Annotated in this window: 363 protein-coding genes, 4 tRNA genes, 2 rRNA genes and 7 pseudogenes (2 of these 376 running past the window's edge); 196 read left to right on the top strand and 180 right to left on the bottom strand. The window is 43.6% G+C overall.

What is annotated here, in order from left to right; genetic code table 11:
• The 7 genes from KUA50_RS13450 to KUA50_RS13420 all read left to right on the top strand — a co-directional run.
• On the top strand, window positions 1–252 hold the final stretch of the coding sequence (locus KUA50_RS13450; RefSeq protein WP_218455902.1) for a type II toxin-antitoxin system HipA family toxin. 864 nt of this gene lie to the left of the window's left edge; 252 of the gene's 1,116 nt are visible here — the last part of the coding sequence; its start codon lies beyond the left edge, outside the window; its stop codon occupies window positions 250–252.
• Window positions 253–439: 187 nt separating this feature from the next.
• Entirely contained in the window at window positions 440–1,264 is an 825-nt protein-coding gene (locus KUA50_RS13445; protein ID WP_218455901.1) for a GLPGLI family protein, read from the top strand.
• 156 nt (window positions 1,265–1,420) lie between these two features.
• Window positions 1,421–3,049, top strand: a complete 1,629-nt coding sequence (locus tag KUA50_RS13440) for a hypothetical protein (protein WP_218455900.1) — start codon at window positions 1,421–1,423, stop codon at window positions 3,047–3,049.
• A 191-nt stretch (window positions 3,050–3,240) separates the two neighbouring features.
• On the top strand, window positions 3,241–4,077 hold the full coding sequence (locus KUA50_RS13435) for a GLPGLI family protein (RefSeq protein ID WP_089544102.1): 837 nt from the start codon (window positions 3,241–3,243) through the stop codon (window positions 4,075–4,077).
• Window positions 4,078–4,135: 58 nt separating this feature from the next.
• Window positions 4,136–5,245, top strand: coding sequence for a tetratricopeptide repeat protein (locus KUA50_RS13430; protein WP_218455899.1), 1,110 nt, complete (start codon window positions 4,136–4,138; stop codon window positions 5,243–5,245).
• 137 nt (window positions 5,246–5,382) lie between these two features.
• Window positions 5,383–6,258, top strand: coding sequence for a GLPGLI family protein (locus KUA50_RS13425; protein WP_218455898.1), 876 nt, complete (start codon window positions 5,383–5,385; stop codon window positions 6,256–6,258).
• Window positions 6,259–6,261: 3 nt separating this feature from the next.
• The gene (locus KUA50_RS13420) at window positions 6,262–8,865 is read left to right on the top strand and encodes a hypothetical protein (RefSeq protein WP_318346044.1); all 2,604 of its coding nucleotides are present in this window, start codon (window positions 6,262–6,264) and stop codon (window positions 8,863–8,865) included.
• A 203-nt stretch (window positions 8,866–9,068) separates the two neighbouring features.
• Here KUA50_RS13420 and KUA50_RS13415 read toward each other — a convergent pair whose 3' ends face one another.
• From KUA50_RS13415 to KUA50_RS13385, 7 genes are all read right to left on the bottom strand, one after another.
• Window positions 9,069–11,420 carry a beta-glucosidase gene (locus KUA50_RS13415; RefSeq protein WP_218456022.1) on the bottom strand — a complete coding sequence of 784 codons (2,352 nt, stop codon included), beginning with the start codon at window positions 11,418–11,420 and terminating at the stop codon, window positions 9,069–9,071.
• A gap of 287 nt (window positions 11,421–11,707) precedes the next feature.
• A complete protein-coding gene (gene trmB / locus KUA50_RS13410; RefSeq protein ID WP_022121261.1) occupies window positions 11,708–12,478 on the bottom strand; it encodes a tRNA (guanosine(46)-N7)-methyltransferase TrmB in 771 nt (256 codons plus the stop codon).
• A gap of 139 nt (window positions 12,479–12,617) precedes the next feature.
• Entirely contained in the window at window positions 12,618–15,254 is a 2,637-nt protein-coding gene (locus KUA50_RS13405) for a carboxypeptidase-like regulatory domain-containing protein (protein ID WP_218455896.1), read from the bottom strand.
• 47 nt (window positions 15,255–15,301) lie between these two features.
• Entirely contained in the window at window positions 15,302–16,144 is an 843-nt protein-coding gene (locus KUA50_RS13400; protein WP_218455895.1) for a GLPGLI family protein, read from the bottom strand.
• 31 nt (window positions 16,145–16,175) lie between these two features.
• On the bottom strand, window positions 16,176–17,009 hold the full coding sequence (locus KUA50_RS13395) for a GLPGLI family protein (RefSeq protein WP_218455894.1): 834 nt from the start codon (window positions 17,007–17,009) through the stop codon (window positions 16,176–16,178).
• 37 nt (window positions 17,010–17,046) lie between these two features.
• The gene (locus tag KUA50_RS13390; RefSeq protein WP_218455893.1) at window positions 17,047–17,877 is read right to left on the bottom strand and encodes a GLPGLI family protein; all 831 of its coding nucleotides are present in this window, start codon (window positions 17,875–17,877) and stop codon (window positions 17,047–17,049) included.
• Window positions 17,878–18,412: 535 nt separating this feature from the next.
• Window positions 18,413–18,658 carry a hypothetical protein gene (locus tag KUA50_RS13385; RefSeq protein ID WP_218455892.1) on the bottom strand — a complete coding sequence of 82 codons (246 nt, stop codon included), beginning with the start codon at window positions 18,656–18,658 and terminating at the stop codon, window positions 18,413–18,415.
• Window positions 18,659–18,949: 291 nt separating this feature from the next.
• On the opposite strand from KUA50_RS13385, the gene KUA50_RS13380 reads away from it, so the two are divergent.
• The gene (locus KUA50_RS13380) at window positions 18,950–19,576 is read left to right on the top strand and encodes a Type 1 glutamine amidotransferase-like domain-containing protein (RefSeq protein WP_117830045.1); all 627 of its coding nucleotides are present in this window, start codon (window positions 18,950–18,952) and stop codon (window positions 19,574–19,576) included.
• A 293-nt stretch (window positions 19,577–19,869) separates the two neighbouring features.
• Here the strand turns inward: KUA50_RS13380 and KUA50_RS13375 are convergent, their stop codons facing one another.
• The 5 genes from KUA50_RS13375 to KUA50_RS13355 form a co-directional block, all read right to left on the bottom strand.
• Window positions 19,870–20,625, bottom strand: coding sequence for a hypothetical protein (locus KUA50_RS13375; protein WP_218455891.1), 756 nt, complete (start codon window positions 20,623–20,625; stop codon window positions 19,870–19,872).
• 32 nt (window positions 20,626–20,657) lie between these two features.
• On the bottom strand, window positions 20,658–21,608 hold the full coding sequence (locus KUA50_RS13370; RefSeq protein WP_218455890.1) for a relaxase/mobilization nuclease domain-containing protein: 951 nt from the start codon (window positions 21,606–21,608) through the stop codon (window positions 20,658–20,660).
• Window positions 21,605–22,018, bottom strand: coding sequence for a plasmid mobilization protein (locus tag KUA50_RS13365; protein ID WP_218455889.1), 414 nt, complete (start codon window positions 22,016–22,018; stop codon window positions 21,605–21,607). The genes KUA50_RS13370 and KUA50_RS13365 overlap by 4 nt, the downstream gene beginning before the upstream one ends.
• A gap of 184 nt (window positions 22,019–22,202) precedes the next feature.
• Entirely contained in the window at window positions 22,203–22,682 is a 480-nt protein-coding gene (locus KUA50_RS13360; protein WP_218455888.1) for a DUF3408 domain-containing protein, read from the bottom strand.
• 13 nt (window positions 22,683–22,695) lie between these two features.
• The gene (locus KUA50_RS13355) at window positions 22,696–23,007 is read right to left on the bottom strand and encodes a hypothetical protein (protein ID WP_318346043.1); all 312 of its coding nucleotides are present in this window, start codon (window positions 23,005–23,007) and stop codon (window positions 22,696–22,698) included.
• Window positions 23,008–23,079: 72 nt separating this feature from the next.
• Between KUA50_RS13355 and KUA50_RS13350 the strand changes: the two genes are divergently transcribed.
• Both KUA50_RS13350 and KUA50_RS13345 read left to right on the top strand, forming a co-directional pair.
• Entirely contained in the window at window positions 23,080–23,391 is a 312-nt protein-coding gene (locus KUA50_RS13350; RefSeq protein ID WP_008656559.1) for a helix-turn-helix domain-containing protein, read from the top strand.
• An 82-nt stretch (window positions 23,392–23,473) separates the two neighbouring features.
• Window positions 23,474–23,782: a helix-turn-helix domain-containing protein gene (locus tag KUA50_RS13345; protein ID WP_008145366.1), complete on the top strand. Its 309-nt coding sequence runs from the start codon at window positions 23,474–23,476 to the stop codon at window positions 23,780–23,782.
• 239 nt (window positions 23,783–24,021) lie between these two features.
• On the opposite strand, the gene KUA50_RS13340 is transcribed toward KUA50_RS13345, so the two are convergent.
• From KUA50_RS13340 to KUA50_RS13300, 9 genes are all read right to left on the bottom strand, one after another.
• Window positions 24,022–24,384 (bottom strand): hypothetical protein, encoded by a 363-nt coding sequence (locus KUA50_RS13340; protein WP_218455886.1) that lies wholly within the window; start codon window positions 24,382–24,384, stop codon window positions 24,022–24,024.
• On the bottom strand, window positions 24,381–25,592 hold the full coding sequence (locus KUA50_RS13335) for a site-specific integrase (protein WP_218455885.1): 1,212 nt from the start codon (window positions 25,590–25,592) through the stop codon (window positions 24,381–24,383). Before KUA50_RS13335 ends, KUA50_RS13340 begins: the two co-directional genes overlap by 4 nt.
• A gap of 64 nt (window positions 25,593–25,656) precedes the next feature.
• Window positions 25,657–26,889, bottom strand: a complete 1,233-nt coding sequence (locus tag KUA50_RS13330; protein WP_218455884.1) for a site-specific integrase — start codon at window positions 26,887–26,889, stop codon at window positions 25,657–25,659.
• A gap of 905 nt (window positions 26,890–27,794) precedes the next feature.
• Entirely contained in the window at window positions 27,795–28,505 is a 711-nt protein-coding gene (locus KUA50_RS13325) for an ABC transporter ATP-binding protein (RefSeq protein ID WP_218455883.1), read from the bottom strand.
• A 36-nt stretch (window positions 28,506–28,541) separates the two neighbouring features.
• Entirely contained in the window at window positions 28,542–29,942 is a 1,401-nt protein-coding gene (locus KUA50_RS13320) for a DUF5687 family protein (protein WP_218455882.1), read from the bottom strand.
• Window positions 29,943–30,186: 244 nt separating this feature from the next.
• Window positions 30,187–31,143, bottom strand: coding sequence for a glycoside hydrolase family 43 protein (locus tag KUA50_RS13315; protein ID WP_218455881.1), 957 nt, complete (start codon window positions 31,141–31,143; stop codon window positions 30,187–30,189).
• Window positions 31,144–31,203: 60 nt separating this feature from the next.
• Window positions 31,204–32,328, bottom strand: a complete 1,125-nt coding sequence (locus KUA50_RS13310) for an endo-1,4-beta-xylanase (protein ID WP_134844011.1) — start codon at window positions 32,326–32,328, stop codon at window positions 31,204–31,206.
• A 29-nt stretch (window positions 32,329–32,357) separates the two neighbouring features.
• Window positions 32,358–33,761: an MFS transporter gene (locus tag KUA50_RS13305; protein ID WP_218455880.1), complete on the bottom strand. Its 1,404-nt coding sequence runs from the start codon at window positions 33,759–33,761 to the stop codon at window positions 32,358–32,360.
• Between the two features lie 13 nt (window positions 33,762–33,774).
• On the bottom strand, window positions 33,775–34,977 hold the full coding sequence (locus KUA50_RS13300; protein ID WP_218455879.1) for an SGNH/GDSL hydrolase family protein: 1,203 nt from the start codon (window positions 34,975–34,977) through the stop codon (window positions 33,775–33,777).
• A 251-nt stretch (window positions 34,978–35,228) separates the two neighbouring features.
• Between KUA50_RS13300 and KUA50_RS13295 the strand changes: the two genes are divergently transcribed.
• From KUA50_RS13295 to KUA50_RS13280, 4 genes are all read left to right on the top strand, one after another.
• A complete protein-coding gene (locus KUA50_RS13295; RefSeq protein WP_218455878.1) occupies window positions 35,229–39,149 on the top strand; it encodes a hybrid sensor histidine kinase/response regulator transcription factor in 3,921 nt (1,306 codons plus the stop codon).
• Between the two features lie 84 nt (window positions 39,150–39,233).
• A complete protein-coding gene (locus tag KUA50_RS13290; protein WP_218455877.1) occupies window positions 39,234–41,189 on the top strand; it encodes an alpha-glucuronidase in 1,956 nt (651 codons plus the stop codon).
• A complete protein-coding gene (locus KUA50_RS13285; RefSeq protein ID WP_218455876.1) occupies window positions 41,182–42,828 on the top strand; it encodes a DUF5597 domain-containing protein in 1,647 nt (548 codons plus the stop codon). The genes KUA50_RS13290 and KUA50_RS13285 overlap by 8 nt, the downstream gene beginning before the upstream one ends.
• Window positions 42,829–43,185: 357 nt before the next feature.
• Window positions 43,186–44,505, top strand: coding sequence for an ATP-binding protein (locus tag KUA50_RS13280; protein WP_218455875.1), 1,320 nt, complete (start codon window positions 43,186–43,188; stop codon window positions 44,503–44,505).
• A gap of 242 nt (window positions 44,506–44,747) precedes the next feature.
• Here KUA50_RS13280 and KUA50_RS13275 read toward each other — a convergent pair whose 3' ends face one another.
• Together KUA50_RS13275 and KUA50_RS13270 are read right to left on the bottom strand one after the other, a co-directional pair.
• Window positions 44,748–46,262 (bottom strand): SusD/RagB family nutrient-binding outer membrane lipoprotein, encoded by a 1,515-nt coding sequence (locus tag KUA50_RS13275; protein ID WP_218455874.1) that lies wholly within the window; start codon window positions 46,260–46,262, stop codon window positions 44,748–44,750.
• A 19-nt stretch (window positions 46,263–46,281) separates the two neighbouring features.
• The gene (locus KUA50_RS13270) at window positions 46,282–49,542 is read right to left on the bottom strand and encodes a SusC/RagA family TonB-linked outer membrane protein (protein WP_256624087.1); all 3,261 of its coding nucleotides are present in this window, start codon (window positions 49,540–49,542) and stop codon (window positions 46,282–46,284) included.
• A gap of 229 nt (window positions 49,543–49,771) precedes the next feature.
• Here KUA50_RS13270 and KUA50_RS13265 point away from each other — a divergent pair, with 229 nt between their 5' ends.
• The 7 genes from KUA50_RS13265 to KUA50_RS13235 all read left to right on the top strand — a co-directional run bounded on the left by KUA50_RS13265 (window position 49,772) and on the right by KUA50_RS13235 (window position 59,662).
• A complete protein-coding gene (locus tag KUA50_RS13265) occupies window positions 49,772–50,740 on the top strand; it encodes a tyrosine-type recombinase/integrase (protein WP_022109915.1) in 969 nt (322 codons plus the stop codon).
• Window positions 50,741–51,398: 658 nt separating this feature from the next.
• A complete protein-coding gene (locus tag KUA50_RS13260; RefSeq protein ID WP_218455873.1) occupies window positions 51,399–54,593 on the top strand; it encodes a SusC/RagA family TonB-linked outer membrane protein in 3,195 nt (1,064 codons plus the stop codon).
• A gap of 20 nt (window positions 54,594–54,613) precedes the next feature.
• Complete coding sequence (locus KUA50_RS13255) at window positions 54,614–56,311, top strand: RagB/SusD family nutrient uptake outer membrane protein (RefSeq protein WP_218455872.1); 1,698 nt, start codon at window positions 54,614–54,616, stop codon at window positions 56,309–56,311.
• Window positions 56,312–56,342: 31 nt separating this feature from the next.
• Entirely contained in the window at window positions 56,343–57,176 is an 834-nt protein-coding gene (locus KUA50_RS13250) for a hypothetical protein (RefSeq protein WP_218455871.1), read from the top strand.
• Between the two features lie 98 nt (window positions 57,177–57,274).
• A complete protein-coding gene (locus tag KUA50_RS13245) occupies window positions 57,275–59,026 on the top strand; it encodes a C10 family peptidase (RefSeq protein ID WP_218455870.1) in 1,752 nt (583 codons plus the stop codon).
• 67 nt (window positions 59,027–59,093) lie between these two features.
• Window positions 59,094–59,453, top strand: coding sequence for a hypothetical protein (locus KUA50_RS13240; protein ID WP_318346042.1), 360 nt, complete (start codon window positions 59,094–59,096; stop codon window positions 59,451–59,453).
• Window positions 59,454–59,497: 44 nt separating this feature from the next.
• Complete coding sequence (locus KUA50_RS13235) at window positions 59,498–59,662, top strand: hypothetical protein (RefSeq protein ID WP_218455869.1); 165 nt, start codon at window positions 59,498–59,500, stop codon at window positions 59,660–59,662.
• Between the two features lie 141 nt (window positions 59,663–59,803).
• On the opposite strand, the gene KUA50_RS13230 is transcribed toward KUA50_RS13235, so the two are convergent.
• Window positions 59,804–61,057, bottom strand: coding sequence for an ATP-binding protein (locus KUA50_RS13230; RefSeq protein ID WP_218455868.1), 1,254 nt, complete (start codon window positions 61,055–61,057; stop codon window positions 59,804–59,806).
• 120 nt (window positions 61,058–61,177) lie between these two features.
• Here KUA50_RS13230 and KUA50_RS13225 point away from each other — a divergent pair.
• The 8 genes and pseudogenes from KUA50_RS13225 to KUA50_RS13190 form a co-directional block, all read left to right on the top strand.
• Window positions 61,178–61,516: pseudogene (locus tag KUA50_RS13225) on the top strand (Rpn family recombination-promoting nuclease/putative transposase); the annotation flags it as partial.
• A 229-nt stretch (window positions 61,517–61,745) separates the two neighbouring features.
• Complete coding sequence (locus KUA50_RS13220; protein ID WP_218455867.1) at window positions 61,746–62,609, top strand: Rpn family recombination-promoting nuclease/putative transposase; 864 nt, start codon at window positions 61,746–61,748, stop codon at window positions 62,607–62,609.
• A gap of 139 nt (window positions 62,610–62,748) precedes the next feature.
• Complete coding sequence (locus KUA50_RS13215; protein WP_318346041.1) at window positions 62,749–62,898, top strand: DUF4160 domain-containing protein; 150 nt, start codon at window positions 62,749–62,751, stop codon at window positions 62,896–62,898.
• On the top strand, window positions 62,880–63,146 hold the full coding sequence (locus KUA50_RS13210) for a DUF2442 domain-containing protein (RefSeq protein WP_118116581.1): 267 nt from the start codon (window positions 62,880–62,882) through the stop codon (window positions 63,144–63,146). The genes KUA50_RS13215 and KUA50_RS13210 overlap by 19 nt, the downstream gene beginning before the upstream one ends.
• 56 nt (window positions 63,147–63,202) lie before the next feature.
• Window positions 63,203–63,502: a hypothetical protein gene (locus KUA50_RS13205; protein ID WP_218455866.1), complete on the top strand. Its 300-nt coding sequence runs from the start codon at window positions 63,203–63,205 to the stop codon at window positions 63,500–63,502.
• Window positions 63,483–63,722 carry a toxin-antitoxin system, toxin component gene (locus KUA50_RS13200; RefSeq protein WP_218455865.1) on the top strand — a complete coding sequence of 80 codons (240 nt, stop codon included), beginning with the start codon at window positions 63,483–63,485 and terminating at the stop codon, window positions 63,720–63,722. The genes KUA50_RS13205 and KUA50_RS13200 overlap by 20 nt, the downstream gene beginning before the upstream one ends.
• A 355-nt stretch (window positions 63,723–64,077) precedes the next feature.
• Complete coding sequence (locus KUA50_RS13195; protein ID WP_218455864.1) at window positions 64,078–64,965, top strand: Rpn family recombination-promoting nuclease/putative transposase; 888 nt, start codon at window positions 64,078–64,080, stop codon at window positions 64,963–64,965.
• Window positions 64,966–65,036: 71 nt separating this feature from the next.
• Window positions 65,037–66,230 (top strand): GDSL-type esterase/lipase family protein, encoded by a 1,194-nt coding sequence (locus KUA50_RS13190; protein WP_218455863.1) that lies wholly within the window; start codon window positions 65,037–65,039, stop codon window positions 66,228–66,230.
• Window positions 66,231–66,376: 146 nt separating this feature from the next.
• On the opposite strand, the gene KUA50_RS13185 is transcribed toward KUA50_RS13190, so the two are convergent.
• The 4 genes from KUA50_RS13185 to KUA50_RS13170 form a co-directional block, all read right to left on the bottom strand.
• Window positions 66,377–74,284, bottom strand: coding sequence for a S8 family serine peptidase (locus tag KUA50_RS13185; RefSeq protein WP_218455862.1), 7,908 nt, complete (start codon window positions 74,282–74,284; stop codon window positions 66,377–66,379).
• A 189-nt stretch (window positions 74,285–74,473) separates the two neighbouring features.
• The gene (locus tag KUA50_RS13180; protein ID WP_218455861.1) at window positions 74,474–76,696 is read right to left on the bottom strand and encodes a M6 family metalloprotease domain-containing protein; all 2,223 of its coding nucleotides are present in this window, start codon (window positions 76,694–76,696) and stop codon (window positions 74,474–74,476) included.
• 53 nt (window positions 76,697–76,749) lie between these two features.
• A complete protein-coding gene (xpt, locus tag KUA50_RS13175) occupies window positions 76,750–77,316 on the bottom strand; it encodes a xanthine phosphoribosyltransferase (protein WP_218455860.1) in 567 nt (188 codons plus the stop codon).
• A gap of 97 nt (window positions 77,317–77,413) precedes the next feature.
• On the bottom strand, window positions 77,414–78,718 hold the full coding sequence (locus KUA50_RS13170) for a nucleobase:cation symporter-2 family protein (protein ID WP_022111221.1): 1,305 nt from the start codon (window positions 78,716–78,718) through the stop codon (window positions 77,414–77,416).
• Window positions 78,719–78,898: 180 nt separating this feature from the next.
• On the opposite strand from KUA50_RS13170, the gene KUA50_RS13165 reads away from it, so the two are divergent.
• Window positions 78,899–79,888 (top strand): YqiA/YcfP family alpha/beta fold hydrolase, encoded by a 990-nt coding sequence (locus tag KUA50_RS13165; RefSeq protein WP_218455859.1) that lies wholly within the window; start codon window positions 78,899–78,901, stop codon window positions 79,886–79,888.
• A gap of 76 nt (window positions 79,889–79,964) precedes the next feature.
• Here KUA50_RS13165 and KUA50_RS13160 read toward each other — a convergent pair whose 3' ends face one another.
• On the bottom strand, window positions 79,965–80,432 hold the full coding sequence (locus tag KUA50_RS13160) for a nucleoside deaminase (protein WP_022111223.1): 468 nt from the start codon (window positions 80,430–80,432) through the stop codon (window positions 79,965–79,967).
• Window positions 80,433–80,707: 275 nt separating this feature from the next.
• Between KUA50_RS13160 and KUA50_RS13155 the strand changes: the two genes are divergently transcribed.
• The 3 genes from KUA50_RS13155 (at window position 80,708) to KUA50_RS13145 (ending at window position 85,406) form a co-directional block, all read left to right on the top strand.
• Window positions 80,708–84,205, top strand: coding sequence for a DEAD/DEAH box helicase (locus tag KUA50_RS13155; RefSeq protein WP_218455858.1), 3,498 nt, complete (start codon window positions 80,708–80,710; stop codon window positions 84,203–84,205).
• A gap of 173 nt (window positions 84,206–84,378) precedes the next feature.
• Complete coding sequence (gene greA / locus KUA50_RS13150; RefSeq protein ID WP_022111225.1) at window positions 84,379–84,846, top strand: transcription elongation factor GreA; 468 nt, start codon at window positions 84,379–84,381, stop codon at window positions 84,844–84,846.
• A 149-nt stretch (window positions 84,847–84,995) separates the two neighbouring features.
• Window positions 84,996–85,406: an HIT family protein gene (locus tag KUA50_RS13145; RefSeq protein ID WP_218455857.1), complete on the top strand. Its 411-nt coding sequence runs from the start codon at window positions 84,996–84,998 to the stop codon at window positions 85,404–85,406.
• 78 nt (window positions 85,407–85,484) lie between these two features.
• Here KUA50_RS13145 and KUA50_RS13140 read toward each other — a convergent pair whose 3' ends face one another.
• Window positions 85,485–86,576, bottom strand: coding sequence for a mannose-1-phosphate guanylyltransferase (locus KUA50_RS13140; protein WP_134842983.1), 1,092 nt, complete (start codon window positions 86,574–86,576; stop codon window positions 85,485–85,487).
• A gap of 227 nt (window positions 86,577–86,803) precedes the next feature.
• Between KUA50_RS13140 and KUA50_RS13135 the strand changes: the two genes are divergently transcribed.
• Window positions 86,804–86,885: transfer RNA gene (locus KUA50_RS13135), tRNA-Leu, on the top strand.
• Window positions 86,886–87,060: 175 nt separating this feature from the next.
• On the opposite strand, the gene KUA50_RS13130 is transcribed toward KUA50_RS13135, so the two are convergent.
• Window positions 87,061–89,667 carry a thiol protease/hemagglutinin PrtT gene (locus KUA50_RS13130; protein ID WP_218455856.1) on the bottom strand — a complete coding sequence of 869 codons (2,607 nt, stop codon included), beginning with the start codon at window positions 89,665–89,667 and terminating at the stop codon, window positions 87,061–87,063.
• Between the two features lie 258 nt (window positions 89,668–89,925).
• Between KUA50_RS13130 and KUA50_RS13125 the strand changes: the two genes are divergently transcribed.
• The gene (locus KUA50_RS13125) at window positions 89,926–91,503 is read left to right on the top strand and encodes a glycoside hydrolase family 28 protein (RefSeq protein ID WP_218455855.1); all 1,578 of its coding nucleotides are present in this window, start codon (window positions 89,926–89,928) and stop codon (window positions 91,501–91,503) included.
• Window positions 91,504–91,533: 30 nt separating this feature from the next.
• Here KUA50_RS13125 and KUA50_RS13120 read toward each other — a convergent pair whose 3' ends face one another.
• A complete protein-coding gene (locus KUA50_RS13120; protein WP_246031295.1) occupies window positions 91,534–92,415 on the bottom strand; it encodes a helix-turn-helix transcriptional regulator in 882 nt (293 codons plus the stop codon).
• 201 nt (window positions 92,416–92,616) lie between these two features.
• On the opposite strand from KUA50_RS13120, the gene KUA50_RS13115 reads away from it, so the two are divergent.
• The gene (locus KUA50_RS13115; protein WP_218455854.1) at window positions 92,617–92,955 is read left to right on the top strand and encodes an ATP-binding protein; all 339 of its coding nucleotides are present in this window, start codon (window positions 92,617–92,619) and stop codon (window positions 92,953–92,955) included.
• On the opposite strand, the gene KUA50_RS13110 is transcribed toward KUA50_RS13115, so the two are convergent.
• The 10 genes from KUA50_RS13110 to KUA50_RS13065 form a co-directional block, all read right to left on the bottom strand.
• On the bottom strand, window positions 92,952–93,560 hold the full coding sequence (locus tag KUA50_RS13110; protein WP_218455853.1) for a ribonuclease HII: 609 nt from the start codon (window positions 93,558–93,560) through the stop codon (window positions 92,952–92,954). The genes KUA50_RS13115 and KUA50_RS13110 overlap by 4 nt on opposite strands.
• A gap of 45 nt (window positions 93,561–93,605) precedes the next feature.
• Window positions 93,606–94,820 (bottom strand): aminotransferase class V-fold PLP-dependent enzyme, encoded by a 1,215-nt coding sequence (locus KUA50_RS13105; protein ID WP_218455852.1) that lies wholly within the window; start codon window positions 94,818–94,820, stop codon window positions 93,606–93,608.
• Window positions 94,821–94,883: 63 nt separating this feature from the next.
• Window positions 94,884–96,227, bottom strand: a complete 1,344-nt coding sequence (gene sufD, locus KUA50_RS13100) for a Fe-S cluster assembly protein SufD (RefSeq protein WP_218456019.1) — start codon at window positions 96,225–96,227, stop codon at window positions 94,884–94,886.
• Window positions 96,228–96,241: 14 nt separating this feature from the next.
• A complete protein-coding gene (gene sufC / locus KUA50_RS13095; protein WP_022111235.1) occupies window positions 96,242–96,997 on the bottom strand; it encodes a Fe-S cluster assembly ATPase SufC in 756 nt (251 codons plus the stop codon).
• Between the two features lie 21 nt (window positions 96,998–97,018).
• Window positions 97,019–97,774, bottom strand: coding sequence for a hypothetical protein (locus KUA50_RS13090; protein WP_318346040.1), 756 nt, complete (start codon window positions 97,772–97,774; stop codon window positions 97,019–97,021).
• Between the two features lie 61 nt (window positions 97,775–97,835).
• Window positions 97,836–99,287, bottom strand: a complete 1,452-nt coding sequence (sufB, locus tag KUA50_RS13085; protein ID WP_022111236.1) for a Fe-S cluster assembly protein SufB — start codon at window positions 99,285–99,287, stop codon at window positions 97,836–97,838.
• A gap of 138 nt (window positions 99,288–99,425) precedes the next feature.
• Window positions 99,426–102,296, bottom strand: a complete 2,871-nt coding sequence (infB, locus tag KUA50_RS13080) for a translation initiation factor IF-2 (protein ID WP_218455850.1) — start codon at window positions 102,294–102,296, stop codon at window positions 99,426–99,428.
• Window positions 102,297–102,354: 58 nt separating this feature from the next.
• Window positions 102,355–103,617: a transcription termination factor NusA gene (gene nusA, locus KUA50_RS13075; protein WP_118116543.1), complete on the bottom strand. Its 1,263-nt coding sequence runs from the start codon at window positions 103,615–103,617 to the stop codon at window positions 102,355–102,357.
• A 3-nt stretch (window positions 103,618–103,620) separates the two neighbouring features.
• The gene (gene rimP, locus KUA50_RS13070) at window positions 103,621–104,088 is read right to left on the bottom strand and encodes a ribosome assembly cofactor RimP (protein ID WP_118116541.1); all 468 of its coding nucleotides are present in this window, start codon (window positions 104,086–104,088) and stop codon (window positions 103,621–103,623) included.
• A gap of 203 nt (window positions 104,089–104,291) precedes the next feature.
• Entirely contained in the window at window positions 104,292–105,956 is a 1,665-nt protein-coding gene (locus KUA50_RS13065; RefSeq protein WP_218455849.1) for a S41 family peptidase, read from the bottom strand.
• A gap of 218 nt (window positions 105,957–106,174) precedes the next feature.
• Here KUA50_RS13065 and KUA50_RS13060 point away from each other — a divergent pair.
• Together KUA50_RS13060 and KUA50_RS13055 are read left to right on the top strand one after the other, a co-directional pair.
• Window positions 106,175–106,248 (top strand) — tRNA-Asn (locus tag KUA50_RS13060).
• 52 nt (window positions 106,249–106,300) lie between these two features.
• Window positions 106,301–106,374: transfer RNA gene (locus KUA50_RS13055), tRNA-Asn, on the top strand.
• 1,080 nt (window positions 106,375–107,454) lie between these two features.
• Here KUA50_RS13055 and pnp read toward each other — a convergent pair.
• Window positions 107,455–109,767 carry a polyribonucleotide nucleotidyltransferase gene (gene pnp, locus KUA50_RS13050; protein WP_218455848.1) on the bottom strand — a complete coding sequence of 771 codons (2,313 nt, stop codon included), beginning with the start codon at window positions 109,765–109,767 and terminating at the stop codon, window positions 107,455–107,457.
• 195 nt (window positions 109,768–109,962) lie between these two features.
• Between pnp and KUA50_RS13045 the strand changes: the two genes are divergently transcribed.
• The 9 genes from KUA50_RS13045 (at window position 109,963) to KUA50_RS13005 (ending at window position 120,605) form a co-directional block, all read left to right on the top strand.
• The gene (locus KUA50_RS13045; RefSeq protein WP_218455847.1) at window positions 109,963–111,141 is read left to right on the top strand and encodes a TlpA disulfide reductase family protein; all 1,179 of its coding nucleotides are present in this window, start codon (window positions 109,963–109,965) and stop codon (window positions 111,139–111,141) included.
• A 116-nt stretch (window positions 111,142–111,257) separates the two neighbouring features.
• On the top strand, window positions 111,258–112,715 hold the full coding sequence (locus KUA50_RS13040) for a sialate O-acetylesterase (protein ID WP_218455846.1): 1,458 nt from the start codon (window positions 111,258–111,260) through the stop codon (window positions 112,713–112,715).
• 105 nt (window positions 112,716–112,820) lie between these two features.
• A complete protein-coding gene (locus tag KUA50_RS13035; RefSeq protein ID WP_218455845.1) occupies window positions 112,821–113,345 on the top strand; it encodes an NUDIX domain-containing protein in 525 nt (174 codons plus the stop codon).
• 393 nt (window positions 113,346–113,738) lie between these two features.
• Window positions 113,739–116,066, top strand: a complete 2,328-nt coding sequence (topA, locus tag KUA50_RS13030; protein ID WP_218455844.1) for a type I DNA topoisomerase — start codon at window positions 113,739–113,741, stop codon at window positions 116,064–116,066.
• 27 nt (window positions 116,067–116,093) lie between these two features.
• Window positions 116,094–116,621 carry a shikimate kinase gene (locus tag KUA50_RS13025; protein WP_218455843.1) on the top strand — a complete coding sequence of 176 codons (528 nt, stop codon included), beginning with the start codon at window positions 116,094–116,096 and terminating at the stop codon, window positions 116,619–116,621.
• A 113-nt stretch (window positions 116,622–116,734) separates the two neighbouring features.
• Window positions 116,735–118,627: a biosynthetic arginine decarboxylase gene (speA, locus tag KUA50_RS13020; protein WP_022109806.1), complete on the top strand. Its 1,893-nt coding sequence runs from the start codon at window positions 116,735–116,737 to the stop codon at window positions 118,625–118,627.
• Window positions 118,628–118,708: 81 nt separating this feature from the next.
• Window positions 118,709–119,479 carry an acetylglutamate kinase gene (gene argB / locus KUA50_RS13015; RefSeq protein ID WP_218455842.1) on the top strand — a complete coding sequence of 257 codons (771 nt, stop codon included), beginning with the start codon at window positions 118,709–118,711 and terminating at the stop codon, window positions 119,477–119,479.
• Window positions 119,480–119,602: 123 nt separating this feature from the next.
• Window positions 119,603–120,115, top strand: coding sequence for an RNA polymerase sigma factor (locus KUA50_RS13010; protein WP_022109804.1), 513 nt, complete (start codon window positions 119,603–119,605; stop codon window positions 120,113–120,115).
• Entirely contained in the window at window positions 120,105–120,605 is a 501-nt protein-coding gene (locus tag KUA50_RS13005) for a hypothetical protein (RefSeq protein ID WP_022109803.1), read from the top strand. Before KUA50_RS13010 ends, KUA50_RS13005 begins: the two co-directional genes overlap by 11 nt.
• A 140-nt stretch (window positions 120,606–120,745) precedes the next feature.
• On the opposite strand, the gene KUA50_RS13000 is transcribed toward KUA50_RS13005, so the two are convergent.
• From KUA50_RS13000 to KUA50_RS12990, 3 genes and pseudogenes are all read right to left on the bottom strand, one after another.
• Complete coding sequence (locus KUA50_RS13000; RefSeq protein ID WP_218455841.1) at window positions 120,746–121,738, bottom strand: TraB/GumN family protein; 993 nt, start codon at window positions 121,736–121,738, stop codon at window positions 120,746–120,748.
• Between the two features lie 453 nt (window positions 121,739–122,191).
• Window positions 122,192–122,850: pseudogene (locus KUA50_RS12995) on the bottom strand (glycoside hydrolase family 88 protein); the annotation flags it as partial.
• Window positions 122,851–123,073: 223 nt separating this feature from the next.
• A complete protein-coding gene (locus KUA50_RS12990) occupies window positions 123,074–123,796 on the bottom strand; it encodes a porin family protein (protein WP_318346039.1) in 723 nt (240 codons plus the stop codon).
• 256 nt (window positions 123,797–124,052) lie between these two features.
• On the opposite strand from KUA50_RS12990, the pseudogene KUA50_RS12985 reads away from it, so the two are divergent.
• Window positions 124,053–124,142, top strand: a pseudogene (locus tag KUA50_RS12985) (hypothetical protein); the annotation flags it as partial.
• Window positions 124,143–124,188: 46 nt separating this feature from the next.
• On the opposite strand, the gene KUA50_RS12980 reads toward KUA50_RS12985, so the two are convergent.
• Together KUA50_RS12980 and KUA50_RS12975 are read right to left on the bottom strand one after the other, a co-directional pair.
• Window positions 124,189–124,476: a DUF4172 domain-containing protein gene (locus KUA50_RS12980; protein WP_256624083.1), complete on the bottom strand. Its 288-nt coding sequence runs from the start codon at window positions 124,474–124,476 to the stop codon at window positions 124,189–124,191.
• Window positions 124,477–124,678: 202 nt separating this feature from the next.
• Window positions 124,679–124,855 (bottom strand): hypothetical protein, encoded by a 177-nt coding sequence (locus KUA50_RS12975; RefSeq protein WP_218455839.1) that lies wholly within the window; start codon window positions 124,853–124,855, stop codon window positions 124,679–124,681.
• A 371-nt stretch (window positions 124,856–125,226) separates the two neighbouring features.
• Here KUA50_RS12975 and KUA50_RS12970 point away from each other — a divergent pair, with 371 nt between their 5' ends.
• The 4 genes from KUA50_RS12970 (at window position 125,227) to KUA50_RS12955 (ending at window position 130,873) form a co-directional block, all read left to right on the top strand.
• Window positions 125,227–125,520, top strand: a complete 294-nt coding sequence (locus KUA50_RS12970) for a nucleotidyltransferase family protein (RefSeq protein ID WP_218455838.1) — start codon at window positions 125,227–125,229, stop codon at window positions 125,518–125,520.
• The gene (locus tag KUA50_RS12965) at window positions 125,513–125,887 is read left to right on the top strand and encodes a DUF86 domain-containing protein (RefSeq protein ID WP_218455837.1); all 375 of its coding nucleotides are present in this window, start codon (window positions 125,513–125,515) and stop codon (window positions 125,885–125,887) included. Before KUA50_RS12970 ends, KUA50_RS12965 begins: the two co-directional genes overlap by 8 nt.
• 354 nt (window positions 125,888–126,241) lie before the next feature.
• Complete coding sequence (locus KUA50_RS12960; protein ID WP_256624082.1) at window positions 126,242–128,197, top strand: site-specific DNA-methyltransferase; 1,956 nt, start codon at window positions 126,242–126,244, stop codon at window positions 128,195–128,197.
• Window positions 128,198–128,200: 3 nt separating this feature from the next.
• Entirely contained in the window at window positions 128,201–130,873 is a 2,673-nt protein-coding gene (locus KUA50_RS12955; protein WP_218455836.1) for a DEAD/DEAH box helicase, read from the top strand.
• 135 nt (window positions 130,874–131,008) lie between these two features.
• On the opposite strand, the gene KUA50_RS12950 is transcribed toward KUA50_RS12955, so the two are convergent.
• The 5 genes from KUA50_RS12950 to KUA50_RS12930 all read right to left on the bottom strand — a co-directional run bounded on the left by KUA50_RS12950 (window position 131,009) and on the right by KUA50_RS12930 (window position 137,931).
• Window positions 131,009–131,725 (bottom strand): hypothetical protein, encoded by a 717-nt coding sequence (locus tag KUA50_RS12950; protein WP_218455835.1) that lies wholly within the window; start codon window positions 131,723–131,725, stop codon window positions 131,009–131,011.
• 97 nt (window positions 131,726–131,822) lie between these two features.
• A complete protein-coding gene (locus KUA50_RS12945) occupies window positions 131,823–133,088 on the bottom strand; it encodes an ATP-binding protein (protein WP_218455834.1) in 1,266 nt (421 codons plus the stop codon).
• A 399-nt stretch (window positions 133,089–133,487) separates the two neighbouring features.
• Window positions 133,488–134,336, bottom strand: coding sequence for a CPBP family intramembrane glutamic endopeptidase (locus KUA50_RS12940; RefSeq protein WP_218455833.1), 849 nt, complete (start codon window positions 134,334–134,336; stop codon window positions 133,488–133,490).
• Window positions 134,323–135,273, bottom strand: a complete 951-nt coding sequence (locus tag KUA50_RS12935; protein ID WP_218455832.1) for a bifunctional riboflavin kinase/FAD synthetase — start codon at window positions 135,271–135,273, stop codon at window positions 134,323–134,325. Before KUA50_RS12935 ends, KUA50_RS12940 begins: the two co-directional genes overlap by 14 nt.
• Window positions 135,274–135,291: 18 nt before the next feature.
• Entirely contained in the window at window positions 135,292–137,931 is a 2,640-nt protein-coding gene (locus KUA50_RS12930; RefSeq protein WP_218455831.1) for a calcium-translocating P-type ATPase, PMCA-type, read from the bottom strand.
• Window positions 137,932–138,109: 178 nt separating this feature from the next.
• Between KUA50_RS12930 and KUA50_RS12925 the strand changes: the two genes are divergently transcribed.
• Window positions 138,110–138,183 (top strand) — tRNA-Ile (locus tag KUA50_RS12925).
• 789 nt (window positions 138,184–138,972) lie between these two features.
• Here the strand turns inward: KUA50_RS12925 and KUA50_RS12920 are convergent.
• From KUA50_RS12920 to KUA50_RS12905, 4 genes are all read right to left on the bottom strand, one after another.
• Window positions 138,973–140,172: a hypothetical protein gene (locus KUA50_RS12920; protein ID WP_218455830.1), complete on the bottom strand. Its 1,200-nt coding sequence runs from the start codon at window positions 140,170–140,172 to the stop codon at window positions 138,973–138,975.
• Between the two features lie 177 nt (window positions 140,173–140,349).
• Window positions 140,350–140,841, bottom strand: coding sequence for a hypothetical protein (locus KUA50_RS12915; protein ID WP_217761070.1), 492 nt, complete (start codon window positions 140,839–140,841; stop codon window positions 140,350–140,352).
• Window positions 140,842–140,880: 39 nt separating this feature from the next.
• Window positions 140,881–141,237: a hypothetical protein gene (locus tag KUA50_RS12910; protein WP_217761069.1), complete on the bottom strand. Its 357-nt coding sequence runs from the start codon at window positions 141,235–141,237 to the stop codon at window positions 140,881–140,883.
• Between the two features lie 4 nt (window positions 141,238–141,241).
• The gene (locus KUA50_RS12905; protein ID WP_217761068.1) at window positions 141,242–141,781 is read right to left on the bottom strand and encodes an RNA polymerase sigma factor; all 540 of its coding nucleotides are present in this window, start codon (window positions 141,779–141,781) and stop codon (window positions 141,242–141,244) included.
• Window positions 141,782–142,826: 1,045 nt separating this feature from the next.
• On the opposite strand from KUA50_RS12905, the gene KUA50_RS12900 reads away from it, so the two are divergent.
• Both KUA50_RS12900 and pafA read left to right on the top strand, forming a co-directional pair.
• The gene (locus KUA50_RS12900) at window positions 142,827–144,797 is read left to right on the top strand and encodes a heavy metal translocating P-type ATPase (RefSeq protein WP_218456017.1); all 1,971 of its coding nucleotides are present in this window, start codon (window positions 142,827–142,829) and stop codon (window positions 144,795–144,797) included.
• Between the two features lie 81 nt (window positions 144,798–144,878).
• Window positions 144,879–146,489: an alkaline phosphatase PafA gene (pafA, locus tag KUA50_RS12895; protein ID WP_022120187.1), complete on the top strand. Its 1,611-nt coding sequence runs from the start codon at window positions 144,879–144,881 to the stop codon at window positions 146,487–146,489.
• Window positions 146,490–146,625: 136 nt separating this feature from the next.
• Here pafA and aat read toward each other — a convergent pair whose 3' ends face one another.
• The 4 genes from aat to KUA50_RS12875 form a co-directional block, all read right to left on the bottom strand.
• Complete coding sequence (gene aat, locus KUA50_RS12890; RefSeq protein ID WP_218455829.1) at window positions 146,626–147,291, bottom strand: leucyl/phenylalanyl-tRNA--protein transferase; 666 nt, start codon at window positions 147,289–147,291, stop codon at window positions 146,626–146,628.
• A gap of 24 nt (window positions 147,292–147,315) precedes the next feature.
• Window positions 147,316–149,574 (bottom strand): AAA family ATPase, encoded by a 2,259-nt coding sequence (locus KUA50_RS12885; protein ID WP_413777467.1) that lies wholly within the window; start codon window positions 149,572–149,574, stop codon window positions 147,316–147,318.
• A gap of 78 nt (window positions 149,575–149,652) precedes the next feature.
• Complete coding sequence (locus KUA50_RS12880; protein WP_118119195.1) at window positions 149,653–149,955, bottom strand: ATP-dependent Clp protease adaptor ClpS; 303 nt, start codon at window positions 149,953–149,955, stop codon at window positions 149,653–149,655.
• 14 nt (window positions 149,956–149,969) lie between these two features.
• Window positions 149,970–150,476, bottom strand: coding sequence for a flavin reductase family protein (locus KUA50_RS12875; protein ID WP_177724351.1), 507 nt, complete (start codon window positions 150,474–150,476; stop codon window positions 149,970–149,972).
• Window positions 150,477–150,868: 392 nt separating this feature from the next.
• Here KUA50_RS12875 and KUA50_RS12870 point away from each other — a divergent pair, with 392 nt between their 5' ends.
• Window positions 150,869–152,926 carry a TonB-dependent receptor plug domain-containing protein gene (locus KUA50_RS12870; RefSeq protein WP_218455827.1) on the top strand — a complete coding sequence of 686 codons (2,058 nt, stop codon included), beginning with the start codon at window positions 150,869–150,871 and terminating at the stop codon, window positions 152,924–152,926.
• A gap of 84 nt (window positions 152,927–153,010) precedes the next feature.
• Here the strand turns inward: KUA50_RS12870 and KUA50_RS12865 are convergent, their stop codons facing one another.
• The gene (locus tag KUA50_RS12865; RefSeq protein WP_256624079.1) at window positions 153,011–153,994 is read right to left on the bottom strand and encodes a cation diffusion facilitator family transporter; all 984 of its coding nucleotides are present in this window, start codon (window positions 153,992–153,994) and stop codon (window positions 153,011–153,013) included.
• 240 nt (window positions 153,995–154,234) lie between these two features.
• Between KUA50_RS12865 and KUA50_RS12860 the strand changes: the two genes are divergently transcribed.
• The gene (locus KUA50_RS12860) at window positions 154,235–154,414 is read left to right on the top strand and encodes a hypothetical protein (protein ID WP_218455826.1); all 180 of its coding nucleotides are present in this window, start codon (window positions 154,235–154,237) and stop codon (window positions 154,412–154,414) included.
• Between the two features lie 200 nt (window positions 154,415–154,614).
• On the top strand, window positions 154,615–155,862 hold the full coding sequence (locus KUA50_RS12855) for an ATP-binding protein (protein WP_235390668.1): 1,248 nt from the start codon (window positions 154,615–154,617) through the stop codon (window positions 155,860–155,862).
• A gap of 145 nt (window positions 155,863–156,007) precedes the next feature.
• Here KUA50_RS12855 and KUA50_RS12850 read toward each other — a convergent pair whose 3' ends face one another.
• Complete coding sequence (locus tag KUA50_RS12850; RefSeq protein ID WP_218455824.1) at window positions 156,008–157,024, bottom strand: hypothetical protein; 1,017 nt, start codon at window positions 157,022–157,024, stop codon at window positions 156,008–156,010.
• A gap of 1 nt (window position 157,025) precedes the next feature.
• Window positions 157,026–158,039, bottom strand: coding sequence for a hypothetical protein (locus tag KUA50_RS12845; RefSeq protein ID WP_218455823.1), 1,014 nt, complete (start codon window positions 158,037–158,039; stop codon window positions 157,026–157,028).
• 542 nt (window positions 158,040–158,581) lie between these two features.
• Between KUA50_RS12845 and KUA50_RS12830 the strand changes: the two genes are divergently transcribed.
• The 8 genes from KUA50_RS12830 to KUA50_RS12795 all read left to right on the top strand — a co-directional run bounded on the left by KUA50_RS12830 (window position 158,582) and on the right by KUA50_RS12795 (window position 166,436).
• Window positions 158,582–160,795 carry a site-specific integrase gene (locus tag KUA50_RS12830; RefSeq protein ID WP_022328232.1) on the top strand — a complete coding sequence of 738 codons (2,214 nt, stop codon included), beginning with the start codon at window positions 158,582–158,584 and terminating at the stop codon, window positions 160,793–160,795.
• 126 nt (window positions 160,796–160,921) lie between these two features.
• Window positions 160,922–161,668: a hypothetical protein gene (locus KUA50_RS12825; RefSeq protein ID WP_022328233.1), complete on the top strand. Its 747-nt coding sequence runs from the start codon at window positions 160,922–160,924 to the stop codon at window positions 161,666–161,668.
• A gap of 157 nt (window positions 161,669–161,825) precedes the next feature.
• A complete protein-coding gene (locus tag KUA50_RS12820; protein WP_022328234.1) occupies window positions 161,826–162,290 on the top strand; it encodes a helix-turn-helix domain-containing protein in 465 nt (154 codons plus the stop codon).
• A gap of 2 nt (window positions 162,291–162,292) precedes the next feature.
• Window positions 162,293–163,405, top strand: coding sequence for an AAA family ATPase (locus KUA50_RS12815; RefSeq protein ID WP_071122664.1), 1,113 nt, complete (start codon window positions 162,293–162,295; stop codon window positions 163,403–163,405).
• A gap of 178 nt (window positions 163,406–163,583) precedes the next feature.
• Entirely contained in the window at window positions 163,584–164,492 is a 909-nt protein-coding gene (locus KUA50_RS12810; RefSeq protein WP_022328236.1) for a toprim domain-containing protein, read from the top strand.
• 151 nt (window positions 164,493–164,643) lie between these two features.
• A complete protein-coding gene (locus KUA50_RS12805) occupies window positions 164,644–165,207 on the top strand; it encodes a type IV toxin-antitoxin system AbiEi family antitoxin domain-containing protein (protein ID WP_081477588.1) in 564 nt (187 codons plus the stop codon).
• A 10-nt stretch (window positions 165,208–165,217) separates the two neighbouring features.
• Window positions 165,218–166,072, top strand: a complete 855-nt coding sequence (locus tag KUA50_RS12800; protein WP_022328238.1) for a nucleotidyl transferase AbiEii/AbiGii toxin family protein — start codon at window positions 165,218–165,220, stop codon at window positions 166,070–166,072.
• A gap of 112 nt (window positions 166,073–166,184) precedes the next feature.
• A complete protein-coding gene (locus tag KUA50_RS12795; protein ID WP_071122663.1) occupies window positions 166,185–166,436 on the top strand; it encodes a hypothetical protein in 252 nt (83 codons plus the stop codon).
• Between the two features lie 47 nt (window positions 166,437–166,483).
• On the opposite strand, the gene KUA50_RS12790 is transcribed toward KUA50_RS12795, so the two are convergent.
• The 3 genes from KUA50_RS12790 to KUA50_RS12780 are packed head-to-tail and all read right to left on the bottom strand — an operon-like array spanning window position 166,484 to window position 170,173.
• Window positions 166,484–166,753 (bottom strand): helix-turn-helix transcriptional regulator, encoded by a 270-nt coding sequence (locus KUA50_RS12790; RefSeq protein WP_071122662.1) that lies wholly within the window; start codon window positions 166,751–166,753, stop codon window positions 166,484–166,486.
• Window positions 166,754–166,768: 15 nt separating this feature from the next.
• Window positions 166,769–169,075 (bottom strand): S8 family peptidase, encoded by a 2,307-nt coding sequence (locus KUA50_RS12785; protein WP_071122661.1) that lies wholly within the window; start codon window positions 169,073–169,075, stop codon window positions 166,769–166,771.
• A gap of 6 nt (window positions 169,076–169,081) precedes the next feature.
• Window positions 169,082–170,173: an AAA family ATPase gene (locus tag KUA50_RS12780; RefSeq protein ID WP_071122660.1), complete on the bottom strand. Its 1,092-nt coding sequence runs from the start codon at window positions 170,171–170,173 to the stop codon at window positions 169,082–169,084.
• Between the two features lie 439 nt (window positions 170,174–170,612).
• On the opposite strand from KUA50_RS12780, the gene KUA50_RS12775 reads away from it, so the two are divergent.
• The 23 genes from KUA50_RS12775 to KUA50_RS12665 all read left to right on the top strand — a co-directional run bounded on the left by KUA50_RS12775 (window position 170,613) and on the right by KUA50_RS12665 (window position 196,149).
• Window positions 170,613–171,149 (top strand): hypothetical protein, encoded by a 537-nt coding sequence (locus KUA50_RS12775; RefSeq protein ID WP_153138105.1) that lies wholly within the window; start codon window positions 170,613–170,615, stop codon window positions 171,147–171,149.
• Window positions 171,139–171,477, top strand: coding sequence for a DUF4134 domain-containing protein (locus tag KUA50_RS12770; protein WP_010537137.1), 339 nt, complete (start codon window positions 171,139–171,141; stop codon window positions 171,475–171,477). The genes KUA50_RS12775 and KUA50_RS12770 overlap by 11 nt, the downstream gene beginning before the upstream one ends.
• Before the next feature lie 104 nt (window positions 171,478–171,581).
• A complete protein-coding gene (locus tag KUA50_RS12765; protein WP_010537138.1) occupies window positions 171,582–171,959 on the top strand; it encodes a DUF4134 domain-containing protein in 378 nt (125 codons plus the stop codon).
• 51 nt (window positions 171,960–172,010) lie between these two features.
• On the top strand, window positions 172,011–172,313 hold the full coding sequence (locus tag KUA50_RS12760) for a DUF4133 domain-containing protein (protein WP_153138108.1): 303 nt from the start codon (window positions 172,011–172,013) through the stop codon (window positions 172,311–172,313).
• A 150-nt stretch (window positions 172,314–172,463) separates the two neighbouring features.
• On the top strand, window positions 172,464–172,781 hold the full coding sequence (locus KUA50_RS12755) for a hypothetical protein (RefSeq protein ID WP_022121903.1): 318 nt from the start codon (window positions 172,464–172,466) through the stop codon (window positions 172,779–172,781).
• A gap of 6 nt (window positions 172,782–172,787) precedes the next feature.
• Window positions 172,788–175,346, top strand: a complete 2,559-nt coding sequence (locus KUA50_RS12750) for a TraG family conjugative transposon ATPase (protein ID WP_022121902.1) — start codon at window positions 172,788–172,790, stop codon at window positions 175,344–175,346.
• A gap of 6 nt (window positions 175,347–175,352) precedes the next feature.
• Complete coding sequence (locus KUA50_RS12745; protein ID WP_218455822.1) at window positions 175,353–177,914, top strand: hypothetical protein; 2,562 nt, start codon at window positions 175,353–175,355, stop codon at window positions 177,912–177,914.
• 61 nt (window positions 177,915–177,975) lie between these two features.
• Entirely contained in the window at window positions 177,976–178,704 is a 729-nt protein-coding gene (locus KUA50_RS12740; protein ID WP_153081396.1) for a hypothetical protein, read from the top strand.
• 81 nt (window positions 178,705–178,785) lie between these two features.
• Entirely contained in the window at window positions 178,786–179,571 is a 786-nt protein-coding gene (locus KUA50_RS12735) for a DUF5045 domain-containing protein (protein ID WP_217313253.1), read from the top strand.
• Window positions 179,572–179,577: 6 nt separating this feature from the next.
• Window positions 179,578–180,714, top strand: coding sequence for a hypothetical protein (locus KUA50_RS12730; RefSeq protein ID WP_071122653.1), 1,137 nt, complete (start codon window positions 179,578–179,580; stop codon window positions 180,712–180,714).
• A 48-nt stretch (window positions 180,715–180,762) separates the two neighbouring features.
• Window positions 180,763–181,377 (top strand): conjugative transposon protein TraK, encoded by a 615-nt coding sequence (gene traK / locus KUA50_RS12725; RefSeq protein WP_010537146.1) that lies wholly within the window; start codon window positions 180,763–180,765, stop codon window positions 181,375–181,377.
• 43 nt (window positions 181,378–181,420) lie between these two features.
• Entirely contained in the window at window positions 181,421–181,807 is a 387-nt protein-coding gene (locus KUA50_RS12720; protein ID WP_218455821.1) for a hypothetical protein, read from the top strand.
• Window positions 181,808–181,809: 2 nt separating this feature from the next.
• Window positions 181,810–182,985 carry a conjugative transposon protein TraM gene (gene traM, locus KUA50_RS12715; RefSeq protein WP_218455820.1) on the top strand — a complete coding sequence of 392 codons (1,176 nt, stop codon included), beginning with the start codon at window positions 181,810–181,812 and terminating at the stop codon, window positions 182,983–182,985.
• Between the two features lie 85 nt (window positions 182,986–183,070).
• Entirely contained in the window at window positions 183,071–183,877 is an 807-nt protein-coding gene (gene traN, locus KUA50_RS12710; RefSeq protein ID WP_413777466.1) for a conjugative transposon protein TraN, read from the top strand.
• Window positions 183,878–183,889: 12 nt separating this feature from the next.
• Window positions 183,890–186,073, top strand: coding sequence for a type IV secretory system conjugative DNA transfer family protein (locus KUA50_RS12705; protein WP_218455818.1), 2,184 nt, complete (start codon window positions 183,890–183,892; stop codon window positions 186,071–186,073).
• A 101-nt stretch (window positions 186,074–186,174) separates the two neighbouring features.
• Window positions 186,175–186,657 (top strand): glycoside hydrolase family protein, encoded by a 483-nt coding sequence (locus KUA50_RS12700; RefSeq protein ID WP_318346038.1) that lies wholly within the window; start codon window positions 186,175–186,177, stop codon window positions 186,655–186,657.
• 265 nt (window positions 186,658–186,922) lie between these two features.
• Complete coding sequence (tnpC, locus tag KUA50_RS12695; RefSeq protein WP_218455816.1) at window positions 186,923–188,371, top strand: IS66 family transposase; 1,449 nt, start codon at window positions 186,923–186,925, stop codon at window positions 188,369–188,371.
• A 678-nt stretch (window positions 188,372–189,049) separates the two neighbouring features.
• Window positions 189,050–189,781: a UpxY family transcription antiterminator gene (locus KUA50_RS12690; RefSeq protein ID WP_218455815.1), complete on the top strand. Its 732-nt coding sequence runs from the start codon at window positions 189,050–189,052 to the stop codon at window positions 189,779–189,781.
• Window positions 189,782–189,840: 59 nt separating this feature from the next.
• A complete protein-coding gene (locus tag KUA50_RS12685; RefSeq protein WP_218455814.1) occupies window positions 189,841–190,263 on the top strand; it encodes a hypothetical protein in 423 nt (140 codons plus the stop codon).
• Window positions 190,244–190,444 carry a hypothetical protein gene (locus KUA50_RS12680; RefSeq protein ID WP_218455813.1) on the top strand — a complete coding sequence of 67 codons (201 nt, stop codon included), beginning with the start codon at window positions 190,244–190,246 and terminating at the stop codon, window positions 190,442–190,444. Before KUA50_RS12685 ends, KUA50_RS12680 begins: the two co-directional genes overlap by 20 nt.
• 5 nt (window positions 190,445–190,449) lie before the next feature.
• Entirely contained in the window at window positions 190,450–191,565 is a 1,116-nt protein-coding gene (locus tag KUA50_RS12675; RefSeq protein WP_144154368.1) for an efflux RND transporter periplasmic adaptor subunit, read from the top strand.
• Between the two features lie 8 nt (window positions 191,566–191,573).
• Window positions 191,574–194,762 (top strand): efflux RND transporter permease subunit, encoded by a 3,189-nt coding sequence (locus KUA50_RS12670; RefSeq protein WP_218455812.1) that lies wholly within the window; start codon window positions 191,574–191,576, stop codon window positions 194,760–194,762.
• Window positions 194,746–196,149 (top strand): TolC family protein, encoded by a 1,404-nt coding sequence (locus tag KUA50_RS12665; RefSeq protein WP_218455811.1) that lies wholly within the window; start codon window positions 194,746–194,748, stop codon window positions 196,147–196,149. Before KUA50_RS12670 ends, KUA50_RS12665 begins: the two co-directional genes overlap by 17 nt.
• Window positions 196,150–196,353: 204 nt before the next feature.
• On the opposite strand, the pseudogene KUA50_RS12660 reads toward KUA50_RS12665, so the two are convergent.
• The 3 genes and pseudogenes from KUA50_RS12660 to KUA50_RS12650 form a co-directional block, all read right to left on the bottom strand.
• A pseudogene (locus KUA50_RS12660) lies at window positions 196,354–197,391 on the bottom strand (AAA family ATPase); the annotation flags it as partial.
• Window positions 197,385–197,780, bottom strand: a pseudogene (locus KUA50_RS12655) (IS1380 family transposase); the annotation flags it as partial. The pseudogenes KUA50_RS12655 and KUA50_RS12660, both read right to left, overlap by 7 nt.
• Window positions 197,781–197,831: 51 nt before the next feature.
• Window positions 197,832–199,016, bottom strand: coding sequence for an IS4 family transposase (locus KUA50_RS12650; protein ID WP_218455810.1), 1,185 nt, complete (start codon window positions 199,014–199,016; stop codon window positions 197,832–197,834).
• A 245-nt stretch (window positions 199,017–199,261) separates the two neighbouring features.
• Between KUA50_RS12650 and KUA50_RS12645 the strand changes: the two genes are divergently transcribed.
• Both KUA50_RS12645 and KUA50_RS12640 read left to right on the top strand, forming a co-directional pair.
• Window positions 199,262–200,725, top strand: a complete 1,464-nt coding sequence (locus KUA50_RS12645) for an RsiV family protein (RefSeq protein WP_218455809.1) — start codon at window positions 199,262–199,264, stop codon at window positions 200,723–200,725.
• A gap of 86 nt (window positions 200,726–200,811) precedes the next feature.
• Entirely contained in the window at window positions 200,812–202,020 is a 1,209-nt protein-coding gene (locus KUA50_RS12640) for a WG repeat-containing protein (RefSeq protein ID WP_218455808.1), read from the top strand.
• A 9-nt stretch (window positions 202,021–202,029) separates the two neighbouring features.
• Here KUA50_RS12640 and KUA50_RS12635 read toward each other — a convergent pair whose 3' ends face one another.
• A complete protein-coding gene (locus KUA50_RS12635) occupies window positions 202,030–202,683 on the bottom strand; it encodes a M23 family metallopeptidase (RefSeq protein ID WP_256624076.1) in 654 nt (217 codons plus the stop codon).
• A gap of 217 nt (window positions 202,684–202,900) precedes the next feature.
• Here KUA50_RS12635 and KUA50_RS12630 point away from each other — a divergent pair, with 217 nt between their 5' ends.
• The 15 genes and pseudogenes from KUA50_RS12630 to KUA50_RS12560 form a co-directional block, all read left to right on the top strand.
• Entirely contained in the window at window positions 202,901–203,659 is a 759-nt protein-coding gene (locus KUA50_RS12630) for a DUF4099 domain-containing protein (protein ID WP_218455807.1), read from the top strand.
• A gap of 26 nt (window positions 203,660–203,685) precedes the next feature.
• The gene (locus KUA50_RS12625) at window positions 203,686–203,910 is read left to right on the top strand and encodes a hypothetical protein (RefSeq protein WP_022121743.1); all 225 of its coding nucleotides are present in this window, start codon (window positions 203,686–203,688) and stop codon (window positions 203,908–203,910) included.
• 12 nt (window positions 203,911–203,922) lie between these two features.
• Entirely contained in the window at window positions 203,923–205,464 is a 1,542-nt protein-coding gene (locus KUA50_RS12620) for a hypothetical protein (protein WP_022121742.1), read from the top strand.
• Between the two features lie 12 nt (window positions 205,465–205,476).
• Complete coding sequence (locus KUA50_RS12615; RefSeq protein ID WP_022121741.1) at window positions 205,477–206,634, top strand: toprim domain-containing protein; 1,158 nt, start codon at window positions 205,477–205,479, stop codon at window positions 206,632–206,634.
• A 30-nt stretch (window positions 206,635–206,664) separates the two neighbouring features.
• Entirely contained in the window at window positions 206,665–207,153 is a 489-nt protein-coding gene (locus KUA50_RS12610) for a PH domain-containing protein (protein ID WP_022121740.1), read from the top strand.
• Window positions 207,134–207,832 (top strand): hypothetical protein, encoded by a 699-nt coding sequence (locus KUA50_RS12605; RefSeq protein ID WP_153137218.1) that lies wholly within the window; start codon window positions 207,134–207,136, stop codon window positions 207,830–207,832. The genes KUA50_RS12610 and KUA50_RS12605 overlap by 20 nt, the downstream gene beginning before the upstream one ends.
• Before the next feature lie 20 nt (window positions 207,833–207,852).
• Window positions 207,853–208,527: a hypothetical protein gene (locus KUA50_RS12600; RefSeq protein WP_022121738.1), complete on the top strand. Its 675-nt coding sequence runs from the start codon at window positions 207,853–207,855 to the stop codon at window positions 208,525–208,527.
• An 18-nt stretch (window positions 208,528–208,545) separates the two neighbouring features.
• Window positions 208,546–209,205: a hypothetical protein gene (locus KUA50_RS12595; protein ID WP_022121737.1), complete on the top strand. Its 660-nt coding sequence runs from the start codon at window positions 208,546–208,548 to the stop codon at window positions 209,203–209,205.
• A 19-nt stretch (window positions 209,206–209,224) separates the two neighbouring features.
• The gene (locus KUA50_RS12590; protein WP_153137221.1) at window positions 209,225–210,052 is read left to right on the top strand and encodes a M23 family metallopeptidase; all 828 of its coding nucleotides are present in this window, start codon (window positions 209,225–209,227) and stop codon (window positions 210,050–210,052) included.
• Window positions 210,053–210,063: 11 nt separating this feature from the next.
• Window positions 210,064–210,363, top strand: a complete 300-nt coding sequence (locus KUA50_RS12585; RefSeq protein ID WP_217317129.1) for a hypothetical protein — start codon at window positions 210,064–210,066, stop codon at window positions 210,361–210,363.
• Window positions 210,363–212,189, top strand: coding sequence for a hypothetical protein (locus KUA50_RS12580; RefSeq protein ID WP_022121735.1), 1,827 nt, complete (start codon window positions 210,363–210,365; stop codon window positions 212,187–212,189). Before KUA50_RS12585 ends, KUA50_RS12580 begins: the two co-directional genes overlap by 1 nt.
• Before the next feature lie 27 nt (window positions 212,190–212,216).
• A complete protein-coding gene (locus KUA50_RS12575) occupies window positions 212,217–214,634 on the top strand; it encodes a zincin-like metallopeptidase domain-containing protein (RefSeq protein ID WP_022121734.1) in 2,418 nt (805 codons plus the stop codon).
• Window positions 214,635–214,650: 16 nt separating this feature from the next.
• Window positions 214,651–216,255: a glucosaminidase domain-containing protein gene (locus tag KUA50_RS12570; RefSeq protein ID WP_218455806.1), complete on the top strand. Its 1,605-nt coding sequence runs from the start codon at window positions 214,651–214,653 to the stop codon at window positions 216,253–216,255.
• A gap of 58 nt (window positions 216,256–216,313) precedes the next feature.
• Window positions 216,314–216,922 (top strand): hypothetical protein, encoded by a 609-nt coding sequence (locus KUA50_RS12565; protein WP_218455805.1) that lies wholly within the window; start codon window positions 216,314–216,316, stop codon window positions 216,920–216,922.
• 5 nt (window positions 216,923–216,927) lie between these two features.
• A pseudogene (locus KUA50_RS12560) lies at window positions 216,928–218,127 on the top strand (ArdC family protein); the annotation flags it as partial.
• 116 nt (window positions 218,128–218,243) lie between these two features.
• Here the strand turns inward: KUA50_RS12560 and KUA50_RS12555 are convergent.
• Genes KUA50_RS12555 through KUA50_RS12540 form a run of 4 tightly spaced genes read right to left on the bottom strand, consistent with a single transcriptional unit; the run spans window position 218,244 to window position 219,630 of the window.
• On the bottom strand, window positions 218,244–218,525 hold the full coding sequence (locus KUA50_RS12555; protein ID WP_153136894.1) for a hypothetical protein: 282 nt from the start codon (window positions 218,523–218,525) through the stop codon (window positions 218,244–218,246).
• Window positions 218,522–218,893, bottom strand: coding sequence for a hypothetical protein (locus tag KUA50_RS12550; protein WP_022121730.1), 372 nt, complete (start codon window positions 218,891–218,893; stop codon window positions 218,522–218,524). Before KUA50_RS12550 ends, KUA50_RS12555 begins: the two co-directional genes overlap by 4 nt.
• A 52-nt stretch (window positions 218,894–218,945) precedes the next feature.
• On the bottom strand, window positions 218,946–219,320 hold the full coding sequence (locus KUA50_RS12545; RefSeq protein WP_010537185.1) for a DUF2958 domain-containing protein: 375 nt from the start codon (window positions 219,318–219,320) through the stop codon (window positions 218,946–218,948).
• Between the two features lie 7 nt (window positions 219,321–219,327).
• Entirely contained in the window at window positions 219,328–219,630 is a 303-nt protein-coding gene (locus KUA50_RS12540) for a hypothetical protein (RefSeq protein WP_022121729.1), read from the bottom strand.
• Between the two features lie 562 nt (window positions 219,631–220,192).
• Here KUA50_RS12540 and KUA50_RS12535 point away from each other — a divergent pair.
• From KUA50_RS12535 to KUA50_RS12520, 4 genes are read left to right on the top strand one after another with little or no spacing between them, the layout of a single operon-like run.
• Window positions 220,193–221,209, top strand: coding sequence for a type IV toxin-antitoxin system AbiEi family antitoxin (locus tag KUA50_RS12535; protein WP_256620923.1), 1,017 nt, complete (start codon window positions 220,193–220,195; stop codon window positions 221,207–221,209).
• Entirely contained in the window at window positions 221,187–222,038 is an 852-nt protein-coding gene (locus KUA50_RS12530) for a nucleotidyl transferase AbiEii/AbiGii toxin family protein (protein ID WP_153136897.1), read from the top strand. Before KUA50_RS12535 ends, KUA50_RS12530 begins: the two co-directional genes overlap by 23 nt.
• The gene (locus KUA50_RS12525; RefSeq protein WP_194257123.1) at window positions 222,038–222,676 is read left to right on the top strand and encodes a PP2C family protein-serine/threonine phosphatase; all 639 of its coding nucleotides are present in this window, start codon (window positions 222,038–222,040) and stop codon (window positions 222,674–222,676) included. Before KUA50_RS12530 ends, KUA50_RS12525 begins: the two co-directional genes overlap by 1 nt.
• A 13-nt stretch (window positions 222,677–222,689) precedes the next feature.
• The gene (locus tag KUA50_RS12520; protein ID WP_153136902.1) at window positions 222,690–223,193 is read left to right on the top strand and encodes a hypothetical protein; all 504 of its coding nucleotides are present in this window, start codon (window positions 222,690–222,692) and stop codon (window positions 223,191–223,193) included.
• Between the two features lie 94 nt (window positions 223,194–223,287).
• Here KUA50_RS12520 and KUA50_RS12515 read toward each other — a convergent pair whose 3' ends face one another.
• The 7 genes from KUA50_RS12515 to KUA50_RS12485 form a co-directional block, all read right to left on the bottom strand.
• Window positions 223,288–224,691: an OmpA family protein gene (locus KUA50_RS12515; RefSeq protein WP_153136904.1), complete on the bottom strand. Its 1,404-nt coding sequence runs from the start codon at window positions 224,689–224,691 to the stop codon at window positions 223,288–223,290.
• Window positions 224,692–224,720: 29 nt separating this feature from the next.
• On the bottom strand, window positions 224,721–226,187 hold the full coding sequence (gene mobV, locus KUA50_RS12510; RefSeq protein WP_022121723.1) for a MobV family relaxase: 1,467 nt from the start codon (window positions 226,185–226,187) through the stop codon (window positions 224,721–224,723).
• A 245-nt stretch (window positions 226,188–226,432) separates the two neighbouring features.
• Window positions 226,433–227,293, bottom strand: a complete 861-nt coding sequence (locus KUA50_RS12505) for a hypothetical protein (RefSeq protein ID WP_022121722.1) — start codon at window positions 227,291–227,293, stop codon at window positions 226,433–226,435.
• Window positions 227,294–227,389: 96 nt separating this feature from the next.
• Window positions 227,390–227,884, bottom strand: coding sequence for a hypothetical protein (locus tag KUA50_RS12500; RefSeq protein ID WP_022121721.1), 495 nt, complete (start codon window positions 227,882–227,884; stop codon window positions 227,390–227,392).
• Between the two features lie 24 nt (window positions 227,885–227,908).
• Window positions 227,909–228,268, bottom strand: a complete 360-nt coding sequence (locus tag KUA50_RS12495; protein WP_022121720.1) for a hypothetical protein — start codon at window positions 228,266–228,268, stop codon at window positions 227,909–227,911.
• A 15-nt stretch (window positions 228,269–228,283) separates the two neighbouring features.
• Window positions 228,284–228,730, bottom strand: coding sequence for a hypothetical protein (locus tag KUA50_RS12490; RefSeq protein ID WP_022121719.1), 447 nt, complete (start codon window positions 228,728–228,730; stop codon window positions 228,284–228,286).
• 11 nt (window positions 228,731–228,741) lie between these two features.
• The gene (locus KUA50_RS12485) at window positions 228,742–229,866 is read right to left on the bottom strand and encodes a hypothetical protein (protein ID WP_318346037.1); all 1,125 of its coding nucleotides are present in this window, start codon (window positions 229,864–229,866) and stop codon (window positions 228,742–228,744) included.
• A 244-nt stretch (window positions 229,867–230,110) separates the two neighbouring features.
• Here KUA50_RS12485 and KUA50_RS12480 point away from each other — a divergent pair, with 244 nt between their 5' ends.
• Both KUA50_RS12480 and KUA50_RS12475 read left to right on the top strand, forming a co-directional pair.
• A complete protein-coding gene (locus tag KUA50_RS12480; RefSeq protein WP_022121717.1) occupies window positions 230,111–230,746 on the top strand; it encodes a recombinase family protein in 636 nt (211 codons plus the stop codon).
• An 11-nt stretch (window positions 230,747–230,757) separates the two neighbouring features.
• The gene (locus tag KUA50_RS12475; protein ID WP_022121716.1) at window positions 230,758–231,336 is read left to right on the top strand and encodes a DUF6642 family protein; all 579 of its coding nucleotides are present in this window, start codon (window positions 230,758–230,760) and stop codon (window positions 231,334–231,336) included.
• A gap of 208 nt (window positions 231,337–231,544) precedes the next feature.
• On the opposite strand, the gene KUA50_RS12470 is transcribed toward KUA50_RS12475, so the two are convergent.
• The 3 genes from KUA50_RS12470 to KUA50_RS12460 form a co-directional block, all read right to left on the bottom strand.
• Complete coding sequence (locus KUA50_RS12470) at window positions 231,545–232,045, bottom strand: SLOG family protein (RefSeq protein ID WP_022121714.1); 501 nt, start codon at window positions 232,043–232,045, stop codon at window positions 231,545–231,547.
• A gap of 1 nt (window position 232,046) precedes the next feature.
• On the bottom strand, window positions 232,047–232,625 hold the full coding sequence (locus KUA50_RS12465) for a hypothetical protein (protein WP_022121713.1): 579 nt from the start codon (window positions 232,623–232,625) through the stop codon (window positions 232,047–232,049).
• A gap of 1,001 nt (window positions 232,626–233,626) precedes the next feature.
• Window positions 233,627–234,010 carry a single-stranded DNA-binding protein gene (locus KUA50_RS12460; RefSeq protein WP_022121712.1) on the bottom strand — a complete coding sequence of 128 codons (384 nt, stop codon included), beginning with the start codon at window positions 234,008–234,010 and terminating at the stop codon, window positions 233,627–233,629.
• 18 nt (window positions 234,011–234,028) lie between these two features.
• Between KUA50_RS12460 and KUA50_RS12455 the strand changes: the two genes are divergently transcribed.
• Together KUA50_RS12455 and KUA50_RS12450 are read left to right on the top strand one after the other, a co-directional pair.
• Window positions 234,029–234,226 carry a hypothetical protein gene (locus KUA50_RS12455; RefSeq protein WP_141565419.1) on the top strand — a complete coding sequence of 66 codons (198 nt, stop codon included), beginning with the start codon at window positions 234,029–234,031 and terminating at the stop codon, window positions 234,224–234,226.
• 66 nt (window positions 234,227–234,292) lie between these two features.
• Complete coding sequence (locus KUA50_RS12450; RefSeq protein WP_022121710.1) at window positions 234,293–234,472, top strand: hypothetical protein; 180 nt, start codon at window positions 234,293–234,295, stop codon at window positions 234,470–234,472.
• 288 nt (window positions 234,473–234,760) lie between these two features.
• On the opposite strand, the gene KUA50_RS12445 is transcribed toward KUA50_RS12450, so the two are convergent.
• The 3 genes from KUA50_RS12445 to KUA50_RS12435 are packed head-to-tail and all read right to left on the bottom strand — an operon-like array spanning window position 234,761 to window position 235,777.
• Window positions 234,761–234,937: a hypothetical protein gene (locus tag KUA50_RS12445; protein ID WP_010537206.1), complete on the bottom strand. Its 177-nt coding sequence runs from the start codon at window positions 234,935–234,937 to the stop codon at window positions 234,761–234,763.
• A gap of 4 nt (window positions 234,938–234,941) precedes the next feature.
• The gene (locus tag KUA50_RS12440) at window positions 234,942–235,196 is read right to left on the bottom strand and encodes a DUF6926 domain-containing protein (RefSeq protein ID WP_010537207.1); all 255 of its coding nucleotides are present in this window, start codon (window positions 235,194–235,196) and stop codon (window positions 234,942–234,944) included.
• Window positions 235,196–235,777 carry a hypothetical protein gene (locus KUA50_RS12435; protein WP_022121709.1) on the bottom strand — a complete coding sequence of 194 codons (582 nt, stop codon included), beginning with the start codon at window positions 235,775–235,777 and terminating at the stop codon, window positions 235,196–235,198. Before KUA50_RS12435 ends, KUA50_RS12440 begins: the two co-directional genes overlap by 1 nt.
• Window positions 235,778–236,992: 1,215 nt before the next feature.
• Between KUA50_RS12435 and KUA50_RS12430 the strand changes: the two genes are divergently transcribed.
• From KUA50_RS12430 to KUA50_RS12410, 5 genes are all read left to right on the top strand, one after another.
• Window positions 236,993–238,222: a nucleoside recognition domain-containing protein gene (locus KUA50_RS12430; protein WP_218455802.1), complete on the top strand. Its 1,230-nt coding sequence runs from the start codon at window positions 236,993–236,995 to the stop codon at window positions 238,220–238,222.
• A 101-nt stretch (window positions 238,223–238,323) separates the two neighbouring features.
• On the top strand, window positions 238,324–239,787 hold the full coding sequence (locus KUA50_RS12425) for an oligosaccharide flippase family protein (RefSeq protein WP_218455801.1): 1,464 nt from the start codon (window positions 238,324–238,326) through the stop codon (window positions 239,785–239,787).
• A gap of 49 nt (window positions 239,788–239,836) precedes the next feature.
• Window positions 239,837–240,379, top strand: coding sequence for a hypothetical protein (locus KUA50_RS12420; protein WP_256624075.1), 543 nt, complete (start codon window positions 239,837–239,839; stop codon window positions 240,377–240,379).
• Between the two features lie 38 nt (window positions 240,380–240,417).
• The gene (locus tag KUA50_RS12415; RefSeq protein WP_218455800.1) at window positions 240,418–241,554 is read left to right on the top strand and encodes a Fic family protein; all 1,137 of its coding nucleotides are present in this window, start codon (window positions 240,418–240,420) and stop codon (window positions 241,552–241,554) included.
• A 254-nt stretch (window positions 241,555–241,808) separates the two neighbouring features.
• Complete coding sequence (locus KUA50_RS12410) at window positions 241,809–243,950, top strand: S46 family peptidase (protein ID WP_218455799.1); 2,142 nt, start codon at window positions 241,809–241,811, stop codon at window positions 243,948–243,950.
• Window positions 243,951–244,153: 203 nt separating this feature from the next.
• Here the strand turns inward: KUA50_RS12410 and KUA50_RS12405 are convergent, their stop codons facing one another.
• Both KUA50_RS12405 and KUA50_RS12400 read right to left on the bottom strand, forming a co-directional pair.
• Entirely contained in the window at window positions 244,154–246,940 is a 2,787-nt protein-coding gene (locus KUA50_RS12405) for a beta-glycosidase (protein WP_218455798.1), read from the bottom strand.
• Window positions 246,941–247,207: 267 nt separating this feature from the next.
• On the bottom strand, window positions 247,208–249,145 hold the full coding sequence (locus tag KUA50_RS12400; RefSeq protein WP_218455797.1) for a DEAD/DEAH box helicase: 1,938 nt from the start codon (window positions 249,143–249,145) through the stop codon (window positions 247,208–247,210).
• A 221-nt stretch (window positions 249,146–249,366) separates the two neighbouring features.
• Here KUA50_RS12400 and KUA50_RS12395 point away from each other — a divergent pair, with 221 nt between their 5' ends.
• A complete protein-coding gene (locus tag KUA50_RS12395) occupies window positions 249,367–250,965 on the top strand; it encodes a DUF3843 family protein (RefSeq protein ID WP_218455796.1) in 1,599 nt (532 codons plus the stop codon).
• Between the two features lie 242 nt (window positions 250,966–251,207).
• On the opposite strand, the gene KUA50_RS12390 is transcribed toward KUA50_RS12395, so the two are convergent.
• The gene (locus KUA50_RS12390; RefSeq protein WP_218455795.1) at window positions 251,208–252,656 is read right to left on the bottom strand and encodes an AAA family ATPase; all 1,449 of its coding nucleotides are present in this window, start codon (window positions 252,654–252,656) and stop codon (window positions 251,208–251,210) included.
• Between the two features lie 132 nt (window positions 252,657–252,788).
• Window positions 252,789–253,973: an alpha/beta hydrolase family protein gene (locus tag KUA50_RS12385; RefSeq protein ID WP_413777465.1), complete on the bottom strand. Its 1,185-nt coding sequence runs from the start codon at window positions 253,971–253,973 to the stop codon at window positions 252,789–252,791.
• A 452-nt stretch (window positions 253,974–254,425) separates the two neighbouring features.
• Between KUA50_RS12385 and KUA50_RS12380 the strand changes: the two genes are divergently transcribed.
• Entirely contained in the window at window positions 254,426–254,959 is a 534-nt protein-coding gene (locus KUA50_RS12380) for a TIGR00730 family Rossman fold protein (RefSeq protein WP_218455794.1), read from the top strand.
• Window positions 254,960–255,002: 43 nt separating this feature from the next.
• Here KUA50_RS12380 and KUA50_RS12375 read toward each other — a convergent pair whose 3' ends face one another.
• The 3 genes from KUA50_RS12375 to KUA50_RS12365 form a co-directional block, all read right to left on the bottom strand.
• Window positions 255,003–255,173, bottom strand: a complete 171-nt coding sequence (locus tag KUA50_RS12375) for a hypothetical protein (RefSeq protein ID WP_218455793.1) — start codon at window positions 255,171–255,173, stop codon at window positions 255,003–255,005.
• A 144-nt stretch (window positions 255,174–255,317) separates the two neighbouring features.
• Window positions 255,318–256,505, bottom strand: coding sequence for an FprA family A-type flavoprotein (locus KUA50_RS12370; protein ID WP_218455792.1), 1,188 nt, complete (start codon window positions 256,503–256,505; stop codon window positions 255,318–255,320).
• A gap of 13 nt (window positions 256,506–256,518) precedes the next feature.
• Window positions 256,519–257,457 carry a carbohydrate kinase family protein gene (locus tag KUA50_RS12365; RefSeq protein WP_134842538.1) on the bottom strand — a complete coding sequence of 313 codons (939 nt, stop codon included), beginning with the start codon at window positions 257,455–257,457 and terminating at the stop codon, window positions 256,519–256,521.
• Between the two features lie 301 nt (window positions 257,458–257,758).
• Here KUA50_RS12365 and KUA50_RS12360 point away from each other — a divergent pair, with 301 nt between their 5' ends.
• On the top strand, window positions 257,759–258,997 hold the full coding sequence (locus tag KUA50_RS12360) for a M16 family metallopeptidase (RefSeq protein WP_218455791.1): 1,239 nt from the start codon (window positions 257,759–257,761) through the stop codon (window positions 258,995–258,997).
• 1,317 nt (window positions 258,998–260,314) lie between these two features.
• On the opposite strand, the gene KUA50_RS12355 is transcribed toward KUA50_RS12360, so the two are convergent.
• Window positions 260,315–262,783, bottom strand: a complete 2,469-nt coding sequence (locus KUA50_RS12355; protein WP_218455790.1) for a hypothetical protein — start codon at window positions 262,781–262,783, stop codon at window positions 260,315–260,317.
• Between the two features lie 484 nt (window positions 262,784–263,267).
• Window positions 263,268–264,950 carry a hypothetical protein gene (locus tag KUA50_RS12350; protein WP_218455789.1) on the bottom strand — a complete coding sequence of 561 codons (1,683 nt, stop codon included), beginning with the start codon at window positions 264,948–264,950 and terminating at the stop codon, window positions 263,268–263,270.
• 464 nt (window positions 264,951–265,414) lie between these two features.
• Between KUA50_RS12350 and KUA50_RS12345 the strand changes: the two genes are divergently transcribed.
• On the top strand, window positions 265,415–265,570 hold the full coding sequence (locus KUA50_RS12345) for a hypothetical protein (protein WP_218455788.1): 156 nt from the start codon (window positions 265,415–265,417) through the stop codon (window positions 265,568–265,570).
• 316 nt (window positions 265,571–265,886) lie between these two features.
• Here KUA50_RS12345 and KUA50_RS12340 read toward each other — a convergent pair whose 3' ends face one another.
• The 4 genes from KUA50_RS12340 to dapB all read right to left on the bottom strand — a co-directional run bounded on the left by KUA50_RS12340 (window position 265,887) and on the right by dapB (window position 269,690).
• Complete coding sequence (locus tag KUA50_RS12340; RefSeq protein ID WP_218456011.1) at window positions 265,887–266,600, bottom strand: WbqC family protein; 714 nt, start codon at window positions 266,598–266,600, stop codon at window positions 265,887–265,889.
• A gap of 245 nt (window positions 266,601–266,845) precedes the next feature.
• Entirely contained in the window at window positions 266,846–267,319 is a 474-nt protein-coding gene (locus tag KUA50_RS12335; protein WP_022111311.1) for a S26 family signal peptidase, read from the bottom strand.
• A gap of 30 nt (window positions 267,320–267,349) precedes the next feature.
• The gene (gene lepB / locus KUA50_RS12330; RefSeq protein WP_218455787.1) at window positions 267,350–268,798 is read right to left on the bottom strand and encodes a signal peptidase I; all 1,449 of its coding nucleotides are present in this window, start codon (window positions 268,796–268,798) and stop codon (window positions 267,350–267,352) included.
• A gap of 130 nt (window positions 268,799–268,928) precedes the next feature.
• Window positions 268,929–269,690, bottom strand: a complete 762-nt coding sequence (dapB, locus tag KUA50_RS12325) for a 4-hydroxy-tetrahydrodipicolinate reductase (RefSeq protein WP_022111309.1) — start codon at window positions 269,688–269,690, stop codon at window positions 268,929–268,931.
• 382 nt (window positions 269,691–270,072) lie between these two features.
• Between dapB and KUA50_RS12320 the strand changes: the two genes are divergently transcribed.
• The 4 genes from KUA50_RS12320 (at window position 270,073) to dusB (ending at window position 274,231) form a co-directional block, all read left to right on the top strand.
• Window positions 270,073–270,474, top strand: coding sequence for an acyl-CoA thioesterase (locus tag KUA50_RS12320; protein ID WP_022111308.1), 402 nt, complete (start codon window positions 270,073–270,075; stop codon window positions 270,472–270,474).
• Window positions 270,475–270,526: 52 nt separating this feature from the next.
• Window positions 270,527–271,822: a DUF2851 family protein gene (locus KUA50_RS12315; protein ID WP_218455786.1), complete on the top strand. Its 1,296-nt coding sequence runs from the start codon at window positions 270,527–270,529 to the stop codon at window positions 271,820–271,822.
• Window positions 271,823–271,932: 110 nt separating this feature from the next.
• A complete protein-coding gene (gene dprA / locus KUA50_RS12310; RefSeq protein WP_218455785.1) occupies window positions 271,933–273,060 on the top strand; it encodes a DNA-processing protein DprA in 1,128 nt (375 codons plus the stop codon).
• 181 nt (window positions 273,061–273,241) lie between these two features.
• Window positions 273,242–274,231 (top strand): tRNA dihydrouridine synthase DusB, encoded by a 990-nt coding sequence (dusB, locus tag KUA50_RS12305; RefSeq protein WP_218455784.1) that lies wholly within the window; start codon window positions 273,242–273,244, stop codon window positions 274,229–274,231.
• 213 nt (window positions 274,232–274,444) lie between these two features.
• Here dusB and ybeY read toward each other — a convergent pair whose 3' ends face one another.
• The 3 genes from ybeY to ruvB all read right to left on the bottom strand — a co-directional run bounded on the left by ybeY (window position 274,445) and on the right by ruvB (window position 276,530).
• On the bottom strand, window positions 274,445–274,879 hold the full coding sequence (gene ybeY, locus KUA50_RS12300; protein WP_006848933.1) for an rRNA maturation RNase YbeY: 435 nt from the start codon (window positions 274,877–274,879) through the stop codon (window positions 274,445–274,447).
• Between the two features lie 126 nt (window positions 274,880–275,005).
• Entirely contained in the window at window positions 275,006–275,494 is a 489-nt protein-coding gene (gene coaD / locus KUA50_RS12295; protein WP_218455783.1) for a pantetheine-phosphate adenylyltransferase, read from the bottom strand.
• 1 nt (window position 275,495) lies between these two features.
• Window positions 275,496–276,530 carry a Holliday junction branch migration DNA helicase RuvB gene (ruvB, locus tag KUA50_RS12290; protein ID WP_022111302.1) on the bottom strand — a complete coding sequence of 345 codons (1,035 nt, stop codon included), beginning with the start codon at window positions 276,528–276,530 and terminating at the stop codon, window positions 275,496–275,498.
• Between the two features lie 293 nt (window positions 276,531–276,823).
• Between ruvB and KUA50_RS12285 the strand changes: the two genes are divergently transcribed.
• Entirely contained in the window at window positions 276,824–277,795 is a 972-nt protein-coding gene (locus tag KUA50_RS12285; RefSeq protein ID WP_022111301.1) for a bile acid:sodium symporter family protein, read from the top strand.
• A 471-nt stretch (window positions 277,796–278,266) separates the two neighbouring features.
• Here KUA50_RS12285 and KUA50_RS12280 read toward each other — a convergent pair whose 3' ends face one another.
• The 4 genes from KUA50_RS12280 to KUA50_RS12265 all read right to left on the bottom strand — a co-directional run bounded on the left by KUA50_RS12280 (window position 278,267) and on the right by KUA50_RS12265 (window position 285,283).
• Entirely contained in the window at window positions 278,267–279,850 is a 1,584-nt protein-coding gene (locus tag KUA50_RS12280; protein WP_218455782.1) for a S41 family peptidase, read from the bottom strand.
• A gap of 206 nt (window positions 279,851–280,056) precedes the next feature.
• Window positions 280,057–281,946 (bottom strand): DNA topoisomerase IV subunit B, encoded by a 1,890-nt coding sequence (locus KUA50_RS12275; RefSeq protein ID WP_411197430.1) that lies wholly within the window; start codon window positions 281,944–281,946, stop codon window positions 280,057–280,059.
• 159 nt (window positions 281,947–282,105) lie between these two features.
• Window positions 282,106–283,257 carry an N-acetyltransferase gene (locus tag KUA50_RS12270; protein WP_218455780.1) on the bottom strand — a complete coding sequence of 384 codons (1,152 nt, stop codon included), beginning with the start codon at window positions 283,255–283,257 and terminating at the stop codon, window positions 282,106–282,108.
• A 736-nt stretch (window positions 283,258–283,993) separates the two neighbouring features.
• On the bottom strand, window positions 283,994–285,283 hold the full coding sequence (locus tag KUA50_RS12265) for an acetylxylan esterase (RefSeq protein WP_256624110.1): 1,290 nt from the start codon (window positions 285,281–285,283) through the stop codon (window positions 283,994–283,996).
• A gap of 604 nt (window positions 285,284–285,887) precedes the next feature.
• Here KUA50_RS12265 and KUA50_RS12255 point away from each other — a divergent pair.
• From KUA50_RS12255 to KUA50_RS12245, 3 genes are all read left to right on the top strand, one after another.
• Window positions 285,888–287,429 (top strand): carboxylesterase/lipase family protein, encoded by a 1,542-nt coding sequence (locus KUA50_RS12255; protein ID WP_218455778.1) that lies wholly within the window; start codon window positions 285,888–285,890, stop codon window positions 287,427–287,429.
• Between the two features lie 128 nt (window positions 287,430–287,557).
• Complete coding sequence (locus KUA50_RS12250) at window positions 287,558–287,992, top strand: hypothetical protein (protein ID WP_218455777.1); 435 nt, start codon at window positions 287,558–287,560, stop codon at window positions 287,990–287,992.
• A 7-nt stretch (window positions 287,993–287,999) separates the two neighbouring features.
• A complete protein-coding gene (locus KUA50_RS12245) occupies window positions 288,000–288,134 on the top strand; it encodes an HAD hydrolase family protein (RefSeq protein ID WP_256624070.1) in 135 nt (44 codons plus the stop codon).
• Between the two features lie 162 nt (window positions 288,135–288,296).
• On the opposite strand, the gene KUA50_RS12240 is transcribed toward KUA50_RS12245, so the two are convergent.
• From KUA50_RS12240 to KUA50_RS12225, 4 genes are all read right to left on the bottom strand, one after another.
• Window positions 288,297–289,826, bottom strand: a complete 1,530-nt coding sequence (locus KUA50_RS12240) for a class I SAM-dependent methyltransferase (protein WP_318346036.1) — start codon at window positions 289,824–289,826, stop codon at window positions 288,297–288,299.
• A gap of 290 nt (window positions 289,827–290,116) precedes the next feature.
• Complete coding sequence (locus tag KUA50_RS12235) at window positions 290,117–290,875, bottom strand: succinate dehydrogenase/fumarate reductase iron-sulfur subunit (protein WP_118117872.1); 759 nt, start codon at window positions 290,873–290,875, stop codon at window positions 290,117–290,119.
• 15 nt (window positions 290,876–290,890) lie between these two features.
• Window positions 290,891–292,873, bottom strand: coding sequence for a fumarate reductase/succinate dehydrogenase flavoprotein subunit (locus KUA50_RS12230; protein ID WP_118117870.1), 1,983 nt, complete (start codon window positions 292,871–292,873; stop codon window positions 290,891–290,893).
• Between the two features lie 32 nt (window positions 292,874–292,905).
• Window positions 292,906–293,592: a succinate dehydrogenase/fumarate reductase cytochrome b subunit gene (locus KUA50_RS12225; RefSeq protein WP_218455776.1), complete on the bottom strand. Its 687-nt coding sequence runs from the start codon at window positions 293,590–293,592 to the stop codon at window positions 292,906–292,908.
• A gap of 225 nt (window positions 293,593–293,817) precedes the next feature.
• Between KUA50_RS12225 and mnmG the strand changes: the two genes are divergently transcribed.
• The 7 genes from mnmG (at window position 293,818) to deoC (ending at window position 300,796) form a co-directional block, all read left to right on the top strand.
• Window positions 293,818–295,689, top strand: coding sequence for a tRNA uridine-5-carboxymethylaminomethyl(34) synthesis enzyme MnmG (mnmG, locus tag KUA50_RS12220; protein WP_218455775.1), 1,872 nt, complete (start codon window positions 293,818–293,820; stop codon window positions 295,687–295,689).
• Between the two features lie 308 nt (window positions 295,690–295,997).
• Window positions 295,998–296,528, top strand: coding sequence for an adenine phosphoribosyltransferase (locus KUA50_RS12215; RefSeq protein WP_118117866.1), 531 nt, complete (start codon window positions 295,998–296,000; stop codon window positions 296,526–296,528).
• Between the two features lie 234 nt (window positions 296,529–296,762).
• Window positions 296,763–298,610 (top strand): excinuclease ABC subunit UvrC, encoded by a 1,848-nt coding sequence (gene uvrC, locus KUA50_RS12210; protein ID WP_118117864.1) that lies wholly within the window; start codon window positions 296,763–296,765, stop codon window positions 298,608–298,610.
• Between the two features lie 75 nt (window positions 298,611–298,685).
• A complete protein-coding gene (dtd, locus tag KUA50_RS12205) occupies window positions 298,686–299,138 on the top strand; it encodes a D-aminoacyl-tRNA deacylase (RefSeq protein ID WP_218455774.1) in 453 nt (150 codons plus the stop codon).
• A 21-nt stretch (window positions 299,139–299,159) separates the two neighbouring features.
• Complete coding sequence (locus KUA50_RS12200; protein ID WP_218455773.1) at window positions 299,160–299,420, top strand: hypothetical protein; 261 nt, start codon at window positions 299,160–299,162, stop codon at window positions 299,418–299,420.
• Window positions 299,417–299,752 carry a nucleotide pyrophosphohydrolase gene (locus KUA50_RS12195; protein WP_218455772.1) on the top strand — a complete coding sequence of 112 codons (336 nt, stop codon included), beginning with the start codon at window positions 299,417–299,419 and terminating at the stop codon, window positions 299,750–299,752. Before KUA50_RS12200 ends, KUA50_RS12195 begins: the two co-directional genes overlap by 4 nt.
• 105 nt (window positions 299,753–299,857) lie before the next feature.
• Complete coding sequence (gene deoC / locus KUA50_RS12190; RefSeq protein ID WP_118120518.1) at window positions 299,858–300,796, top strand: deoxyribose-phosphate aldolase; 939 nt, start codon at window positions 299,858–299,860, stop codon at window positions 300,794–300,796.
• A gap of 189 nt (window positions 300,797–300,985) precedes the next feature.
• Here the strand turns inward: deoC and KUA50_RS12185 are convergent, their stop codons facing one another.
• Window positions 300,986–301,963: a polyprenyl synthetase family protein gene (locus tag KUA50_RS12185; RefSeq protein WP_022109986.1), complete on the bottom strand. Its 978-nt coding sequence runs from the start codon at window positions 301,961–301,963 to the stop codon at window positions 300,986–300,988.
• 107 nt (window positions 301,964–302,070) lie between these two features.
• Between KUA50_RS12185 and polA the strand changes: the two genes are divergently transcribed.
• On the top strand, window positions 302,071–304,833 hold the full coding sequence (polA, locus tag KUA50_RS12180) for a DNA polymerase I (protein ID WP_218455771.1): 2,763 nt from the start codon (window positions 302,071–302,073) through the stop codon (window positions 304,831–304,833).
• Window positions 304,834–305,065: 232 nt separating this feature from the next.
• On the opposite strand, the gene KUA50_RS12175 is transcribed toward polA, so the two are convergent.
• On the bottom strand, window positions 305,066–307,996 hold the full coding sequence (locus tag KUA50_RS12175; RefSeq protein WP_413777464.1) for a transglutaminase-like domain-containing protein: 2,931 nt from the start codon (window positions 307,994–307,996) through the stop codon (window positions 305,066–305,068).
• A gap of 371 nt (window positions 307,997–308,367) precedes the next feature.
• On the opposite strand from KUA50_RS12175, the gene KUA50_RS12170 reads away from it, so the two are divergent.
• The gene (locus tag KUA50_RS12170; protein ID WP_134842563.1) at window positions 308,368–309,129 is read left to right on the top strand and encodes a copper homeostasis protein CutC; all 762 of its coding nucleotides are present in this window, start codon (window positions 308,368–308,370) and stop codon (window positions 309,127–309,129) included.
• A gap of 100 nt (window positions 309,130–309,229) precedes the next feature.
• Here KUA50_RS12170 and cysS read toward each other — a convergent pair whose 3' ends face one another.
• The 3 genes from cysS to KUA50_RS12155 all read right to left on the bottom strand — a co-directional run bounded on the left by cysS (window position 309,230) and on the right by KUA50_RS12155 (window position 312,440).
• On the bottom strand, window positions 309,230–310,720 hold the full coding sequence (gene cysS, locus KUA50_RS12165; protein WP_218455769.1) for a cysteine--tRNA ligase: 1,491 nt from the start codon (window positions 310,718–310,720) through the stop codon (window positions 309,230–309,232).
• A gap of 302 nt (window positions 310,721–311,022) precedes the next feature.
• Window positions 311,023–311,727 carry a hypothetical protein gene (locus KUA50_RS12160; RefSeq protein ID WP_218455768.1) on the bottom strand — a complete coding sequence of 235 codons (705 nt, stop codon included), beginning with the start codon at window positions 311,725–311,727 and terminating at the stop codon, window positions 311,023–311,025.
• A gap of 89 nt (window positions 311,728–311,816) precedes the next feature.
• A complete protein-coding gene (locus tag KUA50_RS12155; protein ID WP_218455767.1) occupies window positions 311,817–312,440 on the bottom strand; it encodes a hypothetical protein in 624 nt (207 codons plus the stop codon).
• A gap of 598 nt (window positions 312,441–313,038) precedes the next feature.
• On the opposite strand from KUA50_RS12155, the gene KUA50_RS12150 reads away from it, so the two are divergent.
• From KUA50_RS12150 to KUA50_RS12135, 4 genes are all read left to right on the top strand, one after another.
• The gene (locus tag KUA50_RS12150; protein WP_218455766.1) at window positions 313,039–314,610 is read left to right on the top strand and encodes an ATP-binding protein; all 1,572 of its coding nucleotides are present in this window, start codon (window positions 313,039–313,041) and stop codon (window positions 314,608–314,610) included.
• Window positions 314,611–314,804: 194 nt separating this feature from the next.
• Complete coding sequence (locus KUA50_RS12145; protein WP_218455765.1) at window positions 314,805–316,310, top strand: acetyl-CoA hydrolase/transferase C-terminal domain-containing protein; 1,506 nt, start codon at window positions 314,805–314,807, stop codon at window positions 316,308–316,310.
• 277 nt (window positions 316,311–316,587) lie between these two features.
• A complete protein-coding gene (locus tag KUA50_RS12140) occupies window positions 316,588–317,625 on the top strand; it encodes a T9SS type A sorting domain-containing protein (RefSeq protein WP_218455764.1) in 1,038 nt (345 codons plus the stop codon).
• A 99-nt stretch (window positions 317,626–317,724) separates the two neighbouring features.
• Window positions 317,725–318,216, top strand: a complete 492-nt coding sequence (locus KUA50_RS12135; RefSeq protein WP_218455763.1) for a hypothetical protein — start codon at window positions 317,725–317,727, stop codon at window positions 318,214–318,216.
• A gap of 129 nt (window positions 318,217–318,345) precedes the next feature.
• On the opposite strand, the gene KUA50_RS12130 is transcribed toward KUA50_RS12135, so the two are convergent.
• Window positions 318,346–319,113 (bottom strand): hypothetical protein, encoded by a 768-nt coding sequence (locus KUA50_RS12130; RefSeq protein ID WP_118119369.1) that lies wholly within the window; start codon window positions 319,111–319,113, stop codon window positions 318,346–318,348.
• Window positions 319,110–320,210 (bottom strand): AAA family ATPase, encoded by a 1,101-nt coding sequence (locus KUA50_RS12125; protein WP_218455762.1) that lies wholly within the window; start codon window positions 320,208–320,210, stop codon window positions 319,110–319,112. The genes KUA50_RS12130 and KUA50_RS12125 overlap by 4 nt, the downstream gene beginning before the upstream one ends.
• 1,079 nt (window positions 320,211–321,289) lie before the next feature.
• On the opposite strand from KUA50_RS12125, the gene KUA50_RS16930 reads away from it, so the two are divergent.
• The 12 genes from KUA50_RS16930 (at window position 321,290) to KUA50_RS12070 (ending at window position 330,835) form a co-directional block, all read left to right on the top strand.
• Complete coding sequence (locus tag KUA50_RS16930) at window positions 321,290–321,808, top strand: AAA family ATPase (RefSeq protein ID WP_413777428.1); 519 nt, start codon at window positions 321,290–321,292, stop codon at window positions 321,806–321,808.
• The gene (locus KUA50_RS16925; protein ID WP_413777427.1) at window positions 321,744–322,400 is read left to right on the top strand and encodes a PD-(D/E)XK nuclease domain-containing protein; all 657 of its coding nucleotides are present in this window, start codon (window positions 321,744–321,746) and stop codon (window positions 322,398–322,400) included. The genes KUA50_RS16930 and KUA50_RS16925 overlap by 65 nt, the downstream gene beginning before the upstream one ends.
• A 66-nt stretch (window positions 322,401–322,466) precedes the next feature.
• Window positions 322,467–322,670, top strand: coding sequence for a hypothetical protein (locus KUA50_RS12115; protein WP_218455761.1), 204 nt, complete (start codon window positions 322,467–322,469; stop codon window positions 322,668–322,670).
• 3 nt (window positions 322,671–322,673) lie between these two features.
• A complete protein-coding gene (locus tag KUA50_RS12110; RefSeq protein ID WP_218455760.1) occupies window positions 322,674–323,072 on the top strand; it encodes a hypothetical protein in 399 nt (132 codons plus the stop codon).
• Between the two features lie 20 nt (window positions 323,073–323,092).
• The gene (locus tag KUA50_RS12105) at window positions 323,093–323,518 is read left to right on the top strand and encodes a hypothetical protein (protein ID WP_218455759.1); all 426 of its coding nucleotides are present in this window, start codon (window positions 323,093–323,095) and stop codon (window positions 323,516–323,518) included.
• Between the two features lie 589 nt (window positions 323,519–324,107).
• The gene (locus KUA50_RS12100) at window positions 324,108–324,530 is read left to right on the top strand and encodes a hypothetical protein (RefSeq protein WP_218455758.1); all 423 of its coding nucleotides are present in this window, start codon (window positions 324,108–324,110) and stop codon (window positions 324,528–324,530) included.
• Between the two features lie 796 nt (window positions 324,531–325,326).
• Window positions 325,327–325,617, top strand: a complete 291-nt coding sequence (locus KUA50_RS12095; RefSeq protein WP_218455757.1) for a DUF6804 family protein — start codon at window positions 325,327–325,329, stop codon at window positions 325,615–325,617.
• A gap of 1 nt (window position 325,618) precedes the next feature.
• Window positions 325,619–327,601, top strand: coding sequence for a hypothetical protein (locus tag KUA50_RS12090; RefSeq protein WP_218455756.1), 1,983 nt, complete (start codon window positions 325,619–325,621; stop codon window positions 327,599–327,601).
• Between the two features lie 23 nt (window positions 327,602–327,624).
• Window positions 327,625–329,250: a hypothetical protein gene (locus KUA50_RS12085; RefSeq protein WP_218455755.1), complete on the top strand. Its 1,626-nt coding sequence runs from the start codon at window positions 327,625–327,627 to the stop codon at window positions 329,248–329,250.
• Between the two features lie 25 nt (window positions 329,251–329,275).
• Window positions 329,276–329,716 (top strand): DUF805 domain-containing protein, encoded by a 441-nt coding sequence (locus KUA50_RS12080; RefSeq protein WP_218455754.1) that lies wholly within the window; start codon window positions 329,276–329,278, stop codon window positions 329,714–329,716.
• A 110-nt stretch (window positions 329,717–329,826) separates the two neighbouring features.
• Complete coding sequence (locus KUA50_RS12075; protein ID WP_218455753.1) at window positions 329,827–330,138, top strand: hypothetical protein; 312 nt, start codon at window positions 329,827–329,829, stop codon at window positions 330,136–330,138.
• Window positions 330,125–330,835, top strand: a complete 711-nt coding sequence (locus KUA50_RS12070) for a hypothetical protein (protein ID WP_218455752.1) — start codon at window positions 330,125–330,127, stop codon at window positions 330,833–330,835. The genes KUA50_RS12075 and KUA50_RS12070 overlap by 14 nt, the downstream gene beginning before the upstream one ends.
• Before the next feature lie 192 nt (window positions 330,836–331,027).
• Here the strand turns inward: KUA50_RS12070 and KUA50_RS12065 are convergent, their stop codons facing one another.
• The 3 genes from KUA50_RS12065 to KUA50_RS12055 are packed head-to-tail and all read right to left on the bottom strand — an operon-like array spanning window position 331,028 to window position 333,328.
• The gene (locus KUA50_RS12065) at window positions 331,028–331,633 is read right to left on the bottom strand and encodes an RNA methyltransferase (RefSeq protein WP_218455751.1); all 606 of its coding nucleotides are present in this window, start codon (window positions 331,631–331,633) and stop codon (window positions 331,028–331,030) included.
• On the bottom strand, window positions 331,626–332,063 hold the full coding sequence (locus KUA50_RS12060) for a SufE family protein (RefSeq protein WP_217760033.1): 438 nt from the start codon (window positions 332,061–332,063) through the stop codon (window positions 331,626–331,628). The genes KUA50_RS12065 and KUA50_RS12060 overlap by 8 nt, the downstream gene beginning before the upstream one ends.
• Window positions 332,063–333,328, bottom strand: a complete 1,266-nt coding sequence (locus KUA50_RS12055) for a peptidase U32 family protein (protein WP_118119382.1) — start codon at window positions 333,326–333,328, stop codon at window positions 332,063–332,065. The genes KUA50_RS12060 and KUA50_RS12055 overlap by 1 nt, the downstream gene beginning before the upstream one ends.
• Before the next feature lie 129 nt (window positions 333,329–333,457).
• On the opposite strand from KUA50_RS12055, the gene KUA50_RS12050 reads away from it, so the two are divergent.
• The 6 genes from KUA50_RS12050 (at window position 333,458) to KUA50_RS12025 (ending at window position 340,636) form a co-directional block, all read left to right on the top strand.
• The gene (locus KUA50_RS12050; protein WP_218455750.1) at window positions 333,458–334,528 is read left to right on the top strand and encodes a C1 family peptidase; all 1,071 of its coding nucleotides are present in this window, start codon (window positions 333,458–333,460) and stop codon (window positions 334,526–334,528) included.
• 717 nt (window positions 334,529–335,245) lie between these two features.
• Window positions 335,246–335,890 (top strand): hypothetical protein, encoded by a 645-nt coding sequence (locus tag KUA50_RS12045; protein WP_218455749.1) that lies wholly within the window; start codon window positions 335,246–335,248, stop codon window positions 335,888–335,890.
• 79 nt (window positions 335,891–335,969) lie between these two features.
• Window positions 335,970–337,499, top strand: coding sequence for an RNA polymerase factor sigma-54 (rpoN, locus tag KUA50_RS12040; RefSeq protein ID WP_218455748.1), 1,530 nt, complete (start codon window positions 335,970–335,972; stop codon window positions 337,497–337,499).
• 43 nt (window positions 337,500–337,542) lie between these two features.
• Window positions 337,543–338,151 carry a phosphatase PAP2 family protein gene (locus KUA50_RS12035; RefSeq protein WP_022110449.1) on the top strand — a complete coding sequence of 203 codons (609 nt, stop codon included), beginning with the start codon at window positions 337,543–337,545 and terminating at the stop codon, window positions 338,149–338,151.
• Window positions 338,152–338,212: 61 nt separating this feature from the next.
• A complete protein-coding gene (purE, locus tag KUA50_RS12030) occupies window positions 338,213–338,719 on the top strand; it encodes a 5-(carboxyamino)imidazole ribonucleotide mutase (RefSeq protein WP_022110448.1) in 507 nt (168 codons plus the stop codon).
• 48 nt (window positions 338,720–338,767) lie between these two features.
• Window positions 338,768–340,636 carry a 4-hydroxy-3-methylbut-2-en-1-yl diphosphate synthase gene (locus KUA50_RS12025; RefSeq protein WP_218455747.1) on the top strand — a complete coding sequence of 623 codons (1,869 nt, stop codon included), beginning with the start codon at window positions 338,768–338,770 and terminating at the stop codon, window positions 340,634–340,636.
• 310 nt (window positions 340,637–340,946) lie between these two features.
• On the opposite strand, the gene KUA50_RS12020 is transcribed toward KUA50_RS12025, so the two are convergent.
• The 7 genes from KUA50_RS12020 to KUA50_RS11990 all read right to left on the bottom strand — a co-directional run bounded on the left by KUA50_RS12020 (window position 340,947) and on the right by KUA50_RS11990 (window position 350,820).
• Window positions 340,947–342,692, bottom strand: coding sequence for an ATP-binding protein (locus KUA50_RS12020; protein ID WP_218455746.1), 1,746 nt, complete (start codon window positions 342,690–342,692; stop codon window positions 340,947–340,949).
• Window positions 342,693–342,719: 27 nt separating this feature from the next.
• On the bottom strand, window positions 342,720–345,716 hold the full coding sequence (locus KUA50_RS12015) for a type ISP restriction/modification enzyme (protein WP_218455745.1): 2,997 nt from the start codon (window positions 345,714–345,716) through the stop codon (window positions 342,720–342,722).
• 462 nt (window positions 345,717–346,178) lie between these two features.
• Window positions 346,179–346,595 (bottom strand): DUF6078 family protein, encoded by a 417-nt coding sequence (locus KUA50_RS12010; protein ID WP_218455744.1) that lies wholly within the window; start codon window positions 346,593–346,595, stop codon window positions 346,179–346,181.
• 428 nt (window positions 346,596–347,023) lie between these two features.
• Window positions 347,024–348,583 (bottom strand): IS66 family transposase, encoded by a 1,560-nt coding sequence (gene tnpC / locus KUA50_RS12005; RefSeq protein ID WP_218458237.1) that lies wholly within the window; start codon window positions 348,581–348,583, stop codon window positions 347,024–347,026.
• Between the two features lie 101 nt (window positions 348,584–348,684).
• Window positions 348,685–349,032, bottom strand: a complete 348-nt coding sequence (gene tnpB / locus KUA50_RS12000; protein ID WP_318346035.1) for an IS66 family insertion sequence element accessory protein TnpB — start codon at window positions 349,030–349,032, stop codon at window positions 348,685–348,687.
• Window positions 349,020–349,430: a hypothetical protein gene (locus KUA50_RS11995; protein WP_134842472.1), complete on the bottom strand. Its 411-nt coding sequence runs from the start codon at window positions 349,428–349,430 to the stop codon at window positions 349,020–349,022. Before KUA50_RS11995 ends, tnpB begins: the two co-directional genes overlap by 13 nt.
• 85 nt (window positions 349,431–349,515) lie before the next feature.
• Entirely contained in the window at window positions 349,516–350,820 is a 1,305-nt protein-coding gene (locus KUA50_RS11990) for a VapE domain-containing protein (RefSeq protein ID WP_218458117.1), read from the bottom strand.
• A gap of 421 nt (window positions 350,821–351,241) precedes the next feature.
• Between KUA50_RS11990 and KUA50_RS11985 the strand changes: the two genes are divergently transcribed.
• On the top strand, window positions 351,242–352,819 hold the full coding sequence (locus KUA50_RS11985; RefSeq protein ID WP_218458115.1) for an ATP-binding protein: 1,578 nt from the start codon (window positions 351,242–351,244) through the stop codon (window positions 352,817–352,819).
• Window positions 352,820–352,916: 97 nt separating this feature from the next.
• On the opposite strand, the gene KUA50_RS11980 is transcribed toward KUA50_RS11985, so the two are convergent.
• Window positions 352,917–355,322, bottom strand: coding sequence for a leucine-rich repeat protein (locus KUA50_RS11980; RefSeq protein ID WP_218458113.1), 2,406 nt, complete (start codon window positions 355,320–355,322; stop codon window positions 352,917–352,919).
• 269 nt (window positions 355,323–355,591) lie between these two features.
• Between KUA50_RS11980 and KUA50_RS11975 the strand changes: the two genes are divergently transcribed.
• From KUA50_RS11975 to KUA50_RS11965, 3 genes are all read left to right on the top strand, one after another.
• Window positions 355,592–356,023, top strand: a complete 432-nt coding sequence (locus KUA50_RS11975; protein ID WP_218458112.1) for a DUF4143 domain-containing protein — start codon at window positions 355,592–355,594, stop codon at window positions 356,021–356,023.
• 411 nt (window positions 356,024–356,434) lie between these two features.
• Window positions 356,435–356,866, top strand: a complete 432-nt coding sequence (locus KUA50_RS11970) for a DUF1016 N-terminal domain-containing protein (RefSeq protein ID WP_022109747.1) — start codon at window positions 356,435–356,437, stop codon at window positions 356,864–356,866.
• Entirely contained in the window at window positions 356,797–357,039 is a 243-nt protein-coding gene (locus KUA50_RS11965; protein ID WP_318346034.1) for a PDDEXK nuclease domain-containing protein, read from the top strand. The genes KUA50_RS11970 and KUA50_RS11965 overlap by 70 nt, the downstream gene beginning before the upstream one ends.
• Before the next feature lie 100 nt (window positions 357,040–357,139).
• On the opposite strand, the gene KUA50_RS11960 is transcribed toward KUA50_RS11965, so the two are convergent.
• A complete protein-coding gene (locus KUA50_RS11960) occupies window positions 357,140–358,435 on the bottom strand; it encodes a LysM peptidoglycan-binding domain-containing protein (protein WP_218458110.1) in 1,296 nt (431 codons plus the stop codon).
• Between the two features lie 13 nt (window positions 358,436–358,448).
• On the bottom strand, window positions 358,449–359,390 hold the full coding sequence (locus tag KUA50_RS11955) for a hypothetical protein (protein WP_022109745.1): 942 nt from the start codon (window positions 359,388–359,390) through the stop codon (window positions 358,449–358,451).
• A gap of 340 nt (window positions 359,391–359,730) precedes the next feature.
• Between KUA50_RS11955 and KUA50_RS11950 the strand changes: the two genes are divergently transcribed.
• The 3 genes from KUA50_RS11950 to KUA50_RS11940 all read left to right on the top strand — a co-directional run bounded on the left by KUA50_RS11950 (window position 359,731) and on the right by KUA50_RS11940 (window position 362,924).
• Entirely contained in the window at window positions 359,731–361,119 is a 1,389-nt protein-coding gene (locus KUA50_RS11950) for a hypothetical protein (protein WP_218458107.1), read from the top strand.
• A 103-nt stretch (window positions 361,120–361,222) separates the two neighbouring features.
• A complete protein-coding gene (locus tag KUA50_RS11945) occupies window positions 361,223–361,354 on the top strand; it encodes a hypothetical protein (RefSeq protein ID WP_256624373.1) in 132 nt (43 codons plus the stop codon).
• Between the two features lie 148 nt (window positions 361,355–361,502).
• Window positions 361,503–362,924: an ATP-binding protein gene (locus KUA50_RS11940; protein ID WP_218458105.1), complete on the top strand. Its 1,422-nt coding sequence runs from the start codon at window positions 361,503–361,505 to the stop codon at window positions 362,922–362,924.
• Window positions 362,925–363,077: 153 nt separating this feature from the next.
• Here the strand turns inward: KUA50_RS11940 and KUA50_RS11935 are convergent, their stop codons facing one another.
• From KUA50_RS11935 to KUA50_RS11895, 9 genes are all read right to left on the bottom strand, one after another.
• A complete protein-coding gene (locus KUA50_RS11935; RefSeq protein WP_218458104.1) occupies window positions 363,078–363,500 on the bottom strand; it encodes a TlpA family protein disulfide reductase in 423 nt (140 codons plus the stop codon).
• Between the two features lie 471 nt (window positions 363,501–363,971).
• Window positions 363,972–364,127, bottom strand: a complete 156-nt coding sequence (locus tag KUA50_RS11930; RefSeq protein ID WP_218458103.1) for a hypothetical protein — start codon at window positions 364,125–364,127, stop codon at window positions 363,972–363,974.
• An 88-nt stretch (window positions 364,128–364,215) separates the two neighbouring features.
• Window positions 364,216–365,028: a DUF3108 domain-containing protein gene (locus KUA50_RS11925; RefSeq protein WP_022109732.1), complete on the bottom strand. Its 813-nt coding sequence runs from the start codon at window positions 365,026–365,028 to the stop codon at window positions 364,216–364,218.
• 6 nt (window positions 365,029–365,034) lie between these two features.
• Window positions 365,035–367,011, bottom strand: a complete 1,977-nt coding sequence (locus tag KUA50_RS11920; RefSeq protein ID WP_413777426.1) for an Ig-like domain-containing domain — start codon at window positions 367,009–367,011, stop codon at window positions 365,035–365,037.
• A gap of 68 nt (window positions 367,012–367,079) precedes the next feature.
• The gene (locus KUA50_RS11915; protein ID WP_022109730.1) at window positions 367,080–368,588 is read right to left on the bottom strand and encodes a GH3 auxin-responsive promoter family protein; all 1,509 of its coding nucleotides are present in this window, start codon (window positions 368,586–368,588) and stop codon (window positions 367,080–367,082) included.
• Window positions 368,589–368,931: 343 nt separating this feature from the next.
• Window positions 368,932–369,495, bottom strand: coding sequence for a hypothetical protein (locus tag KUA50_RS11910; protein WP_218458102.1), 564 nt, complete (start codon window positions 369,493–369,495; stop codon window positions 368,932–368,934).
• Window positions 369,496–369,696: 201 nt separating this feature from the next.
• A complete protein-coding gene (rnc, locus tag KUA50_RS11905) occupies window positions 369,697–370,752 on the bottom strand; it encodes a ribonuclease III (protein WP_218458101.1) in 1,056 nt (351 codons plus the stop codon).
• The gene (gene fabF, locus KUA50_RS11900) at window positions 370,742–372,004 is read right to left on the bottom strand and encodes a beta-ketoacyl-ACP synthase II (RefSeq protein ID WP_022109716.1); all 1,263 of its coding nucleotides are present in this window, start codon (window positions 372,002–372,004) and stop codon (window positions 370,742–370,744) included. Before fabF ends, rnc begins: the two co-directional genes overlap by 11 nt.
• A 22-nt stretch (window positions 372,005–372,026) precedes the next feature.
• The gene (locus tag KUA50_RS11895) at window positions 372,027–372,263 is read right to left on the bottom strand and encodes an acyl carrier protein (RefSeq protein ID WP_006848240.1); all 237 of its coding nucleotides are present in this window, start codon (window positions 372,261–372,263) and stop codon (window positions 372,027–372,029) included.
• A 226-nt stretch (window positions 372,264–372,489) separates the two neighbouring features.
• On the opposite strand from KUA50_RS11895, the gene KUA50_RS11890 reads away from it, so the two are divergent.
• From KUA50_RS11890 to KUA50_RS11875, 4 genes are all read left to right on the top strand, one after another.
• Window positions 372,490–373,095: a DUF4254 domain-containing protein gene (locus tag KUA50_RS11890; protein WP_218458100.1), complete on the top strand. Its 606-nt coding sequence runs from the start codon at window positions 372,490–372,492 to the stop codon at window positions 373,093–373,095.
• 124 nt (window positions 373,096–373,219) lie between these two features.
• Complete coding sequence (locus KUA50_RS11885) at window positions 373,220–374,293, top strand: glycosyltransferase family 9 protein (RefSeq protein WP_022109714.1); 1,074 nt, start codon at window positions 373,220–373,222, stop codon at window positions 374,291–374,293.
• 548 nt (window positions 374,294–374,841) lie between these two features.
• Window positions 374,842–375,834 carry a quinolinate synthase NadA gene (gene nadA, locus KUA50_RS11880; RefSeq protein WP_022109713.1) on the top strand — a complete coding sequence of 331 codons (993 nt, stop codon included), beginning with the start codon at window positions 374,842–374,844 and terminating at the stop codon, window positions 375,832–375,834.
• A gap of 375 nt (window positions 375,835–376,209) precedes the next feature.
• A complete protein-coding gene (locus KUA50_RS11875; RefSeq protein ID WP_218458118.1) occupies window positions 376,210–378,258 on the top strand; it encodes a glycoside hydrolase family 97 protein in 2,049 nt (682 codons plus the stop codon).
• 393 nt (window positions 378,259–378,651) lie between these two features.
• Here KUA50_RS11875 and KUA50_RS11870 read toward each other — a convergent pair whose 3' ends face one another.
• The 5 genes from KUA50_RS11870 to KUA50_RS11850 all read right to left on the bottom strand — a co-directional run bounded on the left by KUA50_RS11870 (window position 378,652) and on the right by KUA50_RS11850 (window position 383,181).
• On the bottom strand, window positions 378,652–379,542 hold the full coding sequence (locus KUA50_RS11870; RefSeq protein WP_233524585.1) for an IS3 family transposase: 891 nt from the start codon (window positions 379,540–379,542) through the stop codon (window positions 378,652–378,654).
• Window positions 379,543–379,592: 50 nt separating this feature from the next.
• On the bottom strand, window positions 379,593–379,940 hold the full coding sequence (locus KUA50_RS11865; RefSeq protein ID WP_218458243.1) for a hypothetical protein: 348 nt from the start codon (window positions 379,938–379,940) through the stop codon (window positions 379,593–379,595).
• A gap of 72 nt (window positions 379,941–380,012) precedes the next feature.
• On the bottom strand, window positions 380,013–381,128 hold the full coding sequence (locus KUA50_RS11860) for a glycosyltransferase family 1 protein (protein ID WP_218457486.1): 1,116 nt from the start codon (window positions 381,126–381,128) through the stop codon (window positions 380,013–380,015).
• Window positions 381,129–381,205: 77 nt separating this feature from the next.
• A complete protein-coding gene (locus tag KUA50_RS11855; RefSeq protein WP_218457487.1) occupies window positions 381,206–382,186 on the bottom strand; it encodes a glycosyltransferase in 981 nt (326 codons plus the stop codon).
• Entirely contained in the window at window positions 382,141–383,181 is a 1,041-nt protein-coding gene (locus KUA50_RS11850; RefSeq protein ID WP_318346033.1) for a glycosyltransferase family 2 protein, read from the bottom strand. The genes KUA50_RS11855 and KUA50_RS11850 overlap by 46 nt, the downstream gene beginning before the upstream one ends.
• A gap of 66 nt (window positions 383,182–383,247) precedes the next feature.
• Here KUA50_RS11850 and KUA50_RS11845 point away from each other — a divergent pair, with 66 nt between their 5' ends.
• Window positions 383,248–384,174 (top strand): hypothetical protein, encoded by a 927-nt coding sequence (locus KUA50_RS11845; protein ID WP_218457489.1) that lies wholly within the window; start codon window positions 383,248–383,250, stop codon window positions 384,172–384,174.
• On the opposite strand, the gene KUA50_RS11840 is transcribed toward KUA50_RS11845, so the two are convergent.
• The 8 genes from KUA50_RS11840 to leuS all read right to left on the bottom strand — a co-directional run bounded on the left by KUA50_RS11840 (window position 384,171) and on the right by leuS (window position 395,450).
• The gene (locus KUA50_RS11840) at window positions 384,171–385,394 is read right to left on the bottom strand and encodes a hypothetical protein (RefSeq protein WP_218457490.1); all 1,224 of its coding nucleotides are present in this window, start codon (window positions 385,392–385,394) and stop codon (window positions 384,171–384,173) included. The two genes, KUA50_RS11845 and KUA50_RS11840, sit on opposite strands and share 4 nt — an antisense overlap.
• Window positions 385,391–386,845: a glycosyltransferase family 39 protein gene (locus KUA50_RS11835; protein ID WP_218457491.1), complete on the bottom strand. Its 1,455-nt coding sequence runs from the start codon at window positions 386,843–386,845 to the stop codon at window positions 385,391–385,393. Before KUA50_RS11835 ends, KUA50_RS11840 begins: the two co-directional genes overlap by 4 nt.
• The gene (locus KUA50_RS11830) at window positions 386,838–387,803 is read right to left on the bottom strand and encodes an acyltransferase family protein (RefSeq protein ID WP_256624315.1); all 966 of its coding nucleotides are present in this window, start codon (window positions 387,801–387,803) and stop codon (window positions 386,838–386,840) included. The genes KUA50_RS11835 and KUA50_RS11830 overlap by 8 nt, the downstream gene beginning before the upstream one ends.
• Window positions 387,804–387,805: 2 nt before the next feature.
• Complete coding sequence (locus tag KUA50_RS11825) at window positions 387,806–389,830, bottom strand: two-component regulator propeller domain-containing protein (RefSeq protein ID WP_218457493.1); 2,025 nt, start codon at window positions 389,828–389,830, stop codon at window positions 387,806–387,808.
• Window positions 389,831–389,848: 18 nt separating this feature from the next.
• On the bottom strand, window positions 389,849–390,742 hold the full coding sequence (locus KUA50_RS11820; protein ID WP_218457494.1) for a glycosyltransferase family 2 protein: 894 nt from the start codon (window positions 390,740–390,742) through the stop codon (window positions 389,849–389,851).
• A complete protein-coding gene (locus tag KUA50_RS11815; RefSeq protein WP_218457495.1) occupies window positions 390,739–391,353 on the bottom strand; it encodes a non-canonical purine NTP diphosphatase in 615 nt (204 codons plus the stop codon). The genes KUA50_RS11820 and KUA50_RS11815 overlap by 4 nt, the downstream gene beginning before the upstream one ends.
• A gap of 72 nt (window positions 391,354–391,425) precedes the next feature.
• On the bottom strand, window positions 391,426–392,379 hold the full coding sequence (locus KUA50_RS11810) for a YitT family protein (RefSeq protein ID WP_022111211.1): 954 nt from the start codon (window positions 392,377–392,379) through the stop codon (window positions 391,426–391,428).
• A 212-nt stretch (window positions 392,380–392,591) separates the two neighbouring features.
• Window positions 392,592–395,450, bottom strand: a complete 2,859-nt coding sequence (gene leuS / locus KUA50_RS11805) for a leucine--tRNA ligase (protein ID WP_218457496.1) — start codon at window positions 395,448–395,450, stop codon at window positions 392,592–392,594.
• Window positions 395,451–395,680: 230 nt separating this feature from the next.
• On the opposite strand from leuS, the gene KUA50_RS11800 reads away from it, so the two are divergent.
• The gene (locus KUA50_RS11800) at window positions 395,681–395,941 is read left to right on the top strand and encodes a hypothetical protein (protein WP_218457497.1); all 261 of its coding nucleotides are present in this window, start codon (window positions 395,681–395,683) and stop codon (window positions 395,939–395,941) included.
• Window positions 395,942–396,378: 437 nt separating this feature from the next.
• Here the strand turns inward: KUA50_RS11800 and KUA50_RS11795 are convergent, their stop codons facing one another.
• Window positions 396,379–398,130, bottom strand: a complete 1,752-nt coding sequence (locus KUA50_RS11795) for a tetratricopeptide repeat protein (protein ID WP_218457498.1) — start codon at window positions 398,128–398,130, stop codon at window positions 396,379–396,381.
• Between the two features lie 203 nt (window positions 398,131–398,333).
• On the opposite strand from KUA50_RS11795, the gene KUA50_RS11790 reads away from it, so the two are divergent.
• The gene (locus KUA50_RS11790) at window positions 398,334–399,476 is read left to right on the top strand and encodes a carboxypeptidase-like regulatory domain-containing protein (RefSeq protein WP_218457499.1); all 1,143 of its coding nucleotides are present in this window, start codon (window positions 398,334–398,336) and stop codon (window positions 399,474–399,476) included.
• A gap of 149 nt (window positions 399,477–399,625) precedes the next feature.
• Here the strand turns inward: KUA50_RS11790 and KUA50_RS11785 are convergent, their stop codons facing one another.
• Together KUA50_RS11785 and KUA50_RS11780 are read right to left on the bottom strand one after the other, a co-directional pair.
• Window positions 399,626–400,669 carry a hypothetical protein gene (locus KUA50_RS11785; RefSeq protein ID WP_218457500.1) on the bottom strand — a complete coding sequence of 348 codons (1,044 nt, stop codon included), beginning with the start codon at window positions 400,667–400,669 and terminating at the stop codon, window positions 399,626–399,628.
• Between the two features lie 39 nt (window positions 400,670–400,708).
• Window positions 400,709–401,026, bottom strand: coding sequence for a hypothetical protein (locus KUA50_RS11780; protein WP_218457501.1), 318 nt, complete (start codon window positions 401,024–401,026; stop codon window positions 400,709–400,711).
• Window positions 401,027–401,389: 363 nt separating this feature from the next.
• Here KUA50_RS11780 and KUA50_RS11775 point away from each other — a divergent pair, with 363 nt between their 5' ends.
• The gene (locus tag KUA50_RS11775; protein WP_218457502.1) at window positions 401,390–402,640 is read left to right on the top strand and encodes a VapE domain-containing protein; all 1,251 of its coding nucleotides are present in this window, start codon (window positions 401,390–401,392) and stop codon (window positions 402,638–402,640) included.
• Between the two features lie 118 nt (window positions 402,641–402,758).
• Window positions 402,759–403,004, top strand: coding sequence for a DUF6078 family protein (locus KUA50_RS11770; RefSeq protein ID WP_218457503.1), 246 nt, complete (start codon window positions 402,759–402,761; stop codon window positions 403,002–403,004).
• Window positions 403,005–403,063: 59 nt separating this feature from the next.
• Here the strand turns inward: KUA50_RS11770 and KUA50_RS11765 are convergent, their stop codons facing one another.
• From KUA50_RS11765 to KUA50_RS11730, 8 genes and pseudogenes are all read right to left on the bottom strand, one after another.
• Window positions 403,064–404,032, bottom strand: a complete 969-nt coding sequence (locus KUA50_RS11765) for an aldo/keto reductase (RefSeq protein ID WP_218457504.1) — start codon at window positions 404,030–404,032, stop codon at window positions 403,064–403,066.
• Between the two features lie 91 nt (window positions 404,033–404,123).
• A complete protein-coding gene (locus tag KUA50_RS11760; protein WP_218457530.1) occupies window positions 404,124–405,398 on the bottom strand; it encodes an anaerobic sulfatase-maturation protein in 1,275 nt (424 codons plus the stop codon).
• A gap of 54 nt (window positions 405,399–405,452) precedes the next feature.
• The gene (locus tag KUA50_RS11755; RefSeq protein ID WP_218457531.1) at window positions 405,453–406,946 is read right to left on the bottom strand and encodes an arylsulfatase; all 1,494 of its coding nucleotides are present in this window, start codon (window positions 406,944–406,946) and stop codon (window positions 405,453–405,455) included.
• Between the two features lie 113 nt (window positions 406,947–407,059).
• Window positions 407,060–408,706: a sulfatase gene (locus tag KUA50_RS11750; protein ID WP_256624317.1), complete on the bottom strand. Its 1,647-nt coding sequence runs from the start codon at window positions 408,704–408,706 to the stop codon at window positions 407,060–407,062.
• Window positions 408,707–408,944: 238 nt separating this feature from the next.
• Complete coding sequence (locus KUA50_RS11745) at window positions 408,945–410,618, bottom strand: RagB/SusD family nutrient uptake outer membrane protein (protein ID WP_218457505.1); 1,674 nt, start codon at window positions 410,616–410,618, stop codon at window positions 408,945–408,947.
• Window positions 410,619–410,646: 28 nt separating this feature from the next.
• The gene (locus KUA50_RS11740) at window positions 410,647–413,640 is read right to left on the bottom strand and encodes a SusC/RagA family TonB-linked outer membrane protein (RefSeq protein WP_295297214.1); all 2,994 of its coding nucleotides are present in this window, start codon (window positions 413,638–413,640) and stop codon (window positions 410,647–410,649) included.
• A 93-nt stretch (window positions 413,641–413,733) separates the two neighbouring features.
• Window positions 413,734–415,176: pseudogene (locus KUA50_RS11735) on the bottom strand (alpha-L-fucosidase); the annotation flags it as partial.
• A 145-nt stretch (window positions 415,177–415,321) separates the two neighbouring features.
• Window positions 415,322–416,530: an ROK family transcriptional regulator gene (locus tag KUA50_RS11730; protein WP_218457507.1), complete on the bottom strand. Its 1,209-nt coding sequence runs from the start codon at window positions 416,528–416,530 to the stop codon at window positions 415,322–415,324.
• Window positions 416,531–417,005: 475 nt separating this feature from the next.
• On the opposite strand from KUA50_RS11730, the gene KUA50_RS11725 reads away from it, so the two are divergent.
• Together KUA50_RS11725 and KUA50_RS11720 are read left to right on the top strand one after the other, a co-directional pair.
• Window positions 417,006–419,342: a family 20 glycosylhydrolase gene (locus KUA50_RS11725; RefSeq protein WP_256624316.1), complete on the top strand. Its 2,337-nt coding sequence runs from the start codon at window positions 417,006–417,008 to the stop codon at window positions 419,340–419,342.
• 66 nt (window positions 419,343–419,408) lie between these two features.
• Window positions 419,409–422,546: a glycoside hydrolase family 2 TIM barrel-domain containing protein gene (locus KUA50_RS11720; protein ID WP_218457535.1), complete on the top strand. Its 3,138-nt coding sequence runs from the start codon at window positions 419,409–419,411 to the stop codon at window positions 422,544–422,546.
• A 213-nt stretch (window positions 422,547–422,759) separates the two neighbouring features.
• Here the strand turns inward: KUA50_RS11720 and KUA50_RS11715 are convergent, their stop codons facing one another.
• Window positions 422,760–424,625: a calcineurin-like phosphoesterase C-terminal domain-containing protein gene (locus KUA50_RS11715; protein WP_218457508.1), complete on the bottom strand. Its 1,866-nt coding sequence runs from the start codon at window positions 424,623–424,625 to the stop codon at window positions 422,760–422,762.
• 247 nt (window positions 424,626–424,872) lie between these two features.
• Here KUA50_RS11715 and mutS point away from each other — a divergent pair, with 247 nt between their 5' ends.
• Window positions 424,873–427,536: a DNA mismatch repair protein MutS gene (mutS, locus tag KUA50_RS11710; protein WP_218457509.1), complete on the top strand. Its 2,664-nt coding sequence runs from the start codon at window positions 424,873–424,875 to the stop codon at window positions 427,534–427,536.
• A gap of 215 nt (window positions 427,537–427,751) precedes the next feature.
• On the opposite strand, the gene lgt is transcribed toward mutS, so the two are convergent.
• The 5 genes from lgt to rd all read right to left on the bottom strand — a co-directional run bounded on the left by lgt (window position 427,752) and on the right by rd (window position 431,555).
• A complete protein-coding gene (gene lgt, locus KUA50_RS11705; protein WP_218457510.1) occupies window positions 427,752–428,615 on the bottom strand; it encodes a prolipoprotein diacylglyceryl transferase in 864 nt (287 codons plus the stop codon).
• Between the two features lie 2 nt (window positions 428,616–428,617).
• Window positions 428,618–429,721 carry a redox-regulated ATPase YchF gene (gene ychF / locus KUA50_RS11700; RefSeq protein ID WP_218457511.1) on the bottom strand — a complete coding sequence of 368 codons (1,104 nt, stop codon included), beginning with the start codon at window positions 429,719–429,721 and terminating at the stop codon, window positions 428,618–428,620.
• A gap of 142 nt (window positions 429,722–429,863) precedes the next feature.
• Window positions 429,864–430,679 (bottom strand): hypothetical protein, encoded by an 816-nt coding sequence (locus tag KUA50_RS11695; RefSeq protein ID WP_218457512.1) that lies wholly within the window; start codon window positions 430,677–430,679, stop codon window positions 429,864–429,866.
• 230 nt (window positions 430,680–430,909) lie between these two features.
• Window positions 430,910–431,293, bottom strand: a complete 384-nt coding sequence (locus KUA50_RS11690; RefSeq protein ID WP_022110498.1) for a desulfoferrodoxin — start codon at window positions 431,291–431,293, stop codon at window positions 430,910–430,912.
• A gap of 97 nt (window positions 431,294–431,390) precedes the next feature.
• On the bottom strand, window positions 431,391–431,555 hold the full coding sequence (gene rd / locus KUA50_RS11685) for a rubredoxin (RefSeq protein WP_022110497.1): 165 nt from the start codon (window positions 431,553–431,555) through the stop codon (window positions 431,391–431,393).
• A gap of 397 nt (window positions 431,556–431,952) precedes the next feature.
• On the opposite strand from rd, the gene KUA50_RS11680 reads away from it, so the two are divergent.
• From KUA50_RS11680 to KUA50_RS11625, 12 genes are all read left to right on the top strand, one after another.
• A complete protein-coding gene (locus KUA50_RS11680) occupies window positions 431,953–432,795 on the top strand; it encodes a GLPGLI family protein (RefSeq protein WP_218457513.1) in 843 nt (280 codons plus the stop codon).
• A 35-nt stretch (window positions 432,796–432,830) separates the two neighbouring features.
• Entirely contained in the window at window positions 432,831–433,013 is a 183-nt protein-coding gene (locus KUA50_RS11675; protein WP_218457514.1) for a carboxypeptidase-like regulatory domain-containing protein, read from the top strand.
• Between the two features lie 386 nt (window positions 433,014–433,399).
• Window positions 433,400–434,536 (top strand): AAA family ATPase, encoded by a 1,137-nt coding sequence (locus KUA50_RS11670; protein ID WP_218457515.1) that lies wholly within the window; start codon window positions 433,400–433,402, stop codon window positions 434,534–434,536.
• 388 nt (window positions 434,537–434,924) lie between these two features.
• Window positions 434,925–436,112, top strand: a complete 1,188-nt coding sequence (locus tag KUA50_RS11665; RefSeq protein WP_218457516.1) for a hypothetical protein — start codon at window positions 434,925–434,927, stop codon at window positions 436,110–436,112.
• On the top strand, window positions 436,051–436,674 hold the full coding sequence (locus KUA50_RS11660) for a hypothetical protein (protein WP_218457517.1): 624 nt from the start codon (window positions 436,051–436,053) through the stop codon (window positions 436,672–436,674). The genes KUA50_RS11665 and KUA50_RS11660 overlap by 62 nt, the downstream gene beginning before the upstream one ends.
• Before the next feature lie 174 nt (window positions 436,675–436,848).
• Complete coding sequence (locus KUA50_RS11655) at window positions 436,849–437,079, top strand: hypothetical protein (protein WP_218457518.1); 231 nt, start codon at window positions 436,849–436,851, stop codon at window positions 437,077–437,079.
• A gap of 20 nt (window positions 437,080–437,099) precedes the next feature.
• Window positions 437,100–437,942 carry a GLPGLI family protein gene (locus KUA50_RS11650; RefSeq protein ID WP_218457519.1) on the top strand — a complete coding sequence of 281 codons (843 nt, stop codon included), beginning with the start codon at window positions 437,100–437,102 and terminating at the stop codon, window positions 437,940–437,942.
• 35 nt (window positions 437,943–437,977) lie between these two features.
• Window positions 437,978–440,575 carry a carboxypeptidase-like regulatory domain-containing protein gene (locus KUA50_RS11645; RefSeq protein ID WP_218457520.1) on the top strand — a complete coding sequence of 866 codons (2,598 nt, stop codon included), beginning with the start codon at window positions 437,978–437,980 and terminating at the stop codon, window positions 440,573–440,575.
• 148 nt (window positions 440,576–440,723) lie between these two features.
• Window positions 440,724–442,478 carry a tetratricopeptide repeat protein gene (locus KUA50_RS11640; protein ID WP_218457521.1) on the top strand — a complete coding sequence of 585 codons (1,755 nt, stop codon included), beginning with the start codon at window positions 440,724–440,726 and terminating at the stop codon, window positions 442,476–442,478.
• Between the two features lie 165 nt (window positions 442,479–442,643).
• A complete protein-coding gene (locus KUA50_RS11635) occupies window positions 442,644–443,000 on the top strand; it encodes a hypothetical protein (RefSeq protein WP_218457522.1) in 357 nt (118 codons plus the stop codon).
• 21 nt (window positions 443,001–443,021) lie between these two features.
• Window positions 443,022–443,912, top strand: coding sequence for a hypothetical protein (locus KUA50_RS11630; RefSeq protein WP_178464162.1), 891 nt, complete (start codon window positions 443,022–443,024; stop codon window positions 443,910–443,912).
• A 6-nt stretch (window positions 443,913–443,918) separates the two neighbouring features.
• Window positions 443,919–445,148, top strand: coding sequence for a clostripain-related cysteine peptidase (locus KUA50_RS11625; RefSeq protein ID WP_218457523.1), 1,230 nt, complete (start codon window positions 443,919–443,921; stop codon window positions 445,146–445,148).
• Window positions 445,149–445,251: 103 nt separating this feature from the next.
• On the opposite strand, the gene KUA50_RS11620 is transcribed toward KUA50_RS11625, so the two are convergent.
• The 8 genes from KUA50_RS11620 to trhA form a co-directional block, all read right to left on the bottom strand.
• Window positions 445,252–446,373 (bottom strand): efflux RND transporter periplasmic adaptor subunit, encoded by a 1,122-nt coding sequence (locus tag KUA50_RS11620; RefSeq protein ID WP_218457524.1) that lies wholly within the window; start codon window positions 446,371–446,373, stop codon window positions 445,252–445,254.
• A gap of 23 nt (window positions 446,374–446,396) precedes the next feature.
• Entirely contained in the window at window positions 446,397–447,644 is a 1,248-nt protein-coding gene (locus tag KUA50_RS11615; RefSeq protein WP_218457525.1) for an ABC transporter permease, read from the bottom strand.
• A 50-nt stretch (window positions 447,645–447,694) separates the two neighbouring features.
• Window positions 447,695–448,954, bottom strand: coding sequence for an ABC transporter permease (locus KUA50_RS11610; RefSeq protein WP_218457526.1), 1,260 nt, complete (start codon window positions 448,952–448,954; stop codon window positions 447,695–447,697).
• A gap of 15 nt (window positions 448,955–448,969) precedes the next feature.
• Window positions 448,970–449,686 (bottom strand): ABC transporter ATP-binding protein, encoded by a 717-nt coding sequence (locus KUA50_RS11605; protein ID WP_117695647.1) that lies wholly within the window; start codon window positions 449,684–449,686, stop codon window positions 448,970–448,972.
• 161 nt (window positions 449,687–449,847) lie between these two features.
• The gene (locus KUA50_RS11600) at window positions 449,848–450,219 is read right to left on the bottom strand and encodes a GntR family transcriptional regulator (RefSeq protein WP_117695648.1); all 372 of its coding nucleotides are present in this window, start codon (window positions 450,217–450,219) and stop codon (window positions 449,848–449,850) included.
• Window positions 450,220–450,238: 19 nt separating this feature from the next.
• The gene (locus tag KUA50_RS11595) at window positions 450,239–451,081 is read right to left on the bottom strand and encodes a hypothetical protein (protein ID WP_218457527.1); all 843 of its coding nucleotides are present in this window, start codon (window positions 451,079–451,081) and stop codon (window positions 450,239–450,241) included.
• 13 nt (window positions 451,082–451,094) lie between these two features.
• Window positions 451,095–451,919 (bottom strand): ATP-binding cassette domain-containing protein, encoded by an 825-nt coding sequence (locus tag KUA50_RS11590; protein ID WP_218415207.1) that lies wholly within the window; start codon window positions 451,917–451,919, stop codon window positions 451,095–451,097.
• 191 nt (window positions 451,920–452,110) lie between these two features.
• Window positions 452,111–452,767 (bottom strand): PAQR family membrane homeostasis protein TrhA, encoded by a 657-nt coding sequence (gene trhA, locus KUA50_RS11585; protein WP_134844520.1) that lies wholly within the window; start codon window positions 452,765–452,767, stop codon window positions 452,111–452,113.
• A gap of 317 nt (window positions 452,768–453,084) precedes the next feature.
• Between trhA and KUA50_RS11580 the strand changes: the two genes are divergently transcribed.
• Entirely contained in the window at window positions 453,085–455,280 is a 2,196-nt protein-coding gene (locus KUA50_RS11580; RefSeq protein ID WP_218457528.1) for an alpha-galactosidase, read from the top strand.
• A 605-nt stretch (window positions 455,281–455,885) separates the two neighbouring features.
• Here the strand turns inward: KUA50_RS11580 and KUA50_RS11575 are convergent.
• Window positions 455,886–457,364, bottom strand: coding sequence for an L-fucose/L-arabinose isomerase family protein (locus tag KUA50_RS11575; RefSeq protein ID WP_218457529.1), 1,479 nt, complete (start codon window positions 457,362–457,364; stop codon window positions 455,886–455,888).
• 1,568 nt (window positions 457,365–458,932) lie between these two features.
• On the opposite strand from KUA50_RS11575, the gene KUA50_RS11570 reads away from it, so the two are divergent.
• Together KUA50_RS11570 and KUA50_RS11565 are read left to right on the top strand one after the other, a co-directional pair.
• Window positions 458,933–460,464, top strand: a 16S ribosomal RNA gene (locus KUA50_RS11570).
• Between the two features lie 357 nt (window positions 460,465–460,821).
• Window positions 460,822–461,373: ribosomal RNA gene (locus KUA50_RS11565) — 23S ribosomal RNA — on the top strand; it runs 2,345 nt beyond the window's last position.
• The 16S and 23S rRNA genes sit together here, the layout of an rRNA operon.

The following is a 461,373-nucleotide window of genomic DNA, read 5'->3' as shown; positions in this document are numbered from 1 at the left end:
AAGAACTTCTCTTTCTTGGTTCAGAAAGAGAGCGATGGCAAATGGCATTGGCATTTAGCCCCAGCCTACGACCTCACCCATTGCACCGAGGGATATAATGGTGAACACGCAACATCTGTAAATGGGACTGGGCATCCGACCGTAGAGGATATGATTGCCGTTGGCGTAAAGAATAAAATGAAGGAAAAGAAATGCCGCGAAATCTACGAAGAGATATCTTTACAGGTTAAGTCTGGTGAGAATATCTCTTAAGGGAAGATTTTCAATCTCTTCTTTCCCCATTTTACGGGTGTTTCTTCTAGATTGCCTCGTTCTAGAGTATTATTTACATAGACTACTTCTGCTTCAGATAATCCAACTGACCGTCATTATTCTGTTTACCGTTTTCCTATCTCTGCGTCTTACTCGTAAATAAACATCAACAAAATAAATAGAGAACATGAAAAAGATTCTAATGATTCTTGCAGCCATCCTCGCCTTAGGCAGCCTGACCGCAAAAGCACAGATGAGATCGGGCGTGGACACGCTCACCCTCGACCAAGTGAAGTATCGCATCACCTACGATGCAAAACAGGTGAACGACACCACAGAAATACCGTATATCTATCGCAAGGCACAGATGCGACTCGACATCGGTAGCAACATCACTCACTTCTATAACCAGTCCGAGGAGCAATGGGAACAGCAAGTCTTACAAATGATGTTTTCAGGCGGTGTCATTGACCTAAGAAAAGCCGAGCCGGTAAAATGCATGGACTTTGAATTCCTCAAGAACTACCCAAAGAACGGTCAGACCCTATTTCAAGATTCGTGGGCTTTGAGAACCTATCACTGCATCGAAAAGGCCGAAACTCCTGATTGGCAACTCATCCCAGACAGCACCACAACCATCATCGGCTATCATTGCCAACTCGCCAAGACCAACTTCAAGGGAAGAACTTGGTTAGCTTGGTATGCTGAGGATATCCCTGTGTCAGAAGGTCCTTGGAAGCTCTGCGGTCTGCCTGGTCTCATACTCCGTGCCTACGATGCACAGCAACAATTCTATCTCAACGCCATCGGACTGGAAGACCTGAAAGGCAAGGAGACTCTCAAATACGCCAAGCCAGAAGAGGCAGAGAAAGTTTCCCAGTCTGACCTCACCAAAATCAAGCTGAGAGACGATGGAAGCGAGATGCTAAGAGATGAAAAATGGACAGATGAGAATGGAAAACCTATCAAACCAAAAGCAAGGAAACGTGTATTCAATCCAATCGAGCGATAGAGACATCTTAAAAGCTTTCCATTTCAGATTTTTGCGAGTTTCTACAAAAATCTGAAATGGAAAGCTTTTTTCTTGTTCTTATCGACAATTTATTGTACTTTTGCAAAAAGATTTCTGAAACAACAAATGTAAAGTTGATAATTTGACGATAACAATATGATTTATACAAGCAAGAAAATCATCATATTTCTGTTCACTATCATGCAGCTAGCCATTCTCGCCAGTTGCATGGACTCAGGATATCGCCTATCCTTCCCTGAGATAGACGACCTTGCCGACGAATACCCAGCACAAGCTAAGGTATTCCTCTCTCGTGCTGACAGCAACGACAACAAAGGCTACTATAAGCTCTTAACAGCCAAGATAGAGTATCAGCTCAATGGTTACATCTATAAAGAAAACGACATAGACGATGCCATCAACATCTTCGTGAACGAAAAGGATGAACCCCTTCTTGCACGTTCCTTATATTATAAGGGAGCCTCGATACTCAACAACTATCGAGATACCGCAAAAGCCATCAAATGGTTCTCACAGGCCATCGCCTACGATAGCAACATGAGAGAAAAGGAGAAGCTGGATATGTACGACATATTGTGTCGCATTACCCACCAAAACATTTACACCGTACAGTTAGAAGACGAGGCTCGCCAAACCAACAATATCCGCTACCGTGCCTGGGCACTACTCTATCGTGGCATCAACAACCAAGATCAGGAACTTGCCAACCAAGCTTTCGAAGTAGCCAATCAAATCAAAGAGAACAAGGACAGTACCTTGGGACCCATGTACTATCATTACTTCCAAGCCTTGATGGACAGGGGCAATGTGCCTGATTCCATCTTGATAAGCTATGCAAAGAAAGCGCAAGACAATCACGGGGTAAAATATGATAACAACATCGATTTCTATCGCTTGCTCACAAGAAACAGCGAGGAAACCCATGCCTTCGCCACGCAGCATATCAAAGAAAACTATAGCATAGATCAAGAACGCCTAAATACATGGGGATCCTATTCCTTTGCTTTAGGATATAAGTATTATCTCCCCTTATATTTCCTCTCCCTACAAAAAGGAGATACGCTCATGGCAAACCGTGTTGCCCACGAATTACGACAAGAAGCTCCTTTGCTTGTCAAAGACGAAAACTCAGAAAAGGAAAATCAAGTAAAACTGATGTACGAGGGTGGTAACACCCGTTATCGCTATGAAAAGGTTAAGACCTATATATTTGTAGGAATCATCATCGTGCTCATCATTCTCCTGACGATGACTTACCTCTCCATTTCCAGAATCCGAAAGGCTCACCAAACTATAAAAAACTTGCATGAGTCACTGCACCAGTTAAAAGATGTGGAGAACTCTTCGTTATCGGAGCAATGCGAACGATTAAACCACGAAATCACCACCCAGCTTCGCAAACTGAAACGCCGTGACAAGGACATCGAGGAATACAAGGCTCAAATTACCGAGCTCACAGACATCAGCCAAGGCTTGGTGTATTATTCGATGACGATACAAAATCAAAACATCAGCCAGATAGGTAAGCAAGGCATCCGACAACTTCTCGCCAGCTTCAAGGTGATAGACGAGAAGTATAGCGAACGATTGGAGAACTACGATTTAAATCCATCACAAAGCCTCTTCTGCATCCTCTACCATATCGGCAAGAGCGATGAGGAAGTGATGCAAATCCTGCAATACTCTCTCTCGAATATCAGGGTAAGAAAGTCGAGAATCAAGAGTGACACTGGAGCAGAGTCGTTCGATGACATCATCAGATAAGCACTCCCATAAGTTTTTCGCTATACTCCATTAACTTATCGAAGCATTACAAAAAGCTTGTATTTTAAGTTTTTTCTAATCGTAACTCTCTCGTTATCAATACATCTACACTCACTGGTATGTAATTCCGATTTGGCTATCTCTATCATTTGTATTACCTTTGCATCCGAAATTCAAAACATCAAACGACTATGAGAAGAATAACATTATTATTAGCAGCCATACTCACAGTATGCAGCTTGAATGCTCAGAAAGGCAACAAAAATGAGAAAGTGGTCAATATTGACAAGGTAAACTATCGCATCACCTACAATGGGAAAATGGTACCAGATACCACAACAGTTCCCTACAACTATTGGGAGAGCGAAATGCGACTTGACATCGGTAGCAAGACAACTCATTTCTATGATAGAACCAAGCAAATATCCGATTCTATCATGGATGAACAAGCTAAGACGGGGCAATATGACATGAGTAAAATTCCTAGAGGTGGCAGAATCCATTGGGAATTCTACAAGAACTATCCATCAAAGGGGCAAACTACTTTACTGGATAAAGTCCTTGGTAACTATTACCAATGTACAGAACAATTAGAGGTACCAAACTGGCAGCTTATCCCAGATAGCACGACTACCATCATTGGCTATAAATGCCTGTTGGCAAAAGCACTCTTCAAAGGCAGAACCTGGTATGCCTGGTACTCAGAAGACATACCTATAAGCGAAGGACCTTGGAAAATTTCCGGACTACCTGGTCTTGTTCTACTTGCCTACGACCAAAACAAACAATACATATTCAATGCTATCGGTATGAGCACATTGAATGGGACCGAAAGCATAACTTTCACGGAAAAGGCAAGAGAGAAAGTAACACAGAAAGAGTTAAGAGAGGCTAAGCATAAATTTGATGGCGCAGAAGCTCTCAAAGCAACAGCGAGAAAAACTGGATTTACGTTTAAGAAATTACCCGAAGGTGCCATCAAGGCTCTAAACCGAAGCAACAAGGGCAACCCTATCGAACTGGAGTAACTCCAGCTCGATTAACTGATCGTATTCTACATCATAACAACAAACGAACAACATAAGAATGAAAAGATTTATATTCATCATCTGTTTGGTATTCCTTGGAATCATTGGAATATCAGCCAAGAAAGAACAAACTCCCATCCATCGCTTGATACTGCAGGGCGACAGTTGCATGAACGAGCATGACTCGTTCCATGCCATCCCCTATTACCAGCAATATATCAATGAGCATCCACACGATTTGAATGTTCTCAGAAAGCTCGCTTCTTGCTATCGTCTTCGTGGCGACAACAAGAAGTGCATCGCCTGCATGGATAGCATTCCTAACGACAGTCTCAACCATGAAGACTTGCGCATGATGTTCTATTCCTATCTTAATCTTGGCGATAAAAAAAAGGTAGAATCATATGGCATGACTATCTATCGCAAATACCCATACGACGGGGAGGTATTTGCCACCCTACTTCAGCAATGGAACAACCATGGGGAGCCAGAAATGGTTTCAGCTTTCGCCTTGTCGTATGTAGAAAAACGTGACTCCACGAATATTCTCATCAACAAGGAGCTTGCCTATTCGCTCTATTTACAACTTAGATACGAGCAAGCCATCCCTAGATACAAGAAGCTTATAGCCGATGGATTCGACAATTTTGAGTCTAACCTCGTCATAGGATTGTGCTATTATAACTTGGAAAAGTACCGAGAAGCCTATACCTATCTGAACAAGGCGGCAGAGATGAAGAAAGACAACCCAAATATGAACAGTCTCTTCTACTTGGGCATGACTTGCAAGAAGATTTCCGAACAGACTAAGAACATCGTGGAAAAGGAAACCCTGGTAAGACACGCCATCATCAACCTGGAACGGTCTATAACCGTGGCTTACCCTCGCAGTCGTGGACTATATGTAAACCAGCAACTTGCTGAGCTTTATTACTATAAATTGGAATACGAGAATGCAGGTCATGCCTTCGCCCAGTGCATCGAATATGATGACGAGGACGATCCTCACAACTATTACAATGCTGCGCAAATGTATATCGGAGCCAAGATGAAGCCACAGGCCAAACTCTATCTCCAGATGTTCTTGGCAAAAGCTGATAAGTTGAAGGATGAAAAGGAAAAAGCTAAACTTACAGCGAAAGTAAAGGAGCAACTAAAAGGAATGTAAAATAAAACAAATAACTTTTTAGTTTACTCTTCGCCAGTTTTAGCGTCTATTAAAAAGCTATAAATAGCTGCATTTTTTTTGCAGAGTGTCACAAAAGGTGTAACTTTGCAAGCAGATTAACAGATAAAGGCAGAATTATGAAGAAAATCATCTTAGCTTTAGCAACCTTGCTCTTTATGGGAAGTGCTGCAACAAAAGCACAAGTCACAAAAGTCACTGTGCGCTCTATCTCGGGAAACAGTAAGGAGGAAGTCGAGAACATCGACAACGCCAAGTATCGCATTACCTATGAGGGGAAATGGGTGAACAATCCTTCCATCAAACCCTTCATCTACACGGATAGCGAGATGCGCCTCGACATTGGTGAAAAGGCGACCAGCTTCTATGACAGAACGAAACAGGTAAAGGATTCACTCATGAACGAAAAAGCCAAAACTGGCAATTTCGACTTCTCCGATTTACCTAAAGGTGGAAGATTCCCGTTCTCCTACTACAAGAACTATCCGTCTACTGGCAAATCCATCCAATTGGAATCTGTCGGCACTACAGATTACAAATGCACAGAGAACGTGGAGACACCCGACTGGCAACTCATCCCCGACAGCGCAACAACCATCATCGGTTATCATTGCCAACTAGCCAAGACCAACTTCAAGGGAAGAACTTGGTATGCATGGTACGCCGAAGACATTCCTATGCCAGAAGGTCCTTGGAAGCTGATTGGACTGCCGGGCTTGACACTGAAAGCATACGATGAAAACAAAGAATATTCATTCACAGCCATCGGCATGAGTACGTTGACAGCACCAACACCTATCACGTTCCCCAAGGCTAAGAGAGAAGAGATTAGCCAAAAAGACCTCAGAGAATTCAAAGAGAAGTTTACGCCTGGAATGGTGTTGGAAACATTAAACATCAAGAACATAAAAATACAGGACGAAAAGGGCAACCCTATTGACATGAAGAAATTCATGAATAAGAAGAATGTCTTCAATCCGATTGAACTTCAATAATAAATGAAGAAAATAATTATCAGTTTTATCGCTTTCTTTCTCTTGTTCTGCATCCCAATGGCGATGCAGAGCAAGAGAAACACTCCTATCTTACTCGATGACGACAACACTGCTACAGGGATTCATGGTTATGTAGAAGATTCATTGACCCATAACCGTCTAGCCAACGTCTCCATCACGCTGCTCCGCAATGGAAAGCCCTTGAAGTTTACAAGAACAAAGGAGGACGGAACCTTCGTGCTCCCTATCACCGAAAAGCAAGCCAACGACAAACTGCAGGCCACGTTTATGGGGTATAAAAAGACAAAAACATCGATTTCATCGGGAAAAGAAACCATTATCAGTATGGCTTCAACAGCTTTTGTCTTGAAGGAAGTACAAGTAAAAGGGTCCCGTATCACAGGGCGGGATACTATTTCTTTCGATCTCACCCGTTTTGCCAATGAGCGAGACAACAGTCTGAAGGATGTATTAAAAAAGCTGCCAGGCGTAGATATAGAAAAGAATGGTCGTATCAACTACAATGGCAAACCCATCAACAGATTCACCGTGGAAGGTCTCGACCTGACCGGTGGCAAATATAACCAGCTGGAAGAAAACATCAAGGCAAAAGATGTGAAAAAGGCCGAAGTCATCGAGCATGACCAGCCTATCAAGGCGCTCCAGAACAAGACCTTTACGGATAATGTAGCGATGAACATCGCCCTGAAAGATAGTGCCCGCGACAAACTGATGCCCACCCTCAAGCCTTACATGCTCGCAGGGCATCCATCCCACGTAGGCGGAAGCATCAACATCATGCAAATTGGCAAGAAGAAACAGATGATGTATGATGCAGAATACGACAGAACAGGCAAAAATCTCGGCTATGCACTTAACCAACTCGCATCTTACAGCAATCGTCTGGCTCCAGCCTCCCTTCCATCATGGATATCAGTACCATCGCTTGACGCTCCTATCGACGAAGAACGCCTGCGCTTCAACACCTCGCAAAAATACTCCATCAACCATATCAAGAAGAATAAGGACGATGCAGAGACTCGCATAGAAGCCAACTATCTTCGTACGGTAACCAGACAAGAGCGAGAGAACATGAGTATCTACGACCTCGGCGGCGAAGCTCCCACAGTTACCACGGAGCACAACCACAAGACGATGATCAGCGATGCCTTCAATCTGCAATGGGAGAACAAGGTAAACAAGGCTGAGCATTATGGCAATGAGAGCATCAGCCTCAGCGCAGCACAAAACGATGGTTTGTCAAACATCAACGACACGCTTACCCAACGTGTCCGCATCCCAAAGATCGACCTCTCGGCAAGTATCTACCGCCTCTTCGTCTTCAAGAAAAGTCAACTCTCTTGGCGTAGCACTGCCGACTATCACCATGGTGTGGCGGACCTCTACGTTAACGACGAACGCAATCGCATCCGCACCAACCTTTGGCATACAGCCCACGCCTTACAGTGGATGAGGAATCGCTTCCACTGGACACAGGAATATAGAATGAGTATCGACCTCAACAACATCTATGCGAAATATCAGAAAAGAAGCGATGAAATCGGAAAAAACAACGGATTCACCGAAAACAGTCACGATGAAATCGGCCAAAACAGTCTTAACATCACAGGGAAGTTCACCCCTTACTGGCAATACAAGACCGAGACGTTCCGTATGTCGTTCTCTCCCGATTTCATCTGGGAACGCTTCACCTATCCACAGAAAACTCTACTTACCATATCACCCTACCTTTACTTATATAAGAAATTGGATTTCCGTAGAGAGTTGACTATCTACACAGGATACAGTACTGGAACAGGCAATGCCACCAACTACGCCATGAAGCAATATCGTCAAAGTTATCGCTCTTGGTACACTTCGAGCGACATCATTCCGATAACTCGCTCTCTTTATGGCAAGTTGAGTTACGACTACAAGCGCCCTATCAAGGAAATCTTCTTCAGCGCATCGGTCAATGCCAGCAAAAACTGGATGAACACGGCATCCGACCTACGCATCGAGGATGGCAAATACTATACCTCATTATATAAGCAGGACAGCAAGAGCAACAATCTAGGAGCATCACTCTACATATCGAAGGGCTTCTACGACCTGCATCTGAAAACCCGCCTGGAGGGCAGTTACAACTACAGCAAGGGTGAGCAATACAGCAGCGGCAAAGCCATCAGCTACACCGCGGACAACTATACTGTGAAGCCTAGTATCGACTTCTCGCCGTCCTGGTGTGCCTTTAGCTATGAGGGAGAATTCTCTTTTTACAACTCGAAACGTCAAAAAATGGCGAAGTCATCGTTATTTAATTGGCGTCAAAGCGTATCTGCCACCGCTACCATCAGCCATGTGGACCTCTCCTTCTCGCTCGTACATTATCACAATGAGCTGCAAGAAGGCAACCACCTAAACACCCTCCTTGGCGATGCCTCAGCAGTTTGGAGAATGAAAAAGCTCCGCCTTTCAGCAGAGCTTCGAAACCTTTTCAACAAGAAGAACTATATGGAAACCATCTATAGCGGCATCAGTACATTGACCGACAGCTATTATCTTCGCCCTCGCGAACTGATGATTTCCGCCCAGTATTCCTTCTAAACAAGAACTCCCATCTCAGAAAAGAGACGGGAGTTCTTTGCTTTTGAGGATAGGAAAATAGGTGCCGCGAAATTTATAAAGAAATAACTTTACAGACCAAATGTGGTGAAAAATATCCTTAAGGGAAAATTTTCAATCTCTTCTTCCCCATTTTCCGGGAGTTTCTTCTAGATTATCTCTTTCTAGAATATTATTTACATAGACTACTTTTGCTTCAGATAGTTCAGCTGAACCTTAGGAGCGCAGGCATTGCTTGTCTTCTCGGTATATTCTGCCACCTTCAATGTAGCAGTACCCTTGATGTTCTCTACATCACTACCTACCTTGAAGAGATAGTTACCTGCATCTACCTTCCACTGGCTGTTGGCCTCATCGAAGCTGGCAAGATCGCGCTTTTCGAGGGTCATCTTCAAAGTCTGGCTCTCACCTGGATTCAGCAACTTGGTCTTGCCGAAGGTCTTGAGCTCCTTGGCTGGCTTCTCGTAAGCGCCCTTTGGAGCGGTAACATAAACCTCAGCAACTTCCTTGCCGGCAACCTTACCGGTATTCTTGATAGTTACGCTAACCTCGATATTGTTGCCTTTAGCCTTGACTGATGGCTTGCCAAACTCGAAGGTAGTATAGCTCAAACCATAACCGAATGGATAAGCCACATTCTTCTTGAAGGTGTCGAAGTAGCGGTAGCCTACATAGATATCCTCCTCGTGGTTGCTATAATCGTAACCCTTGATGTTACCCTTGCTCCAATCCAGCAGATTCTTGTAGGTGTACATATCGTAATCCTTGGCGAAGTTGGCAGTAGATGGATGATCGGTAGCAGCGATAGGCCAGGTCATGGTCAACTTACCCGATGGATTCACCTTACCGGTCAGAATATCAGCTACAGAGTTACCACCCTCGATACCTGGCTGCCAAGCTACAAGAATAGCATCCACACGGTCTCTCCAGCTGGCTGTCTCCATCACAGAACCAGAGTTGATGATGACAATCACCTTCTTGCCCTTGGCATGAAAAGCATCAGATACACGGAAAATCATATCCTGCTCTATCTGACTGAGGTTGAACTCACCATTGATCTGGCGATCCATTCCCTCACCTGCCTGACGACCGATGGTGATGATGGCAGCGTCTGCCTTTGGCTCCTCGCCAGCTACACAGCGCTCAGTAATCTCGATTTCATCGAGCTTAGGCTGACCCTGATCCAGGAACCACATCATCGGATTCTTGTCTGCCTTCAACTTAGCCTTGGCATACTTCACATAATTCTGATAGATTTCCGTAAGCTGAGGAGTAGTTGCCACACCGATGTTCTTCAAACCGGTAACCATATCCACAGAATAGCCTACATTAACGGCTCCACTACCAAGACCACCCGACATGAAGTCGTAAGAGTTGACACCGAAGAGTGCCACGGTCTTCAAGCCCTGGATAGGAAGAGCGGCATCATTCTTCAGGAGCACCATACCCTCGGTAGAACTCTGACGGGTGATGGCTGCATGAGCCTTCAAGTCTGGCTCACCACTATATTTATATCCCTTGAATCGAGGAGTCTTCACGATATATTCGAGCATACGGCGAACATTGCGGTCCACATCCTTGATATCCAGCTTGCCATTCTTTACGGCATCAACAATATCCTGCACCTGTGCTGGATAACCCGGCATCATCAGGTCGTTGCCTGCCTCAACTTCCTGTTCCAGAGGAAGGTCGGCACGCTTACCAATCCAGTCAGTCTCCACGATTCCCTTATATCCCCAGTCGTTGCGGAGAATATCGGTAAGGAGGTCCTTGTTGCCCTGGGCATAAACACCGTTAATCTTATTATAGGCAGACATGATAGTCCAAGGATTGCTCTTGCGAACCATCATCTCGAAACCTTTCAGATACAGCTCACGGAGAGCACGCTGACTCAATCGCTCATCCACCTTGGTACGGTCAGTTTCCTGAGAGTTCACGGCAAAGTGCTTGGCACTTACACCCACGCCCTGACTCTGCACACCCTGTACAAAGGCGGTTCCGATAAGACCTGTTACGATTGGGTCTTCAGAATAATACTCAAAGTTACGGCCACAGAGCGGATTGCGATGCAGGTTCATACCCGGTCCGAGCACAACATCACAGCCATACTCCAGGGTTTCGTTACCGATTGCCTCACCCACCTTGCGCACCAGGTCGGTGTTCCAGGTAGAAGCCAGACAGGTTCCGATAGGGAAACCGGTAGCAAAATAGCTACGGCTGTCACCTTCGCGATGAGCATCGATATGAACTCCGGCAGGACCATCACACTGTACGGTAGTAGGAATGCCGAGACGAGGGATGGCTACAGTAGTACCCGCAGCACCCGGCACGAACTTCTTCTGATGTCCGAGCATAGCGCCACTGCCCACGAATCCATCGTTACCACCGCCTACCAGCATCTGGGCTTTTTCTTCCAAGGTCATCGCCTTGATTACTTCGTCGATGTTGTTGGCATTCAGTTTTGGTGCAGATTGCGCCATCATTGTAGTTGCCATTGCTCCTGCCGCAACGGTAAGAGCCAATTTCTTGTAGTTCATCATTTTGTCGTTTATTTAGTTAGTTATTACTTTTCTGTTCTTTTAGTCGTTTCGTCAGTTCCATGCAGTTCCCTGAGAATACTGCATTTCTTCAAAAACTTGCTGCAAATTTAATAAAATAAGGTGGAAACACCAAGCATTTCCACCTTTTTTTCTTGAATTCAACAAGATTATTCCCGGATTTAGCAAAAGATATAGTAAGAGAATAACAAACTATACATAGACTAGTCCTGATATTTAATCTGGAAGTAATCGAGCAGACGCTTATAAATATATATTGCGATAACTTACTTCGCTGTATCCTTTGAGCTTCTCTTATCACGGCGATAACTGCGATAATCATCCAACGGAATCTCAATATCAGGTTCCACCAGCTCACCCTCACGTGGCAAGGCAAACTTCTGATATTTGATATTCAAACCACGCTCTATCCACATACTCTCATAATAGGTCTGGATGGAAAGAATCTTACGGGTTTCCTCATCGATACCCTCCTGATGATAGAGATCCTCGGTGCGGAAGAGCACAGGCAGATGGTTGCCATCCACCATATAAGTAGTATAAGTGAAGAGGAAGTTGGAATCTGTTTTCAAATGAATGATGCCGCCATCCACGAGGAAGTGACGATAACGGTTCATGAAGTATGTAGATGTAAGACGCTTGCGAGGGTTCTTCATCTGCGGGTCAGAGAAGGTGAGCCAGATTTCCTGCACCTCATCCTCGGCAAAGAAGCGGTCGATAATCTCGATGTTGGTACGGAGGAAAGCCACGTTCTTCTGTCCTTCCTCTATCGCCTTCTTGGCACCGGTCCACATTCTTGCGCCCTTGATATCCACACCGATGAAGTTCATCTCTGGATAGAGCTTGGCAAGTTCCACGGTATATTCACCCTTGCCGCATCCCAACTCCAGCACGATAGGATTGTCATTGTGGAAATACATCTCACGCCACTTGCCCTTCATATCGAAAGGCACGTCATCTACAACACTATATGGATACTGGAACACGTTCTCGAAACGCTCCATATCCGCAAACTTAGCTAATTTTCCTTTGCTCATTGATTCTTTTTTTCTTCGTTTGGGTACAAAGGTACAAAAATTACAAATACTCTTATTACAATTACATTTATAATTTTTGATATTTAACCAAATCTACCGGAAATTCTTTTCAGAAACGGCAGAACTGTTGCCTCCATCATCAAAAATGAAAGAATATCGACATCAGTATTGTCCTACCTCGCAACTGATACTCCTTGCTCGTACGGGTCAACCCAGAATAAACAGTATAACCGTAGGTGCGCTGATTGAAAAGATTAAGCGCAGTCAAACTCAATTCCATACCATTCCTAAAGCCATAACTGGTGGATGCATCGGCAAGAGTAAGATTCTTGTGCTGATGATCTGCTATCTGATTGCGATAATGCTCTCCATGTAATTTGATGAACCATGACTTCAATGGCTGGAAGTTGAAAGTGAGATGCTGGGCAAGATTGGTAGAGGAAGAATCGAAACCCATATTTTTCAATACCATCTTATCCTTATCCCAGTTCAGCTCATAGGTGAAATTGAACCAATCCACAGGACGACCACTCCATTTTGCCGACAACATATAGTTATCAGATGAATAGGCTGAAGGAGAATCGTTCTGACGCAGGAAGCCATCAAACCTCAGATAATCAAAACCTACGCTAACGAGTCCATGCATGAATCCCAATCCCTTACTCACCTTTCCACCAGCCATCAGGTTTTCAGAACTGCTGCTGTTGGAGAAATAGGAGTTGATGATATAATCACCCACAAAATCACGAGCCACCGTAAGATGACTGTCGGACCAGCTCTTGCGGATGTAGGCATTGGCAAAGATGGTAGCAAGAGGACGCTTATAGTTGATGTTGAAGGAAACATGCTTGCTCTTGTCGGCGGTATAATCCACGAAACCCGTATAAAGATTACGGTAATCACGCATCAGCAGTCCCTGATAGAAATTCTGTTCATCCACTTCCCGCTGAGCGATTCCACCGGAAAGCGTAGCCTGCAAACGGGCTGTAAGGAAATAGCTCACGCTGAGTTGAGGAGCAACCTGTGTCTTGCTGGCGTTCTCTTTCGCTCCCATCAACTTATCATTATAATAATAAGGTGTAAAGGTGATAGGCATCTGGAAACGGATATGCCAGCCACCCTGGTTATACTCTGCCTCCGGCGATGCATAGGCACGGAAGAAGGTCATGCCTATCTGATTGCGCATATTTCCCAGAGAATCGGGCACTCCCTCCAGATGACTCTTCATCGTTCTGCTCAATACCTGCAAGCCTACCTTCATCATTACGGTAAAAGGCTTGAGGAAAAAACCGAGCGAAGTATTGGTATGACTGAAGAATGCTGCCGAACGAACGCTTTGATAAGCCGTTTGCTGCAAATTATCAACAGACAGAGAGTGCGGATTCACCATATAAGCATTATACGTGTTAAAGGTATAGGTTCGCTTACCACTCCGATGCAACAGTTCCAGCTTGTCTGATACTTTATATTTCGGCATCTTGACCTGCTGATGATTAGGATAAGAGCCGGCAATATCCATCATGACATCATTCCAGGCCAGGTCGGCGGAAAGCTGATTGGCAACATACGACTTTTCGCCATTCGAAGTCAGCGTAAAGTCGGCAACCAATCTGTTCTGCTTCTGCTTTGCCTGTTCATCCTCTACATCATAAATGGTTGAATCATTCAGAAAATACTGGGTATTACTGAATGAGGAAGAAAGAAGACGGTCGTGGGTATAGACTATCTGAGAAGACAAATCTGTATTTTTGCCTAACACCCAGAGATTATTGGTTGTGAAAACATGGGTCTGGTTCTTACGCACACGGCTGTCTGAAATATCCGCCAGCTGGTCGGGCGTAACATTCACATAATCTTTCAGATTATAAGAATTTCTCATCACTCCAGTGCCATCATCCGAAAAGAGGAGATTGCCTTCACCGGTTACATCCGTACCTATATTATTACTCTTGAAGGTATTGAGCGACTGGGCTTTCTTGGCAAAGCGCATCAACGACATCTCGCCTTCCCAGACATTCAGCTTACCAAACTTCTCCCCTTTCTTCTGCTCCATACCGCCACCTGCCTTCAACGTTCCTACCAGACGACTCTTGGCAGATTCCTTCAGTTTGATGTTGATGGCAGGGTCTTGCGAAAACGACATATCTTCCAAAGCCTTGATAGGTTGATGATTGGTCATCACCTCTACCGAACCGACATCCTTCTGATGGATATTGTTGGTGGCGATGGAATAGCGGCCGCCGAGCATATCATGTCCTTCGATATAAAACTTATTGATTGCTTTGCCGTTATATTTGATTTCTCCCTTATCCGACACCTCCATTCCCGGCATCTTCTTCAAGACATCAGCCAGACTCTTGTCGTTGGCATCGGCAAAGCTTGCCACATTGTAGGAGATGGTATCGCCTCGCTGCCGGATGCTTGGAGCCTTCACCACAACATCCTTCAGCTTTGTAGCCTGCTCCGTCAGGAGCACATGATATTGGGTAGTATCCTTTGATAAGGGGATAACTTTCGTAGCATATCCCATCATTGAGAAATGCAGCACGTTACGACCATCCGGAATAGCATTGAGCGACAGCAGGAAACTTCCATCTGCCTGCGTCTTGGTAAACTTCAGGATTCTATTGCCGGCAGCAGGTCGGATGGTAACCATCACTCCCTGCAACCCGTTGCCCGTATAGGCATCTTCCACCTTACCCGACAAGGTGACTTGCTGGGCATAGGTCAAAGTGCTCATACAGATAAACCACAGATATAAAAACAGTTGCTTCATAAATTATCTTCTTGAGAACCCATTCCGTTCTCTCTTTACGTTGATACTTATTCTTTTTCTATCAGATCATATTTCAGAGCCTCATCCGAACCACCCAGAGATATTCCCGTTGAAGCCTCGTTGATACTGTTCCAATTTTTCAGATACTTATATTTTGATTGCAGGAAATCCTTTCTTGTCGTTTTCTGAAAGCGCTTGAATTCCTTGTCCTGTACCCCAAAAGTAATAGGTTTTGCACTAACCTGCTGCATTCCATTGATACAGAAATAGTATTGCTTTCCCCTATCATACACTTCCATAATCAAGCCAGGGAGTCCGCAGAACTTCCAGGGACCGTCACTTACAGGAACATCCAAAGCAAACCAGGCAGTCCATTGTCTTCCCCGGAAGCAGCAGGTAGCCTTTTGGCATTCATGACCGAGCACCATCTTCGTGCTGTCATTTTCCATATTCCACTCCTGTGAGTTTAAAGCATCCTCATAAAGGTAATATTGTCCCAGCAAGAAGTCGGTAACAGTTATCTTTCCTTGCGGATAATTCTTGTAGATGGTTGCAGACATTCTGCGATGTGGTATGGCATTGTATAATTGCTTTCCTTTCAATCCTTTTCCAACAGCTTCAGTCAAGAAGCTATCCCATAGTTTATCGCCATTAGGAGAAGCCATCAGAGAATCACACTGATAAGTATAATAGCTATAGCATTTTGAACACTCTGCTCCGATTTGCAGATAGAGCAAATCTTCCTTGCGCTGTTGTTCTCCAGACAGCGTATCCGTAAGATATTCATATACATAGCTACACAGCATATTAGCCGTATCTATCTTCTTATTTTGGGCAAAGCCAATAAGATAAAAAGTTAAAAATAGAAATATGAAACACTTTCTCTTCATGATTTCTCAATACTATATATCTATTTATATTTTACAAACATTCTAATGGTTTATATTTCCACTTTTTAGACCCAACTTTTTCTATCTGGGGAATATCAATGCCCTGTAGTTGCGTTTGTGACTGGAAATCTCCAAAAAGAAATATATATTGTTCCTTTAAGAATTTTTCAAATGTAGTCTTCTCAAATTTGTTGTTTCCAACGTAAGTCTTGCTAAAGACAATCGGCTCCTTTGACACCTTTTCCATGCCAAGAAGTTTAAAGGCATGGCTATTATCTTCCGTAGTAGCCTCCATGATCAGTCCCGGCAATCCACATAATTTCCAAGGACCGTCAGTTATTGGAATATCCATAGCAAACCATGCAGTCCAACAATGACCACGATATTGACAGACTGCTTTTTGGCACTCATGTCCCAAGATTAATTTAGAAGAATCTTGTATTACCCAATTCTGAGCATATAAAGTATCTTCATAAATATAATCTTGCATCAGTAAGCCATCTGTTACAGTCATCTTTCTTTGCGGATAGTTTTTGTACACATAGGCTTTCATCCTTTTATGAGGCCACTCGGTCTTACTACCTATCGCAGCATTTATCTGCTGGCGCAGTATTACATCTCTATCAGGAGAAGCAAAAATAGAATCTACCTGCATACTATAATAACTATAGCATTTGGACATATTTTTACCTATCTGCAGCACCAACCAATCCTTGGCTGTTTTTCCAGACAAAGTATCCACTACATAAGTATAATCATATTGACATTTCAGATAAGCCTCATCTATTTTTTTCTGGGCATAACAACATTCTATCCCCATATAGGCTAAGATTGTTAATGCCACCAAACTTTTCATTTTCTCCATAACTTTTCCTTGTTTAAAATAAAGATACTCTTTGATTCTATTCTCTTTCTATCAAGTCATAGTTACGTTTTTCGTCTGACAGACCTAAGGATATACCTGACGTAGCCTCGTCTATGCTATTTTGATTATGAAAATAATTATATTCAGACTTCAGAAAAGTTTTCCGGTCTATCTTTATCCGTTTTCTATTGAAAACATCATAAACGATAGGCGTGCCAGCATCCTTCTGCAATCCCTTGATGCAAAAATATTGCTGTCTCCCCTTGTCATACACTTCCATAATCAAACCAGGAAGACCACAAAATTTCCAAGGGCCATCACTCATAGGAACATCCAAGGCAAACCATGCCGTCCAAGAGCGACCACGGAATCTGCAGGTTGCCTTCTGGCAGTTATAGCCTAATATGCTTTTAATGCTATCACCTTCTACAACCCAATTCTGTACACCCAAGCTATCACTATATTCATAATACTGAGACATCAGATCGTCCGTTACCGTCATCATATTCTGCGGATAATTCTTATAGACGCACGCCGTCATTCTGCGATGTGGAAAAGAATTAGTCATATACCCTTCTCGCTTAAGCGCTTCTTTAAACAATGCACGAAACTTTGCCTTGCCATCTTCTGTAGATTGCAAGGAATCAGACTGGTAAGTATAATAACTATAGCATTTTGAAACATTCTTTCCGATAGAAAGAAAGAGCAAATCCTCTCCTTTCTCATCATTCTTTATCGTATCTTTCGAATAACAATAATAATATGAGCACAAAAATTGCCCATGATCTATAACCTCATTCTTAGCTTGCAACAAAAGTGCATAAAAGAATAATACCGATATACTTATAATAAATCTCTTAACAACCATATTAATATAACCTTTAAGTTTAAAGAGTCACCTTTGTCATTTACTGAGCCCACTTTAAAAAGTAAGGTCTGTTTTAAGTGGATTCAGTTAATTAAAATGATCTCGGTGCAAAATTACCGAAAATTGCTCAAACCGCCAAACTTTTCACATCATTTCTCACATAATATTTATCCCCAATTTATTATGTAAAAATGATGTAGGCTGCATCAGGTAAAAGAGTCTTGCGTTTGGCTGCGTTAGAGCTTTATGTCAAATAAAATAACTCGCTCTAAATTGGACTTTGATTGAAAATCAAGAAGTTGGGCGTTTGCCTATATTATACAGGTAACAATATGGAAACGAGCGGACTTCTGCTCGTTTCTGTATTTTGCAATATGCAAAGAACGCCTTAATTCGGGGACAAAGATACGATATTTTTCTAAATATCCAATGATTTACAAGAGGAATTTTATGGAAATTAGAACTTTTGCGTAAAATCTGATGCTTACCAACACAATATGCATCCAAAAACAAACAGCAGGTATTCGGATATAGTTTATCCGAATACCTGTTGCCATAACGTTTTATTGCTGACGATGATTCTGACATCGGCTTTCATGTACTGTTGCAATATTGGGGTATTTTGTCCCTGTGTGCTCACAGTGGCTGTAGCCATAAAATAGTTGCCATCTTCCCTATGTATGAGTTTGGCATTATGTCTTATGATGTTGCAGTTATAAGATGCATTGTCGTTGCCCTCGAAAGAAACATGAGCTGTCCTTGGCTCATCGAAAAGACGCAAATACTTAAAACATCTTAAAACATTCTTTATCCCCGATTAAATATCGTATCTTTGCAACCGAAAGAGTTCTTTGAATGGTTATGCAAATCACAGCAAGATGCTACATTCTGTATATTTCTAATTCGTAACCTCTTCTTTTTATGAGATAAAAACTTATCTCATTCTCAATTTCTTATAAAAAATAAGTACTTTCGAAGAAAAAACTCTTCAATATTTAGACTTACTGACATAGAGCTGTCATAGAAGACGCTATCTTTGTATCAAAAAGTATTCAACTTAATATTATAAAATATGAAAAGATTATTTTTATGCTCATCATTTGCTGATGTTGCTAATCTATTTGTCGATTGTGCCAAAGAAGATTTGCAAGGGAAAATTATAGCTTTTATACCAACTGCAAGCCTTACAGAACCAATACGATTCTATGTAAAAAAGGGGAAAAAGGCTTTAGAAGAAGCAGGAATGATTGTTGAAGAAGTCGAGATTACCCAACTGTCCAAAGAGGAAATATCTTCTATATTACATAAATGCGATTATATCTACATAACAGGTGGAAATACATTTTTCCTTTTGCAAGAGTTAAAAAGAAAAGGTGTTGATAAAATTATATCTAAACAAGTGAAATTGGGTAAACTGTATATTGGGGAATCTGCCGGAGCAATAATAGCCTCTCCCGATGCAGAATATATGAGAAGTGTGAATTTTGATCCAATAGAAAAGGCTCCTGAATTGAAAGACTGTACTTCTTTAGATTTGGTCGATTTTTATACGATTCCCCATTATGGAAATTTTCCATTCAAGAAAAAAGGTGAAAAGATAGTTCAACTATATAATGAGAAGTTGCAGCTTATTCCTATAAGTAATAAACAAGCTGTTATTATTGAAGATTCAAATATTCAAATTAAAGATGCAAAATGAATAGAATAGACCGTATTTCTGCTATATTGATTCAGTTACAATCGCACTCGTTAGTGAAAGCACAGCAAATTTCAGAACGTTTTGTAGCATAGACGAGATGCCAAGAAAGCATATCAAAGCAGAATGCAGCAACAAGAACGGTTGGCAATTCGTTACCTCAAAATCGGACAATCCTCCCAATGTCCTTATTATAAAGGGATAAAGATTATATTCCAAAATTACACTAAATAAATGAGAGGGGAATGTATTAAGTTTATTTCCCTCTCATTTAGTTTAGTTAGTTTCCAGAAACTTTATTTTGAGCTTTTCATAGCACGTTTTATGCGATTTGATTCTTGCAAAAGCTTATTGGCTATACTATCTTTATAAGTAGCCATTTCAACCATTTCATGATGATGGCGAATAGAATCCTCGTAGGCAGCAACACAATTTCTTACATCATCTATAACTTTCTCATCTCGGCAAACAGAAAAATGCTTTTCGATGTATCGAACATTTGGGTCGTCAGATGGAAGAACCATCTTCAATGCCCGATATTTCAAGTCTGCTACCTCCCAAGCTTGATACTCTCGCCATTGGGCTAGGTTGCCCCAAATGGAGATGACAAGAGATAGAGCCAAGCCTCCAATGAAAAGAAGAACATACTTTGAAGTTGGCTCGAAGCGATGAGTCACTACTTTCTTCAGAGGTGTGTTATCCATTGAGTGAAGTTTGTCCTGCACATTTTTTGATGTGGCATTCAGCTCTTGTTTCACCTGATTAATGGTATCAAACAAGAGTTTGCTTCGCTGTTCATCTTTGCTTGCTTCTTTCTTGGTAAGGTCGGTAAAGATACAGATAGCCTCTCTTAATCTTACCAATTTGTCAATAGCTTCCCCTTCTTTTACAGCCATAGCAAGAATAGCTTTTTCAAGTTTGCTTGTATCAACACTTACAGAGACCGGAGTGCTTTCCGCCTCTGTATTCTTTGGTGAGGCAGAAAGTTCATCGACTTTTTGCTCCACTCTCTCAACTGTGCCGTAGATGGCTTCTAACATTTCTTCTTTCATGTTCGATTCTAATTTTAAGTTTATGACTTGCATCAAAGGCTAAAGCCTCTTCTGCGTTTCTTCTTTTTCTTCTTGGATGATTCATCCTCTGGGAATTGCTCAAAGGTCTGTGCATTGGCAGAAGCAAAAAGTCCTATGGAAGAAATACCGTCCCAAGGGTCCTGGCTGCTCTCCGATATGGATGGCTCCTGCTCATTCTTGCAACAGCCCTGCTCATATTGCTTAGCAGAGCTGGCTCTTGCTGATAAAAGGTTCTCCGTTCCCTCAAATCTCGCATTCAGCTTGCCAAAGCTATAGCCTCGGCTAATCTGCGTACCTTTGAAGCTATATCCATCCTTGCTGAAACGGATGCCTTGTACCTTGGTTCTCTTCTTGTCCTTATAGACTAACTCCAAGAGAACACCTCGCTTTGCAAGTTCATTCTTGAACTTCTGCCAGCTATCTGCAACTTTTAAGGCATCTTTGACAGCATTGTGAATCTCGTATTTTGCACGCTCCGCATTGCGCAATTTGCGAGTGCTAGTCTTGCTCTTGTCAGTTCCGTAGGTCAACCCATACTTGGATTTTAGAGCCTTGGTCACCTGCTCATTACGCCTGTAATCATTCCTGTCTGATATGAGCTTGCCCTCGTTATTGATGCGGTTATACACGATATGACAATGTGGATTGTCGGTGTTGTGATGCCTTACGATGATGAATTGAGTATCTTTTATCCCCATCATCTGCATGTATTCAAGGGCTATCTTAGCCATGAACTCATCCGTCAAACGTGGCTTGTCCTCGGGTTTGAAGCTCAATGCAATGTGTCCCACAGGCTTCTTAATCCTTGGATTTAGCTGCCTCTGTAGCTCGAAACTTTGCGTTATCTCGGCATTCGTGCCGAGTAACACACCATCCGAGGCGATGATTTTCGCCTCGTCCTTGCCTGTAACGTAGCGGACGCAACCACCAAATGAGCTGCCCTTCTTTAGCTTGCCTATCATGTGGTATCCTCCTTTCTGCCCATACTGCCTGGCTTCGGTTTATAACTTGCTTGGCGATACTCGCCAAGGATTGCTTTCAATCTTCTCAACAAGTCCACCACAAATACATGGGTTTCGTGGAAGCCTCTCTGATGCGACAGCTTGGTAAGTTGGTTGAGGTTGTTTGCCATGCCAATGAGGTTCTTAGCGATGGCTACCGTCTCTGCGTTGTGTCCGCTGACCACCTCACCGTTCAAGGCGGACTCACGGATGTATTCCGCCAACTTGCGGTTGGCTTTTCTCGCCCTCAACCTCAATGCCTCGTAGCTTGGCTTCGAGAACTTCACCGTGACAGACTTCGACAGCTTGCGAACCCTGCCTGTGGGCGGTCTTCCGCCCTTTCTCCTGTTCTGTTCCTGCATGCTTGTCATTCGATATACTGTTTACAGTTGGTACACTCACTTTCTGCGACCGTCGGGAGCAAAATTTCTCCGCCCTCATGGTGGAGCGAGGCGTTTTGGGGTTCCCAAAACATAACCTCGCTCCCTCTCAGAACACGTTAGTTGGAACTACAGCCTTTCATCTATCCATGCCCAAGGTCGCAGACCTTAATTCTCACAATTTGCGCCAAGCCTCGAAGTCATCATCATAGAGGCTTAGATGGTGGCGCACGATGTTCTCGATGATGCCCGACACGCTCATGCGCCTCCCTCCGAGGATGCGGACGACACGATCAAGACGGTCTCGTACATCGGAACTGACGAAGACTGGCTTGCGGTCGTCAATCCTTGGAACTTGGAGGAAGGTCTGCTGATACTCCTCCAAAGTTGCCTTGCGCTGCTTGCCGCTGATGCGCTTCTGCGGATTCGGTGGCGATTGAGCCTCGTTCGTCAGCTCGTCCTCCATGTTGGAGGTTGTTGCAGCCACATTCTCTGTCACAACTTCTAAATCGGAGTTCTCCACCTCTTCAAAGAAAGAGCTATGTTTTTGGGCATAGTCTTTACCATAAGTGGATGGTTGAAGCGAAGCCATCACCTCATGTGTCATTTTCTCCTGCTGTTCAGGAAACATTTTCGTTTCTTTTGTTCTTGCCATAGCTTATGCTGTTTTATTTGTTAGTATAGTGGTCACGGTTTGCACCATTGACCGATTGTCGGGTGCAAAGTAAGTGTACTGAGTGCAGCCATGCAACTGATTGGGTGTAACGTGGCAATTTAGTTGTGGCTTGCTTATTTGCATACTGAGATAGTTGTGAGAACTTCAACGTATTTCTCAACTCATCATTGTTCATGTATTCGTTGCAGTCGTGCAAGTTTTTCTTATTGTTTTTGGCGTTGAAGTCGGCAAACCCCGGCAACATACTGCCACAGAAATTGAAAACGCTTGTTTTTAGATTGCCGTGCCTTATCTTTGCACTCACAAACGTGGAGCACAGCATATGCGTGGAGCTTTGCGACATATAACATAGTATTAACTTAGAAAAAAGAAAAGTATGGGATTCATCGTATTTGAGGAAGAGGCATTCAACTATCTTGATGCCCAGTTGGAGAACTTCGTGAAGCGCATGGACAGAATCCGTGAGCGCAGTGAGGACAAGACCATGAACAAGTGGCTCGACACGCAGGACGTGTGTCAGACGCTCAACATCTGCCCACGGACAGTGCAGACGCTTCGGGACAACGGAACTTTGGCTTATACGCAAATCAGCCACAAGACCTACTACAAGCCGGAGGACGTGATGGCTATCGTAGCAGTAGTGGAGGACAAGAAAAAGGACATGCGCTTTCGCAAGCGCACGGGTTAGGCGGTGAATATGCAACAGCCACTTAATCCAATGCAGCAAGTAAACCGAGTAACGTAAGTATCAACAATAGAACGAGACAACTATGAGCAATGAAGTAATGACAAGAAACAGCGAGTGGATGAACCACATCGTGAACCACCTCAACCGAATGGTTGACAATTTTGAACGTGCCGTGATGAACTACCGCCCCATGCTTGGCGGTGAGCGCTTCATGACGGACAAGGAGCTTTGTGCCAGACTGCAACTGAGCCGAAGAACCCTGCAGGACTACCGAAACAACGGTGTCATCCCGTATATCCAGCTTGGCGGAAAGATACTCTACCGCGAGTCCGACATTCAGAAGATTCTGATGGCTAACTATCGTGAGGCGTACAGAATGAAGGGCTTGTAGGAGAAATACATGTCCTTGATGAGTGGGGTGAAATGAACAAGGCGACAACGTATAACTTACCGAGCGTGGTTGTTATAGGTTGTCGCCTCGTTTTATTGGCTATACCGAGTTGGTCGTGTTTGCCGGGTGTTCTCCGTATGGTCTGTATAAAATCTAATACCATGCTAAAACACTGCGGTGGCTCGCCCAAGTGGCTGGAGGCGCAAAGCCTCCAAGGAACGTTGCTTTATATGGCTGTTCTATGCCATTGCGTTCTCTGTAAAGATACAGACCAGTTTAGTGCGGCTTGTCTGCTTGCCGATGAAGGACTGCATAATGAACTCCCGAAAGGCTCTGCTCTCAATGCTGTCAATACGGAAGGCTACCGCAATGACGAGTTCAAGGCTATACACATCATAGCTGATGCGGTCGTTCTTCCTGACATGACGGCGTACACCCTGCTCTTTCAGAATGCCATCCTTGAATATAGCCTTGACAGCCTTGCGCACATAGCAGCCGAATACATTATACATGTCGGCAATCTCCTGCATGGTCATCCATACAGTATCGGTCGGCATGGATACCGTTCCGCTCTCGCTGATAGTTATAACTCCTCTGTTCATTTTCCAATAGTTTTTTCGTTCGACAATCTGTTCCTTTCTCGCTTGGCAATAAGCTTATCCATGTCATTTGAAATCTTCTGCTCCGTCACCTGCGCATAGACCTGCGTGCTTGTGATGTCTGCGTGTCCCATCATCTTAGCTATGCTGCCGATGGGAATGTCCTCGTTGAGCATCAAGACTCCGAATGTATGGCGGCTGGCGTGGAATCCCAACTTATTACTTATGCCAAGCACCATTCCAAGGGTATGCACATCAAGATAGATGTCTTTCTTCTCACCCAGTGGAAAAACAGGCTTGCTGTCGTCCGTGGTATTGTAGAGCGAAAGAATCTTCTCGGCTATCGGATGGAGTGGCACGAAGAACTCCACGCCTGTCTTCTCTCTTTCCTTGCGGATGAACTTCCTACCCTCGGAGTTCTCACTGACATGATGAGGATACAGTTTCTTTACATCTATATAGGATAAGGAGGTGAGCGAGGCAAAAATGAAACATCTGCGTGCAAGCTCCGTTCGCTCGTCAGCCATCGGGGTAGAGAGCATCTTGATGAAGTCTGCCTTGCTGATATGGGTCATCTTCGGGGCTGCCTCCTTCTCATACCCAATCTTGGCTATGGGATTGAAGCGGATAATACTCCTGTCCACAGCCTTGTACATCAACATGTTCAGCCAGAGAAGGCAATGGTTCACGTAGCTGTCGGTGCGTCCCTGTTCTCGCTTCAGGAATAGTTTGTATTCCTCCCCGAAATTCTCGTCTATGTCCCCAAAGGCGATGTCGTCCTTATCCAACGAATGGACAAAGTCTCTCAGGTTCTTCTGCCATGTCCGCTTGTGCAGAAAGGTTTGTCTGGCTTTTGCGGTTCGATACCATTCCACGATGGTATCACCAAAGCTCAGCAAGAACTTTCCTGTCGTGTCCTTGTCCTTCAACACTGCCTTCAGCATTTCCACGGTGATGATGCCGTTGGTGGAAAGAAGTGAGTTGTATTTATCCTTGACCTCAGCAAGGAAACCTGCCAATCGTCCGTTGTCCCTTGCGTTCCGTACCTCTCCCTTCTTGGCATTCCACTCCTGTGGGGTACAGGATATGCCTGTGGAAATGGCTGCACTTTTGCCGTCAACGGTGATGCGGCAAAGTATGTTGGCTGTTCCGTCTGCCTTCACCTTCTGTCTGTTGATGTAAGGCAAAATTGAAAATGTACTTCTGCTCATAGTTGTTGTCCTTATAATATAATAATGTAGTTGAAACTGTAAAAAGAAAAGTTGAAAGCCTTGTTCATAATGCGAGAATAAAGTCCTTCTCGGTTGCAGCGATGAACTTGTCCATGTCCTCAAACAGCTTCTTTTGGGTTACTCTCGCATACCGCTGCGTCATCTTCACATCCTTGTGACCGAGCATCTTGCAGATGGTCTCCATCGGCACACCAGCCTCCAGCGTAATGAGGCTGGCGAACGAGTGTCGTCCCGAATGGTAGGAATAGGTCTTGCTCGTTTCCGCCAACTTGCAGATGGTGATGAGATCGATACGAACACGATTCGTGCTCAGCAATGGGAAAAGGGTATCTCTTGCCCCGTCCTCGTATTTCGCCATCAGCTCCAACGCCTCGGGCAGGAGTTTCACCCTGGCAAGTGTTCCGGTCTTCTTGCGGTTATAGATGAGCCATTTGTCGCCATCCTCCAACACCTTGACATTGGCTTTCGTGATGGAAACGGTGTCTATGAAGGCTGTTCCTGCATAGCAGGCGAAAAGAAACAGGTCACGGCTAACAGATAGTCTCGGCTTGTCTTCGGGCAGTTCCACATCACGGATTTTTATGAAATCAGACATGCTGAGAGCCTTGGGTGTCGTAACCCTTGGAGTGCCAACCCGATAATGGGCGAACAGCAGGTTCTTGCACAAGCCTCGCTCAAAGGCGATGCGGCACATCTTCTTGAAGAGCGACACATAGATGGTGATGGTTCCTGATGAAAAGCCTTTCTCGTCAAGCAAGTAATGGTGAAAGTCACTGATGAAAGGCTCGGTCAGCTGTCCGAAAGCCAAATCAGTCAACCTATACTTCTCCCCGATGAACTCAGCGAGATTCTTGCGAATCTTTCTGTAAGTCCAGACACTGCTCTTCGACATATCAATGCCCTCATGGGTGCTGAGTTCACTGATATGCTCGTCCACGAAGGAGAGAAGGGTGGTCTGTGTCTTGACGCTGCCCTGCAAAGCCTCCTTGACATCCTTAGCCTCGAAGTCCGTTCTCTTTTCCACAAGCACATCGAAAGCCTTTTGGATGGAAAGCAACAACTGCCCGATGTCCTTGTTGGTTTCCACGGCTTCCTTGCTCTTGCCCTCCAATCGGCTGGCACGAGGATTCCAAAGCGATGGAGTGCAAGACAACTTGCAGGAGAACTGCGCCATAGTCCTGTTCACTGTGATGCGTCCCATGATGGGAGCTTTTCCATTCTTGTCCATTCCGCTCTTTTTTAGGTAGAGCAACACCTTGAATTTTTCGATTTTCATAACGCTTACATTTAGAGTGTGCAAATATAATCATTTTGTAAGCGTTCCTTGATACGCAAAATATTGAGAATCAGCGCAATAAAATCCGTTGATGCACAAAGTTGCCTTTCCGTATTGTTACCTGCTTTGCATAGGTAACTGTGGCTCACGATTTAGTAACTGAACTACTTCAATATTCCTCACTCGCTTGCTTTATGCCGATTTGGCAACTTTGTGCAAATCTACTCATTCCCAACTGTTTACGTTCCAACCTCTCTTATTCTCCTTAGGCTGCTTTAGAGCTTTATGTTAAAAAAATATAACTCATAGTTTTATGACTCCTAAGTCTATGAGTTCCGAAGTAGAAAACATAGAGATAAAAAGCAAAGAAAAGAAGTAAAATGAACCTTATTTTAATCTTTCAAGCACCCAATAGAAAGCTACTCTCAAAAACACCCTTCACCCTTCACCTTTACGACGTAAATCCCTATATATAAAGCGTTTACAGCGGTGAAGGATTATGATAACCCTTCACATCTCGCAACCCCAGTGTTTATCGGGGTTTCAAGCGAAAAGGTGAAGGGTGAAGGGTAAAATCGAGAGTAGGTTTTTTCTCACGCAAAAACAACTCAGAAAGCATCTGCCGAATCGTAATTACAGTCCTCTTGAAATTTATATCACGACGCATTATTTTTTGCCTGGCTATGGCACAATATTGCCCCAGTTAAGGGCAACTTTGTGCCATTACCAGGCAAAAAGTGGAATAAGCCTTCTTTCGCATTTAAATAGGGCTCATTCGTTGATGCCCCATGCTTTACAGACAGAGAGAAAGAACTGTTTTTTTAAAAAAAAGAATCGCCAGGAAGCTATTCTGTAGCTTCGCTGGCGATTCTGAGAGAGAGATTTATTTATGTAATATCGTGTTCTTATTCCGCCTGAATACCGAAGTACTCGTTGAGTTCGGCGATGGCAGCGCCATCAGCATTCGGAAGATCCTTCACCAACTTGCCTTTCTCCAGCAGGAGGATGCGGGTGGAGATGTCGGCAACGAAGTTGAGGTTATGGCTGGAGATGATGACCGTGGTGCCCTGCTCCTTGCAGATACGCTGAATCATGTGGGCGATAGTCATCTGAGAAGAAGGGTCAAGATAGTTGAATGGCTCATCCAGGAGAAGAACCTTCGGATTGATGATCATCGCTCCGATGATACCAATCTTCTGTCGGTTGCCCTGAGAGAAATCACGGAGATACTTCTTGGTTCCCATGATTTCATCGTGCATAAAGCCCTCAAACTGCGCCAATCGCTCCTGCAAGGTTTTATCGTCGATGTTATAGACATCAGCGATGAAATCGAAGTATTCCTCAGGGGTGAGGAAGTCGATGAGGAATCTGCCGTCGATGTAACTGCCGGTATATTCCTTCCAGGTTTCACTCTCGTTCACCTTTTGTCCATTGCTTTCCACGAAACCATCATCAGCCTGAATCAGGTCGAGAATCAGACGGAGCAAGGTAGTCTTGCCCGCACCATTATTACCTACGAGTCCTATCAGCTCGCCCTTTGCAACACTCAGATTATCAATATCGAGTACGGTATTGCCATTATATATTTTCTTGAGATTCTGAATCTTGATATCCATTATTCTAATGTTTAATGTGTAGTATTTAATGTTTACTTAGCTTTCCATGAACTTCTCCATGCGCTTATACTTGTTCTTCTCGAAGATGGCAGCAATCTTGGCGATGAACAATTTGTGGATGGCGATGCTGAAGACTGCCAGCGCTACGCAGGTAATAAACCATGCCGTCTCACCGAAGAAATGATAGACAGCACAGACGCCAGCCAGTGGGAAGAGGAAGGCGATGGCATAAAGATTGATCTTCAGATTCGCTCCCTGCATGCTGAACATGGAAGTCTGGAATATCTCCAGACGGGAAGAGAAGAGTGCTGTAGGCAGATTGAAAAGATTGATGAACACCGCCAGACAGAAACCGCCGATGAGCACCTGGATTCCGATTCCAGCCTGCAGGAAAAGGAATGGAAGGGTGAGCAACAAGGCGACAGCACTCACTACCATATAATAATAGAAGCAATTCTGTAGCATCTGCTTCACCTTTACCGGCTTGGTCATCAAACCATGGAAGAAGTTTGCCTCAATACCAAAGGTCCATTGCGACAACACCACCGATGGCAGCAGGATGGCACCCGCCACATAGAGGGTAGTCATAGCCACCTTATCCCCTATTTCCTGTCCCGCTTCTGCTGGAAGCAAGGCAAAGAGATAGGCATCGAAGAGGAAGATGGCGGTAATCATAATCACCATCGTACGGACACGCTTTGCTCTCAACGTACCGATATATTGCAGACTGAAGAGGTTGATATGTCTGAATCCACGGAACTTGGAAACCTTCTGTTTCTGCTCGTTATAAATCTTTTCGTGATAGAGATAGGCGGTAAGTCCGGTAAATACCGCTCCTGCAAGGAAGAAGAGACCTATCCATCCCATATATACCGGGAAGAAGGAAGCCACAAACATATATCCTATCAGCACGGCAAACATTCCCATCCATCCCAATATCAAGGGCCATTTCAGAATCCACTCCGTAGCCTTACGGTAACAAGTGATATAGATACCGTTGATGAAAGAGAACTCCAGGAACAGGAAGAAGCTGGCTACAACCTCACTTGCCGGCAGGAGATAGATGAGCACAGGAAGCGTAAGTACCGGAAGCACATAGTTCCAGAAGCTCACGAGATTGGTAGTGAGCAGGAACTTGTTCCAGATTTTCTCTGGCACAGGGCGCGACTTCACGTAATCATCCATTGCCGTAATATCCCGCTTCATCACCATCTTCATGATGATGTCTGGAATCAGCATACCGATTACGATGCCTGCACCCAATAATGCCGGCATATCTTCTCCCTTCAGTTCTCCTCCACTCTCGGTGAAGCTCTGGAAGAAGCTGAAGCCCACCACCACATACAGGAAGATGATGTAGCAAGCCACGAAGGCGTCTCTCTTGCGGAAGTTACGGCGCTGTTGCAGCCACCATAACCTTAACAGTAATTTCAACATAATTCTTTCATTTCATTGGTTTATGGGTACAAAGGTAAACAAAAAACTCAGAATTCTATAACAAAACGAAAGAAATAACTTAAAAATAACATGAGATAAGAAACAATTTGCAAGAAGAACAGAGAAGTTATAAGAGAAAAAACAAAAAGCAGCATCTTCGGGATGAAGATGCTGCTCGGTTCTAAACTAAAACTAACTCATGTATCAACTATTCTCCAAAACTATTAAAACCTAAAAATCAATTCTATTTTACCAGCAAGATGTTACCCTCCTCATCATAGAAGAGAGGAGCCACCTTTACGCTGCGAAGCCAGGTTGTATCATTTGATGGCACGCAGTCGTGATGGAACAGATACCACTGTCCCTTATACTCACAGATGCTATGATGGGTTGTCCAACCTACTACAGGCTCCAGGATAACGCCCTTGTAAGTGAACGGACCATAAGGATTATCACCTACTGCATAGCAGAGATAATGAGTATCACCCGTAGAGTAACTGAAGTAATACTTGCCCTTATACTTGTGCATCCAGCTAGCCTCGAAGAAGCGATGCGGATCATCGGCTGGCAATACCTTACCCTCCTCGTCAACAATGACAACTGGCTTTGGCATCTCAGCAAACTGCTGAACATCATCAGTCATCATGGCTACACGGGATGGCAACGGATTCTCCTTACCTTCAGGGAGATGCTCATTCTTCAGAGCCTTGTTGTCCTTATACCACTGAAGCTGACCGCCCCAGATACCACCGAAATAGCAGTAAATCTTGCCATCATCATCCTTGAACACGCAAGGGTCGATGCTGTATGACTTGCGGATTGGGTCGGCATTCGGAACGAAAGGACCTTCAGGCTTATCAGCCACAGCCACACCGAGATGGAACACACCATTATAATCCTTGGCAGAGAAGATGAGATAGTACTTGCCATCCTTCTCTACTACATCGTTGTCCCACATCTGCTTCTCAGCCCATGGCACATCCTTCACATCGAGAATCACGCCATGATCGGTTACCTCGCCTTCCATCACGTCGTCCATAGAGAGAACGTGATAGTCCTTCATCTGGAAGTGACCGCCATCATCGTCGAAGCTTTCGCCGCTGTCCCAGTCATGGGATGGGTAAACATACAGACGACCGTTAAACACATTGGCAGATGGATCTGCCATATAATCCTTTGGGAACAAATATCTTGCTTTCATTGTTATTTTTATTTAAAGAGATTGATGATATTATCTTAAGAGATTCTATTTGAAGAGATCTTATTTAAAGAGATTGAAGATTTCCTTCACCACTGGCTTCACCTCGTTGTTGCGGTCGATGAGCAGTGGATAGTTGGTTCTGCCAGGGATAGGCCAGCCATTCAACCAAGAGTGACCATCGTTGACACCCCAGAAGGTTACACGGCTGATGACATCCTTGTGACGCTCTACAATCTTGAAGAGATCGAGATAACGCTGGTTGAAGAGCTTCTGCGCCTTCTTGTCAAGTCCCTTCACGTATGGATTGTACTTCTTCTGAAGTTCAAACTTCTGACTGATTTCCGCACCGCCGAATCCTTCCGGATTAGGAAGCATGTTCATATCCAGCTCAGTCAGCATCACCTTGACACCTTCACCAGCAAAAGCCTCGATGCTCTTCTCATACTCAGCATAGTCAGGATAATCAAAACCATTGTGGCTCTGCATACCTACAGCATCTATGCGGAGACCCTTCGCCTTCAAATCGCGAACCAGTTTGCAGATAGCCTCTCGCTTAGCCGGTTTCGAAGTAGAATAATCATTATAGTAAAGTTCTACGTTTGGATCAGCCTCATGCGCAAAGCGGAAAGCCAACTCGATGAACTCCGGACCGATAATCTTATAATATAAAGACTTGCGGTAAGAACCATCATCCTCGAATGCCTCGTTCACTACGTCCCATCCCTTTACTCTACCTTTATAATGAGTAACCACGTTCATGATGTGGTTATACATTCTGCCGATGAGCACTTCACGGCTTACCAGATTACCCTTATCATCGGTAAACATCCACTTAGGTGGCTGAGAATGCCAAACCAGGCAATGACCTATCAAGGTCTTGCCGTTCTTCTCTGCCCAGTCAGCCAGCTTATCGCCATCGGTAAAATCAAAGCGATTCACCTCAGGATGATTCTTCTCACCCTTCATGCAGTTTTCGGCAACCACCTGGTTGAATTGCTTCTTCACCACCTCTTCGGCAGCAGGATCCTGTCCGTCTGGCAGGAAAGTATTCACGGCAGCTCCAACCAGGAAGTATTTGCCCATGGTTTCCTGGAATGTAGGAATCTCGGTAGCGTTATTCGCCTTTTGGGCAAATGCTGTAGAAGCAAGCATCAAGCCCAATGCAAAAGTTGATATTTTCTTCATGTCTAATTTTTATTTTTCTCATTTAAATGTTACTTTTCCTGTTTGTGTCGAGCCTCAATCTTCTTGTTGATATCATCGATAACCGCATCTGTCAACTCATACTTCGAGATGATGAAGATGGCGAGCAGCAACAAGGCGGCTGGAATGACACATACCAACCAGAGAATACCCTCCTGAGCCTCAGGAGTCTGCTCCACGGTCTTCGGATTGTAAGCCACGTAAGCAAGGATGGCTGGAGCCACCACACTACCCAAGGTCATACCCGCCTTGAAGAAGATGCCCGTCAAGGCATTCACGATACCTGCTATACGCTTGCCACTCTTATACTCTCCATAAGAGATAACCTCAGGAACAAGAGCCCACATATAACCCGTAGCTACAATAACACCCGTTGACTTAACAAACTGGGCAATATAGACGAGCATCATACTTGGCTGTTCCATCTTTGCTACCAGATAAAGGAATGCCATACCCACGATGGCGATGCCCAGGAACACATAGAACATGTTCTTTTTGCCGATTGCCTTCTTGATCATAGGCACCAGTGGCATGAAGATGAACGATGGTGCCGAACCCAAGCCCATGAAGATGGAAAGCTGCTCGGAGGTGCCATGAAGGTTGCTGTTCATGAAGTAAGCTCCTGCCGCATTGCCGATAGACATCATGGCGAAGGCGGTGATGAAGAAGAAGGCAATGATACGCAAAGGACGGTTGTGGAAAAATTCCATCCAAAGGTCGCTTATCTTCACTTTGGCACTCTCCTCGGCATTCATTACCACACGCTCCTTACACTGTGAGAAACAGAAGAGAAGCAACAACAAACCAATGACGGCATAGATGGTCATGGTGGTAAACCAAGCCACTGGATCCTTAGGCAAACCATCCGACTGCTGGTCGGTAAAGTATGCAATGAGCAATGGAAGGCCTGAACCTACAGCCAAACCGCCACAGTTTGCCATAAACATACGAACTGACGTCAACACCGTGATTTCATCGGTATCACGTGTCAGCGATGAGTTCAATGCTCCATAAGGTACATTGATAAATGTATAGAGCAATGTCATGGCAATGTATGTGATATAGGCATAGAGCAGGGATGGCGCAAAGCCATTCCAGAAGCAGAGGATGGCAAAGCCCGAAAGTGGGATTCCTACGAATACCAGATAAGAGCGATACTTACCCAACTTAGGATTATGCTTGTCGATAAGGGCTCCTACAATAGGATCCCAAATCACATTTGCAACATTTCCTACCGTAAACATCACGGAAACGTCTACTGCATCGAGTCCATAGATGTCGGTATAGAAGAACAACAGGTACATACATGTTGTCTGAAAGATGAGGTTTTGTGCCAAGTCACCAGAACCAAATCCAATGCGCTGTAACCAGCTCAATTTACAGAATCCCTGAGATTCCTTAGATGTCTGTTCCATATTTTTATTCTTTTTATTTCAATTTATCTGCAGCAAACTTACCCATTGCTTCATATCCTTTTGGATTAAGATGCAACCAATCATCCGAATAATCGGGTTTTAGGCGTTGTGGGTCTTGCGGATCACGTGTCAACTCATCAAAATCAATGATTTCATCGAAGAAGCCACCCTTTCTTATCCACTCATTAACAGTTTGTCGTATCGCCTCATGCCAAAAAGAATACCAACAGTTCCCCTTTGTAGGAGTTATAGTTGCACCATACACTTTGATACCCCTTGCTTTTGCTTTATTTATTAATACTTTATAACAAGCAATCAAAGTATCAGCAATTTGCTCGTAATTTTTACTACTACAACCAATGTCATTGGTTCCTTCGAAGATGATGAGCTTATCCACACCTGTCTGCCCCAGGATATCACGGTCGAAGCGCTTCATTGCAGGTTCACTCAGTCCCCCTTCTACCACACAGTTGCCTCCGATTCCCAAATTCAAAACTCCGTATGGTCTCTCTTTGTTCAATGCATCCGACAAGAAATCTGTCCAACGGTTCTGATGGTTGGTAGTACTTCCACGGCCATCGGTAATAGAGTTTCCGAGGATAGCCACCACAGGAGTAGCCTTATCGGTCTTCACATCAATGGCAGAAAGATTGTACCAGTGATCCACCTCCTCGCCATCATCAAAACTCTTATCCATCGGTTTAGGAGTACGATGCAAACCGTTTACTATATAAGATGTAGTGCGAGATCCACGATGAGATGTTGCATTCACTGGAGTCTGCTTGCCATAGTCGATGGTAATCGTGAGGCGCTGTCCACTCTTCAAGGCATACTTCAAATCATCAGAGAAGATAGCCTTGCCTGGAGCGATGGTTACATTCTTCTTGCCATTAAACTTGAGATACTTCACGGTCTTACCATTCACAAACCAGTTGCTGTCCTTATCGGTATCTGCAATATACACCGATTTGATTTCTACCGGCTCCTTACTCTGCTCATTGCTGAGCTTCACTCTGAGTTCCTCTCCGCCAAAAGATACATGAACTACTTGTCGGCAAGAGCGGTTACTCAAGCTCTCCTTAGGCATGTCACCCTTTCCCGTCCACTCTACTGCTGTTGCCCAAGAACCTTTCCATACATTCTGTGCAAATGTCATCTGATTCTGTGCTGCGAGCAAGAATGCCAAAGAAAAACACTTTATTATCCGCTTTATCATTGTTACATTGTTACTATGTTTTGGTTCTATTTTGCTGTTGACGCTGCAAATATAGCAAAAACTATTGAAACTACATACAATTAATGGTACCTAATCATTTCTATTTGTTTCATGGTACGGAAAAACAAAGAAAAAGATAAAGAAACAAAAGTGAACGAAACATTTTATCTCGTTTTTATTTGTTGCTTTCATGCTTTTTTGTTACTTTTGCAACATCAACAACCTAAAAAGCAAGCAACAAACAGAAACTTATGAAATATACGAAACATTGCCTCACGGCATTTATGGCTATCATCATCTCGCTCATGGTATGGGCAGACAGTGGTGAACTTTTCACATCGGGCAAACTGTCAAGTTCGCTCATCAACTGCATTGTGCAGGATAAATACGGATATATCTGGGTGGGAACCGAATACGGACTCAGCAAGTTTGACGGCTACCGCTTTACCAACTATCTGCACAACGAAGAAGACACAACCTCCATTACCGACAACATTATCTCCGACCTGCTGGTAGATAAGAAAGGTAACCTGTGGATAGGTTGTGCCAAGGGACTGATGCGCTATAATTATGAGACGAACGATTTCGCCCGTCTCCAGTTTCCTGATGGCAGAAAGCCACGTATCTATTCTATGGTAGAAAGTCACAATGGCGATATCCTGCTGGGTACAGCAGGATATGGTCTCTATTCTGTAAAAGACAGAAATACCCAGAAAGGAACAGACAACCTTTTCACTATCAGACAGGAAAGGCAATACGCTGAGCGCGATTCTGATGTATTCTTTACCCATATCTACGAAGATAAGCATCATTATCTCTGGCAGAGTAGCCACTTTTCTATCTTCACCCGTTTCATCAAGAAACAAGGCAAGGTGCAGCGCAAAGACTTCAAATCGCCATGCGGAGCACCTGTGGCTTTCATCCAGCATCGCCCGCAGACCATGCTCATCGTCTGTATGTATGGCATCGTCTATTATGATTACCGGACAGGCCGCATCGCTGATGCCGGCTACGACTTTGGCGGTTATCAGAATAACGTAACCATCAACAATGCTACCTTCGACCACGAAGGCAACCTCTATATCAGCACCTCTGAACATGGTGTTCTCATGATCAGAAAGGGAAGCAACAGGGTAGAACAGTTGGAGAACAGCAACAGCAGTTTCAATCTGGCTACCGCCTTCGTCAACGATATCATCGAAGATAAGGACAACAATCTCTGGATAGGCTGTTACAAGAAAGGTCTGTACCTGATCAACCAGCGCCAGCAGGCTTTCAACAGCTGGAGTTTCTCTGCACAGAACTACATCATCGGCAGCAGCGTTTCATCTATTGCACAAGGCGAAAATGGTGAAACATGGTGTACAGTACAGAACAGTGGTGTGTTCTGTTTTGATGCTTCAGGCAAGATTATCGCCCATCCCCAGTCACCTGCCGGTACTTGCATCATCTATAAAGACCGACGTGGCGATTACTGGATCAGCAATGGTAGCGCACTCTACAGCTACAACCCTCATACAGGTACATACCAGCAGAAACTCACCTTTACCAGCGCCGGCATCTACAGTATGACCGACGATGCACAGGGCAACCTTTACATTTCTGTATACAGCAAAGGCCTATATATATATAATGTGGAAAGCGGCAAGGTTACCGTTCTGAATATGCAGCAAAGAGGCGATAAAGGATTTCTCTGCAACGACTGGGTGCGAAGCATGGCGCTCGACCATACAGGCCATTTATGGATAGGAACCTCTAATGGAGTTTCCTGTCTCAATACCCAAACGCTCAGTTTCAAGGATTTCGGATGGCACAACATTCTGAAAGACAGACAGACGAATGGTATCTGCGAAGGAAAGAACGGCGATATTATCATCGGTACGGAAGAAGGACTCTATCTGTTTGACAGAAAGAGCAATAAGATTTCAGGCTTTCCTCATGCCGAAGCGTTGAAAGGCAAGCAGGTCTGCAGCATCATCAAAGACCAAAAGGGTGACTTGTGGGTAAGTACAACCATGGGCATCTGGCAGTATGAACAGAAGAACAGACAGTTTATCGGGCACATCAACGGCAACGGACTTACTACCCGTGAGTACGTGCTGGGCTCTTCCATGCATACCGCCAGCGACCTTATCGCCTTCGGAACCAGTGACGGTATTACAACCTTCTATCCTGATGTTGTCAGGGCCAAGAAGATGGAATTGGGAGATGTACATCTCACCAACTTCATCATCGACGGAAAGCCAATCAACTGTATGGTCAAAGACTTCAACATTCCTTACTCCCAGAATTCATTCACTCTGGAGTTCTCGCTGCTCAACTACAGGAACACCGATAATATCAGTTTCCAATATCGCATCAACGACGGCAAATGGAACAGCACCAATGAAGGAGCCAATGCCGTAGCATTCAACAAGTTGAAACCGGGCGACTATACGCTGGAAGTGAGAGCTACCAGCAATGGCAGATATTCCAAGAATCCTACCATCATCAACATCAAGGTATGCGACCCTTGGTATGCATCACCCGAGGCATATCTCCTCTATATCCTGATCATAGCAAGCGTCATCCTGTATGTTATCTATACATACGAGCGCCGCCGCAAGGCAGACCTGGAAGAAACCAAGATGCAGTTCCTCATCAATGCCACCCACGACATCCGCTCGCCGCTGACATTGATCATGGGGCCGCTCAACAAGCTGAAAACAAGATTAACAGATGCCGAAAGCAAACAGGATATCGATACCATCGACCGCAATGCCCAGCGCCTCCTGCTTCTGGTAAACCAGATACTTGATGAGCGAAAGATAGACAAGAACCAGATGCATCTCCATTGCCAGGAGACTCCGCTCAAGGATTTCCTGCATGGCATCATATCGCTTTACCGCTTCAATGCACAGGAGCGCAACATCACCCTTTCGCTCAAAGAAGACGAAAGCCTCAGCAGCGACAAAGACAAACTGAAGGTTTGGATAGACCGCATCAACTTCGACAAGGTTATCTCCAACCTGCTCTCCAATGCCATGAAGTATACCTTTGATGGCGGCGAAATTACCATTATCATAGGTAAAGACGAAAAGAATGCCATCATCAGGGTAGAAGATACAGGCATCGGACTGAAAGAAGAGAAGACCGACCGGCTCTTCGAACGTTTCTACCAGGGGAACAACAGCAGCGGACTCCATATCGAAGGAACAGGTATCGGTCTAAACCTCAGTCGAGCAATTACTCAGATGCATGGAGGAACAATCAGGGCATATAACCGTACTGATGGAACCAAGGGAGCTTGCCTTGAAATCAATATTCCTTTAGGAAAAGAGCACTTGAAACCAGAGGAAATACAGATGGATGAAGAAAAAATAAATGCAACAGAAAACTGCAAGAAGAAACAAGCCAGCAAGAATTTCAACATACTCATCGTTGATGATGACGAAGAAATTGCTCAATATGTTCAAGCAGAACTGAGCGAATGGTATCATTTCGGCTATGCTCCAAACGGAAAAGAAGGACTGAAACTTCTTTTCACTGGGAAATATGATTTGGTTATCAGTGATGTCATGATGCCTGTAATGGATGGTATCACCATGCTCAAAAACATCAAGGGAAACTCGAATATAAACGACATTCCGGTGATTCTACTCACTTCTAAAAGCGAAGTAGATTTCAGACTGGAAGGCTTGAAAAAAGGCGCAGATGCTTTTCTCTCCAAGCCTTTCAACATGGAAGAACTACATATTCTCATAGACAATCTTGTGGATAATGTCCGCAGACTACGAGGTAAATACACAGGAGCCATGGGACAAAAAGAGAAAATAAAAAAAATAGAGGTTAAGGGAAACAACGATGCATTGATGGAACGAATCATGAAGTGCATCAACGAAAATCTTACGGACCCAGACTTCAATGTCGAGAAATTAACAGAAAAGGCTGGTATCAGTCGTGCACAACTACATCGGAAAATGAAAGAAATTGCGGGTGTTTCTACCGGTGAATTCATTAGAAATCTAAGATTGGAGCAAGCCGCCCGCCTTATTGAAGAAGACAAGATCAACTTCACACAAGTGGCATACTCTGTAGGTTTCAACAACCAAAACCACTTCTCGACTATCTTCAAAAAACACTTCGGCATGTCACCATCTGAATATGCTGAAACAAAAAGAAATGAAAAATAAGCGGTTACACATAACAGATAAGGTATTTTTTCGTATTTTTGCAGCAAACTTATTAAACTTCAACAATATTAAGTAGTTGCAAATATGAAGAAATATCTTATTTTATCACTTGCATTTGCGTTTACTCTAACAACAAATGCCCAGAATTTTTTCCAGAAAACAAGCGACGGCTCTATGCTTTGGTTAAACAAACAAGGCTACAACACCTGTTTGGTAAAAGGAATGACTGACAAGGATGCAACCCTTTCCATTGCCAAAGACGAACTCACCAAATACTACAAGGGCAAAGAAGTAAGCATCAGAGTTGACCCACTTCTCAACCTTGGCGAAGGCTATATGCTGACAGATTCCAGTATCATAGCCAGCAGTTCCATTGGTATTCTCTATGGTGCCTATGATTTACTACGCCTACAAGAGACTGGTAATCTCTCTCATCTTTCCAAGACAGAAAAACCTGCCGTAAACTTGCGAATACTCAACCATTGGGATAATCTTGATGGCAGCATTGAGCGCGGCTATGCAGGAAAAAGTATTTGGAAATGGGATGAAATCATATTAGATAAAGCCGGTGAATTCAAGAATATCAGTAAGGACTTACGTAACCGCCTCATCACCTATGCCCGCTCCAATGCATCCATCGGCATCAATGGCGCAGTACTTAACAATGTGAATGCTTCGCCCCAAATGATGACTTCGGAATACCTTCATAAAGTAAAAGTTATCGCAGATATTTTCCGTCCATACGGCATTCGGGTATATCTCAGTATCAACTTCGCCTCACCGATGGCTCTTGGTTACACGAAGACAGCCGATCCATTAGATATGAAAGTACAACTGTGGTGGAAAAAGAAAGCCAAGGAAATCTATGCATCTATTCCTGATTTCGGTGGTTTTCTCGTTAAAGCCAATTCTGAGGGACAACCAGGGCCAGGCGACTATCACAGAAACCATGCCGATGGCGCCAATATGCTTGCTGATGCACTGAAACCATTTGGTGGCATCGTGATGTGGAGAAGTTTTGTATATGGCGCCAATCACAAGGGAGAAGACAGAGTAAAACAAGCTGTAAGCGAATTTAAATATCAAGATGGAAAATTTCGCGACAACGTCATCCTGCAATCAAAAAATGGTCCGCTTGACTTTCAACCTCGTGAACCATACGCACCCATCTTCGACAATATCCACCAAACTCCTCAGATTGCGGAGTTGCAGATTACCCAGGAATATCTCGGGCAGTCCAAGCATCTTGTTTACCTGGCACCTATGTGGAAGGAGTTCTTCCGCTTTGTCAGTCCAGACAAGTTAAAGGGTATTGCAGGCGTTTCTAATATAGGAGACAATGCCAATTGGTGCGGTCATCCTTTCTCTCAAGCCAACTGGTATGCCTTTGGACGTTTGGCATGGAATCCATCGATTTCATCGGAAGAAATCGCCCACGAATGGCTGATACAGACCTACGAATGTAAGGATGAAAGATTCACAAAACCAGTAGAAATGATGATGCTTACATCACGAGAAGCCTGTGTCAACTACATGATGCCACTCGGCTTGCACCACATATTCAAATTCGACCATCACTATGGACCAGAACCTGATGGTTTCAAGGCCGAATATCCTCTGGAATGGTGCCCAGTATATTATCATCAGGCAGATAGCAACGGAATCGGTTTCAACCGTTCATCTGACGGAACTGATGCCGTAGGTCAGTATCCGGAGCCTTATCGCAGCCAGTACGACAACATCCAAACCTGTCCTGAGGAATATCTCCTCTGGTTCCATCATGTGCCATGGAATTATAGGATGAAGTCGGGCAGCACACTCTGGCAGGAACTCTGCATGAAGTACAACATGGGCGTAGCAATGGTAGAAGTTTACCGTGATTACTGGCACACTGCTGCCAAGCAGTATATGAAAGGTCATGAGCAGGAATGGCAGCATACCGATTCATTGCTCAATGTGCAGTTGGAAAACGCCAAGGAATGGCGCAATACCTGTCTCAAGTATTTTCAAACCTTTTCTAAAATGAAGATTTATGAATAAGATCGTATTATCTTTTCTAGCATTATTATGCTGCATCAATATACAAGCTGGAGTGAAACTGCAGAAGCAAGGCTCTGCAACCCAGCTTGTTGTCAATGACAAGCCGATGCTTCTCCTGGCTGGTGAGTTGAGCAACTCTGCCGCAACGAGTCCTGCCGACATCAGGAAAGCATTGAAACAGATGAAGAATAGCGGAGTCAACTCTGTCTTCGTTCCTGCATATTGGGAATTTGTAGAACCTAATGAGGGCAAATATGATTTTGCACTCGTAGACAGCGTCATCACAACTGCCCGTAAGCATGACTTGAAGATTGTCTTCCTATGGTTTGGTGCCTGGAAGAATTCCATGAGCTGCTATGCTCCACTATGGGTAAAGGAAAACACCAAGCGTTTCCCTCGTTCACTCACAGAGAACAGCAAGCCATTAGAGATATGCACAGCCTTCAGCGATAACCTGCTTCAAGCAGACAAGCGAGCATTCTGCGAACTGATGAAGCACATCAAAGCAGTAGACAGTCAGGAGAATACCGTTATCATGATGCAGGTAGAAAACGAAATCGGCATGCTCGAATCAGCCCGCGACCATTCTCCTCTTGCCGAAAAAGCTTACAGACAGGCAGTTCCTGCCCCATTGTTCAAGGCACTCAAGCTCAAGAAGAAAGGTACATGGGCAGAAGTTTTCGGAACAGACCGTTATGCTGACGAGAAATTCCAAGCATATTATTATGCCAAGTATGTAGAGCAGCTAGCCTCAGCAGGCAAAGCCATCTACAATATTCCGATGTATGTAAATGCAGCAATGAACAGCCGTGGCAGAAAACCAGGCGAATATCCTTCTGCCGGACCACTTGCCCATCTGATTGATATCTGGAAATGCGGTGCACCAAGTATCGACATCTTTGCACCAGATATCTATGATACCGGTTACAAGGGATGGGTAGAGAAATACAAGCGTGCCGACAATCCTTTCTTCACTCCAGAAGTGAAATGCGATATCAATAGCGGCGTAAAGGCATATTATACCTTCGGCGAAACAGATGCCATCAGTTTCAGTCCGTTTGCTCTCGATGAAGCTAACAACAAGGTGAAGAACAGTCTCAGACGTTCATATAAGGTTATCGACCAACTCTCTCCTATCCTGCTTCAGCATCAGGGAAAGGGAAAAAACTGGGGATTACTCTTCGATCAGAAAGATAAAGAGCGAATCATCGAAGATGGAGATATCACCATGACCTGCCGTCATTTCTTCACGCTACCATGGGATCCTCGCGCTACAGATGGAAGTAAATGGCCTGAAGGCGGTGGCTTGATTGTGAAACTAGCCAAGAACGAATACATCATAGCAGGTAATGGAATCGTCGTAGTCTTCCAAAGCAAGACTGAAAAAGCGCAAGCTGAAGAAAAGAAACTCGGTGAGGACGGATTTGTAGACAACGGTGGAACCGAAACAAAGAAACAAGCCACAACTTTCAAAGGTAAACGTATCGGTATCGGATATGTAGACCAGGTTGAAGTAGACAAAAACGGCAAATTACAGTTTATCCGTCGTGATAATGGTGATCAGGACCACCAGGGGCGCCATGCCCGCATCTCATGTGGAGACAATAAAATACTCCACATCAAGCTATACGAATACTAAATATATATATAATAAGGTATAAAGGGAATCTGCACTGGACAACTTCCGCATCGTGCCTATCACAGCCGTAAGCGTTTCTGATTTCTAATCCATCCACAGATTAGTAAAGACGAAACAAGATAATTAATCTTTTAAAGAGAAAAATCATGAAAATCTGTCGTAATCTTGCTTTTTTTCTGAGATTACGACAGAATTCTCGATTTAAGCCCCTAAGAGTCCTTAGGAAAATGTGATGATTTAACAGAAAAGTCCTTAGAAAAATGTGATAGATATACTTAAAAGTCCTTAGGAAAATGTGATTTTTCTTGCGTAATTCACTGTTTATTAGTATCTTTGCCAAAACTTAATTTTAGACGTATGAAAAGACTCCTTATATCCCAATTGTTAAAATGGAAAAACAGTCACGGTAGGAAGCCACTGATATTGGAAGGTGCAAGACAGGTTGGCAAGACTTGGCTACTGAAAGAATTTGGGCGCAAGTACTTCAAAGACGTATGTTACATCAACTTCGAACAGAGTGATGTACTCGAAGAGATATTTGCCGGCGACTTATCGCCACAACGCATTATAGAACAGCTCTCCATCTATAATGGTAAGATGATAATACCCGAGGAAACGCTTATTATCTTCGATGAAGTACAGGAAATGCCAAGAGCACTCACCTCTTTGAAGTATTTCTGCGAAGAAGCACCAGGGTATGCTATCTGCTGCGCAGGCTCATTGCTAGGCATAGCCCTGCACGAAGGCACATCCTTCCCTGTAGGAAAGACTGATTTCCTGCATCTATATCCCATGTCCTTTAAAGAGTTCCTGATAGCAAACGAAGAGAACATGCTGGTAGACTATATCGATAAAGGAAACAGAAACCTGGGGGCATTCGAGGCTCGCCTTACAGATTATCTGAAAAAATACATGATAATAGGAGGTATGCCAGCTGTTGTTACAGAGTGGCTGGACAGCAAAGACTACAACAAGGTGAACCGCATCCAGCAGGAACTGATAGCAGCCTACCAGAAAGACTTCTCCAAGCATGCGCCAAAGAATATGGTCGAGAAAATCCGTTATGTATGGAACAGCATCCCTTCGCAACTGGCGAAGGAAAACAAGAAGTTTGTCTATGGACTGGTGAGAGAGGGAGCCAGAGCACGGGAATATGAGGATGCCATCATGTGGCTCTCTGATGCAGGTGAAATCATCAGAACCAACAATGTCAGCAAGCCCGACATCCCGATTTCAGCCTATGCAGAACTCAAATCGTTTAAGGTATTCTTACTGGATGTAGGTCTGTTGAGGGCAATGAGCAAGATTTCGCCGAAAGTAATATTAGAAGGAAGCAGAATCTTCGAAGAGTTTAAGGGAGCGCTGACAGAACAGTATGTCTGTCAGGAACTTCAGAACTTTGCAGAAACTCTGGAAACCAATTATTATTGGTCTTCCTCAGCCACTGCAGAGGTCGACTTCCTTATTTCTGATGGTTTAGATGTATATCCACTAGAAGCAAAGGCAGGAGTAACCATGAATGCCAAAAGTTTGAAACTATATCGGGAAAAATATTCCCCCAAATGGTCGGTTCGCACCAGTCTCTTGCCATACGAGAGAAACAACAGTTCGAAAACCATCAACATCCCCCTCTATATGCTCTTTGTTCTAGACAAAGAATTAAAGACAGAAAGTTAGTATTTCAGAGAAAGCGGCAGTTTTTGACAAAACTGCCGCTTTCTTTTGTTTTTCGTAAGCAAAAACGCATAAAAATCCGTATATTTATAATAAAATGTCGGACAAAGTGTAACTTTTCTAGAAAAAAGTCATGATGAAGAAAGGAGAAAAGAAAAAAGGTGTATCCTGAATGCTCGATGAGGAGCAAGAAGGATACACCTTAATTAATATATGTGATTTAAAAACTTTTCCTCTGGATAAAATTACTCTTCTCTATTGTCTTTGACATCCCACCATACTCTGGTATCTGGGCTGTCTGCACCTTGAATCTTATCAGCAGCTTCGTACTGTGCAGGAGTTGCACTACGGTCCGAAGAACCGTAAGGCATACGATAAGGAACATGATTGATGTTAAGTTCTTTGGAATAAGAACCAGTTACAATAACAGGGAAGTCAAGACGACGCCAATCAGACCAAGCCTCTACACCATCTTCGAAATAGCCGTTGATCCAACGCTGTTTAGCAATCAGCATAATTTTGTTTTCGTCTGTACCCTGGAATTTAACACCATCTTGTGCCAAGTAGTTCTGAAGAACATCATCAGTGTAAGTAAGACCTTTGGCTGTAAATGAAGCAGCAACAGCCTTTTCATATAAATTCTTTGCATCAGCACTAATCCAACCTCTTACTGCAGCTTCTGCCTCGACTAAAAGAACTCGCGCTGCAGAATACATAGTCAATGGCGCATCCTGTGCCTGCATGGCAGGAGCAAAGTCTGAATTGTCCTTGTTGTAATTAGAGACATCTGCCTGTTTGATTCCTAAAGGAATTCCTTTGTATTCACCATTGGCATTTTTTGTGAAATATACCGCACGACGTGGGTCATTTACAACATTCAAAGAATCAACAAAAGCCTTATTTGGAGCAAAGTCTTTACGAGCACCTGTGACAATGTTTGTATATAATGGATTCTCATTGTCGGTATTGGCATAATACTTATATACAAAATTGTCCGCGTTATCTTCGATGGCACCATCATTATAAGCCTCAACAAACCATTGCTTACCATTTGTAGGATCAACATCCGACAACTTGATGGCTGCAAGCATACGAACTGTAGCGTTCATTTTCTTCCACTTTGCAATATTTCCACCATAAATCTTATCGTATGTAGCGTTCAGATTACTTGAGGCATCCATCTGGTCGTATGCTTCTTTCATATCTGCAATTACGCCTTTGTAGATTTCCTCTTGTGTATCCAACTTAGGTGTCAAGTTAGCCTCACCTTGCAATGCCTCTGAATATGGAATCATACCAAATATATCTGTCATGTGGAGATAGAAATACCCCATCAAGGTACGAGCTACTCCAATCTGATTGGCATTGCTACCAAAAGAAGATACGCAAACTTCATTCTTTGTGGCATCATTGGTGTTCATATCAATGATGTTCTTTAAATTTTTCAGTACGTAACGGTACGTGTCAATTGTACTACCTGTAAAGAGGTTCATTGTACCATACTGAACATTCTGACGCTCTGCAATATATTGTGGATAAATCAGATATACTGGGTTGTAATAGGTATCACTTCTATTACTAGAATAGCGCTCGTCATTCCAAATATATGGAGTATGACGGGTTACATTAGAAAATAAATAACTTGTATATGCAGATGTTGGCTTATTAGGATTATCATTGATATCCCCAAAGTCGCCACAACTTACTAATGAAGCTCCAGCAACAAAAGCAAGAGCAGTCTTTAATATAATTGATTTCATATATTTATCCTTTATACGATTAGAAAGTTAAGTTTACAGTGAAGCCCCATGAACGAGTAGAAACAGCCTGACCTTGTTCAAACAAAGTACCATCTGTTTCAGATGGATCTACGTTCTTCACTTTGCTATAAAGCAAGAATGGATCTGTAGCAACAAATGCGATACTTGCGGATTGCAAACCGATATGTAATTGGTTCAAAAGAGTCTTAGGCATATTATATGTCAAAGACAATTCACGCATTTTAATATAACTACCATCATATACGTATGGCTCCCAAAGAGTTGACTTCAATCCCTGGAAGTAAGTGTTGGCTTCTACGTATGTGGTTGCAGGGCTATATGTACCATCTTCATTGGCAACAACACCATCCACTCTTACACCACCATTCTCAGAGATGTCACCACGAATCTCACCACCACGGTCGTTGGTACCAGCTGTTGTAGAACCGAGACCAGAACCTTCCAACCACATGTTGGTGACAGAAGCGAACTTACCACCTACACGGAAATCGCAAGATGCACGCAATGTAAAGTCATATACACGTACGGCAGTAGAGAAACCACCAGTAAGCTTAGGCTGCATATTGCCAATATACTTCTCTGTAGTTTTATCTATCTGAGGCATCAAGTTGCCTGCTTTATTCTTCTTCAAGATAATATCGCCATTCTCATTGGTCTGCCAGCTACGTGTTACATAGAGGGCACCCATTGGTTTGCCAACCTCTGCATAGCTATACAGATAAGAGTAGAAAGACATACCATCGAGAGTGTATCTTGTCATACCAGGAGCCAATTCTACCAATTTGTTCTCATTATGAGCAATGTTGGCCTCGATAGTCCATTCATAATTTTTAGTCTTGATAGGCTTACCACCCAGAGATATTTCATAACCACGGTTGCGAATCAAACCTGCATTCATCAATCGAGAAGAATAACCAGAAGCAGGACCTACTGTAGTACTGATAATCTGGTTTTTGGTGTCACGGCTATAGTAGTTGATATCACCCCACAAGCGGTTACCCAAGACGCTGAATTCCGTACCAATCTCATAAGATGTTGTGATGGTTGGCTTGATATTTTTATCAATCAACTGTGGATTACCATACATAGAAGCTGTAGAACCATAACGATATCCAAAGTTGTAAACTGTAGACAAACGATATGGTGTCAAAGCAGAACCTACTTGAGCAAATGATGCACGAAGTTTCCAGTAGTCAAGCCATTTTGCCTGCTTAAACCAGTTGCTGGCTACAGCTGCAACAGAAAGACCACCATAAAGATAGCTATTGTTATCTGTAGGAAGTGTTGAGTTCCAATCGTTACGAAGAGATGCATCTACAAAGTAAGTGTCATCCCAACCCAAAGTTACAGTACCGAAGAGGCTCTGTGCCTTTTCTCGTCTTGTATAAGCCTTGTCATAATCGCCAACTTCATTGGTTGTTGCATCAGTAGAAGCATCATCACCACCAGACAGACCATATGAATTAGTTGTACGGAATAAACCTGGTAACAACAAGCCGTCGCGAGTGAATACATCCATACCCTCATAGTGGTAGTTGCGGTTTTCGATGAAGATGGCAGCCTGAGCAGACAAACGATCATTGACAAACTTGTCATCCCAAGTGATGCGCCCCTGATTATAAACATCGTATGACTTGCGCTGCCACTGCTTATGAATATCAGTTTGTCCTGTCAAACCAGCACGATTATAGAGCTGATAGAAATTATAAAGGTTGGCTGTCGTCTTGAAACCTACTTTGATGTTGTATGGCAAAGAATACTCGATATCACCAGCAAGTACATGGAATTCCCTTGTGTTCGTGTTGTTTATTTCATTGTACACTGCATACGGACTATCGTGGAATGCTGGAGTAAAATCATTATAATCTTTTATATTCCAAGTACGGAAAGAGCCGTCTGGACGAGTATAATTCTTATACTGCTTCAAGTTTACATTGGTTTGTCCCCACTGAAGAAGGTCTGAGTATGGGTTGTTACTTTCGGTACCATAACCTTCAGTTGCAGCATTATGATTCTTCTTATAAGTATATTTATAATCGAAAGAAACACGTAAGTTCTTCAATGGTGTGAAAGCAGTCTTGATATTGGCATATCTACGAATAGCACCACTGTTAGGATTTACGCCATTTATGTTCATGTTAGACAACGAAATGCGTGAAGAGAAGTCTTTACCAGAACGTTCAAAAGATACATTGGTGTTGTCTGCAACACCAGTCTGGAACAAATCATTCATATCAAGAAGACTTGTCCAAGTATCTTCCTGACCAAAATATGGACTTGTTTCATCCCATGCAATAGCAGGCAGATACTTGATATTAGAATCAAAACGAGGTCCCCAAGAGCAGTCATCTGCGTAGTCGTAATACTTCTTTCCATCAAGTTGTTTGTAGGATTCCGGATCACCTTCTTTCCAATGATAGACATCCAATTCACCATCAGCTCCATATGCACCACCACCATATTCTTTCTGCAATTTTGCGTGGCTGTAAGCTGTAGTCCAAGTCAGAGTATTACTGATATTAATTTGCTGATGAGCCTCACCTTCCTTAGCGTTATTGGTTGTAATGATAACAGCACCATTGCCACCACGTACACCATACAACGCAGTAGCAGCAGGACCTTTCAGCACATTGACACTGGCAACATCATTCATGTTGACAGCGGCAGCCTCTGTGATAACGCCATCTACTACATAAATAGGACTTGAACCTGCTGCAGCTCCAGCAGCTGTTCCATTGTCTGATGACAGAGAGGTTGTACCACGGAGCACAATTTTTCCTTCATCGAATTTTGCACCAGAGCCACCAACGAAACGGGCACCAGCAACTTTACCAGCCAAGGCGTTGTTGAGTCCTTGCTGACCAACAGAAGTTAAATCAGAAGATTTAATTTCCTGAGTGGCGTAACCCAAAGAACGTTTCTGACGCTTCAATCCCTGTGCGGTAACAACTACATCATCAAGATTTTTTGAATCTGAAAGCAAAACAACTTTCATACCATTTACTGCCTTTACAGTAACGGTCTTCATACCAAGATAGCTAATAACCAAACTGCTGTTCTTGTTAGGAACAATCAAGGAGAAGTTACCGTTAATGTCGGTAACAGTACCAGTCTTTGTACCATCAATTCGGATAGAAGCACCGATAATTGGTTCTTCATCATCGTTTGAGACAACGGTACCCGAGATGGAAGTTTGCGCAAACGCCATGCTCGTACTAACGGCTATGGCTGCGGCTACTGTCATGAGTCTTTTTTCCATAAATCTCTCTCTCTTAAAAAATTAATATATAATGTTATTTCTTTCTCTACATATCACAAGGTACTCTTTACTGGGGAGATACCTAAGAATGCTTTCTCTACCTCTTGTCCCGAGGTGGTGAAATTGGAGCGTTTTTGGATGATTCCGTCTATAACGTCCCAAATATTTATAGTATTTATGTACTAATCGGGTATAACCCCGTATGTCTAATAATAAAAAATAAAAGATTATGATGTATTTCAAATTTGAATTTAGTCTTGGTAAGGGCAAGAAACAAGCTGCAACGAAAAAGGAGAAAAAAGTATTAGGATGGAAAATAGTACATTCCCAAGTGGAAATGCTGAAGAAAGAGGAGAAGTTCAAGACTGCGAGTAATTATTTGACTGCGGCTCGCTCTTGGACAAAGTTCTTGCAACGTGAAGACTGGACTTTCTCTGAGATGGATAGTCAAGAGGTAGAGCTTTATCAGCGATGGCTAAGTGACAAGGGTATTTGCCTCAATACGATTTCAGCTTATCTTCGATCCTTACGAGCAATGTACAATCGGTGGGCAGAGGAATATTCTTCGAATGATGATGTGTGTCCTTTTACAAAAGCTTTCACAGGAAGAACGAAGACTGCCAAACGAAGTATTACCGAAAGTGAAATCCGCAAACTCCATGATTTGGACTTGGAAGAGGGTTCTACCTTGGCGATGTCTCGAGATATCTTTATTTTTAGTTTTTATGCAATGGGGATGCCTTTTGTTGATATTGCTTACTTAAAGAAAAGCCAGATGAAAGATAACGTCATCCGATATGCTCGACATAAGACTGGTCAGCCTATCAGTATTGCCCTCGTCCCAGCTATGCAAGCTATTATCTCACGATATAGTTCTTCTGACTCCATCTATGTTTTCCCATTGTTAACGACTCAATCCCCTGACTTGCTTCATCGTGAATATCTTCGTCGGTTGCGCCAATACAACTACTCGTTGCATGTTCTTTCCAAAAAGATTTCTTCATCTATCCCTCTTTCCTCTTATGTGGTTCGACACTCGTGGGCGAGTATCGCCTATCAGCATAACATGGATATTGGATTAATCGGAAAGGCATTAGGACATACCAAGACTTCCACCACCTTCGTTTATATAAAAAGTCTTTTTGATTCCAATCTGGCTTCTGCCAACCAATCATTGATGCAAGATATAGGAATATAAAAAGCAGAGCCTATACTCGATTTCTCCCTTCACCAAGTGCACCATACTCTGGATTTTTCGTGTTCCACTTTGGGGAGCTGCTACAAGAAGGGAGAAACTCCTTAGGAAAATGTGATTTTATTTTTGTAATCCGCTGATTATTACTTTTTAAGAAAAAAAAGAATGGATTATGGAAAGAAGTGCGTCAATAAAGGCAATAAACTGCCCTTTTAAGATAAAAACGGCATCCTAAGGCAAAAATGATAAATGTGAATCTCATAAAGGGATTGGTTGAACAAACAGTAATTTCCTTTAAAAAGTAATATTTTACTTATAAAAGCAAGAAAATAAGACACAAAAATAGTCTTTTTGTAACAAAATGCAAGTAAAATGCAACTTTTTACAAAAAATATTTGGAGAAAAGCTAAATATTATGTATTTTTGCAACCGATTAAAAATATTTTTAAAATTTTGCTAAGTTCTCTTACCATAAGGAGAGTTTTAAACTCTTGGAAAAAGGGATTTGAGACAGGCGTATATATAATAAGGTATAACTCTTCCACCTCGGGACAAGAGGTAGAGAAAGCATTCTTAGGTATCTCCCCAATAAAGAGTACCTTGTGATATGTAGAGAAAGAAATAACATTATATATTAATTTTTTAAAAGAGAGAGAGATTTATGGAAAAAAGACTCATGACAGTAGCCGCAGCCATAGCCGTTAGTACGAGCATGGCATTTGCGCAAAGTCAAATCTCTGGTAAGGTTACCTCTTCTGAGGATGGCAGCCCTGTTATCGGTGCTTCCATTAAGGTGACAGGTACAAACACTGGTACAGTTACCGATATTGATGGTAACTTTTCATTGAACGCTCCAGCTGGTGCCAAGCTGGAAATTACTTATATTGGCATGCAGAGCAAGTCAGTAAAGGCTGGCAAGAACATGAAGATTGTTCTGGATGCAGACAATCATTCTTTGGACGAGGTAATGGTTGTTGCTTACGGTACTGCCAAGAAGAGCGCCTTTACAGGTTCGGCTGCAGTTATCGGTTCTGAAGAACTTTCCAAGAAAGTTACTACTAACGTAGCTGATGCTTTGGTTGGGTCTGTCTCTGGTTTGCAGATGCGCGGTAGCTCTGGTCAACCTGGTGCAGGTCAGGGTAGTATCAACATTCGTGGTATTGCTTCTATGTATGCAGCTACAGACCCATTGGTAATTGTCGATGGTGCTCCTTATTCTGCAAGTCTTTCTAATATCCCTACCGATGATATCGAGTCGGTTACTGTATTGAAGGATGCTGCCTCTGCTGCTCTTTATGGTGCACGTGGTGCTGCTGGTGTTATCATTGTAACAACCAAGAAGGGTGCCAACAATTCTGAAGGAAAGATTAATGTCGACATGAAGTGGGGTTCCAACTCTCGTGCCGTTCCTGAGTATGATGTTATCACAGACCCAGGTCAGTATTACGAGGCTGTGTACTCTGAATATTACAACAAATATTACTATGGTGATGGCTTGAATGTCAGTGCAGCCAATGTAAAGGCAAACTCCGCTATGTTGAACAAGTTGGCATACAATGTGTACAGTTATCCTGACACAGAGCAGCTCATTGGTTTGGACGGCAAGTTGAATCCTAATGCAACTTTAGGCCGCACTATCACAGGTGCCGGCGGTAAGTCATACTATGTAACACCTGACGACTGGACAGATGCTGTGTTCCAGAACTCTTTGCGTCAGGAATATAACGTAAACGCAAGTGGCGGTTCTGACCGTTCTTCTTATTATGCCAGCTTAGGTTACTTGAATGATGAGGGTATCATCAAGAACTCAAGTTTCGAGCGTATCACTGCTCGATTGAAGGCCGACTATCAGATCAAGAAGTGGTTGAAGTTGGGCGCCAACATTGGCTTTGTAAACTCTACACAGGCAGCCGATGCCAACTTAAGTACCAGCTTGAGCTTCACATCCAGCATGGCTCCTATTTATCCATTGTATCTCCGTCAGATTGACGAAAATGGCAACGTATATATCCCAACCGACGAGAGAGGCTTGCCTTTGTACGACTTGGGCTCTTCTACATTAGGTATCAACCGTCCATTCAACAACAACTACAACCCTATTGCTTCCAACAACTATGACAAGAGTGAGAGCAAGGGTCATCAGTTGAATGGTACATTTACTGCAGACTTCCAGATTACAGACTTCTTGAAGGCCAACTTGACCAGCACCATTATCTGGGGACAGACCAATGCGACAGGCTATGCCAATCCATTCTTCGGATCAAAGGCGGGTGTGAACGGTTCGCTTTCTAAGTCTTCTACAGAAAGCTGGCGTCAGAACCACGTACAGACTCTTACCTATTTCGACAACTTTGGCAAGCATGGTATTACCGTAATGCTTGGTCACGAATACTACAAGATTAACAGCACTTATCTTACTGCATTGGCTGAGGGCGGTTTCTCGCCAAACATCTTGCAGATTAGTGCTTTTGCTAAGAAGAAAGATAGTAGCGGTTATGAAACAGGATACAACGTAGAAGGTTTCTTCGGTAATGCGCAGTACAACTACGACAACAAGTACTTCGGCTCTTTCTCTTATCGTCGTGATGCTTCTTCACGCTTTGCCAAGGAGAACCGTTGGGGTAGCTTCTGGTCAGTAGGCGCTGCTTGGCTGATCAACAAGGAGGCTTGGTTTAAAGCTCCTTGGGTAGACGAGTTGAAGTTGAAGGCTTCTATCGGTCAGCAGGGTAACGATAACATCGGCAACTGGGCTTACACCGACCTCTATACCTTGTCTCAGGTTTCAGATACGATGTCTGCATCTTTCGCACAATTGGGTAACAAGAATATCACTTGGGAAACTACCACCAACTTCAACATTGGTACAGAGTTCAGTTTCTTCAAGGGTCGCTTGAGTGGTAGCTTCGACTTCTATACCAAGAAGACCACCGACTTGCTCTTCTGGCTGCGTGTGCCAGAGTCACAGGGTACTCGTGGCTACTACAGCAATGTGGGTGACCTTCGCAACACGGGTGTTGAGCTGACCTTGACAGGTCACATTTTCCGCACTAAGGATTTCGACTGGTCAGTTACAGCAAACTTGGCACACAACAAGACCGAAATATTGAAGCTTGACTCTACTTCAAAGAACCAATATGGTGGCTTCTCACAGACAAGTGACATGAACTACACCATGTATTGGTACAAGGAGGGTGGACCTCTCTACAATGGTTTCCTGCCTAAGTATGCTGGCGTCAACGAAAAGGGTGAGGCACTCTATTGGGTAGACGAGGATATCTCAGACAGTGAAAGAACAGGTCGCCCTGGTCAGAAGTTGTCTTACACTACAACTGACGCCAGCAAGGCCAGCAACTATGAGACAGGTTCTTTGTTGCCAAAGGTATCTGGCGGTCTTAGCACCACTGTTTCTTATAAGGGATTTGATGCTACATTCAGCTTCGACTACCAGATTGGAGGCAAGGTGTACGATATGAAGTATGCTGGTTTGATGAATCCTCTGACAGCCAACTCTACAGGTGGTGTGGCTATTCATAAGGACTATATCAAGTCATGGAGTCCTAACAATACCAGCAGCAACATTCCTCGCTGGCAGTATGGTGATGACAACAGTCAGGCATCTGACCGTTTCTTGACCAACGCAAGTTACTTCAACTTCCAGTCATTCACAGTAGGTTACACCTTCCCAAAGAACTTGATACCATACTTCTCTAAGATTCGCATTTACTGCTCTGGTGAGAACCTTGGTTTCATCTCAGCTCGCAAGGGCTTGGATCCACGCTACTCTTATGACGGTGTGACTGGCACAAGTTACTCTCCTACACGTAATATCTCTGGTGGTATTCAATTGACGTTCTAAAAACATTAAAAGACGAAACAATGATGAAAATAAATAAAACAACATTTGTTGCTCTTGCATTGGCAGCTACTTCGTTCACCAGTTGTATCGAAGAAATTGACCCACAGAGCAGCACCGTAACCATAGACCAGGCTGCTTCGGCTCCCAACTCGTTCAACAAGTTCGTATCGGCTATAACAGCCGATATGAATGGTCGCCCAATGATGTTCTCTAGTTCCAAATTGGGTGATAATAACTACGATTTCGGTTATCCTTCACAGATGATTCAGCGTGACCTTATGGGTCAGGATATCGCTTATCCAGCCACTGTTGCACCAGGATTTTTCACAGTCTGGTACAATACTTTCGATGTGTTGACACCACAATATTTGATGTGTCAAATTCCATGGACTGTATATTATGCGTGGATCAAGAACTGTAATACTGTCATCAAGATGGGTGCAGGCAATCCTACAGAAGAGCAGAAGAGTGGCGTGGGTATCGCATACGCCATGCGCGCCTTCTTTTATGAGGATATGGCACAGATGTATGCCAACGAGACTTATACCAAGAATCCAGAGGCAGAGACCGTGCCTATCGTTTCTGATGACGAGAGCATCGACATGAACCACAACCCTCGTGCTACCAACGAGAAGATGTGGAACTTCATCATCTCCGACCTCGACAAGGCAGAGGAATATCTTGCTGGCTATGAGCGTCCGGACAAGACTACTCCTGATGTTTCTGTCGTTTATGGTCTGAAGGCACGTGCCTACCTCGTAATGGGCAAATGGGACAAGGCAGAAGAATATGCCAAAAAGGCACAAGCAGGATATTCTGTGATGTCTTCTGCAGAATATACCGATCGTGAGACAGGTTTCAACACTCCTAACGAGGCATGGATGTTCTGTGTGACTTACAAGGACACTGACCCATGTATCAAATTCAACGATGCTGATACTTCTTGGGGATCTCAGATGTCGCTTGAGATCAACCCAGACAAGGATGTCTCTGCCTGTGGCTATGCTGCCAACTATGGTGATGCCAAGTTGATAGACCGTCACCTCTATGAGACCATTCCTGCTACCGACTGTCGCAAGAAGTGCTTTGTTGACTTCTCTACCAACGACATGGAAGGTACGGAACTCGAGAATAAGTTGAAGGAATATTCTGACTATCCTACATGGCTTGAGTATTCTGCCGAAATGGCCAAGTGGCCAGGAACAGGTGGTCTGAGCTTGAAGTTCCGTACAGCCAATGGCGTAGAGGGACACAACAATCAGTTTAAGGGCTTCCTCCAGTCTGTTCCATTGATGCGTGTTGAGGAAATGAAGCTCATCGAGGCAGAGGCTGCAGGTATGCAGGACGAAGCTCGTGGCAAGCAGTTGCTTGAGGCTTTTGCCAAGGCACGTGACCCACAATTCGTATATGGCAAGCACGTCAACGATAAGTATGGCAACAGCAGTAACTCCGGCTTCCAGAATGAGATTTGGTGGCAGCGTCGTGTAGAGCTTTGGGGCGAGGGCTTCGCTACTCTCGACATCAAGCGCTTTGGCAAGAGTGTGATTCGCAGCTATGCCGGTACTAACCACTGCGAGGAATCTCGTTGGAACACAACTGGTGTGCCACAATGGATGACCTTGATGATTGTAGAGAGTGAGGGTGCATACAATGCCGATTGTACTCAGAACCCGATGGTAACAACTCCTCAAGGCGACTCAGAAGAGTATGTATGGTAAAACTTTAGTTTAACAGATAAAAGAAAAGAATATGAAAAAATATATTTATGGACTGTTCTTTGCCCTCGTTTCGGTAGTCATGCTGACCGCCTGCTCTGAGGATGAAGGTTCCGACATCGGTTCTGATAGCCAAGCTAAAGCAACTCTTTATCAGTACACAGCCACAGAGCCTAATGATGCTGATATTGATACGCAGATTCGTATCGCTACCAACAGCGCTACACAGAGTGCTTATCTGCTGGTAGAGAAAACTGCTGATTACGAAAGCCGTCTTACTCAACTGGGCGAGGAAGGCTATAAGGACTATGTGGTTGAGAATGGTGAGAAGATTGAAGGTGCAGAAGGTGCTGCCAATATTGACAAGACCATCAAGAGCCTTAGTGGTGACAACACTATAGCCGTGGTAGCTGTAGGTGGTGGAAAGTCTTTGGCTACAGTACAGTTTACTGCCAACAGCTGGACTACAGTAGCCGAGGGTACTTACAATTTTAATGGTGTCGGTGCTCAGTTGTTTGGCGCTTCCAAGGCTGCCACCTTACAGGTAAATGATGCCAATCCGAAACTCTTCCGCTTCAAGAACTTCTGGGGAACAGGTAAGCACATGACCTTTAATCTTACAGACAAAAAGGGAACAGACGAAAATGGACTTACCATCACCCAGCTTGTAGTTCCTGAGCAGGCTACTCCATTTACTTATGGTGACTACGGATTAATCTCTTATGCAGATGGTCTCACTCGCCAGTCGGTAAACTCATCAAGCTTCATGTACGATGATTATTACTGCATGATTTTGATGCAGTGGTATGTAAGTGCAGGTAACTTGAATAATATCTCAGGTTACGATACTTTCGAGCCCAACGAGTAAACAAAAAGTTTATTATATTCTATAGAGAATGGCGAAGCAACAAGTGCTTCGCCATTCTTGTTTAGAGTCAGTTTTACCCCCAAATAAATTTATATAATATGAGAAAGACTCTTACACTTTTTATTGCTTCTCTGCTCGCTATGCCAAACTTCGCTAACAACCGAAGCGAAGAGGAAATGCAGACAATAGCACTGCAAGCACTCTGCTCCTCAAATCTTCAGGCAGGTGGAGCCAAGAAGGCAGCAGCCAATATTACCGTTGAGAAATATCAGTCATTAGATATGGTCAATGTCTATGGAATCAAGGGCAAAGGGGTGGTGTTCATCAGCAAAGACGACGACATAGAGCCTGTGCTTGGAATTTCTGATGAAGACTTTGATGTAAATAATATGCCTTGTGGCATGAAGTGGTGGCTGAATACTGCCAACAAATCACTTGAAAGGATGAAAGCCAAAGGTATTACTTATCGTGCTAACCTAATGGCAGCAAGTGGACGCCCCACCTATTTTATCAAGACCTACTGGAATCAGGACACACCCTTCAACAATCTTTGTCCTCAGATTAATGGCAGCGCCGCCCCAACGGGTTGTATAGCTACAGCTATGGCACAGATTATGAAGTACTATCAATATCCTGATACAAGTAAGGGTACAGGCATATATTCCGTAACTACGTATAAAGATAAAAATGACAAAGAGGGCACCACTAAGTGGTATAAGCGAGAACTGGGACATACTTATCAATGGACAGCTATGCAGTCAAGCTATGGAATATTGTCCGACGACGAGAATGATGCCGTAGCCACACTGATGGCTGATGCCGGTGCTGCCAGTCAAATGAATTATCAGACTAATAGCAGTGGTACTATAGAATGGTATGCAGCCAAGGGATTTGCCGAGAACTTCAGATATGATTCTTTGGCTATCAGCTGTCTGCAGCGCGACTTCTATACCGATGCGGAATGGATGGAATTGGTACGCAAAGAAATGGAAGCTAAACAGCCTGTTCTCTACTGCGGTAGCGATGAGATAGATGGAGGTCATGCCTTCTTGCTCGATGGTATACAGGAAGATGGGAAAGTACATGTCAACTGGGGATGGGGAAAGTCTGGAGACGGATGGTTTGACATTGATGTTCTGAGACCTAATATCACTGGGTTTACCGGAGAGGGTTTCAACATTGGTCAAAGTATGGTTTTAGGGTTCAAGAAACAGGAGACTCCGAGTGCTGACGAAGAAAACATTTCGCAATGGGTAACTGACGGATATAGTTTCTATATCAGCGATAACGAGTTGCACGTCAAACTGACTAACGCCTATAATTACAGTCATCGCGTGTTCGAGGGCAGATTAGATTTCGTGCTGCAAGGCATGGGTGACAACAGTAGTAAACTCTATACTGATTCTATTTTCGAGACGGATACAGAAACACCTTATGTTGGTATGTTGAGTGGTTTTAGTTATGGTGATAGTGATCATCCTGAAGTTGATTTCAATCTGAGTCAGGAGCCTGAGTTAAAGAATATTTCTGCAGGAACTTATAAGCTGTTTGTTGGTTCTAAGTCGACCAAAGAAAGTTCTTATCAATGCTTACGAGGCGTAGGTGGCACCATCATGTACACACTTGCCGTTGCTGCCGATGGCACGATGACATTAGCACAGGATGGCACTTCTGCCATCTCTGCCGTTACTGTAAAGCAGAACGTCTCTGCTCCTTACACCTATATATATAATATGCAAGGTCAGGAGGTGTATAAGTCGAAGACACAGGACTTCTGTCTTGATGATGTTCCTGCTCACGGCGTATTGATTGTGAAGCAAGGCGACACAACGAGAAAGGTTGTGAAGTAAAAAACTCTTCTATCATGCATCATTCATTAAAGACAATGCCCACCCATGGTTACTTACCGTACCTAGGGTGGGCATTGTTGAATTTTCATCATTACTTTTCCCTAAGGAATATCAAGAAAACTTTTTCGAAAAAATCTTTGGTATATTCCATTTTTATTCTTATCTTTGCAGCGCAGTCCCGGTAAGGCCCTCTCCCAGATTATTCGATGCTGGTGATGACCCCGGGTTTTTTGTTTTTGCAAAAGTACATAAATATTTTGATAGTGACAACAAAAAAGCCTTTTTCTTTGCTTTTTTTGTTATCTCCCTCACCCTCAAACATTTTTCAATAATTCCTTGCTTCTGTCAGAAGAAAAGCGTATCTTTGCAGAAGAAAAGCTGCACTCGGCAATTTGAAAGCAAGCTTTCATTGCGCTCGCTGGCATAATCTGTGCAGCACAAAAGTTGAATCATTAAAACAAGGAGGTAAATATGGACAATAAGAATCTTTCATCAGAAGCGTTACTCTCTAATCAAGGAGATATGACTTCTTTTCGATATGGCAATAGTAATATCCGATTCCGTACTCCCAAGCGCCTCAAGCGATATGTGGATGTTAAGGAATGGGATAACGGATATATTGTTGTACAATCGTAGCTTTATGGTTATAGGGCATTCTTGCTATTGGGCAGGTAACACACCTGCCCTCCCAGTGCTTACTTGCTTCCTAAGGACTGCTCGAATAGATGCCTCTACTTAAAATTCATGGCACATGTGCCACTTTTTTTAAGTGGAAGCCTATTCTAATATGTTTCGTTGCAAAAGAAAATCAAACAAGCTTATGAACAAGATGCCTGCTTCATTGTGATGAGAAACAATATTGTCCTTTACTATGATTATCTTCTGGAAGTTATCTGAGATATGTTTTAGTGATGCAGATTCTTGTTCTATCTTTTCCTTATCAGGAAGAGCAAGGGCAGATTGGATGTAATAACGCTTAGAGCCATTGTTGACTACAAAATCTACTTCCAATTGCTTGCGCATCATTCCTTGTTGCGGTGTTCTGGTACGAGTTTCTACCATACCAACATCCACAAGATAGCCACGGCATCGTAATTCATTGTATATCACATTTTCCATGAGATGGGTTTCTTCTATTTGACGGAAATCCAGAAGGCTATTGCGCAGTCCTAAGTCTACGAAATAGTATTTAGACAATGTACCGATGTACTTTTTCCCCTTAATGTCATACCGCATCGCTTTCTCTATCAGGAAGGCTTCTTGCAAGAATCCTAAGTAATTGTCGATTGTTAACGGAGACAGGTCTGCATTGCTTACGCTCTTGAAAGTGTTGCTCAATTTATTCGGATTGCATGGTGAGCCTACCGATGATGCCATTACTTTAACAAGAGAGTCGAACTCCGTGTTTTTCTTGACATTATTTCTGTCTATCAAGTCTTTTAGATACACCGTAGTATAGAGATTACGCAGATAACTCATCTTCTTTTGCTGGGTATCCAAAGACAAGATTAAAGGCAAACTGCCATACGTAATATAATCTCGCCACGCATATTCTTTGTTGCCATCGTAAGCCGATACATATTCTGAAAAAGACAGAGGGTAAATACGTATTTCATCACCTCTTCCTCTGAACTCTGTGGCAATGTCGGAAGATAGAAACTTAGAATTGCTTCCTGTTACGTAGACATCCACATTGTCTATATGAAGAAGACTGTTCAAGGCTCCAACAAAGTTGTTTACCATTTGAACTTCATCCAATAGGACATAATGAATTTCAGAATCTTTGATGTTACCTTTAATATAGTGTAGCAGTTTCTTGGGGTCACAGTATTCATCGTTCAGTATATCATCCAAAGCCAGAGATATAATATGGTCTGGAGAAATGCCATCTGCCAGGAGATGATCTCTAAACAACTTGAATAGAAGATATGATTTGCCACATCTTCTGATACCTGTAACTATCTTTATCAAGCCATTTTGTTTGCTTGATATGAGTTGGTTGAGATAATATTCGCGCTTAATTTCCTTCATGCTACTTAAAATTTCTGGCACATGTGCCACTTTTTTTAAGTGCAAAGATATGCGAAAGTAGAGTTCTAACCAAAAATTTTTAGATTTATTATACTAAAAAGGTGTGCCTACCAGCCGCGCGAATTCAACAAGGTGGCTAAATCTCCATTGGAAGAATGGGTAGAATACCTGAAAAATGGAGTCATCTCGCCAGAAACCCAGGCACCAGGTCTGCAGGAAGCCCGTGAGAAGCTGAAATACTATTCCATGTCGGATGCTGAACGTTATGCATACGATGAGCACATCAATGCCATCATGATTCAAAATGATGTTTTGGGAAATGCAAGATTGGAAGATATGGAAGAAGGTAGGGCTGAAGAGAAAAACAATATCGCCCGCAAAATGCTGGATAACGGATTGAGCATAGAGCAGATAGCTTTAATTATCGGTTTGACAGAAAAGGAAATAAAAGAACTATAATATAATAAGGTGTATCCTTCTTGCCCCACACATCGGGCAAGCGAGGATACACCTTTTTTATCTCCCTCACCCTCAAACATTTTCCAATAAATCCTTGCTTCTTTCAGAAGAAAAGCGTATCTTTGCAGAAGAAAAGTTGCACTCGGCAATTTGAAAGCAAGCTTTCATTGCGCTCACTGGCATAATCTGTGCAGCACGAAAGTTGAATCATTAAAATAAGGAGGCAAATATGACAGAGCTAAGAGATAGATACATACGTTTTGACTGGGCTATTAAGCGTTTGCTTCGCCAGAAGGCGAACTTTGGGGTGCTTGAGGGCTTCCTGACAGTGTTTCTGAATGAACCTATCAAGATTGTTGATATTCTGGAAAGTGAAGGAAACCAACAAGAAGCGGATGACAAATTCAACCGAGTAGATATCAAGGCCAAAAACAGCAAGGGAGAAATCATTATCGTCGAGATACAGAACACAAGTGAACTGTATTACCTGGAGCGTGTGCTCTATGGAGTAGCCAAAGCCATCACAGAGCATATCAATCTGGGAAATACCTACAAAGAGGTGAAGAAGGTATATTCCATCAGCATTCTGTACTTTGATCTGGGCAAGGGTTCTGACTATATTTATGTGGGACAAAATAACTTCGTGGGCTTGCATACCCAAGACCATCTGATCATCAGCACTAAGGAGAAAGATACGATAGTGCGAAAATCGCCTTCAGAGATATTCCCAACCTATATTCTGGTTCGAGTTAATGAATTCAATAGGGTGGCTAAATCACCATTGGAAGAATGGGTTGAGTATCTGAAGAATGGTGTCATCTCTCCTGAAACCCAAGCGCCAGGTCTGCAGGAAGCTCGTGAGAAGCTGAAATACTATTCCATGTCGGATGCTGAACGTTATGCATACGATGAGCACATCAATGCCATCATGATTCAAAATGATGTTTTGGGAAATGCAAGACTGGAAGGTATGGAAGAAGGAAGAACCAAAGAGAAAAATGACATTGCCCGCAAAATGCTGGCTAATGGATTGAGCATAGAGCAGATTGCTTTAATTACTGGTTTGACAGAGCAGGAAATTAAAGGACTATAATATAATAAGGTGTATCCTTCTTGCCCCACACATCGGGCAAGCGAGGATACACCTTTTTTATCTCCCTCACCCTCAAACATTTTCCAATAAATCCTTGCTTCTTTCAGAAGAAAAACGTATCTTTGCAAAAAAAGAAACGATGCCAACAATATTTATATTTTTCGGATTCAGATTCATGTTTTATTCTAATGATCATGAACCAATTCATGTCCATGTTATCAAGGATGGAAATGAAACAAGAAAGAGTATTTTAATCAAAAATAAGATATTATGGAGCAATATAGAGTAAATCGCGTTTGGGTTGACGATGCCCATATTTGGGCAGAAACCCAAAATGGCTGGAAGGCTAACTATCCTTTCAGTCGTTGGAACCGTCTTGCTAACGCCACACCTGCACAGCGTAAGGCTTTCGTATTGAGTAGATATGGTATTCATTGGCCTGAATTAAACGAAGATTTATGCTTTGAAGGACTGTTCGCAGATGCTGGTATATACAAACCGTCAAATGCAGAAGATACTATTTATTATCAAGCATAATAAAAGGATTTTTTGCAACAGAAGGATAAGTGAATCATTAAAACAAGGAGGTAAATATGGACGACAAGAAAAATTCATCAGAAGCGTTACTCTCTAATCAAGGAGATATGACTTCTTTTCGATATGGCAATAGTAATATCCGATTCCGTACTCCCAAGCGCCTCAAGCGATATGTGGATGTTAAGGAATGGGATAATGGATATATTGTTGTTATGGCTGATTATGAAGGTTTGGGCGAAACGGAAGAGTATATTGACCTTTTGCCCATATTGAAGAATCTGTATATCAATCCTGAGACTTTTCTCAAACCAATCAAGTCAGTAAAAATAGATTATAATGAAGGAAGAAGAGATTAAAATCGTGGCAGAAAATGCTATGATGATTGTTTGCGGATATGCATTTTCGAAAACCGAAGAAGGCCTTATACGTGTAGTGTATCTACACCCGCCATATCATGCTCTTGTTATGACTAGTGAGGGTGAAGTTACAGAAACCAATATGGATGATATTGAAATCAGCATCGTTCAAAAGTATTGGATACGAAACAAAAAATTAATGGAGCAAGCTTATGCCTAAATATTACGATTTTATGATATGTGGGTATTACCTCTATTTATCGTGGAGAATAATTAAAGAAAGGTGTATCCTTCTTGCCCAACAATACGGGCAAGCGGAGGATACACCTTTTTCTTTTTATCTTCCTCAGCCTCAAACATTTTCCCCAAAATCTTTGCATCTTTCAGAAGAAAAGCGTATCTTTGCAGAAGAAAAGCTGCACTCGGCAATTTGAAAGCAAGCTTTCATTGCGCTCGCTGGCATTTTCTTTGCAGAAGAAAAGCTGCACTCGGCAATTTGTAAGCAAGCTTACATTGCGCTCGCTGGCATTTTCTTTGCAGCACGAAAGTTGAATCCTTAAAATAAGGAGGCAAATATGACAGAGCTAAGAGATAGATACATCAGATTTGACTGGGCAATCAAGCGCTTGCTTCGCCAAAAGGCTAACTTTGGAGTGCTTGAGGGCTTCCTGACTGTGTTTCTGAATGAGCCTATCAAGATTGTGGAAATCCTTGAAAGCGAAGGAAACCAACAAGAAGCGGATGACAAATTCAACCGAGTAGATATCAAGGCCAAGAACAGCAAGGGTGAAATCATCATCGTTGAAATTCAAAATACAAGTGAGCTATACTACTTGGAACGTGTGCTCTATGGAGTTGCCAAAGCCATCACAGAACATATCAATTTAGGTAATACCTATAAAGAAGTGAAGAAAGTATATTCCATCAGCATTCTTTACTTTGATTTGGGCAAGGGTTCTGACTATATTTATGTGGGACAGAATAACTTCGTGGGCTTGCATACCCAAGACCATCTTGTTATCAGTACCAAAGAGAAAGATACGATAGTAAGGAAATCGCCTTCCGAGATATTCCCAACTTATATTCTGGTTCGTGTAAACGAATTTAATAAAGTGGCAAAAACTCCTTTGGAGGAATGGGTAGAATATCTGAAGAATGGCATTATCAACCCTGAAACTCAAGCTCCAGGACTACAGGAAGCTCGCGAAAAACTGAAATATTATTCCATGACAAATGCAGAGCGCCATGCATACGATGAGCACGTGAATGCCATCATGATTCAAAACGATGTTCTTGGCAATGCAAAATTGGAAGGTATGGAAGAAGGAAGAGCTGAAGGAAGAGTCGAAGGCAAAACCGAAGCAAAGAATTCAATAGCCTTAAAGATGATGAAAGGCGGAATGTCTATTGAGCAAATCATGCAATTTACAGGGTTGTCTGAAAAAGAAATAAAATCATTATAAGAAGACTATAGGTTGGTCGGTGCTGAAAAATGCATCGACCCTTTTTATATATCACATATTATAAGAGAAGAATGAAAAGAATTATTGCATTTTTTATTTTCCTCTGCGCTATAACAATCAATGCTACGGCACAGGGATGGATAGGCACATGGGCTACTGCCCCACAAACCGTCGTGAAGAGCTTCATGCCCTATAATAACAATATGTCCAACCGCTCCGTGAGACAGGTGGTCAAGGTGAGCATCGGAGGCGACATGATTCGTCTGAAACTCAGCAATATCTATAGTACCGAACCGGTTGTCATCCGTTCTATCTATATTGCCCATGCCAAAGACTCTTTCGCCATCGCCCCCAAGAGTGCGAAATATCTCAAATTCGGCAATCAATACAAGGTTACGATTCCGGCTGGCAAAAGCATCACAAGCGATGCCCTGCCCTATGACCTCAAGCCTCTTCAGCGACTTGCCATCACCATCAACTATACATCCGCACCATCAGTCCCTACCGTCCACATGGGTTCCCGCACCACCTCTTATATCATGAAAGGTGTAACCAATGCCCACTCCAACTTTGTGAAGGCTTTCAGAGAGAACCATTGGTACAACATCAGCGGCATCGATGTCTATACGATGAACAACAACATGAGTGCCATCGCCATCATCGGAAACTCCATCACCGATGGAAAATGCTCTACCGACAATGCACAGAACCGTTGGCCAGACGTCATGTCGGAGATGCTACAGCTGAAGCATAAGATAACCAATCAGGGCGTGCTGAACCTGGGCATCGGCAACAACCGTGTAACCGTTCCAGGTGGTTTCGGCGCACTAGCCAAGGAACGCTTCGACAGAGACATCCTGATGCAGAACGGCGTGAAGAAGGTGATAATCTTTGAAGGCATCAACGACATCGGTGCAGCCAGGAGCGGAAGCAGCGAAACCGTGGCAAGACAGATCATCGAGAGCATCCAGGGAATGATGAAGAAGGCGAAAGCAAGGAAGATGAAGGTTTATCTGGGAACCATCACCCCTTTCAAGGGCGCAGGATATTATACCCACTTCCACGAAGCTGCCCGCCTCTATGTAAACGACTGGATTCGAAGTCAGGCGAAGAACGTGGATGGCATCCTGGATTTCGCCAAGCTGCTTCAAGATCCGAATGATGACAGAAGAATGAAGCGGGAATACGCCAGCAACGACTGGCTCCATCCTAACCCAACAGGCTATAAGACGATGGGAATCTATGCAGCAGACATCGTAAAATAAAGACATCATCGTGAAAAAGAAACATCATAGAAGAACATCGTAAAAAAGAAAAAAGAGGAATCGTGAATAATCATTATCACGATTCCTCTTTTTTATGGATAAGTATCCTGCTTACCAAAGCGGGAAGCAAGATACCGAAATCTACATTACTTAGCGACAAACTTCACTGCTGAAGTCTTGCCATCTACATTAGCTACAAGGTGATATACACCCGCAGCAACCTTACCCAAAGCAACGCTAGCCTTATCGCCAGCATGAACATTCTGCAAGGTCTTCTGAGCCATCAGCTGACCGGCATTGCTATAAACAGAGAGAACAACCTTGTCGGCATCAGCACCGATAGTAACATTCAAATTACCGTTCTCTGCATCTCCATTTACAGTAATATCGCCCTTAGAGGCACCAGCCACAACATTGCTGATACCTGTTGCAGCATCAACAGTCAAGGCTATGACACCAGTAGTAGAAGCACCATTGGCATCGGTAGCCACTACGTTGATGTTGGTCTTACCTGCTGCCTTGCCAGCCACGATAAATCCATCCTCCGACTTGAAGACAGTAGCTACAGATGCATCCTCGACAGAAGCTGTGTAGGTCATCTTGTCGCCATCCACATCCTTGAAGAGTTCAGCGAAGTTATACTGACCAGAGGTCTCGCCAACCTTCATAGCCAACTCTGTGGCACCTACGTACTCAGGTGCACGGTTGGTATGTTCAACGTTGTAGTTGACAACAACTGAGCTTACATTGCCTGACTCATCCTTGGCATTTACGGTGAAGGTATGCTTGCCAGCAGTACCATAATCTGGAACAAGAGCCACATTGAGCTTCAAGCTGCCGCCAGCCTCAACAGTATAAGTACCATTGCTTTCAGAAATACCGTCCTGGGTACCGTCCTCATTCTCATAGCTCTCAACAGCAGCGATGCCGCCTGCATCTTCCAGACTTACGGTGAAAGCCTCACCCTCGGCATCAGCAACAGTTACAGGAACCATCGCCTTGGAAGCCTCAGGAACAGTGGTCTCACCTTCAGGAGCGGTGATGATAGGAGCAGCATTCTTGTCGAGATAGATGTGATAGTTGTAGAGCTTGTTGTATGGATCATTGCTCTTCACTACGAGAGTAGCCTTATTGTTCTTGGCAAAATAAGCACTCTTGGCATTCACCTCGAACTGTACAGGAATAGCCTCGCCAGGAGCAATCTCACCTTCCTTATTCTCGTTGAGCAACTTAATCCATGGCTCACCCTTCTCCTTCTCGATACAAGTCATGAAGTAACCGAAGGCACCATAGCTGTAAGCATTGTCGTAGAGAGCCTCAATGTCAACCCAGCCACCCAATGACTTCAAGTGTGCCATATAGCGATTGGTCTCCATATCTCCATCCTTGGTAGCCATCATGGCAGATCCCTTGTAGCCAGCAGGATATTTCAATACGACATAGAAGGTATCAGCAGGATTGATGTAGATAGGGTTGTCAAACTCCAACATACGTGCAGCACCCTGATAACTACCATCCTCACGAGGTTCTTCCTTGGTAATATGAATCTTGCCATGACCAATGGTCTTCTCGGTAGCAGTAACATCATTGCCCAGAATAACAGAAGCCTCGATGTCAACATTCTCCAAGTCGCCTACTGTACCGACGAAGTAGAGATGGGTAAGATTGAAACCTTCAGCAGGAGCCTCATAGCGAGTTGCTGCATAGAAGTTCTCATCCAGAGCAGCAGCACCCGTACCCATCAGGGCTGCCTGAGCATTGGTTACAGGGTTGAGCACTGGATAATATAGCGCATTACCCTCGTAACCTGAAGGCAAGTCGTAGATGAACTTCTGATCATCCTTCACCTTCTTCAAGCCAAGAGCCTTCACCATGCCCTTCTTGCCAGAAATCTTCTCTACACAGGTAGCAACGAAATTCTTGGCAACATCCTCTGAAGGATAAGAGATGACGTTATAGGCAGGAGCAGGATCGTTGCCGTCCTCATACTCATTGCCTGCATCACGACCAGATGGATCGAGACTCAATGAGTAAGTAAGCTTATACTCGCCATCGTTCATCAGATTGACGGTACGAGTGTCCTTATAGTCAGAAGCCACATTTTCAATATGCAACTCCTCTGGGTCGAAGGCCATGACAGGAGCCTCTGTGATATTCAGCTTGATAGTAGAGGTGTGTGTCTCCTCATTCAAGCCCTCTACTGTAAATACGAGAGGGAAATCCTTCTTATGTACCTCATAAACATTATAAGGAGCGATTCTGAACTTCACGGTGTCGGTACCTACTACGATAGGTGCCATCATGCCGCTCTTGTATGGAACCCAAGCCTTGGCTGTAGCATCATCAGAGAGAGCCATTGGACCTGGGTCGATACCGTCGTCACCGCCATAGTTGCTTTGTGCAGCATAGACCTCAAGTTCACCTTCTGGAGCAGAAGGCTCCTCAACATCAGGGTCATCAGACTCCGAGCCAGTAAACATCTCAGAAGCAACGTCTGTGATAGTGAATGCCTTGGTTCCCTTGTTGACTACATAGAATTCATAGTATGAAGGATCCATTGCGTTCTCATCTACAGGCTGCTCAACATTGATTACCTCAGGGAACTCAGCCTGAGCCTCACCAGTGATATTCAGCTTAACAGGAATCTTAACGCTTGCACGAGAAGGATCGTTGGTTGTAACGTTCAATTCGTAATCGTAAGTGTCAGCCAGCTGGTTAGCTTTCAGCTCAACCGGCATTTCAACCTGCTCACCTGGAGCCACTACATAGTTCTTATATGGAGAGAACTCAACGGCATTGCCGTCGGTGATATACATATCAGCAGGAGTAATACCACGAGTACCGGTATGATCCATGATACCACAGAGACCGAATACGCCCAACTGGAATCCATCAGGATCTACATTGTACTGGAACTTGAAGGAACCGTCCTTGCGGAGAATCACCTCAAAGTTCATACCCTGCATCATCGTATTGCCATAATTCTTATAGCTTACAATAACCTCATCATCCTTTGCCTTGTAATATACACCATCAGAAGATGGGGTATTCATAGAGTGGTTACCCCAGAATGGGCAGATGATGTTGGTATAGAAGGTTTCTGTTGTTGGCAGACTTGCTGGTGGCTCAGGGAACTGCTTGTAATCCTCTACCGGAGCATCGAAAGATACGAAACCTGTATTGTAGATATACATGCTCTTATACTTCTTGCCATAGAATGGGAACTCGAATGGAAGTTCCACCTTCTTGAAGTCTGTCTTGTCAATATAGTATGCATAAGGCATGTGCTCAGTATAGTCGTTGGTGATGTCTACCCAGTTATAAGGTATATCGAAGCCATCGAGCTTAGACTTGAACACATAATCAACAGTAGACTTATCAGTAGCCTCCTGGTCGGAAGCTGTATACCAAGAAGCAGGCTCAGCAGAGAACGTAAGGTTCTCATCGCCCTCGTTGGTTACCTGGATTGTCTTTTTTACGTTGGTACCATAAGGAGTTTCAACCTCCAGGCTCTCTGGATTACTCTTCCAGGTAGGATTACCAATCACCTCTGCCTTCAATGGTATTTCCTTGGTTGTACCATCCTGATAGGTGATAACGAGAACATCTTCTACAGTACCCTTCTCGGCAGTAGGCAATGTTACTACGATATCCTTGCCCTGACCTGCAGGAACAGAGAAGGCCGCATTCATATCTTCAGCAAGAGTAAACTTGCCGTTCTTGACAGTTACGCTTGTCACGTTGAGAGCATCCTTACCATTGTTGCTCAACAATACTGTGCGCTGCTGGGCAGAAGTACGGAATACCTTACCGAAATCTACGCTGGTAGAATCGAGAGCAGCCTCAGCCTTCAGGTTGTCGCCAACGATGTTGGCAGTCAACTTGACAGATGCACTTGGGTTGATTGGGTCGTTGGTGATAACGGTGAGATAGTTGGTCAGAGGTCCTGCCACCAATTCATCGTTGGCTGCCAATGTTACCTTGATTTCCTTGCTTTCACCATTGCCTACATAGCCTTCAGTGCTTGACAGGCTCTTGATCATAGACTTGGCAGGAGCCACAATCTTGATGGCGCTGCCAGTAACAATATCATAATAAGGAGCATCCAGACCATCATTGCTCTCCTGTACCTTGTTGGCATCAACAAATATACAAGGATCAGAAGCAGCAATATCGCTGACACCTACGAAGTTGTGACCACCAGAACCGAATACGCCTGCTGGATTATAATCATCGTAGTAAACCTCTACACTTCCGTCAGGGCAAAGAGCCATGTGGAAACTGATAGTAGTTGTTTCGCCGGCACCATTGGTTGCAGGAGTTACCACATCCTTGAACTTGATATAGAGTTTACCGTTCTTATGACCATAGGTAATCTTACTGTTGGCACCCATGTCCATCCAGCCAGAGTTGGTATAAGCCGAAATATAGCCCAATCCCTGTACACAATCGCCGGTAGGAACCATACAAGAGATACGGCCATCCGCCTGCTGCATGGAGACACCACCATAAGAAGATACGTAAATCTGCTCGTAGTCCTTGCCATAGAATGGGAACTTGAAGCCCACCTTGATAGGACCCGACTGCCAATTGTCGTTGGTAAACTGAGAGGTGATGTCCTTCTCGTCAGCCAACTCTGGAGCTGGCTCATACTCGAATGATTCGTCGCCGGCAACATTAGAGATGGTAGTATAACCAAACTTATGTGCTTTGGCAGTAGAACCTACTATCTTCTCGGAAGAGAACTTAGGGAAGACATACTGCAAAGGATAATTACCGGTATTCTTGATAGTGATGGTAGCAGTCTTATCCTCACCGCCTACCTTCAAGTCGCCTGCATCGTAAGCATCAGGAGTTACACTCTGCTTGGCAGGAACTGAAGCGACACCGCGAACCAGGAACGAATACTGCTGACCATTCTTATCGGTCAGGGTAATGGTACTGCTGAAGTTGCCCTCCTTGGTAGGAGCGAACGTCACTGGCAACATACCGGTAGAGCGGGCTGCAATATTATTGGCACCCTTTGACACATTGAACTGATCGGATGAAGACTTCAAGTTCTTTGGAGCCTGGAGCATACCATATTTACCACCGAATACACCATAACCGCTATTGGTCAACTCTACATCAATGGTCTTGGTCTGACCAACCAGCAAGTCACCGAAGTCAACCAGCTGCTGGCTGTGCAATTCTGGCTTATAGCCCTTCACGGTCATAGACAAAGCAACCTGCTGCTTGGAATCAACAGCCTCATTGCTCTTGACATGGATATTGAAGTTGTAAGTACCATTCACCAGTTTCTGACCATCATTCTTCAGAGTAACCTTCTGGCTTTCGTTAGGACGAACCTCACCGCTGATAGGCTCAGGGTTGAGAACCTGACTCCAGTCTGGGTTCTTGCTGATGGCCTGTACTGCCCATGTGAGCTGACTGGCTATTGCCTCGAAGCTGGTGCCCTTGAGAACCTCACTCAGCTGAGTCCAGGTTGTACCGTTATCAGAGCTATAGAAGCTGTACTGGGCAACATCGGTTCGGGTAGTCTTGCCTGTACCCAATGGGTTCTTGGCGCCTGCAGGGAACTTAGCCACTACCCAGAAGCTTGAACCAGGAGCAAAGTGAATCTGCTCTTTCAGGGTGATAGGATAATTGTATGCCCAGAAGTCATAATTAACCTTCTGAATCAAACTTGCAGTAGAGATAGAACGTGAACCGTCGTAAATCTCAATCACAGGATCCTGTCCGTTCTGTCCCTGAATACGAAGATCGGTCAGGTTGAAACCATTAGGATAAGTTGCCTTATCTACATAGAAATACTGAGCCAAAGCATTTGGCAGCTTGGTATCAGTTTCACCGATATAGCTGTACAACTGGTTGGAATAAGTCAAAGTGTCTGGCCAATCCTTTGCCTGATAGTTAGAAGTAGCCACAGCGTTGCGCTTCACAAGTGTTGGGCTGACTGTACCGCTGAAAGGAAGAACCTGACCTGGGTTTGGCTTCTTGATACGACCGCTGGTAGACATAGTAGCTCGGGTCGTAGCAGTAGTAAGCTGATACTTCAGCACGCCCTCACCGGCATTCTTTACATTGAAAGAAGCCTCGGCTGTGGAAGCCTTGGTGGCATCTACGGTCATAGAAAGGTTCTTCTTGTCTACCTGAACCTTAGGACCTGCATTGGTGGTAGCCTCCTTGATTGGAGATACGGCAGAAGCCTTACCCCAACGGTTGTAAGCTACAATTGCAAAATAATACTTAGTAGAAGCCTTCAAGCCTTCTACCTCATAAGACATCTTGTCGCCAGAATACTTGAACTTGGTATCTACAGTAGCAGAGCTCAACTTATTCAAGTCGTCTGTAGCAGTGAAAGCCTCTGTGCTATAATAAATTACATGATGATCAATGCTCTTCTCTTCGGTTTCAGGAATCGTCCATTCGATGAGAGCATTGTCGTGAGATGCAGTAACAGTGAAGTCGGCAACAGCCTCAGGCACACTACCCTCCTTGCCCTGCAAAGCCTTGTAAGCATCGATATAACCGGAGCCCATCAAGCCCTTGTACTCAGGATTCTGAGTATAAAGGTCGTTTACAGAAGTGGTAAGCAATGTTCGGAGAGTCTCATTAGAGAACTGCTTGTTACCATACTTGGAAAGAATCAATGCTGCAATACCAGATACATGAGGACATGCCATGGAAGTTCCCTCATTATAACCATAGGTACTATTAGGCAAAGTACTCAATACGCCATACTGCTGACCATTGTCTTCCAAACCACCAGGGGCTGTAACATCAACCCACTTGCCACGGTTGGAATAATAAGCCACGCTTCCGTCTGGAGCCATAGAACCAACAGCCACAACCTTGTCAAGACAACCAGGATAATAATTGCCTTCCTCGCCATTGTTACCGGCAGCAAAGATACAGAGACCACCGTTCATCTTGTCGCCACCACCATTCTTGGTGAAGTAATCAACAGCTTCTGTAACCGACTTATCCTCATCGTCTGCAACACTGGCACCCCAAGAACACTGGGCAATGCTTGCACCGCGATCGGCTGCATAAACTATGGCTGCACCGAAATCAGCTACAGCAGAACTGCTGGCACGACTGTCAAATACCTGACAAACCATCATCTTGACACCGCCCTTACCGTCACTACCACCAGCAACACCGCAGACACCGATACCATTATTATTGGTTGCACCTACAGTACCTGCTACATGAGTACCATGAGAGTGAGCGTTGATATCACTTGAATTGATAACAAAGTTATAGCCGTAGATATCATCTACATAGCCATCACCATCATCATCAACACCAGGCTTACCGTTCAACTCGGCTGTGTTGATCCACACATTGTCCTTCAGGTCTGGGTGATCTACCTGGAAGCCACCATCAATGATAGCAACCACAACATCCTTAGAACCGGTAACACCAGTTTCCCAAGCCTTGAATACATTGGCATCGGCACCCACCTTGGTTCCTGCGATATGCCCATCGTTGTTGTAATGCCACTGTTCATTGAGCAATGGATCATTGAAAGGCATGGTAGATGCAGCCTTGGCAGCCCTAGCTACAGCAGCAGGAGAAACCTCCAGGAAACGCTCACCGCCAATAGGCTTGTAAAGAGGAATTCGCTGTGCGTAAGATACGCCTTCAGCAGAACGGAACAGGTTTCTTGCCTGTGCCAATTTCATACCTGATGCCTCATAATGGACATCATACCAAAGATCCAGTCCGAAAGCCTTGTGCTTTGCCTCATTCTTACCGGCATAAGGAAAGACACGGGTCATGGAGACTGCCTTTACTTTCTGATTGACCCTGTCGAGCGGGGTCACGCCAGTCTGAACATACTTCTTGTTAGTGCCTTTTACCGACAACGGAAGCTTAGCCGCAATCATACGGTCGGCTATCTCACGCTGAAGTTTGACACGCACAACGCCCTCTACAAAGTTAGACTCTGCAGATTGTGTAGTAGAAGATGTAGACTGCGCACTGATACGAACGTTGCTGCCTAAACACAGCACCGCACATACAAGTAATAGTAATCTTCTTGTCATGTTTGTTTTGTTATTAAAATAAAAATAAAATTTCTCTCTCGTTTATATAAACCGAGTGCAAAATTAAATATTTTTATTGAAATACCAAAACAATCCCATCATTTTTATATAAAAAAGCGTAAGAAAAGTGTAATAACACAAAATACCTCTACACTTTTCTTACACTTTATAACCATACCAGGTTCTACCCTAATAAATCATCACTTTCCTTACCTGCCCATCTTTCCGTCGAATAATATTCACACCCTGTTGAGGCTTTGAGAGCCTGATTCCATCCAGGGTATAATAACCTTCAATGTCAGACAGTTGAGGCATCGTCACCTCTGCTATGCCATCCACAGTATTGTCTGTTACCTTTACTTCATCCAGGAAGAAACGGCCCTTATCGGCTGTAAAGCTAACCTTCACCTCACCCGTTGCGTAAACAGAAGCCCCCAACTGAGTCCATTCTCCCTTCTTGAGAGGTACTGAATACTTAGACAGTTCAGGCTTGCGGATAACCGCCATCTGCCTTGCGCCACTATTCACATCGGTTATCTCCAGATACAACTTGGTGGCATCACTTTTTCCATCCCATGCCGCAGCCTTGAATGAAAGTATCGCAGAACCTTTCACCGAAAAAGTTGGCGTGGTGATATTTCCGGCAACTCCCGATTTTCCGAGTCTTACGCAGCCGTTGGCTTCGTAAACAGTTCCTATACTGGTCCATCCACCATTATCCAAGTCTTCACCCGACACTTGAGTTCCAGCAATACTACCTTTCCACAGGTTATCGTTTCCACCTGTACCATGACACTTGTCAAACGATTCATAAAATAAAGTAGAGCCTGAAGGCTGTACCGGTGTATCAGGATTCTGATCGCCTGAGCGCTCAGCCTTACTCACCGTAAACGATGCCGAACCATCACTTGCAATGGCGATATTCTTGATGTCAAGATGCATATACTTAGAACCGTCAGCATTCTTATTATATAAGGTGGATGCCGGTTGGGATGTAGCTGTAAGACTACTATTAGACTGATAAGGATAGAGATCACTTGCCGAACCATCCAAATAGGTCGATTTGCCTGCTCTGAAGATGGTAAGACGAGGATGGTCATTGACAAATTTCTGATTGGCTTCGTCATAATATTCACTATTCGAGTTTGGTACATTATAATACCAGACATCAGCATCATAATCTACATGAGTAATCATAACTCCCGCTCCAGGAAGTTCAGCATCCCATCCTGACTTCTGTCGGTTTTCAATGATGTAATACTCGTCTTCATGTGCCTTGTTTCTGATGATATAAGCATCTCCTCCCTGGCTCATCGCCATGACATCAGCCACCTTTGTCTCCTTTTCTATATCCGTCAAGTCATGAAGAGTAATCCAACCACAGCTTGCTTTCTCATAAGCCGAATACCCAGCAGGCCATTTTCCGTCTCCATTGTAACTGCCACTATCCATCAGGTCAAATTCACCCAATCCAAACCATCCGGTATAACTGGTGTCATAAAGATCGGGCAAATCCAGACAGTGAGAGAATTCATGGCAGAAAGTACCGATTCCATCGAGTTTGTTCTGACCATTCAATTCACTGCTGCAGGCGTAAGTATCCACCTTAACCCCATCAAACTGCAACACTTTGCCATAATCAGACAATGACAAAGCATACATGTGAGGCCAAATGGTAGAAGCTGTACCACCATTGGCTTCGCCTTTACCGGCATAGAGAACAAAGACCTGTTCCACTTCGCCATCATTATCCCAATCATACTTGGAGAAGTCAACTCCCTGCTGCTTCGCCCAAAGGCAAGCCTCAGCAATCATTGCACCCGCACGCAAATCTTCACCGTCAGTACTATTTGCGCCATAATAAGCAGTGGCATTCTGCAGAGGACAGATACCAACCACGTCGAAATCCAGTTCGAACTGTCCCATACTTTGGGTACGGAAATAATCCTTCACACTGCCACGGAAGCCATTTTCCTTGTAATTATCGCCATTGACTATCTGCTTATACAATGTCAGATCATGCCCACTCTGGAACTTACGATCGGAGAATTCGGCTAAAATGACAAGTCCCTTCCTAGCTCCACGGAAACTATTCTGTTTTGCTTTCGCCTTTTGAAGATGAAGTTTCTGTCGAGATTGAACCTTTGCACGACGGGCTGCCGCATTCTTCTTGCGAGACAAGGAAGCAGTAGAATCCAATCGCTTTCCTTGTCCTGTTGCAGCATCCATTACATACTTGGTTCCGTCTTCCGAAACATAATAATGCATGAATTCATCGCCCACTAACTGTACACGGACCTCAGTTCCATCAGTCAAAGTCATCAAACGCCAAACGCCTCGCTTTGCAGGCACTGCCATAGAAGACAATGCCATACAAAGCAAGGCGTTCAATAAACAAAATCTTATCTTCATATCAGAATGAATATCATAGGATAAAAAACGATGCTTGATTTCAGCAGATTCTCTTACTTCAAGACAATCTTGCAATCTTCCAGACTCTCTACGGTAGCAAGAGCCTCATAACGGATTCCCTCCTTGCGCAGAAAATCACCACCATGCTGGAATGCCTTCTCGATGATGAAGCCCATTGCCTCAATCGTGGCACCAGCCTTCTCGCAGAGATCCATCACACCCTTGGAAGCGTTACCATTAGCGAGGAAGTCATCGATGAAGATCACGTGATCCTCTGGAGTCAGGTAGCTGTTGCTCACACAAACCGTATAGTCACAATCCTTGGTAAAAGAGTGAACCACCGAGGTAATCATCCCCTCCATGGTCTTAGGCTTCTTTTTCTTTACGAAGACTACAGGAAGATGGGTCAGGTAACCCACCATGATGGCAGGAGCGATGCCCGAAGCCTCGATAGTAACAATCTTGTTGTACTTGATGTCCTTGAAAAGGCGCACAAATTCCTTAGCCAGGTCCATCATCAGGATAGGATCCATCTGATGGTTCACAAAGCTATCCACCTTCAGGATTCCTCCAGGAAAGCATCTGCCTTCCTGCATAATTCTTTCTTTCAGTAAATCCATTATTCTGATTTGAAATTGATATGATTGATGATTAACAGCCATCATTCCCATTCCTGCTCTATTCCGCCGGATAAAAGGAAATGATGACCTGTCTTTTTTATTTTTCCAAATTCTTAGGCAATACAAGATTCAGAATAACTGCGAGCAGGAACACTACAGCCACACAGTTGTCTGCAAATACGGTACGTACAATCTCTGGGAAGATATTAAACATACCCGTTGCCTGAGTGAAACCGAGACCCACACTGAGCGAGAGGCTCACAATCACCATATTGCGCTGGGAGAAACCCGTACGTGCCATCATGCCGAAACCAGCAAAGAGGATGCTACCGAACATCATGATAGTACATCCACCTAATACAGCCTGCGGAATGGTTGTAAGAACATAACCGATAGCAGGGAATACACCACCGATAATCATGATGATGGCACCCATGGCAATTGTGAAGCGATTGACCACGCCCGACATGGCAGCCAAACCTACGTTCTGGCTGAAAGATGTAATAGGAGTACATCCGAAAAGACCAGAAACCGAACTTACATAACCATCACAGCAGACAGCCGCACCCATCTCCTTGGTATTAGGATCACGCTTCAGGGCACTATTGCAAAGCGCTGACGTATCACCGATGGTCTCTGTAGCAGAAACCAGATATACAGCCACTACAGAAAGGATGGCACCTATATTAAACTCTGGAGTAAAAGGCAGAATACGAGGCAAGGCGATGATAGAAAGATTGGTAAGACCACTATAGTCTATCATACCCATAAAACAAGCAAGTATATAACCCACTATCAAACCTACGAGCACGGAAAGAGAGCGAAGGAATCCCTTGGCAAAAATCTGACAGAGAAGACAAGCCAATAAGGTGACAGAACCCACAATCCAGTTGTTCATGCTACCGAAATCGGCAGCACCCTGACCTCCGGCAAAAGAATTGGCACCCACAGGAAGAAGTGAAAAACCAATGGCTGTAACCACCGTAGCGGCTACTACAGGAGGAATCAGTTTGATCCAATACTTGGCAAAAAGTCCGAGTGTACCTTCCACGAGACCACCGATAATAACCGCACCGATGAGCGTACCCATTCCATGGGCAGCAGCAATGCTGATGGCAAGAGAAAGGAAGGTGAAGGAGATACCCATCACGATAGGGAGGCGTGAACCGATGCGCCATACCGGATAGAGCTGTACCAAAGTACCGATACCGGCGATAACCATACAGTTCTGGATAAGAACGGCGCTGATAGAGCTGTCCAACCCGACAGCACCGGCAAGAATCATGATTGGCGCAATGTTACTTACAAACATTGCCAACACATGCTGAAGACCAAATGGGAGTGCTTTACCGACGGGCACCCTACCGTCAAGTTTGTAGAGATTTTCTATTGACTGTTTCATGTCGTATGTTATTATATTTCGATAAAAATCTAATAGAATTTTCGAAAAGAACCTCTTGGAGTCCAAAAAGATGGCGCAAAAGTACAAAGAAAAACTGAGAAAGTGAAATTTCTCTCCCATTTATTTTGATTTGTCTGCAAATAGATGTACTTTTGCAGGGCAATTAAAAATTCAAAGACAATGGAAAATCCATATATCAAGCAATTCCCCGACCTCATGTCGGGCAAGAAAATCATGTATGTTCACGGTTTCCTCTCTTCCGGACAGAGCGGAACTGTAAAGATGCTTCAGGATCTCATGCCCAATGCTACCTTCGTGGCTGAAGACATACCCGTACATCCGGAAGAAGGTATGGAAATGCTCCTCAAGTTGCAGGAAACAGAGAATCCCGACCTGATTATCGGTACCTCCATGGGCGGTATGTACACAGAAATGCTGAAAGGTACTGACCGCATCCTCGTAAACCCAGCTTTCGAAATGGGCAATACCATGAGCAGTATGACCGGTAAACAGGAATTTCAGAATCCACGAAAGGATGGTGTCAACGAACTGATGGTGACCAAGGGACTCATCAAGGAATACCGTGACATTACCGAACGATGCTTTCAGAACATCACTCCAGAGGAACAGGCAAGGGTATATGGTCTCTTCGGAGACAAGGACCCATTAGTGCATACCTTCGACCTCTTCCATGAGCATTATCCCAATGCCATCCGCTTCCATGGCGAGCACCGCCTCATCGACAAGGTAGCCTTCCACTATCTCTGTCCAGTCATCCGCTGGATAGATGACAAGCAAAACGGGAAGGAACGCCCTATCGTATATATCGATTTCGACGCTTTGCACGACAGTTACTGGAAAGCCACAAGCAGCATGCACAAGGCCTACGAGATGCTCATCGAATACTACAATGTATATATCGTAGCCTCAGCACCTACCAACGACCATGAGTATATGGCAAAGGTACAGACCTGGGTGGAGGAATATCTTTCTACCCCAGCCTACAACCATATTCTCTTCACCAATCAGAAGAATCTGCTCTATGGCGACTATTTCATTGACCCACATCCAGCAGAGGATTTCATGGGAACAACGATCGAATATGGCAGCGATGAATTCAAGACATTCGAGGAGATTGTCACCTTTTTTGATAGATTAGGAGGACAATAACAAAAACAAACGAGGCCCTGATGTCAATTCATTCCATCAGAGCCTCGTTTTGTCTTGGCTTTTTATTCAAAAAGCTTTAGTATTCCGTCTTTGCCGCATTCTCTTCCCACATACGGAAAGCCCCCAACGCCTCATCTCTCATCAGCGCAATCATCGGCTTGTGACGGTCTTCTATCTTGCGGTCAATTTCCTCATAGATAAACTCATCATCAAAACCAATCTTGGCTGCATCCTTTCGGTCGTTGGCATAATAGATACGATCAAGATGTGACCAATAGATGGCACCTAAGCACATCGGACAAGGTTCGCAGGAGGTATAGATTTCGCAACCCTCCAGATTGAAGGTTTTCAACTTGAAGCAAGCCTGTCGTATGCAGTTTACCTCTGCATGAGCCGTAGGATCCTTGTCAATCGTCACACTATTGGAAGCCTCAGCAATGATGATTCCATCCTTGGCAATGACCGCTCCAAAAGGACCGCCACCGTTTCTTACGCTATTTTCTGAGAGCTCAATGGCTCTGTGCATCAATTCTTCTTTTGTCATAATCTAAGTCTTTATACCTTATTATATAATATAGAGGGCTACAAATTTACGAAATATTCTTGAATCCGCAAGGTTTTCTGCATTATTTTTATTACTTTGCAGCCAAATAGGATTCTTATCGGAATTTTAAGAAAGAAAATCAAGAGAGAGAGAACAAGATTAGTAACGAAAAGAAAGATATAGAGAAGCAGATCCCCAAAGTTAACAGTTAATTATCAATAATTATAAATACCTTTATTATAAGAGTATTTATAATTTTTGTAACTTTGTTGCCTATGAATCAAAACAACATATCCGCCACAGAACTTTTCCTGCGGGTAAGGGAACTCTTGATGCTTCCTGACCTGGAACCGGCTACACGCAACAAGATGATGCACGATACGCTCATCCTCTGCTGCCACGAAGGAGTAAAGAATACGAAACAAGCTTTCGGTAACCTTTTCGCCCAGGTGGATTATCTCTGCAAGGTACATGGCATCAAAATAGCCGACAAGATTGCCATCCAGACCATGCGCCGACACAGCAACAAGCAGGAACCTCTATCGGAGGAAGATCTGAAGTACGATGCCCGTGCGCTCGCCATCTTGATCTCTGCCGTATGCCAGACTGATATTCCACATGAACTGACCGTTCTCATCCCACATACCAACCGCCCCTACCAGAAGGGACTCGACATCAGCAACCGACGCATCCGCTGCATCGTGAAAAACTGGGACGCGGACTTCATCCATGTGGATATCGACCATGATACTGATGAGGAAGAACATCTCGTTTGTCTCAAAGATGAGGCAAACGGCATCGACCATACCTATCTCTGCGAAATATTGGAGGAAGGCATGCAGCTCAACCTGCTCGACTGTCAGATACGCCAACCAGTCATCACGCCCCGACTCATCATCGTAGAACCGGATTATCTCATTGACATCAGTAGTATCGCAGCCTGCTTTACCGAGTTCGGTCATCATCCCCTGCTATATCTCTTGAATCTGATGAAACCCCGTGCCAACACCCAGGCTACCCTACTTGGTAACTTTGCCGGTGCTGCGCTCGACGATATCATCAATTCGCATGGCAAGTATCAGGTGAACGAAACAATCAAGAGCAATTTCAGAGAAAAGGCTCTGGAATTTTGCACCTGTCCCTGGTTTGACGCCAAGAAATTCTATACCGATGCCAACCTGCAGGCTTACAATCTGCAGCAGGTAGTGGATATTCTCTTCCCCCGCACCGCCTCCCAGGCACAGATGAATGCCTTTCGGGGCGAGGGCATCTACGACCGGAAGAAAGCTATCCTGGAGCCGTCATTCGTGTGCGAAGCCCTTGGCATACAGGGACGTGTCGATCTGATGACCACCGACTGCAAACTTCTCGTAGAACAGAAATCAGGACGAAACCTCAATATCGAAAGCCATCAGGCAGACCCTAATTACCACAGTTTCCAACTGGTGCCCCACTATGTACAGTTGCTGCTCTACTATGGCGTATTGCAGCACAACTTCAAGTTGGGCAACAATCTCGTCAACATCCGTCTGCTCTACTCCAAGTACCAGCCGCAGAACGGACTGATGGTGGTAGCCTATTACCAGAAACTTTTCAGGGAAGCCATCGAATACCGCAACCAACTCGTTGCCGCTTCTTTTGAAATAGCCAAGAAGGGATTCGAGCATGCGCTGAATGAGTTTACCCCTGATGTTCTCAATGTAGCAGGCACCCAGGACTTCTTCTACAACAAGTACCTGAAGCCACAACTGGCAGACATCACCGACCCGCTTCATGCACTCAGTCCTTTAGAAGAAGCCTACTTCTGCAGGATGATGACTTTTGTGCTCCGCGAACAGATGATTTCCAAAGTAGGTGCCCAGGAAGGAAGCAATACTTCGAGCAGCGATCTCTGGACGATGCCCCTTGCCGAGAAAAAGGATGCGGGCAACATCTATACCGACCTTCATATCATCAGAAAGGATCAGAGTGGAGAAGGTAGCGGTTACGATACCATTACCCTGAGCGTACCCGACCAAGGCAAGGACTTCCTGCCCAATTTCCGTATCGGCGACATGGTATATCTCTATACCTACAAACTGAAAGAAGAACCAGACGTCAGGAAAGCTATATTATATAAAGGTGTATTGCAGGAGATTCATTCCCATGAAATCGTGGTACATCTCAACGATGGTCAACAGAATGCTGACATCTTCGAAATGGACAAGCCATACGCTATCGAGCATGGTACTACCGATGCCAGCACCGGTGGAAGCATCCGCAATCTGCACCAGTTTATCTGTGCACCTCAAGAGAAGCGCGACTTGCTATTAGGGCAGCGCCCTCCCCGCCGCAACACCTCGCTCACGCTGACCAGACATTATGACGAAGTGCTTGACGATATCATCCTGAGAGCCAAACAGGCACAGGATTACTTTCTGCTCGTGGGACCTCCGGGAACAGGAAAGACAAGTCGTGCCTTGAAGTTTATGGTAGAAGAAGCATTGAACGATGGAACAGGAATGCCGACAGCAGAAAGCATCGCCGCTGGAGGAAAGACGGCTCAAAAGCCAGCCTCTTCCATCCTACTGATGAGCTATACCAATCGTGCCGTGGATGAAATCTGCGAGATGCTGGTAGATTCCGGCATCCCATTTCTGCGACTCGGTAGCGAATATTCCTGCGATGAGCGATTCCGTCCATATCTGATAGAAAAAGCCATTGCCCAATGTCCGAAGTTGGAAGCCATCAAACAATATATAATAGGTACGCGCGTCATCGTGGGAACAACCTCGATGATGACCTCCAAGCCTTTCATATTCAATCTGAAGCATTTCAAGCTTGCCATCATCGATGAATCGAGTCAGATTCTGGAACCCAATCTCATCGGATTGCTTTCAGCTATAGACAAGTTTATCCTCATCGGAGACTATAAGCAACTGCCAGCGGTGGTACAGCAGAGTGAACAGGACTCTGCCATTCCTACCATCAATGACAGTCAGCAGAACAGCCTGATGGATATGAGTATTCTACAGGGCATCTGCCTTACCAACTGCCGCAACTCCCTTTTCGAGCGCCTCATCCGCTGGGAAGACCATGAGCATCGTACCGATTTCATCGGCATTTTGCGCCGTCAAGGACGAATGCATCCAGAAATAGCCGAGTTCCCAAACAAGATGTTCTATCGCCGGGAACAACTGGAACCGGTACCATGCAAGCACCAGTTGGAAACCCAACTTGCCTATTCTCTTCCATCAGAGGATGAACTCGATGAACATCTGAAGAATCATCGTATGATATTCATACCATCAGAATTCTGCAAGGAGCCGAATATTTCCGACAAGATCAATGCCAACGAAGCAGAAATCGTAGTAGATATACTTCGCCGCATACACCGATATTACGGAGATCAGTTCGATAGTCAGAAAACAGTGGGAGTCATCGTACCTTACCGCAACCAGATAGCCATGGTGCGAAAGGGAATCGAGAAACTTGGTATTCCAGAACTGGAGAAAATCAGCATCGACACCGTAGAAAGATACCAGGGCAGCCAGCGTGATGTCATCATCTACAGTTTTACCATCCAGAACATCTGGCAACTGGACTTCCTGGCAGGAAACAGTTTTATAGAAGACGGTCATATCATCGACCGTAAACTGAACGTAGCCATCACTCGTGCAAGAAGGCAAATGATTATGACCGGTAATCCTGAAATTCTCCGTAATAATCAGATTTTTAATGATTTAATGGAATACGTAAAAGGAAAAGGCGGCTTTTTTGAGAAATTTCATTGAAAAAGTTTGGCGGTATGGAAATAAAGTCCTATCTTTGCAAAAGAATAGAAAAAACAAAGATAATTCAATAGAGATTAAAGATACAGGATTCCGGTGCTTAACTGGCACCGGGATTCTTTATTTTTTACCCTCTAAGAAATCACATTAATAACTATAAATTAATAAGAAGAATTATGGCTTACATGTCACAAGAAGGTTACGATAAACTCGTAGCAGAACTAAAACAGCTCACTACAGTAGAGCGCCCAAAGGCATCAGCCGCAATTGCTGAAGCCCGAGACAAGGGTGACCTAAGTGAGAACTCAGAGTATGATGCCGCTAAGGAGGCACAGGCTCATCTTGAAGATAAAATCAATCGTATCAAACTCACCATTGCCGAGGCTAAGATCATCGACACCAAGCAGTTGAGCACTGATTGCGTGCAGATTATGTCTAAGGTGGAAATGACCAACATGGTCAACAAGGCAAAGATGACATATACTATCGTGAGCGAAAGCGAGGCTAACTTGAAGGAAGGCAAAATTTCCATCAAGACTCCTATCGCACAGGGATTGCTCAACAAGAAGGTGGGCGAGATTGTAGAAATCAAGATTCCTCGCGGCACCATCAAGCTCCGTATCGACAAAATCTCATTTGAATAAAAATAAAGGAACTATCATATCGGCTCCCAAGCCCTTATGGCAGTTCCTTTTATTATGACATGTAAGCCCACTAAATATAATATCAAATGAGAATGATGCGAAGAGAGAGAAATAAAGTTTCTATTATAAATGTTTAATTGAAAGAGATTATGGCAAGTATTTTTTCTAAGATTGCAGCGGGAGAGATTCCCAGCTACAAATGCGCAGAAAGCGATAAGTTCTACGCTTTTTTAGACATTAGTCCTATCGGCAAGGGACACACATTGGTCATTCCTCGCAAGGAAGTGGATTATATCTTTGATATGGAAGACGAAGACCTCGCTGAGTTTGAAGTATTCGCCAAGAAAGTAGCAAAGGCCATCAAGGCTGCTTTCCCTTGCAAAAAAGTGGCACAGGTCGTTTTGGGTCTGGAAGTTCCTCATGCACATATCCACCTCATCCCTATGAACAGTGAGGCTGATGTCAACTTCCGCAAGGAACATCTCAAACTGACTGAAGAGGAATTCAAGGAGATCTCTAATAAGATCTACACAGAATTTCAAAAAAATGACAAAGACTGAGAAATGACAAATGAGAAATGAGAAATGCAGCAAAATAGCCGTTCATTTCTCATTTCTCATTTGTCATTTCTCATTATATCAAATGTATTCTTCGCCCTTCTTCATTTGCACTTCATTCACATATTTGCGAACCAATGCAGAGGAATCTTCTTTCTTGCAGATCAAGAGTACATTGTCCTTCTCTGCTACAATGAAACCATCCAAACCATTGAGAACTGCGAGTTTGCCCTTTGGCAGTTTGATGACATTACGATGGCAGTTTTCCATCATGACATCACTATCTATAATCACATTATCATCCTCGCTCTTCTGCATTGCCTCATAGATACTGTGCCAGGTGCCGAGGTCAGCCCAACCGAAATCACACTTCAATACAGATACATTGTCTGACTTCTCTAAGATGGCATAATCTACGGAAATATTTGGATATGAAGGGAAATTCTGCTTCATATAGGCATTCTCTGTCTCCACATCAAAAGTGCGATAAGACTCATCGAAACCTCTCAGTACAGCAGGCAGAATTTGAGAAAAACTCTCGCGTAAATGCTTGACATTGGAAATGAAAATACCTGTATTCCAATAAAATTCACCACTATCAACAAATATTTTGGCAAAATCACGCTCAGGCTTCTCTGTAAATGACTGAACATTATAGAGATTATCCCCTTCTGCATCGCCCAACTGGATATAACCATATCCTGGTTCTGGACGGGTTGGTTTTACACCTAACGAGAGAAATCTATCGTTTTCAGCAACAAAAGCCAGTCCTTTCAGTACATTTTCCTTGAAAGCTTCCTCATTGAAAACTGCCTGATCGGAAGGAGTGGTAATCAAGCAGGCTTTCGGATTCAACTGCGAAACACGATGGTTTGCCCAAGCTACACTTGGAGCCGTATTGCGATGAATCGGTTCGGCCATGATTCGTTCAGCAGGAATCTGCGGCAACTGTTCCCTGACCAGTTCCACATATTCCTCATTAGTATTGATAAAAATATGGTCGGCAGGCACAATCTTCACCATTCTATCGTAGGTCTGCTGCAACTGGGTACGCCCCACCCCGAAGAAATCGATAAATTGTTTCGGGTAATTGCTTCGACTGCATGGCCAAAGTCTTCTACCCTTACCACCTGCGAGTATCACGCAATAATTGTTGCTATCATTTATTGTCATATATTAAGAAACTTAATTGTTAGTTTTGAAATTCTGATGTAAAGGTAAAAAATATATGTGAACCAACCAAGTTTTTTTCCACAAATTAATATAGATAAGGTGAAAAACAACAAAAATTTAGTGTTTTCGAAATAAAAATGCATTTTTTTGAAAAAAAGTCAGCAAAAAGTTTGCCAGTTCAAAAATTATTAGTACCTTTGCAACCGCAAATAAGCCGAGAGGCATTCGCCCAGATGGCGGAATCGGTAGACGCGCTGGTCTCAAACACCAGTGGAGCAATCCATCCCGGTTCGATCCCGGGTCTGGGTACAAAGAGCTGCAAATCGAAAGATTTGTGGCTCTTTTTTTATCCCACTGATTTCACAGATTTACACAGATTTAAGTTTTGGCGTCGAAAATATCTGTGTAATCTGTGAAATCTGTGGGACTTTTCTCTTTATCTCCACCATCACGCTGGAGACATTCATCCTATTTCACGATGGTATTACTTCACAATCACTTTGATTCCATTTACAATATAAATGCCTGAAGGCACAGGAATCACTTGTCTTTCACCTGCCTGAACTGCAACTGAAGTTACTTTCTGTCCACTCAGATTAAAGATCTTTACGGTCTGAGAGCGGTCAGATGATATGATAATCTCGCCATTGCCACCATAGATACCCTTGTTCAAGGAAATGGTTGAAATACCAGAAGGCTGACCAGCTACATAGACAACCAAATTAAAAGGTTTCAACGGATAATAACTACCCGAATTCACGATGTAAAGTTTGTTTTCAGACAATGTATTTGGAATATTGTAATAACTACCATCTGTCAAACTTACGAACCACAAATCAGAGATGATAGTATTGCCTCCCAACTCATTAGGATCGAAAGACTTAGAAATCGTAGTGGTCGCTCCATTACCAGGAATGCGTACCGTCTCAAAACGAGGAACAAAGCTTCTTTCATTCGTACTATATGCTACCAAGGCATATTTCAACAAAGCTGTACCTCCATCGTTCTTGATAGCAAAATTGAATTGGGCAAAAGCATCATTCGTCTTTGGAGCTTTCACTTTATTACTACCATAAGTCGCCTTTTCGGTCTCATATTCATTTGGAGCCGCATTGGTCCATGCCTTTACAACTGTGAATACAGGGGCTGCAGGTGTTGCTTCCACCGTAAACTTTTTGCCATTAACAAAGACATTTTCTGCTCCTGCATCAGTCAACCAAAGATATAAATCACCTTCCGAAGGAGACAACTCTACTTTTCTGGTAATAGAACTATGCGCAGGAACCGTGACATACACATCCGTCGCGGCTTGGTCTGGCATAGTAGCAGTCGTATTGCTGAAGATATTGATGGCTCCCAAATATTCGATATCACCCTGATTCTGGATAGTAATTTCAAAGCCATTGGTAAATCCACCCAATAGTTCTTCGGTTGGAGTGATATCTGCTTTCAATTGCGAGCGAACCCGAGTAAGTTTTTGAGCTGTAGCCTCAACGACATAAGGTCGCATTTCAGAATTAGCGCATTTGTTCCAATGAACATGATCGGTACTATAAATCGCATAGATCGTGGTCTGTCCGATTGGGAAAGCATAATCAAATTCAAATAAGAAAGTATTACCATAAGTTCCGCCATTATCTTGAATACCCTTAAAAGAGAATTTCTTAACCCCAGAGATTGGAACATAAGTACCATCAGACTTCAATATACCATAAGCTAAAGAGCCTGTCATATCCTGGCGTCCCTGATTACAGAAATAATTCTGTATTTTCAGAGCAAACTTATCTGAAACCTGATTTCTTGTATCCTTAGTCAGTTCAAAAACAGACATTTTATCCCAATAGCTCTGCACAATAGGGACAAAAGGTGCTACAGGCTCATCTACCTTACCATTATCAGGAGCCACACCAACCAACATACTACAGCTGCGGTTGTAACCATCAGGTGCATTACCGGAGCCGACACCACCCTTCTCAGGATTCAAGATTGTAACATCAAAATAACCATTCTGATAGCCTCCCCAGCCCCAGTTGATATGATAAAGTCCCTGTCCATCGGAACCGTCACAGATAAACTGATGACCACCATCAGTAGAAGAACCTGAATAGAAAACAGGACGCCCAGCAGCCAATTCATTATCAAGAATCTGAGTCCATTCTGCCAGGGAATATAAAGAGCGGGATAAATCCAGCATCATATCGGCATCATATCCGAAATACTTAGCCAAGGGCGCTGGTGTAAGATTTGCACCCGACATTTCACCATACCCCATCTTCACGGCAGCTCCACAATGAAACATCAGTTTGGCTACAGCATTGGCCTGTGCTTCGGTATAACTACCCTCGGCACTACTATAGAAAGGTAACATGTTGTCCCAATCATATACGCCATCGCTCTTGCTGATACCAGGAACAGCTACATCTCTGCCATACCATTTCCTGGTATATTCAGGAATATCCTGCAACAATTGTTTAGGATGCTTATAATAAGCCATTACCTGTGCCATAGCCGTAGCCACACAACCAGTAACAGCCCGATTTTTACCATCATAAATCGGACACATATTATTAAAAGGCTTACTCTGATTCCATGCAATATTACCCAATAAAGGAGAAACTGCCTTGGAATGAGTAGAATTTACCGAAGAACGGTAAGCTTTTACCTCTGCCAAATTGCGCAGAGTAGCTTGATCGCCCTTGGTCAAAGCCTCTACCATCTCCTGATAAGCCTTCATGAAGTTCTTATAACTTTCTGGAAGAGATGCCTCATCATAAGTTCCCTGATCGGTATAACCCACGATTTCCGGCAGACAATCATCGCCCGACACAATCGTGAAACCCTTTCCCTCACCATGAGGAAAAACATAATAACTGGCAGTTTCCTGATCAGAAGCCTGAGATTTCAGAGATTTGTCACCAAAACCGAAAGACTTCGCCTGTGATTGAGCAGACTCATCCATGACAATACCCAACAAAGCAGCCTGGCGCTCAGCTATCTGCTTGGCTTGTCGGAAACTACGTGGTCCTGCAAATGCTGATACAGAGATCAGCAACAGGGCTGACAACAATAGGTGTAAACGAATACATTTCATAAGCAATATATCAAAAGTTTAATTGAGTTGTATCGGCCACAAATATACGACAAATATTCTACACTTGCAAGTTTTTCCTAAGAAAATTCTGCAAATTGCTATATTCCCATGAGCGAAAACGTTTGCGATATAATAATATCCCATTTATTTGGCGATAAGAAATTAAATGCGTATTTTTGCAACATCAACTGCAACCTATATGCAGAACAAGAAATAATAGCTATTTATTAATAACTCTATTAAACCCCAGATTAATTCATGAAGAAATTTTTCTGTTTCGTATTTGCATGCCTGGCAACTTTTGCGTCACAGGCAGCAGAAACCAACAATTATGACGAGCTTTACCAGAATCTTCCATTCCAGATGGAGAAGGTAACACGCCCTCAATTCCCTGCCAACGAGGTTAACCTCAAGGATTTCGGAGCTATCGGCGATGGTTCTACGCTCTGTACTGATGCTTTCAAGAAAGCGATTGATGCACTGGACCAGAAAGGCGGTGGTAAACTGATCGTTCCACAAGGTGTATGGTTTACAGGTCCTATCACACTGAAAAGCAACATCAACCTGCATATCGAAAAAGGTGGTGTCATCCTCTTTTCTGCTGATGTCAACCTCTATCCTCTCGTAGAAACCTCTTTCGAAGGCCTTGACACCCGTCGCTGCCAGTCTCCTATCTCTGGTAGGAACTTAGAGAACGTGGCTATCACCGGTCAGGGTGCCATCGATGGAAACGGCGAATATTGGCGCCCATTGAAGAAAGCCAAGGTTACTTCTGCCCAGTGGAAAGAGATTACTTCCCGTGGCGGTGCTTTCAAGAATCCTAACTACTGGTTCCCTTCTGAGGCTGCTCTCAAAGCTGATGAAAAAGGCGCTGGCATGAACGTTCCTCTCGGCATTACAACCGAAGAAGGCTGGAATGAAGTGAAAGACTATCTCCGTCCTGTGATGGTAAGTCTCATCAGTTGCAAGAACGTTTGGCTCAACGGTGTGATCTTCCAGAACTCTCCAGCCTGGAATATCCATCCTTTGATGTGCGAGAATGTACTTATTGAGGATGTATTGGTACGCAATCCTTCTTTTGCTCAGAATGGTGATGGTCTTGATTTGGAATCATGCAAGAACGCACTGATTGTCAATTCTACTTTTGACGTAGGTGATGATGGTATCTGTATCAAGAGCGGTAAAGACCTTGACGGAAGAAAGCGTGGCATTCCATGTGAAAACGTGATTGTCGATGGATGCACCGTTTTCAAGGGTCACGGCGGTTTCGTGGTAGGTAGCGAAATGAGCGGTGGCGTCAAGAACATTATGGTACGTGATTGCCAGTTCCTCGGTACTGATGTTGGTTTGCGCTTCAAGAGCGCCCGTGGTCGTGGCGGTGTCGTTGAGAACATCTACATCCAGGATATGTCTATGTTTGATATCCAAACCGATGTGATCACCTTTGATCTCTATTATGGTGGAAAATCAGCAGTTGAAGCATTAAACGACGGCGACCAGAAGAAGCAGCAGGTGGTAGATATGAAGAAGGTAGATGAAACCACTCCAGCCTTCCGCAATATCGATATCAATCACGTCATCTGCCGTGGCGCACGCCGTGCCGCCTACTTCAATGGTCTTCCAGAGATGCCAGTGCAAAACATCAGCATCAAGGATATGGAGGTGAACAATGCCCAACAAGGTATCGTTATCAACCGCACGGATGGTGTGAAGTTGGAAAACATCAAGGTTTCTGCCAAGACTCATACCTTTGATGCCAAGAATTCCAAGAATGTAAGTGTCAACGGAAAGACATATAAGAAAATAGATGCCAACGGTATCACCCTTGACTTCTAATTTTCTCAAGATTATATCAATTACTTTAGATTACAGTCCTGCTTTTTCTGACATCATCTGAATCTCCTTTTTCAGATAATCATAGAAAGCAGGACTTTCTATAACCTCTATATGACCAAACAAGCCTAAAACAAATCTGGAGATACCTATATAACTTGCCATTTCTGCTTCAAAAATCCATGATTTCTCCGTCTCTTTCACGATGAAATCGGCAGATTTTGGATATTCTTCTACGAAAACATTATATGCAAGCTGATCCAAACGAAGCTTGACCGGTAAGCGTTCATCTCCACTAAACATAAAGAGATCGGTAAACATCTGCTTATGTTTTGCTTCATTACTCCACTCCAAATCAAGCAAAATTACATCTCCCATACGCGCCACCTTAAACGTCTTGTTCATCTTCGAACTTAATTCATAGCAGCGCACATCATTATTATTGTTCATCATGAGGAAAGGCTCTACCACGCGGTCGCTCATACTTTTGCTGTGTGGTGAAGAGTAATTCATAATTTTCACAAGTCTATGACGCTTGATGGCATCATAAAGCACACTCACATGATGAGCAGCCTGTTCACGTAATTGAGGATTAGAAAGGATGTTTAAGTCATAAAAACGGTCCAGTTTTCGACGCAGACGCTGGATAATGGCATTATTATCCTCCACCTTATTTAATATAGAGAGCATCGTCAGGGCTTCCTCCTCTGTGAAATTGATGGTTTCAAAGAGATGTTTGAAGAAAGGCGATTCTCTGTCCAGACTATAAATCTTTCCATTTTTCTCCACCTTGAATCCCCAATCACGGAAACTCTCCAAATAATAATAGAGCATACGGCGGGAAATGCCTATTCTGTCACAAATGGCATCTACCTCATAACGATGATTCTCGGTAAGGAGAAGCATCAGATTCATTTCTTTTTCTAACTTATCGTGGCGCATAATCCTTGTTGATCCGTTTTTAAGGGAAAAGGTTCTGATTTCTGTTAATAGACCTTAACCCAACAACACTTTTAACATAAAAACTCAGAAAGTGAACATATATTGCACAAAAGCCCATTAATTTTGCATGCAGAATCAGAAAACAATATGTAAAACCCTTTAAAATATAAGAAAATGGAAAAGAATATCATCTTATCAGGTAATTTGGCAAAACAGTTTGCAAATGGAGAATACCATCAGTTTGAACCATCTGCCGACGTAAAGTTTCTCATTAATAGTATCAGAAACGCAGCAGGCAAGATAAAAGTACCTGTAGAATGGCTCCGCAAATATTACTCCACCGTATTGGAAAAAGAAATCAGCATGAAGCAAACTGCCCTCCTGTTAGAGACTCAATTTGCTTTCACGTTAGGAGTCATACCTGCAGACATTCATTTGGGTCTCCGTGCTTGCTTTTTAGGTTGGTTTGCCTGGTGTCTGCTGAAATGCAAGAAAGCCTTCAAAGATGCTTAATCCTTGAAATCAAGACTTAATTCACCAGAACCCAAAAGATTATAGCTCATGCGATGATAAGGAGTCACACCATACTCCTTAATGGCTGCACGATGCTTTTTAGTAGGATATCCCTTATTGGCTTTCCAGTCATACTGCGGATATTCTTCAGCCAAAGCATCCATGTAATCATCTCGGTAAGTTTTTGCAAGGATACTGGCAGCAGCTATCGACATATACTTTCCGTCACCTTTCACGATGGTTGTATAAGGTAAATCCTTGTAGGGTTTAAAACGATTACCATCTACAATGATTGCCTCCGGACGAACCTTCAGCTGATCCAAAGCACGATGCATCGCTAAGAAACTGGCATTTAGAATATTAATTTTATCGATTTCATCGGGTGTAACTACACCTACAGCCCAAGCAACAGCGTCCCGTTCAATCTGTTCACGGAGTGCCTTACGCTTCTTATCTGTAAGCTTTTTACTGTCATCGAGATCTGGATTTTGATAACCAGGAGGTAGAATGACGGCGGCAGCATAGACACTGCCTGCCAGGCATCCACGACCTGCTTCATCGCAACCAGCCTCAATCTTATCCTTATAATAATGACTTTCCAGCATAAACTTCAAATTCTGTTGTTCTTGATTTAAAACATCAGTCTCTTGCTAAAACATCATAGCAACACGTTTCACACCAGCTACCAAAGCATCTACTTCTTCCTTCGTATTATACAAGGCGAAGCTTGCACGGACGGTTCCTAAAATACCATAACGATCCATCAGAGGCTGTGCACAATGATGACCGGTACGGACAGCGATACCCAAACGGTCGAGCAATGTACCCATATCCATGTGATGAATATCTCCTACCAAGAAGCTGACAACAGCATCTTTACCTTCCTGCTCACCAAAAAGTCTGATTCCATCGATGGTTTTCATCTGTTCCATACAGTAGCGGGTCAACTCCTGCTCGTGCTTGGCGATGTTGTCCATACCGAGAGCAGAGACATAATCGATGGCTTTTGCCAAACCATGAGTAGCCACATAGTCAGGAGTTCCAGCCTCGAACTTAAAAGGCAACTTCTCAAAAGTGGTCTTCTCGAAGCTCACACTTTCAATCATTTCGCCTCCTCCTTGGTATGGAGGTAACTTATCGAGCCATTCTTCCTTACCATAAAGAACACCGATACCTGTTGGTCCATAAATCTTATGTCCGCTGAAAGCAAAGAAATCACAATCCAAGTCCTGCACATCCACAGCAAAGTGAGGAGTACTCTGGGCACCATCCACCATAACAGGTACATCATGCTCATGCGCAATCCTGATCATCTCCTTTACTGGATTCACCGTACCTAATACATTGCTCACTTGAGCTATGCTTACAATTTTGGTGCGATCGGTGAACAAATGAGTGAATTCATCGAGATTAATCTCACCTTTATCATTAATAGGAATAACACGGATGGCAATTCCCTTCTTAGCAGCCTGCAACTGCCAAGGCACGATATTGGAATGGTGCTCCATTGTAGAAATAATCACCTCATCGCCCTCGCTCATAAACTCATCACAGAACGATGAAACCACAAGATTTAAACTTTCTGTAGTACCACGGGTAAAGATAATTTCCTCGATCTTAGGCGCATTGATAAACTTACGTACGGTCTCACGAGCTGCCTCATGAAGATCGGTAGCCTGCTGAGAAAGATAATGCACACCACGATGCACGTTGGCATTTACATTAAGATACTCATCGCGCATGGCATCAAGTACACACAATGGTTTCTGCGTTGTAGCCGCATTATCCAAATACACCAACGGTTTATCATATACAGTTCTCGATAAAATCGGGAAATCTTGACGTACTTTATTTATATCATACATAATCCTAAGACCTTTTATATCGTTTAAAAAAGGCGCTCCTCAAGCAGAGGAACGCTTTATTATTTATTTACAGAGTTTGCAACCCTCACACTTATTGAGTTCGCCACGGAATCGCTTCTCAACGAGATGATGCAGGCGGTCGCGCAATGGCTCCAGCTCCATCTTGTCGATGACTTCGTTGATAAATGCAAACTGAAGAAGCAACTTAGCCTCCTCGCGGCTCACACCACGCTGCTGCATGTAGAACAAGGCTGCATCGTTGAGCTGACCTACAGTACTTCCATGCGCACACTTCACATCATCGGCATAAATCTCCAGCATCGGCTGGGTAAACATACGGGCAGTCTTCGTAGCACAGAGATTCTGGTTGGTTTCCTGAGAAGTAGTCTTCTGGGCACCATGACGAACCAACACTCTACCGGCAAAAGCACCACGTGCTTCTCCATCGAGCACATACTTATAAAGCTCGTTACTGCTGCAATGACCCACCTGATGATCAATAAGTGTATTATTATCTACCACCTGATTCTTATCAGCAATCACGCAACCATTGCAGAAACACTCAGCACCTTCTCCCTTGAACACCAGATCGAGACGGTTGCGAGTGATACCATTATGAAGTGTAATCACGTTATGGTTCACACGGCTATTGGCCTGTTGCTCGATATACACATTGCTGACACGACGGTTCTTATAATGAGTCTCCTCCAGACAATAGAGATCGAGACTGGCATTCTCACCTACGTATGCCTCAATGACCTGAGTAGCGAGGAAGTTCTTATCGTCAGCAGCATGGTCACAGAAGAGGAACTTTGCCTCAGCTCCCTGCTCCAAGACAATGAGAACGCGACGGTTTACCATCAGGTCAACATCCGAACGAAGGATATTGATAACCTGTACGGTACGATCCAATTTTACATTCTTTGGAATATAGATGAGCAAGCCATCCTGTGCCAGGAATGTGTTCAATGCAGTGATACCATCTTCATCTGTTTTTGCAATCTTAGCATAGTATTTTGCGATGAATTCTGGATTTTCTGCAGCAACCTTGCACAAAGAATCCACGATAACACCCTCTGGCAACTCCACTTTTGGAAGAGCTTTATTATAGAAAGCATCATTTACCACAAAGTAGAGTGAAGTACTCAAATTAGGAACATCGCAACGGAATGCCTGGTATGGATCTACTGGAATTTCCAAGCGATTCAAATTCAAGCCATAGTCTGGCTCGAAGATGGCGCTCATATCGGTATATTTGTATCTTTCTACCTTACGGGAAGGGAAGCCCAAGCGACGGAAGTCCTCGAATGCAGCATCACGAACTGCGTTGAGAACCTCAGCACTGTGCTTCTTGATCATTCTCGAAGAAGACTGATACAAATCTAAATATTGTTTTTCTGAAAGCATAGCCATCCTCCTCATTATTTCTCATCTACCTCAGCCTTGATCCAATCATAACCACGAGTCTCAATCTCCTTGGCAAGTTCAGGACCTGCAGTTTTCACAATTCTACCTTTATAAAGAACGTGAACCACACTTGGCTTAATCATATCGAGCAAACGCTCATAGTGAGTGATGACGATGGCAGAAGTCTGATCGGTATGCATCTTGTTCACACCGTCTGCCACGATACGCATCGCATCCACGTCAAGACCTGAGTCGGTTTCATCGAGAATAGAAAGCTTTGGCTCCAACATCGCCATCTGGAAAATCTCGTTGCGCTTCTTCTCACCACCCGAGAAGCCTTCGTTTACTGAACGGCGAGCCAACTTGCTATCCAATTCCACCAACGCACGTTTCTCACGCATCAACTTCATGAATTCGCTGGTGTTCAATGGTTCCAAGCCCTGATACTCACGCTTGGCATTGATAGCCGCACGCATGAAGTTGGTCATGGATACACCAGGAATCTCCACTGGATACTGGAAAGAAAGGAACAATCCTTCACGAGCACGATCCTCTGGCTTCATCTCCAGGAGGTTCTTGCCGTTGAAGATAGCCTCGCCCTCGGTTACAGTATAGAGAGGGTTACCTGTGAGCACAGCGCTCAAGGTTGACTTACCAGAACCGTTAGGTCCCATGATAGCATGTATCTCACCATCCTTAATGGTCAGGTTGATACCTTTCAATATTTCTTTGCCTGCAATAGTAGCATGCAGATTCTTTACCTCTAACATATTATATTTATGTATCTATAATTATTCAAACAAGCTATCCCACAAACTTCTTCCGTCATTAGCAGTAAAAGTAAATGGAAAATTAATCTTTAAACCTACTGATACTGCATGGCGATGCAGTTGTCCATGATTATACGACGTATTCGAACTTCCTTTTTCCATGTAAGTAGCCCGATAGTGCGAGTCGAAACCAAGACGATAGCTGTATTCTACTTGTAATGCAATATTAGAAAACAAATAGAAATCCGCTCCAACCACAGGTCCTGCACTGAAACGTGGTAATCTTATATTACCATATCCTTCGTATTCATACGTCTTCGTTCCCATTGAACCAGTCGTGATAGAAGCAGACGTAGAGAAAGCTGAATGCTCTGCATCAAAAGCACAAAGCATATCGAGCCCCACATAAGGTTGAACCCACCAATCCGTAGGAGCAACATACCATCTTCCGCCTAACATCAGTTGATTTATGTCATAAGCAGCCTCCCCCTTCAAAAAGGTAACTTCTTCATGCTCATAACCTGCCTTTAAACTAAAATTCGTATTCGGCAAATAATATTCCGCATGAAACTTAGTCAACATTCCTATATTCTGGGTAGAACCGAAATGGTACTTTGGTACTTCCGCACCCGTATGATGTGCATTCTGATAAAAGCCTCCACCAATATGAGCATCTATCGCCCATACTCTTTCGACATCATCATCCTTATACTTAGGTCGTTTATAGGTAGTCTGTCCTACAACAGACATACCTGCCATCAGTAAGCATAAAAGCATTATCTTTCTCATAAGACGTCACCTCAAAATTTGTTTCGTAATAGCCAATAGAAACTATCGCTTATCCTACGGTTCCTTCGAGTGAAACACTCAGGAGTTTCTGTGCCTCAACGGCAAACTCCATAGGCAACTTGTTGAGCACATCCTTGGCATAACCGTTTACGATCAAGCCGACAGCCTCCTCGGTAGGAATGCCTCGCTGATTGCAATAGAAGAGCTGGTCTTCTGAAATCTTCGAGGTAGTTGCCTCATGCTCGAACACGGCTGTGTCGTTATGAGCATCCATGTATGGGAAGGTATGTGCTCCGCAATCGCTACCCAGCAACAAAGAGTCGCAGGAACTGTAGTTGCGGGCATTATCGGCATTGGATGTAGCACGAACCAGACCACGATAGGAGTTCTGGCTATGACCAGCCGAAATACCCTTCGAGATGATGGTACTCTTGGTGTTCTTACCCATGTGAATCATCTTGGTACCTGTATCAGCCTCCTGATAGTTGTTGGTAACAGCCACACTGTAGAACTCAGCTACAGAGTTATCGCCACGCAAGATACAGGAAGGATACTTCCAGGTAATCGCAGAACCCGTCTCTACCTGAGTCCAGCTCAACTTAGAGTTGACACCACGCAAGTCGCCTCGCTTGGTTACCAGGTTCAGCACACCACCCTTACCATGTTCATCACCAGGATACCAGTTCTGAACGGTAGAGTACTTCACCTCTGCATTATCCTTGACAATAATCTCTACGATAGCTGCATGGAGCTGGTTCTCATCACGCATTGGCGCTGTACATCCCTCTAAGTAAGAAACGTAGGCATCATCATCAGCGATGATCAATGTACGCTCGAACTGACCGGTGTTACGGGCATTGATGCGGAAGTAACTGCTCAACTCCATCGGACAGCGGACGCCCTTAGGAATATAGACGAATGAGCCATCACTGAATACACAACTGTTCAAGGCTGCATAGAAGTTATCACGATAAGGAACAACGGTTCCTAAATACTCTTTTACCAAATCAGGATGTTCCTTTACAGCCTCACCAATACTGCAGAAGATGACTCCTTTCTCACGAAGTTTCTCCTTGAAGGTAGTCTTCACCGATACAGAGTCCATAATGGCATCCACAGCGGTACCGCTCAAAGCCAAGCGCTCCTCCAGAGGAATACCGAGTTTATCGAATGTCTTCTCCAACTCAGGATCAATCTCCTTGTTCTTTGGCTTCTTAGCCAAAGGGTCTGCATAATATGAAATCTCCTGGTAGTCAACAGGTGGCACGTGTACGTGTCCCCACTTTGGCTCCTTGAGCGTCTTCCAGTAATGGTAGGCTTTCAGACGAAATTCGAGCATCCAATCTGGCTCTCCCTTCTTCTGTGAGATAAGGCGCACAACATCCTCGTTGAGTCCTTTCTCTATAATTTCAGTATGCACATCAGTAGTAAAGCCGAATTCATATTTCTGCTCAGCCACCTGCTTGACAAACTGATTCTTTTCTTGTTCTTTCTCTGCCATTTTATTTAGAATAACCTTTCGTTATTTAAACCCTAAATAGGGATAAGTCACCAAGGACTCATCCCTACCTTATTATATATAGGATAGAGCGAAAAGACAAATGAATTCTTCACTCTTCGTTCTTCACTCTTCACTTGATTAAAGTTTCTGCTCTACCTCGATTTCTGTGAAGGTCTCGATAACGTCGCCTTCCTGGATATCGTTGTAGTTGACAAGGCTCAAACCGCATTCCATACCGGTAACAACCTCCTTGACATCATCCTTGTAACGCTTCAAGGCACCGATTTCTGCAGTACGGATGACGATACCGTCACGGATGACGCGAGCCTTATCCTTAGCGTGTACCTTACCCTCGGTAACGAGACCACCGGCAATAGTACCCACCTTGGAAATCTTGAAGGTCTGCTTCACCTCTACCTGACCGGTAACGATTTCCTTCTTCACCTTGTCGAGCATACCAACCATCGCACTCTTGATATCGTCGATAGCATCGTAGATGATAGAGTATGTGTTGATTTCAACACCCTCACGGTCAGCAGCCTTACGTGCATCAGCAGATGGACGAACCTGGAAACCAACGATGACAGCATCTGAAGCAGAAGCCAACATCACATCGTTCTCAGAAATCTGACCCACAGCCTTGTTGACTACGTTCACCTGAACCTTCTCAGTAGAAAGTTTGATGAATGAGTCGCTCAATGCCTCAACAGAACCGTCGGTATCACCCTTCACGATGACGTTCAACTCGTGGAACTCACCACGTGCAATACGGTGAGAAATATCACCCAAGGTCAAGCGCTTCTGAGTACGCAAGCCCTGTTCACGCTGCAACTGCTCACGCTTGTTGGCAATTTCACGAGCCTCCTGTTCTGTCTCAATAACGTGGAACTGGTCACCTGCAGTAGGCGCACCATTCAAACCGAGGATGATAGCTGGCTCTGCAGGAGCTGCAGACTTGATATTGGCATTACGCTCATTGAACATTGCCTTTACACGACCCCAAGAAGTACCGGCGAGAACGATGTCGCCTACCTTCAAGGTACCATTGGCTACCAACACGGTAGAAACATATCCACGACCCTTGTCGAGAGAAGACTCGATGATGGTACCTGAAGCACGACGGTTAGGGTTAGCCTTCAAGTCGAGCATATCAGCCTCAAGGAGCACCTTGTCGAGCAAATCGTGAACACCAATACCCTTCTTGGCACTGATTTCCTGGCACTGATACTTACCGCCCCATTCTTCAACAAGCAAGTTCATGTTCGCCAAGTCCTCGCGGATACGGTCTGGATTAGCACCTGGTTTATCAATCTTATTGATGGCAAATACCATTGGCACACCAGCAGCCTGAGCATGAGCGATAGCCTCCTTGGTAGTAGGCATCACAGAGTCATCGGCAGCGATGATGATGATGGCGATATCGGTAGCCTGAGCACCACGGGCACGCATGGCGGTAAACGCCTCATGACCAGGAGTATCCAGGAAGGTTACCTTGCGACCGCTTTTCAGGGTCACACTGTAGGCACCGATGTGCTGGGTAATACCACCCGCCTCACCAGCAATCACATTGGTATTGCGGATATAGTCGAGCAAAGATGTCTTACCATGGTCAACGTGACCCATCACAGTTACGATTGGAGCACGTGGAACCAAGTCGTTCTCATCATCCTCTTCCTCGCTCACAGCCTCCTGAACCTCAGCGCTGACATATTCGGTCTTGAATCCGAACTCCTCAGCCACCATGTTGATGGTCTCTGCATCCAGACGCTGGTTGATAGATACCATGATACCAACACCCATCAAGGTAGAGATAACCTGAGTAACGCTGATGTCCATCATCGTAGCCAATTCGCTTACAGTAACGAACTCCGTGAGTTTCAGGATCTTACTTTCCTTCTGCTCCTGACGAGCCTGATCTTGCAATTTCTCCTGAACAGCCTCACGCTTCTCCTTACGGTATTTAGCGCCCTTCTTGTTCTGGCTCTTGCTGGTCAAACGAGCAAGAGTCTCCTTTACCTGGCGTGCTACAGCCTCGTCATCAACTTCTATCTGACGCTGGTTGTTCTGATTGCCGCCCTTGTTGTTATTATTTCTGTTCTTATTCTTTTTCTTCTTATTGCCACCATTCTGGTTGTTCTGGTTGCCACCATTATTCTTGTTGCCCCCATTATTACCCTGGTTAGCCTCAGCGTTGATATCAACACGTTCCTTATTGATACGCACGCGTTTCTTTCTCTCACTGTGCTGCTGTGCAAGTTTTTCCTCACGTTCCTTGCGGCGTTCCTCCTTACTCTTCTTCTTAGGACGAGTACTCTGATTCAAGGAAGACAAATCGATCTTACCCAACACCTTAGGTTCATTGGCAGAGAACTTCTTCTCACTCTTGAGTGTGAACACGCTTCCAGAAGCATTTGTTTCAGCTGGCTTCTCGCCTTGTTGTGGCTGATTGTTGTTAGCCTGATTTTGCATTGACTTATGATTATTTTGCTTCTGTTGGCCATTATTTCTCTCACCATTCTGCTTATGCTGGTGAGACATCTGTCCGCCAGCATTACCTTTCTGATGTTCATGACTTGCTTTTACTTCAGCCTTAGAAGCATTAGTAACAGGCGCAGAGCTGACGGCAGCAGACTCCTTTCCAGACGCCTTACGATTCTCAGGAGCAGCAGACTTAGCAGCAGGTTTTCCGATGCTATCCAAGTCTATCTTGCCCAATGGTTTAAACTGTTGTTTACCATTAGACACCTCGGCATTCTCCTCACGGTCTTCCTTCTGCTCTGGAACACGTTTCTTATCTTTTGTTTTCTTGGTGAAAAGCTTTTCCGCCTGGTCACGGACTTTCTTGTCCTGACTGAAGGCATCGGTCAGAGCCTTATATTGCTGATCGCTAAGCTTGAAGCTTGGTTCTGCCTCGACCTCTCCCAGGTCACTTCTCTTAGATAGGAATTCAACTGCCGTCTGAAGTCCTATATTCAATTCACGTAGTGCTTTGTTTAATCTGATGCTCATATTTATTATTTATACTCCTTTTCTTTTGTCTCTTATTTGTAATGCGATTTTTAGAGAATTACTGTTCAAACTCTGCTCGTAAAACCTTCAATACGTTATCAACAGTCTCTTCCTCCAAGTCGGCCTTTTCTACGAGCATATCGCGAGGTGCATTGAGCACTTGCTTCGCTGTATCAAGTCCGATGCCCTTGATGGCGTCGATAACCCACTGGTCGATTTCATCAGAGAATTCATCCAGATAAATATCCTCGTCAGCCTGACTTTCGTCAATCTCACGGAACACATCAATGGTATATTCAGTCAACATAGAAGCCAACTTGATGTTCATACCACTGCGACCGATAGCCTTGCTCACCTCTTCTGGCTGCAAGAACACCTCAGCCTTCTTGTTTTCATCATCTATATTAACTGAAGAAATTCTTGCAGGTGCCAAAGCACGCTGAATGAACAACTTCACGTTGCTGCTATAGTTGATTACGTCTAAGTTTTCATTGCACAACTCACGTACGATACCATGTACACGGCTACCCTTCACACCCACGCAGGCTCCTACAGGGTCGATACGCTCGTCGAAAGTCTCCACAGCAATCTTGGCGCGCTCACCTGGCATACGGGCTATGCGACGGATAGCAATCAGTCCCTCTGCGATTTCAGGAACCTCAGCCTCCAACAGGCGCTGCAAGAAGATAGGTGCTGTACGGCTCAGGATAATCTTAGGATTATTGTTCTCATTATCTACACGCAAGATCACGGCACGCACGGTTTCACCCTTGCGATACTGGTCAGCAGGAATCTGCTCTGCCTTTGGCAAAATCAACTCATTGTTCTCGTCGTCAACAATCAGGATTTCACGCTTCCAGATCTGGTAAACCTCACCGGAAATAATCTGACCCACACGATCCTTATACTTATTATAAAGAGAATCATGCTCAAGTTCCAAAATCTTAGAAGCCAAGGTCTGACGAAGAGTCAAGATGGCACGACGACCAAACTTATTGAAATCCACGTTCTCGCTCACATCCTCGCCTACCTCATAGTCAGCCTGGATTTTACGAGCCTCAGTCAAAGCGATTTCCTTATTTTCATCTTCCACCTCGCCATCAGCAACAACGACACGATTGCGGTAAATTTCAAAGTCACCTTTATCAGGATTAACAATCACATCGAAGTTTTCATCACTACCAAAAATCTTAGCAAGCACATTGCGGAAACTTTCCTCCAACACGCTCACCAAAGTTGTACGGTCGATATTCTTGGTTTCTTTGAACTCGCGAAATGTATCAATCATACTCGCAGTTAATTCTTGCTCTTTCTTAGCCATAGTTTATTTGAAACTTATTACGTATTTTGTATATTTTACTTTATCCATCTGGAAAGCATAATCTACTTCCTGTTTTACCGGACGCTTCTTGCCTTCCACTTTTACCTTTTCTTCAACACCTACTGTAAAATCATTGCCATCGACAGCCTTGAGGATGCCCTTTACTTTTTTGCCATCGGCATCAAGCACCTCGACTTCTTTGCCAACAAAGTTGATGTACTGCTGAGGCACCTTGAATGGCTGTCCCAATCCTGCAGAACCCACCTCCAGTTCAAAGTCTTCCTCATCACGATTCAAATGGTCCTCAATATATCTACTGAGTTCCACGCAATCCTCAATCCACACACCATCGGCGTGGTCGATTTCCACGACAATCTTGTTGTCTTGACTAATTTCGATGCCTACCAAGAAATATTCCTTATCTTGGAGCCACTCATCCACTAATGTTTTTACGACGTTTTTGTCAATCATATATACCTTATTAAAATAAAATGAGGAACTCTTTGCGAGCCCCTCATTCCACTGAACGTTTGCAAAATTACGAATAATTTCGATATTATCCAAAAAAAATGGAACTTTTTATTCCTAACATGCGCATTTTTAATGGATTGTGCATGGATTTCAGCCAAAATCATACTTATTTCCTTCAGATATAGGCAGGTATCGTATGCACTTTATTTTTTCTTAGGATGCAAAATCTTGGCATATTCTTCCGGAGAATTCAAGAGGCGGGACGCTTCCTTTACCACCTTGTCATATCTCAGGGAATTGCGGATGGCACCTGCCTGATAATAGTAAGCTGCCACGATCGCGTTTTCCAGCAATCGCTTGATAGTAGCCTTATTATAATCCAGATCCTTTGCCACATTATGACTCAGTTTTTTCTTCAGTGCTTCAAACTCCGGTTTGGCATCCTCATAATATCCTTCAAACTTAGCAAGTTTCTCCAAATCCTTCAAGTATTTTTCTGTTTCACGGTCATACTTAAAGTTTGCCTTCAGCACCCTTGCCTTGAATTCCTCATAATCTGCATCCGTCAAAGCAAATTCCTCTGGTGATGCAATCGTTGGATGCTTGGCAATGTAATCCACCTCATAATTAAGCATCACCTCATTACTGTCACGTGCTCCTGCTAAATAGAAGGCAATATTTGGAAGTGAATCTGGCTTTACCTCTACATCTGGTTTGATACCGCCACCGTCACGCACTTCTCTACCGCCCACGGTATAGAAGACCTTGGTCAATGAATCTGGCACATGCTCCACATATCCGCCCCTCGAATGTTTATAGTTCAAAGCCTGCACACATCTTCCGCTTGGAATATAATACTTGGCAGTGGTCAGTTTCATCTGTCCGTTGTAAGGCAAATCCATGGTTGCCTGAACCAAACCTTTTCCATACGTGCGCGTACCTAATATAATAGCTCTATCATAGTCCTGCAGACTACCACTTGTTATCTCACTGGCACTTGCCGTGTTTTCATTGACGAGCACGGCAATAGGCATCACCGTATCAATCGGTTCCACGGAAGTCTTATACTCATTGTTGGAACGTTTCAACTTTCCCTTCATCTGCAGTATCAGCTTGTTTTTAGGCAAGAACATATTGACGATACTGATAGCTTCCTGCACAGAACCGCCTCCGTTATCTCTCAGGTCGAAAACCAAACTTTTAGCGCCCTGTTTTCTCAAGTCGATAAAAGCACGACGTACATCTCTTGCAGAATTTTCAGTAAAACTATTATAGTTGATATAGCCTACCTGATTCTGCAACATACCATAATAAGGAAGATATGGCATCTGAATGGTTCGGCGTATAACCTTCATTTTCATCTCCTTGCCCGTGCTCGGTCTTTTGATTTTGATGATAAAGGACGTACCAGGTTCACCACGGAGGTGATCACTGACGTATGACACTTCCTTGCCAACCATGGAAGTATCTGCAATGGAAAGGATGACATCACCCTTCTTGAGACCAGCCTCCGCAGCAGGCATATTCTCATAAGGTTCGTCGATAACCACAGTCTGCAACTGGTTGTTATATCGAATCAGGGCACCCACACCGGCATACTTACCGGTAAGCATGCGTTTCAACTCTTTCTGATCTGACTCAGGATAATAGGTAGTATAAGGGTCAAGACTACCGAGCATAGCCTTGATACCATAGCCGATAACCTCATCCGCATTGAGTGTATCGACATACATCATATCCAAGTTTTTATAGATGGCATTGAAAACATCCATGTTTTTAGCCACTTTGAAATCATGGTCTTTATCTTTCTGTGCAAAAGTTGGCAATGCCAAAAGCAGAGCCAGCATTGAGATCCATATTTTATTCATGCTTACCTTTTTATTAATATGTTTATTTGCCTACAAAATTACTCATTTCTTTGTGAAAACTGCCATTTTCTGTCTTAAAATATGCCTATAAACAAGAAAAAAATGCACTTTTTGAAGAAAAACTCAAAAAAAACCGGCAAAAAATTTGGTAGAATCACGAAAAGTTAGTACTTTTGCAGTCGCAAATAAGGAACATCATGTTCTTATAGATGCAAAATGCTTCAATAGCTCAGTTGGTTAGAGCACCTGACTGTTAATCAGGGGGTCGTTGGTTCAAGCCCATCTTGAAGCGCAAATAGAGTATCAAGCAACTCTTATACTCTTCTTCTTTCATAAGCTAAAATGCTTCAATAGCTCAGTTGGTTAGAGCACCTGACTGTTAATCAGGGGGTCGTTGGTTCAAGCCCATCTTGAAGCGCAAAAGCCTTGCAGGTTCAACACTTGCAAGGCTTTTTGTTTTTATACAAAAGAGGCAGCCAGTCAAGATCGTAGATGACAAGCACAAATCTCTCTGCACTCATCTTCCCCAACCAGTGGCCTATGATATATCCTTGTATGTCCATCTTCTTGTTATTTTCTTGTAAATCTTCTTGTATTCTTGTAAACCAAAAAGCTTTTATCTAACTGAATTTCAAGAACTTATCTTTATTTTCTTGTAAATACAACAAATTTTCTTGTAAACTTTCACCTTATTATATTAATTGCATAAGAACCATTTCCTACCAATAACATGTATCTTTCCTGCTCTTCTTAAAGAAGCAAGAAGATTTGTCACCTTATTATATTTTTGTGTCTCATCAAGCACGTCTGGCAATTTTGGCTGAAGAAACCGCATTAAGCAAGGTTGCCCAAGCCTTGGGCATCGTGTCCCCACCCTTTGGGCATCGGTTGCCCAAGGCTTGAGCATCGTGTCCCCAAGCCTTGGTCCTTCCTTATTTTGTAGTTCCTTATTCCTATTGTAAGTTGACAATTATTTTCTCTATTCCTAATTCTACTTGTCAATCTTCTATCTTATTCCTAGTTAGTATTTACATACTGTATTTGTCTTTAGCTCTTCCACCTTTCTATGAAGAATGAATGTGTCTTCTATGAAGACTAAGAGCAGTCCTCTATGAAGACTAAAAGTAGTCCTCTATGAAGGCTGAAATAGCATTCAGATGACAGGTGATGAAGAGTGAATTTTTACCCTTCATCTCCAGAACCCCAGTGTTTATCGGGGTTTCAGGCGAAAAGATGAAGGGTGAAGAGTAAATGCCTATACGAGCTGAAAAAAGTGATTAAGATAGGGGAAAAAACTTGCCCATGGCACACAGTCGGAAATGCTTCATAAAAATTATTATTAGAATTAATATATATATCGAAGAACTTCATCATATACTCTTACTGGAATTCAAATTCAGGACTTATATAAAAAAATAAAAGGTGTATCCCATTGCTGAGATACACCTTATTATATATATTCGAATCTGATGATGATTAATCAACTTTCTTCGGATGATTAATCATTGTTGTGATCCAAAGAATCGTTGAAATCCTTAGGAGCCTGCTCATCATTACGATGCTCATAACGGCGTGGCTGACGAGCTGGACGCTCACCACGACCCTCATGACGGTCATCACGACGAGGGCGACGCTCACCACGCTCTGGACGTGGACGACGCTCACGCTCAACATAACCCTCTGGCTTCTCCATCAACACACGGTGAGAGAGCTTGTACTTGCCAGTCTTAGGATCAATCTCCATCAACTTCACCTTGATCTTGTCGCCTTCCTTGATGCCAGCCTCTTCAACTGTCTCAAGACGCTTCCAATCAATCTCAGAGATGTGGAGCAAACCATCCTTACCAGGGAGAATCTCTACGAAACAACCGTAAGGCATGATAGAACGAACAGTACCCTCGTAAACCTCACCTACCTCAGGAACAGCTACGATAGCCTTGATCTTACCCAAAGCAGCATCGATAGAATCCTTGTTAGGAGCAGATACCTGTACGTGACCCTTACCATCAGTCTCCTCGATAGTGATAGTAGCACCAGTTTCCTCCTGCATTTGCTGGATAATCTTACCACCAGGACCGATAACAGCACCGATGAACTCCTTAGGAATATCGAATGCTACGATACGTGGAACCTGTGGCTTCATCTCAGCACGTGGCTCAGAGATTGTCTCCATCATGCAGTTGAGGATGTGCTCACGACCAGCCTTAGCCTGCATCAAAGCCTCCTCGAGAATCTCGAAACTCAAACCATCACACTTGATATCCATCTGTGTAGCGGTCAAACCATCACGGGTACCTGTGGTCTTGAAGTCCATATCACCCAAGTGGTCCTCATCACCGAGGATATCACTGAGGATAGCGTACTTGTCCTCACCTGGGTTCTTGATAAGACCCATAGCGATACCTGAAACTGGCTTCTTCATAGGAACACCTGCATCCATCAGGGCGAGTGTACCAGCACAAACAGTAGCCATAGAAGAAGAACCGTTAGACTCGAGGATCTGGCTTACCAAACGAACTGTGTAAGGGAAGTCAGCAGGAATCTGACCCTTCAAACCACGCCATGCCAAGTGACCGTGACCAATCTCACGACGGCCTACGCCGCGCTGAGCCTTAGCCTCACCTGTAGAGAATGGAGGGAAGTTATAGTGAAGGAGGAAGCGCTGGTAGCTCTTCTCGAGCACACCGTCGATAAGCTTCTCATCCATCTTTGTACCAAGAGTACATGTAGAGAGAGACATAGTCTCACCACGCTGGAAGATAGCGCTTCCGTGAGGCATTGGGAGTGGAGACACCTCGCACCAGATAGGGCGGATATCTGTAGTAGCACGACCATCAAGACGCAAGCCCTCATCGAGGATGCAACGACGCATAGCATCGCGCATTACGTCATCATAGTAGCGGGTAGCCTCAGCGTGCTTCTCCTCCAAGTCTTCCTCAGAGAGATCAGTATGAGCAGCGTCATACTTCTCAAGGAAGTCAGCCAAAACCTTGTCGAAAGCATCCTGACGAGCATGCTTCTCCAAAGCCTGGTGGTTGATATCGTAAGCTGGCTTGTAAAGCTCAGACTTGATCTGCTCACGGAGTTCCTCGTCGTTGATCTCATGATCATACTCACGCTTCACGTCAGTACCCTTCTCCTTAGCCAACTCATACTGGAGCTCGCACATAGGCTTGATAGCCTCGGCAGCAGCCTTGAGGGCACCGATCAGATCCTGCTCAGAAACTTCCTTCATCTCACCTTCCACCATCATGATGTTCTCCTTGGTAGCACCTACCATGATATCCATGTCAGCCTCTTCCATCTGCTGGAATGTAGGGTTAACAACATACTCACCATTGATACGAGCCACACGAACCTCAGAGATGTAGTGCTCGAAAGGAATATCTGAACAAGCCATGGCAGCTGAAGCAGCGAAACCTGCAAGGGCATCTGGCTGGTCAACACCATCGGCTGAGAGCAACATTACCTGTACGTAAACTTCTGCATGGTAGTTAGAAGGGAAAAGTGGACGCAAAGCACGGTCCACAAGGCGAGAGGTAAGGATCTCCTCATCGCTGGCTTTGCCTTCGCGCTTGGTGAAACCACCAGGGAAACGACCTGCAGCACTGTACTGCTCACGATAATCTACTTGCAAAGGCATGAAATCTGTACCCGGAACTGCATCCTTTGCTGCACAAACAGTTGCGAGGAGCACTGTGTTACCCATGCGGAGAACCGCAGCACCATCAGCCTGTTTTGCAACTTTTCCGGTCTCAATTGTGATGGTTCTTCCATCAGGCAACTGAACACTTTTTGTAATTACGTTCATCTAAAATTTAAAAACTTATTGTTTTGTCTAACATCTAATATCTAAAACGCTGCAAAGATACCTTTTTAATTATTAATAAACGAATAAATGTGCAACTATTTTCTGCTTTTTTAAATATTTTATCTATCTAAGAGACCATATTCACAATTTTATTGCTACCTTTGCAGTCGATAATTTTGCAAAATACAGAAATTCATGAAAATAACCAGATTTTTTTCAGTGGCAGTGATCATGGTTGCTGCGCTGGCTTTCACTTCTTGTCATAACAAGAAATTTCATATCAACGGCAACATTACTGAAGCCAAGGACTCCATGCTCTACCTGGAGAATATCGGTCTGAACGGTCCTGAGAAAATAGACTCGGTGAAGTTGGGCGAAGACGGTTCCTTCGCTTTCGAAGAAAACGCCATGGACTCTGTTTCTCCTGAGTTCTATCGCCTGCGTATTGCCAACCAGACCATCAACCTCTCTATTGACTCTACGGAAACCATCCTCGTAAAGGCTGCATACCCTACGATGGCTTACAAATACGAGGTGGAAGGTTCGGAGAACTGTTCTACCATCAAGGAACTGTCGCTCAAGCAGATGAACCTGCAGGCTACCATCAACAGTATCACCAAAAATCCAAACATGGGAGTTGACTCCATGAACGTGGCAATAGCTCAGGTGATCAACAGCTACAAGCAGGACATCAAGACCCGGTATATCTTCAAGGCTCCAATGAAGGCTTCTTCCTACTATGCTCTTTTCCAGACCATTCAGGTAGGTGGCACCAACACCCTGCTGTTCAATCCACGCAACAACAAGGATGACATCAAGGTGTTTGCTGCCGTGGCTACCAGTTGGGATACTTACTATCCTAACGCTGAGCGTGGCAAGAACCTCCACAACATCGCCATCCAGGGCATGAAGGACGTTCGCATCATGGAAAGCCAGATGGCAGAGCGACAGATTGATGCCAGCAAGGTGAGCGTAAATGGATGCATCAACCTCTCGCTGACAGACAACAAGGGTGTGGTACGCAATCTTACCGACCTCAAGGGCAAGGTAGTGCTGCTCGACTTCCATCTCTTTGCCAATAGAGAGAGTACCAAACGTATTATGATGCTCCGCGACCTTTACAACAAGTATCATGCTGCAGGTCTGGAGATTTATCAGGTATCCGTAGATCCAGACGAGCATTTCTGGAAGACTTCTACTGCCGGAATCCCCTGGATTTGTGTGCGCGACGAAGATGGCATTCAGGGACAAAGCCTGGCAAGCTATAATGTGCAGAGCATCCCTACCTTCTTCCTGATAGACCGCAACAATACCTTGCAGGCTCGCGATGCACAGATCAAGGACATCGATGCAGCTATCAAGAGTCTTCTGTAAGACCTTCAAGGGTCTTCTATAAGAAAAGGTTTCTAACTAACTTACTCTATCAACATTCATCAACATGGACAGATAAAACCATTAAAATAAAAATTATAAACTTAATACACTAAAAAATGAACAAGAAATTCTTTTCTTTAGCAGCCTGTGCTCTCATCACTTTGGGAGCACAGGCTAAAGTTAAATTGCCACACATTCTCGGTGACAACATGGTTATCCAGCAGAACTCAGAAGCCAATCTCTGGGGATGGGACAAGCCTGGTACGGAAGTGAAGGTCACCACATCCTGGTCTTCCCAGAAATATTCTGTGAAAACCGGGAAAGACGGCAAATGGGCTGTGAAGGTGTTGACACCAAAAGCCAGTTATACGCCGCTTTCCATCACCTTCGATGACGGAGACCAGACAACCCTCAACAATATCTTAGCGGGTGAAGTATGGGTTTGTGCAGGACAGAGCAACATGGAAATGCCAGTCAAGGGATTCGGCAACTGCCCTGTAAAAGGCTACAACAAGGCGGTGGTGAGAGCCAACCAGTATAAAGGCGTTCACTACGTGAAGATTCCGAGCGTGATGAGCAGCAAGCCACTGGACGATGCCAACTGCGAATGGAAGGTAATCAGCCCGGAAACCGTGGGCGATGCTTCAGCCACCGGCTATTTCTTTGCGCAGGTGGTAAACAAGGCGCTGAATGTGCCTGTGGGACTGGTGATGGCAAACAAGGGCGGAAGCCGAGTAGAGAGCTGGTTAGACCGTGACTATCTGAAGAAGAACACGAAGGAAGACCTCGACTCCATCAAGATGACGAAGAATCCTAAGTTCAAATGGGACTTCCTTTACCCTCTTCTCTGGGGCAACGGAACCTTCCATCCTATCCTCAACTACAGCGTAAAGGGTATTCTCTTCTACCAGGGCTGCTCCAATGTGGGCGACCCGGCAGGTCAATACACCCAGCGCCTTGCCGACCTCGTAGCCCAGTGGCGCAGAGACTTCAAGCAGGGCGAACTGCCATTCTATTTCGTGCAGATTGCACCTTATCATAATGGTGATGTGAATGGCGATGCAGGTCCAAGACTCCGCGAGCAGCAGTTTAACGCTGCCAAGGTGATTCCTAACAGCGGCATCGTGTGCACCGAAGACCTGGTTTATCCATACGAGGTAGAGCAGATTCATCCATGCCAGAAGCAGCCTGTGGGCGAGCGCCTTGCCCTGCAGGCCCTGAGCAAGACCTATGGCATGAAGGGACTCTTCTGCGAGAGCATGACCTTCAAGGAGATGAAGATTGTTGGCGACACCGTGAAGGTTCACTTCGACAACACCTACGGAGCCTACAACCGCTTTGAAGGCATCAAGGGCTTCGAGGTAGCCGGCGAGGACAAGGTGTTCCATCCTGCCACAGCCAAGCATTTCTGGCAGGAAGGCGGCAACGACGGTTGGAACGAGTGCATCATCGTAACCAGTCCTGAGGTAAAGAAGCCAGTGGCTTTGCGCTATTGCTTCCGCAACTTCCAGCTCGGCAACATGGCGAATGCAGGCGGTCTGCCTCTCTTCCCATTCCGTACAGACAATTGGTAATCATCAAAATATCAACAGCGGTCGATCTTTGCCTGAATCAAAGACCGGCCGCTTTTCGATTATAACATGATGATAAATCCTTTTCCATTATACATTAATCTTAATATGAGTCACGTTTTAGATAAATTCAAGTTTTGCCCCGTTTGCGGTTCTCCGCATTTCGAGATCAACAACATCAAAAGCAAGAAATGCAAAGATTGCGGTTTCAGTTATTACCTCAATGCCAGCAGCGCCACAGTTGCCCTCATCGTCAATGAGAAGGATGAACTCTTAGTGGTCCGCCGTAAGAATGACCCTGGCAAAGACATGCTCGACATGCCAGGCGGTTTTGTCGATATGGACGAGACGGGTGAGGAGGCCATGGCACGAGAAGTAAAAGAAGAGACGGGTCTGGAAGCTACGGAAGTCAGCTATCAGTTCAGCTATCCCAACACCTATCTTTATTCCGGCTTCTTAGTTCATACGCTCGATATGTTTTTCAAGGTGAAGGTCAAGGACTTATCTCATGTAGAAGCTATGGATGATGCAGCCGCCTACTACTGGATTCCATTCTCGGAAATAGATATAGACAAGTTTGCTTTCGATTCCATCAAAAAGGGACTTACCAGATTTCTAATGGATCTTCGTTAAGCCACAGATAAATCTTCGTTCCATGAGGGTGTGCCATAAGCCAAATCCCTATACGTATACATAGTCCCACAGATTTCACAGATTACACAGATTTTTTTTTGCTTCAAAAAGATTTGTATAATCTGTGAAATCCGTGGGACTATGTATTTTATTTTTCAGCCTCCTATTGTCTGCTCCTTTCATCTGCTTTTTGCAGCAACGCATGGTGAGCCTCATCAGTTCTCCCCGTTTTACATCACTCCATCTGTATTTTGCAAATGTAGTGAATTTCGCTCTGTCAAACCATCTTTTTTCTCGCAAAACATTTAAAAAACTAAAAAAAAACACTATATAATAAGGTATAAGCAAAAAGTTTATTTACTTTTGCAACCAAAAGTAATTGTGTAGAAGCTTATGCAAGAAAATTTAGTAATCGTCGAGAGCCCTGCAAAGGCAAAGAAAATCGAAGAGTTTTTAGGTAAAGACTATAAGGTGATGTCTTCTTACGGCCACATTCGTGACCTGAAAAAGAAGGAACTTAGTATAAACGAGCAAACCATGGAACCAGACTACGAGATTCCTGATGAAAAGAAAAAGCTCGTTACAGAATTGAAAGCAACTGCGAAGAAAGCCAAGAAGATCTGGTTGGCTTCCGATGAGGACCGCGAGGGAGAAGCCATCAGCTGGCACCTTTGCGAAGTTCTCGGATTGGATGAAGAGAAGACAAGCCGTATCGTCTTCCACGAAATTACAAAACCGGCTATCTTGGATGCTATTCAGCACCCACGCCACTTGGACATGAACTTAGTGAATGCCCAACAGGCTCGCCGTGTCCTCGACCGACTGGTGGGTTTCAAGCTTTCTCCAGTACTTTGGCGCAAAGTGAAACCTGCTCTCTCTGCTGGTCGCGTACAGAGCGTAGCCGTCAGACTCATCGTAGAACGTGAGCGCGAAATCCAGAAGTTCAAGAGCGAATCTTACTACCGTGTTTCTGCCATCTTCGCATTGATCAACGAAAACGGAAATGCTACGGAAGTGAAGGCTGAACTGGACAAGCGTTTCAAAACACATGAGGAAGTAGAGGCTTTTCTGAAAAAATGCAAGGATGCCAAGTTTACAGTAGAAGCTGTCAACAAGAAACCTCTGAAGCGCACACCAGCCCCTCCTTTCACAACCTCTACCCTACAGCAGGAGGCTGCCAGAAAGTTGGGATTCACCGTGAGCCAGACCATGATGATTGCCCAGAAATTGTACGAAAGCGGACGCATCACCTACATGCGTACCGATAGCGTCAACCTCTCCACCCTCTGCACCAATGCCAGCAAGGATGAAATCATCAAGGTATATGGAAGCGAATACAGCCAGCCACGCGCCTACCACACCCATTCCAAGGGAGCACAGGAAGCGCACGAGGCTATCCGCCCTACCTATATGAATGAGATATCTATCGACGGAACCAGTCAGGAGAAGCGACTCTATGAACTGATTTGGAAACGCACCATCGCCTCTCAGATGGCTGATGCGCAGATAGAGAAAACAACGATCAACATTCATATCGACAATGCTGAGGAGAAATTCGTTGCCAATGGTGAAGTCATCACCTTCGACGGATTCATCAAGGTTTACCGGGAGTCAACTGATGATGAAGATGGTACAGAAGATGCAACACACATCCTCCCTGCCATGAAGGAAGGAGACGAACTGCAGCGCCGCGAAATCACCGCTACAGAGAAATTCTCGGCAGCACCTCTGAGATATACCGAGGCCAGTCTGGTAAAGAAACTCGAAGACTTAGGAATCGGCCGTCCTTCTACCTATGCGCCAACCATCAGCACCATCCAGCAACGTGAATACGTGCAGAAGGGCGACAAGAAGGGCGTTGAGCGTTCCTATACCATCGATTCGCTGAAGGGAATCAAGGTGACACAGAAAGTGAAGAAGGAAATAGCAGGCAACGAAAAGGGAAAACTGCTGCCTACAGATATCGGAATCGTTGTCAACGACTTCCTGATGGAAAACTTCCCTGGCATCATGGACTACAACTTCACAGCCAATGTGGAACAGAAGTTTGATGACATTGCCGAAGGAAAGACCGAATGGAACAAGTGGATGAAGACATTCGACAAGGATTTCGAGCCGGAAGTAAGCAAGGTGATGAATGCCCGCAGCGAGCACAAGGCTGGCGAAAGAGAATTGGGAACAGATCCTAAGACAGGCAAACCGGTATTCGTCAAGATAGGCCGATTTGGTCCTGTGGCACAGATCGGTTCTGCCGAAGACAAGGACAAGCCACTCTTTGCCCAGCTCCCTTCCAACCTGAGTATCGAAACCATTACGCTGGAAGAGGCACTGGAACTTTTCAAGCTTCCTCGCGAACTCGGAGAGTTTGAGGGCACCAAGGTGAGCGTAGGTACAGGTCGTTTCGGTCCATACGTGCAGCACAACCGCAAATATGTTTCCATTCCTAAGGGAGAAGATCCGATGACCATCACTCTCGACAGAGCCATCGAACTCATTCAGGAGAAGAGAGAGACTGAGCAGAAACGTCACCTCAAGAGCTTCGACGAAGATGAGAAGCTGGAACTTCTGAACGGAAAATATGGTCCTTACATCGCCTACGATGGTAAGAACTACCGACTCCCAAAGAACAAGATGGAGAATGTAGAAGCACTCACCTATGAAGAGTGCATGACCATCATCAAGGAAGCACCGGAGCCAAAAACGGCACGTCGCAGGAAATAAAAACGCAGATAGAACAACAAGAGAGAAATGAAATCAATCATCATCATAGGATATATGGGCGCCGGCAAAACAACTGTCGGCAAAGCCCTTGCCAAGGAACTCGGCGTCATGTTTTATGACCTGGATTGGTATATAGAAAGCAGGATGCGCAAGACCGTGAAGCAAATCTTCGACGAAATGGGAGAAGAGGGATTCCGACAGATAGAGCACAACATGCTGCACGAAGTAGCTGAGTTTGAAAATGTTATCGTCAGTTGCGGAGGAGGCACACCTTGCTTCTTCGACAACATAGACTATATGAACCAATGCGGAGAAACCGTCTATCTGAAGGCATCCGCAGAAACACTTTACGAACATCTGAAGATGGGCAAGGGAGTACGCCCTCTGCTGCTCAACAAGACACCAGAGGAGGTTCAGGTATTCATCAAAGAACAGCTCAAGCAGCGCGAGCCTTTCTACAGCAAAGCAAAGCATATATTCGACATCAGCGTGATGGATGATTTCGATAAAATCAATGATACCGTCCAGCAGCTACGCAAGCAGTTGGGCATTTAAAAAAGAATGAGCAGTAAAGGTAAGCACCCTCAGAAAAAGGTAGCTTACCTTTATCACGTCAATATCAAAACAACATTTATAATACAGACTAATAGCAAGAACAAGAACAGAAAATGAAGAAATGGACTATTGAAGACTCGAAGGAGCTCTACAACATCAGCGGTTGGGGCACTTCTTACTTTGGCATCAACGAAAAGGGTGATGTCTATGTAACTCCATGCAAGGACAATACGCAGATAGACCTGCGCGACATCATGGACGAGTTGGCTTTACGGGACATCAACGCTCCTGTATTGCTCCGTTTCCCAGACATCCTCGACAACCGCATTGAGAAGACAGCCAGCTGTTTTCAGAAAGCCAAGGAAGAGTATGGATACAAGGGAGAAAACTTTGTCATCTATCCTATCAAGGTAAACCAGATGCAGCCTGTCGTGGAGGAAATCATCTCTCACGGTAAGAAGTTCAACCTCGGACTGGAGGCGGGTTCCAAACCAGAACTTCATGCCGTCATTGCCGTGCAGGCTCAGAGCGACTCGCTCATCATCTGCAACGGTTACAAGGACGAGAGTTATATCGAACTTGCCTTGCTGGCACAGAAGATGGGCAAGCGCATCTTCATCGTGGTGGAGAAACTCAACGAGCTGGACATCATCGCCAAGGTGGCTAACAAACTCAATGTAAAACCCAACATCGGCATCCGCATCAAGCTCGCTTCTTCAGGCTCTGGCAAATGGGCAGAGAGTGGTGGCGATGCATCGAAGTTCGGTTTGACAAGTGCCGAACTCCTTACCGCCCTCAACAAGATAGAGGAGATGGGCTTCCACGACTGCCTGCGCCTCATCCACTTCCACATCGGAAGCCAGATTACCAAGATCCGCCGTATCCAGACTGCCCTCCGCGAAGCAGCACAGTTCTATATCAACCTCCACAAGATGGGCTACAATGTAGATTTCGTAGATTGTGGTGGTGGTCTTGGCGTGGATTACGACGGCACCCGCTCTTCCAGCAGCGAAAGTTCCGTGAACTACTCCATCCAGGAATATGTGAACGACTGTGTCTATACCTTCGTGGATGCAGCCAACAAGAATAATATCGAGCATCCTAACCTCATCACCGAGAGTGGCCGTTCGCTTTCAGCCCACCACTCCGTATTGGTCATCGACGTATTGGAGACCGCTTCCCTGCCGGAAATGCCAGAGGAGTTTGAGGCAAAGGAAACCGACCACCAGTTGGTCAAGGACCTGTATGAGATATGGGACAATCTGAATCCGCGCAACATGCTGGAAGACTGGCATGATGCAGAGCAGATACGTGAAGAGGCATTGCAGCTCTTCTCTCACGGCATCGTAGATCTGAAGACCCGTGCAGAGATTGAGGCGATGTACTGGAGCGTGTGCCACGAAATCAACAGTCTTTCCAAGCACATGAAGCATGTACCGGAGGAACTCAGAGGATTGGACAAGATTCTTGCAGACAAGTATTTCTGCAACTTCTCCCTGTTCCAGAGCCTGCCAGACAGTTGGGCCATCGACCAGCTCTTCCCTATCATGCCTATCCAGCGCCTGGACGAGCGTCCTACCCGTAATGCCACCTTGCAGGACATCACCTGCGACAGCGACGGCAAGATAGCGAATTTCGTGACCGATGGTCATATCGGCAACGTACTCCCACTTCATCCATTGAAGAAGAACGAGCCATACTATCTCGGTGTGTTCCTCGTAGGAGCTTATCAGGAAATTCTGGGAGATATGCACAATCTCTTCGGCGACACCAATGCTGCCCATATCTCTGTAAAGGACGGCAAGTACTGCATCGACCAGATATTCGACGGCGAGACCGTGGAAGAGGTTTTGGACTACGTTCAGTACAATCCTAAGAAACTCGTCCGCCAGTTGGAGCAGTGGGTGACCAAGAGTGTGAAGGAAGGCAAGATTTCGCTCGATGAAGGCAAGGAATTCTTGGGCACCTATCGCAATGGTCTCTTCGGATACACTTATCTTCAGTAAGTGAAGAGTGAAGAACGAAGAGTGAAAAATTCAATTGCTTTTCTATTAAACATTAAACACTACACATTAAACATTATAACAATGGAAAAAGTAACAGTAGTAAAGGTAGGCGGTGCCATTGTAGAAGACAGCGAGCAGTTGGCACAGCTCCTGAAGGATTTCGCAGCCATTCCTGGCAAGAAGGTATTGGTGCATGGCGGTGGTCGCCGTGCCACCAAGGTAGCTGCAGCCCTTGGCATCGAGAGCAAGATGGTGAACGGTCGCCGTATCACCGATGCAGACATGCTGGAAGTGGTGACCATGGTTTATGGTGGACTGGTCAACAAAAACCTGGTGGCAAAACTCCAGGCAAACGGTGTGAATGCATTAGGTCTGACAGGAGCCGATATGGATGTCATCCACAGTCATAAGCGCCCATTGAAGGACGGTATCGACTTCGGCTTTGTAGGCGATGTGGAACGTGCCAACGGCAAGATGCTTCAGACATTGCTGGAAGAAAACATCACCCCAGTAATGGCTCCGCTGACCCATGACGGCAAGGGCAATATCCTCAATACCAATGCCGACACCATCGCCAGCGAGACCGCCAAGGCACTGGCACCTTACTACGATGTGACATTGATATACAGTTTTGAAAAGAAAGGCGTACTCAGCAATCCAGACGATGACGATAGCGTGATTCCAGTGATTACCCACGCCGATTTTGAGAGATACAAAGCAGACGGAACCGTAGCAGGTGGCATGATTCCAAAATTGGAGAATGCACTCGCAGCCATCGATGCAGGAGTAAAGGAAGTGATTATCACCCTCGCTACTGCCATTGACGGAAAGCACGGAACGGTGATTAAGTAAAGAGTGAAGAACGAAGAGTGAAGAATTCATTTGCCCTTCATTTCTTAATAAGAGTTAAAAATAGAAATAATTTAAGATTGGTTGTAACTTTCTTATAACATAGTCGTCATTGATAATAGAGGGATGAAAGAAATCAGTTTCCGAAACGATGTTTTGCCACTGAAGAATAAACTCTTCAGACTGGCTCTGCGCATTACTCTCAACAGAGAGGAAGCAGAAGATGTCGTGCAGGATACAATGATTAAAGTCTGGAACGCCCGCGAAAGATGGCAGGATTTGGAATCCATCGAGGCATTCAGCCTAACCATTGCCCGCAATCTCTCGCTCGATCGCATCAAAAAGAAAGAAAATCAGAATGATTCGATAGAAAACGAGAAGATAGAGCAGCCAGACACCGCTTCTACCCCATCCGAGCGAATGATTCAGAAAGACAAGCTGGACATCGTGAGGAAAATGATAGACGAGCTGCCAGAGAAACAGCGCTCCTGCCTGCAACTGAGAGATATCGAAGGAAAAGCATACAGGGAAATAGCTGAAATCCTGGAAATAACCGAGGAACAAGTAAAAGTAAATATCTTCAGAGCTCGTCAGACAGTAAAACAAAGATTTCAACAATTCGACAGATATGGATTATAAGTACATCAACCAACTTTTGGAACGCTACTGGAAGTGCGAGACCTCTTTGGAAGAAGAGAACATCCTCCGCACATTCTTCAGCCAGGATGAACTTCCTGCCGAGCTGGAGCCGTATAAGTCTCTCTTTGCCTATGAGTTGAGCGAGACCAAGAACGAGGCTTTGGGAGAGGAGTTCGACCAGAAGATGATGGCTATGATCGAAGATGAATACACCAAGGAGCCTAACAAGGCAAAGGTTGTATCGCTGACAGAGCGCCTGAAGCCATTATTCAAGGCTGCCGCTGTCGTAGCCATCTTCCTCACTTTGGGCAATGCTGCTCAGGTTCCATTCCAGGAAGATTCTCAGAATGTTGAAAACGTGGGAGTTATCAAGGCGACAAGAGGCGCTTCTGTTGCATTGAGTGGAGATTCTGCCAAGGTAGATTCCATGCAGCACACCAGCATCGACAAAATGACTGTTGATCAAGCCTCTCCCACCATATTAAAGTAGTAATTTCTATGCTTTCTCTATATAAAAAGAATCATGTTTAGTAAAACAATTCGAAACTGTGAAGTTTCATTTCTCTCAAATTTTTCATAACATACTAACGTAATAGGGCTGCCAGAATATTCTGGCAGCCCAACTTATTTTTATTCACTTCTTACAGGTTGCACAACATATCCTTTATCTCGCAACAAGGATATCAAGCCTTTATCTCCTGGGAGATGCATCACTCCAACGGCTATCAAACAAGCCCTATCCTTTAAATGACCTTCTATCTTTTTCAACCATTTGATATTTCTTTCGGCTACCATTTTCGAGTCATCCACTCCTTTGGGAATTAAAGACTGACTATGGGTATATAGCTTCTCTAATTCACCAGACAAATACATTTCATGGCAAGGTACTGAAGCCGACACCTTTTCAATTTGAGAAATCACATTATATAAATCCACAGCTTGCTCTTTCAAACTCTTATGGTATTCGGCAGTATCCCTTATTGTTTCTACCATTGTCCTTGCCAATTCCTCATAAGTTTCCAATCCAAAAACTTTAATATTCTTCTGCAATGCATCACGATATAGACAATCATCAACACTTACAGCCTTAACATTCCCCTTTATCTTCATCAATCGAAGGCGCTCCACCCAGTATGCAGGTTTAAATTGCACATAAGAAGATCGGTGCAACTTTTCGCAGAAAAAGTTATCTACAAGCCGAAACTGCTCTTCATTATCATATAAACCATGATAGCTTTCACCTTGAGGCAACGTATTATAATCGCTTGCTTCATCTGCTTTCATAAAGACAGAAGCAGATGCCATACAATCAGCAACAACAGCAGAATCATTAAAATTTTTACTCTGCTCAAGATACATACAAGACACATCCTCTAAGACCTCATCCAACTGAGGAAACGCCGTGAAGATTTCTTTCTGTGTAAAGTTATGCCCGCCACCATGCATCGTACCAAACAAGTATGATTTGTGCGACAATCCGTTACCAGATATTTCCCACAGCATACCATCCTTCTGGCTGTTCAATTTCACTTTCGAGCAACCTCGACATCCACTACAGAAACATACCGCAAAGAATAAAACCAGCAAGCCAAGAAGGCTTCCTCCTTTTCTATTTTTCTTCATTTTCTTAAAATTTAAACCATACTAAATAACGTAAGGAATACGTTATTTAGTATATATACATGAAACTAATGTCCTTTCATACTTTCGCAATATTTCTGCATACCCAATTCAAACCCTGTGCAGGTAAAATTCGGAAGGAAATAATTACAAAGAAGGATATATCATATCGTTTATATATCTATCATATGGAATCTATTAGGAGAATAGACTTAGATTGAATAACATATACATAATTCTGCCACAGACCTCTTATCCGAAGACTGATTATTTGTCATTCCCACTTGTGAGAAAGCAAGAGCAGGCATCAAAAGAAGCAAAATTGCACTGAGTTCAGTGCAATTCTTTATAAAAAGTGCACTAAAACCGGTGCATTTTCATAAAATATATGTATCTTTGCAGCATATTCATCAATTTAAAGCAAATAATTATGAAACAGCTACAAGCAACATTTTTCTTGCCACTCTGGTATCGGTCTGTACTCAACTGAGCCAAAGACTGCAAGGCAAACAGCTTATACTCCTCACCTTTCTCACCTCCCACATACTGCTGGAGTTCCAACAAGGCATCTGCCACAACACAAGCAGCACTGGCGTCCTTAGGAGCGCCACCTTTCACCCCACGAGGATCATCCATATCCCAGAGAGGAACGAGATCATCGCTCGTTTCCTTCAATCGCTTGATATAGATGTCGGTCACTTTCTGAGCGAAGTCCAGGAATACCCTGTTGTGCGTATAGCGATAAACCATCGTATAGCCGTAGATGGCCCAGCTCTGTCCTCTTGCCCACATCGAATGGTCAGCATAGCCCTGATGGGTCACACCTTTGATGAGATCGCCATTGATGGTATCATATACTGCCACATGATAGCAGCTGCCTTGCGTACAGCCTCATCCTTGGTGTTCTGATAATCCATCCAGAGAATGCCCGGCCAGAATCCGTCGCACCACTCCTCAGGAGTTGCCTTGCGGCAGTTCCATCCCTTCAGTCTGTCGCCCTTCAGGATATTGCGCGGTTCCATCGAGAAGTCATAACAGCCATCCTTCTGGCGCAATTCATCCAAGGCTCTACTCACTTGCTTGTGGCAATATTCTAATTGCTTATCCACATCAAGCACCCACATCTTGTCTGCCGCAGAGTTCTTATCCGAAGCCTGATGATTTGCCATTCCCGCTTGCGAGAAGGCAAGAGCAGACATCAAAAAAAGTATTCTTCCTATTTTCATCGTTATTGTTTATTATTAATACGAATCAAATAAGAAGAATACTTATTAACAAATTCTTTTGGATGCAATAAATGATTGATTTTCCCTGCATCAGGGGATTAAGAGAGAAGAATTACAGCGTAAAACGATAGCCCACAGAAACCGTAAAGGCATTCGTCTTAGACTGGCTTGGCATATTGGCCATCTTATCCACCTTGCTCAATCCTAACTGATATCTCGCATCCAATATCACATTCTGATACTCGTAAGCCACGCCAATCGGAATAGCAACATCACATTTCTTAGCTGGCCATTTCTCATCAAAGGATTCTTTCTCCTCATACACCGAATGGCCGGAATTATCAATCGTAATTTCCGAAGAATCCCCCTTATATTTAGCATCACCCAAGAGGAAGCCAGCCTGTACGCCCAGTAGCAAAGCCAACTGGCGTGTGACGTAGGCCTTCACCATCAGAGGCACTTGAATATAGTTCAGATCCACGTGCTGGTTGTTGTACCCCGTCAGCACCGTCTTGCCATTATCCTTACTTTCCGTCTGATAACTTGGCCATCGGAAACCCTGTTTGGCATAATAAGCTCCCAAGCTGATGCCCACCTGTTCAGTAGCCCGATATTCGAAGTCAACACCGCCCATAAATCCAGCTTGATATTTGGATTTCATATAGTCAGCATTTTCTTCAGTCGTGAAATAGATTTTATTATTACTCCAATTAGAGAGCACCACACCAATGCGAGGGATAACAGATATTTTCCCCACAGGATTTTCTACATCTTGCGCCACGGCTGCCATTACAGAAAGCACCATCAAGGCGACTGCCATCATATACTTTTTCATACTATTCATATTTTGAGAATGATTATATAAGAAAAACGGCACAATTCCATAAATATTGCATCAAGAATCTGCAATTTTTCTTATGACGCATTCCCCATATTTCTTAAGTTTCTTATTCGTTATGCAAACGAAGCTGATTATCCAAGCAAGTAACTTTAGTTAAAGTTCAATAATAAATATCACTTTAATTATCAGACATTTGGAAATATCTTTGAAAAAGATTATCTTTGTGCAAGATATTTCTAACGCAAAGCTTATGGAATTTAAGAAACTCATAGATAGAGGGGCAGAATTAGAGCGAATGAATGAAGCCCTTCATAGAGAAGATACTCAGTTTATCGTCATTTATGGTAGGCGTAGAATCGGTAAGTCAGAGCTTATCAAACGCATCGTCAAAGCACGGCATAAGGCGATTGTTTGGCAATCTGTCGAGCCACAGAAGAGCGCACACTATCCCTATTCAAGTTCTCACCCTCTATCCTTGCCGAATGCACGATTTCTTGTGTTAAGGAGTCGAGCATGGATTGGTTTCGCTCCTCGAAACCAAACATGGAAAGCCTGCCCAGCAACTTTCCCCTCAGCATATTCACTTCTGCCAAGCTATTGCTAAAACAGGCATTGTCCCAAGTCATGTGAGGCCAATCCTCTTGCTGCCAAATATACATTGTTGCTTCCCTCATAATTGATTCTTTTGGCGAAAATATAAAACATTTTAGCGGATTATGCAAGTTTTGCGGAGATTATTCGCATTATTCTCCGCATTTTTGCGGAGAATAGGAGAAAATAGCATCGCTATAGCGACTAAATCGAGTAGAAAAAAGCCCCGACTACCCAATGGGCAACCGAGACTTTCACTATCACTACGATAAAACTAACAATTCTTTATTTTACAGGAACAAATCGCAGGGCTGCACGCTCTACCTTGAGTACTTCCATCCCTCTGGTCCATACCTTGCCGTCAGGCGACTGCAAGGTTTGCTGGGCATACACTTGCTCTACTACGCCCCATATTAAAAACAAGAAGAGCAAAACACCTTTCATTCGATTTTTACATGTCATATTCCTTATTGTTTTGTTTCGTTATTACTTTATCATCGTTTCCATCCCTATAGCGGAGCTTTTTAGTCCCTACTAGGGATGAGGCTCAATCGCTAGTAGGGACTAAAAGGCGACACTATTGGGTGTGTCTATCGCTTATATGGATAATACGTACTAAATGGACTTATTACTTAAAACGAATGATAAATGAAAATATTTCCCTCATTTATGCGAGAGTTTAGAAAAAAGTTTGTATTTTTGCAGTGGGTTCGTAATGAAGCATCTTACAAGATAAAATCACGTAACCGAGAAGTCATCTTCAAGGGCATCGAGCTATCATGCTATTACGAATGGTATGAAAGAGTGAAATATAGGACATAAATATTATAACAATGAAGACGACATCTGAAATACTAAACCTTTTGAAGTCGTACAAGAATATCGCTACTTCAAAATATGGATTGACAAAGATTGGCATCTTTGGCTCAGTAGCTCGTGGTGAACAGACTGACGAGAGTGATGTTGACGTTTGTTACGAAGGCAAGGCTCCTTCTTTCTTGACATTAGACTTGATACAAACCGACTTGGAAAAGTTGTTTGGAGCCAAGGTCGATATGGTTAGGGTAAGAGACAGGATGAATGGCTTGCTTAAACAAAGAATCATGAAGGAGGGGATTTATGTTTGATAAAGAGATGGTATTGGATAGCTTGCAGAATATTCGTTCGGCACTCCAAATGATACAAGAACGTACTAAGCCCATCAAATGCTCCGATGACTTCGTCACTTCTCCAAGTGGTACACTTCGCTTGGATGCAGTCTGCATGAACCTCATAGCCTTGGGGGAAGCTGTCAAAGGACTTGACAAGATGACCAAAGGAGAATTTCTTCCCAATTATCCACAGATTTATTGGAGTGGAGTCATGCGTATGCGTGACAAGATAGCCCATCACTATTTTGAAGTTGACCCAGAGATCGTCTTTGTCACTATTCAAGAGAACATTCCACCGATGATTCTAGTCATTGAACAGATGATAAGAGACATCAAGAAATAACATAAGACATTAAAATGTATAACCATTTAAAAGTAGAATAAGAAACAGACAGAAACAAAGAAACATTGACATAACATATTGAAGTAATCATAATTACGCGTTTACTATTTATTCGGAACATCCTTGAAATTTGGCGATAGATAAGATGTTAATCCAATAGAATAAGTTCGTAAATGCCCATGCTATAGCGTGGGCTGAACTTATCTTGGATTAACGGGCCACGCCAAATGCCTAAGGATGTAGATAAGGGAAGCTCACGCTTCTTTTATGCTCCATCTTTAGGCATTTGTTCGTTTAAAAAGCCCGTTTTTTCTGACAAGATAGTTCTACGCTCCTTTTTAGCTATAGCACATTATGCCAACACTTAATTGGATAGGAAAAGACAAAGTGGTGGGGCATCATAATGATGTACCCTATCATGTATTGGAACATCAATACGGTTATTCTGCCGAAAAAGGGCAGACAACAGAACCAACCCATAGTGGCAACATGATTATCCATGGAGATAATCTGTTGGCACTCAAATCTCTCATGCCCATGTATGAAGGGCGAATCAAGTGCATCTACATCGACCCACCTTATAATACTGGCAATGAGAACTGGGTTTATAATGATAATGTCAACGACCCACATATCAAGAAGTGGCTGGGTGAAGTAGTGGGCAAAGAAGGAGAAGACTTGAGCCGACACGACAAGTGGCTCTGCATGATGTATCCTCGTCTCGTATTGATGAAGAAGTTATTAAGCGAGGATGGTGCTTTAATTATAAGCATTGGATTCCATGAATTCATTTCATTAATAACTATACTTAAAGAGCTCTTCTCTACAAAACAAATCGTTACGATAACAGTACAAACATCAGGAGGGAAACCATCTGGAGGTTTCAACTATCAACACGAATATCTAATATTTGTTGTAGATAAAGAGTTCAAACCGTTAATTATAGATTTCTGTGGAGGTACTAATCGGCCTCCTTTTGAAGGTATGACACTAAGCACGTTCAATAAAGCAGAGCGTCCAAACCAAACATATCCAATATTTATCAATAAAAAGACTGGAAAATTCGAAGGTTGTGGAAAATCTATAAAAGAACTGCAAGATGAAGGCTATGAGCAAGATTATATTGACAAATATGTTTATAACTATTCAACAGCTCCTCATGATTGTGTGGCCATTTGGCCAATTACCAGCAAAGGAAAAGAATGCGTATGGAGACTCATACCAAAACGCATTAAACAAGATTACGAACTTGGCTATATTAAAATAACACCTAACATTATAAAAACAAGCAAGAATCTATACAGTATTCAATACCTGCCTGATGGTGTTATAAATAAAATAAATAAAGGCATACTTTCTGTAATCAGCCGAGACAATATAAACAAGACGCTTGAACTCAGTGACAACTCTACTGAGGGGAAACAGATTCCTACAATTTGGACAGAAAAAGCCTTCTACACGGTTAAAGGTTCATCCTTATTAAAAGAAATCTTGCCTGAAGCAGAAAAGAAATTCAATTATCCCAAGCCTATAGCACTAATCAAATCTGTCATTCAAATCATATGCAACTCTGAGGACATCGTATTGGATAGCTTTGCTGGAAGTGGCACAACAGGACACACCATCATTGATTTAAATAAATCATTAGACTATGAATTAAATTTCATATTAATCGAAATGATGGATTATGCAAACAACATTACTGCCGAGCGTATGCGCCGCGCCATTTCAGGCTATCCCTTCAAGGGCAAGAAAGAAGAGGAAATTTACAGCAAGAAACTGACAGCCAAGAACATCCTCAAAGCCGAAGAGTTTTTGAAAGAAGCCGAAAGCATCTCTATTGAAAAGGCCAACGAATATACCAAGATTAGCAAGCCAAAGATTGCAGACAACTGCCTGAAAGTAATCGGCACGAAAATATATGATGACAAAATGGAAGGCTTAGGCGGTGCATTCGACTATTACGAATTAGGTGTCCCACTCTTCAACGAAGATGGCAACTTGAACGAGGAGGTCGGCATAGACAAGATAAGAGAATACATATACTATGCCGAGACCAAGCAGCCTCTCTTACGCCAACAAGACAAGGACGAAGAATTCCTACTCGACGAGTGCAACCGAGCAGGCTATTACTTCTATTATCAAACAGACAAGGCAACAACACTAAGCTACGCAACATTGGCAAACATCGTAAAAAACAAGCACGAGATGTACATCATCTACGCCGACCGTTGTTTGCTCGATGAGAAGTTCATGACTGAGCATCACATCAAGTTCAAGAAGATACCACGTGACATTAAACGATTTTAGATTATGGAATTAAAACAATATCAGCAAGCAGTCCTCAACGACCTTGCCCAATACATAGATATCCTAAAGGAGCAAGAAAGTAACCACAAGGCTTTCTCTACCTACTGGAAGCAAAATGGCATTACCCTCCAACAAGGTGAGGAGACCTTTCATCCCTATTGCGACACCATGAATGGAGCTCCAAACATGACGATAAAAGTACCTACCGCAGGAGGTAAGACTTTTATCGCCTGCAATGCCATACGCACTATCTTCGACGCAATGCCTGTGAATAGGACTAAAGTCGTAGCATGGTTTGTACCTTCAGACACAATACTCAAACAGACATACGAGAATCTAAAGAATCCACAACATCCTTATCGTCAAAGAATTGATACGCTCTTCAATGGAAGAGTTGAAGTGTATGACAAGCAAGCCCTTCTATTCGGTCAAAACTTCAACCCAACTATCATAAAAGAGCAACTGAGTATTTTCGTATTGAGCATCCAATCATTTGCCACGAAAGCCACAGACAAGCGATTAGTGTATAACGAAAATGAGAATCTTGCCGAGTTTGCCAAGACCTACTCTCCTAACGAGAAACATATCGAAGGTGCCGACGAGACCTCACTCATTCAAGTCATCGCCCATCTCAATCCCGTCACGATTATCGACGAGAGCCATAACTTCGAGGGTGACCTGCGCATCGATACGCTTACCAACATCAACCCTTGCTTCGTGCTCAACCTAACGGCAACCCCATGCAACAAGAGCAACATCATCAGTTTTGTTGACCCAGCAAGCCTGAAAAGAGAAAACATGGTCAAACTCCCTGTCATGGTGAGCAACTACCAGAATCATATAGATGTAATCAATAGCGCCATAGCCCTCAGAAAGAACTTGGAAGACAAAGCCAAAAGCGAAGAGACGAATGGCGGTGACTATATTCGTCCTATCGTCCTTTTCCAAGCACAACCCAAGAATGACGAAGACAGCGTAACCTTCTCCAACATCAAGGCTAAACTCGTGAAAGCAGGAATCCCAAATGAGGAAATCAAGATAAAGACAGCCAATCAAAATGAGCTGAAAGGCATCGACTTGATGAGCCGAGAATGTCCTGTGAGATACATCATCACAGTCAATGCCTTGAAAGAAGGATGGGATTGTCCGTTCGCCTACATCTTGGCATCGGTAGCCAATCGCTCTTCCAAGATTGACGTGGAACAAATATTAGGCCGTGTCTTGCGCCAGCCTTACACGAGACAGCATGGCAGCGTCTTGCTCAACATGTCGTATGTACTCACATCATCCACCAACTTCCACACCACCATCGACAATGTGGTGGAAAGCCTGAGAATGTCGGGGTACAGCCGTCGTGACTATATCGCAAACGACACGACGACAAACAAGACGGATGTTCCAAATGAACCTATGCTAAACTTCAGAAACGACGAAGCTCTAAAACTTGGCTGTGTTAACGATCCCAAGAATGACGAGACAGCCCAAGAAGAGCTATCCGAATGGAACTTTAAAGCAGAAGATATCAACATACCATCTACCTCACAACAAAAAGCGATACCAGAAGACTCCGCCACCATTTCACTCATGAAACAGGCGGAAGAAATGAGCCGAACTTACGAACGGCAAGTGAAGGAATCCACCAATAGTGGAATAAGCGAAGAAATCATGCAAAAGACAAACATATTCCCTATCAGAAAAAACTACGAAGATTTAGCAGAGAGTATCTTATTGCCCAAGTTCTATGTCAATACCGAAAAAGACTATGGGATATTCGGTACAAGCAGCACCAAGATTCTCGTTACTCCAGAAGTATTGCTCGAAGGCTTCAATCTCTCGGCAGAAGACCGTCACATCGAATTCAACTATAACACTTCCAACATCAGAAGGATTGACATTGACAAGAACAACGAGAATGACATCACCGCTTTTGCAGTCAAGGAGAAAGAGGCCTTTGAATTAGAAAACTTCTATGGCAACATCCAAGACAAGAATAGCATTATCGTTCAGTTGTCTAAGTCCATCAGAGATATGACGCAAGACAACAGCATATCTGACGGTGAATTGCATACCTACATTACAAACGTGCTTCAAGATTACGACTTGTCGCACCTCCAAATGTTAGGAAAAAACTTGAATGAGACCGTACAGTCGTTCAAGAGCAAAGTCAAGGCTCTCAAAATATCTTATGCCAAAAGAATATTTGAGGACAGGATACGCTCAGGACAAATCTCTTTGCAAGAGACAGAGCACCTACCTAATGAGATTGTATTGAGCAAAGACAAGGCACCAGCCATTGAGAAGAAAATGTATCAAGAGGAAGAAGGCTTCAATGGGTTTGAGAGAACAGTCATTGAGCAGGTAATCAGCCTTGACTGCGTAAAATGCTGGCATCGCAATCAAGAAAGAGGGAAAGGTTTCTGCATCAATGGTTTTATCAATGCTTATCCTGATTTTATCATTATTCTCAACAATGGCGTCACAGTCATGTTAGAGACCAAGGGCAATCATCTTGATGGTTCTGACAGCCAGAACAAGTTGGCTTGTGGAGATACATGGTCTAAGTTGGCTGGAGCTAAATTCTACTATTTTATGGTATTTGAGAATTCCCCCATAGAAGGAGCGGTAAGTGTCAATACTTTCATCAACAATCTCCAGCAATTAGGGGCTAATCAATAGAGAGCATCGACCTGCAACTCTATCACAAGTATTCCCTTGCTCACGAGAAGAAATCGCCTTTATAATGGCTTGGCTATACAACAAAGACAATCCCTATAGCGATGATAAACCATTGCTATAGGGATTGCTTAAAAATTAATTAGAAAGGCTAACTTTTCCATTCTCTGAGCAGACGATGCGCTGCTCAGCTCCATTCTTCAGTTTCACGATGATGCCCACGGCACCCTGCTCACTTGGCGTAAAGTAATCTACCGATGCGATATCGCCAGGTTCTGTATCAGAACTTGGTTCATATACGCAGACGAAAGGATGATTCCACGCCTCACCTTTCTGGCGAGCCACGAAGGTCAATACCGGCTGGTCGATTACCTTATAAGGCTGGTTAGGCATACGCTCGTATTCCAGGTTGGCAGGAGAGAGCGCCTGGAAAATGGTGCGGTTTTCATCCGCCTTCATCCACATCGTCATCGTTATCTCCTTCTGGTTATCCATCGCTGCCACCACCTTTTCATCTTCTATCTTGGTTACGAACTGGGTCTTTACAGAAGAGGTCATTTCGGCACTCACCTTATTATATATATAGGAATAAGCATAGAGATGACCACCGGCAAAGGCGAGTTCCTCGGTAGGCTTCATATCGAGCGCCTTACCGCTTGCAGCATCCATCACCTTCATCTCCTGTCCCAGGTTGTGATAGAAGTAATCGTGGGTCTTGTCGCCCCCTTCCTTCTTTCGGCTGCGGAATACATCGATGTAATAACCGCCCTTATCGCTGGTCTTCACAATGGCGGTGGTTCGCTGCTGCTCTGCCTGTGTTTCTGGCTCAAGGAAGCTTACAGTAGCATAGGTCATCTTTCCTTTTGTTTTACTAATAATACGATTGGGAAGGAGGAATTACGTAGCCTTTTATAGAGTTCTTAATTGTGTTAAAAATACTTCTTCTATAAGGTTATTCTGTTAACCACTTCCAGATAGGAAAGACTTCTATGGTTATGCCATCTTCCTCAATGATTTCTTCTTCATCGTATGTTATGATGATGGCTTTCCTGATAGGATAAACCTTATTTAGGGCGATGAGTGCTGCTACTTCTCGCTTCCGGGTATCCATATCTTCAAGACTGAAGGAAGCCTGTATCGCCAGTCCTTCATCTGGAACGTAGAAATCCACTTCTATGTTCTGGTTGTAATAATACAGTTTCGGCATCTCATAGTTTCTGTTGTATTTCTTATGCAAGGTGATGGCGCATAGATTTTCCAACAAAGGCGACTTTGAGTCAGTAAGAAAGATGCTCAGCAAACCATTATCAGTAAAGTAATGCTTCTTGGCAGTTTCCTTTTCAGCAAATTTAGAGGCATAGTTGTCTAACGTAAATAAGAGACAAGCCTCTTTGGTGTATCGGATGTAGTCAATCATGGAGGCAGTATTGGTAGAAACGCCGGCACTCTTTACCATGTTGGCAAGTCTGTTGTAGGCAGTTGGTTGCATGATATTATCGGCAAGCCGCTTGATGGCAAGTCGTAAAGCATGATCATTCTTGATATTGTTTCTCTGCACCACATCGCCCAACACGATTTTCTCATAGAGTCCATTCAGCCAATGACGTTTGTTCTTATAAAGAAGAAGTTCCGGGAAACCTCCCCATTTGAAGTATTCCGAAAAGAGTTGCTGTACTATATTTTTTTGCTTGCCATACTGCCAGTTCTCTTCGAGCGTAACGCCTTTGGCAACCAGATATTCTTTGAAAGAGAAAGGAAAAACCTTTTCGTCAAAGTAACGGGCTCCCAGAGTTGTGGCGATGTCACGGCTCAGCATCTTGGCATTGGAACCCGTGATGAATACCCTATATTTCTGATTGGCAAGACGGCGTGCAAAGTGCTCCCATCCCTCGATATTCTGAATCTCATCGAAGAATAGGATAGGTTTATAGGAGTACATGGTATTGTATGCCTGCAGAATCAGGTCAAAGTCTTCCACTTTCATTCCGTAGAGGCGTTCGTCGTCAAAGTTGATATAGACGAATTCCCTGATGTCGTGCCCTTCGGCAAGGAATTGTTTGGCACGCTGATAGAGCAGATAAGACTTTCCTGCCTGACGGATACCTACAAGCACATATCTTCCCTGCTCCTCAAAGTCGAAAGGTCTCTGATAGAGTTCTATCTCCTGTATTTCGTTTTGTCCCTCCTTGATGAGAGTCTTGAAAACTTCTTTTTGCATGGTTCTATCTATTTGATTACCGTGCAAATATACGACTTTTATTTTTTGTTACCAAATAAATTACGCCAAATTTGTTTATTGCCAATAAATAAATCTGCGTTTTTTGTTTATTACCAATAAATAAATCTACTATTTTTTATTTACTGACAATAAACAAATCTACTACACACTCTTTTTAAACATATTCTTATATTGTTGTTTGAGACTTCAAAGTTACGAAAAAATCTCCAGACTACAAAATGTCAAAGAACGAATGTATGTTAAACTTTTAAACGAAACCACTTTTTAAAGTGGACTCATTATTCAATAATCAAAAAAAGGCTGCACCATTTTTGGAGCAGCCTTTTTCCTATATCGTATTTTATTGAAAGCTTTCTATTTAGTTATGATTCGCTCATTTCAGAATTTAGCAGGAACATTTTTCGGTTTCTGAAGCCTCAAGATCATCTGGATAAAACTTGGTATCATGATACAGAGCGAGAAGCCTACAGCGTAATATACAGTCTTCTCATCGCCATGGAAGAGGTCGATGAGCTTGCCATCACTCTGTGGCATGAGATTATTCAAGACATAAGCCATCGTATTGTTCACCCAATGCATCAGAATGCCCGGAACAAGACTTTTGGTGCGATAATACATCCATCCCAAAAGCAAGCCCATCAGGAGGGCATTGATAAACTGCGCCTTATTGCCATGTATCAAGCCAAACACAGCTGCAGAAATGAAGATGGCAACCCAATGATTCTTCTTGCTTACCATATCAAGCAAAGTACGGAGGATCGCACCACGGAACACGATTTCCTCTGCCAGAGGTGCCAATATACCGATAGCTACATAGCCCCAAGGCTCCTTCATCAGCGAAGCAAATACCCGCTCGGTATCCGCATCCATCTCGACGCCTATCTGCTCATAGACAAACTCCAATGGAATGATAGCGCCCAGAGTAAACAAAGCTACCCACAACAGACTGATCCAAGGCTTTGACTGCAGATAGTTACGGGTAATGGGAGTCCATTTAGCCTTCAGGAAAATGATGAGGGTGATGACATTACTGAATACCGTAGTCAGCGCCGTCAGGATGGCATTATTGCCCGTATGCATAGCAAGAAGAGTTGCCTGATAACCTTCGCCCTTGACAGCAGCCCAAATGCCTGCTCCAGCATAAGTCAGAAATATCTGTACGACTATAAATATAATAATGTATAAAACTATGTCTGTCAGACCTTTTTTAAAATTAATCTTTGCCATTATCAATCTCCTTATTTAAAAATTCCATTACTGTTTTTTCATCTTCCTTCAACTGTTCTGCCAATTCCTCTGGACTATCAAATTTCTGTTCGCCACGGATTCGCTTGATGAAGCAGACAAGCAGCAGTTGGTCGTAGATATCACCCTCGAAATTGAAGATATGCGTTTCCAGCGTAATCTGCTTGCCATTAAAAGTTGGTCGGTTGCCCACATTCATCATGCCTTGTTTCCAAGTCATAGAGTTCTCTATACGAACCTTTACGGCATAAACTCCTGTAGCAGGAATCAACTGCCCGAAATGCGAGATGTCCAGATTAGCTGTCGGGAATCCGAGTTTTCTACCCTCATGATAACCATTCACTACTTTACCGATAATGGTATAAGGATAACCCAGACACTGGTTGGCCATCTCTATTTCACCTTCTTTCAGGAAGGAACGGATGACAGAGGAAGATATATTGATGTCATCTATCCGGAAGGCATCGTTTTTGATGACCTCAATACCCAGTTCTTTGCCGTAGCGCACGTAATCCCCGAAAGTCTCAGAACGGTTATGACCAAAACGATGATCATAACCGATGAACAGTTTCCTGACATGGAGATGGTCGTGAAGTATCTTCTGCATAAACTCGCATGCAGACATCGCAGCCATCGCCTTATCGAAATGCAAGACAACAGCATTATCCACCTCTGTTTTTGAAAGGAGGAGAAGTTTTGAATCGAGCGTACTCAACATCTCCGGCTGATAATCGCTTTGGAGTACCTTGCGAGGATGCTCATCGAAAGTAATGATGGTGGATTGCAAATTCTCCTGACTGGCGGTTTCTACAAGATGGCGGATCAGGAACTGATGTCCACGATGCACCCCGTCAAAGAAGCCGATAGTTGCTACGCAAGGCTGCAATTGTACAGTTTCGTTGTAATGTATTGTATTCATTCTATCTTAATCATTGGACTATCTTCTCTTAGCTATCATTCTCTTGAATGCTCTCCACAGCTCGCCCACCCAGAGCACAACAGAGGTGGAACCGATGATGAGCAGCCACTCGTGGAGCGACAATGGTGTGGTGCGGAACATTTCGCCACCAAAGGTTACGATGATCCACTGACCCACCAATACCAGTACAAGCACCAGAATCATTCCCTTATCCTTCAGGAAATGGCGGAAAGCAGTATGATGGCTCATCAGTGCCTTGGCATTGAAGAGGTTCCAGAACTGGATCATCACGAAGGTGGTGAAGAACATGGTCAGTTCATGCACATCTACTCCACCCTTGCCTCTGCGCTCGCAGTAAACCAGCAGGGCAAACATCACGAGGAAGAAGACGATGCCGCAGAACAGGATACCGAAACCGATGCTCTTGTTGATGATGAAATCGGATGCCTTGCGTGGCTTATCCTTCATCACCTCATGAGATGGAGGCAATGAGGCAAGTGCCAAGGCTGCGAAGGTATCCATGATAAGGTTCACCCAAAGAATCTGGGTTACCGTCAACGGCATTTCAGTTCCGATAACTGAGCCGCCAAGCACCAGCAGGAGGGCTGCCACGTTTACTACCAACTGGAAGAAGAGGAAGCGCTGCAGGTTGCGATAGAGCGAGCGTCCCCACATCACGGCGTTGGCGATAGACTTGAAGGAATCATCAAGCAGGGTCATATCCGAAGCCTCCTTAGCCACGGAAGTTCCCGAACCCAGCGACAAGCCCACGTGAGCATAGTGAAGCGCCGGAGCATCGTTGGTACCGTCGCCTGTTACGGCAACCACCTCGCCACGCTTCTGGAGCATCGTCACCAGTCGCTGCTTATCGGTAGGACGGGCACGGCTCATCACTCGGATATCCTTTGCCCGTTCGTAAGCCTCTTCGTCAGAAAGAGCCTCCCACTGTTCGCCCGTAATCATCTGCTGGTCGAGCGAGGTCAGAGAGCCATCTGCTCCGATATTCTCAGGCTCATCTTCGAAGACACCTATCTGCTTACCTATCTCCAAGGCGGTGGCAGCCGTATCACCCGTAACCACCTTCACCTCGATACCCGCATGGCGGCACTCCTGCACGGCGGCAGGAACATCCGGACGGATAGGATCGGCAATGGCTGCAATGGCCTGCAACTGAAGATCGTTGGCATCGAGAAGCGCTACCACTTCGGCAGTAGAGGTTCTGGAAGTTCTCATGATAGAAGCTTCTATCTTCTTATAGGCGAACGCCAGGGTTCTCATCGCCTTATGCTGCCACTCATCGAGTTCTTCGGCTGACTGTCTCAGCATTCTATCTTCGATGATGCATTTCTTCATCACGATTTCAGGCGCACCCTTCACGAAGAGATAGGTCTCGCCATCAACTTCTGCCAAGGTTGCCATCATCTTTCTCTCAGTAGAGAAAGGCAACTGCTTGAGCACATTCACCTGCTTGCGGAGTTCTTCATAATCCTTGCCCTGGGCATCGAGCCAGAGCAGGAGAGCCGACTCGGTAGGGTTTCCGATAGGTTTGCCGTCATTCAACTCGGCTGTAGAGTTGAGGGCAATGGCAGTATCAAGCAGCGCCTCATCGCCTTGCTTGAGTTCCAGGGCACTCACCTGCATTTTGTTCTGGGTAAGCGTACCGGTTTTATCGGTACAGATCACGGTAACGGCACCCATGGTTTCGCAGGCATGGAGCTTGCGCACCAGATTGTTCGACTTCAGCATCCTTCGCATGTTGAGCGCCAGAGAAAGGGTAATCGCCATCGGCAATCCCTCCGGCACCGCCATCACAATCAGGGTAACAGCCATCATGAAGTATTTCAGCACGATTTCTGCCATATAGAAATAATCCTTTCCGCCCCATACCGGATTGGTGAGGATATCGTGAATCAGGAAGATGAAGAAGGCTGCCACAGATACTACAGAGCCTACCTTGGAAATCATCTTAGCCAACTTGTCGAGCTGCATGTGAAGCGGTGTCTCCACCGAAGTCTGCTCGGTAGATTTCTTCGCCACCTTACCAATCTCGGTAGCATCGCCCACGGCTGTAACTACGAACTCGCCCCTGCCATTCATCACCATGGTAGAACGGAGGATGACGTTGCGAGGATAGGCTCCATCGCCACCGCCTTCCAGAGATTTCTCGGCAACAGGTTCGCCCGTAAGGGCAGATTCGTTAATCTGCAGGTCGTTGCAGACGATGAGTTCTCCATCGGCAGGCACCTCGTCGCCCACTTCCACGAGCACTACATCTCCTACCACCACATCGTGGCGCGGAATCTCCATCACCTTACCATTGCGGCGCACCTTAACCGGCTGCTCTTCGCTGAGCGCCGTGAGCAGATTAAACTTCTTGGCAGCATCGCGCTCAAAGTAGAAGCCCACGGTAGTAGCAAGGAAAACTGCCACGAAGATACCGATGGTCTCCATGAAATTCTTTTCGATAAAAGCAAGGATGAGGGATACGAAAGCCGCCACAAGAAGTATCTGGATAATCGGGTCGCGATATTTATCCAAATACAGTTTCCATAATGAAGTACGTTGAGGAGGGGTAAGCACGTTCTTGCCATGCTGTTCCCTACTCTGTTTAACTTGTTCATCGGTAAGACCGATTCTTTTATTTTTGTCTATGTCCATTTCTGAATAGAAATACTTTTTCTTTTTTGTACGATTAATAAGTACATACGCACGTGTGCGCACATAATTTGGTGCAAAGATACGCTATTTTTCTGATTCTAAGAAAATTTTTAAGATTTTATTTGGTTATTTCCCTAAAATCTAGTATCTTTGCACTCGAATTTAATAAAAATTCAACGGACTTGTAGCTCAGTTGGTTAGAGCAACAGACTCATAATCTGGAGGTCCTAGGTTCAAGCCCTAGCTGGTCCACATTGAAAATCAAGCAGTTAAGCAAAAATAGCTTAACTGCTTTTTTCGTTTTCAGGAAACAATGATTGAAACCGCACATTCAAGTATGCAGAAAGAATGCATCTTCAAAAAGCAACACCGTAATTCCTCTTTCAAAATTTGGTGGTTTCAATTATTTGCCGTATCCTTGTGCCATATTAAAAAAGGAGAACACTATTATAACTTAAACTTTTTAAGTACCTGAGCAACAAAAAGTTGCTCAGAATCTTTCCATGTCGAAGAATTCACTTATCTTAGTGTTGCAAAATAAGCAAGAGAATTCTACGGTCGAGTAAGTGGAGGGAATTTCACCCTCCCTTCTCTCGGAACCGTGCTTGACAGTCTCACATCACACGGCTCTTCGTACTTAACTCTTTTGTTTATTAGTTTATATTCTTTATTAACCTAGACGTGGATAGGGTACAATGGTTCACTTGCGTTCATCTCCTTGACACATACCTTGCCAACCTTACGGAAGACTTTCAATTGTCGTTCGCTACTCATCTGTTTCCATCAGAGCAGCACAAAGTGGTTTGCAATCAGCACCTGCATGCCGAATGCGGTGGGTCTGCCACCATCTCTTTAGAAGTTACGACAGAAATCTATCAAATATAGCCAATATCAGACTTCATTCTGTCTCAGGACACACAATTTCTGTCAAAGGTACAAAAAAAAGAATAACACATAGTCTTCACGTATCCATTTTTTAGTATGTGGTCATATTTTCTTTTGGATAGATTCTTTTTTTCGAGGCTTTTGAGATACCCATAACTATTCGTTTGATTGTTTACAAGAAGTCGCTTTGACGCATGGCAACGATTTGTAGATCTTCCATCGCAGATCCTCCTTATCTCTTACCTCATTGAGATATAATATAGATGATCGGGTGGGTGAAAAGCCTTCGGATGTGACATCGTTGACAGTCACCCGATAACTTCCATCCGTAGTATCGTAGACTGCAGCAAGCGATGGCCCCGTCATACTTTCATGGGGCGCAAACTCGCTTGGCTTATATTTACCATAATTGCGTTCTTCAGCCAGATAGACTTCCTTACAATCCACTTGCGCCTTGTCACCATACACGGCGTGTACATGATTGATATAACTGTCGGAAGCATAAACACCTGGACGTGCATCGGGATTATTCTTATGATGCCGGTCCAAGAAACCAGCATGTATGAGTACGGCGAAAGAGGAACTGTTAGAATAGACGCTGTCAACTGCCACTTTTCCATTGGATGAGCAATGCGGTTGCATCAATACTGCAGCCCGCCCATTGCAGTTACGAACATTCACGGCACGGATGTCATACACACCTTCATAGAGTCCACCAGCCCCAGTTTCCAATCGAAGTGTAACCCCACCTTTAGCAGAAATATCATGAAAGAAAATATCTCTTGCTCCATGAAGTTGACATAGTCCGTAGCCAGAATGCGCATTGTCGATGTGGCAATTTCGAATCTCTCCACAAGTGGGTCTGGAAGGTGAATCTTCCGATGTATTCAAACGGTTACCATTCTTTGACTTCATCGGTGTCAAAGAGATGCCGCAGAACTTTGTAAAGTTGTCCTTTATAAAAGCATCGGCTATCAAGAAATTTCGCACTCTTCTCAACAATGCGAAACGAACAGGACTAGCATTGCCAGAATCGAAAAACGAGAAGTCTACATAATATTGCCCACCGTCACCACGAATAGAGCAATTTTCAATGAAAGAATCGTCGGTAGGACCTGAAAAATAGAACATGGCGGTGTTTCTGTTTTTTCTCTTTAAACTTGAAAGCGTGAGCACTGTGCCAGCCTCTATCACCAGATGCACATTAGAACACATTCGTATCTCAACTATGTGATAGTTCCCTTTAGGCACAATGAGCCTGCCGCCACCAGAAGCCGACAAGTCTTCAATGGCATTTTGCCAAATTGCTGATTGGTCCTCGGGACTGTCTGGCTTTGCGCCATAATCTACAACCATGTTCTTTTGTAAAGCACATTGTTCTGAAGTATCCTGAAAATGGGACACAAGTTTTTCTGCGGAGACTGCGTTAAGAATGCAGCAGATTATTCCGATTGTTGTTATCAATATTCGTTTCATGAGTTCTTCTTTATCGTCAAAACGGCAGACTTTTTATTTTTACAAGAAAGCAAGTTTTTATTTTGTAGAGTTATTGTCCATTGGTCGTGGTCCGAATTTACCGCGCTTAGGACGTTGTCCCTTCTTGCCCTTACGCTGAGCGAATCGCTTCATCATATTCTTCTCGATTTCGTATACACGCTGAATCTGCTTCTGCGTCATAAACTTCGAGTATTCCTTGTAATACTTCTGTCGTATGTCGAGAATCTTCTCGCTCATTTCGAAGCGTTTCTTGATGTTCTGCCCAATTTGCTCCTCATTGTTATTGCCATTGCGACGAGGACGCGAACCAAGAGCCCAAATCTCCTTCTGGCATTGTGTATAGGTGTTAATGAACTTGGCTGTAGTCTCGTCGTCAAGAGCAAGGTCATTGGCTATATACTTAGCCTGTTTTTCTGAGAGTTGCTCGCGTGTGAGGCGCTGCTTTTTGTTGGGAGCCTGAGCGAAAGAATTGACGGTGAACATCGTCATTGCGACGACCAGCATCATTACGTTGAAAATCTTTTTCATAATCTTTGTTTTTTAGTTTATGTTATATATATATTTGCCTTAATTGTTGATGAACACATCATCCTGATACACATCCAAGATATAAGCCTGGTCGCCCTCGGATAGTTGTGCGAAGGCTTGCTCAACATCCTGAATATCGCTCGAAGCCGTTGGCGTATTGGGAGCTAAGAAATGTATGTTGATGACAAACATTGCCGCAACAGCAGCTGCTGCAGACAACGATACAGGCCAAAGCCACTTACGGACAGTACGCCGATTCGTCTTAATCTCCGTATTCTTCTGTGGCATATCCTGTACGGCATCAAGGATGTTGCTCTGCATCTTGGCGAAGAAATCGTCGGGAGTAAAGTATGGCATACGTTTGCCCACTTGGTTGAAATCGAAATTCTTTTCCATATCCTTAATCGTTTGAGTTCATATACTTGATTATTTTCTCTTTAGCAACATGATAGCTTGCCTTGACACTTGCGGCTGTAGAGTCGGCTATCTTGGCTATCTCGTCAAACCCGAGTTCGTCATAGTAGCGCAGGTTGAAAGCCAACTGCTGCTTGGGGGGAAGTGTTAGAATCGCCTTTTGCAGCTTCACCGCAACCTTGTCGGCATAGTCAACGTAGTTGTCGGCAGCAATGATTTCCATGCCTGTAGTAACCGAATCGAGCGATACCGTCTCCTGACGGCGCTTACCGATGAGCCGCAACGCTTCGTTGGTGGCAATGCGGTATAGCCATGTGCGCAATGAGCTGTCGCCACGAAACTGTTCGAGCGACCGGAACATCCTTACAAAAGTCTCTTGCGTGGCATCCTGGGCATCATCGTGCGACACCACCAGTCGACGGATGTGCCAGTAGACAGGCTCCTGATACTTGCTCAGCAGCATCCTGAAGCCTGTCTCCCGGCTTGTGTTCAGTGTTTCTATTATATCATTATCATTTATCGTCATAGCCTCTACTTCTATCTGTTACATCTATTTGACCTCGATAATGATGAAAAGTAAAAATGAAAGTTTGTTTTTTGATGTCGGTCATCTGAATCTCTACATAAGAGATACAGGTCGAGTAAGTGGAGGGAATTTTACCCTCCCTTCTCTCGGAACCGTGCTTGACAGTCTCCCTGCAAAAAAAAGAAAAATGGTGGAAACTAGCAAATTATGCGTGTTAAAAAAATAATAACATTCTACGAAAATCAACATTTTTCACTGAAAGGAAACATCTCATACACATCAGATACGGGTAAGAACTACGATTTCAACACGGCTGACACTCTCAATACTTTACTGCTCAATTGTATGTTTGCATCTGCCAACTGAAAGAGGATGAGATGGATGGTAACAATGTTGCGACTTATATGATGCAAGGAAGCAACCATAACGATGCAAGGAAACAATTATAACGATGCAAGAAACCCTTATTTGTGATTGCATGACATTTGTCATGCGATTATACGACACTTGTCATACAATCGGATGACAAATGCCGTATAATCACACGACATATACCAATGTATAAATAAACCTAATATTTTACACCAAAAGATACAAGTTATCACATTATTATATATATTTGCATCATCTTTCATAGAAGACAAAGAATATAGACCTTAATTCAGTAATGAGAGGATGTGTACACGCAAGAAGGACGTTGAAAGGCTTAGTTGCGGATTTGAGGATACCATATAAATATAAGCAATGAAAGAACAAACTTCTCGATGAGCTATAATCTTCACAACAGGAGCCTTTGCAACCAAGTTGCAGAAACCTTTTCGTAATTTTGCAAACGAAATAGAAAAAGGAACGAATGTTCCGGAATGTATAGAACTAAAAGTATTGTAAAATTATGGAAGAAATGAAACTTTCTCACGAACATCATCATGAACATCATCATGAAGTTCATCACGGACATCATCATGACTGCTCATGCTCCAAAGAAGAACATGAGCACCAGGGATGCGGTTGCCATCATCATGAACATCACCATGAAGAAGGCGGTTTGAAATCCAAGCTCTTTCTGATAGGAGCTACCATCATCCTCCTGATCATCGCTGTTTTCATCGAAAAGAATTACGACCTGGCTACCTGGCAGTTGCTCCTCGTCTATCTCATTCCTTATTTATTAATAGGACATGAGACGCTGGGCGAAGCTGCAGAAGGCATTGCCAAGGGCGATATGTTTAACGAAAACTTCCTGATGGCTATCGCTACCATCGGAGCCCTTTGCATCGGATTTTTCCCTGGATCAGACACAGAATTTCCAGAGGCAGTCTTTGTGATGCTCTTCTTTCAGGTGGGCGAACTCTTCGAAGGATATGCGGAAGGAAAGAGCCGTGACAGTATTTCACATATGATGAATATCCGACCAGACGTGGCGAATGTTGAAAGAAATGGAAAGGTAGAGGCCGTTTCGCCTGAAGATGTAAAGATTGGAGAAACGATTGTAATCCGTCCGGGTGAGAAAGTGCCGCTGGATGGTGTTGTCATTGAGGGCAATTCTGCCTTGAATACAATTGCCCTGACGGGAGAGAGTATGCCACGGGATTTGAACGAAGGCGATACTATCATGTCCGGTTGCATCAACCTTTCAGGAGTGGTTCGTGTACGCACCACCAAGAGTTTTGGCGAAAGTACCGTATCCAAGATTATCTCTCTGGTAGAGAGTGCAGACAAGAACAAGTCGAAGAGCGAGGCCTTCATCACCCGTTTCGCCCGAGTCTATACTCCTATCGTTGTTTTCGCAGCCATTGCCCTGGCGGTTATTCCTCCATTCCTGGCAGCAACAGGAATCGTAGGTGAAGGAACCTTTGGCGAGAACTTCCCATTATGGCTCAACCGCGCCTTGATATTCCTAGTAGTTTCCTGTCCTTGCGCCCTGGTCATCAGCGTGCCCCTCACCTTCTTTGGCGGCATCGGCGGAGCATCCCGGAACGGTATTCTCATCAAGGGCAGCAACTATATGGATGCTTTAGCCAAGGTGGGAACCGTTGTGTTCGACAAGACCGGAACTCTAACCCACGGAGAGTTTGCCGTGGCAGCTGTTCATGCAGATGCTTCCTGCCCAGACCATCCATCCCATGATGCAGATAACGTGCATACTGGCGAATATTCTGACAAGGAGAAGATTCTGCTGCATCTGGCGGCTCATGCTGAACATTTCACTACCCACCCTATCGGCGCAGCCCTGCGTACTGCCTTCCCGCAAGAAGCAACGGATGGCTGCGAGGTGACCGATGTAGAGGAAATTGCAGGACAAGGTATCCGTGCCCAAGTGAACGGAAAGGTGGTTTGCGTGGGCAACAAGAAGATGATGGAAAGCATCGGTGCCCAATGGCACGACTGCAACCAGGTTGGAACCATCATCCACGTCGCCATTGATGGCAAGTACGCAGGACATATTGTGATCAACGACACCCTTAAGGAAGGAAGCGCCCATGCCATCAGAGAGCTGAAAGAACTGGGAGTAGAGAAAACGGTAATGCTGACGGGCGACCGCAGAGAAGTGGGAGAAGATGTTGCCCACAAACTGGGACTGGACGAGTGCCGCGCAGAACTGCTGCCAACCGATAAGGTTTCGCATGTAGAACAACTGCTGAAGACAAAAACAGCAGGCAAGACGCTCGCTTATGTAGGCGATGGCATCAACGATGCCCCTGTATTGAAGCGTGCCGATGTGGGCATTGCCATGGGTGGACTGGGTAGCGATGCAGCCATCGAAGCTGCCGATGTAGTACTGATGGATGATGACCCTAGAAAGATTGCCCTTGCCGTAAAGATAGCCAGAAGAACCATTCATATCGCTCACGAGAACGTGGTGTTTGCCATCGGAGTAAAGGTTGCCGTACTGATTCTCGCCACCATTGGTCTCGGCACCATGTGGATGGCTGTCTTTGCCGATGTAGGTGTTACGGTACTGGCTGTATTGAACGCCATGAGAAGTTTGGGTAAAAATCGTCTTTTTTATCGTTAAATACCAAAATAAGTTGTATCTTTGCAGCCGAATTCTAATATACAATACTGAATGGTTATGTATAAAAAAGACATTTTGATTATGAATAAGATTATCAAACTCATCTTCGTGCTCTGCTGCTTCTGCGGCATTGCACAGGCTCAGCCTCAACGCCCTAAGCTCGTTGTAGGCATCGTTATCGACCAGATGCGATGGGATTATCTCTATCGCTACTACGCCCGCTACGGCGAAGGCGGATTTAAGAGAATGCTCGGAGAAGGATTCAGCGTAGAAAATTGCAAGATTCCTTATATCCCTTCGGTTACAGCCATCGGTCACTCTTCTATCTGGACCGGTTCCGTTCCTTCCATCCACGGAATTGCAGGAAACAACTTCGTGAAAGATGGAAAAGTAGTGTATTGTACTGCCGACGATACCGTCAACCCGGTAGGTTCTGACAGCAAGGCTGGCAAGATGTCGCCTCGCAATCTGTGGGTAACCACCATCGGTGATGAACTCCGTCTGGCTACCAACAACCGCTCTAAGGTGATTGGTGTAGCCTTGAAAGACAGAGCATCCATCCTCCCTGCGGGCCATCACGCCAATGGCGCTTTCTGGTTTGATGACAAGTCGGGCAAGTTCATCACCAGTACTTTCTATATGGATAAGTTGCCTGAGTGGGTGAACAAGTTCAACAAGCAGAAACTCCCTAACAAGTATCTTTCCAAGAAATGGGAGACGCTCTACCCTATCGATTCCTACAAGGAGAGCACCAGCGATGACAACAACTACGAGAATGGAATTGTTGAAGGCGAGAAGGCGGTATTGCCACTCGACCTGCCTACCTTATATAAAAAGCATGGTTACAAGATTCTCCGCAGTACCCCATTCGGCTGCAACCTGACTTTCGATATTGCCAAGGCTGCCATCGAGGGCGAGAACCTGGGTAGAAACACAGATACTGATTTGCTGACCATCAGCTGCTCCAGCACCGACTACATCGGACATCAGGTGGGCGTGAACGCCATCGAAACAGAAGATTGCTATCTCAGATTAGATAAGGCATTGGCAGATTTCTTCACTTATCTCGACCAGACCGTAGGCAAGGGAAATTATCTCACCTTCCTCACCGCCGACCACGGAGGTGTGAACAACGCTACCTTCCTGCAAGACCAGCGAATCCCTGCCGGCATCTGGAACAAGAAGGGACTGGTAGATGAATTGAATAAGAGTCTGAAGACAAAGTTCAACACCGACAAGGACCTAGTAAAGACCATTATGAACTATCAGGTATTCTTCAATACAGACATCATCGAAGAACTCGGTCTGGATTACGCAGCCATCAAGCAGGTGGTAGTAGACAGACTGAAGAAGGACAAGGACGTGCACTATGCCTTCGACATGGAGAAGACCTCTATCGAGAGCATTCCTGCAGAACTGAAGTTCCGTGCCATCAACGGCTACAACCGTGAGCGCAGCGGAAGTGTCCAGATTGTCTTGAAGCCTGGTCACTACGATTATTACAGCAGCAAGGGAACTACCCACGGAGCATGGAATCCATACGACATCCATATTCCTTGCCTGTTTATGGGTTGGGGCATCCAGCACGGCGAGAGTGCCCAGCCTCACTATATGACAGATATTGCCGCTACCGTATGTGCGATGCTGCATATTCAGGCACCTAACGGCTGCATAGGCACACCGATATTCTAAATAAAAAGCAAAAAGCTAGATAATAAATAAAGGCTAGGTTCCCCAGAATCGGGAAGCTAGCCTTTATTATTTTCTATTCAAAAGAGAAACTCTTTTATGCTTCATGCATGATTGTATTCTTTCATGCATGATTTCCCTAATCATCATTCATGATTTCCATATATTCCTCGTAGGAAATATATCTGCCACCCATCGACTTGAGATGCGGAGTTTCCAGCTGGCAATCTATCATCCTTCCTCTATGTTCTTTCATAAAGCGAGCTAAGAAGATGAGGGCAAGTTTAGAGGCTGACGGAACCTTTGAGAACATACTCTCACCAATGAAGACCTTTCCGATGGTTACTCCATAAAGACCACCTACCAGTTCATCAGTCTCCTTGTCCCAAACCTCTACGCTTGCGGCAAACCCCTGTTCGTGGAGATTAGTATAAGCCTGTATGATGTCCATGCCCAACCAGGCGCCATCCTCCTCGTTGCGATGATTGCTTTTAGCGCATTCCATGATTACCTGATCGAAAGCCTCATTGATGCCCACCGAATACCTGTCCTTATTCATGAGCGTCCGCATCGAATGGCTCACATGGATTTCATCAGGAAAGATGACAAATCTCTTCATCGGACAAAACCATAATGGCTCCTCCTGGTCTCTAAAACTGTACCAGGGGAAAATGCCATTGCTATAAGCTAACAGCAGGCGGTCTATACTCAAATCACCGCCCACAGCAAAGCATCCGTCTGATTCGCCAAGATGGGGATCAGGGAAGTAAATCTCATCAGCAGTATCGTCTATCTGAAATATCATAACTCAAAACTATAGTCTTTAGCATTATTTTTTTGAAGGACGAACATCCTTGATGATGAGTTCCTTGCCGTCAAAGTCAACGATACCCTGACCGCCCTTCTTCAACTTACCGAAAAGCAGCGCTTTCATCAGGATAGGCTTCAGGCGGTTGCCGATGACACGATCCATCTCGCGGGCTCCATACTCCTTGGTGAAGCCCCACTCCAGAATCTTCTCGCGTGCTGCATCAGTAAGCGTTATAGAGACGCCCTTTGTCGCCAATTTTGCATCGAGCTGACGAAGCTTCTTGGCAAGAATCAGTTCTGCCATGTGCTTATCCATATCGTTGAATACCACGGTGTCGGAAAGTCGGTTGATGAACTCTGGTTTGAAGGTTTTCTTCACCTGTGTAAGCATCGCCTCGCCACGGGAAACATTACTGTTGAAACCTACATTTGCCTGTGAAGCATACTGAGCTCCGGCATTTGAGGTCATGATGAGAATCACGTTACGGAAATCAGCCTTCTGACCCTTGTTATCAGTCAGACGGGCATAATCCATCACCTGAAGCAGGATGTTGTAGATGTCGCTATGCGCTTTCTCTATCTCATCGAGCAGGAGCACGCAGTTTGGCGTCTTGCGGATAGCATCAGTCAAGAGACCACCATCTTCATAACCCACGTATCCGGCTGGCGAACCGATGAGTTTTGCCACGGTATGCTTCTCGGTGTATTCACTCATATCCAAGCGCACCAACTCGATGCCGAGTTCTTTAGCCAACTGCTTTGCCACCTCGGTTTTACCTACACCCGTAGGACCCACGAAGAGCAGCGAAGCCAATGGTTTGTCATCATCCACCAGTCCTGCCTTGGACATCATCACAGCCTCAACCACTTTATCTACAGCCTTATCCTGACCATAGATTTTGTCGAGTATGCGCTGGCGGAGCGTAGCCAGGGAATCATTGTTTTCATCCTTGATGGCAGCCGCATCAATCTTGCAAACCTTGGTAAGAATCTGCTGGATAATTGCCTTGGTTACGTAAGAACGCTGGCGATATTCCACAGGATGCACCTCCAGATAAGCACCCGCCTCGTCGATGAGGTCGATGGCCTTATCAGGCAGACAGCGGTTGCTGATGTATTTGGCACTGGCACGCACAGCATACTCTAATGCATCCTTGCGGTAAGTCACGCCATGATACTTATTATACTTATATTGCAATCCCTCCAATATCTTGATAGTCTCCTCCTCAGAAGGTTCCTTGATGTCTATCTGCTGGAATCTGCGGGTAATACTCTTGCTCTTAGACATATAGCGGTTGTACTCCTCGTAAGTAGTAGAGCCGATAAAGCGGATGTCACCAGCCTCCAGATACTGCTTGAGCATATTGGAAGCATCCAGACTGCCGTCAGAACCACGTCCGGCACCAATGATATTATGAATCTCATCAATATAGATGATGACATTACCTTCATTGGCAGCACCAGCCATGACCAGCTTGATGCGTTTCTCAAAATCACCACGATATTGGGCACCAGCCAACATCTGTCCGATGTCCATGCTGTAGATGCGGGCACCTTTCAGACGATCAGGCACCTTATCTTCATTGATAAGTTTGGCAAGCCCATAGACCAAAGCCGTCTTTCCTACTCCCGGTTCACCAATATGCAAAGGATTATTCTTCTCTGCACGGCAAAGCACCTGGATGGTACGATCCAGTTCCTGCTCTCTTCCGATGAGCGGATTATGTTCATCCACCTTTCTGGAGATACAAGTTACAAGCTGGTGCCAGTCATCCGGCATATTACGCCCTTCTTCGTCATAATCATCATCATACTCATCGTCCATTTCATCTGACATGATGCCTGTATCAGAAGCATCACCCTCAAGAGGGTAAAAGCTATCTACGCTGGCAAGGAATTCTCCCTGTCTGTCGCCAATAGCCTTTCCCAACAGGAATGCTGCCTCTGAATTTTGCAGCCCTAACATCGCCTGCACGAAATGAGTCACGTGAACCAGTTTTCTATCTGCAGTCACCGCCAGGGCACAAGCTGTACCAAACATCGTCTTGAAAAGAGATGAAGGTTCTGGCAAATATTTTATTGATGAAGGGACCCGCTCCTGCTTGGCAAGCCAATTTACCAAATCCTCATGCATTTTCATACAGTCCACGTCTTCCTCCTGAAGAGCCTGACAGAAAGAGAACTGTCGCAAGAGTGCCAAGAGCAAGTGCTCCGGCATGATAAACTCATGGTCGAAGAATCGCGCTTGCTTGAGAGCATCATCCATCAAGGCACTCATATATCGGGTCAATCCCATACTATCCATCGTAATAACTTCCTTTCTTTTTAGGTGGGAAATTCCCACATTTTGTTTTACTTATTCTGGCATGTAAGTAAGCTTCAGCGGATACTTTTGTGAGCGAGACCGCTCCATGGCTTTCTCCACCTTGCTCTTGGCAATATCATAGCTATAAGTTCCCACCACGGCTTTTTCTTCATGATGTACCTTGAGCATGATTGTTTCTGCCTCTTCAGCCGACTTGAAGAAGATGGACTGAAGGATGTCCACCACAAAATCCATCGGTGTGAAGTCGTCATTAAACATCATCACCACATAACGTCTTGGTTCCTTTAATCGGGTCTTCTGACGTTCTCGAATTGCTGTTTGTTCTTGAGCCATTGTTTCTTTTATTGTTATTTAGTATAGGCATTTACGATTTCCACCACATAGACATCGTGGAATCCACCTTTCTCTCCATACCATTGCAAGAGACTCTTGTCGAGAAATTTCTCAGCAGTCATTGTATCCTTGAAGAGCTTACGGCACTCGAAGGTCATGCGAGCCTGCTCAAAAGCAATGCTTCCGTTGTCGGTTGCCACAGGTGTCAAACCAGTCTCCTTCGCCTTATCGAAATCACGTCCACTCTTAGAACCACAGAAATTATAAATCTTGCGAGCCTCCTCGTTCTTACCGAGGAAAGAGAGTGTCAAGTATTCATTTTCCTCTATCAACCCATGAGTATAACGTTCTGGGCGAATAAAGATGACAGCCACAGGCTTGTTCCACAACCATCCGAGGCATCCCCAAGAAGCAGTCATCATATTAAACTTATCTTTGTTGCCTGCAGCCACCAAGATCCATTCCTTGCCGATAGTCTCGAACACGTTATCATTGAGCGTTTTAACATCAAACTTTTCCATTTGCTTATTCCTTTCTTATATACCTTGTTTAATTATAAATTATAGGGGTAGATGAGCAATATCCATGCCATTTTCCTCAGAAGTTAATGCAAAGATAGTATTTTTATCCGAAAGTCCATTGCTTTCTGAGAGATATTTTCAACATTTTTCCTTGGTTTATGCAGAAAAGTTTGGAAGTATAGTATTACGGAAGAGTGAATCATATAACCTATCTAATCTAAACACATCATACAAGGGACAGTAAACACATCCATGCAAAGGACCGTTTTGCAAAAAAATCGAATTTTATTTGGTCAGTTCTGTTATTATCAGTACCTTTGCACCCCCGAAAGCCGTCGGCAAAGCGTACCGATAGCTTCCATTTATTATTTATTTTTAAACATTTTAATTTAATGTACAAAACAATTTTCAACAAGCGCAACAGCTTGAAGTTCAACCGATTCTCTAACAAGAGCTACTCACTCTTCGCAGTTTTGGGAAGAGAGGTTCTTGTTGGTGCACTCAGCGTTGCTACCCTGAGCCATGCTAAGGCAGCAGGCGTAAGCACAGAGGGAGCCAAGGTTGATTCTACCCTCTACAAGGGCGGAAAGGCTTACGAGCTGGATGCGGTGAGCGTTACCGGATCTCGTGCGCCGATGACTGTAGAGCAGTCACCTAAAATTGTGTCTGTCATTACCCGCGACGATATTCATCGTGCGGCTGCACAGACTATCAACGATGTATTGAAATTAGCTACCGGCGTGGATGTCCGTCAGCGTGGTGGCTTTGGCGTTCAGACGGATATCTCCATCAATGGTGGAACCTTTGACCAGATTACCATTCTCTTGAATGGCGTCAACATTTCTAATCCTCAGACTGGTCACAATGCTTCTGATTTTCCTGTAGCTCTTGCCGACATCGATCACATCGAAGTGCTCGAGGGGGCAGCATCGCGCTTATTCGGAACTTCAGCCTTCAACGGTGCCATCAATATCGTGACCAAGAAGGCAAAGAATGATGGAGTATCTGCAAGTGTAGAAGGCGGAAGCTTTGGAAGTTTCGGAGCACAGGGACGTGTGCAGACGGCTTATGCCAAAAGCAAGTGGACACACGCCTACTCTGCCAGCGGAGGCTACAAGCGTTCGGACGGAGGAACAGACAACAGCGACTTCGAGAAAGGACAAGGTTTCGGACAGGTAAACCTGAGCTACGACCAGTGTTTCGACATCAATGCTCAGGTGGGTATCTCTACCCAGAGCTACGGTGCCAACACTTTCTACAGCGCCAAATACAACAACCAATATGAGAAGACAGACCATGGTATGGCTTCTCTCAACCTGAGTCTGCACAACCAGGAGAAGACCTGGGAGATTGCGCCTCAATTCTATTATAACAAATTCAAGGATCACTATCAATTGATTCGTGGAAAGGCTGGAGCTGCAGCAGGCGAGAACTATCACGACCTCGATGTTTATGGTGGTGGTCTGAATGCCAACGTGGCTTGGGCTTTGGGTAAGACCGCAGTGGGTTTCGACATCAGTAAGGAGTGCATCTACTCTACTGCATTGGGCGAGGAACTCGCAGAGAAAGACTATAAGGACATCTCTGGTTCCGACCGTCAATATACCCGAAAGGGTGAGCGCACCAACACCAACATCATATTGGAGCACAACTTCATCTTCGGCGGCTTCACCTTGTCGGCAGGTGTCTTGGCTAACAAGAATACAGGTCTTGACAACGACTTCCGCTTCTATCCTGGTGTAGATATGAGTTATCGTCCTAACGACAACTGGAAGTTCTACGCATCCTGGAACAAGGCTCTGAGAATGCCTACCTACACCGACTTATATATGAGTAATGCGGTGCAGCAGGGCGACCTCACCCTGAACCCGGAGAAGAACTCAACCTTCAAGATAGGCACTCAATATCGCCAGGCTGGTTTTGCCGCAACCGTAAGCGGATTCTACGCACACGGCACCAACATGATTGACTGGGTTCAGACTTCCGTGACCGAACAGAATGACAGCAAGTATCATGTAATGAACATCGGAAAGCTCAACAACATGGGATACAACGTGGATGCAACTATCTACATGAGAGAGTTGGTACCAAACAGTTTCATTACCCGCATCAAGTTGGGTTATGCTTACATCTATCAGGATCATAAGACCGAGACCAACATCCTGAAATCACTCTATGCATTGGAGTATCTGAAGCACAAGGCAGTATTCGGTCTGGATCATCAGATCTGGAACAAGCTTTCAGCATCGTGGAGCGTAAGATGGCAGCAGAGAATGAATGGCTATCATCCATACACCAAGGTGGATTGCAAGCTGATGTGGGATGAGAAAAAATACAATATCTTCGTGAAAGCCGACAACATCACTTGCCACCGCTACTACGACCTCACAGCTGTTAAGCAGCCAGGGTTGTGGATTATGGCAGGAGCCAGCGTAAATCTCGGCTGGTAATATAATAAAACGAGCCTTGATGGAGGTTTCTTCCTTCCGTCAAGGCTCGTTTCCTTTTATTCCGGCTATTTCCTTTTATTTCAGTTATTCTGGTTTCTGATATTTTCCGTTCACTTTTATCGGTTCGAGATGGATTCCCACATGGGTATCTGCACCGAAGTGCTGCTTCAATCTTGTTTCGATATGAGTAGCATGCTCATGTGCCTCATAAAGCGAAAGAGAACCCGGCATGCGGACGTGCATCTCTATCGCAATCTTGTTTCCGATGCGACGGGTACGCAGGTTATGAATCTCTCCTACTCCCCGCTCTTCGTTCGCAATCTTCAGGATTTCATCTTCCTCCGTTTCTGGAAGACTGGCATCCGTCAGTTCTTTCACAGACTGCATCACCAGTCCCCAAGCAGCCTTGATGATGAAGGCACTCACGATGATGGCTGCAAGCGGATCGAGCACCGCCCATTTTTCTCCCAGGATGATGGCGCCACCAATACCGAACATCGTTCCGATACTCGATAAAGCATCGCTGCGATGATGCCAGGCATTCGCCACGACAGCCTCGGAATGATATTTCTTTCCGGCTTTAACCGTAAACTGATAAGCCCATTCCTTCATCACGATACTTACGATGGCAGCAATCAAGGCTACAACGCCCGGCTGCTGGAGTGTCTCGCCGCAGATGGCACGATAAGTCTTGGTTACACCCGAATAGCAGATCATCACACCCACCACGAAGAGCGAAATACCGATGATGGCTGTGGCAAGCGTCTCGTATTTGCCATGACCATAATCATGGTCCTTATCCTTCGGTTTATTACCTAACTTAACGAATACCAGTACCACCACATCGGTAGCGAAATCAGTAAGCGAGTGGATGGCATCCGCTATCATGGCTGCCGAATGTCCGAGAATACCTGCAGCAAACTTCAGCACGAGCAGCACCACATTGATGATGCTTCCCGCTATCGTCACCTTATATACTTCCTTCACTCTATCCACATCAGCGGAATGATCCTTATTCTTATCTGCAGCAATCTCTTGCACGCTATTTACTTTCTCATTCTTTTCCATTTTATAAAATCCAATGGAAGTCCTTTGCTTCCTCTTATCATGTTTTTGTATCATCCAATCCTTTATCTTGTCTTTCATGAATTGAGCCGCAAAAGTACATCTTTTTTCTGAAAGCGGATAAAAAGGGAGATTAAAAAAGTATAACGAATAGGGAATAATGTGATAGCGAAGAGAGAAAAGCATGGAATTTTGTGATAAAGTTGTATCTTTTTCTTGAAAACAGAGAAAAGAATAAAAACTATGGAATTCGACAAATCACCGAACTTAAAATATCAAGCCGTAACCGTTAATTCTGCGAAAGAAAATTGCGGAAATCCGCAAAAATTCTACATAGAATTAATAAAAGTATTATTTTTGCAAAAGAAAAATGCGGAAATCCGCAAAAAACTTTCCTGTTATGATTGTAAATATAGAGACTAATATCTACCTTTGCTACGTATAGACGATAGTTTTATGATTCTGTATTTACCATTATAAGTTAACGAACTTAAAATATCAAGCCGTAGCCGTTAATTCTGCGAAAGAAAACTGCGGAAATCCGCAAAAATTCTACATAGAATTAATAAAAGTATTATTTTTGCAAAAGAAAAATGCGGAAATCCGCAAAAATCTTTCCTGTTATGATTGTAAATAGAGACAAATATCTACAAGAGTTGGTTAGTTCACGCCATAATGGACTGGTAAAAATCATTACCGGTATGCGCCGTTGCGGAAAATCCTTTCTGCTATTTCGTCTCTTCAAGCGTTTCCTTGAAGACGATGGAGTCATGCCCGACCACATCATAGAAATGGCATTCGATGACTATGCATTCAAGGAGTTTCGCAATCCTGACAAGTTTTATAAGTATGTAAAAGAGAAGATTGCTGACGACCAACCTTATTACATTCTGCTTGATGAGGTACAGATGCTTGACGAGTTTGAAGATGTACTAAATGGATTATTGCATATTCCCAATGCTGATGTTTATGTGACGGGAAGCAATGCACGCTTCCTATCCAAGGATATAATAACCGAATTTCGTGGACGAGGATACCAAATACACGTTTCACCACTCAGCTTTGCTGAATTTATGACCGTATATGATGGCGACAAGCAGGATGGTTGGAACGAATATTTGCTTTATGGTGGTCTTCCGCCTGTTGTTCTACAAAAGACAGAAGAAGAAAAAGTGAGACTTCTGAACAGCCTCTTGACTGAGACTTACATGATAGATGTCATTAACAGAAACAAGATAAAGAACGATGCAGAACTCAACGATTTATTCAAGATTCTCGCATCGGGAATTGGCGGACTTACCAATCCACAACGACTTGCCAATACTTTCCAATCTGTAAAGAATGTCTCTATAAGCTCTGCAACCATCAAGAAATACATCGAATATCTTGCAGATGCGTTCTTACTTGAGCCATGCAATCGCTATGACGTAAAAGGTCGTAAGTATATCGGAACGCCATTGAAATATTATTTTTCTGACTTAGGCATTCGCAATGCACTTCTCGGCTTTCGCCAACAAGAGAAAACCCATCTGATGGAGAATGCCATCTATAACGAACTTCGCTACCGTGGATATAGTGTGGACATTGGCAACGTAGAAATCAACGGCGTGGACGAAAAAGGAACCAAAGTGAGACGGATGCTTGAAGTTGACTTTGTTTGCAACCAAGGCTACAAACGCTGCTACATCCAGTCGGCTCTCAGTTTGCCAGACAAGGAGAAGACGAAACAAGAACTTGCCTCTTTGCTACGTATAGACGATAGTTTTATGAAGTATGTGATAACAGGCGACCTCATCAAGAAATACCAAAACGATGACGGCATCGTATTTATGGACGTATTTGATTTCTTGTTGGATAAAGATTCTATATGATAACTTAAATAAGAGGGTGTGTCAGAAATCCTGATACACCCTCTTATTTAAATATCAGTCTAATTGCTTAAACTCAAAATCAAACTTGCTGCAACAACTCTTCTTATAGTCGAACTGGTACATACGCATTACAGAAAGAAAATTTTCAATCTAATCTTTGCCAATTATGGCTACTATTAATCTTATTTACAGCACGAGGACATTTTACACCTCTATTAGGAGCTTTCGCTTTTACTTGTGCCCCACACCTACTGCATCTCCACGTATGAATACCATCACGACCTGTATTTGCACGGATATTCTTATTTACACTTCTATCAAAAGCCGCCTGCATCTGCTTTACCTGTTTATCCGTTATCACCCACTCTTTATTTTGTTTAGGTGCTTCCTTCTTGGCTTTATAAGAAGTTACAGTAGTACCTAATTCAGCATTTATATCATTGACGTTATCTTCAAATAAATCACGTACAGCCTTTGCAAAGTTTTCACTTAGACAATCTTCCCGCAGTTCTACATACCTCTTCCCCATATATAAACGTGCTGGATTTTCTTCATTTCTAATAGTACCCGAAGCTGTCAACCGTAAAATTGTTGACAACGTAGCCATATCAGCATTTTCTAGCCCAAAATCGTTCAAACATCTTGTATACTTTACTAAATATTCTCCAGACTTTGACAAATAAAACAAATGACTATGTCCAAACAAGTAAACCAAATTAGTTCCATCTCCAGTTAAAACAATTACACCTTCACTATACCACCCATCGTCTTCGGAATATTCAAATTCAACAAACCTCTGATGGATATCTTTGATTTTTAAATTAACGAAACTACTATCTGAACCCACCTTAAGAAAAGCAGTTCCATTATCAAAATACAAATTTCCAGATTGGCATTGACTAAAATCTACTTCTCTTAAATCAGAGTGAAGATAAACGTCTAAAACACGAACTTCAGATTTTGTTGATTTATATTCACTTCCATTATCATTTATTACTATATCAGTACTACTATTTACTTTTAAATATCGCGGCATATCCCCACCACGATAAAAATAAATAGAACCATCTATCTCCATAGCAACGCTTGACATCACCATTGTAAGAACTAACAACAAAACAGAAAAAACACGTTTCATTACACAAAAAACTTTAATAATCAATTTAATCTAATCTTCCCCAAACATGTTGTCCGCCTTCAGGACAATTACCCGTATGAGGGATATCGTTTGTTTGTATTTGCACACCACAATGTTGACATTGATAAACATAAGAAGAACCAGCAACTGCTATTTTTATCCAACTATGAAATGTCCAATATGATTTTGTAAAGAAATCACATACAGAACTTTTTGGTTTTTCTTCTGCTTTAACAACTCTACCACAATTTTGACAATTCCAATAATACATAGGATGTAATGCAGATTCTATCTTTGCGATATAGACAGGAAGCTCTGGGGTGCCAAAAACAGAGACTGGTATTGAATATGCCCCACCAATTGTTATTTTATCATCTACACCAAGTATCTCACTATCGTCGGCTATCTGCATATTAAACTCACATTTCTCAAAGACCAGCTTTTCTGACAAGCTATACAAGCCCAAATTATTTCCCTTATCGTGGAAATGAAGGTTAAAACCTTTTTCATTTTTCTTCACTGTAACGACTTCATTCAGGCTGGTGTAAATTTCTCCTGGTCTATCAAAAAAGAAGATTATGCTTGATTTACCATCAAAATAATAAGCACAATATTGATTAGGACACACGATATCTTTAAATGCAATTATCTTCAATGGCCATATTTCATAAGAAGGTTCAATAGTCATCGTATTAGTTGCAGTATCTGCCTGTACCAAACATTTTAAAGAGCTTTCATTCTCACCAAAATCAATACTGTCATTACCTGCAGCATCTCCATTATAAAGACCAAAATCAAAACTTTTTAAATTGCCTAAAGGATAATGTCTTAGAGAATCAACTAAGTCATCAACAACAATATTCTTATTATCAATGTATACAATATAATGCTCCTTTCCTGAAGGATCATCAGACTTACCAAGAATATATTTACCCTCTTGCTGGTATTGTAAAGCCTTCTCATACACCATTTCAGGATAATTCTTCATACAAGAAGAAAAAAGCAGGCTCATTAATAGTATCACCAAAAAATGTTTCATATACAATTATTTTTTAAAGTTATTAATTTAGGGGACAAAGATAGTGATTCTACTTGACACTATCAAGTCCATAATGGTTCATAAGCGAAATTTCTTGATTTCGGCTTAACAAAAGTTGTAAAAATCGTTATGTTTCATTGGTATATTATCATTTTGCCAGGTGTTCCCGAGACTTGGCGGATTAAGATTTCGGTTTCGGCAAAATAAAAAAGCGTGGGAACTTACCCGTCACTCGTCCCACTCTCTGAGGCCTTCGCATTGCCCTGCACTGTTGAACGAGCAACGTCAAATCTCATGCAACAATCAAAATGATAAGAAATCGCGCGTAAATACCAATATATACAGCATATAGCAAGTATTTAATAAAGTATGTATTTTGTTATTTGTTTGTTACTTTGCCATTTAATTTTATTATTTATCATAGTTAATGGTTCGTAATTGGTTCTTATTTTGGGTAACAAATCCAATTATTTTTCGTATCTTTGCACCGCGAGTAACAAATCTCGCAAAATGACAATAAGTAGAATAAATAACAAAGTAACATGAGAAGTAACAATGAACCTGTGCGCATACGCTACAAGGATTTGGCGAATGGCACAAAGTCGATTTATCTCGACACTTACAAAAGTGGAAAGAGGTCGTATGAGTTCTTGAAGCTTTATCTGCTTCCCGAGGACGATGACAAGGCTAAGGCAGTCAATGCCGAGACCTTGCAGAAGGCAGAAGCTATCAAGAACCAACGAGTGCAAGAAATCCTGTCGGGAAAGTTGGAAACAGTGAAGGCTTCCTTGGAGCATCCTGCTTCTACAACAACTTCAAGCAAGAAGACCGCACGTTTAAGTAAGAAGAAAAAAGTCGGCAGTGATAAAACTGGCAAAAGTGTCAAGGGAAAGGAAAGTGAGGTAAACGAAGTCGTTGGAGCCGTTTCTGGCAGAGAAGGACACCAATGGAAGTTTATTGACGATGACGGTGAGGACAGAGCCATAGATGGAACAATCAAAAAACATAGAGGCAGACCCAACAAGCGTGAAGCTGTCACTCTTCGTTTCAAGGACCTTGCCAACGGCAGTAAGTCGCTCTACTTCGACATATATTATAATGGTGAGCGCAAGTACGAGTTTCTGAAGCTCTATATCAACCCAGAGATTACCGAGGCTGACAAGCAGAATAATGCCTTGGTCATGGAAACCGCAGAGCGTCTGAAAGAACGCAAGATGCGAGAGGTTGTCAATGGAGAGACTTTCACGGATCCTTCTGACGAGCTGAACCAAGTGGAGAAAGTTGAGGAATACACCAGTTCTGTGATAGTCCGTAGTCGCAAGATGCGCAATGGAGACCGTTCCCTCTTCCTTGATATATATTATGGTAAGGGACAACGTGCCTATGAGTCAGTTGGTCTTTACCTTCGTAAGGATGACAGCGAGGATAAACACAAGGAAATCTGGAAAGAAGCTGAGAAAAAGGCCAAGGAACGCATGAAGGCATTGAAGGACGGAACCTTTGAGAAGCGTGTCGGCAGAAGAGGCTACAAGCCGCATGGAGAAGATCCAGATGCCAACGTGGACAAATACAAGGAGTATCTTGCCACTAAGAAGGTGAAGACAGAGATTGCCGTTGCAGAGACTGAGCGCAAGAGAAATTCCAAGACCAAGGAGCCTGTGAGAATCCGCTTCAAGGAACTTGCCAACGGCAACAAGTCGGTCTATCTATCCATCAATGTCAACGGTCGCCGTACCTATGATTATCTGCGCCTTTATCTCATACCAGAGGTTGACGCAGCTGCCAGGGAGCAGAACAAGCAGACAATGCAAGCAGTCTATGCTATCAAGGCACAACGCATCATGAGCATCACTAACGGTATCGCAGGGCTCAAAGACAAGTCAAGAATCAAAATGCGACTTGTGGATTGGTTGGAGATATTCCGTGACGCACAAGTGGAGCGAGGAAGACAATCTGCCCGAAACTGGGTGAACAGCGTGCTGAATGCAGTGAGAGAACACTCGCCAAATGTGACACTCGCAGAGATGACCAAGGAATACTGCAATGGTTTCATGGTGTTCTTGTTGAACGACTATATCACCTACAAGCACACCCATCCGTCCAAGTCCACGGTGATGAACTATCTCAAATGCCTCAAAGCAGCCTTCAACATGGCTATTGAGGAAGAGATAATGGACGACAATCCCGTATTGCGTCTTCGCATGGATGTTCTGAAAGGTGGCGGCACCAAGCGAGAGTACCTGACCGTTGACGAGGTGAAGAGACTGATTGACACCCCTTGCAAGCGTGAGGATATCAAGGCGGCGTTTCTGTTTTCATGCTTCTGCGGACTCCGTATCAGTGACGTGAAGAGTTTGAAGTGGAAGAACATCATCACCGAGGGTGACAAGACACGAGTTGAGATATTGCAGTACAAGACCAAGCAGCCTCTCTATCTTCCTCTCAACAAGCAAGCCCTTCGTTGGATGCCTGAGCGTGGATCTGCAAGTGACGAGGACAATGTGTTTCCAACACTGCCAAGCAAGAACTACGACTGCATCCCGGAATGGAGCCGTGCGGCAGGTATCAGCAAGCATGTAACCTACCATGTCTCAAGGCACACGTTCGCCACGATGGAGCTGACCATGGGCGCAGACCTATACACTACAAGCAAACTTCTCGGTCATACGGAGGTGCGCACGACACAAATTTACGCAAAAATCATCAACAAGAAAAAGGACGAGGCTGTTTCTCTGTTGGACAGTGCGTTCGAATAATAAAAATGGAACATAATAATACATCAAACAACCAAGGACGAGAAGACTCCTCGTTCTCTCTTTTTACCCCAATGCAATGAATGCACCTTCGCTAACGGTGTAGGTGGCATTTGTGGTACCAACAAATTGTGGCTGTTCTTCAAGGAAGCCCATGAGTGCTATCAGACGGAAGTCATAGGATGCGGTAAACTGTATCACCGCTACAAAAAGGACTTTCTCAACAGCCATTCCTATACGGACTGCCAGTATGCGGCAGGAAAGAACGAGCACAAGAAGAACTTCTACATCATGGAGGAGTTTCTTGAAGAACGTGAGGATTTGGTAGTCATATTCTTTACCAAAGTGGATTTCGAGTATCATGACTACAAGGCTCTTCATCACAAGTTCAACACCACGGAGCCGCCTCCAAATGGTCAGTATCTCCATGGTAAACCACCGTCAATATTACAAACAGCACAAGAAACCAAACCGAAACAGGACTTTCAATGTTACTTTGATTCTACTCAGTTGAACCTCATTGCGCGCCATGCCAATGAGGTTCATTTGTTCTCAGCCGATGTGTCGGAAGAGGATATGCGAAAACTCTTCTCGTGCCAAGTTTGCAAGCAGCTAAAGGCGAGAAGTAACAGACGTGTGGCATTCTTCTTTGACATGCTCTGCAGCAAGAACTTGATTTGCAAGCAATGGCAATCGGTCATTGCCAAGCATAAACTCATCCTGTCTTCATCAACAGACAAGCCACTTACAACAACCAAGCTGTCCTCAGCAACCAGTGATGCCAAAAGTACCAACGCCAGTATCTATGAGGCTATCCGCAAGAAAGTGCAAGAAATAGCAGAATGCGGTAAAAATGATAGCAAGGACACCATCTGACAGATGAAAACCTTGACAGTTGGCTTGATAGTCGGTTGACAGTCAAGCGCCCTTCCATCCGATTGGGCAGAAATGCCCTTACCTTTGCCCTCCGTAATCAGAAACCTGGTTATGGAGGGCGACCTCGTTATGTGTAACGATAAATAAAATTACGACAATGATTGGACAGACAACAAATCAGGCAAACAATCCGCCAAAGGATGGTGCGATACTACCGCCAACGATAGACGTGGATAAACACGAGTTGACAGAACAAGAACTGGCAGACATGACACCAATGAGACTTGCCGAGCGCATTCAACAGATGGAAGAAGCATTCAAGCTGCTTGGACCAGTGGAGGATGTGCTGAACCGCATCAAGTGCTTGGAGAAATGGCTCTTTGCAGGAAAAGACGTGCTCACCCTTGACGAGGCAAGCGTATTCCTTGACGCTTCAAAGAGTCAGCTTTACAAACTGACACGTACCTTTGCCATTCCCCATTACAAGCCAAACGGCAAGACCATCTATTTCAGCAAGGAAGAACTGGTGGAATGGATCAAGAAGCACCCTGTGAAAACAAAAGACGTGTATGAGCAGGATGCCATACGCTATGTGATGAACAAACCCTTGAAGAGCAGATGACGATGGAAGACATGAACGACATGAGCCTCTTTGAAGGCGCAGCGGACAATGCTGATTTGTTGGAAAAGTTGCTGAAGGCATCGCTTATCCATGCGGATGAGACCTACCAGACACCGCCACAGATAATATGGGTGGACAACTCGACCATAGCCACGCTTGGCAACTTCAGTGCCTCCACAGGCAAGGCGAAGAGCCGAAAGACGTTCAACGTGTCCGCTTTGGTTGCTGCCTCGCTTGCTAACGGAAAGGTGCTGCAATATACGGCAAAACTACCCGATGACAAGCGTAAGATACTCTACGTTGATACGGAGCAGAGCCGTTTCCACTGTCACAGCGTGATGCAGCGCATCCTCCGGCTTGCAGGATTGCCCGACAACATGAACAGTGAGAACCTTGTGTTCTTCGGACTGCGAGAGTACAGTCCCAACCTCAGACTGCGACTGATAGAATATGCCTTGCAGACGCAAAAGGGCTTTGGCTTGGTCATCATTGACGGCATAAGGGACTTGATGCTCGACATCAACAATCCGAGCGAGTCCGTCCATATCATCAACAAACTGATGCAGTGGTCAAGCCGCTATGACCTGCACATCCATTGCGTCTTGCACCTGAATAAGGGTGATGACAATGTAAGAGGTCACATTGGCACGGAACTCAGCAACAAGGCAGAGACGGTACTGGTGATAAGTAAGAGCAATTCGATGGCGAATGTGAGTGAAGTGAAACCGCTCAACATCCGAGACAAGGACTTTGTCCCTTTTGCGTTTCAAATAAATAAGGAGGGATTGCCAGAGATTGCCAAAGACTATGTGGTTGACTCTACCACAGCCAAACAGCCTAAGATGACAATAGCCGACATTACCGATGAGCAGCATGACAAGGCACTTGGAATGGCTTTCGGCAAGAAAGTGGTGTCAGGTTATGAGAATGTGATAAACGCATTGACGAAAGGATATACAACTATTGGTTTTGCCAGAGGAAGAACAGTGATGTCAAAGTTGCTGACCTTCCTATTGAAGAGCAAACTGGTGGTGAAGTGTGGCAATAACGAGTATTGCAGAATGAAGGATTATCCTTCGCTTCCGCTGCTTGAAGAGCAGGAGGTGAAGAAGTGAGGATGAAGCGAAAATCACTTCAAAAACCACTTCATTCACCTCGGTGTATATATAATAGTAGAACGGACGGATTTTGTGAAGTGGCATCATATTTAACTACAAAATGACTTCACAAAACCGTTCATTCACTCTGGTGTATATATAATAAGCGCACGAATGAACAAAAAATGAATGAAAGATGAACATACAACAAGCAAAGGAAATCAAACTCACGGACTATCTGAGCGCATTGGGACATCAGCCCAAACGATGCAGCAAGTCCACATCTTATTATCTGTCGCCATTGCATGCGGAGACAAAGCCATCGTTCAAGGTGAACTTCAGCCGAAACCAATGGTATGACTTTGCTCTTGGCAAGGGTGGCAACATCATTGCTCTTGCCCAACTTCTCTACAATACGGATGATGTGGGTGCTGCATTGCAGCATATAACAGCGGACATGAACAACCCAAAGTCCACAAAGGCAAAACCTCCCATACCGACACAAGTAGAGACAAACAAAATGGACAAGGTACATATCCAAGACTTGTCCTACCCTGTGCTTATGTCGTATCTGCGTTCACGCCATGTGGATGCGGACATGGGTAAACGCTATTGCAAGGAGATCTGGTACACGTTTAAGGGCAAGCGGTATTTTGGCATAGCCTTTCCAAATAACCGGGATGGGTATGAACTGCGTAACCCATATTATAAAGGTTGTTTGGGCGAGAAAGACATATCCTTGATACATTCACAGCAAGTTGGAGTGCAGGACAGATGCTGCATCTTCGAGGGGTTTATGGACTTTCTTTCGTACAAGACTTTGGAAAAGCGAGGCGACAATGTGATTTGCATACAAGAGCCATGTGATTATATTTTACTGAACTCCATCAGTAGCCTTGGGAAATGCATGGAACGATTGGCGTGTTACACTGCTATCCATTGTTATCTTGATAATGACCAAGCAGGAACGGTGGCTGCCCATACAATCATGGACTGTTATCAAAACAGGGCAATCAACGAATCCATAAGATATGCAGAATACAAGGATGTCAATGATTATCTTATCGGCAGAAAATCCATTATTCCGCATAAAGAGGATGTATAAAACGATAATTTTCTACGGAGAAAGTCAATATTCTCCGTAGAAAACTATATTTTGCGTGATTTTTGCGTAGATTTCCGTACAAACATACTACATTTTTGAAAATATGTAGTAACTTTGTACAGAATTAAAGATGCAAATCATGGAAAAGCGTATGACAAATCCAAAATCTGAAGGCTATATCTCTGCAAAAGATATGGCAGGAAGAGCTGCATACTATAAAGTATTGCAAGCCGCCAAGAATGGCGAACTCACCAGAATAAAAAGAGGTGTGTATGCAACCGATGACCATTTGGCAAGTCAAATGCTTGATGTGGAAAAGGTTGTTCCTGGTGGTGTGTTGTGTCTGTATTCCGCTTGGTCACATTATCAGTTGACTACACAGGTACCACAAGAATATTGTCTTGCAATAAAAAGAGGCCGAAAAATCACCCTTCCAGATTATCCCCCAATTACACTATACCATTGGAGTGATACCGCCTTTAACCTTGGAATTACGAATACAGAGATTGAGGGTTTCAAGGTGAGGATATATGACGTGGAGAAATGTGTCTGTGATGCAGTAAAGTATAGAAACAAAATCGGCATAGATGTCTGTACGGAGATTATAAAGGAATATCTGAAACGCAGAGATCGTAATGTCAGCAAACTGATGAAATATGCCTCACAACTGAGAGTTGCCAAAACATTGGGAACATATCTACAAATGGAACTATAAAATAATAAATATGACAACGAAGAATTATGCTCGCTCGGTAAGAGCGAAACTGCTTAATATATCGAAAGAAGAGAATGTCTTCTACCAATCGATATTGACACGATACTTTCAGGAGCGTCTGTTGTACCGTCTGTCGGTAAGTCCATACAAAGAACGCTTTATATTGAAAGGTGGTGCATTACTGTATGCCCATGAGCATTTGAAAGCAAGACCAACATTGGACATAGATTTCCTTGGTCAACAGATTAGCCGTGAGTTGGACAATATCAAGGAGACATTCAGAAATTTATGCGACATAGAATGTCCGGAAGACGGAGTTGTCTTTGAAAAGGACAGCATTAGCGTAGAAGAAATCACTCTCAAAAAAGAATATAATGGTGTGCGAGTGCATGTCAAGGTAGGACTTGACACGGCAAGCCAAGTTATTTCCATGGATGTAGGCTTTGGCGACATCATAACTCCTGCACCCGTTGACCTTTCTTATCCGGTGTTGCTGGACACATTACCAGAAGTTGACATCTTGGCTTACTCTTTAGAGACCGTGGTGGCTGAAAAGTATCAGGCAATGATAGACCATGCGACAGAGAACAGCCGCATGAAAGACTTCTTTGATGTGTACAGAATACTAAAAGCAGGAAATATTGACTTGGACACATTGCAAGAAGCCATCACAGCCACGTTTGAGAATAGAGGCACCGCCATCTCTACGGAATATAGCCTTTTCGAGGATTCTTTTGCGACAGATGCCAAACGAAATATTATGTGGAATAGTTATTTGAAGAAAATCAAATTCAAGGAGCCACTAACCTTCCAAGAAGTTTGGACATATATCACACAGGAACTGAAACAATACATGGAAAAATAACAGTTCACCAAGAATTTGCCAAGCTCTCCGTTTCGGAGGGCTTTTTTTATGCCCTTTTCATAAGCAAAGATTATAAGGATGTAAACGATTGTCTAATAGGGAGAAAGAAAGCATGAGGGAAGCAAAAGTGGAATATGACGATATAGCGGATATACACTGGTGGATGGTGGATCATATTCACTATCTGCCAGCCATGATATATGCTGTATTGTTGATAGATATAGTATCAATCGTTGTCATCATCAAACATAGCAAGGGGCTGGAGCAAGACGAGGTATTGGAACGATTGAAGATAGGATGCAGTGTGGCAGTGTTCCTGCTTGGGATGCTGTTGGTGTATTATATAGCATATCTGTTTTGGTAAGGTGATATGGGAAAGTTTGAAAAACGATAGTTTTCTACGGAGAATATTCATTTTCTCCGCAGAAAACTGTTGTATTGAATTTGGATGTTCAGAAGCAATGAAGCAGGAATCCCCATAACTGATTCTATCTGTAAAGCCATTTCTGTGGATAGTTGTCTTTTCCCAGAAATTGTTTCATTTAAAGCTATCAATTCGATATTAGCTTTTTCTGACAATTGCTCTACAGACAGTCCCGACGCAACAAGCTCGTCGTTTATCAGTTCTCCAACATGAGTGGGCACATAGGGAATGGCGTTTGAAAAATCATATGTAGCCATAATAAAGTACGATCATTAATTATCAACTCTAATATCATTATGAATATTGATATCGTTGTGTACATATCCTCTTTGTTCTAGTAAATCGAGACATTCGGTATATATAGTGCCACGATGTCTAGGGTCTTTTATTGTCACAACGACAACAACGTCTTGCGAAAGTACTTCTCCGTCTCTCTCCAAAGCTTGTACAGCTGCATCACGGTAGAGTCCAGTGAGTTTCAGTGCCCATTTTCTGTTTTCTCCCAATGCCTTTCTCCTGTTAGTGTCAGTCATCTTGGAAAGATCAACATAATACTTCTTGATAGGTTGATATTTATCTCCCTGTTCAATCAGCATACGTTCTTCTGCGAACTCCTTTTTGAAAGCTTTTGAGCTATAAATCGATGCATTGAGTACATTAACGGCATCTTTTGATGTTCTTGACTCATTGCGCATCATACCTTCGCCCAATTGAACATGTTCAACATGGTCATAAGTTTCCAATAGAACATCCACTTGACTTTGGCAATACTCACAACCTTGCCCCGCATTAATTACAGGATTCACAGCCATTGACAATGTAATTTCACCGATGAAATAACCGTTTTCAACCAAACTTTGTGGGTATGGAAAATCCAAAGAAACAATATTTGTTCCTTTCTGTAAAGTCTGATGAAAAACCATAGTGCACTCATCAGCATCGTTGTTAAGCATATCTGTAATAACAGATGGCAAACCGAACCCCATTTCCCTGCGAAGTTCTTCTGGCGTTTTCGATAAACCTACAGGGTAATCAGAGTTGTGAACAAGCAATGCTTTCAAAAGCAAGGGATTGCATTCACCTCCAATCATCTGATTAAGATTAGCAGCCAAAGCTGTAATTCGCGGAGTAGAAAAACTAGTTCCACTCCAGCGGCAAAACTGTCTTCCCCATTCTGAAAACAGGGACAGATGTGTATCCATATTGCCGCCATAGTGCACCAAATCTGGCTTTACTGCATTTTCAACACCAGGACCAATGCGAGAAAAAGGACTTCTGTCATTTTCTTTAGCATCATTATTGGTAGTTTTCTTATGAGCTATAGATCCTACAACGAGACTAAGCAAAGAATCGGCGCCATCAGTAATTCTTTGATTTTCTGCTCTTGGATCAACATTACCTGCAGATTTGCAAATCAAGATTCTGTTGTCTTTCTGCAAGCTGTCCAATGCGATGCCCAAGTCGGAATATCTGTCATTATCTATCGTTTTTGTTGTACCTTGCGAGAGATTCCAGATTTTTATATCTGGATGTTTAGCGATAGCATTTTGAATGTTGGCTACCAACTCGTTTTCGTATATTTGGGTTCTGTCTGTATTGACAATACAACTCTTTATTTTACAAGGTCCACATTTCGTCAAATCTTTATTTTCAAGAAAATCACCATAGTTGATGACACTTGCAACAGCAGTTCCATGACTTCTGTTTATGTCTTCATCTTCCAAATCAGCGATATTATCTTCATCATCAATCATCCAAGGACGCAGGTAATCATTATCGCCAACACCAGAATCCAACAAGCCTACCACAGGATATGTTGCGCCTTCCAATGGTGTCATCACTTCGATGCTGGAGTTGTCTTCGTCTGGGGCAGTTTCAAATTCTATTGTAGGCATTTTTCTAACCGCCAAGACACAATCCATGGATGCAATAGCCTGAAGTGCTTCCTCTGACACATGTTCCAAGGAAAACAAGCGTAAGCTACTAGCATAATTCAGCTCTTCTAATTCAACTCCAAATTCCTTGCATTTTATACTCAAAGCAATACGAGAACGATGATTGTACTCACTATTCAGATAATCAACCAACTGCAGTTTGAGACGGTCATTTTCTTGAATGCTATCATCAACAACAGCCTTGTATCGAGAAATGTTTTCTATTGCAGACAAACCAATCTTTTTGTCTTTCGGCAGATTGGCTGTATTTACCACCTTAAAACCTCGCTCCATTTTCTTCAAATCATTGGCGGTATCAATCTTTACCAAGATTTTACCTACCGATGTGACTCCTAGGACATTTCGTTTAGAGTTTACATCCATCATTTTTCGCACTGCTGGACGATGAGATTTAGCTGTTGCTTTTTTGTTCAGTGTAATCTCTGTAAGCACAGGCATCGTTCTATTTGCATCAGAGAATAATTCTGAGAACAACTCCAATTGATCGTAAACCCTTTCTGCATTAACGGAAATAGCAGTATCATTAACCCACTTTGGTAATTCACTGCCACCACCAGCTTCCGTCAAGAAATTGTCTGTTTCTCCCCTAAAAGATACATTTTGTATAGGATATTCTTTTGCCATAATTCACTATTTTTTAGATAATACATTTCTGACCAATCTTGCACTAATATTTAGTTTTTGTACAATCTTGGCTTGACTAACTCCGTTTGTGTTAAGGAACATGATGAGTTTATCTTGTGCTTCGTCTTTTCCTTCGAACTCAAAGATAGTAACAAGTAAGTCCTCATATTCAATAGCTTTGCTTCCATTGATAACGCCCTTCACTTTTAGTTTGTTAAATATCGTAGAGATGTCAGAGGGAGACATTTTTTTTGTTAAGTCACAAACCGTTTTCATCTTTTGTCCATCCTCTACAAAAGGACAATTGAACCCAGATGTTAAGTCCAAAATTATTTTTTTTCTTGCTTCGTCATCAGGCATTCCGACTTCAATTTTTGTTGTGAAGCGTCTCCAAACGGCCTTGTCTAACAATTCGGGATGGTTTGTTGCTGCAATCAGAACGCAAGAAGTTGGCATGGAGTCAATGTTTTGAAGCAAGCTGTTGATGACACGCTTCAGTTCTCCCAGCTCGTGATTGTCGTCACGTGCCTTGGCTATAGCATCAAATTCGTCAAGAAACAAGATGCATGGCATGCTACTAGCATAGCTGAATATTTTTCTTAAGTTCTTTGCTGTACTACCAAGAAGTGATGAAACAATTCCATCCAATCTTGCTACCACCAATGGTAAATTGGTGTTTTCACTGACATAGTGAGCTATAGAGGTCTTACCACAACCAGGTGCTCCGTAAAGAAGCATGGACTTAGGCATATTAACCCCTGCCTGTTCCAGTTCGTCACTGTGCCTCACCAACTCAATGAATTCACCTACTTGCCTTCCGACATTATCAGAAAGGACAATATTGGTACGTGTTGAGTCTTCGGGAATTACTTCTACTATTTGCAATTTGCTGTCCGAATCTAAAGGTAACATACGCATGGCATCAGCTGTTGCAGAACTTCTTGTGTTAGAGTTTTGAATTTGCTCTTTGATGCAACGAGCCAATTGAATGTCGCCCTCGGCTTCAAGACGAGTAGCTAAACGATTGGAGTAACTTATGATTTTTCTCCTATCGTTATTCAATCCTCCTTCTATAATTCTTAATATATCTGATGACATATGGCTTGTTATACATGTTATTATTATTTTTTGAATACAAAAGTAATAAAATAAAATCCAATGCGGCAAACATATTGAAACATTAACTCATTTTTAACACTAAACGTACATAAAATCAAAATATCTGTACGAATACCTCTGTTTTATGTTATATTACGTATTAAACAAGTACATATTACAAGATTTAAACAGATAAGGTATTCTATACTTAAAAACATCCGTCTAAGTATAAGGAAGAAATATGCGAAAACTAACAGAAGAAGCTGATTAAAGTATGATTGAGAGTATGATATATGATTATAATTTGAATATATCTTAAACTTTGATGGTCATACTTTACAAAATTCTTTTATGTCGGATTTTACTCTTTACTTTGCACTCGCAACTGGCACTTTTGCCACTGCATAGAGTATAAATCATCAATAAAACAAAGTATTATATGAGTCCATTTTTGATATTCGCCATCAGCCTTACCATTGCATACGCTATTTACTATGCGGTGATGATAACAAGAGACCTGTATGGTAAGAAGGAAGAAGCCAAAAGCAATGAGGAAGTGTTTGACATCAGCAACATAACGGAAGAGGAAGCTGCTGTAGCCATCAACGAAAGCGATGGTGGCTTTAGCGTTGCCGACAAGCAATACGACACGAGTTTCCAAGACGGCACATCATACGATGAGGGCTATGGCATGGGAACAGAGAACAACGGAATGAGTGGTTATTCTCCAGAAACGGATTCTTCCGGCAGAGAAGATGATGTTGATGAAGACGAAGGAAATAATGTCAACCAACAGAAGCCGAAGAACGCAGCCGAGTCGTTGCAGGAAAAGATGGATGGGCAGATGGAGTCCACTTCTCCCATATGGATAGACGGACTATGGCAGGACGACTTCACGGAGAGCCTATTGAAACAAGGCGAGACAAAGCCAGGACAACCAAACATCAAAACAATACCAGTCAAGGATGAAATTTAGCCATATCATAAAGAATGTAGTAAGTTCCTTTGTCTTTGCGCTGCTCCCCCTGTCAGCATCAGCCAAATGCGGTAATGTGGACTATAGCTGGGGAGCAGACGCACTGGCAGGGATGCACGACTATGTGGTGACGATGATGCTGTATGTGCTGTATCTGACATACGCTGTCGCTGCTGTGATGGTGATTATATCCGCTTTGCAGATATACATCAAGATGAACACAGGGGAAGATGGAGTTACCAAGTCCATACTGACGCTGATAGGAGCCTGTCTGTTTATGATAGGCGCATCCATCCTGTTCCCAGCATTCTTTGGTTACCAGATTTAAGACTCAACTGCAGAAGAGTATATCATGTGAAAGCGACAACACCTTTCTATATAATTATAATAAGGTGTTTCCAAACGAATCATTAACAAGTAAAACAAGAAAGAATGTTTAAGAAAACAACGAACTATTTGAAGAAGACCGCCAAGAGCGTTCTCTCTTCAGGACGCTTGAAGACATTGGCATTGATGCTCCTTGTGGGCGGTGGCATTGCCATGGCGCAAAACTCGGCAGGTGACTACACTGCAGGAACCACTGCCTTGACAACTGTGACAGAGGAAATAGCCAAATACGTGCCTATTGTGGTCAAGCTCTGTTATGCCATTGCAGGTGTTGTTGCCGTAGTGGGTGCCATCAGCGTTTACATCGCTATGAACAATGAGGAGCAGGATGTCAAGAAGAAGATCATGATGATTGTAGGAGCATGTATCTTCCTCGTGGCAGCAGCACAGGCATTGCCATTGTTCTTCGGTGTGACCAACTAACGAGTGAGAGTTATTCTGTGCATATTCAGTAAGTGAGAAACGACGTGAAGAATGGCAAGAGAAGAGCAGGAAATCCGCTACCAAGACTACCCACTATTTAAGGGACTCCAGAAACCCCTTGAATTCATGGGAATACAGGGGCGGTACATCTATTGGGCAGCAGCCACAGCAGGAGGAGCCATCATCGGCTTCATTGCCGCCTACTGTCTGATAGGTATCATTGCAGGACTGATAGTGTTGGTCGTGGCAATCGCTACGGGTGCAGGTCTCATCATGTTCAAACAACGGAAGGGAATGCATACCAAGAAGAACGACCAAGGAGTGTTTATCTATGCCTACAGCAAGCGCATATAAAAATGTGAAACAAAAAAGTATCGACATGACCAAGATGTGGATGACAAGTAGAAAGTGAACGACTGGTAGGCTCATTCTCCCCCAAGGGTGTGGGCCTACCTTTATTTGTTTCTGCCGAAAGTATCGCATCTTTGATATAAAAGAATGGTTATGAGCATGAAAGCAAAGAACATTATCATTATGGCATTGGCTGGCATATTGCTGACCGCATGCAAGGACAAGACCTACAAGCCACCCACATTGGATGCCATGAGGAGTGCTGACAAGGCAAGAGCTGCTTGGGCGAGAGAGGCAGAAGAACATCCTGCGACCGTGGAAACACAAACAAACAGGATGGATTCCACTGCAAAGGATAGTGTATCAACCCTTTATAGCGAAGAAAGCTACAATACCTCTTATCAAGAGAATGACAACAAATCATCCAGTATGGGAGAAAATCATCAATCATCCGAAGAAACAGAAGAATAAACGAATATGGTACTATATGTAATCTTATTTTTCGTGGCAATCTGCATTGGCATGGCCATATCGGTTTATGCCTTTGGTACTGGTGGCAAGCGGAAGAAAATCTTTCAGGACATCTACTTCTCCGTGGAAGACACGGACGGTATCGGTGTGCTCTATACAAAGACTGGAGAGTATTCTGCCATCCTGAGAATGGAGAACCCAGTGCAGAAGTATTCTGCCAATATAGACAGCTATTATGAGTTCACCAATCTGTTTGCTGCCATCGCACAGACTCTGGGTGAAGGCTATGCCCTACACAAGCAGGACATCTTTACCAGAAAGCAGTTTGAGGATGAGGGTGGCAAGGGGCATGAGTTCCTAACAGAATCCTACTTCCGCTATTTCAACGGAAGAGAATATACAGACAGCATGACCTATCTGACCATTACGCAGGAGAACAAGAAGAGTCGTCTGATGTCTTTCGACAACAAGAAATGGCGAGATTTCTTAGTGAAAATCAGAAAGGTGCAAGACCAGCTGAAGGATGCCGGTATCAAGTCAGAGTTCTTAAACAAACAAGAGGCAAGTCTGTATGTTGACCGTTTCTTTGCCATGAACTTCCGTGACAAGATGGTGAGCATGACAGGATTCAAGGTGTATGACGAGATGATAGGTATGGGTGACAGACGCTGTAAGGTATATAGTCTTGTGGATGTGGATTGCGCCAACTTGCCGACACAAATCCGTCCGTTTACCAACATCGAGGTGAACAACACAAGTATGCCAGTGGATCTGGTAGCATTGGTGGACAGCATTCCTGGTGTGGAGAGTGTGGTGTATAACCAAATCATCTTTGTGCCGAATCAGAAGCGTGAGCTTGCTCTGTTAGACAAAAAGAAGAATCGCCATGCCAGTATGCCCAACCCAAACAATCTGATAGCCGTGGAGGACATCAAGCGAGTGCAGGAGGTGATAGCGAGGGAAAACAAGCTGTTGGTATATACCCACTATAATCTGATAGTGACGGTGAAGCCAGACACGGATATACAAAAGTGTACCAACCATCTGGAAAATGCCTTTGGCAGGATGGGCATCCATATTTCGAAGCGAGCCTACAACCAGTTGGAACTGTTTGTCAACTCTTTCCCCGGCAACTGCTATGGGATGAATGCCGACTACGACCGATTCTTGACCTTGGGCGATGCTGCCACCTGCCTGATGTACAAGGAAAAGATTGTGCATAGCGAGGACACGCCATTCATGGTCTATTATACCGACCGTCAAGGAGTGCCTGTGGCCATCGACATATCAGGGAAAGAGGGACGAAATAAGCTGACCGACAACAGCAACTTCTTTGTCCTCGGTCCTTCGGGAAGCGGCAAGAGTTTTTATGTAAACTCCATGGTGCGCCAAGCCCATGAGCAGGACACCGACATCGTGCTGGTAGATACAGGTAACTCGTATGAGGGACTGTGTGAATACTTCGGCGGAAAATACATTTCCTATACCGAGGAGCATCCTATCACGATGAACCCTTTCAAAATCAAGCGAGAGGAATGGAACATCGAAAAGTTGGGATTCCTGAAAAACCTCGTGATGCTGATATGGAAAGGAAGTCAAGGCACAGTGAGCAAGACCGAAGACAGACTGATAGAACAAGTCATCAACGAGTATTACGATGCCTATTTCACCACCAAGAGAGTGAGCAACCTCTGTTTCAACACTTTCTATGAGTTCAGTACTGAGCGACTGCCGAAGATATGCGAGGAGAACGGTCTGCATGGCATAGACCTGTCATCCTACAACTATCTGTTGAAGGACTTCTATAAAGGAGGCAGCCACGATGTGACACTGAATGAGAATATGGACAGCAGTCTGTTTGATGAGACCTTCATCGTCTTCGAAATCGACAGTATCAAGGATGATCCACTGCTTTTTCCACTGGTGACGCTCATCATCATGGACGTGTTCCTGCAGAAGATGCGCATCAAAAAGAACCGAAAGATGCTCATCATCGAGGAGGCATGGAAAGCCATCGCCTCGCCCATGATGGCGGAATACATAAAATATCTGTATAAGACCGCCAGAAAATTCTGGGCAAGCGTGGGTGTGGTGACGCAGGAGATACAGGACATCATCGGAAGTGAGATAGTTAAGGAAGCCATCATCAACAACTCTGATGTGGTGATGCTGCTCGACCAAAGCAAGTTCAAGGAACGTTTTGACACCATCAAGGCGATACTCGGTTTGACCGATGTGGACTGCAAGAAAATCTTCACCATTAACCGTTTGGAGAATAAGGAAGGGCGCAGTTTCTTCCGTGAAGTGTTCATCAGACGAGGACAGACCAGCAATGTGTATGGTGTGGAGGAACCGCATGAGTGCTATATGACCTACACCACGGAGCGAGCGGAAAAGGAAGCGTTGAAGCTATACAAGCGAGAGTTGAAATGCAATCATCAGCAAGCTATTGAAGCCTATTGCAGGGATTGGGATGCAAGTGGTATCAGCAAGAGCCTCGCCTTTGCTCAAAAGGTAAATCAGGCAGGAAAAGTACTGAATTTAGGGAACGAAAATAAAAAGTAATCAAAGATGAAACGACTTCTATCCATCATAATGCTGATAGTCTGTGTGTTGGCAAAGGCTGACGCACAGTACTACAGCGTGAACTATGACAGGCAGACGGTAGCTGCTATGGCAGCTGCATACGGAACGGAAGCCGTGGCAGAGGCATACTATAACGAGCAGGTGCAGAACATCTTGAAGCATTATAATGCAGCAGAAGTGGCAAGTGCCGGCATCTTCGCCTCAAAATTCTTGGAACGCAAGGCAATGACGGATTTGGGCATCTGGAACAGTTGCACAGAGAACTACTATTACCGCCGTATCTACAACATGGTGTCGGGCAAAATCATGCCGAAGATATGGACGGTGGCAGGAATGATGCTGAAAAGTCCGCAGACTGCCCTGTATTGGGGAACCTATCTGATGAAGATATGTGACGACACCAAGAACCTGTGCATGCAGTTTGAGAGTGTGGTAACAAACAGCACCCTCACATTCTCGGACATCGCCTTTCTACAAATCAACCAGGAGATAGCTGCCATACTGAAACTTTCAGAGATTGGCAACGTGGATTGGAAGAAGATGTTGGACGATTTGTCGAAGGTGCCAGGCAATTTTACAGTGGACAATCTGAAAGCCGACATCGACAATCTGTATAAGGCAGGAGCCAACCTTGCAGGAGCAGGAATGAACAATATCGGCAATGCCCTGTTGCAGAGCAGCCAGTTCAACGACCTCTTCCAAGGCAAGCTCAGTGCAGCCATCGACATTGTGGATAACTATTCCTCGCTGTTCAAAAGTCTCGACAAGAGCGTAGGCAACACCCTCTTGGGAATGATTGGAGGCAAGGACAACGTGGCAGGACTTTTCTCTCTTGCCAACTATAACCTCACCTCATGGATGACGGACTATCTGGATGAGACGGCAGGAAACTACTACACGCAAAGATGGTATATCGCCCGACGAGACCAAGGACGAGAGAAATTGTGCGACTATGTACCGCCCACCGATGACAACAGCATCTTGAAAGGCGACCACTGGTACAGAATCAACACCAAGGATGCCAACTTCTATCCCAACAATAGCCAAAAGGAAGCTATCCTGCAAAACTCGGAGAATCATGCAGGATGGTCAAGAACAAGGGTGCAACAGCTCAACAACCAGAATGATGGCTTTACCTACAGTATCAGCTATTGGTTGAACAGCTACATCATCAGTAGCAAGAAAAAAGGACAGAAACAGAAGGCATACGCCTACGAGATACAGGTGTACAAGAGTTGGAACAGGACAGAAGAAGTGTATGAGGCAGTCTTTGACTCCTATTCGATGGACTTGAACACCTTCAAGGCACAACTGCAAGCCCGGTTGAGCGAATGGAATGACAACGAGGAAGGCTATACCTATTATATAGGCAGTGATGCACGCAACTACTATCAGGCAACCGATGCCGCCAAACTGAAGGGATGCGAGAGCGTGACCATTAGTGTGACATGCAGCGACGGTGTGCAGTTGGGGCAAGGCACCACACAATACAAATGCAAGAGTTGTGGCGGTTCGCTGAATGACCACAGCAAGAAATGCGCCATGACAACATCTGTGACAGAGAACAACCTTGACCTCTCAGATTTGTATAAGCAGGAGCAGGAAGCCAATGCCAAGATAACCTCTTTGCAATCGCAAATCAATCAGTTGGAAGCGGAGAACAAATCACTTGTCAAGCAAATCGCCAATGCAAGTGTGGAAGATGCAGCCAAGTATCGGGAGCAATACAACAAGAACATGGCTTCCATCGAACAACTGAACAAAGAACTTGCCACATGGCAACAGAAACAAAGGAAAATAGAGGAAGCCAAGGCAGAGGCAGGAAAGGACAATGACGTGGCGACGGATGACTACTATCGCATACCAGCCATTATGAACGACTGCAAGAGCGCCTACAACCTGACTTGGCAAGGGGAAGGAACATGGAGCGGCTATACTTACATTCGAAAAGCCACCATGCCCAACATCAACGGCATCATCACCTTCAAGGCAACATTGAAGATTGCCCGAAAGCCGAAATATTTCTTGGGCATCAAGATACACAGAGCCATCCTGCAGATCAGTTGGGAGCTGACATCGGAATACACCAACACCTCGGTAGTGGATGTGATAACGCTTGACCCAAGCAAGACCGAGCAGGAAAAGGCAGACGAAGTGAACAAGCGCATCTCGGAAATCGCACAGGAATATCCATCGTGCAAGATAACCACCGAATATGCTAAGAGCGCACCTGCCGATGACAATAACACCGATGATACCTTCCATCTGCTATGGTCGAGCGACAGACTGGAGATAGCCAGGGAGGTGGACAGCAGAATCACCAAGATATACGCAGACTTGGTGTCGTTGGAGAAGATGATGCACTACAAGCGCAACATCATCGACGTGCTGATGGACATCGCTCCACATATCAATGCTGACGAAGGACGACGGTTGACACTTGTGGAGAAATGCAAGAAACGTTGGTTAAGGAAAGCTGCCGACACCAAACACTCGGATAATTATCACGGCAAGTTTAATGATGAAGACAATGAAAATGAGAAATAGAAAAGAATACAAGGCTGATGCAGCGGAGAGGGTTGCAGGGTCAGTGAGCAAGAAGCGACGAATGGGTATTGTGAGAACATTGCTGGTAGCAATCTTGCTCCTCGCCCTCCCCTCTAAAACATTCGCCCAATGGGGATTTGATGTTGCCAGTGTGGAAGCCTACATCAATGACCACAAGAAACAGCGGAGCCTGTTGCTTGCAAGAAGCACTTTGGAATACAGCAATAAACTGTTGCATAGTTACAGCAAGGACGAGACCAAGGCATACAAGGAACTGAACGTTGACCTTGACAAGTACACCAGGGCATTTGATGTGATAGATGTGCTGTATCAAAGTTTACGAACCAGTCTGAACGTGTACTCAACCTACGAGAGTGTGAGCGACAGAATATCGGACTATAAGAAGCTGTTGGATGACTACAACAAAAAAGTCATCAAACGAAAGCGCATTTCGCTTGCCGATACCATACTGATAGGTATTAACCGACGAGCCATAGAGAATATCGCAAATGAAGGCGAATACCTCTACAAAAGCGTGAGCGACTTGGTGCTGTATGCCACAGGAGCGGCAGCGTGTTCCACGGCAGACCTTCTTGTGGTATTGGAAAGCATCAACACCTCGCTTGACAATATAGAGAAGCATCTGAACAAAAGCTACTTTGAGTCGTGGCGATATATCCAAGTGCGCATCGGCTATTGGAAAGAAAAGGTTTACCGAACCAAAAGCAAGCAGCAAATACTGGAAGATGCCTTCGGTCGGTGGAGAGTGGCAGGTAAACTCGGATATTAGTTAAGTGAAGAGTGAAGTATGAAGAATTCATTTGTTAGCAAATAGTGAGAGTTAGTAACCCTTATATAATAATGTATAGACATGGATAGAAAGAAAACAAAGGCAGGAGCTATATTACTATTATTGGGCATAGCCATGACAGGCAATGCCCAGAGTTATGTGACATACAATCATGACAGTTCGAAAAAGAACCAGATAACGGTAATGGAAATCGGTAGCGGAAGTCTGTCACCAGAATTGTACTATCAGTTACTGCACAGCAGTTACAAGAAATCGGCTGCGAGTAAGAACAAACTCGGTTTTCGTACCACGGCAGGAATCGGAGCTTACAATCAAGTGGAATATGCCGAAGCCATCGACTCTGCCCTGACCAAAAGAGCAGAGATTGAGGCGTTGAATATGGCAGACCGTCAGATTGACCTCGCCTGGAAAGTGGAAGGAAGCAAAATCAACAGCAAGATGAATGCCTTCAAGAGCAACATCGACCGCATCCTGCCTGTAGGCGGATCCATCGGTGACAACCAACGCTGGACAGAATGCTATCATGTCTATGAGACAGCCATCAAAGCCACCAAGGATGCCTATATGCCCAATGCCAAGCGTAAGAAGATGTACCTACAGATTTATGCAGATGTGGCAAAACAGAACGAGACACTTGTGAAGCAACTGGTGCAGATGTCGAATGCCAGCAAGACCAAGGAATTGTTGACAGCAAACGGTAACTACCAGACCGCCAACAAACGAAGTATCATCAGCAGTGCATCCAGCAAATGGCGAGAGGCAGGAATGGCAGTGAGAAACAACACATCTTCTGGCAGTAATAACGGCTCGAATGAGGATGACAATGATTTGAAAATAAACAGATAAGGAGTTATGGCAGACAACAGTAGCATATTATCCGACTTCGGCATCAACATCTTGGAAGAAGAAATTGATGACGTGATTTTCCAGACCAACGAGTTTCTGTGCGACGCTACTTTTACAGGCTCAAACGGACCTTTTTGGTGGGTCGTCCAGATGTGTATGGCATTAGCCGCCCTCTTCTCTATCGTGGTGGCAGCGAACATGGCCTACAAGATGATGGTGAAGCATGAGCCACTGGATGTGATGAAACTATTCAAGCCATTGGTGATAAGCATCATCCTCTGTTGGTGGTACCCACCTGCCGATACAGGCATGACGAACAGTGGCAGCAATTGGTGCGTACTGGACTTTCTGAGTTACATACCAAACTCCATTGGAAGTTATACCCATGACCTATATGAGGCGGAAGCCACACAGATAGAGGACAAGTTTACGGAAGTTCAGCAGCTCATCTACACCAGAGACACGATGTACACCAACGTACAAGCCCAGGCAGACATTGCCCATAAGGGAACAACAGACCCGAATCTGGTGGAATCGACCATGGAGCAGACAGGTGTAGATGAAGTGACCAATATGGAAAAGGACGCAGCCAAGCTGTGGTTTACCTCACTGACTGCAGGAGCCGTAGTGAACATCGACAAGATTGTGATGCTGATAGCATTGATCGTGTTTCGTATCGGTTGGTGGAGCACCATCTATTGCCAGCAGATACTACTGGGAATGCTGACGATATTCGGACCGATACAATGGGCATTCTCGCTATTGCCGAAATGGGAAAGCAGTTGGGCGAAGTGGCTGACAAGGTATCTGACCGTGCATTTCTATGGAGCCATGCTCTACTTCGTGGGCTTCTACGTGTTATTGCTCTTCGACATCGTGCTCTGCATACAGGTGGAGAACCTGACGGCTATCACCGCCAGTGAGCAGACGATGGCGGCATATTTGCAGAACTCGTTCTTCTCGGCAGGGTATCTGATGGCAGCAAGTATCGTTGCGTTGAAGTGTCTGAACTTGGTTCCAGACCTTGCGGCATGGATGATACCAGAGGGCGATACCGCATTCTCTACCAGAAACTTCGGTGAGGGTGTGGCACAGCAAGCCAAAATGTCGGCACAGGGGACACTTGCCCATGTGATGCACTGATAAAGGTAAAAAAGTAAAAGAGTGAAAAAGGTAAAAAACATTATAGCAATGGTAATCAAGAATTTAGAGAATAAGGTAAAGTTGGTGACTATCATCTGTAGCCTGTTTCTGGTTGGGTGCGTGCTGATAAGTATCAGTAGCATCTGGACGGCGAAGAATATGGTGGTGGATGCACAGAACAAAATCTATGTGTTGGACGGCAACGTGCCAATTTTGGTGCAGCGTACGACGATGGATGAGACATTGGATGTGGAAGCAAAGAGCCATATCGAGATGTTCCATCATTATTTCTTCACATTGGCACCAGATGACAAGTACATCAAATACACGATGGAGAAAGCCATGTATCTGGTGGATGAGACAGGATTGGCGCAGTACAATACGCTGAAAGAAAAGGGTTTCTACTCCAACATCATGGGAACAAGTGCCGTGTTCAGCATCTTCTGTGACAGTATCAAGTTCAACAAGGAGAAGATGGAGTTCACCTACTACGGCAGACAGCGCATCGAGCGTAGAACCAATGTGCTGACCCGTGAACTGGTGACGGCAGGACAGTTGAAACGAGTGCCGAGAACTGACAACAACCCACATGGATTGCTGATAGTGAACTGGCGAACCTTGCTCAACAAGGATATTGACCAGAAGACGAAGAGCAACTATTGAAGGTAAAAGGGTAAAGAAGTAAAAAGATAAAAAAGAAATAACGATGAACACAAAAGGATTTAAGCAGATGCTCATTGGGGAGAAGATGCCCGACAAGGACGACCCAAAATACAAGGAACGCTATGAGCGAGACGTGAGAGCTGGAAGAAAGTTTGCCAGGATGTGCAGAATCGACAAGGCTGCAGCCAAGGTGCAGAAATTTGCCGACTTGCATAAGACAATGTTCCTGGTCATCGTGTTCGGTTTTGTGGGTGTGAGCTTCAGTTTCAACATTTATCGCATGGCAAGAGCTTATCACTATCAGGGAGAGCGACGCACCGCCACGGAGAGACAGGACTCGCTGATAAAGGCTCGCCATCAGAATATGGGGAATGCAAATAACATAGTAAGGACCAATGAGGATGCACGCCATCCTCATAAAGACAAATAACGATGAAGCTGACAGAAAGAATCAATTTCAGACAACCCAAGTACATGCTACCTGCGATTGTCTATCTTCCACTGCTTGGTGCCTCCTACTTTATCTTCGACCTCTTTGATACCAAGGTGGCGGAGAAGAAGGATGCCAATATGCAGACCACGGAATATCTGAATCCGAACCTTCCACAAGCTCATATCAAGGGCGGTGACGGTATTGGAGGCAAGTATGAGAACATGTTGAACGCCTACGGCAAGATAGAAGACCATAGTGCCGTGGAAAATATAGACCGAGACAATGAGCAAGAAAAAGAAGAATACCAAAGCAAGTATTCGGATGCAGAACTGCAACAGTTGGATGCCGAAGCCAAGAGGCAAGCTGAACTGGAGAAGACGAGAGAAGCGCAAGAAGCCCATGAGCGGCAAAGAGAGAACGAGGCGTTGGCAGAGCTGAACAAGGCACTTGCCGAAGCAAGGCTGAAGGGACAGCAAGCCACGCAACAGAACTCATCGTCTTCAGCAACAGCATCCGATGAAACAACAGCTACAGCCAAGGGCGGTATCAACATTGAGGGCAAAATCAAGGTGAATGAGAATGCCCGAAAGGAAGCAGACGAGAATGACAAGCCAAGTGAGGTGGTGAAAAAGGTGAAGACCTCCTCAGACTATTTCAACACATTGGCAGTGAATGAGAAAGAGCCTACACTCATCAAGGCTATCATTGACGAGAATGTGAAAGCCGTGGATGGAAGCCGTGTACGTTTGAGACTGTTAGATGATGTGGAAATCGGTGAAATGGTGGTGAAGAAAGGCGCATACCTGTATGCCACCATGAGCGGTTTCAGTTCGCAACGAGTGAAAGGAACGGTGAAAAGTGTGCTGGTGGATGACGAGATAGTGAAAATCAACCTGTCACTCTATGACACCGACGGCATGGAAGGCTTGTATGTGCCAAGCAGCCAGTTTAGAGAGACCACCAAGGATGTGGCAAGCGGAGCCGTGACTGGCAATGTGGATATGAATACCACCAATACTGGCAGCAGTTTTTCACAATGGGGCATGCAGACCATGCAGAATGCCTATCAGAAAACAAGCAATGCCATAGGCAAGGCTATCAAGAAGAATAAAGTGAAACTGAAATATGGCACCTTTGTGTATCTGATAAACAGCAAAGAGACCAAGAGTAAGTAAACATCAACATTCAAAGAATACGAATATGAATATCAAGAAGACCATTGGCGCACTCATGATGTGTGCAATAAGTGTCACTCCCCTGATGGCACAACAGACCAGTGCAGAGAGCTATCAGCCCAGCACCTACCAGGAGATGGAGCAGCTGACTGTGAACGAGCAAGTGACTACAGTCATTACGGCAAGCGAACCCATCCGCTTTGTGGATATATCCACCGACAAGATAGCAGGAGACCAACCCATCAACAATACTGTGCGATTGAAGCCCAAGGAAGGAATGCATGAAGATGGTGAAGTGCTTGCTATCGTAACTATTGTGACGGAACGCTATCGCACCCAGTATGCGCTACTCTATACCACCAGACTGCAAGAGGCAGTGACGGATAAGGAGATACAACAGATAGAAAAGAATGCCTATAACAATCCTGCGGTCACATTGTCCTCTACGGATATGGCTCGTTATGCTCGTCAGATTTGGAGTTCGGAAGCCCATGTGAACAATGTGAAGACCAAAGCCCATAAAATGGTGATGAAACTGAATAATATCTATTCGTCAGGTGACTATTTCTTCTTGGACTTCTCGGTGGAGAACAAGACAGACATACCGTTTGACATAGACCAAATACGATTGAAGCTGACGGATAAGAAGACAGCCAAGGCAACCAACTCACAGATGGTAGAGTTGCATCCAGTGTTCACATTGGAGCAGACCAAGCGATTCCGCTATGGCTACCGCAATGTGATAGTCATTCGGAAGATGACATTCCCGAATGACAAGCAATTAACCATCGAAATGACGGAGAACCAAATCAGCGGTCGCACCATATCGCTGAAAGTGAACTATAGCGATGTGTTGTCGGCAGACTCATTCAATCCGATTTTTCTAAAATAGCAATCATATCCAATGGAAGAAAGCAAGGAGTTACAAGGATTTTACAAGATATTCAGGGCGGTCATCTACATATCCGTGTTGATGGAGTTCTTTGAGTATGCCATAGACCCAAGGGCGATAGACGGCTTTGGCGGTGTGGTGTGTGACCTGCACGACCGTATCAAGCAGTGGTTCATCTACCATGACGGCAACCTGGTGTATAGCAAGGTGGTGACATTCCTCTTGGTGTGCATCACCTGTGTAGGCACAAGAAACAAGAAGCACCTGGAGTTCGATGCCCGAAGACAGGTGCTCTACCCCTTGGTGAGTGGTGTGCTGCTGTTGGCAATGTCCGTGTGGCTCTTCGGCTATACGATGGACACTCGTCTCTATACCCTAAGATTGAACACCATTCTCTATATGGTGACAACCATCATCGGAACAGTGCTGGTGCATGTAGCCTTGGATAATATCTCGAAGTTCCTGAAGGAAGGGCTGATGAAAGACCGTTTTAACTTTGAGAACGAGAGTTTCGAGCAGTGCCAGAAGGAGGAATATAACAAATACAGCGTGAATATCCCTATGCGCTACTACTATAAGGGTAAGTTCCGCAAGGGATGGGTGAACATCGTAAACCCATTCCGTGGCACTTGGGTAGTGGGTACACCGGGTAGCGGTAAGACATTCTCCATCATCGAGCCATTCATCCGTCAACACAGTGCAAAAGGCTTTGCCATGGTCGTTTACGATTACAAGTTCCCGACCTTGGCAACAAAACTATACTACCATTACAAGAAGAACCAACAGCTCGGTAAACTGCCAAAGGGCTGCAAGTTCAACATCATCAACTTTGTGGATGTGGAATACTCCAAGCGAGTGAACCCGATACAGCAAAAGTACATCAATAATTTGGCAGCAGCGAGCGAGACTGCAGAGACATTGCTTGAATCTCTGCAAAAGGGCAAGAAAGAAGGCGGAGGCGGCAGCGACCAGTTCTTCCAGACCTCAGCTGTCAACTTCCTCGCCGCCTGTATCTACTTCTTCATCAACTATGGCAAGGAACCATACGACAAGGACGGCAAGATGCTGATAGCAGAGAAAGTACTTGATCCGAAGACCATGCAGATGAAGCCGACCGGAAAGGTGTTTAACCATGCAGGAGAAGAAGTGGAGCCAGCCTATTGGTTGGGCAAGTACAGCGATATGCCCCACATTCTCAGTTTTTTGAACGAAAGTTACCAGACCATCTTCAATGTGTTGGAAACCGACAACGAGGTAGCACCATTGCTCGGTCCGTTCCAAACCGCATTGAAGAACAAGGCGATGGAGCAGTTGGAGGGTATGATTGGTACACTGCGTGTCTATACCTCACGCCTTGCCACCAAGGAAAGCTATTGGATATTTCACAAGGACGGTGATGACTTCGACCTGAAGGTCAGTGACCCGAAGACCCCAAGCTATCTGCTGATAGCCAATGACCCGGAGATGGAGAGTATCATTGGAGCATTGAACGCCCTAATCCTCAACCGACTGGTGACACGAGTGAACACAGGACAAGGCAAGAACATCCCTGTGAGCATCATTGTGGACGAGTTACCAACACTCTACTTCCATAAGATAGACCGACTGATAGGTACAGCCCGAAGCAACAAGGTGAGCGTAGCCTTGGGATTCCAGGAACTGCCACAGCTGGAAGCAGACTATGGAAAGGTGGGTATGCAGAAGATCATCACCACCGTAGGCAATGTGGTGAGCGGTTCGGCACGAAGCAAGGAAACGCTGGAATGGCTATCCTCTGACATTTTTGGAAAGGTGGTGCAACTGAAGAAAGGCGTGACCATCGATAGAGACAAGACGAGCATCAACCTGAATGAGAATATGGACAGTCTTGTACCAGCCAGTAAAATCTCGGACATGCCGACAGGATGGATCTGCGGTCAGACGGCAAGGGACTTTGTGGCAACCAAGACCGGCATGAATGGTAGTATGAACATACAGGAGAGCGATGAGTTCAAGACTAGTAAGTTCTATTGCAAGACCGACTTTAATATGGCAGACATCAAGAAAGAAGAAAGCGAGTATATGCCACTGCCCAAGTTCTACACCTTCAAGAGCCGTGATGAGCGTGAGCGCATCCTCTATAAGAACTTTGTACAAGTTGGCGAGGACGTGAAAGCCATGATATCGGAGATATTCAACAAGAAGAATGCCAAGTGACAAGCCAATGACACTCCAAATGCAAAACAAAAACAACATCCATGACGAAAAAGATAAGAACATATATTACCCTAATGCTCTTGTTTCTGTGCCAAAGCATCGTGGCACAGAACAAAACACCTACAAACGATAGCCAAAGCCAAACCGACTTGGGCATCTTTGCTTTGCCACCCTTTGAGCGAGCCGTGCGGTGCATCAAGTATTACGAGGGATGGCACGATATTAAGCGCAACTATCCCTATATCGGATGGGGACATCGGATATTGCCACATGAAAAGTTCAAGAAGAATCTTACTTATCAGCAAGCCAATACTCTGTTGCGTTCAGACCTCACCAAGTTATGCGCCATGTTCCGCAAGTATGGCAAGGACTCACTACTCCTTGCCGTACTTGCCTACAATGTCGGCCCCTACAAAATATTAGGGAACAAAAGATTTCCGAAGAGCCGTCTCCTGCAAAAGATTGAACGAGGATTGCGTGACATAGAAAAAGATTACCTTGACTTTTGCAGATGGAGAGGCAAATGCATTCCGTCCATCAAAAGGCGAAGAATGACAGAACTTCAATTGTTATACATCCCATAAAAATACGATAATACTCCATTGGGCATCGAAGTAGTTCTGCGTTGCCTATCGAAGTTATACTTCATCGGCACTTCAAGGTAACTATTCAGCGAATATGTATCGCTAAAGGCAGTATGTGATTTTTTTCAAAAAACTTTCAGTATTCCTGTACATGTCCACTGTGTCGTATTTTCCATCGTTTTGTACATCATATCATTCTGCTTCGTATCAGTAATGTCATTTACAAGTGTTGCATATATGATAATAAATCACTAATTTTGTTGTCATGAACAATAATGTTACAGATATATTCCAGGCTCTCAAGAATTTGGAGGGTAAGATTTCGTCATTGGAAAAAACCGTTGACGACCAACAGGAGTGTATCTGTAACTTAACCCGCATAAATGACCGTCTACGCAAGGAAAACCGCATTCTGAAGAATCGCTTAGCGAAATATGAGTCTCCAGACAAGGACAGCAACAACAGCAGTGTTCCTCCAAGCAAGGAGCGTATGAGTGACGAGGTGAAAAGGCGTACCAAGACTTTAAGAAAACCAACAGGCAGAAAACCCGGAGGACAGTTCGGGCATGACGGAAACACTCTGCTAAAGTCAGAATCCCCCGACAGCATAATAGATATTAGTGCCAACTACTGTACCCAGTGTGGACATTCTCTTGAGGACTGTGAACGTATCCTGGATTATGTAACTCAGGTGATAACCTTGCCGGAATTGAAACCAGTCATCAAGGAGATCAGACACTACAAGACGATATGCAATAAATGTGGAGCTACGGTACAGTCACACAAGCCACGAAAACGCGGAGGCAACGCCGTCATATACGATGCCAGCGTAAAGTCACTTGCCGTGTATCTTTCTGTCGTGCAATTTCTTCCTTATGGACGGATTGAGAACATATTTCACGAGATATTCGGCATTGAACTGACGCAAGGCTCACTTGTAAACTGGATTAACGACGCGAAAGCCAAGGCACTGCCGGCAATTGAGAAAATAAAGGAATGCATCATGCAGTCTGCCGTTGTTGGCTTTGACGAGTCGGGATGCTACTGCAACAAGAGACTTGATTGGGCTTGGATTGCTCAAACCGTCTATTTCACCTTGCTGTTCAGGGGGAATGGACGGAGCAGCAAGGAACTGACGGACAGATTTGGCGATTCACTTGAGCGTATGATTGCGGTAACAGACCGTCACAGTGCATATTTTGCATTGCATTTCTTGAATCACCAAGTGTGTCTTGCCCACATTCTGCGAGAACTGCAATATCTGAATGAGGTTGATGACAAACAGCAGTGGTCAAGGCGCATTGAAAACATTCTGCAACAGGCCATACATGAACGTAACGAGCATCCGCAAGACATCATTCCTAAAGATCCGTGGCTTAAAAGGCTTGATGATACACTCAAGCAGAGTGTCACAAGTCTTGGCAAAGACTTTCAGCGTTTGAAGAACGGATTGATTAAGTGCAGAGACTACATGTTCAATTTTCTTGAAGACCCTTTGATACCGTCAGACAACAACGACAGTGAACGTGGCATTAGAAAACTGAAAATCAAATTGAAAAACTCTGGCACATTCCGGTCAGAACTTGGAGCTGACGCTTTTTTGGAACTGCACTCTATTGTAGAAACAGCAAAAAAGCATGACTTATCACCATATAAAGCTATCCGTGCCCTTTGGGGGAGCACGGACAGCTATGCTATGGCATTCGCTGAATAGTTACACTTCAAGTATATTGGCTTAAAAACATACAAAAGTTGTATGAAAACAGCATTTGTGTACACAAATTTTCTGAGATATTAAAGAATTTAGAGTTAAATGAGCTTAAATTCATGTTGAAGATTGATATTTTCTGTCATTTCTTGTCTTTTCTCAATAAATTTTCGTACTTTTGCAGTCGGATTGTATAGCCAGACCGCAGTTATCGCTGTAAGACGAGTTCTTTCATGATAACCGAGTCGGCAGCCTACGCCGTGCTGAGTGTAGTGAAGTCAACCATGACATATCTATACGAAAGCGGGCTTTGGGTGGGAAGACAATCCAGACATAATGGAAGGCGTTTATCGACGCTGTGTTTAAGACTTCCTGTAATCTTGCAAATTCACAGTAAATTGTTGTCTTGAACGTAGTCAACGGTAGATGTCCCGGGTGTGATTATATCAATCCCGTGGAGACCTGTAAGCATGGATTGTACCCTTTCGGGCGCAGTCTAATGTGTTATATAGGTCTCTTTACGGACATGATTTTCATATCGGCGTGGGCTCTGACGTTGTCTGTTCAACAACAATAGGCAATTGCAAGAGCCTCAGGAAGTGGAATGGACAACAGGACGATTCCACGCTCTTTTTTTCTGTCGCAATTTAACGGATTTCTGTCTAGAAAAAAGTTAGCACCGATATGAAAGTCGATGAATGGACATCAGAAGATGGACACACCCCAGGAGGTGGTGAATTCCCTCCTTGCGCTGGACTTACCTCCAACGCCCTCCCCGAAGCTCGAAGCGATGTTTCCGCTGAGAGCTCACAAACAGGGGTGTCCACCAGAAGTGTCCATATATTAAGTAAGTCTAAAGTACAAAAGGAGGAAGAAATTCCTCATTGGTATGCTTTGCGCACCACCTATGGTAGAGAGAAAAAAGCATACGACTACATGACAGCCAAAGGTATCACGGCTTTCTATCCTACTACAGATACTGTAAAACTCATAAAAGGTAAGCGCAAAGTTGTTACCGAGTCTCGTTTACCCAACATCTTCTTCGCCTACAGTACCGAAGAACAACTCAAATCTTTCGTTTACGACAACGTAAACCTCCCATTTCTCCGCTTTTATTATCGCCACGTCCACGTTGGACGTAGAATAGAGAAGATTCCATTGATAGTTCCCGACTATCAGATGGAAAGTCTCAAAATCATCTGTGCTGCCGATGCGGACAATACCATCGTATCATTAGGTGAAGTGCCAAAGTTCGAAAAAGGACAGTTGGTAAAGGTGATTGATGGTGCATTTAAGGGCGTGATAGGAAGAGTTGCAAGATGGCAAGGGCAACAAAGAGTTGGCGTTGTGGTAGATGATTTGGTGACTGTTGTGACCGCGTATATACCAAGTGCTTTTTTAGAAATGCACTTATGATGGTTACTTTTAAATAGAACGATTCATAAACTGGAAACAAATAATAAAAATCAATAAAAATGAGAAATTCCAAACTAATTGTAAAACTTGCAACATTAATTGGCTATTTGCTATTTGCAGGTTTTAGTGCCTATTTTACGGCAACTTCACTTTGGTTGAACCTGTTAAATGGTTCTGATACATGGACGATGTGGCTTGTGTTTGTGCTTGTTCTAATAGTCTCAATCTTAGCAGGCATGTGTTTGACCAATGTAATTAAAGAATTAAAGAATCGTGTTAGGCCTTCGCGTTCAGCGTTTGTCTTAAATTTTCTCGGCTTCTTTATTTTTTGGACATTCAGTTTTATGACAAATGTTCACTATTTCTTTGTAGAGAAACATGGCTTTTCTATTCTGTCAAAAGAATTGGTTAGTGCAAAGCACTATATAGAGGAGAATACTTCAAAATCGAACCAATTAATAGATGAACAGAAAAAGGCGTAACTTTGCACAATATTTCAACAAACAGAGCCTCGGTTTCGTGCTTTCGGCACAGTCTTATTGTGGCGGCGAAAGTCTTGTGGGCATGCTTTCTGCTGTCGGCAAACAAGTGTTGTGGCGCAGAATTATGGCAGACGAAACTTGGGAGGCACAAGTATTCGGAAAAAACAAAAAAGGAAAATAGTGAAAATGAAGCAGACTTTTATTCTGTTGTCGGCTCTTTGCGCCGCCGTTCTTGTGGGATGCGGCGGCAAAGGAGATTCCGCCCAGAACGGAGAAAACGGCAATAACGGCGGCAAACAGTGGAAAACCATGGTGGTGAAGCGTTCCGACACCGAGGTGTCGCAGCTCTTCCCTGCATCCATTCAGGGCCGGCAGGACATTGAGATACGCCCCCAAGTGCAGGGCAAGATAGTGTCGGTGAACGTGAGCGAAGGTCAGGAGGTGAAGCGCGGGCAGGCGTTGTTCGTTATCGACCCGGTGCCTTTCCGCGCCGCTTTGGCTCAGGCTTCGGCCCAAGTGCGCGCCGCTATGGCGAGTTCGGCCACTGCCCGGCTCAATTACGAGAGTCGCAAGCGCCTGTTTGACCAAAAGGTCGTGTCGAAACACGACCTTCTGTTAGCTTACAACTCATGGCTCGACGCTCAGGCTCAGGTGAGTTTGGCGCGCGCTTCAGAGGCAAGTGCCCGCAACAATCTGTCTTACACCGTTGTGAGGAGTCCCGGCAACGGCGTTGTTGGCGTGCTGCCGTTCCGCCAAGGAGCCTTGGTGGGGCCTGAAATCACGCAGCCTCTCACCACCGTGTCGGACAATTCCGAGATGTATGTCTACTTCTCCATGGACGAAAACCAACTCTTGGGACTGCTGCGCAAATACGGTTCCATGGCAAAGGCGGTCAGTTTGATGGACAGCGTGGGCTTGATGCTGAGCGACGGAGGCATGTATGTCAGGCAAGGCAAGGTGTCGAGCATCAGCGGAGTAATCAACAAAAGCACGGGAAGCGTGTCGCTTCGCGCCGATTTTGCCAACCCCGGACGCCTGCTTCACAGTGGCGCCACGGGCAATGTGGTGATGAAAAACAAGTATAACGGAGTGATTGTCATTCCCCAGTCGGCCACCGTCACTTTGCAGGACAAGCTCATTGTCTACCGGGTCGTGAGCGGAAAGGCCGTCTCCACAGCCGTGAGTGTTGCGCCTTATAACGACGGCCGCACCTACATAGTGCTTTCGGGACTGAAGCCAGGCGACGAGATTGTTGCCGACGGAGCAGGACTTGTGCAGGAAGGAATGGCTATAAACAAATAAGATTATAAATGAAAAAAGGCAATATCTTTATAAAGCGTCCGGCGATGGCGGTTTCCGTTTCAATCATAATGTTGGTTGCCGGAATCATTTCGCTGTTCACGCTTCCGGTGGAACAATACCCCGACATTGCGCCGCCCACGGTGTATGTGAGCACCAGTTACACCGGAGCTGATGCCGATGCGGTGATGCAGAGCGTGGTGATGCCGCTTGAGGAGGCAATAAACGGCGTGGAAAACATGATATACATGACCTCGAACGCCTCCAACGACGGTTCGGCTTGGATTTCGGTCTACTTCAAACAGGGCACCAATCCCGATGTGGCTGCCGTGAATGTGCAGAACCGTGTGGCGCGTGCGCAGGGACTTCTGCCTGCCGAAGTAACTCGTGTGGGAGTGAGCACGGAGAAGCGTCAGAACAGTTTCTTGAAGATTGCTGGTCTCACTTGCACCAACGGCAAGTACGACGAGAACTTCATTTCCAACTATTTGGAGATAAATGTGTTCCCCCGGTTGAAGCGCATCGAGGGCGTGGGCGATGTGCAAGCCTACAGCAGCACCTACGCTTTGCGAGTGTGGATGAAGCCCGACGTGATGGCACAATACGGTTTGGAGCCTGACGATGTGAACGACGCCATCAACCGGCAGAGCTTTGTTGCGGCGGTGGGCGCGTTGGGAGAGCAGAGCAAAAACGCTTTCCAATACACAATCAAGTATAAGGGCCGTTATGCAGATGTGAAGCAATTCGAGGACATTGTGCTCAAGAACGACAAAGACGGCAACCTGCTGCGGCTGAAGGATGTGGCGAAAGTGGAACTCGGAGCCACCGCCTACAACTTCAAGGGAATAATCGACGGCAAGCCGGGAGTGAACTTTCAGGTGTTCCCCGTGTCTGGAGTGAACATGACGGAAGTGAACAACAACATCAACAAGGCACTTGACGACATGAAAAAGGACTTGCCCGACGGGCTGAAGTTCGTCACCTTCATGGACACCAACGACTTCCTTTTCGAGTCGATTCACGAAGTTGTGGAGACGCTTGTCATTGCAATTCTGCTCGTGATACTCGTTGTCTACTTCTTCTTGCAGGACTTCAAGAGCACGCTCATACCGTCGCTTTCCATCATAGTGTCGCTTGTCGGCACGTTCGCCTGCCTGAAGATAGCCGGATTTTCCATCAACATCCTCACGCTCTTTGCCCTTGTGCTCGCCATCGGAACGGTGGTTGACGATGCCATCGTGGTGGTGGAAGCAGTGCAGTCGAAGTTCGACGCAGGCTACAAGTCGCCTTATCTTGCCACGCGCGACGCCATGAGCGACGTCACGATGGCGGTGGTTTCCTGCACGCTCGTGTTCATGGCGGTGTTCATCCCCGTCACCTTCATGGGCGGAACGGCAGGCGTCTTCTACACACAGTTCGGCATAACCATGGCCACTGCGGTGGGTCTTTCTATGGTGAGCGCCCTCACTTTGTGCCCGGCATTGTGTGCACTGCTCATGCGCCCGGCATCGGGAACTAAGGGAGCGAAGAGTCTCAACGGCAGGGTGAAGGCGGCTTACAACGCCACTTACAGCGCCTTGCTCGGCAAATACAAGCGTGGCGTGATGTTCTTCTTCCGTCGCCGGTGGACGGCATGGACGGCTCTCGGCATCGTGGTGGCGCTGTTTGCCTACCTCATCAGCACCACGCGCACAGGACTTGTGCCTCAGGAGGACAAGGGATTCATACAGATGTTCGTTTCGGCTTCGCCCGGAACCTCGATGGAGGAAATGGGAAAGATAATGGAACGTGTGGAGAAAGTGGTGAACCAGCAGCCCGAAGTGGCAAGCTATGCACGCATCGACGGTTTCGGAGGAGGCACGGGCTCGTGCTACGGTGCGCTCTTCATAACGCTGAAAAAGTGGGGAGAACGCAAGGGAAGCGAGCACAGCATAGGGGCGGTTATCGGCCGTATGCAGGCCGGAACGGAAGCCATAAAGGAAGCCACGGTGTTCTGCATGGAGGACGCAATGATTCCCGGCTACGGCGAGGGCAACGCCATCGACCTGAATTTGCAGGATCGCACGGGCGGCGATGCCAAGGTGTTCTACGACAATGTGCAGCGCTTTCTCATGGCGCTCAACGACCGTAAGGAGATTGCAATGGCTTTCTCGTCTTACAGCATCAACTTTCCGCAGTACGACATTGATGTGGATGCGGCGAAGTGCGAGCGTGCCGGTTTGTCGTCGCAGCATGTGCTCGACGTGCTCGGCGGATACACCGGCGGCACTTATGTGAGCAACTTCAACAAGTTCGGCAAGGTCTACCGCGTGATGTCGCAGGCTTCGCCGGAATACCGCACCGACGAGTTTGCACTCAACCGCATCTTCGTGCGCACCGACGACGGCATGGCTCCCATAAGCCAGTTTGCCTCGCTCCGCAAGACGGTGGGCGCAGAAGGGGCGAGCCGCTTCAACCTTTACAGTTCGATTGCGGCAAACGTGGATGTGGCAGAAGGCTACTCCACGGGCGAAGCGCAGCGCGCCATCGCCGAAGTGGCAAAGCAGACGCTCCCGTCGGGCTACTCTTACGAATACGGCGGCATTGCCCGCGAGGAGGCGGAGCAGGGCGGCGCGTCGACAGTTGTGGTCTACGGACTCTGCGTTATGCTCATCTTCCTCATTCTTGTGTGCCTTTACGAGAGTTTCCTTGTGCCGTTTGCGGTGATTCTCAGCGTGCCGTTCGGACTGATGGGAAGTTTCCTCTTCGCACGCATCTTCGGTTTGGAGAACAACATCTATCTTCAGACTGGTGTCATAATGCTCATCGGTCTGCTTTCCAAGACGGCCATTCTTATCACTGAATACGCCTCGGAGCGCCGCCGCAAGGGCATGGGCATTGTTGAGGCTGCCTACAGTGCGGCCGTGGCGCGGTTCCGCCCGATATTGATGACGGTGATGACGATGGTTATAGGAATGCTTCCGCTCGTCTTCGCCTCGGGGGCGGGAGCCAACGGCAACCGTGCTTTGGGCACCGGAGTGGTGGGTGGACTGCTTGTGGGCACGTCGGCATTGGTTTTCGTCGTCCCCTTGTTCTTCATCGTGTTCCAGTATCTTCAGGAGAAATACGTGAGAGGACCGAAGCACGAAGAGGCTGATGTGCAGACGGCGGCGGAGCATGAATCGTTTATGAGCATAAAAAACAATGAAGATGAAAAATAATCGTTATACATTGGTCAGTGGCGCGTTTTGTGGTATTGCGTTGTGCCTTTGCACCTTGTCTGCGCCCGAAGTTTCGGCACAAACGGCAACCGGCGTGGTGGCACCGACCGATGCCGCTGAAGGATATTCGTTCGACGGCGACTCGTGGCGCAAGGTGTTTGCCGACAGTCAGTTGCAGCGGCTGATAGAGTGCGGACTCGCCCACAACACCGACCTGAATGTGGCGCGCCTGCGCATAAGCGAGGCTGAGGCCACGCTCAAGTCGGCACGCCTTGCCAACCTGCCTTCGCTTGCATTCTCGCCAAGTGCCGGAATAAGCAGTTTCGGCGGCGAACGTGCGTCGAAGACCTACTCGCTGCCGTTGCAGGCAAGCTGGCAGATTGACTTGTTCGGCAAACTGAAGAACGCCAAAATGCAGCAGAAAATGCTCGTGGAAAGCAGCAAGGCTTATCGGCAGGCGGTGCAGGTGAACCTTGTGGCGAACATAGCACGCGAGTATTACAATTGCGCCTTGCTGCATGCGCAGCTGTCGCTTGCGCGCCAGTCGGTTGATGTCTGGAACGAGACGGTGAGGACTATGAAGGCTTTCATGGAAGAAGGACAGTACACCGATGCCGCCGTTTCGCAGGCGGAGGCGAGCCGTGAGCAGGTGAAGGTGACGGCAGTGGACTTGGAACAGCAGATTCGCGAGAGCGAGAATGCCATGAAAAAGCTTTTGGGCGACAGTGCAAATACCGTTGTTATGGCATTCGATGCCGACAGTTCGGGCGGCGGCAGGAGTCTGCTTCAGAGTGCTTCGGAGTCTATGGGTGCCGACATTGCGGAGGGGCAGGGCATCGCCTTGTCGCGCCTGTCGGTGCGCCCGGACGTGCGTCAGGCCGAAATGAACTTGGCGGCGGCAGCTTATGCGGTGAAAGAGGCAAAGGCGGCGTTCTATCCTTCGCTTACCCTTACGGGTACGGCGGGGTGGACTAATTCGGCTGGCGTGATAGTGAATCCTGCCAAGATGCTCTTTGAAGCGATAGCTTCGCTCACGCAACCGATTTTCCAAAACGGACGGTTGAAGGCGGACTTGAAGATAAAGCAGTCGCAGCAGGAAGAGGCGCGCCTGCAATTTCAGCAGGCTCTGCTAAATGCAGGAGTGGAGGTGAACGATGCTTTGACGCAGGTGCAGACTTACAACGGAAAGTCGGCATTGCTCGACAATCAGGTGAAACTGCTTGAGCGCACCGTGAAGTCCACCCGTTTGCTGCAGCAGAATGGCAGCAGCAACTATCTTGAGGTGCTCACGGCGCAGGAGAATCTGCTTTCGGCGAAGATGACCGTGTTGCAAAACTGCTACATGAAGGTGGCTTCCTTGATAGCCCTCTATCAGGCTCTGCCGTAAGCTTCGCGTGGCGGTGGATGCCGCAGTGCGGCAGAAGCTGAATTGAGTGTGAAAACCGGCAGTATTTTGCCGCTTTAAAAACAAGGCTTGTTTGGAACGCAAACAAGCCTTGTTTTGATTGCAAAGAAGTTCGTTTTGCAGAGCAAACAAGGCTTGTTTTTGAATGGGGTGGAATATGGCTTGATTAAAAGTGAAAAAAGATGGTTATTTAATCACCCATTCCGTGAAATTGGCTTCGTTTTCCACGTTGAAGTTTATTCCCACCTTAGTCACAGGTTTGCCTGCGTCTTTGTAAGCGTCGGCATAAGCCTTTTCTTCAATCTGCCGCATGGCTTCTTCTGCCGAGCCGTTTAATTTCGTTTCAATTACATATATGCGGTTCGATGTTTCGAGCACGGCATCGATGCGTCCCTTGTGGGTGCGCACTTCCACCTGCATGCGGTAGTTGGTGAGAAGCGAGAACATTATGTAGAGCAGTTGCTGGTAGTGCCCTTCATATTTCGTGTTGTCGCAATAAGGAACGGTTGACAGAAAATCTTTCATCAGCCGCAGGGCGCCGTCCATGTCGTCGCGGTTGATGAGCGAAGCCATCTTTGCCACGGCCGTACCGCCGCGCCCTCCCTTGTTGCCGAGATATTTTGGCAACAGAGATTGGAACAGTCCCACACGTATTTCCTTGTTGGGTATGCCGAGATGATACACTTCGCCAAAAGCGTCGAAATTCTTTATTGTTAGGTACCCGCTCTGATAAAGCAACGGAGTGAGCGACTCCATGTTCTCTGTAGGAGCGTCAAATTCGGGGCGGATGGCATCAACCCCTTCGCCTATGTCCGACGGAATAACGCCGAATTTCCGCATCATCTCTATCATGTAAGTTGGCGTTCCGCTTGAGAACCAGTACATGTCGAACATCTTGTCGGCGAAACAGTTGAGCAGACTGAACGGGTTGTAGATGTCGGACGACGGCCATGTGAAATGGTAGCCGTCGTAGTTGCTGCGCAATTTCTCAATTGTCTGTTCGCGCGTAAGCTTTTGGCTGGCAGCAAGTTCGTCTATGTCCTCGGACAGTTGGGTCAGCAGTTCCTCTTTGGTTATGCCGCATATTCCTTCATATTCGGGCAGCATGCTGATGTTCTTTATGTTGTTCAGTTCGCTGAATATGCTGAGTTGCGAGAATTTTGTTATGCCTGTGAGGAACACAAAGCGCAGGTATGGGTCGCAATCTTTCAGCGGACTGTAGAAACCAAAGCGTTTATAAGCAATGTGTTGAGTTTGTCTGCAGTATTGAAATCATAGGTCTTGCCTTGGTCGGAAGTATAGGAGATGTTTTCCTGTGTCAGTTCCTTGATGGCTCTGAGGATGGTATCAGAGCTGCATGTACGAAGGGTAGGATGATACGAGAGATGGCGCATCAGTTGTGACGTTACGTCTTCCACGCATGAGCCGCCACAGAAATAAACGCTCATCAGCGAACGGACTATCTCGCTGAACTGATATCCGATGATACTGCGGCATCTCTGACCCAGTGTTGAGTCGATAACGGGTGAAAGCATGGAGTCAAATTTCTCCATGATTGAAAAAATTCCTCCAAAAGGTGTGAGTTTCTCAGATTTTATTTGTACCTTTGCCATGCCTTGTTACGATTTTCGCTTGTTTTCTAATTGCAACACACTACTGTCCCGTTAAGATTTTAGATCTCGAAATAAATCGAGTTGACCATCATCCTTTGGGACGTTAATAATAGGTTTGTTAAACAATTCAGGTATGGGTATCCTCTCAAACAACATAGTACCTATGGTCTGGGAAATCATATACAGAGATGGTTCCTCGATATGCATGTGCTTCTTGGCTATAGCCAGTAGCAGAAATGCACAGACTGCTATCCAGATTTGTGTATAGACAGCATTCTCTGAGGTTCCGTAAAACGACTTGATATGCAGATGTTGCTTTATCCATTTGAAGAAAAGTTCCACGTTCCATCGCTCTCTATAGAGTTCTGCGATGGTAAGAGCATCGTATCCCAAGTGGTTGGTGATGAAACGGTAGAGATTTCCCGTGGCAAAGTCTTCATAGACTACCATGCGAAATTCCTCTGGGTACTTCTGCTTGGAGTTTTCCTTAGTAAGTCTGACAATCTCATCACTGATAACACCTGTCTGCTTATCAACAGGCATGGACTTGACAATCTCATATTGCATGTTGTCCTTAGCTCTTGTTACAAAGAATGCGCCATTCTTGTGGATGATATTGAAGAGTCTGTTGAAGTCCACATACCCTTTGTCTATCAGATAGATAGCTCCCATCTCGACACAGATTTCATCCAAAGCGTTAACATCGTGAACCGAAGCTTTGGTCAAAAGCACGAATACTGGGAGATTGCCTCTCAAATCAAGCTGGGCATGCAGTTTAATGCCACCCTTCTTCTTTCTGAATTTTGCCCAAGGACAGAGTTTGAGACAGAGACTGATGGTACTGCTGTCGAACGCATAGACCATGTTGTCAATGTCAAGTCTGAAGCTATCCTTCGCATAGAGCGGACGCACCTTTTTGATAAGGACTTGCCCCAATTCCGCATAGATATGCCAATCTCTGAGCTCATTCGCCTTAGCCAAAGTATTGCGAGGGACGGCATAGCTAATACCGCAGTGATAGAGCTTATGTGTAACAGCCAACGCATTCAGGCTTGCCTCTATATCGCGCAGACTATTCTTATCAGCATATTGAGCCAGGCACATAACCAGCAACTGGTCATAACAGGTGAGGTTTCTCACCCTGTAATTGCCTCTGTACTTGGCAACAATATCATTGAATTCCCTACGAGGTATGAACTGCATAATCTGTGCGAATACGATCTTTCCGAAATTCATGTAACACGCTTCTTTGATAAAGACTGCAAAGTTAGTCAATTCAAATCGTGTACATGAAATATCGAGTCTAAATCATTCTATTTTAATAACTTATATTTAAATCGTCTCGTTTTAACGGGACACTAGTGATTGCAACACTAAGATAAGTGAAAAATCTGACACGGCAAAATCCTGGGCAACTTTTTGTTGCTCAGGAACTTATAAATTAATTTAAATCAAAGTGTTGCGGAATTAAGGTATTCCTTATGCTTGCAGTTCTTACTGGCTGTCATGGTTTGCGTATGGGAGTCGGATTAAAAGGGGAAGTCATTGACGAAGATACCCTTGTCTTGGATGGTGATACGTTCACTATTCAAGAACGAATTGGTGACAGTCTGTTTATCGTTTGGAACTATGAACATTCCGATGAAAAGACACCATGTTACCTTCTAAAGTATGAACGTAATGGCTTCTATTATCCTCAAATTGGAGCAACAAATATCACTTCTATTGACAATACCATCAACTATGTGAGCATTGACGACAATGATGTTTATGACATCAAGGATAGAAAGATATTGTTCTCATCTCCATGCTGTGCGTCTGGACTTTATTATCTTGGTCAGTGGAAAAACTTACACCTTTTCACAAGTTCTGATACGATTTGCTTCTCTGATGGAAAATGTATCGGACTTAAAGATGATGTATATTGTCGAAAAACAAATAATGAAGGATTTGTGAAATTAGTAGCCGGTGCACAAACAAAGGAAGTTTCATTCGCCGATCTATACAATGCAAAGAAGATGGGTGGCAGTATGGATGCGTATATAGAACATTTTACTAAGGATTATTACATCAAGCCAAGGAGCAAGTACGAAAGTGTGGATGCCGGATTTAGTGTGGATTTGGATATACCTAAAGGTAATGCTGATTCTGATAAAGCCATCCGTGAATGGATGATGGCTGCTATCAGGGATGACGCGTTCTATCAGTTGCAAAACAATATGGGCATTCCTGTAGGCAAGTGTACGTCGTTAAAAGATATGCAGCATTCTTTGGATGAATATGGTGTATTGTGGGAGAAACTTTGTCGGGCAGAGTATCAAATAGAAGATACGTTGGAGCTTAGAATGACTTGCAATATAAGAGTGAGGAAAGTGGCAGACTGTGATGACTATACCACATACTATTATTGGGCAAGCCTTTACAATGGAGGACTTCATGATTTGCCTCGTGAATATTACATCACATATGACAAGCGAAGAGGCGGATTGTTGGATGTCAACAATTCCGTGAAACCTGCGATGGTACAACTTTTTCGGCATTTAGCATTGGAGAGTTTGAAGAAAGAATACGATTTCTGTTATGAACGTGAAAATTCATGGGAGGATTTCACGCATAGCATTTTCTCTTTCCATTGTCCAATGATTGATACAAGCGGTATGGACGAGGTAATGCGGTCATTTCTTGTACATAATTATTCTTGCGATGATTGGGCTGGATGGAATGGTTACAACGAAAAGGCATTTACCGAGAAGGATTTTCCTTTGACTCACTTTGCCGTACTGCCAGAAGGGATTGTCTTGACATATCATCCTTATCAGATTGATTGCTTTGCAGCAGGCGAATACCATGCAGTTATACCTTTCAAGGAAGCTAATAAATGTTTGATGTTTGACTATTCCAAGCACGAGGAATTGAAACCAAAGTTGCAAAGATTCATCAAATAGCAATATTTTGACAATGAGACAGGTTACTTCTTTTACTTTATTTTCATCAATAGATAAATAATTGACACACAAAATATCATATAAATATGGAAAAAAGAAAGAGAACCCTAAAAAGAACGATTGTTTTATTTTGGAAAGGTTTAACAGGTATCATTGCTGCAACAGCAGAATGGTTCACCGTGATACTTGGAATGAAGGATGAATCTAAGTATGGCAAGTTTATTCGACGTGTTGTTGGAGGCTGTTTTGCGTTCATCATGTTTGTGTTTGCATGTGCTGGAGGTAATGCGTTATACGAGTTTGTTTACAAGAAAGTGAATGCTGCGAAATATTTGGATGAATCCTACTATGACTCGCAGTACCTGTCAAGAAATGCCACTTACTATAGCCGGGCCTATGAGACGGATGGATATGTGGAGACTCGTGATGGCAAGAAGACTGTCAAGGGCATACATTGGATTTCAAAACCATTGGGGGACGACTCGCTTGTCTGTTATAGTAACGGCGATGCTCGTGGCTACTTCAATATGCTGACAGGTGAAATAGCTATCAAGCCTCAGTACAAGCACGCATGGGTGTTTTCTGATGGCTTGGCTTCCGTAGATGACAACGGTAAGATAAAATTCATCGACTTCAAAGGAAATGTCGTTATTGACTTGAATATTCCATACATCACTGGTGCAGAAGGGTATGTATTTCACAATGGGCATTGCGTAATACATAACAACAAACGTAACAAATTTGGTTTGATAGACAAAAAAGGAAATTGGATGTTGAAAGCTGAATATGATGCTATTTCGCCCAAGGATTCTTTCTTTGTAGTAAGTAAAGGAGGTATGCAGAGTGTTCTTACAGAAAATCTGAAACCAATATTGCCTTTCATGGAAGCAGACCTCTGGATCTCTGGTAATAGCATTACTGCAACAATGAAAGACCACACTCTTCGCAAATATAATTTGCAAGGTGAATTGATTGACGATTTCTTGATTAGTAATGTTGACAGATTATTGTATGATACCGATGAAATACGATATACTACGGCAAAAAACTATGATGATGACGGAAATCTAACGGGAGAGACCGAAGAGGCAGAACCAACACCTTATCAAAAGACTGCAAATTGCAAAAAATATGAAGCAGAACTTGGTTGGTATGGGTTGATGTCACCAAGTGGAAAAGTCATTACTCCTCCAAGATATTGCGATATTACAGCCATTGGCTATGACTTGTATTTATGCAAAACTGATGATATTAGAGGTGAAGTTCTGAATGGTAAAGGTGTAAGAGTTAGGTAAACGACTCTCTCATTTACTTATTGATAAAGCAGACAACGCAAAAGACTTTTCAATAAGATTCAAAAGGATGGTAGGATTGAAACTCTTGCCATCCTTTTTGCATGTAAGGTGGAGATGACAGCCAGTACTGCGACCAGTATTACCAGTAACGCCAACAATGGTACCAGAGAAAACACGCTCACCTTTGCCAACTATAACGGAAGACAAATGGCAATAACTAACATGATAGTTGCCATGTTTCAACGTAACATAATTGCCAGAACGACGGTCATACCCTATCTTTTCAACAATACCCTCCATCATGGAATAGGCAGGTTCATTCTTCGCACGAAGATCCAAACCATTGTGCCATGATTGTTTTCCTGTGATAGGGTCACGACGATAGCCGTAAGGACTGGTGACTTTGATTGATTTCAGTGGATAAGTGATGCTTGGATAGCCGCTTATCCACTGTTTTTGTTTGCTATCCACAGAGTCTGTTTCCTGTTGAAGTAGATTTGCTTGTATAGAATCTACAGGTTGATTGGCAGGAAGTAGAAACTTCTCCTCCACTTTCCTGACTTTGTAACGGCATACGTTATTGCTGACGGTATTGAACTGCGCCTTTGCACTCGATACCGCCAGACAACTTATTACCCATAATACCACTATTTTCCATTTCATGGTGCAAAGTTAGGGAAAGATATCAAGAGTGATTGTCGATGCTGTAAAAGTATAACATAAAATAAGATTAAAGTATGATTGAGAGTATGAAATGATGATATAATCATAATAAAACGGAAAAGATTGAGCAGAAGAACGTAGGCTTTCTTGTATTCATTACTCTTGGGCTATCTTTGCATGGCTATATGCAAAGTATCATTCAAAATATAATCAGAATATGAAAAGAAACTCATTTGAAGAAAGCGAAGTGCCGTATCAGACACTTGCAAAGTTCGGTCTTACCCATGAGATGATAGAAGACCTTCCGATGCATGCCTTGGATGACATCAGCAATGGTCGTCCATCGCCAGTGTTGCCTGTGAGCATGGAAGTAAACGAGGGCTACAGTATCAAGAGCAGAACCCGAATTGCCTTGGTAAGAATGGCAGACGGAAATGTGGATGTGATGTTCTATCCTGTATTGAAGTACGCCCCATTGGACAAATTCACCAAGGAGCAGCAGGAACTGTTGAAGCAGGGCAAGGCTGTGGTGGCAGATGTGGATATGCCAGATGGCACACATGTCAAGGCATTTGTACAGATTGACGGAGAGACCAACCAAGTGATGGCTGTGCCGACACCTGTGATTGGTAGAAACTTGCAGGTGCTATCTGACGAACTCAGTCTTGGAGGAACGGAGCTAAAGAGCATCCAAAATGGCGAGACTCTGACATTTGCCGTAGAAGACGAACCTTTGACCGTAGGCATCGACCTGAAGAGCGATACTGGCATCCGCTTCGCCAACGGCGATGGTGAGCAGTGGCGTAAGGAAGGCAAGCGAGAGTGGGACAAATACACCTTCGGCATCTATGGCTGTTGGGTAATGGATGTTGACGGTAATCTCGACTATGTTCCAGAGGAGGAATATACCGAAGAACTGTGGAATGAGCAAAAGAAAGCTGCCGGAAGACATGCTTCTGCTGTCGCAAGGAAGTAACGTGAAACATCAAATTTAGGGAAGAAATGAGAAAAGGACCATATTATACAGAAAACATCCTTGTGGAGAAGATGCAGAGCGGTGAATACGGTTGGCTTGACTATGTGAACCATTTCAGTGAGGAATGGCAGAACGAGTATCAAGAATACTGCAAGGAACACGCCCTGTGCATCGGCAACGAGAGTGCGGAACAGTTTGTGAAGTACAAAGACGAACTGTTAGAGCAAGGAATGGAAACAGAGAACGCTTAATACAATCATGCTATGGCGATAAGAAAGAACTTGAATCCAAGACAGATGGACATACAACCAGAGATGCGTGACATCCTGATGCGCAATGGCATGCAAGCCCATATCATAGCCAACGGTGATGGTTATCAACTGGCGGTACAGGGACATGACTCCCCACTGCTGACCTATAACCTCACCGAGAAACAGATGTTGGCATTGACCGATTGGGGAACCAACTCTGCCAATAAGAAGGCGTACAATGTCTTTACCAGCATCATCAGCAAAGACTTCTATATGCCGAGAAACCTTGTCCATGCAAGAAATGCCAATGGAAGAGTGGCTATGGGACTGCATGGATATAGGATTGGTACTGGAGAATACGGACGGTTAGGATGGAGTCCAGAGTTTTTAGGTTGGACACCGAGAATGCAGGACGGCTATCATCTACGCAGAGTCGGAGGACAGATGTTCTATGCAGGAGCACCAATGGTAGCGGAAAGACCAGACAGAAGGCTGAAACCTGGTGAGTTAACCTCTGGAGGTTATGGCTTTTACTATAAAGGACAGCAACAAGTAGCATCACAAGCAGATGTATTACAAAACCTGCAAGCCGTGGTGACACCTGTAGAGACACGTCCAAGAAGCAAAGAGCCAGCCAAACCCTACAAGGAACTGATAAGCTCACCTGTATATTTCTCCAACGATCAATGGCAGGAATGCCTGTCTTCACACGGTATCATCATCGATGAGAAGGCAAAGACACTCACCATCCAATCAGAAGGAACCAACAGTGATATGGTGTATGACTTGACTGACGAAGAATTGAAGGCTTTGACCAACAATTCTGTCAAGCAAGTATCTGTAGCCAAACGACTGGAGATACTGAACAATGTCATCAAGGATGATTTCGCAGACAAGATAACAATGGACATGCTCAACAGCAAGGAGCGCATCCAAATCAGTTTGCGTCCAGAGGTGCAGCAGGAGTTGGACGGCAAGATGCGGTTGCAATCTACCGTCGAGCCATTGCAAGTGCAGCAAGAACCTATGAACAATAAAGTAGGTATTGTGGATGGGCAGGACTTGGACGAGAGCAAGGGGTGGTTCCGTGAAGGCAAGCATGGCAGAGAAGTAACTGTTGGTGAGATACGAGTGGAGCCAGCGGAGCAGGAAGGCAAGTACCGCATGACCGCCGTCATCAACGGTGAGCGAGTAAGCCACGAGATAACGCAGAAGCAGTATGACAAGTTCATGGCAGTGGATGACTACCATCGCATGAAACTTTTTTCCAAGATATTCGGTGAGGTAGATATGAAAGACCGTACCAGTTTGGGAACCAAGATTGGAGCTGCACTGTTAGCAGGATTGGGTGTTGCTGCCGAAGTAGGCAGTGAGCTACATCGTCCACATGGCGCACCTGTAGTGATAGTTGACCACCATCATGGTGCAGCACCTGCGCCACCTCGTCCCTACTTCAAGCCAGGAGTAGATACGCCAATGGATGTGGCGGCGAGAAACTTTGAGGCTGCCATGAACAAAGAAGTATTGCATCCTCACATGGGGAAAGGACTATAACGGAATACGCTTATGGCAAACAACGAACTGACATATAATGATTTCTTACAGCGTCTGAACATACAAGAGTTGTTGGTGGACGCAGGCTATCAGTTGAACAAACGAGATGGCTTGCGCTATCCGTCGTATGTAAAGGTGGACAGTCATGGACAGCGAGTGAGGGGTGACAAGTTTATTGTCACTGGCAATGGCAAGTGCTGTTTTCAGCCACCAGAGCAGAAGAACTACAACGTGATAGGTTTCATCAAGGAGCATCCGACGCTGTTTGACGACTATAAGCCAGGGATGTCATTGGACAGACTGGTGAATGTGGTATGCAACAGACTGTTGAATAATCCCATTGATGTGCGTGAAAGCAGAGTGGCTGAACCCAAGCGAGATGCCAAGCCCTTCAACCTGTCAGACTATGACATCTTGCGTTTCAACCCAAGGGAAAAGGACACCCAACGGAAACACTATCCTTATTTCAAGGAAAGAGGCATCAACATGGGGACCCAGTTCGCCTTTTACAAGCATTTCTTCTTGGCGACCAAGCGTCGAAATGAAGGATTGAGTTTTGCCAATCTCGCCTTTCCACTATCCTTGCCGTCCAAGCCGGACAGCATCGTTGGATTGGAAGAGCGAGGTAAACCGAGACGAGAGGACGGCAAGGCATACAAGGGCAAGGCGGAAGGAAGCAACAGCAGTGAAGGATTGTGGATAGCCAACCTGACAGGTAAGCCATTGAAAGAAGCCACAAATATTCTATGGTTCGAGAGTGCCTACGATGCTATGGCAGAGTACCAAATCAATCCAGTGAAGAGCGTGTATGTCTCGACCGGAGGTACACCGACAAAGGGGCAAATAAAGGGAATGCTGGAAGAGACCCGACAAGCGAACCATTATTTGGGCTTTGACAAAGACGAGGCAGGACGTGGCTTTGTGAAGAACTTCAAAGCAATCGCCAAGGAAATGGGATTTGCAGACTTCACGGTGCAAGCCTTTCATCCTTTGGGACAATACAAAGACTGGAACGATGCCTTGCTTGGCAAACGAGACCAACGGTTGATAGACCAAGGAGAGATAGACTTCGACTATTTCGAGTTCGCCAAGGCGCAAGAGGCTGAGAGGCAACAAGAGCAAGCCAAACAGGAGGAAAAAGAGGAACAGACATCGGGCTTCCGCAGATAAAGCACGGTGTCATTATCAAAAAGGAGAATTATGCAGCAGACATATCGGTATAGAAACATCATCATCAAGCCCCATTGGATGCAGTTCGTCATCAACGAGCTGCACTTGCTTGTGCTTATAAGCGTAGGCTTTGTATATGCAGGTATTGATGATGCCGTTCTCTCCACTTTGGTGTTTATCCTCTCGCTCTTGTTTTCCCTATGTTTGGCATATCGAATGGTCTATCTATGCAGGATGCGGTACATCATCAGTAACGAACAATTGGTGTTTGAGCATGGCGTGTTTCATCGGGAAGTAGATTATCAGGAACTGTATCGTGTGGTGGATTTCAATGAGAGTCAGACATTCATGCAGCAACTATTCCGATTGAAAACCGTGAGCATATATTCTGGAGACAGAACGACACCAAGGCTTGACATTATCGGAGTACCGATGAAAGAAGAACTGGTGACAACCATCAGAGAACGAGTAGAAACCAGCAAACGCAGGAGGAGCATCTATGAGATTACAAATAGGTAAGATATGGTTGATGGCAATTATCGGCATAGCAACGGCATCGAAAGCCAAGGCACAATTGGTGTCATCCAATCCCTTGGAATGGATGGCACTGGCAGAAGGCAATGAACTTATCAACAGTGAGATTGAAAAGCAAATCAACGGACAGACCAAGACGGCGTTGTTGCAGAATACAATGGCTGCTGAGTTTAACCAGATACACAAATGGGAGAAGAAGTACAACAGCTACTTGAAATCAGTGAACGGCTATGCCTCTTCGCTGAAAGCATGTACCCATCTGTATGATGATGGCGTGAAGATTTTCATCACGCTCGCCAAGTTGAAGGCAGCTATTGCCAATAATCCACAGGGCATTGTGGCAAGCATGAGTATGAACAACCTGTATATCGAGACGGCAACGGAATTGGTATCGGTTTTCAATCTATTGAACGATGCCGTGGCGAATGGTGGCACAGAGAATATGCTGACAGGAGCAGACCGCTCCAAGACCTTGTGGGCATTAAACGACAAACTATCTGCTTTCAAAAAAAAGCTCAACAAACTGTATCTGAGCATCCGCTACTATACAATGAGTGATGTGTGGAACAATGTCACGGCAGGGATGATAGACAGAAGTAATGGTGAGATTGCTACGCAAGCATTGGGGCGGTGGCGGAGAGCTGCCAAAGTCAGTACACCATAATAATATAAAAACATTTGAGTATGAGAACATGTATATTTTGCTTTGGCATCATGTTGCTTTCCGTCTGCAAGGTGCAAGCCCAGAACGACCCTGTGTTGGCAGGAATGATATACGCCTATACAGACAAGGCTGAAAAGGAGTTGAAGAACCAGGAGAAGGTGATGCTGATGCAGACCACTGGTCATATATGGTTGAAAGAGGAAGTGGAAGGAACCACCAATCTGCAACGAGAGTTCAACAACTACTTGGACTCGTTCCGCTCCATCGTGGTGTATGCTGCACAGGTATATGGCTTCTATCACGAGATAGACCGACTGGTGGATAACTTGGGAGGATTCACCAAACAACTGGATAAACATCCGAGCAATGCCCTTGCTGTGGCACTGTCAGCCAAGCGCAACAAGATCTATCGGGAGTTGATTATGGGCAGCGTGGAGATAGTAAATGACATCAGGCTTGTATGCTTGTCAGGCAACAAGATGACCGAGAAAGAACGAGTGGAAATCGTTTTCGGCATCCGCCCCAAGCTGAAGGTAATGAACAAAAAGCTGCAACGGCTGACCAAGGCGGTGAAGTACACCTCGATGGCGGACATCTGGGCAGAGATAGAGGAAGGTAGCCACGACAAGGCAGACAAGAAAACCATCGTGAAGGACTGCATGAACAGATGGAAGCGAAACGGAAAGATCAAATAACAATAAAAAGATACGACTATGAGTATATGGGCAAAGATAGCAAAGTATGGCGGCAGTGCCTTGAAAGGTGCAGGTAGTGTCGCCAAGCAAGGACTGAAATCAGCAAGCAATACGGCTGTGCATCCCACCCAAGCACTAAAAGGCGCAGGAAGTGCGATGAAAACAGCCGCTGTGGGCAGCGCAGCAGGATATGTGGCATGGCAGAACCTTGTCAACGACAAGAGCATGGTGGAGATAGCCAGTGACGTGGTGGTCGGAAAAGACACCACAGAGAAAATATCCGAAGCCGTGGAAGATGTAAAAGGATTGAAGAACAAAGCAGGGGAAGCCGTGGATGCGGTGAATGGTGCCATGGGCGACATCAACAGCAAGTGGAGCGGTATGAGTAACTTCTTCCGTGGCATCTTCGGAGGCAACGGACTGGAGATGTTCGGCAATTTCTTCAAGAACTTAGGGAAAGGAAACGTGTCTGGACTGAGCCTTGCAGGACTGGTGACAGCAGCGTTTCTCACCTTCGGACGTTTCGGATGGCTTGGCAAGATAGCAGGAGCCATGCTAGGCCTGATGCTCATCGGCAACAATTCCAACATCAAGAACATCGTCAGTGGTGATGGCGGTCAAGGAAGAAATGTGAACGAAGCAGAAACGACCACACGCAGTGGCGGCATGAAACGATAAACATAAAAACGACAACAACATGAGATATACAGAAGAAATGATGCTGCAATCAAAAAGCGGCTTTTGCATGCCCTTTGAGGAGCGAGGCAAGGATGTGGAACTGACACTTGGCTATGGCAAACAGAAGCATCCTGTAACAGGAACCGTGTTCTTCCATCACGGACTGGACTTTGAGGCAAATCACTATCTGCTGTCTGCCTTGGCAAGCGGAACGGTATCGGGCATTGGCAATGATGCGACACACGGCATCTACCAAGTGATACGCTACGGCAAGTATGAAGTGACCTATTCCCATCTTGCCAACGTGTTCGTGAATTTCGGACAAACCGTGAAGGCAGGAAACATCGTGGCATTGAGCGGTGACAGACTGCATTTCGAGGTGAAGTTTGACGGCAAGGAAATCAATCCGATTGATTTCCTGACCATGCTATATGGCAATGTGAAGGCAATGGAACAGACCGGTAAGACAGGTTTTCCTGAGTTTGAGACCTACGACATGAATATAGCCACACAGTATGACAAAGACCAGAAAGAGATAGAAGAATTGATGCTGCGCTTCATGCCATCGTATATGGAAGACCTGTATAAAGGTATGTATGTGACACCGCAACATGCAGAGCAGTCGCTAAGGAACATCTTTACCTTGTCAGCGGCGAAACACTATTTCTATGAAGCTATGCCATCCATCAGCAATCCGTTAGGCATCGGGCAAAGAGCCATGCCATTGGCTTGTAAAGTGCAGAACCTGCTGATAGCAGATTTCTTGAACTATCTGGCATTGCGGCATGGCATCTATCTGTCCACATTGAGCGAAGTCCTAAAAAAAAACTCCATGACGAAGCCGTAAGGACAAGTGGTATCATCGACCCTCTCGCAGAATTGGACATCGATGTGCAGAGCTTCGACATTCCAAGGTTGGTGAGCGTATATCCCGACCGTGCAGGAGTGAGATGGTGGACAAAGGCATGGTTCAACAACCGAGAGGAAGGAGAATGCTCCGTGGAGACAGAACTGCAGCAAGCCATCCTCTTCATCCATGACAGAATAGAGAAAGACGCTTGGCTGGAGGAATACTTTCCAAAGCAGATGGAAGTGTATCACCAAGCCATCGAGCAGACAAGAGAACAGATATTAGGTCAACTAAACGTAACGCTATAATGAGTACTATCAAGAACCCGACACGTTTTGCCGAACTGGAGTATTGCCTTCAAGAATATTTTGACGGCAAGCTGGCACTTGTGATGAAACAGGTGCGAGACGACTTGACGCACAAGCAACTGGAGGAAAGAGGCAGGTACCAGAGCAGTTTGGCAGGAGTGCTTGCTTCTGCCAATCCGTATGCTGACAACACAGACTTTGTGCTGAAACAGACAGGCAAATGGAACAGCAAAACCACAGAGGACTATTTGGAGATGTGCAACCAGAAGATATGGAAGGACAAAAACATCGTGAAGGACTTGGCTCTTCTTGCTGGCGAGTGGCGCAATGCCGTGGTGAAGGAAATTGGACGAAACAAATATGACGCTTTGTCGAAAGCCTGTGGCGAGGACTTGGCATACGCATACGTTGTGCAAAGGATGGAAGACCTGATGATTGGGAAGCTCGTCAAGGACAATACGCCCAAGTCAACGATGGACTACATCTTGCGCAAAGCTGCACAAAACAGCATTTGGGGACTGCAAGAAGAGCTCCTGAAATCACCATTGACGGCAGAGATAGAGGCTCGTGGCGAGAAAGCCTACAAACCGAGCAAGACGGAGAAGTTTGCAGGAAGGGCCACCGCCTCGGTAGTGGATGCCGTGACCATGGGCGGTATCGGTAGTTGGAAGTCATTGGCAACCTTGGTGGGGAGCGACATGGCATTGGGCTATATCCTCGATTCCAAGAAGGGAAACGGCGAACAGCGGAAAGAGCAAGCCATGGAATTGAGCATCAGCAAGGGCGTATTCGGACAGAACGGCAATGCCTTCACTGGTTTTCGCTCACAAGCCAAGAAAGTGAATGCCACCGACAATGGCTATGTCAAGACGCTCAACAGCAAACTCCATAACAAGATACATATCCCACAAAAAGCATTTACACCTATGGCATGGACAGATAACAGTTTTAAGTTTCCTTTCCAAAAAGAGCAAGAGAAACGGAACGATCCGAAATACAAGAATGTACCGCTGATAGTGGCACCCGGCAAGGAAGATGCCTATCTGGAAGAGAAAGCCAAGCACGACGCAGCCAAGGTTGCAGAAGCTGAGCGTATCATCAAAGAAAGAAATGAAACAGAGGCTCTACAAGAAGATGCAGAACAGCAACAATCGGAAGCTACGCAGCAGGAACAGCCAGAGCGTGACAACAGCAACGGATGGGAAGGACTGTTGAAGAACTTCGGACTGGACGGTTTCAGCGACATCGGCAATAACCTCGGCTATGTGATAGCCATGTTGCCCGACATCCTTGTGGGTATGTTCACAGGCAAAACGCAATCATTGGGTTTGAAAGACAACATGATGCCGATAGCCGCCATCCTTGCAGGAATGTTTGTGAAAAATCCATTGCTGAAGATGACACTCGTCGGTATGGGCGGTGCCAATCTGCTGAACAAGGCAGGACATGAAGCATTGGCAAACAAACGGGAAAGCAATGATGGAAATGCTGTATCATACGGTAATACAACAGCACAAGCAGTGCAATATAAGTCCTATCCAGACGAACCGTTGAATCCCCGAATAGCCAACCCTGTGCTACAAGGCAACTGTTTAGTGGCAACCATTGACCGAGTGCCATACACCATCCAACTGCCAGAGCATGTGGTTGGAGCATATCAAGCAGGAGCCTTACCACTCAACACCCTTGCCAATGCCGTGCTTGCCAAGAGTGACCAGATGAGACAGATGGCAGAACGCAACTATGGCGAGCAAGAAGTGAGAAATGTGAGAAACGAGGCGATGGAAAACGCAGAGCTGCGAGAAGGTATCCAACGTTCAAGATAATAAAAGAAAACGTAAAACAATCATACAATGAAAGAGAAAAGTCCACAAGAGAAGAATGCGGCAGAGCGTCAAGTGTCACTGATTACCGAGGCCCTGTCGAAAGCAGCCGACAACAAGGGTGTCTGGCTGAATGAGCAAGGAAAGCAATATCCACGGTTTTACCCAAAGGGAGCGGCAGTGAGTCCGTTCAATGCCCTCGTGATGGGATTGAACTCCGACAAGAACGGATATGCCACCAATCTGTACACGCTGTTTAGTGAAGCCAAGAAGCGAGACGAGTCTGTGATGGCGCATGAGAGAGGTGTGCCGTTCAACTGGTATGCGTGGAACAAGTATGTGAACCGACATAATCCAGAGGACATCATCAGCAGAAAGGACTACCAGGAATTATCGGCTACCGATCAGACACAGTACAAGGGCATACATAATCGGGAAATACGAGTGCTGTTCAATATTGACCAGACCATGCTGCCATTGAAAGACAAGGAGAAATATGAAGATGTGGTGAAGGCGAATGTCGGTGCAAATGAAGATAAGGCATTGCGTAGCCAAGTAAATGACTTCATCCAGAAGATGAAGGAAAACCTGATGGCGGTGCGCAAAGACGGAAGCGGAGTGGCACACTATGACACAGAAAAAGATGCTGTGTATATGCCAAAGCAAGAAAACTTTGAGCATTATAGCGATTATGTGCAGGAAATGCTGCGCCAAGTGGTGAGTGCTACAGGACATCAACAGCGACTGGCAAGGGAGGGCATGGTGATGAAAAACGGCATTGCGCCATCGGAGGATGCCGTGAAGCAAGAGAAACTGGTTGTGGAACTGGCTTCGGGCATCAAGATGATGGAAATGAGTATGCCAGCCAAGATTTCCAAGGAGAATATGGGACTGGTGGACTACTGGAACCGCGAATTGAAGGAAAATCCATGTCTGATAGATGCCATAGAGAGTGATGTGAACAATGCCTTGGACGTTATTCACAAGGCAGAGCGTGGCGAGAAAATAGAATATTCATCCTTGAAGAACGAGCAGCAGACCACCGAGATGCAATCGAAGATGCCCAAGCATTACTTTGTAGCTGATGAGATAGCCAAGCATCCTGACAGCGAACAGAAATTTGTGGTGATAATAAGGGACAAAGAAAACAAGAGTGCCGATGTGGTGTTGCCTGCAGGAGCATCATTGGAAGTGAACAATGAGGTGTCGGGCATGAGCAAGCAGCGCATTGAACATGCCTTGCAGAAGGAAGGTTTTCTGTCTGTCAAGTTCTACAATCCCGATGGTGCATTAGGCTACCATCCTGATGACGGCTATTTTGCAGGAAAGGACATCACCGTTGCAAGACTGAAGAACTGGCAATTGGAAGACATATCCAATATAGACGTAAGCGATGCCGTGAGCCAGAGCAAGCAGGTGGGCTTCGACCGCATACAGATGGTGCAGGATGACAACAAGCGTTGGGCGATGTATATCAAGCCCGAAGGACAGAAGGCTTTTTCCATCTATCCAGACAAGGCAGACCTGAACCGCTTCTTCACAACATTGAAACAAGCGCAGGACACGATGGACAGCCTGAGGGTGGAACTGGCACAGAAATACTATGCGATGGCAGAGACAAAGCCTGACCTGAAGGTGGACTTGTTTGGCAGCGGTCAGCACAACGAGGTGGACATGAACCGCATACAGAAAGTGAACGTGTTCAAGGCAAAGAACGATGTCATTCTGTGTGCAGTCACCATTGATGGCGCAGACAAGTTGCAGCCTCGTGTGGTATCGCCAAGCCAATGGCAACGAATGTGGATTGCCGAAGACAAGAACGAGTACAAAAAGCATCTTGCTGCTACCCTGTTTGCTGACATCCTGCAGAAAGGACAGACGCAGGAGCAGACTGCATCTGAGAAGCAAGTTGAGGAAACCGAGGTGAAGCAAGAAACGCAAGTCTCCACCGATAAGAATGAGGAAGAGCATCGAGAATATCATGAGGAAGAGAACAAGCAAGCTTCCTCTGAGGAAAAGACAGATATTAGGGAAGAGAAGGATGTGACTGTTCAAAGAGATAATAACGCTACTGTGGAAAAGAAGGAAGAAACAAAGGGTAAGCAGAAGGAAGAGACCAAGGACTCTCCCATCATGAAGCAATGGAAGGAGTTGAAAGCCAAGCATCCAGATGCTTTGCTGCTGTTTCGTGTAGGTGATTTTTATGAGATGTATGAACAGGATGCCAAGCGAGGAGCGGAAGTGTTGGGGATAACATTGACAAAGAGAAACACCCAAGCAGGTCCCTACATGGCTGGCTTTCCACATCATGCCTTGGACACCTATCTGCCCAAGCTTATCCGAGCAGGAGAACGAGTAGCTATCTGTGACCAGTTGGAGGCACCCAAGCAGAAGCAAGAGGAGCAAAATACTGAGGAACAGCAGCGTTCTGGCGGTATGAAACGATAATAATGAGGATAAAGACATGAGCAAGAATCAGCAATATGCAGAAAGATATGCTGTCGAGGCGATGGAACAAATGAAGCGATATGGCATCCCTGCTTCCGTCACCTTGGCGCAAGGCATCTTAGAAAGCCGTAATGGACAGAGTGAACTGTCGCAGTTGGGCAACAACCACTTTGGCGTGAAGGCTTCGAAAAGTTGGTTGAAGAACGGTGGCGATTATCTTGTCTATACCGATGACAAGCCTAATGAGAAGTTCTGCAAGTATGCCACGGTGGGTGACTCATACGAGCACCATTCCAAGATATTGAAGAACAGCAGCCGCTACAGCCAATGCTTCAAACTCTCTCCCGATGATTACAAGGGATGGACAAACGGCATTGAGCGAGGCGGTTATGCCACCAGTGGAGGATATGCAGCCAGTTTGCAAAAGATTATCGAGATCAATGGATTACAGAAGTATGACCAACAGGTGATGCGAGAGATGAGGGCTGAGGGCAAGAAGTTCGGCGTAGAACAGAATGCAAGGACTTCAGCAACGGTATCGTCTTCGGTATCGACATCCAATAATGACGAAAAGAAGCAAACAGCATCTCAAACAACCAACGACAAATACTCATTCCCTGTGAAAAGGGACGAGTTCTTGTTTGTCACTTCTCCATTCGGTATGCGTCAAGACCCTATGGACAAAAGCAAACAGCAGATGCATAAGGGTATTGACATCAGAGCCAAGCATGATGCTGTGCTGGCTACAGAGAATGGCGGCAAGGTAGTAGCTGTGAGCCACAATGCCAATACTGGCGGTGGCAAGTCTGTAACAGTGGAATACGCAAGATCGGACGGAAGCAAGGTGCAGACCACATATATGCATTTGGACAGTATTGCCGTGAAGGTGGGTGACGAGGTAAAAGCAGGACAGAAATTGGGCGTATCTGGCAATACTGGAACGCGAACCACAGGTGAGCATCTGCATTTCGGGGTGAAGACCATATCGGCAGACGGCAAGACAAGGGACGTGGATCCTGCATCGTACTTGGCGGAGATAGCGCAGAAAGGCAATCTGAAGCAACAAGCATTGTATAACGGCAATGACCTGTTGGCAAAATACAAGGGAAATAGTTCGGCAGTGGACACGAGTCTGTCACCTGACGATTGGATGAAGAAATTGCTTTCATCCGAGGACGCAAGCACAGGATTGTCAAGTGCAGATCCTATTATGGGATTGGTGACTACCATGTATAGCAGTCTGCTTGCCCTCGCTGTGCAAATAGACAGTAAAAGCGAGGAAGAGCAAAAAGCGCAAATCTCAGAAGCTGTAAGCAAAAGGCAGGTGGACTTGAAACCGTTGATGCCGACTATGAAGGAGTGCGTGTTGAGTATTGGCGATAATGGAAAGGCTGTGTTGCAAGCGGACAATGGCACTACCAAAGTGACGAGAGAACTGACCAATGCGGAGTTCTGTAGATTGTCGCAAGTGTTGGGTGATACCAACCTGAGCAATGATGCCAAGAAAATGCGCATCGCTGGAATGGTGAATACTATCGTGCTGACGCAACAGGCATCGCAAAACTATGAGCAAGTCCTGGAACAGCAAGAAGGTCAAAGTCAGACAATGCAAAGAAAGTAAGATACTTGGAGGTTCCACATCTTGGTCAATAGAAAACGAATAAAAAAGTATTTGAGCTATGATTAAATGTAACGTAAGTGTGTGCGGAACCGTCAGCAAGGCTGCAGTGGTTCGCAATGGAAAGGACGGAATGCCGTTTACGACATATTCCGTAGATGTGGTGGTGCCAGCCAAGAGTGGTATCAACAAGACCGTGATTGTCAGTTGTATCATGGATGGTGACGATGCGGAAGGCATTGTCGTGGGCAACCGCATTGAGTTGAAAGGTGTATTGACCTTCAAGAAGAAAGATGACAACCTGTATTTCAACTTGAAAGTATCGGAAGTGAACCTTTCGCCTGTATCGGAAAGCAAGGATGGCATCGTGGGCGACATGGAGTTCAAGGGCAAGGTCGGTAAGGACATTGATATGAAGAAAGGCAAAAATGGTAAGGCTTTCCTGATGTTTTCTGCTTTCAGTGCAGAGAAGATTGAAGAAGAATTTGTCTTTACCTGGGTGCGCTTTGTCCGGTTCTCGGAAGAAAAGGAAGAATGGCTGCAGTCGAAAGCCACCATCGAGGCAAAGGGCGAGTTGGAAATCTCGGTGTATAACGACAGACTCAACTTAGGCTGCAAGGTGGCGGAGTTGAACCAGTGGGAGAAGAAACCGTATCATCCTAACAATTAGCAAGTATGGCATATTACAATAAGAGTCCACAGAATAATGGCGATGGAAAGAATGCTGAGGACAGAGCCTTGGACACCTTCGCCAACATGATGATAGAGAAAATCGAGTCGTTGGGAAGCAAGGACGGATGGCAAAAGCCTTGGTTTACGGAAGGTACATTGAGTTGGCCGAAGAACCTGTCTGGCAGGGAGTATAACGGCATGAATGCCTTGTTGCTCACCATGCTCTGCGAGAAGAAAGGCTACGAGTTGCCAGTGTTCTGCACCTTTAACCGTGCAGTGGGTTTGAACTATCAGACCGACAAGCAAGGTAACAAGAAGCAGATGGTGGATGCCAATGGCGAGCCGTTGCCCAAGGTTGGCATCAATAAGGGAGAGAAGAGTTTTCCCGTGATGCTGACAAGTTTCACCATTGTACACAAGGAGACAAAAGAAAAGATACCCTATGACGACTACAAGCGAATGAGTGCTGAGGAGCAGAAGGAGTATAATGTCTATCCGAAGTTGAATGTGTACCAAGTCTTCAATGTGGCACAGACCAATTTGAAGGAGGCAAGACCCGAACTGTATGCCAAGTTAGAAGCCGAGAACAAGCCAGAGAAAGCATTGGTGCAGGAAGGTGACATGTACTCGTTTCCTGCCGTAGATAAGATGTTCAAGGAACAGAAGTGGATTTGCCCCATCAACATCGAACACCAGGACAATGCGTTCTACTCCATTTCCCGCAACCAGATAACCATTCCTGAGAAGGCACAGTTTAAAGACGGTGAGTCGTGGTATGGAACAGCGTTTCATGAGATGGTTCACTCGACAGGAGCAGAAAATCAGTTGAACCGTTTGCATCCTCAATCGGGCTTTGGCTCAGATGAATATGCAAGGGAGGAACTTGTTGCAGAGTTGGGCAGTGCGTTGGTGTGTCAGAAGTATGGCATGACCAAGAATCTGAAGGAAGACAGTGCCGCCTATCTGAAATCATGGCTCGGCAGTCTGAAGGAGTCGCCAAGTTTCATCAAGACCACCTTGATGGATGTGAAAAAGGCAACGTCTATTCTCACGCAGAGAATAGACGAAGTGTCTTTGGAAATGAAGGAACAACAGAGTGAGGATGTTGCAGCTTCAGTATCAGATGAGAAAAAGGAAGCGAAGGACATGAAGCAATCTGCATCATCAAATGATAATGAGCAGACTGATGTAGAAGAGGAAAAAGTCGCACGGTCTGCGTTCCGTCGGTAACGGGTCAATCTGTGGCAAACATGCAAAAATCCAAGATGCGCACATATATAATAATGTGTAGGCATCTTGGATTTTTCGTTTTGGGAGTTTTATTCTTCCTCCTCATCATCTTCTTCGGGTGATAGCCATTTCTGCCAATCTTTCTCATCGATGGTGAGGTCGTCCATTTCCCAATCATATGCGAGTTCGGGCATTGGGTCACGAGAGTAAGGAAAATGGATGGTATAGCCGATTTGTCCATAGGAGACATGGAGCTGAGTGACGCAAAGGTCTCTGCCGAAATAGCTTCGGGTGGTAAGGTATTTGCGCCAGTCGAAACGCTCATTGAGAATGTTTCGACATAGGCGGTAAAGATATTGTTCTATTGTCATACGGCTTGAAGTTCCAACTGTGAATAATATTGTCTGAATGCCTCATAAAGGTCAGCCATCATGACTTCGGCTTCCTCCATGTCTTTGACTATATCGGCAATGTGGTAAGGTGCGCCATTTTTGCCGTGACCGTCTGAGCCAATCCAAATGTACGCTTCCTCGTCAACATCAAAGTTCTCATAATACTCATGGATATTGTCGATGAAGGCTTCCATATCATTGTCTTCAAGTTCCACGCTGAAATTGAAATCTTGACCATAGGAAGTATATTTGGCGAAGTTTACATCTGTCTTGCCATTTTGTGGCTCGGAGAAATCAACGCTCCATCCTAATATTTCGGCTATCTCCGTTATCTTTTGCTGTATCATATATTTTGATTTTTAGCAGCCATAGGCAAGAAGCCTACGGCTGATGAATGGTTTAAACTTCTTCCCTGTCATACATGTCAGACAGAAACGACTGCAATCTCTCGTCGGGAATGTTTCCGATTGGGCAAGGCTTGAAGCTCTTGTCCTGCAATATCGGTATCTTGGGAAGGTTATGTCCGACATCCACGCTGATACTTTCCATTTCCTTGATGGAAGCATAGCCATATTCTGTATCGGCAAGACCGACAACGATAGAGAACAGCGTGAAGTCATTGCCTTCCGGCTGACCTTCCAATACATACCAACGGACTTTGCCGATGAAGAAGACGCATTGGCAAATGGCATCCTTCTTCTTGCCGTCCTGTGAATAAAGCGGATATTGCTTGAACTGTTCCGCCAACTGTGGTGTAATCAATCTGCTTGTCATAACTGCATTATTTATTGGGTGAATACTCTGATGAAGATGGATAGTAGAGCTGCTGCTCACGCAAGGCTTCAATGGCTGCATGTGCCAAAGTGCAAGCCCATTCATTGCGAAGGTCATAATAGCCCTTCTGATAGTTTATTGCCAACTGCTCCATGAAAGCCATCATCACCTTGAACTTCTCGTTTACAAGAAAGCGGTGGTCATTGGCAAACTCTGCACCCACCTTGGATGCGGAACACATCTTGCCGTTCACGAAGCGTGAAAACTCATTGGCAAACTCCTTGTCTCTTTCGTTAATCATATCATTCATATCTGTTCGGATTAAATTGTGAAACTTCTTTTTCTTCCCTATTATAGAAGCCTTTACGACTTCATCAAAGGAATTGATTTTACGTGCAATCAAGAGTTCAGGCATGGAGACAGACAAGACAAGGAATTGGATGATTATTTCATTGGAATACCCCAATCTTTGATTGGCGGAAGGCTGCTAAGGAAATAACCAGCCAATAGCAAGGCGATACTTGACGGTCTGGTGGGCTGAACTAAATTTGCTAAGGAAAAACAAGGGAGGATGAAGGGGGTTGGGAGATGTGTAGTGACTAAAACTGGTAAGATTACCGCTTTTTGATAATAGAGAGATCTGTTAGAACCGGCATATACAGTTCGAGCATTCCCGTTTTTTGTCATTTGTGTCACTTTTCGGGAATTGTATTTCTGAAAATATCCCTGTTCAATCTTCGCACTATGTTAAATAGTATTGAACAAGATGAAATATTGAACAAAAAGTTCGTTCGTTTAAGTTTTGTTCATTATCTTTGCAACGTTCAATCAAATTGAACACAACTGATATATTGAACAAATAACATAAAATGATGGCAAACAATATCATAATAAACCAAGCATTGGATGCTCTTAGAGCAAGCCTTCCTATGGGGGATGTTGTGTCAACAACAGCCGTCAAAGTAAATTGTACCAATGAAAATGATGTCACTGTTAAGATAATGAATATAGATTTTGTGTGTCATGTAAGGGAAAACATAACCAAGGCCACATTAAATCCGACATTAGCGACTATGCAAACGATGAACAATGACAAGCAGCAAATCTTGCTTGTTACGCAATACGTCACGCCGCAGGTATCAACAGAATTGGCAAACAGAGGTATCAACTATCTGGACTGTGCAGGAAACTGCCTTGTCAGATATACAAAGGCAGGAAACTTGATTTTCCAAATATTTAATCAAGGAAGGAAAAATACAGAATCCAAGGTGAAAACCTATCCCGTGTTTCAAGATGCAGGATTGAAGGTCGTGTTTTATCTGTTGCAAGATGCAGACAATATAAAGAAGCCTTATCGAGAGATAAAAGAGCAAATTGGTGTATCTTTGGGAAGCGTAAAAAACGTTTTGGATGAACTTGCAAGACGTGGTTTTGTTTGTGACACTAAAAACGGGCGCATAATAAAAGACAAAAAACAACTGCTTGACTTATGGGTTAGCAATTACAATGAAGTATTGAAACCCAAATTGCTGGTAGGCGCAATGGCATTTCGAACAGAAGCGAATAAAAATGAGTGGAAAAACATAGCATTGCCAAAGGGCATGTCATGGGGAGGAGAACCTGCCGCAAACTTGACGGATGGCTACTTACAACCAGGAATTTTCGACATATACACGGAAATACCTGCAGCACATCTTATACGAACAGGTGTCGTCAAGCAAGATGCAAATGGGGAAATTCATCTGTACAACAAATTTTGGAATTGGGAAACAGACAACAGAACTGTTCCTGCTATATTAATCTATGCAGACTTGATGGGTAGTGGCAATAGTCGCTGCTTGGAGGCTGCGCAACGCATATTAAAGAATGAGCTTAAAGATTTCGAGTGAAAAGATAAACAATCCATTTCTTGTGGATTTGTTGGAGAAACTTACAGATAGCTTCCGTAGAATGGATCACGACTTCTTTATCATAGGAGCCACCGCTAGAGATATAGTCATGCAGCAGATGCTGAACACGTCATCACGTAGAAAGACAAGAGACTTGGATTTGGCTATAGCTGTTCCAAACTGGCAGGAATTTGACAAAATCAAAAATAGTTTGATTACGGATGGTTTCGAGAAGGACAAGGCAAAACACCAACGCTTCTATTATGGTGACTATGAGATAGATGTTGTTCCATACGGATATGTCGCCAAGGAAGATGACAACATCTATTGGCCACCCGAAGAAACAATTGCCATGTCCGTAAAAGGGTTTGACGAAGTGCTTTCTGATGCTATAACGGTTAGTATTGATGACAGATTCACTGTAAAGATAGCTTCTTTGCATGGATTATTCTTGCTGAAGTTCAATGCTTGGATGGACAGACATCTAACCACAAACAAGGATGCAGAGGATATGTCGTTCATATTGGACAACTACCTTATGGCAAACTTGGATCGAGAAGCGTATATGGAAGTGTATGATTGGGAAGATTTTGACGAATATGTAGCTGGTGGCTATTGGCTGGCAAACGATTTGGCAAAGTTATTGAACCGAGACCAACTTGTATATTATGCAGACAAAATTGACGAGGAATTGCAGTTGGAGGAGAGAAGCTATTTGATAAGCCAAACTCTCAATTCTCAATCGGGTTTGAATTATGACCAAGTAAGGAGAACATGGCAAGTCATTTCAGAAGTGTTTCGCTCTGCTACAGAAGAAAGGGATTTATAATGATAGATATAAATTATTGTAGTCAAAAAGGCTTATGTGATACAAACCAGGATTTTATCTTGTGCAAACAATTACAAGATGGGAGTTGCATCGCTATCCTTGCCGATGGTATGGGTGGCTTACAATATGGTGAGATCGCAGCTGCCACTGTTGCACAAAGTATTTATAAAATATTGGCAGAACATAATTCTGTGGATATAAGAGAGCTGTTAGTAAAGGCTTTTGAACAAGCAGACATTGCTGTTGCAGATAAATGCAAGGCTCTTTGTTGCAAAATGGGAGCAGCAGTTATCGTCTTATACATAAAAGATGATACTGCCTATTACGCATGGCAAGGAAATGTCCGTCTATATTACAAAAAAGAAAAAGGTATACATCAACTTACTGAAGACCACCAGAAGGAAGGTGATAATTGTACCTTTCTGACTCGTTGTGTGAATGGAAGAGGTTTCCGCAACCCTATATCCATTCAAGAAACGAAAATATCAGACATGGACTTGTTGTTTTTATGTACAGATGGATTTTATCAATCCAAGGATTGCATAGATTCTGTTATAGTAGAAAACAAATTGCCAAGTCGTATAGAATACTTGGAAGATGATGCATCCTGCATTCTCATACAGTTGCATAACCCTTGATAAGATAAGAGATATGGCAAAGAAGAAGCATAAAGGACATTACTGTAAGATTTGTGGTGAATACAAGTCGAACGAGTCATTTTCGGGGAAAGGTCATGTCCAACACATCTGTAAGGAGTGCATGGGTGAGATGAAGAAAAGCAACAAGAAGATTTTGGACTTGCCTTTCGGGGACAATGAGTTTGAGATTGTTGATGCCGATGAATATATCGATAATATTTTATATGGCAACAACGAAGAACGAGAAAACAAGACTTTCAAGAAACTCAGCCGTGAACAGAAAATGGTGTTGAAAGCGATAGTGCAAGATGAAGTTACGTTCTATTGGCAAGCCCATCGACAGATACCAGTAAATGACAAGTTAAAACAACTCAGAAGTTCTGTCAATACTGTAGTATATGAACAGTTGGACTTTGCCATAAAGGATGACACGATGTTCAAAGCTTATATACAAGAGCAAGTCATCACTGTCATAAACAAGATATTGCGACAGGAGAAAGAACAAAACAACCAATAGCAGAAAGAGCCCATTCATCACGAACGGACTCTTTCTTTTGATAATCATTGTTTTGCAGATTACCGCTTATCGTATGAATGATAGTAAAACACATTTACTGTGCAAATAGTCTGACAGCCGTATGACGGTTGACTGCAATTGGTGAATACTTATCAATACCGCCCTTACTTTTTGATATTATCATGGACTTGTCAATGCCTCTTGCCACAAGCTGTTGCGTGATATAATCCGCTCTTGACTTGCTGAGAGGATTGTTGATGCCATCGTTTCCTGTGGCACTGTCGGCAGCACCAACAACGGAAATTTTGAGATGATAAGCCTTTGCTACACGAGCAAGCTCATCCAAGTTTGCCATCTGTGAAACGTCAACCAACTGCGTGGTTCCAATCTTGAAAAAGAAGAACACTGGCGAACCGATGCACTTGGTTCCACCTGCCATTTCTGCAACGTATTTGTTCCAAGAAACAGAATCAGAAACGGAGAAACTATACTCCAGAGAGCGGCTTGTTTTTGGTTTTCCCATGCCATTCCAATCCTTGTGAGCCAATCTTGCACGGAGCGAGTTCAAACCGCTGTAGTCATTTTTCGGGTATATGCAATACTCCGTACTATCCGCATAATATGTCAGGCGGTCGGCATAGGCTTTCAGCAATCCTTCGATCTCCAAGATTTTTCTCATCTCAGCGATGACATTTGCATCCTCCGCATAAGCTTTGCTTAACTTTTGGTTGCGAGCCAACAATTCATTGGTGTAATCTGCCAGCCATTTGTTCTGGTTGATATAAGGAGCGGCATCTACAACCTTCTTCCAACCGACCTTTCCGATGTTGAAAGTCAGTCCGGCAGACAAGGTGAACAAATTGTCACCAAACTTATTGGATGCGCCCACGCCGTCATAGTCACGGAATGTGGTTGCACCACCCAATTCCATGTTGACTGCCAAACGCTTTGTTAAACGATATTGTCCAAGCACTCCATAGTTGATGACAAACGGACTCTTGCCGTTATCCTCGTTATGGATAATACCGCAACCAGCATACGGAATGAATCCCCATCTTTGTGTGGTGGCATGGTCTTTGACAAAACTATTGGTCACATTCCAAAGAAAATCCGCATGAACCATCTTGTAATCACGGACATTCTTGCTGGCATCCTTGAACTGAAAACCTTGGAAACTCAACCGCCCCCCAATCTCTGGCGTGAACCACTTTCCTGCCTTTATTGCCAGGGAAGGTTTCATCCTGTCGAACAAGTTTCCTTTACCATGCGGTTTTCCTACAAAAGCGGAAGTGCCACCCGATACACCAACGAACCAGTTGGAAGACCATGCAGAAGGAACTGCCACTTCTTTGAGGTATGTAGGCTCAATCTGTCGGAGCATATCCTCATTTATGCCAGACGGCACCAAATCATCCGTGCCATCATCCATAGTCTCTGCATTGACTTGCATTTGTCCGCATAGGCACAATGCCATCATAAATATTGCTTTTCTAATCATAAATTTCAATTTGTCGATTATTTTTTCTATTAACGCTTTCTACCCTTGCTGCCTTTCGGTCGCATCATCCTGTTTGCCATCGCAAGGCAGCGGTGCGCCCAACGCCTGTCATCCTCGTCATCGTTGCGCCCCCATTTCATGTCGTTGCTGCCACCGCCTCCGCCACCTTGTCCTTCGGCAAAAGTCGTGGCTTGGTCGATGTAGCCAAGATATAATAATGTGGCACAATGCAGAACTTCTGCGGTGTGCTCGGCTATGGTTTCCAATGGCGAACCGTCAAATGCTACTTTGATTTCAGGTGGCAACGATGCCATCTTGGAACGGTAGTCAGTGACCATGCTTTCCAACATAGCTGTCTTGATAAGTGTGCCAGCACCAGTCTGAGCTTCACGAGAGAACTGCATGGCATCCTGTCGAAGCGTCTCTGTCCGCTCCTTGACAAACTCCATGTCCTTGTTCAACTCATCCAACTGCCGGTCAGCTACAGCGAGCTTGTCTTTCTTGTCAGCCAGTTTCTCATCAACGGAAGCCAACTCATTTTGTAATTTTTCCAACTTCTGCGACAGGATGGAACTATCTCCTTCCTTGTTGGCAATCTGCATCTTCAACTTGTCAATCTCCAACATCTTCTGATGTTTCTCTTCTTCCAGATGTTCCACCATAGAAGAGAGACCTTTCACACGACGTTCTGCCAGTGCTATTTCCACCCGAAGGTCGCTTACAGCTTTGTTAAGGTTTTCCAGCTCCTCTTCCTTTGAAGAACATTCCTCAGACAGGTGTTTACGGTATTCCTCCGTAGGTCTGTGTCGTTGCCGAGTCTCCGTTTGGCTCGTTCCACGCACCAGTCCCCAAGGCTCATTGACCATCGCCAACTCGTCATGAAGTTTCGATGTACGTTGACTATATTCCCGATTGTTGGCACCTGCGAAGATTTCTTTGAAGGCAAACTTGCCGTCCTTGATTGGCAAAAGAACGCAATGGATGTGTGGTGAAGTCTCGTCCAAGTGTACATAGAAGGCAACGATATTCTCCTCACCATACTTTCCTGCGACAAAATTATAAATGTCCGTCGCCCATTGCTCAATCTCAGGCATACGCTTGACGGCATAATTTTCCTTGTTGTCACCAGGCTTAAATACAACCTTTTGTTCACCGAAGGCAAGTTCTCGCATCTTCCACTGTGAACCGCTAAAAATGAAATCCGCTACAGTTCTGAAGCGTGGCTCTGCCAACCCCTCATTCTTGTCTTTGATGCCACGAGCTGCCAAGTTCTCAGCCATCAACTGTGGAATAGACTTACTCTTGTCGATAGGTGCTATCTTTCCTCCCTTGGAAATCTGGAAGTTCAGATGCTGTCTACCGAGGTCATAGTTGCCTTTTGCAATAGCCACCTGCCATGCCCTGTCGCTCCAGTTGCGTTGGTATTCACGGCTGAGAGCGGCGGCGCATCCCTTACGTCCCCTGACGTTCAAAACCTGCTTTGCTATTCTTTCCATATCTCTGATATGCTTATATGTGTCAGTAAAAACAGTGTCCCAGCTTGCTGCCTTGGCGGACACTCTCCCGAAGACTGATAGGTCGTAGGGGTAATGAGTTACCACACTCCCTAAATTCGTGAACAGCGGGCAAGCCCGATGCGCTAAAAAAGGCAAGCCACGATGAGTGCGATATGCCAGTACCGAACCGTGAGGTCTTAAAAGGAGAATGTCCGTAAGGCAGCTATAATGGAACAGAATGAACTCTACTTATGGTTGTCCGCCTTGGCGGTTACAACTGGCTTAGCAGCTGTCTCAACTGTTGAGGTAGGACAGCAAACCTTATAAGCGGAACACAGGGATTGGAAAAGGCTCATGTCTTCAGCTGTGTTCAATTTGACGGAAGCAGCCTTTCCATGACTGGCGATGTCGGGCAGTTCCTTTATCAGAAGGAACAACTGGAGCCAGTCTCGATTGAGGACATGAGCAAAGAAGTTAAAGATTGCTTTACACAACTGGTGTTTGCTGCGTTCTTTCTCACCTATGAGTGAGATGCTATCCACGAGTCTGCCAATCATACAAGTGGCAATATCATCAGATGAAAGTTGGTTGTCAGATGATGTAGAAGCAGAGTTGTTTTCTTGCGATAATGCTACCGCACCCTTTATAATCTGCCTACATACAACGGCTGTCTCTTCTGTGGTGGAAGTGCCATTGAACCAACTGTCCATTGTGAAACGGATGATTGGTTCCAATATGTTATTTCGCATTGTTGGAACGTTACCGTCCTTCATGCCAATCATCGTGATGATGGTGTATTTCGTTTCAAACTCCTTGCAGTGTATCAGCCCATGTTCCGTTAATTTTTCGAGGAACTGACGCACGGTGGCACGATGCCAATGCCAGTCCTCCGCAAGTTGAGTTTTGGTTGTGATAAACTGAAAATCTTTCAATTCGTCTGCCACTTCCTTGCTTACGGCTTTCGGCATGTAGTGCTCACAAGCCTTGTCCAGCAGATAGCAGAACGCTTCGTGTTTGGAATACCGCTCGTTATGTCGGTCCTGGAGAGATGCCAGGAAGCCGACAGAGAGACTTACCTTTATATTTTCCTTTGGTATATGTTTCATTGAAAATGTCTTGTTGATATTGTGAAATAATGATTCTCATTTTAGACTGAGTGTTGTAGAATGTGCCAGTACCAAGTGGCATTTTCCAAGAATGGACTAAAAGTAGAAGTTTACGATGTCCTCATGACATTGCGCCAAGTGTCTGCCACTGTCAGGACACTGTGCCTTGAAGATGACCTTTGAGGACGGATAGTAGATGGATGCCACCAAGAGCAAGCCTACCATCACCCCCAATGTGTACAAATGGGGAGTGAACATGAACACCAATGAGGCTGTAAAAGCGATGGCACGTGATTTTCTGTTGTCATGCAACCTATGCAGCAGATTGTCTGCATAAGAGAACTTGAACAGCAACAATGCCAACAGTGCCGTTACATGAGCACCAATCTCGTTGGGCTGTACTTGATATGCCACGAAACTGAACATCAATATTGCCATCAGCAACAGCAATGTGTACAGTTTTCGAAAATTATGCGAAAACACCATGCGGAGATAAAATCCCTGCATCATCCGATTGTTCTTCCTGTAGCACATCGTTGATGCCAAGAGAAGAAACATAGGGAAGAAAAGAAAGATAATCTTGAATATCATAGATCAAATTGTAATGTAAAACGGTCAATAACCTTCGAATAGCTCCAACTCAATAATTCCATAGGTGACTTCCATGAAAAGTCGCTCGACATCCGCCATTGTCAAAGCATTTGAAGCAAGGCGTTTCTTGAAACCAGCATCCTTTCTCATAAGAATCTTGGCACTTCGGTCAATGTCAAGCAGGGGAATATGCCACTCTTGCCCACGGACATAATCATTGTTGGAATGACAGGCCCGAAGGGTAATACACCGACAGCAGACGGTCAGCACCATGCCATGCCGTGAAACTGCGGTGTCTTTCCAATGGAACGAACTGCCAACGTCTATCCATGTGTGGCATTTGTGGATGATGTCCACGATGTTCTGAAGCTGCATGTCGCTCATAAATGGAACGTAATGTCACATGAAACACATCAGCATGTCCGCCTTGTCACGCTTGTACTTGAAGAAGCCTGTCCTCGCTTGCAGTTCCATTTCGTGGCACAAGTCACCGTACATGAACTCCAAGGACTCATAGATTGTCACCATGACGGAGTGGACATTTCCATTGGCATCCGTACTGGCATTCATCTTGTACATCCGCCCGAAATTAGGGTTGGAGAAGGCACAGCAGAACTGTCCGAACTCTGTATGTATGGAAGTCACCTTGTGGTAAAGGATGACCAGTTCCATCTGGTCTTCGAACAGGTTCATCACCTCTTCGAGAGGACAAGGCTTTTCCAATTTGAAGTCAAGCAGGACATAGCCGTCTTCATAGACTGGCTGTTCCATGCGCTCCTGGTTGATAAGCTCTGGCAACTGCAATGGTGCAAGTGCCAGGAAGTCGTTGAGAAATTTATGCAGCATAACTATTGTGTTTATAATGAAGAAATGTATAGCTTGATGAACATATCTGGTAACCCGTCTGTCAAATTCTTGTCCATCTGCAAGGAACGGCTAAGACAGGCGATTGTGCCTAAGGCATCTATTGACAGTTGCACCAAATCCTTTCGCTGATTCTCTGAAAGCATCGCCATTCCGAAGTCATCAATGGACAGGAATGGTTGCAGTATCATCCAAAAATAGGCAGTCCGTTGTTCAGCGGAAGTAACCTTTCCACTCTTAATATCAGCAACGCAAGTCTGCGCATTGGCGATGATTCTTCGATTGGTACGAACCGCCATATATGCCACGGCATCCCTTGCCGGTAAGTTTCCTTTCCTTGAAGATTGAGCAATCATCTTGCACACATCTTCTGTTCCACTTGTTATATGCGAAACCGACACGTCGCTCATCTCGTATAGATGAGATAGAAATGTCCTGAACAGCCTATCCTCCGTTTTCAGAAAGGCGAGGAACTGTGATTGGTTGGCAATGCCTTCCTTCTTCACCTTCTCCAAGAAGAAATGATAGGTGGTCAAGATCCTTGTCTTGTCACCTTTATTATATAATGGTATGGTGTCCATACTCTCAAAAAACTTTGAAGCCACCAAGGAAAGGCTGTCCGTTTCCTTCTTACTTTTATAAGGGGAGGCGTTCATCTTCAACAGGAGCACATCCTTAAATGTCCTTCGCTTGGCGGTAGCTATGCGCATAAACTCGTCACGGATGGAGTCATGGACATTGGAAAATTCTTCCATCGGAAACGAATGTGCCTTTTTGATGGTGTCTCGCATCAGACAAACAGAAACCGAGTCTTCTAAAGTACGCCATTTGGATATTTTGTCGGCAAGGTGTTCCATAGACAAATCCTTGTCTGATTTCATCCTTGAAAGGAACTCCTTTTGCGCATCCAATGCCTCCCTTGCATCATGGAAAGATGATTCACTGGCATTTTTTGAACAGGATGCCAGCAAAAGAATGGCAAGTATGATGGCAGACAACATGGACATATGCTTTCTACCTTCAAAGTATGATATGCGAAAACTTGAAGTGCAAGATTGTTTGCACTTCACCCTCAATCGGCTTTTTGCCGCAGATATGATAATATTTATACTTTCCATTTCGGACTTTGTTTGAAATTTGCAGTGCGAATTTACGACTATTTATCGGGTATTCATTCAAACTAAATCAAACTTTATGTTTTATTTTCATTCATACTTTATAGCATGATATGAAATGATAATATATCCAAGAAAGTGCAGTACATCAATCTTTAATTAACTATAATAATTATCAGAGTATGATTATACTTTGATGGAATATAAGTATCTTTGTCGGCAAATTACAAATCAGTGTATAATAGCTATGGCAAAAGTAGGTTACATATTTAACTCGGAGCAGTATGACACATTCACCTTTGACCGGGCTTGGATGGAGAAGTATGGCTGCTGCCGTATCATAGAAGATAGTGCAAGCCAAGAGAAGACACGCCCGGAATGGAAGCAGCTCATGGATTGTCTGGAACGAGGTGACGAACTGGTCATCTCGAAGTTCAGTAATGCGCTGCGTGGTGTTCGGGAATTAGCGATGTTCCTGGAGTTTTGCAGGGTGAAGGTGATAAGGATAATATCCATTCAGGATAAGATTGACTCAAAGGGGGAGTTGTTTCCAAGTACATCAATCGCCGATGTGCTTTTCATGTTCGGTTCGTTGTCCGAAGAGATAGTTGCCTTGCGCAAGGCTGCTACCCATGTGGAATATATAAAGTCGGGTATCAAACCTGCCAAGAGTTCAACTCCAAAGAAAGGCATTGACCGTGAGAGGAATATCGTCAATATGTATAACAACAACTACACTATCGATGACATCTGGAAGGTCAGCGGCTTCAGGAGCCGCAGCTCGGTGTTCCGCATACTCAACAAGTATGGGGTGAAGCTGAACCGTGGAAAATTCAGCGGACCGCTCGGCAAGAGGAAGCCAAAGAATGAAAGTGAAATATAAAAGGTGATTTTATGAAGAATATACTTTGTTTTGAGGGAGAATGGAAATTCAATACCCACAAAAAGCCTGAACGCTTTGATTTGAATAGCGAGCCTATTCTTAGAATGTTGAAAGAATATCATAAATGCGATGCTATTTATAGGCACATTTTGACAAAAGAGGATTTGAAACTCTACATAGAGTATTTCAACAGGAACAAACGTGAATGGAATAAAATAGACATTGTTTATATAGCTTGTCATGGTTGGTTTCATTCTATAAGTTTAGAGGGAGAGAATGGAAATGTTGATTTACAAGAATTGGCAGATATAGCCGGGGATTTCTTCCGTGATAAAATAGTTCACTTTAGTTGCTGTAAAACACTCGCTAACACCTCTGAAGTTGAGCACTTCAAGTCTATTACAGGCGCAAAATTGGTATGCGGATATAAGAAGAGCATAGATGCAATGAAATCAGCCATAGCTGACACGGCTTTACTGAATGAATTGATAACAAGCAACAAGCCAGGCAATATCAAAAATATTACCATTAGTAAGTTCCGCAAAACATACAAAACCTTATTGAACGAATTAGATTTTTGTGCAATATAGATAAATGATGAGCCATACTGCAACTGATGCTTGCAGTATGGCTTGCCCATAATACTTGGCAGATAAGGCAATTCCTTATCTGTCTCTTCTGAAATCATTCCGTTTGTCTCCGTGAAAAAGGCTTTTAAGCGTTCCGCCTAAAGCCTTGAACACGAAGAACACCACGAACAAAGATACGATGTCGTCCATACGCTATAGTTTTCGTTTGTTATACTTGTGACTTGTACAGATTGATGATGTCCATCCCCATCGACTTGGCTTTTCGGCAAGTGTAGAACGTGCCACCCTTGGGCTTGCCGTCGAAGAAAGCAATCAGTCCGCACGAATGAGAAAGCATATAATCATTTCGTCTGAGCAAGCATCCATTGAAATAGTACTTACTCAAAAGGATAGCATCGTCCGCTTTGTCAAGAATATCCCAATAGCGGTCTTGCTCCCTTGCGCTCCACCTCTCGTTCTGACCGTCATAGGGAATGACGGCAATAAGTTTCAGATTGGGAAGTTCCACTTTCAATGAAATCACCTCCTCGGCTGCCAACATATCGAAACCGAGTGCCATGCCACAATAGAAATTGGTGATGCCCATAGCATAGAGCAGCCTTATCTTGCCCCTCAGTTTCTTCCTTATCTCGTCCTTGCGGTCTTCCGCTATCGTGCGATGTCCCGAAAAAGCCACGGAATTGGCTTTGATGTACTTTGTCTTATCCATATCACTTTGCATATTTATAGTGTGTGCGTCCCAAGAAAAGACCGCCTAATACGTTTCCGCCAAACATTTCCAACTGATTGGCAAAAATGGCATAGCTTGCGCCGGTCGTTACCACATCATCAAAAACATAGATGTCCTTGCCTTTGAAGTAGGCTTCATCAAACTCAATCACTTGTGTCTTAGTGATGCTCTTTTCCTTGTCATGGCGGTGCTCGTGTACTGCCAAGCGGTCGCCTGAAACGGATATGTGCGAATAGCCGTTGATGATGCCGCAAAGCTCGCTCACACGATTACAGAAAGCCATGTATCGACTCTCGTTCTTGGCTTGGGTGCTGGCTGGCACACATACAAACACGATGTCCTTTATCTTCTCACCACAAACTTTGATAAGATGTGCTGCGGTCATTTGCGCCACCTTCTCAAAAGCGTTGTCCCTTGCATCCTTGAACGCCCAAATCAGTTGGCGTGCAGCCACTGCGTCCTCGCCCACATTGCGAACCCTCACAGGAAAATACTTCAAGAAGAAATCCATCCTCTTGCTCAGCTGTCTCTTGGTGTTGTCGTCTATCATTCTTGCCATAGTCGGAAAATTATTTGCGTTAAACTCGATTATTTATTTTCCCTATTTTCGGAAGCCTTTCGGCTTGCCCAAGGGATATTTTTCCGCCACGCAAAGGAGTTGGAAGGCAAAAAGACAAATCGGAAGCGAAAAATACGCTCTATATGCAAGGCACATAGAGGAAGATTTTTTGAAAAGCATCCATGAGGCCCAATTTGGCATTTGCCATGCAACTGGTACCTTTGCGGAAAATATCCGAAGCGGCAAAGACGATGGACGAAATGAAATGGCTATAAGTGCTACTACATAAGATTACAACTAGAAAAGGGTGGGTGTGGAACTGCGCCATTGGTGCAATTCCGCAAGGGAGGGACGAAGTGCTATAAAGAGAGAATGGCTTGCCGATTATAACAGAAGGACGGAACAAAGATGCGGCAGGAGTAATTGGGAAACTCTCTTGGCATCCATGCCGAGTGTGTTTCCGCTCCTGCCTTCATGCCATGTGGCTTATTGCAGTAGCGACAGTTGGTCGCCACAGTCAAGGAGCCTTTTGGCATAAAATCTTTGTGACGGCTATAAAAGGGTAAACCATGGATTATAAAAGGAAGACAAGAAGCGAATATAAAAGATATGGGTGGGAGTGAAACTGCGCAATAGCCAGACAAGCAACTTAACGAAAGGGATGGCATTGGTAGACAGCATGTAAGTGACGGTTGCGTTACGGATGCCGTTCGCCAATGCCATTCTGTTCGTGCTTGTCCTTCGGCAAATGGTCATTCTTCATCTTTCGGGATCTTACTCCCGATAAATAAAGAATGTCGCTTTGACGAACTGTTGGTGCGGTTTCGCAGATGGGTGGGGAAAAGTAATAAAAAGGGAAGACGGCTTGACGCTTATAATAGCAGTACGCATGCGGTTATAAGAGTAAACTTGCTAATAGTGGCTATAAAAGTAAACATGGTTGTATGAGCAAAACAAAAGCGACCGAAGCCGCTTTGTTTATTGGAGAGAATGAAGAAATCCTATTTCTTGCCTTTCTTGGTAGGCTTTTCAGGCTCTGCCGCTGGAGCTTCCTCCTTGTCTGGTGTAGGATAGAACTTGTTTGCGATGAAGACGATGCGGTTGTGCTTGGTGCCTTGCTGATCAACCCACTCGTCTGGCTTGAAGTAGCCCTCGACGGTGAGCATGGTTCCCTTCTGCAGCTTGTCGAAAGAATCAACATGCTCGTTCTTGCGCCATGCCTCCATGTTCATGAAAGCTGATACTCTGTTGGTTTCCTCACCATTCTTCTCCTGACGGCTGACTGCCAATGAGAAACGTGCTACAGAAGCGTTGGTGAACTGACGGATTTCTGCGTTGTTGCCTACGAATCCTGTTACAACGAAAGTGTTCTCGATCTTTTTCATATTGAATTACTTTTTGAAGTGAAACTTAATTTTTACATGCAATCCAAGAGCAGGGATGTGGCACATGAGGGCAGCACCATGAAAATCGACTATAATACTCGTTTTCTGTTGGCGGTGAGGAGAAAAAGGAAGATTATCGGCTATTTTATTGGTCACAGCGAAGCGACCGCACAAGACGGATTCCATCTGTCGAAGCATCACGCTACCTTTGCATAGGAAAAATAGTGGCTTCAAAAAATCGGTAATTCAAAAAAGGACGCAAGAATACCGTAACAGCATCGTATGGCTCAATCATTTGCAGTAACCATCACCAATGCAAAACACGTTTCCATGTCGTGTGCCGTCATAAACAATGGTAAACCAACAGGCAATACACTTTTCTGCATGGAGGGTGGTCGCATGAGCATATTGACAAAGACAAGCAGAAGGAGAACCAGCTTCGAAGGCTACTCCTATTTGTAGAGGAAGGTAAGCATGAGCAACCAACTACAATCGCAATGCTGCAAACAAGATCCATCCTCAGACAAAAGGCTTCATTGCACGAAAAGCTCCAAGAAAGGCGTAGTCGCAGATTTTATCTCATACAAAGAGGCAGGTCGCCATTTGGCGAATACAACCATCAAAGCATAGCCATATAAAAGTTTATCGGCAAACGATGAAGGGAGTTTGCCGTTACATACAAAAGGGCTTTTACTGGCGGAAAGAAAAAAGATGCCTGGCGAGTATAACCTTCACCAAGCATCCTTTTCGTCAGTCATAGACAAGAACGTCATCACGTCTTTCTACAATTTCCTTGCCATTGCGCAATTTCACTACGATGTCCTCACCATAGTCTGCAACCACGAAACCTTCTGTGCGTCCTCTGTAGGGTATCAGCAGTGTGCAACTGCAACCGATAATGTCGGTCAATTCTTCGTATTCAAACATAGCTCTATAAAGTTTGTGGGTTCTCCGAATGATAAATCACCTTGCAATCCTCAACCTCGGCAGGTAGTCCAAAGGCAGGATAGTGTGAGAATGATGCGTTTCCATCTTGGCTGAGTGGAGAAACAATCTCCACTTGCCATTTCTGCATGAAGCCATCAACCATCTTGATGTCTTCATCACTCAATCCCGTAGGGTCGCCATTGATGATGTAGCATAATGCCCATGTGGGGATTTTCTCTATCGTCTCAAATCTTTCCATCAGTCAAACGTGAACTTGTTTATATAATAATAGGTGTCCTCGTTCTCATACTCATAGCCGTTGATGAAGTCCATCATTTCATCTTCGGTTCTGTCACCTTGCGAGATACCCATCTTCTCACACCACTTGGCAATAGCATCTTGGCAAGTGTTAAAGATATCCTCACAAGCATCCTCGAAAGGCTCACCCGAAGAACTCACACAGCATTCCTCTGGGAAGAAGCCTTGCTCGTCATGGACATAGAAAATGTCGCATCCACATTCTATCTCACGATAACTGACGGAAAGTTCTCCACCAAGAACTTTGTTCAATTCATCAAAGAACTCCTCACAGGCAGACCATGCACTTTCGGTGTCAAAGGACAACAAGCAGATGTCCTCGTCTGCCTCAAACTCTGCCCAATAGATATATCCTCTTACCGATATGCCCATCTTCTCATAGTCGATGCCATAGTGTTCCGCCAACTTGTAGAGATGTACGTTCTTGGTGTTCACCTCCATTGTTTGGAGCGTGTTCCAAAGGTCGGCTACCGCCTTGCGTTCGCCCATCACCTTGTACTGAGTGTCACAAATGTTTGCCATAAGTCTTCATTTTTTTATTCCCTAATTTTGCATCTGCAATTTCGGGATTGATTTAAATTTTGTTGCCTCAAAAGGTGTCTGTGCTTTTCCTGCAAGGTTCTCTGCTAAAATACAACCTGCAAGGTGGAGATTTTAGCAAGAGACCATAGGCACTGACCTTGCAAGGAATATGGGTACAGACATTACCTTTGCAACCAAATTTATCAAAGCCCAGAAATGGTGATGAAGATTCAGGTAACGGAGTAACAATTAGAAAAGTTGAGATATGAGGATAAAAAGAGACAAGAACGACTTGAAACAAGCGATTACAAGTGGAAAGTAACAGAAATCATACAAGAGTTCTTACTGGCGGAAAGAAAGAGAGCGACAACCCAATACTGCACATGGCACGATTGGGCTATCGCTCCGCAATTCGTTCAGTTCATCCAATCCATTAGTATATATATCCTAAGATGAATGAATTTATATTTGTGTATTGGCTTTGGTTGGTAGCCATAGACAAGTAACACATCTTTTTTCTTTCCGCCAGTAAAAATGGTTCTTGAAGTAAAAGTAACAGGGAAAATGGTTGTTGGGTAGCAAAATTTGTTGCACAAGATTTGTTTTTCATTTTGTTGGTTCTTTCTTGTCACCCAATAAAATGATGCTTACGTTTGAGTTTTCCTGTACCTGCTGATAATCAAGTAGGTAACAAATAAGAAATATCGTCTTTCAATGTACAACGCTGATACAACGCCAATACAACGTCGAAGCCCACGCCGATATGTATACACTTATCCCTATACGGATATAAGACCTACCGCCTTGACGCAATAAGCCATACCAGTAAAGGGATGTGAATTAACACATCCCGAGAGCACCTACCGTTGCTATGTTCATTGACAGTGCATGAAGTTTGCGAAGTTTCAGAAAGTCAAGAACAAAGCGCTAAGTATGCGCCTTTTCCATTATGTCGCGATCCTTTTCAGAATCGCTGACAAATATACAAATAATGCTTGAAAGGACAAAGAAAAAATGGCAAAAATCCCTCAATGAGGGATAAAATTCATCAAATTCCTCCCTCTATGAGGGATTTTCTATATAAAACGAACCCTAAACAAGTTTTTTGTTGTAATTTTGCAGCCGTGCTTGAAAAAACGACAAACAGGCTCTCTAACTTTCTACCAGCTGGTAGAAAGTTAGAAACTATAGTAAATTGAAGAAATATACAAATAAATGGTTTTAAATTACATTTGGATAGCATTTTTCGTGATTGCGTTCATCTTCGCACTCATCGGATTGGCAATGGGAGATACGACTATCTTCCAGAAGATTGTAGATTCCACCTTCGACTCATCCAAGAATGCCTTCGAGATTTCTCTCGGACTGACGGGCGTGCTCGCCCTCTGGCTTGGCATCATGAAGATAGGAGAGAAGGCGGGAGTAGTGAATGTGTTGGCGAGAGCGCTCAGTCCGATCTTCACCCGTCTCTTCCCTGATATTCCGAAGAACCATCCGGTAATGGGAAGCATCTTCATGAATATCGCTTCGAATATGCTGGGACTCGATAATGCAGCAACGCCTACAGGATTGAAGGCGATGCAGCAGATGCAGGAACTCAACACGAAGAAGGATACGGCAACGAACCCGATGATTATGTTCCTGGTTCTGAACACCTCAGGACTCACCATCATCCCTACCACCATCCTTGCCTTCCGTGCCTCCTATGGTGCAGCCCAGCCTACGGATGTCTTCATCCCTATCCTGATGGCTACGCTCGTGGCTACGCTTGCCGGAATCATCATCACTTCGCTCTGGCAGCGCATCAACATCCTGCAGCCGGTATTGCTCGCTACTCTGTTGGGAATGTGCGCCTTCGTAGGCATCATCATCTGGGGATTCGGACAGATGGATAAGGATACGATGAACACGGTTACCACCTTGGCTTCTAACATGATTCTCTTAGGCATCATCCTCTGCTTTATCCTGGCAGGATTCTGGAAGAAAGTGAATGTTTATGATGCCTTTATCGAAGGAGCGAAGGAAGGTTTTACTACGGCGGTGAAGATTATTCCTTATCTCGTAGCTATCCTTGTGGGCATCGGTGTATTCCGTGCTTCGGGAGCGATGGATATGGTGATTCAAGGCATTTCCTGGTCGGTAGAACAATGCGGATTGAATGCCGATTTCGTAGGCGCCCTGCCTACCGCCATCATGAAACCACTGTCGGGAAGTGGCGCACGAGGCATGATGCTGGAGGCGATGAAGAACTATGGTCCTGATTCGTTTGTGGGCAGATTGAGCTGCATCTTCCAGGGTTCCACCGACACCACCTTCTATATATTGGCTGTATATTTCGGAAGCGTAAGCATCAGGAATACCCGTCACGCCGTGGCTTGCGGCTTGCTTGCCGATTTGGCAGGAGTCATCGCAGCAATCGCTATAGCATATTTATTCTTCGGATAAGAGTCTCCCACAGATTTCACAGATTTACACAGATAATCTTTGAATGACGGCGCAAGCCCAATTTAACATTCAACACTTAACATTCAACATTAAGAAAGATAATGGCAAGTTTAAAATCACTCGCAAAGGATACCGCCATCTATGGTTTGAGCAGTATCATCGGCAGATTCCTGAACTATCTGCTTGTACCACTCTATACGGCTAAGATCAGCGCCGCCAGTGGTGGTTATGGTGTCATCACCAACATGTACGCCTATACGGCGTTACTCCTCGTTATCCTGACCTACGGAATGGAGACCACCTTCTTCCGTTTTGTCAACAAGGAAGGAGAAAACTCAGAAAAGGTTTATCACACGGTATTGAGCATGGTGGGCTTCACTTCCCTACTCTTCATCGCCCTGGTATTCCTCTTCATCACGCCTTTGAGCGATGCGATGGGCTACGCCGACCATCCGGCTTATGTATGGACCATGTTCGTAACCGTGGCTATTGATGCCTTCCAGTGCATCCCGTTCGCTTACCTCAGATACAAGAAGCGCCCACTGAAGTTTGCTGCCTTCAAGTTGCTCTTCATCGGTCTGAACATTGCGCTCAACCTGGTTTACTACGTCATCATGGATGGTCACGATGTGGGTTATGCTTTCTACATCAACCTGGTTTGTACCGCCTCCATCACCTTCTGTTTCTACAAGGAACTGAAGGAAGGATTCATGGGCGAGAAATGCTCCTGGAGCGAATGTAAGGTGCTCGTCAGGAAGATGCTGGGCTACAGCTGGCCTATCCTTGTGCTCGGTATTGCCGGTATTCTGAACCAGACAGCCGACAAGATTCTCTTCCCTTACATCTATGAGAAGGGCGATGCTCATGCACAACTCGGAATCTATGGAGCAGCCAGTAAGATTGCGATGATCATGGCAATGATTACCCAGGCTTTCCGCTATGCTTACGAGCCTTTCGTATTCGGCAAGGCAAAGGATAAGGACAATCGACAGACTTACGCTTCGGCGATGAAGTATTTCGTCATCTTCACCCTCTTGGCTTTCCTGGTGGTAGTAGGCTACCTGGATGTTTTGCGCCACATCATCGGTCGCGACTACTGGGATGGACTGAAGGTAGTGCCTATCGTAATGGCTGCCGAAATCATGATGGGAGTATATTTCAACCTCAGTTTCTGGTACAAGCTCATCGACAAGACCATCTGGGGTGCTTACTTCTCGGGCATCGGTTGTGCGGTATTGATTGCCATCAACGTTATCTTCGTACCAGTTTATGGTTACATCGCCTGTGCCTGGGCCGGTTTCGCAGGATATGGAACAGCCATGCTTCTCTCCTATTTTGTAGGTCAGAAGAAGTATCCTATCAACTATCCGGTGAAGGAAATGATGATCTATGTAGTTCTCGCCCTCATCCTCTTCGCAGGAATGACCGAGGCTAACAGATACTTCTCCAGTGGAATTGCCTGCCTCATCAATACGGTACTCATCCTCATCTTCGCCGCTTATCTCGTGAAAAAGGATTTCCCATTGAAGAGTCTGCCAGTAATTGGAAAGTACTTTAGGAAATAGAGCATCTTATGATTTTATGAGAACAGAATAAGAAGTTATAAGAGCTGAAATGATGAGAAATCAACTCCTAAACAGATTAAGTATAAACGATATTTATTCTCTTTGCCTTCAGACGCAAGGCAAAGAGAATAATTGTTTAAAGGAAGAGCTTTATCAGCTCACCTTTGATGAAAACGACCGCGTATCGTTCAATGCGCTTTGGGCTTTAAGCCATTTTGATGAAGCCAACAACCTATGGCTCTTTCAGAAGCATGACGAACTGATAGATAGGGTTCTCGTAGAGAAGAATGAGACCAAGCGCCGCCTGATGCTCCATCTTCTGCTTCGCCAACCATTCGAAGAAGAAACGCTTCGTTCCGATTTCATCGATTTCTGCATCGCCAAGATTACTGCCTGTTCCCAACCCTACGCCATCCGCTGTTACTGCATGAAGCTCGCCTATGAGCAAATGAAGTATTATCCCGAGTTGCTTACAGAGCTCAAGGTTGCTCTGGATATGCTGGAACAGGAGGCGCTTTCACCAGGATTGTTATCGGCAAAAAGGCAAATTATGAAGAAAATCATGCGAAGCCTTGGGAAATTCGGGAAATAGTCGTAACTTTGCAAAGTTAAATATCAAGCATTACATCTATGAATAAAGATAATTTCAAGGACTTCGCATCCTTCGACGAGTATCTCCGACAAGGAGAACCTTCGCAGAAGGAAAGTGCCGAGAACTGGAAGACGGCTATCGGATTGCAGGCTGTGGATGGGCTGCAACCATCGGCGTATCTCATAGATGTGGCTAAACGAAACATCGAAGGAGAAATCACTCTGGATGAAACCAGAAAACTGATTGACTCTTACTATCAGAGCAAGACGGTTCGCACACCTAAGGACGAAGACGAGGAAGAGGCAGATAAGGTTTCAGCCAACATCGCAAAGATTCTCGCCAGCAAGACCTTTGCCTTCAATACCAACGGATATGTTTCCCTGCACCGAAGAATTTTCGAGGGGGTATTCAAGCACGCAGGAGAAATCCGCCAATACGATATTTCCAAGAAGGAATGGGTACTCGAAGGAGATTCCGTAAACTACCTGAATTGGGAAGACCTGATAAGAGCTTTGGATTGGGATATTGAGCAGGAGAAGAACTTCCAATACAAAGGACTTTCGGATGATGAAAAGATTGAGCATATTGCCAAATTCGTATCTGGTATCTGGCAAATCCACGCTTTCAGAGAGGGCAACACCCGAACCACGGCGATTTTCACCATCCAGTATCTTCGCTCTTTAGGCTATAAGGTGAATAATGAGATGTTTGCCAAGCACTCTTGGTATTTCCGCAATGCCCTGGTTCGTGCCAATTATCGCAATATCAATAAAGATATAGAGTACTCTCCTATCTACCTTGTTCGTTTCTTCAGAAACTTGCTGCTAGGCGAAAGTTGGGTTCTCAAAAACAGATACTTGCATATAGATCCTACAGAAGAATGGAAGGTACAGCCAAGACTTGCTACCCCACAAGCACCCCACACACCTCATCAAAAGGTGGACAGAAAAGGTGGACAGGAAACAGAAAAGGTGAGCAGAAAAGGTGGACAGAAAACCAAAGAGTCTATCCTTTCCCTTATCGCATCCGACCCATTTGTCACCACCAATGAGATGAGTAAACGATTGGAAATCAACCGAAGTGCCATCTCTAAACATATAAAGAAACTGAAAGAAGATCACATAATAGAACGAATAGGACCAGACAAGGGAGGGAAATGGATCATCAAAAAATAAGAAACACCTTTTTTATGGCGCAAAAATAGCACTAATTTTTCACTTATACAAGAAAAACTCGCTGCTTTTGCAATCTTTTTCATGTATAAGTGAAAAATATTGCGTTTTTATCGAATATTTCTAGTATAAGTGAAAGAAATAATTCTAAAAAGGAAACTTTGATGGAATTTTTCGCTTTTTTCTGTTCTACTTGATGTTATCTCGCAGAAAAATCGTAACTTTGCAATTCACATAATAACAACACAAAGAATAAAATGAAGAAAAAAGCAACGGTCCTTATCGCCTCTATCATGGCGTTCTGCGGAATCAATACCGCTCACGCTGACGAGGGTATGTGGACAATTTACAACTTGCCAAACGCAGTGTACGAGATGATGCAGCGCGAAGGCTTCAGTATGACTTACGACCAGCTCTACAATGGCGAGAACGCCTTGAAGAATGCCGTAGTCAATTTCTCTGGCTATTGCTCTGGCGTAGTCGTTTCTCCAGACGGATTGGTCTTCACCAACCACCATTGCGGTTTCGAAGCTATCCGAAGCCACTCTACTGTGGAGCACGACTACATGCTCAATGGTTTCTTTGCAAAATCTTACGCAGAGGAATTGCCAAACGAGAATATGTTCGTCAGCTTCATGGTTGACCAGAAAGACGTAACCGACAAGATGATGAGTCTCGGATATGAGCAGCTCGACAACAAGAAACGAAGCGAGCTTGTGGATTCTCTGGAGAATGCCATGAGCAAGGAGGTGAAGAAGAACGATTCTACCCTTCACGTCAGCATCAAGCCTTTCTATGAGGGCAACAAGTGGTACGCTACTACTTACCGCGACTTCACCGACCTGCGTCTCGTATTCACCGTACCAAAGTCTATGGGTAAGTTCGGTGGTGACACAGATAACTGGATGTGGCCTCGCCAGACCTGCGACTTCTCTGTATTCCGCATCTATGCCGACCCTAAGACCAATGGTCCTGCAGCCTACAGCAAGGACAACGTGCCATACCACCCAAAACGCTGGGCACAAGTTTCGCTACAAGGCTACAAGGACGGCGACTATGCGATGACCATGGGTTATCCTGGTAGTACCGAACGATACCTCTCCAGCTATGGCATCCAGATGATGCGTGACGCAGAAAATGCTCCTCGTGCCCAGGTACGCGGCATCAAGCAGGAAGTAATGCAGAAGCACATGCGTGCCAACGAGGCTGTGCGCATCAAGTACGACAGCAAGTACGCCCAGAGCTCCAACTACTGGAAGAACTCCATCGGTATGAACAAGTGCATCGACTCCATCGGCATCGTTAACATGAAGCGTGAGTACGAGACTCGTCTCCGTGCTTGGCAAGATACAGCCAAAGCAGCAAACGACCTCGCCCACAAGGTAGATTTCGACAAACTCCAGAAACTCTACAAGGAAAGCACCGACGTAACTTACGCTTGGACCAACTTTGCCGAGACTTTCACTCGCCGCAGTAACGTGGAATTGAACACCCGTGCTTTCAAGCTTCAGAATGGTATGGAAGTGAAGGGTTCCGAGAAGAATAAGAAAAAACAATATCATGAGTTTGAGGACAACTCAGATGAATGGGATATGGCACTTGATAAAGAAGTGCTCGCTACCCTTCTGAAGAACTACAAGGAGCACGTTGATGCAAAATGGCTGCCTAAATTCTACAACATCATCGACACTCAGTTTGGAGGTGATTATACGAAATATGTAGATTATCTCTGGGAGAAGTCACTCCTCATGAAGAAGGGTGCCAAGCTCTACTTCAACAAGAAGGGATATGAGAAAGACCCAGGTGTAAATTACAGTATGGATCTGAATGACATTTACGCCGACTTCGTGGAGCAAATCGGTGCCGTTGCCGACAGCATCGCCGAGCAGGAAAAATATCTCTGCGCTGCCAAGCTCCGTATGGAGGAAGACATGCCTCACTATAGCGACGCCAACTTCACCATGCGATTGAGCTACGGACAGGTGGGCGGTTTCGATCTCGGCGGCAAGCCATCAGGCTACTATACTACAGCTGAGAGCATCGTAGAGAAGATGAAGCAGGGCGATAAGGTCATCGATTATTTCGCAGAGCCTATCATGCACGAACTCCTCTCTGAGAAAGACTTCGGCAAGTATCAGGACAAGACTACAGGCAAGATGCAGCTCTGCTTCCTCACCAACAACGATATTACCGGTGGTAACTCTGGTAGTCCTATGTTCAACGGCAAGGGTGAGTTGATAGGTCTTGCATTCGACGGCAACTGGGATAGCCTCAGCTCAGACATCAACTTCGACAAGCGCCTGGCTCGCTGCATCGGCGTAGATATTCGCTATGTGCTCTACCTAATGGATAAGTGGGGACACGCAGACCGTCTCTTGAAGGAGATCAATGCGAAGTAAATCCTATCTCTGAATCAACAGAGATGATATAAAGAGGTTTATCCTGGGATAAAGAATTGTCTCAGGATGATATAAAAAGAGCGGAAAAACAGCTGTTAACTCCTGGCTTTCCGCTCTTGTTTTATTTAATCTTTCTATTCTTATTATCTTGCTGATTTTCAGTTTATTTTTATCTTAAAGATTCGCAACTTACAGAATTCCTATTAATATTGCGAGATATTATTCAGCTCCTTCAATAAAACCTGACGAGGCTTTTCGGCGAGTTTCTTCTTCAATTCAGCCACCGTTATTTCTGCAGATGGATTGAAATCGGCAGAGCGCATATAGTTCAGTACACTCTGATAGAAAGCCTTGCCTTCTGGATATTTCGAAGCCTTCTCCAAATCGCTCATGCAAACGAGCAACTTGCCCTTGCCTACTTTCCACTCCATTACAAGCCCCAACTTATGGTTGCGCTCGATGTTGTCGATGACTTGAACGATAGGCTTGTAATCCTTCGGGAAGTTGTCGAGCACCAAAGGATGCGACTCCTTGATGACCGGGAACCACTGCCAGTTAGTGTGCATCTCCGTAGGGAAATCTCGGAAGAGCGGATGCTCAGGACGAGTCAAGATACCCAATGTACCAGGAGAAACCTTTTTCTTGTTGTTCTCACAAATGGTCTTGAACATACGATAGTTCCAATAGTCGGTTTGGAAGAGACCGCCAACCGTATAAGGAGTGGCATTGCTGGCTTGCGAAAGAGTATCATCCGAAGCCACGAAATGATTCGATGTCGTAGGAAACCAAAGTATCTTTGCTCCCTTTTCTAGTTTCTTGACGACATCGGAAGTCAAATCCTTGGCAATAACGACCTGCTTTTTCAGATAGTCGATATTCTTTGGGGTCGTATAAACCCAAAGGTCGTAAGTATTGGAATATCTTGTCGCATCAAGTTCACCTTCATATATATACAAGGAGAGGGTCAGTTTGCGAGAACCCACATACACGTCCAAGCACTTACCATCCCCATCGTCAATTCCGTTGGCTTTCACTTTCATCTTATGAACGATCTCGCCAACATCCATCCATCCCTCCTCGTCGGTATGGATAGTTATCTCGCCTTGTGCCAAAGGAGAAGGCTGATTCAAATGAGTAAGAGTTTCGGCTACACTGGACACGTTTGGATAACGTTCGTCCTTGGCATAATCCAACTTCCATTCCACTTTCTTGCCCTTCAAAGACTCTCCCCCATAATTGGCGATTTGAATCTTCGCCTTCATCGTGTCATTCTCCTCATAGCAGAATCTGTCTGTCACCAACAAAGGCACCACTGGCGAACACCACTGAGACCATTCATCAGCCCGGACAAGTCCCTTGCTATCCATAAAAGCATCGAGGATTCCCACATAGGCACTACCCTGTCCAGGATAATCCTGAATGTCGAGCAGTTGGAAGCCCGCCATATTCTTGGTTCTCAAATCCATCTCTATATCGGCCTTATAGAGTTTCACGCTCCATAAGCCCGATGCCTTGTGGAAATCATCCGCTTGCGAGAGCATACCTGCAGCGGCGAGACGCTTGCGGAACACTTCCAGGTTATAAGGATAGAGCACACCTTTATACTTCTTGATTTCATTGAAATCAGGATAGGTCTGAAACTGGCCTGTTTCGTGAGAGATGATTGGGATTCCTGCCTTATCGCAAGCTTCATCAAAGTTCATCGTAGAGTTCGGACGAAAATGATTGATCATTCCTCCATCGTAGGCGTCTGCAAAGGAGAAGGAGCCACGGGTATGGGTATTGTATTTTCCCCATCCCTCGCCTCCGATGCGGCAAGTGGTGAAGTAATCCATTCCCTCTTTTACTCCCTGATAACCGAGATAGTAATTGCTTCCGAAGGTATAGTATTTATCGGGCGCAATCTTGCGGAAATCATCCACAAACTCCTTCATCTTGTCGATGTCGCCCCAGAGTTCATTGCCCAGCGCCATCATGCGGAAAGAAGGATGATGACCGTACTCCCGCAGGATATTCACGCCCTCCTGATGCAGGAAGGTCATGAGTTTCTCATCCTTCTTATCGAAAGAACCCCAGAAAGGCAATTCCGGCTGGAGATAGATACCTAAGCTATCAGCTGCCACGAAAGCCGCCTCTGGCGGGCACCAGGAGTGGAAGCGCACATGATTGATGCCATACTCCTTACAGATTCCGAGATACTTCATCCAACCTTCCACGCTCATTTCCACATGTCCCGTTAGCGGCCATACTGCCGCATCATGCTTGCCACGAAGAAATATCCTATGACCATTGGCGTAGAAGTGGGCACCCTCAATATGGAAATCCTTAGCGAAATCAGGCATCTGAAGGACTGTAGAAGAAACTACAGAACTACTAGGGATTGCTCCTGTTAGAGTTTCTGCAGATTTGCTCTCTACTGAGCTGGCTAGCAGAAGTTCAATCCTTCCGATAATTCCATTCCAGTTGGTCTGCGTATCTTCCGTATAAGCATGGCTGGAGCCGTAAACCTGCTCTGGCACACCTTTCCCATTATCCACCACGATTTCCAGGAAATGCTTGCCCGGCTTCACCTTCTTTGGCAAAAGATAGCGCTGGGGAGTAGAGATGAAATTGCAGGAATCCACCAGTTCTCCATCCACATACACCCATGTCGGTCGGGTACGTTCCAGGAAGAGTTCTGCCGATTTCTTCTTCCAGTCCTTCGGGATATTGATTGTTCTCGAATATCTTGCAGCTCCTTTATAGGCATAGAGCCTCGTAAGATGCGTTGTTTCCATCGTATCTTTCGGAGCGAATCCCAGATGGTTCGTGTCGATGGTACCGGGAAGGAAGGCACGCTTCACCTCACCCTGCGATGCATGCTTACTCTTGGCAAAAGCACTACCGCTCTTTCCCAACTCTACATTCCATTCACCAGCGAGCGAAATGCTCTGTGCTTGCAAGCCAAGACTTACTAGTCCCAGACAAGCGATAAGAATAGATTTCTTCATTTACTTATTACAGAATATTTTTAGGGGTTAAAACTGCGTACAAAAAACATACAAATATTTTAGGCTTGATAAGACTGTCAGAAAGTTGCTTCAATAATTCCATATTTCTTGCCTTATTTGATATTTACGGCTGCAAATATACAAAAATTGCGATAAAAACACCGCAATTTGCTAAAGAAATTGCTGTATTTTTACCGCAAATATGGATATTGCATCAAAACATCCCTTTGATGCAGACTTTCATCTTATTATAAATCGCTGCCTAAATTACTTCTTTTTAGGACGGCGGCGAGCCCAACCTTCTTCCTCGAAGTTTGGCTCCTCGCCCTTGAATTTCACATTATCATTGTTCTGGAAGAACTGACGCCAGTCGCCTGTTTCCTCTTCACGACGCGTTTTCTTTCCGCCACGGCTTCCACGACCTCCACGCTCAGAACGAGCATCATCAGAACCTCTGCGCCCACGGGAACCCTTCTCTGCAGAACGACCGCCACGACCACTTCTGCCCTCAGCATCACGGCCACCACCACGGGCTGCTCTGCCATGACCTTCCTCGTCAGCATCATTACATCTTACGGTTCTGCCCTTATACTCAGTTCCGTTCAAAGCCTTCATCACGCGCTTCGCATCTTCCTCAGGCACCTCGATGTAGGCAAACTTACTCAGCAGGTCGATGTGACCCACCTCCTGGCGACCCTTCACGTGCTTGTTCAGATACTGCATGATTTCGCCCGGATAGAAACCATCCGCCTTACCCAGATTGATGAAGAGGCGCTTGAAACCAGCCTCAGTCTCATGCTTTCTGCGACCATTGGAAACCTTACCACGCTCGCCACGGCTTCCACGACCTTCTCCGCTACGTGAACCCTTGCCGCTCTCTGGCTTCACAATCTCTGGAGCATTCTTGTAGTAATCCAGGAACTTACCGAAGGTGATGGTTACCATCTTCTTGATGATGTCCTCCTTGTCGATGTACTCAAACTGGCGGTTGATTTCTGCCATGTATGGTTCAATCTGATCCTCGTCCACATCGGTCTTCATAATGTCGTCCATGGTCTTGAAGAGCTGCTTCTTGCAGATTTCCTCTGGGGTAGGCAAAACGCCGTCCACGAACTCCTTACCTATCTGCTTCTCAATCTGGCGAACCTTGAACTTCTCTCTGGTATGGATGATAGAGATGGATGTTCCCTTCTTTCCGGCACGACCGGTACGACCGCTTCGGTGGGTATAACTTGCCACATCGTCAGGCAAACCGTAGTTGATGACGTGAGTCAGATCGTCAACATCAAGACCACGGGCAGCCACATCGGTAGCCACCAGGAACTGAACGGTATGGTTGCGGAACTTCTGCATGGTGAGGTCACGCTGCTGCTGACTCAAGTCGCCGTGCAGGGCTTCTGCATTATAACCATCCTTAATCAACTTATCTGCAATATCCTGAGTCTCCAGCTTGGTGCGGCAGAAGATAATCGCAAAGATGCGTGGATAATAATCGACGATGCGCTTCAAGGCAAGATACTTGTCCTTGGCATTCACAAGATAGTAGATGTGATTCACGTGCTCGGCACCCTCGTTACGAGAACCTACCACGATTTCCTTGTGGTCGTGCAGATAGTTGAGGGCAATCTTCTCAATCTCCTTACTCATGGTAGCAGAGAAGAGCAATGTGTTTCTATCCTCTGGCACACTCTCGAAGATGGCATTGATGCTCTCCGAGAAACCCATGTTGAGCATCTCGTCAGCCTCATCAAGCACCACGTTATTGACGTGCTCCAACTGAGCCACACCACGATTAATCAAATCGAGCAGACGACCAGGGGTAGCCACGATAATCTGCACACCATGCTTCAGGGTGCGAATCTGGCTTCCGATGTCGGTACCGCCATAAACTGCGGCAATATGCAAACCGTCGATGTACTTGGCAAAACTGTTCAAATCGTCTGCTATCTGGAGGCAGAGCTCACGTGTAGGACTGAGGATGATAGCCTGTGTCTGCTTGCTATCAGCATCGGTTTTCTGGATGACAGGAATACCATAGGATGCGGTTTTACCCGTACCCGTCTGCGCCAACGCAATCACGTCGTTCTTATTACCAAGCAAATATGGGATTACTTCTTCCTGAACTGGCATTGGATTCTCAAATCCAAGCTCTTCGATGGCACGGCGAATCTCTTCGCTCACGCCCAATTCTTCAAATGTCTTCAAATCTTTTTAACCTTAATTCATGTATAATCAAATAGAAGGCCGAATTCACCCTCCCAGCCATGAATTAGGGTGCAAAATCCTTCTAAAACGCTTGCGGCAACCATATAGTTTTATTAAGATTGCCTAAATTCGGGTGCAAAGTTACGAAAAAACTTTGAATTTCTTGCAGATTTCTCCATTATTTCATTACCTTTGCACGAAATAACAAACAATCGAATGATATGAAAAAAATAATTTTCACTCAAGAATGGATGGCAATGCATCCATACGAGAAACCTAATGAAGTGGATCAATATTATACGGAGTTATCCAATGAAATATACCACGCCCTCGATGATGCCTGCTTCACGCATCAGTTCAAAGACGTGGAAGATGCCAAGCAGCTCGCCCTCTGCATCGCCGGATATTTTGAGGACGTGCTCTCCGGTACTTGTATCTGGAAGACTTTCACCGCTGAATGCAAGAAGCGATATGGTTCATACATCCCTTTCTATGAGAACGAAAAGGAGTTTGTCAAGAACTCTCTCAATGTAGATGATGCGCCATACGATCCGGACGAGATCAACATCTCCGACATCAAGTTCCTGTGCTGGCACCATTACCAGCAGAGTGCCTACATCCAGGAGGCCGTACCTTTCCTCTTCAGTACGATGGAACTGGCAGCCAAACTGGTGTATAATCTTCTCGACAAGGAGTATGAAACTGCACCGGAAAACGAGCGCCTGCGTGAATTTCTCTGCGAGTTGCCTACAGCAGAAGACAAGTTCCTGGAATACAGAGACGTGCTGGCATGGTTCCACTATAACTGCTTCTTCAACATCAACAATCTCAAGCGCCTGCAGTTCGAACTCGAAAAGCTCGCCCGCTCTCCACAGGGCTTCAATGAAATCATCGCCTACTCCATCCAGATAGAGCACACGATGAACAGTCGCAACAATCTTCTGGCTCTCACCTCTGCTGAATGGCTTGCCAAAATCAGCGAGCATCATCCTGCCCACAAACTCTGGACGGACATCGATTACAAGGGAACCAGAGCCTTCAGAATGATGAAAGAGGATGAGAAATTCTTCTATCTGAAGGATTTGTATGAGGAGGAAGATGATCCGGAGAAGACCTCAAAGGAGAATCAGGAGAAGGCAGAAGAAGGAAGCCTCATCAGAGTGCTCAAGGAATCTACCAATATTGGGGATGCTTCTTCCTTCCTCAGCGGCGAGAATGTGCTCGTATGCAATCTCTTCCGATTTGGTGGAGACTGGTGGCAAACCGGTGCTCTCCTCGATCCTACTTATAAAGACAACAAGGCTCAGATAGAGGCTGAAAGAAATGTCCAGAAACACAAGAAGAGCATCCACGACTACAACCTGCTCAAGCAGAATGGCTATGGAGACAAGTTTGTGTTCATCGAGGATGTCAAGACGATGAAGGAATTCCTGAAGAATATCGGTTTCGAACTGCCTTCCAACATCAGTTTCCCTCAGAAATACGAAAAGGGAATCATCGTGTACGGAAGTCCTTATACGGGCATCAACATCAGCTTCGGAACCGCCCATTGCATCGCTTCGCCTGAAAACCCATACTACAATGCCGAGCGTGCAGCAGAGGACAGTTTCAATATCATCTCCGGCAATGGTCTTCCTTTCCCTTACGAGATTGTTTGCAAGCTGATAGAAAAGGGAATGCTTCCTGATGCCAACATCTTCACCAGCCGATATGTGAAGGAAGAGGGACTGAAGATTACTCAGGCCAATATCCAGTTCCTTGCCGATTACTATCTGATGGGCAGAAAGGACAAGGACTTGTCGCCTGAAGAATTGTGGTAAAGATTGATTTCGTATATTCAAAAAGTTCACTACGCTAACGGCATTTTTTAAGGGGTTAGCGTAGTGGACTTTTGATCTTTAAGAGAAGAAAGAGCGGAAAAACAACTGTTAACTGTTGACTCTGTTAACTTCAGTTGTTCTTCCACTCCTTTTTTATTTAGTAATTTCTCGGTTAATTATTCCAAAATCACTAATTTAAATTTTGCTTGCACTAAGGAAATACAATAGTCATAAAGCCCATGTTATTCTACTTTGAATAAATCATCCAGTACCACCTCGTTCTGAATGTTTTGCCAACCAGCATTATGCTCCACTCCATACGAAGTTATCATCGAAAGATGGAGAGTCTTCTTCGTACCTGTCGCTTGCTTAAACAATTCCCTGCGCTTGATCAACCAAGCCGCATAATCGGGAGTGATGGAATAAGGATGATTCACGAACTTCATCTCACAGAGATTGATGGTCTTGTCTCCCCTATCTATTATCAAATCTATCTGTGCTCCTAGTTGCTTATTGCCCTCTGCATCCGTAAAAGCACGGCACGACCACGTGCAGATATTCGACAGAATGCCACCAATTCCCAACTTCCTCTTGATTTGAGGAATATGATGCAGACAAACCTGCTCGAAAGCATAGCCCTCCCAACTGGAAATATCCATCTGCCGATGGCTCCAATAATGCTCGTCTTCACCATGATAGTTCTTCACATACTTCAGATAGAAGAGCGAATACAGGTCGGTCAATTGATACATAAAATCCCTATCCGTCTTTCCAAAAGCCGAATACTTGCGGATGAAATCGCAGTTGCATAAGTCGGAGAGCACGGTAGATACATATCCAGAATCCTCCACCTTCAGCTCCTCTATCAACTCAGGTCGAGTCATTCCCTTCAGTTTCTTAGTCAAAGTCTCCACCACCCTTCTATAGAGCGTGGACTCCTTGAAGAGCGATTTAAAGAGGAAGCCATATTCGCTTCTCAAAGGGGCACTGGATGAGAAGAAGAGTTCATCGATATTCTGAGCCACGCTCAGCGAACGATTCAGCATATTGAGATAAAAAGGTGTTCCACCTATCGCCATATACAACTCGGCTATCTGGAAGCGCTCCATTGAGAATCCTCTTGAAACCAGGAACTCCTCCGTCTCTGCCAGATTGAAGGGACGGAGATAGATGGAACGAGTCACACGATTGTGCAATCCGCCCTTATTGCCCAGCAAAGTATTCGTCATCCAGGTGGTTGCCGAACCACAAACTATCAGTTTCAGATTGTCCTGCTTCGAAGCCCACTCGTTCCAAAACAATTCGAAAGCCTTGAGAAAGCGAGAATAACGGGTGTCAAGCCAAGGCATTTCATCAAAGAACAAGAGCACTGGTTTTTCCTTTTTTAATGTCTCCAGATACTTGCGAAGCATAAACAGAGCCTCCATCCAGTCTTTGGGAGTTTTCTGCTCCTTATGAGAATAAAATTCCAGCTGATGGACAAAGTTTGCCAACTGCTCCTTACGGGTACCCTCATAGATACCCGTCATATAAAAGTCGTACTTATCGCCAAAGAACTTATCGATAAGATAGGTCTTACCGATACGTCTTCTGCCATAAACAGCCACGAACTCCGCCCTAGGAGATTCGTAAATTTCCTGCAACAGAGCCATCTCACGCTGTCTTCCTATAATTCCATTAATAGTAGCCATACTTGCAAACTTTATATTTTGTTGGGTGCAAATATACAACTTTTTCTCGGGGAACACAAGCAAAAACGCAAAAGTTTACTACGCTAACGGCATTTTTTAAGGGGTTAGCGTAGTAGACTTTTGATATTTTCCCTATTTCAGATTCTTATCCAGAAACTCCAGCATTTTCTCCTGCGCCTTCAGTCCGCAGGAATGAGGAATGTCCCAAAGCTCCGTATCCAGCAGATTATCAGCCCCCTGACTCTTCCAAACCTTGTGCATTTCGGCGAAAGCATCCTTTACGCCGGGCACTGGGAAAAGCTTATCTTTTGTGCCGCTGATGAAGAGCATCGGTTTCGGACAGGCGAGGGAGGCGATGTGAGGATAGTCGAGATACTGGCGCAATCCAGGAAAGCAATTCGCAAAACCACCATTCTCCTTTCTGCCAAAACGTCTGGTAAGCTGAGCATCGGTGGTTATCATCCAGCAGATGGAAGCACCCACCCTGATTCTATCCGATAAGGCAGAGAGCATCCACGAACGATAGGCTCCCATCGAACAGCCCACGCATCCGATACGCTTCGCATCCACCATCGGCAGCGAAGTCAGGAACTCGGTACTGGCCATATCGTCGTAAGTCATGAAGGCAGAGAGGTCTCTACCCAACATCATCATATTGCCGGCGATGAGATCGTATTTATTTCTATCCACGCCCTCCTTTCGTCCTCGTTCGCCCCACATCGGCGCATCAATCGAGAGCACCACATAACCGTGCTTCGCCAGGTAATCGCCCACATACTGACCATCATAAAGCTGATTGACCCAAGCATCTGCATCATCCAAAATCTCCTGACAGAGCGCCTGCTTCTTCCGTCTCTCGTTTTCTTCCTTTATATTTGCAGTTGATTCTTCCTTGTTTTCTTTCAGCTCTCCCTTTCTTTCTCCCAGCGCTTCTTTTCTTTCATTCTGCGCTTCCGTTTTTGCTTCAGAAATATCCTTGTTTTCTCCCCATTCTTCCTTTGTAAAGAAAGGGCGAATCATCTTCTCCTTTCCGATAAAGAGATGGGCACCATGGTCGTGGAGCGCCACTACGGCAGGAAATTTCCCCGCTTTCTTATTCTGGGCAGAAAGCTGCAATCCAACTTCTGCATTCGAGTTCTTCCCTGCTTCTGCATTCAAAATCTTCTCTGCTTCTCCATCCGGAATCAGGAGATAAGCCGTAATGCGGGAATAGGCGTTGATATTGAAGGCGATTTTCTGCGCCTTATATCCGTCTCTCTGTTCCTCGCCGAGCACTTCCATATCCCAAGCCACAGCCGCCTTCGGAGGCGTCATCATGCATTCGAATACCTTCTCTCTTGCCGCCTTCTTCCACTTCTTGAAGTTTCTGAAAGGACTGTTGCCCCAAGCCATCGGATAGGTCAGTTCCTTCTTCAGTTGCTCCACGTAGGTAGGAATTTCTCCCTCCCATTCATACTTCTCCCGCTTCTGAAGTTTTGGCTTCTGAGAGACCTGTGCAAACGCTACAGACGCCTGCAGCAATGCGATGATGCTATATGTGATAATCTTTTTCATTCTCTTGTCTTGTTTATAAGAAATCTATTGTCCTGTTTATAAGAAATCTATTTTTGTTTATCAGATTAGTTATTGTTTGCAAAATTAAGAAATTATCCGCAAAAATAGATGAATAATCTCGATATTTTTGCGTATCTTTGCCTAAACATCAATAAATAATGGATAAGACATCAATAAATAACAGATAAAACATCATAATCATAGAAGATAAAGACATGAAAATAGCAGTTTTTTGTTCAGCGAATAAGAATATCGACCCGGATTTCTTCACGATAACAGAAGAGATGGGAAAGTGGATGGCAGAGAACGGCCACGACCTGGTTTTCGGCGGATGTAACTCCGGACTGATGGATTGCATAGGCAAGGCGGTGAAGGCGCATGGCGGCAGAACCATCGGCGTGGTTCCTACGCTTGTAGAAAGAGGCGGCAGAACCTTCCCTGACCTCGACATCGAGATTCCGTGTGATAATCTCAGCGACCGCAAGGACCTGATGCTTGCCCAGAGCGACCTCTTCGTAGCCCTTCCTGGCGGCGTCGGCACCCTGGATGAAATCTTCACCATCGCCGCCGCCCACACCATCGGCTACCATCACAAGATGGTGATTCTCTACAACATGAAGGGCTTCTGGAACTCCACCATCGCCCTGCTGGACGATTTGGCAGAGAAAAGCATGATTCGTGGCGATTGGCGAGATGTGATTGAAGTGGCGGATAACCTGGAAGAATTGACAAAGCTCTGCGAGGGATAGAACCCTCTATGGAATAGATGAAGAAAGAGCGGAAAAACAACTGTTAACTGTTAACTCTGTTAACCCCAGTTGTTCTTCCGCCCTTGACATTTTCTTCAAGACAATCTAACTCTTCCCCAAGAGGAAAACGGCGAATACCGGTGATAATCTTTATCATTCCATTGCCTTCTGCCGAGATGAGCTTTTTCAAGTATGCTTTACGTTCAAAATACATAGTTTATGACGTTTTTTTGTGTCAAGACACGATTTTCTGTCACAAATATACGCTTTTTACTTGATAACGCCAAACTTTTCCATCGATTTAACTCTTTAGAAACATAAAAAGGGCACGATTGCTCGTGCCCAATAGATTCTGATTTTATTCTGCCAACAGCTTCTCGGCCATTGCCTTACCCAGCGCCTCGCACTGCGCCTTTACCTCTGGAGTAATCGCCTGCTTCATATCCACTGGCTCGCCTACTGGCTCATAGTGAAGCTTGGTTTCGTTCCACTCCTGAATCTTAGCCACTGCCTTGCTTGCCCAGCAATGAGAACCGTACCAGCCAAGAAGGTGGTTCTTGACGTCCTTATTGGCAAGCTCGGAGAGGAGAACCTCCATCTCGTGATAAAGACCGGCATTGTAGGTTGGAGCACCCACGATGAGACCCTTGTAGCGGAAAATGTCGCGCAGGATGTAACTGTGGTGAGTCTTCGAGATATTATACATCACGATGTTCTTCACGCCTGCCTTGCTTGCTGCACGGGCGATGATTTCGGCCATACGCTCGGTGTTGCCATACATCGTGCCGTAGCAGATAACGAGGCCCGGCTCCGTCTCATACTTCGACATCTTATCATACATGCCGATAACCTTCTCAATATGCTCGTGCCAAACCGGACCATGGGTTGAGCAGATGTAATCCAGCTCCACGCCAGCCAACTTCTTCAACGCATTCTGAACAGGGATTCCATACTTACCCACAATGTTTGAGTAGTAGCGAACCATCTCCAGCCAGAAAGTCTCGCAGTTGATTTCCGTATCGATGATTCCGCCGTTCAGCGCACCGAAGCAGCCGAACGCATCACCTGAGAAGAGCACCTTGTTCTTTGCATCGAGGGTTACCATGGTCTCTGGCCAGTGAACCATAGGGATGAGAACGAAGCTCAGCTCGTGGTTGCCCAATGAAAGGGTTTCGCCATTCTTCACCTCTACCACATCGTCGGTAACGCCATAGAAGCCTTCCAGCATACCGAGAGTCTTCTTGTTGCCCACGATCTTGATATTAGGATAATATTTCTTGATGAGGGCGATAGAACCACTGTGGTCAGGTTCCATGTGGTTGATGATGAGGTAATCGATTTCGCGGTCGCCAATCACCTCGTGGATATTCTCGAGAAACTGGGTGAAGAAATCCACCTCTACAGTATCTACCAGTGCCACCTTCTCATCGTCGATGATATAAGAGTTGTAGCTCACTCCGTTAGGCAGAGGCCAGAGGCCCTCAAAACGATGCTTGTTGCGGTCGTTTACGCCTACATAATAAATTTTGTTTGTAATCTCAATCATAATATTTGTTTTTTTACTTTTTTACCTTTTTACACCGCTCTCCGAATTCCTTGGAAACATAGTTGTAGATGTCCTTGCAGCATTCGGCAGAGAACTCCTGGGCACTCTTCAGCAAACTGTCCCATTGCGCCTCGGTCAAACCGTGGTCGATGTCCTCGCGAGTGATTCCATCCTTGATCAGTCCGAATACAAACCCGGCATTGAAGTTGTCGCCAGCACCGATGGTGCTCACCGTCTTCATCTTCTCCGAAGGATAACTCTTGGCAAATCCGTTCTCAGCACGCACCTCCACCGGGTCGGCACCCTGGGTGCAGATGAACTTCTTGCAGTAGAAGCTGATTTCGGCATTATACACCTTGTCTGCCTCCGGTTTTTTATAGAGGATTCCGAAGTCTTCATGACTGCCGCGCACGAAATCCGCCATCTCTAAATTCTCTATCAGATTAGGCGTAATCTTCATGATTTCGTTCTGATGAGAAGCACGGAAATTCACGTCGTAATAGAGGATGGCTCCACGACTCTTGGCGTATTCCAGGAAGCCAGCCACCTGAGGACGAACCACAGGATTCAGGGCGAAGAACGAACCGAAGAGTACGATGTCGCCAGCATTGATTTCGGGAGTAGCAAACTCCAGCTGGTCGTGTGGATGATCCTTGTAGAAGATGTAGTCAGCATTGTTGTTCTCATCGAGGAAAGCTAATGAGAGAGGCGATTTCGAATCAGGGAAGATGCTCACATTGTCGGCATTCACCCCATTCTCCCTCAAAAACTCGATGACATACTCGCCGATACGGTCGTTGCCTGCCTCGCTGATAAACGAAGTATTCACGCCCGCACGCCCCAAAGAAATGACGGCATTAAACGACGAGCCACCCGGCACCGCTTCTATCGGCTTGCCGTTCTTGAAGATAATGTCCAGAACGGTCTCTCCTATTCCTATAACCTTGCGCATTGTATATTTCTGTATCTTGTTAAAAACTATATTCTTGTTAAAAAACTATATTCTTGTCCAACCGGAAACGATTCTTTCCTGACCGGGAAACAGTTTCCTATCCGATGAAGAATTGGAATCATTTCCCGCCCAAAATTCCCCGGCAGAATTAATTGCAGGCAAAGATAAATGTTTTTGGCGATAATGCAAAATAAATAGCTGATATTTTTGGATAAATTACATTTTAGATGTAACTTTGCACATTAGAAATTTGCACAATGAATTTTGCACATTGATTTTTGTACATTGATTTTGCATAGAAATGAAATACAATACATATACACTCGACAACGGACTCCGCATCATCCATCTGCCTTCCGATAGCAAGGTAGTATATTGCGGTTATCAGATAAACGCCGGCACCCGCGATGAGGAACCTGGCGAAGAAGGACTCGCCCATTTCTGCGAGCACGTCACCTTCAAGGGCACTGAGCGGCGCAAGGCGTGGCACATTCTCAACTGTCTGGAGAGCGTGGGCGGCGACCTCAATGCCTACACCAACAAGGAGGGCACCGTATATTATTCTGCCATCCTGAAGGAGCACATCGCCAGGGCAGTAGATCTGCTTTCCGACATCGTGTTCCACTCCGTCTATCCGCAAGCAGAAATCGACAAGGAGGTGGAGGTGATCTGCGACGAGATTGAGAGTTACAACGATTCGCCTGCCGAACTGATCTATGATGAGTTTGAGAATATCCTCTTCAAGGATTCGTCCTTAGGACATAATATCCTGGGCACTGCCGAGCAGGTTCGCTCCTTCACTACTGAGGATGCGCTGCGATTCACCCGCAAGCTCTATCGCCCCGACAATGCGATATTCTTCGCCTACGGGGATATTGACTTCAAGAAGCTGGTGAAGCTTGTCGGGAGGGCACTCGCAGATGATGATTCGGGCAAGCTTGCTGCAGGAATTCTCCCTAAAAATTATCCATCTGTGGGGGAAGAGATTGCCGGGCAGACGATTGTGATGCAGAAGAATACCCATCAGGCGCATGTGATGATAGGAACAAGAGCCTACGATGTGAACGACGACCGACGAATGCCACTCTATCTGCTCAACAATATCCTCGGCGGACCGGGCATGAACGCTAAACTCAATCTCGCCTTGAGAGAGCACAACGGACTGGTCTATACCGTGGAAAGCACAATGGTGGCCTACGGAGATACGGGAACCTGGAGCATCTACTTCGGTTGCGATGAACACGACATCAAGCGCTGCCTGCGACTGGTGCGCAAAGAACTGGACCGGATGATGGAGAAACCGCTCTCCGACTCCCAACTGAAAGCTGCCAAAAAGCAGATTAAGGGTCAGATTGGCGTTGCCTGCGACAACCGTGAGAACTTCGCCCTCGATTTCGGTAAGAGTTTCCTCCACTATGGTTGGGAGAAAAACGTTGATTGCCTCTACGAACAGGTGGAAGCCATCACCAGCCAACAGATTCAAGACGTGGCAAGGGAACTTTTCGACAAAAACAGACTCATCACCCTGATTTTCAAATAATGTGTGTGTCATAAATCACATTCTGTGATATCTGTAGGACTATGTTTTTAGGTTTCCTGCCCTTTCTTGTCAGCCATAAACAGAGCTTATTACAGATTTTCAAACGGGAAACAGATGTGCTACGACAAAATTATAAAAAGCGCATCTGTTTTCCTGCGACAAAATGATAAGGGAAAAGTCGAGACTGATGCGACAAAATTATAATGCCGAAAAGATCATTTACGACAAAAATGATAAGGGAAATGAGTGGCTGTGACAAAATGATAAAGTGTAAAAAGCCATTTGAGACAAAATTATAAAGGAAACTGCTGCACTATAAATGAACTGCTACGACATAGTTATAAAGCTGCTACGACAAAATGATAAGGGAAAAAAGAACTGTTAACTGTTGACTGTTGACAAATAAAGGCAACTGCGAAGAGAAACCTACAAAACCCCTGCAATTGCCTTTTATATTACCTATTGAATTAATAACTGCCTTTTTAAACTTTCAAAACTGATTTTCATCCGGTTCGGCCAACAAACAGAACTATATGATGCATACAGACCATTCCTGAAGCTTTATAGACCTTTTCCGATGCATTACAAGCCTTTATGAAGTTTATCTTTTCAGAAACCCAACCGCAATAAAACAAAAAAAGGAGCATCCTGCCCCCAATTGCGGAAGCCCATTTGGCTTCCTCTTCGTTCAAAAACTACTTTCAAACGCGGAGACTTTCATCTCCAATTCTAACTTAAACGCAGGGATTCTCATCCCAAACTCTAATGAATGCTGGGATTCTCACCCCAATCTAACTAAACTTTTTTTTCGAAGCCCATGACTACGGCTCCGTTCGCATGATTCCCTCTTAGGAAACCTTCTTGGCTAAGCCTAAGCGAGGTCGTTCTTGATTGCACCAACCTCAGCTGCAACAGCTACCAATACTGCGAAAACCATACCTAAAACTAACATAATTTTTACCTTTCTTTTTTTAAGAGATTGCTTCCCGAAGAAAGACAACCTCAAGTTATCCTAATAATCTTTACCTATCTCTATATTGAAAACTCCGAAGAGCCTGTCAACTTTCATTTGTTATCCTATCTGCAATCTTTTGCCTTTATCTTAACTTTTCCAGCAATCTTTTCATGCTCTTCTTAGCAATCTCTTCATGCCTTCCAAGCTCGTTCTATGCTTATCCTAACAATCTTTTATCCTTATTTCTTATTTCTGGTGCAAAGGTATAACTTTTTGTGTGCGCGCACAAATAATTTAAGAGAAAAGTTTCCATACACCCCGATTTTTTGATTTAAGTCAAAGAACCGGGGTGAATAGCATCTTTACGCAGCTACAACAGGCGTACCGTAGCGACCATATTTATTGGTGAACTTCACAGTCTTGGAATAAGTGCCGTCGGCATTCTTCACGATATGGCCTCGCTTCACCCACATACTGAGCAGGGAAGCCAGTCGGCCTGTCTTGCCATGGGCCTGATAAACCACCTGAATATCCTGCAGAGAGAATGTATCAGGCACATAAGCTAAGAGATTGCTCGGACCGCTGCAGCGAGTCACCATGCGATTGTCGCCATCTATCGCCTCCTGCATCTGGGCTCCGAAGAAACGCATCTTACACCAGAGGTCGTACTTCACCGTCCATTCCACGAAATCCTCGATAGACTTCTCCCATCTCTCGCCATTGGCCAGATAGAGCACCATGGCCCTGCGGAAGCCATTAGCCAGGGAGCGCTTGGCAAACTCAGCATAAGCCTTGTTGTCGGCCAGCTGGGCAGTCTCCATCACGTCAGCCTCCAGGCGCTCTGCCAACTGGCGCGCCTTCTTGCAATCCACCATGCCCTGCGCACCGTTCAGACGGTGGATGTAAGGCAGAAGAGTGGCTCTGAAGAGTGCATCATACTCGCCTACTACAGGACGTGGAGCGAAATCGGGACGGATGATGGTGGCAAGTGAAAGGCGGCTTACGGCGCCATCTGCCACCTCTCTCAGACTGAAGAATTTCTGCGTCACGGCGATGGTAGAACTTGCATTCCAGTTGAATCGGGTCTTCACACGGGCAGTTACACTCTTGGTTCCCACGCGCTCCTGTCCGTCCTCAGAATTGTCCCAGCAGAGGCGTACAAGCTGACTTGGGTCGTTGAACTTCTTGAGCATATCCACCTCGTCCATCTTGCAGTAGAGATAGCCGTTGCCTGCCTTCTGCGCATCATCGAGGCGCTGGATATAGGCAGCACGGGTCAGGTCGGGCGATACGATGCGAATATAGAGACCTTCCGGGCGCACAGGCTTCTTCTTGTTGTCGCCCATGCAGTTCACCTCGTCCTTCCATTCCTGCTCCTTCTCGCGGCTTATCTTGTCCTGCAGAGCCATGTCCTCTACGATGCAATCGATAGGTCCGTTGACGAGTGATTTGCCGGAAGACATCGGTGCTATGAGGAGATTCATGATGGCAGCCTCGTGCACCTGATTGTCGATGTAGCGGAAGTTCACACCCTTGAGATGGGCGGCAAGAGCCGGGAAGACTGCCATGGCTACGGCTGGCTTGAAATCGGCAGGCACCTTGCTGGTGAGCAGTTTCATCAACTTAGGCAGACGGGCTGGCAACTGCGGTGGAACTGGAGCATAAATGCCGGAATCTTCTGTGGCCTGCTGGGCAAGGAATCGCTTGCGGGCTATCTCTATAGCATGCTTTACAAGTTCCGGAACCACAGCCGTCTGGTTCACCTTGCAGGCGCTCTCCACGGTGGCGAAAGCCTTGTTCTCGTCCTCTCCGAAAATGTCGATTACCTGCTTGATCCATTCAGCATCGCTATTACAGATGTAGCGCAGGAGGCACGCTTCACGGAAGATAAAGTTGTTGCGGGAGCCGTGGGCAGGCGCACCGCCCATCACTTCGACAAGCGCCTTGACAATCGCTTCATAAGGCACTCCCTCATAAGTCTGCTCGTATTGGTTTGCATTTCCGGTTCCGTTCCCTGCACCATTCCCTACTCCGCCGGTAATAGGTTCAGAACTAACTGTTGGGCTCCCCTTTACAAATTGCCCTTTTGAAGAAGATGAGGAAGAAGCCAAAGCTCTTCCATCAATATCGAGCCCTCTCTGGCGATAAGCCTCACGGTATTCAGCGATTTCATTTTCAGAGAGGCGCTTGTACCAGTTGTCAGCTACATAGATTTCGCTGGCAGCATCCGTGATGAAGATGATGCGCTCAGGAGTGATGCAACTCTCATCCTCGGTGGCGTGGATCAGCTTGCAGAAAGCAGCCTGAGCCTCAGCGATGGTCATACCTACAGGAATGCGGATGTCGATGTGAGCCTTGCCACGGGCTGAGCGCTCGATGTGGAGCACCTTGCCTTGCCATAGGCGCAGGTCGGCATCAGAGAACTCCTGGGAGCGATGCTTCATCTCTTCCTCAGAGAAGAACATTCCGTTCAGGAGAAGGGCTCTCTTGACTGCTTCCTCTACCTCGTCGAGATGGTCGATATCTACGGTAGTCTGAAAGGTAAAGGACTCCGGGTCGATGCTTTTCTGGGCACGATGATCGTCGAAGAAATGGAAGTAGTGAGGAGAACGGAAAGGCAACTGCTTCTTCAGCTCCTCTATCTGCTTGCCGATCTGCTCATACTGAGGCTCTCCTGCTTTTGCAGCCTCCTGCATCTTCTGCTGCTGGGCAGTAAGGTCACGAATCTGCCCTACGAGCTGAGAAAGCCAAGGCTGACGTGTCAGTTCCTTGTAGTAATCGAAGAGATAGGAAGAAATCTGTCCCTTGTTTCCATTTCTACTTGAGTTCATGGCAATCAAGCGATTGCTTAAGTGTTTTAAATTTGTGTATTCTTTCATTTTAAAAAATTAAAAAGATTAAACAAAACACCTCCTGACTTTCAAAAGGCGGTGCAAAGATAATACAAAAATCGACTAAAAACAAACTTTCGCCCACCAGATTAAACAGCGAAACGAGGCGAACAAACGCTGGAATAAAAAAGTATAAAAGTTGAGATATTGGGAATAAAAACTGACGACTCTGGCATAAAAGTTGAAGTTCACTTTGAAGAAATAAGGAATATGCTGGAGTTTCCAGGCATATTCCTTATCTATTCCCACTTAAACGTTAATGAAGTTTAAGAAAAGAAGAAATAATGGGAGCAAAAAGAGTGAAGATGTAGGTCTTATTGCCTGAAGAACAAGCCAAAAAGCCATGATTTTAACTCCTTTGCCCCCAAATGAGCAAATTTCCCCTATTTTATATACTTATAAACAAACAATGCAAAAAAAAGTCTTAGTACTCATTAAAAAATTCACCTACATTGACTTTCATTTCAAAAGCATGCTTCTGGACACTTTTCTGAAAGGCGTCAATAATATCCAAATAACGATAAAACTTAGCATTCTGAATCTTGATTTTATCTGGCTTCAGAGTTTTCCATCTCTGGGCTGACTCATATAGGAGTTCATTGCAGGGTTTAGCCTGCTCCAGGTCCTTCTTCTTGCAAGGTGACACCGCATCACTGTCAAACGGATGAAGACGGGCTATGAAATCGCAGAATGGCTGCAGGTCGTTCCTGGTGAAAAATTTCCAGTCCGACAACAGATGGAATATCGGATACCAGTCGGACTGCTTTCGGATAAGCAGTTCCTGGGTATTGGGGTTCCTACGGACTGCAATTTCCTGCACACAGATTTCCATCACTTCCATCTGCCTTGCTCTCTTCGGATTCATTTCCTTACCTCCTGGCACATGCCGGAGCCTCAGCGTCTTCATCTCTTCGAGCGTTTCCAGGTCATTATACTTGCCCCAGCACTTCACATCATTCACGCGATGGTTCATAATCATGAGGATGATGCCCGAGAGCAACTGCTTCATCTGCTTGCGAGGCAAGTGCTTGTAGTAGATTTCCCGGAGGAAATCCACAGGGTCGGCCTTGAACTTGCGGTACATATCGTAAGGGAAAGCCTCCAGTTCCTGCTCTATCTCGTCCAGGCGGTCGCTGTAATCATAGGTTCCCGTCTGCTTCCGGAGCAGATCTATAGGTGTCTGGATGAAGAAATTCCGGGCAGACTCGTTTCGGAAATCCGAGCAGGTGATGAAGCCCATATCGGATAGGAGAGTTTTTCGCTGCGAGAGGAAACGGTCATTTTTCTGGAGTTGCAGCAGGGTCTGTATATGCTTGCGGAGATTCGTCATCTCGCGGGAATAGTCGAAGCGGTGATTGTTCATGAAGCAATCCAATTGCAATTCAGCCTCCTCTGCCAGCATATTCCGTTCGCTGATCAGCTCTTGAAACTCATCCTGCATTTCCTGTACTATTACCCTTCCTTTGCTGTCTGTCGGATAGCGAGAAAGGGCAATGAACTGCGCCGTAAAGTCCTCCAGTGCATCCTCCAGCATGTCAGAGCAGTCTTCCACTCTTGCCAGCTTGTCGATGCTATAAAGCGGCCCGCTATAGTGCCATTTCTCCAGTTCCTCGTCATTATAGATATGCTGATAAGCCTCCTTGAGCGCCTCTGGCATTTCATAGAAACTGCCGTTTGGGCTCATGGTTACAATCTTGCCTCCGCTCACTTCCAGTTCTTCAGCGGCAGAGATTTTTGCACCGGAAGACTGTCCTGAATCAGCAGACTGTCCAGCACCGGCAGAGAGTTCATTCGGGATGTGGCATTTCAGTCGGGCTTTGAGATAGATTCCCGTTCCGTCTTCCTTGGCGCCATAGCCCATGCAGAGAGCACGCAGCACCTTGCGTCCGGAAACTTGTCTGATGGCGTGGACATCTTCCAGGTCTTGCACTGCCACATACCCTAAGAAGAGCCTTCCGTCGTACACTTTTACGGCGAGCGAGTCGCAGGCATTCTGTTCTTCAAACACGAGTTTCAGCTGCTTTCCCGTAGCCGTTCGCACATATTGGAGGCAGTCCCCTTCTATGTCGTTATGGGTAAGTCCCACGATATTAATATTCAGTTTCATGCTTATTGATTTTTAGGATTAGCTAGTTTGTCTATTCAGATTTGCTAGTTATCGTTCTAATTATTTGTTGCCAACAAAAGTACTACATTTTTATGAAACGACAAAACAATCCCAGATTTTTTTTGAGAGGGGAAGACGATAAAATGAGAAATGAGAAATGAAGTTAGCAAGCTATATGGGGTATCTGTCAGAGACCGCAAGGTCTTTTCCGATTAAAATTCCGTGAGTAATCGTATAAGCAGGAATGCTCTGATTACTCCGTGAAATCCGATGAATAAAAAATCTCCGAATAAAATTCCGATGAATGAAACATGGGAAACAGAGAAGATGAGGGGGATGAGGAGAAAGAGAAAAAAGTGCCCCTATCATGAGGAAAAGAGGTCGACTATTATGATGAATATTGGCCGTAATAGAGGGCTCAAAAGGGGGGTATAAATCATAATAAAAAGACATAGAAGGTTTCTATGAAAAACGAAGAAGGATTCAATGAAAAATACAGGGAAGAGGAGAAGAGGGATACAGGGAAGAGGAGAAGAGGGATACAGGGAAGAGGAGAAAAAGACAAGGAAGATGAAAAGAAGAAGACAAGAAGGCCATTTGAAGATGAGAAGAAAGACTAAGAAGAATACAAGAAAACGCAAAAAGATGCAAGAAAACGCAAAAAATGCAAGAAGGCGCAAAAAGTGATTGCAACAGAGTTAACAGTTAACAGTTCGATTTCGATACTCGGAATGGTTTACACCTTATTATAATAAATAATATATATATATATACTTTTTTATAGATGGGGGTGGGGGTACGCAAAATATAACTGTTAACTGTTAACTGTTGCACTTGATGCTGCTTGATCTGCCTGATCTACTTGATCGGCTTGATGAAGCTTGATCTGCTTGATGATGCTTGATGATGCTTGGTGATGCTTGGCAGGAAGCTGCTTTACAAATAGAATATCGCCTCGTTGCCTTCATTGAAAAGCAGGTCGAGAATGCTCATGTTGGGCAGGAAACCATGCTTCTGCTCATACACCTGATAATAGCGCTGAGGTACGAATTCTGCATCAGGAAGAGGCTTTTTCGGACGAATCGCATCACGGAAATCCCTTATTTGAGCGTTGAATGTTGAGTGTTGAGTGTTGAATTGGGCTTGCGCCTCTGGGCTATTGAATTCTTCACTCTTCACTCTTCCTTCTTCACTTCCATCGCTCTTCATTCTTCGTTCTTCACTTAAAACGTATCGGTCTGTAACCGAGACTTTCGGACGGATGTCGAGCAACTCTATCATCTTCTCCATGATTTCCATATTGAAATCAAAGAGGAATTCGTATTTCTTCTCGTAAAAAGGGCGGATGTCGTCCTGATAATACTCGAAGAAAGGACTCTCACCATAAGCCGAGAGAAGCGCATTCCAATGCACGTGGCGCCAGTTGGCATGGTCGGAAATGCGAATATCCTTCATCGCCAGCGAAGTGTCGTGATTGGTAGGAATGGTGAGGGAAAGAGGACCATTGGTGGTAGGAATGATCATACGGTTGCGGTAAGTCTGCTTGATAAAGCTCTCATGGCGCTCTATCAGGCATTCCTCATAGCGGTTCAGCTTCTGATACCACTGCACAGGACCGAAATACGTGGAAGATAATATTGCTTTCAAAATCTTTTTATTTTTATTTCTGGGTTCTTGAAATTTCTTTCTCTTATCTATTCTATAAAATGAAATAGAACAACTTGATTGGAATAAACCAACTGATAAGAACTGGTTCAAAATAAAAATAAACTGTCAACAGTCAACAGTTAACAGTTTATTTTTCTATACTTTTCCTTTCCAAGAGGAGCCGATTTTAGTTTCTCTAAAAGAGCCGAACTCTAAAGAACTAACTCTAAAGAGCTGAGCCGTCCCCTCTAAAAGAGTTTATATGCTTTTCCGATAATCTGATGCTTGTGGACAATGGTTTTTCCTTTCGCTGTGCGCACGAGATAGAAGCGGCAATCCTTACAACCGCAGCGCTTGCAGCAGATGGTAGGAATGACGTATCGCTCCCTGCCCATGCGAATCGTATCACCAGGCATCTGCTCGATGACTCCGATGAAATTGGCTTCCATCCAGCCCCGCACATAAGAGCCTTCCTTCTCCCTGCCCGTATATTTCGACTTCGGAGTAATGAGGCACTCCACAGAATCGGTGAAAACTATCGTCTCGCCACGGCTGAAAATATCGCAGTCAATCCTGTTCACTATCACTCTGTTGCCCTCCTTCAGCTGGGGAGGAAGCCCACCTTCGGGCACAGAATAGACAGTGAATACATAGGTGCGGATGCCCCATGCTAAGAGCAATGCCAGCACCAATGAGAGGAGGAACTTGAATGCTATTTTCAAACCGTCTGAGTCTTACTTTTGTTATCGACCTTACTTGATGTTATCGACAAACTTGAAGAGTCGGTTCCAGCGAATACCCGAGAAGCCCGGATGGTCTGGACTGTGGCTCCACCAGATGAAGATAGGTTTGCCCACTACATGATCCTCAGGCACAAAGCCCCAATAGCGGGAATCGGCTGAATTGTGGCGGTTATCGCCCATCATCCAGTAATAGTCGAGCTTGAAGGTGTAACTCTTCGCCTGCTTGCCGTTGATGAAGATGCGGCCCTGGCGGTCCACCTTCAGGTCGTTGCCCTCATACACCTTGATGCAACGCTCATATACAGGCAGATTCTTCAGCGTGAGGGCGATAGACTGGCCCTTCTTAGGAATCCATACCGGACCGTAATTATCGCGCGTCCAACCCGTATAGGCATTCAGCGGATAGAGGTCGCCATAAGTAGCATCGGTATTGATGGAGATGCTCTCCACCAGATTCTTGTTGGCCTTCAGAGCGAGATAAGCCTTGCGGGTAAGCGGAATGGCACCCGACTGGTTGTAGGTCAGCAAGTCCTCATTGGTAATGCCCAACTCGTCTGCCAAATCCATCGGGAACTCGCCCTTGAGCTTCATCTTGTAGGTATATTGCACATTGTCAGGCTCCTTGTTGGCCTTGCCGTCCAGATATACAATGCGATTCTTGATCTGCAGGGTCTGTCCTGGCAAACCAACGCAGCGCTTCACGTAGTTCTCGCGGCGGTCGGTAGGTCGGCTGATGATGTCGCCATATTCGCCCGGATTGCTCACGATGTAGCTTCTGCCCACCTGGTAAACCTGCTCGAAATACTGGCGCTGCTGCAGCGGATTCATCTGTCTCACGTCCTTGGAAAGTCCGTTCTGCTCCAAAATCTGCTCGCCGAATCCATACACCATCTGGTAGTAATCCTGTGCCTGATAGCGCTCTTCATTCACCAAAGTATCGCCCGCAGGATAATTGAACACCACGATATCGTTGAGCTTCACATTGCCCAATCCCTTCACACGGCGGTAATCCCAGTGAGGCCATTCGCAGTAGCTCTTCACGTTGACCAGCGGCATGGTGTGCTGGGTGAGAGGCATGGTGAGTGGAGTCTGAGGAATACGTGGACCGTAGCTCACCTTGCTCACGAAAAGATAGTCGCCCGTGAGAAGGCTCTTCTCGAGAGATGAAGACGGAATCACATAGTTCTGGAAGAAGAACAGATTGATGAAATATACTGCCACGAGGGCGAATACCAGGGCATCTACCCAGCTCATGATGAAGCGTACAGGCCCCTCTGAGTCCTTCCACCACTGCCAGCGTATCTTCTTGGTAATATACACATCAAAGATGAATGGCACTACGATCAGTCCCAGCCAACTCTTCAACCAGATGAGGAATGTAAGGTACAGTACTATCACAATGGCAAACTTCGTCCACTGCACCTTCATATTCAGTTTTTGTTTCTCTTTATCTATCATTTTTTTCTCTTTTTTCTGCTTATCAGATCAGAACTTTATAGAAGAACTGTTAGAAGGCTCCATCAGAACATAACCCTGAGAAGCCAAACTGCACTTAATCTTTAGAACCAATCTGAACTTGTATTATCATTTAGAACTTAAAGAGATCTGAAGTAGTAAGCAGACCGGAATGGTTGGCTGTGAACTCAGCTGCAAGCACAGCTCCAAGCGCGAAGCCCTTACGTGAATGAGCACTATGCTCGATGGTAATCATATCGGCATCAGAATCGTACATCACGGCATGGATTCCAGGCACCTCACCATCGCGCACGCAGTTGATTACCAGGTCCTCATCAGTGATGTTCTGATCGCCCTCATCGTGATGACCGTCCTCAGTCCAGTAAGTCACGCCGCGCTTCCAGTCTTTCTTGCGGTCGATATTGTCGATGATTTCCTCTGCCAGGGTGATGGCTGTGCCAGAAGGAGCATCAAGCTTATGTACGTGGTGGGTTTCCTGCATACATACAGAGTACTGTGGGAACCCGTTCATAATCTTAGCCAGATAGCGGTTGACGGCAGAGAAGATAGCCACACCGATACTGAAATTAGAGGCCCAGAAGAGGGTCTGCTTACCATCGGCGCAGAGTTTCTCCACGTCTTCCTTATGGTCTTTCATCCATCCGGTAGAACCCGAAACCACCTTTACATTGTGGGAGAAAGCCTTGAGATAGTTGCCGTAAGCGGCAGTAGGGTTGGTAAACTCGATAGCCACATCCGCAGAGCAGAACTCCGGGCTGTCGATATCTTCAGGGTTATTTACGTCAATCTTACATACGATTTCATGGCCACGCTGCAAGGCGATCTCTTCGATCATGTGTCCCATCTTGCCGTAGCCTATCAAAGCTATTTTCATTGTTATCTTGTTTTTTTGTTTATTCCTTTCGGCAAAAATAATCAAAAATCTTGGAAAAACCGATTTATTTGTAGAAAAAAGCGCATTATTATAGTAATAAATAGAAAATTTTGCTTATTTTTGCAGTGATTTGGGGCAAAATCGTATGATTCTAAACATTTAGCCTACTTCTGAGAAGAATTTGAAAGACATTCTGAAGGAATAAAAAGGGCTTCTCCAAGAAGAAAAGCTTCTCCAAGAAGAAAGGACTTCCTCAAGAAGAAAAGACTTCCCAAGAAGAAAGGACTTCCCAAGAAGAAAGGACTTCCCCAAGAAGAAAGGACTTCCCTAAAGACAAGAAGAAAATAAAAGATATGCTGAAAGAATAAAAAAATAAGAGATTATGAGCAAATATATATTTGAAACAAAGATGGAGGTGCGCGACTATGAGTGCGACATAGAGGGAATCGTAAACAATGCCAACTATCTGCACTACATGGAACATACGCGCCATCTCTTCCTGAAGGAATGCGGACTCAGCTTTGCAGAAATGCACAATAAGGGCGTGGACGCAGTAGTGGCTCGCATGAACCTGCAATACAAGGTGCCGCTGCAGTGCGACGATGAATTCCTCTCCCGCCTGTGGCTGGAAAAGCAGGGCGTAAGATACATCTTCCATCAGGACATTTTCCGTGCTAACGATGAGAAACTCTGCCTCAAGGCTACCGTGGAACTGGTGTGCCTCATCAATGGCAGATTGGGTAATAGCGAAGACTACGACAAGGCTTTCGAGCGCTGGCTTTAAAAACCAAATCTTTTGAAACCAAATCTTTTGAAACCAAATAAAGAAAACTATCATGGAGCAATTACTTCACTATGTATGGAAACACAAGCTGTTTCCACTTTCTCCTCTCCATACTACCGACCATCGGCAGGTGGAAGTCATCGACCCAGGACTGCACAACCGCAATGCGGGGCCCGATTTCTTCAATGCTAAAATCAAGATAGACGGAATGCTCTGGGTGGGCAATATCGAAATACACGACAAGGCGAGCGACTGGTATCTGCACGGACACGAGAAGGACGAGCGATACGACAACGTGGTGCTCCACGTATGCGGAATCATCGACCTGGAAGCCCGCAACTCCAAGGGAGAACCCCTCACGCAGATGCAGCTCAGCATACCCGAAAACGTGCTCCGACACTATCAGGAACTGCTCTCCATCGACCAGTATCCACCCTGCTATCAGATTATCCCTGCCCTCACCCGACTCTCCGTACACTCCTGGATGAGCGCCCTGCAAACCGAGCGACTCTCACAGAAAACAGAAGCTATTGCCGAGAGAGTGAAGAAATGCAATGGCGACTGGGAAAACGCATACTTCATAACCCTGGCTCGCAACTACGGATTCGGCATCAACGGGGAAGCCTTTGAGCAATGGGCTCTCTCCATCCCCCTGCACTCGGTAGATCATCACCGCGACGACCTCTTCCAGATAGAAGCCATCTTCTTAGGACAGGCTGGACTGCTCGAACTGTCAACCATCCCCGAACGCTATCAGAAAGACGCACTGAACGACGGATATTTCTCCAAACTCAGGAATGAATACCTCTATCTGCAACATAAATTCTCGCTCGCGCCCATAGACTACAAGCTCTGGCGCTTTCTGAGACTGCGCCCGCAGAACTTCCCCCACATCCGCATCTCCCAACTGGTCAACCTCTATTTCCGACGCCAGGCAAGTCTCAGCCATCTGCTCGAAGCCACCACCGTGAAGGAGGTCATCGGAGTGTTGAAAACATCGGTTACACCCTACTGGGAGACGCATTACACCTTCGGAAGCGAGAGCATACGCAACGAGAAGCACATATCTCCTTTCTCGCTCAACCTGCTCATCATCAACACCGTCATTCCCATCCTCTTTGCCTACGGACGGCACAGAGGTGAGGAAAAGTACTGCGACCGGGCTTTCGAATTCCTGGAGGAACTGAAGGCTGAAAACAACCATATCGTGAGAATGTGGCAGCAATGCGGACTGGAAGTGGAAAACGCCGGAGACTCGCAAGCCCTCATCCAACTGAAAAAGGAATATTGCGACAAGAAGGAATGTCTGAGATGCAGGATAGGATATGAGTACCTGAAGAGAAAGTGAAGAGTGAAGAACGAAGAGTGAAGAATTCTACAGCATGTAGGGAAAGCCCTTAGCTCTCAAAGGTGCAAACCTAACTATTAAATTACAAACAATAAATCAAAAACAACACCGTGGATCAACAAGAAATTTTAAATACGATTCTCCTCACAAGGCTCAACTACTTCAGCCTTGCGGGAATGCTGGAACTATATAGAAAGGTAGGCTCCGCCACGCTCATCATGGAGCATAAGAACAATCTCCGTGACATCCTGCCCGATGCCTCAGATAAACTCGTGAACGCCATCCAGAATAGCGATGAGGCAAGAAAAAGGGCTGAAGTGGAACTGGAATACGACCTGCGCTACGGCATAGAACCCCTCACGATGAACGACGAACGCTACCCCAGCCGACTCAGAGAATGCGATGATGCGCCGCTCATGCTCTTCTACAAGGGCAACGCCAACCTGAACCAGCAGCGCGTCATCAATATCGTGGGAACCCGCCATTGCACTCCTTACGGCGAGGATCTCATCCGCCGATTCGTCACCGAACTGAAGCAGCTCTGTCCACAGGTTCTCATCGTGAGCGGACTCGCCTACGGAGTGGACATCAATGCCCACCGACAGGCGCTCGACAAGGGGTATGAGACGGTAGGCGTGCTGGCTCACGGACTGGACGACCTCTACCCCAACCGCCACAAGGAAACGGCGCTGAGGATGATAGAACAGGGTGGACTGCTCACAGAATTTCTGACCCAGACGAATGCCGACAAGATCAACTTCGTGCGCCGCAACCGCATCGTGGCAGGAATGTCGGATGCCTGTATCCTCATCGAAAGCATGGCCCACGGAGGCGGCCTCATCACCTGCCAGATTTCCCAGTCCTACAACCGTGATGTCTTCGCCTTCCCTGGCAGGATAGGCGACTGCTATAGCGAGGGTTGCAACAATCTGATACGCGACAATGGAGCCACACTCCTCACCTCTGCCGCCGACTTCGTGAAGGATATGGGTTGGCAGGATGACGCCAAGCTGATGCGCGCCAAGCAGCAGGGCATTGAGCGCAGTCTCTTCCCCGACCTTTCTGCAGAAGAACAAGCCATCGTGGATGTTCTGTCAAGAAACAACGACCTGCAGATCAACATGATTTCCGTGCAGAGCGGCATCGACATCAGCCGCCTCGCCGCCCTCCTCTTCACATTAGAAATGAAAGGGCTCATCAGGACATTGGCTGGAGGAATGTATCATCTTTTGAAGTGAAGAGTGAAGAGTGAAGAATTCAAGTGTGAAATTGCGCTTATTCTACTCTTTCTTCTTTTATTTCAAAAATTTGATGTAATTTTGCAGCCGCAAAAATGATAACAAAAAGGACACAGAGTACAATATATCCACAAAAGCTATTGGATTCTTCACTCTTCGTTCTTCACTCTTCACTTAACTCATGAAAATAGGAAATATAGAATTTGGCTCGCAGCCTCTCTTCCTCGCTCCGATGGAAGACGTAACGGATATTGGTTTTCGCATGCTCTGCAAGCGATTCGGAGCAGCCATGGTTTATACTGAGTTTGTATCGGCAGAAGCTTTGGTGAGAAGCATCAAGAGCACCGTCAGCAAGCTTACGATAAGCGATGAGGAGCGCCCTGTGGGCATTCAGATTTACGGCCGCACCACCGAGGATATGGTGGAAGCTGCAAAAATTGTAGAACAGGCTCATCCGGACGTGATCGACATCAACTTCGGTTGCCCCGTCAAGAAAGTGGCAGGAAAGGGCGCTGGAGCTGGTATGCTCCGCAATATTCCTCTGATGCTGGATATTACAAGAGAAGTGGTGAAAGCAGTCAATGTGCCTGTAACCGTAAAAACCCGACTGGGTTGGGATAATGACAACCTCATCATTACCGACCTGGCTGAGCTGTTGCAGGATTGTGGCATCCAAGCCCTCACCATCCACGGCAGAACCCGTAGCCAGATGTACACGGGAGAAGCCGACTGGAGCCTCATCGGAGAGGTGAAGAACAATCCCCGCATTCATATCCCAATCATCGGCAACGGCGATATTACGACCCCGGAAGAAGCCAAACTTGCCTTCGACCGCTATGGTGTAGATGCTGTGATGATTGGTCGCGCCACCTTCGGAAGGCCTTGGATTTTCAAGGAAATCCGTGATTATCTCGACAATACCGGTGCCGCCCCACTGACCGTAGATGAGAAAATCGACCTTCTGGAAGAGCAGCTCCGCATCAATATCGAGCGCATCGACGAGTATCGAGGCATTCTCCACACCCGTCGCCATCTGGCCGCCTCCCCTATCTTCAAGGGAATCCCTGACTTCAAGCAGACCCGCATCGCCATGCTTAGGGCCAACAAGGAGGATGAACTGAAGGAAATCCTGAAAGAATGCCGGGAGAGAATAAAGGCAATACAAATATAGACTTGTTTACGGCGGATGGTAAACCCGCCGAACCATAAAAATAAATAAAGGGAGACTCCAACCATCAGCGTTGGAATCTCCCCTTTTTATTAGTTCACAGTCAACAGTCAACAGTTAACAGTTGTTTTTTCTATACTTCTACTGGGAAAAAGAAGAAACCTATCTTCCTCAAATTATAGAAGGGTTTTACTTCTTCAAACTATAGAGGGAGCTTTACTTCTTCAAAATCGAAGCACCTTCGAGCAGGGCGAGCGCCTTGTTCTCGTTCTCCTCCATGATTTCTCGCTCTCCCGGGCCTTTGTCGTTGATGCCACAGAGGTGCAGAATGCCATGGATGATGACACGGTGAAGCTCATCATCATAGGTTTTGCCAAACTGCTCGGCATTGGTACGCACGGTATCCAGCGAAATCACGATGTCGCCATTAATGACATCATCCTCATCGTAATCGAAGGTGATGACATCGGTATAGTAATCATGACCCAGATACTCATTATTCACTTCGAGAATCTTCTCGTCATCTACAAACATATAGCCTATCTCTCCCACCTTGCGACCATGAGATGCAGCTACCTTGCGAATCCAGGCACTGGTGTCGCGCTTCTTGATCTTTGGCATTTTCACGCCATCTACATTGTATGTAATCATACTTTTTCCTCCTATTTTTATCTGTTATTTCTTAATTGTTTTGTTATTCCTTCATTCTTTATTTCTCCAAGGATTGCACGTCACTTCTCGATTCATACGATGAAGTTAGTAGGTGCTTCATTCCTGTCACACTTTCGCCTTAGGCAGGAATTCATCCACTTCTCTTCCGAAGAATCTCAACTCCCTGACGAGCGTAGAACTGATGCTGCTGTAGCGAGGATCGGAAAAAAGAAGAATGGTCTCTACATCACCCAACTGCTTGTTGATGTCAGCCTGCTCACGCTCATACTCGAAATCCTTGGCACTTCTTACGCCTCTCACTAAGAACTTGGCTCCCAGACGATGCGCCAGGTCGATGGTAAGGTCATCGTAGGAAACCACCTCCAGGCGGAATCCCTTAGAAGCATCTCCTGCATCCACCAGTTCTGCACATTCCTTCGGGAAAACAGCCTTGATGTCCTCCACACGCTTCTCTATCTCCTCGTTAGCATGCTTCAGCTTGCTCATCGCCACGGCAATCACAAGCTTGTCAAACATCGGCAGAGCACGCTCCGCAATGTTCTGATGTCCTATCGTAAATGGGTCGAATGTACCCGTAAATATTCCTATCTTCATATTACTCAAATAAGTCTCCCTGCATCACATTCCCTGCATAAGGGTTTCTGCCCAGATGGTCGTAGGCAAGTTTCGTAGCCATTCTACCACGCGAAGTGCGCTTGATAAAACCCTCCATGATGAGGAAAGGCTCATACACTTCCTCTACCGTGCCCGCATCCTCGCCGATGGCTGTGGCTATGGTGCCCACGCCCACTGGTCCGCCACGGAACTTGTCGATGATGGTGGTGAGAATCTTGTTGTCTATCTCGTCCAGACCGTACTGGTCGATGTTCAGCGCCTTGAGCGCCATTTGCGCAATGTCGTAAGTGATGGTTCCGTTACCCTTCACCTGGGCGAAATCTCTCACGCGGCGCAAGAGCGAATTGGCAATACGAGGCGTTCCGCGCGAACGGCGGGAGATTTCCACCGCAGCCGCATCCTCGATAGGCACTTTCAGGAGCATTGCACTTCTCCGGATAATCTTCTGCAGCGTCTCCGGATCATAATACTCCAGATGGAGATTGATGCCGAAACGGGCACGGAGAGGGGCTGTGAGCAGTCCGCTTCTGGTTGTAGCGCCCACCAGCGTGAAAGGGTTCAGATCTATCTGAATGCTTCTTGCCGAAGGTCCTTTGTCTATCATGATGTCGATGCGGTAATCCTCCATCGCCGAATAGAGATACTCCTCTACAACTGGCGAGAGACGGTGGATTTCATCGATGAAAAGTACATCATTCGGCTCCAGGGAAGTCAGGATGCCGGCCAAATCGCCCGGCTTGTCGAGCACAGGACCTGAGGTAATCTTGAATCCCACACCCAGTTCATTGGCGATGATGTTGCTCAAAGTAGTCTTACCCAGTCCTGGAGGACCGTGCAGGAGCGTATGATCGAGTGGTTCGCCACGGTATTTGGCAGCCTCAACAAAGATTTCGAGATTGTCCACCACACCGCTCTGTCCGCTGAAGTCAGAGAACTTCAGTGGTCGCAGTGCCTTCTCGAATTCCTTCTCGGCGGGCGTAACCGACTCATTTCTTATGTCAAAATCTTCGTTCATTCTTTGTAATTATCGATAATTATGGTGCAAAGATACAAGTATTTAGGGGAAAGACAAAATAAATAAACCAAAAAGTGAGAATAGGAGGAATACTTTTTTCATTGCTCACTTGCAAGCCTTTTGTGCGAAAACGAAAGGATAGACACATTAAATGCTTATAAATCGCAATTATTTCCAATAATATTTTGTCATATTAGAAGAAATCTGTAATTTTGCACCCGAATTTGAAAGAGAGGAAGCAATGAGAGATCATAAACGAGAGAGAAATATAGGATTTTAAAAGAAATAGAATTATGCTTAAGTTATTTCAAGGACTCAGCCGCTGGCTGGCCAATTATACATCTATTTTTGTAATAGGTGTAGCTGTGTTTACATTCTTCTTCCCACATACCTTCGACTGGGTGCGCGGAACAACCCAAACCGTAATTCTCGGCATTATTATGCTTACGATGGGTCTCACCCTGACCACCAATGATTTCAAGATTCTGGCTCAGCGTCCGCTCGATGTTTTCATCGGTGCCTGTGCCCAGTTTATCATCATGCCTGGTGTGGCCTACACGCTGGTTCATGTATGGCATCTTGACCCTGCGCTGGCGCTCGGCATTCTGCTGGTAGGTTGTTGTCCGGGCGGCGTATCGAGCAACATCATGAGTTATCTCTGTCATGGCGACGTGGCCTTCTCCGTAGGAATGACCTGCGCCTCTACCATTCTGGCTCCAGTAATGACTCCGCTGCTGATGAAGATTACGGCTGGCGAGATTATCCATGTAGATGCAGTGGGAATGTTCATCAACATCCTCATCGTCACGATTATTCCTGTAGCCATCGGCTGCGCCCTCAATTACGTATATGGCAAGAAAGAATACTTCCCTACCATCCAGAGCCTCATGCCGGGTATCAGTGTAACCTGTCTGGCCATTATCGTAGGCGGTGTGATTTCTACGGTTCACGATGATCTCGTAGCCCGTGGCTTGATGCTTTTCCTCTGGACTTTTGCGGTGGTTTTCTGCCACAATACCTTGGGTTATCTTCTGGGTTGGCTGGCAGGCAAATGTGCCGGATTCAATACAGCCAAGAAGCGCACCATCAGTATTGAGGTGGGAATGCAGAACGCTGGTCTTGCCACGGTGCTTGCCGGCAATTTCTTTGCCGCCCAGCCTTTGGCCGTATTGCCTTGCGCCATCAGTTGTGCCTGGCACAGTATTTCCGGCACGATTCTCGCAGGAATCTATCTGAAATGGGATCACATGCATGGGAAGGACTAATTCCTTTCCCACTCCATTCTCATAGAGATTCATTATCCTCTGCTGGAGCTTTCTTCCAGAGATTCCTTACTGGAGGCTTCCATAAAGATTAATTCATCCTTTACTGGAGGCTTCTCCTGAATCTTTACTGGAGTTTTCCATAAAGATCAGATCATTCTTTGCTGGAGGCTTCTTCAGAGATTAAATCATTCCAGAAAACTAAATAAAACAAAAAAGAAAAATATGCTCTCAGAGCTTCTGAATTTAGGGACTCTTTCTCTGCTTTCCTAAATAATATGTCAGCATGTTCAAACTGTCCTTTATTCAAAAGTTCGTCCACTTTTGACAATTGAGACATTTCCTGCTGATGACAAGAAGTCATAAGCAAGAAATATAAAAACACTCTTTATAACGCTCATAATACTTCTTTCTTGAGTTTAAACAAGAACAGCTCATGTGAAACTAAAACAATTTCACATGAGCTGATTTGATTTATTTTCCGGTTTGCAGCAGTTGAACTGCACGCAGAACAATCTCGTTCGTCTCATTCCATACCTGGAAATATTGACTCATATCCCAAATATCGCGCGCTACAAGGGCTTTCAACTGAATAGCTAAGTATTTCTTCGTCTGAGCCAATTCAGCATCGTCCTTCGCCTCTATTTTTTCTTTCTTGCCATCCTCGATGATCTCATCCACAAGCGACTGAGGAACCTGATAGGTCTTCATGAACTTACTAAAGTCCTTGAACTGGGCTTTCAACTCCTTGCGATGAGCATCGATGAACTTCAGACTGTGATTGATGACAATGCTCTTAGCCGACAACTGACGATGCAATTTGGTGTATTTGGTCGTGTCGAGCGGCACGAAATAATCAGGCATAATGCCACCGCCGCCATAAACCACACGGTGCTTGCGCAGGGTGTAATACTTCAGAGAGTCGGACAGGTGAATGCTGTCCTGATTGGTAAACTCACCATGCTTGTATCGCTTGTCAAGATCCATCGCATAATCCTCGCGGTCGCCCTTCTTATAAGGCTTCTGGATGCATCTGCCGCTTGGCGTATAGTAATGGGCAATGGTGAGACGGATTTCACTGCCATCTTCGAAGGTAAGCGGACGCTGCACCAGTCCCTTGCCAAAGGTTCGGCGACCCACCACTACACCTCGGTCCTGATCCTGTATAGCACCGGAAACGATTTCTGCCGCAGAAGCCGTAAACTCATTAGTGAGGACAACAATCTTGCCCTTGCGCCAGCGACCATTGGCCTCAGCACGGAACTCCTGACGGGGAGCCCTACGACCATTGGTATAGACAATCAGATCACCCTTCTCCAGGAACTCATTAGCTATCTTTGCCGCAGTCTGCAGATAACCTCCACCATTATCCTCCAGGTCGAAGATAAGGTCTTTCATGCCCTTCTTCTTCAGGGAATCCATCGCCTCGGAAACCTCCTTGTGACTCGTCATTCCGAAACTTCCCAGACGAATATAACCGATGCCCGGACGAATCATATAGGCTGCATCCATCGTGGTAACAGGAATCTTATCACGTTTCACCTTGAAGGTAAGCTTATCCTTGATGCTGCGACGCACAATGGTAAGGTTTACAATCGTACCCTTAGGACCACGGAGCCGTTTCATGATTTCCTCCTTACTCATCTTGACGCCCGCAATGGCAGTATCATTTACCGCTACAATACGGTCGCCGGCGATAATGCCCACCTTCTCGGAAGGACCATTGGTAACCGGCTGGATGACCAGGAGCGTATCATCTACCATATTAAACTGCACGCCGATGCCATCAAAAGAGCCATTCAGAGACTCGTGCATCGACTGGGTTTCCTTGGCAGTGGTATAGGAAGAATGAGGGTCCAGCTTTTCGAGCATTCCCCGGATGGCGTCCTCTACCAGTTTATTCTCATCCACACTATCCACATAGAGATTGGCAATGGCAATTTCAGCCCTTCCCAACTTCTCTATCGGGCTGTTCTTGCCCATTTTTACGCGCAACTGGGCACTGACAGAAGTTACTGCCAAGAATGCCGCTAATGCAATAAATAGATATTTCTTCATTTCTAAATCTTAAGCTTTATGAAAGAGAGAAATCCTTCAAGAGTCAACAGTCAACAGTTAACAGTTCTATTTTCTATGGTTTCCCCATGTTTCAATGGTTTCCCCATGTTTCAATGGTTCCCATGTTTTCAAAGGTTCCCCGTTTCAATGTTTCCCCACGAAAGCACTTGAATTCTTCACTCTTCGTTCTTCACTCTTCACTTAACTCAATCCATCGGTTCAGAATCTTCCTCAGGAATATCCTCCTCAATCACCAGATTGTCGATGATGAAGTTCTGGCGCTCCATGGTATTCTTTCCCATATAGTATTCCAGAAGCTTCTGCACCTGGTCGTTCTTATGCAGCGTAACCTGCTCCAAACGCATATCAGGACCTATGAAATGAGCAAACTCCTCTGGAGAAATCTCGCCGAGACCCTTGAATCGGGTGATTTCCGGGTCTGGTCCGAGTTCACGGATAGCCTGCTGGCGCTCTTCGTCACTATAACAATAGTGGGTAATGAAATCGCCCTTCTTCTCCTTGGGTCCCAACTTGGCATCGGCATCAGCCACAGCCTGCTTGTTCTTGATCTTGGTACGCTTGTTGCGCACACGGAACAATGGGGTCTGCAATACATAAACATGGCCCTTCTTGATGAGGTCTGGGAAAAACTGTAGGAAAAACGTGATGATGAGCAGGCGGATGTGCATTCCATCGACATCGGCATCCGTGGCCACAATCACCTTGTTGTAGCGCAATGAATCCAAACCATCCTCTATATCAAGCGCAGCCTGCAGGAGGTTGAATTCCTCATTCTCATACACCACCTTCTTGGTCAGTCCGAAGCAATTCAGCGGCTTACCACGCAGAGAGAAAACCGCCTGGGTATTTACATCGCGACTCTTGGTGATGCTTCCGCTCGCAGAATCTCCCTCAGTAATGAAGATAGAACTCTCCTCCTTACGGTCGTTCTTCGCATCGCTGAAGTGGATGCGGCAGTCACGGAGTTTACGGTTGTGAAGGTTGGCCTTCTTGGCGCGCTCACGTGCCAACTTGGTCACACCAGCCATCGCCTTGCGCTCACGCTCGCTCTCCTTGATCTTGTTTTCCAGGATTTCAGCCACATCCTTATGGATATGAAGATAGTTGTCCACTTCCTTCTTCAGGAAATCGCCCACATATTTATTGATGGTTTCCCCACCATTCGGAGTCATCGTCGTACTTCCGAGCTTGATTTTCGTCTGACTTTCAAAGACAGGTTCCTCTACATTGATGGCAATAGCCGCCACCAGTCCGTTGCGGATGTCGCCATACTCATACTTGCCGTAGAACTCCTTGATGGTCTTGGCAATATGCTCCTTGAAAGCACTCTGATGAGTACCTCCCTGGGTAGTATGCTGACCATTGACGAAGGAATAGTATTCCTCGCCATACTGATTGGTATGGGTAAAGGCTATCTCAATATCCTCACCCTTCATGTGGACAATATCATAGAGACCCTCATTGGTCATATTGTCGCTCAAAAGGTCCTGCAGGCCATGACGGCTGAGGATACGGCGACCATTGTGCATGATGGTGAGACCTGTATTCAGATAAGTATAGTTGCGGAGCATTGTCTCCACGATGTCATCATGGAAACTGTAGTTCTTGAAGAGCGTATTGTCTGGTTCAAAAAAGATGAAAGTACCATTCTCATCCTCCGTCTTGGAAGTATTGTCTTTCAGGAGATTACCACGTTCGAAAATAAGATGGCGCACCTTGCCGTCGCGGAATGACTTCACCTCGAAATGGGAACTGAGGGCATTGACCGCTTTCACACCGACACCGTTCAGACCGACACTCTTCTTGAACGCCTTGCTATCGTACTTACCACCGGTATTCAGCACGCTGACAGCCTCAACGAGCTTGCCCTGCGGAATACCACGGCCATAGTCGCGGACGCTGACACGCAGATTGTCCTCTATATCGATTTCCAGACGTGCTCCAGCCCCCATCTTAAACTCATCAATGGAGTTATCGACCACCTCCTTCAAGAGCACATAAATACCATCCTCAGGCAAGTTACCATCGCCCAGACGACCGATGTACATACCCGGACGGGTACGCACATGCTCCATATCGCTCAAGTGGCGGATATTGTCATCTGTATATTCTACAGGTTGCTCCTGAGGGGTATTTGCCAGTTCTTCAGCAGCACCCTTTTCATTCAAGTTTTTATCTTCAGGCATAAATTCCTCCTTGTAATTCTGATTTTATTTTATACGAACAGTTGCTATTTACTTGATTTTCTTAATATAGCAGTTGCGGCGCTTGTGAAGGATTGGGTCTAAGACGCCCCATTGTCCCTGCACAGCAGCATTGTCTTCCATTTCCACCTGTGTTTCTCCCCACTCGATTCCATACTTCTGATAGATAGGAATCAGGTCGGCAAAAAGCAGCGCATTGGCACCCTTGGCACGGTATTCCGGCTGGATACCGATGAGCAGGAGGTCAACGATCTTGGTCTTATGGAACTTGATGGCACGCAGCAGATGCCACCAACCGAAAGGAAACAGTCTGCCCCTATGGCATTTCTGCAAGGCTTTGGTAAGAGAAGGCATCGTTATACCGATTCCTATCATCTTATGATCCTCTGTAGTCCAATCCTCGATGGCAGTCACAAAGTTCAGATCGAGCAAAGCTAAATACATCTTGATGTACTGGTCTATCTGCTTCTGCGAGAGTTCAGAATAGCCATAGAGATGCTTGTAAGTATCATTGATGAGGTCGAAAATCTTCTGTCCGTATCCGCCCTGATAAATATCCTTTCGGGTAATCTTACGGGCATGGAGATTGTATCTTTTCTCTATCATCGCCGCTATCTTGGAATATTTCTCCGGGATGGTATCTGGCACTATCAGCTTATACTCTACGTACTTATTATCTACGGTAAAACCCTCCAAAGCCTCTACGTGCTCCGGATAATATGAATAATTGTAGATGGTAGGCATGGTGCCGAGCTGGTCAAAGCCCCAGGTAAGCATACCTTCTGGATCCATATCCGTAAAACCAAGCGGACCTACAATATCTTCCATTCCCTTCTCCTTGCCATATTTCTCTACAGCATCGAAGAGAGCCTTGGAAACCTCACGGTCGTCGATGAAATCAATCCACCCGAAGCGCACGGACTTACGGTCCCAACGCTTATTGGCCTTATGGTTGATAATAGCAGCGACACGTCCCACTACCTTGCCCTCTTTATAAGCAAGGAAATACTCTGCCTCGCAAAACTCGAAAGCGGCATTGCGATCTTTGCTAAGTGTGTTCATGTCGTCGCTGAAAAGATTGGGCGCATCATACGGATTGCCCTCGTATAGGTCGTAATGGAAGTCGATGAACGTCTTCAAGTCCTTCTTACTCTCGACCCTCTTAATTTCTATTAATGACATGATAATTCAAACTAGTTTGTTATTTTAAACATGCAAAAATAGCAATATTTCGCCAAACGACCAAATATTGCTATCTTTATTTTCAGTTTTTTAGATATTTAGCACATTGAAAGACAAAGGTGTACCTCCCAATTTTGTGTGAGAAGCTCCAAGATACACCTTTACAGTCATATAGATTTTTTTGCTTTCTTACTAGAAGAATACCACTCTTTTCGTAATCTTTTTCATATTTTGTTAAATTGAAAATTTTATATTATGCAATATTAAAATGCAAATAACTATAAGTGTTATTATTACAAATGGGAGGGCAAAAAGTAAAGCGGGGATAAAATCCCATGCCACGATGTACCAATATGAGTACATTGGAGCCATAATGGAAATGCCTCCAAAACAAAAGCATGTATATGTGTTTACAGGCTCTTTTTCCGGATGAATCCTTTGCCCACAATGAGTACAGCTTACATAATAAGATGTACCATGCCAAAAGTATTTGCTTACAATACTAAATGGTATTTGGCCTCCACATGTAGGACATTTCGCTTGACAAATCTTTCTGTGCCAATTCTTAAAATCCATATTCTTCATTTTTTTAGTTTTTGATTCTGGGTGCAAAATTATTGCTTTTTTTCAATAGAAATGTTAGGCAATTGTTAGATTTTCATTAATATAGCTAAAAATGTGGTATTTTAAGATAAATTGCTGCTAGTTGCAATATCTTCCAAGAACATCAAAAAGGTTACTTCACCAGATGCTTCTTAATCCACTCCATCTGGTTGCGATTGGTATCGGTGGTTGTCCAATGCTCGTTGATAGGAGTAAGCAGCGATTCCTTCTCGCATTTCAGGGTATTCCACACGGCGTAGCTGGTGGTTGGCGGACAGGTATTATCATTATATCCCCATGTAAGATAAGTAGGCGCCTTTACCTTGCGGGCAAAGTTCACCACATCATAATAAGCCAGGGTGTTGAGACAATCCTTGTTCTTCAATATCTCATGATATTTATTAAAGTGAGGATATCCGCCCGTTCTTCCCTTCTCTGCATAACCAGCCATATCGCTGAGCGCCGGATGATTGGCCACACACTGGGTTACTCTGCTATCCAAGCCTGCTGCGATTATCGCCAAGGCGCCGCCCTGGCTTCCGCCCTGCACAGCCACATTCTTTCCATCCCATTCTGGGAGCGAGGTAAGGAAGTCGATGCAGCGCACCAATCCCTGATACACATGGCGCATGTAGTAGCGGTTCTTATCTTCCAAGCCATTGGCAAGATATCCCCCGTTTGCATCGTTGAATCCCTTACTTATCTCCAGGAAGGTTTCGGCAGGAAGACGTGGGTCGAGGCCATGGATTTCTATCTCGAAGCGAATGAATCCGTTCTCTGCATAATACTTGTTGCGCAGAGGTTCCTTGATGGTCTTAATGCCGGCTCCCGGAGGGGTGAGCACCACGGGATGGTTGCCCTGGCTGGCATTCTTGGGATAGAAAAGATAGCCATACATCACATGTCCCATCTTATCTATCTGAAGTTTTACGAGATAGCAATCTATCTTATCGGTACAGTATTCCTTGGCGAGTTCCTTGGTGTAGCTCAAGGGAACGTTCTTCAGTTCATCCTTCGCCTCCTGCCAGAAACTGTCGAAATCCTTAGGTTCCTGGGTATAAGGCTGAATCTTATCCACCGAGAATCCTACTTTCACATGATGCTGATAGGTTTTGCCATCGAGCTTATAAAACAAGCGCAAATCTCGGAAACCTGGAGTCTTTCGGGTTCCGATGTTCACGATGGCGCGCCCATTCTTCAGTCTGAAGCTTCCCTGCTTATCAGCCTTGAGCAGGTCATCGCCTATTTCATACTTCACCTCGCCATCACGGGGAATTCCATACTTATAGAAACTTACTTCCACCTTAGCCTGCTCGCCAGTCTTATAGAGCCAGTCAGCATGATCGGGCACGGTAAGCCAAAGATAATCACTCTTGTACGGATAGTTCTCTGCCTTCACACTTAACACACTCGTCATGTTCATCGCCAGGATAAACAGAAGCGATAGATAGATTGTCCTTAATCTGTTCATAATTTTATAGTTTGTTTTTAAAATATAATATTCAACTATCATATATGAGCGCAAAAGTACAACATTCCATTGAGATAACAAAACGATTTCAAGGATATTTTTGTTCAAGATACCCTCAATAGGCATCTTGAACAAACAAATATCCTTCCCGATAGTTTTAAGCACTGGCGGAAAACTAACATTCTCCAAGGAATCACAATAAGAAAAAACTCAATCATCTATTCTCTCCAACACTGGCGAGAAGTGCGAAGTGTCGGATGAAGCGAGAGATGGTTCATCAAATGAGTAGTGAAATTCTGAGGGTGGAGTCGATTACAGAAGACTATATGGAGTCAAATTGCTCCATGACCCGAAAATACTCCTCCAAAAGGAGTAAGTTTCTCAGATTTAATTTGTATCTTTGCCATGTCATATCAGAGTTTTGCTTGTTTTCTTTTCGCAACACTAAGATAAGTAAAAATTCTGACATAGCAAAATCCTGAGCAACTTTCTGTTGCTCAGGTGCTTAAAAAGTTTAATTGATAATAGTGTTGCGGAATTAATGGAATAACCAGAAATGAGATTGAAAAGACATCTACTGACAGCCGCCCTGACACTCTTTTGCCTATCGACAGCTAACGCCCAACTGCTAAGAACAACAGTGGAGCAAGGAGAAATTGAAGGTGTGGAACATGAAGGATTCGCCCTATACAAGGGAATCCCATACGCTGAAGCACCAGTGGGCAACCTCAGATGGAAAGCCCCAGTGAGCAAGAAGCCTTGGAAGGGAGTATTCAAAGCAGATAAATGGGGAGACCGTCCACCACAGCCCATCGACCCTAACCAAAATGGTGGAGAGCTGGGCATGAGCGAGGACTGCCTATACCTCAGTGTGGAAACGCCAGCCAAGAGTAAGAATGACAAACTCCCTGTATTTGTGATGATTCATGGAGGAGCCTTTCTTACTGGCTCCTACAGTGGAACTCAGGAAAGCTTTGTCAAGGAAGGCATCATCTATTGCAGCATAGAATACCGCTTGGGAGCCTTGGGATTCATGGCACATCCTGAGCTGAGTAAGGAATCAGGCAAGAACATATCTGGTAACTATGGCATCCTTGACCAGGTGATGGCCTTAAAATGGATTCACGACAATATCGCTGCCTTCGGTGGAGACCCAGACAAGATTACCATTGCAGGAGAATCTGCCGGTGGTATCTCGGTAAGTATACTATGCGCCTCTCCCCTTGCCAAGGGACTCTTCCGAGGAGCCATCAGCGAAAGTGGTAGCTCCTTCTGGCCTGTGGGTGAAAGCAGAAATGGTAACACTGCCATGCTCACATCCAAAGCGGCAGAAGCAGGTGGAATTCTCCTTCAAAAGAGACTCAAGGCTAAGAACTTGAAGCAGCTAAGAAAAGTTCCGGCTATGGACATCGTGAAGAATACCGCCCTTGAGTCCTTCTGGCCGAACGTTGACGGCTACTCCATCACCGATGACCAGTATAAGCTCTATGAAAAGGGAAACTACAATGATGTAAATGTCATTATAGGAACCAACAGCGACGAAGGAAGTATGTTTAGCCGCCCTGTCAGTGTAAGTGACTATGAGAAAAGAATCCATGAGATATATGGAAGCTGGGCAGACCAGGTTCTCAGCCTCTATCCTGCCAAGACAGAGGAAGAAACCTACTTCGCCCAATCCGACATTTTCCGTGATGGCTCCTTTGCATGGGGAACGTATGCCTGGGCTAACCTGCAGAGCAAGACCGGCAAAGGCAAGGTGTATATGTATTACTTTGACCAAGACTCAGAGAACACCATCGTGAAAAGCCGCAAGGGAGGAGCCAGCCATGTAGCAGAGATGCCATTCATCTATGGCTATAAGTTTGGCTCTGGAAAGATGACCGAGACGGAGCAGCACATGGAACAAATCATGTCACGCTACTGGATCAACTTTACCAAGACCGGCAATCCAAATGGGGATAGCCTTCCTTTCTGGACTACCTACCAGGAAGGTAAACCAACGGTGATGATTATGAAAGAAGGACTGCATTTGGGTCCTGTTCAAAATCAAAAGCAAATGGACTTCTTCGAGAAGTTCTTCAAGGAAAAAAGAAAATAATACGTCAAGTTCCAAGTGGCATTTCTCCCACTTGGAACTTTTTCATTAAAGAGATATCCCACCTTTTAGGCAGCAACCTTGACCTACTATGTGGAGTCAAATTGCTCCATGCCCCGAAAAGGTAACATATGGTAGAAGAAACCAAAAGCCGTTTGTTGTTTTCCAGTTTGTCGGTTAAGGAAGTGGCTTTCTCGCTTCATTTCTCGGAGCCGAACCACATGATGCGTTTCTTCAAGTCGCAGACAGGACATTATGAGGTACAACAACAATCCGGCAGCAGACCATATCTTCAAGGACATGCTGAATGTTCAGGATCTCAGGGAAAGCTCATCACTGCAAACGATTCTCGGACAACGCATATTGCAACTTACACCTGTGGTAACGCCAATGGAAGAACAGGCTATTTTGCCTTTTTAAATAATGTAGTATCAAGCCGATGGTATCCTGAGTTTATTGATATTACAGCAAAAGGAGTAGATAAGGCAAAGGGCATGAAAGATATGATTACATGGTACGGCATTCCCCCTTTCCCAGACGGTTGCTTTCGGAGATGGAGGCAATGACCTTCCTATGATAAGGGAAGCCGGAATCGGCGTAGTAATGGGGAACGCATCTCAAACAGTAAAGGATGCGGCAGACCATGTTACAAATACTGTCGATGATGACGGAATATATCAAGCATTGAAATATCTAAAAGTGATTTAGAATGATGAAAGGGATTGGGATTAATATTTTGTAATCAACAAATCAAGAATGGCTGATAATGAAAAAGATTATCAGCCATTCTTGATTGTACGCTCGGCATGAGCTTTGTCTAACGGGTAAAAGTCCTAAGCAAGCCCTAATAGCGGGAATTGCTCGGGACTTTCACCCGTTAGAACAAGCTTTCTCCGTTATTACCAGCACATGGCTTTCGTTGCTCAGTGTGGTGGCAAAAATATAAGTTTCACCACCATCTTTCAGCTTCAGGCGCTTGCGCAATTCTGCCACGGAAAGAGGGAAGTTGCGGGTGGCGATGTTCGCCTTGGCGATGCCTGAGAGATAACGCTTCAACTCCTTCTTATTAAAGGAAGAGATGGCGATGATGCGAAAACTCCTACCAGGGAAATCCTCGATAGGCTCCATGCTCACGAAGAGATGGCTGTTCTTGGAAAGCATTCTGGCTCCATATCGCTCAGATAAAACGCTGAAACAGCCGGCTTTCATCAGCGAGGCATTCGGCTCATAAAGATACTGCATCTCTTCAAGAACTGGCGGAGCTATTATGACAGAAGAAGACTCCATATCCAACTCGTCGCAGACGAAGGATTGTGCATCATTGACGCAATAAATGCGGAGATTCCCGGCATGTTTTACTTCTCCATCTGCCGATGAAGCCTCCACATCGCCCATATTTCGCGCTGACAGCACTAAAAGAAGCTCCTTGCACTCATTGTTAACGGAGATAATATGAACCTCTCTTACGTGGCTTAATTCGCTTATGGCACGGTGCCAGTCGAGCATCGGAGAGAGTTTGATGATGACGTAATCTGCCTTCGAAAGCATTTCTTCCTGCAAAAGGGTTACATCGGGCGTGCAATCTTTCAAGGATACTACCTTGTTGCCTGCATCGTCTCTACGGGCTGGATCGATGAAGATCAGCTTAAGACCAAGGCTGGTCTTAAGTAATGACCGAGACTGCTCTTCAGTTATGCCTAAAGATTCTGATGCTGCATCATCCTTCTTTAAAGCAAAAGAATGCAGCACCTCTATTCCGTCTCCATTCTTCACGATGGCGTTCTTCAAGCCCAACCGCCCAAAGTTTTCCTTCGCAGCCTCACAAAGATGAGCCTGTCGCTCCACATACATCGACTTTACGCCCAACCGGGAAGCAATATATGAGAAATCCACTCCGAAACCACCAGTCAAGTCAACAAACTCAATTTCTTCAGAAAAATCTTCCTCATTCGGTTCTCCTTCGCTCTTATTAACATATTTATCGCATTCTGTTAATATCTGTTGCTTTTTGCAAGTATCTTCATTTTTGGCGAATTCTGAATCAACTGCCCCTTCACTCGCAAATTCGCAAATTTTGGAAAAATGAGAATTAGAGGCTTTTTCGCACTCTTTTTCGTTTTCAGAAGAAGAAACAGACAAACCGAGCAATCTTGCCGCCAATTCTGCCTTATAAAGAGCTGTCTGCTCTGACGAACATTGCTCCATCGAGATATGAGGAGGATAGATAATGCCCTCAATACTTGCCCAACGTGGCAACTTGACATGCGCCATCTTTCGCCCACGAATCTGGTCGAGCGCGAAAGGCATATTTACTTCCGGATACTTGCTTCCAAGGAAAGCCAACTGGCGGACATCTTCATCCTGATGCTGGCGAATAAAATCTTGAGTGGCTTGATTCATTATTTCTGTTGAATGATTCGTCATTTCGTTACTTATTCTTTGCTTTGAAGCGCAAAAATACGATATTCTGATGACTCTACAAAATTTTTGGGAAAATATCTGTCTGTTTTTATCCTTTTAAAAGGCATATTCCAAACCTATCAAAAACAAAGGTGAGTAAAAGGCAAAACAACCTTTTACTCACCTAAACATTTGGTTCTCAACCAATTATCCTTTCAAAACAAAGAATAAAAGTATAGAGAAGACTTCCTGCATCCGAAAAAGATGCAGAGAAATCCTTGATTACGATATTAGTCAGCCAACTTTGCCTTCAAGAACTCACGGTTCAAGCGGGCGATGTTAGCGATAGACTCGTTCTTTGGACAAACAGCCTCGCAAGCACGAGTGTTTGTACAGTTACCGAATCCGAGCTCATCCATGCGTGCAATCATCTTCTTAGCACGGGCAGCAGCCTCTACACGACCCTGTGGGAGAAGTGCCAGCTGGCTGACCTTTGAGCTGACGAAGAGCATAGCAGAACCATTCTTACATGCAGCAACACAAGCACCGCAACCGATACATGTAGCGCAATCCATTGCCTCGTCTGCATTCTCCTTAGGAATCAGGATAGCATTAGCATCCTGAGCCTGACCTGTACGAATGCTGGTGTAACCACCTGCCTGGATGATCTTGTCGAATGCTGAACGGTCAACCATACAGTCCTTGATGATAGGGAAACCTGCAGAACGCCAAGGCTCAACGGTGATTACGTCACCATCGTTGAAACGACGCATGTAGAGCTGACATGTTGTAGCACCACGCTCTGTCTTACCATGTGGTGTACCATTAATATAAAGAGAGCACATACCGCAGATACCCTCGCGGCAGTCGTGGTCGAAGACGAAAGGCTCCTGACCTGACTCGATGAGCTCCTCGTTCAAGATGTCGAGCATCTCAAGGAATGAGGTGTCATCTGGGATGTTCTTCATCTCATGTGTATCGAAGTGACCCTGTGCATTAGGACCGTCCTGCTTCCAATACTTAACTGTGAAACTTATATTTCTTGCCATTGTCTTGTTCGCTTTTTAATTCTTGTAATTTCTTGTCTGTACCTTAATTGCCTCATACTCAAGAGGTTCCTTGTTGAGCACTGGAGCAGTTGTATCGTTGCCCTGATACTCCCAGCAACCTACGTAGAAGAAGTTCTCATCATCACGCTTAGCCTCGCCTTCCTCTGTCTGGTACTCCTCACGGAAGTGACCACCACAGCTCTCGTTACGGTGCAATGCGTCGTAAGCGATCAACTCGCCCATCAAGATGAAGTCACGCAAGTGGATAGCCTTATCCAACTCTACGTTCAAGCCTTCCTTCTTACCTGGAATGAAGAGGTTCTTGTTGAATTCCTCACGGAGAGCCTTCATCTTCTTCAAGCCTTCCTCAAGACCTTCCTTGGTACGACCCATACCTACGTGCTCCCAAAGGATGTGACCCAACTCCTTGTGGATAGAATCTACAGAGCGCTTGCCCTGAATACCCATCAAACGGTCGATTTCCTTCTGAACACCTGCCTCTGCCTCTGCGAACTCTGGGAGATCGGTAGAGAGCTTTGGCCACAATGCCTGGTCTGCCAAGTAATTCTGGATAGTGTATGGCAATACGAAGTAACCATCAGCCAAACCCTGCATCAAAGCAGAAGCACCAAGACGGTTAGCACCGTGGTCAGAGAAGTTACACTCACCAATAGCGAAGAGACCTGGGATAGTGGTCATCAACTCGTAGTCAACCCAGATACCACCCATTGTATAGTGGATAGCAGGGAAGATCATCATTGGGTTGTAGTACTTCACACCATTGATCTCGTTAGCCAACTCACCTGGGTTAACATCGGTAATCTCCTCATACATATCGAAGAGGTTGCCATAACGCTGCAGGATAACGTCGATACCAAGACGGTTGATAGACTCAGAGAAGTCGAGGAATACGGCAAGACCTGTGTTGTTGACACCGAAGCCCTTGTCGCAACGCTCCTTAGCTGCACGAGAAGCCACGTCACGAGGAACCAAGTTACCGAATGCTGGGTAACGGCGCTCCAAGTAGTAGTCGCGGTCTTCCTCAGGAATATCAGAACCCTTCTTTGTACCTGCCTGCAATGCCTTAGCATCCTCAATCTTCTTAGGAACCCAGATACGACCATCGTTACGGAGTGACTCTGACATCAAAGTCAACTTACTCTGGTTTGTACCGTGAACAGGGATACATGTAGGGTGAATCTGAACATAAGATGGGTTAGCGAAGTCAGCACCCTTGCGGTAGCACTGGATAGCTGCTGTACAGTTACAACCCATAGCGTTTGTAGAGAGGAAGTAAGCGTTACCATAACCACCAGTAGCGATAACTACGGCGTTGGCAGAGAAACGCTCCAACTCACCTGTAATCAAATTCTTGGCGATGATACCACGAGCGTGACCATCAATGATAACTACATCCTCCATCTCGTAACGAGTGAAGAGCTTTACCTTACCTGCCTCAACCATGCGGCTCAAAGAAGAGTAAGCACCGAGGAGGAGCTGCTGACCAGTCTGACCCTTAGCATAGAATGTACGAGATACCTGAGCACCACCGAAAGAACGGTTAGCCAACATACCACCATACTCACGAGCGAAAGGAACACCCTGAGCTACACACTGGTCGATGATGTCGTTGCTCACCTCAGCCAAACGGTAAACGTTAGCCTCACGAGCACGGTAGTCACCACCCTTTACTGTATCGTAGAACAAACGGTAAACTGAGTCACCATCATTCTGATAATTCTTAGCTGCATTGATACCACCCTGTGCTGCAATAGAGTGAGCACGACGTGGAGAGTCCTGGATGCAGAAGTTCAAAATATTGAAGCCCATCTCGCCAAGAGAAGCAGCTGCAGAAGCACCTGCCAAACCTGTACCTACAACGATAATGTCGAGCTTTAACTTATTCTTTGGGTTAACCAAACGCTGATGAGCCTTATAGTTGGTCCATTTCTCAGCTACTGGTCCTTCAGGTATTCTAGAATTTAATGTTTTTGCCATAATCTTTTTTAATACTTAAATGATTACATGAATTAAGCTGCACAGCACAAAGATGGAGCACAACCGAAAGCGAATGCCAAAACGACAACGATGAAGAGGAGAAGCAGGATGGTAGAGTAAATCATACCAATAGTCTTCCAACGGCAGAACCAAGTCTTACCGTTCCAACCGAGAGTCTGAATAGCACTCCAGAAACCGTGAGTGAGGTGGAACCAAAGAGCTACCAACCAGATGATGTAGAGAACTACGAACACAGGGTTAGCAAAGGTGTCCTGAATGAATGCAAAGCCATCTGATGGGCTGTGACCGAAGCTTGTACCCAAGAGCTCAGCAAACATCATGTTGTACCAGAAGTTGAACAAGTGAAGCAAAAGACCGAGAACGATGATGATACCGAGAACCAACATGTTCTGACTTGCCCACTCTACCTTCTCTGGCTTTGCTGTTACCTCGTAACGCTGGTTACCACGAGCACGACGGTTCTGTGCTGTCAGGATGAAAGCATAAACGATGTGACAAACTGCCAAAGCTGCCAAACCCAAAGTTGCAACTACGGCGTACCAGTTAGCACCCAACAACTCGCAGATTGTGTTGTAAGCCTCTCCGGAGAAAAGCGCAACCACATTCATGCAACCGTGGAATGTCAAGAATAGAATAAGTGCAATACCAGTTACTGACATCACTACCTTTCTACCAATAGATGAATTGATTAACCACATAAATGATTGATTTTAAAATATTTAACTGTTTGAAACTAAATTATTATTCTATATCTATCTATCACCTGCAAAACATAGATCATGGGGAATCACAATCCTCATTTCTAAGTATAATTGCATAAATTTGCTGCAAAATTACTATAAATTCGTGATTTATCAAAGTATTTTTGCTAAAATTTCAATTTAAATTCTTACTTTTGCCGAAAATTAGAAAAAGTATAGATTATGACATTCAATTATGACGTACTTGTTATCGGCGGCGGACATGCCGGATGTGAGGCTGCTGTAGCCTCTGCCAACATGGGGGCTAAGACCTGCCTGATAACAATGGACATGAACAAGATTGGACAGATGAGTTGCAACCCTGCCATCGGTGGTATTGCAAAAGGACAGATTGTAAGGGAGATTGATGCCTTAGGTGGACAAATGGGAATCGTAACCGACAAGACCGCCATCCAGTTCCGTATGTTAAATATAGGTAAAGGACCTGCCGTATGGAGTCCCCGTGCTCAATGCGACCGAGGAAAGTTCATCTGGGAATGGAGAAGCATCCTCGACCGCACCGACAATCTTGAAATTTGGCAAGATCAGGCTGACGAACTCTTAGTCGAAAACGGAGAAGCAATAGGTGTACGTACCATCTGGGGTGCTGAGTTCCATGCCAAGAGCATCATCATTACTGCAGGCACTTTCCTGAACGGCCTGATGCATGTAGGAAGAAAAATGGTAGAAGGTGGCAGATGTGCAGAACCTGCAGTACACCATTTTACGGAAAGCATCACCCGATGGGGAATCACAGCCGCAAGAATGAAAACAGGAACTCCTGTCCGTATCGATAAGAGAAGCGTACACTTCGAGGATATGGAAGAACAACCTGGCGATAATGATTTCCACCAGTTTTCGTATATGGGCGAACATCGGGTACTCAAACAGCTTCCGTGCTGGACCTGCTACACCAACAAGAACGTGCATGAAATCCTGAAAAGCGGACTTTCTGATTCTCCTTTATATAATGGTCAGATTCAAAGTACCGGTCCAAGATACTGTCCGAGCATTGAAACAAAGCTCGTCACTTTCCCAGACAAGGAACAGCATCCGCTATTTTTGGAACCAGAGGGTGAAGACACCAACGAAATGTACCTGAACGGTTTTTCATCCAGTATGCCAATGGATATACAGTTGAAAGCACTTCATGAAATTCCAGCTTTAAGAGATGCCAAGATTTACAGACCGGGTTATGCTATTGAGTACGATTACTTCGACCCAACACAACTCAAGCATTCGTTGGAATCAAAAATCATAAAAGGTCTTTTCTTCGCAGGCCAGGTAAATGGAACGACAGGATACGAAGAAGCCGGCGGTCAAGGTACTGTTGCTGGAATCAATGCAGCGCTCCATTGTGTGGGAGACAAGACATTTGAAATGCAAAGAGACGAAAGCTATATCGGCGTTCTTATCGATGACCTCACGACAAAAGGCGTGGATGAGCCATACAGAATGTTCACCTCCAGAGCTGAATACAGAATTCTCCTCCGACAGGATGATGCAGACGCCCGACTGACAGAGAAAGCTTACGAACTGGGAATTGCAAAACGAGACCGTTATGACTGGTGGCAAGAGAAGAAAGAGAATATCGAAAGAATCATCAACTTCTGTGAGAGCTACCCAATCAAAAAGGATAAGATCAATCCAAAACTGGAAGCACTGGGCACCACTCCACTTCGCGCAGGATGCAAACTGATCGATCTCGTGGCACGTCCACATCTCAATCTTCAAAACCTTTCAGAAATTATTCCTGAATTAAAAGAAGTAATGGAATCTCCAGCCAACCGGCAGAAAGAAATTTCGGAGGCTGCAGAAATCAAAATGAAGTACAAGGGCTACATCGAAAGAGAACGTCTCATTGCAGACAAAATGCACCGACTGGAGAATATCAAAATCAAAGGCCGATTCAACTATGCAGAGCTTAACGAAATCTCCACAGAGGGCCGACAGAAATTGGAGCATATCAATCCAGAAACTCTTGCTCAGGCAAGTAGAATTCCAGGAGTATCCCCAAGCGACATCAACGTCCTGCTCGTTTTACTAGGAAGATAGTTTCACGCAACTCTACGCTCTCTATCTTTTTGGAATGTTTCACGTGGAACACAAGCAAAGTAAAGCTTTTGATTTTCAGTCAATTAAGATTGCTTTCATCAAGTGTTTTGTGGTTAAAGAAAAACTTTAATCTCACGTGAAACACTACTTAAAGATACACCGAAAAAGAGACATAAAACGCTATGGCTTTTCGATAATATCTCAAGTTCGCCTTCAAGCAAAAGAGCATTAAAAATGATGATATGATCCGAAAGAAAAAAGCATTTAAATAAGTACGTAAAAAACATATAATTAAGAAGTACAGAACTATGAACAATCAGCTATTATTAGACAATCTGCGTTGCATACCAGATTGGCCAATTAAGGGTGTTAATTTCCGTGATGTTACTACCCTTTTCAAGAACCCTGCTTCGCTAAAAGAAATTAGCGATGAGATGTATGAATTGTATAAAGATAAAGGCATAACCAAGATTGTAGGCATAGAATCCCGTGGATTCGTTATGTCTTCCGCATTAGCTATCAGACTTGGCGCAGGTGTTGTTCTTTGCCGCAAACCTGGAAAACTCCCTTGCAAAACCGTACAGGAAAGCTATGCTAAAGAATATGGTATGGACACCATCGAAATCCATGAAGATGCGATCAATGAAAACGATGTTGTCCTACTCCATGACGACTTACTTGCCACTGGCGGAACCATGAAAGCTGCATGCGATCTGGTTAAGAAATTCCATCCTAAAAAGGTTTACGCAAACTTCATTATCGAGTTGGTAAACGAGAATTTCATCGGCCGCAAGATCTTTGATGAAGACGTTGAAGTTTCAACTCTTCTTCAATTATAGCCCCCTTATGCCAAGCCTATATAAAGAAGCGAAGAATGCTTTTTTAATGTTTCAGTACGCATAAATACAGTTTTGAAACACAAAAAACGCCCTTTATCAGAGCTTCATTATATAGGTTTGGCATCATATTTAATAGTATGTTTTATAGAACACTTCACTGTACGTTTGACAACGCTCATTCGTTTCACGTGAAACAGGACTCAATTAAACTCCTATAAATAAAGGTATTGGAATATGACCAAGCAGGAAAATGAGGAAAGACTCACAAGACTTAAGAATATTGTTTTGAGCATGCCGGAGAAGCCTGGCAGCTATCAATATTATGATGAAAACCATACGATTATATACGTAGGAAAGGCCAAGAATCTGAAAAGACGCGTATCTTCATACTTCCACAAAGAAGTAGATAGATACAAAACAAAAGTACTCGTTTCTAAGATTTTCGACATTTCATATACGGTTGTCAATACGGAAGAAGATGCACTTTTGCTTGAAAATAGCCTTATAAAAAAGTATAATCCCAGATATAATGTTTTGCTGAAAGACGGCAAAACATATCCTTCTATATGTGTGACAAACGAGTATTTTCCTCGCATTTTCAAGACTCGCCATATCAATAAAAAGGTGGGGACTTTCTTTGGACCATACCCCCATATTGGCAGCATGTACGCCGTTCTGGAGGTCATCAAGAAGCTTTACAAGCCAAGAACTTGCCGTTTTCCTATTACTAAAGAAGGCGTAGCTGTCGGTAAATATAAGCCATGTCTGGAGTACCATATTCACAATTGCGGTGCGCCATGTATCAACAAACAAAGCTACGAAGAATACCAGGAGAATATGCGCCAAGCTCGCGAAATCCTTAAAGGAAATACAAGAGAAGTGAGCAAATATCTATATGATATGATGATGAAAAACGCAGAACTTCTGAAGTTTGAAATAGCTGAAGAATACAAGAAAAAGTATCAACTCTTGGATGAATTTGAGGCCAAAAGCGAGGTCGTGAGCCACACAATTACAGACGTAGATGTCTTCACCATCGTGAATGATGACTCCAACAAGAATGCCTTTATCAACTATATTCATGTAAAGAATGGAACTATCAACCAGAGCTTTACCTATGAATATAAACGCAAACTGGAAGAAAGCGACGAGGAACTCTTGATTACAGCAATTCCAGAAATCAGGGAGCGTTTTCATTCCACCGCAAAAGAGATTATCGTTCCTTTCGAAATGGAATGGAAGCTAAAAGATGCTTCATTTTTCGTACCACAGAGAGGCGACAAGAAGCACCTTCTGGAACTCTCTGAGATGAACTGCAAGCAGTATAAGTTCGACCGTCTAAAGCAGGCCGAAAAGCTTAATCCTGAGCAGAAACAAACCCGTTTGATGAAGGAATTACAGGCGAAATTAAAGCTTCCGAAGTTGCCATATCAGATAGAATGCTTTGATAACTCCAACATTTCCGGTACAGACGCGGTGGCTGGCTGCATCGTATATAAAGGTATGAAACCTTCCAGAAAAGACTACAGGAAATACAATATAAAAACGGTTGTAGGACCCGACGATTATGCCTCCATGCAAGAGGTCGTGAGACGTCGATATAGCCGCATGATGGACGAAGGAACACCCTTACCCGACCTCATTATTACGGATGGAGGTAAAGGTCAGATGGACGTAGTTCATGCAGTTATTGCGGACGAATTACACTTGGACATCCCTATTGCAGGTCTTGCCAAAGACGACCGCCACCGCACCAATGAATTGCTCTACGGTTTCCCGCCCAAAACCATAGCCCTTCCACCTGAAAGTGAGCTTTTCAAGGTTTTGACTCAGATACAAGACGAAGTACATCGATATGCCATTTCCTTCCATAGAGATAAGCGTTCTAAGCACGCTTTACACTCAGAATTGGACGACATCAAAGGTATTGGTCCAAAGGCTAAAGAAGCGCTTCTGAGCAAGTTTAAAAGCGTAAAAAAGGTCAAGGAAGCAAGTATAGAAACCCTGACAGAAGTACTCGGACCACATAAAGCGGAAATACTTGTGAAATATTTCACAGAAAAAGACAAGAATATCAAATAAATATCGTATATTTGCATCTGAAATCATTATAGAAACAGAAAGAATTGATATATAAATATAAAAGAATAAGATAACATGAGAATCGTGATACAACGTGTCGCACATGCCTCTGTTACCATTGAAGGCGAAGTAAAATCTGCTATCAAGCAAGGCTATCTCGTCCTCTTGGGTATAGAAGAAAGCGACACTTCAGAGGACATTGATTGGTTAGTAAGAAAGGTGATAGGACTGCGTGTTTTTGATGATGAAAACCATGTCATGAATCGTTCTATCATGGACATAAACGGGGAAATCCTAGTTATCAGCCAATTTACCCTTTTCGCCAGCTATAAGAAGGGAAATCGACCAAGTTGGCTGAGAGCTGCCAAACACGAAATCAGCGTTCCTCTCTATGAGGAGTTCTGCAAAAAGCTCTCTGAAGCACTTGGAAAGCCTGTAGGAACTGGCGAATTCGGAGCCGACATGAAGGTAGAATTACTGAATGATGGTCCTGTTACCATCATGATGGACACCCATAATAAGGAGTAAAAGCCAAACATTCGAGAACAGATGGAAAAGATTTTAAAATATAAAAGTTGGTTCCTGGCTATAGGAATGATCATAACGTTTACCTTTTCTCAAAGGTTTTTAAACAATCCATGGGCAGAGTATGCAGGTGAAACCCTCGTTGCCATTGGTGTGAATATGGAGTTCATCAGCGACAAAAGGGAGGATGGAAAAATCGGTATCTATAACACCATTGCCGCTATATTCATCACTGGATTATGGCTATGTCTGACTTATTTCATAATTAAAGATCATCTGTTATGACTATAAAAGAAGCACAGGAAGCAGTAGATAAGTGGATTAAGGAATATGGCGTTCGCTATTTCAGCGAACTTACCAATATGGCTTGTCTCACAGAAGAAGTAGGAGAACTGGCTCGCGTCATCGCCCGAACATACGGCGACCAAAGTTTCAAGAAGGACGAAAAACCTAACCTCGGAGAGGAAATGGCAGACGTTCTCTGGGTTCTCATTTGTCTGGCTAACCAAACGGGAATCGACCTTACTGAAGAACTCAAAAAGAGCTTCGATAAGAAGACCCAAAGGGATTCTGAAAGGCATAAGAACAACCCGAAATTGAAGGGAAATAATACCTGAAATTAAAGAGATATAATACCCGAAATTGAAGGAAATAAAACACCTGAAATAGAAGGAATCATATAGTTAAACTTAACTTTAATAATTAAAAAAGTAACATTAAGTATGAGCAGTATTAAAGAACAGGTTCTTGCACAGCAACAAGGACAATACAGTGAAGCAGACGACAAGTATTTGTCAGTTCTCAAACAGTATAATTGCAACCTTAACGATGAGGAAATTGCAGCAGAAGTAAAGAAACTCCTTGACGAGAAAGTTGCAGAAAACGAGACCATGGAGGTGAAGAAATTCCTTTTTGGAAGCGTTGAATTAACATCTCTCCATACAGAAGATACAGAGGAAAGTATCTTGAAGATGATAGAGAAAGTCAACAAATTCTCCAAGGATTATCCTGAACTTCCTCATGTAGCAACAGTATGCACCTACCCTAACTTCGCTGGTCTCATTAGCCAAAGTCTGGAAGTTGATGGCGTAGAAATCGCTGTCGTAAGCGGCAATTTCCCTTCTTCTCAGACTTTCATCGAGGTAAAGGTAGCTGAAACTGCATTGGCTATTAAAGATGGCGCCACAGAGGTTGACATCGTAATGCCTGTTGGCAAGTTCTTCAGTGAGGATTACGAAGGCCTTTGTTCTGACATCCAGGAACTGAAGGAAACATGCGGCGAACACAAGATGAAATGTATTTTGGAGACTGGTTGCCTGAAGAACTGCAGCAACATCATGAAGGCTTCTATTCTTGCTATGTACTCAGGTTCTGACTACATCAAGACATCTACTGGCAAGGAGAAAGTTTCAGCTACCCCAGAGGCTGCTTACGTGATGTGCCAGGCCATCAAGGCATATTATGAGAAGACTGGTATCCAGATTGGTTTCAAGCCAGCTGGCGGCATCAACACCGTTCACGATGCAATCGTTTACTACACAATTGTAAAAGAAGTTCTTGGCGAAAAGTGGTTAACCAACCAATGGTTCCGCTTGGGAACATCTCGACTTACCAACCTCCTCTTGAGCGAAATCCTTGGCAAGGAAATCAAGTATTTCTAAAAAGGGAGAACTGATTCGTAGATAAAACAAGGTCTTTCAACGGCAAATATAGCCAGTTGAAAGACCTTTATTTTTAGAGACTTATAGTCGTACGACTACTCACTCTATAGACGTACGATTATAACCCCTATGAACGTACGACTATAGACTCTAATGACGCACATCTATAAACTAGATAAACGTACGAGTTTAAACCTTACGTTCGATAACGAAATCAAGATAAGCTTTCAAAGCGTTATAGATGTCCTTATCATCCACATAAGTGTCCAAGAAATTCATGGCTTCGGCATGGAAATCCCACATACGCTTATCTGCGTATTCTATACCTCCATTAGCTTTCGTAAATTCCACCAAGCGAGCAATTTCATCAGGAGTTACTTGATGAGATTTCACCTTACGTGCCAGCTTCATCATCTCCTCGTCACCAGTAGATTTCAGCGCATAGATAACCGGCAAAGTCAACTTACCTTCAGCCATATCATTACCAGTAGGCTTACCTATCTCCTGAGAATCGTAGTAATCAAAAATATCATCACGAATCTGGAAGATAATACCTAAATTCTGGCCAAATCGCTTGGCTTCCTCTATAGCAATCTGCGAAGCATTAGCCGACAAAGCACCAATACCGGCACAAGCCTCAAAAAGAGCTGCCGTTTTCTGCTTAATTACCTGATAATAAATGTCTTCCGATATTTCCTGATTACTGATACTATTCAATTGCAAGATCTCACCATTGGACAAAACACGTCCTAATTCAGCAAGATATCTCACTATTTCCTCAGAATGAGAATAGGAAACATGGAGCAAGGCAGTAGAGAGAATGAAGTCACCTACCAGTACTGCAACCTTATTATTATAAGTAGCATTGACACTTGCCTGACCACGGCGCTCCCCACTTTCATCTACAACATCATCATGTACTAAAGAAGCCGTATGAAGCAGTTCCAAACCGACTGCTGAATGCTGAGTAACCTCAGTAACTTTGCCGAAATTCTTCGCCATCAGCAGGATAAGCATAGGGCGCATACGCTTACCCGCACGCTGTCGAATATGGTCGAGAGCCTGCGAAAGAAGTCCGTCGCTATGCATCAAAGACTTATTAAACAAATCAATAAAATCTGTCAACTCTGCCTCAATAGGCTGTCTGATAAGTGATAAATAATCCATTATGTGATAGTAAAACTACTTAATTTCTGAAATTTGATACAAAATTAATCAATTATTCGTGAAATGTGGCAATTTTTTAGTAATTTTACACCATAAATATGAATATTATGGATAAATTATTCCTTTTAGACGCGTATGCGCTCATTTATCGCTCGTATTACGCCTTTATCAAAGCTCCAAGAATCAATTCCAAGGGGCTTAACACTTCGTGTATCATGGGGTTCTGCAATACCCTCAACGAGATACTTACCAAGGAGAAACCAACTCATATCGCAGTGGCTTTCGACCATGGCAAGACCTTCCGCCATGAGGCTTTTCCTGCCTATAAAGCCCAGCGAGAAGAGACACCGGAAGACATCAAACTCTCTGTACCAATCATCAAAAACATACTCGAAGCCTACAACATTCCTATCCTCCAAGTAGATGGTTTTGAGGCTGATGATATCATTGGTACTGTGGCGATTCAAGCTGGAGAGAAAGGTATAGAGACCTACATGCTCACACCGGATAAAGATTATGGTCAGCTGGTAAGGGAGAATGTATATATGTTCCGTCCTCGACATGGAGGCGGATATGAAACCTTGGGTGAAAAGGAAATTGAGGAAAAATACGGAATCGCTTCCCCACTCCAGGTTATTGACCTTTTGGCTCTCATGGGTGACTCGGCAGATAACTTCCCTGGATGTCCTGGTGTCGGAGAGAAAACGGCTGCCAAACTGATCAATGAATTTGGAAACGTAGAGAACTTGATTGAAAATTCTTCTAAGGTGAAAGGCAAACTTCGCGAAAAAATAGAAGGTGCCATTGAGGATATTAAAATCTCAAAGTTCCTGGCTACTATCCGGACTGATGTTCCTGTGGAAATTAAAATGGATGATTTGAAGTTGGTTGAACCTGATAAAGAAAAGTTGGACGAAATCTTCTCTGAACTCGAGTTCAAAAGCTTTGCAAACAGGATTCTTAAAAAACCTCAACAAAAGAAAATAAAGCCTACAGGAGAGCTCGATTTATTTGGCGCACAGCAAGACGATGGGCAGGATGTTCAAAAAAACGCGAGTTTTGAGACCCTTAAAAGCACTCCTCATAAGTATCAACTAATTGAAAATGAGGAAGATGCAAAGAAACTTTGTGATTATTTGATGACATTCGATATTCTCAGTTTAGACACAGAGACCACTTCTACTACTGCAATTGATGCAGAATTGGTAGGTTTGAGCTTTGCCGTCAAAGAAAAAGAGGCTTACTATGTCGCCATTTCTGCAAATCGTGAAGAAGCTTTAAAATTCGTAAACATCTTTAAACCGCTCTATGAAAACCCTCAAATTCTGAAAGTCGGCCAAAATATCAAATACGACTACGAGGTTTTGATGAATTACGGAGTGGAGATAAAAGGCAAGATGTTTGATACGATGATTGCTCACTATCTCATCCAACCAGAGTTATACCACAACATGGATTATCTGGCTGAAGTCTTGCTCAATTACCAGACCATCCATATTGAGGAGTTGATCGGTCCGAAAGGCAGAAACCAGAAATCGATGCGAGATCTTGCTCCATCCGATGTTTATGAATATGCAGCAGAAGATGCAGACATCACATTGCGATTGAAAAATGTACTTGAGCCAAAACTCAAGGAGATCCATTGTGAGGATCTGTTTTGGAATGTCGAAATGCCACTTGTACCCGTTTTGGCCCACATGGAGATGAACGGAGTATGCATTGATACCGATACGCTGAAAGAAACGTCTAATAATTTGACCAACAGATTGGCAGACATAGAGCATCACATCTACGAACTGGCAGGTGAATCGTTCAACATAGCCTCTCCACGTCAGGTAGGTGAAATCCTCTTCGGAAAAATGAAGATTGTGGAGAAACCGAAAAAGACAAAGACGGGACAATATGTGACGAGTGAAGAAGTACTGCAACAGTTGAGAAGCAAGAGTCCGATCATCGATGAGATTCTGAACTACAGGGGTTTAAAAAAACTTCTGAGCACATACGTGGATGCTCTTCCTAAGCTCATCAACCCACGTACCGGACATATACATGCCTCATTCAATCAGGCCATTACTGCCACAGGTCGCCTTTCATCAAGTGATCCAAACTTACAGAATATTCCTGTACGTGATGATGATGGAAAAGAAATACGCCGCTGCTTTATTCCAGAGCCAGGCTGTCTGTTTTTTTCAGCAGACTACTCCCAGATAGAGTTGCGCATCATGGCACACTTGAGCGAAGACAAGAATATGGTAGAAGCCTTCCGTGAAGGTTCCGATATCCATGCCGCAACAGCTGCCAAAATATGGCATAAAGAAATATCGCAAGTTACTGATACTCAGCGCAAAAAGGCAAAGACTGCCAACTTTGGTATCATCTATGGTATCACTACATTCGGTCTGGCGCAGCGCATGAATATAGAAAATAAAGAAGCCAAGCAAATCATTGAGGATTATTTCCGCACCTTCCCTGGCGTAAAGGCCTATATGGAGAAATCAAAGGAAATTGCCCGCGAGAAAGGCTATGCTGAGACTATTTTCCACCGCCGCCGCTACTTACCAGACATCAATAGCCGCAATGGTACAGTACGCGGTTTTGCCGAGCGCAATGCCATCAATGCCCCTATCCAAGGTTCAGAGGCCGACATCATCAAGGTTGCGATGGTTCGCATCTTCAACCGGTTCAAAGCTGAAGGCATCAAGAGCAAAATGATCATCCAGGTACACGATGAGCTCAATTTCTCCGTCTATCCGGAAGAGAAAGAGAAAGTAGAGCAAATCGTGGTAGAGGAAATGCAGAATGCCTATCATCTGAGCGTACCATTAGTAGCCGATGCAGGCTGGGGAAAGAACTGGCTGGAAGCACATTAATGCCAACTCAGAATGACACAAAAACAAGGGAACTTAGATTATAAGTTCTAAACATGAATGAAAAAAGAACTTTTGGTAAAAGAAACCTATAAAAAACAGAGGAACTTTGGAATAAGATAACTCCAAAGTTCCTTTTTATATTTCAGAAATTTGTGTAAGCAGGCGTCCTTGCCAACAAGCAAATTTCAGAACCAGCAAACAATAATAGTTTCAAATCATCAGCACTGCGGATTTACAATTTCCTGATTACGGCTTCCAACTGCTCACCCAATCCGATAGTATAACCCTGTGAGAAATAAACCACACGATTGAAAGTATCAGAAATCATAAATATCGGAAGGAGATTGGCATTCGTAAGTTTCATATTCTCAACGATTTGCTTCCGAATAGAACCCTCCTTGTCTATACCGAATATCAGATTCTTAGGCAGACCCGGGAACTCGGCTATGCGGAACTTTTTAGCTGAAGCCTCATCCTCAAAGAGGAGCACCATAGGACGATTCCACTTTTCGAATACTTGCGCAACCTTAGCGATATCCTTCAAGGCATGATTAGTAGGCTCTTGGCCTACACCCAACAAACCAGTAATGAAATAACCACGACCCGTCTGGCTCAAAAGACTGACTTCCTTACCATCCAAGATGAATTTAGACTCCGAATCAAAGTTTCCCTTAACCGTAATCTCGGTATCAGAAGTACGTAAAAACATCTTAACTACATTGGTTTCAGCTTGTTTCACATGAAACAATTGCATTTCTGACAACACCCCGCCATTGGCAAGACGAGTACCCGTTACAAGAGCATAATCCCCCTCATCCAATTCCACTCCATTCTTGAATGTATTACTCCAAGTACATCCCTCTTCAGGATATTCCAGCAGCGAAGTAGAGCCGTCAGGATTGATGCGAGTAAGAGAAAAATGACTATAATACTTAGGATCATCCACCACTCCATTAGGCTGATAATCAAGCTTTAACAAGCCCTTAGGAGAAGACTGTACCTTTGTCTTTTCCATATCAGATGCAGCAGAAGATGCTTTCGCGTCAAAATCGACATCTATCCAGACGTCATTCTGCAAACCCTCCTTCACTCCACCTTGTTTATATTGCAATTTCTTGGTCACAGCATCCACTCTCGCCTCAATTCCAAGACTTCTTGCCACATCCACGAAGAAAATCTTCCGAGAGCGCTCATCCGTAAGACGTGATGTCCAAACACCCATAGGAGTCTGGGCGATTTGCAATGCCTTCTTGTCAGGGTTCAGACGGATATTCTCCTTCACCCATTTCACCAGACGAGCTGGATCTTGTCTGAAAACTTGAGCCAAAGATTGCTTTGCTTTAGCTGCATTATTTGCTTTTACAGACTTGGAAGACACATCACGATCATCAGCAACAGAGGTCTTCATCTTTTCAAATTGCTCCTCAAAGAACTGTTTGAAAGGATGAATAATCATCTCGTCCTCCACACGAGGAGACAACTGGTTGCTATGGGCATTGAAATGATCCTCCAGAATATCCATCTGCATATCCCTTAAATCCTTGGCACTCAGCGTACTGAGCAAATCTATAGCCCGATTCAAATTGTCCTGATGAAGCATCAGAAACTTGAGGATAACTTCGTGATTACCCCAAGAACCAACAAGGAAATCCACTAACTTCTGAGCTTTATCAGAAAGCTTTTGAGCATTTTGATAGTCCACTTTTTCTCCCTTTACCATCCAAGTAGGAACCCCGTTTCTCGTCAAATACTTCTCCTCAAGCAATCCATTTTTCTGCAATGCCTCCAGAGCCGTCTCCTTATTATAGAAAGTAGCCAGATAAGCATGGCGGATAGAATCCTCATAAGCGAATCGCTCCAGGTTCTTCGCTCTCGCCTCTGCCGAAACCTCAGGAATATTTGCTTTCTCTGGCGGAGGTACGATATCAAAAGAATCACGGAAACTAACGGAAGAAAAATCAAGAGAACGGTTCATATCCGAAGCAGAAACCTTCCGGTCAAGACGGATGGTCATTTTTCTCGCCTTCTCGCCTTCCTCACCAGGCAGATTTGCCTTACCGAAAGAAGCCTTTACAAAGCCATACTTACCATCCTTCGAAGCCCAAACCATCATATCGCCCTTACCAGCCGAAAGAAAGGTCTTGCCATCCTGAGCCGTATATTTCGTCACGACAGAACAAAACTCTGCATAATTATAGATTTTAAAATCCACTCTTGCACCCTCTACAGGCTTGCCTTCAGCATCAACTACAGAGAAGTCGATACGGGCAGAGGAGCCATAATTGTCTATCAGATTGATTTCTGTATAGTTGGACGTGCGGAGCATTACCTCTTCCGGTCCGTTATAGTCGCCAAACGCCTTCGTATGCATCAGCATGGCTCTCGATGCGGGAGCATTAAACCATGCCAGATTAAGCACAGCCTCAGGTTCACAAGCGCCTAAGAAGTACCATTTACCATCAGCCCATGCTTCTACCCAGGCATGATTGTCGTCAGTATGCGCCCAGCGAGGCGTATAAACCTGTCTGGCAGGAATGCCTATCGCTCTCAAAGCTGCCACGGTAAAAGTACTCTCCTCGCCGCATCTTCCGTATGCAGAACGGATCGTGGCAAGAGGAGCAGAAGTACGACCGTCGGAAGGCTGATAGGTCACCCGCTCATGGCACCAATGGTTGACTTCCAGAATAGCATCTTTCATGCCCATCCCCTTCACACGCTCTTTCAGTTCCTTAAAGAATATCATTCGGGAATCATCCAGATTTTCATTGTTCACACGGATAGGAAGCACAAAGTGACGGAACAGCAACTCCGGTATATCCTTGCCCCAAGCCATTTCCTTCCTTGCCTCAAAGCTCGTACGGACATTTTCCAGGAAGAAACTTGTAGGATAGTCTGTCACGTCAGCTACTGGCATATAGGCATAGAGGAATTGCAGGGCCTCCTGCTCCTCAGTCGTCAGTTTCTGCTTAGTGACCTCCATCGTCTCCTTAACCCCCTTTTTCTTCAGGACTGTACCATAGATGTTCATCCCTTTCACCTGATAGAACTGCCTGCCCACGAGTTTCATCTTACTCTCGAAAGCGTTTTCCACCTTAGAGCGATAAGCCCCGTCTGAGATAAAATGGGGTTTGTCATGTGCATCCACCGACAAACAGTTGGCCATCACCGCCTGCCAAGAAACCAAGAAGAGGATGGCTAAAGATACTATACTTTTTCTCATATTTATTAAGATTATTTTTTTCCAACCGCAAAGATAAGCAATAAAAATGAAGTTCACAAGTTTGTAGTCCTCAAACTTATAAACCTTTAGCATTCTTTTATATCAGTCACTACCCTACCGATAACCCGATTTTTCATGCCCATCTTGAGGAACAGCTACTATCCGTCATATCATTTTAGGGAAAATGTGATAAAAACACCATAAATACCTTGGAATTTTGTGAAAAAGTAGTAACTTTGCTACGATTATCCCATCCAACATGAAGGATATATAGCCAAAAACTCAATATGGATCAACAAATAGAAAAAGAAGATATGAACAGAGAAGAATTTAAATTTGAGATATGTGCCAATAGTGTAGAAAGCTGTCTGGCAGCACAAGAGGGAGGAGCCGACCGGGTAGAACTGTGCGCAGGAATACCCGAGGGAGGCACTACCCCATCGTATGGCGAGATAAAACTGGCACGCAAATTACTCACAAAGACTAAACTCCACGTCATCATCCGACCTCGTGGTGGGGATTTTCTCTATACCCCATTGGAACTGGAACGCATGGAAGAAGATATCCGCATCTGTCGCGAATTGGGAGTGGATGGAGTCGTTTTCGGATGCCTCACAGAAGAGGGAGAAATTGATAGGGAAGCCAACCGCAGACTGGTGGAGCTGGCACGCCCAATGTCAGTAACCTTCCACCGTGCTTTCGACCGTACTGCAGATCCCATGAAAGCCCTTGAAGATATTATTTCTTTGGGATGCAACCGAATCCTGACTTCTGGTCAGCAACCGAAGGCGATAGATGGTATCAGCCTGCTTGCCCAACTGGAAAAGAAACTGAAAGAATATCCCCTGCCTCCTATCCAGCTCCTGGCAGGTAGTGGCGTCAACGAGGAAAACATCCGACAGATATTCGATGCTACAGGCATTCACGAATACCATTTTTCTGCAAGAGTAAATGTAGTGAGCAAGATGAAACATTATAACCACGAGGTTTATATGGGAGCCAAAGGGGCTGATGAATCCAATTCGCTCGTCACATCGGCAGAGAAAGTGAGAAATACCATCAAACAACTCGTTTAAAGAGTAAAAAGTATAATAGCCTCCACAAAGCGTGAAGGCTATTATACTTTTTTTATAGAATCCGTTTTCAATTGACACTATTTCTTATAGCTTCAATTTTCTATTTATTCAGTTTCCAAGTTACACCATCCTTGGTGTCCTTAACTTCAAATCCTGCATCAGCAAGAGCATCACGAATCTGGTCGCTGGTAGCCCAATCCTTAGCTGCTTTAGCCTTGGCACGAAGGTCGAGTACCATATCCACCACCTTGCCGTAAGCCTCCTCACGTGCATCATTGTTGGCACCCTTCTCACTCTTCAAACCGAGAAGATCGAAGGTGAAGAGCGGCATCGTTTCGGTAAGTTCCTTCAAGTCATCGGCAGAAATATTCGCCTTATGATCAAGAGCTGTATTGATAACATGGCAAGCCTCGAAAAGGAAACTGATGACAAGCTGTGTCTGGAAGTCATCGTTCATCGCATCATAGCAACGCTGGCGCAACTCTGCTACGAACTTATGAACCTGCTCGTCGCTCTGCTTAGCCACTGGCACACGTTCCAGGTCGTTCAAACCATTCATCAAGCGCTCCAATCCCTTCTGACTGGCCTTCAAGGCATCATTAGAGAAATCTACTGTGCTGCGATAGTGAGCCGAGAGGATGAAGAAACGGATGGTCATTGGCGAATAAGCCTGCTCCAGACTGTCATGATTGCCTGTGAAGAACTGCTCCAGAGTGATGAAGTTGCCCAAGCTCTTACCCATCTTCTGACCGTTGATGGTAATCATGTTATTATGCATCCAGTAGTGAACCATCTGATCGCCCTGAGAAGCCACAGCCTGAGCAATCTCGCACTCGTGATGAGGGAAAATCAAGTCCATACCGCCTCCGTGAATATCGAAGTGGTTGCCTAAGTACTTTCTGCCCATCGCAGTACACTCGCAGTGCCAGCCAGGGAAGCCATCGCTCCAAGGACTTGGCCAGCGCATGATGTGCTCTGGTGAAGCCTTCTTCCAGAGAGCGAAATCAGCCTGATTTTTCTTCTCGCCGATACCAGCAAGTTCACGGCTTTCATTGATGATGTTCTCCAGATTACGGCCAGAAAGAATACCATACTTATGATCCTTGTTGTATTTCTCGATATCAAAATAGATAGAACCATTGCTCTCGTAAGCATAACCATTGTCGAGGATTTCCTGCACTAACTTCTCCTGTTCGATGATATGACCGGTAGCATGAGGCTCGATACTTGGAGGGAGCACATTGAATGCCTCCATGGCATCGTGATAGCGGTTGGTGTAGTACTGCGCAATCTCCATTGGCTCCAACTGTTCCAGGCGAGCCTTCTTCTCTATCTTGTCATCGCCCTCATCAGCATCGTGCTCCAAGTGGCCTACGTCAGTAATGTTTCTAACGTAGCGAACCTTATAGCCCAGGTGCTTGAGATAGCGGAAGAGTATATCGAATGTGATGGCTGGTCGTGCATGACCGAGATGCGGATCGCCATATACGGTAGGGCCACAAACATACATGCCCACATTAGGAGCGTGGAGCGGAGTAAATCTCTCTTTCGTACGAGTGAGAGTGTTGTAGATCAATAATTTCTGTTCCATCTTATTATGAACCTTTCTTTTTATTATTTATATTTGTTTGCAAAGTTAACTCATTTTTCTGATATATCCGACAAATCATTCGCAAAATGTTATTAAATTCCTCGAAAATATCAATGGAACAGATTTTCCATGGTCTATTCTCTCTGTATGATACTGCTATATTTGGCTGCAAATATACAAAAAATACCACTTAAAGCCAAACGGATGGGTAAGAAAGTGGCTCTAAGTAGTAATTTTAACATACTTACAGCCAAAAAGGCATTTTATGGTTAAAAGAATCTAGTAAAAAGGAGAACCTGTATCTAGTCGAAAGGGGTTATTACCACTGTAAGGATAGTTCCCACAATGGCATTAGGCATCTTAGAATGAAGTCCTAAAGTATATTTTTTAGAAAAGCTTTCTTTATCTAAATTCATAAATTCAACTTCCCCATTCTCATCTTTAGCCATGATTGTATCAACTCTCAAATGATAATCTCTGAGAACAGTATCCAAGCTACTATAAAATCCAGATGCTCTTAACAAAGAATTGACTCGTCTTTCCCATCTGGAAAAATCTTCCATGCGTTCTATTGGTTTTACCGTATCCATAGCTAATGATAACTCTACAGTTTCGTCGGGAAAATCAAAGGTGTGGCAATAAATGTATTTCAAAGAATCTAAAGGATATTTCTTGCAAGCTTTAGCCATGCTTTCTTGTAGACAGCATAGAAATTCCGTTGTATCTGGAAACTTAGAATTTGCAAACTTTTTGTAGTTTTCAATTTTCAACTTCCCCATCATATAATACTCAATTGGTATAATAGAAGAAATGACAATCATCCCATTGTCCTTTTTATCAAACACCAAATACACATCCGTATTATATAGTGTATCCTTGTCTAGACAATATACAGTTTCTGTTGCATTAACAGGAAAAGAAATGACATCCATTTTAGTCCTATTAACACAAGCTACATTCAGTACAAGCAATACAATAATCCCACAAAAGAATATATATTTTTTCATCGCTATTATAATTTCATTCACCATCAGCAAAATACACTGGTACCCCCAGAGATTTGCTGATTATCTCATGTGCAGCAAATTTTAGTATATCACATCCTCACGCTTTTGCAGGTGACCCTAATTGGGGCATCTGTTATTATCTTAGGCATGTTCTGATTCATTTTTTTTATACCACGACTCTTAGCAAACTCCTCTAATGGAATTCCCAAAGCCTTCGGTTCTATACCTGATGTTATTGTATCAACTCTCAGTGAATACTTTTCCAATATACTATTAATGTCTTTGTTTAAAGAAGTCTGATTGATTGCAATAGAGAATTGATCAAAATCCGTTCTGTCTTTTAAAATATCGTTGTTCTTTTCCCAATTATATGAAAAGTCAATTGCTAGTTCTGCTAAATCCCCAGTACGGATGTTTATCTGCGTAAGTGAATCTAATTCGATTTTGTCAGACATGAAATATAAATAAGAATTTAGTCTTTCTAAGATAGCCTTATATGTTGGGTAATGAACCTTTTCATCCGCCCTTAGTTCTTCTACTTTATAATATTCCTTACGAATGCATACTCGTTGTAGATATTTTATAGACATGTGTCCTATATATAATGCATACATACCATTCTTTTCCTTTTCAATATAAAAACATGACAAAGGATTTTCATTAGGAATTATATACACAAAAGGCTCTCCATTATAAGATGTTTTTATTTGCATAAATTTTTTGTTTTTTTCTGTATCCACACAAGAGCACAGAAGAAAGACGAGTAAACAATTGAAGAGTAATAATATCTGTTTCATCATTTATATTTTAACTAATTAGTGTTCACTGAATTAATTTAGCCAAACTTGGAGCGTAGCGAACTTTTGCAGGTGACCCAAGAAATCTGTATGAAAGTGGAATCTACAACGTAAGCATCTGAATCAGAAACTTGCATTGTAGATGTCCCCAAGATGACCCTCGCATAGAAATCAAATTGCCACGGAAGTCGTATGAATAATAGATTTGGGCACTGTTGCCCAATGGAAAGAACAAAAAGATGCCTAATAAACTTTCTTTTCCCATAAGTGTAACTTTAATGAGTATTCTTTTTACAAAAATACAAAATTTTCCGTTTCCTTGTATATTTATAACTTTTTATTAACCATGTTTAACTTCGAGCGGCATCACAGTGCCTTGCAAGAGTACAACTTTTATTCAAAAATAGAGACATTTAAGGTGATTTTTCGAGTTATCGGGCTAAAAGGCTACAAAAAGCTTGGTTAATCAAGAAAAATACCTTAACTTTGCCACCATAATTAAAGGGAATAGCTTATGAAAGGTAGAAGATATCCTCTCGGAATACAGACTTTCAAGAATATCATAGAGGGAAATTATGTATATGTAGATAAGACCGACTTAATCTATGACTTGGTGCATGAGAAGAAATATTGCTTTCTGAGTCGTCCTCGACGATTCGGAAAGTCACTCCTTGTCACAACCCTACAAGCCTACTTCGAAGGAAAGAAAGAGCTATTCAAAGGACTAAAGCTGGAAGCCTTGGAAAAAGATTGGGAGAAACACCCCGTTATCCATCTTGATCTTAGCAAGGGGAAATACTATAATATGGAAAGCCTGATAGAAACTCTTGATAAGATTCTTGAAACTTACGAGGATTTATACCAAATAACTTCTGTTAGTACCGAGGCTTTTAATGTCCGATTGATTCGCATCATCAATGCCGCCAAGCAAAAGACCGACAGGAATGTGGTTGTGCTCATCGATGAATATGATGCGCCGATGCACGACTCTATGAAAGACAAGGACTTGCAGGACAAGATACGTGACATCATGCGCAACTTCTTCAGCCCTTTGAAGTCAGAAGAGGACAATCTTCATTTTGTCTTTTTAACAGGAATCTCCAAGTTTAGCCAGTTGAGTATCTTCAGCGAACTGAACAATATCACGAATATTAGCATGTGGGATAAGTACAGTTCTATCTGTGGCATCAGCAAGGAAGAGCTCTTGGAAAATTTCCACGATGACATAGAGGAATTGGCGCAGGCCAATGATATGAACTATGAGGAGGCCTTAGCTGAGCTGAGATATAATTACGATGGCTACCACTTTAGTGGGAAAGGTGCCGATATGTATAATCCTTACAGCATGTTCAATTGCTTAGAGACCCATGAGTTTGATAGCTATTGGTTCTCTACGGGTACTCCTACCTTCCTGATAGAACTGCTTCAAGAGAAAAATGTCGATATGCTCCAGTTGGACGACATTTGGACAACCTCCGACCGCTTCGATACTCCAACAGAGAAGATTGTTGACCCTGTGCCGGTATTATACCAAAGCGGCTATCTCACAATCAAGTCATACAATCGTTTGGCGAAATTATACAAGCTTGCCTTCCCTAATGAAGAGGTGCGCAAGGGCTTCTCCAATAGCCTCTTCCGCTATTATGCCCCAGACGGCATGGGCGACCGTGATGCTATCTATATGGCATGGGCAAAAAACTTCATCCTGAGTGCCGAGGACAATATGGAGGCATTCCTCTCTCATCTCCAGACTTTCTACAAGAAGTTCCCATATACATTGGTCAACAACAACGAACGCCATTACCAAGCCGTGCTCTACACCATATTGTTAATCCTCGGATGTGATGTTACTCCAGAGGTGCCAACATCTGATGGCAGAATCGACATGGTGCTGAAAACCAAGCGCAGCGTCTATATATTGGAACTGAAATACAAGAAGGATGCTGAGGCAGCGATGGAGCAAATCGACAGCAAGGACTATCTCGCAGCCTTCGCCGATGACAGCAGAAAGAAATATAAGGTGGGCATCAACTTCTCGGAAGACCGAAGAAGCATCGACGATTGGAAAGTGGAGGCACTGGCATAACACTGTTTTTTCATAAAGTAAGTGATTTCTGTATAATTATTCACGATTTGTAAGTTTTTTGCCTTGTATTTGCATAAAATTATCAAATTATTAGCTTATATCGAAAATAATGTGTAACTTTGCAGCCGCAAACAGTTATCAATTGTCAAGAAGGCGGCTATAAGTTCCGCTAATGAGTATTAAGTTAGAAGAAAATGACATATACAAGACTTTCAGCTGCCGAAGCCGCAGCTATGATCAAGGATCAGGACACGATAGCACTAAGTGGTTTCACACCTAACGGCGTGCCTAAGGCTACCTTCCGCGAACTCTCCAAGAGAGCCGTGGCAGAACATGAAGCAGGCAGACCATTCCAGGTGGGCATCCTGACAGGAGCTTCTACCTCGCAAAGTATCGAGGGTGACATGGCAGCAGCCCATGCCATCAAGTTCCGTGCGCCATTTTCTACCAACAAGGATTTCCGCACCCATACCAATCTGGGCGAAATCGACTACGAGGATATGCACCTCGGTCACATGGCTGAGCGTCTGCGCCGTGGCTTCTATGGCGAGATAGACCTTGCCATCATCGAGGTGAGCGATCTGGAAGAAGGCGAAACCACCTGCAAGGCATTCCTTACCTCTGCCGGCGGTATCGTGCCTACCATCGTACGCCTTGCCAAGAAGGTACTCATCGAGAAGAATACCTTCCACAGTCCAGCATCCCGCTATCTCCATGATGTCTATGAAATAGCAGAATGCCCATTCCGTACACCTATCCCTATCATGAACGTAGGCGACCGTATCGGCAAAGAGTATGTAGAGATAGATGCCCATAAGATTGTCGGCGTGATAGAATGCAATATCCCGGAAGAGGCTCGTGCCTTCAAGCCGCTCGACCCTATCACAGAACAGATGGGTCATAATGTGGCCGACTTCCTGGTCAGCGACCTGAAGAAGGGACATATTCCTCCACAGTTCCTGCCACTCCAGAGCGGTGTAGGCGTTACTTCCAATGCCGTACTCGAGGCATTGGGTCAGAATCCTAACGTACCGGTATTCAGCGTTTATACCGAGGTTGTACAGGATGCTGTCGTAAAATACATGCGCGAAGGTAGAATCAAGGATGCTTCCTGCTCATCCCTCACCGTCACCAATGATACTTTGAAGGAAGTATATGATGACATCGACTATTTCAAGCAGCATCTCACCATCCGTCAGAGTGAGATTTCCAATTCTCCTGAGGTCATCCGCCGACTGGGTGTCATCGCCATGAATACCGCCATCGAGTGCGACATCTATGGCAACGAGAACTCCAGCCATATCTGCGGCAGCAAGTTGATGAATGGCATCGGCGGTTCTTGCGACTACGAGCGTAATGGTTACATTTCTATCTTCACCACTCAGAGTACCACCAAGAACGGTTGCATTTCAGCCATCGTTCCGATGTGTAGCCACGTGGATAGTACGGAGCATGATGTGGATGTCATTGTTACCGAGCAGGGCGTTGCCGATCTTCGTGGCAAGGGTCCTTTGCGCCGTGCCAAGGAAATCATCGAAAACTGTGCTCATCCAGACTATCGCCCTATGCTCCGCGAATATCTGAAGTTTGCCGAGAAGGGTCATGAGCCACAGAGCATGCGGGCAGCCCTCGCCATGCACGATACCTTCCTGAAAAAGGGCGACATGAGATTGACTGACTTCGGGGAATATCTGAAATAAGAGAAGACAGAAAAGACTTCTTTTCTGAGATAACTCGGACAAATATCGAAATATGATAAGCGGCATTCACATCCGAGGAATGCCGCTTATCTCGTTCTTTACCATATCATATTTTCACTAAAAGATACAAAACCAGAAATAATGACAATACTAACAAAGAAAAATCACAAAACATGAGTTAGTTTCAGATTTTCTGATTATTTTTGCAAAGTCAAGATATATATTTACTGGAATACATTAAAGAAGGTTCTAAAATAAAAACATTAAAATTAGTGAAATGAAACATATATTATTAGGATTCGTCATAAGTTTGATTTTTATTAATGTTCAAGCACAAAGTATTGACTCATCAATTCTTTTACAGGACGGAACAATCGTAGATTGCTCTCATGTATTTATTGATGGTGAAATGCCGACTTTTCACGCGCAAAATGGATCTTGTGAGAATAGTCGTTGGGCATTTAGCGTTTATGATAAAAATGGAAAGAAAATTGTATGTGAGGAATCAAAAACTGGAGCTACCAGTTTTTCGTTTAAAATTACCCCAAGTCTCTTTTCTGGTTTAAATCTTGTTTCAGATTGTCAAAATATAGAGTACCCCAATGACTCTTCTGTTTATATAAGTTGCGTAGTAGATTTGCACAAAAATGGCATCATAATAGGCAGCTTACCTTTAAGGTTGAATGTACTACCTTCACGCCCCAAAAAGAAAAATGCATCTATATTAGGCAACTTTAATTTTGATTTAAGTAGCTATTATCCATCGGCAGAACTAACCATCCAGTTTTCTTCTGACAGGATGAAAGATTGCATACTAGTACAGTTTGTTTCAGATAATTTAGACGTGTTCGAATTCCCTGAAGAAGGATATTGGGGGCTTTACATAGGAGTTGATATTAATGAAAAAAGTAAAAATTTCTACGAAATCAAATATAATTATGCAGATTGGGGAGAATTCTATAAAATCGTATCTTGCAATGAATATGGGAGCAGTAGCGGAGATACGATATTTACTAATTCTCTTATTAAAAACCCAGAAATTCTAAATTATTTGGAAACTATACGTAATCAGACGTCAGCTATTGATGTAGTACCAAATATGAACGGTCAAATTTCGATACAAAACAATAAAATTATCTTAGAAGGTTTCAACAGCTCAAAAATAATAACTGAAATTTACTCTGCTAATGGAACACTCGTAAAAAAATGTTATACAACTAAAGTTATAGATCTAAATGATTTATGTAGCGGTTTGTATATTGTCAAGGTAATTTCAGAAAATAAGAACAAATACATTAAAATAAATAAAAAATGAAATATCCATGAGCTGAAAAAATCTCGCCAAAGCGAATGTAAATTGGAAGAAAAATGCTATCTTTGTTGCATGTTAGCTAATAGTTTTACTCATGTGACAATGGATAATACTGGTGATTATTGCAGCTTCCTGTTCGACCTCATACTCCCTGAAGGTATTACTGTTCCTTATGATGAGGAAAATGAGATGTATATGGCAGATATAGTTCCAGGTCGCTTCACTAAGACTCATTCTTTGGGTTCCAATTTGCTTAAGTCTAATCGCTTCCGTGTAATAGTATATTCTATTGCCAATAAGAGTATAAAGGGTACCAGTGGCGCTGTAGTGAACATTACATTGAAGGCTGATGATAAATTGGCAATTGGTGATTATACCTTGAAGTTAGAGAACATCACGTTGGCAGATATTGGTGAAAATGAATATTACCCAAGTGATAGTGAATCAACAGTAAACGTTGTTACAACGGGTATTAAGCCCATCTTGATGGATGGTTCTTCTGATAAGATTTACGATTTGCAAGGTCGCAGAGTGAATACTGTTAAGAAGGGTATTTATATCGTAAATGGTAAGAAACTGATTGTGAGCAAATAATAGTTTTATCGTATAACTAATAGAAAATGTCCGCAACAATTGTCTGATATCAAATCTGACAAATTGTTGTGGACATTTATTTTTTGCTAATCTTCTATCCAAAATAAGTTTTTACTTTGTATTCTAATCTTACTTGAAGTAATCATATATGAATAGCGGGAAAGCATTGAGTACTGCCACTTTGCATTCCTCGGTATTCACATATTTCTCTATTTGTGAATCGAATATCTTGTCCTGAAGAATGTCGTCCTTTGATCCTGGTATTCTGTTCTCACCATTGCAAAGATAGTTTGCTTTGCTCACGTTCTGCTCCTTCAAATATACCCAGTTCTGCTTGACTTCCTCTATTTCATCTTCTGTAGGTTCCCGATTCTCTGTCAGAAGGATAAAATCGAAACTTTGATAGGCTGAGAATTCTGCTGATAATCCCTTAAACCTGCTGCAATCAGTACGGGATATCGTATAGGTCCAATAGTTTGCATCCGGCAAAAACTTGGTATAGCGGATAGATTCTACCATCGGATAATCAATATAGAGCTTTCCGTATTCTGTTTCATTATTAAACGTTTCTAACATCTCTTTTACCTGTCTGTTGATTTCTTCGAGTGATAAATTCCTGTTGTGGAAATCATAATCGAAGAAAAGATAGATTTCGGAAATGTCGGCAGATCTATCTATGCCTTTTAGAGGATTGTCTTTTTGAGAGGCAAACTTTTCCATCAGTAAAGACACGATATCTCCATCTCCATCGTACTCCTGCAAATCCTTGTAAAGCTGATAGATATTGTTGTTGTAGGAACAAACTATCTGCTCTTCCCGGTTGGAAAAGTACAATCGTTGGATGGTGCGGAATAAATCCGGCTCACGTTTTACTCCTTCAAAAACAAATAATATCATACTTCAAAAGCGTTACCTCTAAACATTTTTTCTATATTATGGCCGAACCTCAGTTCCTTCTGGGTGCAGCTGCTCAATGGTTTGATCTTGTTGTCTTGCAAGATGAAATTGCAGTCTGGGCGCAGTAAGTCATTGGTCATCAGGTAAGTGTTGTGGGATGACGTGAAAGCTTGGCATGGAAGGGAAAAAAGTGTCTTGCAAACCTCGAAGGAAAGCTTGAAGTGATAGAATGCGTCAAATTCATCAATGAAAACGAATGATGCATCTTTCATCTGCTTGAGCCAATAATAGAGCAACATCAGCGAGTGGGTGCCTGTTGATGCAATCTTATCAAATGGAATGCGACCTAAGCCGAATATGCAATACAGTTCTTTGTCGTCATCATTCGGCTTCTGAAACTCAAAGTCTTGTCCGCTTACACGATGGATGAAATCCTCAAAGTCGTCTGTCAGATGATTTTTGATGATATATTCGTCAAGGTTTGCTGGAGCTGTAGCTAAGCCCATGAATTCATTCTTCTCCACGCTTCGGAACCACAACATGGAGTTGACAAACTTCTGTAATTTAAGGAGATAATGCTCTTTTGCTAATGGGTAGGAGGTGAGAAGAAAATTGATAATGGATACGTTGTTGGCGTTGTTGGCTAAGTTGGTCTTCACGGTTGCTTCCATCTGAAATTCTTCTTCATCCAATGTCAGGATAGAATCCTTGTTGCAGAATATCAGCTTGTTGTTCACCACAAGTTTCTCTGCCTCTAATTTTCCCTCTGGTGATTTGCTATAAGAATACTGCAACAGATCATCTCCCAACAGGAAGGTGTACTCAAAATCTACAGGGAAGTTCAACTTTCCCGTATAAGTGAAGTTGTCATAATAGTTCGCTCTTTTCCACTTCTGGGAAAGATGATTTGTGATATCGAAGATAGCCAATGCAAAGTTCGACTTGCCAGAACCGTTAGGTCCATACACGATGCCATTCTTGATGATTCCGTCTTTTATGGCAAATGTGTTGAACGAATAGTTACTTGGTTCCGACAAGTCCCATTCTATGCGATTGGCAAATCCTCTATAATTCGTAACGGCAAATTTTACTAACATAATATCTTTGTTAAAATATAAACGAAATGTTACTGCAGGCGAGTGCAAATGAAAGTTCTTTGATTGCTGTATGCAGTTCTTTTTTGCAAAGATATATAAAAATCCAATATGCCGTAATTTTTTTACGGATATTTAAGATTAAACTTGTTTTAGTCTCTTAATTCATTCCTTGAATGACTGTTGTTTCCCCTAAGTTTAGTTTTTACTTTGTGTTTTTGCGGTACTTTACTTTGTGTTTTTGTGATAAATCGCTTTTGCCCCTTTTCTACCCCTTCGTCATTTCACTGGCGTGAGTTAATTACTGATTACGATTACAGTTCGATTTTCCGCTGGTTCATCTTCGTCATTGTAAAGCATGAAACTTTCCTATGATGCAGGGGTAAGGGGGATAGGATGCATTGCGATAGCACCTTGTAAGAAGTACTTTAAATTTAGTTAAAAGTAGGGCGTGTAATCATATCTTTGTCCGTTTATCTAATATAAAACGGAGGCATTTTGTCCGTTTTTCCAAGATTTAACACTTTCAGTTGTAGCAACTCCCCAAAGTGGACACGATAAATCCATCCAGACAAGAAATAGTAAGTCAACGTAAATTATAACTAAGTAACAACCGAGTCAACTCATATTAAAAATAATGTTGAGAGTGGTCAACTAAAACCGTTAAACCACACAACTAAAACCATTAAACCGAATAAAAAGTATATGCCCTTAGAAGAAAGTTCCGTTCAACGACGTTAAATGTCCGTTCAGCGTCTTTGAACGGCGGTTCAACGTCGTTGAACGGACATTCAAAGACGCTGAACGAAGAATTCATCAGGCTTCAAAACATTATCTTATAGTAACAAGAACAATCAACTAAGATAGGAGAAAGTTTACCATTGGCTTTTAATATTCTTAATGCCCCGTTTTTAATTTAAGTACTTGACGATTTTGGCAAGCCATTTCTTTTCTATTCTGAGGACTAAGACTGGTTAGTTAAGAACCCATAAGGAGGAAAACACAGAAAAAATCACAATAGCAAACTTGGTACTTTCGATTATTTTGCTTAACTTTGCCTTCGAAATCAAGAACAAGAGACTATGGCAAGAAAACGATATCCTATAGGCATACAGACTTTCGAACGAATCCGCAAAGAAGATTGGTTCTATGTTGACAAGACGGAATACATCTATCGTATGACCCATACTGATGGTACATATTTCTTCTTGAGCCGACCACGCCGTTTCGGCAAGTCACTCCTTGTATCTACCTTCGAAAGCTATTTTGAAGGTAAAAAGGATCTATTCAATGGTCTTGCCATCGAAAAGTTGGAGAAAGAATGGAATGAATATCCTGTGCTCCACTTCAGTTTGGCTGGAGGCAAGCACATGGAAAAAGAGCAGTTGGAGCACTATCTTCTCTTCATACTAAAGACCAATGAAGAGAAGTTTGGCATAACATGTGACTCTCCAGCCCCGAACATACGTATGCTCAACCTCATACAAACCGTATATGAAAAAACAGGCAAACAACCTGTGGTATTAATCGACGAATATGATGCGCAAGTATGCTTTCACCCCTATCGACCTTGGCGAAAAGATGGAAGCAGGCAAGGATGACTTTGATGCTGCTACAGAGACGATGACCACCATCATGCCTTTGCTCTACCAGAGTGGATACTTCACCATCAAGGATTACGATGAGGACACCGAACTATACACCCTCGCCCTTCCTAACAAGGAAATCAGAGTCGGCCTATACAGAAGTCTTCTCCCTCACTACCTGGCTTCCAAGACGGTTATGGGCAACACGACCATCGCCAAGATGTCCAAGCTGATCAACCTGGGACAATTGGACGAAGCACTACTGTTATTCAAGACTTTCCTTGAGACTGTGCCTTACTGCGATAATACCAACTACGAGGGGCATTATCAACAGATGATGTACATCATGTTTGCCTTGCTCACCAATTTCCGCATTCTCGTAGAGCAACATACTGCCAAGGGAAGAACAGACATTACGATGGAGACGCACGACACCATCTACATCATGGAACTGAAGTTCAATAAGACGGCAGAAGAAGCTCTTCAGCAAATCAACGACAAGCGATATGCCGATGCCTTCGCCCTGCAAAACAAACCTGTGGTGAAAGTAGGTATCAACTATACAATTAAGGAAAAAATAAGCACCTTGGAATGGGTGATAGAATAATATGAGAAAGAGTCAAGTCTTGAAATCAAGAAAAAGAACTATCTCTGCAAAAAATCATTAAAAAGAATGATTAAGAAATTAAATACATTATTCACATGGATACTTTTGCCTATACTGTTTGTTTCATGTACAGGCAACAAGGCTTACGATAAATTACTTATAAAAGCTGACAGTATCATGAATATAATAGTTAATCCTTGTCAAGGAAAAATAGAGAAAGTTGATAAATATGATTTTTATGGTAATACATTTTTTCGTTTAACAAAATAAAATATGAAGAAATTACTTTTTATCTTAATGCTTATCAGCATAGTCAGTAACTGTTTGGCGCAAGTAGTGTCGACAACAGATTTGTGTAATACAGAATGGGTATTGCGCTCTCCTAATTGTGACGGTTGCAAGAAATTTATTGCCTTTACTTTATCCCATAAAACTGATAAAGTTTTCTTTGTGGAAAAGCAAAAGACTTATAATAATAAGTTTGATTACTATATTTCTCCAACAATTCCAAAGGTGTTTAATAAAGCTCTTGTAGGCAAAGAAAGCAAGGGAAAATATATCATACAGGAGGTGTTTGGTGAGGTCTTTTGGTTTGAGATTCAAAAACTTACCAAGGACGAGCTTATCTTACATTCAAAGTTGGGAGGTACATTTTGCTACTCTAAAAAGTAACTATTAATTGTCTTGTAAAGATGGGAAGTTATTTGGCTGTTGCTTTCACATTACTTTTGAGCATGGCATGTCATGCACAAACAGTATCTTTGGGTCAATTGACTAATACAAAATGGAAATTGACCAAACCTGTATTCTCCTATTGTGAAAAAAATATGTCCTTTACAAGCACGGAAATGACGAATACTTCTAGTTCTCACTATGTGAAGCGAGGAGAGACTAAGGAAACGAAACGTTTCTTCAGCAACTCCTATCCATTTTACCTTGCAACTGCAATTCCTACAACTTTCAATCAAAGCTTAGTAGGGAAAAGTAACTCTGGAACTTATATTATTAAGTATGTTGGCAAAAGGGTTGTGCCTTTTAAAATTTTGAGTGTTAGTAGTGGTCAGTTGAAACTTTCGACTCCACAGGGCGATGTATTGATTTATGATAAAGTCTATTAAAAATATATTAGTTTTTGCAATTTATTTTCTTCTGAGCATGGGATGCCATGCTCAGAATATTGCTACGTCAGAACTTAATGGGACAAAATGGAAATTAGTAAGTCCTGTTTCTGATTATTGTGAACGAGGTATGTCTTTCACGATGACTACTCGTACGACGACAGCAAAGTTTAAGAAAAACAAGAAGGAGTTTCTATTTTCTTTAAAGTATTATCTCTCTTCTTCTATTCCTAAAACATTTGATAGTTCACAGATAGGGAAGAATCGAAAGGGTAGTTATATTATCCAATATGTTGATAACAGTGTGTTTTGGTTCAAGATAGCTGATATAAGCAGTACGAAAATAACTCTGTTGTCTAAATTAGGCGATACGACTGTTTATCAGAAAGTAAAGTAACAAAGGCTTGTAGGTATGTAAAAGACATACCTACAAGATTTTTCCTATCAAACAAGAACATTTCCAAGTAATATTAGGAGAAAGTTTACCATTGCCTTTTAATAATCTTAACGCCCTGTTTTTAATTTATTCAGCATTTTTTCCTATCTTTTCCAACGACATTAGGAATTAAAACAATATAAATAGAATAATATGAGAAATAGTCTGATAATTGCTTTAGTATTCCTTTTGAGCATGACATGCCATGCTCAAAAAATCAGCATGTCTGACCTTGTTGGTAAGACATGGGTTGCAGATTCTGGTTATGATGGATGTGGAAATATAGATTGGAATATCGTATTTTCTGCAAAATCATCAGAACATAAATTTGTTGGAAAGTCTGATAATAAAGTAAGTGTGTTTACTTATAACACTTACTTGTGTAGTTATAGCCCCGAAAAGTACGAAGCCTCGTTATTGGGAAATACTAATGGAAAGTATATCGTATTTGAGCGAAAATATACTTACAAAGGTAAAGAATATGAGGACTTTTTCTGTGGAGAAATTCTTTCTTTGGAATCAAATAGATTGACTATACGAATGAAGCATTCTACAATTTTGTTTATCGCAAAATAGTAGAGATAAGCAGTACGAAAATCATTTTGATGTCTAAATGAGGCGATACGACTGTTTATCAATCACCAAAAAGCGAAGAGCCTTACCCATAAGGAGTTTGCGCCAGTCCATGGTTGCTCAGCCCATCTTTCGATAATAGCAATTGTGACCAGTGTTCAGAAGTTCATAATATGACTTCTTGTATATGGAGTGTATGCTTTCACCTACTATACGGAAAAGACAGAAAGACAGGATTAGCTGAACAGCTGGAATGCCTGCTTGCTTCTCCAGGGACATTCTACAAAGCAGATGACCAAGCCCAAATCGGGTGAAAAGTGACATTAAATTCGTTCACAATGAACTTTTAACACTTAATATGTTGAACAACTCAAAAAAATTGCTTAATTTTGCATTTATAATAGTTATTCTTTAAATCGTTGTTTTATTATTGTAGTTTAGCGATTACAAAAATCGCAACTTTTTATTGAGAAACTGTTATTTCTACCCCATTAATTTGGAGTGGAAAACTTTAGATATTTAATATCTTTGCAGTCGGATAGGGTGCATTCCCTTTCCACTGATTTTTGAGATTTAAGAAGCGTTATGCTTATCGAAGTACTGGAAACCTAGGAAATTTCCCGACATACTCTAAGATAGCATAGTGGTTCTCACGCATAGCGTGGGCTGCTATTGTTGCATCTATGAGTATGGGCTTTCCTAGGGCCTCCGGTATTGAGATGTGGGCATTGCAGTTCACGCTTCTCTGTTTAACAAAAAGGCCTAATAGGACTGAAAGACCAAGAAAAGGGAGTATCTAATGAAGTATTTGAAGATAATCCTAGCAGTATTATTGTTATTGTGTTTACTAGATATGCCTTATGGTTTTTACATATTAATAAGGTATATGTCAACTGTCGTGTTTGGTTATATGGCGTATTCTTATTATCAAAACAATAAAAAGGAATTTGCTGTAGCAAGTGGGGCATTGGCTATATTGTTTCAGCCCTTTGTTAAATTAGCTTTGGGAAGGGGTGTGTGGAATTTTGTAGATATTATAGTAGCTATAGGGTTAATTATAACAGTTTTACTAACTAATCAAGAAAAATAACATGAAAAGTTTAAATAAGAATAAATATACTCTTGCTTGTGTGATTTGTTTGCTAATTGCAATAATATCCATAATCTATGTATCCAATATTGTACCGACCTTGAAGGTGGAGTTGACATTAAAGGAACATAATGAGAAGTTCTTTGTTAATTTTGACAAAGAACAATTTTCTGTGTTGAAGAGCTCGCATTATTTTGACAAAAAAGAAACTAAGGATAATTCTGAGCAACTGAAAGAAATTGGACCAATACCAGAGGGAAAGTTTGTTTCTTCTTTTAATGGAAAAGGAGAGGGAATATATGGGTATTGGAAACCTTATTTGGCAATAGGAAGTAAAGCTGTTTATTATACAGAAAAAGTTCCTCAGAGATATTTGAGTGGAGAGATTATAAGAGATTTTTGGGGACGTATCGAATATGAGGAAGTTGAAAAGGTGAAATATGTCAATGAGCCATATTGGGATAGTCGCTATACCACAATACCTTATGAATATACATATACTTTTTCTGTTATAGACTTGTCAGACTCTATTTCATCAAATGCTTCTGATAGTATTTATTCTATTTGTACTAAACAGTTTGCAAAACAATTAACTTCATATAAAAACTGGAAATTCTCACCAAATCAAGTGAAATGCAGAAGAAATGCAAATTGGGCTACATTTTATATGTCAGTTCTTCCTAAAAATAAAGATGCGGTTGTTTTTCAGTCTAAAGACGAAAAAGGAATTTCAGTAATACGTATTGTATATTTTGCAAATAGAAAGGCCTATGTATTGGATGTGCATAGTCCGTATGAATTGATAGAAAAAGCTAATGCAATAATGGAAACTTTTACAACTTTCTATCTTCAAGATTACAATGATATGGTTAGTATGAGATTACTATTGACCATATTGGGCAGCATCGCATTTGTGGTATTTGGACTTATCTGTTTATTGACACCAAAAATTGTTTTACGAAATAGAGAAACTGTCCTCCCAAAGCAAGCTAAATACTTGATTCGTTATGCACGTGTCATGTGGCTTGTGAATATTATTTGTGTTTTTGCGGATGTTTACCCTATTTTTACAGGTGAACTTCGTCAAGATAGTTATTGGTGGAATATATTCTTGCTGTTCTTATGCGCAGTTGGGATGAATATATTCACTAATATGTATGTCGTAAATAAGGCGAAAGCTGAAAATGAGTTTGATTATTTGATTCCCAAATGGCTAAAATTTTATTTAATCAAAAGGCATGTTACTGATGCGGAATATAAAAGCGTTGTAGTCTTTTTGCTATATCCATTTTTTATATTGGGTAACTTGCCAGTTGGACTTTGTGTCTTGGGGTATATATTGCCAGTTGCTATTCTGTCAGTCATATTGATGGAAGTACGTATTTTCTCTAAGTGGACTCATGAAGATACAAATGGTAATAATTCTAATGAGGTTGAAGAATTAGGAGTGTTCAAAGATTATTATTTACTACTGGATATAAATAGGGATGCTTCTGAGATGGATATTGACATTGCTTTTAATAAAGCAATAGCTAAATATAACTCAAGAACAGACGCTAAATTGTACAGTGAAGTTTATAAGCGTAATATACAGGAGGCTTATCGTGTATTGAGTTCAACTAATCGATTAAAGCCTGAATATGATAAAGAATTTGATGCTTATCGTAAATCAAATATGATAAATTATCAATTCTTAGATGTTAATACTCAAAAGGATATAGCAATTATACAAGGAGAAATACATAATGCCAATTCGAATGCAAGTCATTCAAAGAGAAAAGGCAAGGTTCATAATATTATACTTGTGGCATTGTTATCTGTAGTATTGGCAGCTATTATATTTGTATTGTTGCATTTCGGCTCACATAGTTCACGTTATTTGACAAACACAGAGCCTGATGCTCCTCTTATTATGCCTTCAGAAGATTTTTCTGGCATTGGTGGTCCTTTCGACCCAAGGGATGATGACGATTTTGGACAATGATTGAACAGAATAAATAGCAAGTTATGAGACGGATATTGATTTTACTCGGTTTTGTATTAGGTGTCCTTTCGGCTCATGCTGAAAGTAAATCTTATACGATTAATGATATGTTTACTATTTCTGTAGATTCCAAGTTGGAACTCAGAGATAAGAAGGGCTTGTATGAGCAGAAAACAAAGAATAATAACCTTCCCGTAACCAGTGACGAGGTTATAGTTTTTCAACAAACAGGTTTGAATAACGATACAAAAGCTGCTTATCAAAAGTATGCAAGAATTATGATTCAGACAGAAATTAGTAATGAAGGAGATTATTCCTACTATGATGGCTCTCATGAACTATCAGACAAAGATGTCGAGTATTTTAATCGCCTTGCCTATCAAGAATTGGCACCCCAAATGCATATGACCATTAAGCCAAGTACAAAAGGCTTCTTTTTTGATAATGAAAATTATTGCATAATGACTTCTTACCAAAGAAGTGGCGTTTATGGTAATGTGGATGTTTGTATCTATTATTTCTTTAATGATAACCAAAGTGCAAAAGTCTTATGTAGTTATAAGGATAGTGAGAAGACATATTGGCAAAAGGTGATGGAAGATGCTGTAGAATCATTTAAATGGATAAATGGAGAATCGCTTAGTGGAGATGCTGAGTTCGTAGATACGACGGAGAATCTCCCTACTTATGGTGAGATTAGTTATGATATACCTTCTAATGAAAAACCTATAAACGATGCTCTTGTTGTGGTAGTGTTGACAATAGCTGCGGTATTTGTTTATGTTTGGTTACTAAACACAAATAAGTTGAATTACAAAATGAAATGGGTCATATTTTGTTTGCTTCTTATTGTGTTTGGATTAGTAATTTTGATTATTACGAGGATTAATGATGCTTATGTGTCTAAACTTCCTCCTTTAAATGACCCTGAGTTGGAGTTAGCAGTAAAGGGCGTGAATGAACAGCTTCCTTTAGAAATATCTGATGGAGTTGTGATGAAAAGTCTGGAACTAAAGGATTCTGCTGTGGTAAGTACAATGGAAATAGATGAAACTAAATATCCATTTGAAGATTTTTTGCAGAATAAAGACTTGAAAAAGCGTTTGATGATGGCAAATATCGCAAAAAGTTCTCCTTTTAAGTCCTGTAGCTATGCTGATTTTGCAAATAAGGGATATTCTGCAAAAACGATAATCAAAGGAATTCAGTCACATAGGGAAATAGTGTTAGTAGCAACACCTGAGGAAATTAAAAATGCATCTAAAACGTCTTCTACTCAAAGAGAACAATTGGATTTGTATTTGAATAGTATCAAGGGAAGTCTTCCAAATAAAGTTGACGATGGACTAATTTTTTCAGATGTGGATATAAAGGGAAAACTGTTTGTTATGTTTTATACCATAGATGAAAAAATGTATGATATGAAAGAAGTTGATAAAAATAAGAATGAATTTAAAAATAATGTAGAAAAAGATCTCAAGACAGAAGGTGAGTTGATAAAGTTAGCTTCACTTCTTGTTCCTTTGGATATGTCCCTTAGAGTTAGTTATGTTGGTTCTCTTTCTAAAGAGCAAGTCAATGTTGACATACCATCTTCTTATTTAAAAGAAGTCGTTTTAGATAATCGACTTTCCAATCATTTCAAATAATATAAACATTTTTTAATATACGGTTATGACATTTTTCAATTCAATTAAAATGTGTTACATGAAGTCTTTTGATTTTAAGGGAAGAGCTTCAAAGAGTGAGTATTGGTGGTTCTGGCTGGTTCAGGTCCCTATTACTTTTATAGCATTGGGGGCTTGGAACTCCGAAAAGTTTGATGTACTATCTGGAGTGTTTTTAGGAATTACTATAGCCTCTATTCCTGCTAACCTTTCTTCTATGATACGTAGATTTCATGATGCGGGATTAAGTACTAAGCAATGTCTAAAGAAATTGTTTTATGCGGTAGCCCCATTCCTTTTTGCTGTCAATTTAATGACAAAGATCGATCCTTTTTCTTCTTTTGCTGTAGTACTCTTAATAGCATTATTATTTTCGGCAGTCTCATTTTTCCTGTTGTTCATCATATTGATAGGAGACAGTGTATATGAAGATGAAGAAGAGGAATAAGGGATAAAGTCGTTCGCAAGCCTTGCGAATAAAAAAAGCAAGGCTTTCTGATACAACTTATCAAATTTTTGATTAATTTTGCAATCGATACTAATAAATGTTACTATAATATGGGAAAAGATACAGAAAATATAAGGATATTGTGCATCGGTGTCGGTGGGGCTGGCACTAATGTAATCAATCGTATGAAGGATATTGGTATTCCGAATGCTGAGTTTCTAACATTTGGAGCATATCGCTATGACTATAGCCATCCCGAAATTCCTCATTATAATCTTATAGAAGCGAATGGGTTGGATAGTTTGCCAAATAGTTCGGATCCTCAAGTCTTTGAAAGGTTGGCTAATAATGTTGCCGATGATATAAAGGAAGTTCTTTTGTATCATTTAAACTCTCGTAAGTTAGAAAATGAAAGAGTGTAAATATTGGATAGTTGTATTGCTACAGCTATGCTTTCTTTCTATCAGTTGTGGAGAAAAGAGGACAAAACAAGTTGCTCCTACTCAAGATCATGCCATTGTGAAATTTGAAAATAATGAAGATGGAAAGTATTCGCAAGCGATGATAGCACAAATCATCAAACATTTTCATCTGCCAAATAATACTGTTGTAACAGATGAGGATGTTGATGCTATCTTGTTGAGAAGCGTTGATGAGGGAGATGGCATTTATGGCGGTGACGTAGTTACCATTTGGAAGTATTATAAGAAGCAGAATGCTATTCAAGAAATAGTTACGGCGCATCCTATGGCAGATTTGTTATGGTATAATCCTGATAAAAAACATGGTGTAATGCTAGGGATAGATTCTGTTTTTGTGGCAAGTGGAGCCATGCTTGTCCCTCTAAATCCTGATGTGGTAGTTGTAAATGGAACAATAGACAAGATGGAGGTAACCTATACATTTTTAGTAGATGTGGATGCGAGAAAAGCTATATTATTGCCATCTAATCGTGGCTGCTTCGGTTTTACATCAGAGGAAGGTCTACCTATTTGCTTATCTTTCAGACATCATGCTAATGGCGATCCTGGCAGATATACTGTCGTTTCTGTTTATGATGAAAAAGGAAACCTCGTCAAGGAAATGTCGTTTGAAGATTATAAAAAAGACGAGAAGTAATGACAGTAATAGTGCTTGGGTAGAGAAGTGGTGATAAGCGACAAAGATACGCTTTTTATTTGATATTACTAAACGAGTTCATGCCAAACTTGGCAAAAAAATCCAAGTTTGGCATGAACTCTACTTATAATGAACTGCTTAATTCAAAGATTAAAGCAGTCTATATGAATACGAAATCAGTACGAATGCCGCTTATAGCTTCAAGAGTTTGGCAAACTCCCAGATCACAATGCCTGCCGTTACGCTGACATTGAGCGAATGCTTCGTACCAAACTGAGGAATCTCCAGGCAGCCATCGCTCATATCCACGATGTTCTGCTTTACACCCTTCACCTCGTTGCCGAAGATTACGGCATAGCCGCTGGGGAGTGAAGAGTGAAGAGTGAAGAGTGAAGAATTCTCTTGCTTTTCTGATTCTGAAGCCGTTCTAACAATATTAGAATGAGCCTCTGGCAAATTCTGGAGTTTGGTAGAGCCTTCCACCTGTTCGATGCTATAAATAAAAAAGCCTTTCTGCTTCAATTTCTCCACAGCCTCTTCCGTGGTCTTGAAGTATTCCCAATCGACACTGTCCTCACCACCCAATGCAGTCTTATGAATCTCGACATTAGGAGGAGTAGCGGTAATACCACACAGATATACCGCCTCCACTCGGAAAGCATCGCAAGAGCGGAAAACACTTCCCACATTATATAATGAACGCACATCATCCAAGACTACTATCAAGGGAAGCTTCTCTGCCTCCTTGAATTCCTCCACGGTGAGGCGGTTCATCTCTATCGTTCTTAACTTACGCATTTCCCTCAGCCTCCTTGGTCTTGTAAGCCAAAGCGTACATACGAATCTGCTTGATCATCGCCAAGAGACCATTGCTGCGGGTTGGACTCAGATGATCCTTCAAACCAATCTTCTCCACGAAATAAAGATCAGCATCCATAATCTCGGTAGGAGTATGACCGCTCAATACGCGAATCAGAAGAGCGATGATACCCTTTACGATAAGCGCATCACTATCAGCAGTAAACACGAGCTTGCCATCCACATAATCGCATTGCAACCATACACGGCTCTGACAGCCATCGATGAGGTTCTGCTCGTTTTTATATTTCTCATCAAGAGGAGCCAACTCGTTACCCAAGTCGATGAGCATCTGATACTTATCCATCCAATCGGTGAAGTCCTGGAATTCCTCTACTACTTCATCCTGCAAATCATTGATTGTAGCCATTATTTTATTTCCTTTATTTCGTTTACGGTAATTAATTTATAGAGTTTATCATTCGGACGAACCTTATCTGGCACAGGGATAGATACTCTCCAACCCTGCTTGGCTGTCTCAACTGGTTTCAAATCATAACGAATCTCGTCGGCATTGAGATACATCACACCTGTAGTATTTCCTGTAATCAGAAGTTTATCGCCCTGGTTGAAGGTAGTAGCTTCCACAGCAACCTCAGCCACACCGAGCTTGGAGAAGTACTTCATCACCTTACCTACGAGTACCTTCTTCTCTGTTGCCACCGAACCATAGTGCTTGTTCCATTCGCCGAGTGTCTGACCCTGGTAATAACCATCCCAGAAACCACGGTTGAAGACAGTTGCCAATCTTTCGTCCCAGGCATCCTTCTTTTCCTCTGTAAAAGTACCCTCCAGTACAGAAGCAATCGCCTCCTTATAGCACTTTACTACAGTATAAACGTATTCAGGACCACGGGCACGACCCTCTATCTTGAAGACACGCACACCGGCATCCATCATACGGTCGATGAAGCGGATAGTCTTCAGGTCCTTAGGACTCATCACATACTTATTGTCGATTTCCAGCTGATTACCCGTTTCATTATCAGTTACCGTATAGCTGCGGCGGCAAATCTGTACACACTCACCACGGTTGGCAGAGCGGTTGGCATTAGCCAAGCTCATATAGCACTTGCCGGAAACTGCCATGCAGAGCGCACCATGACAGAACATCTCAATACGAATCTGCTTGCCCATAGGACCACAGATATTCTGCTGCTCTATCTGTTCGTGGATATGCTTCACCTGATCCATATTCAGTTCACGAGCCAGCACCGAAACATCAGCAAAGCGGGCATAGAACTTCAGCGCTTCCGTATTGGAGATATTCAACTGGGTAGAAAGATGAACCTCCTCGCCCACTTCATTACAATAGCTCATCACAGCCACATCACTTGCGATGACAGCCGAGATGCCTGCCTCCTTAGCAGCATCGATAATCTCCTTCATCGTGGCAATATCATCATCATAGATAACGGTATTGACGGTGAGATAAGTCTTGATACCATGCTCATTGCAGGTAGCAGCGATCTCACGCAGGTCATCGATGGTAAAATGATTGGCAGAATGTGAACGCATGTTCAACTTGCCGATACCGAAATAGACAGAATCTGCTCCGGCTTGGATAGCTGCAGCCAGGGATTCGCGAGATCCCACAGGAGCCATCACCTCAAATTCTTTTATTTTATCATTCATGAATGTCATATATATCTTTTTAGGATGCAAAGTTACACTTTTTCTTCGAGATATGAGCAATACTATAGATTTTTATAGTATCTTTGCAGCCAATTAAAAGCAATTTGTACAAAAAAAAGTTCAGACAACATGAAAAGAAAGATTATCTTCGCCATACTTGCCACACTCTTCATTGCCAGTTGTGACTACAAGAGTCAGCCTTCTTCCCAACCATCAGAGAAAGCTGGGAAGAACAACTTACCTGCCCATGTCAAACTCATCGGCACTACCCCCGTCAAGGACCAGGGACAAAGTGAACTCTGCTGGGCATACGGCATGTTGGCTACCATCGAGAGTGAACATATCATGAAGGGCGACTCCATCAACCTCTCCGTAGCTTACATCGCCCGCATGATGCTACAGGAAAAAGCCTTGGAATATTATTTTTCTCAAGGTAAAAAACCTATCAGCATGAGGGGTATGAGTTCGATGCTCATTCATTACATCAATAAATACGGAGCCGAACCATACGACAGTTACGAGGACAAGAAAGATATCAACTATAAGGTACTCTGTCGCAAGGTAGAGCAGGTTTGCAATGGTGCTATCGCCAAGGGTGCCGGTATCGCGAAACTAACGGAAGAACTCAACAATCTCTTCGATTCTGAATTAGGATATATGCCAGCCCAGCAGATTCACATGCTCGGTGCAGAATATACTCCTCTGGAATTTGCCCACAGCGTCTGCTATCCGGAAGAATATGTGGCCCTGACAAGCTTCACCCACCATCCCTTCCGTGAATACTTCTCACTCGAGGTAGCCGACAACCAAATGCATGACGAGTTTCTCAATATTCCTATCGACGAACTGCTGCAGCATATCCAGCAGGCGATAGAGAATGGCCATCCTGTTTGTTGGGAAGGCGATATCAGCGAACCGGGATTCCAGAATCCTAAGAACAACTATGTGGATATCACTTCTGCCGAGCGCCCTGTCACCCAGGAGTCCCGTCAGAAAGCTTTCGAACAGTTGCATACCACCGACGACCATGTGATGGAAATCATCGGCACCTTCGTCCAGGGCAAACAGCGATATTACGTTTGCCGCAACTCCTGGGGCACCAACTGGGGCAATCAGGGTCGCATCTATCTCTCAGAAGATTATATCAAGCTCAAAACCATCGCTGTTTATATGAGTGAAGAGGCTTATATCGGCAAATAACAGCAGAAATATATAGAATAGCAGCAATCATATATAGGAAAAAGCTGCTATTATATATATAATAATGTATAAAGGCGATTAGCCGCTTTCAGCTACATTCTTCTAAGTGCTTGATACAGGTCAATTTTGAGCTAAATACCTGATGTGTGCGCACACACATAGTTGATTTACATCAAAAAAAAGGGCTTATTTGAGACTTTTTCTTCTAAAGATTTGGAAGATACCGAAAATCGTCGTACCTTTGCATCGTCAATAAGACAAAAGGTTATTAGGTTTTTAGGTTAAGATTGTTAGTTGTTTAGGTTTAGTTTTAGGTTTTAGATTGTTAGTTTAGGTAACAGGTATTAGAAAAGGTAAGAAAAAAGATTGTTTATTCAGAGATTAACAGTGTTCAATAGGATTAAGTTGAAAAGGTAAAAAAGAATGTTATAGGATTAACGAATGATGACGCCTGTGTAGCAGAATTTCTGCTTCAGGCTCAGAAATGGAGAGGAACTTTAAATGAAGTCAATCTCCTTTGAGTTATGAGAAATTTGGGAATATAACATTAAAAGTGCGCAAGAGTTCGTGAGAAGTCTTGCGCACTTTCTTTTATCTCCCCTCACTTCATTTCTCATTTCTAATTTCTCATTTTTCTCCCTTTCTTTTAGAAAAAATTCCGATTTTTATTTTGTATTACCGATGAAAAGTCGTACTTTTGCAGAAAAGTGTTGTAATATGGCTAAACATCCTCTTTGGAAAGATGAATACTGGCTTTTGCTATTGCAATTATACCAGAAAAAGCCAATGGGCGTTAAACCTCTCTATTCGAAAGGCATGGTCAATCTGGCTCTGGAGCTGCATATTGCCCCAGAAGTTCTGCACGAACAGATGTTCAAACTCAGAATGGTCACCCCACGCATCAAGAGGCTTTGGGATAAATATGGAGACAACCCTAAAAAGTTGGCTCGTGATATCCATTTGCTCAAGAAAATGGAAGGATGTGGAAATGCAACACAATTCTATCAGGGGGTTTCCATCAGGGAATCATTCGAGCACGACTGGGAACCTATCGAAGCCGAGCCTTCGCTCACTCCCGTCAAGCTGATTATCATCCTCGATCTTTATTTCCAACTCACACCAATCACCATGGTGCCGGAAACACCTGAAATCATTGATCTTGCCAAACTCATCAAAACCAGCACGAAAGTGATAGTAGAGGCCATGAATGTTTTCCAGATTTGCGACCCATACCTCAACAGAAACGATGTGGTGATCAGCAATCTGATAGACGCATGCAGCAAAATCTGGCAACGATATGGAAACGGAAATCCTGATAAACTCTACAAACTGGCATTGGAACTGAAAGAATACTTCAAGTAAGTAGGAAAAATACTTCTAATAAGAAGATGATATAACTTTTTAAGTAACTTGGAAAGAACTTATTTAAAAGACACGAAACATGACTCAAAAACTCATTCAGACACAGGAGCAGAAACTACAACAGCTCCAGCGACTCTCCGCCCAACAGATGTTGCAGGTGAAGATGCTGGAAATGCCGCTCAACGAACTGGAGGATAATATCAATGCCGAGCTGGATGATAATCCTGCCTTGGAAACTGAAAATCCAGACGATGCACTCATGGGAGAGGGCAACGAAGACCGTTCGGCTCTGGATGATTCTGACAACAGTAATGACGATGAATTTGGAGACGATGCCTACGAAGCTCAGTCGGAAAAAGAAGAAAGAAAGGACGAACTGGACCAGGCTTTGGAAAGTATCGGAAAAGATGACCAGATGCCCGACTACAATACTGACAGATATAATACGCAGAACGCCGACTACGAAGAAATGGTTTATGGCAATACGACTTCCTTCTACGATAAGTTGAAGGAACAGATGGACATGCAGATACTCACGGATAAAGAAAAGCAAATCATGGAATATCTGATTGGTTCACTGGATGAAGACGGATTGCTCCGCAAAGACCTGGACAGCATCTGTGATGAGCTGATCATCTACCATAATATTGATGTAAGCGAAAAAGAAATTGAACATGTGCTCCACAAACTCCAGTCATTCGATCCTGCCGGCGTGGGCGGAAGAAGCCTACAGGAATGCTTGCTGCTGCAGGTAAAAAGACTACCTAAGGGAGTGCTGCGCAAAACCATGGAGGAAGTATTCGAGGATTATTTCGACGAATTTACCAAGAAACATTGGGATAAGATTAAGTCTGGACTGGAACTCAACGAAACCCAGTTGGAGACACTCAAGGACGAGATACGCAAGTTGAATCCTAAGCCGGGCGCATCGCTTGGCGAGACTGACGGACGAAACATGCAGCAGATCAACCCCGACTTCATCGTAGATACAGCCGATGACGGAACCATTACATTCACGCTCAACCGAGGCAATATGCCAGAGCTGACTGTATCTCCTTCCTTCACCGACATGATAGAAACCTACAAAAAGCACAAGGATCAGATGAGCCGGAAAGACAAGGAAGCCCTGCTCTATGCCAAGGAGAAAGTAGATAAGGCCCAAGGCTTTATCGAAGCCATCAAGCAGCGCCGACATACGCTCATCATCACCATGAAGGCTATCATCGACATCCAGAGGCAGTTCTTCCTGGATGGTGACGAGGCTGACCTCAAGCCGATGATTCTCAAGGATGTTGCAGAAAGAACGAAACTTGACATCAGTACCATTTCACGAGTAAGAATCGAGAAATATGTACAGACCAAATGGGGCATATTCCCACTCAAGTTCTTCTTTACAGACAGCTATACCACCGAAGACGGCGAGGAACTGTCAACACGCAAGATCAAGATTGCCCTCCAGCACCTCATCGAAAACGAGGATAAGAAGAAACCTCTCAGCGATGATGCTATTTCCAAGGTCATGAAGGAAAAAGGATTCCCTATTGCACGACGCACCGTGGCTAAATACAGAGAGCAGTTGGGCATCCCGGTAGCACGATTGAGAAAATAAATTCAGGAAAATATACAAAAGGTTACATACAACATAGTTTGTTATGAAAGAGAAAAATATCATATTGGCGGCACGCATCATGAGCATGCTCTTCACCCCTTTCTACCTGCCTTTGGTAGGACTAGTGGCTCTGTTTCTGTTCAGCTATATGTCGCTGCTGCCATTGGCATATAAATTGCCGATGCTGCTCATGGTGTATATCTCCACCATCCTCATGCCCTCCCTGCTGATACACCTATACCGCAAGTTTCAGGGATGGACATCCAAGGAATTGGGCAGGAAAGAGCGCCGTGTCGTACCCTATCTGATATCAATCCTGTGCTATTTCGGCTGTTTCTTTCTGATGGAATACCGCAACACGCCGAGAGTTATCAGCATTATCCTGGTAGCGGCATTGGTGATACAGATGGTATGCGCACTCATCAATGTATGGTGGAAAATCTCCACCCACACGGCAGCCATCGGAGGAGTGGCAGGAGGACTGGTAGTCTATTCGATTGCCTTTTCCTTCAATCCTATCTGGTGGCTGGCATTCGTCATCCTGCTGGCAGGCATGGTGGGTACAGCCCGCATGATTCTCCGTCAGCATACGTTGGCGCAGGTGGTAGCCGGATTCCTCGTTGGAGTAGTGTGCGCTCTCTTTATTATATAAGTAAGGTGAGCATTCATTAGATGATAGAACAAAAAATCATTAATATTAAATATAAAAGCAAATGAAACCATTAGTTAGCATTATCATGGGCAGTACCAGTGACCTGCCTGTTATGGAAAAAGCATGTAAGTGGTTGAATGACAACCAGATTCCTTTTGAGGTAAATGCCCTCTCTGCTCACCGCACTCCAGATGCAGTAGCAGCATTTGCCAAAGGAGCTAAAGACCGTGGTGTGAAGGTTATCATCGCCGCTGCAGGTATGGCTGCTGCCCTTCCTGGCGTGATAGCAGCAGAAACACCGCTGCCAGTTATCGGTGTGCCTATCAAGGGTATGCTCGATGGTCTGGATGCCATGCTCAGTATCATTCAGATGCCTCCTGGCATTCCTATCGCCACAGTAGGTGTCAACGCAGCTCAGAACGCAGCTATCCTGGCTGCAGAGATGATTGCATTGGGAGACGAGGAAGTGGCAGAGAAGGTGCAGGCATGGAAGGCTGGTCTGGATGCAAAGATCGAGAAGGCCAACAAGGAACTGCATGAAATCAAATACGATTATAAATGTAACTAATATATCCTGATATGCCCCTTCCCTGGGGCATATCTCATCTTATACATTATGGTAGATTTATTCAATTATACCCGACGCGCTTCTTCTGTTGCCCATGTCGGAGAACTTGACTTAGGCGGTAACAATCCTATCCGCATCCAGTCGATGACCACTACCAATACCAATGATACCGAGGCTTGTGTACGTCAGGCAGAGGAAATCATCAAGGCTGGTGGCGAACTGGTGCGCTTTACCACCCAGGGCTCCCGCGAGGCTGAAAACATGAAGAATATCAATGCGGGAATCCGTGCCGATGGTTTCACCACTCCGCTCGTGGCTGACATCCACTTCAATCCGAATGTGGCTGATGTAGCTGCACTCTATTGCGAAAAGGTGCGTATCAACCCAGGCAACTACGTGGATCCTGCCCGCAAGTTTATCAAGCAGGAATATACCGACGAGGAATATGCCCACGAACTCCAGAAGATTGAGGAACGTTTCGTTCCTTTCCTCAATATCTGCAAGGAGAACCATACTGCTATCCGCATCGGCGTAAACCATGGTTCGCTCTCCGACCGCATCCGCAACCGCTATGGCGATACTCCGGAAGGCATCGTAGAGAGTTGCATGGAGTTTCTTCGCATCTGCAAGAAAGAGAATTTCCACGATGTGGTCATCAGTATCAAGTCATCCAATACCGTGGTGATGGTGCGCTCTATGCGTCTCTTAGTGGATGAGATGGAGAAGGAAGGAATGAACTACCCTCTTCACCTGGGCGTTACCGAAGCCGGCGAAGGTGAAGATGGAAGAATCAAGAGTGCCGTGGGCATCGGTGCGCTTCTGGCTGATGGCATCGGTGATACTGTGAGAGTAAGTCTGAGCGAGGAACCTGCGGCTGAGATTCCTGTAGCCCGCCATCTGGTGGATTATATCGGAAAGAAACAGGGTCAGCTGATGATTCCTGCTACGGCTTGTCCTTCTTTCGACTGGTTGCACCCTACTCGCCGGGAAACCGAGGCTGTGGGCAATATCGGTGGCACTCAGGTGCCTGTAGTCATCAGCAACCGTATCAATGGCGAGAGTACGATTTGTGAGAATAAGGATGCCCAACCCGACTATATTTATATAGGTGGAAAGATGCCTAAGCAGTTTGTGCCAGGACAGAGCTATATCGTAGATTACAATGTCTATGAGACCCTCAACTGCAAGCCAGAGACTACGGGTGCCAAACTCTATCCTATCTTCCCTCCTATGGCTATGCCGTTCATCGCCAGCATCAAGGCAGACATCAAGTTCCTCACGCTCCAGTTTGGTACTCCTGCCGAAGAATACATCGCTTGCTTGAAGAATCATCCGGAAGTGGTAGTCATCTGCGTCAGCAATCACCAGAACCGTTTGGGCGACCAGCGCGCATTGGTTCATGAGATGATGAATGCCGGCTTGAAGAACCCTGTTGTCTTTGCGCAGATGTACCAGCACAGCAAGGAAGAGAAGAGCGACTTCCAGTTGGAGGCTGCTGCCGACATGGGTGCGCTGATGATAGATGGTCTGACCGATGGTATCTGGTTGATGAACAATGGCGACATCCCTGCCCAGACCATTGATGAGACAGCTTTTGGAATACTTCAGGCAGCTCGTCTGCGTACCAGCAAGACCGAGTATATCAGTTGTCCTGGTTGCGGAAGAACCCTCTACGATCTCCGCGAAACCATTGCCAAGATCAAGGAGGCCACCAAGCACCTGAAGGGTCTGAAGATTGGTATCATGGGCTGCATCGTGAATGGTCCTGGCGAAATGGCAGATGCCGACTATGGTTATGTGGGCGCCGGTCCAAACAAGGTAAGCCTCTACCGCAAGCAGGTTTGCATAGAGAAGAATATCCCGCAAGAAGTGGCAGTAGAGCATCTGCTTGCCCTCATTGATGCAGATAAGAAATAAAGATGATATAAATCGAATTTACAAGCAGCCGTGTTCTAACACGGATTGTACTTCATAGATTAAAATTGAACTCTTGAAGTCCTCGGTGCGTGATGCATCGGGGACTTTTTTGTCATTATCTATCGTTTTATCCATTAGTTTTACCATATTTTAAGGCTTTTTACGCCCATCGTTACGCCCTTTCGAAATCGACATAACATGCTATATATCAGACAATTAGTATTTTAAAACTCACAAATTATCCATTAGTTTTACCTTATTTTAGGCTTTTTACGCCCATTGTTACGCCCTTTTTAAACATTTTACATATTTAGATTTCACCCTTTTCTTTGAGTGTTTCCATACCGAGACTAATAGCTCTTTGACGAATTTCATTTCGTAAGAGATATTCGTCGCCAAGCAGATACACCATCTTGTTTTTTTCTCCTATGGTTTTTATCATTTTTTCTTTTCTAAGTTGGTTTATGTAAGTACGGAATAGTTTTTCTGATATATGGTCACCAACCATTTTTAATATATCAGCTTTTTTGGCCTCACCATATTTCTGTAAGTATGGAGCTAACACTGCAAAAAATTGCTCTTTAGTCCAATCTACCAACATTGAATAATCTACTTCTTTACCTATCATTTCATAATAACGCCTTGACAAAGTATAGAACTGTCCACTTGTCTTTCCATGCTTTTCTATGCACTTCTTGTCCAACAACCTTTTGGCAATATCTTTATCAATGTCCTTGCGTTCACCATCTCGGATTTTACACAAAGCCATCATGTCGAACACCGTAAGCTTTTCATCATCCGCCAACCCTTGTTGAATATTTTGGACGAATGATGCAAATCCTATATCCTTAATCGTTGCATACAATACTGCAACAACTTGAAAATCATCAGAATATGAATAGTTAGGCTCAGCTTTTCCTTCTGCCAGAGTATTCAAGAAGATCTTATCTATTCCTTGACCAGAACGCTCCACAATACCCGTCTTAGCCAACACATCTGCTAACAAACGGTTTCGAGGTGTACTTGCTACAGTAAGAAGATTGTCCAAAGTAACACCATATGGGAAACCTCCAGCATTTATAACATCGATTCTTGCAGGGTAGAGCTTTATTACGATTTCGCTATTCTTTCGATAATCTCTATGAGCAAAAGCATTATTCGCCATTTCTCTGATTACCATTTCGTTAAAGTATGGTATATCAAAGATATAAGCACTTTCTTGGATAGGCATAAAATCATTATAGAGATTAATAGTCTCCCACAACTTATCTATCAGAATGAAGAATGGTTGTCCAAAGACAAAGCGACGATTAAACTCAATTTGGGGTTCTGTCTTGCGATATTCCAACATCACTTTAGCTTGTGGAAAGAAATGTTCAATAGAACTTTCCTTACCAACTAATAAGATAGCGGCATTGGTGATTTTACCATCACTGACAAGTTTCAAATCACTCAAAGCTTGCTCATCAGATAAGGACATAAATGAAGGATTGTTCTGTTTGCGAGCATACTTTTCCTTCATAATTTTAATGGCATTAACATCCAAGTCGTCCATTGTTGCTCCCAAACAATATTGCTCAGAGAAATCGGGTTCTTGTTCCTGGATAATAGTCAGAAACGTCTTGTCATCCATCGGCTTAAGTTCCTCACCAACTCGCATGAGTGCTACATCTTCATATTTATAGACTTTGCCAACAGGACGAGAAGGCACTTCTATGACCAATACTCGCTTATGATCTTCATCAAAGAGTTCATAAATGTCGGGACGAATACCCAAGTCACGGTAAATATCGCTTTCGAGTTGCCCCATGGCATTCTCCGCTTGTTGAGTTCCCATCACTTTATGAGGAAAATCATCATGCATACCTATAACCAAGCGACCACCTTTCTCATTACAAAGAGCCACGACATATCCTAAGATACACCGTCTCCTGTCTTTCGGCGTATCTTTGTGAGCACCATTATAAGATATGTTTCCTCGGTCTCCCCGCTTGAACTCTACGTGGTCTTCCGATTCACGCATATTCTGCAATTCCTTGATTGTAAATCTTCTCATATTTATAGCTCTTTTACAATTGTCTGTTTATATCTCTTTCATCAATCTCTCTGTCTCTTTCAAAGCATGAATGATGTGGAGGTAATGCTTAATCTCATCAAATGAAAGTGTACGTCCCTTTCTATCTTTCAGCCATTTCTGCGCAGGTTGATACCCACCAATATAAAACTCCCAAACTGATTCTGAGACATTGCCAAAGTATTGCTTATCGTTAATCCACACTTGTCCATCTTTCCATTCTTGAAAATCTACCTGTTGCGAACCTACTTCTGGGAATGTAGTCGTACACTTCCAACTTTGGGTGTTGTTCATCAGATGCAAATCTATCAGTTGCTGACCAATAGCCGTAAGCCTATTAAATTCTTTCGCTGTTTTTGGTAAAGGTATACGAGGAAAATCAACTTTCAAGAATTCCTTGTACCTTTCTCTATAGGATAGTGAGTGAAGAACTGCATAAATATAAGCGAGGATTTCCTCAGGAGTGGTCTCTTTTCCTACAGCATCATTGAACTTCTGCCATTCTTCTTTCTTCAAATTTGGATTTTTCTTTTCTTCTCCAAAATCTTTGGTGTAGAGATAGAGAGGAAAAACATTGGCATTGTCTTTGGAAGAAAGAATGGTTTTATCGGTTAAGCCAGCAGACATTAAAACCTTGAATAATCCATCAGAAGAGCTATTAACCTTGATAAGACAAAGTGCAATATTAGGCTTCTTCAAATTATTCATTACATTTGCTCTTGTAATTTGTTTTACATCATAATTTATCCATCTAATGTCAAACGGTCTATAGCTATACTGAAAATTATAATCAGATTTAAAAGACTGCAGAGACACCATTTCTTTGTCATGCCCAGTAGTTATTCCCATACTACCTAAAGAAAAAAGAGAACTTATACTCACTCCCTTTTCATACTCGTCCATCAGTCCAAAATCCTTTGGTACAAAAAAATACATAGGAGCTACAGGTTGCAACTCTTGATATTTCACTTCTGAGAAAGGAGTGTTAGTCAAGAAATCATATTTCTCCTCACGCTTACCATAAAGGTCATAATAATAAACCTTACCCAGTTCCGATGCTTTCTTCTCACCAGTCTTGATAAATAAGTTGATACTTACACCCTGTTGAATGTCAAATACATTTTCATCTGGCGAACCATTAGGACAGACTTCTTTCTTCTTATAGTTGCCATGCAGATTAATGGTGTATATTTTATCGAAAGTTGACAACAAATTCCAACGCATACCACGGAAAGTAGGATTGTCCAAGAAGCCATGAGGATTAATGAATCCTATAATTCCGCATTTATTGCGCTCCACATAGTTTTGCGCCAAACGGATAAACTTTACATAGTCATCGTTTATCCATTTAGGATTTCTTTCGTTCAACCTCATTTTCCCTCCTGGCTCTTTCTTATAATCTTCTAACAATCGCATTATCCATTCTCCCTTGTTCTGGCTTTCTCCAGAATAAGGTGGGTTACCTATCATAACCATGACAGGGCAATCACGCTTGATACGATTGGCTGCACTCGCCTCATCGCTGAGCCATTGCGCCCATAGTGTTCCTGTATCTGGATGAACTTCTTCAAGCGAATTGGTAAGGTATATTTTCAAACGTCTGCTATTTTCAGCATGATTAAAGCCAGTCTGCTGAAGTAACATATCCAGTTTCAAATGAGCGACAGCATAACTTGCCATTAAAAGTTCAAAACCATGAAGACGTGGAAGCAAGTGGTCGTTGACATATCCTTGCCACATTCCCCGCATTCCATTAAACTTATCGAAGATTTGATTTACTACTTCTGCCAAGAAAGTACCTGTACCTGTAGCAGGGTCAAGAATCTGTACACGGTGCATTTCCTGCTTGATGGTAGGTGAAGATGACTTCCCTTTGAATTTTTTTTCCCCTTTTTCATATTGTTCATTTACCACTTCATGCACAAACTTGGAATAATCGGCAAGTCCTTCGCTCAATTCAAAGTCACGCTGAAGAATCTCATCAACGGCACGTACAATAAATTGCACCACAGGTTGTGGTGTGTACCATACTCCCTTTAATTTTCGCAAAGAAGGATTATAAGCCTTAAGGAAATCTTCGTAGAAATGAATCATCGGATCACGATGAATTCCTTTTTGCGAATAATTCTTCATCACTTTCTGCACATCTGTGGCAAGGAACACGTTTATTAAATCATCAACTATCCATGCGATTCGCTCATCAAGGTCATAGCCCGCTATTTGCTGGAAGATATTACGGAGAAACGGATTGGTCTTTGGTATAAGATTAGCAGCTTCTTGACGTGAGAAGTTATCCGGAGTATTATCATGCAATCGAGCCGCAAACATTCCGTATGCAACTGTCTGGGCATAGATATCGGCAAAGCCCTGAGGCGTAAGGTCGTTAATCAGTACTTTACGAAAGGCATCAAGTTGCCCTTGTAACTGTTTGTTTTTTTCCGCAGATTTGCTGTCTTCTTCTGCAAGGCAGAAAGCATTATTAATAGTGGAAGCCAAAATACGTGCCTTAGCTGCCATTTGTATGGCTAATCGTTTTGCGGATGTTATCTTAGAAGGTTTCGTAGAGGCAATATGATTGACAAGTGCAATAAAGTCTTCCAAATTCTCTTTGCACAAAACAATATTGTCACCTTGAACTTCTGCAAGACGCACGTTCTTTACCCACTCGCCATTCTCGTAGAGATGAAAATCAAGATAGTCTGTAAAAATGATATGGTCGAGACTTTTCTTATAGCGAGTGAATTGCTCCTTGTTCTCTTTTCTTCCATCCAAGTCTCTGTCATCTATATCTTTAGCCTCAACATAAAACACAGGAGTATTCGTCTTTGAAGAAGAAATGATGAAATCTGGAGCGCCACATTCTATCCTCGCCGGTTCATTGGTAACAACAAAAGTTGGCAGCATTTCACCTAACAATTGTTGAAGCATTGGGCGATAAGAATGCTCATGAGCAATCCCAGTTCCGAACTGTTCGTTTATCTGTTTTATGTATTCTGCTATATTCATATTGTTTGTAACCTTTGATTTATCGAATTTCTTGTTCCCTGATTCTATCTATAAATTAAATCTTAGTGATTATGAAATTACTAACTGCAAAACCACTAATTATAAACTTTCAGGTAAAATTACTAATTTGCAAATATACAACATTTTGTTGAATATTAAAGTCTCAGCTCTTACAATTATAATATTTTATACTTTTTCTTGACTCCCCTTTCATTTTTCCCACGCTCCGCTTCACTCCTATGGAGAGTACGAAATAGAGTATCAGAGCAGCTATAAACATTATATATTCACCCACATCTAACGGGAAACGACAAGGGTCTATATGCCACAATAACAGGTGGCATATAGACCCTTGATAATATTGTAAAATTTTGAAGTCCTCGGTGCGAGATGCATCGGGGACTTTTTTGTGTACTTTTATTTATATCAGGGCTGCCTTTGAACAGAACATCCATGGGATTCTTATTTCTCCACCAGAACCTCCTTCTCTTCATAACGGTCGAAGCCGATGCTCATATCAGCACCATGCTCCCGGAAGATGGAGAGAAGGCGTTCCTGTATGTAAGGAGGAATGTCTATCTCGCCACTCCTTGCCTTATAAAACCTGCGACGGGTATAAGGCGTATGGGAATAGAAATAACGGGTTCTGCCCGATGGGATGGTATTGTAGATGCGCAGGAATCCCCTCGCCCATACTTGCTTTTCTACAACAAGATGATAGGGACACTTCTCGCCTTCACTCACCAGATGCTTCACATTGAGCACCTCAAAGGTGTCGGCATTGGCAAGTGCCTTAACATACTGCGCATAACGGGCGCAAGTGTTGCTACGTGTGCAGGATGCCATAGGGCAAACTACACAATGTGGAATATTCTTCATACTTTCTTTTATTTTTAAGTTATTTATAATTCATAGAAAAAGGCTCAGACAGAGAGGGTAAAGCTCAGAGATAGAATGCTGGAACTCAGAGATAGCTTTTTAACTGACTATGGCACATTTGTGCCCTGGCTGAGGGCACAAATGTGCCGTAGGCAAGTAAAATCATAACTCTGAGCTTTACAACTGAAAATAAGTCATTTCGCTCTCGGAAAACAGGGAGACCGGAATTTTGAAATCTGATACGACGTTTTGCCTTCACCCTTCACCTTTTCTTCTGAAATGCCGATAAACACTGGGGTTCCGAGGGTGAAGGGTAAAATTTAACCCTTCACCACCCTTCACCCACCTGTCACCTAATCAAGTAAGCGGCTCCGCGTTTATACCTTGCATAATTGAAAAAAGCAGTAATAGCTGATTGAATAATGCTGTTACTGCTTTTTCCATCTGTCAGGAAGCAAGTCTCTGTATTTTTCCAATGGAGTATTTGGTTGCCATTCTACGGTCTTTTCTATGACGTCGCTAATGTATTCGAACAGATTAATGCCATTCATTTTGCATGAGATGGCGATAGAATATAGGATAGCTCCTCGTCTTGCCCCTTCGTGCGAACCAAAGAATAATGAGTTTCTTCTCGACAGCGATATGTACCTCTGGATTCTCTCAATATAATTGTTGTCGAGAGCAGTATCACCTCTTTTAAAAATGTCACAAATGGCATTATACTCGTTAAGGGCATAGCCGACGGCTTGCGCCAAGGGCGATTTGGGCAGCAAATCCTTCCTGGAAGATAATTCCTCCAGTTTCTCTAATAAATCCTGCAAAATGTCCGGTGCGTATGATTGCCGATAAGCCAGATGTTTCTCTATTGTCCATCCATTTACGCCAACCTTATGCTTTTTGTCTTCTTGATAAAATCTGTTGATGATGCCTGCTACTTCCTGTGCATCCTTGTCGTTCTTGCCACAGTCGATGAAGTTTCTCTTGACATGCTGCAGACAGGCAATTCTCATAATGTCCGGATAAGCATCCGACTCCAGCTTCCGGTAAGGAGCATATGCATCACTCTGTACTGTACCTTTATAATCCGAGAACACATCAAGTATGATCTGCTCAGAACGTGATCCAGCCTCATATACGAAGAACACAAGTCCCAGTTTAGGTGCGCTTACCGCCCACAGGTAACCTTTCTTCGAGCCATTGTCTGTAGGCTTTACCCTCGTCAGCAGTACTTTATGATAAGTTTCATCTGCCGTAACATAATCCTGCTGTAACACCTTTTGGCAGATGGCTCTATAGATATTTTCCAGTACGTCTGCGCTTCTGGCAATCAGCTTGTTTGCCGTGGCTTTCCTTAGTGTGAACCCACTGTCGGCAAAGTATTTGACGATTCGCTCCACCGGCATGGAATAGATATACCGCAACTGCAGTAGACCTGCTGCAAAAGAAGATGTATAGGATGAGTTTAGCAGCAATGCTGGTGGGGTCTTTCCTGGATACAGGACATTTCCATCCGTATAAGTGTTGATGTGATATACGGTCTTGATGAACTTGATGGGCTCCATGCTGTAACGCACACAGGTGCGGGTGCCATAGATGCGCAGCGTCTTCAAAAGTTCCGCATCCATGTCTGGATTAACCGTAACATGTTTCTCCTCCATCTCATAATGCATGTCACGCTTGGCCCCATTGTTTTTGCGCTCCTTTCTCTTTTCCGCCTGCTCTTTTTTCTTCCTGTCAAATTCTTCCTGAGTCATTGAGTCTTGCAGACACTTCTCCTGACGTTCGGACTTTTTGCCGGAAACGAGCTTGCCGAGCGCCCTGTTCTGACGATTCGCTTTGTCTATGGCGATTCCTTTCTGGACGAGTTGCTCTTCTAATGACTTTATACGTTCAATGAGTTCACCGACCTGTATGGTCAGCGAACTCACAGTATCGTTAGCAAGCTGAAGTTGCTCCTTCAAAAGTACTATGATTTCGTCCTTTGTCATAGTGCAAAGGTACGAAAAAATATTGAGACATGCAAGTATTATTGGATATTAATTTTATCTATTTTATTGATATACAGCACGTTATTGGCATTATAATACAGCTATAAGTTAAGCCTCTTTCTAAATCTCATACTTTTAAGGCAAATTCCGCTCATGATGGCAGACAGAGTCTTGTGCGGCATTTTGCATTGCTTGTTCTTAGGGTCAAAGAATGGCAATTTAAAGGTTCCTCGTTCCAGTCGCTTGTGATATAGCAAGAAACCATCGCCGTCCCATTTTAGCAGTTTAACCTGCTGGCGATTCTTGGAGAAGAAGATGAAGACAGCACCGCCAAGTGGTGGCAGCTCCATCTCCGTCCTTACTATCTGATACAAGCCATTAATACCCGTGTTCATTCGAACGTATCGCTGGCAGACATAGTATTGGGTGTTCTCATTTAATCCAAACATACCGCATCCTCCTTCTCATAAAGTTTCATTAACGCCATAACAGACTTGGCGCATCCTTTTTTGATCGACACAACGGTTCCATTGGGAAAGGTTATGTTTATGCCTTGAAGAAGATCCTCCATAGGAAGATCTATAGTTGGAGACTCCATAGGCACGAACATCACGCCGGTATTTGCAGTAGAGGCTTCTGCTCTTTCCTTACGGGCTGCCTCCTGAACTTCGCGGATTTCATGCTTGGCACGCAGGACAGAATATCCCTTCTCGGACATCCAATTTTGCATGGTACGGTGATTTACATGCCTTTCCTTCAAGAAAGGAGTCAGGTGAGCCTTTGGATTTCGATTCAAATAGATTAAGAAGGAATTCCAAGCCTTCTCAAAACGTTCGTTTGTTGTCATAATTCATGCAATTAAAAAATTATGGTGCAAAGGTACGAACAAACGAGAAAGCTACAATGGTATAAACGCGGAGCCGCTTACCTAATCAAGCAGCAGAAACAAGCAGATAAGCCTGCCCCCTCTTAGTATGCTTATTGGAGCATCCCATCAGTCTGAGCGTCTGGCCAATTTTCACTTTCAGACTCATGCTTGGCAGCAACATAGGATACTGCTCATGGAGCACATTATACACCTCTGAACAATTCATCCACTTCGCCTTCTCTTCTTCCCCCGGCACTCGGAAACAAGTCTTGAGCATCGTCTCCAAATCATCGGTTTTGAAGAAAGCTAAATTACGTTCCTGCAAGCGAATCACCTCCTCATTGGAGAACCAATAAGGTATCTTCTTATCCCTCAATTCATACATTACTTGCGCATAGAGCTGGTCGTAATAGACGACCGAGGCGTTGTCTATATGATAACCAGAAGGGATGTGAATACAGATGAATCGACGACTTCCCGTTGGGTCGCAGAGCGGATGCTCATCATTGGTGGTGGCCAGGAAGGAAGCATAGCGGGGACGATCTGCCTGCGCCTTGCCGAAGATAGGACGTCCGTTCACCTTTACCTTGGAGAGGGTCTGTTTCAGCTTGCCCTGCTGGTTAGGTCCCATGTTGGCAAACTCGTCTATATTGACATAGAGGTTGTGAGTGAGCGCCATCTCTGCATCAAACTTATTGCCGAAGTTGATGTGGTCGAGGAAATACTGGCGCAGGTGCTCAGGCAAGAGACGATTGGCAAAGGTACTCTTTCCGCAACCCTGTGAACCAATCAATACAGGCACCACCTCGTTGCCATGCAGCGTATCCATCTGCAGCCAATGAGCCACCGCAGAACGGAGCCAGATGGCGCACCATGACAGTTGTTCACTTGTCTGTCCCGGTATTCTGCTGAACAGTTCGGCAACATGGTTCTTGCCGTCCCATTTGGGCAATCCCATGAGATAAGCTCGGATAGGATCAAAGTCAGGAACGACATCAGAGCAGATGTATTCCTCGATGTCCTGTCGGGGCGACTTCTTGCCTCCCACTCCCATTTTTTTGGCAGCTCTAACAATGGAGTTGACCTTCTCCTTGGTCATCACCTCCCATTTCAGATTGCTATTCTGAAGAGTGGTCTCTTCTTTCTCATCAACAGAAGAAGCCTCATCATCAGAAGATACCGCAACATCAGAAGAAGCCTCCTCATCAGGAGAATCCCCTTCTATGTCCTTCAGAACAGCCATTTCCGTCTTTCCGCTAAGCAAATTACGACGGAAGGCATAATGCTCTTCCATAAAACTCTCTACCATATAGATAGAAGATCCGCTACCTGTCATCAATAATGACATCTCATTTAGTTGTTTGTTCATAATTTATTTTTTATATTAATGATTAATTAATTAGCTATTGTCATATCATTCTGCAAGCCTCGCCTTCCAACTTGCTCCTTTTTTAAAGATGAAGGGCGGTGAAGGGTGGTGAAGGGTGGTGAAGGGTGATTTTGAGTAATTTATCACGTAACATCCTATCACACAACAACTTACAAGCAACGGGTGAAGGGTGAAGGGATTTTGCCACATCGCAGTACGATTTCTTATCGACAATGCAAAGATACAAAACGGAAGCCCCCTTTTCCAACTTTTCCCTGCAACCCGGAAACACAGCAGGGAAAAACGGGGAAAAAATAAAGGGTAACGGGGAAAACAACAGGGAAAAATAAATTTTCCTTATACATTCATTGTTTTTCTCACTCTTTTTCTTTATCTTTGCAAAAAAATAGGAGATTCAGACATGGCAGACATCAACATCAGAAAATTACCAGCAGGCATCCAGTCATTCAAAACGATCAGAGAAGAAGGCTATGTCTATGTAGATAAGAGCGACATCGTTTGGTATTTAGCAAACTGTGGCAAACTGTTCAATTACTTGAGCCGCCCTCGTAGATTCGGCAAGTCTATCCTTGTCGATACACTACAGATGTACTTCGAAGGAAGAAAAGAACTCTTCGAGGGACTGAAAATCATGCAGTTGGAAAAAGAATGGAAGCAATATCCTGTTATTCGTCTTGACCTTAGCCGTGGCGGTGCGAATGCAGAAACTTTGCGCTCATACCTTGACTTACGTTTCAAGGAATATGAAAAGAAATATGCCATCACCCTCCCATCTACAGCCCATCTTGCCGACCGTTTTGACGCCATCATTACCACCGCATACAAACAAACAGGCTTGAAGGTTGCTATTCTTATTGATGAATATGACTCTCCCCTACAGCACTCATGGAAAACTCCTGAACACGAGAAATGCACAGAAGTTTACCGTGAGGTCTTTGCCATTTTGAAAGCCGATGACGAATACGAGCGACTGGTGTTCATCACAGGTATCACCAAGTTCACTCAGATTTCTCTATTCTCCGTTTTAAACAACCTGACCAACATCAGTTTCTTGCCTGAATACGCCGCCATCTGTGGTATCACTGAGGAGGAAATCGGCGAAAACTTCAAGCCAGAGTTGGAAAGAATGAACATTCGTAACAAGTGGACAGCACAAGAGACACATGACCACCTCAAAGAGTATTATGATGGTTATCACTTTAGCGAGGACAATATGGTTGACATTTACAATCCATACAGTCTGATAAATGCCTTGGAACAATCCAAAATCAGAAATTATTGGGCAGCATCGGGTGCAACCTCACTTCTCCTAAAGTTTGTTGACAACATGGAGCTACGCCTAAAGAGCTTCGAGAATTGCCGCATCATGCGAAATACCTTGGAATTATCAGATGTAACAGGAGGTGGTGCTTCCTTATTTCTATATCAGTCAGGCTATCTCACAATCAAGGACAGCGATGAGTTTGGCTATATTTTAGATTTCCCTAACGAAGAAGTGAAGCAAGCTCTCTATGAAATAGTGCTCCCTGCATTGACTCTGCGAGAAGAAAGCTACATCCAGTCCTTACAAGCTAATCTGTATGCCCAATTAGGCACAGGACAGATAGACGAAGCGATGAAGTCGCTAAAGGCACTCATCGCCGATGTACCTTATAGCAACAAGAAACTTGCCTCGATGAACATGGAGGAACGTTACCGCCTTATCATCAGCAGCATCCTCAATGCAATCGGCTTGAAAGTCGAAGTAGAAAAAATGATTGCTACAGGCAGAATCGATATGATTGTGCAAACCTCTCGTTACATATATGTCATCGAACTAAAATTAAGAAACAACGGTGGCAAGGACGCTGCCACCCAACAAATCCTCGACCGACAATACATGGAACCATTCAAGGCTGACAATCGTCAGATTATCGGATTGGGAATAGAACTCGACGAAAATGGAAAAGGTCTCTTGGATTGGAAGAGAGTGGAATAAGAATGGTTCTCTCTCCGAGTCTTTTTTATTATGACTTATTTTTCGCAAAAATTTAAAAATAAAAGGCTGCATTCTCAATTAAAATGCAGCCTCTTATTTATCGTACAATAACCTTTCTGCCTTGATGAATATACACACCTGGCATACTTGGCTTATCCGACAGTTTGACACCTTGCAAGGTGTACCATGCGGCCTTGTCACATAACTGCTCGATATGAGATATATCGGTGACTCCCTCTTCAACTGTGAGTGTACCAGCTATGTAGCTCTTTACCTCATAATTATCAGCTTCTACACCATACACGGTAATAGGATATTCGCCAGGAGCACTTTCCGCCGTTGCCGTTGTCTCAAAAACAGGTTGCTTAATCAAAACAGACTCATCCTCACCATTCTTAAAACCAGTGTAGCTTGCCTTGAACGTAGGCATGGCATCACCTTGCTTCTTAGTGTAGTTACCTACAGAGATAGTCAATGGAGCTTTCGTGATGGTAAGTGAGCCACTTTCAAAGAGCACATCTTCATTCTTAATAGTTCCTTTTCTTACCTCGATGGTATATGTTCCAACCTGCGATGTTGCATTAACCGTGCAAAGCAATTCTGGAACACCTTCTAAAGAAGAACCGCCCAAATCCAATTCAAATACAGGATTCTCATCACCATAGACACGACTATAACTTTTGGCACGAACAATCACAACGCCACCATCCCAAGGATATATAGAAGAATATTTTGAACCGATGGCATCTATATACTCTTGCAAATATGGACGAGGTACATAAAAGGAACAATCAGTTGGAGCATTGCAATATGTCGTTAAGTATTTTGGTAATTTGCCTTTGAAATAAACCGATTTTAGGAGATTACATTGCCAAAATATAAGACCTCCCATTTCTTCTACAGAAGAGGGGATGATTATACTTTCCAAACTTGAACATCCTAAAAAACATCCTCCAGCCAACAATGTAACCGAAGAAGGGATTTCTATATTCTTCAAACCCGAACAACCCCAAAAACAATTAGTACTTAACGATGTAATTGAAGAAGGAATAACAACCTTTTCCAAATATGAGCACTGCATAAAACAACCTATGCCCAAGGAAGTAACAGAAGAAGGTATATCAATACTTTCCAATTTAGAACATCCGTAAAAACAATACTCCCCAAAAGATGTTACAGAAGAGGGAATCTCTACGCTTTCCAAACTTGAACAAAACTGAAAACAGTCTGTGCTTAGTGAAGTAATCGAAGATGGAATCTTTACACTTTTCAATCCAGTAAGATAAAAACAACCTTCTCCCAACGATGTCACCGATGAAGGTATTTCGATAGAAGTCAAATTAGTACAATCATAAAAGCATCTTTCACCAAGAGATACGACTGTAGAAGGTATTTCTACCTTTTGTAAATCATAACTATTTTCAAAACAAGAATTGCCTAATCTCGTAACTGATGTTGGAATTTTTACACTAAGCAAAGAAGAACTGCCAAAAAAGCTATTATCATCAAGTGCTACGACTGAATAGTTCTTTCCATCTCTTGCTATAATCTTTTCAGGTATGACAAGACTCCCCTTATAACTATATCTTTTATTCTCTACCACTCTTGCTTCACCATTTTGGGAATCCACCAAGAAGCGAACCCCATCTATGTTTTCAGACCAAACTGAAACATCTTGTGTTTGTCCATTAGGGTTCCATGTAAAAATATAAGGGAAAATCGACTTCAACGTATTTTGAAATTCAGAATAATATTCTTGCGAAACATACAGCCAACACGTTCTTGGAACTTGAATTTCCTTCAGACCTTCAGGTACTTTTCCCTTAAAGAAGAGGCTTTCCAAACTCTCACACTGATACAAAGAATATTCATCAAAAGTCGTAAGTGTTGAAGGAAATACAATTTTTCTCAAATTACGACAGCCACAGAAACAATGTTCTGGCAATGATGTAACAGAATTAGGAATTTCCACTTCTGTCAACCCCTCACACCCCTCAAAACAATCAGTTCCCAAACTAGTAACAGATCCTGGAATCGTTATATCATTTAACTTTCTACAGAACTGAAAACAACCATCGCTTAAGTATGTTACAGATTGAGGAAGAGACACTTTTTCTAAATTGTCACACCAAGAAAAGCTATCTTTTCCTAATTTTGCGACAGAAGATGGAATGGCTATTTCTTTCAAGTTGTAACAAGACTTGAAACATTCATCCCCTATAGATTTCACCGTACTCGGGATAATTACACTTTTTATCCCACAATTCTCAAAGCACTTCTCTCCCAAAGCTACAACAGTGTAAGTTGCTCCATTCTTAGCCTTTACTTTCTCTGGAATGAAGATATCTCCCTTGTATTCATCATCCTCATTGGCAATCAAAGTTGCCGTTTTCGCTTCTGTATCTATCGAATACAAAAGTCCTCCTATGTTCTCAGTGCTCGTTTGAGCATAAGCAAACACTCCACACAGTAAGAATGTTATTAAAAATACAACTTTTTTCATTATTTTTTAGTTTTTATTTGTTCCACATTGCATTCTACTTTTTATTAACAGAATGAATACGGCAGCAAATATAACCATTTTTTTTGAAACTACCAAGTTCATAATGGTTCATAAGGTGAAAAAAGTTGTTTCAATCAAAATGAAAACAAGGTGCAGGATTATCAACAGCGGGACAAATGATCTCTATAGCATTCTCTCTTGTTTCCAATTTGTTACTTTTAACCTAATTATATTTTAAAAAGGTACTGTTTCTGGATTCCGGATTATTGTTGTCGGTACTTCAACTGGACGGCGGCTTGTCCCAGCATCTCATCGAACTGATAATGGCTGGCACTCCACAGGAACTTGTCAATAAAGGCGGACTCACCGAGATGGTGGCAGGACTGGAGATACTGCGCTACAAGCCTTGCATCCAGCGCCAGAAGATGTTTTACTGGGAGAAGAAAGGCAACAGTGTGGCTGAAATCGACTATCTTGAAATCCATGACATGCAGATTATGCCTATTGAAATAAAATCGGGAACGCAAGGTGGAATGAAGAGCTTATGGAGGTTTCTGCGTGAGAAGCATCTCACCCGGGCATTCCGCTGCTCGCTGGAAAACTTTGGTAAACTGGAATATATAGACAAGGAGGACAACGATGCTGTCCGTACTGTCCAGATATTGCCACTGTATGCCTTGTCCCGCATTTGCAGAAAGTGAGAGCACACTCTCTTAAATGAAGAGTGAAGAATGGGAGTTACCATTCTTTAGTGAAAAGTGAAAAATCGCGCGAACTGTACGGTTGAAAATGCCCAATACACCCTGCAAGGGCAGAAGCTCTTAGCCCAGGGCATCGCCCTGGGTATTACGATGAATGATACCAACGCCCTGTAAGGGCAGCTTTAATATTCCTTTATTTTTATAGTTGCCCTTACAACAAATCTAATGTATATTTGCAGTATAATTCAGTGAAGTCGGAGCCTTGCAATCCTATCCGTGAATGATGGAATGATAGAAAGGAGATAATGATAGAAAAGACATTGGCAGAGATACAGCGTATCTTGGGGATTGAGGTGAATGTGGACGAAGTGTAAAATGTGGGACGCTGTCCCACAAATCTAAAAGATTAGCATGGAGAATAAAGAGTTGACAAACATAAATGATGCAGCCTACCAGAAGTTGATAGACAACATAACCACGCTATGGAGTGAATCAAAAGCCAAAGCTATTACAGCGGTCAATACAGAATTGCTTGATGCCAACTGGCAGACAGGAAAGTATATTGTTGAATATGAGCAGGGAGGAAAGCAAAAAGCAGAATATGGAAAGAAGTTGATTATAAACCTTTCCAAAGATTTAACAGCAAGGAACGGTAAGGGCTTTAGCAGGTCTAACCTTATTTATATGCGTAAGTTTTATCTTACTTTCCCAAAAAGTGAGACAGTGTCTCACCAATTGACATGGAGCCACTATTTTGAATTGTTGAAGACCACATGGAGCAGTTCCTTTTGGAAATGGGACGTGGTTTTGCATTTGTGGGCAGACAATACTCCATGCAGATAGGAAGCCGACAGTTCAAGGTGGATTTGGTGTTCTACCATTGTATTTTGAAATGCTATGTGCTGATTGACCTAAAGCGAGCAGAGATAAAACATGGTGACATCGGGCAGATGAATCTCTATCTGAACTATTTTAAGACAGAAGTATGTCAACCTGACGACAATCCGAGAGTGTAAAATAAACTGTGTCAGGCTATAATAAAAATAGTTTAACACAGTTTATTTTACACTCTCTACATTCATTACAAATTACCCTAATCCGTGTCGAGCACAACTTCTAATCATTAATTTCTGAACGAGCGTTCTCTTTTTTCTTTTTATTTCGTTCTATTTCAGCTTTCCTCTGTTCATAACTCAGCTCTGGTCTATAGTTTGGATCGTTTTCCAGTTTCCAAATCTCATCGCTAGCAACATCCATGATCTTTTGATTACTATAGACATTAGCGGCTTTTCTTCTTGCTTTTGTGACTTTAGGGTCAGAATACACCCTACTACGCTTCGACCTTTCTTCTTCAAAAGCACTTTGTTCATAGGCAATATCAGGATTTCCCAATAACTCAGCCTTCCTTGCGAGTAAGTTCGCTATCTGCTGTTGAATTTCTTTTTGTCGCCGAGCAATAGCCAATTCTTTGTCAAACTGACGTTTTTGTCCTTGCACGGAACGAGAAGTAGTTGTCCTAGTTGCCATACCAGCCCTATAAACTCCAGTATGTCCATTAACCTTGGCAACTTTCACACGTCTTCCATTTGCACCAGTGACAGTATTGCCCATCTTACCCACTTCTTTACGTAGTTCAGCTCGCTTCTCGGAACGTGACATGCCCGTAGTATAATCATATCCTTTCATTACTCCTGTAATCTGTTTCTGCTTTTCCAAAGTTTCATCCTCTCGACGTAACGCAGCAATCTGTCGATCTATTTCTTCTACCGACTTAGAATCTACATTTACTTGGGTTGCAGAAGGTAATGACATGTCAGCCCCCACGACTTCTCCTTGGCTTTCTCTTTTTCCACTACGAGTTTGGCTCATATAATTACTAACCTTTCCTTGTGTAAGATTAGTCACATCAGCTGTAAATCCCAAGGCATCACCCACCTTACCAGTTTTGTCTAACAAGCCAGTTTCTGCCAAAGCATCAGTTGTACCAACTACAACTTCTCCTATACCTGAGGCAATAGAACCCAAGGCTTTCCAAAAAGACTTACCACTTTTCTTCTTTTTCTCCTTCTTTGGTTTTGCCAAAGAAGGAGTAGGAACTTCATAATCAGAAGCTGCCAACACTTGCGATTCCTTCACTGGTTGTGTTTCTTGTTCAGAAACGATAGCTGGGGAAGCTGATGATTCCACTACACATTCTGACACTGGAATAACCAGCTTCAAGCCAACATAGCATACTTTATGCCCAGGATTCGCTTTTATCAACTCATCTTCCGTAATGCCATATTTCTTAGCGATGAAAGCGTAAGTTTCACCTCGTTGCACAACATGGCGTTGTGTTGTTTGAGCAAAGCTGTTACAACAGAAGCCAAACAACATCATCAACGACACACAGCCTAAAAATATTCTTTTCATAGACTTGAGCATTTTAGTATTCAACAACCAAATAATTTGAGACACTCCAGAATTTAGCAGGATCCAGAATAACAAGAGTCGTTGTCTTATCTTCATTCTTCTGCAACTTATAAGAAGATGCAGGCATCTGGGATAAGATCTTCGGATTTCCACTGTTGAGTTTAACTTCATGGAAAGAACGAATATCAACTTTGCGGAATGAGTCTGGATTGAAATTAGCGACATTCAACTTCTTTTTAGAGAATAATCCCGAACCAGACAATATACCTGCCTTTTGAAGTTCCTTTTTGGTTCCAAAACGCACGTAACATTCGTTCATCATGTCAGATTGAGTCTCTAAAGCTTTCTCCAACTCATTACCTTTATCATTGAGAGCTACCACATTCTCATTCAGAGTTGATATGTGTGATTTCATCTTAGCGATGCTTACATTCTTATTGTCCAAATCGGCACGAAGTTGAAAAATCATCTTATCCTTTTCTGCTATCTGATTGTTTAAGGAGCGAATGATGCTTTTCAACTGTAAAGAACGAGCATCATTCTTGTTTTGAAGATTTTTCTCTAATTCTGAAATCTTCTGTTTTTGTCTATTCAACATTTCCTCAAAAACATGAAGGTTCTGTTTGATCTGTGCTTTTGAGGCAATCCCTGAAGGTATACCTTCTTTATTAGGAGTTTTCAGTATGCCATCTTCTTGGAGAGTAATACTATCCATACTAACCGACAACACATTGATAAAAGAGTTAAGGTCTGCTTGGTCCTTTTTGAGTCTATCATTTTCTATACGCAAAGAGTCTAGTTCATGGTCGGTACTTGTAGTATTTTTATCATGACTACAAGCACAAACTAGCAATAAGCTAATTGCTAGCAACAAAATGGGGGGGTAATTTTCTTCATAATCATCGCTTTTAAAAATAATAATTTTTGCAAATTTAGCAAAAAAATGACAAAACACAAAACAATAGTTCGTTAAAATTAGTGAAAAGTGAAAAGTGAAGAGTGAAAAATCGCGCTGACGCACTTGGGACTTCTTGCAAACAACAAGACAACTAAACAACAAGACAGTAAATAACTTATACGAGATTATTATAATCAATCATAGATATATTTCATCACTCCAAATTCCTGAAGACCCTTAAAAAGTATGAAAATACTGTACGAAAGCTCATTTTTGTACAGCATTTTTATTATTTATTCCAAAATAATTAGTTATCTTTGCACCTATATAATATTCATTCAAATCATGCAAGTCATTACCCATACAAAACAGGTAACAACAGGCTATTTATACAACCATGACAGATAAAGACGAACAACAATCACCGTTCAGCTATGAAGTTTTCGACCGACAACTGAACACCTTTTATATGATGTGCCAGGTTCTCATGCAAGGCTGGGAAGACTACAGTACCCAGGAGATGAACTTTGACATCCGCTCTCTATGCACCAAGGCTTCAAGGCTCTGCTACATGGCAGACCAGGATTTCGCTTTGCAGCACAACGACCTGACCCACCAGCGCAAGTTCATCAATCAGACCCATATCGACAACATCAGCCAGATCGTCATCAATGAGATGAGCCCTTTCTTAAAAAAAATAATAGAAAATTATCAGGCCACCAAAATACTGGAAGGTCATAAGAGCGGCATGTTTTCTGCACAGATGAGCATCCTGTTTCCCAAACTGCATGAACTGCTCATAGAGGATGGCATGTCGGAAAACTCCATTGCCAATTTCTTAACAGACATCAATATCGTGGAAAAAACTTTTCTCAAGAAAAACAAATTTGCGAAATATCCTGGAGTAAAACCCGAAGAAAGATTCTGGAATATCTTCCAACTATATGGCTACTCATGCTATCTGGTCTATCATTTCCGACGGGTAAACGATGTTTGCGGAAGATATATTACGGACGACGAGGCTGGACGACTCACCGAAATGGGGGTACAGAAATATACTACAGACCCGAAAGGCAAGATGGACATCGATCTGTATATCTCTACTCTGGAATATAATAACGACCGGCTGACACTCAACATAGACCAGATGCGCTCCGAACAGCGCAAACTGCAAAACGAAGTGCCTGACAGTCTGCTCCTGCCGTTCCTACACCATGTAAACGATGCCTACGAGATGGGAAAGGAAGTAAACCGGCTGACATTTACTGCAGAAGAATACATCAGCCTGCTCTCTGCTACTGCCAAATGGCAACTTCTGGAACAGCGAATTTACGAATGTCAGAATCCGAATGAAATAAAACCGCAGTTCGACAATGAGGTTTTTGTAACGGTACTCAACGGCAGACCGGTAAAAATGGAAGAATTGAGAAAAACGATTTCGCTGATGGTGAAATTAGTAAACAGGAAGAACCAATGGTTCTGCGTATGGAGCGTACTGAAGCATCACAATCTTTTGGGCAACTATTCTCATGAGGCTTTTGCCCGTCAGATGATGAGCAGCTACTGGTTTGGCGACGTAGAAGACTACAAGCGTTTTTCTGGCGACACCTTGCGTGAATACAAGCGTTACTTCTCCGACTACGACTACACGCAATGGGATAATGATGATTTTCTGGAGCAGAAGCAGCTGTTCGGCATGACCAAATGGTCGAACTCTCTCTGCCAGAAATTTCAGAAGCTATGCCAGGAGATGGAGCAAGCCATCGTGGGGTGGAAATACTTATAACCTCTTGATTTCCAAAATAATATTAAAGTTCACAAGTTTGTGGTCCACAAACTTGTGAACTTTATTTTTTTTGCGTACTTTTGCATCAGAAATCAAGAAGAAAGTGAATGAAGAATGTCTGCAAGACCGCATCAAGAAATCTCTAATTGACAAAGAGATTATCTACATCGAGAAGCAGGGTGTTTTTCTTGCCGATTGTGTCTTCGAACTTTGGTTTAAGAAGGAAATGATGTGATGCCTCATAAATCAGCAAATATCATTATTTTAGAGCAAAAACAGCCGATAGTGTGCGAAAGTTGATGTTTTTAAGCATGTTTTCGCACGTTATCGGCTGTTTTTCATAAAAAATGCCTATCTTTGCAGCATAACTAAAATAAGAAGATATGGCAGAAACTATCATCGGAAGACATCAAGAGAAAACCCTGCTGGAGAAATATTACAATTCTGGTAAAGCAGAGTTTATCGCCATGTATGGCAGGCGAAGAATAGGAAAGACATTTCTGATTCGCCAGTACTTCAAGAACCAATTTTCATTTGACATGACAGGTGTACTTGAAGGCAATAAAAACGAACAAATCACCGCTTTCCACATGGCACTCAAAACATACGGATATACAGGCAAGAAAAATACAACTTGGCTGGATGCCTTCTTTGCGCTTCGCCAACTTCTGGAACCCAAGTTACAGGACGGTAAGAGATGCGTGATATTTATTGATGAATTGCCATGCTTAGACACACCGAAAGCAGGCTTCGTTCATGCCTTAGGACATTTTTGGAATAGTTGGGCTAACTGGCAATCCCAAATTATGCTCATCGTCTGCGGCTCAGCCACCTCATGGATGGTTCGCAATATCATCGATAATCATGGAGGCTTACACGACCGGGTTACTCATGAGATGCCTCTCCATCCATTCACTTTAGCAGAAACAGAGGAATACTTCCAAAAGAATGGATTCAGGTGGAAACGCCTAAGCCTCTTACAAGTATATATGGCTATAGGTGGCGTACCTTATTATATGAGTCTCTTCTCACCAGAAGAAAGTCCTGCACTTGGCCTCGACAGACTATTCTTTAGTGCGAATGCAGAACTACAAAAAGAATATCGTCGCCTTTTCTATTCACTTTTTCGCAATGCTCAACCCTACCAAGACATTATCTCTGTTTTGGCGAAAAAGTCCTCCGGCATGACAAGAGAAGAGATAAGCAAGGCATTACACATCGATAACAATGGAAGACTGGGAAATATGCTCACAGACTTGGAATATTGTGACTTCATACGAAAATATAGTATTAGAGAAAAAAAGGTGAAAAGCAACTCTGCTCTATACCAGTTAGTTGATTTCTATACTATCTTTTATAATACATTTATCGCCAAAAACAGCTCCGATGAACATTACTGGAGCAGAAATGTTACATCCTCAGAAGTTAAGACTTGGTATGGTCTTGCTTTCGAGCGTGTTTGCCAAGCTCATATCTCACAGATAAAGAAAGCCTTAGGTATTGCAAGCGTCAAAACAGAATATTATTCCTGGAGAAGTAAGACTTTAGCTGACGGTGCACAAATTGACATCATTATTGACCGTGCCGACAACATGATAAATCTTTGTGAGGTAAAGTATAGTGAGCATGAGTATCAGTTGGACAAGGAGGAGTTTTTCAAGATTAATCATAGAATAGAAGCATTTGAAGAAGAAACACAAACCACGAGCACCATCCTTCCAACAATGATTACTACATTTGGACTCACCAAAGGAATGTATAGTGACCAAATCACGACAAAGTTGACATTAGATGATTTGTTCTAAGTCAAACATCTGGATTCATGTCTGAAAAGAAAGAATTTATATTATGACTTTTAAAGGGAATCTAAACGAAAATGAGGGTGTATCATATAAATCACTATGACACACCCTCTATATATTAAGAGAGAGATTCTATTACCTCCTTTCAATGTTAATTTATTTACCAGCTAAGCAATCCTCGATAGCCTGTTTGATTTTTTCACCTCGTAAATACTTACGATAAATATTGCCTTTCTTATCAAGCAAAATAAGGAAAGGAATACCATTAAATTGATAAGTATTCAAAACTTCCTTACCTGAATTTGGTGCCCATCCTTGTAGCCAAGGCATTTGTTCTTCTTTTAAAGCCTTAGTCCAAGCATCTTTCTTGGCATCAATAGACACACTTATGAACTGCACACCCTTATTTTTATACTCCTCATAGTATTTCTTTACATGAGGAATTTCCTTGCGACAAGGGCCACACCAACTTGCCCAAAAATCAATCAAAGTTATTTTGCCTTTTAACTTATCAAGATGAAGCGTTTTACCCTTTTCATTTTGGAAGGTAATATCAGGTGCAGGCATATCTTCTTTCACAAGGTTACGCAAAGCTTCCTGTTCGTCCGTCTGCTGTGTAAAGGCATACCCTCAGGCTTTACCGCTCAAAACATCACGGAAGATTTCCCATTAGGTAGTAAATCAAACATAGACCGCATCAAGAAATCTCTGATTGACAAAGAGATTATCTACATCGAGAAGCAGGGTGTTTTTCTTGCCGACTGTGTATTTGAACTCTGGTTTAAGAAGGAAATGATGTGATGCCTCATAAATCAGCAAATATCATTATTTTAGAGCAAAAACAGCCGATAGTGTGCGAAAGTTGATGTTTTTAAACATGTTTTCGCACGTTATCGGCTGTTTTTCATAAAAGTTACACGACCGGTTTACTCATGAGATGCCTCTCCATCCATTCACTTTAGCAGAAACAGAAGAATTGTGTACCAGTAAGCAGCCAGAAAGATTAAGTGTTCGCGCAGCTCTATAAAAGCCAAAAGCACGACCATCTTCTCAGATAGCCGTGCCAATAATATTTTTCAAAACCAGTTCGAAAGCATCGGATACAACATCCTTGCTTGCCTCGTCATCATGCAAGATGCGCAAGGCAAGGTAGTAGGCTTTAGAATAATGATTCCTAAATACTATCTCGAAACTATATTCGTCCATCAAAACTCAATGTTATACAACAAATACAGTCTTGCCCTATTTTTTGTTAGATAGAACAAGACTGTATTTTTTATATTTTCTCCTCTTCTTACTTCACAATAGAAGTAACAGGATTTCTCACGCCTTTCATACCAATGAGGAAGGCCTTGGCACTACCAAACTTCAGGAACATGTCCAGACGTACGGGTACATGATTTTCATCATCAGTAATGTAGAAATCGACGATGCGCTTATACTTGCCCTTCTCATACTCCTGATAAGCCAGACGCAAACAACGATACTTCACACCATTGTCGGCCTTGATGGTTTCTCTGCCCGCAAACTTAATCTGGGCAGGAGTACGGCCATCGCCATCCACAATCGGGAACTTGACTACATAACCCTTCTTCCAGTTGGCAGGATCGAAACTACGGGCACGGAGGAAGATGTTCAGCATGTCAAATACGCAATCATCATAGCTGACTTTCTTCCAGGAATGAGAACCGTCATTGCGCTGACGATGCATCTTGACATGACACTTGCCGCCAGAATAGCTGTAGAAATCCTCATCTACCGTATATCGCTTGCCCTCACGAGCTCCCTTGCGGAAATACATCGGAGACATATCGGTACCCGTATAGCTCAAAAGCGTATCACGAAGGACAAAGAAATCATCTACCTTGTGATTTCCTCTCGTCACCAATGAGGTGCGATAAGCGGGCTTGCCATGCCTGGTACTCTGCACAATAGACATGCTGGCCGTACCAGCCTTCACCCACACAAACTTCCAGTTGTAATACAAATTGTAAGTGAGAAACTCACCCGACTTGAAGGCTGTATTACGGAAAGTACACTGGGCAGACACTGTAGTGCTGACCATCAGCAGTAATACTGCTATCCACAATGACTTCATTCTTTTCATAGTTCATCATATTTTAGGAATGTATTGTATGCCAAGTTTCTTGGCACGCTCTACATTCTGGTTCTTTACTTTTTTCTCCTTGTCTGGCTTCTGCTTGGTGATGGCACCTGGCTTCTGGTGTGACAATGGTTTCTCCTTAGGATCCCAAGATTCCGTGACATCCCACTTCGCCTTACATTCGATAGCTCCAGGATAGTAATATACTTCTTCTGCCTGCTGGTCTTCATCATAACAGCCCGTATCCCACTTGCCGTTATTGTTGCGGTCCACTATCAGGCGCAAGTAATATTTCTGTGGCTTCAGATAATAAAATTCTGCCACACCATTGATGGCCTTCACTTCCTTGACTACCTGATCCTGACCATTGAGCAACTGTACAAGCAGCGGTTCGTCAGTCAAACTGGTGATATTGACCAGAAGAGTACCATACTCATCCAGCGAAGATACCTTGAATCCCTGTTTGATAGCCGTGGTAGCCAATCCGTAGATGTCTTCGAAAGCCGCAGAATCCACTTCCAGACTATATTCGATATTCGGACGCCATTCACCTCGCAACTCATATTCCCTCAACTTATTCGGAACCGGCTTAAACTCGAAAGGTGCCCGATACCAGAGCGTATCATGCTTGGCATAAAGATGAATGCCTGCCGTATCTGCCTTTGAGAGAGGCGTAGGGAACGTAAATCGGATGTTCTTATCGGGATCCAACTGGGATGAGACGCCCACCTGCACTTCCAATGGCTTGAGAGGCATGATGGAATCATAAGGCTCCCCTTTCTTCTTGAGTTTTTCCTGTTTCTTGGTCCAGTCTTCCAGTTCCTTATTGAGCTGTTTCTGTCGCTTGGCGTATGGAGTCTTTGCCAATATCTCCAATGTATCAAGCTTATCCACCAATACGCCGGTACTGTCGGTCATGCGATAAGCCAATTCCATCCGCAGCGTGTCCTGATTGACCAACGCAGTATCTTTCAACCAGTAAGTAAGGGTATCCTTCTTCTCTACTGCCTCCAGCAGGAAAGCATCTTTCTCATTGAAATTCAGACCCTTGATGGTAGGCAGGATGCTATCTCCATAACTGAAGAAGAGAGAGAAATTGTTGGGTTCCTTGCGCTCTGACTTCAGAAAATAGCGGTCGGTAAGCGTTTCGGTGAATGCTCTCAGCACAATATCGTCTGGATAGAAATGGGTGTAATCCACCTGGGCGATAGACTTGATATGAAGGGTATCAATCCAAGTGGTATCCTGTCTGACGTCCGGCTTGCAGGAAGGTACGATGATGTCATGAGAGAAAGCTAATTTCTCGCTTTTCTGATTGAACATATAGTTGCCATCCATATCCTGCAAGGCATAGATGCGATAAGAACCTGGTGCAATACCCTTCACTACGAAACGGCCACGGCTATCCGTACGGCTCACTCGGAGCATCGGCTTGGTCTTGAATGCAGAATCAGCCTGATCGCTATACAGACCCACCAAAATACCCTTGATCGGTTCCAGATTTTCAGCTTCAAGCACATATCCGGATACTTCCATGGTGTCGATAGCCTCGCCCGTAGAAAAACTATAGGTGAAGTTACCCATCGGATTGTTCTCATTGTTATCGCTGATAGCATCAGAGAAATCAATGGTATAAGTCGTATTCGGCTTCAGGGAATCGACCAGAGAGACGGTGATTTTCTTACCCGCAGCCTTGATTTCTGGAGCCTCCAACTGAGGTGGAGACACGATGACTTTCTCAGAAGGATTGTCGAGCTTGATAAACTCATCGAAGTAGATGCTTACTTTCTTGCTCTTCACCCCTACTCCGCCATCTGCCGGGTCGGCACCTATCACCTTAGGCGGGGTTTCATCATACCATCCTCCATCTGGCTGTCCCATCTTGGCACAGGAAACCAAAAGCAGAAAAGCAAGCAGATAGAGAGGCAAAAACAGAGTTTTTTCCTTCTGGCTGTTTCCAACTAAAAAATCTAATATCTTCTTCATTATTCTTACCTTTCTGCTAATTATTCTTATCCTTTAATATATCATAAACTTCCGGATGAAGCCATGATCTACTGATTCATCTGGAGCATCTCGTCGATATTCTTACGGCTGTTGCTCAGACGAGGTATCTTATGCTGTCCACCCAACTTGCCCTTGCTCTTGAGCCAGTCGTTGAAGAGATTAGGACGGGCCTTCACAATCTCCAGATGCTGGAGGGTAACATCGTGGAAGCGCTTTGCCTCATAATCACTGTTGATTTCCTGCAGATGCTGATCCAGCAATGTGGCAAACTCATCGAGACTTGCCGGTTCCTTAGAGAACTCTATCAGCCACTGATGACGGCACTTCGCATTACTGTCCATAAACACAGGTGCTGCCGTATATTCTGCCACCTGGGCTCCAGTCTTATCACAAGCATATTTCAGTCCCTTCTCGGCATTGTCCATAATCAGTTCTTCGCCAAAGGCATTGATGAAATACTTGGTACGACCCGTGATGACAAACTTATATGGATTCTTGCTGGTAAACATGACTGTATCACCGATGAGATAGCGCCACAATCCACAGGAAGTAGTAATAACCATCGCATAGTTCTTGCCTATCTCCACTCCCTGCAATGGCACTACGGTAGGATTGTCGGTACCAAATTCATCCATCGGGATAAATTCATAGAAGACATCATAATCCACCATGAGCGACATGGAAGGGTCTGACGGATCATCCTGCAAACCGAAGAATCCCTCGCTGGCATTATAGGTTTCCATATAATGCATGTTAGGAGAAGTGATGAGCTGCTCATACTGCTGGCGATAAGGAGTAAAAGCGATACCGCCATGGAAGAAGACCTCCAGATTAGGCCATACCTCCTCCAGATGCTTCTTACCGGAAAGTTCCATCACACGAACCAATACGCTGAGCATCCAACTTGGAACACCCGAGATATTGGTTACGTTCTTATTCATCGTTTCACGGGCAATGCGGTCGCGTTTCACCTCGAAATCGCTCAGAAGAGCTGTCTGCTTCTTTGGAACACGCACCAGATTGGCAAGTGGATTGATATTTTCGATGAGGATGGCACTCAGGTCTCCCACCAGACTTCCCTCTACATTATAATTAGGTGAATGGCTGCCGCCGAGAATCAGACTCTTGCCATCAAACAGTTTACTTTTCGGATTATTACGGAGATAATATGCCACAGCATCAAAGCCACCGGCATAGTGGATGCCATGCAATCCGTCTCGTGAAACAGGGATAAACTTACTCTTGTCATTGGTAGTACCAGACGACTTAGCATACCATTTCACGGTTCCAGGCCAGAGAACATCCTGCTCTCCGTGGCGCATACGGTCGATATCCCCTTTCAGTTCCTCATAGGAATTGACAGGTACATTTTTTGCGAATTTCTCGTAACTATCAGTCGTATTTAGTAGATGCTTAACGCCATATTCTGTATTTTTGCCCTTATTGATAAGGTGCATGAGTACTTTATGCTGCATATGTTCTGCATCATAAAGGTACTTCTCCAACTCCTTTTGGCGAGGTTTGAAGACGTTGCTTACTATACTTGTTAAACTCATATATGATATTAATATCTTTTGAGTTGCAAAATTAACCTAAACTTTTCATATAGAGAAAGTTTTTACTATTTTTAATATTAAATATATGACTTTAAAAAGAAAAGAAGAATGACTAAGGCTCAGAATTCGCATATTTTATTCGTAATATAGCTTATTTTTCTTCAAGTCAATATAAAAATTCCCCTTAAAGAACGAACCATTGATACTGCCAAAACTGTTTTTAATAGAGATATTTTTCATGATAGGAATAAAATGATTAGGAAAGTACTTAGTACCCATCTTTATCTTATCATATCTGATAGCTTTATAGCTATCCAAATAGTCATCATAAACATCTATGAGCTCACTTTAAAAAGGAACTCAGTATATTATATCTCCGCACTATTGTGAGTTTGATATAATTCCCTTTAGGTATAGGTATAATACCTTTCAACCTTTTCTTTTTTATTTTATCTATAATTTTAACTATTTTTCTTACAGAAAGAATATTATCAACTTCTTTATAACTGACAATTTCTACCATAATAGTCTTATAACTTTCATCTATATAGAAAGCAAAAAGTAAATTGCATTGATTTTCAGATAAGAGTTTTTTCTCATGCTGAGAGAGAAGCTTATTTACTGTATTTAAAACCTCATTACGGAATTTTATTTCATCAACCCTATTTCTAAAAGCAGAAAAGTCAACAGACTTTGGTTTTATTTTATTAGTAAGTTCCAAATCTTTCAACTTATAAAACTCACCTATATGATGATAAGAATATCGCTTATTCTTTACGATTTCTTTATTCAAACATTTTTTCTCCAGTTTATACTTTTCTGAAATAACTTCTGTTTGAGCAACACCTGTTAGTGGATAAACTAACATAAGTAGTAGTAATAACTTTTTTATTATTAAGTGTCTCATATACTTAACCATTATTATTGAATAATCTTCTTATCACCTATCTAAGTTTCAATTTGATAGTGCTCTGACTTTTTCAAGTGGACTCATACTTCTTTCCATAACATTTATATATTTCTGCACCAAAGATACATGTAATATAAAGCCTCGGATAAAATGGAAGCATTTTATCCGAGGCTTTATCAATATATTCTTCTTTCTGCCCTATTCCTCTGCAAATGCAGCGGCTTCGGCTGCAGCGATGATGTCCTCACGGCTCTGTATCTTAGGCTGTGCGGAAATATCGCTCAAATCAAATTCATCTTCTTCCTGTGAATCGGTTGTCTCGACAGTATTTACCTTCTTGACAACCCTATCCTCGAAAACCTCTTCCTTGAAGACATTCTCATGCTTCTCCGGTTCTTTAGTTTCCGTATTCTGAGAGATAATGAAGTCGTCCTTCACCTCAGTATCAGGAACATTCTCCACAGGTTCCTCTTCCATCTTGGTTCTGTTGGCCTTGGCAGAGAATACAGCATCTATAAACTGCGGTTCCTTGCGCAATCGCTCCAGGGTAAGCTTACAAGCAGCCTGCTGGCTTTCCTTCTTGGAATATCCAGTGCCCTTGTCACCCTCTATGCCTTCTATCGTCACCAGGAAAGTAAACATCGGATTTCCATTACCATCCTTCTTTTGGTCGCATAATACAAACTCAATGTTCACGCGGTTCTTCTGGCTCCATTCGATAAGCTTGCTCTTGAAGTTGACCTCCTTATAAGCCACCTTATCGATGTTGATAATTTTTGCCAGAATGCGCTGCTTCATGAATTTCATGCAGGCATCATAACCACGGTCCAAATAGATGGCACCCACCAAAGCTTCGAAAGCATTTCCTCCCATATAGCTGTTATGAGAAGAACTGTGTCCGTTAGATAAAACAAGTTGGTTGACTCCCATCTCCTGGGCTAATTTATTGAGCGTATCACGCTGCACCAATTTACTTCTTGTATTGGTAAGAAATCCCTCACGTTTTCCAGGGAAATGTTGATATACGATATCGCCCACAACAGCATCCAGCACGGCATCTCCCAAGAATTCCAATCGCTCATTGTTGACAGGCTTTCCCTTGGCATTACGGTGCATAATGCTCTTATGCATCAGCGCCATCTTATAATAACTGATATTGTGAGGATAGAAACCAAGAATCTGGTACAAAGAAAAATAAAGCTCTTTGTCCTTGCGGAAAGAGAGCTTTATTCTATCTATTAAATTATTCAGCATACTTCTTGAATACTACACAACAGTTGTGACCACCGAATCCGAATGTATTGCTCAATGCAGCACGAACCTCACGCTTCTGAGCTTTGTTGAAGGTGAAATTCAAGTTGTAGTCGAGCTCAGGATCATTATCACCCTCTTCGTGGTTGATAGTAGGAGGAACGATATCGTTCTTCACACTAAGAACACAAGCCATAGCCTCTACTGCACCAGCAGCACCGAGGAGGTGACCTGTCATTGACTTGGTAGAACTGATGTTGAGCTTGTAAGCAGCATCACCGAAGACAGCCTTGATAGCCTTAGCCTCTGAGATATCACCTACGTGAGTAGATGTACCGTGAACATTGATGTAATCAATATCCTCTGGCTTCAGATTGGCATCAGCAAGTGCACGCTCCATAACGAGCTTAGCACCAAGACCTTCTGGATGAGAAGCTGTGATGTGATAAGCATCAGCACTCTCGCCCTCACCCACCATCTCTGCATAAATCTTCGCACCACGAGCCTTAGCGTGCTCCAGTTCCTCGAGAATCAAGCAACCAGCACCCTCGCCCATGATAAATCCATCACGGCTTGCGCTGAATGGACGTGAAGCATGCTCAGGGTCATCATTACGTGTTGACAATGCGTGCATAGCATTGAAACCGCCTACACCACATGCACAGATAGCTGCCTCGGCACCACCGCTCACGATGATGTTTGCCTTGCCCAAACGAATCAGGTTGAAAGCATCAGCCAAAGCATTGCTTGAAGATGCACATGCAGATGTAGTAGTGTAGTTTGGTCCGTGGAATCCGAAGTGGATTGAAATCTGACCAGAAGCGATATCTGCAATCATCTTAGGGATGAAGAATGGATTGAACTTAGGACCGTTCTCCTCGTGAGTACCAAAGTACTTCACCTCATCCTCGAATGTCTTGATACCACCGATACCTACACCAAATACAACACCAACATTGTTTAAGTCTTCCTTCTCAAGATCGATATTAGCATCCTTTACACCCTGCATAGCTGCAATCATAGCCAACTGGGTATAACGGTCAAGCTTGCGAGCCTCCTTACGGTCAATCCAATCATTGATGTTCAGGTTTTTAACCTCGCAAGCAAACTTGGTCTTGAAAAGGGTTGTATCGAAATGAGTAATAGGTGCAGCACCGCTCTTACCAGCTAAAAGGCTCTCCCAAGTCTCCTCAGGAGTATTACCAACTGGAGTCACAGCACCGAGACCTGTTACAACAACTCTCTTTAATTCCATTTAGTATAAATTAGTTGCTAAATTACTTAGCGTTCTCCTCGATGTAAGAGATAGCGTCACCTACAGTAGCAATCTTCTCAGCCTTATCGTCTGGGATAGAGATAGAGAACTCCTTCTCGAACTCCATAATCAACTCTACTGTATCCAAAGAATCTGCACCGAGATCGTTTGTGAAGCTTGCCTCTGGCTTAACTTCTGCCTCATCAACACCGAGTTTATCAACGATAATTGCCTTTACTTTGCTTTCAATTTCTGACATAATTTTAACTTTTAAAATGTTTATAAATCGATTTCTAATTAAAAATTCGAGTGCAAAGGAACACTTTTTTTTTGATATAAGCAAACTTTTTAAGGAAAAAAGTGCATATCAGTGCACAAATACCCCTAATTTGTGCATGAAAATCTGCTTTTTTCTGATTTTTAGTTGGTTATTTGCAATATTTTAGTTACTTTTGTGCACAAGTTGAACTAATAATTAAAGCGATATGGCATTTACAGAAAAAGCAAATAAGATTTTCAATCAGGCTATTAACGATTATCACGTGAAAGATAACATTGATACTCCTATCAATAACCCTTTTGAAGAGGGTAGTATTGAGAACCGACTTTACTTGAAATGTTGGATAGATACCGTTCAGTGGCATTTCGAAGATATCATCCGCGATCCACAGATTGAACCTGCTGAAGCGCTGCTCTTGAAGCGCCGCATCGACAAGAGTAACCAGGATCGTACTGATCTCGTGGAACAAATCGACTCTTATTTCCGTGAAATCTATAAAGACGTGAAGGTACAGGATGATGCTCGCATCAATACGGAAAGTCCTGCATGGGCTGTTGACCGACTGAGTATCCTTGCCCTCAAAATCTATCACATGAAGGAGCAGGTGGAGCGCCCTGAGGCTTCTGCCGAGCATAAGGCTAAGTGCCAGGCTAAACTTGATGTACTCCTGGAGCAGCAGGTGGATTTGAGCACAGCTATCGACCAGCTTCTGGAAGATATCGAGGCTGGACGTAAGTACATGAAGGTGTATCGACAGATGAAGATGTACAACGACCCTTCTACAAACCCTGTACTTTACAACCAGAAATAGTCATTCTTTCAAAGACAACACAAATAAGCCTAACCGGAAAGAATATGAGATGAAAGTTTCTATGATGTTCTTTCTTCTCATATTCTTTCCTATACATTATTATATTATATATAGAAGTAAAAGAATGAAAACTGAGCATATCCTTGTCATCAGATTCTCAGCCATGGGAGATGTTGCCATGACTGTACCAGTAGTATATTCTTTGGCCAAACAATATCCTCACGTAAGAATCACCGTACTCAGTCGCCCCTTTGCCAGACCATTCTTCACAGATCTTGCACCAAACATAGGATTTATGGAGGCTGACATCAAAGGGGAATATAAAGGTATCAAAGGCTTGAATGCTCTCTACCGACGCCTCGTCGCTAAACAGTTTACGGCTATTGCCGACCTGCATAGTGTTCTCCGTTCGGATTACTTACGCATGAGATTCAATCTGGATAACTTTAAAGTTGCCCATATCGACAAGCATCGCAAGGGAAAGAGAAAACTCATAGCTGCCAACAACAAACAGTTTGTGCAGCAACCTACTTCTTTCCAAAACTATGCTGATGTCTTTGCACGCTTAGGTTATCCTGTAGATCTGGACTTCACTTCCATCTATGGAGAAGGAAAAGGGGATTTGACTTCTCTTCCTAAACAGATATTCACAGACCAGGAAGGAATTATCCACAAACCTGGGGAAAATGCGGCACCATGGATCGGTATCGCTCCTTTTGCTGCGCACAAGGGAAAGATTTATCCTACGGAAAAGATGGAAACAGTTATCCAGCAACTTATCCACAGTTATCCACAAGCCCGTTTATATCTTTTCGGAGGCGGAAAAGACGAAACTCCTATCATGAATGAGTGGGCTGGGAAATACCCACAAGTTATCAATGCTTCTGCACAACTCAGCGGTTTATCACAGGAACTCAACCTGATGAGCCACCTGGATGTCATGCTCAGCATGGATAGTGGAAATATGCACTTGGCTTCCTTGGTTCACACACCTGTAGTCAGCGTTTGGGGTGCTACACATCCTTATGCAGGCTTTATGGGATGGAATCAGAATATCCTCCATACCGTGCAAATCGACCTGCCTTGCCGTCCTTGCAGCATCTATGGCAACAAGCCTTGCATGAGAGGTGACTATGCCTGCTTGAACAATATTGAGCCAGAGATGATTGTAGAACGCATCAAAAAGTTGCTAAAGTAACTGATAAACTATAAAAATATATAGAGGATGTGCCATAAGTCACACACTCTACACCCTGTAAAGTCCCACAGATATTACAGAATTACACATGGTTTCAAATAGATCTGTGTAAATCAGTGAAATCTGTGGGACTATCTGTTTTTAGACTTCTCTCCGTTTTCCACAAATTCGTGGAAAAGTGTATGTATAACCATCTTAATAACTCTGTAATAACTTTGAGGAAATCCACACACACGGGTCTCGGACTTATGAAATGCGGATATCCACAGGGTTATTATTTAGTTTTTAGGAAGTTTTTCACGATTTTTGACCGAAAAAAGATATAAACTTATTAACTTTGCACCGAATTGGGGAAATGTTAATAAGTCATTTAAAACATTATGAGCCAACAAGAACGTAGGAGAATAAGTTTTTAATAAGTAGGGAAAAGACTTGGATAACTAAATATGCAAACTTTCTGAGCATTTTTTATCCACTTATCCACGGCATATCATAATCCCTATATTCTTTTCTTTTAAATTTAAAAATAGAAATATAATATTAATGTTATGGTGAAAAAAGAATGGATTGAAAAAGGATACGTTGACGAACCTGTTGACGAGACCTTGGATTTGAAAGCTGAAATCAGACAGCTTTGCAAAGAGAAGGATGCTATTATTCTGGCTCACTACTATACGGTGGGGGATATCCAGGATATCGCAGACTTTGTGGGCGACAGTTTGGCCTTGGCTCGCAAGGCTGCTGAAACGGATGCCAAGGTAATGGTGATGTGTGGTGTACACTTCATGGCTGAGACTTGCAAACTCCTGAGTCCTGACAAGACGGTTTTGTGTCCTGATCTGAATGCGGGTTGTTCACTTGCCGACAGCTGCAAGGCTGAGGATTTGAAAAAGTATAAGGAAGAGCATCCTGGATACAAGGTGGTAAGTTATGTGAATACGACTGCTGCCGTGAAAGCTCTGACCGATTGTGTGGTTACCAGCGGGAATGCCAAGAAGGTGATTGACAGCTTCCCACAGGACGAAAAAATCATCTTTGGACCAGATTATAACCTCGGCAACTATATCAACAGCGTGACGGGCAGAAATATGCTCCTCTGGAATGGTGGATGCCATGTGCATGAGAAATTCTCTGTTGAGGCCATCGTAAAGCTCAAGAAAGAGCATCCTGAGGCTGTGGTGATGGCTCACCTGGAGTGTAAGGCTCCGGTATTGGCTGTGGCTGATGTGAAGGGTTCTACGGCTACTATGCTCAATTATGCCAAGGAGCATCCTGAAATCAAGGAATATATCATCGCTACAGAGGCTGGTATTCTGCACGAACTGGAGCGCAACTGTCCGCAGGTAACATTCTATCCTGTTCCTCCTGAGGTAAGTGAAGGTGGAGTAGGGTGTAGCTGCAATGAGTGTGAATATATGAAGATGAATACACTCCAGAAGATTTATAACGCCTTGAAATATGGTTGGCCTACTGTAGAAGTGGAAGAAAATATTGCAAAAGAGGCTGTAAAGCCGATTGAGAAAATGCTTTCTTTATCATAAAATACGTGTAAATTCATATAGGATATTTGTAAAATTACAATAAAAAGGTGGATAAAAAGAGTAAAAAGGTGGTAAAAACTGTTTGAATTAGGTGTAAAATCAGATTTTGCCCTATAAAAATTGATATTTGCGACTGCTTACATGAAAAAGGCAGTATCTTTGCATCAGTTAAATCAAACAGACGTTGAGAAACGTTATCATCATCTTTTACTTATACAAAATATATTAGGAAAATTAAGCAAAAAAAATGAGCTCTCATCACTATGAGAGCTCATTTTTTTTTGCCGTTTCATTTTATTATCGTATCTTTGCAGCATCTTCTTCTATAGAAAGATAAAAATCAAATAATATAAACCATTAAAACGATTTTGTATGATGCGTACTAAATTTATCACTTCATTTATGTTGGCTCTTATATGCGGCTTGCCTTTGTCGGCAAAAGTATATACTATTACTTCACCCAACAAAAAACTGGTTGTCAATATCTCTGTGGATAAAGAGTTGAAATGGGATATCAAGAGTGGAAATTCCATTGTCATGCTCCCGTCTTCCATTGCCCTTCAAACGGACAAGGCGTGTTTGGGCAAAAACATGAAGGTAAGTAAGGCTTCTATATATAATAAGGTGGAAAATGTTGATAAGGCTGATGTTTGGGGAATCAAAGCGAATCGCCCTTATCAGGGGCTGAAACTTTCAGGCAATGGCTACGACGTAGAATTCCGGGTTTTCAATGATGCTGCTTCCTATCGTTTTGTCCCTAAAAAACTTATCAATAGAGTTATCAACGAAACTTCTGAATATCTTTTTGCTGGCAATCCTCAGACCTTTGTACCTTATGTGAATGATAATCGAGGAGGGGAGCGCTGGTGTTATTCCTTTGAATCTTATTATGACGAGGCACCTTTATCCAATATGTATCAGGATTCGCTTGCCATTACTCCATTGGCAGTTTGTTTGCCACAGGGAAAAAAGGCTGTAGTGATGGAAGCTGATGTGGAAAATTATCCAGGAATGTATCTTTTGAAGAAGAATACTGAGGGAAAATCGGCAAATGATGCAGAAAATGCTGGAGGATTGCAGGCTGCCTTTCCTCCTTATCCATTAAAAGAGGAGATAGGAGGTTATGCCCGTCTGAACTTGGTTCCTACTGAGCGTGCTCAGTATATCGCTGAAAAAGTGAATAAACTGCCTTGGCGTATTGTGCTTGTTACGGATGAGGATAAGCAACTGGTGGGTAATGATATTGCCAAAGTGCTCGGTCCTAAGTGCCGTATCAAGGATGCATCGTGGATAAAGCCGGGAAAAGTGGCTTGGGACTGGTGGAATAATACCAATATCACAGGTGTGGATTTCCGTGCTGGTATCAATACTGATACTTATAAGTACTTTGTGGATTTTGCTAAAAACAATCATCTGGAATATATCATCATCGATGAAGGATGGAGTGATCCTGAAGATTTGCTGATTTTTTCTGATAAGATGGATATGGCTGGCATCATCAATTATGCCAAGGAAAATGGAGTAGGTGTCATCCTCTGGTCTTCATGGCGTAATCTGGTACAGCGTGGACATGAGAAAATGGAGGAAATCATGAAGCATTATGGCGATATGGGCGTCAAGGGATTCAAGGTGGATTTCTTCGACCGGGATGATCAGAAAGCTATCAATTCCGTTTATGAAATCGCTGAATGTGCGGCAAAGCATCATCTTTTGCTCGACCTGCATGGTATGCGTCCTTTCGGTGTACAGTGTGCTTATCCTAACATTATCAACTTTGAGGGTGTAAAAGGTCTGGAAAACTCTAAGTGGGAGCCTCGTACTGCTGATGGTCCTCTGCATGATCAGCCTCGTTATGATGTGACGATTCCTTATCTTCGTGCACTTCCTGGTGCCTTCGATTATACTCCTGGTGCGATGGTGAATGCCGTCCGCTCTCAGTTCTTTGGCAATAATGATCATCCGATGAGTCAGGGTACGAGAGTTCATCAGATGGCGATGTACACCCTTTTTGATGCTCCATTGCAGATGCTTGCCGACAGTCCTACCAAGTATATGCAGAATCAGGAGTGTACAGACTTTATTGCGCAGATACCAACAGTTTATGATGAAGTTATTCCATTGTGTGGAAAACTCGGTGAATATGTGGCTGTGGCGAAGCGTAAAGGAAATAAATGGTATATTGCGGCGATGAACAATTGGCAGGAACGGGATATTATGATTGATTTGAGTCTTATTAAGAGTGCTGGTGATTTGGGTTTTGATCAAATTCCTGGATTCAAAGGTAAGGCCAATGTCTTCGCTGATGGTATCAATGCCGACCGTGAGGCTACTGATTATAAACATACTTATCAACAGATAAGTTCTGCCGATAAGCTTCAGATACATCTTGCTCCGGCTGGCGGTTGGACTGCTATTATAGAATAAACTGATATGAACTTATTGAAAAGATGTTTTATCTCTTATAGGAAAAGTCACCCTCCAGAAGTTCCTGCTATGCCCTTCAAGCGATCCCTCGGGGACCACGTGATGGGGAACCGGTGAACATGAGATGAGCAACCGTTGCTCACGAGGTGGGTAACAAGTGCCCAAACTAAGAACTATAATTTGGGTGTAGTTTCCTATATTTAGTTGACTACATAGTTCCTTATTCCTATTGTAAGTTGACAATTATTTTCTCTATTCCTAATTCTACTTGTCAATCTTCTATCTTATTCCTAGTTAGTATTTACATACTTCATTCTAGTTCCTAATAGAAGTAGACAAAGGACCCACCCCTAGGGGTGGATCGCGGTTTTTACAATTTTGCTGCAAAATTAATCATTTTTCCTGAACTGACAAGGATTTTATGTACTTTTCCCTATAACTTGTCCAATTTTTCTTTAAACTTCCCTTTTGTTTCGCAGCTTCCTTTGGTGTTAGCATCCCGATACTTCCATGAGGGCGTAACTCATTGTAAAAGTGTACTGCCCTTTCTAAAGCCTCTTCTACTTCCTGTAAAGAAGTAAAAGAAAGCCCCATGAATAACTCGTTCTTCAACGTGTTATTGACACGCTCTGCTACAGCATTATCCTTCGGATTGCCACATTCTGTCATGCTAGGTATGATACCGTATTCCCTTAGTAATTTGATGTATTCGTTACTAGCATATTGTACACCTCTATCGGAATGATGGATTGGTGTAATAATATCCTTATAACTTTCCATGCGCATTAAGGCCATGTTTAGGGCTTTCAAAGGGAACCTGGTGGAGAGTGACTCACCGACAGAATAGCCAATGATTTCTTTTGTGTAATAATCCGTAATCAAAGAAATGTAGCAGAAATGATAAGTGCCTTGTTCGGCATCATCCCAAATCTTCTGATATGTAATGTCGCTCACCCAAACTTCATTGGGTGATGATGGTATCAGTTCTTTTATCTTGTTGGGGTATGTGGGTAACCCATGACGAGAGTCCGTTGTACGAGGTTTTCGGTTGGAAGAACGCACTCCCAACTTGTACCTTGATATTATATCCTCGAAACGGCAATGTCCCATGGCGTTCTCTTCTCCAAACTCCTTGCAATACATCAGCCAGAGTTTACGACCGCCGATACCTGGATCTTGCTTTCTAATAGACTTAACATACTCTATTACAAACGATTCCTCTGCCAAGGCTGCAAGCATATTGTCTTCGTGCTGATAATACGCTTGACGAGTAAACCCAAACAGTTTACAGAGGCCAGAAACACTATAGTTTTTGTCCTCTGCACGAAGTTCCTTTACTGTTTGGGTCCAGATTTTTTTCGCACAGGAATCTTATAAAGACGCTCTGCAATATCAATCATCTTGTTATAGGCGGCAGCTGCCATCTTTGCCTCATGGAGTTCTTGCTCCATAGCTGCCAAGCGTTTCTTCAATTCAATGTTCTCCTGCGAGAGATTTTCTGGTGTTGCATTTTGCTTCATTTCTTCTACGATTTGTGGATTATTGGTTGCAAAGTTACCAAGAATTCTGTAAACTGAAGTACTGCTAATTGACATTTTTGCCATAATTTCTCTAACTGGTACATGATACTGATAATAACTGCGAGCTATGCTCAACGCTAAATCCATTTTGTCTTTGTCCATATTTGTTATTTTTAAGTTGATTTATACTGTGTCAACTTTTTCTAGGACAAGACAGGGCAATATTCTGTTATGTCAATTAGTTCGCCAAGGTGACTTTTCCTGATAGAAATCCTCGTATCTTTTAGCAACCTTGATATAGTCGTGATGCTTGCTGATGTATTCAATGCTTTGCCGCTTGAGCAAAGGAATGAGTTCTGGATGCAATACAAGATGTTCCAGTGCCTGATATACGCTTTCGTAATAGGGAAGCACATTGATAATAGGACGTAAATGTTCCTCGTGTATAATCTCGTAATTTTCAGGCTCACCACCACCGATGCAGATAATCCCCCTTGCCATGGCTTCCAGCGGATTCATACTTGGAGTATAACTGTAGAGCTGGTCGAGGATAGCATCGCTGCCATTCATCATTTCTACATATTCAGCAAATGGTACACCTTCCGCCACACGAAGTTCTACCTGATCGGGATATTTCTGAGCAATGGTCTGTGCAGCCTTGAGCATGATGTCTGTGCCTTTATATTCGCTTCTGCTTTTGCTGATACCGATGAATAGTTTTATCTTTTTAGGGATGTCATCAGAAATGTTGGAATATTGTGGATAAGTATGGATAGGAAAGGGGATAAATGTAGTTTTCTGTGGAAAACTTGGTTGATAACATGCCCAGTATTCATAGAGTCCAGTTACGATTCCATCACAATCTTCCGCTATCATCTTGTTGAGACGTTCCTTTTCCGTTCCAAGCCAGTCTTTTCTTTCTTTCAGCGCATCAGCATTGGTCCGTAATTCATCACCGATATTGAAGTCGCTGTATCTCAGAGGTTTATCTTTACAACATACATTTACCCAATAATAATCCATGCCAAATCCACCCAGTATTATCTTTTTATTATGTCGGCGTAAATAGCGGTAGATAGGGAAGATGCGTTCTGCTTTTAATTCTAAAAACATTGGATTGATGAGTTGTACAATGTCATATCCACGTAGTTTATGCACATTTGTTAATAACTTGGCCAAATAAAGCATTCCGCCAAGCTTTCCCGGCTTTCTTACCAGGTTGATATCTCGTGGATAATTTTTCCAAAAGTCACCGTTCGACAAAACGGTGACCTGATGCCCCAACTTGCGAAGTCCTTCGGCAAGCGTGGCATGAACATTGCTATATTCGCCTAAAAGTAGAATTTTCATTTTTTCGATCAACTAATCAGTTTTGTCTAAAATATTAAAAAAATGGGCACTTTTATTATGATAAGTAGAAAACTTGTTTATTTCTTAATGAAAAGTAAAAGGCCGATTCTTCCCAGGTAAGTACTGATAGCTTTTCTGAACATCGTATATTTCTTGGTATAATCCTTGTCAGGAAGCGGATATAGTCCATGTGATCTCAGCTGCTTGATACATTTATTTAAACTGATCAGAGAATGGTTCAGACGGATATTATTATACAGATAGTCCATCGTGAGTTGTGCAATACGGCGGTTTAGGGCCTGGCGCTCAGCTACAGGTATCTTGTCCAACAGTTGCTGAAGATGTAAAAGGACTTCCATGCTATTGTCCATACGCAGCTGAATTTTCTCCTTATGATATTGATGGCTTACCGAATTTTTGTTGTCTCTATAGAAATAAGCCTCAGTATTGATCTTGAAAATCCTTTCTGCACGCAAGAAGAGTTGAGGAGTAAATTCCTCATCTTCTCCATAAACGATACCTGGAGTAAACTGCAGGCTTCCAACGATACTGTGGCGGAAAATATACGACCATGCAGCACCATGGAGGTTGTTATTGTTAAGAAAATCTGTACCATTAACAGGTGTCGGTAATTCGTATGAAGGCTCTATATCTTTATTATTTTTGCAGTAATTGAATGTAACGATATCTGGCTGATGGTATCTCACGATATCCAGACAGTGCTCATAAGCTGCTTGGCGGATATAATCATCACCATCAATAAACTGGATATACTTGCCAGTAGCGATTTTCATACCATAGTTGCGTGCTACGCTTACGCCCTGGTTAGGTTGGCGCAGGTAGATGATATTTGGCAGATATTCCGCCAAATCATTCAAAGGACAGATATCGCTACCATCGTCAATGAGAATAATTTCTCTCTCTTTAGGATTCAGGGAGAGTTGTAGGATACTGTCGAGGCATTCCTTGATATAATCGATAGGCAGATTGTAAGTAGTAACGATGAAACTTACTATCGGTGCCTGTAAATTCTGTGTATAATTCTGTTGAGTCTGCATAAGTTATGATAACCTAATAAGTTTAATAATCTGAGTTTTAAATCTTTGATTTTCACCACTTTACCAAGTTTTTCAACATAGTGGATAATTGGTGGATTATCTTCATATTTGCCTGATAGCTCGTAGATATATAAGAGCATATTCAGTATTTGAACCATAAACTCTTGTATGGGATATTGGTATTTGATAATTAGATCTTTGTTGTCTGCTATTTTTTCAAATACATATAACAAAGTTCTATTATGTCCTTCGTATAAACACTGGAAATCGTAGCTTTTTGCTTTAGCTGTAATGCTGTTACTGTTCCAATAATATAAGTATTGTCCTTTATCGGTAATCCGAATAACAGGTTTTACGTATTCATTGTTATGGAAGGGAACTATTCCTATTAGTTTGGGTATAGTTAGGACATCCTCAAAAGTTTTTCCTTGGGGAAATAAAACTTTTTCAAATAAATTACGTTTAAAAACTTTGTTGCAAGCGTAGGTGTGCAAATATGTACGTTCTGCAAGCCAATAATCAATAGGATTTTGATATACTTTAGGTGCGAACGTGAGCAGATGCTCCTTATGTTTGTTTCCAACCCTTTCCAATATAGGATATTCGAGAATATCTACCTGTGGATAAGCTGCCAATTCATCCGTGATATGTTGAAGCGTGTTGGGAGCAATGGCATCATCACTATCAATAAAGGTGATATATTCACCCTTTGCTTGTCTTATTCCAAAATTTCGAGCATCACTCAAACCTCCATTTTTCTTATGAAAAACTTGTATTTTTTCATCTTTCTGTGCATATTCATTACAAAGTTTAGGGCAGTCATCAGGAGATTCATCATCTACGAGAATAATCTCATAGTCGGTGAATGATTGCTGTAAAACACTCTGTAAACATCTGTCCAGAGTATCTTGGGTTTTATAAACAGGTATGATGATACTCAACTTCATAGATGCAAAAATACAAATAATAATTGATATATAGATATTTTTCTGCAATTTTGTTTAAGTAAAAAAATAAAAAGAGTTATCTTTGCAGTCTAAAAACTTTTTAAGCAAGATAGAATGGAAATCAATAGTAATCAAACGGTCATCTCTGGAAAGTGGCTTGATGGAATATCATACGAAATAGCATTTTGGAATAATGTATATAGATGGTCTCATACATTTCGAGGAATGATGGGATGGGCTAACTATGATTCAAAGATAGAATTGGAAGGTTTTGATGCGAATGATTTTCTCTTGAATTTTGAGCAACCTAAAGTGTATGATGTGGGGTGCGGAATGAGTTATGCTATTGGCGATAAAATAGAGAAAAATGGTCAACTTATTCCATTAGACATACATTATGTTGATCCTCTTGCTTTTCATTTCAATCATATATTAAAGAAAAGTAAAAGACAATTACCGCAGATAGAGTTTGGTATGTCTGAATATCTTTCAGCGTTTATTCAGAATCATGATGCTTCATTGATTACCATACAGAATGCGCTGGATCATTCTTCAGCTCCTGTCAAGGGAATCATAGAGTCTTTGATTTCTTTGCGTGAGGGCGGTATTCTTTATCTGAATCATCATCCTAATGAAGCGGAAATGGAGAAATATAAAGGATTCCATCAGTATAATGTGGATGAACGTAATGGAGAACTCTATATTTGGAATAAAGATCATCATATCAATGTGACTGAGTTGTTGGATGGCTTTGCCTCTGTAGAGACGAAAAGAATGGATAATGGACATATTATTGCTATTATCAGAAAAAAAACTGGGCAAAATGAACTTCCTCTTCAATTACAAACTTATGTGGATGACAAGAAAGATAAAGGAGAACTTTGTCAAGTTCTCCTGCAGTTCCAATATAATAATACTTCCTTGCTTAAGAGCATAAGAAATAGTATCAGTTTTAGAATATTTGATACAATTCAGTTTTTTGCCCAAATGCTTCCTTGGAGTTTAAAAATGAAAGTAAAGCATTTGATTAAACAAGCTTAGAGGAAATGATGGAAGATAATTCGTAGGATAGTTCCGATTTGTCCGGATTTTACAGACTCTACAAATCCCATACCTGTGCATTGAGATAATCCGACGAACATCATGATAAATAGTATTTTCCCTTTGGTGGGTTTGATATATTTATCGCAAGTACTTAGTATCTTATTGCTTATGTAATAGGCTTTTTTAGGGAATATTGATAGAAGTTCTTCTTCTTTGAGAGTAAAGAAAATGATATAAGAACTGATGGCTGCATATGTGAATGTGCGTGCATAATCAATGGAAAGTACTGTAAACATAGGTGCCAGATAGATCATACTAAATGCTAAAAGAAGCAATAGGTGTGGGCGTTGATGTCTAACTTTTGCATCTTGACTATATATAGCTGTAGCATTGACACAAAAGTAAATCATACAACTCATCACAATTATATTGACTAAAAAAGAAGGTGTAGAGGATGCTCCATTTAGAAAGTTGATATGTAAATGGAAAAGCATGACATCTGTACTTTTATCCAACAGAAAGCTCATAACACCGGGTTCTTCTAAGAAGCCTTTAGTTGACATCCATATAGCATCATAGACATGTTGTCCTCCAGAATAGAGACATGTCATAAAAAATGTAATGTATGATGGAATCCAAGAACTGATGGATTTTAACCAGTTTTTGGATTTTAAGTGAGTGAGTAATACTGCAAAAGGTATTCCGAAGAAAATAAATGGTTCATAACATAGGATGGTCAAGGCAAAAAGAATATTACCAATGATAAGCCATTTCCATAGCTTTATCTTCTTCCAAAGAAGCATTACTGCCCAAAAAATGACTATGATGATGAAGTCTCTTCTGTAATACTCAAAACCATTTGCACCAAATCCACCTAATAGAAATGTGATAGAGAGAAGTCCTATATTATATTGTCTCTTATGGAATTGGTACAACATATATATGGTGACAACTCCATAAGATATAAATGATAAACTGATGGCTACTGTATATGGATTTACGTTTTTATGATAGCAGTATAGTAAAAATTCACCAAGTAGTCCTCGTCGTACAAAACCTCCTTGATAATTGATAAACAAATCTGCAAAGCAAGTACTATGTAAATATTCCTTATTGAATAAGGAGATACCTATATTTATGACTAAAAACATGGCATAAATAGTACACCATGTTTTTAGAATTTTATTGCTATTCAAAAGTTTGTTTAGATTACTCATTTTAATTTGAATAATGTAAGTTTATTTTTTTTGTCTTTTTTAGAAATAGAATATCTGTCAAGTAGAATGTCTTTGATATGGCTGTGCTCATAATCATAAGCGATAATCCATTTGACATCCCCTTTAGCATAACAATCTCTTACTTTGGAACGTAAGGACATTCCGTTATCTATAGCCCAATCTTGGCATATCCAATATGGATAATAAGGGCGGATATTTTGGGTGGCAAATACATATGGCAATCCATTATAGATAATAAAGGAATCTTCTTTAGGAATGTCATTTATCATGTCTATTTGATATTGTGCATCTTTTCTCATTTCTCTGGCAATAGATTCGTAGTACAGAGTTGTTCGTATATAATTACTTGTTCCTATGAGGATAACTATACTTATCATGTATATACCGGCAAGGTACTGTTTCTTTTTGTCTGTTTTATATAGTGTGGATAACTCAATGAAAGCTACAAACAGAATAGGTAAAAATGAAATAGTATAATTCGCATTTGCATAGCTCTTGATAATCCAACCTATAGTACAGATTGCTATAAATCCCCAAATATAAGCTGTTTTTTTTCTTGCATTACAGATGATAGCTATAATGGCTGATAATAAAACTGATAGAATGGATATATTGTAGAAGATAAAATATATGAGAGGGAAATGTGTTTCTGTTATTGCAAATGGTTGAGAGTGCATAGCATACTCTATATTATACAGAAATGTGGCATACCACATGTCTGATAATGCGTTATGTATGTTGAAGTAAATAATAAAAGGAAGTGCAAAAGTACAACATCCTGCAATAAAGGCTATGCTATTTTTTATTAAGTTATTCCATTTTTTATGATAAACTAATATGCTAACTATAGCAAGAATACTTGCGCAAATGGCTACGGCATTTGTTAGGCGAGAAAGTAGGCATGATGCAAAGAATAAACCATAAATAAAAGTGTACTTCCATGGATGCTCTATTATACCGTCTTGATATTTTCTGCTCCAGTTATAAACCAGAAATATGGAAATGACAGAAAGTAATAGATTACTATCTCCTACCTGGTCTCCACCACTATTGATGATTATATGGCTTGCGATGAAAAACAAGGTATATATAAATGATGTTTTTTTAGAACAATATTTGCTTAATAAAAAGTAGCTGCACCATGAAACTAATGTGAAATTGATAGATTCCAAAAGAACTACTCCAATATCACTCTTAGTTATAAGGTAGCCTAACATATTGAAGAAAAAAATAAAAGGTCCTTTACTGTCCCATGCTGTTACATATGGGAGTTTTCCTTCTGCCCAATTTCTGCCAATTACATAAAATATATCTTGGTCGTAAGCAAATACCCGATAATTTGTATGTGCATAAAATGAACAAGCAAATATCACTATAAATGATATAATTGCCAATAAAGCCCATGGACTTAATTTTATAATTTTATTCATATTTTCCAGTAATTGATGGTATATATTTATAAATGAAATAAGTGATAAGAGTAGTTATTATACAAACACAAGAAAAAGCCAGCAAGATATAGAGATAATTCCCGCCATAGTTTAATCCTATGTAATGTAAGAGTTTACTGGTTATTAATGGTATTCCTCCACAAAGGAAATAATATACAATGGAATGCCTTCCTATCCAACTGAGCCACTTGATGGGCGGTAAAGTTTGGAATAATTGTATAGTCATTAGACTAAAGATCATGCTATCAATGAGAAAGATAGGATAATTAGTGATATGAATATGCCATATCAACATATCCATTTGGATGTGGTATTCATATATTTTTATACCTATTAATAATAGGAATAATAATAATGTATATGGCATCTTGTTGATGGTATTAAAAATGGATTCATATTGATGGTAAAGATATCCTATATAAAGGAAGAGTAATGCTTGTAGGGCATTGTCTAATTGCCAAAAATAAGTTTGATTTTTAGAGGATAAGTAAATTGATAGGCCGAAACCGAGGACTCCCATTATTGCTAATGGCATATTTTTTCCCTTGCTTATCCATATTCCTATTAAAAATATCAATTCTGCTATGATCAAAGCTGCAATAAACCATGAGGCTTGCCCCATCAGTATGTTTTTTCCCATTTCTATAAAATCAATTCCTTTACTATGGATGATATTCTTTGGAATATACATAGCTGTGGTAAAGACGATGTATGGAATGAAAAGAGTTCTAAAGATGGAATGCAATTTATGCTTTATATTGAAAGTTGCCTTATACATGAGATATCCAGACAAAATGAAAAATACAATGAGTACGTTGGCTACATATAGATTGTAGTCAATGACGTTTTCTCCTGTATAGTATATTTCTGTATGATCCAGTAAAATAGCGAGCATACAGAATCCTCTTAAATTGTCTATCCAAACTTTTCTCTGCATGATTATCTTATGATTGCTATTTTGCAAACCGTACCTTTGCTTCCATCGCTCGTTGCCGTTTCTAACATATAGATGCCACTTGCTACCATCTTGCCCTTCAGGTCTCTTCCATCCCATTGGTAGATTCCACCATTGCTTGTGCCTTTATTGACAAGTACTCCATTAGAGGTGACGATTTTAATGTCTGCTTTATTCGACAATCCTATTATGGTTATAACTCCTGTATAATCAGGTTTAACAGGATTTGGATATGCCCAAACATTATCTTTGTTCATCTCTTCATTGATGGAATTTACATCGCTTTGATAGGAACACAGACCAAGGTTTGTACCAAAATAGACTTCTCCACTTTCCGTATTAATGGCAATGGATTCAATGTCGTCTGATAATAAGGGACTATTGGAACGAGTAAAGTGCTGTAACTGTTGTATGTTGTCATCACTGATAAGATATACACCATTACCGCTTGTTCCAAACCATTTTCTATTGGCTTTGTCAATTGCTATACATGTAATATCAACCCCACTTAACAAGTAGTCTGCATAGTTAGTTCCATCATTACGAGGTACTTTTACTTGTGTAAAAACAGGTGAATCTTGCGTAATCTGCGAAACTTCAAGCATTAAAGGACCTGCTGAAGTACCAACCCAAATATTGTTTTTATTGTCTTCTGCAATAGCTCTTACGTAACCGACAGATACTTCTGTTCCATCTTGATTCGTGAATTTTTTGTAACATTTTGCAGCATCTGTAGATGGTTGATAACAATATAGGTATGGAAAATCCCAATGATTGTTTCCAAACCAAAGAAGACGACGGCTGTCTTCTATGATATTGTTTACATTTTCAAGAGACTTATTCTCAGAATACATAAATTCAGATTTATGATGAGATACCCATTCTTTGTCTTTTGTATAGGCAAATAACGAAGTAGAGGGACTAATACTGTTAAATCCCCAAAGATTACCATCCTTGTCGTATTTTAATGCGGTGACAATGACATAATCTTTATTGTTATTTCCTACAGTACTGGCAGTTTGCAATACATTGTTTGTATTATCATTGGTATAGTTTTTTAAGAAAATTCCATCTTGGAATTCATAAATACCAGTTCTTCCACTTACGAATACATGGTTTGGATCTAATGGGTCAATGTCTAAATTATCTGTATCTATATATCTATAACCAGTTTTTGTGCTTAAATTATCTTCGTAGATTTGCCAGGTATCATTTTTTAATACCTGTGCGCATCCTGGTCTTGAAAATTCTATATAAGAGAAACCACCTCCGCATGTATATAATTGATTATTAGTAAAGCGCATGCAGCCAAAGTAATTATACTTTGGTCCTCCAGGATTCAACGTGCTAACTAACTGTTTCAGTTCGCTCTTATCTTCTTCAACCTTTGCGCTGTAACCTCCTTCCTTATTCCACTTATTTTTATCCGATAAGTTATCTGAAAGTAAAGCCGTGTATTTACCATTAGTTTGACTATAAGCATAAATCTTATTGCCATTAATTTCGCACCAGTCAACTTTAAATCCAAGATTGTAAGTATCACTAATTTCTGTTTTGCTAACATTAAGTTTTACTATACCAAATCCAGTACTAAGGTACGCATAGTTGCCGTATGTGTAAATGTCATTGACCGTCTTGTTTTCGGATGTGAAAGTATTGTAATAATCAGAGAGATTAGTAACCTCATAATTATTGATGTTCATGAGGTCAATATTTCCATTAGAATAAATAATAACAAGCCGCTTGGTACTCTTATTGTAAGCGATATGAGAAATATTGCAATCGCTGAGATAATCTATTTTACTGAATGTTTGGATGCTCTGGTCATTCTTATTATAGACATAGAGACCATTGGAAGCCTGTACAAATACAAGATTTCCTGCTTGTTCTATTTCCTGCACATCATGATAAGCCATATAGGCTTTCCAGTCTCCAATGGCTGCTTGAGAATGGAATGCTACTACCTGAACTATCAGGAATAGGATGATTGTCAATATCTTTTTGTTCATATCTGATGAATGCTATGTTTATATGTTTTGATCTAAATGTATATAATATAATAGTTTATATATATTAAACCAAAAAATGCTGGGTTTATTGCCTGTAAGCTTAGCTTTTATTGGTAGGCTGAGCAGCGGATATAGTTTTTGGCAGGCAGAATAAAGGTGCATTTTTTTTATTTTTCTTGCATAATCAAGTATTTTGGAGTAACCTTTCAGTTCGTTTCTGAACTGAAAGAGTGTTCGGCAAGCTTCTTCTGTCTTGTTGATAAACTGATAGTTGGTTTCATATTCGTCCAGCAATATAGGATTGTCTATGTGGCTGATATGATAACCTTTAGAAGAGAGACTTTTGCCTAACAAGACATCCTCATATCCGTAATACTTGAAATTTTCATCAAAAGGGCATTCTTGAATAACGGTCTTGGAGATGAGAAAGTTAGTAGTACGGAATTCCTTATCTCTATTCTTTATTCTATGGAGATAATCATGGTCTTTTTCACATGCCTTTTCATATTGGTATCTCAGATTGTTGACCAAAGTTTGTGGATTTCCTCCAATCTTCAATCCTCCAACAATTATCTTTCCTTCGGCTAAAGAGTATTTTTTAACGAAATCTGTATTGTCAATATGTAAATCGCTATCAATAAACAGTAACCATTCGTATTTGGCTTCTTTTGCTAAAAAATTACGGATAGCTGATCTGCCTACGTTTTTCTCTCTTTCGATATAGCGACAGTTCTCTATCTCATTGATTTTGCGATTGGCTGTTATGGTAGATAAATCTGTACTTCCATCATCTGCTACCAGTATCTCGTACTCGAAGTCTGACAATAACGCAGCTTGAGCCTGCAAGGTTTTTACAAGCTCAAAGCATACATTATTATATGTAGGGATTAATATCGAAAGCGAGTTGATCATTTCTGTTTTTTCAGATACTCTGCCAATTTTGCCACGGCTCTTGCTCTATGGCTGATACCATTCTTGATTTCTTCGCCCAATTCAGCAAAACTCTTGTCGTAGCCTTCTGGTACGAAGATAGGGTCGTAACCGAAACCTTCTGTGCCATGCTTCTCGGTGGCGATTCGACCATTTACAATACCCTCAAACTGGTGTACTTTCTTGATGCTGGTGCAACCACAAGGACATACATCCTGTTTCTCAATATAACAGATAACCGTGCGGAAACGGGCCTGACGATTCTCCTTGCCAGCCAGTTCTCTCAACAACTTGGCCATATTTGCCTCGCTGTCGTGATCTGTACCTTCTGCATATCTGGCACTATGTACACCAGGGGCACCATCAAGAGCTTCTACTTCCAAGCCGGTATCATCAGCAAAACAACTGATATGGTAGTGGTCGTAGATATATTGTGCCTTTTGTAAAGCATTCTCTTCCAATGTGTTACCAGTCTCAGGAATATCTACATCGCATCCTATTTCCTTCAAGGATACTACCTCATAGTCGCTGCCCAGGATGTCGCGAATCTCCTGGAGCTTATGCTGATTATTTGTTGCAAATACTATCTTCATAATTTTTATTTTCTCAAATGGATATTAATAACTTGATATCAAATCTATATTGAAGACTCTACATTCAAGCAGTTATTTCAACTGCTTGATGTCTTTATCTTTGATTTTCACTTTCATTTCATCGAATCCCTCGCCATATACACCGATGACGGCACTCTGACTGACAAAGGCATTCGGATCGATGATTTTCACGATACGGAAGATGGTGACGCTCTCGTTCTTTTTAGCCAAGATACAGAGCACTTTCATCTCATCACCCGTGTACCAGCCGTGACCATCAAGAATCGTCACACCATGATCCATCTGCATACCGATGGCGTTGGCTATCTCCTGATATTTCTTGCTGAATATCATGAATTGTACACTCTCTCGCTTGGCATTCATCACATAGTCGAGCACCAGGTTCTCTATTACCATCGTACAGAGACCGAATACTACCTTTCTTACTGCATCAATCGTAGTGAAATCTGGTTTGGCATTGAAGACGAAGAAGGAACTGCCCACGATGAGGAGATCCACAAAGATGAGCACTCGTCCCAGCGAGATGTTGTGATATTTGTTGACGATGGCAGCGATGATGTCCGTTCCACCCGTACTACCATTATGCAGGAAGACGACGGCGAGTGATAATCCTGTAAACAGACAGCCGATGATGAGCGACATGAAATCCTGTCCCTCTCCCAGTACCTGTACCATCTTTCCATTTTCACCAATCATCCAGTCTTGCGCCAAAGCCAGGAATACCGATAGCATGATGATGGCATAGATCGTTTTCACCATGAATTTGAATCCTAATATTTTCAGAGCTGCAAGCAGCAAGGCGGCATTGATGAGAAAATACGACAAATAGATAGGTATCCCCGTGCCATAGTAGATGACAGCAGCAATACCCGTTACGCCACCTGTTACTATCTGGTATGGAAGCAAGAATATCGTCCATCCAAAGGTGTAAATCAAGAGGCCTAAAGTAATGTAGAAGTAGTCTTTGACCTCATTCTTTATTGTTTGACTGATTGCTATTTGCATATTATTCTAACTTTTTAATATTATATTTCCTGCATAAAAATGCACAAAACGGAAAAGATGAAAAAATAACGTGAGGTTTTAGGAAAAACTTAGGGAGTCTTTCTTTATTTCCTCACGTCATTCTTTAAAACATATCGGGAGATTTTCTGGTGATCCTTCCCGATGTGTTTTATTATTTCTATAGAGGAATTTATCAATCCCTATCTATATTATTATTTTTTCAATACGACGTTGACAATCTTCTTCGGTACGATGATTACCTTCAGCACGTTGAATCCTTCCAAGTACTTCTGGCTCTTCTCGTCTGCCAATACCTGTTTCTGGATTTCCTCGTTAGGAGTATCCACAGGGAATGTCATCTGGAAGCGAGCCTTACCATTGAAGGAAATGGTGAGCTGCATATCGTTCTCCTTCAGATACTGCTCATCATACTTTGGCCATGCTGCATCGCAAACGCTGCCCTGCTCGCCAAGTGCTGCCCACAACTCTTCTGCGATGTGTGGAGCGAATGGAGCGATGAGGATGACGAGATCTGTCAGGAGTTCCTTGTTGTGGCACTTCTGCTGACCGAGTTCGTTCACGGCAATCATGAAGGCTGAGATAGAAGTATTGTAAGAGAACTTCTCGATATCCTCGCTTACCTTCTTGATGAGCTTGTGAACGCTCTTCAGGCTCTCTGGCTTAGCTGCCTCGTCGCATGGCAGGAAGTTGTCAGTACGGTTCTCGTAGAACAAGCCCCAGAACTTCTTCAGGAAGCGGTGGCAACCGTCGATACCATTGGTATCCCAAGGTTTACTTGCCTCTACAGGACCTAAGAACATTTCGTAGAGACGCAGGGTATCAGCACCATACTTCTCGACGATCATATCTGGATTTACCACGTTGAACATACTCTTAGACATCTTCTCAATAGCCCATCCACAGATGTACTTGCCATCCTCCAGGATGAATTCTGCGTTCTGATACTCAGGGCGCCAAGCCTTGAATGCTTCGATATCCAATACATCGTTGCTTACGATGTTTACATCTACGTGGATAGGAGTTACGTCGTAATCTTTCTTCAGATTCAAGCTTACGAATACAGGAGCCTTATCGTGGTCATCGCTGTTGATGCGATAAACGAAGTTAGAGCGACCTTGAATCATACCCTGGTTCACCAACTTCTGGAATGGCTCTTCCTTGCAGCTTACGCCGAGGTCGAAGAGGAACTTGTTCCAGAAACGAGAGTAAATCAAGTGACCGGTAGCATGCTCGCAACCACCTACGTAGAGGTCCACGTTCTGCCAGTACTCATCAGCCTCCTTGCCTACGAGTGCCTCGTCGTTGTGAGGATCCATGTAGCGCAGGTAGTAAGCAGATGAACCTGCGAAACCTGGCATGGTGTTGAGCTCCAGTGGGAATACGGTCTTATTATCTATGAGACTCTTGTCAACCACCTCTTTCTTCTCTGCATCCCAAGCCCACTTCTTAGCGCGACCCAATGGTGGCTCACCCGTCTCTGTTGGCTTATAGGTCTCAATCTCAGGCAATTCGAGTGGCAGGCACTCCTCTGGAACCATCTGTGGCATTTTTTCCTTGTAATATACAGGGAATGGCTCGCCCCAGTAGCGCTGGCGAGAGAAGATAGCGTCACGGAGACGATAGTTTACCTTTACTCGGCCGATGCCCTTCTCGGTAACAAACTTCTTGGTAGCTGCGATAGCCTCCTTCACGGTGAGTCCGTTCAGAGAGAAGCCATCCATGCTGCTCTTGCCTGCTACAGGTGAGTTGGTTACGATACCTTCCTTGGCATCGAAGCTCTCCTCTGAAACATCAGCACCCTCGATAAGAGGAATGATAGGCAGGTTGAAGTGCTTGGCAAAGGCGTAGTCACGGCTATCGTGAGCAGGTACAGCCATGATGGCACCTGTACCATATCCTGCCAATACATATTCTGAAATCCATACTGGGATTGCCTCGCCGGTGAATGGATTAATGGCGTAGCTTCCTGAGAATACGCCGGTTACGCTGTGGTTAGCCATACGGTCCAACTCTGTACGCTTCTTTACATAGTCGAGATATTTCTCCACTTCTTCCTTCTGCTCGGCAGTAGTTACCTGCTGAACATATTCGCTCTCTGGAGCCAGAACCATGAAGGTAACACCAAACATGGTATCGGCACGGGTAGTGAAGATGGTGAACTTCACGTCGCTGTCCTTTACAGAGAATACTACCTCTGTACCCTCAGAACGGCCAATCCAGTTCTTCTGGGTTTCCTTGATACTGTCGCTCCACTGGATGGTCTCCAAACCGTCGAGCAGACGCTGAGAGTAAGCAGATGTTCTCAAGCACCACTGCTGCATCTTCTTCTGGATGACAGGATAACCGCCACGCTCACTTACGCCGTTTACTACCTCGTCGTTGGCAAGTACAGTACCCAGACCTGGACACCAGTTTACCATAGTTTCGCCGAGGTAAGCGATGCGGTAGTTCATCAGAATCTGCTGCTTCTTCACGTCGTCGTAGCTGTTCCACTCCTCAGCTGTGAAGTCAATCTGCTCGTTCTGAGCCACGTTCAAGCCCTCTGAACCTTTTTCCTCGAAACGCTTGATGAGCTTCTCGATAGGTTGAGCTTTCTGACAGCCGTTGCAGAAGAAAGAGTTGAACATCTTCTGGAAAGCCCACTGAGTCCAATGGTAATACTTTGGATCGCAGGTGCGAACCTCGCGGTCCCAGTCGAAAGAGAAGCCAATCTTGTCGAGCTGTTCGCGGTAGCGGTTGATGTTGGCTACGGTAGTTACCTCTGGGTGCTGACCTGTCTGGATAGCGTACTGCTCAGCAGGCAAACCATAAGCATCGTAACCCATAGGGTTCAACACGTTATAGCCATTAAGACGCTTGTAGCGAGCGTAGATGTCGCTGGCGATATAGCCAAGTGGGTGACCTACGTGCAAACCTGCTCCTGATGGATAAGGGAACATGTTGAGCACATAGAATTTCTTCTTGTTTTCATCCTCTGTCACCTTATAGGTCTTGTTCTCGACCCATTTCTGGTGCCATTTCTTCTCGATTTCTCTGAAGTTGTATTCCATTGTTGTTATCTTATTTATTTTGTTTCTTATTCTTAAATATAATAAGGTATAACCCCATTCAAGGTGCAAAAGTACATTTATTTTAGCATATTACAAAATAAATCGTCATTTATTTTTAGAAAAGGAATGCAAGTAGAGTTTTTTTGTATCTTTTGCTCAAGAAAAAATCAATAGGGATGTTGCCCTCGATGACGTGGTGGTGACAGGCACTAAGGTGAAGTTGGCTTACCGTGGCGACACGCTTGTCTCTGGGCATTTCGCTCTCTACCGACCTGAAGGAATATTGCAGGCGCGGTTACAGCGAGAAGTCGTTTAACACCAGCGATCTGGTATGGAATGCCTCGCTAACCCGTTCTTTCTGCAAAGGCAAGCTGATGCAGAAGGCCGAGAAATGGAACAATACGCTGCCAAGCTATGCAATGTTGCATTTGATGTATAATTCAGCAAGGCGACGAAGGGTAAAATACACTTTTAAGGACGACTTTTTGTGATTTCTCACACTTTTAAGGACGACTTTTTGTGGTTTTATATATTTTTAAGGACGACTTTTTGTATTCTCTGAAATAAAAAATGTATTTTTGTATTCAAAAGTGTCAAATAATCAGATAGTTATGAAGAGAAATGCCATCAAATACCTATATCAATGGAAAGCAAGCAATGACCTTTACAGGCTAAGAGTCTGAGGGTGTTTGTGGAGCGCAATCAGGGATTGAAAGGTATGCGCCTATCCATGTCACCTTACAGGGAGCAGGATTGGCTTGCCAATTATCCATTATATTCCGTATCTGCAATATTCGGATAAAAAAACAAAGTCCACAAGTTTGTGGACCACAAACTTGTGAACTTTTAATATTATTTTGTAAATCAGTCGCTTAAATGCTTTATTTAAGCTTGAATTGATGCGAAGATTAGTGGTGTAAGGTGTTGGCTACAATGACCGAATAAATTCATCCCATTTTTCTGCTCCACCATCTTTATTAAATATCTTTTTATATAAACGACTTCTAATTTTAGAAATAGAAGAAATTGTAGTACCTAGCAAGTAACTAATGCTAGAAGGTTTTATATTAAGTTTTAGGAGAAGACAAACAAGTAGTTCTTGTAAACTTAAATCATATAAAGCCATTAAATCGTCTATAAATTTAGGAAGATATGTTTTGAACACTTGAATAACTTCATCCTTTTCTGAAGTAGTCAAATGTTCTCTTTGAATTGCTTTACTCTTCAAGAGAATTTTATTAACAATATCCGTTTTTGATAAGGTATTAAAGGCTACATTGCGTTCTTTCTTCTCTATAGTATATAATGCATTTTTTATAGCATAGTTTTCTTCTTCTTTTGCAAGCTGTTCTTGTAATTTTTGATTTTGAATTTGAGTGCTATTTATTTGATTTTCCCAAAAAGCTATTTTATCTTTTATAGTCATTAATTCTTTTTCTTTTTGTTGGAGTATATTTTTTTGTATTTTTTGAAGTATCTGAATGCGCTTTTTTTGTATATTTTCATGTTGTATTTTTCTTTGAATTATTAACAAACAGAGAAGAATGGCAATGACTAATAGTGCAACTATAATACTTGCTATATAGATGATTGTTTTTTTTTCGTTTTTGACAATTTCTCTTTCTTTTATCTGTTGTTGATAATTATACAATTTGCTTACTTGTAATAATGATTTGGTATAGGTATATTTTTTTACGTTGTTTCTTGCATTGAAGTATTGTTGTAGATATTTCTGGGCAGTCTCATTTTTAGTATGTTTTATAGCTGCTTCTGTTAGATACGAAAATGCTGTTTCTTGTGCATAGATACTACCTTTTTCAGAGAGATACCTATAATAGAATGCAGCGGAGTCATATTGTAAGTTTTCTAAAATTTCGGCATAGATAGAGAAGACAGCACTCGTGTCTGATGGATGTATTTCTTTAAGTACTGGCTCGATAATTTTTTTAGCTTTAGTATATTCTCCATTTTGATTGAGAGCCATGGCCAAATATGATGTAATACTGTTGATGCGTCTTTGAGTGCATAAGGTCGTGGATTTTGCTATATTCAAAGCTTTTGCCAGCGTTTTTATGGCATTATTATAGTTGTTGTTAGCTATTTCTACAGATGCAATGTCTTTCATTGCGTTTACTATTTTCATAGTATCTTTAGCTTCTTTTGCTAAAGTGTAGGCAAAAGTAAAGTTTTGGAAAGCTTCTTTATTTAAGTTTTGAAAGTAAAATAAATAACCGATTTGACTATAAATTTTAGAGTCAAATGCAAGATTCTTGTTATTAATATTTACCGCTTGCTCATAATAATCTAAAGCAGATGGAGCATCGTGTTGCTCAGAGTAAATCCTGCCACAATAATATAGTGACAATTTTAATAATTTAGGATTATTTTCCTGCTCTTTATAAAATTGAGTGATAGCTTTAATTTTTTTTATGTCTTGCTCTTTGGATATGTTTTTATCCAATAAGTCTTTTGCCTGGTATCTTAATAAACTTAAATGCATATAGTCAGATATATTGTCATCTTCTAATATTCTTAGAATGCTGTCAATTTTATCTAATGTTTCCATGGGATTTTTTTCTACATTATTTTCTAATGTAGAATATTCAATCTTTCTATCATGATTAGTACATGAAGAGAGGAATACTATAAGTCCGAAAAATATGATAATAATCTTTTTCATGTGGCAAAAGTAATAAATTAAATGTAAAATAGCAAATTCTTTTATTAATTTATTGCTTAAAATAGGGGATGTCAACACTTTGTCAAGTGTTTTGGTTTTCCTTTTTGCCAAAAAACACTAATTTTGCTGCCAAAATTAAATTTCAAAAAAGATTATGATGCGTATTTAATATCATAAAAGTGCGCAAGCTAATACTTAATAAGATGGGAAAATATTTGTTATTTTTTGTATTGCTGTTTTCTTCTTTGCACATTTATCCTCAATGTTATCAAGGATATGTTGTTGATGAAGAAACAAATGCATGTTTACCTTTTGCTACAGTTTTTGTTAGTCAAGATTGTAGAACGGTGACTAATGCAGATGGTGCCTTTACTTTAGATACTAATTTGAAAGGAGTTGCAAAGATAAGTTATGTCGGTTATCATGAACTAATTATACCATTATCTCGTTTAAATGGTACAATAAAAATGAAACCATATGTCGTAAAATTGCATGAAGTGACGGCGTACCCAATAGATGTAATAATAAAGAGGGCTATGGACCAATTGCTTTTAGAGGCAAAATCTTATAAAAATAAAGAGTCAGACTTTATTTATAGGCAGGTCACATTGAATGACAGAACATGTAATGAATATATTGAAACATTCTTTAATGCAAAATCGGAAATTTCTTTAAGAAAATTATCTTTGATAACAGGACGTTATGCTACATTGAAAACAGGTAAAGACGGCGATTTGTCATACTGTACTAATTTCTTTTCTTTGGTGCAATTGGGGCTTTTGGCACGTAAAATAACGAAGAATATGCCTATTCCTTTTTTAACAAGAGAGTATAAGAAATATTATAATATCGATTATACTATTTTATCAGGTGCGAATAGTAATATTTATGTCATAACATTTAAAGCTAAAAGAAATGTTAAAAAAGTTATTATAGAAGGAAAACTGTTTATAGATGGTGTAGATTATCGTATACTGAGATATGAAGGTCATCTACGTAATTCAACATTGTCTTATGGAAAAAGAAAAATTCCATTGACATTATCGATAAATACAGTATACACCAATAGAAGAGGATTTACAGAAATCGAATCTGAAGAATTGAGTGGGAATTATAGACATTTGGGAAAGGATATAGTGATAAAAGCTTTAATTTATAATGTTGGTGAAAAAAAAATAGAGCGTAAAAAACGGATTAAGTACAATTATAATTTGAAAGAAATTATATCTTCAATGAAATATGATTCTAATTTTTGGAAACAGCATAATGAAGTTAGAAAAACTCCATTGGAAAAGAAAGTTCTAGAACTCTTTGAAAGTAAAAATGTATTTACAAATATGAGATAATCTTTTTACTTGATTACGGATGCAAAGATAAGCAAAAAAACAAAGTTCATAAATTTGTGGACCACAAACTTGTGAACTTTTAATATTATTTTGTAAATCAGGCATTTAAATGTGTTTTTCTTGCTGCCATCAACCTGTATCAATGGGGGCTAGCCGAAGAAACTGTAGCCCCAGATGGCCTGCATCATCCTGGCACAGAGCGAGGAGAAATTCTGATAGAGCTTAGGCGACCACTTCGTCATCCCATACAGCTCCTTCTTCTCCAGAAACATCTCCTCGCTCCATTCGGTATAATCATATTCATTGAAGTAGCGGGAATAATCGCTTAGATTATCTCCCGTAAAGTGGAGACGAGGATCGATGTTGCCAAACCAGTCGTCACTCATCATCTGATGGGCAAAGGTGGCGAAGGTGCTCTCATGCTTGATCAGGTTGAGATGCTTCAGCACGCTCCATACGCAGAACCAGTGGTTTTTCCTGGAAACCAGATTCACCATCTTGGAGATGGATTTCTTCAATTCCTCCAGATCCACCGAACGGCCATTCACCGTAAGATAGAACACCTCATTATGGAGGTCTTGCTCGAATTCCTCCGGAAATTCTATGGCACGGATATGCTCCGTGATGAGCTGGTATTTCGCCACAGCATCCACGAGCATCATGAATTCATCATTCGAGAAATTCACTTTTATCAGCGAAGCACCCAACTGGCTCACGTCATCTGCACTCTTGAGAAACAGCAGGAGCAGATTCTGGGACACCAGATGCTTCAACTCCCTTCTTGCCTGGAGCCATTGGTTCACGTTGAGCGGTTTTCCATCGTTGTCATACTGCAGATTGGAGAAATACAGTTCCAGCTTTTCGCTGCTTTCCTTTTCCGAGATGTATTTCTGCACAGCCCATTCCGTTAATCGTGCCGCTTCCTCGGGTGGCATTTCTGAACTGGTAACGTGGCAAACTCTGCGGAAATGCAGCACCAGATAGCTGGCGAGGCAATAGAGACGGATGAGATACCACAGACGTTCCTCGTATCTCACCCCTGGAAACTTCGTAATTTTATGATTTTTCTGAATCAGCTTCTCCGTATTCAGAATATCTCCCACCATTATCTGTATCGATTCCCTGCTCATGCCATCCATCAGCAGCAGGTCCTGCAACTTAGGCAGGAGCGTACTGATTTCTGAGGAGAACATTGGGGAAGAGTGTCCTTCTACTTTCTTGCCAGCCTTGACCTAGGCAAGGACTTTTTTCATGAATTTGGTAAACTGGGTGGTGATGATGAGTTCGAAGGAGGTAAAATACGTTTCGTTCTGCTCCTTGCGATGATGGGAAACATCGGTATGCTGCAAGGCGAGGTCCTGATCTGCCAGATAGCAGAGTCGGGAAGCCTTGGTACATAGGGAGTGGATGTCGAAGGTCATCTCCTGAGAGCTGTAATCTTCCCATCCGTCCATCAACACCTTGAGCATCATTGCAAAATTGTCGAGTTGACGATCGAAAACCTCGTAGCTGAATGCGGGGACTTGTCTGTTTTGCTGAGTCTGAAGCATATTTCTTGTTTTATAGTGAATAGTTTGCGAAACGAAGTTCCGTTATCAGTCTGCAAATTTACGTTTTTCTATCATTATCACCAAATGTTTTTCCATAAAACTGAAGAACTCTGCCCGATTTTCCCACGCCTTTTCCCACAACCCCTCTGATTTTTTCCCAAATGGAACGGAAAGGGCGTGCGACAGACGGGAAAACTTGGAAAACGCCTTTCCTATTGATTATCTTTGCACCCGGAGTTGAGAAGACTGGATGGAAGTTTCAGGCTGCGGGTGGATAGAAAGCTACTTTCAAAAACACCCTTCACCCCCATCTTTTTTGAGGGCGAATCACATCATTATTAATAATTTTAAAAGCCATGAATTATGGAAGAAAAAAGAAATTTTAAGTCATCTATGATGACAGGTAATCAGCTGGCAATTTACCAGGTAGAGAGCTTTCTGGAGGAGTCTTATCTCTTCCGGAGAAATGTTTTGAACGGAAAGACCGAGTTCATCTGCATCAAACCAGTAAAGGAACTGGAAGAAGAGGAACCGGAAAATTCCGAGGCGAAGGAGAATTCCGAAATAAAGGAGATTTCCGAGAAGAAGGAGTTGGAGAAGAAAGAAGTGACTCTGAAGGAGGAGAACCCTGAGGAGAAGAACTGGAAGATTCTTACAGCCGAGGCTTTCAACTCCATCGTACGCCGCGCCAAGAAATTGGGAATTGGCGAGCAAAAGTCGCCAAGACAGGACATCGAGGAGTACATCAAGTCGGATGCCGTTCTCGTCTTCGACCCTATCCAGGAATACATGAATAAGTTGCCGAAATGGGATGGCAAGAACCATGTGGCTGCTCTTTTCGGCAGAATACCGGGATTGACCAGCGAACAGCTTGCCTGGTGCGCCACCTGGTTCCGTTCGGCAGTAGCCCATTGGCTGCAGATGGATATGCTGCCTGAGGAACTTCGACAGTATTTCCTCGACCACATCAACTTCGGCAACAAGTTTGATTCAGAAATGGCTCTCACCCACAATCTCATAGTGAATGTCGATGAGCTTGCCAACATCACCGTTGCCCAGCAGGGCAAGTTGAAGCAGACCCTCTCGAAGGTAAAGGTGAATGGTCGTCCTATCTTCGGCAAGAGTCAGGCAGACCGCAGAAGATACGCCTCATTTCTGGCAACCACCAATGATGAGCATCCGCTCTGCGACCCGACGGGAAGTCGCCGCTACCTCTGTCTTCGGGTTCCCGACGGGGAGTTTATTGACAATAATTCAGCCATCAATTATGACCAGCTCTATGCACAAATGGTGTATGAGCTTCGTGATAAGAAGACCCCCTATTGGTTCACCAATGATGAGGTGGCACGCATTCAGGAGTGCAACCTTCCTTTTTTCAAGGTAGATGATCTGGAGCCCATGATCAACTACTGTTTTCGAATGCCTGAAGAGAAAGAAGAGGGTAAATGGATGGTAAGCTCCGAGGTATTCGATGTGCTTCATCTGCAGTATCCTATGCTGGTGGGAAATATGAGCACCAAGGTAAAAATAGGTCAAACCCTCAAGTTTATGGGATGCAAAAGCAAGCACACCAAACACGGGCAGGCCTATCAGCTTTTTGCTCTATCTGCCTGAGAAGTATTCTCCTGGAGCCGTTTTTCTCGAAAAGGTGAAGGGTGGGTGAAGGGTTGCGCCAACCCTTCACCTCTCACAACCCCAGTGTTTATCGGGGTTTCCGGCGAAAAGGTGAAGGGTGAAGGGTAAAATCGAGAGTAAGGTTTTTCACGGGCAAAACCACGTTTTCTGCAGTCGGAGAGCATATTCCGAATGGCGATATACCCCCTTCAGCCAGTGCCGTTTCTACAAGGCAAAGAATGGCGAGTTCCTCCTCGACCCTGAGATGCAGGAAGCTCTTCTGGAGGTTTTCAAGAAAAGAGGTGCCGACATCAGTCTGGGGTTCGACAGTTATGAGGACCAGAATGTGCTGGTAGAGAAGTAAGCGCCGATTGTCTGCCCTTCAGCTGTGAAGCTGAAGGGCAGATTTTTTTAGCCACTGAATTAAAAAGCCTTGGCATGAACACACTTCATGTTCTTTTCCAGCTGGGCTGTTGAGCTGGCACCTACCAATACGCTGGTAACGCCTTTCTGCTGCAATATCCAGGCTAGCGCCATCTCGGCAAGGGTCTCGCCTCGTTCGCCAGCTTCCTGATTCCATTGCTTCAGCTGCTCCAGCAACTCCGGTGTCAGGGCGCTGTGCTTCAGGAAATGCTCCTTTGCCATACGGCTATCCGATGGGATGCCGTTGAGATAGCGGTCGGTGAGGAGACCTTGTGCTAAAGGTGAGAAGGAGATGAAACCGATGCCATTCTCGTGGCAATAGTCGAGGGTTCCATTCTCCTGCGGTGCACGGTCGAGCATGTTGAGTCTGTCCTGGAAGATGAGCAGTGGACAGTCGCGCTCCTTGAGATATTTGTCTGCGAACTTCAGGGCTTCCAGTGGCCATCGGCTGATGCCGAGATAGAGCGCCTTGCCTTGCTTCACGATATCTACCATCGCCTGAAGTGTTTCTTCGAGCGGTGTGTTAGGGTCGTAGCGATGACTGTAGAAAAGATCTACATAGTCGAGGTTCATGCGCTTGAGACTCTGGTCGAGGCTTGTCATCAGATACTTACGAGAACCCCAGTTGCCATAAGGACCTTCCCACATATCATATCCTGCCTTGGTGGCAATGAAAAGTTCATCACGATATGGACGGAAATCATCTTGCATGAGTCTGCCCATCGTTTCTTCGGCACTACCATAAGGAGGACCATAGTTGTTGGCCAGGTCGAAGTGGGTAATGCCATGATCGAAAGCATAATGAGTAATGGCCCTGCTGCGCTCGTAAGGATCTACTCCTCCGAAGTTATGCCAGAAACCAAGACTTATTTTTGGTAAGAGAACTCCGCTCTTGCCACATCTTTTATAGAGTGCCTCCGAGTCTGTGTATCGGTTGGCATTTGCAGTATAGATTCCTTTTAAGTCCATATTCTTCTTTTTTTTAAATATCTTTTGCAAAAGTACGAATTATCTTTTGATAAACAAATGTTTCTGGCTATTTTTCTTCCTTATATTAAGTTTATTTCAAAACATTCATGATGTTGGCTGGAGGACGCTGTGCCTGCAATTCCCGCTTCATAAAGTCCATATAAGGAGCCACATGGGTATAGTATTCGTAATATCCCTTGCAGAGATAATTTAAGCCTGGCTCTCCATATTTATCATTTTCAAATCGGTTTTTAGGGCATTCGCCATGACAGGCAAATTCCATATCGCACTCCTTGCATTGGCGGGGAAGAGAGGTGTGTTTCAAGCGACTGAATGCCTGTTGCTTTTCTCCATAAAGCATGTCTATCAGGGATTTATCCTGGATATTTCCCAGTTTATATTCCGGGAATACGAAGTGGTCGCAGGAGAATACATCACCATTATGTTCCATCACTCCGGCATGACCGCACTCCTTGGAATAGGCGCAGATGCCTGGTTGTACACCTACCCAGTTGGCCAGTGTGCAGTCGAAGATTTCCACAAAGATTTTACCTACATCATGGCGAACCCAATCATCGAAAATGGTACAGAGAAATTTGCCCCATTGTTCAGAAGTTACTGAGAAATCGGCAATTGTGATTTCCTGATTTTCTTTCTGTTTTTTCGCATTCCCTACATCCTCATAATTATCTTCATGACTTACATCGGCTAAACTTGCTAAAGTGCGTCCGTCTTCATGCTCTGTCAGTCGTTCCACGATAGGGGTAAACTGCAGGTACTGGCAACCATTGTCTCTGAAGAAATGATAAAACTCCAAAGGATGTTCTGCGTTGTATGCATTTACCACTGCCATCGCATTCCATTCCACTCTATGTTTTTTCAAGAGATGGATGCCATGCATCACTTTTTCCCAAGATGGTTTTCCGGCAGATGTCTGTCGGTAATGATCATGATATTCCTGTGGACCATCGATGGAGATACCTACCAGAAAATGGTTTTGAGCGAAAAACTCACACCATTCATCGGTAAGGAGTGTACCATTGGTCTGGATGACGTTATCGATTTGCTTGCCGTGGGCGTACTTCTTCTGCAGTTCCAGCGCCTTCTTGTAGAAGTCGATGGAGCGCATCAGCGGTTCTCCTCCATGCCAGGTGAAGAGTACCTGGGGCATGGTCTGTGCCTCGATGTACTCCCGGGTGAATTGCTCCAGCATCTCATCGGTCATCAGATGTCGGGGAGTGTTCTGGTAAAGATGGTTCTTTTCCAGATAATAACAGTATTTGCAAGCCAGGTTGCAATGGGCACCTGCGGGCTTCAGCATCACATACAGGGGCTTGGCAAATGGGGTTGCTATATTGTCGTTCATCATATTCATTCTTTTCTAAATGAGGGAAATGTAATCTGCATCAGGACTGTGTGCCTAAAATTTTGGTAAAGTGATTTGGAAATCAGGACTATCTCTATGTTCCTTCTTGATGGCAGCTAAAAGTTCGGCTAATATTTCCGGATGCTCAGCTGATACATCATAATCTTCATGAATGTCAGTCGCTAAGTTGTAGAGATGTAGTTCTCCCTTTTCTACTACCAGTTTCCAGTCTCCTTTCCTTACACCTATCTGGTCGGTTTCGTGAAACTCCCAGTAGAGGTAGTCGTGGTGCTTCTGCTCGGCATCCTTGCCCAGGAGGGTAGGAGCGATGGAGATTCCGTCGAAACCATCACCTGCCAACTTCTTGTTGGTGTAGCGCTTGGCGAAGTTCTTGATTCCGGCAAGGTCGCAGAAGGTTGGCATCAGGTCGTAGAAGGCAAACTGGGTATCGTTTACGCTGCCCGCCTTGATGTGCTCCGGCCACCAGGCGATGAACGGGATGCGGATGCCGCCCTCGTAGCACTGGCGCTTCAAGCCCTTCAGCTTGCCGTCGCGACCGAAGAACTTTGGGTCGGCGCCGCCTTCTTCGTGAGGTCCGTTATCGGATGTAAAGATGACGACGGTGTTCTTGTCAAGACCCTTCACCTTCAGCTTGGCGAAGATTTCTCCTACATACTGGTCAAGACGGGTAATCATTCCGGCAAACTGTGCGTGGGTATGAACCACGGCGTTGTATCTTGAGTCTTCCCATCCTCCCCAAGTTTTATCATCAAAGAATTTCTTCTGATAGTTCTCTAAAATGGAATCTTCTGGTTGAGCCAACTCTGCGTGAGGTAGGGTATAGGTAAGGAATCCTACGAAAGGATGCTTATTATCCTGCTTGTCAATCCACTCCAAAGCCTTGTCGTGGATGATGCGGGCAGAATACTGCTTGCGTTTGAAATAGTCCTTGCCGAACATCGGGTATTGGATGTTCTGTTCCATCACTTCTCTCACTACAGCCGTATCTCCCAAAGCCTTGCTATATCTGTTCAGGAAATTAGGGTAGTAGAGATGTGCCTGAAATTGACAGATGTATCCATAGAATTCATCCACGCCCCGTTTGTCGGGAGTAGAGGCAGAACCTTCGTATCCGCCTGCCCACTTGCCGAAGACTCCGGTGCGGTAACCCTTGTCCTTCAGCATCTCAGGAAGAATCTTATGCTGTGGGTCGTAAGGTTCCTGACCCACAACAGAAAAGTCCTCATTTACTCCATACTTCACCATTGGCACGTTTCTCCAGTACTCCTTGTTCCCTCTTACGTGGGTATGACCGGTATGCTGACCCGTCATGATGGTAGCACGTGATGGGGCTGAAACCGGCGAACCGGCGTATGCCTGGGTGAATCGCATACCCTCTCTTGCCATCTGGTCGATATTGGGGGTATGGATGTAAGGCTGACCGTAGCAAGCCAAGTCACCATATCCCATATCATCGCAGAGGATGAAGAGAATGTTGGGCTGCTGTACGTTCTGCTTGGCGCACACCAGGGTAGGCAAGCAAATCATGCCTACCCCAGTGAGCCATATTGTCTTGTTGGTCTTCATAAAAATCTGTTTTGGATTCTACTCATCTATTATATTTAGAATCTTCTACTTTTAGATTCATCTACCTTTAGAATCTATTCATCTACCTTCAGATTCTTGCGGTAGTTGGCGAGCAACTTCTTCAGTTCCTTCTCAATCTTCTGAGTGCCTGGTTTGTCGTAGATATTGTGCAGCTCGTTAGGGTCGCTCTTGATATCATACAACTCCCAGTAGTCGATGTCGGCATCATCGGTGAAGTAATTGATAGACTTGAGGGCATTAAAGCAGTTGTTCTCTCTAGTGCCTGGCTGACCCTGGTACTTGTTTTCTACCACGGCTCTCTCGCCACCCTTGCCGTAGAAGTGAATCAGCTTGTAACGCTCGGTGCGCACACCGTCGTGCTTGCGTACCAGGTGGTAGGTAGGGTAATCATAATAATGATAGTACAGGCTCTTGCGCCACTTCTTCACTGGCTGGCCGGCAAACAGCGGCTGGAGCGATGTTCCAGGCATGTACTTAGGCTTCTGCAAACCTGCCAGTTCGAGGAAGGTAGGTGCGAAGTCGATGTTCTGAACCATCTGGTTGCATTCGCTCTTTGGCTGGATGTGCTTAGGATAGCTGATGATGAGTGGAGTGTGGAATGACTCCTCGTACATGAATCGCTTGTCGAACCATCCGTGCTCGCCCATGTAGAATCCCTGGTCGGATGTATAGACGATGATGGTGTTGTCGGTGAGATTGTTCTTGTCGAGATATTCCAGCAGTCTGCCAACGCTCTCATCTACTGAGGCAATCACAGCCATGTAATCGCGGATGTAGTTTTGGTATTTCCACTCGATCAACTCCTTGCCAGTCAGGTTCTTGCTCAGGAACTCACGGTTTCTTGGCATGTAGTAGGCATCGATGATGGCACGCTGCTGTGGAGTCATGCGGTTCATCTCGCCCATCAGTCCGGCATAGGAATCTCTTCCCTCTGGAGTAGAAGGATCGTACATCTCAGGAACCTTCAGGTCGCGTACCATCTCCATATACTTGTCGATAGACATCTTCTGGGTGGATGCAGCAGAACCACGGGTCTCGTAATCATCCCAGAAAGTTTCTGGCAACGGGAAGTTGACGTTGGCATACTTGCTTACATACTTGGTGTTAGGCATCCAGAGACGGTGAGGTGCCTTGTGGTGAACCAGCAGGCAGAATGGCTTGTTCTTGTCGCGGCTATTCAGATACTCGATGGCATGGTCGGTAATCAGGTCGGTGGCGTAACCCATCTCCTGCTTGAAGTTGCCATACTGGCCGGTAGAGGCGAAGGTTGGGTTGTAATACTGTCCCTGGTCATCCAATACGCGGTAGTAATCAAAGCCCTTAGGACTGCACGACATGTGCCATTTACCTACCACGGCAGTAGAATAGCCGGCACCCTGCAGCAGTTCTGAGAAGAAGGTCTTGGTAGAGTCAATACCCTCAGCCAGCTGGCGCTGTCCGTTCTGGTGGCTATAGAGACCTGTCATCAGGCAGGCACGGCTAGGAGTAGAGAGTGAGTTCTCTACGAAAGCCTGGTTAAACTTCATTCCTCTTTCAGCTAGGCGGTCGATGTTTGGAGTTGGAGCCAATTTAGAGATTGGGCTGCCGTATGCACTGATGGCCTGTATGGCGTGGTCATCGCACATAATGTACAAGATGTTAGGTCGGTCTCCTGCATTCTGAGCGAAGATCGACAACGGCATTGCCTGTAAGGCAGCCATGGCCAGCAGGGAACGGTTGATTGGCTTACTTTTACTGTTCATCATAATTTTTTGGTTGAATGAATAGTTATTTATATGAATTAATTAAAGGACAATATTGTGTATAAGAACTAAATACATTATAATACGCCAAAAAGAGGGGTGCCGTAAGTGGCACACCCTCTTCGAGTTGTCATTGAACATGACTATCTCAGATTTGAAACAGTCTTGTTGGTTAAATAAATAATTGTCAAGGAAGTTATCTCTTTAAGTTCGGGTTCTTCTCAACGTCTGTTGTTGGGTAAGGACAGTAAATTCTATCCTCTGTCCAAGAACCAGAAACTGTAACTTGCTCCTTAGCTGTAATGTTCTTACCGTTCTCTACTGCTACTACGAGAGGAGCATTAGTTACGCGGTAGTCGAAGTTCTTCTTCAACTCGTTCATACGAAGCTCGTCAGAACGGCGGGTAACCATAGATACCCAGTTACCGGCAACTTCCCATCCGTGCTCAATGTAGCAAGCCTCAGCCAGCTGCTCTGCATTCATATCAGCAATCTTTACGGTAGTACCATTGCTCAAAGTAACGTTCTCAACATCGTTTACGGCACGGCTGCGAACCTGGCGGAGGCACTCCTTAGCCTTGTTCAAGTCACCACCTGAGCGAGCTGCGCTCTCAGCATACCAGAGAAGGATCTCTGAGTAACGGATCAGGTTGTGACGGCGGTCGTTGACCATACCATCCCAGTTAGGAGCAAGGTAATCGTAAGCCTGACGGAGCATGTTGCCATTCTCATCACAGTTTACTGTAAAGATACAGAACATTGGGTGATAAGCCTCAACCTCTGGTGTCTTTCCATCTTCCTTCAAGGCCCACCAATCTACAGCCTTAGTAATAGTTTTTCCTTCCTGGAAAGTAACCTTAGGAGCGTAGATGGCATCCTTACGAGCTCCCTCTGGGAATCTCTTCCAGAATGCGATTTCACCCCAGGCATCACCCCAGCCATTATCGCCGAGCCCTTCGAAACGGCAGCAGGAAGAAAGCTCTGAGTCATGATCCCACCAGCCACGAGCATCGTTGTTGATACCAAGTACAGTTTCCATGTTGTAGTTGTTGCCCATAGAGTAAACATCCTTCCACTCTGGGTTCAGGATGAAACCGTAAGAACCGTTGTTGTCGATGACAGACTTAGCCTGCTCTGCAGCGAGCTTGTAGTACTCTGTACCCTTGTTGAGTGGGTAGCCAGCCATAGACATATAAACTGCTGACAGGGTAGCCTGTGCAGCCTGCTTTGTAGTCCAGACATCTACACCGAACAAGCGACTAGGTTCCTTTTCATACTTAGTAGGAAGCTCGTTAACAGCAGCCTTCAAGTCAGAAACAATCAGTTCATATACCTTTTCTACACTTGATGGAGCAACTTCCAACTGAGAAACGTCAGTACCTGTAATCAATGGCACAGGACCGAATACACGTACCAGATAATAGTAAGCGTAAGCACGCCAGAAGTGAGCATTACCCAAAGCCACGTTGATCTTTTCCTGAGCTATAGGAGCCTTGCTTGCACTCTCAGTAATCAGGTTGGCTGCCTTGATTGCTGAATAATGCTGGTTCCATGCATCTACTACACCCTTGTTAGCACCATCAGATGCAAAAGCATCGAGGGCAGCGCAAGCCTGCTTGTTAGAACCAGGGTTGGCTGTAATATCATCACCCTGCCACTGTGGGTACATAGGGTTGGTCCAGCTCTGTGTCTGGTTTACTCGGTCATACAGCGCATTAACACTTGCTGTCAGGTCATCTTCGCTATTGAAGAAGTTATCTGGGGTCAACTGTCCCTTAGGTTCCTCATCCAGGAAGTCTCCACAAGAAGAGAAGGTAAGCAAGGATGCTGCCATGAGACAACCCATATATAATAATTTTCTAGTTCTCATAATTATTTCAGTTTTTAGATGATTGAAGTTAGAAGTTTACACGTACGCCCATTGTGATGGTACGAGGATTAGGGTAAGCACCCATATCCAAACCGTTATCACGGTCAACACCATTATCACTGAATGATGCACCAGCTGGGTCAATACCCTTATAGCCGGTAATGGTGAAGAGGTTCTGAGCTGAGAGAGAGAGACGGATGTCTGCAATCTTTGTCACGCTGCGTGGGAATGTATAAGCGATGCTGATATTCTCGCAACGGAGGTAATCTGCATTCTCCAACCACTTGTCTGAGTTACCGTATGTCTTGTTCTCGGCACCTACTGTTGGCATGGTGATTCCGATGTTGTTGAAGTAATCCTTATCGGTTACGAATCTAGATGCACCTACCATTGAGTTCATGGCGTAACGAACCATATTCAAACGCTTAGCACCGAATGCTGCATTGAAGAAGGCGTTGAAGTCCCAGTTCTTATAACTTACTGTATTGTTCCAACCTAATGTGAAGTCTGGGTTTGAACGACCTAATACGAAGCGATCCTTTGAAGCATCAGGAGTAGCAGTTGTTCCACCATCTGCAGTGTAATACATATCAATATATTCACCCTTTGCATTCTTTTCTACACCAGCCCACTTGAAGCCGTAGAATGTACCGATAGCTTCACCTTCCTTGATGATGGTACATGGGTCAACAGTACCTGGAGAAGGGCTTGTACCATAAAGAATAGGAGAATCAGCTGTCAACTTGGTAACCTCGTTCTTGATGTAGCTGGCATTCAATGTAGATGACCATGACCAGTCCTTGGTCTGGATAATCTGTGCATTGATTGTAGCATCAAAACCCTTGTTGCTTACCTCACCGGCATTTACCCAGTATGATGTGCCACCCAGGTAACCAGGAGCTGATGTTGTCAGGAGGGCATCCTTTGTCTTCTTGTTGAAGTAGTCTAAGCTGATGCTCAAACGGTTGCCGAAGAAACCGAGGTCAACACCGAGGTCAAACTGATGAACCTTCTCCCATGACAAGTCAGGAGTGGCAAGACCATTTGCCCAGTAACCTGTGTAAGACTGATTAGTACCGTATGTGAAACCGGTTGTACCCAAAGAACCCAATGTAGAGTAAGGAGTAATATCCTGGTTACCGATGATACCGTAGCTTGCACGGATCTTCATGTATTCTACTGCATTCTTGATAGGCTCCCAGAACTTTTCGTTAGAAATGGTCCAAGCTGCAGCTGCTGATGGGAAATAACCCCACTTCTTGTTGGTGAAACGGCTGGAACCATCCGCACGTAAGGTTCCGGTCAACATATAGCGGTCTGCATAGTTGTACATAACGCGGGCTACACCTGAAAGCATGGTCCACTTGCTGTAACCGTTGCTAGGAGTCTTGGAAGCTGCGTCTGCTACGTTCCAGTAACCTAACTGTTCGTGAGCAAGTCCTGTTCCTGACAAGCCCATGCGGCGAACCTCGTTAGAGGTAACTTCCCATACACCTGTTGCTGTCAAACCGTGATTACCCCACTTGTTGCTGTAAGTCAAGTTGTTGGTTGACTGCAAAGCGGTAACGGTAGCATCGTTGTTGCCCATGTTGTTACCTGCTGCGTTCACCTTGGTAGATGTGAAGCTGTACCACTTGTAATCGTTATAGTCGATACCGTTGGTGGTGGTGAAGGTCAAGCCCTTGAGAAGATTGAACTTCAAGTCAACGTGACCGGTTACCATCGTACGCTTGCGGTCGTTCTGGCTGTCGTGAAGATTACCGTAAGGGTTGTTCTGGATGTTGTTGTATGGGTCTTTATTATACTTTCCATTTGCATCCATCATCTCCATAGTAGGAGAGTAGTTCAAACCAACCCAGATAGGGTTATCCTGGTTCTGAGCGAAGCCTGCACCAGAGTTGTCTGTCTGAGCAAGGTTGAGGTCGGCGGTCAACTCCAACCAATCGAATACCTTATTATGAATGTTTGCCTTGATAGCGTAACGTCTAGACTTGGTGTCAACGATTACACCTTTCTGATCCATCAAGTTGGCAGAGAAGTAAGTCTGTGTTTTCTCGTTACCCTGTGAAAAGGCAACCTTATAGTTCTGAGTAATACCTGTCTGGAGCAACTGATCCATCCAGTCGATACCTGGCTTGGTACCATTCAAATAATCCTGTACAGCGCTCTGATCCACACCCTTGTGGTCAACCAAAGCCTGTGCATACTGCTTGGTACCCATTACCTCAGGGATGTTGTAAGCGTTAGAGAAACCGAAGCTGCCATCGAAGGTAACCTGGGCTGCACCTGCCTTACCGCTCTTGGTCTGTACCATCACAACACCATTGGCACCACGGGCACCATAGATAGCGGTAGAAGAAGCATCCTTCAAAACCTGGATGCTCTGGATATCCTCAGGGCTGATACCTTCAAGACCTGTTTCGCGAACAATACCATCTACTACGTAGAGAGGGTCATTGCTCTTGTTTACTGAGCTGGCACCACGTACACGAATCTTCATAGCACCACCAGGAACGCCACTTGACATTACCTGCACACCAGACATACGTCCGTTGAGGGCATCCTCAACACGTGCAACCGGCTGATCCTTGAAGCTCTTGCCTTCCATCACAGCAACAGAACCTGCTAAGTCAGCCTTCTTTACTGTACCATAACCGATGACTACAGTCTCTTCGAGCATGTTGGCATCGTCTTGCATGGTGATTTTCAATGGAGCACCATTCCATGTTACAGTCTGCGCCTTGTAGCCAATAGATGTAATGGTCAGTTTGGCACCTTTCTTTAAGTTAGAGAGCGTAAAGTTACCATCGATATCGGTAACGGTACCGCCTACCTGTCCATCAACTCTAATGGTAGCGCCAATAAGAGGTTCACCAGCAGGGTCGATGACATTACCAGTACAGGAATTTTGCTGTTGCGTAGCAGTTGCAATCAAGCTTTGGCTTGCTAACGCTGGAACGGCGCAAAGAGGTGACATAGTACCTAAAAGAGCCGCGAAATAAAAATTCACTTTTTTGTTCATAGGTGTAATTGTTTACGTTAGTTATTTAGATAATATTTTTATTCTTTCTTATTTCAGTTTTATATCTGCCTGACAGACATTTCTATCTGTTTAGTAGGCAGCAATATTGTTGATGCAAGGGCAACCTCGGGCATCATCGAATACGATGCGAAGACCATTGGTTTTGATCTTGTCAAATCTGAGGATGCGCTTGTAACCGATTGTCGTTGTCTCTTCCTTCTGATAGAGTTTCACCCAGTTCTTGTCTTGGAGATAATAGACAGTAAAGGCTTTTACCCGTTGTCCCAATGGGATGTATTCCTGAAGCATAAGGCGAGAGATTTCTTGTGTCTTGCTCAGACGGAATTCGATGCTTGCTCCTTTGACCGTTTTCGATGCCCAGAACGTGTCGTATTTCCCGTCGGTCATATTTTTGCCAATGTTTTTGCCTTGTTGGCTATCCGTTTTAGGAGTGATGCCTTTCAAGACATTGTTGGACAATTCTTGCTGTATCTTCTTGTGGAAGTTGACTGCATTGGCTGAGTCAATAGGATGAATGAGCCCATCTTTATTTACCGGAAAATTAAGCAAGAATGTGGCATTGTGCCCTACACTTCTATAATAAAGATCGCATAACTGGTCAACGGTTTTGACCTTATTGTCCTCAGTTTCGTGATAGAACCATCCTGGTCGGATGGATACATCACATTCTGCGGGGGTCCATTGATCACCATTTTCCCAGCCGAATTGCAGTTGCTTGTAGTTTTTATAGCCTGGATATACGGTATTGGAAGGAATCATAGACCAGCAGGTTTCGCCTGCAAATCCGTTTTCGTTTCCTACCCATCTGCACCCTGGTCCGCCATCACCGAAAATAGTGGCATTTGGCTGGAGACTATCTACAATCTGGAAGATTTTAGGGAAGTCGTAGTAGTGCTTTCTGTTGATGGTTCGTTTTTCCTCTGCTCCTCCGTACCATCCATCTCCTCCGTTGGCTCCATCAAACCATATTTCGAAGAGTTCACCATAGTTGCTTAGCAGTTCCTTGAGTTGGCGCTGGTAGAGTTTCAGGTAATATGGTGAGCCGTAACTGGCCTGATTTCTGTCCCAAGGTGAGAGGTATATGCCGAACTTCAATTCATATTTTTGGCAAGCTTTGGAAAGTTCTCCCACGACATCACCTTCACCATTCTTATAAGGAGTGTTTCGGATGCAGTAATCTGTCGTATGGGTTGGCCAAAGGCAGAAGCCATCATGGTGCTTTGCAGTGATGATGACCCCTTTCATACCTGCAGCAGCAAGTGTTCTTGCCCATTGCTCGCAGTCCAATTTCTTGGGATTGAAGGTTTTTACATCCGAGTTTCCGTATCCCCATTCTTTGTCATTGAAAGTGTTCAATCCAAAGTGGATGAAAGCGTATGTTTCCATTTTCTGCCATTCTACCTGTTTGGTAGTAGGAGTTGGTTGCACAGGCTCCAGTGACTTGGATGTCTTTTGTGCCGAAATTGCCAGTGTTGAGATTCCCAACATCATGGTAATCAGAAAGCATTTTCTCATGTTGTTTCGGTTTAAGTTATTTTTTTCGTACACAATGTATCTTCTCATACCTTTATATATAGAGAGATAGATTTATATTTAATCAGTTTTTTGTTGATTTTTGTTAGTCATGTATATATAGTTGTCAGTTAGAGAGAGGTATTTGCTAAGCATAGAGTAATCTGTATCTTGCCATGAGACAGGCTCCCACTACGCCCGCTTGACCTTTCAGTTCGGAGGTTACAATCTTAGAATCCTCGTTCATGACGTTGAGAGAGAATCTCTTGATGCCCATTCTGATAGGCAATGTCAGATAATCTCCTGTAGCCGACATTTCGCCTCCGATGACCAGCATTTCCGGGTTGAAGACGTTGATGATTCCTGCCAGTTGTTTTCCCAGTTCATCTGCAACATGTTGTAGGATAACTAAGCTGAGCACATCTTCTTTTGCGATGGCGTCCAGAATATCTTGTAAGTTTAACTCTTCTTTTCTGTTTACCACCTTGTCTGAAAGTATGGATTGTTTTCCTTCCAGTAGTGCTTCGGTCAATTTTCTTTTCAGAGCTCTGCCAGAAGTTTCAGTTTCTATGCAACCGATTTTTCCACAGTGGCAGATGATGTTGTTGTTGTAGCCAGGTGTATGTCCAAATTCACCGGAATATCCAGACTTTCCATAATAGAGTTTACCGTCTATGATGATTCCGATTCCGAGACCCCAGCACACATTCACAAAGATAATGTCTTTCATTCCTTTACTGCAGCCTTTGATGTATTCTGCATAGGTCATGCTTCTGGTGTCGTTTTCGATGCAAACCGGTAAATTAATCATTTCTGATATTTCCGTTGCCAAAGGTTTTTCGGTAAATGTAAACATATTGTATGCCGTTCCTTCAAAAGGATTAACGCGTTCTGCTACATTGACACAGACATTTAGTATTTCCTCTTTCTTGATAGGAAGACTGTCTATGAAATCATTGATGATGTTTCCGAGTTTTTCCAGATTCTCCGGAGTGTTTTCGTAACAGTAGGGAATTTTTGTCTTTTCCACTATCTGGTTGCCGCAGAAATCACTTGCAGAAAGTGCCAGACTGTCCATTTCCGGATTGGCACCTATAAAGTAACCTGCCTTAGGCTTCAAACCGTAAAGCATTGGGATGCGCCCCATGGCAGTTTCCTTCTTTCCGAATTCTTTGACTATTCCCACTGTCATCATCTCATTCAAGGCGCTTGTCGTGGTTGGGAGACTTACTCCTATACTCTTAGATATTTCCGGGATAGTGGATTGTCCGTGAGATATAAAATGCTCCAAGATTTTCTTAGGTATAGTAGCTTTTTTACCTATATTCTTAATATATTTTATTATCTCTTGTTTCATAAGTAATATTTTTTATTTGCAAAGATAAAGCTTTTATTAATACGTGCAACTTTTTTGTAGTTAATAAACCTTAAATGTGTTTATTTCTTTGCTTTTTTATTATTTTGAGGCTGTTTTTAGCCCCTACACCTTATTTATATATATAAGTAAACTTTAGAGTTTCTATCTTAAAGTCCTTTTTATTAAAATTCTTATGATAGAAAATAGTCTCACTCTTTCCGTGAGTTATTTTGTTCCTTTGCACGTAAACATCTGATAATGTGGCAAATATACACTTATCTGCATAAAGATGACAAAATACGAAAAGTATTGGTGTTTTAGATTTATTAACCATAAAACCTTTGAAGTAACACAAAAAACATATATCTTTGCAAAATAAAATATTTTATTAAAATATTGGCAACTAATAAAAGATATTAGAAAGATTAAAACCTCATATTTGAATAACTAGATCAAACTAACAACTGAATACGATATGAATCAGATTAAGAAACTATTTCCTGCATTCGCCCTCATGGCTTCCTTGGGGATGAATCCTGTGTGTTCTTTGGCTGCAGAAGTCAATGTGATTCCAACACCAGTCAAACTCACCCAACAGCGTGGAGAATTTATTTTGCCTTCCAGCCTTGGTATTTCCTACAATACAGAGGAAGGTAAAGCGATAGCTGGTTATCTGGCAGGCAAGCTCAAGACTTCTACTGGATATGAGGTCTATGTGGGCAACAAGAAAGGAATTGTCTCTATTGTCATCAACCCTTCGATGAAAATGAATGAGGAGGGCTATCGCCTTCAGGTTACTGCCAAGGGAGTGGTTATCAAAGCTAAGACAGGTAAGGGTGCCTTTTATGGTATGCAGACCTTCCTGCAGCTGTTGCCTGCGGAAGTGGAAAGTGCTTCTCTGGTAAAGGGAGTCAAATGGGTGGCACAATGTTGTGATATCGAAGATTATCCTCGTTTCGGTTATCGTGGTTTCCATCTCGATCCATGCCGTCATTTCATTACTGTACAGAATGTGAAGAAGCAGATTGACCTGATGGCTTCTCTCAAGGTCAATACGATGCATTTCCATCTGACGGAAGATCAGGGCTGGCGTATTGAAATCAAGAAATATCCTAAACTGACTTCTATCGGTGGTTATCGCAAGGAAGGCGATGGCTCTATCTATGGAGGTTTTTATACACAGGAGGAGATTAAGGATATCGTGGATTATGCTACCAAGCGCTATATGACGGTGATTCCTGAGGTGGATCTTCCTGGACACATGATGGCGGCTATTGCTGCTTATCCGGAATTGTCCTGTAAGGGAGAGCAGTGGACTCCAAGAATGGTTTGGGGTATTGAGGACATCGTGATGTGTCCTGGTAAGGAATTGATGTTCCATTTCCTGGATGATATCTTCAAGGAAATGGTGCCGCTCTTCCCTGGCAAATATTTCCATATAGGTGGCGACGAGTGCCCGAAAACCAGTTGGAAAACCTGCCCGACTTGTCAGAAGCGTATTGTTGACGAGCATCTTCAGGGCGATAGCAAGCACTCTGCAGAGGAAAGACTACAGAGCTATGTGATCAAACGTGTAGAAAAGATGCTGGAGAAGTATGGTAAGAAAATCATCGGATGGGATGAAATTCTGGAAGGTGGATTGAGTGAGAATGCTACCGTCATGTCTTGGCGAGGTATTGATGGAGGTATCGAAGCGGCTAAGCAAGGGCATGATGTTATCATGACTCCTGGTTCTGGTGGTCTTTATCTTGACCATTATCAGGGCGACAGTAAGATAGAACCAATCACGATTCCAAGCAGTCCTGTTTATCTGGCCAAAACCTATAGTTTCGACCCTGTTCCTGATGTAATCCGCAAGGCTGGACTTGATAAGCATATTTTGGGTGTGCAATGCAACAACTGGTCTGAATATATGTATTCCAATGCCAAGATGGAGTATATGATGTATCCTCGTGCCCTGGCACTCTCTGAGGTTGCCTGGTCGCCATTGAGTCGTAAGACCTTTACGGATTTCAGCAAGCGAGTGGATGCTAACCTCGTAAGACTTGATGAACGTTGTATCAAATATCATCTTCCTCTGCCGGAGCAGCCATACGGATCCTGCGATAAAGTGGTGATTACCCAGGATACTACCGTAACCTTTACCACTTCCCGTCCGATGAAAATGGTCTATACACTGGATGGCACGATGCCTACTCCAGAGTCTCTGGTCTATACTGCTCCTATCCCTGTAAACCATGATTGTATCATCAATATTGCTACGGTTTTGCCTTCTGGTAAGATGAGTCGCATCAGAACCATCCAGGTGGAGAAACAGAATTATGCTCCTTCTGTTGAGGTGAAAGATGTAAAGCCGGGTTTGGAGATGAAGCGTATCAAGGGGTATTATCATCATGTGAATGACTTAGAATGGACGGATGGCGTCTGGGAAAATTCTGTTATCCGCAACTTTGGCGAAATGAAATTGAAGCAGGCTGACGATGCCCGCACCTTGCGTGGAGAGAATGGTTATGCTGCTATTGCTGAAGGATATGTGATGGTGCCAGAGGATGGTGTATATTACGTTTCTTCCCGTGCCGACCAGGTTTGGATTGACAGTAAGTTGCTTATCGACAACTCCAGCGAAGTGAAGAGTATTTCCCATCGTGACAACTGCGTAGCTTTGGCTAAGGGGTTACATCCTATCAAGTATGTCTTCATAGCCAATATTACTGGTGGCTGGCCTTCTTGGTGGAACGGACTCAACCTGCAGATGCGCAAGGATAATTCCAAGGAATTTGCGGATGTTGAAGATAGTCAACTGTTCCATTAAATATATAATAAGGTAAAACCTGTTTTTAAATCATAAATATTCATGAATATGAACAAAAGAAATTTCATGTTTCTTGCCCTATTGGGTGCCATGGTTCTTAATGGGCATGGCGAAGTAAGGGCGCAAGATGCCAGCAGATGGCATAATGTAGATGTCAATCAGCAGAATCGTGCTCCTCGCCGTGCTGCGTTCTTTGCTTTCGAGAATCAGGATAAGGCTCAGGCTTTCGAGAAGAAAAATTCAGCCAACTACCTTTCGATGGAAGGCACTTGGAAATTTAATTTCGTCAAGGACTACAACAAGCGTCCTGTCAATTTCTTCGCTGCCAACTTTGATGATTCTCAATGGAAGGATTTTCCTGTACCGGGCTTGTTTGAACTGAATGGCTATGGCGACGCTACCTATAAGAATATCGGTTATGCCTGGGCTACCCAGTTTGACCCAAATCCTCCTTATATCAGCGAACTCAACAACTATACGGGTTCCTATCGCCGCACCTTTGACCTGCCTAAGGACTGGAAGGGCAAGGATGTATATTTCCATGTAGGTTCTGCTACCAGCAATTTGACTCTCTGGGTGAATGGCAAGTATGTGGGATATAGCGAAGACAGCAAGGTGGCTGCAGAGTTTAATATCTCCAAATATCTGAAACCAGGCAAAAACCTCATTGCTATGCAGGTGATGCGCTGGTGTGATGGTTCTTATTTTGAGGATCAGGACTTCTGGCGTCTTACAGGAATTGCCCGTGAGGTATATCTCTATGCCCGTCCGAAAGTTCATGCAGCTGATATCCGTCTGGATGCAGGTTTGGAAAATCAATACCGAGATGGTGTCCTGAACTATCAGGTAGCCTTGAAGGGTGGTAAGACTAATGTTACTCTTACATTGTGTGATAAGGATGGCAAGAAGATTGCCGAGGCTTCAGGTGTACAGGGTACTATTAAGGTGCCAGGGGTGAAGGCATGGACTGCAGAAACACCTTATTTATATAAGGCATTCATTACTTTGAAAAATAAGCAGGGTGTATCGGAGGTTATTCCTCAAAAGATAGGTTTCCGCAATGTGGAAATCAAGAATGCACAGCTCCTGGTCAATGGCAAGCCTGTCCTGATCAAGGGGGCTAACCGTCATGAAATAGATCCTGATGGTGGCTATGTGGTCAGCGTGGAGCGCATGATTCAGGATATTAAGATTATGAAGCAGTTGAATATCAACGCTGTTCGTACCTGTCATTATCCTGATGATCCTCGCTGGTATGACCTCTGTGATGAATATGGAATCTATGTGACTGCCGAGGCAAACCTTGAATCTCATGGTATGGGATATGATGAGAAATCTCTCGCCAAGTTCCCTGAATACCTCCAGACTCATATCGAGCGTAACGAGGGTAATGTGAAGACTTTCATCAACCATCCTTCCATCATCGTATGGAGTTTGGGTAATGAGTGTGGCTATGGCATCAACTTCGAGAAGACCTATGACTGGGTGAAAGCCTATGATCAGACTCGTCCTGTGCAGTATGAGCGTGGTGGATATGACAGTAAGACAGATATTCATTGTCCGATGTACATCGACTACGAGGAGAGTGAGAAATATTGCAAGAGTGATGGCGTAAAACCTTATATCCAATGTGAGTATGCTCATGCGATGGGTAACTCAGAGGGCGGTTTCAAGGAGTACTGGGATCTGATTCGCAAATATCCTAAGTATCAGGGTGGATACATCTGGGACTTTGTAGATCAGGGTCTGCGTGACAAGAGTCCGATTACAGGCAAGGAAATCTTTACCTATGGTGGCGACTATGGGCGTTATCCTGCCAGTGACTACAACTTCAATTGCAATGGTATTATTGCTCCAGACCGCCGTTTGAATCCGCATGCCTACGAAATCCAGTATTGGCATCAGAATGTATGGATCAAGGATCTGGATGCCGTGAATGGTGCTTTCAATATCTATAATGAGAATTTCTTCAAGAATATTGATGACCTGCACCTTACTGCAACTATCTATGCCAATGGCGTGAAGTTATCTACTGTTGAGATTCCTGAGACTAAGGGTATTGCTCCTCAGACAACTAAAATGGTGAAGAGTGATGCCTTGAAGTATGCTATTTCTGAAGCAGAGTCTGAACATAGTAAGGAGGAAATTACAGTCAATTTTGCCTTTGCCAGCGATGGTACAGAACCATTGGTAGAGAAAGGACAGGTGATGGCCCGCCAGCAGTTTGTCATCAATGAATATCAGTTTGATAAGGTAGATACTCCTATTGCGGCGACTTCTACTAAGATTTCTGGTAAGAAAGGGAAACTCCAGAGTACCAGCAATATAGAGGTAGAGGAAACCAATAGCTATGTGAAGGTTTCTGCCAAGAGAATGTCGGTTACTATAGGCAAGAAGACGGGTTTGATAGACTATCTTGACGTGGCCGGTGAGCCTATCTTGAAATTCCGCGAGAGCATGAAGCCTGAATTCTGGCGTGCTCCTACTGATAATGATTATGGTGCTTCTTTGCAGAAGGAGTTGAAGGTTTGGAAAAATCCTGTAATGAACTTGAAGTCATTCGACAAGAGTGAGATGAAGGATAGTGTTGTTTTGACGGCTACCTTTGAAATGCCTGAGGTGAAGGCTGAGTTGGTACTTCGTTATCGCATCAATGCGGTAGGTGAGGTTTCTGTTACCGAGAAGATGACCACGGATAAAGCGGCTAAGATAGCTGACTTGTTCCGATATGGTATGGTATTGGATTTGCCTGCATCATTCTCTAAGTTGGAGTATTATGGCCGTGGCCCGGAGGAGAATTATATCGACCGTCATTCTTCTACCTTTATTGGCAAATATGAGTCGGATGTAAAGGATGAGTATTATCCTTATATTCGTCCTCAGGAGAGTGGCAACCATACAGATATCCGTTATTTCTCCATCTTCAATCCTGCATCAGGCAAGGGTATTACTTTCGAGGGGTATGCTCCGATGGAGTGTAGTGCCATTCCTTATTCTATTGAGGATTTGGATTCTGGCGATGAAAAGGAGCATGCTTGGGGACAGCATAGCGGTGATTTGGTTGACAAGGGCTTGACACAGGTACATATCCAGCAACGCCAGTACGGCTTAGGTTGCATCGATAGCTGGATGACAAAGCCTATGGAGAAATACCGCATGCATTATGGCGACCGCGAATTCCGCTTCGTCATCAAGGCAAAGTAGTTTTATTTTCAAGAAGTCATATTTGTACGAGAATAGGTTTACAATGGGCGGCGCTTTCCTGCGGATTTGCAGGCGGCGCCGCTTTCCTGTTTGACTATCATGAGTATTGGTTTCTGAAAAGAATTGGTCAAAAGACTGGCATATATGATCCACCAAGTATTTTAAACGTACTCTTATTATAAAATAGATAGTTAAACACAACAATTTATATGGTTATAGCTTTGTATTTGTATGTCGATTGCTTTGTGTCGAATCTTTCTGCCTATTTATGGTAGAATCTCGCAAGAGGGAGTTTCTTGCCTTCTTGTATTCCTGATTCTCCTGCTCATAGTAGTGAGCGTAATTGAAGAAAGGCTCACTGACCGCTTCGGTACTCTCTGCGGTAAATGTATGACCATAAGGGTCTGAAGCCTTGATTGTTATTCTGGCATTTGGATTCTTTGGGACATAATAATACAGATGGTTCATGAGCAGATAACTGTTGCCCTTGCTCACAAAACGATAGGATACTGATTCGCTGTATTTATGATGATAGCCAGCGGCAAAGGCATCCTGACCTTTGCTGCTGATGCGGTGCATCCGGTATTCCTTGCCATCTTCTATTGCCACAACCCGCCAGTGGGAGTCGGCGTTAAAGACATTGGCTACCAGTATATTCTTATCTTTATCTTTGGAAAGTCCCCAGTCCTCAGCATACGATTCTCCATTGAAGTCGGTTTGTGCTCTGAAGATGGTCATCTGTTTGTTCTTATCCCAGAATGTGCCCTTATAATAGCAATCGGTAAGGCGGGTACCAATGAACTGATAGACATAATAGCCGTTTGGTGTACCGCAGATATTTATGTTGGATTGCCAGATATTACCACATGCTGCAGCATGACAATGCTCCATCACATCCTCGCCCTCGTAGCGGAATTCATGGTTGCAGGCGAAATGGGTGTGACCGCAAAAGAGTTCGTATCCTCCCTCAAACTGATGCAGGAGTGCCAGGAGTTGGGATAGGCGAGAGGAGGAATAATGTCCCTTCTCATTCTCTATGCCAAGAGGTTTGGCTTTGCCGAAAGGTGCATTTCCGAAGGTGAAAGGAATATGGTAACAGAGTACTACCTTTTTGTCTTTGGGCGTGAGGGCGAGATCCTGCTTGAGCCAGCGCATCTGCCGCTCTCGCAGTTCGCCTGGTGAATAATAGGCCTTCCCACGATAGAAGAAGCAGTTGTTGATGCACACAAAGTGCTCATCGCCACGGTCGAAAGAGTAGTCGGTAGGTCCGAAGTTTTCCTCCCACTTACGTCTGTAGAGTGCCTTTCCGTCCTGGTCGTGATTGCCGATGACGGAGAAGAGGCGCATCTCCGATGAGCCCAAGGCTTGGCGTATCTGTCTCTCCAGGTGGGCATTATATCCTCCGTAATACTGTACGTCATCGCCCATGCTGAGTCCATAGACAGGAGTCCCGGCAGGCAGACTCTTGATAGTTTGCCTGATATCTGCCATCGTCTGGGTGGTAAATCGCTCTACGTCGCTCTTCTTGATGGGGTTGTCGGTGGGCGAGGTATAATAAGGACTGTAGGCATTGGTAACCTGCGGGTCGCCGATGACAATCATCTTATAACTGATTTCCTTTCCTCCAGGTAGTCTTTTCAGGGTGAAATCATATATTTTCTTTTTCTTGGATACTGGCTGGTAGAAGCAAGCCGTGCGATCTGTAGCAGAATGGGTAGGAATCTCACAGTCGGCAGGCACGCAGTAGTAGATGAAGCGGGCAAGACTGTCCCGTTTCATCTTGTATCTTCCGAGCGAATCAGTCTTCACGCAGTTATAACCATCGCTTACGATGACGTTCGCCACACCTTTTCCGTCAGTATCTCTCAGGGTACCTATGATATTGAAGTCCTGCTTGATGACAGGTTTTATCTTCTTGATGGTATCTTTTGCCACGGTTTTCTTCTTGCGGGTATCTGGTGCCTTGACAGCGGTAGGCTGAGGCTCCTTCTGATTGCGCAGATGAAGGGTGACCCCGATTGCGATGAGAGCGCAGCAAACGAGAGATATGATAGCAATATATATCTGTTTTCTTTTCATTTTTTCAGTTAATAAAAGCTTAGACTCATAAGAATGAGCATTTTTATCTTGCAAAAATACGCATTTCTCATGTGATTACGGAAGATATTGATTTAAAAATGTCTAAATGTTACCTTTAGGTAACTTGCCTTTGGATAATATTTTGTATTTTTGCATTTCTGATATTGAATCTGCGTTCTCTGTATTTGGGGAACAAAAGAGTTCTGTCGACAATGTTTTAGATTCAGAAATAAGATAGAAAAATATAATGGCAAACGATAATAAAGGTCTTACGCCGATGATGCGGCAGTTTTTTGAGATGAAAGCGAAACATCCCGAGGCACTGTTGCTTTTCCGATGTGGTGACTTCTATGAAACTTATTGCGAGGATGCTATAGAGGCTTCCAAGGTGCTCGGTATTACCCTGACTCGTCGTAATAATGGCGGTTCGGCAGGTGGTGCTGAGATGGCTGGTTTCCCTCATCATGCACTCGATACTTATCTGCCTAAGTTGATACGTGCCGGCAAGCGTGTTGCTGTGTGCGACCAGCTGGAAGATCCGAAGAAGAAACGCTTGGAAATCAAGGGTAAGAAGGGGCTTAGCCAGATGGATAAGATGGTGAAGCGTGGCATTACGGAACTGGTGACTCCGGGTGTGGCGATGGGCGATAACGTCTTGAACTACAAGGAGAACAATTTCCTTGCTGCTGTCCATTTCGGAAAAGCTTCTTGTGGTGTAAGCTTCCTCGACATCTCTACGGGCGAATTCCTTACAGGGGAAGGTACTCCTGACTATGTGGAGAAACTGATGAGCAACTTCCAGCCGAAAGAAGTGCTTTATGATCGTGCCATGAAACAGAAATTCGAACAGTGTTTCGGAACTAAATACTGTACATACGAATTGGACGACTGGGTTTTCACCGAACAGACTGCCCGACAGAAACTCCTCGGTCATTTCAAGACCAAATCCTTGAAGGGTTTTGGTGTAGAACATCTGAAGAACGGTATCATTGCCAGCGGAGCCATCATGCAGTATCTGGAGATTACCCAGCATACCCAAATCAATCATATTACAGCACTTTCCCGTATTGAGGAGGATAAGTTCGTGCGTATGGACCGCTTTACTATCCGTAGTCTCGAACTGGTGGCCCCGATGCAGGACGATGGTTCGTCGCTTCTGAATGTCATCGACCGCACCGTAACGGCAATGGGAGGCCGTATGCTCCGTCGCTGGCTTGTCTTTCCGCTGAAAGATGTGCGTCCAATCAATGAACGACTCGACATCGTGGAATATTTCTTCAAAGAACCGGAGTTCAAGCAGTTGATGGATGATCAACTGCATCGTATCGGTGACCTGGAACGTATCATTTCCAAAGTGGCTGTGGGTAGAGTTTCGCCTCGTGAAGTTGTGCAATTGCAACATGCCTTGGAGGCTATCCAGCCAATCAAGGTGGCTTGTCAACATGCCAAGAATGAAGCCTTGCAGCGAGTGGGTGAGCAACTCAATCTCTGTGAAACGCTGAAAGAACGGATAGCAAAGGAAATCCAGCCGGATCCTCCGCAGCTTATCAATAAGGGCGATGTTATCGCTGATGGCTACAATGCAGAATTGGACGATCTGCGTTCCATTAGCCTGCATGGTAAGGACTATCTGCTCAAAATACAGGAGCGTGAGATAGAGAAAACAGGTATTTCCAGCCTGAAAGTGGGTTATAATAATGTATTTGGCTATTATTTAGAGGTGCGCAATACCTTCAAGGACAAGGTGCCTGAAGACTGGATTCGCAAGCAGACGCTTGCTCAGGCAGAGCGATATATTACTCAGGAACTGAAGGAATATGAAGAGAAGATTCTCGGTGCCGATGAGAAAATTTTGATTCTCGAAGCCCAACTCTTCAATGAACTGATAGCTTCGATGCAAGAGTATATTCCTCAGATACAAATCAATGCCAACCTCATTGCCCGTATGGATTGTCTTCTTTCCTTCTCGAAGGCATCGGAAGAAAACCACTATGTGCGTCCTGTCATCGACGATTCTGAGGTGCTCGACATCAAGCAGGGACGCCATCCTGTGATAGAAACTCAGTTGCCTTTAGGTGAGCGATATGTGCCAAACGATGTGTTGCTCGATACTGAAAAGCAGCAGATTATGATGATTACGGGTCCTAATATGGCCGGTAAATCTGCGCTTTTAAGGCAGACGGCCTTGATAGTTCTGCTGGCACAGGTAGGCTGTTTCGTACCAGCCGAGAGTGCAAGAGTAGGTCTGGTGGATAAGATATTCACCCGTGTGGGTGCCAGTGATAATATCTCGCTTGGTGAATCTACTTTTATGGTAGAGATGACCGAGGCTGCGAATATCCTGAATAATGTTTCTCCTCGTTCCCTGGTTCTATTTGATGAGTTAGGACGTGGTACTTCTACTTATGATGGAATCTCAATAGCTTGGGCTATCGTGGAATACTTGCATCAGCACAAGAAGGCGCAAGCACGTACGCTCTTTGCTACCCACTATCACGAACTGAATGAGATGGAAAAGAACTTTCCTCGCATCAAGAATTTCAATGTAAGCGTGAAGGAGGTGGATGGCAAGGTTATCTTCCTGCGTAAGTTGGAACCGGGTGGAAGTGAGCACTCTTTTGGTATTCATGTGGCTGAAATAGCCGGTATGCCTCGTAGTATCGTAAATCGTGCCAATGTTATACTGAAACAACTGGAGGATGACAATGCGGGTGTGGGTGCTGCCGGCAAACCTAATATGCAGCATTTGGATGAACCGAAGGATGGAGTACAACTCAGTTTCTTCCAGCTTGATGATCCGGTTTTGAGTCAGATACGCGATGAGATATTGGGTTTGGACATCAATAATCTCACACCGGTAGAGGCTTTGAACAAACTCAATGAAATCAAGAAGATTTTGATGGGAAGATAAGAAGTAGATAATGATGGATTGAAAATAAAAACTCTCCCTTGTTCAGGATTGGATTCCTGCAAGGGAGAGTTTCTTATTTTATAGAAAAACAGTTCTAACTGTATGGTTAAAATTGGAAATGGTTCCTATATGCTACTGCATTGACAAAGTAAGTATTACTGCCTCGGCAAAGTAAATACTACTATCCGCAATGACATAACAAGCCCAAACAAGTCCTATTTCTCTTGTTTCTCTTCCAGAGCCTTTGCTCTCTTAAAACTGGAGGCGATGCTCCAAACTCCCAGAAGAATGAGTGGGATACTCAATATCTGTCCCATATCCATAGGAAGTCCAGCCTCAAATGCCACCTGAATCTCCTTCGTATATTCGATGAAGAAGCGGAAGGCGAAGATGAGGGTGATACAGAGACCGAAATATAGGCCTGTACCCACACTCTTAGGACCTTTCTTCTTATAGATGAAGAGAATGAGCAAGAAGATAATGAGGTAGGCGATGGCCTCGTAGAGTTGTCCTGGATGGCGAGGGTATTGATCTTCACGAACAAAGATGAATGCCCAAGGCACATCAGTCACCTTGCCGATAATCTCTGAATTCATCAGATTACCCAGACGGATAAACATGGCTGCAATACCGGAGACAATACCCATATTGTCGAGCACAACCCAGCCCTTTACCTTCATGTTGCGGCAGTAGAGCCAGATGGCAACAAACATTCCGAATACACCACCATGACTGGCCAGTCCTTCATATCCTGTAAGTTTCCAACTGCCATCCGGCATGTGGTGCATAGGTATCAGCATCTCGATGAAGTGATCCCATTGCGTAAGGAAATACTCAGGCTGGTAGAAGAGGCAATGACCGAGACGTGCACCTACCAGAATACCGAAGAAGATATAAAGGAAGAGAGGCTCAAACTTGGCATCGCCCAATTTCTGCTGCTTGTAGAGTCGCTGCATGAGCAGATAACCCAATAGTAAACCGATAAGCCAGCAAGTGGAGTAATATCGGATGGTCAAAGGACCCAGATGCGCAAGAATAGGATCTGGATCCCAAACGATATAATTAAGCAGGTTTGTCATAATTAAACATTAAAACGGAAGTGCATGATGTCGCCATCCTGAACGACATATTCCTTACCCTCGATACCGAGTTTACCTGCCTCGCGAACAGCAGCCTCAGAACCATACTGGATATAATCGTCGTACTTGATGACCTCAGCACGGATAAATCCTTTTTCAAAGTCGGTATGGATGACGCCAGCACATTGAGGAGCCTTCCAGCCCTTGTGGTAAGTCCATGCCTTTACCTCCATCTCACCAGCAGTGATGAATGTCTCAAGGTTCAGGAGAGCGTATGCCTTCTTGATGAGGCGGTTAACACCACTTTCCTCCAATCCGAGTTCTTCGAGGAACATCTGCTTGTCTTCGTAGGTTTCGAGAGATGCAATGTCTTCCTCTGTCTTCGCAGCGATAACCATGCACTCGGCACCTTCTTCCTTAGCGATTTCCTCTACCTTCTTGCTGTATTCATTTCCGCTCTTGGCAGAAGCTTCATCTACGTTGGCTACGTAGAGTACTGGTTTCGTAGTGAGGAGGAAGAGATCGTGAGCCACCTTCTGCTCTTCTTTGCTTTCGAAAGTAACGCCACGTGCGTTCTTGCCTTGCTCCAACTCTGCTTTGTAAGCCTCCAGAACGGTAACCATCACTTTAGCGTCCTTGTTGCCTGCAGCAGCTGTCTTCTGCTGCTTGGCGAGCTGGGATTCGATAGTCTCCAAGTCCTTGAGCTGCAACTCTGTATCGATAACGCTCTTGTCCTCCAATGGGTCAACTTTAGCGCCACCCTCACGTACGATATTGTCATCGTCGAAGCAACGGATTACGTGGATGATTGCATCGCACTCACGGATATTTCCCAAGAATTTATTACCAAGACCTTCGCCCTTGCTGGCACCCTTAACAAGACCTGCGATATCCACGATTTCGCAAGTAGCTGGGACGATGCGTCCTGGGTGAACAATCTCTGCCAATTTGTTGAGTCGCTCATCTGGTACGGTGATGACGCCCAAGTTTGGTTCGATAGTACAGAAAGGGAAGTTAGCTGCCTGTGCTTTTGCACTAGACAGACAGTTGAACAATGTAGATTTTCCCACGTTAGGAAGACCTACAATACCACATTTTAATGCCATTTTATTTTTAAACGTTTAAATATTTGGGTGCAAAGGTACGTTAAATCGAATAAAATACAAAATAATTCGTGGTAAATAAACTAAAAAAGGCATTCACGATGCTCGTGAATGCCTTTCTGATGATTACTTTGAGCAGTTTTTATTATTTTACGACCACTTTTTTACCGTTGATGATATAAACTCCCTGTTTAGGAGTTGAAACACGATGTCCCTGAAGGTTGAAGACTACGCTCTTAGCTTTGACGTCACCGGCAATCTGGCTAATGCCATCGGTATCGGTGCGTACAGCTGTAGCTGATACTTCCTTAGTTACTGAATTGAAGGTGAAGGTAACGTCGTAGATTCCGTCTTCTTCGATATAAATGGAGGCATTACCTTCAGGGTCAGTATCATCACCATAGTTCTCTGACCAATTGTGGTTAGCACAGATCTTATATTGATAACCGCCTTTGGCAATGGTCAGATTGGTCTTGGTCAGAATATAGGTGACGTTATCTTCCTGTTTGATCATATCGTTTTCTGTTGCTTCCGGATCCCATTCTACTCCGAGAATTGTGCCAAATCCAGCTACAGTCCATGTCTTTTCACCAATGACAGCATCACCTGTCTTTTTGGTGATTACACCGACTTCGTAGGTGTTTTCATTAAACTGGATAGTGATGTTATAGGTACCTGTTTCTTCTACCGTAAAGACATAGTTGGTTTGAGGGTACGATTCTGCCCAATTATGATTCTTCAGGACTTTAAGTTCGTTTTTCACATTTTTTTCAAGAATACAGTCGGTTTTGGTGAGCTCCCAGATGCCATTTCCTAAAGGAGTCAGGTCATTGTTAGTATCCGTTGCGTCCCAATGAGAACCGAAGAGAGTACTGGAACCAGCTGCAGTCCAGACATCTTGTGCCTGCAGGGTTAGGGTTGCGATACAAAGCATGATAAGGGTAAAGATTGTTCTTCTCATAATTGATGTAATTTAAATGTTAATAATTAAAATTGTATGCTTAATACGTTTTCTGTTTAAACGCATTTTTATGATTTAAAATTAGGTTTTTGGCATTACCAGGTGCAAATATACGAATTATTTCAATATGTTCCAAGGTTTTTAGAGAAAAGTTGCTTGATGAAATGGATAAAAAAGCAGGAGGGTGTGTCTAAAGTATAGAGACACACCCTCCCGGATAATTATATTCTTTAGATTTCTCCTTTCCACAACCCATGAAGGTTGCAGTATTCTCGAGCCACAACATCCTTGGCTTCTGCGTTGGTCAAGAAGATAGCTTCAGGCTTTTCGCCTGGCTTCAACTCGTGACGAAGCACATCTGTAGGGGTGAGCAACTCTATCCACTGGATGTAATGCTCTGGAAGCATCGGATGTTCTACGCTTCCTACCGTTACACGATATCCGCCCTCGATAGGTTCTATCACAGGCACATGTTTCTCCTTGGCACCATCACTGGTATTTTCCTTCATGAGCTTCATTGGCTCGCCGCAGCAACTGAGCACGGCTCCTGGGTTTACTACTTCTACCACGTTGCCGCAAATCTGGCAGCGGTAGATTTCTCTAATCTTAGTCATAATGATTCCTCCTTAATATTAATTGATGACCAAATTGAATGATAAAAAGCTAACCGGGACAGGATGATAGGATTCTGTCCGGTCTGGATATTCAGGTTTATTCCTCAACAGGACTAAACTCGTCTTTTCCTACTCCGCAAAGTGGGCAAACCCAATCATCTGGAATATCTTCAAATGCTGTACCTGGAGCGATACCGCCCTCTGGGTCGCCTACTTCTGGGTCATAAACCCAGCCACAAACATCACATACATATTTTTTCATAATGCTTTTGTTTTTGATGTTAATACTGTTAGTTAATTCACTCACTATCAGTAGAATATATTCTAACTGGTAGATGACACAAAGATACGTTTTATTTCAATAACTTCCAAATTTTTTAAGGCAAATGATGTTAAAAGCATGAGTTTGATAGCATATTTACTCAATCTGCCTTATTCTTCCTTGCTGTCAGCTACGATTTGTGGACCGCGTACCTTGTCTTTCAGCGACAGACCCTTTCTGATTTCTATATTCACGCCATCACTCAAGCCTGTAGTTATCTGGGTGCGGGCAAAATCCTGAGCAACTTTTTGTTGCTCAGGTGCTTATAAAAAACATTAAATTATAGTGTTGCGGAAATAAGGATAATGTAAAACCTCTTGTACAAATTGTATTTATCATGAATAAGAAAATTATTTGTTTGTTGCTTTTTGTGTTTCCTTTGTTGGTAAGAGCGCAGGAAATTTCAATAGGAGGTTCATGGGCTAATGAACCAGCAAAATTGGGTAAAAACAAAACATTAGACACAAGTGTTATGGAATGCATCTATAACTATCGTATTATAGACCATAGCATTGGAGATATGAGAGAGTATTATGCTATATTGGAAATAGGAGATACTGTTTCTAAATTTGAGAATTATGGTTCTTATAGGCTAGATTCTGTTCTTGTTGGAAAACAACAGATGACTAACGGAGAGTTTTTAAAAACCTATAATATGTATAGACCAGACTTTAAAGAATTCTTGTTAGAAAATGCAAATACAAAACGACTGTCTTATTATGGTAAGGTATCTATAGATAGTTATACCTATCAAGAGGATATACCTCAAATTGATTGGGTATTGTCTGATAGTACAAAGATGATTTGTGGATATTTATGCCATCAAGCAACAGCAGTTTTCCGTGGACGTAATTGGATAGTTTGGTTTTGTGATATACCGAAGAGTGTTGGCCCTTGGAAATTAAATGGCTTACCAGGACTAATTCTTGAAGCACAATCAGAAGATAAAGAGCATACTTTTACTGCCATTTCTGTCCGAAAGTCTAGTTCGCCAATAATTGTCAGAGACACAGAATATTTCAAGACTACTCGTGAGCTTTTTAACAAAGCTGTGGCTGATTACAAGTCTGATCCAACTAAGTCATGGAAAAATTCTCCTTTGGCTCCTAAAGATATGAATGGTAAAACGATGCCTATTCCGAAGAGAAAACTTTTTTATAATCCTTTGGAAAAGGAATAGCAGCAAGGCAGTTTAATAAAAACAAAAGTTTTAGCATGAGTTTCATCAAGCATATTGGGATGGTTGTCCTTGCGTTGCTAATAGCCTTGCCTCTCTCTGCCCAAACCTCTCTCTCGGGAATGGTAAGGGACGAGTCGGGAAAGGCTCTTGGCAATGTAATGGTTAGAGCCTACAATCAACATAAGAAGTTGAAGCGTTACGCACAGACGAATCGATAAGGTGAACTTGTCTTTGGAGTACTCTTATTACCAAATGCAAAATAGAGTGAAGGACTTGGGGACTACGATGCGAGAGCACCAAGGTAGCTTTGGGCTTTCTTTCTTCTGATACATTTATCAGTTGCGTCCTATCGGATGCACTTTCAGCGTAAAATATAATTTCTAATAATCCAATAAGGATGGTGACTTACTCGTCATCATCCTTATTGTTATCGGCTACGATTTGTGGACCTCTTACCTTGACCTTAATGACCTGATTAACCATTAGTATAGGTTAATAATCACAAAAAGTTACCCTAAGGTAAGTTACCTTTGGGTAACTTTTTGTATATTTGCAGGTGGTAAGAATTAAATAAAGCTGGTCAAACGAATTTAATTAGAAGAATATGGCAGTATTTCAATCTCCTTTTCTGTTTGGTACTTTGGCTACCGAAGAGAATTTTATCGACCGAACGGAAGACAGAACTTTGCTCAAGCAACTCCTGGCTTCCCATATCAACGTGATGCTCATTTCTCCACGTCGATGGGGAAAATCGTCGCTTGTAAAGAAGGCGATGACGGAACTGTGTGAAGAAGATAAGGAGGTGAGAATCTGCTATATAGATGCTTTCAGTATTGGCTCGGAAGCTGAATTCTATCGCACTTTTGCCAGTCAGGTCATAGCCTGCGCTTCTTCCAAGATAGAACGTTGGATAGAGGACGCCAAGAAGTTCTTGACGGGTGTAGTTCCACAGATTGTGGTTAACGATCAGATTACGGATTTTGTGGCTTTCGACCTGAAGTTTGTGCCGCAAGAAAGAGATAAGATGGCGATTCTCCAATTGCCTGAGTTGCTGGCGAAGGAAAAGGGAATCAGGATTATCGTGTGCATTGATGAATTTCAGCAGTTGGCTAATCTGCCGGAATATAAGGATATGGAGGGCAAGATGCGCTCAGTATGGCAACAGCAGCAGTTGACCTCTTATTGCCTTTATGGCAGCAAACGTAATATGATGCTCAACATCTTCAATAATTCCAACAGTCCGTTCTATCGTTTCGGACAGGTCATCTTCATGCAGAAGATAGCCAAGGAGCATTGGATTCCTTTTATCTTATCATCTTTTGAGAAGACCGGCAAGCGAATTTCAGAATCTTTTGCCAGCAGGATTTGCGATGTGGTGGAGTGTCATTCCTGGTATCTGCAGCAGTTGTGCTATTTTATTTGGAGCTTTACGGTTTCTGAGGTGACGGAAGAAGTGTTCTCTCTCGGTCTCAAGCAGGTATTGAACATCAATACCCCGATGTTTCAGAACGATACGGAAAATCTCAGTTCTACCCAGATAGAGATGCTCAAGGCGATAGCTGATGGTGAGCAGCATTTCTCATCACAAGCAGTGAAGCAGGTGTATAATCTGGGTAATCCCAATACGATAGTTAAGAACAAGAAGACTCTTCAGAACAAGGATGTCATAGAGAAGCAGAAAGCTGATTTTGTATTTGTTGATCCGATTTATCGTCTGTGGTTTAAGGAAGAGTATTGCTAAAAGGCAGAAAAGGTTCTTTGTGTCACCAGTGTCATCTGTCATTCCTAAGTAAGTTACTTAACTCTTTCAAGCAAGTTACTTAATTATCGTAAGTAAGTTACTTAGCCGTCAAAAGCAAGTCTCTTTTACCATTTGAATTAATCATCTTTCTGAGCTAATTATCAGAAAAAGAAAGAAAATCCGTGAGAGACCGTGAATAACCGTGAGAAACCGTGAATGGCGGATTCTCATGGATGTATCTTTGCATTGTGATTCAGAAAGGACTACAGACAATGCGCAGCGCTACTTAACTTTGTTCAGATGAAAGTTCTGCTTTTTTTCTAATTTTATAGAGACATTATGTTGTAGTTTCTTTATTTTTTCGTACTTTTGCAGAAAAGAGAGAGGAATGAAAGAAAAGGTCATATTTTTATTGTTAATCATCATGATTCTTGCATCTTGTGCAGGAAACAGGAAGTATGATGATTTGATGCAACGGGCAGATAGCATCATGAATGTTAATGACGACTCTGCGAAGGTTGCCATCCGGATGCTTGATGGGGTCAAATCCCAGCTGCCTGAGTTTTCCAAATCGCAAAAGATGCGCTATGAGTTGTTGCGTCATAAGGCGATGAACAAGGCTTGCATCACGTTCACATCTGATAGCGTGATGAAGGAAGTGGTGGATTATTATGACCATCATGGTTCGGCTAACGAGCGGATGCTTGCCAACTATGTGTTGGGATGTGTGTATAGAGATTTGCATGAGGCACCAATGGCATTGGAGTATTATAATAAAGCGACGGAGCAAGCCGATACCACAGCCACAGATTGCGACTATGGCACACTTTACAGAGTGTACAGCCAAATGGGAATTTTGTTTGATAAGCAATACTTACCTTATCAATTGTTAGATGCTTTTGGTAAGGCGGAGAAGTATGCCTATTTGGCAAAGGATACATTCAATGCCATTGTGAATTACCAAAACCGAAGCAGTGCATATTACTATTTAGGAAATACAGATTCTGTTATTGCAATAAACTTACATGCTGCAAGTCTGTTCAAGCAAATAGGAGATGACTATAATGCTATGATAGCCTTAGGCTGCAATTCTGACTATTATTTAGAAAAGCAAGACACAATTAAAGCGAAAAAGGCTTTTGAAGCATACTTTTCTACAGGGTATGAGGGAAATTTGGAATATGAAGATTCTAAGGCTTATGTATTATGCCTAAAAGGGAGTTATTATCTGTTTGTAAATAAGTTAGACTCAGCTTATGCCAATCTATCCCTAAGCTTAAAGTTATGTAAATCATATAGCGTCAAAGCTACTACAACAAAAACTTTGGCTCAGTATTATGCAAAGGTTAATCAACCGGCAATGGCTATGAAGTATGCCTTGCAAAGTTCTGAGTATAATGACTCTGACTTGATAGGAGCCAGAAAAACTCAGTTACAGCAAGTTAAAGCCATGTACGATTATGGCAGAAATCAAGAAATAGCAAGAAGGGCGGAGCTGAAAGCAAAGCACACAAATGAACTATATGATAGTTCTTGCTTGTGTCGTATTGTTCTTGTTCCTTTCTTATTTTTATAGAAAGCAGTTAGCTCTCAAGAAAAAGAGAATAGCAGCTTCAAAGCTGGTGTATGAGGACTGCTTGCTTAAACTTAAAAGGTTACAGGAAGAAAAAGCTCAACTTGTAGCAGAAAAAGACAAAAAACTGGCTCAAATTATAACAGAGAAAGAAAATGCAATCAGTAAATTAGTGTCAGAGATACATGATATACAAAACAGATACTCATTATCTTCGATGTCCGATGCTTATTTAGTTTTAAAGAATTCTTCCATTTACAAAAAAATCCAATGTATAGAAGCGCATCCTTTGGAAGAAATGACTGAGGAGGATTGGACGGAATTGGCTGATACGGTAGAGGAACTAATTCCTAACTTTATTCCTATGTTGAAGAACCGAGTCAGCGATAGAGATTATCGAATCTGCTTACTGATCAGACTCGGAATTCCTGCATCCTTAATGGCAAGACTTTTAAATCTATCAGATGCAGCAATCTCAAAAAGCAGGAAAACTATGTTGAAAAAACTGTGTGGAAAGGTAGGAAAGCCCAAGGAATTTGATGAGTATGTGCTACATATCCCATAATTTTTGGCATGGTAAAATAAAGATAAAATACTCATAACCTTTTCATTTTTAGTGTATTTGGTGAATGGTAAAAAATAGGTAAAAATTAAATTAATAATGTTCTTGCGTCTTTCCCTGCAATTTTGTACTTTTGCAGTGGAAATTAAAACAAACAACAACTAAAAAGTTGAGATTATGAAGAAATTGTTTTTAATGTCAGCCTTTGCGCTGATGGGAGTTGTGGCTAATGCTGCTGAGCATGTTGGAACAGTTGTAACTACGTCTTGTGGAAAACAAATCATGACAGTAGCACCTGAGTTTTTCTCTAAATCAGAGGAATTCGTTGACTATATAGAAGATTTGAACGAAACTTATTGCGGAGAAAGAAAAGGTGCTCATGCTGAAGCACGTATAAATTATAAATAATGTAAAATAGAGGTTTACTTATGGATAAAATAATTGTATTTTTGTGTTTTTGTGTATTTCCGTTATTGACAAATGCTCAAGAAATAACTATATCTGGACCTTTGGCAAATGAGCCTGCAAAGCTAGGTACGAAAAAAATAGTTGATTCTAGTATTATGGAATGCATCTATAACTATCGTATTATAGACCATAGCATTGGAGATATGAGAGAGTATTATGCTATATTGGAAATAGGAGATACTGTTTCTAAATTTGAGAGTTATGGTTCTTATAGGCTAGATTCTGCTCTTGTTGGCAAGCAACAAATGACTCTTGGAGAATATTTTGATTTCTACAATAAGTATAGTCCCGACTTTAAAGAATTCTTGCTAGAAAATGTAAATGCGAATAAATTATCTTATTATGGTAAGGTCTCAATAGATAAATTTATGTATCATGAGGAGGTTCCTCATATAGATTGGGCTTTATCCGATAGTACGAAAGAAATATGTGGCTATTTATGTCATCAAGCAACAGCTACTTTCCGTGGACGTAATTGGATAGCTTGGTATTGTGATATACCTAAAAGTGTAGGACCTTGGAAGTTAAATGGATTACCAGGGTTAATTCTTGCGGCGGAAACAGAAGATAAAGAGCATACTTTTTCTGCGATTTCTGTTCGCAAATCAAGTTCACCAATTACTGTCAACGACAAAGAGTATTTCAAGACAACTCGTGAGCACTTTAACAAGGCTTTGGCGGATTATAAGTCCAATCCTGCGAAGTCTTGGAAGAATTCTCCTCTGGCTCCTAAAGACATGAATGGTAAACCGATGCCTATTCCGAAGAGAAAACTTTTTTATAATCCTTTGGAAAAGGAATAGCAGCAAGGCAGTTTAATAAAAACAAAAGTTTTAGCATGAGTTTCATCAAGCATATTGGGATGGCTGTCCTTGCATTGCTAATAGCCTTGCCTCTCTCTGCCCAAACCTCTCTCTCGGGAATGGTAAGGGACGAGTCGGGAAAGGCTCTTGGCAATGTAATGGTCAGAGCCTACAATCAACATAAGAAGTTGAAGCGTTACGCACAGACGAATAGACAAGGTGAATTCCGTCTTGCCACCACCGCCCATGATTCTATCTCCAGTATCACCTTGTCGCGGTTGAGCTATGAGACGAAGACCATTTTGAGAAAGGACTTTGGAAAGCTCAAGAACATCACCTTGCACGATGAGGCAATCAATATCAAGGAGGTGGTGGTGAGAAGTGTGCCTATCCGCCAGAGCGGCGACACCTTGACTTATGATGTCAATGCCTTCAAGAAAGAAAAGGATAGAAGCATCGAGGATGTACTGAAGCGAATGCCAGGCATCAGCGTGGACAACACGGGAGGCATCTATTACCAAGGTGAGCGCATCAGTAAGTTTTATATCGAAAACATGGACATGCTGTCGGGCAACTATACCTTGGCTACCAAGAATATCCGCCCTGACGACGTGGCTGCGGTGAATGTCTATGAAAACCACCAACCCATAAGAGCCTTGAAGAATGTCTCCTTCTCCGACAAGGCTGCGCTCAACCTGAAAATCAGGAATAACCGCAAGCTGAAGCCTATCGGCTATCTTCAGCAAGGACTGGGCTATGATGACCAGACGCTGTGGAAGAGTGATGTCTTCGCCATGCAAATCAACAAAAAGTCGCAGCAACTTTTGTCGATGAAGGCAAATGACACGGGCTTGACTTATAATACGTCGCAGACTTTCGGACTCGACCAAGTTTCTGATTTCTCATCTTTTACTTGGGATGGAATCAGCCTTTCTGCACAAGATATTCCTAGTGTATCTTTGAACCGATATGTTGACAATAAGTCGGGAGAAGGAGCTTTCAACTCTCTCTTCAAGCTGAAGGACAAACGGACGCTTACCCTCAATTTGCGCTATGCCGGTGATGACCTGCACTACCAAAACCAGAAAAAATCCAGTATCTTTGTGGATGACAACCAGTATCAAGACTTCTCTGAGAAGGTGCAGGCGGCAGTATATTCTAATTCTTTGATGGGAAAGATAAAACTGGAGAACAATACGGAGAAAGTATATTTCCTGGATGACTTTACCTTCAACTCCAAGTTCTATCACAAGCATTTTGGGCTTGAGGACAACTTTGATGGCGCACAAAAGCAAAAATCAGCCAATTATCAGCTAACCAACCAGTTTAGCTCCATCTATCACGTTGGGAAGAAAATCTTTCAGTTGCAGTCCAACATCAAGTTCTCCAACACTCCTGTCAATCGTCTCCAAGCGATTCCTACCGACAAGAGTTGGGAGATGTGGCAAAGCCTCAACGAGACTGCCTTCCAGACCGACGAGCATACCTCTTTCGGATGGCAACTCGGCAGACTCGTACAAATGGGCGTCAAGGTAAACTTCGAGTCTTATTACAATAAGATTCGTTTATCCCGACTTCGTTCCGAGGAGAAGCTAGCCAACACTTTTCAGGGCTATATGCTCAATACAAGCGTGGAGCCTTACTTCCAGATGGCTTGGAACCGGCTTACCTGGGAGGTGAGAGTTCCGTTGTCTCTGCTCAATATTCATTTCGAGAATGTGGGAGAGGACAAGGATTTTCGTCATGATGACACCTATGCCAATGTCAACACCACCCTCGCATGGAAAGTGACTAAGGGACTGAAGTTTAGGTTGAGAGGAGGTTCCCGATGCAATTTCGGTGACATATCCAACTTTGTTACTTCACCGATATTCTACACTTACAAGGATGCGACGACCAAGGGCACCGGTAGCTTGACCAATCGAAACTCTCTCTTTGCAAGCGGCCATCTCGACTTCCACAATACAATGGATGGCGTCTTTGCTTCGCTTATGGGCTTGATAACTCGCTCGCAAACCAACTCGATGAGCCAAACGAGCGTATCGGATGGGGATATCTACAACAAGGTGTCCAAGAAGAAAAATACCATGCTCGACAAGTCGCTCACTCTCAATGCCAGCAAGAATTTCCGTAGCACGGATACGTCTATCTCGCTGATGGCAAGTTTGGGAAATTACCATACTAATATTCTGTCGAAAGACAATGTGCTTAAACTCGTAAATGATCGTTATCTGGTAAATACCCGATTGGAACAGGCGTTTTGGAGCGACAAGCTGAACTTGTCTTTGGAGTACTCTTATTACCAAATGCAAAATAGAGTGAAGGACTTGGGGACTACGATGCGAGAGCACCAAGGTAGCTTTGGGCTTTCTTTCTTCTTGGTAGAGGACTTGGAGTTGTTCGGCGATGTCAGCATGAACTGGCTCAAGGACGCAGACCATCAGGAGCATGAGAGCGATGCCAATGCTGGCATCCGATATAAAAAGAAGAGCATAGAGTTGGAGTTGCTAGCCCAAAACTTGACAAATCAAAGGGTTTATGTGGTCAATAAGCAGATAAAGGAGAGCAATTATCGATACATTTATCAGTTGCGTCCTATCGGATGCACTTTCAGCGTAAAATATAATTTCTAATAATCCAATAAGGATGATGACTTACTCGTCATCATCCTTATTGTTATCGGCTACGATTTGCGGACCTCTTACCTTCTTCTTCTCACTTTATAGAGACATTATTTTGTTGTTTCTTTATTTTTTCGTACTTTTGCAAAAAAAGAGAGGAATGAAAGAAAAGGTCATATTTTTATTGTTAATCATCATGCTTCTTGCATCTTGTGCAGGAAACAGGAAGTATGATGATTTGATGAAGCGGGCAGATAGCATCATGGATGCAGATGACGACTCAGCGAAGGTTGCCATCCGGATGCTTGATGGAATAAAGCCCCAGCTACCAGAGTTTTCCCAATCGCAAAAAATGCGCTATGAGTTGTTGCGTCATAAGGCGATGAACAAGGCTTGCATCACGTTCACATCTGATAGCGTGATGAAGGAAGTGGTGGATTATTATGACCATCATGGTTCGGCTAACGAGCGTATGCTTGCCAACTATGTCTTGGGCTGCGTGTACCGGGATATGCATGAGGCACCAATGGCATTGGAGTATTATAATAAAGCGACGGAGCAAGCCGATACCACTGCCGCAGATTGTGACTATGGCACGCTTTATAGAGTATACAGCCAGATGGGTTTTCTCTTTAGTAAGCAATATTTACTTTATCAAGAGTTGAATGCTTTTGATAAGGCGGAGAAGTATGCCTATTTGGAAAAGGACACCTTCAATGCTATCGTGAATTACCAAAATCAAGGAGAAGTCTATGATTTTTTAGGAAAAAAAGATTCGGCTATTGCTATAAATTTACAGGCAGCGAAGTTGTTTAAAAAACATGGCAACGATTATGCAGCAGCCATTGCTTTTGGATGTAATTACAAATATTATATTGAAAAGAAAGATTTTATTAATGCAAAGAAAGCTTTTGAGGCTTACAACTCTACAGGATATGAAGGCAATTCTAATTATGAAGATGCCAAAGCTTACGTGTTGTGTCTAAAAGGAACATACTATATGTTTACTGGTCAGTTAGATTCTGCTTGTTATATTTTACAGCAGAGTCTTAAGTTTTGCAAGTCATTTAGCAATAAAGCTGCAACAACAAAAGCATTGGCTCATTATTATGCAAAAGTTAACCAACCATCCTTGGCTATGAAGTATGCTTTGCAAAGTTCTGAGTATAATGACTCTGACTTGATAGGAGCCAGAAAAACTCAGTTACAGCAAGTTCAAGCCATGTACGATTATGGTAGAAATCAAGAAATAGCAAGAATGGCTGAGCAGAAAGCGAAACGAAGTACACAAATGAACTATATGATTGTTTTTGCTTGCGTCATTTTGTTCTTATTCCTTTCTTATATTTATAGAAAGCAGCTAGCTCTCAAGAAAAAGAGAATAGCAGCTTCAAAGCTGGTGTATGAGGACTGCTTGCTTAAACTTAAAAGGTTACAGGAAGAAAAAGCTCAACTTGTAGCAGAAAACGATAAAAAACTAACTCAAATTATAACAGAGAAAGAAAATGCAATCAGTAAATTAGAGGCTGAGATACATAATATACAAAACAAATACTCATTATCTTCGATGTCCGATACAGATTTAATTTTAAAAGATTCTTCCATTTACAAAAAAATTAAATGTATAGAAATGCATCCTAAGGAAGAAATGTATGAGGAGGATTGGAGGAAATTAGCTGATACGATAGAGGAAGTAATTCCTAACTTTATTCCAATGTTGAAGAATCAAGTCAGCTATAGAGATTATAGAATCTGCTTACTGATTAGACTTGGAATCTCTGCATCATTAATGGCAAGATTGTTAAATCTATCTGATGCAGCAATCTCAAAAAGCAGGAAAACGATGTTGAAAAAAATATGTGATAAGGAAGGTAAACCTAAGGAATTTGATGAATATGTTCTACATATCCAATAATTTTCGGCATGGTAAAATTTAGGTAAAATACTCACTAACTGCTTCTTTTAGAGAGTCTTTTGTGCATGGTAAAAAATAGGTAAAATTTAAATTGATAATTTTCTTGCGTATTCTATGGTAATTTTATATTTTTGCGGCAAAATTAAAAGCAAACAATAATTAAATTTGTTGAGATTATTATCAAACCTAATTATTTATGGGGGGGCATTACTTTTATGCCCTGTTCATTCTAGAGCCGAGCCTTATACATTATTGTATAGCTTGGTTCCTCCTGCTCAAGGTTTTTTCAAAGGTAGTCGAGCACCCAAGCAACCTTTGGTTGTGGATTTGGTGGGGCACACATTGACCTTGCCGCGTCAAGTAATAGGTTACACGCTCACACTTGAAAATGAGAAAGGGGAAGTCTATACCTATAATCTAATGGGTACAACTCTCCAACTTCCTCAAGATTTGAGTGGTGAGTACGAGATTACAATTTTCTATGGAAATTGTAAATATCAAGGGATAATTGAATTTAATTAAACATATAAACTTTTAAATGCAATGAAGAAAATTTTTGGATTTATATTGCTGTTGATTTCTGTAGTCATGAGTTCATGTGATACACAGACAAATGGCTTGTCAACTGAAAATATGAAGGTTAGTGACATGAATTTTGTTGGTAACCTACATAATGTGGCAATGACATATACTAAAGATAATTTTGATCTAATCGATTTTGGCGATACTCTGAGTAATATAGGCAAGGCAAAGAAAATTCTAGAATTTGATAAAAATGGGTTAAGCCAAAAGTATCCACAGTATAAGTCCTTAGAAAACTCTAACCAATATGCCCAATTTATGTTTGCAGAAAAATTCGGTAAATATTTATTATCCAATATAAAAAACTCTCGTGTAAATGAGTCAGACATTTTAGAGAGTCTTAGCGAGGGAAAGGATATAGAAACTTTAGATTTGGATAGTATGCCTAGTCTTGACCAATTTTTAACTCTTTATAAACAAGAAGGTGTATATTCTGAAAAGACATTATCTTTTATGGATAGAATTATTGCCCTTTTGAGAGCTAGCTTGGAAGGGATGGTTTCTGATGAGAATTTTATTAATGGTATAAATTCTATATCAGAGGAGTTTGATAAAGCTGGTTATGAAAAAGACTCAGTTGAAGGTGCGGCTATTGCTTCTATGTTATCCATAGCTAAATCATCTTATGAATGGTGGTATCAGAATCCTGATTATGCTGATTCTGAAAATCAAGGGAAACTCCCTCAAGTTGTTGCTATGGATCTAGGAGGAGCTTGTGCGGGAGTCATATTTCATGCTTTTCAGAATTGGAATAATAGATTGACTTGGGGAGGAGTTGGTCGTGCAGCTTTATGGGGAGCTATTGGTGGTTCAACCGGATTAGGTGGAAGAATCGGAAGATTATTTAGATAGATAATTATGTTAAAGTATATACTGGTTTCATTAACTGTAAATCTAGTTCTATCATGTTTATTTGTGGGGTTATTAAATCTCATAGGATTTTTGGATCGAGCTGATTTTCAAGAATGCTTTTCTATAATGTTTATAATAATGACAATTAGGAGTGGTTTTGATTATTATTTCAATAAAAAAAAAAGAAGGATAGGTACAAAGCCTATCCTCCTTTATCTAATTACATATGCAAACTTATTTTGTAGTTGTGAACAAGAAACTCCTATTTTAATACAAAAAGATAAGACTATTATATTTTATGTTGTTGCAGACAATGATTTATATAACTCTTCTATAGAGTTTATGAAGCAATTTGAAGATTTTCCTGATGCGGAGAATGTTAATTTATTATTTGTTTGGGCTACACCTGATGAAATGAAACTATTTAGATTGGAGCAGGATGGATTGATATGCATAAAGGAGTATGGAAAAATCAATCCTCTCAATTCTGAAACAATGTCTTGTATCATATCAAATTTAAGGCATAGTTTCCCTTCAAAAGAAACTGGGCTAATTTTATGGTCTCATGCTTTAGGTTGGTTGCCAAATGATTTCCTTTCTTCTCGAAGTTTTGGGCTTGCTAATGGTAAAACAATGAGTATTCCACAGTTAGCGATGTCGTTGAAAGACAGTTTCAATTATATTATTTTTGATGCTTGCTATATGCCCAATATTGAAGTTGTGGCTTATTTTCAACAAAAGTGTCATTATTTGTTAGCTTCTCCTATAATTGTACCAACAGATGGTATAATTGATAGTGTTAGCACCAAAACTTTGGTTTCTAGTTTGCCATTAAAGGAGCGTTTAATAGAAGTTGGACGTCATTATCTTCATAAATATGAAGAGAGAGAATGTAAAAATCATATTTCTATTAGTCTTATTGATTTGAGCCAATATTCAAATGTAAGAAAGTTATGCAGAGAGATACCTCGTCTTGAAATTAATGAAACGAATTTATTTGTATATAAGTTTCGGTATATAGATATTTTCTTTGACTGGGTGACTTTAATGAAGAGTGCGAAAATTGATACATCACACATTAATGACTTTATTGTATTTCATGGCAATTCTGAACAGGAGGAAAGAGATTATGGCTTATCTGTCTTTGTGCCAACTTCGTCAAATGTTGATTACCAATATGCTTATAAGCAAACTGTTTGGAATACAGAAGTTAATTGGTTGGACAAGTTTAAGTGATAGCTATGTTGATGCTGATGTGATAAACCAAAGGGGCATCTTATTTTTATGCTCCCTTTGGCTTTTTCTTGAAAATTCTATGAGTTTTCTGACATTAGTAAGATTACTCATCATTATCCTTATTGTTGTCGGCTACGATTTGCGGACCTCTTACCTTGTCCTTCAATCCCAGGCCTTTCTTGATTTCGATGTTCACGCCATCGCTCAAACCTGTGGTTACTTGTCGGCGCTCGTAAGTCTTCTTGTCACCGCTGCCTTTTACCACATATACAAAGGTGGAGTCGCCACTAAACTCGATGGCGCTCTCTGGCACGGTGAGCACATGCATCGCCTTCGCCAATACAATCTCGGCATTGGCACTATAGCCTGAGCGAATTTTACCGCCTTTCACCGAGCGCACGGCTGCCTTTACCTCAAACTGGTTGGCACCATTGTTCTCTACAGCCTTTGGAGAAATATACTCCAGGTCGGCATCAAACTTCAAATCCTGCATCGCTCCGATGGTAATCTTCATCGGCATTCCCACTACCAGATTGCCGACCTCGGTCTCATCGATGTTGCCACGGAAGATGAGGTCGTTCATGTTTGCTACACTGGCGATGGTGGTTCCGTCATTAAAGGTGTTGGCAAGAATCACGGAGTTACCTACTTTGACAGGAATATCGAGGATAATTCCCGAAATGGTAGAACGGATGAGGGTGGAAGAGGCGCTGGCGTTGCTCTTGGAAACACCATCACGAACCACTTCGAGCGCATCAAGGGCGGCAACCTTCTCCTCCTTTGCCTGTTGCAACGACTGTTTCACTTTGTCAAACTCATCGGCGCTGACCAGCTGCTTCTTGTAGAGCTGTTCCTCGCGACCATAGTTTACCTGTGCCTGCTTCAGGTTAATTTCGGCAAGGCGCACACGAGCCTGCGCCGAACTGAGCTGTCCCATATCCGGAATCACCTTTACCTTGGCGATTACCTCGCCTGCCTGCACGAAATCACCTGCCTGCTTGCAGATTTCGGTGATGATACCACTAATCTGAGGCTTTACGTTCACCTCGTTGCGAGGCTCTATCTTACCCGTAATCACCGTGGTTTTCAACACATCGCCCATCTTTGGGGTAAACTCGGTATATTCCACAGGCTTAGGCTGTGATTTCTCATAAAGGAACACGAAGGTTCCGATGAAAATCAAGGCGACTATCGCCGCAACTATCAACTTTGAATACTTTTTCATATCTTTTATATCTTATTTTTCTTTTATTCGTCTCTCATTGCATCTACCGGCTTGATGCTCATGGCTCGCCAGGCTGGGGCAAGTCCGGCTAGGCCGCCAAGGATGCAGATGAGGATGGCTGAAGAGATGGCCGTCCAGAAATCTACCTGGAAATGGGCGGTGAGAATGCCATCCGTGGTGTTCGCCATCTCCAGCATCTGCAGGATGGCTACTCCAAAGATGATGCCGCTCATGCCTGCCACCAGGGTGAGGAGAATACTCTCTGAGATGATTTGCGAGAGAATCATCTTCGGCGTGGCGCCGATGGCTCGGCGAATGCCTATCTCGGTGGTTCGCTCCTTCACCGTTACCATCATGATGTTGGAAACTCCGATGGCGCCGGCGAGAAGGGTGCCGATACCTACCAGCCAGATGAGGAAGTTGACGCCCTTAAACAGATTGTCGAGCATCTGGAAGAGCACCTCCGTATTGAACACCATGATTCCCTTTTCGTCTGAAGGGTCGATGTTGTGGGCCCTGGCTATGGTTTCACGCATTCGCTGGGCGATGCTGCTCATCACCACGCCCGGCTTACCGGTGGTGGCGATGATGTCGATGGCGGTTCCGCGGTTGTAGGCGGTGCGGAGCACGGTTTGCGGAATGGTGATGGTTTCGTCGGCTCTACCGCCGAAGTTCACGCCATTTCCCGAGCGGTAATCTACACCCACCACTGTGTAATAGGTGGAATCCACTCGCACGCTCTTGCCGCATGGGTCACCGCCGCCGGGGAAGAGGGTCTTGTAAATCTGTTTGCCGATGACACAAACCTTGCGCTGGTGGCGCACATCCATCTCGTTGATGTATCTGCCGTAAAACATTTTAGGCACGGAAACCTGGGCATAGTCGGGATTCACGCCCTGCGTGCTGCCGCTGAATTTCTTGTCGCCAAACACCACCGACTTGTTGCCTCCGAAGAGCAGCGGGGTGATGACATCGAGTTCGGGCACCCTGTGGCGCAGTCGCTCCAGGTCTTTCTCTTCCATCTGCCAGGAGCGTCCCTTGTTGAATCCCTTGTAAGGTTTGGTGGTGTTCTGCGCCCAGATGATGGCGGTGTTGGTGGCGAAGCCTGCGAAGTTGTTCTGCAGTATCTCCTTCAGTCCCTGGCCGCCACCCATCAGGGCGATGAGCATAAACACGCCCCAGAACACGCCGAAGCCCGTGAGCAGACTGCGGCTCTTGTTCCTCGTGATGGTGTCGAGTATTTCTTTATATGTATCTAAATCTAATCGCATAGCCTAGTCTATATATATAATAAGGTGTAAGCCTAATTAAACATTAAACACTACTCCGCTCTCAGCGCCTCTATCGGTCGGATTCTTGCAGCCTTGATGGCTGGGATGAGTCCGGCGATGGTGCCTGCGATGACGATGGCGATGGTCGCACCGATGCAGGTGCCGAGGCCCACCGTAGGGTTCACAAACATGGCGGCTTTAAACAGTCCGGTATCTACGGTGGTGTGACCGATGGTTGCGTCCATGATTTCGTTTGCCGCCACGCCGCAGACCATTCCGATGTAGCCGAAGAATGAGGTGATGATGATGCTCTCGGTGATGATGAGCTTTAGTATCGACCAAGGCTTGGCTCCGATGGCTTTTCTTACGCCAAACTCTCGGGTTCGCTCCTTCACGGTGATGAGCATGATGTTGCTTACGCCCACGATTCCGCTCAGCAGGGTGAACAGACCTACTATCCAGAGTGCCGTCTGCATGATGGCGATTCCCTGGTTCATCTGGATATTGTCCATGTATCGGTTCCAGAACCAGATGGTGCGGTCGTCATCAGGTGCAGCCTGATGGTTGTTGTTGATGCTGGCACGATAGTTCTTCTCAAACTGCTCGTTATCTTCCTGGGTCTTCAGGTTCTTGATGGTGAACTCCAGACTTCCTGCATCATCGCCTTTGGCGTAGATGGTCTTTATGGTGGAGTAGGCTATGAAGGCATCGGTATTGTTGCGCGATTCATCATCCTTGTAAATTCCCACCACCTGGAAGTTGAGGTTGCTGATCTTTACGTTCTTGCCCACCAGCGAACGGTAGTCTTTGCAGAGTTCCTTGGCCTGGCTTCGGCTCAGCACCACATTCTTGCGCTGCTCCTTCATATCGATTTCGTTGATGAATCGTCCGGCTATCATCTCCGTCTTGTCGATTTTGGGATGTGTAGGAGCCACACCCACCAACGACTGGCTTGCCACATAATTATCGCCGTAGTTGATGTTCACGTTATTCTGTTCCAATCTTCCACCCACATCATCTACATACTGACCATAGGTCTTGTTGCTGATGAGGATGTCCTTGTCGTTGAGCGTGATGCTTCTGCCTTCCTTCAGTCCCTTGTAAGCCTTGGAGGTTTCGCCTGGGAATACTCGCATGGAGTTGGCAAGGAATCGGGTGCTTTGCTGCAACTGGGCATTAATCAGTCCGTTGCCGGCGCCCAGCAGGAATATCAGCATGAAGATACCCCAGGCAACGGCAAATCCCGTGAGCGAAGTGCGGAGCTTGTTGCGCTTCGACGTACTCCATATTTCTTTGATTAATTCTCTCATGTTCCAAGTTCAAAGTTATTTCACGTAGTCTTTCGATACGAGATGATGGTCTCTGTTGTCTTCGATGCTTCCGATGAGTCCGTCCTTGATATGGATAACCTTATCGGTCTCGTTGGCAACACCGCTTTCGTGGGTTACCACCACGATGGTCATTCCCTCTTTCTGGTGCAGTTCCTTCAGCAGGTCCATCACTTCCACGCTCGTTTTGGAGTCGAGGGCTCCGGTAGGCTCATCGGCAAGGATGATTTCGGGTTTGGTGATGAGGGCACGGGCGATGGCTACACGCTGCTTCTGTCCTCCCGACATCTCGTTGGGATAATGGTTGGCCCATTGCTTCAAGCCCAGTTTGTCGAGATATTCCATCGCCAGTTCGTGGCGCTTCTTGCGGCTCACGCCCTGGTAGAAGAGTGGAAGCTCTACGTTTTCCACCGCCGTCTTGAACGAGATGAGGTTGAACGACTGGAAGATGAAGCCAATCATCTTGTTGCGGTATTCGGCAGCACGGGTTTCCGAGAGGTCTTTGATGAGCACATCATTGAGTCGGTATTCGCCCGTATCGTAGTTGTCGAGAATACCCAATATATTTAATAAGGTGGATTTTCCCGAGCCGGAAGCACCCATGATGCTGACGAACTCGCCACGTTCGATGTCGAGGTCGATGCCCTTCAGTACATGGAGTGGCTGAGCACCCTGATAGGTCTTGTTGACGTCTTTTAGATGAATTAATGACATATTACTTTCGTTTTATGGATATCAATTTAAACCATTAGACGCTTGCAACTTTCTGAAAGTTGCAAGCGTAACTCTTTTTTAAAAACGTGATTACATCCACCTTATTATATATAAGGCAAAGACTGAAGCAATAAATATATATTTGAGGATGAATAGTGTCATCATATCTTTATCTTTTTGAGATTCTTTTCCAACTCTTCCTTCACTTCGTCGATGGAGATGTCGAGAAGCTGCATTTGTCGGGCGAGTTCCGGGAGTCTTTCTTTCATAAACTCCTTCTTGCGGGTCTTTTTAATCTGCTTCTTGGCTCCAGCGGAAACAAAGTAGCCCAGGCCTCGCTTGTTGTAGATAATCTCGTCGGTGGCAAGCAGGTCGTATGCCTTCACGGCTGTGTTGGCATTTACCTCCAGCAGCACGGCGTATTCCCTGACGCTCGGTATTCGCTCGTCTTCCTTGTACTTGCCCGCCAGAATCTCATCGCTCAGTCGCTCGGCTATCTGTACGTATATTGCTTTATCATTACTGAAATTCATAATCTTCAAATTTTAATTCTTAGATGTTGATCCACTTGTTGCAGGTAACCTGCATACGGGTGAAGAGCTTGTAGGATGCCCAATAGTTGAAGGCAGCCAAAGCAAGGAAAACAAAGAATGCTGTAATTGTTATACAATAGTCAGCTGTGGAACCATTGCTGAAGTTAATATGACTGAAGAAATCAAAAACTCCAGCTTCTCCTAATTTGTTGATTATGTATCCCAAAATCATACAAAGAAGAATGCCCGTGCAAACTGTTAGCAATTCAGGCAACTTGCGATAGAATGTTCCGCCAAGTGTTGCGAAAGAATGGGAAAATAGTATGAATGAATAGAGGGTAATCCATTTCAGCCAGTCGTTGTCGAAAGGGTGAATTGTGGAAATAATATGGCTGAGCACAGTCCAGGTGATGCTGATATGAAAATCTGGAGTGATGATGAAACTAAAGATGAACAGTATAACATCGGACAAGATTACTGCTGCAAAAAGTTGAACCAAAACACCGATACTCGTCATGAGTAGTCGGGCCACAAACTTCTCTAGATTACAAGCAGGAAGCATCAGGAAACTCTCTCTTTGCAATTTAGTCTTCATGTTATTGAATATACAACTTGCCAAGACGTAGAACGCGATGAATGCTATTATAGAAAAGAACATGCAAACACTTACCTGGTATTGATGACCAGCCTGTTCTACATCGGTTGAGTTAAGCCAATATCTCATGCTAAAAAGTCGCAATACACAATAGATGGAAATGCTGAGGGTGAGACCTGCTGTAGCTCCAAGATGACGCTGCCAGTTGGTGAGAATATCCCAACGAAGTACCATGCTTAATCTATGTAAATCGAAATTCTTTTTCATAATCGTCTAATTTTTAATCGTTTAATTTTCCATTAATTACTGCATTGAAGAGCAACTCCAGGTTCATCTGTGTTTCCTGTTTCCCCTCCTGACGCTTGCAGATGGCGGCATTGCCCTGCAGGGTTGGCTCGGCGTAGAGCACGGTGTCGTCCATTTCCTGTGGGTTGCGATATTCGAAGGTGTATTTCTCGCAGATGTTTGAAATAGATGCGTCGAGCAGCAGTTGGCTCTGGTTCATGATGATGATGTGGTCGAGCAGCGACTCTACATCGTGCACCTGATGAGTTGAGATGATGAGGGTGCGGTCTTCCGTCATGTTGTTGGCGATGACCTTACGGAACTGGCTCTTCGATGGGATGTCGAGACCATTGGTTGGCTCGTCCATCAGAAGAAAGCGGGTACCCGTGGCGAGTGCGAAACTCATGAATACCTTCTTCTTCTGTCCCATCGAGAGTTCGTTCAACTTGAGAGAGAGTGGTAAATCAAAATCCTTGAGGCAACGGTCCAGCACTTCCTGCGAGAAGTTAGGATAGAATCCCTGGTTCATCTTCACGTAGGTGGCGAGGGAAACGTTGGGCAGTTCAAACTCTTCGGGCACCATGAAGATGTCCTTCAGCATCTCGGCTTTGCGATCTTGTGCCGAAATGCCATCCACGAGAATGGTACCTTGTTGCTGGCGGAGCAATCCGCTGATGAGGTAGAGCAGGGTGCTCTTGCCTGTACCATTCTTACCGAGCAAGCCATAAATGTTGTTCTCCTTGAGTTCCAAAGAGAAATCTCTAAATACAAGGTGCTTGCTACCTGGGTATCTGAAATCAATGTCTTTAATCTGTATCATAATCTTTAATGTTTTAGTGTACTACTTCAATAGAACACTGCAAAGGTATGCTTTTCTGCGATAAGTTCCAAACTTTGGGGCAATTATTTTCATACTTTAACGTATTGTTAACAATTCCACCTTATTATATTATAAGAAGAGTATGATATGGATGAATGTCTTGTAATATTTGATACTTTTTATTAAGTCGTTTAGATATATTTCATGAGAATGTCCCAAACGGCGATGATGTGGCAGACACTACCTGCCAGTACAAAGAAATGGAACACGGAATGCATGTATTTCTTCTTGTTGATACTGTAGAACACAGCACCCGTGATGTAGCAAATACCTTCTGCAATAATCCACCAGACTGTGGCTGGGGAAACAGAATCGATAAGCGGCTTGAAGGCAACGAGAACAGAGAGACCCATGCCGACAAAGCAGAGCGTCTCTAAGTTGCTGTGGTCCTTGAGCTTGGCAAAACTCATGACGGTTCCGGCAATGGCGCAAGCCCAGATAAAGATAAAAAGGCTCCATCCCCAATATCCCTGTTCGCGCATGGCTATGAGCGTGATAGGGGAGTAGGAACCGGCAATATGCCAGTAGATGGCGGCATGATCCCACTTGCGCAGCCGTTCCTTCCACTTGCTCCAGGCAGAAATGGCATGATAGGTGGTGGAAGCGATGTATGACATGAGCATACCGAAAAGATAGAGGATGATGCCCGCTGTGGCCCAACCATTGTGCTGAGTGAAACACCAATAGAGGAAGATGATGCCCACGATGACACCCAGCAGGATGCCTCCGGCATGAGACCAGGAGTTCCAGAGTTCCTCCTTATGGTTGAAATGAATTTTGAGTTTCATATTGCTTAATTATGTTTTTATCTTTAATACCTTTCTATTAAACCTGTTTATTTCTATTGCTTTTATATCTTGTATTCGTGGACAAAATTAGTATTATTATCTGAAATGCACAAACTTTTTTTCATAAATCTTCTCAAGAGATGATTTCGCATCTCTTTCCTATTGATTTTTCTTTGCTTTATTTATCAATTTCTTGCCCTTTTCTGCTTTCTCCTGAAAATAAATTAAAAAAGTATTGGTATGTATTGCTCTTTTTTATATTTTTGCATTCGAAAACAGAAGAAAATCGTGTAATACTAATAACTGAACGATATATCATGAAGTTAAAATCAATTGCTTTCTTACTCTTGACCATTGCTTTGCCTGCGATGGCAGAAAAGGTATCGGTGAATACAGGGAAAATGTCGCTTGTTCTTGATGTAGAGAACGGCAAGCCTGCCCAGTATCTCTATTTCGGTACCAGGTTGAATAACGCAGATTTACAGAATCTGAAAGTGGCAGATAATGGTCGTATGGATGCTTATCCTGCTTATGGTTTGAATACCCCTGCTGAGGCTGCGCTCGCCATGCGTCATAGCGATGGAAATCTCTCTACTGCACTCGTGGCAACCGGAAGCGATGTGAAAGCGGAAGGAAATACTACCGTCACTACCATCCATCTCAAGGATCCTGTATATCGTATAAAGGTGGATTTGAAATATCGCACATATAGTGATGTGGATATGATTGAGGCTTGGACGGAAATCCAGAACGGCGAGAAGGGAACGGTCACTCTGACTACTTTCGCATCTGCCATGCTTCCTATCCGCCGCGGGGATGTCTGGATGAGCCATCTCTCTGGCACTTGGGCGAACGAGGGACAACTCAGTCACGAGAAACTGCAACCAGGCGAATTTGTTATCCGCAACAACGACGGTACTCGAAATTCTCATACCGATCATGGTGAAGTGATGTTCTCACTCAATGGCAAGGGACAGGAGAATACGGGTGATGTCATTGGCGCAGCGCTTGTATATAGCGGCAACTATAAGTTGAAAACGGTTACCGACGATACGGAATATCACTACTTCTTTGCTGGTATCAATGAGCAGAATTCTGAGTATCATCTGAAGAAAGGTGAGACTTTCAAGACTCCAGCTCTCGCTTTGACTTATTCCACAGAAGGTTTGAGTGGCGCAAGTCGCAATTTCCATAAATGGGGACGTAAGTATATCCTCGCTCATGGTGACAAGGAGCGTGACATCCTTTTGAACTCCTGGGAGGGCGTTTATTTCGATATCAATCAGAAGGGGATGGACCAGATGATGGCCGACATACATAGCATGGGAGGTGAACTCTTTGTGATGGATGACGGATGGTTTGGCAAGAAATATCCTCGTAAGACAGACAACTGTGCACTTGGCGACTGGGTGGTTGATACCGAAAAATTGCCTGATGGCATAGAGGGTTTGCTTCGTGATGCCAAGAAAAACGGCGTGAAATTTGGTATTTGGATTGAACCGGAAATGACCAATTCTGTAAGTGAACTTTATGAGAAACATCCAGACTGGGTCATCAAGGCTCCTAAGCGTGATGCAGTATTGGGACGTGGCGGTACGCAGCTGGTTCTCGATCTGTCCAATCCGAAGGTACAGGACTTTGTTTATGGTGTGGTTGACAATTTGCTGACCAAGTATCCTGAGATTGCTTACATCAAGTGGGATGCCAACATGGCCATTATGAATCATGGAAGCCAATATCTACCAATGGCAGATCAGAGTCATCTCTATATCGCTTATCATCAGGGATTTGCCAAAGTTATCGACCGTATCCGTGCCAAATATAAAGATGTAGTTATCCAGTGCTGTGCGAGTGGTGGTGGTAGAGCCAACTGGGGAATGCTCCGTGGCTTCGACGAGTTTTGGGTGAGCGATAATACCGATGCCCTCCAGCGTATCTACATGCAGTATGGTACCAGCTATTTCTTCCCAGCCATCGCTATGGCAAGCCATATCTCTGCGGTTCCTAATCATACCGTCTTCCGTACCACTTCCTTGAAGTATCGTATTGATGTGGCGATGAGCGGTCGTCTGGGTATGGAAATCCAGCCTAAGAATATGACTGATGAAGAGAAGGCGCTTTGCAAGAAAGCCATTTCTGAGTATAAGGAAATCCGCCCTGTTGTACAGTTTGGTGATCTCTATCGCTTGGTTTCACCATACGATAATCAGGGTTTGTCTTCCATCATGTATGTAAGCGAGGCAAAGGACAAGGCTGTGTTCTATTGGTGGAAGATAGCTAATTTCTATAATGTACATTTGCCATTAGTCAAGATGGCTGGTTTGGATGCCAATAAGATGTATAAGGTACGTGAGCTGGATGTCATCGACAACAAGCCTCTCGACTGCGAGGGTAAGTCCTATTCGGGTAAGTATTTGATGGAACATGGTTTGGAAATGCCTTACACCAATGAAGTAGATTGGGGCAAGAAAACAGACTGGTCTTCACGAGTGCTCTATTTGGAGGCTCAGTAATTCATCGCTTTAGCGGTGATTATCTGCTGATAATTCAATAGGTCATCACATATAATTTTACACAAAAAGAGGGTGTGTCGTATTTTTTCTATGACACACCCTTGTTTTTTCTGCGAAAAAGTTCTATGGTTTTATGCCTCATCCTATTGCTACCATGAATTTTTCTCAAGGTGCATGACCAAGGATCGACTGAAATTCGCTGTCTTGAAAGGAGTATAATTTGCTGATTTCCAGGAATATAACTGGTAAAAAATCCACATGACCTAACGATGCGCTTCTTTAACACCTAATGATGCGCTTTATTAACACCTAACGATGCGCTTTATTAATACCTAACGATGCGCATCATTAGACCTTAATAAAGCGCATCATTAGAGTTCGTGCTTGCACTTCTTTAGAGGAAATGCTGAGCTTAAATATAATTTTGTTAATAAAAATGATTGATTTTTGTTGCCTATAGCTACAGTATCTTTTTGTATTTCAATTACCAACAGCAACCTACCTAATTAATTTTAACTTAATTTATTCAAGTTGCGAAAAAGGGTGCGTCATGAACTTATGACACACCCTCTTGTGATTATAGTGTAATATAATGTTTCTTATAATTACTTCCAAGGATTCTCTGTAGGATAAGGCAAAGTTGCTGGCTGGTTGTAAGCGATGTCCTTGATGCCGAGATACTTGAATACCTCAAACAGGGTCTTGCCTACGTGAGAGAATGCTACGGCTCCATGATGTGGATAACCCTTCTGGATCAATACGTGGCGGTAGAAACGACCCATCTCTTTGATAGCGAAGATACCGATACCACCGAATGAACGGGTAGGAACGTCGAGAACTTCTCCTTCGGCAATGTAGCTGCGGAGATTGCCCTCTGAATCGCACTGCAAGCGATAGAATGTGATGTCTGAAGCTGCTATGTCTCCTTCCAGAGTACCACGGGTAAAGTCTGGTTTGCCGCCATTCTCCAACAAACGGTTCTGAATCAACTGATACTTGATGGCACGGGTAGAACACATCTTGCACTGAGGCGTGTTACCGCAGTGGAAGCCCATGAAGGTATCGGTCAATTTGTAGTCGTACTTGCCAACGATGTCCTCATCATAGATGTACTTAGGTACTGAGTTGTTGATGTCGAGCAATGTTACTGTATCGTCGGAAGCACACATACCGATATACTCAGAGAGTGCACCATAGATATCTACCTCGCAAGCTACAGGGATGCCACGGCTTACCAAACGGCTGTTTACATAGCATGGCTCAAAACCGAACTGGCTTGGGAATGCAGGCCAGCACTTGTCGGCAAATGCTACATACTGGCGTGAACCCTTGTGGTTCTCTGCCCAGTCGAGCAATGTCAACTCAAACTGTGCCATGCGGCGGCTCAAGTCAGGATAGTACTTGCCTTCGCCCATTTCTTCCGCCATATCCTTGCATACATCATCGATGCGTGGGTCGTTCTCATGTTCCTTATAAGATACGAGAAGGTCGAGCTCTGAATTTTCCTCGATTTCTACACCCAGTTCATACAAGCCCTTGATAGGAGCATTGCAAGCGAAGAAATCCTGAGGACGAGGACCGAATGTAATGATCTTTAAACCCTTCAAACCGAGAATGACACGAGCCACTGGTACGAAGTCTGCTATCATCTTTGCTACATCCTCTGCTGTGCCTACTGGGTACTCAGGAATATATCCCTTCAAGTGGCGCATACCGAGGTTGTAAGAGCAGTTGAGCATACCGCAATATGCATCGCCACGACCATTGATCATGTCGCCATCGCCTTCTGCTGCAGCAACAAACATTACTGGGCCATCAAAGTTTTTGGCAATCAATGTCTCTGGTGTCTCTGGACCAAAGTTGCCAAGGAATACAACTAATGCATTGCAACCCTGCTCTTTCACATCAGCTACAGCCTTGAGCATATCTTGCTCATTTTCTACTGTTGTCTTGCAGTTGTACAAGTCACCTTTGTATTCTTTTACGATGTTCTCACGACGCTGAGTAGAGAGAGCAATAGGGAAACAGTCACGGCTAACGGCAATGATACCGAGCTTGACTACTGGAATGTTTTTGCTTACCATAATAGTATTGTTTTTGTATATTAATTATTTAGATTCTTTAAGTTTTGTCACTGCGAATTCAGATTTCTTCCTTCGCTTGTTTATAGGGGTGTCTCCATATAAATGGAAATTTTCTGACCACAAAAGTACAATTTTAATTTGAATCTACCAATGGTTTTAAGATTATTTATCGTGAAATAACGCCAGAGAATGAGTGTTTCTTTACTAATGAAACATAACGATAGGTAAATGAGACATTTTATGCGGTTGTTTTCGAAGTGCAAATGACTTGTTTGCGACCCGTATCTCTGAAAGATAGAAATCTGGGCTTCGGGTTTACGGGTGGTGTCTGACTTGTGCACCATTGCACTTCTCGGGGGCACCATAGTGCTCTTACCCGAGCACTATGGTGCCCTTGCCTTGGCACAATAGTGCCCTTCCTAAGGCGCTTTGCAAGCTTGGCGAAACAAGAATATCTGCTTGGCATTCTGTTCTCATATTTTCTTAATTATAGAAAATGTTTGTTGCGGTCTTTATATAAAAATAAATGTGGTAGATTTTAGAAAAATCTTTATAGCGCAGAAAATTTAAAATGGAAATACGATTTTACCCTTCACCCTTCACCTGTTCGCCAGAAAAGCCGATAAATACTGGGGATTCGTGGGTGAATGGTAAAATTTAACCCTTCACCACCCTTCACCGCCCTTCATCTTTTTTGCCGTTTTTAGCCTTTTTTTAGCTTGGATTGACGGGTTCTTCGTTTTATTTGAAATTTGGCTGATTATGAAAAATATATATATTTCCGTTTAAATCCGATGAGAAAAATTGCATCATGGACTTATGACACACACACTCTCTTGATCTTAATAGACGACTGCTTTTGGTCTTAATAGACGACCAGTTTTAGCCTTCATAGTAGGTTTTTAGGGTAAATGCGATTTTTAGATTGAGGTGATGGGAGGTGAAGGGTGGTGAAGGGTGGTTTTTAGTTGTTTTGTCTATAACTATCTGTATGCCAGATATTTATATTGATAGGGTGAAGGGTGAAGGCTTTTTCTCGTTTCGCTTTTCAAATTTCCAATTATATTATGTTTATGCCTGTGTATGCATGCCAGCGTGCACAGGCGGGAGTGCGTATGTATATTATAATGTGCACTTGCATTAATTATCTCTCAATATGTAATCAAATGTTAAAATTATGCTATTTTTGAAACTTTTTTCTCGAAATATTTGGTGGAATGAAAAATAGTTAGTACTTTTGCACTCGCTTTTGAGAAATACACTTTCTCTTAGCAACAAAAGAAAGTTAGTGCAAGTCGAATACAATGAAATTTATTTCGATTGTTGAGCGCAGCCTAACTTGCGAAGAAAGAGTTCTTTGAAAGATTTTACATAAACAGACAAGTAGTACAAGAAGCGGTTAACTTCTTAGAAATGAGAAGATTAACTGGGTAAAAGAAACGAACCGTCAAGAAATTGACAAGTCAGGTTTACTAAGCTTCAATAAACGAAAAAGGATATTCGTCCTAAGTACAGACAACAAACACCGATTGTTCCAGCAATGGAATAAGAAGTAAAAATGATATTTTACAATGGAGAGTTTGATCCTGGCTCAGGATGAACGCTAGCTACAGGCTTAACACATGCAAGTCGAGGGGAAACGACATCGAAAGCTTGCTTTTGATGGGCGTCGACCGGCGCACGGGTGAGTAACGCGTATCCAACCTGCCCACCACTTGGGGATAACCTTGCGAAAGTAAGACTAATACCCAATGATATCCCACGAAGGCATCCGAATGGGATTAAAGATTTATCGGTGATGGATGGGGATGCGTCTGATTAGCTTGTTGGCGGGGTAACGGCCCACCAAGGCAACGATCAGTAGGGGTTCTGAGAGGAAGGTCCCCCACATTGGAACTGAGACACGGTCCAAACTCCTACGGGAGGCAGCAGTGAGGAATATTGGTCAATGGGCGAGAGCCTGAACCAGCCAAGTAGCGTGCAGGATGACGGCCCTATGGGTTGTAAACTGCTTTTATAAGGGAATAAAGTGGGTCACGTGTGACTTTTTGCATGTACCTTATGAATAAGGACCGGCTAATTCCGTGCCAGCAGCCGCGGTAATACGGAAGGTCCGGGCGTTATCCGGATTTATTGGGTTTAAAGGGAGCGTAGGCCGGAGATTAAGCGTGTTGTGAAATGTAGTGGCTCAACCTCTGCACTGCAGCGCGAACTGGTCTTCTTGAGTACGCACAACGTGGGCGGAATTCGTGGTGTAGCGGTGAAATGCTTAGATATCACGAAGAACTCCGATTGCGAAGGCAGCTCACGGGAGCGCAACTGACGCTGAAGCTCGAAAGTGCGGGTATCGAACAGGATTAGATACCCTGGTAGTCCGCACGGTAAACGATGGATGCCCGCTGTTGGCCTGAATAGGTCAGCGGCCAAGCGAAAGCATTAAGCATCCCACCTGGGGAGTACGCCGGCAACGGTGAAACTCAAAGGAATTGACGGGGGCCCGCACAAGCGGAGGAACATGTGGTTTAATTCGATGATACGCGAGGAACCTTACCCGGGCTTGAATTGCAGAGGAAGGATTTGGAGACAATGACGCCCTTCGGGGCCTCTGTGAAGGTGCTGCATGGTTGTCGTCAGCTCGTGCCGTGAGGTGTCGGCTTAAGTGCCATAACGAGCGCAACCCCTCTCCTTAGTTGCCATCAGGTCAAGCTGGGCACTCTGGGGACACTGCCACCGTAAGGTGTGAGGAAGGTGGGGATGACGTCAAATCAGCACGGCCCTTACGTCCGGGGCTACACACGTGTTACAATGGCAGGTACAGAGAGATGGTGTTCTGCAAAGCGCATCAAATCCTTAAAGCCTGTCTCAGTTCGGACTGGGGTCTGCAACCCGACCCCACGAAGCTGGATTCGCTAGTAATCGCGCATCAGCCATGGCGCGGTGAATACGTTCCCGGGCCTTGTACACACCGCCCGTCAAGCCATGAAAGCCGGGGGCGCCTGAAGTCCGTGACCGTAAGGAGCGGCCTAGGGCGAAACTGGTAATTGGGGCTAAGTCGTAACAAGGTAGCCGTACCGGAAGGTGCGGCTGGAACACCTCCTTTCTGGAGAGACGAATTTCCTATGAAGTGATAGGAAATCTGATTAAAAGTTCGCTTCTCTTCTTGTACGCACCATCTGTTTGATTAAATACAGGAGACAGGGAATCCTGAAATATCTGGTTTACACCTTATATAATATATAGGACGGCCCGAAAGAATGGTTCAACTCCACAATCTCCACTATGCCTTTCAAGGCAAGAAGATCTTTGACATATTGACACAAGCAAAACTGTAAGTAATGAACTTTAGTTCAGACTAAAGTAAATCAAATCGCAAGATGAGATTTCACTTTGTTAGAATACAGCTGAAAGTATGAGCTACTTATTCGCTGTTCGGAAACGAATAGCAAATACAGTCGTAAAGAAAGTAAGAAAGGGCGTATGGCGGATGCCTAGGCTCACGGAGGCGATGAAGGACGTGATAAGCTGCGATAAGCTTCGGGTAGGTGCAAATAACCCTTGATCCGAAGATTTCCGAATGGGACAACCTAGCCGTCTGAAGGACGGTTACTAGCACTTATGTGTTAGAGCTAACGCAGGGAACTGAAACATCTTAGTACCTGCAGGAAGAGAAAATAAATGAATGATTCCCCCAGTAGTGGCGAGCGAACGGGGAACAGCCCAAACCGTTGACGTCGCAAGGCGCCATCGGGGTTGTAGGACCGCGACATTGTATTGAAATGGTGAGTGGAAGTATCTGGAAAGTTACATCACAGAAGGTGATAGTCCTGTACACGAAGCCAAATCAAGCATAGCGGTATCCTGAGTAACGCGGGACACGAGGAATCCTGCGCGAATCTGCCGGGACCATCCGGTAAGGCTAAATACTCCCGTGAGACCGATAGCGAACGAGTACTGTGAAGGAAAGGTGAAAAGAACCCCGAGCAGGGGAGTGAAATAGTTCCTGAAACCA

The organism is Segatella hominis, from assembly GCF_019249725.2.
Classification (GTDB): Bacteria; Bacteroidota; Bacteroidia; order Bacteroidales; family Bacteroidaceae; genus Prevotella.
The sequence above is the reverse complement of the archived record's forward strand: the minus strand, read 5'-3'. Positions and strand labels throughout refer to the sequence as shown.

What these genes read in the sequence shown, in the direction of transcription:
- KUA50_RS13445 (WP_218455901.1), top strand. Translation starts at nt 440, where the DNA reads ATGAAAAAGATTCTAATGATTCTTGCAGCCATCCTCGCCTTAGGCAGC.
- KUA50_RS13440 (WP_218455900.1), top strand. Translation starts at nt 1,421, where the DNA reads ATGATTTATACAAGCAAGAAAATCATCATATTTCTGTTCACTATCATG.
- KUA50_RS13435 (WP_089544102.1), top strand. Translation starts at nt 3,241, where the DNA reads ATGAGAAGAATAACATTATTATTAGCAGCCATACTCACAGTATGCAGC.
- KUA50_RS13430 (WP_218455899.1), top strand. Translation starts at nt 4,136, where the DNA reads ATGAAAAGATTTATATTCATCATCTGTTTGGTATTCCTTGGAATCATT.
- KUA50_RS13425 (WP_218455898.1), top strand. Translation starts at nt 5,383, where the DNA reads ATGAAGAAAATCATCTTAGCTTTAGCAACCTTGCTCTTTATGGGAAGT.
- KUA50_RS13420 (WP_318346044.1), top strand. Translation starts at nt 6,262, where the DNA reads ATGAAGAAAATAATTATCAGTTTTATCGCTTTCTTTCTCTTGTTCTGC.
- KUA50_RS13415 (WP_218456022.1), bottom strand. Translation starts at nt 11,420, where the DNA reads ATGAACTACAAGAAATTGGCTCTTACCGTTGCGGCAGGAGCAATGGCA.
- trmB (WP_022121261.1), bottom strand. Translation starts at nt 12,478, where the DNA reads ATGAGCAAAGGAAAATTAGCTAAGTTTGCGGATATGGAGCGTTTCGAG.
- KUA50_RS13405 (WP_218455896.1), bottom strand. Translation starts at nt 15,254, where the DNA reads ATGAAGCAACTGTTTTTATATCTGTGGTTTATCTGTATGAGCACTTTG.
- KUA50_RS13400 (WP_218455895.1), bottom strand. Translation starts at nt 16,144, where the DNA reads ATGAAGAGAAAGTGTTTCATATTTCTATTTTTAACTTTTTATCTTATT.
- KUA50_RS13395 (WP_218455894.1), bottom strand. Translation starts at nt 17,009, where the DNA reads ATGGAGAAAATGAAAAGTTTGGTGGCATTAACAATCTTAGCCTATATG.
- KUA50_RS13390 (WP_218455893.1), bottom strand. Translation starts at nt 17,877, where the DNA reads ATGGTTGTTAAGAGATTTATTATAAGTATATCGGTATTATTCTTTTAT.
- KUA50_RS13380 (WP_117830045.1), top strand. Translation starts at nt 18,950, where the DNA reads ATGAAAAGATTATTTTTATGCTCATCATTTGCTGATGTTGCTAATCTA.
- KUA50_RS13375 (WP_218455891.1), bottom strand. Translation starts at nt 20,625, where the DNA reads ATGAAAGAAGAAATGTTAGAAGCCATCTACGGCACAGTTGAGAGAGTG.
- KUA50_RS13370 (WP_218455890.1), bottom strand. Translation starts at nt 21,608, where the DNA reads ATGATAGGCAAGCTAAAGAAGGGCAGCTCATTTGGTGGTTGCGTCCGC.
- KUA50_RS13365 (WP_218455889.1), bottom strand. Translation starts at nt 22,018, where the DNA reads ATGACAAGCATGCAGGAACAGAACAGGAGAAAGGGCGGAAGACCGCCC.
- KUA50_RS13360 (WP_218455888.1), bottom strand. Translation starts at nt 22,682, where the DNA reads ATGGCAAGAACAAAAGAAACGAAAATGTTTCCTGAACAGCAGGAGAAA.
- KUA50_RS13350 (WP_008656559.1), top strand. Translation starts at nt 23,080, where the DNA reads ATGGGATTCATCGTATTTGAGGAAGAGGCATTCAACTATCTTGATGCC.
- KUA50_RS13345 (WP_008145366.1), top strand. Translation starts at nt 23,474, where the DNA reads ATGAGCAATGAAGTAATGACAAGAAACAGCGAGTGGATGAACCACATC.
- KUA50_RS13340 (WP_218455886.1), bottom strand. Translation starts at nt 24,384, where the DNA reads ATGAACAGAGGAGTTATAACTATCAGCGAGAGCGGAACGGTATCCATG.
- KUA50_RS13335 (WP_218455885.1), bottom strand. Translation starts at nt 25,592, where the DNA reads ATGAGCAGAAGTACATTTTCAATTTTGCCTTACATCAACAGACAGAAG.
- KUA50_RS13330 (WP_218455884.1), bottom strand. Translation starts at nt 26,889, where the DNA reads ATGAAAATCGAAAAATTCAAGGTGTTGCTCTACCTAAAAAAGAGCGGA.
- KUA50_RS13325 (WP_218455883.1), bottom strand. Translation starts at nt 28,505, where the DNA reads ATGGATATCAAGATTCAGAATCTCAAGAAAATATATAATGGCAATACC.
- KUA50_RS13320 (WP_218455882.1), bottom strand. Translation starts at nt 29,942, where the DNA reads ATGTTGAAATTACTGTTAAGGTTATGGTGGCTGCAACAGCGCCGTAAC.
- KUA50_RS13315 (WP_218455881.1), bottom strand. Translation starts at nt 31,143, where the DNA reads ATGAAAGCAAGATATTTGTTCCCAAAGGATTATATGGCAGATCCATCT.
- KUA50_RS13310 (WP_134844011.1), bottom strand. Translation starts at nt 32,328, where the DNA reads ATGAAGAAAATATCAACTTTTGCATTGGGCTTGATGCTTGCTTCTACA.
- KUA50_RS13305 (WP_218455880.1), bottom strand. Translation starts at nt 33,761, where the DNA reads ATGGAACAGACATCTAAGGAATCTCAGGGATTCTGTAAATTGAGCTGG.
- KUA50_RS13300 (WP_218455879.1), bottom strand. Translation starts at nt 34,977, where the DNA reads ATGATAAAGCGGATAATAAAGTGTTTTTCTTTGGCATTCTTGCTCGCA.
- KUA50_RS13295 (WP_218455878.1), top strand. Translation starts at nt 35,229, where the DNA reads ATGAAATATACGAAACATTGCCTCACGGCATTTATGGCTATCATCATC.
- KUA50_RS13290 (WP_218455877.1), top strand. Translation starts at nt 39,234, where the DNA reads ATGAAGAAATATCTTATTTTATCACTTGCATTTGCGTTTACTCTAACA.
- KUA50_RS13285 (WP_218455876.1), top strand. Translation starts at nt 41,182, where the DNA reads ATGAATAAGATCGTATTATCTTTTCTAGCATTATTATGCTGCATCAAT.
- KUA50_RS13280 (WP_218455875.1), top strand. Translation starts at nt 43,186, where the DNA reads ATGAAAAGACTCCTTATATCCCAATTGTTAAAATGGAAAAACAGTCAC.
- KUA50_RS13275 (WP_218455874.1), bottom strand. Translation starts at nt 46,262, where the DNA reads ATGAAATCAATTATATTAAAGACTGCTCTTGCTTTTGTTGCTGGAGCT.
- KUA50_RS13270 (WP_256624087.1), bottom strand. Translation starts at nt 49,542, where the DNA reads ATGGAAAAAAGACTCATGACAGTAGCCGCAGCCATAGCCGTTAGTACG.
- KUA50_RS13265 (WP_022109915.1), top strand. Translation starts at nt 49,772, where the DNA reads ATGATGTATTTCAAATTTGAATTTAGTCTTGGTAAGGGCAAGAAACAA.
- KUA50_RS13260 (WP_218455873.1), top strand. Translation starts at nt 51,399, where the DNA reads ATGGAAAAAAGACTCATGACAGTAGCCGCAGCCATAGCCGTTAGTACG.
- KUA50_RS13255 (WP_218455872.1), top strand. Translation starts at nt 54,614, where the DNA reads ATGATGAAAATAAATAAAACAACATTTGTTGCTCTTGCATTGGCAGCT.
- KUA50_RS13250 (WP_218455871.1), top strand. Translation starts at nt 56,343, where the DNA reads ATGAAAAAATATATTTATGGACTGTTCTTTGCCCTCGTTTCGGTAGTC.
- KUA50_RS13245 (WP_218455870.1), top strand. Translation starts at nt 57,275, where the DNA reads ATGAGAAAGACTCTTACACTTTTTATTGCTTCTCTGCTCGCTATGCCA.
- KUA50_RS13235 (WP_218455869.1), top strand. Translation starts at nt 59,498, where the DNA reads ATGGACAATAAGAATCTTTCATCAGAAGCGTTACTCTCTAATCAAGGA.
- KUA50_RS13230 (WP_218455868.1), bottom strand. Translation starts at nt 61,057, where the DNA reads ATGAAGGAAATTAAGCGCGAATATTATCTCAACCAACTCATATCAAGC.
- KUA50_RS13220 (WP_218455867.1), top strand. Translation starts at nt 61,746, where the DNA reads ATGACAGAGCTAAGAGATAGATACATACGTTTTGACTGGGCTATTAAG.
- KUA50_RS13215 (WP_318346041.1), top strand. Translation starts at nt 62,749, where the DNA reads ATGCCAACAATATTTATATTTTTCGGATTCAGATTCATGTTTTATTCT.
- KUA50_RS13210 (WP_118116581.1), top strand. Translation starts at nt 62,880, where the DNA reads ATGGAGCAATATAGAGTAAATCGCGTTTGGGTTGACGATGCCCATATT.
- KUA50_RS13205 (WP_218455866.1), top strand. Translation starts at nt 63,203, where the DNA reads ATGGACGACAAGAAAAATTCATCAGAAGCGTTACTCTCTAATCAAGGA.
- KUA50_RS13200 (WP_218455865.1), top strand. Translation starts at nt 63,483, where the DNA reads ATGAAGGAAGAAGAGATTAAAATCGTGGCAGAAAATGCTATGATGATT.
- KUA50_RS13195 (WP_218455864.1), top strand. Translation starts at nt 64,078, where the DNA reads ATGACAGAGCTAAGAGATAGATACATCAGATTTGACTGGGCAATCAAG.
- KUA50_RS13190 (WP_218455863.1), top strand. Translation starts at nt 65,037, where the DNA reads ATGAAAAGAATTATTGCATTTTTTATTTTCCTCTGCGCTATAACAATC.
- KUA50_RS13185 (WP_218455862.1), bottom strand. Translation starts at nt 74,284, where the DNA reads ATGACAAGAAGATTACTATTACTTGTATGTGCGGTGCTGTGTTTAGGC.
- KUA50_RS13180 (WP_218455861.1), bottom strand. Translation starts at nt 76,696, where the DNA reads ATGAAGATAAGATTTTGTTTATTGAACGCCTTGCTTTGTATGGCATTG.
- xpt (WP_218455860.1), bottom strand. Translation starts at nt 77,316, where the DNA reads ATGGATTTACTGAAAGAAAGAATTATGCAGGAAGGCAGATGCTTTCCT.
- KUA50_RS13170 (WP_022111221.1), bottom strand. Translation starts at nt 78,718, where the DNA reads ATGAAACAGTCAATAGAAAATCTCTACAAACTTGACGGTAGGGTGCCC.
- KUA50_RS13165 (WP_218455859.1), top strand. Translation starts at nt 78,899, where the DNA reads ATGGAAAATCCATATATCAAGCAATTCCCCGACCTCATGTCGGGCAAG.
- KUA50_RS13160 (WP_022111223.1), bottom strand. Translation starts at nt 80,432, where the DNA reads ATGACAAAAGAAGAATTGATGCACAGAGCCATTGAGCTCTCAGAAAAT.
- KUA50_RS13155 (WP_218455858.1), top strand. Translation starts at nt 80,708, where the DNA reads ATGAATCAAAACAACATATCCGCCACAGAACTTTTCCTGCGGGTAAGG.
- greA (WP_022111225.1), top strand. Translation starts at nt 84,379, where the DNA reads ATGGCTTACATGTCACAAGAAGGTTACGATAAACTCGTAGCAGAACTA.
- KUA50_RS13145 (WP_218455857.1), top strand. Translation starts at nt 84,996, where the DNA reads ATGGCAAGTATTTTTTCTAAGATTGCAGCGGGAGAGATTCCCAGCTAC.
- KUA50_RS13140 (WP_134842983.1), bottom strand. Translation starts at nt 86,576, where the DNA reads ATGACAATAAATGATAGCAACAATTATTGCGTGATACTCGCAGGTGGT.
- KUA50_RS13130 (WP_218455856.1), bottom strand. Translation starts at nt 89,667, where the DNA reads ATGAAATGTATTCGTTTACACCTATTGTTGTCAGCCCTGTTGCTGATC.
- KUA50_RS13125 (WP_218455855.1), top strand. Translation starts at nt 89,926, where the DNA reads ATGAAGAAATTTTTCTGTTTCGTATTTGCATGCCTGGCAACTTTTGCG.
- KUA50_RS13120 (WP_246031295.1), bottom strand. Translation starts at nt 92,415, where the DNA reads ATGAATCTGATGCTTCTCCTTACCGAGAATCATCGTTATGAGGTAGAT.
- KUA50_RS13115 (WP_218455854.1), top strand. Translation starts at nt 92,617, where the DNA reads ATGGAAAAGAATATCATCTTATCAGGTAATTTGGCAAAACAGTTTGCA.
- KUA50_RS13110 (WP_218455853.1), bottom strand. Translation starts at nt 93,560, where the DNA reads ATGCTGGAAAGTCATTATTATAAGGATAAGATTGAGGCTGGTTGCGAT.
- KUA50_RS13105 (WP_218455852.1), bottom strand. Translation starts at nt 94,820, where the DNA reads ATGTATGATATAAATAAAGTACGTCAAGATTTCCCGATTTTATCGAGA.
- sufD (WP_218456019.1), bottom strand. Translation starts at nt 96,227, where the DNA reads ATGCTTTCAGAAAAACAATATTTAGATTTGTATCAGTCTTCTTCGAGA.
- sufC (WP_022111235.1), bottom strand. Translation starts at nt 96,997, where the DNA reads ATGTTAGAGGTAAAGAATCTGCATGCTACTATTGCAGGCAAAGAAATA.
- KUA50_RS13090 (WP_318346040.1), bottom strand. Translation starts at nt 97,774, where the DNA reads ATGCTTTTATGCTTACTGATGGCAGGTATGTCTGTTGTAGGACAGACT.
- sufB (WP_022111236.1), bottom strand. Translation starts at nt 99,287, where the DNA reads ATGGCAGAGAAAGAACAAGAAAAGAATCAGTTTGTCAAGCAGGTGGCT.
- infB (WP_218455850.1), bottom strand. Translation starts at nt 102,296, where the DNA reads ATGAGCATCAGATTAAACAAAGCACTACGTGAATTGAATATAGGACTT.
- nusA (WP_118116543.1), bottom strand. Translation starts at nt 103,617, where the DNA reads ATGGCTAAGAAAGAGCAAGAATTAACTGCGAGTATGATTGATACATTT.
- rimP (WP_118116541.1), bottom strand. Translation starts at nt 104,088, where the DNA reads ATGATTGACAAAAACGTCGTAAAAACATTAGTGGATGAGTGGCTCCAA.
- KUA50_RS13065 (WP_218455849.1), bottom strand. Translation starts at nt 105,956, where the DNA reads ATGAATAAAATATGGATCTCAATGCTGGCTCTGCTTTTGGCATTGCCA.
- pnp (WP_218455848.1), bottom strand. Translation starts at nt 109,767, where the DNA reads ATGAACGTAATTACAAAAAGTGTTCAGTTGCCTGATGGAAGAACCATC.
- KUA50_RS13045 (WP_218455847.1), top strand. Translation starts at nt 109,963, where the DNA reads ATGAAAATAACCAGATTTTTTTCAGTGGCAGTGATCATGGTTGCTGCG.
- KUA50_RS13040 (WP_218455846.1), top strand. Translation starts at nt 111,258, where the DNA reads ATGAACAAGAAATTCTTTTCTTTAGCAGCCTGTGCTCTCATCACTTTG.
- KUA50_RS13035 (WP_218455845.1), top strand. Translation starts at nt 112,821, where the DNA reads ATGAGTCACGTTTTAGATAAATTCAAGTTTTGCCCCGTTTGCGGTTCT.
- topA (WP_218455844.1), top strand. Translation starts at nt 113,739, where the DNA reads ATGCAAGAAAATTTAGTAATCGTCGAGAGCCCTGCAAAGGCAAAGAAA.
- KUA50_RS13025 (WP_218455843.1), top strand. Translation starts at nt 116,094, where the DNA reads ATGAAATCAATCATCATCATAGGATATATGGGCGCCGGCAAAACAACT.
- speA (WP_022109806.1), top strand. Translation starts at nt 116,735, where the DNA reads ATGAAGAAATGGACTATTGAAGACTCGAAGGAGCTCTACAACATCAGC.
- argB (WP_218455842.1), top strand. Translation starts at nt 118,709, where the DNA reads ATGGAAAAAGTAACAGTAGTAAAGGTAGGCGGTGCCATTGTAGAAGAC.
- KUA50_RS13010 (WP_022109804.1), top strand. Translation starts at nt 119,603, where the DNA reads ATGAAAGAAATCAGTTTCCGAAACGATGTTTTGCCACTGAAGAATAAA.
- KUA50_RS13005 (WP_022109803.1), top strand. Translation starts at nt 120,105, where the DNA reads ATGGATTATAAGTACATCAACCAACTTTTGGAACGCTACTGGAAGTGC.
- KUA50_RS13000 (WP_218455841.1), bottom strand. Translation starts at nt 121,738, where the DNA reads ATGAAGAAAAATAGAAAAGGAGGAAGCCTTCTTGGCTTGCTGGTTTTA.
- KUA50_RS12990 (WP_318346039.1), bottom strand. Translation starts at nt 123,796, where the DNA reads ATGAAAAAGTATATGATGGCAGTCGCCTTGATGGTGCTTTCTGTAATG.
- KUA50_RS12980 (WP_256624083.1), bottom strand. Translation starts at nt 124,476, where the DNA reads ATGAGGGAAGCAACAATGTATATTTGGCAGCAAGAGGATTGGCCTCAC.
- KUA50_RS12975 (WP_218455839.1), bottom strand. Translation starts at nt 124,855, where the DNA reads ATGACATGTAAAAATCGAATGAAAGGTGTTTTGCTCTTCTTGTTTTTA.
- KUA50_RS12970 (WP_218455838.1), top strand. Translation starts at nt 125,227, where the DNA reads ATGAAGACGACATCTGAAATACTAAACCTTTTGAAGTCGTACAAGAAT.
- KUA50_RS12965 (WP_218455837.1), top strand. Translation starts at nt 125,513, where the DNA reads ATGTTTGATAAAGAGATGGTATTGGATAGCTTGCAGAATATTCGTTCG.
- KUA50_RS12960 (WP_256624082.1), top strand. Translation starts at nt 126,242, where the DNA reads ATGCCAACACTTAATTGGATAGGAAAAGACAAAGTGGTGGGGCATCAT.
- KUA50_RS12955 (WP_218455836.1), top strand. Translation starts at nt 128,201, where the DNA reads ATGGAATTAAAACAATATCAGCAAGCAGTCCTCAACGACCTTGCCCAA.
- KUA50_RS12950 (WP_218455835.1), bottom strand. Translation starts at nt 131,725, where the DNA reads ATGACCTATGCTACTGTAAGCTTCCTTGAGCCAGAAACACAGGCAGAG.
- KUA50_RS12945 (WP_218455834.1), bottom strand. Translation starts at nt 133,088, where the DNA reads ATGCAAAAAGAAGTTTTCAAGACTCTCATCAAGGAGGGACAAAACGAA.
- KUA50_RS12940 (WP_218455833.1), bottom strand. Translation starts at nt 134,336, where the DNA reads ATGGCAAAGATTAATTTTAAAAAAGGTCTGACAGACATAGTTTTATAC.
- KUA50_RS12935 (WP_218455832.1), bottom strand. Translation starts at nt 135,273, where the DNA reads ATGAATACAATACATTACAACGAAACTGTACAATTGCAGCCTTGCGTA.
- KUA50_RS12930 (WP_218455831.1), bottom strand. Translation starts at nt 137,931, where the DNA reads ATGGACATAGACAAAAATAAAAGAATCGGTCTTACCGATGAACAAGTT.
- KUA50_RS12920 (WP_218455830.1), bottom strand. Translation starts at nt 140,172, where the DNA reads ATGGTTGTAGATTATGGCGCAAAGCCAGACAGTCCCGAGGACCAATCA.
- KUA50_RS12915 (WP_217761070.1), bottom strand. Translation starts at nt 140,841, where the DNA reads ATGAAAAAGATTTTCAACGTAATGATGCTGGTCGTCGCAATGACGATG.
- KUA50_RS12910 (WP_217761069.1), bottom strand. Translation starts at nt 141,237, where the DNA reads ATGGAAAAGAATTTCGATTTCAACCAAGTGGGCAAACGTATGCCATAC.
- KUA50_RS12905 (WP_217761068.1), bottom strand. Translation starts at nt 141,781, where the DNA reads ATGACGATAAATGATAATGATATAATAGAAACACTGAACACAAGCCGG.
- pafA (WP_022120187.1), top strand. Translation starts at nt 144,879, where the DNA reads ATGAATAAGATTATCAAACTCATCTTCGTGCTCTGCTGCTTCTGCGGC.
- aat (WP_218455829.1), bottom strand. Translation starts at nt 147,291, where the DNA reads ATGATATTTCAGATAGACGATACTGCTGATGAGATTTACTTCCCTGAT.
- KUA50_RS12885 (WP_413777467.1), bottom strand. Translation starts at nt 149,574, where the DNA reads ATGAGTGCCTTGATGGATGATGCTCTCAAGCAAGCGCGATTCTTCGAC.
- KUA50_RS12880 (WP_118119195.1), bottom strand. Translation starts at nt 149,955, where the DNA reads ATGGCTCAAGAACAAACAGCAATTCGAGAACGTCAGAAGACCCGATTA.
- KUA50_RS12875 (WP_177724351.1), bottom strand. Translation starts at nt 150,476, where the DNA reads ATGGAAAAGTTTGATGTTAAAACGCTCAATGATAACGTGTTCGAGACT.
- KUA50_RS12870 (WP_218455827.1), top strand. Translation starts at nt 150,869, where the DNA reads ATGTACAAAACAATTTTCAACAAGCGCAACAGCTTGAAGTTCAACCGA.
- KUA50_RS12865 (WP_256624079.1), bottom strand. Translation starts at nt 153,994, where the DNA reads ATGGAAAAGAATGAGAAAGTAAATAGCGTGCAAGAGATTGCTGCAGAT.
- KUA50_RS12860 (WP_218455826.1), top strand. Translation starts at nt 154,235, where the DNA reads ATGGAATTCGACAAATCACCGAACTTAAAATATCAAGCCGTAACCGTT.
- KUA50_RS12855 (WP_235390668.1), top strand. Translation starts at nt 154,615, where the DNA reads ATGATTGTAAATAGAGACAAATATCTACAAGAGTTGGTTAGTTCACGC.
- KUA50_RS12845 (WP_218455823.1), bottom strand. Translation starts at nt 158,039, where the DNA reads ATGAAACATTTTTTGGTGATACTATTAATGAGCCTGCTTTTTTCTTCT.
- KUA50_RS12830 (WP_022328232.1), top strand. Translation starts at nt 158,582, where the DNA reads ATGAGAAGTAACAATGAACCTGTGCGCATACGCTACAAGGATTTGGCG.
- KUA50_RS12820 (WP_022328234.1), top strand. Translation starts at nt 161,826, where the DNA reads ATGATTGGACAGACAACAAATCAGGCAAACAATCCGCCAAAGGATGGT.
- KUA50_RS12815 (WP_071122664.1), top strand. Translation starts at nt 162,293, where the DNA reads ATGGAAGACATGAACGACATGAGCCTCTTTGAAGGCGCAGCGGACAAT.
- KUA50_RS12810 (WP_022328236.1), top strand. Translation starts at nt 163,584, where the DNA reads ATGAACATACAACAAGCAAAGGAAATCAAACTCACGGACTATCTGAGC.
- KUA50_RS12805 (WP_081477588.1), top strand. Translation starts at nt 164,644, where the DNA reads ATGACAAATCCAAAATCTGAAGGCTATATCTCTGCAAAAGATATGGCA.
- KUA50_RS12800 (WP_022328238.1), top strand. Translation starts at nt 165,218, where the DNA reads ATGACAACGAAGAATTATGCTCGCTCGGTAAGAGCGAAACTGCTTAAT.
- KUA50_RS12795 (WP_071122663.1), top strand. Translation starts at nt 166,185, where the DNA reads ATGAGGGAAGCAAAAGTGGAATATGACGATATAGCGGATATACACTGG.
- KUA50_RS12790 (WP_071122662.1), bottom strand. Translation starts at nt 166,753, where the DNA reads ATGGCTACATATGATTTTTCAAACGCCATTCCCTATGTGCCCACTCAT.
- KUA50_RS12785 (WP_071122661.1), bottom strand. Translation starts at nt 169,075, where the DNA reads ATGGCAAAAGAATATCCTATACAAAATGTATCTTTTAGGGGAGAAACA.
- KUA50_RS12780 (WP_071122660.1), bottom strand. Translation starts at nt 170,173, where the DNA reads ATGTCATCAGATATATTAAGAATTATAGAAGGAGGATTGAATAACGAT.
- KUA50_RS12775 (WP_153138105.1), top strand. Translation starts at nt 170,613, where the DNA reads ATGAGTCCATTTTTGATATTCGCCATCAGCCTTACCATTGCATACGCT.
- KUA50_RS12770 (WP_010537137.1), top strand. Translation starts at nt 171,139, where the DNA reads ATGAAATTTAGCCATATCATAAAGAATGTAGTAAGTTCCTTTGTCTTT.
- KUA50_RS12765 (WP_010537138.1), top strand. Translation starts at nt 171,582, where the DNA reads ATGTTTAAGAAAACAACGAACTATTTGAAGAAGACCGCCAAGAGCGTT.
- KUA50_RS12760 (WP_153138108.1), top strand. Translation starts at nt 172,011, where the DNA reads ATGGCAAGAGAAGAGCAGGAAATCCGCTACCAAGACTACCCACTATTT.
- KUA50_RS12755 (WP_022121903.1), top strand. Translation starts at nt 172,464, where the DNA reads ATGAGCATGAAAGCAAAGAACATTATCATTATGGCATTGGCTGGCATA.
- KUA50_RS12750 (WP_022121902.1), top strand. Translation starts at nt 172,788, where the DNA reads ATGGTACTATATGTAATCTTATTTTTCGTGGCAATCTGCATTGGCATG.
- KUA50_RS12745 (WP_218455822.1), top strand. Translation starts at nt 175,353, where the DNA reads ATGAAACGACTTCTATCCATCATAATGCTGATAGTCTGTGTGTTGGCA.
- KUA50_RS12740 (WP_153081396.1), top strand. Translation starts at nt 177,976, where the DNA reads ATGGGTATTGTGAGAACATTGCTGGTAGCAATCTTGCTCCTCGCCCTC.
- KUA50_RS12735 (WP_217313253.1), top strand. Translation starts at nt 178,786, where the DNA reads ATGGATAGAAAGAAAACAAAGGCAGGAGCTATATTACTATTATTGGGC.
- KUA50_RS12730 (WP_071122653.1), top strand. Translation starts at nt 179,578, where the DNA reads ATGGCAGACAACAGTAGCATATTATCCGACTTCGGCATCAACATCTTG.
- traK (WP_010537146.1), top strand. Translation starts at nt 180,763, where the DNA reads ATGGTAATCAAGAATTTAGAGAATAAGGTAAAGTTGGTGACTATCATC.
- KUA50_RS12720 (WP_218455821.1), top strand. Translation starts at nt 181,421, where the DNA reads ATGAACACAAAAGGATTTAAGCAGATGCTCATTGGGGAGAAGATGCCC.
- traM (WP_218455820.1), top strand. Translation starts at nt 181,810, where the DNA reads ATGAAGCTGACAGAAAGAATCAATTTCAGACAACCCAAGTACATGCTA.
- traN (WP_413777466.1), top strand. Translation starts at nt 183,071, where the DNA reads ATGGCACAACAGACCAGTGCAGAGAGCTATCAGCCCAGCACCTACCAG.
- KUA50_RS12705 (WP_218455818.1), top strand. Translation starts at nt 183,890, where the DNA reads ATGGAAGAAAGCAAGGAGTTACAAGGATTTTACAAGATATTCAGGGCG.
- tnpC (WP_218455816.1), top strand. Translation starts at nt 186,923, where the DNA reads ATGAACAATAATGTTACAGATATATTCCAGGCTCTCAAGAATTTGGAG.
- KUA50_RS12690 (WP_218455815.1), top strand. Translation starts at nt 189,050, where the DNA reads ATGAAAGTCGATGAATGGACATCAGAAGATGGACACACCCCAGGAGGT.
- KUA50_RS12685 (WP_218455814.1), top strand. Translation starts at nt 189,841, where the DNA reads ATGAGAAATTCCAAACTAATTGTAAAACTTGCAACATTAATTGGCTAT.
- KUA50_RS12680 (WP_218455813.1), top strand. Translation starts at nt 190,244, where the DNA reads ATGAACAGAAAAAGGCGTAACTTTGCACAATATTTCAACAAACAGAGC.
- KUA50_RS12675 (WP_144154368.1), top strand. Translation starts at nt 190,450, where the DNA reads ATGAAGCAGACTTTTATTCTGTTGTCGGCTCTTTGCGCCGCCGTTCTT.
- KUA50_RS12670 (WP_218455812.1), top strand. Translation starts at nt 191,574, where the DNA reads ATGAAAAAAGGCAATATCTTTATAAAGCGTCCGGCGATGGCGGTTTCC.
- KUA50_RS12665 (WP_218455811.1), top strand. Translation starts at nt 194,746, where the DNA reads ATGAAGATGAAAAATAATCGTTATACATTGGTCAGTGGCGCGTTTTGT.
- KUA50_RS12650 (WP_218455810.1), bottom strand. Translation starts at nt 199,016, where the DNA reads ATGAATTTCGGAAAGATCGTATTCGCACAGATTATGCAGTTCATACCT.
- KUA50_RS12645 (WP_218455809.1), top strand. Translation starts at nt 199,262, where the DNA reads ATGCTTGCAGTTCTTACTGGCTGTCATGGTTTGCGTATGGGAGTCGGA.
- KUA50_RS12640 (WP_218455808.1), top strand. Translation starts at nt 200,812, where the DNA reads ATGGAAAAAAGAAAGAGAACCCTAAAAAGAACGATTGTTTTATTTTGG.
- KUA50_RS12635 (WP_256624076.1), bottom strand. Translation starts at nt 202,683, where the DNA reads ATGAAATGGAAAATAGTGGTATTATGGGTAATAAGTTGTCTGGCGGTA.
- KUA50_RS12630 (WP_218455807.1), top strand. Translation starts at nt 202,901, where the DNA reads ATGAAAAGAAACTCATTTGAAGAAAGCGAAGTGCCGTATCAGACACTT.
- KUA50_RS12625 (WP_022121743.1), top strand. Translation starts at nt 203,686, where the DNA reads ATGAGAAAAGGACCATATTATACAGAAAACATCCTTGTGGAGAAGATG.
- KUA50_RS12620 (WP_022121742.1), top strand. Translation starts at nt 203,923, where the DNA reads ATGGCGATAAGAAAGAACTTGAATCCAAGACAGATGGACATACAACCA.
- KUA50_RS12615 (WP_022121741.1), top strand. Translation starts at nt 205,477, where the DNA reads ATGGCAAACAACGAACTGACATATAATGATTTCTTACAGCGTCTGAAC.
- KUA50_RS12610 (WP_022121740.1), top strand. Translation starts at nt 206,665, where the DNA reads ATGCAGCAGACATATCGGTATAGAAACATCATCATCAAGCCCCATTGG.
- KUA50_RS12605 (WP_153137218.1), top strand. Translation starts at nt 207,134, where the DNA reads ATGAGATTACAAATAGGTAAGATATGGTTGATGGCAATTATCGGCATA.
- KUA50_RS12600 (WP_022121738.1), top strand. Translation starts at nt 207,853, where the DNA reads ATGAGAACATGTATATTTTGCTTTGGCATCATGTTGCTTTCCGTCTGC.
- KUA50_RS12595 (WP_022121737.1), top strand. Translation starts at nt 208,546, where the DNA reads ATGAGTATATGGGCAAAGATAGCAAAGTATGGCGGCAGTGCCTTGAAA.
- KUA50_RS12590 (WP_153137221.1), top strand. Translation starts at nt 209,225, where the DNA reads ATGAGATATACAGAAGAAATGATGCTGCAATCAAAAAGCGGCTTTTGC.
- KUA50_RS12580 (WP_022121735.1), top strand. Translation starts at nt 210,363, where the DNA reads ATGAGTACTATCAAGAACCCGACACGTTTTGCCGAACTGGAGTATTGC.
- KUA50_RS12575 (WP_022121734.1), top strand. Translation starts at nt 212,217, where the DNA reads ATGAAAGAGAAAAGTCCACAAGAGAAGAATGCGGCAGAGCGTCAAGTG.
- KUA50_RS12570 (WP_218455806.1), top strand. Translation starts at nt 214,651, where the DNA reads ATGAGCAAGAATCAGCAATATGCAGAAAGATATGCTGTCGAGGCGATG.
- KUA50_RS12565 (WP_218455805.1), top strand. Translation starts at nt 216,314, where the DNA reads ATGATTAAATGTAACGTAAGTGTGTGCGGAACCGTCAGCAAGGCTGCA.
- KUA50_RS12555 (WP_153136894.1), bottom strand. Translation starts at nt 218,525, where the DNA reads ATGACAATAGAACAATATCTTTACCGCCTATGTCGAAACATTCTCAAT.
- KUA50_RS12550 (WP_022121730.1), bottom strand. Translation starts at nt 218,893, where the DNA reads ATGATACAGCAAAAGATAACGGAGATAGCCGAAATATTAGGATGGAGC.
- KUA50_RS12545 (WP_010537185.1), bottom strand. Translation starts at nt 219,320, where the DNA reads ATGACAAGCAGATTGATTACACCACAGTTGGCGGAACAGTTCAAGCAA.
- KUA50_RS12540 (WP_022121729.1), bottom strand. Translation starts at nt 219,630, where the DNA reads ATGAATGATATGATTAACGAAAGAGACAAGGAGTTTGCCAATGAGTTT.
- KUA50_RS12535 (WP_256620923.1), top strand. Translation starts at nt 220,193, where the DNA reads ATGGCAAACAATATCATAATAAACCAAGCATTGGATGCTCTTAGAGCA.
- KUA50_RS12530 (WP_153136897.1), top strand. Translation starts at nt 221,187, where the DNA reads ATGAGCTTAAAGATTTCGAGTGAAAAGATAAACAATCCATTTCTTGTG.
- KUA50_RS12525 (WP_194257123.1), top strand. Translation starts at nt 222,038, where the DNA reads ATGATAGATATAAATTATTGTAGTCAAAAAGGCTTATGTGATACAAAC.
- KUA50_RS12520 (WP_153136902.1), top strand. Translation starts at nt 222,690, where the DNA reads ATGGCAAAGAAGAAGCATAAAGGACATTACTGTAAGATTTGTGGTGAA.
- KUA50_RS12515 (WP_153136904.1), bottom strand. Translation starts at nt 224,691, where the DNA reads ATGATTAGAAAAGCAATATTTATGATGGCATTGTGCCTATGCGGACAA.
- mobV (WP_022121723.1), bottom strand. Translation starts at nt 226,187, where the DNA reads ATGGAAAGAATAGCAAAGCAGGTTTTGAACGTCAGGGGACGTAAGGGA.
- KUA50_RS12505 (WP_022121722.1), bottom strand. Translation starts at nt 227,293, where the DNA reads ATGAAACATATACCAAAGGAAAATATAAAGGTAAGTCTCTCTGTCGGC.
- KUA50_RS12500 (WP_022121721.1), bottom strand. Translation starts at nt 227,884, where the DNA reads ATGATATTCAAGATTATCTTTCTTTTCTTCCCTATGTTTCTTCTCTTG.
- KUA50_RS12495 (WP_022121720.1), bottom strand. Translation starts at nt 228,268, where the DNA reads ATGAGCGACATGCAGCTTCAGAACATCGTGGACATCATCCACAAATGC.
- KUA50_RS12490 (WP_022121719.1), bottom strand. Translation starts at nt 228,730, where the DNA reads ATGCTGCATAAATTTCTCAACGACTTCCTGGCACTTGCACCATTGCAG.
- KUA50_RS12485 (WP_318346037.1), bottom strand. Translation starts at nt 229,866, where the DNA reads ATGGAAAGTATAAATATTATCATATCTGCGGCAAAAAGCCGATTGAGG.
- KUA50_RS12480 (WP_022121717.1), top strand. Translation starts at nt 230,111, where the DNA reads ATGGCAAAAGTAGGTTACATATTTAACTCGGAGCAGTATGACACATTC.
- KUA50_RS12475 (WP_022121716.1), top strand. Translation starts at nt 230,758, where the DNA reads ATGAAGAATATACTTTGTTTTGAGGGAGAATGGAAATTCAATACCCAC.
- KUA50_RS12470 (WP_022121714.1), bottom strand. Translation starts at nt 232,045, where the DNA reads ATGGATAAGACAAAGTACATCAAAGCCAATTCCGTGGCTTTTTCGGGA.
- KUA50_RS12465 (WP_022121713.1), bottom strand. Translation starts at nt 232,625, where the DNA reads ATGGCAAGAATGATAGACGACAACACCAAGAGACAGCTGAGCAAGAGG.
- KUA50_RS12460 (WP_022121712.1), bottom strand. Translation starts at nt 234,010, where the DNA reads ATGAAAAAGATCGAGAACACTTTCGTTGTAACAGGATTCGTAGGCAAC.
- KUA50_RS12450 (WP_022121710.1), top strand. Translation starts at nt 234,293, where the DNA reads ATGGCTCAATCATTTGCAGTAACCATCACCAATGCAAAACACGTTTCC.
- KUA50_RS12445 (WP_010537206.1), bottom strand. Translation starts at nt 234,937, where the DNA reads ATGTTTGAATACGAAGAATTGACCGACATTATCGGTTGCAGTTGCACA.
- KUA50_RS12440 (WP_010537207.1), bottom strand. Translation starts at nt 235,196, where the DNA reads ATGGAAAGATTTGAGACGATAGAGAAAATCCCCACATGGGCATTATGC.
- KUA50_RS12435 (WP_022121709.1), bottom strand. Translation starts at nt 235,777, where the DNA reads ATGGCAAACATTTGTGACACTCAGTACAAGGTGATGGGCGAACGCAAG.
- KUA50_RS12430 (WP_218455802.1), top strand. Translation starts at nt 236,993, where the DNA reads ATGGTTTTAAATTACATTTGGATAGCATTTTTCGTGATTGCGTTCATC.
- KUA50_RS12425 (WP_218455801.1), top strand. Translation starts at nt 238,324, where the DNA reads ATGGCAAGTTTAAAATCACTCGCAAAGGATACCGCCATCTATGGTTTG.
- KUA50_RS12420 (WP_256624075.1), top strand. Translation starts at nt 239,837, where the DNA reads ATGATGAGAAATCAACTCCTAAACAGATTAAGTATAAACGATATTTAT.
- KUA50_RS12415 (WP_218455800.1), top strand. Translation starts at nt 240,418, where the DNA reads ATGAATAAAGATAATTTCAAGGACTTCGCATCCTTCGACGAGTATCTC.
- KUA50_RS12410 (WP_218455799.1), top strand. Translation starts at nt 241,809, where the DNA reads ATGAAGAAAAAAGCAACGGTCCTTATCGCCTCTATCATGGCGTTCTGC.
- KUA50_RS12405 (WP_218455798.1), bottom strand. Translation starts at nt 246,940, where the DNA reads ATGAAGAAATCTATTCTTATCGCTTGTCTGGGACTAGTAAGTCTTGGC.
- KUA50_RS12395 (WP_218455796.1), top strand. Translation starts at nt 249,367, where the DNA reads ATGAAAAAAATAATTTTCACTCAAGAATGGATGGCAATGCATCCATAC.
- KUA50_RS12390 (WP_218455795.1), bottom strand. Translation starts at nt 252,656, where the DNA reads ATGGCTACTATTAATGGAATTATAGGAAGACAGCGTGAGATGGCTCTG.
- KUA50_RS12385 (WP_413777465.1), bottom strand. Translation starts at nt 253,973, where the DNA reads ATGATGACGCCTCCGAAGGCGGCTGTGGCTTGGGATATGGAAGTGCTC.
- KUA50_RS12380 (WP_218455794.1), top strand. Translation starts at nt 254,426, where the DNA reads ATGAAAATAGCAGTTTTTTGTTCAGCGAATAAGAATATCGACCCGGAT.
- KUA50_RS12375 (WP_218455793.1), bottom strand. Translation starts at nt 255,173, where the DNA reads ATGTATTTTGAACGTAAAGCATACTTGAAAAAGCTCATCTCGGCAGAA.
- KUA50_RS12370 (WP_218455792.1), bottom strand. Translation starts at nt 256,505, where the DNA reads ATGATTGAGATTACAAACAAAATTTATTATGTAGGCGTAAACGACCGC.
- KUA50_RS12365 (WP_134842538.1), bottom strand. Translation starts at nt 257,457, where the DNA reads ATGCGCAAGGTTATAGGAATAGGAGAGACCGTTCTGGACATTATCTTC.
- KUA50_RS12360 (WP_218455791.1), top strand. Translation starts at nt 257,759, where the DNA reads ATGAAATACAATACATATACACTCGACAACGGACTCCGCATCATCCAT.
- KUA50_RS12355 (WP_218455790.1), bottom strand. Translation starts at nt 262,783, where the DNA reads ATGAACTCAAGTAGAAATGGAAACAAGGGACAGATTTCTTCCTATCTC.
- KUA50_RS12350 (WP_218455789.1), bottom strand. Translation starts at nt 264,950, where the DNA reads ATGAAACTGAATATTAATATCGTGGGACTTACCCATAACGACATAGAA.
- KUA50_RS12345 (WP_218455788.1), top strand. Translation starts at nt 265,415, where the DNA reads ATGAAAAACGAAGAAGGATTCAATGAAAAATACAGGGAAGAGGAGAAG.
- lepB (WP_218455787.1), bottom strand. Translation starts at nt 268,798, where the DNA reads ATGATAGATAAAGAGAAACAAAAACTGAATATGAAGGTGCAGTGGACG.
- dapB (WP_022111309.1), bottom strand. Translation starts at nt 269,690, where the DNA reads ATGAAAATAGCTTTGATAGGCTACGGCAAGATGGGACACATGATCGAA.
- KUA50_RS12320 (WP_022111308.1), top strand. Translation starts at nt 270,073, where the DNA reads ATGAGCAAATATATATTTGAAACAAAGATGGAGGTGCGCGACTATGAG.
- KUA50_RS12315 (WP_218455786.1), top strand. Translation starts at nt 270,527, where the DNA reads ATGGAGCAATTACTTCACTATGTATGGAAACACAAGCTGTTTCCACTT.
- dusB (WP_218455784.1), top strand. Translation starts at nt 273,242, where the DNA reads ATGAAAATAGGAAATATAGAATTTGGCTCGCAGCCTCTCTTCCTCGCT.
- ybeY (WP_006848933.1), bottom strand. Translation starts at nt 274,879, where the DNA reads ATGATTACATACAATGTAGATGGCGTGAAAATGCCAAAGATCAAGAAG.
- coaD (WP_218455783.1), bottom strand. Translation starts at nt 275,494, where the DNA reads ATGAAGATAGGAATATTTACGGGTACATTCGACCCATTTACGATAGGA.
- ruvB (WP_022111302.1), bottom strand. Translation starts at nt 276,530, where the DNA reads ATGAACGAAGATTTTGACATAAGAAATGAGTCGGTTACGCCCGCCGAG.
- KUA50_RS12285 (WP_022111301.1), top strand. Translation starts at nt 276,824, where the DNA reads ATGCTTAAGTTATTTCAAGGACTCAGCCGCTGGCTGGCCAATTATACA.
- KUA50_RS12280 (WP_218455782.1), bottom strand. Translation starts at nt 279,850, where the DNA reads ATGAAGAAATATCTATTTATTGCATTAGCGGCATTCTTGGCAGTAACT.
- KUA50_RS12275 (WP_411197430.1), bottom strand. Translation starts at nt 281,946, where the DNA reads ATGGAGCATGTGCGTACCCGTCCGGGTATGTACATCGGTCGTCTGGGC.
- KUA50_RS12270 (WP_218455780.1), bottom strand. Translation starts at nt 283,257, where the DNA reads ATGTCATTAATAGAAATTAAGAGGGTCGAGAGTAAGAAGGACTTGAAG.
- KUA50_RS12265 (WP_256624110.1), bottom strand. Translation starts at nt 285,283, where the DNA reads ATGAACATGACGAGTGTGTTAAGTGTGAAGGCAGAGAACTATCCGTAC.
- KUA50_RS12255 (WP_218455778.1), top strand. Translation starts at nt 285,888, where the DNA reads ATGAGATTGAAAAGACATCTACTGACAGCCGCCCTGACACTCTTTTGC.
- KUA50_RS12250 (WP_218455777.1), top strand. Translation starts at nt 287,558, where the DNA reads ATGGTAGAAGAAACCAAAAGCCGTTTGTTGTTTTCCAGTTTGTCGGTT.
- KUA50_RS12245 (WP_256624070.1), top strand. Translation starts at nt 288,000, where the DNA reads ATGATAAGGGAAGCCGGAATCGGCGTAGTAATGGGGAACGCATCTCAA.
- KUA50_RS12240 (WP_318346036.1), bottom strand. Translation starts at nt 289,826, where the DNA reads ATGAATCAAGCCACTCAAGATTTTATTCGCCAGCATCAGGATGAAGAT.
- KUA50_RS12235 (WP_118117872.1), bottom strand. Translation starts at nt 290,875, where the DNA reads ATGGCAAGAAATATAAGTTTCACAGTTAAGTATTGGAAGCAGGACGGT.
- KUA50_RS12230 (WP_118117870.1), bottom strand. Translation starts at nt 292,873, where the DNA reads ATGGCAAAAACATTAAATTCTAGAATACCTGAAGGACCAGTAGCTGAG.
- KUA50_RS12225 (WP_218455776.1), bottom strand. Translation starts at nt 293,592, where the DNA reads ATGTGGTTAATCAATTCATCTATTGGTAGAAAGGTAGTGATGTCAGTA.
- mnmG (WP_218455775.1), top strand. Translation starts at nt 293,818, where the DNA reads ATGACATTCAATTATGACGTACTTGTTATCGGCGGCGGACATGCCGGA.
- KUA50_RS12215 (WP_118117866.1), top strand. Translation starts at nt 295,998, where the DNA reads ATGAACAATCAGCTATTATTAGACAATCTGCGTTGCATACCAGATTGG.
- uvrC (WP_118117864.1), top strand. Translation starts at nt 296,763, where the DNA reads ATGACCAAGCAGGAAAATGAGGAAAGACTCACAAGACTTAAGAATATT.
- dtd (WP_218455774.1), top strand. Translation starts at nt 298,686, where the DNA reads ATGAGAATCGTGATACAACGTGTCGCACATGCCTCTGTTACCATTGAA.
- KUA50_RS12200 (WP_218455773.1), top strand. Translation starts at nt 299,160, where the DNA reads ATGGAAAAGATTTTAAAATATAAAAGTTGGTTCCTGGCTATAGGAATG.
- KUA50_RS12195 (WP_218455772.1), top strand. Translation starts at nt 299,417, where the DNA reads ATGACTATAAAAGAAGCACAGGAAGCAGTAGATAAGTGGATTAAGGAA.
- deoC (WP_118120518.1), top strand. Translation starts at nt 299,858, where the DNA reads ATGAGCAGTATTAAAGAACAGGTTCTTGCACAGCAACAAGGACAATAC.
- KUA50_RS12185 (WP_022109986.1), bottom strand. Translation starts at nt 301,963, where the DNA reads ATGGATTATTTATCACTTATCAGACAGCCTATTGAGGCAGAGTTGACA.
- polA (WP_218455771.1), top strand. Translation starts at nt 302,071, where the DNA reads ATGGATAAATTATTCCTTTTAGACGCGTATGCGCTCATTTATCGCTCG.
- KUA50_RS12175 (WP_413777464.1), bottom strand. Translation starts at nt 307,996, where the DNA reads ATGGCCAACTGTTTGTCGGTGGATGCACATGACAAACCCCATTTTATC.
- KUA50_RS12170 (WP_134842563.1), top strand. Translation starts at nt 308,368, where the DNA reads ATGAACAGAGAAGAATTTAAATTTGAGATATGTGCCAATAGTGTAGAA.
- cysS (WP_218455769.1), bottom strand. Translation starts at nt 310,720, where the DNA reads ATGGAACAGAAATTATTGATCTACAACACTCTCACTCGTACGAAAGAG.
- KUA50_RS12160 (WP_218455768.1), bottom strand. Translation starts at nt 311,727, where the DNA reads ATGAAAAAATATATATTCTTTTGTGGGATTATTGTATTGCTTGTACTG.
- KUA50_RS12155 (WP_218455767.1), bottom strand. Translation starts at nt 312,440, where the DNA reads ATGCAAATAAAAACATCTTATAATGGAGAGCCTTTTGTGTATATAATT.
- KUA50_RS12150 (WP_218455766.1), top strand. Translation starts at nt 313,039, where the DNA reads ATGAAAGGTAGAAGATATCCTCTCGGAATACAGACTTTCAAGAATATC.
- KUA50_RS12145 (WP_218455765.1), top strand. Translation starts at nt 314,805, where the DNA reads ATGACATATACAAGACTTTCAGCTGCCGAAGCCGCAGCTATGATCAAG.
- KUA50_RS12140 (WP_218455764.1), top strand. Translation starts at nt 316,588, where the DNA reads ATGAAACATATATTATTAGGATTCGTCATAAGTTTGATTTTTATTAAT.
- KUA50_RS12135 (WP_218455763.1), top strand. Translation starts at nt 317,725, where the DNA reads ATGGATAATACTGGTGATTATTGCAGCTTCCTGTTCGACCTCATACTC.
- KUA50_RS12130 (WP_118119369.1), bottom strand. Translation starts at nt 319,113, where the DNA reads ATGATATTATTTGTTTTTGAAGGAGTAAAACGTGAGCCGGATTTATTC.
- KUA50_RS12125 (WP_218455762.1), bottom strand. Translation starts at nt 320,210, where the DNA reads ATGTTAGTAAAATTTGCCGTTACGAATTATAGAGGATTTGCCAATCGC.
- KUA50_RS16930 (WP_413777428.1), top strand. Translation starts at nt 321,290, where the DNA reads ATGGCAAGAAAACGATATCCTATAGGCATACAGACTTTCGAACGAATC.
- KUA50_RS16925 (WP_413777427.1), top strand. Translation starts at nt 321,744, where the DNA reads ATGATGCGCAAGTATGCTTTCACCCCTATCGACCTTGGCGAAAAGATG.
- KUA50_RS12115 (WP_218455761.1), top strand. Translation starts at nt 322,467, where the DNA reads ATGATTAAGAAATTAAATACATTATTCACATGGATACTTTTGCCTATA.
- KUA50_RS12110 (WP_218455760.1), top strand. Translation starts at nt 322,674, where the DNA reads ATGAAGAAATTACTTTTTATCTTAATGCTTATCAGCATAGTCAGTAAC.
- KUA50_RS12105 (WP_218455759.1), top strand. Translation starts at nt 323,093, where the DNA reads ATGGGAAGTTATTTGGCTGTTGCTTTCACATTACTTTTGAGCATGGCA.
- KUA50_RS12100 (WP_218455758.1), top strand. Translation starts at nt 324,108, where the DNA reads ATGAGAAATAGTCTGATAATTGCTTTAGTATTCCTTTTGAGCATGACA.
- KUA50_RS12095 (WP_218455757.1), top strand. Translation starts at nt 325,327, where the DNA reads ATGAAGTATTTGAAGATAATCCTAGCAGTATTATTGTTATTGTGTTTA.
- KUA50_RS12090 (WP_218455756.1), top strand. Translation starts at nt 325,619, where the DNA reads ATGAAAAGTTTAAATAAGAATAAATATACTCTTGCTTGTGTGATTTGT.
- KUA50_RS12085 (WP_218455755.1), top strand. Translation starts at nt 327,625, where the DNA reads ATGAGACGGATATTGATTTTACTCGGTTTTGTATTAGGTGTCCTTTCG.
- KUA50_RS12080 (WP_218455754.1), top strand. Translation starts at nt 329,276, where the DNA reads ATGACATTTTTCAATTCAATTAAAATGTGTTACATGAAGTCTTTTGAT.
- KUA50_RS12075 (WP_218455753.1), top strand. Translation starts at nt 329,827, where the DNA reads ATGGGAAAAGATACAGAAAATATAAGGATATTGTGCATCGGTGTCGGT.
- KUA50_RS12070 (WP_218455752.1), top strand. Translation starts at nt 330,125, where the DNA reads ATGAAAGAGTGTAAATATTGGATAGTTGTATTGCTACAGCTATGCTTT.
- KUA50_RS12065 (WP_218455751.1), bottom strand. Translation starts at nt 331,633, where the DNA reads ATGCGTAAGTTAAGAACGATAGAGATGAACCGCCTCACCGTGGAGGAA.
- KUA50_RS12060 (WP_217760033.1), bottom strand. Translation starts at nt 332,063, where the DNA reads ATGGCTACAATCAATGATTTGCAGGATGAAGTAGTAGAGGAATTCCAG.
- KUA50_RS12055 (WP_118119382.1), bottom strand. Translation starts at nt 333,328, where the DNA reads ATGAATGATAAAATAAAAGAATTTGAGGTGATGGCTCCTGTGGGATCT.
- KUA50_RS12050 (WP_218455750.1), top strand. Translation starts at nt 333,458, where the DNA reads ATGAAAAGAAAGATTATCTTCGCCATACTTGCCACACTCTTCATTGCC.
- KUA50_RS12045 (WP_218455749.1), top strand. Translation starts at nt 335,246, where the DNA reads ATGGCTAAACATCCTCTTTGGAAAGATGAATACTGGCTTTTGCTATTG.
- rpoN (WP_218455748.1), top strand. Translation starts at nt 335,970, where the DNA reads ATGACTCAAAAACTCATTCAGACACAGGAGCAGAAACTACAACAGCTC.
- KUA50_RS12035 (WP_022110449.1), top strand. Translation starts at nt 337,543, where the DNA reads ATGAAAGAGAAAAATATCATATTGGCGGCACGCATCATGAGCATGCTC.
- purE (WP_022110448.1), top strand. Translation starts at nt 338,213, where the DNA reads ATGAAACCATTAGTTAGCATTATCATGGGCAGTACCAGTGACCTGCCT.
- KUA50_RS12025 (WP_218455747.1), top strand. Translation starts at nt 338,768, where the DNA reads ATGGTAGATTTATTCAATTATACCCGACGCGCTTCTTCTGTTGCCCAT.
- KUA50_RS12020 (WP_218455746.1), bottom strand. Translation starts at nt 342,692, where the DNA reads ATGAGAAGATTTACAATCAAGGAATTGCAGAATATGCGTGAATCGGAA.
- KUA50_RS12015 (WP_218455745.1), bottom strand. Translation starts at nt 345,716, where the DNA reads ATGAATATAGCAGAATACATAAAACAGATAAACGAACAGTTCGGAACT.
- KUA50_RS12010 (WP_218455744.1), bottom strand. Translation starts at nt 346,595, where the DNA reads ATGAAGAATATTCCACATTGTGTAGTTTGCCCTATGGCATCCTGCACA.
- tnpC (WP_218458237.1), bottom strand. Translation starts at nt 348,583, where the DNA reads ATGACAAAGGACGAAATCATAGTACTTTTGAAGGAGCAACTTCAGCTT.
- tnpB (WP_318346035.1), bottom strand. Translation starts at nt 349,032, where the DNA reads ATGTTTGGATTAAATGAGAACACCCAATACTATGTCTGCCAGCGATAC.
- KUA50_RS11995 (WP_134842472.1), bottom strand. Translation starts at nt 349,430, where the DNA reads ATGACAACAAACGAACGTTTTGAGAAGGCTTGGAATTCCTTCTTAATC.
- KUA50_RS11990 (WP_218458117.1), bottom strand. Translation starts at nt 350,820, where the DNA reads ATGAACAAACAACTAAATGAGATGTCATTATTGATGACAGGTAGCGGA.
- KUA50_RS11985 (WP_218458115.1), top strand. Translation starts at nt 351,242, where the DNA reads ATGGCAGACATCAACATCAGAAAATTACCAGCAGGCATCCAGTCATTC.
- KUA50_RS11980 (WP_218458113.1), bottom strand. Translation starts at nt 355,322, where the DNA reads ATGAAAAAAGTTGTATTTTTAATAACATTCTTACTGTGTGGAGTGTTT.
- KUA50_RS11970 (WP_022109747.1), top strand. Translation starts at nt 356,435, where the DNA reads ATGGAGAATAAAGAGTTGACAAACATAAATGATGCAGCCTACCAGAAG.
- KUA50_RS11965 (WP_318346034.1), top strand. Translation starts at nt 356,797, where the DNA reads ATGGAGCAGTTCCTTTTGGAAATGGGACGTGGTTTTGCATTTGTGGGC.
- KUA50_RS11960 (WP_218458110.1), bottom strand. Translation starts at nt 358,435, where the DNA reads ATGAAAAGAATATTTTTAGGCTGTGTGTCGTTGATGATGTTGTTTGGC.
- KUA50_RS11950 (WP_218458107.1), top strand. Translation starts at nt 359,731, where the DNA reads ATGACAGATAAAGACGAACAACAATCACCGTTCAGCTATGAAGTTTTC.
- KUA50_RS11940 (WP_218458105.1), top strand. Translation starts at nt 361,503, where the DNA reads ATGGCAGAAACTATCATCGGAAGACATCAAGAGAAAACCCTGCTGGAG.
- KUA50_RS11930 (WP_218458103.1), bottom strand. Translation starts at nt 364,127, where the DNA reads ATGGACGAATATAGTTTCGAGATAGTATTTAGGAATCATTATTCTAAA.
- KUA50_RS11925 (WP_022109732.1), bottom strand. Translation starts at nt 365,028, where the DNA reads ATGAAAAGAATGAAGTCATTGTGGATAGCAGTATTACTGCTGATGGTC.
- KUA50_RS11920 (WP_413777426.1), bottom strand. Translation starts at nt 367,011, where the DNA reads ATGAAGAAGATATTAGATTTTTTAGTTGGAAACAGCCAGAAGGAAAAA.
- KUA50_RS11915 (WP_022109730.1), bottom strand. Translation starts at nt 368,588, where the DNA reads ATGAGTTTAACAAGTATAGTAAGCAACGTCTTCAAACCTCGCCAAAAG.
- KUA50_RS11910 (WP_218458102.1), bottom strand. Translation starts at nt 369,495, where the DNA reads ATGAGACACTTAATAATAAAAAAGTTATTACTACTACTTATGTTAGTT.
- rnc (WP_218458101.1), bottom strand. Translation starts at nt 370,752, where the DNA reads ATGCTGAATAATTTAATAGATAGAATAAAGCTCTCTTTCCGCAAGGAC.
- fabF (WP_022109716.1), bottom strand. Translation starts at nt 372,004, where the DNA reads ATGGAATTAAAGAGAGTTGTTGTAACAGGTCTCGGTGCTGTGACTCCA.
- KUA50_RS11895 (WP_006848240.1), bottom strand. Translation starts at nt 372,263, where the DNA reads ATGTCAGAAATTGAAAGCAAAGTAAAGGCAATTATCGTTGATAAACTC.
- KUA50_RS11890 (WP_218458100.1), top strand. Translation starts at nt 372,490, where the DNA reads ATGGCATTTACAGAAAAAGCAAATAAGATTTTCAATCAGGCTATTAAC.
- KUA50_RS11885 (WP_022109714.1), top strand. Translation starts at nt 373,220, where the DNA reads ATGAAAACTGAGCATATCCTTGTCATCAGATTCTCAGCCATGGGAGAT.
- nadA (WP_022109713.1), top strand. Translation starts at nt 374,842, where the DNA reads ATGGTGAAAAAAGAATGGATTGAAAAAGGATACGTTGACGAACCTGTT.
- KUA50_RS11875 (WP_218458118.1), top strand. Translation starts at nt 376,210, where the DNA reads ATGCGTACTAAATTTATCACTTCATTTATGTTGGCTCTTATATGCGGC.
- KUA50_RS11865 (WP_218458243.1), bottom strand. Translation starts at nt 379,940, where the DNA reads ATGGACAAAGACAAAATGGATTTAGCGTTGAGCATAGCTCGCAGTTAT.
- KUA50_RS11860 (WP_218457486.1), bottom strand. Translation starts at nt 381,128, where the DNA reads ATGAAAATTCTACTTTTAGGCGAATATAGCAATGTTCATGCCACGCTT.
- KUA50_RS11855 (WP_218457487.1), bottom strand. Translation starts at nt 382,186, where the DNA reads ATGCAGACTCAACAGAATTATACACAGAATTTACAGGCACCGATAGTA.
- KUA50_RS11845 (WP_218457489.1), top strand. Translation starts at nt 383,248, where the DNA reads ATGGAAATCAATAGTAATCAAACGGTCATCTCTGGAAAGTGGCTTGAT.
- KUA50_RS11840 (WP_218457490.1), bottom strand. Translation starts at nt 385,394, where the DNA reads ATGAGTAATCTAAACAAACTTTTGAATAGCAATAAAATTCTAAAAACA.
- KUA50_RS11835 (WP_218457491.1), bottom strand. Translation starts at nt 386,845, where the DNA reads ATGAATAAAATTATAAAATTAAGTCCATGGGCTTTATTGGCAATTATA.
- KUA50_RS11830 (WP_256624315.1), bottom strand. Translation starts at nt 387,803, where the DNA reads ATGCAGAGAAAAGTTTGGATAGACAATTTAAGAGGATTCTGTATGCTC.
- KUA50_RS11825 (WP_218457493.1), bottom strand. Translation starts at nt 389,830, where the DNA reads ATGAACAAAAAGATATTGACAATCATCCTATTCCTGATAGTTCAGGTA.
- KUA50_RS11820 (WP_218457494.1), bottom strand. Translation starts at nt 390,742, where the DNA reads ATGATCAACTCGCTTTCGATATTAATCCCTACATATAATAATGTATGC.
- KUA50_RS11815 (WP_218457495.1), bottom strand. Translation starts at nt 391,353, where the DNA reads ATGAAGATAGTATTTGCAACAAATAATCAGCATAAGCTCCAGGAGATT.
- KUA50_RS11810 (WP_022111211.1), bottom strand. Translation starts at nt 392,379, where the DNA reads ATGCAAATAGCAATCAGTCAAACAATAAAGAATGAGGTCAAAGACTAC.
- leuS (WP_218457496.1), bottom strand. Translation starts at nt 395,450, where the DNA reads ATGGAATACAACTTCAGAGAAATCGAGAAGAAATGGCACCAGAAATGG.
- KUA50_RS11795 (WP_218457498.1), bottom strand. Translation starts at nt 398,130, where the DNA reads ATGAAAAAGATTATTATCATATTTTTCGGACTTATAGTATTCCTCTCT.
- KUA50_RS11790 (WP_218457499.1), top strand. Translation starts at nt 398,334, where the DNA reads ATGGGAAAATATTTGTTATTTTTTGTATTGCTGTTTTCTTCTTTGCAC.
- KUA50_RS11785 (WP_218457500.1), bottom strand. Translation starts at nt 400,669, where the DNA reads ATGTTCTCCTCAGAAATCAGTACGCTCCTGCCTAAGTTGCAGGACCTG.
- KUA50_RS11780 (WP_218457501.1), bottom strand. Translation starts at nt 401,026, where the DNA reads ATGCTTCAGACTCAGCAAAACAGACAAGTCCCCGCATTCAGCTACGAG.
- KUA50_RS11775 (WP_218457502.1), top strand. Translation starts at nt 401,390, where the DNA reads ATGGAAGAAAAAAGAAATTTTAAGTCATCTATGATGACAGGTAATCAG.
- KUA50_RS11765 (WP_218457504.1), bottom strand. Translation starts at nt 404,032, where the DNA reads ATGGACTTAAAAGGAATCTATACTGCAAATGCCAACCGATACACAGAC.
- KUA50_RS11760 (WP_218457530.1), bottom strand. Translation starts at nt 405,398, where the DNA reads ATGAACGACAATATAGCAACCCCATTTGCCAAGCCCCTGTATGTGATG.
- KUA50_RS11755 (WP_218457531.1), bottom strand. Translation starts at nt 406,946, where the DNA reads ATGATTTGCTTGCCTACCCTGGTGTGCGCCAAGCAGAACGTACAGCAG.
- KUA50_RS11750 (WP_256624317.1), bottom strand. Translation starts at nt 408,706, where the DNA reads ATGGCTGCCTTACAGGCAATGCCGTTGTCGATCTTCGCTCAGAATGCA.
- KUA50_RS11745 (WP_218457505.1), bottom strand. Translation starts at nt 410,618, where the DNA reads ATGAGAACTAGAAAATTATTATATATGGGTTGTCTCATGGCAGCATCC.
- KUA50_RS11740 (WP_295297214.1), bottom strand. Translation starts at nt 413,640, where the DNA reads ATGAACAAAAAAGTGAATTTTTATTTCGCGGCTCTTTTAGGTACTATG.
- KUA50_RS11730 (WP_218457507.1), bottom strand. Translation starts at nt 416,530, where the DNA reads ATGAAACAAGAGATAATAAAATATATTAAGAATATAGGTAAAAAAGCT.
- KUA50_RS11725 (WP_256624316.1), top strand. Translation starts at nt 417,006, where the DNA reads ATGAATCAGATTAAGAAACTATTTCCTGCATTCGCCCTCATGGCTTCC.
- KUA50_RS11720 (WP_218457535.1), top strand. Translation starts at nt 419,409, where the DNA reads ATGTTTCTTGCCCTATTGGGTGCCATGGTTCTTAATGGGCATGGCGAA.
- KUA50_RS11715 (WP_218457508.1), bottom strand. Translation starts at nt 424,625, where the DNA reads ATGAAAAGAAAACAGATATATATTGCTATCATATCTCTCGTTTGCTGC.
- mutS (WP_218457509.1), top strand. Translation starts at nt 424,873, where the DNA reads ATGGCAAACGATAATAAAGGTCTTACGCCGATGATGCGGCAGTTTTTT.
- lgt (WP_218457510.1), bottom strand. Translation starts at nt 428,615, where the DNA reads ATGACAAACCTGCTTAATTATATCGTTTGGGATCCAGATCCTATTCTT.
- ychF (WP_218457511.1), bottom strand. Translation starts at nt 429,721, where the DNA reads ATGGCATTAAAATGTGGTATTGTAGGTCTTCCTAACGTGGGAAAATCT.
- KUA50_RS11695 (WP_218457512.1), bottom strand. Translation starts at nt 430,679, where the DNA reads ATGAGAAGAACAATCTTTACCCTTATCATGCTTTGTATCGCAACCCTA.
- KUA50_RS11690 (WP_022110498.1), bottom strand. Translation starts at nt 431,293, where the DNA reads ATGACTAAGATTAGAGAAATCTACCGCTGCCAGATTTGCGGCAACGTG.
- rd (WP_022110497.1), bottom strand. Translation starts at nt 431,555, where the DNA reads ATGAAAAAATATGTATGTGATGTTTGTGGCTGGGTTTATGACCCAGAA.
- KUA50_RS11680 (WP_218457513.1), top strand. Translation starts at nt 431,953, where the DNA reads ATGAATAAGAAAATTATTTGTTTGTTGCTTTTTGTGTTTCCTTTGTTG.
- KUA50_RS11675 (WP_218457514.1), top strand. Translation starts at nt 432,831, where the DNA reads ATGAGTTTCATCAAGCATATTGGGATGGTTGTCCTTGCGTTGCTAATA.
- KUA50_RS11670 (WP_218457515.1), top strand. Translation starts at nt 433,400, where the DNA reads ATGGCAGTATTTCAATCTCCTTTTCTGTTTGGTACTTTGGCTACCGAA.
- KUA50_RS11665 (WP_218457516.1), top strand. Translation starts at nt 434,925, where the DNA reads ATGAAAGAAAAGGTCATATTTTTATTGTTAATCATCATGATTCTTGCA.
- KUA50_RS11660 (WP_218457517.1), top strand. Translation starts at nt 436,051, where the DNA reads ATGAACTATATGATAGTTCTTGCTTGTGTCGTATTGTTCTTGTTCCTT.
- KUA50_RS11655 (WP_218457518.1), top strand. Translation starts at nt 436,849, where the DNA reads ATGAAGAAATTGTTTTTAATGTCAGCCTTTGCGCTGATGGGAGTTGTG.
- KUA50_RS11650 (WP_218457519.1), top strand. Translation starts at nt 437,100, where the DNA reads ATGGATAAAATAATTGTATTTTTGTGTTTTTGTGTATTTCCGTTATTG.
- KUA50_RS11645 (WP_218457520.1), top strand. Translation starts at nt 437,978, where the DNA reads ATGAGTTTCATCAAGCATATTGGGATGGCTGTCCTTGCATTGCTAATA.
- KUA50_RS11640 (WP_218457521.1), top strand. Translation starts at nt 440,724, where the DNA reads ATGAAAGAAAAGGTCATATTTTTATTGTTAATCATCATGCTTCTTGCA.
- KUA50_RS11630 (WP_178464162.1), top strand. Translation starts at nt 443,022, where the DNA reads ATGAAGAAAATTTTTGGATTTATATTGCTGTTGATTTCTGTAGTCATG.
- KUA50_RS11625 (WP_218457523.1), top strand. Translation starts at nt 443,919, where the DNA reads ATGTTAAAGTATATACTGGTTTCATTAACTGTAAATCTAGTTCTATCA.
- KUA50_RS11620 (WP_218457524.1), bottom strand. Translation starts at nt 446,373, where the DNA reads ATGAAAAAGTATTCAAAGTTGATAGTTGCGGCGATAGTCGCCTTGATT.
- KUA50_RS11615 (WP_218457525.1), bottom strand. Translation starts at nt 447,644, where the DNA reads ATGCGATTAGATTTAGATACATATAAAGAAATACTCGACACCATCACG.
- KUA50_RS11610 (WP_218457526.1), bottom strand. Translation starts at nt 448,954, where the DNA reads ATGAGAGAATTAATCAAAGAAATATGGAGTACGTCGAAGCGCAACAAG.
- KUA50_RS11605 (WP_117695647.1), bottom strand. Translation starts at nt 449,686, where the DNA reads ATGTCATTAATTCATCTAAAAGACGTCAACAAGACCTATCAGGGTGCT.
- KUA50_RS11600 (WP_117695648.1), bottom strand. Translation starts at nt 450,219, where the DNA reads ATGAATTTCAGTAATGATAAAGCAATATACGTACAGATAGCCGAGCGA.
- KUA50_RS11595 (WP_218457527.1), bottom strand. Translation starts at nt 451,081, where the DNA reads ATGAAAAAGAATTTCGATTTACATAGATTAAGCATGGTACTTCGTTGG.
- KUA50_RS11590 (WP_218415207.1), bottom strand. Translation starts at nt 451,919, where the DNA reads ATGATACAGATTAAAGACATTGATTTCAGATACCCAGGTAGCAAGCAC.
- trhA (WP_134844520.1), bottom strand. Translation starts at nt 452,767, where the DNA reads ATGAAACTCAAAATTCATTTCAACCATAAGGAGGAACTCTGGAACTCC.
- KUA50_RS11580 (WP_218457528.1), top strand. Translation starts at nt 453,085, where the DNA reads ATGAAGTTAAAATCAATTGCTTTCTTACTCTTGACCATTGCTTTGCCT.
- KUA50_RS11575 (WP_218457529.1), bottom strand. Translation starts at nt 457,364, where the DNA reads ATGGTAAGCAAAAACATTCCAGTAGTCAAGCTCGGTATCATTGCCGTT.